447 protein-coding genes, 8 tRNA genes, 8 pseudogenes and 1 riboswitch (2 of these 464 only partly in view) are annotated in these 459878 nt (G+C 61.0%); of the genes and pseudogenes, 240 read left to right on the top strand and 223 right to left on the bottom strand.

Annotated features, from left to right (window positions below):
• Positions 1–804, top strand: partial view of a pantoate--beta-alanine ligase gene (gene panC, locus NO932_RS10870; protein WP_309207377.1) — the 3' portion only. 57 nt of this gene lie to the left of the window's left edge; the window shows 804 of its 861 coding nt (coding positions 58–861); its start codon lies off the left edge, out of view; the stop codon is at positions 802–804.
• Positions 805–806: 2 nt separating this feature from the next.
• On the opposite strand, the gene NO932_RS10865 is transcribed toward panC, so the two are convergent.
• The 4 genes from NO932_RS10865 to NO932_RS10850 all read right to left on the bottom strand — a co-directional run bounded on the left by NO932_RS10865 (position 807) and on the right by NO932_RS10850 (position 5768).
• The gene (locus tag NO932_RS10865) at positions 807–3539 is read right to left on the bottom strand and encodes a sensor histidine kinase (protein ID WP_309207376.1); all 2733 of its coding nucleotides are present in this window, start codon (positions 3537–3539) and stop codon (positions 807–809) included.
• On the bottom strand, positions 3536–3766 hold the full coding sequence (locus tag NO932_RS10860; protein ID WP_309207375.1) for a hypothetical protein: 231 nt from the start codon (positions 3764–3766) through the stop codon (positions 3536–3538). Before NO932_RS10860 ends, NO932_RS10865 begins: the two co-directional genes overlap by 4 nt.
• 9 nt (positions 3767–3775) lie before the next feature.
• Positions 3776–4168, bottom strand: coding sequence for a response regulator (locus NO932_RS10855; protein ID WP_309207374.1), 393 nt, complete (start codon positions 4166–4168; stop codon positions 3776–3778).
• Positions 4169–4244: 76 nt separating this feature from the next.
• A complete protein-coding gene (locus tag NO932_RS10850; RefSeq protein WP_309207373.1) occupies positions 4245–5768 on the bottom strand; it encodes a short-chain fatty acyl-CoA regulator family protein in 1524 nt (507 codons plus the stop codon).
• Between the two features lie 223 nt (positions 5769–5991).
• Here NO932_RS10850 and NO932_RS10845 point away from each other — a divergent pair, with 223 nt between their 5' ends.
• The 10 genes from NO932_RS10845 (at position 5992) to NO932_RS10800 (ending at position 17012) form a co-directional block, all read left to right on the top strand.
• Positions 5992–7347: a substrate-binding protein gene (locus tag NO932_RS10845; RefSeq protein WP_309207372.1), complete on the top strand. Its 1356-nt coding sequence runs from the start codon at positions 5992–5994 to the stop codon at positions 7345–7347.
• Positions 7348–7423: 76 nt separating this feature from the next.
• Positions 7424–8452 (top strand): branched-chain amino acid ABC transporter permease, encoded by a 1029-nt coding sequence (locus tag NO932_RS10840; protein ID WP_309207371.1) that lies wholly within the window; start codon positions 7424–7426, stop codon positions 8450–8452.
• Between the two features lie 3 nt (positions 8453–8455).
• Complete coding sequence (locus NO932_RS10835; RefSeq protein WP_309207369.1) at positions 8456–9604, top strand: branched-chain amino acid ABC transporter permease; 1149 nt, start codon at positions 8456–8458, stop codon at positions 9602–9604.
• Between the two features lie 10 nt (positions 9605–9614).
• On the top strand, positions 9615–10382 hold the full coding sequence (locus tag NO932_RS10830) for an ABC transporter ATP-binding protein (RefSeq protein ID WP_309207368.1): 768 nt from the start codon (positions 9615–9617) through the stop codon (positions 10380–10382).
• Positions 10382–11140 (top strand): ABC transporter ATP-binding protein, encoded by a 759-nt coding sequence (locus tag NO932_RS10825; protein ID WP_309207366.1) that lies wholly within the window; start codon positions 10382–10384, stop codon positions 11138–11140. The genes NO932_RS10830 and NO932_RS10825 overlap by 1 nt, the downstream gene beginning before the upstream one ends.
• Positions 11141–11149: 9 nt before the next feature.
• A complete protein-coding gene (acs, locus tag NO932_RS10820) occupies positions 11150–13087 on the top strand; it encodes an acetate--CoA ligase (protein WP_309207365.1) in 1938 nt (645 codons plus the stop codon).
• Between the two features lie 89 nt (positions 13088–13176).
• On the top strand, positions 13177–14151 hold the full coding sequence (locus NO932_RS10815; protein ID WP_309207364.1) for a class 1 fructose-bisphosphatase: 975 nt from the start codon (positions 13177–13179) through the stop codon (positions 14149–14151).
• Positions 14152–14274: 123 nt separating this feature from the next.
• The gene (locus NO932_RS10810; protein ID WP_309207363.1) at positions 14275–15471 is read left to right on the top strand and encodes a Tad domain-containing protein; all 1197 of its coding nucleotides are present in this window, start codon (positions 14275–14277) and stop codon (positions 15469–15471) included.
• 119 nt (positions 15472–15590) lie between these two features.
• Entirely contained in the window at positions 15591–16781 is a 1191-nt protein-coding gene (gene tuf, locus NO932_RS10805; RefSeq protein WP_309160979.1) for an elongation factor Tu, read from the top strand.
• A 155-nt stretch (positions 16782–16936) separates the two neighbouring features.
• Positions 16937–17012: transfer RNA gene (locus NO932_RS10800), tRNA-Trp, on the top strand.
• A gap of 35 nt (positions 17013–17047) precedes the next feature.
• Here the strand turns inward: NO932_RS10800 and NO932_RS10795 are convergent.
• Positions 17048–17644 (bottom strand): YbhB/YbcL family Raf kinase inhibitor-like protein, encoded by a 597-nt coding sequence (locus NO932_RS10795; RefSeq protein ID WP_309160980.1) that lies wholly within the window; start codon positions 17642–17644, stop codon positions 17048–17050.
• Positions 17645–17817: 173 nt separating this feature from the next.
• Positions 17818–18264: a nucleoside diphosphate kinase regulator gene (gene rnk / locus NO932_RS10790; protein WP_375142735.1), complete on the bottom strand. Its 447-nt coding sequence runs from the start codon at positions 18262–18264 to the stop codon at positions 17818–17820.
• 313 nt (positions 18265–18577) lie between these two features.
• Between rnk and NO932_RS10785 the strand changes: the two are divergent.
• The 41 genes and pseudogenes from NO932_RS10785 to rplQ all read left to right on the top strand — a co-directional run bounded on the left by NO932_RS10785 (position 18578) and on the right by rplQ (position 51482).
• Positions 18578–18977 (top strand): annotated as a pseudogene (locus NO932_RS10785) (VOC family protein).
• Between the two features lie 155 nt (positions 18978–19132).
• Positions 19133–19327, top strand: a complete 195-nt coding sequence (gene secE, locus NO932_RS10780) for a preprotein translocase subunit SecE (RefSeq protein WP_309160983.1) — start codon at positions 19133–19135, stop codon at positions 19325–19327.
• A 33-nt stretch (positions 19328–19360) separates the two neighbouring features.
• Positions 19361–19891, top strand: coding sequence for a transcription termination/antitermination protein NusG (nusG, locus tag NO932_RS10775; RefSeq protein ID WP_309160984.1), 531 nt, complete (start codon positions 19361–19363; stop codon positions 19889–19891).
• Positions 19892–20016: 125 nt separating this feature from the next.
• Entirely contained in the window at positions 20017–20445 is a 429-nt protein-coding gene (rplK, locus tag NO932_RS10770; RefSeq protein WP_309160985.1) for a 50S ribosomal protein L11, read from the top strand.
• 5 nt (positions 20446–20450) lie between these two features.
• Entirely contained in the window at positions 20451–21143 is a 693-nt protein-coding gene (gene rplA / locus NO932_RS10765) for a 50S ribosomal protein L1 (RefSeq protein ID WP_309160986.1), read from the top strand.
• 325 nt (positions 21144–21468) lie between these two features.
• A complete protein-coding gene (gene rplJ, locus NO932_RS10760) occupies positions 21469–21984 on the top strand; it encodes a 50S ribosomal protein L10 (protein WP_309160987.1) in 516 nt (171 codons plus the stop codon).
• Positions 21985–22044: 60 nt separating this feature from the next.
• Positions 22045–22422 (top strand): 50S ribosomal protein L7/L12, encoded by a 378-nt coding sequence (rplL, locus tag NO932_RS10755; protein WP_309160988.1) that lies wholly within the window; start codon positions 22045–22047, stop codon positions 22420–22422.
• Between the two features lie 271 nt (positions 22423–22693).
• On the top strand, positions 22694–26836 hold the full coding sequence (gene rpoB / locus NO932_RS10750; protein ID WP_309207362.1) for a DNA-directed RNA polymerase subunit beta: 4143 nt from the start codon (positions 22694–22696) through the stop codon (positions 26834–26836).
• 119 nt (positions 26837–26955) lie between these two features.
• Positions 26956–31149 carry a DNA-directed RNA polymerase subunit beta' gene (gene rpoC, locus NO932_RS10745; protein ID WP_309207360.1) on the top strand — a complete coding sequence of 1398 codons (4194 nt, stop codon included), beginning with the start codon at positions 26956–26958 and terminating at the stop codon, positions 31147–31149.
• Between the two features lie 168 nt (positions 31150–31317).
• Positions 31318–32634, top strand: a complete 1317-nt coding sequence (locus NO932_RS10740; RefSeq protein WP_309207359.1) for an esterase-like activity of phytase family protein — start codon at positions 31318–31320, stop codon at positions 32632–32634.
• A gap of 442 nt (positions 32635–33076) precedes the next feature.
• Positions 33077–33448: a 30S ribosomal protein S12 gene (rpsL, locus tag NO932_RS10735; protein WP_041528652.1), complete on the top strand. Its 372-nt coding sequence runs from the start codon at positions 33077–33079 to the stop codon at positions 33446–33448.
• 15 nt (positions 33449–33463) lie between these two features.
• A complete protein-coding gene (rpsG, locus tag NO932_RS10730) occupies positions 33464–33934 on the top strand; it encodes a 30S ribosomal protein S7 (RefSeq protein WP_309207358.1) in 471 nt (156 codons plus the stop codon).
• A gap of 11 nt (positions 33935–33945) precedes the next feature.
• Positions 33946–36036 carry an elongation factor G gene (fusA, locus tag NO932_RS10725; protein WP_309207357.1) on the top strand — a complete coding sequence of 697 codons (2091 nt, stop codon included), beginning with the start codon at positions 33946–33948 and terminating at the stop codon, positions 36034–36036.
• 52 nt (positions 36037–36088) lie between these two features.
• Positions 36089–37279: an elongation factor Tu gene (gene tuf, locus NO932_RS10720; RefSeq protein WP_309160979.1), complete on the top strand. Its 1191-nt coding sequence runs from the start codon at positions 36089–36091 to the stop codon at positions 37277–37279.
• Between the two features lie 73 nt (positions 37280–37352).
• Entirely contained in the window at positions 37353–37661 is a 309-nt protein-coding gene (gene rpsJ / locus NO932_RS10715) for a 30S ribosomal protein S10 (RefSeq protein ID WP_309160994.1), read from the top strand.
• 90 nt (positions 37662–37751) lie between these two features.
• Entirely contained in the window at positions 37752–38447 is a 696-nt protein-coding gene (rplC, locus tag NO932_RS10710; protein WP_309160995.1) for a 50S ribosomal protein L3, read from the top strand.
• Complete coding sequence (gene rplD / locus NO932_RS10705; RefSeq protein ID WP_309207356.1) at positions 38447–39067, top strand: 50S ribosomal protein L4; 621 nt, start codon at positions 38447–38449, stop codon at positions 39065–39067. The genes rplC and rplD overlap by 1 nt, the downstream gene beginning before the upstream one ends.
• Complete coding sequence (locus NO932_RS10700; RefSeq protein WP_309160997.1) at positions 39064–39357, top strand: 50S ribosomal protein L23; 294 nt, start codon at positions 39064–39066, stop codon at positions 39355–39357. Before rplD ends, NO932_RS10700 begins: the two co-directional genes overlap by 4 nt.
• A 23-nt stretch (positions 39358–39380) precedes the next feature.
• The gene (gene rplB / locus NO932_RS10695; RefSeq protein WP_309160998.1) at positions 39381–40220 is read left to right on the top strand and encodes a 50S ribosomal protein L2; all 840 of its coding nucleotides are present in this window, start codon (positions 39381–39383) and stop codon (positions 40218–40220) included.
• Positions 40221–40223: 3 nt separating this feature from the next.
• Positions 40224–40502, top strand: a complete 279-nt coding sequence (rpsS, locus tag NO932_RS10690; protein WP_309160999.1) for a 30S ribosomal protein S19 — start codon at positions 40224–40226, stop codon at positions 40500–40502.
• A 2-nt stretch (positions 40503–40504) separates the two neighbouring features.
• Positions 40505–40885: a 50S ribosomal protein L22 gene (rplV, locus tag NO932_RS10685; protein WP_309161000.1), complete on the top strand. Its 381-nt coding sequence runs from the start codon at positions 40505–40507 to the stop codon at positions 40883–40885.
• Positions 40885–41595 carry a 30S ribosomal protein S3 gene (gene rpsC, locus NO932_RS10680; protein WP_309161001.1) on the top strand — a complete coding sequence of 237 codons (711 nt, stop codon included), beginning with the start codon at positions 40885–40887 and terminating at the stop codon, positions 41593–41595. The genes rplV and rpsC overlap by 1 nt, the downstream gene beginning before the upstream one ends.
• A 14-nt stretch (positions 41596–41609) precedes the next feature.
• Positions 41610–42023, top strand: a complete 414-nt coding sequence (gene rplP, locus NO932_RS10675) for a 50S ribosomal protein L16 (RefSeq protein ID WP_309161002.1) — start codon at positions 41610–41612, stop codon at positions 42021–42023.
• Between the two features lie 13 nt (positions 42024–42036).
• Complete coding sequence (gene rpmC / locus NO932_RS10670) at positions 42037–42237, top strand: 50S ribosomal protein L29 (RefSeq protein WP_309161003.1); 201 nt, start codon at positions 42037–42039, stop codon at positions 42235–42237.
• Between the two features lie 11 nt (positions 42238–42248).
• Positions 42249–42482, top strand: a complete 234-nt coding sequence (gene rpsQ / locus NO932_RS10665) for a 30S ribosomal protein S17 (RefSeq protein WP_309161004.1) — start codon at positions 42249–42251, stop codon at positions 42480–42482.
• Between the two features lie 70 nt (positions 42483–42552).
• Positions 42553–42921, top strand: coding sequence for a 50S ribosomal protein L14 (gene rplN / locus NO932_RS10660; RefSeq protein WP_114644921.1), 369 nt, complete (start codon positions 42553–42555; stop codon positions 42919–42921).
• Positions 42921–43235 carry a 50S ribosomal protein L24 gene (gene rplX, locus NO932_RS10655; RefSeq protein WP_309161005.1) on the top strand — a complete coding sequence of 105 codons (315 nt, stop codon included), beginning with the start codon at positions 42921–42923 and terminating at the stop codon, positions 43233–43235. The genes rplN and rplX overlap by 1 nt, the downstream gene beginning before the upstream one ends.
• The gene (gene rplE / locus NO932_RS10650; RefSeq protein WP_309161006.1) at positions 43228–43782 is read left to right on the top strand and encodes a 50S ribosomal protein L5; all 555 of its coding nucleotides are present in this window, start codon (positions 43228–43230) and stop codon (positions 43780–43782) included. The genes rplX and rplE overlap by 8 nt, the downstream gene beginning before the upstream one ends.
• A gap of 36 nt (positions 43783–43818) precedes the next feature.
• Complete coding sequence (gene rpsN / locus NO932_RS10645) at positions 43819–44124, top strand: 30S ribosomal protein S14 (RefSeq protein WP_309207355.1); 306 nt, start codon at positions 43819–43821, stop codon at positions 44122–44124.
• A 12-nt stretch (positions 44125–44136) separates the two neighbouring features.
• Positions 44137–44535, top strand: a complete 399-nt coding sequence (gene rpsH, locus NO932_RS10640) for a 30S ribosomal protein S8 (RefSeq protein WP_309207354.1) — start codon at positions 44137–44139, stop codon at positions 44533–44535.
• A 47-nt stretch (positions 44536–44582) separates the two neighbouring features.
• Entirely contained in the window at positions 44583–45116 is a 534-nt protein-coding gene (gene rplF, locus NO932_RS10635; RefSeq protein ID WP_309161009.1) for a 50S ribosomal protein L6, read from the top strand.
• A gap of 1 nt (position 45117) precedes the next feature.
• Positions 45118–45471, top strand: coding sequence for a 50S ribosomal protein L18 (gene rplR / locus NO932_RS10630; protein WP_309207353.1), 354 nt, complete (start codon positions 45118–45120; stop codon positions 45469–45471).
• A 46-nt stretch (positions 45472–45517) separates the two neighbouring features.
• The gene (gene rpsE, locus NO932_RS10625) at positions 45518–46048 is read left to right on the top strand and encodes a 30S ribosomal protein S5 (protein ID WP_309161011.1); all 531 of its coding nucleotides are present in this window, start codon (positions 45518–45520) and stop codon (positions 46046–46048) included.
• 22 nt (positions 46049–46070) lie between these two features.
• Positions 46071–46259: a 50S ribosomal protein L30 gene (gene rpmD, locus NO932_RS10620; RefSeq protein ID WP_309207352.1), complete on the top strand. Its 189-nt coding sequence runs from the start codon at positions 46071–46073 to the stop codon at positions 46257–46259.
• A gap of 15 nt (positions 46260–46274) precedes the next feature.
• Entirely contained in the window at positions 46275–46754 is a 480-nt protein-coding gene (gene rplO / locus NO932_RS10615; RefSeq protein ID WP_309207351.1) for a 50S ribosomal protein L15, read from the top strand.
• Between the two features lie 178 nt (positions 46755–46932).
• Positions 46933–48267 carry a preprotein translocase subunit SecY gene (gene secY, locus NO932_RS10610; protein WP_309207349.1) on the top strand — a complete coding sequence of 445 codons (1335 nt, stop codon included), beginning with the start codon at positions 46933–46935 and terminating at the stop codon, positions 48265–48267.
• The gene (locus NO932_RS10605; RefSeq protein WP_309207348.1) at positions 48264–48836 is read left to right on the top strand and encodes an adenylate kinase; all 573 of its coding nucleotides are present in this window, start codon (positions 48264–48266) and stop codon (positions 48834–48836) included. Before secY ends, NO932_RS10605 begins: the two co-directional genes overlap by 4 nt.
• A 181-nt stretch (positions 48837–49017) precedes the next feature.
• Positions 49018–49386: a 30S ribosomal protein S13 gene (gene rpsM / locus NO932_RS10600; protein ID WP_309207347.1), complete on the top strand. Its 369-nt coding sequence runs from the start codon at positions 49018–49020 to the stop codon at positions 49384–49386.
• Positions 49387–49507: 121 nt separating this feature from the next.
• Entirely contained in the window at positions 49508–49900 is a 393-nt protein-coding gene (gene rpsK / locus NO932_RS10595; protein WP_309161017.1) for a 30S ribosomal protein S11, read from the top strand.
• A gap of 99 nt (positions 49901–49999) precedes the next feature.
• Positions 50000–51016, top strand: a complete 1017-nt coding sequence (locus tag NO932_RS10590; protein ID WP_309211026.1) for a DNA-directed RNA polymerase subunit alpha — start codon at positions 50000–50002, stop codon at positions 51014–51016.
• A 37-nt stretch (positions 51017–51053) separates the two neighbouring features.
• Entirely contained in the window at positions 51054–51482 is a 429-nt protein-coding gene (gene rplQ, locus NO932_RS10585) for a 50S ribosomal protein L17 (RefSeq protein WP_309161019.1), read from the top strand.
• A 51-nt stretch (positions 51483–51533) separates the two neighbouring features.
• Here the strand turns inward: rplQ and NO932_RS10580 are convergent, their stop codons facing one another.
• From NO932_RS10580 to NO932_RS10570, 3 genes are all read right to left on the bottom strand, one after another.
• A complete protein-coding gene (locus tag NO932_RS10580; protein WP_309211025.1) occupies positions 51534–51968 on the bottom strand; it encodes a type II toxin-antitoxin system VapC family toxin in 435 nt (144 codons plus the stop codon).
• The gene (locus tag NO932_RS10575) at positions 51965–52219 is read right to left on the bottom strand and encodes a type II toxin-antitoxin system Phd/YefM family antitoxin (RefSeq protein ID WP_309207346.1); all 255 of its coding nucleotides are present in this window, start codon (positions 52217–52219) and stop codon (positions 51965–51967) included. The genes NO932_RS10580 and NO932_RS10575 overlap by 4 nt, the downstream gene beginning before the upstream one ends.
• Positions 52220–52353: 134 nt before the next feature.
• A complete protein-coding gene (locus NO932_RS10570; protein WP_309161020.1) occupies positions 52354–53505 on the bottom strand; it encodes a hypothetical protein in 1152 nt (383 codons plus the stop codon).
• Positions 53506–53793: 288 nt separating this feature from the next.
• Here NO932_RS10570 and NO932_RS10565 point away from each other — a divergent pair, with 288 nt between their 5' ends.
• The 5 genes from NO932_RS10565 (at position 53794) to NO932_RS10545 (ending at position 59237) form a co-directional block, all read left to right on the top strand.
• A complete protein-coding gene (locus NO932_RS10565; protein WP_309207344.1) occupies positions 53794–55185 on the top strand; it encodes a Do family serine endopeptidase in 1392 nt (463 codons plus the stop codon).
• A 135-nt stretch (positions 55186–55320) separates the two neighbouring features.
• Positions 55321–56649 (top strand): replication-associated recombination protein A, encoded by a 1329-nt coding sequence (locus NO932_RS10560; RefSeq protein ID WP_309207343.1) that lies wholly within the window; start codon positions 55321–55323, stop codon positions 56647–56649.
• 145 nt (positions 56650–56794) lie between these two features.
• Positions 56795–57796 (top strand): RluA family pseudouridine synthase, encoded by a 1002-nt coding sequence (locus NO932_RS10555; protein WP_309207342.1) that lies wholly within the window; start codon positions 56795–56797, stop codon positions 57794–57796.
• A complete protein-coding gene (locus NO932_RS10550; protein ID WP_309207340.1) occupies positions 57796–58464 on the top strand; it encodes an HAD-IA family hydrolase in 669 nt (222 codons plus the stop codon). Before NO932_RS10555 ends, NO932_RS10550 begins: the two co-directional genes overlap by 1 nt.
• A complete protein-coding gene (locus NO932_RS10545; RefSeq protein WP_309207339.1) occupies positions 58464–59237 on the top strand; it encodes an ATP12 family protein in 774 nt (257 codons plus the stop codon). The genes NO932_RS10550 and NO932_RS10545 overlap by 1 nt, the downstream gene beginning before the upstream one ends.
• On the opposite strand, the gene folK is transcribed toward NO932_RS10545, so the two are convergent.
• From folK to lipB, 6 genes are all read right to left on the bottom strand, one after another.
• Positions 59229–59675: a 2-amino-4-hydroxy-6-hydroxymethyldihydropteridine diphosphokinase gene (gene folK / locus NO932_RS10540; protein ID WP_309207337.1), complete on the bottom strand. Its 447-nt coding sequence runs from the start codon at positions 59673–59675 to the stop codon at positions 59229–59231. The genes NO932_RS10545 and folK overlap by 9 nt on opposite strands.
• On the bottom strand, positions 59675–60061 hold the full coding sequence (folB, locus tag NO932_RS10535) for a dihydroneopterin aldolase (RefSeq protein ID WP_309207336.1): 387 nt from the start codon (positions 60059–60061) through the stop codon (positions 59675–59677). The genes folK and folB overlap by 1 nt, the downstream gene beginning before the upstream one ends.
• A 4-nt stretch (positions 60062–60065) precedes the next feature.
• Positions 60066–60917, bottom strand: a complete 852-nt coding sequence (gene folP / locus NO932_RS10530; RefSeq protein ID WP_375142733.1) for a dihydropteroate synthase — start codon at positions 60915–60917, stop codon at positions 60066–60068.
• Positions 60914–62248, bottom strand: a complete 1335-nt coding sequence (gene rimO, locus NO932_RS10525; RefSeq protein ID WP_309211023.1) for a 30S ribosomal protein S12 methylthiotransferase RimO — start codon at positions 62246–62248, stop codon at positions 60914–60916. The genes folP and rimO overlap by 4 nt, the downstream gene beginning before the upstream one ends.
• 190 nt (positions 62249–62438) lie before the next feature.
• On the bottom strand, positions 62439–62972 hold the full coding sequence (locus NO932_RS10520) for a DUF4282 domain-containing protein (protein WP_309207335.1): 534 nt from the start codon (positions 62970–62972) through the stop codon (positions 62439–62441).
• Between the two features lie 45 nt (positions 62973–63017).
• On the bottom strand, positions 63018–63752 hold the full coding sequence (gene lipB, locus NO932_RS10515) for a lipoyl(octanoyl) transferase LipB (protein ID WP_309211022.1): 735 nt from the start codon (positions 63750–63752) through the stop codon (positions 63018–63020).
• Positions 63753–63830: 78 nt separating this feature from the next.
• On the opposite strand from lipB, the gene NO932_RS10510 reads away from it, so the two are divergent.
• Together NO932_RS10510 and NO932_RS10505 are read left to right on the top strand one after the other, a co-directional pair.
• Positions 63831–64064: a FliM/FliN family flagellar motor switch protein gene (locus NO932_RS10510; protein ID WP_309161029.1), complete on the top strand. Its 234-nt coding sequence runs from the start codon at positions 63831–63833 to the stop codon at positions 64062–64064.
• Positions 64065–64180: 116 nt separating this feature from the next.
• A tRNA-Leu gene (locus NO932_RS10505) sits at positions 64181–64267 on the top strand.
• Between the two features lie 135 nt (positions 64268–64402).
• Here the strand turns inward: NO932_RS10505 and NO932_RS10500 are convergent.
• Positions 64403–64783: a DUF983 domain-containing protein gene (locus NO932_RS10500; protein WP_309207334.1), complete on the bottom strand. Its 381-nt coding sequence runs from the start codon at positions 64781–64783 to the stop codon at positions 64403–64405.
• A 386-nt stretch (positions 64784–65169) separates the two neighbouring features.
• Here NO932_RS10500 and NO932_RS10495 point away from each other — a divergent pair, with 386 nt between their 5' ends.
• Positions 65170–65802, top strand: a complete 633-nt coding sequence (locus NO932_RS10495; RefSeq protein WP_309207333.1) for a L,D-transpeptidase — start codon at positions 65170–65172, stop codon at positions 65800–65802.
• Positions 65803–65841: 39 nt separating this feature from the next.
• Here the strand turns inward: NO932_RS10495 and NO932_RS10490 are convergent, their stop codons facing one another.
• Positions 65842–66426 carry a DNA-3-methyladenine glycosylase gene (locus NO932_RS10490; RefSeq protein WP_309207332.1) on the bottom strand — a complete coding sequence of 195 codons (585 nt, stop codon included), beginning with the start codon at positions 66424–66426 and terminating at the stop codon, positions 65842–65844.
• A gap of 229 nt (positions 66427–66655) precedes the next feature.
• Between NO932_RS10490 and mgtE the strand changes: the two genes are divergently transcribed.
• The 4 genes from mgtE (at position 66656) to NO932_RS10470 (ending at position 70353) form a co-directional block, all read left to right on the top strand.
• Complete coding sequence (gene mgtE / locus NO932_RS10485; protein ID WP_309161033.1) at positions 66656–68065, top strand: magnesium transporter; 1410 nt, start codon at positions 66656–66658, stop codon at positions 68063–68065.
• Positions 68066–68406: 341 nt separating this feature from the next.
• A complete protein-coding gene (locus NO932_RS10480) occupies positions 68407–68829 on the top strand; it encodes a DUF1489 domain-containing protein (protein ID WP_309207331.1) in 423 nt (140 codons plus the stop codon).
• Positions 68830–68921: 92 nt separating this feature from the next.
• Entirely contained in the window at positions 68922–69323 is a 402-nt protein-coding gene (locus NO932_RS10475) for a PRC-barrel domain-containing protein (RefSeq protein ID WP_309207330.1), read from the top strand.
• A gap of 172 nt (positions 69324–69495) precedes the next feature.
• Positions 69496–70353 (top strand): division plane positioning ATPase MipZ, encoded by an 858-nt coding sequence (locus tag NO932_RS10470; RefSeq protein WP_309207329.1) that lies wholly within the window; start codon positions 69496–69498, stop codon positions 70351–70353.
• Positions 70354–70360: 7 nt separating this feature from the next.
• Here the strand turns inward: NO932_RS10470 and NO932_RS10465 are convergent, their stop codons facing one another.
• The 3 genes from NO932_RS10465 to NO932_RS10455 all read right to left on the bottom strand — a co-directional run bounded on the left by NO932_RS10465 (position 70361) and on the right by NO932_RS10455 (position 73125).
• Positions 70361–71140 carry an SDR family NAD(P)-dependent oxidoreductase gene (locus NO932_RS10465; protein WP_309207327.1) on the bottom strand — a complete coding sequence of 260 codons (780 nt, stop codon included), beginning with the start codon at positions 71138–71140 and terminating at the stop codon, positions 70361–70363.
• An 83-nt stretch (positions 71141–71223) separates the two neighbouring features.
• A complete protein-coding gene (locus NO932_RS10460; protein WP_309161038.1) occupies positions 71224–71505 on the bottom strand; it encodes a hypothetical protein in 282 nt (93 codons plus the stop codon).
• 45 nt (positions 71506–71550) lie between these two features.
• Positions 71551–73125: a D-alanyl-D-alanine carboxypeptidase gene (locus tag NO932_RS10455; RefSeq protein WP_309207326.1), complete on the bottom strand. Its 1575-nt coding sequence runs from the start codon at positions 73123–73125 to the stop codon at positions 71551–71553.
• A gap of 363 nt (positions 73126–73488) precedes the next feature.
• Here NO932_RS10455 and clpS point away from each other — a divergent pair, with 363 nt between their 5' ends.
• From clpS to NO932_RS10440, 3 genes are all read left to right on the top strand, one after another.
• Positions 73489–73827 (top strand): ATP-dependent Clp protease adapter ClpS, encoded by a 339-nt coding sequence (gene clpS / locus NO932_RS10450; protein ID WP_309163748.1) that lies wholly within the window; start codon positions 73489–73491, stop codon positions 73825–73827.
• Between the two features lie 12 nt (positions 73828–73839).
• Positions 73840–76224 carry an ATP-dependent Clp protease ATP-binding subunit ClpA gene (clpA, locus tag NO932_RS10445; protein ID WP_309161040.1) on the top strand — a complete coding sequence of 795 codons (2385 nt, stop codon included), beginning with the start codon at positions 73840–73842 and terminating at the stop codon, positions 76222–76224.
• 123 nt (positions 76225–76347) lie between these two features.
• Entirely contained in the window at positions 76348–76794 is a 447-nt protein-coding gene (locus tag NO932_RS10440) for a pseudoazurin (RefSeq protein WP_309207325.1), read from the top strand.
• Between the two features lie 126 nt (positions 76795–76920).
• Here NO932_RS10440 and NO932_RS10435 read toward each other — a convergent pair whose 3' ends face one another.
• From NO932_RS10435 to NO932_RS10410, 6 genes are all read right to left on the bottom strand, one after another.
• Entirely contained in the window at positions 76921–77340 is a 420-nt protein-coding gene (locus tag NO932_RS10435) for an HIT family protein (protein WP_309207324.1), read from the bottom strand.
• A gap of 60 nt (positions 77341–77400) precedes the next feature.
• A complete protein-coding gene (locus NO932_RS10430; RefSeq protein ID WP_309207323.1) occupies positions 77401–78561 on the bottom strand; it encodes a GNAT family N-acetyltransferase in 1161 nt (386 codons plus the stop codon).
• Positions 78562–78751: 190 nt separating this feature from the next.
• The gene (locus NO932_RS10425; protein WP_309207322.1) at positions 78752–79510 is read right to left on the bottom strand and encodes a glycerophosphodiester phosphodiesterase family protein; all 759 of its coding nucleotides are present in this window, start codon (positions 79508–79510) and stop codon (positions 78752–78754) included.
• A 3-nt stretch (positions 79511–79513) separates the two neighbouring features.
• Complete coding sequence (locus NO932_RS10420) at positions 79514–79966, bottom strand: RidA family protein (protein WP_309207321.1); 453 nt, start codon at positions 79964–79966, stop codon at positions 79514–79516.
• Positions 79941–81269, bottom strand: coding sequence for a DNA polymerase IV (locus tag NO932_RS10415; protein WP_309207320.1), 1329 nt, complete (start codon positions 81267–81269; stop codon positions 79941–79943). The genes NO932_RS10420 and NO932_RS10415 overlap by 26 nt, the downstream gene beginning before the upstream one ends.
• 3 nt (positions 81270–81272) lie before the next feature.
• On the bottom strand, positions 81273–81548 hold the full coding sequence (locus NO932_RS10410; RefSeq protein ID WP_309207319.1) for a DUF3572 family protein: 276 nt from the start codon (positions 81546–81548) through the stop codon (positions 81273–81275).
• Positions 81549–81647: 99 nt separating this feature from the next.
• Between NO932_RS10410 and NO932_RS10405 the strand changes: the two genes are divergently transcribed.
• Together NO932_RS10405 and NO932_RS10400 are read left to right on the top strand one after the other, a co-directional pair.
• Positions 81648–82022, top strand: coding sequence for a response regulator (locus tag NO932_RS10405; RefSeq protein WP_309161048.1), 375 nt, complete (start codon positions 81648–81650; stop codon positions 82020–82022).
• A 37-nt stretch (positions 82023–82059) separates the two neighbouring features.
• On the top strand, positions 82060–83430 hold the full coding sequence (locus NO932_RS10400; RefSeq protein ID WP_309207318.1) for a PleD family two-component system response regulator: 1371 nt from the start codon (positions 82060–82062) through the stop codon (positions 83428–83430).
• A gap of 330 nt (positions 83431–83760) precedes the next feature.
• Here the strand turns inward: NO932_RS10400 and rpmG are convergent, their stop codons facing one another.
• The 10 genes from rpmG to ruvX all read right to left on the bottom strand — a co-directional run bounded on the left by rpmG (position 83761) and on the right by ruvX (position 94602).
• The gene (rpmG, locus tag NO932_RS10395) at positions 83761–83928 is read right to left on the bottom strand and encodes a 50S ribosomal protein L33 (protein WP_309161050.1); all 168 of its coding nucleotides are present in this window, start codon (positions 83926–83928) and stop codon (positions 83761–83763) included.
• 101 nt (positions 83929–84029) lie between these two features.
• Positions 84030–84458: a DUF983 domain-containing protein gene (locus tag NO932_RS10390; protein WP_309207317.1), complete on the bottom strand. Its 429-nt coding sequence runs from the start codon at positions 84456–84458 to the stop codon at positions 84030–84032.
• A 2-nt stretch (positions 84459–84460) separates the two neighbouring features.
• Positions 84461–86755, bottom strand: coding sequence for a ribonuclease R (rnr, locus tag NO932_RS10385; RefSeq protein ID WP_309207316.1), 2295 nt, complete (start codon positions 86753–86755; stop codon positions 84461–84463).
• A gap of 10 nt (positions 86756–86765) precedes the next feature.
• Positions 86766–89342, bottom strand: a complete 2577-nt coding sequence (topA, locus tag NO932_RS10380; RefSeq protein ID WP_309207315.1) for a type I DNA topoisomerase — start codon at positions 89340–89342, stop codon at positions 86766–86768.
• Between the two features lie 153 nt (positions 89343–89495).
• Complete coding sequence (dprA, locus tag NO932_RS10375) at positions 89496–90611, bottom strand: DNA-processing protein DprA (RefSeq protein ID WP_309207314.1); 1116 nt, start codon at positions 90609–90611, stop codon at positions 89496–89498.
• 13 nt (positions 90612–90624) lie between these two features.
• Positions 90625–91227, bottom strand: a complete 603-nt coding sequence (gene plsY / locus NO932_RS10370; protein WP_309207313.1) for a glycerol-3-phosphate 1-O-acyltransferase PlsY — start codon at positions 91225–91227, stop codon at positions 90625–90627.
• A complete protein-coding gene (gene pyrC / locus NO932_RS10365; RefSeq protein ID WP_309207311.1) occupies positions 91224–92522 on the bottom strand; it encodes a dihydroorotase in 1299 nt (432 codons plus the stop codon). The genes plsY and pyrC overlap by 4 nt, the downstream gene beginning before the upstream one ends.
• Entirely contained in the window at positions 92515–93492 is a 978-nt protein-coding gene (locus NO932_RS10360) for an aspartate carbamoyltransferase catalytic subunit (RefSeq protein ID WP_309207310.1), read from the bottom strand. The genes pyrC and NO932_RS10360 overlap by 8 nt, the downstream gene beginning before the upstream one ends.
• Positions 93493–93577: 85 nt before the next feature.
• Positions 93578–94081 (bottom strand): anthrone oxygenase family protein, encoded by a 504-nt coding sequence (locus NO932_RS10355; protein ID WP_309207309.1) that lies wholly within the window; start codon positions 94079–94081, stop codon positions 93578–93580.
• 62 nt (positions 94082–94143) lie between these two features.
• Complete coding sequence (ruvX, locus tag NO932_RS10350; RefSeq protein ID WP_309207308.1) at positions 94144–94602, bottom strand: Holliday junction resolvase RuvX; 459 nt, start codon at positions 94600–94602, stop codon at positions 94144–94146.
• 75 nt (positions 94603–94677) lie between these two features.
• Between ruvX and NO932_RS10345 the strand changes: the two genes are divergently transcribed.
• From NO932_RS10345 to NO932_RS10320, 6 genes are all read left to right on the top strand, one after another.
• Positions 94678–95214 carry a hypothetical protein gene (locus tag NO932_RS10345; RefSeq protein ID WP_309207306.1) on the top strand — a complete coding sequence of 179 codons (537 nt, stop codon included), beginning with the start codon at positions 94678–94680 and terminating at the stop codon, positions 95212–95214.
• A 79-nt stretch (positions 95215–95293) separates the two neighbouring features.
• Positions 95294–95581, top strand: a complete 288-nt coding sequence (gene gatC / locus NO932_RS10340; protein WP_309207305.1) for an Asp-tRNA(Asn)/Glu-tRNA(Gln) amidotransferase subunit GatC — start codon at positions 95294–95296, stop codon at positions 95579–95581.
• Between the two features lie 3 nt (positions 95582–95584).
• A complete protein-coding gene (locus NO932_RS10335; protein ID WP_309207304.1) occupies positions 95585–96079 on the top strand; it encodes a GNAT family N-acetyltransferase in 495 nt (164 codons plus the stop codon).
• The gene (gene gatA / locus NO932_RS10330; RefSeq protein ID WP_309207303.1) at positions 96076–97560 is read left to right on the top strand and encodes an Asp-tRNA(Asn)/Glu-tRNA(Gln) amidotransferase subunit GatA; all 1485 of its coding nucleotides are present in this window, start codon (positions 96076–96078) and stop codon (positions 97558–97560) included. Before NO932_RS10335 ends, gatA begins: the two co-directional genes overlap by 4 nt.
• Complete coding sequence (locus NO932_RS10325; RefSeq protein ID WP_309207302.1) at positions 97551–98324, top strand: pentapeptide repeat-containing protein; 774 nt, start codon at positions 97551–97553, stop codon at positions 98322–98324. Before gatA ends, NO932_RS10325 begins: the two co-directional genes overlap by 10 nt.
• Positions 98325–98399: 75 nt before the next feature.
• Positions 98400–98714, top strand: coding sequence for a hypothetical protein (locus NO932_RS10320; protein ID WP_309207301.1), 315 nt, complete (start codon positions 98400–98402; stop codon positions 98712–98714).
• Positions 98715–99727: 1013 nt separating this feature from the next.
• Here NO932_RS10320 and NO932_RS10315 read toward each other — a convergent pair.
• Positions 99728–99985 carry a YjhX family toxin gene (locus NO932_RS10315; RefSeq protein ID WP_309207300.1) on the bottom strand — a complete coding sequence of 86 codons (258 nt, stop codon included), beginning with the start codon at positions 99983–99985 and terminating at the stop codon, positions 99728–99730.
• A gap of 257 nt (positions 99986–100242) precedes the next feature.
• Between NO932_RS10315 and NO932_RS10310 the strand changes: the two genes are divergently transcribed.
• The 6 genes from NO932_RS10310 (at position 100243) to NO932_RS10285 (ending at position 103956) form a co-directional block, all read left to right on the top strand.
• A complete protein-coding gene (locus NO932_RS10310; RefSeq protein ID WP_309161067.1) occupies positions 100243–100557 on the top strand; it encodes a chorismate mutase in 315 nt (104 codons plus the stop codon).
• 10 nt (positions 100558–100567) lie between these two features.
• Positions 100568–101083: a GNAT family N-acetyltransferase gene (locus NO932_RS10305; protein WP_309207299.1), complete on the top strand. Its 516-nt coding sequence runs from the start codon at positions 100568–100570 to the stop codon at positions 101081–101083.
• A 163-nt stretch (positions 101084–101246) separates the two neighbouring features.
• Complete coding sequence (gene gatB / locus NO932_RS10300; RefSeq protein ID WP_309161069.1) at positions 101247–102731, top strand: Asp-tRNA(Asn)/Glu-tRNA(Gln) amidotransferase subunit GatB; 1485 nt, start codon at positions 101247–101249, stop codon at positions 102729–102731.
• Positions 102732–102735: 4 nt separating this feature from the next.
• The gene (locus NO932_RS10295) at positions 102736–103245 is read left to right on the top strand and encodes a YqhA family protein (RefSeq protein ID WP_309207298.1); all 510 of its coding nucleotides are present in this window, start codon (positions 102736–102738) and stop codon (positions 103243–103245) included.
• Between the two features lie 54 nt (positions 103246–103299).
• Positions 103300–103707 (top strand): VOC family protein, encoded by a 408-nt coding sequence (locus NO932_RS10290; protein WP_309207297.1) that lies wholly within the window; start codon positions 103300–103302, stop codon positions 103705–103707.
• Between the two features lie 36 nt (positions 103708–103743).
• The gene (locus tag NO932_RS10285) at positions 103744–103956 is read left to right on the top strand and encodes a hypothetical protein (RefSeq protein WP_309161072.1); all 213 of its coding nucleotides are present in this window, start codon (positions 103744–103746) and stop codon (positions 103954–103956) included.
• Here the strand turns inward: NO932_RS10285 and NO932_RS10280 are convergent, their stop codons facing one another.
• The 3 genes from NO932_RS10280 to purM all read right to left on the bottom strand — a co-directional run bounded on the left by NO932_RS10280 (position 103957) and on the right by purM (position 106635).
• Complete coding sequence (locus tag NO932_RS10280; RefSeq protein WP_309207296.1) at positions 103957–104853, bottom strand: DMT family transporter; 897 nt, start codon at positions 104851–104853, stop codon at positions 103957–103959. It abuts the gene before it with no gap.
• 115 nt (positions 104854–104968) lie between these two features.
• Positions 104969–105562 carry a phosphoribosylglycinamide formyltransferase gene (gene purN / locus NO932_RS10275; protein WP_309207295.1) on the bottom strand — a complete coding sequence of 198 codons (594 nt, stop codon included), beginning with the start codon at positions 105560–105562 and terminating at the stop codon, positions 104969–104971.
• The gene (gene purM / locus NO932_RS10270) at positions 105559–106635 is read right to left on the bottom strand and encodes a phosphoribosylformylglycinamidine cyclo-ligase (RefSeq protein ID WP_309207294.1); all 1077 of its coding nucleotides are present in this window, start codon (positions 106633–106635) and stop codon (positions 105559–105561) included. The genes purN and purM overlap by 4 nt, the downstream gene beginning before the upstream one ends.
• 132 nt (positions 106636–106767) lie before the next feature.
• Here purM and NO932_RS10265 point away from each other — a divergent pair, with 132 nt between their 5' ends.
• From NO932_RS10265 to NO932_RS10250, 4 genes are read left to right on the top strand one after another with little or no spacing between them, the layout of a single operon-like run.
• Positions 106768–107892: an AI-2E family transporter gene (locus NO932_RS10265; RefSeq protein WP_309161076.1), complete on the top strand. Its 1125-nt coding sequence runs from the start codon at positions 106768–106770 to the stop codon at positions 107890–107892.
• Positions 107889–108569 (top strand): hypothetical protein, encoded by a 681-nt coding sequence (locus tag NO932_RS10260; RefSeq protein ID WP_309207292.1) that lies wholly within the window; start codon positions 107889–107891, stop codon positions 108567–108569. The genes NO932_RS10265 and NO932_RS10260 overlap by 4 nt, the downstream gene beginning before the upstream one ends.
• A gap of 29 nt (positions 108570–108598) precedes the next feature.
• On the top strand, positions 108599–110779 hold the full coding sequence (locus tag NO932_RS10255; protein WP_309207291.1) for an RNA degradosome polyphosphate kinase: 2181 nt from the start codon (positions 108599–108601) through the stop codon (positions 110777–110779).
• Positions 110776–112317, top strand: a complete 1542-nt coding sequence (locus tag NO932_RS10250) for a Ppx/GppA phosphatase family protein (RefSeq protein WP_309161079.1) — start codon at positions 110776–110778, stop codon at positions 112315–112317. Before NO932_RS10255 ends, NO932_RS10250 begins: the two co-directional genes overlap by 4 nt.
• Before the next feature lie 40 nt (positions 112318–112357).
• On the opposite strand, the gene rnd is transcribed toward NO932_RS10250, so the two are convergent.
• Positions 112358–113515 (bottom strand): ribonuclease D, encoded by a 1158-nt coding sequence (rnd, locus tag NO932_RS10245; RefSeq protein WP_309207290.1) that lies wholly within the window; start codon positions 113513–113515, stop codon positions 112358–112360.
• 163 nt (positions 113516–113678) lie between these two features.
• Between rnd and aspS the strand changes: the two genes are divergently transcribed.
• The 3 genes from aspS to NO932_RS10230 all read left to right on the top strand — a co-directional run bounded on the left by aspS (position 113679) and on the right by NO932_RS10230 (position 119513).
• Positions 113679–115463, top strand: a complete 1785-nt coding sequence (gene aspS, locus NO932_RS10240) for an aspartate--tRNA ligase (protein WP_309207289.1) — start codon at positions 113679–113681, stop codon at positions 115461–115463.
• Between the two features lie 131 nt (positions 115464–115594).
• The gene (locus tag NO932_RS10235; protein ID WP_309207288.1) at positions 115595–117151 is read left to right on the top strand and encodes an EAL domain-containing protein; all 1557 of its coding nucleotides are present in this window, start codon (positions 115595–115597) and stop codon (positions 117149–117151) included.
• Between the two features lie 79 nt (positions 117152–117230).
• Complete coding sequence (locus NO932_RS10230; protein WP_309161082.1) at positions 117231–119513, top strand: NADP-dependent malic enzyme; 2283 nt, start codon at positions 117231–117233, stop codon at positions 119511–119513.
• Positions 119514–119544: 31 nt separating this feature from the next.
• On the opposite strand, the gene NO932_RS10225 is transcribed toward NO932_RS10230, so the two are convergent.
• Together NO932_RS10225 and NO932_RS10220 are read right to left on the bottom strand one after the other, a co-directional pair.
• Entirely contained in the window at positions 119545–121023 is a 1479-nt protein-coding gene (locus NO932_RS10225; RefSeq protein ID WP_309207287.1) for an AMP nucleosidase, read from the bottom strand.
• 313 nt (positions 121024–121336) lie between these two features.
• A complete protein-coding gene (locus NO932_RS10220) occupies positions 121337–121939 on the bottom strand; it encodes a DUF1176 domain-containing protein (RefSeq protein ID WP_309207286.1) in 603 nt (200 codons plus the stop codon).
• 103 nt (positions 121940–122042) lie between these two features.
• Positions 122043–122154: riboswitch (TPP riboswitch) on the top strand.
• Between NO932_RS10220 and NO932_RS10215 the strand changes: the two genes are divergently transcribed.
• The 4 genes from NO932_RS10215 (at position 122145) to NO932_RS10200 (ending at position 125847) form a co-directional block, all read left to right on the top strand.
• The gene (locus NO932_RS10215) at positions 122145–122762 is read left to right on the top strand and encodes a YkoF family thiamine/hydroxymethylpyrimidine-binding protein (protein WP_309207285.1); all 618 of its coding nucleotides are present in this window, start codon (positions 122145–122147) and stop codon (positions 122760–122762) included. (Overlaps the previous riboswitch by 10 nt.)
• A 59-nt stretch (positions 122763–122821) precedes the next feature.
• Complete coding sequence (locus NO932_RS10210) at positions 122822–123439, top strand: ECF transporter S component (protein ID WP_309207283.1); 618 nt, start codon at positions 122822–122824, stop codon at positions 123437–123439.
• Positions 123440–123459: 20 nt separating this feature from the next.
• Positions 123460–125091 (top strand): ATP-binding cassette domain-containing protein, encoded by a 1632-nt coding sequence (locus NO932_RS10205; protein WP_309207282.1) that lies wholly within the window; start codon positions 123460–123462, stop codon positions 125089–125091.
• Between the two features lie 3 nt (positions 125092–125094).
• Complete coding sequence (locus NO932_RS10200; RefSeq protein ID WP_309207281.1) at positions 125095–125847, top strand: energy-coupling factor transporter transmembrane component T; 753 nt, start codon at positions 125095–125097, stop codon at positions 125845–125847.
• Here NO932_RS10200 and NO932_RS10195 read toward each other — a convergent pair.
• Both NO932_RS10195 and NO932_RS10190 read right to left on the bottom strand, forming a co-directional pair.
• Positions 125844–126416, bottom strand: coding sequence for a Spy/CpxP family protein refolding chaperone (locus NO932_RS10195; protein ID WP_309207280.1), 573 nt, complete (start codon positions 126414–126416; stop codon positions 125844–125846). The genes NO932_RS10200 and NO932_RS10195 overlap by 4 nt on opposite strands.
• 155 nt (positions 126417–126571) lie before the next feature.
• Entirely contained in the window at positions 126572–127825 is a 1254-nt protein-coding gene (locus NO932_RS10190) for an aminopeptidase (RefSeq protein WP_309207279.1), read from the bottom strand.
• A gap of 92 nt (positions 127826–127917) precedes the next feature.
• On the opposite strand from NO932_RS10190, the gene NO932_RS10185 reads away from it, so the two are divergent.
• The gene (locus tag NO932_RS10185; RefSeq protein ID WP_309207278.1) at positions 127918–129138 is read left to right on the top strand and encodes a TIGR03862 family flavoprotein; all 1221 of its coding nucleotides are present in this window, start codon (positions 127918–127920) and stop codon (positions 129136–129138) included.
• 5 nt (positions 129139–129143) lie between these two features.
• Here the strand turns inward: NO932_RS10185 and NO932_RS10180 are convergent, their stop codons facing one another.
• Positions 129144–130019 (bottom strand): transporter substrate-binding domain-containing protein, encoded by an 876-nt coding sequence (locus NO932_RS10180; protein WP_309207277.1) that lies wholly within the window; start codon positions 130017–130019, stop codon positions 129144–129146.
• A gap of 108 nt (positions 130020–130127) precedes the next feature.
• Positions 130128–132386: a PQQ-binding-like beta-propeller repeat protein gene (locus NO932_RS10175; protein ID WP_309207276.1), complete on the bottom strand. Its 2259-nt coding sequence runs from the start codon at positions 132384–132386 to the stop codon at positions 130128–130130.
• Positions 132387–132696: 310 nt separating this feature from the next.
• Between NO932_RS10175 and NO932_RS10170 the strand changes: the two genes are divergently transcribed.
• Positions 132697–133314: a hypothetical protein gene (locus NO932_RS10170; protein WP_309207275.1), complete on the top strand. Its 618-nt coding sequence runs from the start codon at positions 132697–132699 to the stop codon at positions 133312–133314.
• A 453-nt stretch (positions 133315–133767) separates the two neighbouring features.
• Here NO932_RS10170 and NO932_RS10165 read toward each other — a convergent pair whose 3' ends face one another.
• The 5 genes from NO932_RS10165 to NO932_RS10145 all read right to left on the bottom strand — a co-directional run bounded on the left by NO932_RS10165 (position 133768) and on the right by NO932_RS10145 (position 138282).
• Entirely contained in the window at positions 133768–133980 is a 213-nt protein-coding gene (locus NO932_RS10165; RefSeq protein ID WP_309161095.1) for a hypothetical protein, read from the bottom strand.
• 127 nt (positions 133981–134107) lie between these two features.
• Positions 134108–135247 (bottom strand): iron-containing alcohol dehydrogenase, encoded by a 1140-nt coding sequence (locus NO932_RS10160; protein WP_309207274.1) that lies wholly within the window; start codon positions 135245–135247, stop codon positions 134108–134110.
• Positions 135240–136169, bottom strand: coding sequence for a dihydrodipicolinate synthase family protein (locus NO932_RS10155; protein ID WP_309207273.1), 930 nt, complete (start codon positions 136167–136169; stop codon positions 135240–135242). The genes NO932_RS10160 and NO932_RS10155 overlap by 8 nt, the downstream gene beginning before the upstream one ends.
• A complete protein-coding gene (gene pdxA, locus NO932_RS10150) occupies positions 136166–137116 on the bottom strand; it encodes a 4-hydroxythreonine-4-phosphate dehydrogenase PdxA (RefSeq protein ID WP_309207272.1) in 951 nt (316 codons plus the stop codon). Before pdxA ends, NO932_RS10155 begins: the two co-directional genes overlap by 4 nt.
• Positions 137113–138282, bottom strand: coding sequence for an exo-alpha-sialidase (locus NO932_RS10145; protein WP_309207271.1), 1170 nt, complete (start codon positions 138280–138282; stop codon positions 137113–137115). The genes pdxA and NO932_RS10145 overlap by 4 nt, the downstream gene beginning before the upstream one ends.
• Before the next feature lie 296 nt (positions 138283–138578).
• Between NO932_RS10145 and NO932_RS10140 the strand changes: the two genes are divergently transcribed.
• The 6 genes from NO932_RS10140 (at position 138579) to NO932_RS10115 (ending at position 145371) form a co-directional block, all read left to right on the top strand.
• A complete protein-coding gene (locus NO932_RS10140) occupies positions 138579–140084 on the top strand; it encodes an ABC transporter substrate-binding protein (RefSeq protein ID WP_309207270.1) in 1506 nt (501 codons plus the stop codon).
• Positions 140085–140158: 74 nt separating this feature from the next.
• Complete coding sequence (locus tag NO932_RS10135) at positions 140159–141073, top strand: ABC transporter permease (RefSeq protein WP_309207269.1); 915 nt, start codon at positions 140159–140161, stop codon at positions 141071–141073.
• Between the two features lie 11 nt (positions 141074–141084).
• Entirely contained in the window at positions 141085–142008 is a 924-nt protein-coding gene (locus tag NO932_RS10130; RefSeq protein WP_309207268.1) for an ABC transporter permease, read from the top strand.
• Positions 142005–143621 (top strand): ABC transporter ATP-binding protein, encoded by a 1617-nt coding sequence (locus NO932_RS10125; RefSeq protein WP_309207267.1) that lies wholly within the window; start codon positions 142005–142007, stop codon positions 143619–143621. The genes NO932_RS10130 and NO932_RS10125 overlap by 4 nt, the downstream gene beginning before the upstream one ends.
• The gene (locus NO932_RS10120) at positions 143618–144658 is read left to right on the top strand and encodes a four-carbon acid sugar kinase family protein (protein WP_309207265.1); all 1041 of its coding nucleotides are present in this window, start codon (positions 143618–143620) and stop codon (positions 144656–144658) included. Before NO932_RS10125 ends, NO932_RS10120 begins: the two co-directional genes overlap by 4 nt.
• Positions 144655–145371, top strand: coding sequence for a FadR/GntR family transcriptional regulator (locus NO932_RS10115; RefSeq protein WP_309207264.1), 717 nt, complete (start codon positions 144655–144657; stop codon positions 145369–145371). The genes NO932_RS10120 and NO932_RS10115 overlap by 4 nt, the downstream gene beginning before the upstream one ends.
• A 31-nt stretch (positions 145372–145402) precedes the next feature.
• Here the strand turns inward: NO932_RS10115 and NO932_RS10110 are convergent, their stop codons facing one another.
• From NO932_RS10110 to NO932_RS10100, 3 genes are all read right to left on the bottom strand, one after another.
• On the bottom strand, positions 145403–146683 hold the full coding sequence (locus tag NO932_RS10110; protein WP_309207263.1) for a TRAP transporter large permease: 1281 nt from the start codon (positions 146681–146683) through the stop codon (positions 145403–145405).
• A 3-nt stretch (positions 146684–146686) separates the two neighbouring features.
• Positions 146687–147214, bottom strand: a complete 528-nt coding sequence (locus NO932_RS10105; RefSeq protein ID WP_309207262.1) for a TRAP transporter small permease — start codon at positions 147212–147214, stop codon at positions 146687–146689.
• 171 nt (positions 147215–147385) lie between these two features.
• Entirely contained in the window at positions 147386–148369 is a 984-nt protein-coding gene (locus NO932_RS10100) for a TRAP transporter substrate-binding protein (protein ID WP_309207261.1), read from the bottom strand.
• Between the two features lie 160 nt (positions 148370–148529).
• Between NO932_RS10100 and NO932_RS10095 the strand changes: the two genes are divergently transcribed.
• The 4 genes and pseudogenes from NO932_RS10095 to NO932_RS10080 all read left to right on the top strand — a co-directional run bounded on the left by NO932_RS10095 (position 148530) and on the right by NO932_RS10080 (position 153104).
• Positions 148530–149207 (top strand): GntR family transcriptional regulator, encoded by a 678-nt coding sequence (locus NO932_RS10095; protein ID WP_309207260.1) that lies wholly within the window; start codon positions 148530–148532, stop codon positions 149205–149207.
• Positions 149208–149394: 187 nt separating this feature from the next.
• Positions 149395–149641, top strand: a pseudogene (gene groEL / locus NO932_RS10090) (chaperonin GroEL); the annotation flags it as partial.
• Positions 149642–149802: 161 nt separating this feature from the next.
• On the top strand, positions 149803–150891 hold the full coding sequence (locus NO932_RS10085; protein WP_309207259.1) for a glycosyltransferase family 4 protein: 1089 nt from the start codon (positions 149803–149805) through the stop codon (positions 150889–150891).
• Positions 150892–150923: 32 nt separating this feature from the next.
• Positions 150924–153104 carry a glycogen debranching N-terminal domain-containing protein gene (locus NO932_RS10080; RefSeq protein WP_375142883.1) on the top strand — a complete coding sequence of 727 codons (2181 nt, stop codon included), beginning with the start codon at positions 150924–150926 and terminating at the stop codon, positions 153102–153104.
• Between the two features lie 161 nt (positions 153105–153265).
• Here NO932_RS10080 and NO932_RS10075 read toward each other — a convergent pair.
• From NO932_RS10075 to NO932_RS10045, 7 genes and pseudogenes are all read right to left on the bottom strand, one after another.
• A pseudogene (locus tag NO932_RS10075) lies at positions 153266–153654 on the bottom strand (ATP-binding protein); the annotation flags it as partial.
• A pseudogene (locus NO932_RS10070) lies at positions 153655–153858 on the bottom strand (IS21 family transposase); the annotation flags it as partial. It abuts the pseudogene before it with no gap.
• 151 nt (positions 153859–154009) lie between these two features.
• A pseudogene (locus tag NO932_RS19365) lies at positions 154010–154366 on the bottom strand (transposase); the annotation flags it as partial.
• A gap of 738 nt (positions 154367–155104) precedes the next feature.
• Entirely contained in the window at positions 155105–156238 is a 1134-nt protein-coding gene (locus NO932_RS10060) for a Gfo/Idh/MocA family oxidoreductase (RefSeq protein ID WP_309207257.1), read from the bottom strand.
• Entirely contained in the window at positions 156238–157062 is an 825-nt protein-coding gene (locus NO932_RS10055) for a carbohydrate ABC transporter permease (protein WP_309207256.1), read from the bottom strand. The genes NO932_RS10060 and NO932_RS10055 overlap by 1 nt, the downstream gene beginning before the upstream one ends.
• A complete protein-coding gene (locus tag NO932_RS10050) occupies positions 157059–157964 on the bottom strand; it encodes a sugar ABC transporter permease (RefSeq protein ID WP_309207255.1) in 906 nt (301 codons plus the stop codon). The genes NO932_RS10055 and NO932_RS10050 overlap by 4 nt, the downstream gene beginning before the upstream one ends.
• 57 nt (positions 157965–158021) lie before the next feature.
• On the bottom strand, positions 158022–159296 hold the full coding sequence (locus NO932_RS10045) for an ABC transporter substrate-binding protein (RefSeq protein ID WP_309207254.1): 1275 nt from the start codon (positions 159294–159296) through the stop codon (positions 158022–158024).
• A 291-nt stretch (positions 159297–159587) separates the two neighbouring features.
• On the opposite strand from NO932_RS10045, the gene NO932_RS10040 reads away from it, so the two are divergent.
• The 5 genes from NO932_RS10040 to NO932_RS10020 are packed head-to-tail and all read left to right on the top strand — an operon-like array spanning position 159588 to position 166824.
• The gene (locus NO932_RS10040; protein ID WP_309207253.1) at positions 159588–160748 is read left to right on the top strand and encodes an ROK family transcriptional regulator; all 1161 of its coding nucleotides are present in this window, start codon (positions 159588–159590) and stop codon (positions 160746–160748) included.
• Between the two features lie 27 nt (positions 160749–160775).
• Positions 160776–162269, top strand: coding sequence for a M81 family metallopeptidase (locus tag NO932_RS10035; protein ID WP_309207252.1), 1494 nt, complete (start codon positions 160776–160778; stop codon positions 162267–162269).
• Between the two features lie 39 nt (positions 162270–162308).
• On the top strand, positions 162309–163400 hold the full coding sequence (locus tag NO932_RS10030) for a sn-glycerol-3-phosphate ABC transporter ATP-binding protein UgpC (protein ID WP_309207251.1): 1092 nt from the start codon (positions 162309–162311) through the stop codon (positions 163398–163400).
• 3 nt (positions 163401–163403) lie between these two features.
• The gene (locus NO932_RS10025; RefSeq protein WP_309207250.1) at positions 163404–165452 is read left to right on the top strand and encodes a GMC family oxidoreductase; all 2049 of its coding nucleotides are present in this window, start codon (positions 163404–163406) and stop codon (positions 165450–165452) included.
• A 10-nt stretch (positions 165453–165462) separates the two neighbouring features.
• Positions 165463–166824 (top strand): M24 family metallopeptidase, encoded by a 1362-nt coding sequence (locus tag NO932_RS10020; RefSeq protein WP_309207249.1) that lies wholly within the window; start codon positions 165463–165465, stop codon positions 166822–166824.
• A 40-nt stretch (positions 166825–166864) separates the two neighbouring features.
• Here the strand turns inward: NO932_RS10020 and NO932_RS10015 are convergent, their stop codons facing one another.
• From NO932_RS10015 to NO932_RS09995, 5 genes are read right to left on the bottom strand one after another with little or no spacing between them, the layout of a single operon-like run.
• Complete coding sequence (locus NO932_RS10015; RefSeq protein WP_309207248.1) at positions 166865–167824, bottom strand: arginase family protein; 960 nt, start codon at positions 167822–167824, stop codon at positions 166865–166867.
• Between the two features lie 27 nt (positions 167825–167851).
• Positions 167852–168586 (bottom strand): amino acid ABC transporter ATP-binding protein, encoded by a 735-nt coding sequence (locus tag NO932_RS10010; RefSeq protein ID WP_309207247.1) that lies wholly within the window; start codon positions 168584–168586, stop codon positions 167852–167854.
• Positions 168564–169229, bottom strand: coding sequence for an amino acid ABC transporter permease (locus NO932_RS10005; RefSeq protein ID WP_375142729.1), 666 nt, complete (start codon positions 169227–169229; stop codon positions 168564–168566). Before NO932_RS10005 ends, NO932_RS10010 begins: the two co-directional genes overlap by 23 nt.
• Positions 169216–169890, bottom strand: a complete 675-nt coding sequence (locus NO932_RS10000) for an amino acid ABC transporter permease (RefSeq protein ID WP_309207246.1) — start codon at positions 169888–169890, stop codon at positions 169216–169218. The genes NO932_RS10005 and NO932_RS10000 overlap by 14 nt, the downstream gene beginning before the upstream one ends.
• Positions 169891–169947: 57 nt before the next feature.
• Positions 169948–170733 (bottom strand): transporter substrate-binding domain-containing protein, encoded by a 786-nt coding sequence (locus NO932_RS09995; protein ID WP_309207245.1) that lies wholly within the window; start codon positions 170731–170733, stop codon positions 169948–169950.
• A gap of 237 nt (positions 170734–170970) precedes the next feature.
• On the opposite strand from NO932_RS09995, the gene NO932_RS09990 reads away from it, so the two are divergent.
• Both NO932_RS09990 and NO932_RS09985 read left to right on the top strand, forming a co-directional pair.
• Positions 170971–171354, top strand: a complete 384-nt coding sequence (locus NO932_RS09990; protein ID WP_309207244.1) for a Rid family hydrolase — start codon at positions 170971–170973, stop codon at positions 171352–171354.
• A gap of 49 nt (positions 171355–171403) precedes the next feature.
• Positions 171404–172675, top strand: coding sequence for an allantoate amidohydrolase (locus NO932_RS09985; RefSeq protein WP_309207243.1), 1272 nt, complete (start codon positions 171404–171406; stop codon positions 172673–172675).
• Between the two features lie 112 nt (positions 172676–172787).
• On the opposite strand, the gene NO932_RS09980 is transcribed toward NO932_RS09985, so the two are convergent.
• A complete protein-coding gene (locus NO932_RS09980; protein ID WP_309207242.1) occupies positions 172788–173540 on the bottom strand; it encodes a GntR family transcriptional regulator in 753 nt (250 codons plus the stop codon).
• Between the two features lie 125 nt (positions 173541–173665).
• On the opposite strand from NO932_RS09980, the gene NO932_RS09975 reads away from it, so the two are divergent.
• Positions 173666–173797 (top strand): carboxymuconolactone decarboxylase family protein, encoded by a 132-nt coding sequence (locus tag NO932_RS09975; RefSeq protein ID WP_309207241.1) that lies wholly within the window; start codon positions 173666–173668, stop codon positions 173795–173797.
• Between the two features lie 579 nt (positions 173798–174376).
• Here NO932_RS09975 and NO932_RS09970 read toward each other — a convergent pair.
• Positions 174377–175120: a GntR family transcriptional regulator gene (locus tag NO932_RS09970; protein ID WP_309161130.1), complete on the bottom strand. Its 744-nt coding sequence runs from the start codon at positions 175118–175120 to the stop codon at positions 174377–174379.
• 203 nt (positions 175121–175323) lie between these two features.
• Between NO932_RS09970 and NO932_RS09965 the strand changes: the two genes are divergently transcribed.
• Genes NO932_RS09965 through NO932_RS09935 form a run of 7 tightly spaced genes read left to right on the top strand, consistent with a single transcriptional unit; the run spans position 175324 to position 180880 of the window.
• Positions 175324–176220, top strand: coding sequence for a carbohydrate kinase family protein (locus tag NO932_RS09965; RefSeq protein WP_309207240.1), 897 nt, complete (start codon positions 175324–175326; stop codon positions 176218–176220).
• Positions 176217–177062: a BtpA/SgcQ family protein gene (locus NO932_RS09960; RefSeq protein ID WP_309207239.1), complete on the top strand. Its 846-nt coding sequence runs from the start codon at positions 176217–176219 to the stop codon at positions 177060–177062. Before NO932_RS09965 ends, NO932_RS09960 begins: the two co-directional genes overlap by 4 nt.
• Entirely contained in the window at positions 177059–177793 is a 735-nt protein-coding gene (locus NO932_RS09955; RefSeq protein ID WP_309207238.1) for a hypothetical protein, read from the top strand. Before NO932_RS09960 ends, NO932_RS09955 begins: the two co-directional genes overlap by 4 nt.
• A 2-nt stretch (positions 177794–177795) precedes the next feature.
• Entirely contained in the window at positions 177796–178095 is a 300-nt protein-coding gene (locus tag NO932_RS09950; protein ID WP_309161134.1) for a hypothetical protein, read from the top strand.
• Positions 178092–178856, top strand: coding sequence for an ATP-binding cassette domain-containing protein (locus NO932_RS09945; protein WP_309161135.1), 765 nt, complete (start codon positions 178092–178094; stop codon positions 178854–178856). Before NO932_RS09950 ends, NO932_RS09945 begins: the two co-directional genes overlap by 4 nt.
• A complete protein-coding gene (locus tag NO932_RS09940) occupies positions 178853–179887 on the top strand; it encodes an ABC transporter permease (RefSeq protein ID WP_309161136.1) in 1035 nt (344 codons plus the stop codon). Before NO932_RS09945 ends, NO932_RS09940 begins: the two co-directional genes overlap by 4 nt.
• 39 nt (positions 179888–179926) lie before the next feature.
• On the top strand, positions 179927–180880 hold the full coding sequence (locus tag NO932_RS09935; RefSeq protein ID WP_309207237.1) for an ABC transporter substrate-binding protein: 954 nt from the start codon (positions 179927–179929) through the stop codon (positions 180878–180880).
• Positions 180881–181113: 233 nt separating this feature from the next.
• Here the strand turns inward: NO932_RS09935 and NO932_RS09930 are convergent, their stop codons facing one another.
• Positions 181114–181416: a hypothetical protein gene (locus tag NO932_RS09930; protein ID WP_309207236.1), complete on the bottom strand. Its 303-nt coding sequence runs from the start codon at positions 181414–181416 to the stop codon at positions 181114–181116.
• Positions 181417–181543: 127 nt separating this feature from the next.
• Between NO932_RS09930 and NO932_RS09925 the strand changes: the two genes are divergently transcribed.
• Both NO932_RS09925 and NO932_RS09920 read left to right on the top strand, forming a co-directional pair.
• On the top strand, positions 181544–181681 hold the full coding sequence (locus NO932_RS09925; protein WP_309161139.1) for a hypothetical protein: 138 nt from the start codon (positions 181544–181546) through the stop codon (positions 181679–181681).
• Positions 181681–181950 carry a response regulator gene (locus NO932_RS09920; RefSeq protein WP_309207235.1) on the top strand — a complete coding sequence of 90 codons (270 nt, stop codon included), beginning with the start codon at positions 181681–181683 and terminating at the stop codon, positions 181948–181950. Before NO932_RS09925 ends, NO932_RS09920 begins: the two co-directional genes overlap by 1 nt.
• Before the next feature lie 235 nt (positions 181951–182185).
• Here NO932_RS09920 and NO932_RS09915 read toward each other — a convergent pair whose 3' ends face one another.
• Together NO932_RS09915 and NO932_RS09910 are read right to left on the bottom strand one after the other, a co-directional pair.
• Complete coding sequence (locus tag NO932_RS09915; RefSeq protein WP_309207234.1) at positions 182186–184390, bottom strand: xanthine dehydrogenase family protein molybdopterin-binding subunit; 2205 nt, start codon at positions 184388–184390, stop codon at positions 182186–182188.
• Between the two features lie 3 nt (positions 184391–184393).
• Positions 184394–184840 carry a 2Fe-2S iron-sulfur cluster-binding protein gene (locus NO932_RS09910; RefSeq protein ID WP_309161142.1) on the bottom strand — a complete coding sequence of 149 codons (447 nt, stop codon included), beginning with the start codon at positions 184838–184840 and terminating at the stop codon, positions 184394–184396.
• Positions 184841–184970: 130 nt separating this feature from the next.
• Between NO932_RS09910 and NO932_RS09905 the strand changes: the two are divergent.
• Positions 184971–185592: pseudogene (locus NO932_RS09905) on the top strand (IS630 family transposase); the annotation flags it as partial.
• On the opposite strand, the gene NO932_RS09900 reads toward NO932_RS09905, so the two are convergent.
• Positions 185585–185821 (bottom strand): transposase, encoded by a 237-nt coding sequence (locus tag NO932_RS09900; RefSeq protein ID WP_309207233.1) that lies wholly within the window; start codon positions 185819–185821, stop codon positions 185585–185587. The pseudogene NO932_RS09905 and the gene NO932_RS09900 overlap by 8 nt on opposite strands.
• Positions 185822–186091: 270 nt before the next feature.
• On the opposite strand from NO932_RS09900, the gene NO932_RS09895 reads away from it, so the two are divergent.
• The 3 genes and pseudogenes from NO932_RS09895 to NO932_RS09885 all read left to right on the top strand — a co-directional run bounded on the left by NO932_RS09895 (position 186092) and on the right by NO932_RS09885 (position 191794).
• Positions 186092–186361, top strand: a complete 270-nt coding sequence (locus NO932_RS09895; protein ID WP_309207232.1) for a hypothetical protein — start codon at positions 186092–186094, stop codon at positions 186359–186361.
• Positions 186283–191282: pseudogene (locus tag NO932_RS09890) on the top strand (autotransporter domain-containing protein). The gene NO932_RS09895 and the pseudogene NO932_RS09890 overlap by 79 nt, the downstream one beginning before the upstream one ends.
• A 35-nt stretch (positions 191283–191317) precedes the next feature.
• Positions 191318–191794 (top strand): transposase, encoded by a 477-nt coding sequence (locus NO932_RS09885; protein WP_309207231.1) that lies wholly within the window; start codon positions 191318–191320, stop codon positions 191792–191794.
• Between the two features lie 9 nt (positions 191795–191803).
• Here the strand turns inward: NO932_RS09885 and NO932_RS09880 are convergent, their stop codons facing one another.
• The 4 genes from NO932_RS09880 to NO932_RS09865 all read right to left on the bottom strand — a co-directional run bounded on the left by NO932_RS09880 (position 191804) and on the right by NO932_RS09865 (position 198244).
• Positions 191804–192220 carry an SIS domain-containing protein gene (locus tag NO932_RS09880; protein WP_309211020.1) on the bottom strand — a complete coding sequence of 139 codons (417 nt, stop codon included), beginning with the start codon at positions 192218–192220 and terminating at the stop codon, positions 191804–191806.
• A complete protein-coding gene (locus NO932_RS09875; RefSeq protein WP_309211019.1) occupies positions 192112–193089 on the bottom strand; it encodes an AAA family ATPase in 978 nt (325 codons plus the stop codon). The genes NO932_RS09880 and NO932_RS09875 overlap by 109 nt, the downstream gene beginning before the upstream one ends.
• A gap of 147 nt (positions 193090–193236) precedes the next feature.
• On the bottom strand, positions 193237–193908 hold the full coding sequence (locus tag NO932_RS09870) for a hypothetical protein (RefSeq protein ID WP_309207230.1): 672 nt from the start codon (positions 193906–193908) through the stop codon (positions 193237–193239).
• A gap of 649 nt (positions 193909–194557) precedes the next feature.
• Positions 194558–198244, bottom strand: coding sequence for a vitamin B12-dependent ribonucleotide reductase (locus tag NO932_RS09865; RefSeq protein ID WP_309207229.1), 3687 nt, complete (start codon positions 198242–198244; stop codon positions 194558–194560).
• Between the two features lie 604 nt (positions 198245–198848).
• Here NO932_RS09865 and NO932_RS09860 point away from each other — a divergent pair.
• The 4 genes from NO932_RS09860 to NO932_RS09845 all read left to right on the top strand — a co-directional run bounded on the left by NO932_RS09860 (position 198849) and on the right by NO932_RS09845 (position 200596).
• Positions 198849–199184 carry an NADH:ubiquinone oxidoreductase subunit NDUFA12 gene (locus NO932_RS09860; protein ID WP_309211018.1) on the top strand — a complete coding sequence of 112 codons (336 nt, stop codon included), beginning with the start codon at positions 198849–198851 and terminating at the stop codon, positions 199182–199184.
• 50 nt (positions 199185–199234) lie between these two features.
• Entirely contained in the window at positions 199235–199624 is a 390-nt protein-coding gene (locus tag NO932_RS09855) for a DUF2155 domain-containing protein (protein WP_309207228.1), read from the top strand.
• Complete coding sequence (locus NO932_RS09850; protein WP_309207227.1) at positions 199621–200001, top strand: hypothetical protein; 381 nt, start codon at positions 199621–199623, stop codon at positions 199999–200001. The genes NO932_RS09855 and NO932_RS09850 overlap by 4 nt, the downstream gene beginning before the upstream one ends.
• 97 nt (positions 200002–200098) lie before the next feature.
• Positions 200099–200596: a GyrI-like domain-containing protein gene (locus NO932_RS09845; RefSeq protein ID WP_309207226.1), complete on the top strand. Its 498-nt coding sequence runs from the start codon at positions 200099–200101 to the stop codon at positions 200594–200596.
• Here NO932_RS09845 and aat read toward each other — a convergent pair.
• From aat to NO932_RS09820, 5 genes are all read right to left on the bottom strand, one after another.
• Positions 200580–201224 (bottom strand): leucyl/phenylalanyl-tRNA--protein transferase, encoded by a 645-nt coding sequence (gene aat, locus NO932_RS09840; RefSeq protein ID WP_309207225.1) that lies wholly within the window; start codon positions 201222–201224, stop codon positions 200580–200582. The two genes, NO932_RS09845 and aat, sit on opposite strands and share 17 nt — an antisense overlap.
• Positions 201225–201262: 38 nt before the next feature.
• Entirely contained in the window at positions 201263–202609 is a 1347-nt protein-coding gene (gene accC / locus NO932_RS09835; protein WP_309207224.1) for an acetyl-CoA carboxylase biotin carboxylase subunit, read from the bottom strand.
• 9 nt (positions 202610–202618) lie between these two features.
• Positions 202619–203116 carry an acetyl-CoA carboxylase biotin carboxyl carrier protein gene (gene accB, locus NO932_RS09830; RefSeq protein ID WP_309207223.1) on the bottom strand — a complete coding sequence of 166 codons (498 nt, stop codon included), beginning with the start codon at positions 203114–203116 and terminating at the stop codon, positions 202619–202621.
• Between the two features lie 37 nt (positions 203117–203153).
• Entirely contained in the window at positions 203154–203591 is a 438-nt protein-coding gene (aroQ, locus tag NO932_RS09825; RefSeq protein ID WP_309161181.1) for a type II 3-dehydroquinate dehydratase, read from the bottom strand.
• Between the two features lie 130 nt (positions 203592–203721).
• Entirely contained in the window at positions 203722–204588 is an 867-nt protein-coding gene (locus NO932_RS09820) for a DsbA family protein (RefSeq protein ID WP_309207222.1), read from the bottom strand.
• Positions 204589–204824: 236 nt separating this feature from the next.
• Between NO932_RS09820 and NO932_RS09815 the strand changes: the two genes are divergently transcribed.
• Positions 204825–205961 (top strand): aminotransferase class I/II-fold pyridoxal phosphate-dependent enzyme, encoded by a 1137-nt coding sequence (locus NO932_RS09815; protein WP_309207221.1) that lies wholly within the window; start codon positions 204825–204827, stop codon positions 205959–205961.
• 185 nt (positions 205962–206146) lie between these two features.
• Here the strand turns inward: NO932_RS09815 and lexA are convergent, their stop codons facing one another.
• From lexA to NO932_RS09770, 9 genes are all read right to left on the bottom strand, one after another.
• Entirely contained in the window at positions 206147–206854 is a 708-nt protein-coding gene (lexA, locus tag NO932_RS09810) for a transcriptional repressor LexA (protein WP_309161183.1), read from the bottom strand.
• A gap of 198 nt (positions 206855–207052) precedes the next feature.
• Positions 207053–207388 carry a ribbon-helix-helix domain-containing protein gene (locus NO932_RS09805; RefSeq protein ID WP_309207220.1) on the bottom strand — a complete coding sequence of 112 codons (336 nt, stop codon included), beginning with the start codon at positions 207386–207388 and terminating at the stop codon, positions 207053–207055.
• Positions 207389–207657: 269 nt separating this feature from the next.
• The gene (gene glp / locus NO932_RS09800) at positions 207658–208848 is read right to left on the bottom strand and encodes a gephyrin-like molybdotransferase Glp (protein WP_309207219.1); all 1191 of its coding nucleotides are present in this window, start codon (positions 208846–208848) and stop codon (positions 207658–207660) included.
• On the bottom strand, positions 208845–209330 hold the full coding sequence (gene moaC, locus NO932_RS09795) for a cyclic pyranopterin monophosphate synthase MoaC (protein ID WP_309207218.1): 486 nt from the start codon (positions 209328–209330) through the stop codon (positions 208845–208847). The genes glp and moaC overlap by 4 nt, the downstream gene beginning before the upstream one ends.
• Before the next feature lie 3 nt (positions 209331–209333).
• Positions 209334–210131, bottom strand: coding sequence for an indole-3-glycerol phosphate synthase TrpC (gene trpC / locus NO932_RS09790; RefSeq protein WP_309207217.1), 798 nt, complete (start codon positions 210129–210131; stop codon positions 209334–209336).
• A complete protein-coding gene (gene trpD, locus NO932_RS09785) occupies positions 210128–211141 on the bottom strand; it encodes an anthranilate phosphoribosyltransferase (protein WP_309207216.1) in 1014 nt (337 codons plus the stop codon). Before trpD ends, trpC begins: the two co-directional genes overlap by 4 nt.
• 20 nt (positions 211142–211161) lie before the next feature.
• The gene (locus NO932_RS09780; protein WP_309207215.1) at positions 211162–211758 is read right to left on the bottom strand and encodes an aminodeoxychorismate/anthranilate synthase component II; all 597 of its coding nucleotides are present in this window, start codon (positions 211756–211758) and stop codon (positions 211162–211164) included.
• Complete coding sequence (trpE, locus tag NO932_RS09775; protein WP_309207214.1) at positions 211758–213269, bottom strand: anthranilate synthase component I; 1512 nt, start codon at positions 213267–213269, stop codon at positions 211758–211760. Before trpE ends, NO932_RS09780 begins: the two co-directional genes overlap by 1 nt.
• 8 nt (positions 213270–213277) lie before the next feature.
• Complete coding sequence (locus tag NO932_RS09770) at positions 213278–215146, bottom strand: SurA N-terminal domain-containing protein (RefSeq protein ID WP_309207213.1); 1869 nt, start codon at positions 215144–215146, stop codon at positions 213278–213280.
• Positions 215147–215314: 168 nt separating this feature from the next.
• On the opposite strand from NO932_RS09770, the gene tpiA reads away from it, so the two are divergent.
• The 17 genes from tpiA (at position 215315) to NO932_RS09685 (ending at position 231796) form a co-directional block, all read left to right on the top strand.
• On the top strand, positions 215315–216070 hold the full coding sequence (gene tpiA / locus NO932_RS09765) for a triose-phosphate isomerase (protein WP_309207212.1): 756 nt from the start codon (positions 215315–215317) through the stop codon (positions 216068–216070).
• Between the two features lie 220 nt (positions 216071–216290).
• Positions 216291–216878: a preprotein translocase subunit SecG gene (gene secG, locus NO932_RS09760; protein ID WP_309207211.1), complete on the top strand. Its 588-nt coding sequence runs from the start codon at positions 216291–216293 to the stop codon at positions 216876–216878.
• 111 nt (positions 216879–216989) lie between these two features.
• Entirely contained in the window at positions 216990–218618 is a 1629-nt protein-coding gene (locus tag NO932_RS09755) for a CTP synthase (protein WP_309207210.1), read from the top strand.
• A gap of 219 nt (positions 218619–218837) precedes the next feature.
• Positions 218838–219011, top strand: a complete 174-nt coding sequence (locus NO932_RS09750; RefSeq protein WP_309207209.1) for a DUF4169 family protein — start codon at positions 218838–218840, stop codon at positions 219009–219011.
• A gap of 204 nt (positions 219012–219215) precedes the next feature.
• On the top strand, positions 219216–220514 hold the full coding sequence (locus NO932_RS09745) for an MFS transporter (RefSeq protein WP_309207208.1): 1299 nt from the start codon (positions 219216–219218) through the stop codon (positions 220512–220514).
• Positions 220515–220579: 65 nt separating this feature from the next.
• On the top strand, positions 220580–220945 hold the full coding sequence (locus NO932_RS09740) for a PRC-barrel domain-containing protein (protein WP_309207207.1): 366 nt from the start codon (positions 220580–220582) through the stop codon (positions 220943–220945).
• Positions 220946–221084: 139 nt separating this feature from the next.
• Positions 221085–222362, top strand: a complete 1278-nt coding sequence (eno, locus tag NO932_RS09735) for a phosphopyruvate hydratase (protein ID WP_309207206.1) — start codon at positions 221085–221087, stop codon at positions 222360–222362.
• 22 nt (positions 222363–222384) lie between these two features.
• Positions 222385–223347 (top strand): NAD(P)-dependent alcohol dehydrogenase, encoded by a 963-nt coding sequence (locus NO932_RS09730; RefSeq protein WP_309207205.1) that lies wholly within the window; start codon positions 222385–222387, stop codon positions 223345–223347.
• A gap of 78 nt (positions 223348–223425) precedes the next feature.
• Positions 223426–223752, top strand: coding sequence for a septum formation initiator family protein (locus NO932_RS09725; protein WP_309207204.1), 327 nt, complete (start codon positions 223426–223428; stop codon positions 223750–223752).
• 200 nt (positions 223753–223952) lie between these two features.
• On the top strand, positions 223953–224963 hold the full coding sequence (pdhA, locus tag NO932_RS09720) for a pyruvate dehydrogenase (acetyl-transferring) E1 component subunit alpha (RefSeq protein WP_309207203.1): 1011 nt from the start codon (positions 223953–223955) through the stop codon (positions 224961–224963).
• A 22-nt stretch (positions 224964–224985) separates the two neighbouring features.
• Positions 224986–226392, top strand: a complete 1407-nt coding sequence (locus NO932_RS09715; protein ID WP_309207202.1) for a pyruvate dehydrogenase complex E1 component subunit beta — start codon at positions 224986–224988, stop codon at positions 226390–226392.
• Between the two features lie 12 nt (positions 226393–226404).
• Positions 226405–227763 (top strand): pyruvate dehydrogenase complex dihydrolipoamide acetyltransferase, encoded by a 1359-nt coding sequence (locus NO932_RS09710; RefSeq protein ID WP_309207201.1) that lies wholly within the window; start codon positions 226405–226407, stop codon positions 227761–227763.
• A gap of 11 nt (positions 227764–227774) precedes the next feature.
• Positions 227775–228416, top strand: coding sequence for an SGNH/GDSL hydrolase family protein (locus NO932_RS09705; RefSeq protein WP_309207200.1), 642 nt, complete (start codon positions 227775–227777; stop codon positions 228414–228416).
• Positions 228417–228439: 23 nt separating this feature from the next.
• On the top strand, positions 228440–229879 hold the full coding sequence (gene lpdA, locus NO932_RS09700; RefSeq protein WP_309207199.1) for a dihydrolipoyl dehydrogenase: 1440 nt from the start codon (positions 228440–228442) through the stop codon (positions 229877–229879).
• 139 nt (positions 229880–230018) lie between these two features.
• A complete protein-coding gene (locus NO932_RS09695) occupies positions 230019–230270 on the top strand; it encodes a GlsB/YeaQ/YmgE family stress response membrane protein (protein ID WP_309161206.1) in 252 nt (83 codons plus the stop codon).
• A gap of 117 nt (positions 230271–230387) precedes the next feature.
• Entirely contained in the window at positions 230388–231347 is a 960-nt protein-coding gene (lipA, locus tag NO932_RS09690; protein ID WP_309207198.1) for a lipoyl synthase, read from the top strand.
• On the top strand, positions 231347–231796 hold the full coding sequence (locus NO932_RS09685; protein ID WP_309207197.1) for a type II toxin-antitoxin system RatA family toxin: 450 nt from the start codon (positions 231347–231349) through the stop codon (positions 231794–231796). Before lipA ends, NO932_RS09685 begins: the two co-directional genes overlap by 1 nt.
• On the opposite strand, the gene NO932_RS09680 is transcribed toward NO932_RS09685, so the two are convergent.
• The 4 genes from NO932_RS09680 to NO932_RS09665 are packed head-to-tail and all read right to left on the bottom strand — an operon-like array spanning position 231793 to position 233225.
• Entirely contained in the window at positions 231793–232188 is a 396-nt protein-coding gene (locus NO932_RS09680) for a DUF1801 domain-containing protein (protein ID WP_309207196.1), read from the bottom strand. The two genes, NO932_RS09685 and NO932_RS09680, sit on opposite strands and share 4 nt — an antisense overlap.
• A 17-nt stretch (positions 232189–232205) precedes the next feature.
• Entirely contained in the window at positions 232206–232472 is a 267-nt protein-coding gene (locus tag NO932_RS09675; protein WP_309207195.1) for a hypothetical protein, read from the bottom strand.
• 4 nt (positions 232473–232476) lie between these two features.
• Positions 232477–232905 (bottom strand): SRPBCC domain-containing protein, encoded by a 429-nt coding sequence (locus NO932_RS09670; protein WP_309161211.1) that lies wholly within the window; start codon positions 232903–232905, stop codon positions 232477–232479.
• Positions 232902–233225 (bottom strand): metalloregulator ArsR/SmtB family transcription factor, encoded by a 324-nt coding sequence (locus tag NO932_RS09665; protein ID WP_309161212.1) that lies wholly within the window; start codon positions 233223–233225, stop codon positions 232902–232904. The genes NO932_RS09670 and NO932_RS09665 overlap by 4 nt, the downstream gene beginning before the upstream one ends.
• 140 nt (positions 233226–233365) lie before the next feature.
• Here NO932_RS09665 and NO932_RS09660 point away from each other — a divergent pair, with 140 nt between their 5' ends.
• A complete protein-coding gene (locus NO932_RS09660; protein WP_309161213.1) occupies positions 233366–233776 on the top strand; it encodes an MAPEG family protein in 411 nt (136 codons plus the stop codon).
• On the opposite strand, the gene NO932_RS09655 is transcribed toward NO932_RS09660, so the two are convergent.
• Both NO932_RS09655 and NO932_RS09650 read right to left on the bottom strand, forming a co-directional pair.
• Complete coding sequence (locus tag NO932_RS09655; protein ID WP_309207194.1) at positions 233773–234258, bottom strand: CinA family protein; 486 nt, start codon at positions 234256–234258, stop codon at positions 233773–233775. The genes NO932_RS09660 and NO932_RS09655 overlap by 4 nt on opposite strands.
• On the bottom strand, positions 234258–235448 hold the full coding sequence (locus NO932_RS09650; protein WP_309207193.1) for a bifunctional 2-C-methyl-D-erythritol 4-phosphate cytidylyltransferase/2-C-methyl-D-erythritol 2,4-cyclodiphosphate synthase: 1191 nt from the start codon (positions 235446–235448) through the stop codon (positions 234258–234260). Before NO932_RS09650 ends, NO932_RS09655 begins: the two co-directional genes overlap by 1 nt.
• Positions 235449–235658: 210 nt before the next feature.
• On the opposite strand from NO932_RS09650, the gene dusB reads away from it, so the two are divergent.
• The 9 genes from dusB (at position 235659) to hflX (ending at position 247902) form a co-directional block, all read left to right on the top strand.
• The gene (dusB, locus tag NO932_RS09645; protein ID WP_375142880.1) at positions 235659–236636 is read left to right on the top strand and encodes a tRNA dihydrouridine synthase DusB; all 978 of its coding nucleotides are present in this window, start codon (positions 235659–235661) and stop codon (positions 236634–236636) included.
• Positions 236633–237748, top strand: a complete 1116-nt coding sequence (locus NO932_RS09640; protein WP_309207191.1) for an ATP-binding protein — start codon at positions 236633–236635, stop codon at positions 237746–237748. Before dusB ends, NO932_RS09640 begins: the two co-directional genes overlap by 4 nt.
• Before the next feature lie 4 nt (positions 237749–237752).
• Positions 237753–239201, top strand: coding sequence for a nitrogen regulation protein NR(I) (ntrC, locus tag NO932_RS09635; RefSeq protein ID WP_309161217.1), 1449 nt, complete (start codon positions 237753–237755; stop codon positions 239199–239201).
• Positions 239202–239578: 377 nt separating this feature from the next.
• The gene (locus NO932_RS09630; RefSeq protein WP_309207190.1) at positions 239579–241888 is read left to right on the top strand and encodes a PAS domain-containing sensor histidine kinase; all 2310 of its coding nucleotides are present in this window, start codon (positions 239579–239581) and stop codon (positions 241886–241888) included.
• The gene (locus tag NO932_RS09625) at positions 241889–243265 is read left to right on the top strand and encodes a sigma-54 dependent transcriptional regulator (RefSeq protein WP_309207189.1); all 1377 of its coding nucleotides are present in this window, start codon (positions 241889–241891) and stop codon (positions 243263–243265) included. It abuts the gene before it with no gap.
• Positions 243266–244642, top strand: coding sequence for a Trk system potassium transporter TrkA (gene trkA / locus NO932_RS09620; RefSeq protein WP_309161220.1), 1377 nt, complete (start codon positions 243266–243268; stop codon positions 244640–244642).
• 18 nt (positions 244643–244660) lie between these two features.
• Positions 244661–246094 (top strand): potassium transporter TrkG, encoded by a 1434-nt coding sequence (locus NO932_RS09615; protein ID WP_309207188.1) that lies wholly within the window; start codon positions 244661–244663, stop codon positions 246092–246094.
• Positions 246095–246310: 216 nt separating this feature from the next.
• Complete coding sequence (gene hfq, locus NO932_RS09610; RefSeq protein WP_309207187.1) at positions 246311–246556, top strand: RNA chaperone Hfq; 246 nt, start codon at positions 246311–246313, stop codon at positions 246554–246556.
• The gene (hflX, locus tag NO932_RS09605) at positions 246553–247902 is read left to right on the top strand and encodes a GTPase HflX (protein ID WP_309207186.1); all 1350 of its coding nucleotides are present in this window, start codon (positions 246553–246555) and stop codon (positions 247900–247902) included. Before hfq ends, hflX begins: the two co-directional genes overlap by 4 nt.
• Before the next feature lie 41 nt (positions 247903–247943).
• Here the strand turns inward: hflX and mazG are convergent, their stop codons facing one another.
• Both mazG and recG read right to left on the bottom strand, forming a co-directional pair.
• Positions 247944–248762: a nucleoside triphosphate pyrophosphohydrolase gene (gene mazG / locus NO932_RS09600; protein ID WP_309161224.1), complete on the bottom strand. Its 819-nt coding sequence runs from the start codon at positions 248760–248762 to the stop codon at positions 247944–247946.
• A 259-nt stretch (positions 248763–249021) separates the two neighbouring features.
• Positions 249022–251079, bottom strand: a complete 2058-nt coding sequence (recG, locus tag NO932_RS09595) for an ATP-dependent DNA helicase RecG (RefSeq protein WP_309211017.1) — start codon at positions 251077–251079, stop codon at positions 249022–249024.
• Positions 251080–251250: 171 nt separating this feature from the next.
• Here recG and NO932_RS09590 point away from each other — a divergent pair, with 171 nt between their 5' ends.
• From NO932_RS09590 to NO932_RS09580, 3 genes are all read left to right on the top strand, one after another.
• Positions 251251–251529: a succinate dehydrogenase assembly factor 2 gene (locus tag NO932_RS09590; RefSeq protein ID WP_309207185.1), complete on the top strand. Its 279-nt coding sequence runs from the start codon at positions 251251–251253 to the stop codon at positions 251527–251529.
• A complete protein-coding gene (gene mfd / locus NO932_RS09585) occupies positions 251529–255005 on the top strand; it encodes a transcription-repair coupling factor (protein WP_309207184.1) in 3477 nt (1158 codons plus the stop codon). The genes NO932_RS09590 and mfd overlap by 1 nt, the downstream gene beginning before the upstream one ends.
• 244 nt (positions 255006–255249) lie before the next feature.
• Complete coding sequence (locus NO932_RS09580; protein ID WP_309161228.1) at positions 255250–255963, top strand: invasion associated locus B family protein; 714 nt, start codon at positions 255250–255252, stop codon at positions 255961–255963.
• Between the two features lie 5 nt (positions 255964–255968).
• On the opposite strand, the gene NO932_RS09575 is transcribed toward NO932_RS09580, so the two are convergent.
• From NO932_RS09575 to NO932_RS09560, 4 genes are all read right to left on the bottom strand, one after another.
• On the bottom strand, positions 255969–256271 hold the full coding sequence (locus NO932_RS09575) for a PRC-barrel domain-containing protein (RefSeq protein WP_309207182.1): 303 nt from the start codon (positions 256269–256271) through the stop codon (positions 255969–255971).
• A 92-nt stretch (positions 256272–256363) separates the two neighbouring features.
• Positions 256364–256618: a hypothetical protein gene (locus tag NO932_RS09570; protein WP_309207180.1), complete on the bottom strand. Its 255-nt coding sequence runs from the start codon at positions 256616–256618 to the stop codon at positions 256364–256366.
• Positions 256619–256732: 114 nt separating this feature from the next.
• On the bottom strand, positions 256733–256978 hold the full coding sequence (locus NO932_RS09565) for a hypothetical protein (protein WP_309207178.1): 246 nt from the start codon (positions 256976–256978) through the stop codon (positions 256733–256735).
• A gap of 75 nt (positions 256979–257053) precedes the next feature.
• A complete protein-coding gene (locus NO932_RS09560; RefSeq protein ID WP_309207177.1) occupies positions 257054–257257 on the bottom strand; it encodes a hypothetical protein in 204 nt (67 codons plus the stop codon).
• Between the two features lie 123 nt (positions 257258–257380).
• Here NO932_RS09560 and NO932_RS09555 point away from each other — a divergent pair, with 123 nt between their 5' ends.
• From NO932_RS09555 to NO932_RS09500, 12 genes are all read left to right on the top strand, one after another.
• Entirely contained in the window at positions 257381–258010 is a 630-nt protein-coding gene (locus NO932_RS09555) for an allophanate hydrolase subunit 1 (RefSeq protein WP_309207175.1), read from the top strand.
• The gene (locus NO932_RS09550) at positions 258007–258906 is read left to right on the top strand and encodes a biotin-dependent carboxyltransferase family protein (RefSeq protein WP_309207174.1); all 900 of its coding nucleotides are present in this window, start codon (positions 258007–258009) and stop codon (positions 258904–258906) included. The genes NO932_RS09555 and NO932_RS09550 overlap by 4 nt, the downstream gene beginning before the upstream one ends.
• Positions 258907–258953: 47 nt before the next feature.
• Positions 258954–259658: a 5-oxoprolinase subunit PxpA gene (locus NO932_RS09545; RefSeq protein ID WP_309207173.1), complete on the top strand. Its 705-nt coding sequence runs from the start codon at positions 258954–258956 to the stop codon at positions 259656–259658.
• A 79-nt stretch (positions 259659–259737) separates the two neighbouring features.
• Positions 259738–260793 carry a septal ring lytic transglycosylase RlpA family protein gene (locus NO932_RS09540; protein ID WP_309207171.1) on the top strand — a complete coding sequence of 352 codons (1056 nt, stop codon included), beginning with the start codon at positions 259738–259740 and terminating at the stop codon, positions 260791–260793.
• An 81-nt stretch (positions 260794–260874) separates the two neighbouring features.
• Complete coding sequence (locus tag NO932_RS09535; protein WP_309161240.1) at positions 260875–262008, top strand: D-alanyl-D-alanine carboxypeptidase family protein; 1134 nt, start codon at positions 260875–260877, stop codon at positions 262006–262008.
• 47 nt (positions 262009–262055) lie between these two features.
• Positions 262056–262748, top strand: coding sequence for a dTMP kinase (gene tmk / locus NO932_RS09530; RefSeq protein ID WP_309207170.1), 693 nt, complete (start codon positions 262056–262058; stop codon positions 262746–262748).
• Entirely contained in the window at positions 262745–263779 is a 1035-nt protein-coding gene (locus NO932_RS09525) for an AAA family ATPase (protein WP_309207168.1), read from the top strand. Before tmk ends, NO932_RS09525 begins: the two co-directional genes overlap by 4 nt.
• A 10-nt stretch (positions 263780–263789) precedes the next feature.
• On the top strand, positions 263790–265343 hold the full coding sequence (gene metG, locus NO932_RS09520; protein ID WP_309207166.1) for a methionine--tRNA ligase: 1554 nt from the start codon (positions 263790–263792) through the stop codon (positions 265341–265343).
• Positions 265343–266125: a TatD family hydrolase gene (locus NO932_RS09515; protein ID WP_309207164.1), complete on the top strand. Its 783-nt coding sequence runs from the start codon at positions 265343–265345 to the stop codon at positions 266123–266125. Before metG ends, NO932_RS09515 begins: the two co-directional genes overlap by 1 nt.
• Positions 266122–266946 (top strand): MBL fold metallo-hydrolase, encoded by an 825-nt coding sequence (locus tag NO932_RS09510; protein ID WP_309207161.1) that lies wholly within the window; start codon positions 266122–266124, stop codon positions 266944–266946. The genes NO932_RS09515 and NO932_RS09510 overlap by 4 nt, the downstream gene beginning before the upstream one ends.
• Positions 266947–266994: 48 nt before the next feature.
• On the top strand, positions 266995–268404 hold the full coding sequence (locus NO932_RS09505) for an MFS transporter (protein WP_309207159.1): 1410 nt from the start codon (positions 266995–266997) through the stop codon (positions 268402–268404).
• Between the two features lie 268 nt (positions 268405–268672).
• Complete coding sequence (locus NO932_RS09500; RefSeq protein ID WP_309207157.1) at positions 268673–269170, top strand: DUF1353 domain-containing protein; 498 nt, start codon at positions 268673–268675, stop codon at positions 269168–269170.
• Between the two features lie 12 nt (positions 269171–269182).
• On the opposite strand, the gene glmS is transcribed toward NO932_RS09500, so the two are convergent.
• Positions 269183–271009, bottom strand: coding sequence for a glutamine--fructose-6-phosphate transaminase (isomerizing) (glmS, locus tag NO932_RS09495; RefSeq protein WP_309207154.1), 1827 nt, complete (start codon positions 271007–271009; stop codon positions 269183–269185).
• An 8-nt stretch (positions 271010–271017) separates the two neighbouring features.
• Positions 271018–272364, bottom strand: coding sequence for a bifunctional UDP-N-acetylglucosamine diphosphorylase/glucosamine-1-phosphate N-acetyltransferase GlmU (gene glmU / locus NO932_RS09490; RefSeq protein WP_309207152.1), 1347 nt, complete (start codon positions 272362–272364; stop codon positions 271018–271020).
• Positions 272365–272527: 163 nt separating this feature from the next.
• Between glmU and NO932_RS09485 the strand changes: the two genes are divergently transcribed.
• The gene (locus tag NO932_RS09485; RefSeq protein ID WP_309207149.1) at positions 272528–273097 is read left to right on the top strand and encodes a hypothetical protein; all 570 of its coding nucleotides are present in this window, start codon (positions 272528–272530) and stop codon (positions 273095–273097) included.
• Positions 273098–273242: 145 nt separating this feature from the next.
• Positions 273243–273318: transfer RNA gene (locus NO932_RS09480), tRNA-Lys, on the top strand.
• 65 nt (positions 273319–273383) lie between these two features.
• Here the strand turns inward: NO932_RS09480 and NO932_RS09475 are convergent.
• Complete coding sequence (locus NO932_RS09475) at positions 273384–274313, bottom strand: SMP-30/gluconolactonase/LRE family protein (protein WP_309207147.1); 930 nt, start codon at positions 274311–274313, stop codon at positions 273384–273386.
• A 176-nt stretch (positions 274314–274489) separates the two neighbouring features.
• Between NO932_RS09475 and motA the strand changes: the two genes are divergently transcribed.
• From motA to NO932_RS09445, 6 genes are all read left to right on the top strand, one after another.
• The gene (motA, locus tag NO932_RS09470; protein ID WP_309161254.1) at positions 274490–275353 is read left to right on the top strand and encodes a flagellar motor stator protein MotA; all 864 of its coding nucleotides are present in this window, start codon (positions 274490–274492) and stop codon (positions 275351–275353) included.
• A 20-nt stretch (positions 275354–275373) separates the two neighbouring features.
• A complete protein-coding gene (locus NO932_RS09465; RefSeq protein WP_309210969.1) occupies positions 275374–276270 on the top strand; it encodes a flagellar motor protein MotB in 897 nt (298 codons plus the stop codon).
• A 73-nt stretch (positions 276271–276343) separates the two neighbouring features.
• Positions 276344–276793, top strand: coding sequence for a hypothetical protein (locus NO932_RS09460; RefSeq protein ID WP_309210968.1), 450 nt, complete (start codon positions 276344–276346; stop codon positions 276791–276793).
• Between the two features lie 3 nt (positions 276794–276796).
• The gene (locus NO932_RS09455; protein ID WP_309210967.1) at positions 276797–277324 is read left to right on the top strand and encodes a hypothetical protein; all 528 of its coding nucleotides are present in this window, start codon (positions 276797–276799) and stop codon (positions 277322–277324) included.
• A gap of 92 nt (positions 277325–277416) precedes the next feature.
• Positions 277417–277809, top strand: coding sequence for a DUF2147 domain-containing protein (locus tag NO932_RS09450; protein ID WP_309210966.1), 393 nt, complete (start codon positions 277417–277419; stop codon positions 277807–277809).
• 176 nt (positions 277810–277985) lie between these two features.
• Positions 277986–278582 (top strand): hypothetical protein, encoded by a 597-nt coding sequence (locus NO932_RS09445; RefSeq protein ID WP_309210965.1) that lies wholly within the window; start codon positions 277986–277988, stop codon positions 278580–278582.
• A 9-nt stretch (positions 278583–278591) separates the two neighbouring features.
• Here the strand turns inward: NO932_RS09445 and map are convergent, their stop codons facing one another.
• The 9 genes from map to gyrA form a co-directional block, all read right to left on the bottom strand.
• Positions 278592–279347, bottom strand: a complete 756-nt coding sequence (gene map, locus NO932_RS09440; RefSeq protein WP_309210964.1) for a type I methionyl aminopeptidase — start codon at positions 279345–279347, stop codon at positions 278592–278594.
• 2 nt (positions 279348–279349) lie between these two features.
• On the bottom strand, positions 279350–280990 hold the full coding sequence (gene pgi, locus NO932_RS09435; RefSeq protein WP_309210962.1) for a glucose-6-phosphate isomerase: 1641 nt from the start codon (positions 280988–280990) through the stop codon (positions 279350–279352).
• A 9-nt stretch (positions 280991–280999) separates the two neighbouring features.
• Positions 281000–282133, bottom strand: coding sequence for a tRNA guanosine(34) transglycosylase Tgt (gene tgt, locus NO932_RS09430; protein WP_309210961.1), 1134 nt, complete (start codon positions 282131–282133; stop codon positions 281000–281002).
• A complete protein-coding gene (gene queA, locus NO932_RS09425) occupies positions 282130–283203 on the bottom strand; it encodes a tRNA preQ1(34) S-adenosylmethionine ribosyltransferase-isomerase QueA (protein WP_309210959.1) in 1074 nt (357 codons plus the stop codon). The genes tgt and queA overlap by 4 nt, the downstream gene beginning before the upstream one ends.
• Before the next feature lie 27 nt (positions 283204–283230).
• Positions 283231–283707: a peptidylprolyl isomerase gene (locus NO932_RS09420; protein WP_309210958.1), complete on the bottom strand. Its 477-nt coding sequence runs from the start codon at positions 283705–283707 to the stop codon at positions 283231–283233.
• A 20-nt stretch (positions 283708–283727) separates the two neighbouring features.
• Complete coding sequence (locus NO932_RS09415; RefSeq protein WP_375142867.1) at positions 283728–284348, bottom strand: peptidylprolyl isomerase; 621 nt, start codon at positions 284346–284348, stop codon at positions 283728–283730.
• On the bottom strand, positions 284348–284836 hold the full coding sequence (coaD, locus tag NO932_RS09410) for a pantetheine-phosphate adenylyltransferase (RefSeq protein ID WP_309161267.1): 489 nt from the start codon (positions 284834–284836) through the stop codon (positions 284348–284350). The genes NO932_RS09415 and coaD overlap by 1 nt, the downstream gene beginning before the upstream one ends.
• 11 nt (positions 284837–284847) lie before the next feature.
• Positions 284848–285468: a LysE family translocator gene (locus tag NO932_RS09405; protein ID WP_309210957.1), complete on the bottom strand. Its 621-nt coding sequence runs from the start codon at positions 285466–285468 to the stop codon at positions 284848–284850.
• Positions 285469–285539: 71 nt separating this feature from the next.
• Complete coding sequence (gene gyrA / locus NO932_RS09400; RefSeq protein WP_309211015.1) at positions 285540–288251, bottom strand: DNA gyrase subunit A; 2712 nt, start codon at positions 288249–288251, stop codon at positions 285540–285542.
• Between the two features lie 243 nt (positions 288252–288494).
• Between gyrA and NO932_RS09395 the strand changes: the two genes are divergently transcribed.
• The 3 genes from NO932_RS09395 (at position 288495) to NO932_RS09385 (ending at position 291149) form a co-directional block, all read left to right on the top strand.
• Positions 288495–289688, top strand: a complete 1194-nt coding sequence (locus tag NO932_RS09395; protein WP_309210956.1) for an MFS transporter — start codon at positions 288495–288497, stop codon at positions 289686–289688.
• A gap of 62 nt (positions 289689–289750) precedes the next feature.
• Positions 289751–290206 (top strand): host attachment family protein, encoded by a 456-nt coding sequence (locus tag NO932_RS09390; protein WP_309161270.1) that lies wholly within the window; start codon positions 289751–289753, stop codon positions 290204–290206.
• Positions 290207–290219: 13 nt separating this feature from the next.
• Positions 290220–291149, top strand: a complete 930-nt coding sequence (locus tag NO932_RS09385; protein WP_309210955.1) for a YihY/virulence factor BrkB family protein — start codon at positions 290220–290222, stop codon at positions 291147–291149.
• On the opposite strand, the gene rocD is transcribed toward NO932_RS09385, so the two are convergent.
• Complete coding sequence (gene rocD / locus NO932_RS09380) at positions 291146–292348, bottom strand: ornithine--oxo-acid transaminase (protein ID WP_309210954.1); 1203 nt, start codon at positions 292346–292348, stop codon at positions 291146–291148. The two genes, NO932_RS09385 and rocD, sit on opposite strands and share 4 nt — an antisense overlap.
• A 9-nt stretch (positions 292349–292357) precedes the next feature.
• The gene (gene rocF, locus NO932_RS09375; protein WP_309210952.1) at positions 292358–293284 is read right to left on the bottom strand and encodes an arginase; all 927 of its coding nucleotides are present in this window, start codon (positions 293282–293284) and stop codon (positions 292358–292360) included.
• A 111-nt stretch (positions 293285–293395) separates the two neighbouring features.
• Between rocF and NO932_RS09370 the strand changes: the two genes are divergently transcribed.
• Entirely contained in the window at positions 293396–293830 is a 435-nt protein-coding gene (locus NO932_RS09370; protein WP_309210950.1) for an Lrp/AsnC family transcriptional regulator, read from the top strand.
• 38 nt (positions 293831–293868) lie between these two features.
• Here NO932_RS09370 and ssb read toward each other — a convergent pair whose 3' ends face one another.
• Complete coding sequence (gene ssb, locus NO932_RS09365; protein WP_309161277.1) at positions 293869–294357, bottom strand: single-stranded DNA-binding protein; 489 nt, start codon at positions 294355–294357, stop codon at positions 293869–293871.
• A gap of 327 nt (positions 294358–294684) precedes the next feature.
• Here ssb and uvrA point away from each other — a divergent pair, with 327 nt between their 5' ends.
• Both uvrA and NO932_RS09355 read left to right on the top strand, forming a co-directional pair.
• On the top strand, positions 294685–297576 hold the full coding sequence (gene uvrA / locus NO932_RS09360; RefSeq protein ID WP_309210948.1) for an excinuclease ABC subunit UvrA: 2892 nt from the start codon (positions 294685–294687) through the stop codon (positions 297574–297576).
• Positions 297577–297984: 408 nt separating this feature from the next.
• Complete coding sequence (locus tag NO932_RS09355; protein ID WP_309161280.1) at positions 297985–298134, top strand: DUF1127 domain-containing protein; 150 nt, start codon at positions 297985–297987, stop codon at positions 298132–298134.
• Between the two features lie 74 nt (positions 298135–298208).
• On the opposite strand, the gene NO932_RS09350 is transcribed toward NO932_RS09355, so the two are convergent.
• Positions 298209–298850 carry a glutathione S-transferase family protein gene (locus NO932_RS09350; protein WP_309210947.1) on the bottom strand — a complete coding sequence of 214 codons (642 nt, stop codon included), beginning with the start codon at positions 298848–298850 and terminating at the stop codon, positions 298209–298211.
• A gap of 142 nt (positions 298851–298992) precedes the next feature.
• Here NO932_RS09350 and NO932_RS09345 point away from each other — a divergent pair, with 142 nt between their 5' ends.
• The 3 genes from NO932_RS09345 to trmFO all read left to right on the top strand — a co-directional run bounded on the left by NO932_RS09345 (position 298993) and on the right by trmFO (position 301320).
• The gene (locus tag NO932_RS09345) at positions 298993–299142 is read left to right on the top strand and encodes a DUF1127 domain-containing protein (RefSeq protein ID WP_309161283.1); all 150 of its coding nucleotides are present in this window, start codon (positions 298993–298995) and stop codon (positions 299140–299142) included.
• 135 nt (positions 299143–299277) lie between these two features.
• The gene (locus NO932_RS09340; RefSeq protein WP_309210945.1) at positions 299278–299838 is read left to right on the top strand and encodes a type 1 glutamine amidotransferase domain-containing protein; all 561 of its coding nucleotides are present in this window, start codon (positions 299278–299280) and stop codon (positions 299836–299838) included.
• Positions 299839–299940: 102 nt separating this feature from the next.
• On the top strand, positions 299941–301320 hold the full coding sequence (trmFO, locus tag NO932_RS09335; RefSeq protein ID WP_309210943.1) for a methylenetetrahydrofolate--tRNA-(uracil(54)-C(5))-methyltransferase (FADH(2)-oxidizing) TrmFO: 1380 nt from the start codon (positions 299941–299943) through the stop codon (positions 301318–301320).
• Here the strand turns inward: trmFO and NO932_RS09330 are convergent.
• The 4 genes from NO932_RS09330 to yajC form a co-directional block, all read right to left on the bottom strand.
• The gene (locus tag NO932_RS09330) at positions 301317–302165 is read right to left on the bottom strand and encodes a phytoene/squalene synthase family protein (protein WP_309210941.1); all 849 of its coding nucleotides are present in this window, start codon (positions 302163–302165) and stop codon (positions 301317–301319) included. The two genes, trmFO and NO932_RS09330, sit on opposite strands and share 4 nt — an antisense overlap.
• Entirely contained in the window at positions 302165–302557 is a 393-nt protein-coding gene (locus tag NO932_RS09325) for an MTH938/NDUFAF3 family protein (RefSeq protein WP_309210939.1), read from the bottom strand. Before NO932_RS09325 ends, NO932_RS09330 begins: the two co-directional genes overlap by 1 nt.
• 6 nt (positions 302558–302563) lie before the next feature.
• Positions 302564–305104, bottom strand: coding sequence for a protein translocase subunit SecD (gene secD / locus NO932_RS09320; RefSeq protein ID WP_309210938.1), 2541 nt, complete (start codon positions 305102–305104; stop codon positions 302564–302566).
• 113 nt (positions 305105–305217) lie between these two features.
• Positions 305218–305553 (bottom strand): preprotein translocase subunit YajC, encoded by a 336-nt coding sequence (gene yajC / locus NO932_RS09315; protein WP_309161293.1) that lies wholly within the window; start codon positions 305551–305553, stop codon positions 305218–305220.
• Between the two features lie 164 nt (positions 305554–305717).
• Here yajC and NO932_RS09310 point away from each other — a divergent pair, with 164 nt between their 5' ends.
• Positions 305718–306599 carry an ATP-binding protein gene (locus tag NO932_RS09310; protein WP_309210936.1) on the top strand — a complete coding sequence of 294 codons (882 nt, stop codon included), beginning with the start codon at positions 305718–305720 and terminating at the stop codon, positions 306597–306599.
• Positions 306600–306660: 61 nt separating this feature from the next.
• Here the strand turns inward: NO932_RS09310 and NO932_RS09305 are convergent, their stop codons facing one another.
• The 12 genes from NO932_RS09305 to NO932_RS09250 form a co-directional block, all read right to left on the bottom strand.
• Positions 306661–307848 (bottom strand): M23 family metallopeptidase, encoded by a 1188-nt coding sequence (locus tag NO932_RS09305; RefSeq protein ID WP_309210934.1) that lies wholly within the window; start codon positions 307846–307848, stop codon positions 306661–306663.
• 86 nt (positions 307849–307934) lie between these two features.
• Positions 307935–308579, bottom strand: coding sequence for a protein-L-isoaspartate(D-aspartate) O-methyltransferase (locus NO932_RS09300; RefSeq protein WP_309161297.1), 645 nt, complete (start codon positions 308577–308579; stop codon positions 307935–307937).
• Positions 308580–308596: 17 nt separating this feature from the next.
• Positions 308597–309388, bottom strand: coding sequence for a 5'/3'-nucleotidase SurE (surE, locus tag NO932_RS09295; protein WP_309161299.1), 792 nt, complete (start codon positions 309386–309388; stop codon positions 308597–308599).
• Entirely contained in the window at positions 309385–310689 is a 1305-nt protein-coding gene (serS, locus tag NO932_RS09290; RefSeq protein WP_309210932.1) for a serine--tRNA ligase, read from the bottom strand. Before serS ends, surE begins: the two co-directional genes overlap by 4 nt.
• Before the next feature lie 72 nt (positions 310690–310761).
• Positions 310762–311589, bottom strand: a complete 828-nt coding sequence (gene tatC, locus NO932_RS09285; RefSeq protein ID WP_309210930.1) for a twin-arginine translocase subunit TatC — start codon at positions 311587–311589, stop codon at positions 310762–310764.
• A gap of 3 nt (positions 311590–311592) precedes the next feature.
• Entirely contained in the window at positions 311593–312291 is a 699-nt protein-coding gene (gene tatB, locus NO932_RS09280) for a Sec-independent protein translocase protein TatB (protein ID WP_309210929.1), read from the bottom strand.
• A gap of 42 nt (positions 312292–312333) precedes the next feature.
• Positions 312334–312570, bottom strand: a complete 237-nt coding sequence (gene tatA, locus NO932_RS09275; RefSeq protein WP_309161303.1) for a twin-arginine translocase TatA/TatE family subunit — start codon at positions 312568–312570, stop codon at positions 312334–312336.
• A 147-nt stretch (positions 312571–312717) separates the two neighbouring features.
• Entirely contained in the window at positions 312718–313374 is a 657-nt protein-coding gene (scpB, locus tag NO932_RS09270; RefSeq protein ID WP_309161304.1) for an SMC-Scp complex subunit ScpB, read from the bottom strand.
• A complete protein-coding gene (locus NO932_RS09265; protein ID WP_309211014.1) occupies positions 313371–314162 on the bottom strand; it encodes a ScpA family protein in 792 nt (263 codons plus the stop codon). The genes scpB and NO932_RS09265 overlap by 4 nt, the downstream gene beginning before the upstream one ends.
• Positions 314163–314242: 80 nt before the next feature.
• Positions 314243–316267, bottom strand: a complete 2025-nt coding sequence (locus tag NO932_RS09260) for a hypothetical protein (RefSeq protein ID WP_309210928.1) — start codon at positions 316265–316267, stop codon at positions 314243–314245.
• A gap of 83 nt (positions 316268–316350) precedes the next feature.
• Positions 316351–318102, bottom strand: coding sequence for an arginine--tRNA ligase (gene argS / locus NO932_RS09255; RefSeq protein ID WP_309210926.1), 1752 nt, complete (start codon positions 318100–318102; stop codon positions 316351–316353).
• A gap of 40 nt (positions 318103–318142) precedes the next feature.
• A complete protein-coding gene (locus NO932_RS09250; RefSeq protein ID WP_309210924.1) occupies positions 318143–319324 on the bottom strand; it encodes a deoxyguanosinetriphosphate triphosphohydrolase in 1182 nt (393 codons plus the stop codon).
• Positions 319325–319399: 75 nt separating this feature from the next.
• Between NO932_RS09250 and NO932_RS09245 the strand changes: the two genes are divergently transcribed.
• The 3 genes from NO932_RS09245 (at position 319400) to xth (ending at position 321282) form a co-directional block, all read left to right on the top strand.
• A complete protein-coding gene (locus NO932_RS09245) occupies positions 319400–319750 on the top strand; it encodes an iron-sulfur cluster assembly accessory protein (RefSeq protein WP_309161310.1) in 351 nt (116 codons plus the stop codon).
• 101 nt (positions 319751–319851) lie between these two features.
• The gene (locus NO932_RS09240) at positions 319852–320463 is read left to right on the top strand and encodes a LysE family translocator (RefSeq protein ID WP_309210922.1); all 612 of its coding nucleotides are present in this window, start codon (positions 319852–319854) and stop codon (positions 320461–320463) included.
• 12 nt (positions 320464–320475) lie between these two features.
• A complete protein-coding gene (gene xth, locus NO932_RS09235; RefSeq protein WP_309210920.1) occupies positions 320476–321282 on the top strand; it encodes an exodeoxyribonuclease III in 807 nt (268 codons plus the stop codon).
• Between the two features lie 19 nt (positions 321283–321301).
• Here the strand turns inward: xth and NO932_RS09230 are convergent, their stop codons facing one another.
• The 9 genes from NO932_RS09230 to NO932_RS09190 form a co-directional block, all read right to left on the bottom strand.
• Entirely contained in the window at positions 321302–322465 is a 1164-nt protein-coding gene (locus tag NO932_RS09230) for a tetratricopeptide repeat protein (RefSeq protein ID WP_309210918.1), read from the bottom strand.
• Between the two features lie 246 nt (positions 322466–322711).
• Complete coding sequence (locus NO932_RS09225) at positions 322712–325528, bottom strand: valine--tRNA ligase (RefSeq protein ID WP_309210916.1); 2817 nt, start codon at positions 325526–325528, stop codon at positions 322712–322714.
• 181 nt (positions 325529–325709) lie between these two features.
• Positions 325710–326390 carry a DUF2497 domain-containing protein gene (locus NO932_RS09220; RefSeq protein ID WP_309210914.1) on the bottom strand — a complete coding sequence of 227 codons (681 nt, stop codon included), beginning with the start codon at positions 326388–326390 and terminating at the stop codon, positions 325710–325712.
• Positions 326391–326626: 236 nt separating this feature from the next.
• Positions 326627–328033, bottom strand: a complete 1407-nt coding sequence (locus NO932_RS09215; protein ID WP_309210912.1) for a TolC family outer membrane protein — start codon at positions 328031–328033, stop codon at positions 326627–326629.
• Between the two features lie 152 nt (positions 328034–328185).
• Positions 328186–328839, bottom strand: coding sequence for a protein-L-isoaspartate O-methyltransferase (locus NO932_RS09210; RefSeq protein WP_309210910.1), 654 nt, complete (start codon positions 328837–328839; stop codon positions 328186–328188).
• Between the two features lie 73 nt (positions 328840–328912).
• Positions 328913–330496, bottom strand: coding sequence for a dipeptide ABC transporter ATP-binding protein (locus tag NO932_RS09205; protein ID WP_309210907.1), 1584 nt, complete (start codon positions 330494–330496; stop codon positions 328913–328915).
• Positions 330493–331257, bottom strand: a complete 765-nt coding sequence (locus NO932_RS09200) for an ABC transporter permease (protein WP_309211013.1) — start codon at positions 331255–331257, stop codon at positions 330493–330495. Before NO932_RS09200 ends, NO932_RS09205 begins: the two co-directional genes overlap by 4 nt.
• 56 nt (positions 331258–331313) lie before the next feature.
• Entirely contained in the window at positions 331314–332261 is a 948-nt protein-coding gene (locus tag NO932_RS09195; RefSeq protein ID WP_309210905.1) for an ABC transporter permease, read from the bottom strand.
• A gap of 22 nt (positions 332262–332283) precedes the next feature.
• Positions 332284–333762 carry an ABC transporter substrate-binding protein gene (locus NO932_RS09190; protein WP_309210903.1) on the bottom strand — a complete coding sequence of 493 codons (1479 nt, stop codon included), beginning with the start codon at positions 333760–333762 and terminating at the stop codon, positions 332284–332286.
• Positions 333763–333955: 193 nt separating this feature from the next.
• Between NO932_RS09190 and NO932_RS09185 the strand changes: the two genes are divergently transcribed.
• From NO932_RS09185 to NO932_RS09170, 4 genes are all read left to right on the top strand, one after another.
• Complete coding sequence (locus tag NO932_RS09185) at positions 333956–334177, top strand: hypothetical protein (RefSeq protein ID WP_309210901.1); 222 nt, start codon at positions 333956–333958, stop codon at positions 334175–334177.
• A gap of 105 nt (positions 334178–334282) precedes the next feature.
• Positions 334283–334615: an I78 family peptidase inhibitor gene (locus NO932_RS09180; RefSeq protein WP_309161327.1), complete on the top strand. Its 333-nt coding sequence runs from the start codon at positions 334283–334285 to the stop codon at positions 334613–334615.
• 135 nt (positions 334616–334750) lie between these two features.
• Positions 334751–335173, top strand: a complete 423-nt coding sequence (locus NO932_RS09175; protein ID WP_309210899.1) for a hypothetical protein — start codon at positions 334751–334753, stop codon at positions 335171–335173.
• Between the two features lie 97 nt (positions 335174–335270).
• Entirely contained in the window at positions 335271–335480 is a 210-nt protein-coding gene (locus NO932_RS09170; RefSeq protein ID WP_309161330.1) for a hypothetical protein, read from the top strand.
• Between the two features lie 147 nt (positions 335481–335627).
• Here NO932_RS09170 and NO932_RS09165 read toward each other — a convergent pair.
• Positions 335628–335704 (bottom strand) — tRNA-Asp (locus NO932_RS09165).
• A gap of 244 nt (positions 335705–335948) precedes the next feature.
• Between NO932_RS09165 and NO932_RS09160 the strand changes: the two genes are divergently transcribed.
• From NO932_RS09160 to arfB, 3 genes are read left to right on the top strand one after another with little or no spacing between them, the layout of a single operon-like run.
• Entirely contained in the window at positions 335949–336158 is a 210-nt protein-coding gene (locus NO932_RS09160; RefSeq protein WP_309210897.1) for a hypothetical protein, read from the top strand.
• Positions 336159–336168: 10 nt separating this feature from the next.
• The gene (locus NO932_RS09155; protein WP_309210895.1) at positions 336169–336483 is read left to right on the top strand and encodes a YbjQ family protein; all 315 of its coding nucleotides are present in this window, start codon (positions 336169–336171) and stop codon (positions 336481–336483) included.
• A gap of 10 nt (positions 336484–336493) precedes the next feature.
• A complete protein-coding gene (gene arfB / locus NO932_RS09150) occupies positions 336494–336925 on the top strand; it encodes an alternative ribosome rescue aminoacyl-tRNA hydrolase ArfB (RefSeq protein ID WP_309210893.1) in 432 nt (143 codons plus the stop codon).
• A gap of 98 nt (positions 336926–337023) precedes the next feature.
• On the opposite strand, the gene NO932_RS09145 is transcribed toward arfB, so the two are convergent.
• From NO932_RS09145 to NO932_RS09115, 7 genes are all read right to left on the bottom strand, one after another.
• Positions 337024–337099: transfer RNA gene (locus tag NO932_RS09145), tRNA-Val, on the bottom strand.
• A 175-nt stretch (positions 337100–337274) separates the two neighbouring features.
• Positions 337275–337550: an HU family DNA-binding protein gene (locus NO932_RS09140; protein ID WP_309161334.1), complete on the bottom strand. Its 276-nt coding sequence runs from the start codon at positions 337548–337550 to the stop codon at positions 337275–337277.
• A gap of 397 nt (positions 337551–337947) precedes the next feature.
• Positions 337948–340377 (bottom strand): endopeptidase La, encoded by a 2430-nt coding sequence (gene lon / locus NO932_RS09135; RefSeq protein WP_309210891.1) that lies wholly within the window; start codon positions 340375–340377, stop codon positions 337948–337950.
• Between the two features lie 245 nt (positions 340378–340622).
• On the bottom strand, positions 340623–341000 hold the full coding sequence (locus NO932_RS09130; RefSeq protein WP_309161337.1) for a hypothetical protein: 378 nt from the start codon (positions 340998–341000) through the stop codon (positions 340623–340625).
• 155 nt (positions 341001–341155) lie between these two features.
• Positions 341156–342433 (bottom strand): ATP-dependent Clp protease ATP-binding subunit ClpX, encoded by a 1278-nt coding sequence (gene clpX / locus NO932_RS09125; RefSeq protein WP_309210889.1) that lies wholly within the window; start codon positions 342431–342433, stop codon positions 341156–341158.
• 172 nt (positions 342434–342605) lie between these two features.
• Positions 342606–343235: an ATP-dependent Clp protease proteolytic subunit gene (locus tag NO932_RS09120; RefSeq protein ID WP_309161340.1), complete on the bottom strand. Its 630-nt coding sequence runs from the start codon at positions 343233–343235 to the stop codon at positions 342606–342608.
• Between the two features lie 159 nt (positions 343236–343394).
• Positions 343395–343622, bottom strand: a complete 228-nt coding sequence (locus NO932_RS09115; protein WP_309210887.1) for a hypothetical protein — start codon at positions 343620–343622, stop codon at positions 343395–343397.
• 277 nt (positions 343623–343899) lie between these two features.
• On the opposite strand from NO932_RS09115, the gene NO932_RS09110 reads away from it, so the two are divergent.
• Entirely contained in the window at positions 343900–344202 is a 303-nt protein-coding gene (locus NO932_RS09110; protein ID WP_309210886.1) for a DUF3817 domain-containing protein, read from the top strand.
• Positions 344203–344274: 72 nt separating this feature from the next.
• On the opposite strand, the gene NO932_RS09105 is transcribed toward NO932_RS09110, so the two are convergent.
• From NO932_RS09105 to NO932_RS09095, 3 genes are all read right to left on the bottom strand, one after another.
• On the bottom strand, positions 344275–345744 hold the full coding sequence (locus NO932_RS09105) for an NAD(P)H-hydrate dehydratase (protein WP_309210884.1): 1470 nt from the start codon (positions 345742–345744) through the stop codon (positions 344275–344277).
• Between the two features lie 274 nt (positions 345745–346018).
• Positions 346019–347407 (bottom strand): trigger factor, encoded by a 1389-nt coding sequence (gene tig / locus NO932_RS09100; RefSeq protein WP_309210882.1) that lies wholly within the window; start codon positions 347405–347407, stop codon positions 346019–346021.
• Between the two features lie 46 nt (positions 347408–347453).
• Positions 347454–347538: transfer RNA gene (locus NO932_RS09095), tRNA-Leu, on the bottom strand.
• 345 nt (positions 347539–347883) lie between these two features.
• Between NO932_RS09095 and NO932_RS09090 the strand changes: the two genes are divergently transcribed.
• From NO932_RS09090 to NO932_RS09070, 5 genes are all read left to right on the top strand, one after another.
• Positions 347884–348222, top strand: coding sequence for a P-II family nitrogen regulator (locus tag NO932_RS09090; RefSeq protein ID WP_014130680.1), 339 nt, complete (start codon positions 347884–347886; stop codon positions 348220–348222).
• 86 nt (positions 348223–348308) lie between these two features.
• Positions 348309–349718, top strand: coding sequence for a type I glutamate--ammonia ligase (gene glnA / locus NO932_RS09085; protein WP_309210880.1), 1410 nt, complete (start codon positions 348309–348311; stop codon positions 349716–349718).
• Between the two features lie 140 nt (positions 349719–349858).
• Entirely contained in the window at positions 349859–350620 is a 762-nt protein-coding gene (locus NO932_RS09080) for a hypothetical protein (RefSeq protein WP_309210878.1), read from the top strand.
• 10 nt (positions 350621–350630) lie between these two features.
• On the top strand, positions 350631–351353 hold the full coding sequence (locus NO932_RS09075; RefSeq protein WP_309210876.1) for a metallophosphoesterase: 723 nt from the start codon (positions 350631–350633) through the stop codon (positions 351351–351353).
• A gap of 118 nt (positions 351354–351471) precedes the next feature.
• Positions 351472–351918: a DUF2267 domain-containing protein gene (locus NO932_RS09070; RefSeq protein WP_309210874.1), complete on the top strand. Its 447-nt coding sequence runs from the start codon at positions 351472–351474 to the stop codon at positions 351916–351918.
• A 33-nt stretch (positions 351919–351951) separates the two neighbouring features.
• On the opposite strand, the gene NO932_RS09065 is transcribed toward NO932_RS09070, so the two are convergent.
• The 4 genes from NO932_RS09065 to NO932_RS09050 all read right to left on the bottom strand — a co-directional run bounded on the left by NO932_RS09065 (position 351952) and on the right by NO932_RS09050 (position 354147).
• Entirely contained in the window at positions 351952–352137 is a 186-nt protein-coding gene (locus tag NO932_RS09065; protein WP_309210873.1) for a hypothetical protein, read from the bottom strand.
• Positions 352138–352151: 14 nt separating this feature from the next.
• On the bottom strand, positions 352152–352721 hold the full coding sequence (locus NO932_RS09060) for a BON domain-containing protein (RefSeq protein WP_309210871.1): 570 nt from the start codon (positions 352719–352721) through the stop codon (positions 352152–352154).
• An 83-nt stretch (positions 352722–352804) separates the two neighbouring features.
• The gene (locus NO932_RS09055) at positions 352805–353689 is read right to left on the bottom strand and encodes a sigma-70 family RNA polymerase sigma factor (protein ID WP_309210870.1); all 885 of its coding nucleotides are present in this window, start codon (positions 353687–353689) and stop codon (positions 352805–352807) included.
• Positions 353689–354147, bottom strand: a complete 459-nt coding sequence (locus NO932_RS09050) for a carboxymuconolactone decarboxylase family protein (protein WP_309161353.1) — start codon at positions 354145–354147, stop codon at positions 353689–353691. Before NO932_RS09050 ends, NO932_RS09055 begins: the two co-directional genes overlap by 1 nt.
• A 164-nt stretch (positions 354148–354311) precedes the next feature.
• On the opposite strand from NO932_RS09050, the gene NO932_RS09045 reads away from it, so the two are divergent.
• On the top strand, positions 354312–355340 hold the full coding sequence (locus NO932_RS09045; protein WP_309210868.1) for a serine hydrolase: 1029 nt from the start codon (positions 354312–354314) through the stop codon (positions 355338–355340).
• A 49-nt stretch (positions 355341–355389) separates the two neighbouring features.
• Here NO932_RS09045 and NO932_RS09040 read toward each other — a convergent pair whose 3' ends face one another.
• The 3 genes from NO932_RS09040 to NO932_RS09030 are packed head-to-tail and all read right to left on the bottom strand — an operon-like array spanning position 355390 to position 357878.
• On the bottom strand, positions 355390–356019 hold the full coding sequence (locus NO932_RS09040; protein ID WP_309210866.1) for a TetR/AcrR family transcriptional regulator: 630 nt from the start codon (positions 356017–356019) through the stop codon (positions 355390–355392).
• The gene (locus NO932_RS09035; RefSeq protein ID WP_309210864.1) at positions 355956–356921 is read right to left on the bottom strand and encodes an SDR family NAD(P)-dependent oxidoreductase; all 966 of its coding nucleotides are present in this window, start codon (positions 356919–356921) and stop codon (positions 355956–355958) included. Before NO932_RS09035 ends, NO932_RS09040 begins: the two co-directional genes overlap by 64 nt.
• A gap of 54 nt (positions 356922–356975) precedes the next feature.
• A complete protein-coding gene (locus tag NO932_RS09030) occupies positions 356976–357878 on the bottom strand; it encodes a LysR family transcriptional regulator (RefSeq protein WP_309210863.1) in 903 nt (300 codons plus the stop codon).
• 101 nt (positions 357879–357979) lie between these two features.
• On the opposite strand from NO932_RS09030, the gene NO932_RS09025 reads away from it, so the two are divergent.
• A complete protein-coding gene (locus tag NO932_RS09025; protein WP_309210861.1) occupies positions 357980–358708 on the top strand; it encodes an SDR family oxidoreductase in 729 nt (242 codons plus the stop codon).
• The gene (locus NO932_RS09020; RefSeq protein ID WP_309210860.1) at positions 358708–359040 is read left to right on the top strand and encodes an Atu4866 domain-containing protein; all 333 of its coding nucleotides are present in this window, start codon (positions 358708–358710) and stop codon (positions 359038–359040) included. Before NO932_RS09025 ends, NO932_RS09020 begins: the two co-directional genes overlap by 1 nt.
• 40 nt (positions 359041–359080) lie before the next feature.
• Here the strand turns inward: NO932_RS09020 and NO932_RS09015 are convergent, their stop codons facing one another.
• Positions 359081–360592, bottom strand: a complete 1512-nt coding sequence (locus NO932_RS09015; RefSeq protein WP_309210859.1) for an ABC-F family ATP-binding cassette domain-containing protein — start codon at positions 360590–360592, stop codon at positions 359081–359083.
• Between the two features lie 272 nt (positions 360593–360864).
• Positions 360865–361758 carry a sulfotransferase domain-containing protein gene (locus NO932_RS09010; protein WP_309210858.1) on the bottom strand — a complete coding sequence of 298 codons (894 nt, stop codon included), beginning with the start codon at positions 361756–361758 and terminating at the stop codon, positions 360865–360867.
• Positions 361759–362273: 515 nt separating this feature from the next.
• Between NO932_RS09010 and parE the strand changes: the two genes are divergently transcribed.
• The 3 genes from parE (at position 362274) to NO932_RS08995 (ending at position 367235) form a co-directional block, all read left to right on the top strand.
• Positions 362274–364286 (top strand): DNA topoisomerase IV subunit B, encoded by a 2013-nt coding sequence (gene parE / locus NO932_RS09005; RefSeq protein WP_309210857.1) that lies wholly within the window; start codon positions 362274–362276, stop codon positions 364284–364286.
• 268 nt (positions 364287–364554) lie between these two features.
• The gene (locus tag NO932_RS09000; RefSeq protein ID WP_309210856.1) at positions 364555–365907 is read left to right on the top strand and encodes a DEAD/DEAH box helicase; all 1353 of its coding nucleotides are present in this window, start codon (positions 364555–364557) and stop codon (positions 365905–365907) included.
• Between the two features lie 272 nt (positions 365908–366179).
• Entirely contained in the window at positions 366180–367235 is a 1056-nt protein-coding gene (locus NO932_RS08995) for a GGDEF domain-containing protein (RefSeq protein WP_309210855.1), read from the top strand.
• Positions 367236–367239: 4 nt separating this feature from the next.
• Here NO932_RS08995 and sufA read toward each other — a convergent pair whose 3' ends face one another.
• From sufA to NO932_RS08960, 7 genes are all read right to left on the bottom strand, one after another.
• Positions 367240–367626 (bottom strand): Fe-S cluster assembly scaffold SufA, encoded by a 387-nt coding sequence (gene sufA, locus NO932_RS08990; RefSeq protein WP_309210854.1) that lies wholly within the window; start codon positions 367624–367626, stop codon positions 367240–367242.
• 2 nt (positions 367627–367628) lie between these two features.
• Positions 367629–368015, bottom strand: a complete 387-nt coding sequence (locus tag NO932_RS08985) for an SUF system Fe-S cluster assembly protein (protein WP_309161367.1) — start codon at positions 368013–368015, stop codon at positions 367629–367631.
• Positions 368016–368027: 12 nt separating this feature from the next.
• Positions 368028–369266 (bottom strand): cysteine desulfurase, encoded by a 1239-nt coding sequence (locus NO932_RS08980; protein ID WP_309211012.1) that lies wholly within the window; start codon positions 369264–369266, stop codon positions 368028–368030.
• On the bottom strand, positions 369245–370456 hold the full coding sequence (sufD, locus tag NO932_RS08975) for a Fe-S cluster assembly protein SufD (RefSeq protein WP_309210852.1): 1212 nt from the start codon (positions 370454–370456) through the stop codon (positions 369245–369247). The genes NO932_RS08980 and sufD overlap by 22 nt, the downstream gene beginning before the upstream one ends.
• 12 nt (positions 370457–370468) lie before the next feature.
• The gene (sufC, locus tag NO932_RS08970) at positions 370469–371221 is read right to left on the bottom strand and encodes a Fe-S cluster assembly ATPase SufC (RefSeq protein ID WP_309163760.1); all 753 of its coding nucleotides are present in this window, start codon (positions 371219–371221) and stop codon (positions 370469–370471) included.
• 79 nt (positions 371222–371300) lie between these two features.
• The gene (gene sufB / locus NO932_RS08965) at positions 371301–372833 is read right to left on the bottom strand and encodes a Fe-S cluster assembly protein SufB (protein WP_309210850.1); all 1533 of its coding nucleotides are present in this window, start codon (positions 372831–372833) and stop codon (positions 371301–371303) included.
• Positions 372834–372848: 15 nt separating this feature from the next.
• Positions 372849–373991 (bottom strand): cysteine desulfurase family protein, encoded by a 1143-nt coding sequence (locus tag NO932_RS08960; RefSeq protein WP_309210849.1) that lies wholly within the window; start codon positions 373989–373991, stop codon positions 372849–372851.
• Between the two features lie 244 nt (positions 373992–374235).
• Between NO932_RS08960 and NO932_RS08955 the strand changes: the two genes are divergently transcribed.
• Positions 374236–374898 carry an alpha/beta hydrolase gene (locus NO932_RS08955; RefSeq protein ID WP_309161371.1) on the top strand — a complete coding sequence of 221 codons (663 nt, stop codon included), beginning with the start codon at positions 374236–374238 and terminating at the stop codon, positions 374896–374898.
• A 142-nt stretch (positions 374899–375040) separates the two neighbouring features.
• The gene (gene tyrS / locus NO932_RS08950) at positions 375041–376294 is read left to right on the top strand and encodes a tyrosine--tRNA ligase (protein ID WP_309210848.1); all 1254 of its coding nucleotides are present in this window, start codon (positions 375041–375043) and stop codon (positions 376292–376294) included.
• A 19-nt stretch (positions 376295–376313) separates the two neighbouring features.
• Here tyrS and NO932_RS08945 read toward each other — a convergent pair whose 3' ends face one another.
• Together NO932_RS08945 and NO932_RS08940 are read right to left on the bottom strand one after the other, a co-directional pair.
• Positions 376314–377249, bottom strand: coding sequence for an iron-siderophore ABC transporter substrate-binding protein (locus NO932_RS08945; RefSeq protein WP_309210847.1), 936 nt, complete (start codon positions 377247–377249; stop codon positions 376314–376316).
• A 17-nt stretch (positions 377250–377266) separates the two neighbouring features.
• Positions 377267–380740 carry a hypothetical protein gene (locus NO932_RS08940; RefSeq protein ID WP_309210846.1) on the bottom strand — a complete coding sequence of 1158 codons (3474 nt, stop codon included), beginning with the start codon at positions 380738–380740 and terminating at the stop codon, positions 377267–377269.
• A 148-nt stretch (positions 380741–380888) separates the two neighbouring features.
• Between NO932_RS08940 and NO932_RS08935 the strand changes: the two genes are divergently transcribed.
• Positions 380889–381350, top strand: coding sequence for a peroxiredoxin (locus NO932_RS08935; protein ID WP_309210845.1), 462 nt, complete (start codon positions 380889–380891; stop codon positions 381348–381350).
• A gap of 63 nt (positions 381351–381413) precedes the next feature.
• Positions 381414–382532, top strand: a complete 1119-nt coding sequence (locus tag NO932_RS08930; protein WP_309210844.1) for a M23 family metallopeptidase — start codon at positions 381414–381416, stop codon at positions 382530–382532.
• On the opposite strand, the gene prfB is transcribed toward NO932_RS08930, so the two are convergent.
• From prfB to NO932_RS08915, 3 genes are all read right to left on the bottom strand, one after another.
• Positions 382533–383649, bottom strand: a protein-coding gene (gene prfB, locus NO932_RS08925) for a peptide chain release factor 2 (RefSeq protein ID WP_309161379.1) whose coding sequence is annotated in 2 segments (ribosomal slippage) — positions 382533–383579 and positions 383581–383649 — 1116 coding nt in all. Because the reading frame shifts where the segments join, the coding sequence is not laid out codon by codon here.
• A 73-nt stretch (positions 383650–383722) separates the two neighbouring features.
• Positions 383723–386140, bottom strand: a complete 2418-nt coding sequence (locus NO932_RS08920) for a penicillin-binding protein 1A (protein ID WP_309210843.1) — start codon at positions 386138–386140, stop codon at positions 383723–383725.
• Between the two features lie 384 nt (positions 386141–386524).
• Entirely contained in the window at positions 386525–387802 is a 1278-nt protein-coding gene (locus NO932_RS08915) for an N-acetylmuramoyl-L-alanine amidase (RefSeq protein WP_309210841.1), read from the bottom strand.
• A 589-nt stretch (positions 387803–388391) separates the two neighbouring features.
• Here NO932_RS08915 and NO932_RS08910 point away from each other — a divergent pair.
• Positions 388392–390980, top strand: a complete 2589-nt coding sequence (locus NO932_RS08910; protein ID WP_309210840.1) for a ribonuclease E/G — start codon at positions 388392–388394, stop codon at positions 390978–390980.
• 51 nt (positions 390981–391031) lie between these two features.
• On the opposite strand, the gene NO932_RS08905 is transcribed toward NO932_RS08910, so the two are convergent.
• Complete coding sequence (locus tag NO932_RS08905) at positions 391032–393164, bottom strand: ComEC/Rec2 family competence protein (RefSeq protein WP_309210839.1); 2133 nt, start codon at positions 393162–393164, stop codon at positions 391032–391034.
• Positions 393165–393245: 81 nt separating this feature from the next.
• Between NO932_RS08905 and gltX the strand changes: the two genes are divergently transcribed.
• Positions 393246–394676, top strand: coding sequence for a glutamate--tRNA ligase (gene gltX / locus NO932_RS08900; RefSeq protein ID WP_309210838.1), 1431 nt, complete (start codon positions 393246–393248; stop codon positions 394674–394676).
• A 171-nt stretch (positions 394677–394847) separates the two neighbouring features.
• Entirely contained in the window at positions 394848–396137 is a 1290-nt protein-coding gene (gene gltA, locus NO932_RS08895) for a citrate synthase (RefSeq protein WP_309210835.1), read from the top strand.
• A gap of 100 nt (positions 396138–396237) precedes the next feature.
• On the opposite strand, the gene NO932_RS08890 is transcribed toward gltA, so the two are convergent.
• The 38 genes from NO932_RS08890 to NO932_RS08705 form a co-directional block, all read right to left on the bottom strand.
• Entirely contained in the window at positions 396238–397362 is a 1125-nt protein-coding gene (locus NO932_RS08890) for a lipid-A-disaccharide synthase (RefSeq protein ID WP_309210833.1), read from the bottom strand.
• Positions 397355–398182 carry a UDP-2,3-diacylglucosamine diphosphatase LpxI domain-containing protein gene (gene lpxI, locus NO932_RS08885; protein WP_309210832.1) on the bottom strand — a complete coding sequence of 276 codons (828 nt, stop codon included), beginning with the start codon at positions 398180–398182 and terminating at the stop codon, positions 397355–397357. The genes NO932_RS08890 and lpxI overlap by 8 nt, the downstream gene beginning before the upstream one ends.
• Positions 398179–398994 carry an acyl-ACP--UDP-N-acetylglucosamine O-acyltransferase gene (gene lpxA, locus NO932_RS08880; RefSeq protein ID WP_309210830.1) on the bottom strand — a complete coding sequence of 272 codons (816 nt, stop codon included), beginning with the start codon at positions 398992–398994 and terminating at the stop codon, positions 398179–398181. Before lpxA ends, lpxI begins: the two co-directional genes overlap by 4 nt.
• Positions 398991–399428 carry a 3-hydroxyacyl-ACP dehydratase FabZ gene (gene fabZ / locus NO932_RS08875; protein ID WP_309211011.1) on the bottom strand — a complete coding sequence of 146 codons (438 nt, stop codon included), beginning with the start codon at positions 399426–399428 and terminating at the stop codon, positions 398991–398993. The genes lpxA and fabZ overlap by 4 nt, the downstream gene beginning before the upstream one ends.
• 47 nt (positions 399429–399475) lie before the next feature.
• A complete protein-coding gene (gene lpxD, locus NO932_RS08870; protein WP_309210828.1) occupies positions 399476–400498 on the bottom strand; it encodes a UDP-3-O-(3-hydroxymyristoyl)glucosamine N-acyltransferase in 1023 nt (340 codons plus the stop codon).
• A 69-nt stretch (positions 400499–400567) separates the two neighbouring features.
• Positions 400568–402670, bottom strand: coding sequence for an outer membrane protein assembly factor BamA (gene bamA, locus NO932_RS08865; RefSeq protein ID WP_309210826.1), 2103 nt, complete (start codon positions 402668–402670; stop codon positions 400568–400570).
• A 191-nt stretch (positions 402671–402861) separates the two neighbouring features.
• Positions 402862–403974, bottom strand: a complete 1113-nt coding sequence (gene rseP, locus NO932_RS08860) for an RIP metalloprotease RseP (RefSeq protein WP_309210825.1) — start codon at positions 403972–403974, stop codon at positions 402862–402864.
• Between the two features lie 64 nt (positions 403975–404038).
• Positions 404039–404914, bottom strand: a complete 876-nt coding sequence (locus tag NO932_RS08855; RefSeq protein WP_309210823.1) for a phosphatidate cytidylyltransferase — start codon at positions 404912–404914, stop codon at positions 404039–404041.
• Positions 404911–405660, bottom strand: a complete 750-nt coding sequence (locus NO932_RS08850; protein ID WP_309210821.1) for an isoprenyl transferase — start codon at positions 405658–405660, stop codon at positions 404911–404913. The genes NO932_RS08855 and NO932_RS08850 overlap by 4 nt, the downstream gene beginning before the upstream one ends.
• Before the next feature lie 35 nt (positions 405661–405695).
• Positions 405696–406256 (bottom strand): ribosome recycling factor, encoded by a 561-nt coding sequence (frr, locus tag NO932_RS08845; RefSeq protein WP_309210819.1) that lies wholly within the window; start codon positions 406254–406256, stop codon positions 405696–405698.
• Positions 406257–406334: 78 nt separating this feature from the next.
• Positions 406335–407048, bottom strand: coding sequence for a UMP kinase (gene pyrH / locus NO932_RS08840; protein WP_309161395.1), 714 nt, complete (start codon positions 407046–407048; stop codon positions 406335–406337).
• 54 nt (positions 407049–407102) lie between these two features.
• Complete coding sequence (tsf, locus tag NO932_RS08835) at positions 407103–408029, bottom strand: translation elongation factor Ts (RefSeq protein ID WP_309210818.1); 927 nt, start codon at positions 408027–408029, stop codon at positions 407103–407105.
• A 129-nt stretch (positions 408030–408158) separates the two neighbouring features.
• A complete protein-coding gene (gene rpsB, locus NO932_RS08830) occupies positions 408159–408956 on the bottom strand; it encodes a 30S ribosomal protein S2 (RefSeq protein WP_309210817.1) in 798 nt (265 codons plus the stop codon).
• A gap of 351 nt (positions 408957–409307) precedes the next feature.
• Positions 409308–412751 (bottom strand): DNA polymerase III subunit alpha, encoded by a 3444-nt coding sequence (gene dnaE / locus NO932_RS08825; protein ID WP_309210816.1) that lies wholly within the window; start codon positions 412749–412751, stop codon positions 409308–409310.
• 459 nt (positions 412752–413210) lie between these two features.
• Positions 413211–413897: an ABC transporter ATP-binding protein gene (locus NO932_RS08820; RefSeq protein WP_309210815.1), complete on the bottom strand. Its 687-nt coding sequence runs from the start codon at positions 413895–413897 to the stop codon at positions 413211–413213.
• Positions 413890–415257 carry an ABC transporter permease gene (locus NO932_RS08815; protein ID WP_309210814.1) on the bottom strand — a complete coding sequence of 456 codons (1368 nt, stop codon included), beginning with the start codon at positions 415255–415257 and terminating at the stop codon, positions 413890–413892. Before NO932_RS08815 ends, NO932_RS08820 begins: the two co-directional genes overlap by 8 nt.
• Positions 415254–416603: a proline--tRNA ligase gene (gene proS / locus NO932_RS08810; RefSeq protein ID WP_309210813.1), complete on the bottom strand. Its 1350-nt coding sequence runs from the start codon at positions 416601–416603 to the stop codon at positions 415254–415256. Before proS ends, NO932_RS08815 begins: the two co-directional genes overlap by 4 nt.
• A 527-nt stretch (positions 416604–417130) precedes the next feature.
• Positions 417131–417376, bottom strand: a complete 246-nt coding sequence (locus NO932_RS08805) for a DUF1467 family protein (RefSeq protein WP_309210811.1) — start codon at positions 417374–417376, stop codon at positions 417131–417133.
• 58 nt (positions 417377–417434) lie between these two features.
• A complete protein-coding gene (locus tag NO932_RS08800; protein ID WP_309210809.1) occupies positions 417435–419117 on the bottom strand; it encodes a ribonuclease J in 1683 nt (560 codons plus the stop codon).
• A gap of 59 nt (positions 419118–419176) precedes the next feature.
• The gene (locus tag NO932_RS08795; RefSeq protein ID WP_309210807.1) at positions 419177–420070 is read right to left on the bottom strand and encodes a biotin--[acetyl-CoA-carboxylase] ligase; all 894 of its coding nucleotides are present in this window, start codon (positions 420068–420070) and stop codon (positions 419177–419179) included.
• Position 420071: 1 nt separating this feature from the next.
• On the bottom strand, positions 420072–421514 hold the full coding sequence (gene nuoN / locus NO932_RS08790) for an NADH-quinone oxidoreductase subunit NuoN (RefSeq protein ID WP_309210806.1): 1443 nt from the start codon (positions 421512–421514) through the stop codon (positions 420072–420074).
• Positions 421515–421523: 9 nt separating this feature from the next.
• Complete coding sequence (locus tag NO932_RS08785) at positions 421524–423074, bottom strand: NADH-quinone oxidoreductase subunit M (RefSeq protein ID WP_309210804.1); 1551 nt, start codon at positions 423072–423074, stop codon at positions 421524–421526.
• Positions 423071–425029, bottom strand: a complete 1959-nt coding sequence (nuoL, locus tag NO932_RS08780; RefSeq protein WP_309210802.1) for an NADH-quinone oxidoreductase subunit L — start codon at positions 425027–425029, stop codon at positions 423071–423073. Before nuoL ends, NO932_RS08785 begins: the two co-directional genes overlap by 4 nt.
• 65 nt (positions 425030–425094) lie before the next feature.
• Positions 425095–425409, bottom strand: coding sequence for an NADH-quinone oxidoreductase subunit NuoK (gene nuoK / locus NO932_RS08775; RefSeq protein WP_309161410.1), 315 nt, complete (start codon positions 425407–425409; stop codon positions 425095–425097).
• A gap of 12 nt (positions 425410–425421) precedes the next feature.
• A complete protein-coding gene (locus NO932_RS08770) occupies positions 425422–426027 on the bottom strand; it encodes an NADH-quinone oxidoreductase subunit J (protein ID WP_309210801.1) in 606 nt (201 codons plus the stop codon).
• Positions 426028–426036: 9 nt separating this feature from the next.
• Positions 426037–426525 (bottom strand): NADH-quinone oxidoreductase subunit NuoI, encoded by a 489-nt coding sequence (nuoI, locus tag NO932_RS08765; protein WP_309161412.1) that lies wholly within the window; start codon positions 426523–426525, stop codon positions 426037–426039.
• 11 nt (positions 426526–426536) lie between these two features.
• Positions 426537–427571, bottom strand: a complete 1035-nt coding sequence (nuoH, locus tag NO932_RS08760) for an NADH-quinone oxidoreductase subunit NuoH (protein ID WP_309163762.1) — start codon at positions 427569–427571, stop codon at positions 426537–426539.
• A gap of 72 nt (positions 427572–427643) precedes the next feature.
• Complete coding sequence (gene nuoG / locus NO932_RS08755; RefSeq protein WP_309210800.1) at positions 427644–429647, bottom strand: NADH-quinone oxidoreductase subunit NuoG; 2004 nt, start codon at positions 429645–429647, stop codon at positions 427644–427646.
• Between the two features lie 4 nt (positions 429648–429651).
• Entirely contained in the window at positions 429652–430959 is a 1308-nt protein-coding gene (nuoF, locus tag NO932_RS08750; protein ID WP_309210799.1) for an NADH-quinone oxidoreductase subunit NuoF, read from the bottom strand.
• Between the two features lie 12 nt (positions 430960–430971).
• Positions 430972–432198 carry an NADH-quinone oxidoreductase subunit NuoE gene (gene nuoE, locus NO932_RS08745; protein WP_309210797.1) on the bottom strand — a complete coding sequence of 409 codons (1227 nt, stop codon included), beginning with the start codon at positions 432196–432198 and terminating at the stop codon, positions 430972–430974.
• Positions 432198–433400, bottom strand: coding sequence for an NADH-quinone oxidoreductase subunit D (locus NO932_RS08740; protein WP_309210796.1), 1203 nt, complete (start codon positions 433398–433400; stop codon positions 432198–432200). Before NO932_RS08740 ends, nuoE begins: the two co-directional genes overlap by 1 nt.
• A complete protein-coding gene (locus tag NO932_RS08735) occupies positions 433397–433999 on the bottom strand; it encodes an NADH-quinone oxidoreductase subunit C (protein ID WP_309210795.1) in 603 nt (200 codons plus the stop codon). Before NO932_RS08735 ends, NO932_RS08740 begins: the two co-directional genes overlap by 4 nt.
• A gap of 9 nt (positions 434000–434008) precedes the next feature.
• Complete coding sequence (locus NO932_RS08730; RefSeq protein ID WP_309161418.1) at positions 434009–434587, bottom strand: NADH-quinone oxidoreductase subunit B family protein; 579 nt, start codon at positions 434585–434587, stop codon at positions 434009–434011.
• Positions 434578–434943 (bottom strand): NADH-quinone oxidoreductase subunit A, encoded by a 366-nt coding sequence (locus NO932_RS08725; RefSeq protein WP_309161419.1) that lies wholly within the window; start codon positions 434941–434943, stop codon positions 434578–434580. The genes NO932_RS08730 and NO932_RS08725 overlap by 10 nt, the downstream gene beginning before the upstream one ends.
• Positions 434944–435257: 314 nt before the next feature.
• Positions 435258–435773, bottom strand: coding sequence for a hypothetical protein (locus NO932_RS08720; RefSeq protein ID WP_309210793.1), 516 nt, complete (start codon positions 435771–435773; stop codon positions 435258–435260).
• 202 nt (positions 435774–435975) lie between these two features.
• Complete coding sequence (locus NO932_RS08715) at positions 435976–436575, bottom strand: outer membrane beta-barrel protein (protein ID WP_309210791.1); 600 nt, start codon at positions 436573–436575, stop codon at positions 435976–435978.
• A 222-nt stretch (positions 436576–436797) separates the two neighbouring features.
• Positions 436798–437370 carry a porin family protein gene (locus NO932_RS08710; RefSeq protein ID WP_309161422.1) on the bottom strand — a complete coding sequence of 191 codons (573 nt, stop codon included), beginning with the start codon at positions 437368–437370 and terminating at the stop codon, positions 436798–436800.
• Positions 437371–437878: 508 nt separating this feature from the next.
• Positions 437879–438172, bottom strand: a complete 294-nt coding sequence (locus NO932_RS08705) for a hypothetical protein (RefSeq protein WP_309210789.1) — start codon at positions 438170–438172, stop codon at positions 437879–437881.
• A 255-nt stretch (positions 438173–438427) separates the two neighbouring features.
• Here NO932_RS08705 and NO932_RS08700 point away from each other — a divergent pair, with 255 nt between their 5' ends.
• Positions 438428–438634 carry a hypothetical protein gene (locus tag NO932_RS08700; RefSeq protein ID WP_309210788.1) on the top strand — a complete coding sequence of 69 codons (207 nt, stop codon included), beginning with the start codon at positions 438428–438430 and terminating at the stop codon, positions 438632–438634.
• Positions 438635–438738: 104 nt separating this feature from the next.
• On the opposite strand, the gene NO932_RS08695 is transcribed toward NO932_RS08700, so the two are convergent.
• Entirely contained in the window at positions 438739–439965 is a 1227-nt protein-coding gene (locus NO932_RS08695; RefSeq protein WP_309210787.1) for a site-specific integrase, read from the bottom strand.
• Positions 439966–440175: 210 nt separating this feature from the next.
• Here NO932_RS08695 and NO932_RS08690 point away from each other — a divergent pair, with 210 nt between their 5' ends.
• The 13 genes from NO932_RS08690 (at position 440176) to NO932_RS08630 (ending at position 451756) form a co-directional block, all read left to right on the top strand.
• Positions 440176–440391 carry a helix-turn-helix domain-containing protein gene (locus NO932_RS08690; protein WP_309210786.1) on the top strand — a complete coding sequence of 72 codons (216 nt, stop codon included), beginning with the start codon at positions 440176–440178 and terminating at the stop codon, positions 440389–440391.
• Positions 440388–441677 carry a DNA N-6-adenine-methyltransferase gene (locus tag NO932_RS08685; RefSeq protein WP_309210785.1) on the top strand — a complete coding sequence of 430 codons (1290 nt, stop codon included), beginning with the start codon at positions 440388–440390 and terminating at the stop codon, positions 441675–441677. The genes NO932_RS08690 and NO932_RS08685 overlap by 4 nt, the downstream gene beginning before the upstream one ends.
• A gap of 18 nt (positions 441678–441695) precedes the next feature.
• Positions 441696–441956: a hypothetical protein gene (locus tag NO932_RS08680; protein WP_309210784.1), complete on the top strand. Its 261-nt coding sequence runs from the start codon at positions 441696–441698 to the stop codon at positions 441954–441956.
• A complete protein-coding gene (locus tag NO932_RS08675; RefSeq protein WP_309210783.1) occupies positions 441937–443688 on the top strand; it encodes a DUF3987 domain-containing protein in 1752 nt (583 codons plus the stop codon). The genes NO932_RS08680 and NO932_RS08675 overlap by 20 nt, the downstream gene beginning before the upstream one ends.
• A 1122-nt stretch (positions 443689–444810) precedes the next feature.
• Positions 444811–445632, top strand: coding sequence for a hypothetical protein (locus tag NO932_RS08670; protein ID WP_309210782.1), 822 nt, complete (start codon positions 444811–444813; stop codon positions 445630–445632).
• Positions 445633–445759: 127 nt separating this feature from the next.
• The gene (locus NO932_RS08665; RefSeq protein WP_309210781.1) at positions 445760–446323 is read left to right on the top strand and encodes a hypothetical protein; all 564 of its coding nucleotides are present in this window, start codon (positions 445760–445762) and stop codon (positions 446321–446323) included.
• The gene (locus NO932_RS08660) at positions 446320–446685 is read left to right on the top strand and encodes a hypothetical protein (RefSeq protein WP_309210779.1); all 366 of its coding nucleotides are present in this window, start codon (positions 446320–446322) and stop codon (positions 446683–446685) included. Before NO932_RS08665 ends, NO932_RS08660 begins: the two co-directional genes overlap by 4 nt.
• Before the next feature lie 14 nt (positions 446686–446699).
• Positions 446700–447815 carry a phage major capsid protein gene (locus tag NO932_RS08655; protein ID WP_309210777.1) on the top strand — a complete coding sequence of 372 codons (1116 nt, stop codon included), beginning with the start codon at positions 446700–446702 and terminating at the stop codon, positions 447813–447815.
• Positions 447816–448006: 191 nt separating this feature from the next.
• Positions 448007–448234: a hypothetical protein gene (locus NO932_RS08650; protein ID WP_309210775.1), complete on the top strand. Its 228-nt coding sequence runs from the start codon at positions 448007–448009 to the stop codon at positions 448232–448234.
• A 220-nt stretch (positions 448235–448454) separates the two neighbouring features.
• The gene (locus NO932_RS08645) at positions 448455–449006 is read left to right on the top strand and encodes a hypothetical protein (protein WP_309210774.1); all 552 of its coding nucleotides are present in this window, start codon (positions 448455–448457) and stop codon (positions 449004–449006) included.
• A 19-nt stretch (positions 449007–449025) separates the two neighbouring features.
• Positions 449026–449418, top strand: a complete 393-nt coding sequence (locus tag NO932_RS08640) for an HK97-gp10 family putative phage morphogenesis protein (protein WP_309210773.1) — start codon at positions 449026–449028, stop codon at positions 449416–449418.
• Positions 449415–451136, top strand: a complete 1722-nt coding sequence (locus NO932_RS08635; protein ID WP_309210772.1) for a tape measure protein — start codon at positions 449415–449417, stop codon at positions 451134–451136. Before NO932_RS08640 ends, NO932_RS08635 begins: the two co-directional genes overlap by 4 nt.
• A complete protein-coding gene (locus NO932_RS08630; protein WP_309210770.1) occupies positions 451133–451756 on the top strand; it encodes a hypothetical protein in 624 nt (207 codons plus the stop codon). The genes NO932_RS08635 and NO932_RS08630 overlap by 4 nt, the downstream gene beginning before the upstream one ends.
• Before the next feature lie 7 nt (positions 451757–451763).
• On the opposite strand, the gene NO932_RS08625 is transcribed toward NO932_RS08630, so the two are convergent.
• From NO932_RS08625 to NO932_RS08615, 3 genes are read right to left on the bottom strand one after another with little or no spacing between them, the layout of a single operon-like run.
• Entirely contained in the window at positions 451764–452075 is a 312-nt protein-coding gene (locus NO932_RS08625; RefSeq protein ID WP_309210768.1) for a hypothetical protein, read from the bottom strand.
• 3 nt (positions 452076–452078) lie between these two features.
• Positions 452079–452729 (bottom strand): 3'-5' exonuclease, encoded by a 651-nt coding sequence (locus NO932_RS08620; RefSeq protein ID WP_309210766.1) that lies wholly within the window; start codon positions 452727–452729, stop codon positions 452079–452081.
• A gap of 52 nt (positions 452730–452781) precedes the next feature.
• Positions 452782–452931, bottom strand: coding sequence for an XRE family transcriptional regulator (locus tag NO932_RS08615; RefSeq protein ID WP_309210764.1), 150 nt, complete (start codon positions 452929–452931; stop codon positions 452782–452784).
• A 194-nt stretch (positions 452932–453125) separates the two neighbouring features.
• Here NO932_RS08615 and NO932_RS08610 point away from each other — a divergent pair, with 194 nt between their 5' ends.
• A complete protein-coding gene (locus tag NO932_RS08610) occupies positions 453126–453491 on the top strand; it encodes a hypothetical protein (protein ID WP_309210762.1) in 366 nt (121 codons plus the stop codon).
• Complete coding sequence (locus NO932_RS08605) at positions 453488–453760, top strand: hypothetical protein (protein WP_309210760.1); 273 nt, start codon at positions 453488–453490, stop codon at positions 453758–453760. The genes NO932_RS08610 and NO932_RS08605 overlap by 4 nt, the downstream gene beginning before the upstream one ends.
• Before the next feature lie 364 nt (positions 453761–454124).
• On the opposite strand, the gene NO932_RS08600 is transcribed toward NO932_RS08605, so the two are convergent.
• A tRNA-Cys gene (locus NO932_RS08600) sits at positions 454125–454198 on the bottom strand.
• 239 nt (positions 454199–454437) lie between these two features.
• On the opposite strand from NO932_RS08600, the gene NO932_RS08595 reads away from it, so the two are divergent.
• The 3 genes from NO932_RS08595 (at position 454438) to NO932_RS08585 (ending at position 455899) form a co-directional block, all read left to right on the top strand.
• Positions 454438–454881: a DNA-binding protein gene (locus NO932_RS08595; RefSeq protein WP_309210759.1), complete on the top strand. Its 444-nt coding sequence runs from the start codon at positions 454438–454440 to the stop codon at positions 454879–454881.
• Between the two features lie 246 nt (positions 454882–455127).
• Positions 455128–455751 (top strand): NTP transferase domain-containing protein, encoded by a 624-nt coding sequence (locus NO932_RS08590; RefSeq protein ID WP_309210758.1) that lies wholly within the window; start codon positions 455128–455130, stop codon positions 455749–455751.
• Positions 455752–455824: 73 nt separating this feature from the next.
• Positions 455825–455899, top strand: a tRNA-Asn gene (locus NO932_RS08585).
• Positions 455900–456087: 188 nt separating this feature from the next.
• On the opposite strand, the pseudogene NO932_RS08580 reads toward NO932_RS08585, so the two are convergent.
• Positions 456088–457614 (bottom strand): annotated as a pseudogene (locus tag NO932_RS08580) (alpha/beta hydrolase); the annotation flags it as partial.
• A gap of 100 nt (positions 457615–457714) precedes the next feature.
• Positions 457715–458320, bottom strand: coding sequence for an exopolysaccharide biosynthesis protein (locus tag NO932_RS08575; protein WP_309210756.1), 606 nt, complete (start codon positions 458318–458320; stop codon positions 457715–457717).
• A 363-nt stretch (positions 458321–458683) separates the two neighbouring features.
• On the opposite strand from NO932_RS08575, the gene NO932_RS08570 reads away from it, so the two are divergent.
• Entirely contained in the window at positions 458684–459175 is a 492-nt protein-coding gene (locus tag NO932_RS08570) for a ferritin-like domain-containing protein (protein ID WP_309210754.1), read from the top strand.
• A gap of 37 nt (positions 459176–459212) precedes the next feature.
• On the opposite strand, the gene NO932_RS08565 is transcribed toward NO932_RS08570, so the two are convergent.
• Complete coding sequence (locus NO932_RS08565) at positions 459213–459614, bottom strand: DUF6766 family protein (protein WP_309210753.1); 402 nt, start codon at positions 459612–459614, stop codon at positions 459213–459215.
• A gap of 222 nt (positions 459615–459836) precedes the next feature.
• Here NO932_RS08565 and NO932_RS08560 point away from each other — a divergent pair, with 222 nt between their 5' ends.
• A protein-coding gene (locus tag NO932_RS08560; RefSeq protein ID WP_309210752.1) for a TerC family protein crosses the window boundary here: on the top strand, positions 459837–459878 show its 5' end (the start). The gene runs 996 nt beyond the window's last position; only the first 42 of its 1038 coding nucleotides appear in the window; its start codon is at positions 459837–459839; the stop codon falls past the right edge of the window.

Raw genomic sequence — 459878 nt, 5'->3', positions numbered from 1 at the left:
CACGCGGCCGGTGAGAAAGTCGCTGTCGTGCCCACCATGGGTGCCCTGCATGAAGGCCATCTTTCGTTGGTCCGGGCGGCGCGGGGCAGGGCGACGCGTGTCATCGTCACCTTGTTCGTCAATCCGCGGCAATTCAACAATGCCGACGATCTCGCCAAATATCCGCGCGATGAGGAGGCGGATCGGGCTAAGCTTGCTTCGGAAAATGTGGATCTGCTGTTCGCGCCCGGTGTCGAAGAGATGTATCCGGAAGGTTTCTCGACCACCGTGTCGGTTGCGGGCCTGAGCGAAGGGCTTTGCGGCGCGCACCGTCCCGGCCATTTCGATGGCGTGGCGACCGTCGTCACCAAGCTGCTGCTCCAGACGCAAGTCGATGTCGCCCTGTTTGGTGAAAAGGATTATCAGCAGCTGAGCGTCATCCGAAGGCTGGTGCGCGATCTCGATATTCCCGTGGAGGTCGTTGGCGTCCCAACGGTCAGGGAGGCCGATGGACTGGCCTTGTCTTCGCGCAATGTGCGCCTGAGTGCCGAAGGGCGGCGGAAGGCTCCCGCACTGGCGGAGGCTCTAGCCACGGCCGGCATGGCTATCGAGCGCGGAGAAGACGCCGATGCCGCGATCGCCCGAGCCAAGGCTGCCATTAAACGGGCAGGATACTCCGAGGTCGAATATCTCGAACTGCGCGATGCGGAAACCCTCGAGCCGGTTTCGCGGGCCAAACGGCCGGCACGGCTGCTCGTGGCGGCATGGCTGGATAGCGTGCGGCTGATAGACAATCTCCCTGTGCTGCCGCCGAGCCACGGGTAGGGCTATTGCGCTGCTCTTTCGATATCACTCCGAGTGATCACCGGCAGCGTTATGCGGAAACATGCACCTTCGTCTGCCTCTGACACCAGCTCCAGCGTGCCGTCCATGCGGGAGATGATTTCGCGACTGATAGGTAGCCCAAGGCCTGCGCCGGCGTACGGGCCGGCTTCACCCAGACGGCCGCGATAGAATTTGTCGAAGATGCGCGGGCGTTCTTCTTCGGCAATGCCAAGGCCATTGTCCTCGACCTCGATCATGTAGTTCTTGCCCTTGAAGCGCGAACGCACCTCAACCATCGGATCGATGGCCCCGTTATATTTGATGGCATTGGAAATGAGATTGATGAGCACCTGGCTCAGTCGGTCGGGATCGGCCCGGACAAGGGCGGCAGAGGCGCGCGAGCCGATCTTCAACCTGGTATTGGATTGCCGCGCCAGTGCATCGCAAACCCGTAGTGCCTGATCGAGCGATTCCTCGGCGTCGATGGGACGGTTCTCCCAAGCACGTTCGCCCCGTTCCAGCGCCGAGAGATCCAGAATCTCGTCGAGGAGCGAGGTCAGGCGCAGGCTTTCCTTGTGGATGGTCGAAACGAATTTCTGCCGCGCCTCGTCATCGAGATCTTTCTCGCTCAGCAGGATTTCCGAAAACGCCCGGATAGCGGTCATGGGGGTGCGGACTTCATGACTCACCTGGCTCAGAAATTCGTCTTTCTGAACATCCACCTTCCGCAGCTGCCGATTGGCCTGTTCGAGCTTTTCCGCGGTGGCCCGCAATTGCGTCGATGTGCGTTCCAGCTCCTGGGAATACTCGATGGCCTGCTGGGTCTCGTCGGCCATCTGCATGACCTCTTCGAGTGAAATCGCATCGCCGGAAACCACTTTGGAAAGCATGACGTGCGCCGAGGCGGCGCCGATCGAACCGGCCATTTCGCGCTCCAGGCGTCGAATAAAAGCCGGGCTGGGCTCCAGCGTCGTCCAGGGCATGCGCGCCTGTTTGGCTTCTTCGGAAAACAGCGCGACGGCCCGTTCGTGACCGAGTACCCGTCGCGCGACGAGAAACAGGTCGTCGGCGGTGGCGGTCCCCCGGATGGGGTTGGTTTCCGCACTCGCGCGGCGGAAGACGTTGAGAAACAGCGTGGCCTGGACGTGCTCGAGCGCCGATTGGCTGGTGACCAGCGAGCCGACAACGAGGACTGACGTATTGAGAAACAGGCTCCAGAAAACCGCATGGGCAAGTGGATCGAGCCCGTCCAACCCGAAAAGGCCTTGCGGACGCAGCCACGAGATGCCCCAAGGGCCATTCACCATGATGTCGGCCACAAGGCTCGATGAGGTCGCGAATGAGGGCATAAAGCTCGCCCAAAGCCAGACCACAAAACCTATGCATATCCCGGCTATGGCGGCCCTTGTTGAAGCATCGCGCCAGAAGAGGCTGGCGAGAATGGCAGGCAGGAATTGCGCCACGCCGGTAAATGAGATCAGTCCGATCGGCGCCAGTGCATCCGACCCGCGGGTCAGGGAGAAATAACCGAACCCCAGAAACAGGATGAGCATGATCGAGAGGCGTCTGGCGTTGAGGATCAGGCGCCGCACCCCCTGGCCGTCGCCTATTCCGTCCCCCGCCGTTAGCCGCAGCATGATCGGCACCACGATATGGTTCGACACCATGATCGAAAGCGCGATGGATTCGAGGATGATCATCGAGGTCGCCGATGAGAAACCACCGACAAAGGCGAATAGCGCCAATGCATCCTGCCCCTGCGCCAATGGCAGGGTGAGCACGAACATATCCGGGTTGGAGCCTGCCGGCAGCGAACTTAGCCCGAAAAGTGCGATGGGCAGAGTAAAAAGGCTCATCGCAAGCATGTAGGCCGGAAAGGCCCAACTGGCCCACCGCAGATGTTTTTCGTCCGAGTTTTCGACGACGGTCACCTGAAACTGGCGCGGCAGGCAGATCACGGCGGCGCCGGCGAGCACGAGCATCGCCGTCCAGCGGTCGCCGAAGGTGTTGTTGGCGTGGATGTCCAGCCCGGCTGCCGTGGCATTGGTGAAAATCGCCTCCATGCCGCCGCCGATATAGACGACGAAAAATCCGACAGCGAGGAGTGCCGTAAGCTTGACGATGGCTTCAAAGGCGATGGCAGCGACGACCCCATGATGCTGTTCCTTGGCATCGACATTGCGTGTGCCGAACAGGATGGTGAACAATGCCATGCAGGCGGCGACGCCGAACGCCAGGCCGACTTCGTCCCAGCCTTCCAGGCTTCCCCGTCCGAACTCCGAAGAGCCCGCGATTGCCTCGATCGACGAGGTTATCGCCTTGAGTTGCAAGGCGAGATAGGGGGCAATGGCGATGACGGCGAGGACGGTAATGAGCACGCCCAGGGTACTCGATTTGCCGAAACGGGAGGAGAGCAGGTCGGCGATCGATGTGATCCGCTGGTCATGGCTGATGCGCACGAGGCGTCGCAGGATGAACCACCAGCCGACGAAAACGATCGTCGGACCAAGGTAGATGGTGAGATACTCAAGCCCGTTGCGCGCGGCGGTGCCTACGGCGCCATAGAAGGTCCAACTCGTGCAATAAACCGAGATCGAGAGGGTATAGACGAAGGGCGAACGCAGAAACCCGCCGGTTGTGGTGCGAGTATGCCGGTCTCCCAAATAGGCGATGACGAACAGCAGCCCCACATAGGCCACGGCAGTGGCGATCACCAGATCGGCCGTGAGCGTCATGGCCGGCCCTCACCAGGCGGCGCGGGGGGCTCGTCAGGCGGCAACACGGCTGCAAACCAGGCGGCTCCGCCGATAAGGCACAGCCAAAGGCCGAAGAGAAACACGCTTTCGATCGGAATGCCGGCTACCAGCGCATCGAACCGGAACAGCAGGATCAATGGCGGCAGATTGGCCAGCGCCCCGAACAGGGTGAAAAAGAGCGAAGCGCCTATGATCTTGCGCCGCATCGGTGTCGCTCAGTGGGCGTGGCGCAGATCGGAGGGATCGCCCAGCAGGCTTCGCACCGCATCCACCACGTCAGCGTTGGAATAGGGCTTGGTGACGAACCTGTCGGCACCAAGTTCCTCGGCGATACGCCGGTCCTGCTGCTGCCCCTTGGCGGTCAGGACCAGAACCGGCAAGTCAGCCGTCGACTGATCGGAGCGGATCTGCTTGAGCACCTCGAATCCGCTGCGCTTGGGCAGCATGATATCGAGAACGAGAACCCGAGGCCGCTGACGCCTTACAGCGTCCATCACCGCTTCACCATCCATGACGGCACCGATGGTCCATCCTGCTCTTTTCAGAACGAAATCCAGCGCTTCGAGAATGGATGGCTCGTCTTCTGCAATGAGAATATCGATAGCCAAAACTCCCCCTCCGAGCCTCTTCCTCCGCAAGGCTCATCATCAGATAAGCGCAATTGTGACAATTCGCCAAGCCCCGTCAGGCGATGGAGCCCGTCAGCGTGGCCTCGGTGCCCGGCGCGAACGGGGCCTCCTGCCGGCTGGGGCAATCCGCGCGTGTGCATAGCCGGCAGCTCGGCCCCACGGGCACGTCGGCGCCGGAATCGCGCAAATCGAGACCGTCGGCGTAAACGGTTCGGTCTGCGTGCAGGATATCGGTTGCAAGGAGGATCGAATGGGGCAGCGCCTGATCGGCAAAGCCCGAGGAGCGGCGCGAAACCGCCTTGGCAATAAAGAGGAAGCGTGAGCCATCGGAAAACCGCACCACCTGGCGAACCAACTGGCCCGAGGAGCGGAACGCCGCATAGATGGCCCAGAGCGGGCAGGCGTGCCCCGTCTGGGGAAGCAGCAGGCCGGGTAGGGGGAAGTGTTTGGTCAGCCGCCCAGCCGGATCCGAGCGCAGGAAACCAAAGGGGACACCCTCGGCGTCCTCTCGCCTGAGGGTCACGAGCCGGTGGGCAACCTGTTCGAAGCTGGCATTGTAACGTTCGCTCAGTGCTTCCACATCATAGCGCAGGGCTTCTGCATCGGACCTGAAGCGCTCATAGGGAAAAAGCACCGCCCCGGCTGCGTAGGAGGAAAGATAGGCCCGCGCCAACTTGCGCGCGGTTTCCGAGGAGAGCTCGGGCGCGCCGGCGACGGTGTCCAGGACGCCGCCGCTCGTCAGGTCCGCGACCAGTCTGACCATCTGGAACTGTCTGGTCGATTGCGGCACGGTGTTGCGAAACCAAATCGTCCGGCGTTCCGCATCGTAGGCAAATGGCTGGCCTGACGGCGGATTTGCGGTTCGCTCGACGGCAATGCCATGGCGTTCGCGCAAATGGCCGATGATCGCGGCCTCGCCCGCCCGTTCTCCCAAATCCGCCGCGATCTCGGCAGCGCGATCCTCCAGGAGCGGGAAGTAATTGCGGGCGGCAAAGATCATGTCGTCCAGCTCGCGCCGGACAGAGGCCGATCGGCTGGCGATACTGGCATGATCGAATTGGCCGATCAGGTTTTGCGCCACTGCGGTCAGCCCACGCGCTTCGCGCGAAATCGATCCGACAAACCGCTCGCGCTCCTCGGAACTGAGATCCTTGATCTCGTCGAGAATCTCGGCCGAAGATCGCACCGCGGTAATGCGCGAGAGAACCTGGTGCAGAAGTTGACTGAGCAGCGGATCGGCGCGCAGGCGATTGGCGTAGGCATCCGCACTCACGGCGGCAGCCGCGTAGGCCCGGTGAAGCCTGGCGATCATTTGGGCGATTTGCGGCTGGGTCGCGACAAGACTGCGGGCCTGGTCGGCACTAAGCCCGACATCGGCCAGGACCGGATCGGCAAACGCTTCGGTCAATTCGTGTATGAGCCGATGTTCGGCCTCTCCAGTCAATTCGCCTATGGTGATTTCGAGTTCGGCGGCGATGCGCTGGAGCAGCGTGCCGCCCACCTGGCGCTTATTGGCTTCGATGAGATTGAGATAGCTCGGCGAGATGCCCACGCTACGCGCCAGCGCCGCTTGCGACATGCGGAGTGCTTTGCGTCGGGTACTGATCCTGAGACCGATAGGTGCCCGCATGAGGTTCCGTTGTCAATTCGTTGACGAGAATACGGCGGAATATCGTCAATGATTGACAGGATTTTCGTTGATTTACAATAGCATGTTGCGGTGATGTAAACGCGCGTCGATACTTCGAGTCGGCGGAGAGGCGTATGGAGGTATGCCTTCTCCGCATCAAAGGAGGAGATCGATGAGCGAAACGAAACGCGGAATCAGCCGCCGCCGTGTCGTCAAGACTGGCATGGCCGGCATTCTGGCTACAGGGGTCTCGCCCCTGATCCTGTCGAAGTGGGCATGGGCGCAGGAATTCTGCAACGCTCCGACGGGCGATACGGTCACATTGGGCTTCAATGTACCGCAGACCGGCGCATATGCCGACGAAGGCGCAGATGAGCTCAAGGCTTATGAGCTGGCCGTCGAGCATCTGAACGGCGAGGGCGATGGCGGGCTTATCCCGCATTTTTCATCCAAGACGCTGACCGGCAACGGCATTTTGGGCAAGCGGGTCGAATATGTCACCGGTGATACCCAAACCCAGTCGGATCCGGCCCGTGAGTCAGCCCGCCGCATGATCGAACGCGATGGCGCCATCATGATCACCGGCGGTTCGTCCTCGGGCGTCGCGGTGGCGGTGCAGAGCCTCTGCCAGGATATGGGCATCATTTTCATGTCCGCCCTCACGCACTCGAACGACACCACCGGCAAGGACAAGCGGCGCTACGGCTTCCGCCATTTCTTCAACGCCTATCAATCCGGGGTCGGCCTGGGCCCGCAACTCGGCGCAGCCTATGGCAATGAGCGCCGCGCCTATCACCTCACCGCCGACTACACCTGGGGCTGGACGCAGGAAGAATCGATGATCGCGGCCACCGAGGCGCTCGGATGGGAAACCGTCGAAACCGTACGTACGCCTGTGGGGGCAGGGGATTTCAGCCAGTATATCACGCCGGTCCTCAATTCGGGCGCCGACGTCCTCATCCTCAATCACTACGGGTTCGATGGCGTCAACTCGATCACCCAGGCCACCCAGTTCGGCCTGCGTGACCGGCAGGCGAACGGACAGAACTTCGAGCTCGTCCTGCCGCTCGTCTCCGATCTCATGGCGGCCGGTGCCGGCACCGCGATCCAGGGCGTCTATGGCACCTCGAACTGGTACTGGAGCCTGGGGGACGAGGCATCGAAAGCCTTCACCGCCTCTTTCGGCGCAAAGTGGGGTTCGCCGCCCAGCCAGGCGGCCCACACATCGTATGTCCAGACGCTGCTTTATGCCGACGCCGTAGAGCGGGCAGGGACCTTCTATCCCCCGGAAGTCATCCGGGCGCTCGAGGATTTCGAGTTCGACGGCATGGGCAATGGCCCCACGCTCTACCGTGGCGCCGATCACCAGTGCTTCAAGGACGTGCTGGTCGTGCAGGGCAAGGAGACCCCGGCCAACGAGTTCGACCTTCTCGAAGTGGTCAACACCGCTTCGCGCGACTCGGTGACCTACGACCCGTCGATCTTCGGCGGCGAGTTGGGGCCCTACGAACCCAACATGTGCGCGTGAGGCCGGTCTAGCCGGACAAGCAAAGTGCCCGGCCGCGAATGTGGCCGGGCCAACAGGTACATCTGGAGCCACCTTGATGGATGCGATTCTTGCGCAATTGCTCAATGGGCTGGACAAGGGCGGCGCGTATGCACTGATCGCCTTGGGCCTCACCTTGGTTTTCGGAACGCTTGGGGTGGTCAATTTCGCCCATGGCGCGCTCTTTATGCTCGGCGCCTTCTGCGCCGTGGCCTTTCGGGCGCTGATCACCATGGAAAGCGTGACGGTCGATGAAACCCAGCTTTCTCCTTGGGGTACGCCGCTTGAAGTGCGTACGCCCCTGGCCGAAACCTGGTTTGGCGATTGGGGTGCTGTTCTGGTCGACTATTCAGTGCCGCTGTCGATCCTTCTCGCCATCCCTGTGATGCTGGTCATAGGGGTCGCGATGGAGCGCGGGCTCATCAAGCATTTCTATAAGCGTCCCCACGCCGAGCAGATATTGGTGACCTTCGGCCTCGCCATCGTTTTGCAGGAACTGGTCAAAACCTTCTTTGGTCCCAATCCATGGCCGCAGCCGATCCCTTCGGATTTTCGCGGCGCTGCCGATGTCGGCGCGCTGTTCGGCCTGCAGGCCGGCGCTGTGACCTACCCGCTCTGGCGTCTGGTCTATCTCGGCTTTTCGCTCGCAGTCATCGGGGCCGTCTTCGCCTTCCTGCGGTTCACCACCTTCGGCATGGTGGTGCGCGCCGGCATGGCCGACCGCGAAACAGTCGGACTGCTCGGCGTCAATATAGACAGGCGCTTCACCATCATGTTCGGGATCGCAGCGGTCGTCGCAGGGCTGGCTGGTGTGATGTACACGCCGCTCCTGCCGCCCAACTACCATCTGGGCATGGACTTTCTGGTGCTGTCCTTCGTGGTCGTGGTCGTAGGCGGAATGGGTTCGTTGCCGGGTGCCGTCGCCGCGGGCTTCCTTCTCGGCATCCTGCAATCCTTCGCGTCGATGACCGAGATCAAGGCGATCATTCCCGGTATCGATCAGATCATCATCTATGCGGTTGCAGTCGTAATCCTTCTGGTCCGCCCCCGAGGCCTCATGGGCCGGCGCGGCATGATGGAGGCCTGAGCTATGAACTTCTTTCGGCTTCCAAAAAACGAATACGTCACCTTCGCGGTCTTTTCGCTGGTGGTTCTCACCATGCCGATCTGGCTGCAGCCGCTCGGCGCCGCATATCCCGGCCTGATGCAGCAGTTCACGATCTTTGCGATCTTTGCCGTGGGCTTCAATATTCTCTTCGGGCTGACCGGCTATCTCAGCTTCGGCCACGCGGCGTTCCTCGGGGTGGGGTCCTACACCGCGGTATGGTCGTTCAAGCTATTGTCCATGGACGTCATTCCAGCCCTGATCTTTGCCATCGTCATGGCGGCTGTCTTCGCGCTGGTCATAGGCTATGTCTCGCTGCGGCGCTCGGGCATCTATTTCTCGATCCTGACGCTGGCTTTCGCGCAGATGAGCTACAATCTCGCCTATTCGGTCCTCACGCCCATCACCAATGGTGAAACAGCGCTCCAGCTTGCGAGCTCGGATCCTCGCGTTCTGGACAATCTGTTTGCCCTCGGTGTCTCGGGGCGCATTCCCTCGCCAAGCCTCTTTGGCAATGCCCTTGGCGGCATCCAGGGTTTCTATCTCTGCGCCGTCATCCTGCTGATCGCCTTCTTTGTCGCCCAGAAGATCTTCACTTCTCCATTCGGCATGATGCTGCGGGCCGTCAAATCCAATCAGACCCGCATGGCCTATACTGGATTCAACACCCGCCCTTATACGCTGGCCGCCTTCGTCATCTCCGGCATGTATGCCGGCCTCGCCGGAGGTCTGCTTGCGGTCACCGATCCTTTGGCCGGCGCCGAGCGCATGCAGTGGACCGCCTCGGGCGAGGTGGTGCTGATGACCATTCTAGGCGGGGTGGGCACGTTGATCGGTCCGGTGATCGGTGCCTGGATCATCAAATACATGGAAAACATCTTCTCGGCCTTCAACGAGCGCCTGCTGCACTATGTGTTCTCGTGGCTGCCGGATGGTGTCGAAGACGTCTGGGTTGCGATTGCGTCCAAGTTCGTGGGCGAGGGGTGGCACCTGACGCAAGGGCTCGTCTTCGTCCTCGTGGTCGTGTTCCTGCCAGGCGGCATCATGGAAGGCGTGCGCCGTATCCGGGCGATGTTCGCCAACCGGCGAAGCGAAGCCACGCGCTCCGCCCTCAGCACCTCGGCAGCCGAATAGGAGACCTGTCATGGAAACCAGGGATAACGTCGTTCTGCACGTTGCCGATGTCCATAAGAACTTCGGCGGTTTGCATGCTCTTTCCGATATCGACCTGCAGGTGGAGGAGGGAAAGACCCACGCGATTATAGGGCCCAACGGCGCTGGCAAATCGACGCTGCTCAATGTGGTGATCGGGCGCATCCCGCCCACCAGCGGCGCTGTGGTGTTCGATGGGGTGGTGCTGACAGGCAAGAAGCCGCACGAGATCAATCAGCTCGGCGTAAGCCGCGTCTTTCAGACGCCAGAAATCTTCGCCGATCTGCCCGTGCTCCAGAACGTCATGACACCGGCGTTTGCCCGGCGGGACGGTGCTTTCAAGATCAATCTCGCCACTCCGCTTGAACGAGAAACGGCGCTGCGCGAGGAAGCCGAAGCCATGCTCGAGGACGTGGGCCTGATCGACAGGCGCAACGTCAACGCGGGTTCGCTTTCGCGGGGTGACAAGCGGCGGCTCGAACTCGCCATGTGCCTTATCCAAAAGCCGCGCCTCCTGTTGCTTGACGAGCCGACAGCGGGGATGAGCCGTCACGACACCAACACCACCATCGAACTCCTAAAGAAGATCAAGAGCCGGGGGATGACCAAGGTCATCATCGAGCACGACATGCATGTGGTGTTCTCTCTGGCCGACAAGATCTCCGTTTTGGCCGGCGGCCGCATCATCGCCGAAGGGCTGCCCTCGGAGGTTCGCGGCGATACCCGCGTGCAGGAAGCCTATCTGGGAGGAGCGCACTGATGAACGCCGTATCCACCATCCAGCGTGATGCCGCCTCTCGACCGCAAGCGGCCGCGCCGTTTTTCTCGGTCGATGATATCCACTCATACTATGGCGAGAGCTACATCGTTCAGGGCGTGAGCTTCGACATCGCCCATGGCGAAATACTCGCCCTGCTTGGCCGCAACGGTGCCGGCAAGAGTTCCACCCTGCGCACCATCGCCCGGCTCGACAGTCCGATGCTGCATCGAGGAGAAATCTGGCTCGACGGCCAACCGATCCACAAGCTCAAGGCGTTCGAGGCCGCAAGGGCGGGCATTCAGCTCGTTCCCGAGGACCGGCGCATCATCCAGGGATTGACGGTCGAGGAAAACCTCACGCTGGCGCAGGTTTCGCCCGGCATGGGCTGGGATCTCGACCGCATCTACGGGCATTTTCCGCGTCTTGCCGAGCGTCGCCGTCAGGAGGGAACGACGCTGTCGGGGGGTGAGCAGCAAATGCTGGCCATCGCCCGCGCCCTGGCGCGCGATCTCAAGCTGCTTCTGCTCGACGAGCCCTATGAGGGGCTTGCTCCGGTCATCGTCCAGGAGATCGAGACCATTCTGCACGAGATCAAGGAGCTGGGTATCACCACGATCATCGTCGAGCAGAATGCTGTCGCAGCCCTCAAGCTTGCCGATCGCGCGGTGATCCTCGACACCGGCGAGGTCGCATTCTCCGGAACTGCACGCGAAGTGCTCGACAATGCCGAACTGCGCCACGAATACCTAGCGATCTAGGATGTTGCCATGAACAGCCAAGCCCCGGTCACGCGCCATACGCGCCTCACACCTCAGCAGTTCAACGACAAATATACAGCCTCGCTCACCGATCCCGAAGCCTTCTGGCGGGAGGAGGGACAGCGCCTCGACTGGATCAAGCCGTATTCCAAGGTCAAGAACACCAGCTACGCCTATCCCGATGTCTCGATCAAATGGTTCGAGGACGGCATCCTCAACGTGTCGGCCAATTGCATCGACAGACATCTGGCGACCAATGCCGATAAGGTTGCGCTTATATTCGAGCCGGATGATCCAAATGATCCCGCCCGGCGCATAACGTTCCAGAAGCTTCATGACGAGGTGTGCCGCTTCGCCAACGTTCTCAGATCTCTTGGCGTTGAGAAGGGAGACCGCGTCACCATCTACCTGCCGATGATTCCTGCCGCGGCCTATGCCATGCTCGCTTGCGCGCGCATTGGGGCGGTGCATTCGGTGGTGTTCGGCGGGTTCTCGCCGGACGCCTTGGCCGGCCGGATCAATGATTGCGACAGTCGCGTCGTCATCACTGCGGATGAAGGTCGCCGGGCCGGCAAGACCGTGCCGCTCAAGGCCAATGTCGACACCGCGCTCCAGGATTGCCCGCGCGTCGAAAAGGTGGTCGTGGTGGAAAACACCGGCAACGTCGTCGCGATCAAGGGATCGCGAGACATCTGGTGGCACGAAGCTGCCGCGGGCGTCGCGCCGTTCTGCGAACCTGAGCCTATGAACGCAGAAGACCCGCTGTTCATCCTCTATACTTCCGGTTCGACGGGTAAGCCCAAGGGCGTGCTCCACACCACCGGCGGCTACCTGGTCTGGGCATCACTGACCCATGAGATGATCTTTGATCCCCGCCCCGGCGAGGTCTATTGGTGCACGGCAGACGTGGGCTGGGTCACCGGCCACACCTATGCGGTTTATGGCCCGCTTGCCAACGGCGTCACCTCACTGTTGTTCGAAGGCGTGCCCAACTGGCCCGATTGTTCCCGCTTCTGGCAGGTGGTCGACCGGCACAAGGTGGCCATCTTCTATACCGCACCCACTGCTATCCGAGCGCTGATGGGCGCCGGGTTGGAGTATGTCGAAAAAGCCGATCTCTCATCCCTGCGTCTGATCGGAACAGTGGGCGAGCCGATCAATCCCGAAGCCTGGCAATGGTACAACAAGAACATCGGCAAGGAGCGCTGCGAGATTGTCGATACCTGGTGGCAAACCGAAACTGGCGGGGCGATGATTACGCCACTGCCGGGCGTCGTGCCCACAAAGCCCGGCTCCGCGACATTGCCGTTTTTCGGGGTCAAGCCCGTGGTGCTCACCGCCGAGGGCGAGGAAATCGCAGAGATCAAGGCCGAGGGCGTTCTTGCCATCGCCGATAGCTGGCCGGGGCAGGCGCGCACCATCTGGGGTGATCATGACCGGTTCGTCGAGACATATTTCTCGACCTACAAGGGCCTCTACTTTACCGGCGATGGCGTCCGTCGCGACGAAGATGGGTATTACTGGATCACGGGTCGCGTGGACGATGTCCTCAACGTCTCCGGCCATCGCCTGGGGACCGCCGAGATCGAAAGCGCGCTCGTCGCTCATCCAAAGGTCTCCGAAGCGGCGGTCGTGGGCTATCCGCACGAAATCAAGGGGCAGGGGATATATTGCTATGTCACCCTCATGGCGGGGGAAGAGGAAAATTCCGAGCTCGGCAGCGAACTGAGGAACTGGGTCCGCAAGGAAATCGGCCCGATCGCTTTGCCCGACCTCATCCAATTCGCTCCGGGGCTGCCCAAGACCCGCTCGGGCAAGATCATGCGCCGCATCCTGCGCAAGATCGCAGAAGATGACTTTTCATCGCTGGGCGACACCTCGACTCTCGCCGATCCGGGCGTCGTGGACAATCTCATCGAGAACAGGCTGCATCGATCGGACCGTTGACCTGGAATTCCAGGTTTAGGACTTTCGTTGGTCTGGACGCTTGCCGCACACGCACATAAGCAGGTCTAGAACAGACCTGGAGATGGATCGTGGCGCGCAAGACTCTCGAAACCTGGATCGCTGACAGCAAGCTCGATGCCCCAATCGCCGTGATCTTTGGGATGGCCGCCGATTGCGCCATCGAAATCGCAGTCGCTTTACGGATGGCTTCGGTTGCCGGGGATACAGGCGCGGCCCAGACCGTGAACGTCCAGGGCGAGGTCCAGAAAAAGCTCGACGTGGTTGCCAACGATATCTTCCTGCGCCGCGGCAGGGCCACCGGTGTTCTGGCGGCAATGGTCTCGGAAGAACTTGACGAAATCGAGCTCGTCGAAAATGCCCGGAATGCACGTCACGCCCTGGTCTTCGACCCACTCGACGGGTCCTCCAACCTCGAAATCAATGGCGCGGTGGGGTCGATCTTTTCGGTTCTTGACTTGGGCAAAAGCGAAAACGTCGGAACCGATGATGTCTTGCAGCCCGGCAGCGGGCAGGTCGCCGCCGGCTACGTGCTCTACGGGCCCGCAACGCTTCTGGTGCTGACAACCGGCCGTTCCGTCTCGATCTTTAGCCTCGATGAAGCCAGCGCCAGCTTCGTTCTCGTCAACGAGAAGGTCGAAATTCCTGCCGAGAGCGCCGAGTTTGCCATCAACGCGTCGCGACAGTCGCGCTGGTATCCGGCGACCCGTGGCTTCATCGACGCCTGCATCGCCGGCAAATCAGGACCGTTCGGCAAGAGTTACAACATGCGCTGGTGCGCCGCCATGGTCGCCGATCTCCACCGCATCCTGTGCCGGGGCGGCGTGTTTCTCTATCCGGAAGACGAGGACACCAAGGCCAAGGGCGGTCGTTTGCGGCTGCTCTATGAGGCTAACCCGATGAGCATGATCATCGAGGCGGCGGGCGGCGCGTCCACGACCGGAACCGAGCGTATCCTGGATGTCGTTCCGACCAGCCTTCACCAGCGCATCGGCATCATCATCGGATCGCGTGACGAGATCGAGCGCGCCAAGTCCTTCTATTAACGACAGGTAAACCTTTCCGCATCGTTTTGCGGCAACTGCGTAAGTTTACTGAAAATCCATTCGGCTAATGTCTAGCTCGCGAGTGGCCGGCTTGCCGCCGGTTTGCCAAGGGGCGACACGGGCATGGGACGCAGCTTTTTCGATTTGCTTCGGCGCGAGGACGGCGTCGTCGCAGTGATTTTCGCCGTGATGGCGATTCCCTTCATCGCGATGGCCGGCTGGGCCGTGGATTATGTGCGGCTGCAGCACGTGAAGGATTTCCTGCAGGCAGAAGCAGATTCGGCTGCGCTGAGTGCCCTGCATGATGAGGTGAACTGGTCGGACGTTCGCACGGCCATGCTGGCTGAGGTAGGACGCAGCTACAAGGGCGACTGGGCGCGCCAAATCGAGGTCAGAGGGCAGTGGCTGAGTGGAGTCGACTTTGAAGTCGTTGCTGAGGCTGACGTTCCGCTTGCATTCGTGAAGTTGATTCCCGGTGTGGGAGAAACTCAGCACGTCACCGCAACTGCGGTCGCGCGCGTTTCTGAGCCCGAGCTACGCTATAGTCCACCCGAATTTGCCGCGCTCGAATTCGAAGCCTGGGATTTCAATAGGCTGTGGCTCTACTGCTTCTGGCCCGACCGGCCACTTAATGACCCTACACAGCCCAGACGCACTCAGATGGTGCCCATAGCCGACAATGGTGGGTCGGAATTTATTCCCGATGCCGGCAATCCGCTCGAAGATGATAATCCCATCCAGGATGCGCTTCTCCGTTCGTCATATGAGATGCGAACATCACTCGGCGTCGAATACCTGGATTCTCAGGAACAGGGGATTTGGCGGCAGATTAAGAGCGGTAGCATTGGCGAACGCAAATACACCTATCTCATGCCCCAGTGTCCAGCAGGTTCTCATCTGAGTTTGCGGTTGGAAAACGTGTACAACGCGCTCCAAGACGTTCGGGAAAAGAAAATTACCTCTGCTCGATGGGACAGCGGTGGAACGCGCAATAACTACTATACTGATACGATTTCCGAGCGCGGGGTTGCCGATCAGCATACTGGACTTGGCTCACGCAATATTCTTGAAACCATAGTCTGTGAGAGGCGAGAAGAGTGCGTAACGGAAGACGACCGCCCGGGCACCCTTATTCCGCCGCGGCAAACCAACAGAAATCCGCAACGGGCAACCGCCGGCTGTAGCAATGGCCAATACATGTACTACGGCTGGGAAGATCGCATCAGCGGATCGGATCGCGACTACGATGACATTCGCGTTGTCATGGCATGCCCTGAAGAGGTCCGAAGCGGCGAGCGGAACGCTCGCCTGCTGAGTTGATGCATTCATTGCATTCATTGTAGGCAAGGCGGTAGTTCCTTTAAAAACCACTTGTCTCCCCGCGCCCAACCGGGTAAACGCCCCGGCAGTTCTAACTCTTGAATGTATGGTTGTGAGCAATGGGCAAGGAAAAATTCAGCCGCAGTAAGCCGCACGTGAACATTGGCACGATTGGTCACGTTGACCATGGCAAGACGTCTTTGACGGCAGCGATCACCAAGGTTCTGGCCGAGTCGGGTGGTGCGACGTTCACCTCGTATGACAACATCGACAAGGCGCCCGAAGAGAAGGCGCGCGGCATCACGATCTCGACCTCGCACGTCGAGTACGAGACCGCGAACCGGCACTATGCTCACGTGGACTGCCCCGGCCACGCCGACTATGTGAAGAACATGATCACCGGCGCGGCGCAGATGGACGGCGCGATCTTGGTGGTTTCGGCCGCTGACGGCCCGATGCCGCAGACCCGCGAGCACATCCTTCTGGCCCGCCAGGTCGGTGTGCCGGCGCTTGTGGTGTTCCTCAACAAGGTCGACCAGGTCGACGACGAGGAACTGCTCGAGCTGGTCGAGCTCGAAGTGCGCGAGCTGCTCTCCTCGTACGAATTCCCCGGTGACGACATTCCGATCACCAAGGGGAGCGCGCTGATGGCTCTTGAAGACAAGCGCCCCGAGATCGGCCGCGATGCGGTTCTGGCGCTGATGGAAACCGTCGACGCCTACATCCCGACTCCCGAGCGTCCGAAGGATCAGCCCTTCCTGATGCCGGTTGAAGACGTGTTCTCGATCTCGGGCCGCGGCACTGTTGTGACCGGCCGTGTCGAGCGTGGCGTGATCAAGGTTGGCGAGGAAGTCGAGATCGTCGGCATCAAGCCGACCCAGAAGACGACGGTGACCGGCGTCGAGATGTTCCGCAAGCTGCTCGATTCGGGTGAAGCTGGCGACAACATCGGCGCGCTGATCCGCGGTATCGACCGCAACCAGGTTGAGCGCGGCCAGGTGCTGTGCAAGCCCGGTTCGGTGACCCCGCACACCAAGTTCGAAGCCGAGGTCTACATTCTGACCAAGGAAGAGGGCGGCCGTCACACCCCGTTCTTCACCAACTACCGTCCGCAGTTCTACTTCCGGACCACTGACGTGACCGGTGTGGTGACGCTCAATGACGGTGTCGAGATGGTGATGCCGGGCGACAACGTGAAGATCAATGTCGAGCTGATCGTTCCGATCGCCATGGACGAAAAGCTGCGCTTCGCCATCCGCGAAGGCGGCCGTACCGTCGGGTCGGGCGTCGTCTCCAAAATCGTCGCTTAATCGGCGGCAAACGGTTTGAACGGGAAGGGCGGCCTCGGCCGCCCTTTTCTTTTTGTCCTTTTCGTCATCGATGGGACTTGCCACTGACCAGCTTTGCCATTAGACACGCCATCGACCTGTTCCACAGGTTCATACCGCGCCCTTGGTGGCGCTGCAGGGGTGTAGCTCAGTTGGTAGAGCATCGGTCTCCAAAACCGAGGGCCGGGGGTTCGAGTCCCTCCGCCCCTGCCATTTTCCTTCCAGTTTGAATCGCCTAAGCCGCCGCTCTACTCTGGGCGCTTGAACAGGCCGACATAGGTCGCCTTGCCGAGGATGTGCCCGTCCATGGCTTCCAGAACCGCCCTGCGGTTCTCGAATGGATCTTCGACCGGCTCGACATCCAGGCTGGTGTCGAGAGCATAGAGTTCGAACACGTAGTGGTGCAGGGGCCCCGCCGCCGGAGCGCCAGGGCCGCGATAGACCGGGCCGGTGGCGCTGGTCTGATAGCTGCCGTCCTCCAATTGCTCGCCACGCTCGACGCCTTCCGGGAGCATTGTGGTATCGGCCGGAATGTTCCAGACCAGCCAGTGAAGCTGATCTTCCAGCGTCATGTCGCGGACAACGTCGATGTCGTGCATATAGAGCACAAAGCTCTCAGTGCCCTCGGGCGGGTTCTCCCAAGAGATCTCAGGGGAGGTGCCTTCTCCCTCAGCGACCCCATCGGCGGCTTGGGAGAAATCAACGGGAATTTCTCCTCCGTCCTCGAAACCGGGAATGGATAGTACGAAGGGCGGAGGTGCTTGGGTGTCCTGCGCCGGTGCTCCCGCCGCTCCGGCGGTCATCAGGGTGATGCTCAGGAATGAGCTCAGAAATATGCTGCGCATTCTGTATCTCCATCGTGAGTTCAACGGTCCCCCGCCAAGGAGTACAATTCATGCGCCAAATAGGGTCAACGCCGCCCCCGGCAAAAACTGGTCGGCTAAGTAATTATAGTATTTTACGTTTTTTACCCGAAAACAAAGGAGGAGCGCGGTAGGGCCGGCTCCTCCTAATAACTTTAGGCTGCGAATGGACCGGGATCGTCCTCATCCGCATTCGCGCTCGCAAGCGCTAGCCCGGGGTCGTTGAAGACGGCGATCACCTGGAGTTGACGCTCCTGTCCATCCCGGGCTGTCCAGCCGATCGATTGGCCGGGGCTCAGGCCCAGAAGCGCTGTCCCGATAGGGGTGAGTACCGAAATGGCGCCCGAAGCGATATCCGCTTCGGCAGGAAGAACCAGGCGCACGGTACGTGTGCCTTCGTCACTGATGGCGTAGCTCACCGTCGATCCCATGCGCACGATGTTGGCGGGGATCGGATCGGCGATGGTCGCGCGTTCGAGTTCGCTCATCAAATCTTCGGCGGTTTCTCCGTGCCCGGCAGAGGCGAGGCGGCTGAGAAGTTCGAAATCGTCCTGGTTAACCAGGATGGCGGGCAATTGCCCGTGAGGTGCAAACAAGCTCATTGTTCACTCCATGAGTTATCGACCGCTCAAGCGGTCGTGAGAATCAAAATAGGGGAAGCGTCTGTTGGTCCGACTTGCTCGGAGGCATGACCCTAAGGTCATGCGACGCAAAGCATGACCTTAGGGTCGCGATCCCATCATGAGATGGCCGCGGCGGAGGCTGTCGAAGGAAAGGTCCGCAAGCTTTGTCATGGGGCTAAAGGTAAGCTGCCCGAAAACAAAGTCAATGGTATGTGTCGGCGAGAAGGGTTGCGATCGGTCCCGGATCTTCCTAAATGAAGAGCCTGTTTCCCCTTTTAGTCGTGGAGCCTTCATGGCCAAGCCCGTCCATTCGATGATCCGTGTCCTCGATGAGGAGCGTTCGGTTGATTTCTATCGCCGCGCCTTCGGGCTCGAGGTGCGCGACCGGCTGGAATTCGAGGGCTTTGCGCTTATCTATCTTCGCCATCCGACGGAATCCGAATTCGAGGTAGAGCTCACCGTCAACTTCGATCGCACCGAGCCCTATCAGTTGGGCGATGGCTATGGTCATCTGGCGGTGACGGTCGAGGATCTGGAAGCCGAGCATGCCCGCTTCAGGAAAGAGGGGCTCGATGTCGGCGATCTCAAGGACTTTCCTTATAAGGGGGCAGCCCTTCGCGCGCTTCTTTTTCGCCACTGACCCCGATGGGTATAAGATCGAGGTTATACAACGCCGCGGCAGGTTTGTTTGACAGCCTCATGGCCGGGCCAAAAAAGATGGTGCGAGGACTTGCGTTCGCACGCTGCAACGTCTAGATAGGCCACTCTTGGCCGTGCGACTCCTACTCGCGCGGCAATTGCTTATGGACTAAAAGCCCCAGATTTAACACCAGGTATCGAGCGGTATATGGCCCGGACTAATCCTTTTACGTTCTTTCAGCAGGTGCGTTCGGAAGTCGCCAAGGTCGTTTGGCCGACCCGGAACGAGACGCTGATCTCCACCGTGATGGTGCTGGCCATGGTGATCTTCGCGAGCCTTTTCTTTCTGGCCGCCGATCAGATCATCCAGTTCTTTGTCGGGTTAATTCTGTCCATTCGCTAAGGCGAAGCGGCGGATCAGGAGCGTAACAGCAGTATGGCCAAGCGTTGGTACATCGTTCAGGCGTATTCGAACTTCGAGCGCAAGGTTGCCGAGGACATTAAGCAGAAGGTTGTCTCCAACGGCCTTGATCATTTGTTCGACGATGTGCTGGTGCCGACCGAAAAGGTCACCGAGGTGCGTCGTGGCCGCAAGGTAGACGCCGAGCGTAAGTTTTTTCCCGGCTATGTGCTGGTCAAGATGGAGCTCACTGACGAGACGTTCCATCTGATCAAGAACACGCCGAAGGTCACCGGGTTCCTGGGCGCGGATAATAAGCCGCAGCCGATCTCGGAGCGCGAGGCAATGAGCATCCTGCAGCAGGTGCAGGAGGGTGTCGATCGTCCCAAGCCGTCCGTCAGCTTCGAGGTTGGCGAGAATGTGCGTGTGTCTGATGGCCCGTTCGCGAGCTTTTCGGGCGTGGTCGAGGAAGTGGACGAAGAGCGTTCGCGCCTCAAGGTCGAAGTTTCGATTTTCGGTCGGCCTACGCCGGTCGAGCTGGAATACGGTCAGGTAGAGAAGGTCTAGGCCGTCAGTCTCCCTAAGGAGGCTACACTGTGTGGGAGAGGGCGGCGGTTGCCATCCGTCGGGCAAACCTCGAACCACACCGTCACCAAATGGCCGCTTTGGCGGCGTATTGAAAGGAACGACAGATGGCAAAGAAGATTACAGGCTACATCAAGTTGCAGGTGCCTGCCGGCTCTGCGACCCCGTCGCCCCCGATCGGCCCGGCCCTTGGCCAGCGCGGTCTCAACATCATGGAATTCTGCAAGGCCTTCAACGCCGCTACGCAGGAAATGGAAAAGGGTGCTCCGATTCCGGTCGTGATCACCGCTTTCGCCGACAAGAGCTTCACCTTCGAAATGAAGCTGCCCCCGGTCACCTACTTCATCAAGAAGGCGATCAATCTCAAGTCCGGTTCCAAGAAGCCGGGTCACGACAGCGCCGGCAAGCTCACTGAAGCCCAGGTGCGCGAGATTGCCGAAAAGAAGATGAAGGACCTCAACGCGGATACCGTCGAAGCCGCGATGAGCATGGTTGCTGGTTCCGCCCGTTCCATGGGCCTGCAGGTCGAGGGTTAAGGGTTATGAGCAAGCTCGCAAAGCGCACGAAGTCCATTCGCGAAGGCATTGACCGCAAGAAGCTTTATGGCGTCGATGAGGCCATCAAGATGGTCAAGGAACGCGCTACGGCCAAGTTCGACGAAACCGTCGAAGTCGCCTTGAACCTGGGCGTTGATCCGCGTCACGCCGACCAGATGGTCCGCGGCGTCGTCAACCTTCCCAACGGCACGGGCAAGACCGTCCGCGTCGCCGTGTTCGCCAAGGATGCCAAGGCTGAAGAAGCCAAGGCCGCTGGTGCCGATATCGTGGGCGCCGACGATCTGGCTGCCGACATTCAGGCTGGCAAGATCGATTTCGATCGCTGCATCGCCACTCCGGACATGATGCCGCTGGTCGGTCGCCTCGGTAAGATTCTGGGCCCGCGCAACCTCATGCCGAACCCCAAGGTCGGCACCGTGACCCCCGACGTCGCCGGCGCCGTCAAGGCTGCCAAGGGCGGTGCCGTGGAGTTCCGCGTCGAAAAGGCCGGCATCATTCATGCCGGCGTGGGCAAGGCCTCGTTCACCGAAGCCCAGCTCGTCGAAAACATCAAGGCGCTTGCTGACGCCGTGACCAAGGCCAAGCCCTCGGGCGCCAAGGGCACCTACGTCAAGCGCGTCGCGGTTTCCTCGACCATGGGCGCCGGCGTCCATGTCGATCCCTCGTCGGTCCTCTAAGGCTGATCGAGAAACCAGTTTCGGGCGGTTCCGGCCGCCCGGGATGCCGGGAAGGGCGAAATCCCTTTCCGGTAAAGTCCTGTCCGAGACTGCGTGGTGATGGCGGCTTGCCATCCTAAGCGCCGGGGGCTCCCGGCAGCCACCAATAGATGGGGTGATGACCCGGACGAGATTTCCGCAATGCGGCTCGTTTTGGTTTGAACCGAACCGGTCCCTGGGGCGTGCCCCTCGATTGGTTTACAGGCACTGCACCGCTGCCCGATGGGTGGCTTATTGCAACGGGTTCGATCCATGAGGGATCGGGCCTAACTCGTGGAGAGTAGCAGTGGATAGAGCGGAAAAAGCTGAGGTCGTCTCCTCGCTCCAGCAGGCGTTTGCCGGCTCGGGCGCGGTTGTCGTCGCTCACTATGCCGGTCTGTCGGTGTCTGACTTCGAAAAGCTGCGTGTGCAGATGAAGCAGGCCGGTGGACAGGTTAAGGTCGCAAAGAACCGCCTTGCCAAGCTCGCTCTTAAGGAAACCGAAATCGCGGATTTCTCGGGTCTTCTGACTGGCCCGACGGTCCTTGCCTATTCGGAAGATCCCATCACGGCACCTCGTGTTGCCAAGAAGTTCGCCGATTCGAACTCCAAGTTCGTGATCCTCGGCGGCGCCATGGGTTCGACCGAGCTCGACGCCGAAGGCGTCAAGGCTCTGGCCGATCTGCCTTCGCTGGACGAACTGCGCGCAAAGCTCGCCGGTCTGCTCACGCAGCCTGCGGCCCAGATCGCACGTCTGGTCAAGGAACCGAGCGCATCCGTCGCTCGCGTTATCTCCGCTTATTCGGAAAAGGGCGCTGCATAAGGCGGCGCGACCATCCACGGTTCAAACTGAAACCAAGTACCCAAAGAAAAGGCTGATCAAATGGCTGATCTTGCAAAGCTCGTAGACGATTTGTCTGCACTGACCGTCCTGGAAGCTTCCGAGCTCTCCAAGATGCTCGAAGAGAAGTGGGGCGTTTCCGCCGCCGCTCCTGTTGCCGTTGCTGCTGCTGGTGGCGCTGCCGCCGGTGCCGCTCCGGCTGAAGAAAAGGACGAGTTCGACGTTGTCCTGACGTCGGCTGGTGACCAGAAGATCAACGTCATCAAGGAAGTCCGTGGCATCACCGGCCTCGGCCTCAAGGAAGCCAAGGACCTCGTCGAAGGCGCTCCCAAGGCTGTCAAGGAAGGTGTCAACAAGGCGGAAGCCGAAGACATCAAGGCAAAGCTCGAGGCCGCCGGCGCCAAGGTCGAACTCAAGTAAGTTCGTCTTTCGAGACGTTTTTCGGGATGGCCCACGGGCCATCCCGTTCCCGCTTCCGGAGTGTGATGGAAGCGGACGCCACCCTGCTTAGAAGGGCAGGGCGGAAGTTGCGGAACAGGCGGTGATCCCGGCAGGCCACTATCGGCCGGTATGCGATCCGCCAGACAACAACATAATGTCAGAAAGGGCACCTGTTCAAAGAACCGACGGCTGATTGTCGATTCTTTGAACAGTTGCCTCCGAGACGCTTCAAACGAGAGGAAACGGGTACATGGCTACCACGTTCAACGGGCGCCGCAAGGTGCGCAAGTCCTTTGGGTCCATTCGTGAAGTCACGGAGATGCCGAACCTGATCGAGGTCCAGAAGGCCTCGTACGATCAGTTCCTGATGGTCGATGAGCCCCAAGGCGGCCGCGGCGATGAAGGCCTGCAGTCGGTTTTCCGGTCGGTCTTCCCCATCACCGACTTCTCCAACACCGCCTCGCTCGAATTCGTGCGTTACGAATTCGAACAGCCCAAATACGACGTCGAGGAATGCCGCCAGCGCGACATGACTTTTGCCGCGCCGCTCAAGGTGACGCTGCGGCTGATCGTTTTCGAGGTCGATGAAGACACCGGCGCCCGGTCCGTCAAGGACATCAAGGAGCAGGACGTCTATATGGGCGACATGCCCTTCATGACCTCGAACGGCACCTTCATCGTCAACGGCACCGAGCGCGTCATCGTCTCCCAGATGCACCGCTCGCCCGGCGTGTTCTTCGATCACGACAAGGGCAAGACCCACTCCTCGGGCAAGCTGCTGTTTGCCGCGCGCATCATTCCCTATCGCGGTTCCTGGCTCGATATCGAATTCGACGCCAAGGACATCGTCTATGCGCGCATCGACCGCCGCCGCAAGATCCCGGTGACCTCGCTGCTCAAGGCCCTCGGTCTCGATGCCGAGGAAATCCTCGAGACCTATTACGACATCCAGACCTACACCAAGGGTGATAAGGGCTGGAACAAGCCGTTCGACGCCGACAAGATGAAGGGCACCAAGCCCGTTTTCGATCTGATCGACGCCAAGACCGGCGACGTCGTGCATGAAGGCGGTACGCGCCTGACCCAGCGCGCCGCAAAGAAGCTCGTGGAAGCCGGTGTCACGCACCTGCTCGCCACCGATGAAGACCTTTACGGCATGTACCTGGCCAGGGACATGGTCGATCTCTCCAATGGTGAGATCTTTGCCGAAGCCGGTGACGAAATCGACGAAAAGCTGCTTGCGGCGCTGGTCGACAAGGGCTTCGACGAGTTGCCGATCCTCGACATAGACCACGTCAATGTCGGCGCCTATATCCGCAACACGTTGGCCGTGGACAAGAACGAGACCCGCGAGGACGCTCTGTTCGATATCTACCGCGTCATGCGTCCGGGCGAGCCGCCCACCGTGGAAACTGCCGAAGCGATGTTCAATTCGCTGTTCTTCGATTCCGAGCGCTACGACCTCTCCTCGGTCGGTCGCGTCAAGATGAACATGCGTCTCGACCTCGAAGCCGAAGACACCGTGCGCGTTCTGCGCAAGGAAGATATCGTTGCGGTCGTGCGTACGCTCGTCGAACTGCGCGACGGCAAGGGCGAAATCGACGATATCGACAATCTCGGCAACCGCCGCGTGCGTTCGGTGGGCGAGCTGATGGAAAACCACTATCGCCTCGGCCTGCTGCGCATGGAACGCGCCATCAAGGAGCGCATGAGCTCGGTCGAGATCGATACGGTCATGCCGCAGGATTTGATCAACGCCAAGCCGGCTGCTGCCGCTGTGCGCGAGTTCTTCGGCTCGTCCCAGCTTTCGCAGTTCATGGACCAGATCAACCCGCTCTCGGAAATCACCCACAAGCGTCGTCTTTCGGCGCTCGGGCCGGGTGGTCTTACCCGCGAGCGTGCAGGCTTTGAAGTCCGCGACGTTCACGTCACGCACTATGGCCGCATCTGCCCGATCGAAACGCCGGAAGGCCCGAACATCGGCCTGATCAACTCTCTGGCCACCTTCGCCCGCGTCAACAAGTACGGGTTCATCGAAACCCCGTACCGCAAGGTCGTGGATGGCAAGGTGACCGACGAGGTCGTCTATCTCTCGGCGATGGAAGAGGCCAAGCACCACGTTGCCCAGGCCAACGCCAATGTCGACGCTGACGGCAAGTTCGCCAACGAGATGGTCGTGGCCCGTCACGCCGGCGAGCCTTCGCTCACCCCGCGCGAGATGGTCGATCTGATGGACGTTTCGCCCAAGCAGGTCGTTTCGGTTGCCGCTTCGCTCATTCCGTTCCTGGAAAACGACGACGCCAACCGCGCTCTCATGGGCTCGAACATGCAGCGTCAGGCCGTGCCGCTTCTGCGTGCCGAAGCCCCGTTCGTGGGTACCGGCATGGAGTCGGTCGTGGCGCGTGACTCCGGCGCCGCCATTGCTGCCCGCCGCAGCGGTATCGTCGATCAGGTGGATGCGACCCGTATCGTTATCCGCGCGACCGAAGAAACCGATGCGTCCAAGTCCGGCGTCGACATCTACAACCTGATGAAGTTCCAGCGCTCTAACCAGTCGACCTGCATCAACCAGCGTCCGCTGGTGGTTGTCGGCGATCATGTCCAGGCTGGCGACATCATCGCCGATGGTCCTTCGACCGAACTGGGCGATCTGGCCCTGGGCCGCAACGTGCTCGTCGCGTTCATGCCCTGGAACGGCTACAACTTCGAAGACTCGATCCTGCTCTCTGAAAAGATCGTTCAGGATGACGTCTTCACCTCGATCCACATCGAGGAATATGAAGTCATGGCCCGCGACACCAAGCTCGGTCCGGAAGAAATCACCCGCGATATCCCGAACGTTTCGGAAGAAGCGCTCAAGAATCTAGACGAAGCGGGCATTGTCCACATCGGCGCCGAGGTCCAGGCTGGTGATATCCTGGTCGGCAAGATCACGCCCAAGGGCGAAAGCCCGATGACGCCGGAAGAAAAGCTCCTGCGTGCCATCTTCGGTGAAAAGGCGTCCGACGTTCGCGATACCTCGCTCCGCATGCCGCCGGGCGATGCCGGCATCGTCGTGGAAGTCCGCGTCTTCAACCGGCACGGCATCGACAAGGACGAGCGTGCCATGGCCATCGAGCGTGAGGAAATCGAGCGCTTGGCCAAGGACCGCGACGACGAGCAGTCGATCCTCGACCGCAACGTCTATGCGCGTTTGAAGGAAATGCTGTTCGGCAAGGCCGCGACCTCGGGTCCCAAGGGCTATGTCGCGGGCACCAAGCTCAACGACTCGATCTTTGACGCTCATGCCCGCTCCAAGTGGTGGCAGTTCGCCGTCGAAGACGACAAGCTGATGAGCGAGATCGAAGCCCTGCAGGCGCAGTATGACGAATCTCGTCGTCTGCTCGAGCAGCGTTTCATCGACAAGGTCGACAAGCTCCAGCGCGGTGACGAACTTCCGCCGGGCGTGATGAAGATGGTCAAGGTCTTCGTTGCGACCAAGCGCAAGATCCAGTCGGGCGACAAGATGGCCGGCCGTCACGGGAACAAGGGTGTGGTGTCGCGCATCATGCCGGTCGAGGACATGCCGTTCCTCGAAGATGGTACCCATGTGGATATCGTGCTCAACCCGCTCGGCGTGCCTTCGCGCATGAACGTGGGCCAGATCCTGGAAACCCATCTGGGCTGGGCTGCTCGTGGCATGGGCCGCAAGATCGACGCCATGATGGATGCCTATCGGCAGTCCAAGGACGTGACGCCGCTCAAGAAGGAAATCTCCGCTCTTTATGACGGCGACGAATTCGTGGGCGATCTGGACGACGACAGCGTCGTTCGTCTCGGCCAGCAGATCTCCAAGGGTGTTTCCATCGCAACGCCGGTGTTCGACGGTGCCAAGGAAGCCGATATCGTCCAGATGCTGGAACAGGCCGGACTCGATGGCTCGGGTCAGTCCACGCTCTATGATGGGCGTACTGGCGATGCCTTCGACCGTAAGGTGACCGTGGGCTACATCTATATGCTCAAGCTCAACCACCTTGTGGACGACAAGATCCACGCCCGTTCGATCGGCCCCTACAGCCTAGTCACCCAGCAGCCGCTCGGTGGTAAGGCCCAGTTCGGTGGTCAGCGTTTCGGTGAGATGGAGGTGTGGGCGCTCGAAGCTTACGGTGCCGCTTACACCTTGCAGGAAATGCTCACCGTCAAGTCGGACGACGTTGCCGGCCGTACCAAGGTCTATGAGGCCATTGTGCGTGGCGACGACACCTTCGAAGCGGGCATCCCCGAGAGCTTCAACGTTCTCGTCAAGGAAATCCGTTCGCTGGGTCTCAACGTCGAATTGACCGACATGGAAGCGGACAATGACGAGCCGGGTGGCGATCCCGAACTCGCACCTCCTGCGGACGCGGCGGAATAATCCGCCGCTTCCAACTGGCCGGAGCGTACCTATATAGGGCGCTTCCGGCCTGAACCGATTGCTTTTGCCTCGCAGTGCGCTCGCTCCAGCAGCGCTGTCGGGGCATCAAGGAGACAAAGATGAATCATCATCAGCACGTCATGGATCCGTTCAACTCGCAGGCGGCTGCGCCGACTTTCGATCAGATCAAGATCAACATCGCGAGCCCGGAAAAGATCCTGTCGTGGTCTTACGGCGAAATCAAAAAGCCTGAGACCATCAACTACCGCACGTTCAAGCCCGAGCGTGACGGCTTGTTCTGCGCGCGTATCTTCGGCCCGACCAAGGACTATGAGTGCTTGTGCGGCAAGTACAAGCGCATGAAGTTCAAGGGCGTCATCTGCGAAAAGTGCGGTGTGGAAGTCACCCTCAGCCGCGTTCGCCGCGAGCGCATGGGCCATATCGAGCTCGCCGCTCCGGTCGCTCACATCTGGTTCCTGAAGTCGCTGCCCTCCCGCATCTCCCAGCTTCTCGACATGACGCTGAAGGATGTGGAACGCATTCTGTACTTCGAGAACTATGTGGTGATCGAGCCGGGCCTGACCCCGTTCACCCAGCACCAGCTCATCACTGAAGAAGAGTATCTCGACGCTCAGGACAATTACGGTCCGGACGCCTTCACTGCCATGATCGGCGCAGAAGCGGTGCGTGAGATGCTGGCCGCGCTCGACCTCGACAAGCTCGCCGCCGACCTGCGCGTCGAGATCGCCGAGTCGACCACCGAGCTCAAGCCCAAGAAGCTCGCCAAGCGTTTGAAGATCGTCGAGCAGTTCATCGTTTCGGGCAACAAGCCCGAATGGATGATCATGACCGTCATTCCGGTGATCCCACCGGAACTGCGTCCGCTCGTTCCGCTCGATGGCGGCCGGTTCGCTACGTCCGATCTCAACGACCTCTACCGTCGTGTGATCAATCGTAACAATCGTCTCAAGCGCCTCATCGAGCTGCGCGCGCCCGACATCATCATCCGCAACGAAAAGCGTATGCTCCAGGAGGCCGTCGACGCCCTGTTCGACAATGGCCGCCGTGGCCGCACCATCACCGGTGCCAACAAGCGTCCGCTCAAGTCGCTGTCAGATATGCTCAAGGGCAAGCAGGGCCGGTTCCGCCAGAACCTGCTCGGCAAGCGCGTCGACTATTCCGGCCGTTCGGTCATCACCGTGGGTCCGGAACTCAAGCTCCACCAGTGCGGCCTGCCCAAGAAGATGGCGCTCGAGCTGTTCAAGCCCTTCATCTATTCGCGTCTCGACGCGAAGGGCCTGTCCTCGACCGTCAAGCAGGCAAAGAAGCTGGTTGAAAAGGAAAAGCCCGAAGTCTGGGATATCCTCGACGAAGTGATCCGCGAGCACCCGGTTCTCCTGAACCGTGCGCCCACGCTTCACCGCCTTGGCATCCAGGCGTTCGAGCCGATCCTGATCGAGGGCAAGGCCATCCAGCTTCACCCGCTGGTCTGCGCCGCGTTCAACGCCGACTTCGACGGCGACCAGATGGCCGTTCACGTGCCGCTGAGCCTGGAAGCCCAGCTCGAAGCCCGTGTGCTGATGATGTCGACCAACAACATCCTGCACCCGGCCAATGGTCAGCCGATCATCGTGCCGAGCCAGGACATCGTGCTTGGTCTCTACTACGTCTCGATCATGGCCGAGGGCGAGCCCGGCGAAGGCATGGCGTTCTCGTCCATGTCCGAGCTCGAGCATGCGCTTGAGAACAAGTCGGTCACGCTGCACACCAAGATCAAGGGCCGCGTCAAGACGCTCGATGCCGAAGGCAATGTGGTTTCCGCGATCGTCGAAACCACGCCGGGCCGCATGATGCTGGGGCAGATCCTGCCCAAGGGCGTGCCGTTCGAGGTGGTCAACCAGCTCATGACCAAGAAGAACATCTCCAAGGTCATCGACACGGTTTACCGTGCCTGTGGCCAGAAGGAGACCGTGATCTTCTGTGACCGCATCATGGATCTGGGCTTCAAGCAGGCCTGCCGCGCCGGCATCTCGTTCGGCAAGGACGACATGGTGATCCCGGATTCGAAGGCCAAGATCGTGGGCGATACCCGTCGTCAGGTCGAGGAGTTCGAGCAGCAATACAATGACGGCCTCATCACCCATGGTGAGAAGTACAACAAAGTCGTCGACGCCTGGGCCAAGTGCGGTGACAAGGTCGCCGAGGAGATGATGAAGCGCATCTCTGCTCACGAGAAGGACGACAACGGCCGCTCGCGTCAGATCAACTCGGTCTATATGATGAGCCACTCCGGCGCCCGTGGTTCGGTCGCCCAGATGAAGCAGCTCGCCGGCATGCGCGGCCTCATGGCCAAGCCGTCGGGCGAAATCATCGAGACCCCGGTGATCTCGAACTTCAAGGAAGGCCTGACCGTTCTCGAGTACTTCAACTCGACCCACGGCGCCCGTAAGGGTCTGGCCGACACCGCGCTCAAGACCGCGAACTCGGGTTACCTGACCCGCCGTCTCGTGGACGTGGCGCAGGACGCGATCATCACCGCTGACGATTGCGGTACCGAGCGCGGCCTGACCATGGAAGCGATCGTCGACTCCGGTCAGGTGGTCGCCTCGCTTGGCCAGCGTATTCTGGGCCGCGTTTCGGCCGACGACATCTACGTCCCCGGTACCGACGACGTTCTTGTCGCCAAGGGTACGCTGATGGACGAAGCGGATGTCGAAAAGATCGAGGCTGCCAAGGTCCAGTCGGTGCGCATCCGCTCGCCGCTGACCTGCGAGGTTCGCCAGGGCACCTGCGCGACCTGCTATGGCCGTGATCTTGCCCGCGGTACCCCCGTCAACATGGGCGAAGCGGTCGGCGTCATCGCGGCTCAGTCGATCGGTGAACCGGGCACCCAGCTCACCATGCGCACGTTCCACATCGGTGGTACGGCCCAGGTGGTGGACAACTCTTATCTCGAGGCCGGTGCCGAGGGTAAGATCGCGTTCCGCAACAAGAACATTGCGACCAACTCGGACGGCCACATCGTCGTCATGGGTCGCAACGTCTCCATCGTCATCGTTGATACCGATAGCAAGGAACGCGCCGTTCACAAGCTCGGTTATGGTTCGCGTCTGCGGGTCAACGAGGGCGATCAGGTCAAGCGCGGCCAGCGTCTGGCCGAGTGGGATCCGTACACCCGTCCGGTCCTGACCGAGGTCGAGGGCGAGGTGATCTTCGAGGATCTGGTCGATGGGGCTTCGGTCTCCGAGCAGACCGACGAGACCACCGGCTTCACCAAGCGTCTGGTCATCGACTGGCGTTCCAGCCAGCGCGGCGACGGGCTTAAGCCCGCCATCGCCGTCGGTTCGAAGGGGCAGCCCTTCAAGACCGATCGTGGCACCGATGCTCGGTACCTGATGAGCGTGGATGCGGTCATCGCCGTCGAGCCGGGCACCCGCGTTGCCCCCGGCGACGTCCTTGCCCGTATTCCGCTCGAAAGCGCCAAGACCAAGGACATCACCGGCGGTCTGCCGCGTGTGGCCGAACTGTTCGAGGCTCGCCGTCCGAAGGATCACGCGATCATTGCCGAAATCGATGGCACGATCCGCTTCGGTCGCGACTACAAGAACAAGCGTCGCATCATCATCGAGCCGAACGATGAGAGCCTGGAGCCGGTCGAGTACCTCATCCCGAAGGGCAAGCCGTTCCACCTGCAGGAAGGCGATCCGATCGAGCGGGGCGAGTATATCCTGGACGGCAACCCGGCACCGCATGACATCCTTGCCATCAAGGGCGTCGAGGAGCTGGCCAAGTATCTCGTCAACGAGATCCAGGAGGTCTATCGCCTGCAGGGCGTGTTGATCAACGACAAGCACATCGAGGTGATCGTTCGCCAGATGCTGCAAAAGGTCGAGATCACCGAGCCCGGCGAGTCCGGCCTGCTCAAGGAAGAGCAGATCGACCGCATCGACTTCGACGAGCTCAACGAACAGCTCGTTGCCGATGGCAAGAAGCCCGCGGAGGCCGTTCCGGTCCTGCTCGGCATCACCAAGGCGTCGCTGCAGACTCGTTCCTTCGTCTCGGCCGCGTCCTTCCAGGAGACGACCCGCGTCCTCACCGAGGCCGCCGTCTCGGGCAAGGCCGACCTGCTCGAAGGCCTCAAGGAGAACGTCATCGTCGGCCGTCTCATTCCGGCCGGTACGGGTGCTCGCATCTCCAATGTGCGCCAGATCGCGACCAAGCGCGACGACCTCATTCTCGAAGAGCGTCGCCGCCAGGCCGAAACGGTTGCCATCCCGGCGCCCGAGGCCATGCCGGAAGCTCCGGCCGAATAAGGTCGCAAGCATCGTAACAATAGGAAAATGGGGGCTCCGGCCCCCATTTTTATTGCGCGCGGCGATGTCGCAAAACCGCCATCGATCCGTCAAGCAACGGTAAACGGCCTGTCACAGGGCGGGACTTAAATCCTCGCGGTTTTTGATCCGTTGTCAGGAGGCACCCCCGTGGTCCGACAGTCCTTGTTATCGTTCGTTTCCCTTTTTGCTCTCGGCGCAGCCGCCCATGCGCAGGATGCGCAGGAATTTTCCGCCGTGCTGCTCGAGCATGCCCGGGTCCCGGCCCAGACCTTTCTTCCAGCCCCGGCCGATGCACCCGTCAGCCTCAACATTTCCGGCCGCTTTGCCGGCGGTGAGCGCAGCGAAGCGCCGTACAGCGTGATCGACGCCAATTCCGGTCTCGGCCGTCCGTTCCCCGGCCAGCCGCTGCAGGGCTTTTCGGGCATCCGCTCGCTGGGCGACGATCGCTTCCTGGTGCTCACCGACAACGGGTTCGGTTCGAAATACAATTCGTCCGATGCCATGCTGATGTTCAACATCCTGGTACCCGATTGGGAAACGGGGCAGGTCGCTGTTGAAGAAACGATCTTCCTTTCCGATCCCGACCGGGTCGTTCCGTTCCCGATCACCAACGAACATACCGACACCCGCTATCTCACCGGTGCCGATTTCGATCCTGAATCCATTCAGCCGGTCGGCGATCATTATTGGATCGGCGACGAGTTCGGCCCCTGGCTGATCGAGGTCGACGAGGACGGCGTGGTTCAGCAGGTTTTCGCCACCGAGCCGGGCGGTGAATTGCTGCGCAGCCCCGACAATTTCTTTGTCGGTTCGGTCAATCCCGGTGCCGGCCAACCCGAGAACCTGCGCACCTTTGGTTCCGGCGGTTATGAGGGCATGGCGCTGGGCGAAGACGGCACCACGCTCTACCCGCTATTGGAAAAGCCGATCTGGATGCCGGAAGAGGGCGCGCAGGAAACCATCGACGGCGCATCCGTGCTGCGCATGTTCGAATTCGACACCGAAGAGGGCGAGTGGAGCGAAGTGATCCGCTATTATCCGCTCGAAGACCCCACCCATGCGATTGGTGATTTCAACATCATCGAGGGCACCCGCGCCCTGATTATCGAGCGCGACGGCCGCGAGGGCGACCCCCGCGACGAGAGTGTTGAAAATCCCGCTCAGTTCAAGCGCATCTATCTTGTCGATCTCGAACGCACCGACGAAAGCGGCGTTCTGGAAAAGATCGCCTATATCGACCTCATGAACATCGAGGATCCCGATGGCGTCGCTCCGCGCGGCACGATCGAGGGTGTCTTCAACTTCCCGTTCGTCACCATCGAGGATGTCGACCGCGTCGATGAGACCACCATCGTTGTCGCCAACGACAACAACTATCCCGGTTCGGTGGGCCGCGAAGCGGGCCGTGCCGACGACAACGAGATCATCCTTCTCGACGTCGCCGATTTCCTCGCTGCTGAGTAGCGGCAAAGCAAAACGTTGGGGAAGGGGCCTTCGGGCCCTTTTCTTTTTGTTTACCTTCAATCAACCTCTTGATTGCGCGGTTCGGCCCCCCATATCCCGCCATGCACGAAGTGCAGGGCAGGTGATCAGCAGGGCTCTGCGGCTTTTTTCCCGGAAAGCCTTGACGATTCTGAATCAACCCAGTAATACCCGCCCTACCTAAGCGGTCGGTCGTGATCCGGCACCGAATGCGAAGCGCCCAATGCGACGCATTCAAGCCGATCAAACACACTGTCGGGTAGTTAGACGCAACAAGTCTTGGGCGCATGATTGCTTCCGGTTCGGAGGTGATCCTCTGCATTCTTGGCGCCGCCGGTTCCGTACGGAAGTCCGGGCAGGCGCCGCTCGCTTGTTATGTCGACAAGGATTTTGTTTGTACGGATGAAAAGAGGGTTCGAGCGATATGCCGACCATTAATCAGCTGATCCGCAAGCCCCGGCAGGCCAAGCCGAAGCGGAACAAGGTTCCGGCGATGGAGGCCAACCCGCAGAAGCGCGGTGTTTGCACGCGTGTCTATACGACGACCCCCAAGAAGCCGAACTCGGCTCTGCGTCGTGTGGCCAAGGTGCGCCTGGTCAATCAGCGTGAAGTTATTACCTACATCCCCGGCGAGGGTCACAACCTGCAGGAGCACTCTGTTGTGCTGATCCGCGGCGGCCGTGTGCGCGACCTTCCGGGCGTGCGTTATCACGTGCTGCGCGGCGTGCTGGACACCCAGTCGGTGAAGGATCGCAAGCAGCGTCGTTCGAAGTACGGCGCGAAGCGGCCGAAATAAGGAGATCTGTGAGCTATGTCCCGTCGGCATCGTGCAGAAAAGCGTGAGATCAACCCCGATCCCAAGTTCGGTGATCTGGTTGTCTCCAAGTTCATGAATTCGCTCATGAAGGACGGCAAGAAGTCTGCCGCCGAGAGCATTGTCTATGGCGCATTCGAAGTTATCGAGGAGCGGACCAAGCAGGACCCCATCCAGGTGTTCCATGGCGCTCTCGACAACATCCGTCCGGCCGTTGAAGTTCGTTCCCGCCGTGTTGGTGGCGCGACTTACCAGGTTCCGGTCGAAGTCCGTGCCGACCGCCAGCAGGCTCTCGCCATCCGCTGGTTGATCGATGCTGCGCGCAAGCGTGGCGAGCAGACCATGGTTGGCCGTCTTTCGGGCGAACTGATGGATGCCATGAATGGCCGTGGTCAGGCGGTCAAGAAGCGCGAAGACACGCACCGTATGGCTGACGCCAACCGCGCGTTCTCGCACTACCGCTGGTAAGGAAGACGATCATGGCTCGCGAATACAAGATCGAAGACTACCGCAATTTCGGCATCATGGCGCACATCGATGCCGGCAAGACCACCACGACCGAACGCATCCTGTTCTACACCGGCAAGTCGCACAAGATCGGTGAAGTCCATGACGGCGCTGCCACCATGGACTGGATGGAGCAGGAGCAGGAACGCGGCATCACCATCACGTCCGCTGCCACGACCACGTTCTGGCAGGGCCGTGACGGCAAGAAGCGTCGCTTCAACATCATCGATACTCCGGGCCACGTCGACTTCACCATCGAGGTCGAGCGTTCGCTGCGCGTGCTCGACGGTGCCGTCGCTCTGCTTGATGCCAACGCCGGTGTCGAGCCGCAGACCGAAACCGTCTGGCGCCAGGCCGACAAGTACCACGTTCCGCGTCTGATCTTCGTCAACAAGATGGACAAGATCGGCGCCGACTTCTACCGCTCGGTGGAAATGGTCGGCGAGCGTCTGGGCGCCAAGGCCGTTGTTCTTCAGCTCCCCATCGGTGCCGAGAACGAGTTCGCCGGCGTCGTCGATCTCATCGAGATGAAGGCTCTGGTCTGGAACGGTGAGCAGCTGGGTGCGTCCTGGGATATCGTCGATATTCCGGCCGACCTGCAGGATCGCGCCGAAGAATACCGCGAGAAGCTCGTCGAAGCTGCCGTCGAAATGGACGAGGCGGCGATGGAGGCCTATCTCGAAGGCGAGATGCCGGATAACGACACGATCCGCAAGCTGATCCGCAAGGGCGTTATCAACACCGAGTTCTTCGGTGTGCTGTGCGGTTCGGCGTTCAAGAACAAGGGCGTTCAGCCGCTTCTTGATGCTGTGGTGGATTTCCTGCCTGCGCCCAACGACGTGCCGGCCATTCAGGGTATCGACGCCAAGACCGAAGAGCCGATCGAGCGTCACGCTGATGACAACGAGCCGCTCTCGATGCTGGCGTTCAAGATCGCCAACGACCCGCACATGGGTTCGCTGACCTTCTGCCGCATCTATTCGGGTCACCTCGAAGCCGGTGCGCAGCTCGAAAACACCGTCAAGGGCAAGCGCGAGCGCGTTGGACGTATGTTCCAGATGCACTCGAACTCGCGTGAGCAGATCACAGAAGCCTTCGCTGGCGACATCGTTGCCATCGTCGGCCTCAAGGACACCACCACCGGCGACACGCTCTGCGTGCCCAACAGCCAGGTCATCCTTGAGCGTATGATCTTCCCCGATCCGGTGATCGACATTGCCGTCGAGCCCAAGTCCAAGGCCGACCAGGAAAAGATGGGTCTGGCGCTGCAGCGTCTTGCTGCCGAAGATCCCTCCTTCCGCGTCAAGTCGGACGAGGAATCGGGCCAGACCATCATCTCGGGCATGGGTGAACTTCACCTCGACATCATCGTCGATCGCATGAAGCGCGAGTTCAAGGTCGAGGCCAATATCGGTCAGCCGCAGGTGGCGTATCGTGAAACGATCACTCGCCAGGCCGAAATCGACTACACCCACAAGAAGCAGTCGGGTGGTTCGGGCCAGTTCGCTCGCGTCAAGCTCATCATCGAGCCCAACGAGCCTGGTGCCGGTTTCACCTTTGAAAGCAAGATCGTCGGTGGTTCGGTTCCCAAGGAATATATCCCTGGCGTGCAGAAGGGTCTGGAGTCCGTCATGGGCGCCGGTATCCTGGCTGGCTTCCCGATCGTCGACCTCAAGGCAACCCTCGTCGATGGTGCTTACCACGACGTCGACTCCTCGGTGCTGGCGTTCGAAATCGCGGCTCGTGCCGCTCTGCGTGAAGGTCTGCCGAAGGCCGGTGCGAAGCTGCTCGAACCGATCATGAAGGTCGAAGTCGTTACCCCCGAAGAATATATGGGCGACGTCATCGGTGACCTGAACTCCCGCCGTGGCCAGATTCAGGGCACGGAAAGCCGGGGTATCGCACAGGTCGTCAACGCCTTCGTGCCGCTGGCCAACATGTTTGGCTATGTGAACTCGCTGCGCTCGATGAGCCAGGGACGTGCACAGTACACGATGGTGTTCGATCACTACGAGCAGGTGCCCCAGGCGGTCGCCGACGAAGTCCAGGCCAAGTACGCCTGATAGGAAACCAATTTTTTCAGCAGCCCCAACCTGCTGAGTATGGAGATATGTGATGGGCAAGGAAAAATTCAGCCGCAGTAAGCCGCACGTGAACATTGGCACGATTGGTCACGTTGACCATGGCAAGACGTCTTTGACGGCAGCGATCACCAAGGTTCTGGCCGAGTCGGGTGGTGCGACGTTCACCTCGTATGACAACATCGACAAGGCGCCCGAAGAGAAGGCGCGCGGCATCACGATCTCGACCTCGCACGTCGAGTACGAGACCGCGAACCGGCACTATGCTCACGTGGACTGCCCCGGCCACGCCGACTATGTGAAGAACATGATCACCGGCGCGGCGCAGATGGACGGCGCGATCTTGGTGGTTTCGGCCGCTGACGGCCCGATGCCGCAGACCCGCGAGCACATCCTTCTGGCCCGCCAGGTCGGTGTGCCGGCGCTTGTGGTGTTCCTCAACAAGGTCGACCAGGTCGACGACGAGGAACTGCTCGAGCTGGTCGAGCTCGAAGTGCGCGAGCTGCTCTCCTCGTACGAATTCCCCGGTGACGACATTCCGATCACCAAGGGGAGCGCGCTGATGGCTCTTGAAGACAAGCGCCCCGAGATCGGCCGCGATGCGGTTCTGGCGCTGATGGAAACCGTCGACGCCTACATCCCGACTCCCGAGCGTCCGAAGGATCAGCCCTTCCTGATGCCGGTTGAAGACGTGTTCTCGATCTCGGGCCGCGGCACTGTTGTGACCGGCCGTGTCGAGCGTGGCGTGATCAAGGTTGGCGAGGAAGTCGAGATCGTCGGCATCAAGCCGACCCAGAAGACGACGGTGACCGGCGTCGAGATGTTCCGCAAGCTGCTCGATTCGGGTGAAGCTGGCGACAACATCGGCGCGCTGATCCGCGGTATCGACCGCAACCAGGTTGAGCGCGGCCAGGTGCTGTGCAAGCCCGGTTCGGTGACCCCGCACACCAAGTTCGAAGCCGAGGTCTACATTCTGACCAAGGAAGAGGGCGGCCGTCACACCCCGTTCTTCACCAACTACCGTCCGCAGTTCTACTTCCGGACCACTGACGTGACCGGTGTGGTGACGCTCAATGACGGTGTCGAGATGGTGATGCCGGGCGACAACGTGAAGATCAATGTCGAGCTGATCGTTCCGATCGCCATGGACGAAAAGCTGCGCTTCGCCATCCGCGAAGGCGGCCGTACCGTCGGGTCGGGCGTCGTCTCCAAAATCGTCGCTTAACGGGCAAGCAATAGAGAATGCGGTGCGCCCATTCCTGGCGCGCACCGCAGTCCTTTTTTCGGGATAGAACACAATGAACGGTCAGAATATTCGCATCCGGCTCAAGGCGTTCGACCATCGCGTGCTCGACAATTCGACCCGCGAGATCGTCAACACGGCCAAGCGCACGGGCGCGCAGGTTCGCGGTCCCATTCCGCTGCCGACGCGAATTGACAAATACACCGTCAACCGGTCGCCCCACATCGACAAGAAGAGCCGCGAGCAGTTCGAAATCCGGACTCACAAGCGTCTTCTCGACATCGTGGATCCGACCCCCCAGACGGTGGATGCACTGATGAAGCTCGATCTCGCCGCCGGCGTCGACGTCGAAATCAAGCTCTAAGTAAAGTGAGTTTCTAGCGTTTTTCGTTTTGGTGGGTCCTCTTGGGAAACAATGACCCGGAAAAACGCCCAAAAGAAAAGGTAACAACCGATGCGTTCTGGATTGATCGCACAGAAGCTGGGAATGACCCGCATCTTCACCGATGACGGCGCTCATGTTCCCGTTACCGTCCTGGCCCTGCAGGGTTGCCAGGTGGTGGGCCAGCGGACGCAGGAAAAGGACGGCTACGTCGCGCTTCAGCTCGGCGCCGGTTCCGTCAAGGTCAAGAATGTGAGCAAGGCCGAGCGCGGTCAGTACGCCGCTGCCAAGGTCGAGCCCAAGCGTAAGGTCGTCGAGTTCCGCGTGAGCGAAGACAACCTGATCGACGTTGGCGCCGAACTGCAGGCCGATCACTTCGTGGAAGGCCAGCTTGTTGACGTTACGGGCACCTCGATCGGTAAGGGTTTTGCCGGTGCGATGAAGCGCCACAACTTCGGTGGTCTGCGCGCTTCGCACGGTGTGTCGATCTCGCACCGTTCGCACGGTTCGACCGGTCAGAACCAGGACCCCGGCAAGGTGTTCAAGGGCAAGAAGATGGCTGGGCACATGGGTGCCGAGCGCGTCACGACCCAGAACGTCAAGGTCGTCAAGACCGATGTCGAGCGCGGGCTGATCATGGTTCAGGGTTCGGTTCCGGGCGCCAAGGGCGGCTGGATCCAGATCCGTGATGCCGTCAAGAAGCCGCGCCCTGAAGGCGTAGCGCTGCCTGGCTCCTTCAAGGCCGCTGCTAATGGGGAAAGTGTATAATGGAACTCCAGGTCACAACCCTCGAGGGTAAGTCGGCCGGCAAGGTCACGCTCGACGACGCAGTGTTCGGGCTCGAACCGCGCGCCGATCTGATCCAGCGCATGGTGCGCTACCAGCTTTTGAAGCGCATGGCCGGCACGCACGCGGTCAAGAACCGCGCCGATGTCGCCATGACCGGCAAGAAGTTCGGTCGCCAGAAGGGCGGCGGCGGTGCGCGTCACGGCTCGCGTCGCTCCAATATCTTCCGTGGTGGTGGTCGCGCTTTCGGCCCGACCCCGCGCAGCCACGCCATCGAGCTGCCCAAGAAGGTTCGCGCGCTGGCTCTCAAGCATGCCCTTTCGGCCAAGGCCAAGGCCGGCGATCTCGTGATCCTCGACCAGGCCGTCGCCGATGCGCCCAAGACTGCCGCGCTTCGCGTCGTCTTCGGCAAGCTGGGCTTTTCCAATGCGCTGATCATCGGCGGTGCCGAACTGGACCAGAATTTCGCGCTTGCAGCGCGCAACATTCCCCAGATCGACGTGCTTCCGGCTCAGGGCATCAACGTCTACGACATTCTGCGTCGCGAAAAGCTGGTCCTGACCAAGGACGCTCTCGCAGCGCTGGAGGGCCGGTTCCAATGAGCGCGCTCAAGCACTACGACATCATCCGCAACCCGGTCGTGACTGAAAAGTCGACCATGGCTTCGGAAAACGGTCAGGTCGTCTTCGACGTGGCCATCGACGCGACAAAGCCTGAGATCAAGGCCGCCGTTGAGGCGCTGTTCGACGTCAAAGTGAAGGCCGTCAACACCATCGTCCGCAAGGGCAAGGTCAAGCGGTTCCGCAACATGCTTGGCACCCGCAAGGACGTCAAGAAGGCCGTCGTCACCCTCGTTGACGGTCAGACCATCGATATCTCGACCGGTCTGTAAGAAGGCGAGAAGGAAGAGTTCAAATGGCTTTGAAACAGTACAATCCCACCTCGCCGGGCCGCCGCCAGCTTGTCGGCATCGACCGGTCCGAGCTCTGGAAGGGTTCTCCGGTCAAGAAGCTGACCGAAGGTCTCACCAAGTCGGGTGGCCGCAACAACCGTGGCCGCGTCACTGCCTTTGCGCGTGGCGGCGGACACAAGCGCGCTTATCGTCTCGTCGATTTCAAGCGCACCAAGTTCGACGTCGTGGGCACCGTTGAGCGCCTCGAATACGATCCCAACCGGACCGCATTCATCGCTCTGGTCAACTACGAGGATGGCGAGCAGGCCTATATCCTTGCCCCGCAGCGTCTGGCTGCCGGCGACAAGGTGGTCTCGTCGATGAATGCCGTCGACGTGAAGCCGGGCAACGCCATGCCGCTCGAGCGCATGCCGGTCGGCACGATCGTGCACAACATCGAGCTCAAGCCCCGCAAGGGCGGCCAGATGGCCCGTTCCGCCGGTGCTTACGCTCAGTATGTCGGCCGTGACGCCGGTTGGGCGATCCTTCGCCTCAACTCGGGCGAACAGCGCCTGGTCCATGGCTCGTGCCTGGCGACCGTCGGTTCGGTGTCCAACCCGGATCACTCGAACACCTCGATCGGCAAGGCCGGCCGCAGCCGCTGGCTGGGCAAGCGTCCGAACGTTCGCGGTGTCGCGATGAACCCGATCGACCACCCGCATGGTGGTGGTGAAGGCCGTACCTCGGGTGGCCGTCATCCGGTCACTCCGTGGGGCAAGCCCACCAAGGGCAAGCGCACCCGCACCAACAAGGCGACGGACAAGTTCATCGTCCGCTCGCGGCACCTCAAGAAGGGCAGGTAAGCCATGGCACGTTCCGTCTGGAAAGGCCCGTTTGTCGACGGGTATCTGCTGAAGAAGGCAGACAAGGTCCGGGAATCGGGCCGCAACGAAGTGATCAAGATCTGGAGCCGCCGCTCGACGATCCTGCCGCAGTTCGTTGGCCTCACCTTCGGCGTCTATAACGGCCAGAAGCATATCCCGGTCTCGGTGACCGAGGAAATGATCGGCCACAAGTTCGGTGAGTTTTCGCCCACGCGCACCTATTACGGTCACGCGGCCGACAAGAAGGCGAAGAGGAAGTAACGATGGGCAAGGAAAAGCGTGAACGCACGCTCAAGGACAACGAGGCGAAAGCCGTCCTTCGCATGGTGCGTACGAGCCCCCAGAAGCTGAACCTGGTTGCCGCGCAGATCCGCGGCAAGAAGGTCGATCGCGCTCTGGCCGAGCTCGAGTTCTCGCGCAAGCGCATTTCGCTCTCGGTCAAGAAGACCCTCGAAAGCGCCATCGCGAACGCCGAAAACAACCACGGTCTGGACACCGATGCGCTTGTCGTGTCGGAAGCCTTTGTCGGCAAGGCTCTGGTGATGAAGCGGTTCCATGCTCGTGCCCGCGGTCGCGGCGCGCGCATCGAGAAGCCGTTCTCGCACCTGACCATCGTCGTCCGTGAAGTCGAGGAGGCCGTCTGATGGGCCAGAAAGTTAATCCGATCGGGCTTCGCCTCGGCATCAACCGCACCTGGGACTCCCGTTGGTACGCCAACAAGGGCGAATATGGTTCGCTCCTGCAGGAAGATCTCAAGATCCGCGAGATGCTCGAGGAAGAGCTCAAGCAGGCCGCTGTTTCCAAGATCGTCATCGAGCGCCCGCACCGTAAGTGCCGCATCTCGATCCACTCGGCTCGTCCGGGCATCGTGATCGGCAAGAAGGGCGCGGACATCGAGAAGATCCGCAACAAGGTCAAGAAGTTCACCAACTCGGAAGTGCACATCAACATCGTTGAAGTGCGCAAGCCCGAGACCGATGCGACGCTCGTCGCCCAGGGCATTGCCCAGCAGCTCGAACGCCGTGTGGCGTTCCGCCGCGCCATGAAGCGCGCCGTGCAGACGGCGATGCGCATGGGGGCCCAGGGCATCCGCGTCAACGTTGGTGGTCGCCTTGGCGGTGCCGACATCGCGCGTACCGAATGGTATCGCGAAGGCCGCGTTCCGCTTCATACGCTGCGTGCCGACGTCGACTATGGCGTTGCCGAAGCCGAAACGACCTACGGGATCATCGGGATCAAGGTCTGGATCTTCAAAGGCGAGATCATGGAACACGATCCGATGGCTCACGAGCGCCGTGCGACCGAAGGCGGTGACGCCGGCGGGCAGGGCCGCCGCGGTCCGGCTGCAAGCTAAGAAAGACTTGAAAAATGCTGCAACCGAAACGAACTAAGTTCCGCAAGGCCCACAAGGGCCGGATCCACGGTGTCGCCAAGGGCGGCTTCGATCTCAATTTTGGCGAATATGGCTTGAAGGCTCAGGAACCTGAGCGTATAACCGCCCGCCAGATCGAGGCCGCACGTCGCGCGATGACTCGCTACATGAAGCGCGCAGGTCGTGTGTGGATCCGGGTGTTCCCGGATGTGCCCGTGTCGTCCAAGCCGACTGAAGTCCGTATGGGTAAAGGTAAGGGTGCTCCCGAATATTGGGCAGCCCGCGTCAAGCCCGGCCGGATCATGTTCGAAATCGACGGCGTAAGTGAAGAAGTTGCGCGTGAAGCTCTGCGTCTTGCGGCCATGAAGTTGCCGATCAAGACGCGGTTCGTCAGCCGCATTGCAGATTAAGGAACGTTGAGCGATGGCAAAGCCGAGCGACGTTAGGGCAAAGACGGTGGACGAACTCAAGGACGAGCTCGTCAACTTGAAGAAAGAGCAGTTCAACCTGCGCTTCCAGCGCGCCACCCAGCAGCTGGAAAACACGTCTCAGGTCAAGAAGGTCCGCCGCGACATCGCGCGCGTCAAGACCGTCCTGGCCGAGAAGGCAGCGGCAGGGAAGTAAGGAGACACGAAATGCCCAAGCGTATCCTGCAGGGGACAGTGGTCTCCGATGCGAACGATAAGACGATCGTTGTGACCGTGGAACGCCGTTTCACTCACCCGATCCTGAAAAAGACGGTGCGCCGTTCCAAGAAGTACCATGCTCATGACGAGGCCAACACGGCCAAGGTCGGTGACGTGGTGCAGATCGAAGAGTGTGCCCCGATCTCCAAGAACAAGCGTTGGACCGTCGTAACGTCGGCTTAACGCAAAAGAGGTCAGGTGCCGTGCCGGGTGACGGTGGCGGAAACCATAAAGAATAAGAAGGCAGCCAGTCATGATTCAGATGCAGACGAACCTCGACGTCGCCGATAATTCGGGCGCTCGTCGTGTTATGTGCATCAAGGTGCTGGGCGGTTCGCATCGCAAGTATGCGTCTGTTGGCGACATCATCGTGGTGTCGGTCAAGGACGCGATCCCGCGCGGCCGCGTCAAGAAGGGCCAGGTGATGAAGGCCGTAGTGGTTCGCACCGCTTCGGATATCCGCCGCCCCGATGGCACCGTGATCCGTTTCGACCGCAATGCGGCGGTCATCATCAACAACAACAAGGAACCGATCGGCACCCGTATCTTTGGCCCGGTTCCTCGTGAGCTGCGCGCGAAAAATCACATGAAGATTATTTCGCTCGCGCCGGAGGTGCTGTAATGGCTGCCAAGATCAAAAAGGGTGACAAGGTCATCGTTCTGACTGGCAAGGACAAGGGCAAGACCGGAAACGTTCTCCAGGTCATCCCGTCCGAGACCCGCGCGGTCGTTTCTGGCATCAACCTGGTGCGCAAGCATCAGAAGCAGACCCAGAGCCAGGATGCCGGCATCATCACGCGCGAAGCTCCGATTCATCTGAGCAACATCGCGCTGGTCGACGCCAAGGAAAACAAGCCGACCCGCGTTGGCTTCAAGATCGAAGACGGCGTGAAGAAGCGCGTCGCAAAGCGTTCCGGAGAAGTGATCGATGGCTGAGACTTACGTTCCGCGCCTGCGCTCCCATTATGACGATGTGGTGCGCGCCGGTCTCACCGAGACCTTCAACTATGCCAACCCCATGCAGGTTCCCAAGCTTGAGAAGGTCGTTCTCAACATGGGTGTCGGCGAAGCGGTTGGCGATTCCAAGAAGGTGAAGGCTGCCATGGCCGATCTCGAGAAGATCGCCGGCCAGAAGCCCGTCATCACCTATGCCCGCAAGTCGATCGCCGGCTTCAAGGTTCGCGAAGGGATGCCGCTCGGCGTCAAGGTCACGCTGCGCCGTGCCCAGATGTACGAGTTCATCGATCGCCTCGTGAACGTTGCCCTGCCGCGCGTCCGTGACTTCCGTGGGCTCAACCCCAAGAGCTTCGATGGCCGCGGCAACTACGCCATGGGCATCAAGGAGCACATCGTGTTCCCCGAGATCAACTATGACCAGATCGATCAGGTCTGGGGCATGGACGTGATCGTCTGCACCACGGCAAAGACCGACGACGAAGCGCGTGCGCTTCTCAAGGCTTTCAATTTCCCGTTCCGCCAGTAAGCGGATAACGGGAAGAGAGACGAAAGAGAGACTTAGATGGCTAAAGTTAGCTCCATCGAGAAGAACAAGCGCCGCGCCAAGCTTGCCAAGCAGTATGCGGAAAAGCGCGCTGCGCTCAAGGCAAAGGCCAAGGACGAGGCGCTGAGCTTTGAAGAGCGGTTCGCAGCTCAGCTCAAGCTTGCCGAACTGCCCCGCAATGCTTCCCCGGTTCGCGTGCGCAACCGTTGTGAGGTGTCGGGCCGTCCGCGCGGTTACTATCGCAAGCTCAAGCTGAGCCGTGTGGCTCTGCGTGAGCTTGGCTCGATGGGCAAGATCCCGGGCCTGGTCAAGTCGAGCTGGTAAGGAAGAAGAAAAATGACTCTTAGCGATCCGCTTGGCGATATGCTGACCCGCATCCGCAACGCGCAGCTGCGCCGTCGCGATGTTGTCCGCACTCCGGCTTCGACCCTGCGCGCTCATGTGCTGGACGTGCTCAAGGCCGAAGGCTATATCCGTGGCTATTCGGAACAGACCAATGAAGATGGTCTGCCCGAGTTCGCCATCGAGCTGAAGTATTCGGAAAACCAGCCGGTTATCCAGGAACTGCAGCGGGTGTCCAAGCCCGGCCGCCGGGTTTATGCATCCGTCAAGAACATTCCTGTCGTTAGCAATGGTCTTGGTGTCTCGATCCTTTCCACCCCCAAGGGTGTGATGGCCGACCACCAGGCTCGTGCTGAAAATGTTGGCGGTGAGGTCCTCTGCCGCGTCTTCTAAGACGCAAAGCAGAGGAGACCCCACCAACGAAGAGAAGGCAAAGAAAAATGTCGCGTATTGGCAAAAAGCCGGTCGCCCCGGTCAGCGGCGTGACGGTCACTGTCGATGGCCAGAAGGTAACCGCGAAGGGCTCCAAGGGTGAGCTCTCGGTGGTGCTCGTGGATCTGGTCAAGCCCGAGATGACCGATGACGGCGTTGTCGTCACCCCCGTTGATGACAGCCGCGAGGCCCGTTCGGCCTGGGGCATGTCGCGTACGCTGGTTCAGAACATCGTCGCTGGTGTGTCCACCGGCTTTGAGCGCAAGCTCGCCATCACCGGCGTTGGTTATCGTGCCCAGATGCAGGGGTCGGACCTGAAGCTTTCGCTGGGTTTCTCCCACGAAGTCATCTTCAAGGCCCCCGATGGGATCACGCTCGCTGCCCCGACCCAGACCGAGATCGTCGTGACGGGTATCGACAAGCAGCAGGTTGGCCAGGTTGCGGCCAACATCCGTGAGTTCCGGCCGCCGGAGCCCTATAAGGGCAAGGGCGTGCGCTATGCGGACGAGCACATCTACCGCAAGGAAGGCAAGAAGAAGTAAAATGGCTAAGCTTTCTGGTATCGATCGCCGCAAGGCCCGTGTTCGCCGGTCCATCAAGGCCCACGCCAATGGCCGGCCGCGTCTGTCGGTTTTCCGTTCGGACAAGAACATCTATGCGCAGGTCATCGACGATGCGAATGGCGTGACCCTGGCGTCCGCTTCCTCGCTCGAAAAGGATCTCAAGATCACCAACGGCGCCAATCAGGCTGCCGCTGCCGAAGTGGGCAAGGCGATTGCCGAGCGCGCCACCAAGGCCGGTGTGACCGAAGTCGTTTTCGATCGCGGCGCGTATATTTTCCATGGTCGGGTCAAGGCCCTGGCCGATGCAGCCCGCGAGGGCGGGCTGAGCTTCTAAGCGAACGCTCCTTACAAGATAAAAGAGAAAAAAGACTGGTAGGACGATGAGAGACACTCAAGAACGCGATAGCGAATTCGTCGATCGCCTGGTTCATATCAACCGCGTTGCCAAGGTTGTTAAGGGCGGCCGTCGCTTCGGTTTCGCCGCCCTCGTGGTCGTCGGCGACCAGAAGGGCCGCGTCGGCTTCGGTCATGGCAAGGCGCGCGAAGTGCCGGAAGCCATCCGCAAGGCGACCGAACAGGCCAAGCGCCAGATGATCCGCGTGCCGCTGCGCGAAGCCCGTACGCTGCACCATGACGTCGCCGGCCGCCACGGCGCCGGCAAGGTCATCCTGCGTGCCGCCCCGGCCGGTACCGGCATCATCGCCGGCGGTCCGATGCGCGCCGTGTTCGAAACCCTGGGCATCAACGACATCGTTGCCAAGAGCCAGGGCTCGGCGAACCCCTACAACATGGTTCGCGCCACCTTCGATGCGCTCAAGAACGTCGATAGCCCGCGCTCGGTCGCGGCTCGTCGTGGGCTGAAGGTTTCCGAGCTGCAGGCCCGCCGCGGCGAAGCCGCCGTCGAAGCCTGATTGGGGCTCGAGGAGAAGATCAATGGCTAAGAAGACCATCATCGTCGAGCAGATCGGATCGCCGATCCGCCGCAAGGAAGATCAGCGCGCGACCCTCGTTGGCCTCGGGCTCAACAAGATGCATCGCCGGAGCGAGCTGGAAGATACCCCGTCTGTGCGCGGCATGATCTCCAAGGTCGCTCACCTCGTCCGCGTAGTGGGCGAGCAGTAAGAGGATTTTGGAACAATGAAACTCAATCAGATCGCTGACAATGCCGGCGCCACCAAAGCCAAGGTCCGTGTGGGCCGCGGTATTGGTTCGGGCCTGGGCAAGACCGGCGGCCGTGGCGTCAAGGGCCAGAAGTCCCGTTCCGGCGTTGCCATCAACGGCTTCGAAGGCGGGCAGATGCCGCTCCACATGCGGATGCCCAAGCGCGGCTTCAACAACGCGTTCGCCAAGAAGTGGAACGCGGTGCGCCTCGACCGCATCCAGGCCTATATCGATAGCGGCAAGCTCGATGCCAAGGGCGTCGTGGATGCCGAAGCGCTCGTCAAGGCCGGCGTCATTCGCCGCGTCCGTGACGGTGTTCGCCTGATCAATGGCGGCGAGTTCAAGGCCCAGAAGGTTACCTTCAAGGTCAACCACGCCTCGGCTGGTGCCGTTGCCGCCATCGAAGCGGCCGGTGGCAAGGTCGAGGTGATCGGCAAGCCTGCCGACGCCGAATAATTTTCCGCGACTTTGGAGCGCGCCCTCGCAGTCTTCCCGATTCCGGGGATTGCATGAGGGCGCGCTCTGACTATATCAGAGCATTACTTCATGGTGGCGTCCGAGGCGTAGCTGTGAACGTCCCCGGGCCCTTGTGCCCGTTCCTTTGCTCTATAAGCGTTTCTCAGAGGGAGCCGTCATGGCGTCTGCAGCCGAGCAACTGGCCCGCAATTTGAGCTTCTCGACCTTTTCCAAGGCCAAGGATCTCCAGAAGCGGATTTTCTTCACTCTTGGCGCACTGCTCGTTTATCGACTTGGCACCTACATTCCGATTCCGGGCATCGATCCCGATGCCTTCGCCGCGACCTTCCAGCAGGCACAGGGCGGCATCTTCGGGCTGTTCAACATGTTCGCCGGCGGCGCCGTGGAGCGCCTGGCGATCTTCGCGCTGAACCTCATTCCCTACATCACCGCGTCGATCGTCATTCAGGTGATGTCGACGGCTTCCCCGCGCCTTGAGGCGCTCAAGAAGGAAGGGGAGAGCGGCCGGCGCAAGATGAACCAGTACACGCGGTATCTCACCGTCGTGTTCTGCGCCGTGCAGGCCTACGGCATCGCCGTCGGGCTGGAGGCCAGCGAGGGCGTGGTGTCCGATCCGGGCTGGTTCTTCCGCATTTCGACCGTCATCACGCTTGTGGGCGGCACCATGTTCCTGATGTGGCTGGGCGAGCAGATCACCGCGCGCGGCATCGGCAACGGCATTTCGCTGATCATCTTTGCCGGTATCGTCGCTACGCTTCCCGGCGTTATCGCTCAGACGCTCGAATTGAGCCGTACAGGCGCGCTGCCCACGCTTGCCGTCGTCGGCATCCTGGTGGGCGCCATCGCCGTCATTGCGCTCATCGTCTTCTTCGAGCGCGCCCAGCGCCGGCTTCTGATCCAGTATCCGAAGCGCCAGGTCGGCAACAAGATGTATCAGGGCGATACCTCGCACCTGCCACTGAAGCTCAACACCTCCGGCGTCATTCCGGTGATCTTTGCCTCTTCGCTGCTGCTGTTGCCCGCGACCATCGCGACCTTCTCGGCACAGGGCGATGCACCGCAATGGCTCCAGTATATTTCCGCGCTGCTCGGCCGTGGGCAGCCGCTCTATCTCATCCTGTTCGCAGCGATGATCATCTTCTTTGCGTTCTTCTATACCTCGATCGTGTTCAACCCGACCGAGACGGCGGACAATCTGAAGCGTTCGGGCGGCTTCATTCCGGGCATCCGTCCGGGCGAGCGCACCGCGCAGCACATCGACTACGTTTTGACGCGTATTACGGTCGTCGGCGCCATCTATCTCACCGTCGTGGCCCTTATTCCCGAGATATTCCTGAGCCAGCTCAACATCTCGGCTTTCCTGGGCGGCACCTCGCTGCTCATCATGGTGACGGTGACGCTCGATACGGTGAGCCAGATCCAGAGCCATCTGATCGCGCAGCAATATGAGGGCATGGTCAAGAAATCGCGTCTAGGGGGACGGAAAAGATGAGACTGGTACTTTTGGGGCCTCCGGGCGCAGGGAAGGGCACCCAGGCCCAGATCCTGGTCAAGGCCTACGACATTCCGCAGCTTTCCACCGGTGACATGCTGCGTGCCGCGATCGCGGCCAAGACCCCGCTGGGTCTGGAAGCAAAGGCAATCGTCGATCGCGGCGATCTGGTTTCCGATGATATCGTCTCGGGCATCATTTCCGAGCGGATGGACCAGCCCGATTGTGCCAAGGGTTTTATTCTCGACGGTTTCCCGCGCACCATTGCGCAGGCCGAGGCGCTGACCCATATGCTGGACCGCAAGGGCCTGCATCTTGATGCGGTCATCGAGATCAAGGCCGATCCCGACGTCCTGGTCGAGCGCATCATCAACCGCGCCAAGGAATCGGGTGGGGCTCGCGCCGACGACAACGAGGACGTGCTGCGAAAGCGCCTCGATGTCTACACCCAGCAGACCGCACCGCTCGTCAATTTCTATGGCGAGCGTGGTCTGCTCAAATCGGTCGACGGCATGGCCGCGATCGAAGAGGTCACTGCTGCAATCAAGGCAGCTATTGACAAATCTTAAATGTGGTCGCGCGGTGCTGTTGACTTATGCGCCGCGAGTCCTTAGAACCGCGCCCAGTCTCAGAAATTTCGAGGGCTGGATTCGGTTCCTTCCGCAAAGAGAAGGGGGTCGGATGCCGGTCCCTTGTTGTTGAACGACGTAGGGCGTCAAGCCCTCACACACCAATTTTAGGAGATCCGGCGTGGCTCGTATTGCTGGCGTCAATATCCCGACGAACAAGCGCGTGGTTATCGCGTTGCAGTATATTCACGGGATTGGGCCGAAGATGGCCTCTGAAATCTGCGAGAAAGTCAGCATTCCGGCCGAGCGCCGCGTGAATGAGTTGACCGACGCGGAAGTTATCCAGATCCGCGAAACCATCGACCGTGACTATCAGGTCGAGGGTGACCTTCGCCGTAACGTTGCCATGAACATCAAGCGTTTGATGGACCTGGGCAACTATCGCGGCCTGCGTCACCGTCGTGGTCTGCCGGTGCGCGGTCAGCGTACCCATACCAATGCCCGCACCCGCAAGGGTCCGGCAAAGCCCATCGCGGGCAAGAAGAAATAAGAAGGCCGGGTGCGGCGTCGAAGGGCAGGGCGTTTCGTCCCGCCTTTTGCGTTCCGTTCCAGGCTTTCGAGGTGTAGCCGCTGGAAGCACGGCGGCGCTCGAGATCGATTAGAGGAAGTAAATGGCTAAAGCAGATACCACGCGCGTTCGCCGCCGCGAGCGCAAGAACATCAGTGCCGGCGTTGCGCATGTGAACGCCTCGTTCAACAACACGATGGTCACCATCACCGACGTTCAGGGCAACGCGATCTCCTGGTCCTCCGCCGGCATGATGGGTTTCAAGGGCTCGCGTAAGTCGACCCCGTATGCAGCTCAGATGGCTGCCGAAGACGCTGCCAAGAAGGCGCAGGAACACGGCATGAAGACTCTTGAGGTCGAGGTTCGCGGTCCGGGTTCGGGTCGTGAGTCCGCTCTGCGTGCCCTGCAGGCCGCCGGTTTTACCGTCACTTCCATCCGGGACGTTACATCCATTCCTCACAATGGGTGCCGGCCGCGCAAGCGCCGTCGCGTCTAAAAGTGAAACGAACCTCGGCAGGGCCAGCCGGGGTTCGTTTACGGTTTGCGGCATGGCGGCCGGGGCAGGGCCGCGATTTTAAGAAGGAAGTTGGACGTGATGATCCAGAAAAACTGGCAGGAACTGATTAAGCCGACCAAGCTCGACGTCGTTCCGGGCAGCGATTCCGCGCGCGTCGCCTCCGTGGTCGCCGAGCCGCTCGAACGCGGTTATGGCTTGACCCTGGGCAACACGCTGCGCCGGGTTCTGCTCTCGTCGCTGCAGGGCGCTGCAATCACCGCCATCCAGATCGATGGCGTTTTGCATGAATTCTCGTCGATTCCCGGCGTGCGCGAGGACGTGACCGATCTCGTCCTCAACATCAAGGAAATCGCCGTCAAGATGGAAGACGAGGGGCCCAAGCGCCTCACGCTGTCCAAGCAGGGTCCGGGTGCCGTCACCGCTGGCGACATCAAGACCACCGGCGATATCGAGGTGCTCAACCCCGAACTCGTGATCTGCCACCTCGACGATGGTGCCGAAATCAACATCGAGTTCACGGTCAATACCGGCAAGGGCTATGTCCCGGCCGACCGCAACAAGCCCGAGGACGCCCCGATCGGCTATATCGCCGTCGATGCGCTGTTCTCGCCGGTCAAGCGTGTCAGCTACAAGGTCGAAAAGACCCGTGAGGGCCAGAACCTCGACTTCGACAAGCTGACCATGCAGATCGAGACCAATGGTGCGATCAGCCCGGAAGATGCGCTGGCCTTTGCCGCCCGCATCGTTCAGGACCAGCTCTCGGTGTTCGTGAACTTCGAAGAGCCCACCAAGGAAAAGGCCGAGGATTCGGCTCCCGAGCTCGCCTTCAATCCGGCACTGCTCAAGAAGGTGGACGAGCTCGAGCTGTCGGTTCGGTCGGCGAACTGCCTCAAGAACGACAATATCGTCTATATCGGCGATCTCATCCAGAAGACGGAAGCGGAGATGCTTCGCACGCCGAACTTCGGGCGCAAGTCGCTCAACGAGATCAAGGAAGTGCTGGCCCAGATGGGGCTCCATCTTGGAATGGACGTCAACAACTGGCCGCCTGAAAACATCGAAGACCTCGCTAAGCGTTACGAAGATCACTACTGATCTTCCGCTGCGACCAGAAGAACTTTAGGAGAGTACCATGCGCCACGGTAAAGCCGGCCGCAAACTGAACCGGACCTCTTCGCATCGCAAGGCGATGTTCAAGAACATGTCCGCGGCCCTCATCAAGCACGAGCAGATCGTGACCACCTTGCCCAAGGCCAAGGAACTGCGTCCGATCGTCGAAAAGCTCATCACGCTCGGCAAGCGCGGTGATCTGCACGCCCGCCGCCAGGCCATCGCCCAGATCGGCGATGAAGCCATGGTCAAGAAGCTGTTCGACGTTCTCGGCCCGCGCTACCAGGATCGCAACGGTGGTTACACCCGCGTGCTGAAGGCCGGCTTCCGCCACGGCGACAACGCCCCGGTCGGCGTCATCGAATTCGTGGATCGCGATGTCGATGCCAAGGGCCAGGATTCCGGCCCCACCGCGGACTTCACCCGCGACGAGGAAAACGAAGCAGCGTAATCCGCACTTCCGTTTCAGGATACAAAAGGCCCGGCACTGCCGGGCCTTTTTTCATTCCGCGTTTTCCGGCAGCCAGGGATTGACGACACGGACCCCGGTTGCCTCGAAGTCCCGAACGTTTCGGGTCACTACGCTCATGCCGTGGACCAGCGCGCTTGCCGCGATGAACGCGTCGCGATTGGAACGGGGATCGGGAACGTGCAGGCCGGCGCAACGCAATGCGACGGCCGTATCTACCGGCAGTGTCCGCTCGGCGAATTCAGGCAATACGTAGTTGTCCATCCACTGGCGCAGACGCTTGCCCTGCGCGGGGTCGCGCCGTTCGAGAAGGAGGATGCCCAGCTCGATTTCCATGACGCAGACGACCGAAACATAAAACAAGCCCGCATCCCGCTTGGCGAACCAGGCCATCACGTTGCCGTCGGCTTTGCCGTCGCCAAGCTTGCGCAGTTCGGAGAGCACATTGGTGTCGAGCAGATACATCAGCTCAGGTCAGCCGGGCGGGGTGCCTCATGCGGCCCCTCGAAATCCACCTCGATGTCGGAGAGGCCGGGCATGGCAAGCGCTTCGACAAGCGTCCGCCGCTGGCCGGTTATCCGCTGGTAATCTTCATAGCTGAGCAGCACTTGCGTCGGCTGGCCGCGATTGGTGATGAACACCGGCCCCTCGCGGCTTGCCTTTTGGGCGCGATTGGCATTCTGCTGGAATTCCCGGCTGGAAAGCGTCGTGATGGTCACCGGCGTGCTCCGTTGCTCTGATGTTGGTACATTAGAACATCGTGCGGCGACGTGCAATCTGCAAGATGGTCTCCAAACGAAAACGCGCGGCCCGAGGTTTCGAGCCGCGCGTCGGTTTAGTTCATGCCAATCGGCTAGACCAGGATATCGTCGACCCAGTAAAGGTCGCGCCGGTCGAACCCGTTGAACGGGGTGAGCGAAGCCTGGGTATAGGCGCCCATCAGGCCGAATTCGATGTAATCGTCCTCTGCAATGGCCGCCGGGAGGATGAACGTCTGGGGCATCACGTCGTAGCTGTCGCAGGTGGGGCCGAAGATCTTGAAGTCCCAGCTTTCGCCGGTCAGCACCTTGTCGCCCCGCCACACGCGGATCGGCGGCATGAATTCGAGGATCATGGCTTCCATCAGCGAGCCATAGACGCCGTCATTGACGTAAACCGACTGCTCGCCGCGAACGTGCTTGACCCGCAGCAGCAGAGACGTGCAGCCGGTCGACAGGCCGCGCCCGGGTTCGGCGATCAATTCGGGCTTGTTCGAGCCGAAAGTATCGGTCACCGCGTTGCGGATCGTCTCGAAATAGACATCGAGCGGCGGAGCCGAATTGGTGATGTACTGCGCGGGGAAGCCGCCGCCGATATTGAGTCGCTTGAGCTCGATCCCCGACGCCTGCGCGATGCGCCCAGCCGCCGCGATATGACGTTCGTACGCATAGGCTTCCTCGCACTGGCTGCCGACATGGAAGCACAGCGAGGTCGAATAGCCCATGGCCTTGGCCAGTGTGGCCATCGAGATCGCACCTTCTTCCATGACGCCGAACTTGGTGCCGAAATCATAAGATTTGAGCGCCTTGCCCGCCTTGAAGCGAATCGTCACCTCCACGTCCTCGCTGGGCGGGATCACCGCCGCAAGCTGGTCGAGCTGGGCGACGTGGTCGATGGTGAACGAGCGCACCCCGAACTCCTCATAGGCGCGCTGGATCTCGCGGCGGGATTTGATCGGGTTGTTGTAGTGCATCCCCGCACCGGGCGCGTATTTCTCGATCAGCGCCATTTCGGTGTTGGAGGCCACGTCATAGGCCTTGAGCCCTTCCCGATGCATGATCTCGAGGATATGCGGGGAGGGGTTGGACTTCACCGCATAGGTCAAAAGCCCGTCGAAGCCCTGCTTGAAGGTATCGATGGCCTTGACCAGAAGTCTTTCGGAAAAAAGGAAGCTGGGGAAATCCGGCTCCTCGGTGGCAATCAGTTCGGCAGTGTTCGCGTAGCGGCGAGACGGCGCGTGGTCCATTGACCTTGATACCTTTTACGGGGGTTGAAAGCGGCGCTGTATAAAGCAAGTCCAGCAAAAGTGGAAACCGGTTTTGCGTCCGGACTTGCGATTTTTAAAGCCTGCATTGCCCCCCTCGGCAATGCAGGCTTTCGGCTATAGCGGCGGCGTGTGACGATTCTTTGCACACAGTGCTCAACACCACATTCAACACCAAGTTTCCGCCATCAACCTTACGGCTTTGTCACTTGAATCCGCGCCTTCGCGCAATACCTTCTATCGTGCATTCCAACCCGTTGGAGTTCCAGCATGTTTCGCCAGATTGCCCTTGCCGTCCTGATCGCCGCAACCCCTTTTGCAGCCTCGGCCCAGGTCGAACGGCAAGTGCCCCAAACCCAGGAGCAAATTCAGCTTTCCTACGCTCCCATCGTGAGCCAGGTCGCCCCCGCCGTCGTCAACGTCTACGCCACCCGCGTCGAAGAGCAGCGGATCACGTTCCGCGATCCGTTCTTCGATCGCTTCTTCGGCCGCTCCCCATTGTTCGAGACACGCCCGCAAACCTCGCAATCGCTGGGCTCGGGCGTGATCGTCAGTGCTGAAGGCATGATCCTCACCAACAATCACGTCGTTGAAGGCGCTACTGATATCCGGGTGGTGGCCAATGACGGCCGCGAATATCCGGTCGAGCTCATCCTTGCCGATGCCGCCACCGATCTTGCGGTGCTGCGGATCGAGGACGCCGATCGAACTTTCCCAACCGTGCAGTTCGCCGATTCCGATCAGCTCGAAGTGGGCGATCTCGTCCTCGCCATCGGCAACCCCTTCGGGGTCGGTCAGTCCGTTTCGAGCGGGATTGTCTCGGCCCTGGCCCGCACCGGCATGGGCATCACCGACTACCAGTTCTTCATCCAGACCGATGCCGCCATCAATCCTGGCAATTCCGGTGGCGCCCTGGTCGATATGAACGGCAATCTGGTGGGCATCAATACCGCCATCTTCACCCGCTCGGGCGGTTCTCAGGGCATCGGCTTTGCCATTCCCTCCAACATGGCGCGCGTGATTGCCGCGGCGGGTGAAGCGGGTGGAGAGATCACGCGGCCCTGGTTGGGCGCGCAGATGCAGGCGCTCGACGGCGATCTTGCCGCCAGTCTGGGCCTCGATACGCCACGGGGCGCCCTTATCACCGAAGTCGCCCCCGATAGCCCCGCCGAGCTTGCCGGTCTTGCCTCGGGCGATGTGGTCACAATGATCGATGGCGTCCAGGTCCAGGATCCGGAGGCGCTCAATTACCGGATCGCAACCAAAGCGGTCGGTTCCACAGCCCAGGTCACGCTTTGGCGCGATGGGGCGGAAATGGTGGCCTCGCTGCCGCTCAACGCCCCGCCGCCGGTTTCCGATCGCCAGGTCACCATCTCCGGCAACACGCGCTTCGCGGGCACCGTGGCAGCCGAACTCAATCCGGCGCTGGCGCAGGAGCTGGGCCTGGGGTTTTCCATCCAGGGGATAGCCGTAATCGAAGTGGAACAGGGCAGCCCCGCCGATCGCATGGGCCTGCAGGAGGGCGATGTGATCCTGGCCCTCAACGGCATGGAGATTCGTGATATTGAAACCTTCGAATCCCTCGCCAGCCAACGGCCCCGTGCCTGGCAGATCATCCTGCAACGCGGCGGCAACGTCGTTCGTTCGGTGGTCAGCGGATGAGAAACTGGCTTAGGGTGTTGTTGGGCGCAGCATCGACTTAACCTCGACGTGTCATTCCGGAACTTGTTTCCGGAATCCAGCAGCATTTGTCATAAACAATGGTGTGGGCGGTAAAGCCCACGCCGAGAGAACGAAATGAGCGACCTTTTCCCCGACGACTTGCCGTCGTCCCGCCCCGCCGAAGAGCCCTCCACCGATCGTCCCTTGGCCGACCGGCTGCGGCCGAAAACGCTCGACGAGGTGATCGGGCAGGGGCATATCATCGGCCCGGATGGCACGCTGCGCCGCATGCTCGCTTCGGGGCGGCTGGGCTCGCTTATCCTCTGGGGCCCACCGGGCACTGGCAAGACCACCGTTGCTCGCCTTCTGGCCGACGCCGTCGATTACCGGTTCGAACAGATTTCTGCGATCTTTTCCGGGGTCGCCGATCTCAAGAAGGTCTTCGAGACGGCCCGCACCGCGCGCCGTGCCGGCCAGCGCACGCTGTTGTTCGTCGATGAGATCCATCGCTTCAATCGTGCTCAGCAGGACAGCTTCCTGCCGGTCATGGAGGATGGCACCGTCGTCCTCGTCGGGGCCACCACCGAGAACCCCAGCTTCGAGCTGAACGCCGCGCTCCTTTCCCGCGCGCAGGTGCTGACCTTCCAGAGCCTTTCGCGCGACGATCTCGATGCCCTCGCCAGGCGTGCCGAGCAGGAAATAGGGCGTGCCCTGCCGCTCGACGCGGATGCTCGCGAAACCCTGATCTCGCTGGCCGATGGTGATGGCCGCGCCTTGCTTGGCCTGATCGAGGAGATCGATGCGGCCACAGGGCCTGAGGATCTGCTTGACCGCGACGGGCTGACGCGCCTGGTCCAGCGCCGCGCTCCGATTTACGACAAGGCGCAGGAGGGCCACTACAACCTCATCTCCGCCCTGCACAAGACGGTGCGCGGGTCGGACCCCGACGCCGCGCTCTACTATTTCGCCCGCATGCTCGATGGCGGCGAGGACCCGATGTTCCTGGCCCGGCGGCTGATCCGTATGGCGGTCGAGGATATCGGCATGGCCGACCCCCAGGCGCTGCCCATCGCGGTCGCGGCGCGCGACGCCTACCATATGCTGGGTTCGCCTGAGGGTGAGCTGGCGCTGGCGCAGGTCGTCGTCTATCTCGCTACGGCGCCGAAATCGAATGCCGTCTATACGGCCTTCAAGGCTGCGATGTCTCTCGCCAAGCAGACCGGCTCCCCCATGCCCCCCATGACCATTCTCAACGCCCCCACAAAGCTGATGAAGGGGCAGGGCTATGGCGAAGGCTACATCTACGACCACGATACCCCGGAGGGCTTCTCCGGCCAGGAATATTTCCCCGAAAAGATCGGACGGCAGGACTTCTATCAACCGGTCGAACGCGGCTTCGAACGCGAGATCCAGAAGCGGTTGGACTATTTCGCCAAGCTCCGGGCGAGCAAGCGGGACGGTTAGTCGTTAGCCCATCGGACAGCCAACGCCACGGCTGTCATTCCGGGACTTGTTCCCCGAATCCAGCAGCAGCGTTTCCCGATGCACCAAAACGTGACGCAGCCCCAATTTCCCGCTAGAAGACCCGCGAACGAACAGAGGTAATTTGATGAGCGGCGTGCAATTGCGGGAAGTGGCGCGGGACGAGGATGGAATGCGGCTGGACCGCTGGTTTTCCATCCATTTCGCGCATCTGAGCTTCGGGCGCCTGCAGAAGCTGTTGCGCTCCGGCCAGATCCGCGTCGATAGCGGCCGGGTGCAGACCAATACCCGCCTTTCCGCTGGCCAGACGGTGCGCGTTCCGCCCCTGGGCGATGCGCCCGAGCCTTCGGGCGACAAGCCCCGCATCAATGAAAAGGACGCCGCTTTCCTGCGCGACCTGATCCTTTATGAGGATGACGAGGTCTACGTCTTCAACAAGCCGCACGGGCTTGCCGTCCAGGGCGGTTCGGGCACCAAGCGCCATATCGACGGCATGCTCAAATCCCTGCCCAACAAAAAGGGCGAGGCCCCGCGTCTCGTCCATCGCCTTGATCGGGACACGTCGGGCTGCCTGCTCGTCGCCAAGACTCGTGCCGCCGCCAGTCATTTCGGCACCGTGTTTCGCTCGCGCTCGGCGCGCAAGATCTATTGGGCCGTGACCATCGGCGTGCCCAATCCACGGCAGGGCCGCATCTCATGCTTTCTCACGCGTCAGGCGACTCAGGACGGCGAGCAGATGGTCGTCGTCGACAATGGCGTCGAAGGCGCACAGCACTCGGTCTCCTACTATTCGGTCACGGACACGGCAGCCAATCAGTTCGCCTGGGTGACGCTCAAGCCCGTCACCGGCCGCACGCACCAGCTTCGCGTTCATATGATGGAGCTGGGCACGCCGATCCTCGATGACCCGCGCTACAACACGCTCGATAACTGGAACTGGGAGCGGCCTGAAGAGGTGGGTGAGGGCCTTCACCTTCACGCCCGCCGCCTCGCCATTCCGCTGCGCAACGGCAAGCGCCTCGACATCAGCGCTCCGCTGCCGCCGCATATGAAGAAAACCTTCGATGTGCTGGGCTTCGATGCCAATCAGTACGACGCCCAGAATGCCGATCCGGAGGACGATGCCTGATGACCCCGCCTCGCCTCATCATGTTCGATATGGACGGCACCCTGATCGACTCGGGAGCGATCATCGCCGAACATATGGCCACGACTTTCCGTGACCACGGGTTGCCCGAGCCGACACGCGAAATGTCCCATTCCATCATTGGGTTGTCGTTGGAAGTTGCCATGGCGAATCTGGCCGGCTGCGATGCCGAAACAGCGCTCCTGATGGCCGATACCTATCGCGGTCACTATCGCGCCATGCTCGCCACCGGCGACCGCCACGAGCCGCTTTACACCGGCGCTTTCGATGCCCTGGTCCGCCTCCGCGCGCACGAAGCTTCGATCCTGGGCATCGCGACGGGCAAGGGCCTTCACGGCGTCCACCGGATTCTCGCGCTCCATGCGCTCACCGACCATTTCGTGACGCTGCAGACGCCGGACCACAATCCCTCCAAGCCCCATCCCGGCATGATCCTGCGCGCCTGCGCGGAAACCGGCATCGATCCGTCCGCCACCGCCATGATCGGGGATACCACGTTCGACATGGAACTCGGCCGTTCCGCCGGCGCCAAGACCATTGGCGTTAGTTGGGGCTACCACGCCCGCGTTGCGCTCGAGGAGGCTGGCGCCCATATCATCATCGATGATTACGCCGATCTCGACGATGCAATTGAAAAGGTTCTGAGCTGATGCGCGAATTTCTTGAAGATGCCCTCAGGCATCAGGATGCCGGTGCCGGTCGCCAGCAGCGCGATCGGCTCGTCGAATTGCCGAAACGCTTCTACGATTCCGTGGAGGTGAAGGAGGAAAATGGCGTCTACACGGTGACTTTGAACAACCGTGTTACCAAAACTCCGACAGGCCGGTCGATCACAACCACAAACGCTGATCTCGCCTCATATATGCGGCACGAATGGGCGGCTCAGGGCGAGTTCATCGACCCCGACACCATGCCGCACGTCAAGCTCATAAACTCTGCCGTCGAGGGTGGTGAAGAGGCCCAACCGGCTCTCGTAGAGGAGGTGATAAAGTACGCCTCCAACGACCTTCTGCTCTATCGCGCCGATTATCCGCGCGAACTGGTCCAGCGTCAGGAACAGGTCTGGGACGACATTCTCGTCAAACTCGCGCGGCATTTTTCCGTAAGTTTTCAACCTACTGTCGGGATCATTCACCAGGAACAGCCGCCTGAAATGCTGGCAAAGCTCAAGGCTTCGCTGGCTGCTCTGCACCATATTCCGGCAACCGCGATGGTATCCCTCACCGGTCTGACCGGTTCGGGCCTGTTGGCCATCGCCATGCGCGAAGACCTTATCGATCGCGATACGGCCTGGACGGCGGCGCATATCGACGAGGATTACCAGATTTCCCTTTGGGGAGAAGACTTCGAGGCTTCGGAACGCCGCAAGCAACGCCGCACGGAATTTGACGCTGCCGCTAATGTTATCAAGCTCTTAGCTTGATTTTCTGGCAGCTCGATTCACCAGCCAGTCGGCCACGTCCGGTGCGATCTCTTGCACCGGAGTCAACACGAAATCCCGCTCATGGGCATAGGGATGGGGCAGGGTGAGCCTCTCGGTTTCGAGCACCATCTCGTCATAGGTGATCACGTCGATATCGATCACCCGAGGCCCCCATTTTTCCAGGCGCACCCGGCCGATTTCGGCTTCCGTTGCAAGGCAGAAATCGAGCAATTCCAGGGGTTCCAGGCTCGTATCGATCAGCACGGCGGCGTTGTGGAACTCCGCCTGATCGGTCTTGCCCCAAGGCGCAGTGACGATGCCAGCGCTTTGTTTCAGAAGCGAAATCTGCGGATGCGCCGCGATCTTTGCAATCGCCTGTTCGAGTTGCCGCGCCGGATCGCCCATGTTGGCGCCCAGCGCAAGGACGGCCCGGGCCATCAGAGCTGTTCCCGGGTCCTGACCATCTCGATCGCCGCTTCGCCCGCCACTATGGGCAGGGGCGCTTCGGGCTTGCGCACCTTGATGCGAATCCAGTCCAACCGCTCGAACCGCTTGAAAAGCCTCACGATTATATGGTGACCAAGCGCTTCGATCAGCTTGAACCGTTTTTCCTCGAAGGCTTCTTTGACGAGATCATAGACGTCGGCATAGGAGATCGTCGATGCCACCTCATCGGTTCGCGCGGCCTCGGACATATCCAGACCCAGCTCCAGGTCGATACGGAAGCGCTGGCCGAGCTTGTTTTCCTCCAGCATCACCCCGTGATAGCCGTAAAAGGCGAGATCGGCCAATATGATGCGGTCTCGATCGGCAAATTGGGCCATGAACTTATCCCCCTGTGGCTGGCGGACCATAAAGTGTCGCCGATGAAACGCGCAAGGCATCACGATTGGGACGCACATCATGAACGCGGAAGATATGGCCGCCCCTGAGGTATCCAAGCACCGATGTTGCCACCGTGCCCGCGACGCGCTCCTTGGGCGGCAAATCGAGCAGGTTGCCGATCATCCGCTTGCGGGATGTCCCGACCAGCAGGGGAAAGCCGAGGGAGTGTAACTCGTCCAAGCGGTTGAGGAGACTGTAGTTTTCCTCAAACGACTTTGCGAAGCCGAAGCCGGGATCGAGAATGATCTTCTCCCTGGCGATGCCGGCCTTGAGCGCAACCTCTATTGAGCGTTCCAGCCAACGCTTCATCTCGTCGATGAGATCGAGGGAGCGGTCTCTCTCTGGATCCCAATGCATGGCGATCACCGGGGCACCATGATGCGCAGCCACATCGGCGATCTCGGGATCGCGCTGTAACCCCCAGACGTCGTTGATGATTTTGGCGCCGGCCTGGATGGCCTGATCTGCTACGAGAGCCTTGTAAGTATCGATGGAAATCGGCTTGTCGATACCACGCTGCGCCAGGCCGTCGAGCACCGGCATCACGCGGTCGAGCTCTTCCTGAACGGGAACTTCCTCCGAGCCCGGCCGCGTACTTTCGCCGCCGATATCGAGAATATCGGCGCCTTCGGCCAATAGCGCGTCAACATGAGCCACAGCAGCGTCGACGGCAGAGAAATCCCCGCCGTCCGAAAAGCTGTCGGGAGTGACGTTGAGAATGCCCATGACGAGCGGATCGCGGCCCAGCTTTAAGACGCCGCCATCCATCGGGACGTCATAGCAAATATGCGTCACTGAACCGTCCCGGCCGGCACTGCATAGAGGTCATATTCGTCGGAATCGGTGACCGTCACCGAGATCATGTCTCCGGGCTTGATGCCCGTGGCGTTCTCGACAATCACATTGCCGTCGATCTCTGGCGCGTCCCATTGCGAGCGGGCGATAACCCGCTGTTCCTCGGGCTCAACGTCGTCCACCAGCACGTCGATGGTACGGCCCACCTTGCCGGCCAACCGCTCGGCGGAAACCTCTTGCAAGGCTTCCATCAGCCGTCCATAGCGCTCCTGCTTGACCTCGTCGGGGATTTCATCGAGCCCCAGATCATTGGCCTTCGCCCCCGTCACCGGCTCGTATGGGAAGGCACCGGCCCGGTCGATCTTGGTCTCCCGGACCCAATCGAGCAGCATCTCGAAATCCTCTGCCGTCTCGCCGGGGAAGCCAACGATGAAGGTCGAACGGATCGCAAGGTCCGGGCACACTTCGCGCCATTTGCGGATGCGATCAGCGGTTTTTTCCTGATTGGCCGGACGCCGCATGGATTTGAGCACCTGCGGGCTGGCGTGCTGGAAGGGGATATCGAGGTAGGGGAGAATCACGCCGTCGCGCATCAGCGGGATCACGTGATCCACATGCGGATAGGGGTAGACGTAGTGCATGCGCACCCAGGCACCCAGTTGACCGAGCTCCTCGGCCAACGTCTGGAAACGCGCTTCCACCTGCCGTCCGCGATAGGGGGAGGTCGCATACTTTAAATCGACGCCATAGGCGCTGGTATCCTGGGAGATGACCATGATCTCCTTGACGCCGGCCTTCACCAGCCGCTCGGCTTCATAGAGCACGGAGGCGATGGGGCGGGAAACGAGATCGCCCCGGATCGAGGGGATGATGCAGAAGGTGCAACGATTGTTGCAGCCTTCGGAAATCTTGAGATAGGCATAGTGCCGTGGCGTCAGGCGCAGGCCCTGCTCGGGCACGAGGTCTACAAAGGCATTCGGCACTGGGGGCACAGCGTTGTGCACGGCCTCGACGACCGCCTCATATTGATGCGCGCCCGAAACGGCCAAGACTCCGGGGTGGGTCTTGCGGATCAACTCTTCCTCGCCGCCGAGACAGCCAGTGACGATCACCCTGCCATTCTCGTTGATGGCTTCCCCGATGGCGTCGAGACTTTCCGCCTTGGCGCTGTCGAGGAAACCACAGGTGTTGACGATCACGACGTCAGCACCCTCATAGGAGGGCGAGAAGCTGTAGCCCTGAGCACGCAGGGTGGTGAGAATGCGTTCGGAATCCACCAGAGCCTTGGGGCAGCCCAGGCTCACGAGACCGATCTTGGGGGCGTTCTGCATTGGCGCGCTCATGGGCGTCCGTCAAATCCTTGCAATGGCGAGATTGCCAAAGGCGCCGGATCCTGTCCAAGGCCGGCGCCAGCGCATCTGAAACTCGCGTGAATTTTCGCGTTTCATAACGTAAAGCGCGCAAAGGTCAATCTTTGCGCGCTTCAAGCCAGCCATGATGTCAGGGCAGGGCGCCCGGATTTCAAGTCTGCTGCTCTGTCCTCGTTGAGGATTCGGCCGGCTTTTCCGTCGGCTGGGGAGCATCGGCATCGGGCATGACAGCCGGCTCTTCGGCTACCGGCGTCGGTGCAGGTTGAGGCGGGGCCGGCCGCGAGGGAGCTACTGGCGAGGGTGCTTCCGGCTCGAAATGGTCGTCCTCCTGCTCGGCCAGTTCCTCCAGTGCCTCACGCACCTCATCGATCAGGGAGGCATTGGAGCGTGCCGGCGCCGGTTCATCGGCTTCGACGGCCTGGGCGCGGAAGAACACGATTACCCCCTCGCAGACGATGCGCAACACGACGACGGCCAGGAGACCGAACACCGCAATCTCAAGCAAGCCCCAAAGACCGTTGCCGAAGCCGAAGCGGAAGCTGGAAAAGAAATGGCGGACTGCCCAGACCAGGATGCCGGCCAGGCCGAGAAGATAGAGGATGGTCACGAGCCTTGGCGCGAGGATGCGCCGAAGATTGAACAAGACATTGCCCGTGGCGAGCTTACGCAGGTCGTCGAACTGCATTCGGTTATCCTCTTGCACCAGAAATCAGAAAGCACCTTGTCGCGCTCACGGCGCCGAAGCAAGCCTCACCGGACCGAAGTGGCGCTCGAACGTTGCTTTCAACACCGAATCGACTTCGCCCATGCTCACCAGATGGCCCAGATCCTCAAAGCTCGTCACTCCGTGCTGGCTGATGCCGCAAGGCACGATGCCTGAGTAGTGATCGAGATCGGGGCTGACATTCAACGAGATGCCGTGAAAGCTCACCCAGCGCGAAACCCGAACGCCGATAGCGGCGATCTTGTCTTCGGCAAACGGCCCTTTTTCCGGCCGCTTCACCCACACACCGATCCTGCCTTCGCGCTTCTCGCCCTTGATGTTGAACGCGGCCAAGGTATCGATGACCCAATTTTCGAGCCCTGAGACCAAGCAGCGTATGTCACGCCCGCGCTCCCTGAGGTCCAGCATCACATAGGCCACGCGTTGACCGGGCCCATGATAGGTGAACTGCCCGCCGCGTCCGGCCTCGAACACGGGAAACCGGTCGGGCGCCAGCAGATCCTCGCTGCGGGCCGAGGTGCCGGCCGTATAAAGCGGCGGATGCTCGAGCAGCCAGACCGCTTCGCCTGCCGATCCTTCGGCTATGGCCCTTGCCCGTTCCTTCATCGTTTCAAGGGCCGCAGGGTAGGAAACGAGGGCGTCCGATATCATCCATCCCGCCGGCTGGCCGTCGGCTCGCTTGAGCTTGGGGGCGCTGGTGCAGGTCTGCAAGGGAATCTCGTTTAACGCTTCGCTAACCATGTCGATGGGATGCTTCACTCCGTCGTGCTGGCGGGTTCTGATTCCCGCGGTAAGCATATTTCGCAAGCCGGACCCTTCATGAATACCGTTGAAACCATCGAGATCGATGTCTCCGTCGAACTGGGCGCGGCCATCATGCCGATCCATCATCTGCTGCGGATGGGGCGCGGCGCGGTGATCGAACTCGACGCCTTCGAGAACGACCCCATGCGTATTTACGCCAACAACACCTTGATCGCCAAGGGCGAGGTCCAGGTCGATGATGGTCAGCTCAATGTGGTGGTCACCGAAAAGGTGATCAAGCCGGCCTGATTTCCGAAGACCCTGAAACTTTATCCCCAATTGCTGAAATAGCTCTTGAGGGACGGGGAACCATTTGCTACATGCAGCCTCGCTTCGCCCGAGGGCGCAAGCATTCCCCAGACAGTGCGGTCGTGGCGGAATTGGTAGACGCGCAGCGTTGAGGTCGCTGTGGGGTAACTCCCGTGGAAGTTCGAGTCTTCTCGACCGCACCATCTCTGGCCCGCTAGGCCGATCCCCTTAAAATTGCATATTGGCACGGTACCAACTGACGTGTCGTCGTAGCGGCGCTGCATTGAAAAAGCCACTCGGAGCGAGTGGCTTCATGTGTGTGCTTATGGTCGAGCGCCCTAGCTGAGGCGTTGATCGGACCGGATCTCTTCCGCCTTGCTCTTGTATTGTTGAGCGACCAGCCATCCCTTGATGGGGCGTAGTGGCGGAATGCAGGTCAGGAACAGCAGGGGCAGTGTGGTGACCAAGTGCACCCACATCGGAGCTCTGAAAGCGACTTCCAGCCATAGGCCGAAAATCACGACGGGTACGCAGCCGAACATCATCACGAAGAAGGCCGGACCATCGGCCGGGTCGGCGAATTTGTAGTCGAGGCCGCAAACGTCACAGTGATCCCGCAGCTTGAGGAAGCCGGAGAAAAGGTGACCTTCACCACAGTGTGGGCACTTGCCGAAAAGGCCGGTCTTCCAGGCGGGAATATCTGTCGTCATGCCGTTCATCTCCTTTCGGAATGTCCGATAGATAGGCGCTTATTCCCCTGCCTGCCTCTACCGCCGCGTCGCAGTGCGCATCTGTCGCATGTCTCGTATTTCACCGTTGCGCCCCGGTCCAGTAACAAGTAAGCCGCCTGCGCTACTTGGGGGCATGCGCAGGCGGCTCAGCGGCTGTTGAAGGTCAAACCAACCGCTCAAGATAACGCAGCAGCCCGCTTTCGGTTCTCTTCTGGGTGCCGCATCCAGGTGTTGCGCGTTCGCAGCAATTTCTCGTTATCGTGTCGTTGTAGGCCGCCTTTTGCCGGTAGCGGCCGAATTATGGTGAGAGAAGTTTTAACTCTTGTGGTTAATGTTTGCTCACGTTGTTGATTCCTTTGCTTGGGTAGATTTCGATGAGTCTGACGCGACGCGGGTTCCTTATCGGCCTTCCGCTTCTTCTTGCCGCGTGTTCCTCCTCCACGCGTTCCACTTCCTCCGTTTCCATGGTCAGTGCCTATGGCCCGGTCGCTGACGAGCGATTTCCGCTGCCGGGACTCAATGCCCGACTGATCAAGCCGGAGCTTCGGCGCCAGCAGGTTGACTATGAGAGCAATCATGCAGCGGGAACCATCGTGGTCGATACGCCGAACCGGTTCCTCTATCTGGTTCAAGACGGCGACAAGGCCATGCGCTATGGCATCGGTGTCGGGCGTGAAGGATTGGCTTTGCGGGGCAATGCCTATGTCGGACGCAAGGCCGAATGGCCAAGTTGGACGCCGACTGCCAATATGCTGCGGCGCGATCCCGAGACCAATGGCCCCTACCGTAACGGTATGCCGGGCGGGCTCAACAACCCGCTGGGCGCCCGCGCGCTCTATCTCTATCGCAATGGCAACGACACCATGTTCCGTATCCACGGCACCAACCAGCCGCAGTCGATCGGGCTGGCAATGTCTTCCGGCTGCATCCGCATGCTCAACCACGACATAATCGATCTCTACGAGCGCGTGCCGAGCGGTACTCGTGTGGTGGTGATCCAGGCCTGAGCCCTTGCGCGGCCTATCATTCGCTTTTCAAGCGGCCCCTCATTTCGGTGAGGGGCCGTTGTTTTTGAACGGCCGGCTGAGATGCTTGCTTCGGGGCACGCCGAACCGCCATGGCAAATCCACAGCCTTGGTAATGCCGATACGAGGCCCGACAACCACTGAGCCCTGAACCTTTGCCGGTTCGAGCATGAACGGCGACTTATATAAGCTGAGGCCGTCGTGGCTACGGTCGATTCCAAGTGCTTGCGTGAGGCGTCCGGGGCCGGCGCACAGCTTGTAAGGATCGTCGAGGCCCCGGCGAGCCGCCATGAGGTCGATACCCGCCGTTGGAGCGAGGGCGCGAATAAGAACGGCGTTGCCGGGGCGGCAGACGAAATTCACGCACCAATGAATCCCGTAGCTGCGATAGACATAGACAGTGCCCGGTTCCCCGAACATTGAGCCGTTTCGTGGCGTGGGGCCGCGGAAGCTGTGCGAGGCAGGCTCGTCGGGGGCATAAGCTTCCGTCTCGACGATCGTTCCGCCCACTCCGTCGACCAAAAACCTGGCTCCGATCAATCGGCGCGCGACGTCGACGACATCGGCATCGAAGTAGTCGGGGGCGAGGGAAGGAGGCTGGGTCATTACGTCCGTTAGATAGCCTCCCTGCATGACCTTGCAAGGGAGTGTAGCGAGAAACAAACCGAAACGTCACATTGTTGTAGCGGCGCCATGACAACGCAGCGGTGGGAAGCCGAATTGCGCAAGAGTATCGGGAAGATGGCGCGATCCGTGATGACAAGGTCAAGGCGGTGCGCTACGCCAAGTTGAGCCAAGAATCGCGCGGTCGCGCCAACCGAGAAGGAGAATTGCAATGGAAGATCCTGCATCGGCTGGTCCGGAAACCGAACCCAATTCCAATGGCATCTATGATGAGGACGGCCGCCTGCGCCAGGATTGGTTCGGCGATCTGCGCGCCGAAATCGAGGCCGGCGATGCGGCCGCGCTCAAGGCTCGCATGGAGCCACTTCACGAGTCCGAAACCGGCGATGTGATCGAGGCTCTTCCGGCCGACGATCGCGTCCGGCTGGTCATGCTGCTCGGAGATGCCTTCGACTATTCCGCGCTGACCGAGGTCGACGACTCCGTTCGTATCGAGCTTATGGAGGAGCTACCGAACGCGGACATTGCGCGCGGCATGGCCGATCTTGATAGCGATGATGCGGTCTATATCCTTGAGGATCTGGAAGAAGAGGATCGAAACGAGATCCTCGAGCAGATGCCGATTTTCGAACGCATCTCGCTCAAGCGCAGCCTGGACTTTCCAGAGGAATCCGCCGGCCGGCGGATGCAGTCGGAGTTCATCGCCATCCCGCCGTTCTGGACGGTAGGGCAGACGATCGACTATCTGCGCAACGACAGCGATCTGCCGGACGATTTTTACCAGATCTATGTCGTCGACCCCGGTTTCAATCTGCTCGGAACCATTCGCCTCGACCGCATATTGCGCACTCAGCGTGCCACGCGGATCGAAGAGATCATGAATACCCAGGTGCGCCAGATCGATGCCACGCTCGACCAGGAGGAGGCGGCACGCATCTTCGAGCGTTACGACCAGGTTGAAGTGGCCGTGGTCGATGAAAGCAAGCGGCTCGTGGGCGTTCTGACCATCGACGACATCGTCGACGTCATCAACGAGGAAGCGGCGGAAGACATCCACCGTCTGGGCGGTGTGGGTGACGAAGACATTTCGCGGACCGTTCCTGGCGTTGTGCGCAGCCGTGCAACCTGGCTGTTGGTCAACCTTGTCACGGCGACAATGGCGTCCCTGGTCATCGGGCTGTTCGACAGCACCATTCAGCAGATGGTGGCGCTGGCCGTATTGATGCCGATTGTCGCGTCGATGGGGGGCGTTGCTGGCACGCAAACCATGACAGTGACCGTGCGCGCCATTTCGCAAAAGGAACTGGACAAGAACAGCACCAGGCGCCTTATTCGGCGCGAATTGCTGGTCGGCCTCACCAATGGCGCGATCTTTGCCGTTCTCCTGGGACTGGTTACCGCGTTCCGCTTTTCCAATCCTTCGCTCGGGTTGGTGATCGGTATGGCCATGGTGGTCAATATGATCGTGGCCGGCAGTTGCGGCATTTTGATCCCTCTGGCGCTGGAAAAGCTCAAGGTCGACCCGGCGGTGGCGTCCTCGACTTTCGTGATGACGCTGACGGACGTTATCGGCTTTTTTGCTTTCCTTACCTTGGCGGGTTGGTGGTTCGGGCTTTTTTGAGGTGATTCGCTGCCATGCGTCGGACGCAAGTGAGATTTGCGCCAATGTGGCGCAAACATGGCTTGTGAAGAGTGTTCGCCGTAGTTAATTAAGCGTTACGGATGCGCGGGCCATGTCGCCCGTCGTCACGAGTGCAATAGTACAAGGAGCTTGCATGCGTAGCCAATCCAAGGCCGTATGCTGGCGAGCCGCAGGCTGGACGTGTATTGGCCTGATCTCGCTCGGTTTCATTGTCTCCGTTATCGCTGGCGCCTGATACGGCCTTTCGGCAGGGAACGGAGTCAAATAGAATGGTGGGGTGCCCGGAGACGGTCGCCCCATTTTCATTTCCCCGGATCGACATGCATATCATCAAGTTGTGCGTTGGTGTTTCTTCCATCGAGGAACTCGCCGAATGGCGCGCTCAGCGTCGCGCTCAAGGGCTGGGCCGCCCCGATGGTCTCAATGTGCACCGCACACGAATGATGCCCAAAAAAGCCGATGAGATCATCGGGCAGGGGTCGCTTTACTGGGTGATTAGCGGCGTCATCCGCTGCAGGCAGGTCATCGCCGGGCTCGAAGCAGCCACCGATGCGGAAGGGCGGACCTGCTGCAATATCCTTCTCGAGCCTGAACTGATCCGCACCACGCCCTATCCGCGCCGTCCTTTCCAGGGCTGGCGCTATCTTCTGCCCAAGGATGCACCGCCCGACCTCGGGCGCCCAGGCGAAGAAACGCCGCCGGAAGGCATGGCGGAGGAGTTGGCGCAGCTCGGGCTGATTTAAAGCCAGATCGGCCGGATTGCTTAGTTGGTCTCGGGAACGGTCGGGACTCTCATCCGTTGACTCTGCATGCCAACCAGCAACGGAGACTAGTCATGGATCCGAGAACAGACAACGGCCTGCGCGCCAGAGACCTCGACCGCCGCGAGAGCGGCAACCTCATCGGCAGCGACAAGGTTGAAGGAACTGCCGTCTACAGCATGGACAACGAAAAGATCGGCACCATCGAGCGGGTGATGATCGACAAGCTGAGCGGCAAGGTTGCCTACGCCGTGATGAGCTTCGGCGGCTTCCTCGGGATTGGCGACGATCACTACCCCGTCCCTTGGGCCAAGCTCACCTATGACGAAAGCGTCGGCGGCTATCGCACCGACATTTCCAAGGCCCAACTCGACGACGCTCCCCGCTACGATGCCGAAGATGACTTCGCGTGGAACGACCGCCAGCGGGCCATGGACGTTTACACCTACTACGGGGTTCCGCCGTATTGGATTTGACGCGGAAGCCCCTGCGAATCGTTGGCCGGTGCCCAATGGGTGCCGGCCAATTCATTTATAAAATCTAGATCAAATGCGCGCTATGCTCGTCGGAAACGGGCAAATACAGACTTGTGCGGGCGCGGCGAAGCACACACTCTGTGCGCCGCCATTGGGCGCGGAGATAACGAGAATGCAGCGAACCAACGCTCACGTGGTTGTTCTCGGGAACGAGAAGGGCGGGTCGGGGAAGTCGACGACGGCATTCCATTTGGCCGTACATCTTCTTTATGAAGGCTTTCGTGTTGCCACGGTCGATACCGACAGTCGGCAGCGCACCTTTACCGCGTATGTGCGCAATCGCAGCGAATGGGCAAAGGCGCATGGGCTCAATGTGCCCCACCCAATCCATTTCCATTTGCCGCAAACGCGCAGCGATTCCGCAGAGGAGAACGCGCGCCTGGATTTCGAGATGTTCCGGCAGTCGGTGGCTGAGGTGGAAGGAGAGGTCGACTATCTTATCATCGATACGCCCGGCTTCGATACGCACCTGGCCCGGATCGCCCACACCTTGGCCGATACTCTCGTTACGCCGTTCAACGACAGTCTTGTCGATCTCGATGTCATTGCCCGCGTCGAGCCTGATACTGGGTCAGTACTGGAGTTGAGCCACTACACGCGCCTCGTGCAACGCGCCCGGCGCGAGCGGCTCGCGATCGACGGTCGTGCCATCGATTGGGTGCTCGTGCGCAATCGGATCTCGATGTTGAACTCCCGCAATACTCGGATAGTCCGGACCGGCCTCGACAACATTGCGGACCGTGTGGGGTGTCGGGTTGCCGAGGGCATTGCCGAGCGCGTGATTTTCCGCTCGCTCTTTCCGATCGGGATGACGGTGTTCGATCCTCTCGAGTCCGGAGTTCTTGCAGGCTCGTCTATGAGCCATATCGCGGCGCGTCAGGAATACCGGCTGCTCGTTGACACACTTAATCTCGGCTTGCGTCCGGAAGCCGTTTCGCGCAAGCCGAGCCGCCTTGCAGAGGTGTTCTGAAGAGCGGTCAGACCAGCAGCGATTGTGCGCCGTCGATCCAGATCGGCGTGCCCGTGATGTGGCGTGAGGCGTCAGAAGCCAGAAAGCATACGAGATCGGCCACGTCTTCGGCCTTTCCCGGCTTGCCGCCGGTCAATGGCACGTCACCCTTGGGATATTCCGCAGGAACTTCCGCCTTTTCCACATTTTGCCGATTGGTATTCTCATCGATCTGACTCTCGATGGCGCCTGGGCAAATGGCGTTGACCCTGATGCGGTATTTGGCCAACTCGAGCGCGGTCATCTGCGCCAATGCCACCTGGCCGGCCTTGGTCGTGGAATAGGCTGAGGCGCCTGCGGTCGTGAATGTACGTGTGCCGTTGATCGAGGAGGTGATGATGATCGAGCCGCCGCGTTCCTTCATCAAAGGAACCGAGTGACGAAGCGTCAGGAAAGTGCCGCGGAGATTGACCGCTATGGTGGTGTCCCAATCTTCGATAGGGAGTTCGTCGATCGGCGCCCAGGTGCCGTTGATCCCCGCATTGGCGAACACGATATCGAGGCGGCCAAACGTTTGTTTAATTTGATCAAAGGCGGACTGCATGTCCGCTGTGTCGGAGATATCCGCATAAAGTGGCAGCACCTTGCGCCCGATACCGGCGATCTGGGCTGCCACGCTATCGACTTCTTCCTTGCTGCGGCTGAGAAGGGCAATGTCGACACCCTCGGCGGCAAGTTTAAGGGCGCTGGCCTTGCCAAGTCCCGAGCCACCACCGGTAACCAGTGCGATTTTGCCCGCGAGCGACATGCCGATCCTCCATGCTGATTGCTGGATCAGCAACGCGAAGGAGGCCTGTCCGTTCCGAGTTCGGTTGCGGCCGGTTGCGGGGACTATTCGTCCTGGGGCAGGTACATGCGCAGGGCGCGTTTTCCGTTAGGACCGAAAACGTCGACGTCGATCGAGACGCGCGGCAGCACCATTCGGCGGGTGCGGGCAGAAAGTGCCAGCACCACCGAGAGCATGTCGGACATCCTGCGCCGGACGGGCTTATGGGGCTCCAGACCGCGGATGAGTGAGCGCAAGGCTTCGCTGCGCACCGCATCATCTTGCGAGGCGAGAGGTGAGCGCGGTTCGAACCGGCCGAGGTCCGAGAGACGGGGCCATTCGCTCATTGGGCTACTCCATACACTTGCGCCAATTGTCGAGACGACCGGGGCTTATCCCTGCACGGTCAGGCAGTTGATGGATGCGGCGGCCAGGGCGTCGCACGTCGTGCGGGCTTGTGTGCGGTCGGCAAAGCCTGCGAACCGGGCGCGATAATAGGTAACCCCGTTACGCTCGAAGGTTTCCACATAGCTGCGCAGATTGGCCAACTGGTCATAGGTCCGTGTCGCCTCGGAAATCATCTGGTTCGCGCCGTCTTCGCTATCCGCCGCGCCGACCTGGACCACCCAGCCACCGGCCGGCACCGTGGCCGAGGCGTTGGTGCTCATGGGATCGACCGCCAAGCCTTCGGGGCGGGCGATGGGAGCAGGGGGGACCAACGCGCCGGGCTGTGCGGTTACGTCAGAGGAGGTGGGCCCCAGCTTCATGGTTTCGGCGATCCAGGCGCCAATCGGGTCATTGGCCGGGTACACTGGCTGTTCGGACGGCATCACGCCAGTGGCAACATAGGTTGCCTGATCCAAGGCACTGTCACCTGGACGCGAAGGGATATCTTCAGCCGACACCACCTGGAAGGGGATCGTTTCGGGCTCGTTGGGTTCGGGCGAAGAGAGTGCTGCGACCTGCATGGCCTGTTCTTCGGTAATCACCGGCAGAAGGCTCACGGGCCGGGCGGGCGGCAGGCGGTTGAGCGGCACCGCGGCACCCGCCGAAGCGACTGCAATGCCGTTGCCCAGCAGCGTCGGGCGGGGGATCATGGCCTCGCGCCAATAGTCGCCTTGGCGGGCGTCCGGAAGATATTCGCGGACCAGTTCGGCCACACGGGCATTACGCGAGGCGCCGGTGTTAAAGCCAAGTCCGATGACCACGATATGGCGATTGTTGGCGCGGGCCGCGGTCATCAGGTTGTAGCCGGAGGCGTTGATGTACCCGGTCTTGATGCCGTCCACCCCGTTCTGGCCCAGCAGGGCGTTATGGTTGCCATAGGTCTTGGACCCGTAGGTGAAGCTGCGGGTCTGAAAATAATCGTAATAGTGGGGGAAGTGCAGATAAATGGCGCGTGCCAGGGTAGCCTGATCCGCTGCCGTCGTCACCTGGCCGCTATCGGGAAGGCCGGAGGCGTTCTTGTATGTTGTGCGGCTCATGCCGAGGGCCCGCGCCGTCTGCGTCATGCGCTCGGCGAACTTGCTTTCGGTGCCGGAGATATTTTCACCGATAACGCGGGCGACGTCATTTGCCGAGAGCGTCACCAGAGCCTTGATCGCATCCTCGACCTTGATGGTCGAGCCGCTGCGGACATAGAGCTTGGTGGGCACGGCAGCCGCGGCGTGGGCCGAAACCGAGAGTTTGCTGTCCAGGCGAAGCCGTCCGGCTTCCAGTTCCTGGAACAGGATATAGAGCGTCATGACCTTGGTGAGCGAAGCGGGATAGCGAAGCTCGTTGGCGCTGTCCTGATAAAGGACCTGGCCGGTCTTGGCGTCCACCGCGATCCCGGCATAGGCGCGTGGTACGTTTTGTGCGGAAGCAGAAGCGGTCATGGCCGCAGCGGTTGTCGCGGCAACGAAAAATGCAAGAACGAAGCGCGCAAACAAGACGCGTGCGGAAGCGATACGCAGAAGGGTCGGCACCCGATACTCCAACTCTTTACTGGACCGGCACGAAAAACGCCGCACCGTTACTCATCTTTAGGGTGCGCGCGCCATCCCCCGAGGCATCCCGCACAGTCCCCAACTGAAGAGCCACGATAGGGCGGCGCGGTTACAAATCGGTAAAGTGCTTAAAACTTGTCGCAAATTTCGTGCGTCATGGTTCACACCTGATTGATCGCCTTTTCGCCCCTTAACATGACCAAGATTTTGCCTACATAATGGAGCCGTCTTGCCTTTGACGATTTGGGACGAAGACCTGTGCAAACCCTCGCTCACTCCATCGGAAATCACCTGCCGCGCGGCGCCGCTCCGTTCGCGCAGACCGTTGTGCGACCGGCTCTCGTGGCCGGCCCGGGAGATGGACGTGATCACGACGAAGATGGTGACGGCCAGACCGGCGTCGTAACCAAGACCCGGCCGAAAACCAAAAAGCCCAGCCTCTATCGCGTGCTGCTGCTCAATGACGACTACACGCCTATGGAGTTCGTCATCCTCATTCTCGAGGAAGTCTTCAACAAATCCCGTGAGGAAGCGACGCGCATCATGCTGCACGTCCACAATCAAGGCGTGGGGGAATGCGGGGTGTTTCCGTACGAGGTGGCCGAGACCAAAGTCACCCGTGTCATGGACGCCGCGCGCCGCAACCAGCATCCGCTGCAATGCGTGATGGAAAAGCAATAGGATAGGACCAACATGCCTTCATTCTCTCGCGGTCTCGAAAAGGCGTTGCATCAGGCCATGAATTTGGCTCGGGAGCGCAGCCATGAGTTTGCGACCCTCGAGCACCTGTTGCTCGCCCTGACCGAGGATCGCGACACGATTTCGGTACTGACCGGCTGCGATGTCGACATCGAAGCCTTACGCACCGATCTCGAGGAATTCATCGACGAGGAACTCGACAGCCTCGTCGTGCCCAACGGTCAGGACGCTCGTCCCACGGCCGCCTTTCAGCGCGTCATCCAGCGCGCCGTGATCCATGTACAATCATCAGGCCGTGAGGAAGTGACCGGGGCCAACGTGCTCGTTGCGATTTTCGCCGAGCGCGAGAGCCATGCGGCTTACTTCCTTGAACAGCAGGACATGACCCGGCTCGACGCCGTCAACTTTATCTCGCACGGCATCGCCAAGTCAGGCCGCGGGGCTGACCGGCCCGTGCGTGGAGCGGACGAGGGCGGTTCGGGCTTTGAGAACGATCAGGAACGCGGCGGCAGCAGCGGCCCGCAGCAGAGCTCGGCCCTCGCCGATTTCTGCATCAACCTCAATGAAAAGGCCCGGGCCGGTAAGATCGATCCGCTGATCGGCCGTGCGACCGAGCTGGAGCGGACCATTCAGGTTCTTTGCCGGCGTTCCAAGAATAACCCGCTCTATGTAGGTGATCCTGGCGTCGGCAAGACCGCCATCGCCGAAGGCTTGGCGCGCCGCATCATCGAGGGTGATGTGCCCGAGGTTCTTGAAACCGCAGTCATCTATGCGCTCGATATGGGCTCGCTTCTCGCCGGTACCCGCTATCGCGGCGATTTCGAGGAACGCCTGAAGGCGATCATGAAAGAGCTCGAAAAGAAGGATAACGTCATCCTCTTTATCGACGAGATCCATACCGTGATCGGCGCGGGAGCCACCTCCGGCGGCGCGCTTGACGCATCGAACCTTTTGAAGCCCGCTTTGGCTTCGGGGGCGATCCGTTGCATCGGTTCGACCACCTATAAGGAATACCGCCAGTTCTTCGAAAAGGATCGGGCGCTCGTCCGTCGCTTTCAGAAGATCGATGTCAACGAGCCGACCATTCCCGATGCGATCGAGATCATGAAGGGTCTACGCCCGTATTTCGAGGATTATCATAAGCTCAAATACACCGACGATGCCCTCAAGGCTGCTGTCGAGCTGTCGGCGCGTTACATCAACGATCGCAAACTGCCCGACAAGGCCATCGACGTTGTCGATGAGACCGGGGCTCGCCAGATGCTGGTGACCGAGGACAAGCGCAAGAAGCTGATCAATGTCGAGGACATCGAGGCGACCGTTGCCACGATCGCTCGTATTCCGCCGAAATCGGTTTCCAAATCCGATACCGAGCTTCTGGGTAATCTCGAAGCTAACCTCAAGCGCGTCGTGTTCGGCCAGGACAAGGCGATCGACGCCCTTTCCTCGGCCATCAAGCTGGCGCGTGCGGGTTTGCGCGAGCCTGAAAAGCCGATCGGTTCCTATCTCTTCACAGGCCCGACCGGTGTGGGCAAGACCGAGGTTGCCAAACAGCTTGCCGATACGCTCGGCGTCGAGCTGCTGCGTTTCGACATGTCCGAATACATGGAACGCCACACGGTTTCGCGCCTGATCGGTGCTCCTCCGGGCTATGTCGGCTTCGACCAGGGCGGTCTGATGACCGATGGTATCGATCAGCATCCCCATTCCGTGCTGCTGCTCGATGAGATCGAAAAAGCCCACCCGGATTTGTTCAACATCCTGTTGCAGGTGATGGATCACGGCAAGCTCACCGACCATGCCGGCAAGCAGGTCGACTTCCGCAACGTCATCCTGATCATGACGTCGAACGTGGGGGCGGCCGAATTGGCCCGCACGCCCATCGGCTTTGGCCGTGTGCGGCAGGAGGGCGACGACGAAGATGCGATCAATCGCATGTTCACGCCCGAATTCCGCAATCGGCTCGATGCGATCATCTCGTTCGCGCCGTTGCCGCCTACGACGGTCAATCGCGTGGTCGAAAAGTTCATCCTGCAGCTCGAGGGCCAGCTCGCCGAGCGTGGCATCACTATCGAGCTGACGCCCGAGGCGTCCGACTGGCTGGCGACCCGTGGCTATGACGAAAAGATGGGCGCGCGTCCTCTTGGTCGCGTGATCCAGGAATACGTCAAGAAGCCGCTGGCCGAGGAAGTGCTGTTCGGTCTACTTCAGAAGGGCGGTTCGGTTAAGGTCACTGTGGTGGGCGAGGGGAGCGAGGCGCGCCTTGAACTCGTCTCGATGCCGCCCCGTCCGGCACGGCCGAAGGCAATCACCGGGCCCAAGGGTGGCAAGAAGCCTTCACGCAAGCCCAAGCCGAAGGACGCGGAACAGAACTCCTGAACGATCAGCCGATAATTCGATGGAACCGGCGCCCTCGGGCGCCGGTTTTGTCTTAACGTCCTCGGATTGACCGTGGCGTTTAAACATGAGAATTATACTCATGTTAAATCACAGGAGACGCTTATGCGTACGCTCAAGACTTTTGCCCTGGCCACCGCTCTTGCGGTTTCGTCTGCGTCGGTGGCCGTGGCGGCCGATCATCAGATCGAAATGCTCGATCAGGGAAGTGACGGCGAGATCATGGTTTTCGAGCCGGCGTTTCTGGAGATCGAACCCGGTGACACTGTTACCTTCGTTCCGACCGATCCGTATCACAATGCTGCGACCATCGAGGGCATGATCCCCGAGGGTGCGGAACCGTTCACCAGCGAGCTGAGCGAGGAAGTGACCATCACGTTTGATGTTCCAGGTGTCTACGGTATCCGTTGCGACCCGCACTACATGATGGGAATGGTCGCCATGATCGTGGTCGGCGACCCCGTCAATCTGGAGGAAGCACAGCAGGCTGAAGTTCCCGAGGGTGCTCAGGGCCGTATCGATGCCCTTTTCGCACAGGTTGAAGCTCAATAATTCACGCTATGCAAAAAGGCGGTCGCCGTTTTGGGAACCGCCTTTTCTTTGAGCCAGTAGCGGGAACATGGGCCGAGTTTTCCCCGCAATTGTCCCCGCATTTGTTCACAGGTTTATCCACGCGGCTCACAGTTCGGCGCGGATTTTCTCGGCATGTGCGGCAAGCTCGTCGGCGTCGGCCATTTCACCGGTGTGCGATTTCAGCGCCACGCCTTCATACATGGGCAGGATGTGAAAATGCAGGTGGAAAACAGTCTGCCCGGCGGCGGCTTCATTGAACTGCATGATACGCACGCCGTCGGCCTCCATTGCTGCCATGGCAGCGCGTGCTACGCGCTGGGTCTTCTGGATAAGATTGGCGAGCACTTGGGGGTCGGCGTCGAGCAGGTTTCGTGATCCTGTCTTGGGGATGACCAGGACGTGTCCGCGCGACATCGGCATGATGTCCATGAAGGCCAGCGTATCGTCGTCCTCGAAAACCTTGTGGCTGGGGATTTCGCCCTTGATGACTTTGCCAAAAATATTGTCTGGATCGTATTCGGCCATCACATGCTCCTCTCGCTGTCCTTGTGACCTATAGCCTAATGGAGCGGAGGGACAAGGGCGCTAGCCCTTACGGAAGGGCGTATACTCGGCAAGTTCTTCGTTCTGCATCACCACCATCCTGCGTTCGTCTTCGAGATAGTCGGCAACAGCGCGCCGCAAACCGGGGTGGACCAGATGGTGGATGGATCGGGTGGTCACAGGGGCATAGCCGCGTGCCAGTTTGTGCTGGCCCTGCGCTCCCGCTTCAACGCGCCTTAGGCCATGGGCGATCGCGAAATCAATAGCTTGATAATAGCAGAGCTCGAAATGGAGGAACGGGACGTCGCGGACTGCACCCCAGTTGCGGCCGTAGAGCGTGTCTTTGCCCAGAAAATTGAGAGCGCCGGCGATGTAGCCGCTATCGTCGCGCGCCAGCATCAGCACGATCCTATCGGCCATCGCTGCGGAGATACGAGAGAAGAACTCCCGATTGAGGTAGGGCCGGCCCCATTTGCGCGAGCCGGTATCCATATAGAACGCGTAAAACGCGTCCCAATGAGCTTCCGTCAGATCGCCGCCGGTGACCCATTCGCAAACGATCCCTTCGGCCAGCGCATCGCGCCGCTCGCGCCGAATAGCTTTCCGCTTGCGCGATTGCAGCGTTTCAAGAAAGTCCTCAAAGCTCGAAAAGCCGTCGTTTCGCCAATGGAACTGAGTGTCGTGGCGCACCAGCCAGTTTGCACCTGCCGCGATTGCTTCTTCCTCTGCGGTCACAAAGGTAGCGTGGACAGATGAGGCATCCAGGCGCTCCGCCAGTGCTTGGGCCGCTTGCAGCAGCAATGTTTGCGTGTCGGTGCTGCCGTCGAGGGTCAGAAGCTTGGGGGCACTGGCGGGCGTAAACGGCACCGATGACTGCAGCTTGGGATAATACCGTCCGCCAGCTCGCTCGATGGCGTCCGCCCAGGCATGGTCGAAGACATATTCACCCATCGAATGCGATTTGAGAAACAGCGGCATCAGGCCGGTCGGCTCATCGTCGCGCGAGATGAGGATATGCTGCGGCTGCCAGCCGGTCCGAGCAGTCGCGCAACCGGCCTCTTCGAGCGCCAGGAAGAAGGCGTGATCCAGAAACGGATTGTCGGGATTGCCGGAACCGCCCGACGCAAGCGTGTTCCATGTGCTCGCTGGAACGCTGGCCGTGCTGGGGTGAATGGCGATGGTGATTTCAGATTGGTCTGCCAAGGTGCGGCCGGACAATTCAACAGGTCTGGTAGAAATAGTCCTCGCCGGCAGGAGTTGTAAGGTCGCGGTCTCGGCTGGTCACCGAGATTTGTCCGCCATAGTCGGCGCAGGCACGCCCGAAGTATGCAACATCTGTGTCGTCCGTATCAATGGTTAGAGCGCGTCGATGGCAAACTCGGCAGGGAAGCGCTTAGCGAGCATCTGGATCAAAGCCTTCGAAGACGATCTGGTCCGCGTGCTGCCGGGCCTCTGCCGCCTCGCCCCGCGACCGTATCGTCCAGCTCATCACGCGAAAGCCCAGCGCCTTGAAAAGGCGAACGGCGGGCAGGCCCAATGCCGATCGCTCGCAAGAGATGAAGTTGAAGCGCGAGCGCGGGTAATGCAGCAGATGCCGGAGCGCGAACCGGGTTCTCGCTGGCATGTCGCCATACCATTCGGGTTTGTCATAGCCATAGGTTATGATGCCTAGCAGCCCGGAGTAGCCGGCATTGCGCAGCGCGATCAACATGTGTGGGTCGAATGATTTGACCACCAGAGGTCCCTGGTAACCCCGCACGCATTCGGCAGCCCGGCTGGCGAGCGCATCGGTGTCTATAGCATTGGCCTGGTGCTTCACTTCGACGACCAGCGGTACCGCTCCGGCGATTTGTGCCAGCATCTGTTCAAAGGTTTGCGGGCAGTCGGCGGTGCTCGAGCCGGTGAGCGGAGTGACGATGAGTTCGTCGCTCAGCCGGGAGCGGACCAGTCCGGTCCTGCCGACAAGCCGCTCCAGATTGTTGTCATGGAAAACGATCGCCTCGCCATCCGCCGAAAGCTGTAGGTCGCACTCGATCCCGAAGCCGCGTTCGATTGCAGCGGCAAAGGCCGAGTGCGAATTTTCGATGATCCCCCGTCCCTTGTCATGCAATCCACGATGGGCGATGGGACGGTCGAACGGGGGATTGGCCATGGATTATTCGATCTCGATAATGGCGTCGATTTCAACGGCGGCGCCGAGAGGGAGGGAAGCCACGCCGAACGCGGCGCGGGCGTGCTTACCCTTGTCATCCAACAGTTTTATGAACAGATCGGATGCCCCGTTCGCAACGAGATGTTGTTCGTAAAACTCGGGCGTGGAGGCCACGAGAACCGTGAGCTTCTGGATCGCCTTGATGTTGGAAAGAGCCGTCACCTGATTGACCTGGGCGAGAATGGAAACCGCACACAGAGCGGCTGCCTTCTGGCCGGCCGCGACATCCATGTTCTCACCGAGCCGGCCTTTGACCACCCCATCGGCATCCGCTGAAACCTGCCCCGAAACATAGAGCAGCTTTCCTGATTGGCGCACCGGAACATAGCTGGCAGCCGGGGCAGCAGGAGTTGGCAGGGTGTAGCCGAGATCATTGAGTTTCTGGTCGATCGTCATCGTCGCTCTCCGGTTGGATTTCTCTCGTCTTGGGCTGACGGTAAAGCTTGCCGCGAACCAAGGCTTCACGACCGAACCGGCCACGCACCTTGTCCATGGCGCGCTCGGCCGCCGCTCTGCGCGCAATGCCAGGTTCGATCAGGTCCACCGGATCGCTGCCGTCAGCCGGTTCGAGACCGGTAACACCGATCCCGAGCAAGCGAAAGGCAGTGCCATCCACTTCGCGAGCCAGCAATTTTACGCCGGTTTCGTAGAGTGTCGTGGCGAGTTGGGTCGGCAGCATGAGGTGCTGGGCCCGCGTACGGGATTTAAAGCCGGCGGTTTTGAGTTTGACCGTTACTGTATCGCCGACCAACCCTTGCTTCTTGAGCCGCTCCGATAGCCGTTCGGACAGCGAGAGCAGGGCGGTCGATAGAGATTCGAAGTCGGAAAGGTCGGCAAAGAACGTCGTTTCGGTGCTGACGGATTTGGTTTCGCGGTCAACAGAGACCCGGCGGTAGTCTTCACCACGCGCCAGCTTTGCCAGCCGGGCACCCATCTCGCCATAGCGCCGCATGAGATCTTCGGGAGCGCGCTGCTGGAGCTGACCGATAGTCGTCAAGCCATCCTTGCGCAGTGTTTCGGCCATCACCTTGCCGACCCCGAAGATCACCGAAATCGGCTTTTCGGCGAGATAGGAAACGGTCTCGGCTTTCCCGATCATCGCAAATCCGCGCGGCTTGTCGATTTCCGAAGCTATCTTGGCGAGGAACTTGTTGTGGGAGAGCCCGATCGAGATGGTTACCCCGATCTCCTCCTCGATCCGCTTGGCGAGGCGGGCCAGGGACACGGCCGGAGGGGCCTTGTGCACCTTCTCGGTTCCCGACAGATCGAGAAAGGCTTCGTCTATCGATAGTGGCTGGACCAGCGGCGTGAGCGAATCCATCAGCGCCCGGATTTCCCGGCTCACCCCTACATATTTGGCCATATCGGGCTTGATGACCACCGCTTGTGGGCACAAGCGTTTGGCCTGAAACATCGGCATGGCGGAACGCACGCCGCTCATGCGAGCGATATAGCAGCAGGTCGAGACGACACCGCGCTTGCCGCCGCCCACGATCAGGGGCTTATCGAGCAGGCTCGGATCGTCCCGCTTTTCGACCGATGCATAGAATGCATCGCAGTCGATATGGGCGATCGAGAGCTCGAACAGTTCCGGGTGATGGATAATGCGCGGCGAACCGCACTTCGCGCAGCGCGCCGGGGCTACCGGAGCCTCCCCGGCGGCAAAGCAGTCGCGGCACAAATGTCCGCCAATGGCCATCGTTCAACTCTGCGGGTTGAGGCCGTGCCAAAGCCGCATGACGCGCGAGACATCCAGACCCGAATTGGCGCACATGGCAAGCAGCAGCGATTCGTGCCGTCCGAAATAATCCACGAGTCCTTCCGCGAGAGCCCTGCTTCCCACGGAGTCACGCAAGCGTTGCGGCGAATAGCCGGCTAGCGCCATAAAGCGTTCAAGTTCGCCGACATCGGCGGCCAGCCAGGAAATGCAGGCATCGCCAACGGCAAGCAATTCAGCGGTGTCGACTCTATCGCCCAAGCGCCAGACTCAGCTTATTTCTGGTTTCGTAACATATTGCTGTTACCGCAACGCAATGACAACTCAAAGCGTCCGATCGCGGATGCCGGGCGAGGGGACATGACCAAGACCGTCATGATCGTGGAAGACAACGAGCTGAACATGAAGCTCTTCCACGACCTGCTTGAATCGCGCGGCTATCGCACCATTCAAACGCGCAACGGCATGGAAGCGCTGGATCTGGCACGCGAGCATCGCCCCGATCTGATCCTCATGGATATCCAGCTTCCGGAAGTGTCCGGGCTGGTGGTCACCAAATGGCTCAAGGAAGACGAGGACCTTGCTTCCATTCCCGTGATCGCCGTTACTGCCTTCGCGATGAAGGGCGATGAGGAGCGCATTCGGCAGGGCGGATGCGAGGGCTACATTTCAAAGCCGATCTCGGTGCCACACTTTTTGGAAACGATTGAAAGCTACATTGGCAAGGCCCAGTAGCAATCACTCTTCATTTATGGCCGGGAGGAAGCGCGCCGTGACTGCACGAGTGCTCATTGTCGATGACATTCCCACGAATGTGAAGTTGCTCGAGGCCCGTCTGCTTGCCGAATATTTTGACGTCGCGACCGCGTCTTCGGGGCAGCAGGCGATTGAAATCTGCCGCAACGAAAACATCGATATCGTTCTGCTCGATGTGATGATGCCTGAGATGGACGGCTTCACCTGTTGCCAGATTCTCAAGCAGGATCCGCAAACGGCGCATATTCCCGTGGTGATGATCACAGCGCTCGATCAGCCCTCCGATAGGGTGCGGGGGCTCGAAGCGGGCGCCGACGATTTTCTGACCAAGCCTGTAGACGATGTGCAGCTTCTCGCGCGTGTCAAAAGCCTGGTACGATTGAAAAGCTTGAGCGATGAGTTGCGCGCCCGGGCCCGCACCAGCCATCAGATTGCGCTCGAAGATGCCAGCGGCTCCGAATATGGCGTACGGGTGGAGCAGGGGCGGATTCTGCTTGTCGATACCGACCGGAGGCGGGCTGAGAGGCTTGAATCCTACCTTCGCGAAACCCACGAGGTCACCATTCTCACCGAACCGGCCGAGGCCGTGTTCCAGATTTCGGGCGGAGATTGCGAGCTGGCCATCGTCTCGATGTCTCTGCAGGGGTTCGACCCGTTGCGCATCTGTTCGCAGATCCGCACGGTCGATCAGACGCGTTCCATTCCCATCATTCTCGCCGCCGAGGAGCAGGATCGGCCGCAGATCATCAAGGCACTCGACCTTGGGGTGAATGACTTCATCATGCGCCCTATCGAGCGTCATGAGCTTTCGGCGCGGGTCAAGACTCAGATTCGGCGGCAGCGCTACACTGTCGAATTGCGTGAGAGCCTCAATTCGACAATGGCCATGGCCGTCATCGACGAGCTGACAGGTCTATACAACCGCCGTTATTTCGAGCGGCATCTGGCGATGGTGCTGGCCAAGGCCGAAGAGCAGGATCGCGATACGGCGCTGATGCTGCTCGATATCGACTATTTCAAGCCCGTCAACGATACCTATGGGCATGACGTCGGTGATGCGGTGCTCAAGGAGTTTGCCTCGCGCCTCCAGCGCAATATCCGTGGTGTCGATCTGGCGTGCCGCTTCGGCGGCGAGGAATTCGTCGTGGTGATGCCCGATACCGACATGCGGCAAGCGCAAAGCGTTGCCGAGCGCGTGCGGAGTGCCATAGCCGACCATGGATTCCAGGTCGGGCTGGAGCGCCCGCTCAGCATCACTGTCAGCGTCGGGCTGGCGCTCAACGAGCAGGAAAACGACACGCCGGAATCGGTAACCAAGCGTGCCGACATGGCGCTTTATAGCGCCAAGCGCGCCGGTCGCAATCGTGTGGTTGCCGACGCCGCGTAAACCGCAGACGCGGTAAGGTTAACCCTTCATTATTAATGGCGAAACCGGAGCTCGAAGTCCCCGGAACACTTGGCGTTTTTGGGCTGCAGGAGTAGGTTCGGGCCAAGGAAACGGACGCCCAAACGCATATCCGTTTCATGCCAGAACCCTACGGCTTTCAGGTCCGCCGCAACTCCTGTGCCGTAGGGCGGCTGACCCGGTACCGGACAAGAGTGGCCTCTTCGACAAACCGGACCGGGTCAGCCACATTCAGCGCGGAACGGTTATGCTGCGCAAAGAAAAACCCCGCTCAGTGGCGGGGTTTCTTTTTCGGTGCTTCGATCAAGCAGATTACTTGATCTTGGCTTCCTTGAATTCGACGTGCTTGCGCGCCACCGGATCGTACTTGCGGAACGAAAGCTTCTCGGTCGCGGTACGGGTGTTCTTCTTGGTGACGTAGTAGAAGCCGGTGTCGGCGGTCGAAACCAGCTTGATCTTGATCGTGTTGGACTTTGCCATCGCGGTAGCCTTTGAAACAAACAGGCCGCGCGACGGTTTTGCGCACGGCTCGGAAATGAGTTGGGCGCAAACTATGCATTTCGCGCCAAAAGTCAAGCACGTCAGGCGTGCCCGTCACTCTCGATTTCATCATGCGTGCCGGCGGGATCGAAGCCGTGCATATAACGGGCCCATTGCAAGCCGACGATCGCTCCCTTGATTACAGGAAGCAGGAGTACCGATGAGATAAGGATCATCGGAATCATGATCCAGAGATATGTCAGCGGATGGAGCGGCGTGGAACTCATCTCCATGTGCAACACCGCGCCGACCGCGAGGTGGCCGACAATCGTGATTACCAGATAGGGCGGAGCGTCATCGGCCCGATGATGGAACAGCTCGGTGCCGCACACGTCGCACTGGTCCACAACCTTGAGATAGCGCGAAAACAGCTTGCCTTTGCCGCAATTGGGACAGCGGCACTTCATGCCATTGAGCATGGCGGGCCAGAGCGGCCGCGTGGGTCTCAATGTCAGGTCGGTGACAGGCATAACTATTTCCTTGCGCGACGGCCGCGCGGTGCAGGCTTGCCCTTGCCGGTCCTGCGTCCGCGGGTAGGGCCGGGTGGTTTCACCCGTTCGCCCTGAGATAGGACTTCAAACCGCAATGCGCCAGCCATCGGCGCTGCTTCAAGCAGTCGCACATCGACTTTGTCGCCTATTCTGAAGCGTTCCCCCGTGCGCTCGCCGATCAGGGCCTGCTGGTCTTCGAAGAAGCGGAAATAGTCCTGTCCGAGAGAAGAGACGGGCACGAAGCCGTCGGCGCCGGTTTCATCGAGACGGACAAAGAGCCCCGCACCGACCAGGCCGGAAATCGTACCCCTGAACCGCGCGCCTATGTGGGCGGCAAGATATTGAGCCAACAGGCGGTCCGAGGTCTCGCGCTCGGCGGCCATCGCGCGGCGTTCGGTCGCCGAAATGTGCTCTCCGATCGCGCCCAGGCGATGCTCCTCGGCTTCGGTCAGCCCGTCCTCGCCAAGATCGAGTGCCTTGATCAGCGCGCGGTGCACGATCAGGTCCGAGTAGCGCCGGATCGGCGAAGTGAAATGAGCGTATCGGTCGAGGTTGAGGCCATAGTGGCCATAATTGCCCGGAGCATACTCGGCCTGCGCCTGGCTGCGCAGTACCATTTCGCTGACTTGTTGACTCTTGTCCGCCTTTTCCGCTCGGAAGAGGATCTGATTGAAGTCCTTGGGCCGCAGCGCTTCGCTGCGCGGCACCGGCAGGTCGAGCGATTTGAGGAACTCGCCAAGGGCGACGATCTTCTCGCGGCTCGGAGCATCATGGACGCGGTAGAGCAGGGGAACCTTGTGTTTTTCCAGCGTCTCGGCGGCGCAGACGTTGGAAAGGATCATCATCTCCTCGATGAGCTTGTGTGCTTCGAGGCGGTCGGGGACATAGACGTCCTTGACCATCCCATTCTCATCGAGGCGGATGCGGCGTTCCGGCAGGTCCAACGCCAGCGGGCCGCGACGATCACGGGCCTTGGCGAGAGCTGCATAAGCAGCCCACAACGGCTTCAGAATCGGCTCCAGCAGCGGGCCTGTGGCGTCGTCGGGATTTCCGTCGATCGCCGCTTGCGCCTGGCTGTAGCTGAGCTTGGCCGCCGAGCGCATCATGACGCGATGGAACGAGTGGCGTTTCTTGTTGCCTTCGGCGTCGATGACGATCCGAAGCGCCATGGACGCCCGGTTCTCGCCTTCGCGCAGCGAGCACAGATCGTTGGAAATCCGTTCGGGCAGCATCGGAACGACGCGGTCGGGAAAATAGACCGAATTGCCCCGCAGGAACGCCTCGCGATCCATGTCCGAACCGGCCCGGACGTAATAGGAAACGTCGGCGATCCCGACGTGAATGATAAAGCCGCCTGGATTGTTGGGATCGGTGTCCGGCTCGGCATGAACCGCATCGTCATGGTCTTTGGCGTCTGCCGGGTCGATGGTGATCAGCGGAATATCGCGCCAATCCTCGCGCCCCTTGAGCGTGGCTTCTTCAGCTTGTTGGGCGGCCTTTAGCACTGAAGCGGGGAAGCGGTAGGGGATGTCGAGCGAATGCAGCGCAATCAGGCTAACCGCGCCTTCCGATTGTGGATTGCCGACGACGTTGACGACCTTGGCGCGCGGAATCATCAACCTGCCCGAGACGGTGACTTCGATCTCGACAAGATCGCCGTCCTTGGCGCCCCCCAGATCGCCGGCGGGGATGCGCATCTCCCTTGCCTTGCGCTCGATCGGCACGAGCCGCGCACCGTCGTCGTCCATGCGGACAATGCCCAGATCGGCCTTGCGTGGCTTGTCCAGCACCTTCATCGGCCGCGCTGAGTAGACCGGAACCACTCCCCCTTCGCGATGGATGCGCGCCAGAATGCGGTCGCCTGGCGCGGGAGCTACCCGAGCGTCCTTGCCAACGGTGACTGTGACGCGCGGCTTTTCCCCTTCTTCATCGTCCCATTTCGCTGGGAAGGCGTGCAGATTATCTGGGTCGGCATCGGCGGGAATATCGAGCACCGTCACTGCCGGCAGTTCGCCTACGGGCCGGATTTCCTTGCGCTTGCGCGCCAGAAGCCCTTCTTTTTCCATGTCGCGCAGCAGCACCTTGAGGGCGATGCGATCATCACCCTTGATGTTGAAGTGCCGAGCGATCTCGCGTTTGGAATTGATCTCGGGAAAATCCGCTATCGCTTCCAGAATGGCTTCACGGGTCGGCAGCTCGCCGGGGGTGAAATTGGCCGAACGCCGACCCTTGCGCGGGGCAGGGGCTTGGGGCTGGGTTGCTGTGCGTTTGGCCATGTGTTTCCTTTTAGGCCTCTGCCTTCTTCTTGGCTGCCGCTTTAGGCTTTGCCGCTTTGGTCTTGGCCGCAGCCTTGGGCTTGGCTTTCGCCTTGGTGGTCTTACCCTTGGAACCAGCCTTGGCGGCGATCAGTTCCAGAGCCTTTTCAAGCGTCACCGCTTCGGGCGCCAAATCGCGAGGCAGGGTCGCGTTGACTTTGCCCTGATTTACATAAGGACCATAGCGCCCCGAGCGGACTGTTATGGCCCCATCGTCATGCTCGAAGCTCTTGATGGGCGCCGCGGCTGCGCCACGTCCGCCGCGCCCGCCACCGGCCTTCTTTTCGGCGATCAGCGATACGGCACGGTTGAGCCCAACCGAGAAGACTTCCTCGACATCGGGCAGGTTGGCATAGGTGCCGTCATGCAGGACGAATGGACCATAGCGTCCGATTCCGGCCGTGATCGGCGTGCCGGTTTCGGGATGCAGTCCGACTTCGCGGGGAAGCGAAAGCAGCTTGATCGCCTTTTCGAGGTCCATGTCGGCAGCGTTCCAGCCACGCGGCAGGCTGGCGCGCTTTGCATCCTTGCTGTCTTCGCCAAGCTGGACATAGGGACCAAAACGCCCGGTCTTGAGATAGATTTCCGCGCCGGTTTCCGGATCGGCTCCCAGAACGCCATCGCCCACGGCAGCTTCGGACGCCTGACCGGTCGCGCTTTCGGAAAGCTGTTGGGTGTGGCGGCACTCGGGGTAGTTCGAACAGCCGATAAAGGCGCCGTAGCGTCCAAGCTTGAGCGAAAGCTGCCCCGTGCCACAGGTTGGGCACAGGCGCGGATCGGACCCATCCGGCTTGGGCGGAAAGATATGGTGGCCCAGGAGGTCATTGAGCGCATCGAGAACTTCCGAGACCCGAAGATCCTTGATCTCTTCAGTCTGGTGCGAAAAATCCTTCCAGAAGCGGCGCAGCACCTCCTTGTAGTCGATCTCGCCGGCTGAAATCTCGTCCAGCTCTTCCTCGAGCCCGGCCGTGAAGCCGTATTCGACGTATTTGGTGAAAAAGCTCTGGAGGAACGCCGTCACCAGCCGCCCGCGGTCTTCGGGCACGATGGCGCGCTTGTCGAGCCGGATATAGTCGCGGTCCTTGAGCGTGGCCAAGGTCGCGGCATAGGTCGAGGGGCGCCCGATCCCCAGCTCTTCCATCTTCTTGATGAGGCTCGCTTCGGTATAGCGCGCCGGAGGCTGGGTGAAGTGCTGCTCGATGTCCACCTTCTCAAGGTTGGGAGTGTCGCCAACCTTGAGTGCTGGAAGCTCGAGACTGTCTTCATCATCCTCGTCGGTCTTTTCGACGCCATAGACGCCCAGAAAACCGGGGAAGGTGACCACGGAGCCTGTCGCGCGCAGCGTGATGGCCCTGCCGGCGGCGAGCACGTCGATATCGGCTGTCGTCCGTTCGATCTCGGCCGAGCGCATCTGACTGGCCAAGGCCCGGCGCCAGATCAACTGGTAAACCTTGAACTGATCAGGGTCGAGGTTACGCAGCGTATCGGGATGCTTGCCCAGATCGGTCGGGCGGATCGCCTCGTGCGCTTCCTGAGCGTTCTTGGCCTTGGTCTGGTAGAGGCGCGGCTTTTCGGGCACGTATTCGGGTCCGAATTCCTTGCCGATCACCCGGCGCGCAGCCTCGATCGCTTCCGGCGCCATCTGCACGGCGTCGGTACGCATATAGGTGATAAGTCCATCCTCATATAAGCGCTGGGCGATTTGCATCGTCCGCGAGGGCGAAAGCGAAAGCCGCGATGAAGCGTCCTGCTGCAACGTCGAGGTCGTGAACGGAGCATAAGGATTGCGCTTGGTCGGCTTTTTGTCGACGCTCGCGACCTTGAAATTGCCCTTCTCGATAGCCGCCTTCAGGCCCTCGGCATCTTCGCCGGTCTTGATGGCGAGCTTGTCGGTCTTGTCGCCGTCGACCGAATAGAGCCGCGTCGCAAAGCTTTTGCCTGACTGGTTGAGCGTCGGCGTGACACTCCAATATTCCTGCGGCTTGAAGCGTTCGATCTCCTCCTCGCGTTCAGTCACCAGCCGCAAGGCCACGGATTGCACGCGGCCAGCCGAACGGGAGCCGGGCAGCTTGCGCCACAGGATCGGGGAAAGAGTAAAACCGACGAGATAGTCGAGCGCCCGGCGCGCCAGATAGGCATCGACCAAAGGCGCGTCGATATCGCGGGGCTTTTTCATTGCCTCGGTCACGGCGTCCTTGGTGATGGCATTGAACACCACCCGCTTGACCGGCAGATCCTTCTTGATCGCCTTTCGCTCCTTGAGCGCATCAAGCAGGTGCCAGGATATGGCCTCACCCTCGCGATCGGGGTCGGTCGCCAGAATCAGTTCGTCTGCGCCTTTCAGCGCACGCGTGATGTCGGTCAGGCGCTTCTTGGACTGGGAATCGACTTCCCAACTCATGGCGAAATCTTCGTCGGGACGCACCGACCCATCCTTGGCGGGGAGGTCGCGCACATGGCCAAAGCTGGCGAGAACCTCGAAGTCCTTGCCCAGATATTTGTTGATGGTCTTTGCCTTGGCCGGGCTTTCGACGATGACGACTTTCATGCCTTGATAGGCTCCGCGACTAAAAGAGATTGGCCTTGAACGGGGGAGATAGGGCGGCGAACGCCCGCCCTCAAGGTCCGCGCAAAATGGTGAAACCGTTCGGCTCTGTCAATTGCGCCGATCCCGAGACGTCTGCCGAAAGCACTCGAGCGGTCAGCCGCGCAATGCAAAAAGCTGTCCTGGCGAACGTTCGATCCGGCCGGCAAGTTCGAGTTCGAGCAGCAAAATCTGCATGACGGGCGCCGATATGCCGGTGGCCTCGATGAGCATATCGGCGGCGGTGGGGGCATGACTGAGGGCGGTCAGCAGGCGGCTGCGATCATCCTCGGAGGGATCGGCGATGATCGATGCAGGGGCGGCATCGAAGTCCTCGGCTTCGAACAGCGGCAGGCGTGCGGGATCGGCGTGAGTGAGTTCGGCGACAATATCGTGGGCGCCGGTCACCAGCCTCGCTCCCTGCTGGATCAGATGATTGCCGCCTTCCGCGCGCGGATCGAGCGGGGAGCCGGGAACGGCGAAAACCTCGCGGTTCTGTTCCAGCGCCAGCCGCGCCGTGATCAGCGATCCCGAGCGCTTTGCCGCTTCGACGATGACCACGCCGAGGGAAATGCCCGCGACCAGCCGATTGCGGCGAGGAAAATCGCGGGCCCGTGGTTCCCAGCCCAGCGGCATTTCGGTCAGCAACGTACCCCCGGCATCGACGATTGCTTGCGCAAGCCCGAGGTTTTCGCTGGGGTAGATGTGATCCAAACCGCCCGCCATGACGGCGACTGTTCCGGTCTCGAGCGAGGCTTGATGGGCAGCCGCATCGATTCCGCGAGCCAGGCCGGAAATGATCGCATATCCCTGCCGGCCGAGATCGGTGGCAAGAAGCTGGGCCATCCGGCGTCCTGCGGCAGACGCGTTTCGCGCGCCGACAATGCCGACCGTACGTTTGTTGGTCAGCGCATTGCCGCCCATGACCGTCAGAACAGGCGGCGGTCCGGGGATATGGCGCAGATGCGGTGGATAGTCGGGATCGTTGGTGGAGATCAGCCGCGCGCCTATTGCTTCGGTTCGGGCGATTTCGTCTTCAGCTTCGGCAAGGGTGGGGATTCTGATGTGTCGACCGCCCCCGCGCTGGGCGAGGTGGGGCAGGGCATCGAGCGCCGCATCGGCGGAACCGAAGCGGTTTATGAGGGTGCGGAAGGTCGCAGGACCGACATTGTCGGCGCGGATCAATCGAAGCCACGAGACGCGCTGGGCGGGAGAAAGGATGGAGCGCGTCATCTGCGGGCGATCCTTAGGCTTGTCCAGGCGTTTTCTTCTCGCCGATTTTGCTCTCGGTTCCGGTCAGCAGCCGCCTGATATTCTCGCGGTGCGTGATGAACAGCATGATCGAAAGGGCAAAGGTAGCCCAGGTCAACTGGACGCCGGAAAACGCAAAGGCGAACATGGGAGCAGTCGCGGCGGCGGTCAGCGCGGCGAGCGATGAATAGCGTTGCGCAAAGGCGATCAGCAGCCACACGGCGCAGAAAATCAGCCCAATGACCCAGTGGAGCGCCAGCAGGATACCGATATAGGTTGCCACGCCTTTGCCGCCCTTGAAGCCAAGCCAGATGGGGAAGATATGGCCCAGGAAGGCAGCAACACCAGCGTAGAGCGCCGCCTCATAGCCCCAAAGCCAGCCGGCGATGGCAACAGCCGCCGCGCCCTTGCCCGCGTCGCAGATCAGGGTGAGCGCGGCAAGGTCCCGCCGCCCGGTGCGCAGCACATTCGTTGCGCCGATATTGCCCGAACCGATTGAGCGCACGTCGCCCAATCCGGCAAGCCGCGTCGCGATGACACCGAACGGGATCGAGCCCAGCAGGTATCCCACCACCAGGGCCAGCGCATATTCGATCATGCGAACGCTTCCTCTCTGTAAACGATATTGCCCCCAACAAGCGTCGCCATGACCTTGCCGGTCATGCGCGCGTTCTCGAATGTCGTGTTCGTCGAACGCGAGCGGATCCTAGCTTCCTCGACGATCCAGGGATAGTCCGGATCGAACAGGCACAGGTCGGCTTTCGCGCCTTTGGCAATGCGGCCCGCGTTCAATCCCAGGATTTCGGCCGGCCGAATTGTCACGGCGCGCAGCACCGTCATCAGGTCCACATCGCCGGAATGGACGAGGCGCAGGGCGGCTGCAAGCAGGGTTTCGAGCCCGATAGCGCCCGTCGCGGCATCGGCGAAAGGCTGACGTTTGCCTTCGGAATCCTGGGGGTCGTGGTCGGAAACGATCACATCGATCACGCCGGTCTTCAGCGCTTCCACAAGTGCCAGCCGGTCGTCCTCGGTCCGCAGCGGTGGGTTGAGCTTGAAGAATGTGCGGTAGGAACCGATGTCGTTCTCGTTGAGGCAGAGATTGTTGATCGAAATACCGACGGATATGGACCCGCTCTGCTTCTTGTAGAACGCCGCCAGTTCGGCGCTGCGTGCGGTTGAGATCGCCGCTGCATGGTAGCGCGCACCGGTCGCCAGCGCCAATTGCAGGTCGCGGTCGAGGGGAATGGTCTCGGCTTCGGCCGGAATGCCCTTGAGCCCTCGGAAGGTCGCGAGCGGCCCTGCATTCATGACGCCGTCCGCGATCAGGCTCGCCTCGCCGGGCAGGTGAACGATCGGAACATCGAAATTGGTCGCATAGACCATTGCCGAACGCATGACCGATGCGCTCTGAAGCGAATTGCGGCCGTCGGTAAAACACACCGCGCCGGCTTCCCTGAGCAGACCGAATTCCGTGAGGTCCTTGCCCTGGGTCCCTTTCGTGATGGCCGCCGAGGGTAGGACGTTTACCCCGCTCATGGCTTGGGCGTGTCGGGCGATGAATTCGACCAGGGCGCCATCATCGATCACCGGCTGGGTATCGGGCATCACGACGATAGAGGTGACGCCGCCCGCCGCAGCGGCCTGTCCAGCGCTCTTGAGCGTCTCCCGATGCTCGTGTCCCGGCTCTCCGGTAAAGACGCGGATGTCGATGAGCCCAGGCGCGAGAACCATTCCCTTGGCATCGATGCGATCGACCTTTTCGGGCGCTCCGAGAGGCTCACCTTCCGCGATATCGGCAATATTGCCGTCCTGGATCAGAACGGAGCCGTGGAAATCGGCATTGGTCGCTGGATCGACAATACGGGCGTTTTCGATAAGAAGGGGCTTATTCATCGCCACTCTCCTTGTTGAGCAACGCATCGAGCACCGCCATTCGGACGGCGACGCCCATCTCGACCTGCTCGGTTATCACCGACTGCGGCCCATCGGCGGTGGCCGGATCGATCTCGACACCGCGGTTCATCGGGCCAGGGTGCATGACGAGGGCATTGGAATTGGCGCGGCTGAGCTTTTCTGCGTCGAGACCATAGAAGCGGTAGTATTCGCGCACCGAGGGGATGAGCTTGCCGGAGGCGCGCTCGTTCTGGAGGCGCAGCATCATGACGACATCGGCGCCTTCCAATCCTTTTTCCATATCGGTGAAAACCTCGGAGGCCATCTGCTCGACACCGCGAGGCAGCAGCGATTTGGGCGCGACGACCCGGGTTCGCGCCTGCATTGCACCGAGAAGGATGAGATTGGAGCGCGCCACGCGCGAATTGGCGATATCGCCGCAAATCGCAACCTTCAGTCCGTTCAGCCGGCCCTTGTGTCGGCGAATGGTGAGAGCGTCGAGCAGGGCTTGTGTGGGATGTTCGTGCGCGCCATCGCCCGCGTTAAGCACCGCGCATTCGACCTTCTGGCTGAGCAATTCGACGGCACCCGACGATCCATGCCGCACCACGATCGCATCGGGCTGCATGGCGTTGAGAGTCGCGGCCGTATCGATCAGCGTTTCGCCCTTGGCGACCGAGGAGGTCCGCACTGCCATGTTCATGACGGTAGCACCCAGCCGCTTGCCGGCGATCTCGAAGCTTGCCTGAGTGCGGGTGGAGTTCTCGAAGAACAGATTGATCTGCGTCTTGCCCGCCAATGTCGGCAGCGTTTTGCGCTGGCGGGAAATGGGGATCATCGCCTCGGCACGGTCCAGGAGATCGATGATTTCGACCGGATTGAGTTGGGCGATTCCGAGAAGGTGCCGATGACGGAAAGGAAGGAAGGAGCCCTTGGGGCTATCGGGGAGTTCCGGCTGTCGTCGTGCCATTGTCTGTTCCACTCGCGACTAGCGGTGCCTACCCCATGGGGCAGGACCGGGCAAGGCCCAGAGGCAACAATCAACCGCTATTGCTTCAAGCCGCCGCGCGACCGGCCAGGAATATGCCGAGGCCGCATGCCAGCGCCGATGCGAGACTCGCGATCGACCGGACATGATTCCAGAACGTCCAGCGCTCGGAGTATTGTGCCCACATGGTTCTCGCGACTTCGATGTCTTGAGGGATCGTTTCCCGGCCGAGCGCTTCGTTCATAGGTACGTTAACGGCTACGGTGACTGCGAAAGCTCCCAAAAGGTAAGCGATTGCGGCCAGGCCGAACGCGCTGGCTGAACGAGGCTGCCCGATCATGAAAAACAGGATGGCTGCGCCTATCGTGAAGACGGGGACACCGAAGAAATTCGGGAAAAACCAAGGGTTCTGCACCACCGAGTTGATGTTCTGCATGGCGTCGATGGCCGACACGGGACTTGCGGCATCCAGTCCCCACATCACCGTGATGGAATAGGAGAAGAAAAACCCCGCCATCAACGTGCTGGTGACAAGGGCCAAAATGGCAAAGGCAGTGGCAAGGTAGGTCATCGTTCGGCTCCCAGCTACAATTCCTCTATCTGCCAATGATCTCCCCTGTATGACGCCAGCCGCTATCGCGGGCGCAAACGATCCAGCACCCCCTGCAGGATGTAACTCGCCGCCAGCTTGTCGACCACCTCGGCCTGGCGGGCGCGGGAAAGATCGGCCTCGATCATGGTACGGGTCACCGCCATGGTCGAGAGACGTTCGTCCCAGAAGACGATCGGCAGTTCGGTCTTCTGTTTGAGGTTCCGGACAAAGGCCCTTGTCGATTGGGCGCGAGGGCCTTCGCTGCCGTCCATATTGAGCGGCAGGCCGACGACGATGCCGGTGACTGCGTTGTGCGCTATGAGCGTCAGCAGCCGTTCGGCATCGGCAGTGAATTTGGTGCGCTTGATCGTTTCGACAGGAGAGGCCGTCATCCGCAGCGCATCGGAGATGGCGACGCCGATCGTCTTGGTCCCTAGGTCGAGCCCCATCAGCTTCCCGTTTTCGGCAAGGCCGGCGAGGGGATCGGTTTCATCGCTCATTGTCTGGTCCTTGCCGGAAGGGCGCTGACGGGCTTATCTCGCATTCCGATGAGTTCTGGCAAGGGAAGCGCGCCAATGAAGATCACTTGGTTTGCAGCCATGACGTTTCGGATTCACATTGGCGGACGGATCGTCGTCACTCATGCCGAGGAAGCTCCGGACGGGATTGATCCGACCGAACTCATCGCTGGGGCGCAAACCGTGGTTTCAGGCGAAAGTCCAGAACTTGCCGGCTTCGATCCTGCCGTGTGGCGTCCTCGCCGGCGCACGCGGCTCATCGATACCGATCCGGTGGACGAAGGCCCCGATCTCTTTCGGCTCGGTATTCGCGGGCTCGTCGCCGATTCGGCTGATGAGGGCCTGCTGATTGTTGAAGATGCGGCCCGGCCAACGCAATGGAGCCGCTGGGCCGATAATGCGGTGGTGGTGCTCTCGGGCTCCGGCGCTCAATGCGCAGCCCACGGAGCTGCGCTGCTCGACGCAGCGCGGCCGCGCTTGATCGCCCTGGCGATCACCGATGGCGATATCGACGCTGCTTTCGATGCGCTGGCGCCAGAGCTCGAAGGCGCCAGTCTCATTGTGCTCGAACCAGGCTTGGCGGTCGAAGTATAGCGGATTGGCGATTGCCATTCTCGGAATGCCGTTGCTAAAAGCCGCTGTAGGATTTTCGAACATTGTCTAGGAGACGCACATGTCGGTCGATGCCGATACCGTAAGGCGCATTGGTCGTCTCGCCCGCATCAGGATTACCGAAGAAGAGGTCGCGGCCTACGAAGGCGAGCTCAACGCCATTCTCGGGTTTGTCGAGCAACTCGGCGAGGTCGATGTCGACGGCGTCGAGCCGATGACGTCGGTGACCCCGATGCAGCTCCGCCGCCGGGACGACAAGGTCACCGAGGGTGGATATGCCGAAAAGATCGTGGCCAACGCTCCGATCTCGGAAGACAATTTCTTCATGGTTCCCAAGGTCGTGGAGTAGGCAGTGGCCGTAACGATTGCCATCGAGACGCCGCTGCAGGATGACGTGCGGGCGCTGGTCAAGGCGCTCAACGCGTATCTCAACCCCCTTTCGCCACCCGAGTTCCAGTTCCAGATGACAGTGGAGCAGATGGCTGGTGAAGACACTACCGTGTTCATCGCCCGCGACGAGGCGGGCAAGCCAGTGGGAATGGGTGCGCTCAAGGTCTTCAACTCCGATCTTGCCGAGGTGAAGCGAATGTACACGCTTCCCGAAGTGCGGGGACAACGTGTCGGCGTTGCCCTTCTTCAGGCGATCGAAACGCTGGCGCGCGAGAAGCGGATCGGGACGTTGAAGCTCGAGACCGGCAATGTGGCGGGGTTTGAACCTGCCTGGCGGCTCTATGAGCGCAATGGTTTCACCCGTTGCGGCGCCTTCCTCGATTATCCCGACAGCCAGTATTCAGCATTTTACGAAAAGGCGCTCGCCCATGCGCCGTCCGAAAGGGTTATTCCGTGACCGATCTTACCCGTTTGAGCCTCAAAGCCCTGCGCGATGGCATTGCCGCCAAGCAATTCACCGCGCTCGAAGCTGCCGATGCCTATGTGACGGCCATCGAGGCGGGCAATGAGAAGCTCAATGCCTATGTCGCCGTTACCGCCGAGCAGGCGCGGGAGATGGCCAAGAGTTCCGACGATCGCATCGCCAAGGGCGAGGCGGGTCCGCTCGAAGGCGTCCCGCTGGGGATCAAGGATCTGTTTGCGACCAAGGGCGTTCACACCCAGGCAGCCAGCCATATTCTCGACGGGTTCAAGCCCGAATACGAGTCGACCGTCACCTCCAACCTCTGGCGCGATGGCGCCGTGATGCTGGGCAAGCTCAACATGGACGAGTTCGCCATGGGATCGTCCAACGAGACGTCCTATTACGGTCCGGTGGTCAATCCCTGGCGCGGCGAGGCCGGCAATAAGGATCTGGTGCCCGGCGGCTCGTCTGGTGGCTCGGCAGCCGCGGTGGCGGCATGGCTCTGCGCCGGTGCGACGGCGACCGACACGGGCGGATCGATCCGCCAGCCGGCGGCCTTCACCGGCACCGTGGGCATCAAGCCAACCTATGGCCGCTGCTCGCGCTGGGGTGTGGTTGCATTCGCTTCCTCGCTCGACCAGGCCGGGCCGATTGCGCGTACGGTCGAGGATTCGGCTTTGATGCTGCAGTCCATGGCAGGGTTCGACCCCAAGGATTCCACCTCCGTCGATATGGCTGTTCCTGATTTCGCGGCGGCGGTGGAACGGGGCGTCAAGGGCCTCACCATCGGCGTGCCGCAGGAATATCGCAGGGAAGGAATGCCTGGGGATATCGAAAAGCTCTGGCAGCAGGGGCTCGAATGGCTCAAGGCGGAAGGGGCGACGGTCAAGGACATCTCGTTGCCGCACACCAAATATGCCCTGCCAGCCTATTACATCGTCGCGCCCGCCGAGGCGTCGTCCAATCTTGCCCGTTACGACGGCGTGAAATACGGATTGCGCGTTTCGGGCAAGGACATCACCGATATGTACGAGTTGACCCGGGCCGAAGGGTTCGGCCGCGAGGTCAAGCGCCGGGTGATGATCGGCACCTATGTGCTCTCGGCGGGATATTACGACGCCTATTATGTGCGGGCACAAAAAGTTCGCACGCTGATCAAGCGCGACTTCGAAGATGCCTTCAACGCGGGTGTCGACGCGATCCTCACGCCGGCGACGCCTTCGTCCGCGTTCGGGATTGCCGATCAGGAACTGCATTCCGACCCGGTCAAGATGTATCTCAACGACGTGTTCACCGTCACCGTCAACATGGCCGGGCTGCCGGGGATCGCCGTGCCGGCGGGCAAGGACGGGCAGGGGCTTCCCTTGGGGCTGCAGCTCATCGGCAAACCGTTCGATGAGGAAACCCTGTTCGCGGCCGGTCGGGTGATCGAAAAGAGCGCGGCGCTGGATCTGGCGCCGGCAAAATGGTGGTGATCTCGCAAGGGCAGCTCGAGGAGCTGATCCTTGCGGGAAAATCGGTCGAGGATGCCGATCTTTCGGCGATCGACTGGACCGACCTTCCCGATGGCGCGCTTCATGCGCGCCATTGCCGTTTCGAGGGGGCCAGTCTCGCCGATGCCGAACTGGCGGGGGGCAAGTTCGATGGATGCACTTTCGAGCGCGTGCGCTTTGCCGGTGCCAACCTGACCGATGCCAGCTTTTCGGGTTGTTCGTTCTTCGATGCCGAGGCCGGAGAGGGGTGTGATTTCTCCCGCGCCGACCTCGAAGGCGCGACGTTCGAAAACTGCAACCTGGCCATGGCGCGCTTCGGACTTGCGGGCCTGTTCGACACGACCTTCAAAAGCTGCAAGGCGGCGGGAGCCGATTTCGAGGATGCGCGGTTTGCCAAGACGGGGGGCGGGCGCGTCGCCGTTTCGCGGGTGCGGTTCATCGCAACGCTACTCGATATGGCAAGCTTCAGGCAGGCCAAACTCGGTGATTGCCTGTTTGCCGAATGCAGCCTGCGACAGGCCGATTTGCGGCAGATTTCGGCATCGAGCGCGGATTTCAGGGATTGCGACCTCAGCGAAGCCAATTTCAACGGCGCTGTTCTCGATGACGCGGATCTGCGCGGCGCGATGGTCATGGGCATCGACATCACCCGGCTTGCCAGCTTCGAGGGGATCAAGGTTTCCGCCGAACAATTGACCGATATCGTCCGACCCTTGGGCATCAGGGTCTTTCCGCGGACCCGTTGAGTCACCATGTTGCACTCTGGCGCCTCAGCCGTTAACTCAACTTTTCACTCTATCGTCCGGTAAACACAGAACGTCATGTCCGATATCTTTACCACTCACGACTGGTCGAGCCCGCCAAAAGATCTTTCCTTGCCGCTGCAGGCGCTGTGGTGGATCAGAAAGGGCGAATTCCGGATGGGTCCCGAATGGGAAGAAGCGCATCGGATCGTCCAGCAGATGGAGGGCGTGCAGGCGTTCGACTGGGTGCACGCTCTGCTGCACTGGATCGAAGCGGATATGGGGAATGCCGACTACTGGTATCGCCGCGCCGGCAAGCGCCGCAGCGCGCCCTCGGTCTCCCAGGAATGGGAGCACATGGCGATGACGCTTTCGGATGCACCAAGGCATTAGGTGCGCGCAAGCTCCGCACGCGGCGCCCGAGGGAGCGTGTTGAGGGCTGTTGCTGGATTCCGGGCTTATCCCGGAATGACAGACTGAGTTTGCTTCAGGCTGAACTTGGGGCGGGGCGGCTCTTGCCGCACCCTCTCCCCTCGTAGCTTCCAGCGGCCCAACTGCTTATCCCCATCATCACCCCACCCCCAACCGTCATCCCGGGCTTGAGCCGGGATCCAGTATACTCAGCGCCTGAGCCCAAGCCGCAGCGCTCCTCCGAGAGCCCCTTCTCCCCTGGTGAGAAGGCCATGGGAGCGGAGCCTGCCCCTCGCGAAGGCGGGGGCTCGAATGGCAGGCCGGAGGGCGGATGAAGGGGCGCTGAGCTTCAACAACCGCCATGGTGGCCGCTGATATGCCGAGCCCCCTCATCCGACCACTTCGCGGCCACCTTCTCCTACCAGGGGAGAAGGGTACGGGGGTACACACCAGCACAGAGCTCCTGGCTTCTCTCAGGACCATGCCCCAGGAGCCCCCTTCTCCCCTGGTGGGAGAAGGGCCGGGGATGAGGGGGGGCGCTGAGCTTCCACAGGCACCGGCGCCAAAAACTTATCCCCGCCCCCTGCGCTTGCTCCATACTCCTCCTCACGACCCCGCGCATATGGACGCAAGCGCTACGAACGTTTGGGCGGGGTCGGTTCGGGTTCCTCACGGGTCGCCGTGGGGAAGGCCCAAAGCGGACAGATGGCCGGATGTGGATAACAGGTGTGAGCGGACCACCAATCCAATCACTCCCACGTCGCACCGGGGAAACCCGGAGGGGCAGCGGGAAATCATCGGCAACGGTGGCTTCCCAACAACCCCCAGCCCGAGACGCCGCCATAAGCCTAAAATCCCGAGCGCATGGGGCGATGGTCGCTTCATACTAAATACAAACGTGCGGAGCGTTAATCGCCCCATGCCGTCTACAATCGTTCACAACCGCAGCGGGCGCCGCGTGCGGAGCTTGCGCACGCCCGCCACCAGAGGAGGCTTCAGCGGTTGTCGATCTGCCCGCGCACCAGTTCTATGCCGCGGCGGGTGATGCGGTAAGGACCGCCGTTTTGCGACGCGATGGTTTTGCGACGGCGGAGCTTTTTGAAAAGTGCCATGTCGCACTGGGTCAAAAGCCAGCCGTCGCGGTTGTAGCACTCGATGTCGGCGATTTTGCCGCGTACATCCTTGATGGGGTGGATATGGCCGCCCTGGGCCAGCGCGTGCAGCACGCGCTGTTCGTCTCGGGAAATGTCCATTGATGTCTGTCTGTCGTCGTGGCGGAAGGCCGCCAGCCAATCGAAACCGCTCCGCCCCGCATCGCGCAGGGGAGGCCGGTGGGTTCGATTCTCAGCCCGGCCGCATTTGCGCCGGGCTTTAGCGGAGCTCAGACAGATTACACATGAGGCGCGAAGATATGGCGGGCTGGGGACGTGCGCAAGTCCGCCGAACGGGGTGGTTGAAAATCATCGTTTCGCGATGCACACCTGCATCGGAAGATAATCAGGATTTTGCCATGACCGCCATAAAGCTGCCCGCTGAATGTGAGACCAAGGAAGATGTGCGCGCCGAGATCGACCGGATCGACCGGGCGCTCATCGAGCTTTTCGCGGAACGGCACGCCTATGTGACGCGGATGGCCGAGATCAAGACCGATCCGCATGAGGCCAATGATCCGGCTCGAATCGAAGGCGTGATCGGCAAGGTACGCGAACGGGCGCTGGCGCACGATCTGGATGAAGACCAGGCCGAATTGCTCTGGCGCACACTAATTGACTGGAACATTAACTACGAAAAGGGCATCATCATCGCCCGGACCCGGAAAAAGTAGAGCGCTCCAAATGCTCGACGATCTTACGCTCCGCCGTGCCTCCATCGCCGAAGCCGACAAACTCGGCAGGCTGGCCTTCGCGTCCTGGGATTCGAGCATGCGCCACATCATCAATCCAGAAAGCGATGATGCGCTGGCAGCCGAGCGCGCCGCGCTCGAACTTTCCTTCCAGCTCTTTTGCATCAATGCCAGCCCGGCGATCACCGTGGCCGAAAAGGACGGTGCGCTTCTGGGCTGGGGCGCGCGCGAGCCGATGAGCGCCTATATCTCCGACCTTTGGGTGGCGCCGGGGCATCAGCGCCAGGGTGTGGGACGTACGCTGCTGCACGCTGTCGAGCAGGATATATTCCGGGCTGGATACGATGTTAGCGTGCTCGAAACCCATGCCGAAAACGGCGGCGCGATCCGCTTCTATGCCCGCGAGGGCTATGGCATCATATGGCGCGGGGTGAAATTCTCGCGCATGCTGGGCCAGCGCATCGAAAAAGTGCGCATGGAAAAGCAATTGGTGGTCACCGCCCACTAGGGGCCCGTCCTCATAAATATCGCGCTCACGACGCGCCTTTCGGAGTGCGATATTTATGCGGACAGGCCCTAGCTTCGCTTCCGCGTTTGATTTATCCCCACCAGTGAAATCTGAGATAAGTCAGTCCTGACTTACGCTTGTCCGCCACAGGATTCGGTATCGCATGAGCATCGTCGACACACGCACGCCCAACCCCAAATATTTCATCTCCGGCGCCACGGGCGACTGGGAAATGGTGATCGGGATGGAGGTGCATGCTCAGGTGACCTCCGAATCCAAGCTTTTCTCGGGTTCGTCCACCGAGTTCGGCAATCCGCCCAATGCCAATGTGAGCTTCGTCGATGCCGCCATGCCCGGCATGCTGCCGGTGATCAATGAGGAATGCGTGCGTCAGGCGGTTCGCACCGGGCTGGGACTCAAGGCAAAGATCAACAAGCGCTCGGTGTTCGACCGCAAGAACTATTTCTATCCCGACCTGCCGCAAGGCTATCAGATCTCCCAGTTCAAGGACCCCATCGTGGGCGAGGGCAAGGTGCTGCTCGACATGGGCGAGGACGGGGAGGTCGAGATCGGGATCGAGCGGCTGCACCTCGAGCAGGACGCGGGCAAGTCGATCCACGACCAGCACCCGAACATGAGCTTTGTCGACCTCAACCGCTCGGGCGTGGCGCTGATGGAGATCGTTTCCAAGCCCGATCTCCGGTCTTCGGAAGAAGCCAAGGCGTATTTGTCCAAGCTGCGGACGATCCTGCGCTATCTGGGTACGTGCGACGGCAATATGGAGCAGGGCTCCATGCGGGCCGACATCAACGTTTCCGTGCGCCGGCCGGGCGGGGAGTTCGGCACGCGCTGCGAAATCAAGAACGTCAACTCGGTGCGGTTCGCCGGCCAGGCGATCGAATACGAAGCGCGGCGGCAGATCGACATTCTGGAGGATGGCGGGACCATCGACCAGGAGACGCGGCTTTACGACCCCAAGACGGGTCAGACCCGTTCGATGCGCTCCAAGGAAGAGGCGCATGATTACCGCTACTTCCCCGATCCGGACCTGCTGCCGCTCGAATTCGACGATGCCTTCATCGAGATGCTGGCGCAGAATCTGCCCGAACTGCCGGACGAAAAAAGCCATCGCTTCATCGAGAGCTTCGGGATTTCGCACTACGACGCTTCGGTGCTGGTTTCCGATCGCGACTCGGCGGATTTCTTCGAGAAGGTCGCGGAGGGGCGTGACGGCAAGCTTGCGGCCAACTGGGTGATCAACGAGCTGTTCGGGCGCCTCAACAAGGAGGGCGTCGCCGTTGTCGACAGCCCGGTGAGCGCCGAGCAACTGGGCGGGGTCATCGATCTTATCTCCAAGGGAGAGATTTCGGGCAAGATCGCCAAGGATCTGTTCGAGATCGTCTGGTCCGAGGGCGGTGATCCGGCGCAGATCGTCGAACAGCGCGGCATGAAGCAGGTGTCCGATACCGGAGCGATCGAAAAGATCGTCGACGAGATCATCGCGGGCAATCCCGGGCAGGTGGAAGCGGTCAAATCCAAGCCGGGGCTGCTGGGCTGGTTCGTGGGGCAGGTAATGAAGCAGACAGGCGGCAAGGCCAACCCGCAGGCTGTCAACGAAATCCTCAAAGCCAAACTCGGGCTGGAGTAGGGCGATGAGCGGGACCGAGAACCGACCGGCGGACGCGGCGCAGCCATTTTCCACGGCGTTGGGCACCGGCGTACGGCTGGTGATGCTGGTTCCCGTCGTCGCGATCCAGCTCGCCGCCGTGGCGCTGATCGTCTATGGGGCGATCGAGACTTGGCACTTCGTCGATGCGTTGTTCTTCAACACCGAGCACGCGCCGAGCCATGACGGCATTTTGCTGCTCGCCATCGAGATCGTGGACCTGTTCTTGCTGGCGACCGTGGTTCAGGTGGTTTCGCTCGGGCTTTACCAGCTTTACTTCCACCAGGATCTCAAGTTGCCGCCCTGGCTCAAGATCACGACGCTGGATGATTTGAAGTCCAAATTGGTGGGTGTGGTGATTACGGTGATGTCGGTCTATTTTCTGGGTCGGGCGCTGACCTGGACGGTCGGCGCCGACATTGCCTATCTGGGCGTTGCTGTGGCTCTGGTGATCGTGGCGCTGACCTACTTCCTGAGCAAGATCGACACCCATTAGGCGGAACTGGTCGCGCGGCAGGGGCGTTGCCCGAACTCGATGAGGAGTTCGCAAATGCCCACGACCAAACGGATCATCTTCAATGTTCTGGCCCGCGATGTGGAGGAGACCGCCAGCTTTTACGAGCAGCTCTGCGGTCTCAAGCGCATCTACACCAGCGATTGGTATATCACGTTGACCCCGAACGGCTTGCTGGATGCCTTGCAGTACGAGCTGGGCGTCATCGACCAGGTGCATGAGAACGTGCCGCGCTCGGCGCGAGGGCACATGGAGGGCAGCTACGTCACCGTCGTGGTCGACGACGTCTATGCGGCGCACGAGCGCGCCAAGGAAATGGGAGTCGATATCGTCGAGGAGCCGATGCCGACCAATTATGGCCAGACGCGGATGGTGGTGCGCGATCCCAATAGCCTTGTGGTCGATATTTCCTCGCCGACCGAGCAATACGGGAACAGGTCGTAGTCTGAGCCGTTTTCCGTGACGACACGGAGATCCGCCATGACCAATCCAGAGCCCGGCCAACCAAGACCCGATCCGGGACCGGACGTTCCCAATCCCGATCCGGTGCCGCCGATTCCCAACCCGGACACCGATCCAGTGCCGCCTCAGCCTGACAGTCCCATTCCGGACCCGTCAGATCCGGTGCCACATCCGCCGGCGCCGGAGATACCGCCCAATCCGACCGACCCGATCCAGCCGGTCAGGTCCTGATCAGCCCGCGGCGCGGCGCATGCCGAGCCAGCGGGGCAGGCGGCCATCGATCATCAAGAGGCCGATGAAGATGGCCACCATGCCGATGAGATGGGTGGGGTGGATCGTCTCTCCGAGAAGGAGAAAGCCGAAAACGATCGCCGAAACCGGGGCGATGAAGGTCGTTGCCGAGAAATTGGTGGCCCCCACGCGCGGCAGGATGCGGTACATGATCTGGAAGGTGAACGCAGTCGCGACCAGCCCGATCGCGAGGGCAGCGCCCCAGGTTTCGGCCTGCGTGATGACAGGTGCGCCTTCACTCAGGAAAGCGACAGGAGCGGCGATGACGGCGGCTCCGGTCAGCGCGATCGCGGCGAACACTGTTGGTTCGACAGCCTTGAAGCTGCGGGTGATGTTGAGCGAGAGGGCGTAGCAGATCGTTGCCATAAGGCACGCGCCAATGGCCCAAAGCTGGGAATTGCCGCCCGCCGCCAAGGCTGGAGACGCAAGGATCACCGCGCCGGTGAAGCCGGCGACCACGCCAAGCGATTTGTGCCGGGTGGCCCGTTCGCCGTCGTGCCAGAAATGGGAAACGATGACGGTCATGATCGGCGTCAGGGCGTTGATGATGGCGGCGACGCCGCTGGCGAGATTGGCCTGGGCGAGCGGGAAGAGCGCGAAGGGAATTGCGTAGGCGAGGACGCCGAGCAGGCCGAGCTTGACCCAGAGTACAGGATCGCGCGGGACAGCCTTGCGAAGCGCCAAGACAGCCACCCAGCATCCAAGGGCGCCGATGGCCACGCGCAGGCCGGAAACCCACATGGGGCCAAGCTCGCGAATCAGGATTGCATTGAAAATAAAAGAAAATCCCCAGATCGCGCCGAGGAAGCCGATCCAGATCCAGTCGCGCGTTGCCATTTTAAGTCAGCCATTTGGTTGGAGCGCAGAGGGTACGCCTTCGCGCCGGCGTTGTCGAAGCAGTTATGGCAATAGGGGTATCAAATCGGGTGATGGTCGCGACCCGGATTTGACCTCATTGAGGGTAGGCGACTTGACCGCTGGCGAGAAGGCGCAGGGCTTCGGGGTAAAGCCGGTGCTCCTCGACAAGGACGCGCGCGGCGAGGTCATCGGGAGTATCGCCGGGATGGACAGGGACGCGGGCCTGGAGGATGGCAGGGCCTTCATCAAGTCCCGGAGTCACGAAATGAACGGTGCAGCCGGCTTCGGTGACGCCATCGGCAAGAGCACGGGCGTGTGTGTCGAGGCCCTTGTAGGCGGGAAGGAGCGAAGGGTGAATGTTGATCGCCCTGCCCAGCCAGCGATTGGTGAACTCGGGCGTAAGGATGCGCATGAAGCCAGCCATGCAGACGATATCGGTATCCCAGCCTTCAAGGATCCCGGTCAGGGCCTCGTCGAAGGCGAGGCGGGACGCGAAACTGCTCTGCGCCAGCGTAGCTGTCGGAATGCCTTCGGCGCGGGCGACGTCCAGACCGGGCGCGGCAACGCGATTGGAAAAAACACCAATAATCTCGGCGGGATAATCGGGAGATTTCGCAGCGTTGATGAGCGCGGTCATGTTCGAGCCGCGGCCCGATATCAGGATGGCGACACGCTTTTTTGCTGTCATAGGGACAGGGCGCCGGTGAATTCGACGGCATCACCAGTGCGTTCGACGAGTTCGCCGACGATGCTCGCTGTTTCGCCTTGACTTTCGAGATGGGCAACGAGCGCTTCGGCGTCGGCGGCACTGACGGCAATCAGCATGCCGACACCGCAATTGAAGGTGCGCAGCATTTCGCGTTCCGCGATGTTGCCTTGCCGGGCCAGCCAACCAAACACCTGGGGCGTGGAAACGGCGCCAAGATCGACGTTTGCGGCGAGCGATCCGGGGAGAACGCGGGGAATGTTTTCCTGAAACCCGCCGCCTGTGATGTGAGCCAGGGCCTTGATGCCGATACCGGCCTTCAATGCGGCAAGGATAGGCTTGACGTAAATCCTGGTCGGGGTGAGCAGGGCTTGGCCCAGGCTGGCGCCCGGCGCGAAGGGGGCATCATCGGACCAGTCGAGGCCCGACATGGAAACGATCTTGCGCACCAGCGAAAAGCCGTTGGAGTGCACGCCCGAGGAGGCGATGGCCACCAGCTTGTCACCGGCTGCGATATCGGCGCGGGGCAACAGAGTGCCGCGCTCGGCGGCGCCTACGGCGAAACCGGCCAAATCGTAATCGCCGCCATGATACATACCGGGCATTTCGGCCGTTTCGCCGCCGATCAGCGCACAGCCGGCCTGGCGGCAGCCTTCGGCGATGCCGTTGACGATGGCCGTGCCCTGTTCGACGTTCAGCACGCCGGTGGCGAAATAGTCGAGAAAGAACAGCGGTTCGGCGCCCTGGACGACGATATCGTTGACGCACATGGCAACCAGATCGATGCCGACGGTATCGTGCAGGCCCGCCTCGATCGCGATGCGCAGCTTGGTGCCCACGCCGTCGTTGGCAGCAACAAGGACGGGATCGGAAAAGCCCGCGGCCTTCAGATCGAACAGGCCGCCGAAGCCCCCGATTTCGCCATCCGCGCCCGGACGGCGCGTGGATTTGACGGCCGGCTTGATGGCTTCGACGAGGGCATTCCCGGCATCGATGTCGACGCCGGCCTGCTTGTAGGAGAGTCCGTTTGATGGCAGGTTTGCGTCGTCGGACATGAGCTTGGAACGCTATCCTTGGGTGAGGTGCCGGCGTGGCCGCCCAAGCACCAGTTTAACGTTGATTGGCCCGCGCGGGCTCGGTATGTCGAAGGCTGATACCGGCTCGCAACGTTTCGTGCAAGGACCGCCATGTCACTTAAGAACCAGATAACGGCCTGGATCGTCCTTCTCGTCTTTTTCGGGCTGCTGCTGTGGGTTTTCCGCGGCATCCTGCTGCCGTTCGTGCTTGGCATTACTCTCGCTTATCTGCTCAACCCGTTCGTCGATTGGCTTGAGGAGCACAAGGTCCGCCGTGCAGCCGCCGCGCTGATCGTGATGCTGATCGCGCTGTTGCTGTTGGTTACCGCCTTCCTTTTGATCGTTCCGCTGCTGATTCAGCAGGGGTTCGGGCTGGCGCGGAATATTCCAGGCTATGTGCAGCAGCTCCAGAGCTTTATCGAAACCATGATTCCCCGGCTCGAGCAGTGGATCGGCCCGGAGCGGCTCCAGGAACTCGAGCGCGGCCTCGAACAGATGTTCGCCGACAGTATCGGCATGCTGACCGGGATCACCGGTACGGTGATGCAGCAATCGATGAGCATCATCAACACCATCGGCGTTCTGATCGTGACACCTGTGGTGGCCTTCTACCTGCTGCTCGATTGGGACCGCATGGTGGAAAGCGTGGATAACCTTTTCCCGCCCGCGCATCGCTCGGAAATGCGGGCGCTGTTCAAGAGCATGGACCGCGCCCTAGCCGGGTTCGTGCGTGGGCAGGGTGCAGTCGTGGGTATTCTGGCGATCTATTATGCGGCGACGCTTTCGCTGGCCGGGCTAAGCTTCGGGCTGGCGATCGGGCTGATTGCCGGTCTTTTCAGCTTCATTCCCTATGTCGGCGTGCTGATCGGATTCGTGCTTTCCATGGGCGTTGCGCTCGTCCAGTTCTGGCCGGATTGGATCATGATCGCGGTGATTTTGGGGATCTATCTTTTTGGGCAGTTCCTCGAGGGCAACGTGCTCTATCCCAAGCTCGTCGGATCCAGCATCGGCGTGCATCCGGTGTGGCTGATGTTCTCGCTGTTTGCGTTCGCGGTATTGTTCGGGGCGGTCGGCGTGATCATCGCGGTGCCGCTGGCGGCGATAAGCGGGGTTCTGGTGCGCTGGGCGGTAACCAAGTATAAGACCAGCCCGCTTTACGACCCGGACAGCAAACTGGTGATTTCACCGACCCAGTCCTCGCCGATCATACAACCGAAGACGGATGCCGAGCCGTGACGATGGCTGCCAAGGAACAGCTCGTTCTTGAACTGGGACATGTCGAGGCCCAGAGCGAAGACGATTTCATGGTGTGCGAGGGCAACGAGCTTGCCTTCGAGCACGTCATGGCGTTCCCCGATTGGCCCGCGCCGCTTACGCTTCTGGTTGGACCGCCGAAATCGGGCAAATCGCATCTGGCGCGCATCTGGGTGGCGCGGGCGCAAGCTCTTGTCGCCGAACCGGAGGGTGTCGAGGCGCTGGCGGCGGCAGGCGGGCGGCAGCCGGTTCTGATCGAAGATGCGGATCGGGCGGGTTACGATGAAGTGGGACTGTTCCACCTGCTCAACCAGTCCATGCGTGACGACCGCCCGTTGATGCTGACTGCGCAGACACCGGTGGCCGAATGGCCGTACCGCACCAACGACGTCAAATCCCGGGCGCGGCTGGCGGCGCACTTTTCGCTCACGGCGCCTGATGACATCTTGTTGTCGCAGATGTTCGTGAAGTTGTTCGCCGACAGGCAATTGTCGGTCGATCCGAAAGTGATCTCCTATCTGGTGGGGCGTATGGAACGCTCTTCCGAGGAGGTCGTTGCGCTGGTGGAACTGCTCGACCGGCTGTCACTGTCGCGAGGACGGGCGATCACGCGCACCATTGCCGCCGAAGCGCTCAACATCCGCTCCAACGTTAGATAAGTCGCAAGGCGACCGGAAGGGCTCAGATTATGGACGATATGGCATATGAGCAGCACGCGAGCGAGGACGTAACGCCCGATATCGAGGCGCTGCGGACAAGCCCGGCACGGTTCGTCAATCGCGAAGTGAGCTGGCTGCAGTTCAACATGCGCGTGCTCGAAGAGGCGGCCAATCCGAACCATCCGCTGCTCGAGCGGCTGCGGTTCGTATCGATCTCGGCGAACAATCTCGACGAATTCTTCATGGTGCGCGTCGCGGGCCTCAAGGGGCAATTGCGCGTCGGCCTGCCGCGCCAGAGCGCCGACGGGATGACCCCCTCCGAGCAGATCGAGGAAATCACCACGCTGGCCCAGCACCTGCATATCGAGCAGCAGGACCAGTGGCAGTCGATCCGTGAAGAGCTTCTTGAGCAGAACATCGTCATCCACGAAGCCGACGATCTGTCGCCCGAGCAGGTGGATTTCCTGCAGAAAATCTTCCGGGAAGAGATTTTCCCCGTTCTGACCCCGATCGCCGTGGATCCGGCGCACCCGTTCCCGTTCATTCCGAACCTGGGCTTCTCGCTAGCCTTCCAGTTGGACCGGGCGACGGACAATTCGCGCCTGACGGCGCTGGTGCGCATTCCTTCCAATCTCGACCGCTTCATCAAGCTGCCGACCAAGGCGATCTCGGACCGGCAGGTGGAGATGGTGACCGTCGAAACGATGGTCAAACTGTTCTTCCACAAGATTTTTCCCGGTTACAATGTCGTCGGGTTCGGCGCTTTCCGGATCGTGCGCGACAGCGAAATCGAAATCGACGACGAGGCGGCCGATCTCGTGGTCGAATTCGAATCCGCCTTGCGTCAGCGTCGGCGCGGGCAGGTCATCCGCCTCGAGATCGAGCGCTCCATGCCGCGATCGCTCAAGCGCCTTATTGCGGAGGAACTGGGAATTTCCCAGGAGGATACCTTCGAGGTCGATGGGTTCATGGGTCTCGCCGATGCGGGCAAGATCTACGATCTTGACCGGCCGGAGCTGAAATTCCCGCGCTATCACGCGCGCTTCCCTGAGCGCATCCGAGACCATCATGGCGATTGCTTCGCCGCGATCCGGGAAAAGGACATCGTCGTCCACCATCCGTATGAAAGCTTCGACGTGGTGGCCCAGTTCGTGGCGCAGGCGGCTCGCGACCCCGATGTGGTGGCGATCAAGCAGACGCTTTACCGCACATCCAAGGATTCCCCCATCGTCAAGGCGCTGATCGCTGCGGCGGAGATGGGCAAATCGGTGACGGCGCTGGTCGAACTCAAGGCGCGGTTCGATGAAGAAGCCAATATCCGCTGGGCGCGCGATCTCGAACGGGCGGGCGTGCAGGTGGTGTTCGGCTTTATCGAGCTCAAGACCCACGCCAAGCTGAGCCAGGTGGTGCGGCGCGAAAAGGGCAAGCTCGTTTCCTATTGCCATGTGGGAACCGGCAACTATCACCCGGTCACCGCCAAGATTTATACCGATCTTTCTTATTTTACCGCCGATCCGGTGATCACGCGCGATGTGGCGCGCGTCTTCAACTTCATCACCGGCTATGCGCGGCCGAGCGAGTTGGAAGCCATTTCGATCTCGCCATTCTCGCTGCGCCAGACGTTGATGGATCACATTGCGGCCGAGATCGAACTGGCACGACGGGGTGAGCCGGCAGCGATCTGGTTCAAGTGCAATGCGCTTGTCGATCCCGAGCTTATCGATGCGCTCTACAATGCGAGCCAGGCGGGGGTGAAGGTGGAGCTCGTGGTTCGCGGCATCTGCTGCCTGCGGCCGGGGATACCGGGCTTTTCGGACAATATCCGCGTCAAGTCGATCGTCGGGCGTTTCCTCGAGCACTCGCGTATCTATTGTTTTGGCAATGGCGGCGAGATGCCTTCGCGCGAGGCTGCGGTGTATATCTCGTCGGCCGATCTCATGCCGCGCAATCTCGACTGGCGGGTGGAAACGCTGGTGCCGATCAAAAACCGCACGGTGCATCGGCAGATTCTCGACAGAATCATGGTAGCGAACCTGCGCGACAACCAGCAGAGCTGGGAGGTGCTGCCCGACGGGACGGCCCAGCGTGTCGCGCCGGGGGAAGGCGAGGAGCCTTTCAACGCCCATGACTACTTCATGACCAATCCGTCCCTGTCCGGGCGCGGCAGCGCATTGCACGGGGATGGCGAGGATGAGGACAGCGACCTTTGATACGATTCTGGAGCCTCGAATCCGATCCTGCAGGCCAGGGGCGCATCGCGGGGGCAAAGCCCGTTGCGGTGCTCGACATCGGTTCGAACTCGGTACGCCTTGTCGTTTATGAACGGCTGGCCAGGGCCCTGACGGTCCTCTACAATGAAAAATCCGCAAGTACGCTCGGGCGCGGTGTTGCCGCAACCGGACGGCTTGCCGATACCTCGATGGCAAACGCGCTCAAGGCCATCAGGCGGTTCGCCATGGTGTGCCGGCTGACCGAGGTGGGCGAGATCTACCCCATCGCGACCTCGGCTACCCGCGAAGCGGAGAACGGCCCGGAGTTCGCGCGGGCGGTCGAGGACATCATCGGCGTGCCGGTGCGGGTGCTCAGTGGGGCGGAAGAAGCTCACTTTGCAGCCTATGGCCTCGTTTCGGGCATGCCCGGGTTTCAGGGGATCGTCGGCGACCTGGGTGGCGGCAGTCTCGAACTCGCCATGGTCGACCACGGGCATGACACCGGTGGAGAGACGCACCAGCTCGGAGTCATCCGCTTGCAGGACGATACGCAGATGACACCGGGAAAGGCTGGCGGGATAGCCAGGGAGCGGCTCAAGCAGTCCAACTTGCTGACACCTGGCAAATACAAGTCTTTCGCGGCGATCGGGGGCACCTGGCGTGCGCTGGCAAAGCTCCATCAGGTGCGGTGCAACTACCCGCTGCATATGGTGCAGGATTATACGGTTCGCACTGAAGATATACTGCCCCTGTGCGATGCGCTGATCGAGAGCAGTGGCGACAAGAAGCTGGTCAAGGGGATCGAGACCGTTTCGGGTTCGCGCAAGGATTTGCTGCCTTACGGAGCGGCGGTGCTCGCCGAGGTGCTGCGGACCGGCAAGTTCGAGGAAGTGGTTTTCTCCGCGCTCGGGGTTCGCGAGGGCTACCTCTATGACCGGCTGAGCGAGGAGGACAAAGCGATCGATCCGCTGCTGCAGGCGGCCGAGGAAATCTCGACGCTGCGGTCTCGGGCTCCGGAATTCGCCGGCGATCTGATCGGGGGGAGCGCGGCATTGTTCGAGCTGATCGACGTGCAGGAAACGCCAGATCAGAAGCGGCTGCGCGAGGCTGCATGCTATATGTCCGATATCGGTTGGCGCGCGCATCCCGATTATCGCGGCGAGCAGAGCATCCAGATGGTGGCGTTTTCCGATATCGTGGGCATCGACCACGGCGGACGGGCCTTTCTCGCCCAGACGCTTGCCTTCCGCTACATGGGATTCAAGCAAAAAAGCGCCAGCGCCAAGCTGCTGGATCTGGCCGGGCCGGATCTTGGACAGCGGGCGCGACTGATCGCCGCCTATTTCCGCGTGGCTTATCCCCTAACGGCCGCCATGCCGGGAATTCTACCACGTACGCGTTTTTCAGTGGATGGAAAGACGCTGGTTCTGCACCTGCCGGCCGATCTTGCGTTTCTCGACGGCGACAGAATGCGGGGCCGCCAGCGGCAGCTTGCCATTGAGTCGGGGCTCAAGGAAGGTACGATTCAGGTCGACTAGAGGCTGCGGTACGAGTCGCCGGGCAGGCGGTTCACCGGTATCAGAGAGGATCGATCGGCACTTCCACCACGCCCTTGCGGGTGGCGGCGAGGGCCATGCGGCCGTGTTTGATCGCCAGGGCTTTTTCGCCAAACAGCTTGCGGCGCCAACCCTTGAGGGCAGGAACGTCGGCATTGTCGTCGAGAACGATGGCATCAATGTCGTCGGAACTGGCGATGATGCGGGTGGCGACGCCATTGGTGTCGGCGACAGCCTTGAGCCAGACGCGCAGCAGGTCGCCGACGGCGCCCTTGGGCGAAGGGCCGCGAGGACGTTCGGGAATTTTAGGAAGGCTGGCCTTATCGGCGGCTTCCACGGACTTGATGATGGCGATCAGCTCGGCGGCAGCCGAGGAGCGGCCATAGCCGCGCGGCACGACGCGCAGTTTTTCGAATGCATCCGGCGTGGTCGGGCGCTGAACGGCGAGTTCGGCGACCGCATCGTCCTTGAGGATACGGCCACGCGGTTGGTCGTTTTCTTGCGCACGGCGCTCGCGCCAGGCGGCGATAGCTTGAAGGGCCGCAAGATCGCGGGGCTTGTTGACACGTGCCTTGACGCGCTTCCAGGCGTCCTCGGGCTGGACGATATAGGTCTCCATGCTTTCGAGCACAGCCATCTCGTCGGCAACCCAAGCGCCGCGGCGGGCCTTTTCTATCTCGGTGCGGAGTTGGACGTAGATGTTGCGCAGATGGGTAACGTCGGCCAACGCGTAGTCAAGTTGCTTTTCGGTGAGCGGGCGGTGCGACCAATCGGTGAAGCGCGAGCTCTTGTCGATCTGTTCGCCGACGACCGCGCGCACGAGGTTGTCATAGGATACCGAATCGCCGTGGCCGCAGACGCTGGCTGCGACCTGGGTGTCAAACAGCGGATGCGGTACACTGCCGAACAGCTTGACGAAAATCTCGATATCCTGCCGCGCGGCGTGAAACACCTTGGTGACATGCTCGCTGGCAAGCAGCGCGGCGAAGGGCGCAAGATCGATGCCATCGGCCAACGGATCGATGATTACGGCACGGTCGGGCGTTGCGGCCTGGATGAGGCAGAGTTTCGGCCAATAGGTGGTTTCGCGCAAGAATTCGGTATCGACGGTGACGAAATCGTAGGTCGCAGCGTCCTTGCAAAAAGCCTCGAGCGCCCCGGTCGATGTGATGACCTGCATTGAGTCGGTATCCAGTTCAAAGAAATTGGATGTTTTCCTATCAGCAATGCTCGCCAGCCGCAAAGGCGGCGCGTTCATTTGTTGTCACGCTTGACAACAGGGCCCTCGCATGCGCTTTTCCGGCACTAAATTCCCACTCCGTTTTCCGGAAAGACTTTTCGTGATGCATCGCTATCGTTCGCACACCTGCGCTCAGCTTACAAAGGCCGACGTCGGCTCGACAGCACGCCTGTCTGGATGGGTGCACCGTATCCGCGATCACGGGGGGCTGCTGTTCATCGACCTGCGCGATCACTATGGCCTTACCCAATGCGTGATCGATCCGGATTCGCCCGCGTTCAAGGATGCCGAGGCCGTGCGCGCCGAATGGGTGATCCGCGTCGATGGCGAGGTGAAGGCCCGTACGCCCGAGACGGTCAACAAGAACCTGCCGACGGGCGAAGTCGAAGTGTTCATCCGCGAGATCGAAGTGCTGGGCAAGTCGGCTGAGCTGCCGCTTCCGGTATTCGGGGAACCCGACTATCCCGAAGACACGCGTCTGCGTTACCGCTTCCTCGACCTGCGACGCGAAACGTTGCACGCCAACATCGTCAAGCGTACCAAGATCATTTCGTCCATGCGCAGGCGCATGGACGAGATCGGGTTCGGGGAATATTCGACCCCCATCCTGACGGCGTCTTCACCCGAGGGCGCGCGCGATTTCCTGGTGCCCAGCCGCATCCATCCGGGCAAGTTCTTCGCGCTGCCGCAGGCGCCGCAGCAATATAAGCAATTGCTGATGGTGGCGGGCTTCGACCGCTATTTCCAGATCGCGCCGTGCTTCCGCGATGAAGATCCGCGCGCCGACCGCCTGCCGGGCGAATTCTACCAGCTCGACGTCGAGATGAGCTTCGTCACCCAGGAAGAAGTCTGGGCGACGATGGAGCCGGTCATCCGTGGCGTGTTCGAGGAATTCGCCGACGGCAAGGTCGTCACTCAGGAATTCCCGCGCATTCCCTATGATGTGGCAATCCGCAAATACGGTTCGGACAAGCCGGACCTGCGCAATCCTATCGAAATGCAGGACGTCACCGAGCATTTCCGTGATTCCGGGTTCAAGGTGTTCGCCAACCAGATCGCCGGCGATCCCAAGGTCGAGGTCTGGGCCATTCCTGCGCCTACGGGCGGCAGCCGCGCATTCTGCGACCGCATGAATGCCTGGGCGCAGGGCGAGGGGCAGCCGGGGCTGGGCTATATTTTCTTCAAGGACGGAGCGGGGTCCGGTCCGATCGCCAAGAATATCGGCGAGGAGCGCACGCAAGCCATCCGCGCCCAGCTCGGGCTCAATGACGGCGATGCCGTGTTCTTTGTCTGCGGTGTGCCGTCAAAGTTCTACAATTTCGCTGGCGCCGCGCGCACCAAAGTGGGCACCGATCTCGAACTGGTCGACCTCAACGCCTTCGCACTGTGCTGGATCGTCGATTTTCCGTTCTACGAATGGGATGAGGACGAGAAGAAGCTCGAATTCGCGCACAACCCGTTCTCTATGCCACAGGGCGGCCGCGAGGCGCTGGATGGAGAGGATCCTCTTTCCATCAAGGCATACCAGTATGACGCAGTTTGCAACGGGTATGAGATCGCCTCCGGCTCCATTCGTAATCAGGAACCCGAGACGATGATTGCCGCGTTCGAGAAGGTTGGGCTGTCGCGTCAGGACGTCGAGGAACGCTTCGGCGGCCTCTACCGTGCCTTTCAGTACGGAGCCCCGCCGCATGGTGGCATGGCGGCCGGCATCGACCGCATCGTGATGCTGCTGTGCGGGGTGCAGAATCTGCGCGAGATCACGCTGTTCCCGATGAACCAGCAGGCCGAAGACCTGCTGATGGGTGCGCCCAGCGAAGCCTCGGCTCGCCAGTTGCGCGAGCTGCATCTGCGGCTCAACCTGCCGGCAGAAAAAAAGGGCGGCTAAACAAGCCCTTGCCGGAAAGAGCTGCGGCTTAATCCGCGATTAAACGCTTGCCCGCTAGTGTCGGCCCCAAGGGTTCGGTACAGCGGGCAAAATCTTTGCGGTCGCGTTTTTCGCAGATAGTGTTGCTTGTCGTGACTCTGCTGGCATTTCTGCCGGTGGTGGCGGTCGATCACGTGCTCGACGGCTATATCAAGGCGCGCGAAACCGGCAATTTGCAGGTGCTTGTCGACGCCATTACGCACGACGCGCAGGAAACGGTGCAGGACGGCGTGCAGTCGCTTCGCCGCATACTGGCGAACAGTCCTTCCCTATGCGCCACGACTTTTCTCCAGAATGTGGGCGCGGAGCTGGGGGCAAATCCGTTTTTGCGGCAGGTGATCGTCGAGAACGACGACGGGGTGCAGTACTGCGCAGCTTTCGACCAGACGGTGCGCTATCGCACGCTTTCCGAAAACCTAGCAATTCCAGGATTCACGGAAACCTTGAGTGTGGTGACGCTTGAAGGCCGTCAAACGCCGCTTCTCAAGATTACCCAGTCTTTCGGACGGGACCGGACCGTTTCCGCGCTGGTGATCGCTTCTCCGATGCTATTGCGGGAAGCGATGCCGCTGACCGCCCAGATCGATTATTTGCAGGTGGCGCTGACCAGCGGCACGTCCATTCTGCTGCGGGGAGATGCGGCTGTCGAGCAGGAGGCCGAACGCGGCGACTACCTCTTTGCTCGGTCGTTTGCGGGTGAAATCCCAGTCAAAGCGGAAGCGGCAATTTCCTTCGCGCTGATCAGAGCCGACTATTCGCAGCTCGATGTGGGGTTCACCGTCGTGGCGTGCTTCCTTGGCATGCTGACCTTGGTGCTCGCCATCCAGTACGCACGCAAGGCGGATATTGCCGTCTTTGATCTCGAGCGCGCCATCGTCGCCGGAGAGATGAAGCCCTATTACCAGCCTGTCATCAACCTCAAGACTGGTAAGCTGACAGGATGCGAGGTGCTCATCCGATGGGTGAAGAAGAATGGCGAAGTCATTCCGCCTGGAGTTTTTATCGACTATGCGGAAATGTCGGGGCTGGCCATTCCCATGACGCTGAGCCTCATGGAGCAAGTTCGATACGACCTGGAGGACATCTGCCGCCAGGTGCCCGAATTCAAAGTCTCGATCAATCTCTTCGAGGGGCATTTACGGGATGGCTCGATCGTTGATGACATCCAGTCCGTGTTCGAGGGGAGCGGGATATCTTACCGCCAGTTGGTGTTCGAGATCACTGAGCGCCGTCCCCTGGACGACAGGGCCGCCGCGAACCGGGTGATGACGGCCATGCACAAGCTTGGTGTACGTATTGCCATGGACGATGCGGGAACGGGGCATTCCAACCTGGCCTATCTGCAGACATTGGGCATCGACATCATTAAGATCGACAAGATCTTTGTCGAAATGATCAAGGACCCGCGTACGCCCGTGCCGGTCATTGACGGACTGATCGCCATGGCGCGCGAACTCGATATCGAGATCGTGGCCGAAGGCGTCGAGACGCAGGAACAGGCGCTTTATCTGCGCGCCCGGAACGTTGTTTTTGCGCAAGGATACCTGTTTGCGCCGCCCATGAAACTTTCTGCGTTCCTCATTCTCGCCAATGCTCTCAAACCGGCTGGGCACGAAAGCAATCTCGAGCCGGGATTTGCCGTCGCTTAGGCCAAGAATTAAGGCCGTGAGCCTTTCCTTTTCGCCCGATTGGTGGCACGTATCTCGCCGCTAATCCTGAGGAGACGGCATGACCGACGAACCGCGCGATCCGCAGAAGGCGCTCAAAGAAGCCGCACTGCATTTCCACCAGTATCCCAAGCCCGGCAAGATCGAGATCACGGCAACCAAGCCGCTCGCCAACCAGCGCGACCTCGCGCTGGCCTATTCGCCGGGCGTGGCTGCTCCGTGCGAGGAAATCGCAGAGGATCCCCAAGCGGCGGCACTCTACACGTCGCGCGGCAACCTGGTGGCGGTGATCTCCAACGGCACCGCCGTGCTGGGGCTGGGCAATATCGGTGCACTGGCCTCCAAGCCGGTTATGGAAGGCAAGGCGGTTCTGTTCAAGAAGTTCGCCGGCATCGATTCCATCGATATCGAGATCGACGAACAGGATCCCAAGAAGTTCATCGAAACCGTCGCGCCCATGTGGCCCAGCTTCGGTGGCATCAACCTCGAGGACATCAAGGCACCCGATTGCTTCGAGATCGAGGAGGCGCTGCGCGAGCGTATGCCGATCCCGGTGTTCCATGACGACCAGCACGGCACGGCCATCATCGTTGCCGCGGCTGTGCTCAATGGACTCAGGATCGCCGGCAAGGACATCTCCAAGGTCAAGATCTGTACTTCGGGTGCCGGCGCGGCGGCGATCGCTTGCCTCAACATGCTGATGGCGGTCGGGGCCAAGCGCGAGAACATCTGGGTCGCGGACCGCGAGGGACTGGTGACCACGCGCCGCGACAATTCGGTCGACCGCTGGCGCGGCGCTTTTGCCCAGGACAGCGACAAGACCTCGCTCGCTGAGGTGATGGAGGGTGCCGACATTTTCCTCGGGCTTTCGGCGGCCGGTGCGCTCAAGCGCGAGATGCTAAAGGACATGGCGGAAAATCCGCTGATTCTGGCGCTCTCCAATCCGGTGCCTGAAATCATGCCGGAAATCGCTCAGGAAGAGCGCCCGGACGCGATGATCTGCACCGGGCGGTCGGACTATCCCAACCAGGTCAATAACGTCCTGTGCTTCCCCTTTATCTTCCGCGGAGCGCTCGACGTGGGGGCGACCACGATCAACGAGGAGATGAAGGCGGCGGCGGCGCATGCGATCGCCAAGCTGGCCCATGAGCCGGTGCTGGAAGCGGTTCCTGGCGCCCCCTCGACCTTTGGCCGTGACTATCTCATCCCCAATCCGTTCGATCAGCGGCTGATCCTGCGCATTGCGCCGGCCGTCGCCAAAGCGGCGATGGATTCCGGGGTGGCGCGGCGGCCGATCACCGATTTCGACGCCTACAAAGACAGCCTCAACCGCTTCGTTTTCCGCTCGGGCATGGTGATGAAGCCAATGATCGAGCGCGCCAAGGGGGCGGGCCAGCGCATCGCGTTCGCCGATGGCGAGGACGAGCGGGTGCTGCGGGCGACGCAAGTGGTTTTGGAAGAGGGGATTGCCCAGCCGATCCTCATCGGTCGCCCGTTCGTCATCGAGCAGCGCATCGAACGTTTCGGGCTGGCACTGACGCCGGGCAAGGACTTCGAGGTCATCAACCCCGAAGACGATCCGCGTTACCGCGACTATGTCTCGCTGTTCCACTCGCTGGTGGGGCGCAGCGGGGTGACGCCGGATACGGCGCGCACCATCGTACGCACCAATACGACGGTGATCGGCGCGCTGGCCGTTAAGCGCGGGGAGGCCGATGGGCTGATCTGTGGATTGCAGGGGCGCTACATCAAGCATGTGCGCGACATCAAATCGGTGATCGGGCTTTCCGATGGCGTTTCCGATGCCTCGGCGCTTTCCATGCTGATCATGCCCCGCGGCGTGTTCTTCCTGGCGGACACTTATGTGAACATCGATCCGACGCCGGACGAGATCGTGTCGATCACATTGCAGGCGCGCGACCACCTCAAGCGGTTCAATATCGAGGCGCGTGCTGCGCTGCTGAGCTATTCGAACTTCGGTTCGCGCGAGGGGGACACGTCCGAGAAGATGCAACAGGCGTATCGCACGCTCAAGGAAGTGGCGCCGGACCTGATCGTCGAGGGCGAGATGCAGGGCGATCTTGCGCTCAACCAGTCGCTGCGGGAACGCTATATTCCCGATACGGTGCTCAAGGGTGAAGCCAATTTGCTGGTGTTCCCAAATCTGGAAAGCGCTAATCTTTCCATGACCTTGCTCAAGGAAATGAACAACGCACTTCCGGTTGGGCCGATCCTCATGGGTACGCGGAGCCCGGCGCACATCCTGGCGCCCTCGGTCACCAGCCGCGGGATCGTCAACATGACGGCGATCACCGCGAACGAGAGCCTGGCTCTCAGGAGCTGAAACAAAAGGGCGCCTGGTGGCGCCCTTTCTTCTACTGGAAAGCGGTTTCGGCGAAGGAGCGGAGCTTGCGCGAATGCAGTCGCTCGACCGGCTGATTGCGCAGGATCTCCATGGCCTTGAGCCCGATCAGCAGGTGACGGTTGACCTGAGTGCGGTAGAAATCCGAGGCCATGCCGGGGAGCTTGAGTTCGCCGTGCAGCGGCTTGTCGGAGACGCAGAGCAGGGTGCCATAGGGAACCCGGAAACGGAAGCCGTTGGCGGCGATGGTGGCGCTTTCCATGTCGAGGGCGATGGCGCGCGATTGCGAGAGGCGCCGGGTAATCTCGCTTTGGTCGCGCAGTTCCCAATTTCGGTTGTCGATCGTGAACACCGTGCCCGTTCGCATGATGGCCTTGGCTTCAAGGCCTTCGAGATGAGTCACCTCCTCAACGGCTTCCTGAAGGGCGACCTGGATTTCCGCTAGAGCAGGAACCGGGACCGTTACTGGAAGATCGTCGTCGAGTACGTGATCTTCCCGAACATAGCCATGGGCTAGAACGTAGTCGCCCAAGGATTGGGAATTACGCAGTCCGGCGCAGTGCCCGAGCATCAGCCAAGCGTGGGGGCGCAGGACCGCTACGTGATCGGTGGCGGTCTTGGCGTTGGAGGGACCGACGCCGATGTTGATCATGGTGATACCGCGGCCGTTGGGGGCCGTAAGGTGATAGGCGGGCATCTGGGGCTGGCGGACCGGGGGCGTGCCGGTGGCGCCGCCACCCAGGCGCGCGTTCATGGTGACCACATTGCCCGGTTCGACGAAGCTTTCGTAGAACTCGTGGCCCTCGCTCATCCATTGATGGGCCAGGCGGGTGAACTCTTCGATATAGAACTGGTAATTCGTGAAGATCACGAAATTCTGGAAGTGCTCGGGCGTGGTCGCCATGTAGTGGTTGAGTCGGTGCAGCGAATAGTCGACGCGCGGGCCGGTGAAGGCGGCGAGCGGGTAGGGGCCACCGGCAGGCGGAATGAAGGTGCCGTTGGCGATCTCATCGTCCATATGGCCGAGATCGGGAACGTCGAAAATATCGCGCAGGGGCACGCCGATATCGAGCAGCACATCACCTTCGACCCGCTCGCGGGGATCGACGGCAAAATGCAGAGGGATAGGTGTTTCGGATTCGCCGATTTCGATTTCGCCGCCGTGGTTCTTGAGGATCAGCGCAAAGTTCTCGACCAGATATTTCTCGAAAAGCGCGGGCTGGGTCAGCGTTGTCTGATAGAGGCCGGGGCTGTGCAAAAAGCCATAGGCGAGGCGGGAACTTGCCTGCTGCTGAAAACTGGTCGAGAGCACCTGCACCTTGGGATAATGCGCGCGCACCTTGCCCGGCGGTACCTGGCCCTTGGTGAGGTTGAGCAGGTGGTCGCGGATGAAGCCGGTGTTGCGGTCGTAGATTTCGCAGACATATTCCCAGGCCTTGACCGGATCGGTGAAGGACTTGAGGGGGAGCGGCGACGGGGTGACGAGTTTCATCCGGTTTCCTGTTCTTGTTTTTGGTTTTAACCGCAAGCCATGCCAGTTTCCCGCAGGGCACGCAATGGCCGGCGATTAAGCCAGCGAAATATCACAGTTCGGTGATTGGGCCTTTTGTCGCCGCATTGGCGCACGATATTGAGCTTGTCTGCTGGACTGGCAAACGAGCCCATGCACTAGCGGACATGCTTCCGCTGTAGTCCCCCAAGCCCTCAACAGCGCGGCGGGAGCTTATACGGAGACCGCAGCCGTCCGCCCGGCGCTGCGGTCTCTTTTTGTTTGGCGGGATGGGCGGAGCCCACAGGATCGCGCATTAGTCGAATTCGACCAACGTTTTGGGATTGGCCTCGCCGTCATACTGGGCATCGACTTCATAGTGCTTTAGAATAAACCGCCCCAGGTCGAACTCCCAGGTTCCCGCCGAAAAGGCATCACCGAGTCCACGCCATAGGCCGTGGCTGGTTATGGTTCGGGTTTGCGGGTCGAACTCGGAATTGATCAGTACCAGTTGGGTGTCATAACCGGTCAGGGGAATGTCGAGCACCGCGCCTTCATAGTCGTCGTTCTCATAAATGACGTCGAAGTCAGGCACCGCGAAGGAGATGGGCAACGGGCCATCGTACTCGGTGTCCAAGTAGTAGATGTGGTTGAGGTTGTAGGCGCCGGCGCCGCAGAAAAATTTGTAGAGCGTCGTGGTTTCCGGTTCGTCGGAATACCCAGTCTCCCAGCTCAACTCCCAGCTTTCGTGCGGATTGTATTCAGCCGCGGCCGACTCTTCGTCCAAAAGGCATAATTGGTTGAAGGCTTGAGAGAAATGGGCGAAAGCGGCGCTTTCGGCAATGTCGCCGGCCTGCTGGGCCCATGCCGCGCCGGGCGCGAGGGCCAACGTAATGGTCAGAAGAGTGATAACCCGCATGTGGTGTCCTCCGTGCTGGCATCCCCAGAGTGCCGGAAAATACACCTGCTTCAAAGCCACAAGTTGACGATTGCGGACGGGTGCGGGGCGTGCTAACGATTGAATCGTTCGACAGGGGTGCTCCGTATGGCCGGGGCTGAGAGGACGGCGCCAAGCCTTCTAACCCTTTAGCTGATCTGGATAATACCAGCGGAGCGAGGCGAAGATGAAGTGCGGTGCACAGATCTCCCTTTACGTTATGGCGGATAATTTCGTCCGCGTCATTCTCTCTTCCATCGAAGCGATGGCTTCGTTTCGTGAGCGTTTGCGCATCGAAACCGACGATATCTCGACGCTGGTCGTGGGGCCGCCAGAGCTGATCTTTCCCACCATGCGTGAGATGTTTGTGGCTGCCGCGCGCAGCGGGCATCACGTGGCGATGCATGCAACCGTCTCCCGTGGATGCCCGGGTGAGCCGGACATGGAGATCTGTGAGCCGGCCGAACCCTCAGCCTTCGATACGGATCTCGAAGAACGCAAGCGCCGGGCGGCCCAAGCGGTCGCCGAGGCGCAGGAGACCGGCCAGCGCGCGGCGGTTCAATTCTCGCTCTATCCGCTCGGACCGGCCGAGTACATGGATGAGATCTACGGCTGCATCGATTTCCTCAAGGCTTCGCCCGTTTTCGACCGCGCCAAGAACTATTGCACGCGGCTGGCGGGCGATGCCGGACCGGTGTTCGAGGCTTTATCGCAGGCCTGGCTGAGCTTTGGCGACTCCAATGCCCATGTGGCGATCGACCTCACGGTTTCGGCCAATAGCCCGTCCAAGGGCGGCACGGCCTGATTTTCGGGCGGGGTGCTCGCCCGACCATTCCCTACATCGTCAAGCAAGGAGGGCACGAGATGTCCTATTCCACATCATCTTCGTCGTGGCGTTGGACGCTGCGTGAAACACTGGTTGTTGCCGTGCTGGGCGCGGCTTTCGCCGTGCTCTATCTCGCTTGGGTGCAGGTCTGGCTGGTGAGCCAGGCGGCGTTCGGGCCAGTGGCCATGGACGTTTTCATGGGCTTTTGGTTCTCCGCCTCCATCGTGGCCGCGGCCATCGTTCGCAAGCCTGGCGTAGCGTTCATGGCCGAAGTGCTGGCGGCGGGGGTGGAAATCCTGCTTGGCAGTCCGGCGGGGCTCGGGCTTTTGACCGCTGCAGTGGTGCAAGCGCTTGGAGCGGAACTCGTCTTTGCCGCCTTCGGCTGGCGGCATTACGGCCTGGTCGTCTTGATGCTGGCTGGGATCGGTGCAGCCATAACAAGCTTTGCCTACAATTGGATCCTGTTCGACTATGGTGCGCTCGAGCCTTGGCTGCTGGCGCTGATGTTTGGCATCCGGCTGCTGAGCGGTGCATTGCTGGCCGGCGTTGCTGGACACCTGATCGTCGAAGCTCTGTATCGAACAGGGGTTCTCAGGGGACTAAAGATCGATTTTGACCGTCGGGGGGCGGGCCTTGCGGCCCAGCCGGCCCAGTGACTCTCGCCCAATGGGACAGCGTGTCGATCCGCTACCCCTTCGCGCAAAGCGATGCTGTGGGGCCAGTCGATCTCTCGATCGCGCCGGGCGAGCGGGTTCTGCTGCTCGGTGCGTCGGGCTCGGGCAAATCCTCCTTGATGCTGGCGCTTACGGGGCTGATCCCAAGCGCTATTCCAGCAACTGTCGGCGGAGCGATTCGTCTCAATGGCGCTCTCGTTTCCAGCCGCAGTCCGGCACAATGGGCCGATACCGTCGCCCAATACTTCCAGAATGCCGACGAAACGCTTTGCGGGATGCGGGTGGGTGAGGAAATCGCCTTTGCCCTTGAGAACCGGGGTGTGCCGGCGGGCATCATCGAGCGCAAGATTGGAGAGGTGCTGGACCGCCTGGGACTGCCGCAAGAGTGGCTGGCTCGGCGTAGCGCGGCGATGTCTGGTGGGGAGCGGCAGCTTGTGGCACTGGCAGCGGTGATGGCACAGGAGGCTCCCATCCTCGTGGCGGACGAGCCCACCAGTCATCTCAGCTCGGTGGCAACACGGCGGGTGCACGAACTGCTGGCGAACCGGAGGGGTTTTGAGGGCGTGTTGGTGATCGACCACCGGCTCGACGGTCTGATCGATGCGATCGACCGCGTTGTGGTGTTGGGCGGGGAGGGCCGAGTTCTCGCCGATATGGCGCCAGGTCCGCTCTTTCGGGAGCATGGGAAGGATCTTGAGCGACAGGGTATCTGGCGACCCGCGTTTTCCGCACTCGACGATATGCTTGGCGCCGTGGGGCTAGCGAGCGAACACCCGCCGGTCCGCTTTGCCGATGTGGTCGAGCCGTTCAGCGCTGGACGCGGCAAGGGCGCCGCTCGTGAAGCGGCGCGGATGGTCGCGCGGCGGTTCGTGGAGCGCCGGATCAATCAGTCTTCGGCTGGCGGTGCTATCGTTGCTGCGTTGCATGAGGCAACCTGTGCGCCGCCAATGGGACGTGCAGTGCTCCATGATGTGTCGCTGGAAGTTCGCGCAGGCGAGGTGCTGGGCCTGCTCGGGCCCAACGGAGCTGGCAAGACCACCCTTGCGGCCAGCCTCGCAGGCGTGTTGCGGCTGCGCGCGGGCCGACGGTTCGGACCCATGGGTGCCATAGCATTCCAGAACCCCGAGGCGCAGCTTACCGCCGGTACGGTGCGAGAGGAGATACTTCGGGCTCAGGCCGATGCCGGCCGGCCCGAGGCTGACGCCGGAGCCGTGCTGGAGCGCTGGAATTTTATGCCGCTGGCCGACCGGCATCCATACGAATTGAGCTTTGGACAAAAGCGGCGGCTGGCACTGGCCGCGCTCGACGCCGGCGACCGCTGGCCATTGCTGATATTCGATGAGCCATTCTCCAGTCTCGATGCGGCAGGTGCCGATCAGGTCGCCCGGCATATCGAGACTTTGAAGGCTCGCGGCAAAGCGATCATGCTCATTACCCATGACATGGACATGGCGGTGCGGCTCTGCGATCGCGCGGCAGTGATTGCCAATGGAGCGATAGCGGCGGAGGGACGACCGATCGATCTGCTGAACGATCCCCAAATCATCGCGATAGCTGGGCTGGCGCGACCGAGCTTTGCTCCGGTGCTGGATTGGCTGGCAAGGGTCGAGCGGCCGTTGGCAGCTTGGGGATAAATCATGACGGTAGCTCAGGACATCTCCAAGGCGTCTCCTTTGAGGAGGCTTAATCCGCTCACCCTTTTTGCCGTGTGCCTTGCGTATCTCGCCGCGGCGGCGACATCGTTCGACGCTGGCTTTCAGATATCGGTGGTTGTTCTCGTTGCAGCAGTTCTCCTTGCCGTGCAGCGTGTGCCGCCGCTGCTCCTGCTCGTGCTGATGGTGCCATTCGTGTTGTTTGGCATGGGCTTTATCACCACCAATCTGCTGTTTCGCCGGGACAGCGATTTTGCCGTGCATCTGGCCGGGAGCGAGAGCGGGGCGGCCTTGTCGGCGGGGCTTACGCTGAGCCTCCGAGCCCTGGCGTGTGGTGCGGTCTCGATCCTTTTTGCGCTCAGTGTCGATCCAGGAGCTTTCGTAAGAGCGCTAATCGCTTATCTGCGCTTTCCCGCACGGCTCGGCTATGCGCTTTTCGTCGCCATGCAGCTCGTGCCCGACCTTCTGGCCGAGGCGGCGCATCTGCGGATGGCGCGGGCGATTCGGACCGGCAGGCCGGTGGGCAGAGTGCCAGGACCCAGCGAGATGGCGGGGCTGATGGTGCCGCTATTGGCCTTTGCCGTTCGCCGGGCCGGGCGGTCGGCGGTTGCCATGGAGGCGCGAGGGTTCGGAGCGCTTCCGGCACGCACCATGGTGGGCGTGCCGGGTTTCTCGTGGCGAGACGCGGCTTTCGGACTCACGAGCCTCGCTGTACTTGCCCCCCTGCTGGTGTTCTAGCCTTCCGCCTCGGAAGCGGCAGGGGCGGACCGTTCAGGCGCCCAGTCCGGACGCTGGGGGACCAGCGATTCAAGCTGGGTATCATCAAGGCTCGAAACAAAGGCTTCGAATGCCGGCTGAATTGCCTCAAGGGCGTCGGCACGGGCGGTGGTCATGGCGACAAGACCGGCATAACGGGCGATGAGATCGGTGTCGGACATTGCCTCGTCCGCGGCCGGGGCGAATTCTTCGCGCGCGGTGATAATCTCGGCCTGGGCATCGAGGGCAGCCAACCGCAGATCCTCGAGCAGCGTCTGCTGATCTTCCGTGAGGTCAAGTCGGTGGGTGAGGCGGACGGCGGCGACGTCGATAGATTCGGCATTGCCGGAGAGGAACATGCCGAACAAGCCCCCATGCATTCCGAAACCGGGCACGGGGCCGGGGCGGAAGCTTCGGGCCTCGCCGCCGGGGACGCGCTGGATCACATGCTGACCGCCGCCGAAGGGCTGCGCGAAGGCTGGCGCCAGGCTGGTCGCGCCGATGGAGGCGGCGGTAAACGCAACAAGGGCTGCTTTGCTGATGGGTTTCATGATGTCTGTCTCCGTTGCTGAGCGGCGTAAATGCCGCCGACGCATTGGAGATTAGAGAAGCTCACCTCACGCCAAGCTGTCCGGGCCATGAAATGTTGGACAGGATGGTAAGATGAAGAAGAAAGGACCGGGCTATTGCCCGGTCCGTAAAGCCCTCAGTTGGCCCATTCGCCCTTGCGGAAGACGGGGATGCGCTCGCCGTCCTGGGTGATGCCGTCGATATCCATCTCGCCCGAACCGATCATCCAGTCGATATGGATGAGACTGGAATTGCCGCCCTTGTTGGCGACCTCGTCTTCGCTGAGCTTGTCGCCATCAACGAAGCATTCGGTGTAGCACTGGCCCATGGCGATGTGGCAGGCGGCGTTTTCGTCGAACAAGGTGTTGTAGAAGAGAATGCCAGACTGCGAGATGGGCGATGAATGCGGCACCAGGGCAACTTCGCCCAGGCGGCGGCCGCCTTCGTCGGTATCGAGAACCTTGTTCCAGACTTCCTCGCCCTTGGAAGCGCGAACTTCGACGGCGACGCCGTCCTTGAAGATCATTTCGATGTCTTCGATCACCGTGCCGTTGTGGGAGAGCGGCTTGGTGGAGCGCACATGGCCATTGACGCGGCGTGCGTGGGGCGTGGTGAAGACTTCTTCGGTCGGGATGTTGGGATTGCAGGTGATGCCGTTCTTTGCCAGCGAGGCGCCGCCGGCCCATTCATGATCGTCGGCGAGGCCCACGATCAGGTCTGTGCCCGGAGCGGTGAAATGGAGGTCGCGGAACTTCATCTGGTTGAGCCAATCGCGGCGGGCGTGGATGTTGGCATTGTGCGCCTTCCACGCTGCGATGGGATCGGCCTGATCCACCCGCGAGGCGGCAAAAATCGCATCGGCGAGCCTGGCGACGGCTTCGTCGTCACCCAGGTCGGGGAAGACGAGCTTGGCCCATTTGGTGCCGGGATAGGCGACAATGTTCCAGTTGGTTTCAAAACCGGTGATCTTCTTGATGGCAGGCTTATAGGCCTTTGAATTGGCGCGCTGGGCGCGGGAGACCTTTTCGGGGTCCTGCTCGGCCAACAGCATGGGATTGTCGCCGGCAATCGCCAGGCGCGCGGTGTTGGAGCTGAATGCTTTGGCCATGCCCTCATAGAGCCAATCGGCGGCGTGATCGAAGGCGTCGTCATTGCCGTATTTGTAGCGGGCGAGCGTGGTTTCCTCGTCCGAATAGATGGTGGTGACGAGGCCAGCGCCAGCCTTATAGGCGTGCTCGGTAATCTTGCGCACGAGAGGAAGGGCCGAGAGCGGGGCAGTCATGATGAGGTCCTGGCCCGCCCTCAAACCAAGTCCGGTATGAACGGCGACCTGGGCGAGCTTATCGAGCTTTTCCTCATTGACGGGCGCATTTGCGCGTGAGTCGGACATGATGGGTCTCTTTTGTTTTTAAGAGGTGACTCAGGGGTGAGAAGAAAGCCTAGCGGTTTGACAGACAGCGCGAAAGAGTGTTCTGGGCAGCCATGGACAAACGCATAGCGATCATCGGCGGTGGACCCGCAGGGTTGATGGCTGCCGAGGTGATTTCGGCGGCTGGGTACGCCGTAACCGTCTATGAAGGGATGCCGACGGTCGGGCGCAAATTCCTGATGGCGGGAAAGTCGGGGCTCAACCTGACCCATGCGGAGCCGATGGACAATTTTCTCGGGCGGTTCGGGGAGGCGCGAGGGCGACTGGAGCCGGCCCTGAGGGCGTTTGGCAACGAGCAGGTTCGGGCCTGGACCGCAGGGTTGGGCGTTGAAACCTTCGTGGGGTCTTCCGGCCGGGTATTTCCCAAGGCGATGAAGGGCTCTCCCCTGTTGCGATCGTGGCTCAAGCGGCTGGCGGAGCAAGGCGTCCAAATTCTCACGCGCCACAGGTGGAGGGGCTTTGATGGAGATGGCTTCGTGTTCGAGACGCCGGCCGGAGACAAATGCGAAACCTTCGATGCGGTGGTCTTGGCATTAGGCGGAGCGAGTTGGCCTCGGCTGGGGTCTGATGCCAGTTGGGTGCCTTGGCTGGAGGAGCGGGGCATCGGCGTCGAAAAGCTCCGGCCGGCCAATTGTGGGTTCGACGTCAAGTGGAGCGAGCACTTTATCGAGCGGTTTGCTGGAGCGCCGGTCAAATCCGTCACCGCAGATGGCCAGAGCGGCGAGTTTGTTATTTCCCGACACGGAATTGAGGGAAGCCTTGTCTATGCCCAATCTGCCAGGTTGCGGGACGCGTTGGAGTGTGGACCGGCGGCCTTCGTGATCGATCTGGCGCCGGGGCGAACTCTCGCGCGATTGGAGCAAGATCTGGCGCGGCAGCCGTCGAAGGCAAGCTTTTCAAATCGCATGCGCAAGGGGGCCGGACTCGATGGGGTCAAGGCAGGGCTGGTGCGTGAGTTCACCAGCGAGGCAGAGCGCGGCGAGGCGAGGGTAATGGCCAGAGCGATAAAGGCGCTGGCAATTCCGCTTGTTCGGCCACGACCGATCGCCGAGGCGATTTCGGCTGCCGGGGGTCTCCGCTGGAGCGAGGTCGATTCGCACCTGATGCTTTCGCGTTTGCCCGGTGTCTTCGTGGCTGGAGAAATGCTCGATTGGGAGGCGCCGACCGGCGGCTACCTGCTCACTGCCTGCCTTGCCACCGGCCGGTTGGCCGGGGCAGGTGCTTTAGCGCATTTAAAAAGCGCGGTCGGCGCCCCAGGCAGAAAAGGGCGTTAGGCCTCTTATTGGTATCCGCCGACCGCCGGCTGGAGCGAAGCCAAATCGTATTCGGCAAGCAGGGCCTCGATGGTGCCGTCCTCCGCCATGGCACCGATAGCTTCATCGACGATGGTCCGCAGATAGGAATTGCGGGCCAGCATCAGCCCGCCAATGTTCACGTTGGCGGCGATCTGCGCGTCGAGCTGCCGGATGAACAGTTCACCTTCGATCTCGGTCTCGCGCTGGTACTCCACAAGACTCGGCCCGTAGACGACCATGCCGGCGATCGTGTCATCGAAAACCCGGGTGATCATCAGCTCTGTGTCGCCATAAGGCAGCGGCTGCCATTGCTGATCCTGGGGCAGGGTGGCCCTATAGCGCATCAGTGCCGTGAAGCCATAGGAGCCAACAAGTGCGCCGATGCGTTGGCCGCCCGGAATGTCGTCGAGCGACTCGATCTCGGTATCGGCGACGGCAAGAACATAGGGAAAGCCGACATAGGGGCGGGTCGTGGTGAACTCGACCGGGTACATGTCCGATCCTAGCCCCATGCCAAGCATGATGTCGCAGTCATTGGTGAGCGAAATGAAAAGATCTTCCGCGGCGTACTCGCCGCCGATGCCGTAGGCGGCACCCAAGGTCAGGAATTCGGCGCTGACCAACAGGCTGTCGGCGATGGCCTGCGCGACGGCCTGATCGAATTCGAAGGCGGGGGAGGTTTCGTATTGGCAGAAGCGAATGACGTTGCCCGTGCTCAGGCGCCAGGATTCAAGCAACGAGGTATCGACATTCTGGCTGACCTGCGCGGGTGCGCTGGTGGCCGAGATGGTGGCCAGGAGAACGGCGGCGGTGGATTTTGCGGCGTGCGACCAGAAAGCGGCGTTGGGCAGGGCAGGCATGGAATAACTCACTGGTATGGTGGTTGACCGGTTCTTTGCGACCGGTGTGGGTAGAAACAACGCCCCGGGAATGGGTTCCCGGGGCGCCATAGTCGTGTGACCTGGAGATTATTCCTGGTCGGGCAGACGGTACACGTGGATCGCGTTACCACCCATGCGCGGCGAAGCCAGGCCGGGGGTCAGAGCCGCGTGAGTCTGGTTGGACTGACCGGAGGCAACGACCAGGTACTGAACGCCATCGACCTCGTAGGTCACCGGCGAACCACCGATCGGAGCAGCCAGGCGTTCCTGCCAGAGCACTTCACCGGTCTCGTCGTTCATCGCCTTGATGTAGCGGTCGGCGTCACCCACGAAGATCAGGCCGCCACCGGTGGCCAGGATCGAGGAGGTGAAGCGCGGACCCTGCTGGACTTCGAAGCCATCCGAACCATCAGCGGCATTGAGCGCGTGCAGAGCGCCAACGCCTTCCGCGCCCGGAGCCAGGCTTTCGCCGAAGGTCTGGAACAGACCCATGGACGTGCCGGGGGCAGCCTCTGCGAATTTACGCGCAGCGCTGGTCTGGCAGGTGTTGGCAGCCGGCAGATAGAACAGGCCCGAATCGGGGCTGTATGCGGTTGCCTGCCACAGACGACCACCAGGGATGGCCGGGCAGAAGGTGAACGACTCACCGAATTCGGTCGGGATGACCTCTTCGTTGAGGCTCACAGTGCCGGTTTCCGGATCGATGTCGGACACCACGTTCTGGTAGATGGTCTCTTCAGCCCAGATGAATTCGCCGGTCGCGGCGTCCAGGCCCCAGGTGATGCCGTTCTTGCCCGGAGTGGTGACGACCATCTTGCGGGTTTCACCGTTCACTTCGGCGTCGACGATCATACGCTCGAACGGGGAGTCCAGGTCCCAGTTGTCGCGCGGCAGGTGCTGATAGTACCACACCAGTTCGCCCGTATCGGCTTCGAGAGCCAGGGTGGCGTTGGTGTAGAGCACGTCGCCGTCGCCGGTGCCGCGGGTGATTTCCGCGTAGGGGAGCGGAATCGCGGTGCCGAAGAAGGTCATATCCAGTTCCGGATCGTACGAACCGGTGGCCCAGATGGAACCACCCCAGCGGTTTTCAGGCGGAACGCCGTTCCAGCTTGCATCCACGTCGGGGTTGTTGGGATCAGCCAACGTGTTGAAACGCCAGAGTTCTTCACCGTTGGTGGCATCGTGAGCGGTGATGTAGCAAGCGCCGGCGGTGCCCACGATGGAGCAGCCCGAAGTGCCGGTGAAGATCTTGCCATCAGCGATCAACGGGCCGGCGGTGAAGCTGTAGCCCTTTTCCCAATCGTTGACCTGAACTTCCCATTCGACCTGACCGGTCAGGGCGTTCAGCGACACGAGCTTGGCGTCGACCGTGGTCAGAATGACGCTGTCCTCATAGAGGGCAACGGAGTTCTTCTGACGCATGGCCTGGTTGTTGTGGTAGCCGCCGGTGAATTCGGGGCGGCTGTGGGTGTAGGACCAGATCAGGTCGCCGGTAACCGCGTCGAGAGCTTCGACGTAGTTGTTGTTGGTGGCAACGAACATGATGCCGTCGTGAATGATCGGCACGACTTCCTGCTGGCCAGCTTCGCCCAGAGCCCAGCTCCAGACCGGTTCGAGATCGGCGACGTTGTCGCGGTTGATCTGATCAAGCGGGCTGTGGCCCCAGTTGTTGACCGTACGACGCCACTGCAGCCAGTCGGCCGGATTGGGATCAAGAAGCATCTCGTCGGTGACGGGGGTGTATTCACCCTCCCACTCGGAGACCTGGGTGACGATCGAAGGCGGCACGGCCTGGGCAGCAGGAGCCGCGGCTTCTTCAGCCGGAGCTTCTTCGGCCGCGGGCTCTTCAGCCGGAGCTTCTTCTGCTGCAGGCTCTTCAGCCGGAGCTTCCTCAGCGGCAGGTTCCTCGGCAGCCGCATCATCGCCAGCCGGGGCGGCCTCGATGGCGCGCGGGTCGATCTGAGCGAGGATTTCGGGATCTGCGGGGAGCTCTTCGGTGCCGATGGGGTAGCCGTTCTCGTTCAGCAGATATGCGACGATATCGGCGTATTGCTGAGCCGGCAGGCTGCCGGGAGCATTGGCCGGCATGGCCGACGAGATGAAGCTATAGAACAGGGAAGCGTCGGGGTAACCGGCGATCGATTCGACTATGTCCTGTCCGTGGCAGGTGGAGCACTGCTGGGCATAGGTTGTCGCACCGCGCGCGACCTGCTCCTCAGTGGTATATTCCTGAGAGAGAGCTGCTCCTCCGGCCAATGACGCAAGCGTCAAGGCGGTTCCAGAGAGCAGCAGGCGCATCGCGCCACGACCCTTCCGGTTGTTAAAGGCGTTGAGTTCGCCAGTCACTTTTCTTTCTCCTTCGTGAAAAGGTTATGTCTCCCAAGCAAGCACCGTCAAAATGGGGGTAACGAGGCTTGTGCAGCGAAATGCGCTCCATCCTGTCGCTTCGGCCATAGACCAACATGCGGCGGCGGAAGCTTCTTGGGTAAGCCTCCGAGAACACGCTAACATGACAGTTTGGACTTTGGCACCGCTGGCGCGCGTTTTCTATAGCCCAAAGCAAAAATATGATGATTGGACCCAGCCTGCTGGGGTTTTCGTTAACGCATTTTGGCGCTAACCGGAGGTGGTGAACAGAACGCGCCGGAGGTTGCCGATGAACCCCTTTATCGATTTTTCCTTCCAGCGCATCCTTTATCAAGCCGTCGCGGCGGTGGTGATCATCGCGACCCACGGGTTTTTTCTTGCGTTGGCGGCGCGGCTTCTGGGCGACAAAGGCCCCGAACATGACGGGCGGCTGAGCCTCAACCCGTTCAGCCATCTCGATCCGCTCGGCGGGCTGACCCTGGTGTTCACGCAATTCGGCTGGGTCAAGCCGCTGGCGATCGAGCGGGAATCGCTGGCCGGACGCGCGGCAGGGCCGCTGCTGGTGGCATTGATCGCGCTCGCCGGATCGCTGGCGCTGGGTTGGGTGCTCTGGCAGATACGGCCCCTTGCCTATTCGGTTCTGACCGGTGGCGCGGTCGGGGTTACCGTCGTCGGGCTGCTCGAGATGACGGCACGGGTGTCGTTATCCTTCGTGCTGCTCAATCTCGTCCCGATCTTGCCGCTAACGGCGGGGCACCTGCTGATCGGGATCGCGCCCAAGGCTGCCGAGGCGCTCAACCGCTTCAGGCTGCTTATCGGAGCGGCGATCGCCGCGTTGATTCTGTTGGGGCTCAGTAGCGGGCTGGGCGTGACGATGCTGGGGATATCGAGCGCTTTCTACGGCTGATAACCGGTCGATTCCGATTCACGGGTTCAAAGACGCACGCAAGCATCCGACGGCCATGGGCCTCGGTTGATGATGGACGGCATGGGGCGATGAACGCCTCGTGCTGTATTTGTTAGTATGAAGCGATCATCGCCCCATGCGTCCGGGATTTTGGGCTTATGGCGGCTTCTCGGGCTGGGGGTTGTTGGGAAGCCACCGTTGCCGATGATTTCCCGCTGCCCCTCCGGGTTTCCCCGGTTCGACGTGGGAGTGATTGGATTGGTGGTCCGCTCACACCTTTTATCCACATCCGGCCATCTGTCCGCTTTGGGCCTTCCCCACGGCGACCCGTGAGGAACCCGAACCGATCCCGCCCAAACGTTCGTAGCGCTTGCGTCCATATGCGCGGGGGTCGTGAGGCGACAATAACGGCGGTTTGGAAAGCGGGGATAAGTTTTTGCGCCGAATGCGGCGTCAGCCGAAGCGGCTCCAGAGGTTTTCAAGAAGTTCGGGATTGCTCCAGAGCAGCCAGGCGCCGCCGACAAGCGCCAAGATGATGGCGATGCCGAACAGTTTGCGCATCATGGCAAAGACAAGCCACAGGACCACGAGGGCTGCCAGGGCGTAGATCAGGATGGTGGGGTTGTCGGTCGGAATGGGCGGACCTCCGGAATCAGTGCATGCCAAGTCTCTGACGCTTTCAGCAAACGTGGAAGCCACTCAGCTGAAAGCGCTATAGAAAACACATGACGCCCGGAGAGGGCGGCTTTTTCATGTCGGGTGGCCGTCGTGCCGTGCCCTCGAGGCTTCAGGCTCAATCCAGAGCGGCACGATAGATGGAAAGCACGTCCTCGGTGCTCATGACGCGGGGATTGTTGTCCATGAGGCGTCGGATGGCGTGGGCTTCGTCGGCCCATTGCGGTAGCTCGTCGGCCGTGGCTCCGTGCCGGGCGAGAGCCATTTCGACGCCGAGATCGCGGCAATAGTCATGAGCGGCGGCCAGCACGGCCTGTGTGCTTTCATCGCCAGGAAGGCCGAGCCGGGCGAGGATCTCGCGGGTCTTTTCCGGCCGGGCAGGGGCGTTGAACGCGAGAACGTGAGGGAAGACAATGGCGTTGGCCAGGCCATGCGGCAGCTTGAGGCGCGTGCCGAGCGGGTAGGCCAAAGCGTGTCCGGCGGCGGTGTTGACGGGGCCGAGGCAGATGCCACCATAGTAGGACGCGAGCATCATGCCGGCCCGCGCCTCGACATCTGCACCATTGGCGACGGCGCGCTTGAGGTATCGCCCAACAAGTTCGATGCCCAGCCTTGCATAACCATCGATAAGCGGGTGCGCCTTTATGTTGGTGAAGGCTTCCACGCAATGGGCCAGGGCGTCGATGCCCGTCGCGGCGGTAACCGGGGCAGGAACCGAATAGGTAAGCTCGGGGTCGAGCACCGCCATGTCGGCCAGCATGTGCTCGCTTTCCACGGCCAGCTTGGCGAGCGTTTCCGGATCGGTGACCAGTGCGCGGGTGCCCGCTTCCGAGCCGGTGCCCGATGTGGTGGGAACCTGGACCAGACCAGTGCGGCGGCCCTTCACCTTGCCGACCCCGACCACCTCGGAGATCGTCTGCTCGCTGTCCCAGAGCACGGCGACGAGCTTGGCGACGTCCATGGCCGATCCGCCACCCAAGCCGATCACCAGATCGGGCTTGAACGCCCGCGCCGCATCGAGCACGGCCTCGACCGAAGGCAGGTCGGGCTCGGGCGGCAGGTCGATATAGGTCTCGACGGTTCCGTTAAGTCCGATCCGGTCGACAAAGGGCGCGGTCGGCCCCATCGCGACGACGAAGACTCGGTCGTAACGGTTGGCGAAGGTCCCGAGCCGCGCGATCGCGCCGGCCCCGATCTCCAGTTTGCCCGGCTGCGCTATGGTGATCGGCCGGGCCATTGAAAGGACGGGCTCAGTCATTTTCGATAGCCTCGAGTTCTTCCATCCGTCGCCAGACCGTTTCGATCTCGTCCGGCCCGAGTTCGACCAGGGGCGGGCGCACGCGCGTCCAGCCGTCATGGTTCCGTCGCCGGGCCAGCATTGCCTTGACGGTCGGAAGCTGCACATAAGCGTTGGAGAGATTGCGCCAGGCATCGATACGCTCCTGAGCACGATCCACCTCGCCAGTACGGGCCGGATCGAACCAGTTGTCGAAAACCAAGCGCAGATGATGGGCGATGAGGTTCGAGCTTGACGTGATGCAGCCGGCGCCACCGGACCGGAGCAGGGGCAGCATGAACGGATCGGCTCCCGAGAAGACGGAGAAATCGCGGAAGGTGCTGGCAAAACCCTGCATGCTCTCGAGCTTGCCCGAGCTGTCCTTGATGCCCACGACGATACCGGGGAAATGCTCGACCAGACGAGCAACCAATTCCATCGACAGCCCGACCTGGGCGATGGGTGGAATGTGGTAGAGGACGATCCGCAGATCGTTGCTGCCCACCTTTTCGATGAGCTCGGCATAAAAGCGGAACAGGCCCTCGTCGCTCACGCCCTTGTAGTAGAAGGGCGGCAACACCACGCAGGCAGCAACGCCGCATTCGACGGCGTGCCGGGTGAGGGTCACGCTGTCGGCGACATTCGTCTGCGAGGTTCCCGGCATGAGGCGCCGGGGATCGACGCCCGCGACGATGAGATCGTCGAGCAAAGCCTGCCGTTGCGCAATGGAAAACGAATTGGCCTCCCCGGTGGTCCCCAGCAGCGCAATGCCGTCGCAGCCTTCCTCCAGCAGGGCCTTGCAGTGGCTGGCAAAGATGGGGTGATCGGGCTCACCGCTATCGAGGATCGGCGTGGCGGCGGCGCAGAACACGCCGCTGATGGGAAGGTCGCGGGCAGGGTTCATCGTGCTCTCCCAGCTGCCAGCTTGCGCGCATAAGCTATGGCGGCGTTCATGTTGGTGTGGTTGGCCTTGCCGGTGCCGGCGATGTCGAAGGCCGTGCCGTGATCGACGGACGTGCGGTCGATGGGCAGGCCGAGCGAGACATTGACCGCCGTATCGAAGGCGACCAGCTTTATGGGGATATGGCCCTGGTCGTGATATTGCGCGACCACCAGATCGAAGGCGCCGTTATAGGCGCGGTAGTAGACTGTATCCGCCGAGATGGGGCCGGCCACATCGATCCCCTCGGCTCGCGCCATCTCGACGGCCGGGACGATCTGTTCGTCATCTTCGGTTCCGAACAGGCCGTTCTCGCCGCAATGGGGATTGATCCCGGCCACTGCGATGCGCGGCTTTTTGTAGCCGATCCGCTTGAGATGATCGTTGCCCGCGCGGATGGTGGCGAGGATGCGTTCGGGCGTCGCCCGGTCGATCGCCGTCTTGAGCGAAACGTGGGTCGAGACGTGGATCACCTTGAGCCGCTCGGACGCCAGCAGCATGAAGGCCGAACGCTGACCGGTCAGCGCGGCCAGCATGCCGGTATGGCCGTCATAGTGGTGTCCGGCCAGGTTGAGCGCTTCCTTGTTGATCGGAGCTGTCACGATGCAGCCGATCTTGTCGGCGCTGGCATCCGAGACGGCGCTGGCAATGAAGCGGTAAGCGGCATCGCCGGCGCGCGCATCGAGCTTGCCCCAGGGCAGAACGCCCCCATCGATCTCGATATCAGCGACCAGCGGATCGAGATCGAGCGAAAGGCCCGAGCTTTCGAGAGCCTTTTCCAAAGTCTGGCGGTGACCGTAGATGCGGGTGCGCGCCCGGTCGGCCTCGCTCATCTCGGCGATGGCCCTGACGGTGATTTCCGGCCCGACGCCCGCCGGATCGCCCATTGTGATGCCGATCGTATCGCTCACGCTTCTTCTCCGTCGATCCAGCCCTGGGGGAGGCGGACATATTTGATTGCACGCCGGAAGTAGGTGTAGGCGAGGTGAAGCGCGCCATCATCTCCTTCGAGCAGATAAGGATAGGACAGCTCCTTGTTGCGGCCGTCTTCCGAATTGTTGGAAAGGCACGTGCCGGGGCTGTCGTCGACGATCCGGCGCTGTGGGAAGGTCCGGCCCTCGTCGGTCGAAATGCACAGGGTCAGCGGGGCGCGCGGCACGCCCCAGATCGGCTCGCAGCCGCCGGTGGCGTCGGGTCGGTCGTCGCCCTCCTCGATTTCGTCGTAGAGCGAGGCGCGCCGGTCCGTCGAGGTGGCCGCCGAGACGGGATTGCAGATCATGGCAAGGCGGCCGTCGGCGAGCCGGACCACGTTGATCGAGGAGTTGTTGTTGGGCACGTCCGTGGGCTCAGGGGGCGACCAGGTCACCCCGCCATCTTCGCTGACCGAACGGTGGACGAAATCGGACTGCCGGCGGCGATAGAAGGCGACCATGCGCTCGCCATCGAGCGGAACGATGGTCATGTGCACCGATCCGATGGAGCCCGGCACCTCCTGGAGCGACCACGTTTCTCCGTCGTCATGGCTCACACCGACGGCCGCCGTGTCGTGGCTGCCCGTCCAGCGTTGGCCGGGACGGGAAACGCAACGGAAGATCGGCATCATCCATGCCCCGTCCGTCCGGCGCACGAAGCGCCCGCGGATGAAGCAGCCGAGCGGCAGATCGATGGTGCGCGGCGCATCGGCGGTCAGGCGTCCGCCGGTCAGCGAGATATTGCGCGCGCGCAGCAGGCATTCGTCCTGATTGCCGGCGGGTTGGGCGGTGTGGAAGAGCTGCCAGCCGCGCCCGTTATGGGCGAGCACGGGATTTTGCTCGGAACGATCGAGGTCGTCGGAAAGCTGGATCGGGGCGCTCCATTGATCGGCACCGGGCGCGAGCGTGCTGCCGAAGATCGAGATATCCGATTTGCCTTCCAGCGTTCCACCGAACCAGAGGCAGGCGAGCGTCCCGTCATCCAGGCGCTCGATGAAGGCGGCGTGATTCTGAACCATGGGCGAGGGCAAGAACGCCTCCACGCGGCCTGATTTCCCTGGTGTCAGCCGCCCCGTCATGGCTGTGGCAATATCGTCCGGAGACATGGTCCCTCCCACTTCGCGTGCCTTTACCTTCACCGTGTTAGCAATGTTGTCAAGTTATTCATGTCCCATAATTTGTAATGAGAATTTTCATATATGAAAAAAATACAAATGAAAACAATTAGATAGATAGGCAAAAATCTCGGTTTGCGATGACATCTCGAATTTTAGTTTGACAACTATGGCGGCGGAGTTGGATAGTGGTGCGGGTTCGGCTGTCGAGCCGGGTCACGTTATCGCCGCTGGGCGCTCGGGCAGCGCCGTCCAGCCGCTACAGGACGCTGCCAAGGGAGGAAGCATTGACTCTGAGATATCTGATTGCCGGCGCTTTGCTTACGTCGACCGCCGTGAGCCCCGCGCTTGCGCAGGACAATACCGACATCACCGTGGTGCTCAGCGAGGAGCTCGATCTTGTCGAGCCCTGCATGGCGACCCGTTCCAACATCGGCCGCGTCATCATGCAGAATATCAGCGAGACGCTCACCCAGCTCGACGTGCGGGGCGATGCGGGGCTGATGCCAAGGTTGGCTGAAAGCTGGGAAGATCTCGGGGAGGGCACCTGGCGCTTCAACCTGCGCCCGGACGTCTCGTTCTCGGACGGCACGAGCTTTGATGCCGCCGACGTTGAACACTCCTTTGCGCGCGTGTTCTCCGATCAGATCACCTGCGAGAGTGCCCGCTATTTCGCCGATACCGAACTCAGCTTCGAGGTCGTCGATGACCTGACGATCGATATCACGGCCGAGCCGGCCCAGCCGATCCTGCCGCTGCTGATGACGCTGGTGACCATCGTGCCGTCGGAAACGCCGATGGAGTTTGTCGACGAACCGATCGGTACCGGACCTTACGTGCTTTCCGATCGGGCTATCGGCCAATACATCCAGCTTGACCGCCGCGACGACTATTGGGGCGAGCAGCCGGAAGTGACTTCGGCCCGCTACGTCTTCCGCAGCGAGGCTGCCGTGCGCGCCGCCATGGTGGAAACCGGGGAGGCCGATATCGCGCCCCAGATCACCGAACTGGAAGCCACTAACCCGGCGACCGACTTCAGCTATCCCAATTCCGAAACCGTCTATCTGCGGATCGATAGCGCCGACGCGCCCACCAGCGATCTTCGCGTCCGCCAGGCGCTGAACCATGCGATCGATCGCGAGGCGTTTATCGGAACGCTTTTGGCCGAAGGCACCGACCTTGCCGTGGCCATCGTTCCGCCGACCACGCTCGGCTGGAACGGCGATCTCGTGCCGCATGCCTTCGATCCCGACCTGGCGCGCCAGCTCCTGGCCGAAGCGGAGGCCGATGGGGTCGATGTGAGCTTGCCCATCGAGATCATCGCGCGGACCGAGAACTTTCCCAACGTGGCTGAAGTTGCCGAAGCGCTGACCCAGATGCTGACCGATGTCGGGTTCAACGCGACCCTGCGCATGGTGGAAGTGGCCGAGCACGAGCAGTATTACTCCAAGCCCTATCCGGAAAGCGAAGGCACGCGCCTGATCCTTGCCCAGCACGATAACAGCCGCGGTGATCCGGTGTTCTCGGCCGCCTTCAAATATCACAGCGAAGGCACCCAGTCGGGCATTGCCGATCCAGAGGTGGATGACCTGATCGAACGCGCAACGGCCGCGACCGGAGACGAGCGTTCCGCGCTCTGGTCCGAGCTCTTCGCGGTGGTCCATGACGAGCTTTATGCCGACGTGCTCCTGTTCCACATGGTCGGGCACAGCCGGGTGAGCGAACGGTTGGATTTCCGTCCCACCATTGCCACCAACTCGCAGCTCCAGCTCTCCGAGATCGGCTTCAACTAGAGCCCTGACGAAGCATTGACGGGCGGCGTCGGAGAGCCGGCGCCGCCCTTTTCGAAAACGGATCGGTGACACCCATGATCAAACTGGTCGGCCAGAGAGCGATTGCCAGCTTCTTTTCGCTGATTGTCCTCATGGTGATGGTCTTCTTTCTCTCGCGCCTGACGGGTGATCCGGCGGCGCTGTTTCTTCCGATCGACGCGACCGAGGAGATGAAGCAGCAGTTCCGCGCGCTTCACGGATTGGATCGTCCGGTCATCGAGCAGTTCAGTATGTATGTCATGGACGTGCTCCGGCTCGATCTCGGGGAGTCGCTGCGCCAGGCCCGGCCTGCCATCGATGTGGTGCTGGAGGCCTATGCCTGGACGCTGCCGCTGGCCCTGATCACCATGACCCTGGTGGTCGCCGCCGCCATCGTTCTGGGCGCCATCGCCGCCTTCAATGTGGGCGGCATCATCGATCGTGGCATTTCGGTCGTTTCGCTGATCGGGGCTTCGGCGCCCGATTTCTGGATCGCCATTGTCGCCATCGTGCTTTTCGCCATCAATCTGGGCTGGCTGCCCACATCGGGGGTGGGAACGCCCTGGCACTGGATCATGCCCGTCGCGGTGCTGTTCATCCGCCCGTTCGGGCTGATCGTGCAGGTGGTGCGGGGCTCCATGCTGTCCGCGCTTGCGGCCCCCTACGTCAAGACGGCGCGTGCCAAGGGCGTCAAGAACCGCCCCATCATCTTCGTACACACCCTGCGCAACGCCATGCTGCCGGTCATCACCGTAATCGGCGATCAGGCGGCGGCGCTGCTCAACGGCGCGGTGATCGTGGAAACGATCTTCGGATTTCCCGGCGTCGGCAAGCTGATGATCGATTCCATCCTGCAGCGCGATTTCAACGTGGTCATGGCCGCAATCCTCGTCACCGCCATCGCCATTTTCATCATGAACATCCTGATCGACATCGCCTATTCGATCCTCGATCCGCGCATCCGGCAGTAAGGAGCGCCCCGATGACCGACACATCTCTCACGTCAGCTTCGCCTGCCAAGCCCTCGGGCAAGGGCAGGGCGCTTCTTTCCATGCTGTGGAGGGACAAGCTGGCCTTTGCTTCGGCGGTGGTGTTGCTCATCATCATCGCCTGCGCGGTTTTCGGCCCGCCGCTCCTCGGAGAGCTGGCGACCGACCAGAACCTGCGCGGACGCAACAGCCCGCCGTTCGATCTCTCACGCGGCTGGATTTTCGTGCTCGGCGGCGACACGCTGGGCCGGCCGATGCTGGCCCGTCTGATCGTCGCGGCGCAAAGCACGATGATGGTTGCCGCCGGCGCCGTGCTTTCCGCCCTGACAGTGGGGGCGCTGTTCGGGCTGATCGCCGGCTATATGGGCAAGACCGTTTCGCAGGTCATCATGCGGCTTGCGGACGTCATCATGTCCTTCCCCTCGCTGCTGCTTGCCGTGGTGGTGCTCTATGTTCTCGGGCCTTCGATCCCCAACATGATCCTGGTGCTCGCAATCACCCGCATTCCCATCTATCTGCGCACCACGCGCGCCGAAGTGCTCGAAGTGCGCGAACGCATGTTCGTGCAGGCGGCGGTGGTGATGGGCGCCTCCCACTGGCGCATCATTTTCCGCCATATCCTGCCGATCATCGCCCCGACGCTGATTACCATCGCGACGCTTGATTTCGCCTTCGTCATGCTGGCCGAATCCTCGCTCTCGTTCCTGGGTATCGGCATTCAGCCGCCCAACATCACCTGGGGCCTAATGGTCAGCCAGGGGCGGCCCTATCTCAACTCGGCCTGGTGGCTGGCCTTCTGGCCGGGGCTGATGATCGTCATCACCGCCCTGGCGCTCAACCTGCTCTCCAACTGGATGCGTATCGCGCTCGATCCGGCCCAGCGCTGGCGTCTTGAAAGCCGAAAGGACAGGACATGACTCAAGCCCTGCTCGCCGTCCGCAACCTGTCGGTTGATTTTCACACCGCGCGCGGGACGGTGCATGCCGTGCGCAATGTCTCCTGGTCGGTGGATCGCGGAGAGACGCTGGCCATCCTCGGAGAGAGCGGATCGGGCAAATCGGTGTCCGCATCGGCGGTCATGAACCTGCTCGATATCCCGCCTGCCGAGGTGGTGAGCGGGGAGGTGATGTTCGAGGGCAAGGACCTGCTCAAGGTCAGCTATGAGGAGCACCGGGCGCTCAATGGCAAGCGGATCGCGATGATCTTCCAGGATCCGCTGGGACACCTCAATCCGGTCTATACGGTGGGTTGGCAGATCATCGAGATGATGACGGCCCATGGCCGTCCGCTCGAGATGGCTCGCGCGCGGGCTCTGGAACTGGTGACGCGGGTGGGACTGCCCGAACCGGAAAAGGCGCTGAGGAAGTATCCGCACGAGTTCTCGGGCGGACAGCGCCAGCGCCTGATGATCGCCATGGCGCTGATGCTTAAGCCAGACATCTTGATCGCCGACGAGCCCACCACGGCGCTCGATGTCACGATACAGGCCGAGGTGCTGACGCTGCTGAAGGAGTTGCAGGCCGAAACAGGTATGGGGCTCGTGCTCATCACCCACGATCTGGGCGTGGTCGCCGAAATCGCGGACCGGGTGATCGTGATGAACGAGGGGGAGATCGTCGAGCGGGGAACTGCCCGCGAGGTTTATCACAATCCACAGCACCCCTATACGCGCAAACTCATCGGCGCCGCGCCGGGCAAGGGCGAGATCAAGCAGCCGGCAAAAGAGGCGCCGGTTCTGCTCGAGGTGACCGATCTTGCCAAGACCTATGGCAATTTCACGGCGCTAAACGGGGTTTCCTTTTCGCTGGCACGCGGGCAGAGCCTCGCCGTGGTCGGCGAGAGCGGATCGGGCAAATCGACCCTGGCGCGCACCATTCTGCGCCTCGAAAAAGCCGATAGCGGAAAGGCGCTGTGGAAGGGCAGGGACCTCATCATCATGCCGGCACGCGAATTGCTCGCCGTGCGCCGTGACATCCAGATGGTGTTTCAGGACCCCACGCAGTCGCTCAATCCGCGCATGTCGGTCTATCAGCTCATATCCGAGGCCTGGGACATTCACCGCTTGATGCCGGACCGCAAGGCGCGTCGCGCCCGGGTGGCCGAACTGCTCGAACAGGTCGGCCTGTTACCTGAGCACGCCCACCGTTATCCGCATCAATTCTCGGGTGGCCAGCGCCAGCGCATCGCCATCGCCCGGGCACTCGCTTTCGAACCTGAGCTGATTATCTGTGACGAGGCGGTGTCCGCCCTCGACGTTTCGGTCCAGGCCCAGGTGATGGCGCTGCTCGACGGTTTGCGGGAAAAGCTCGGCATCTCCTATCTCTTCATTGCCCATGATCTTGGCGTTGTGCGGGATTTCGCCGATATGGTGCTGGTGATGAAATCGGGGGAGATCGTGGAACGCGGTCCCACCGAGCAGGTCTTCAACGCCCCCCGGCACCCCTATACGCAAAAGCTCCTGGCGGCCAATCTCGACCCCGATCCGGATGTCCAGGCCCAAAGACGGCTCGTGGCGGCCACTTCCGCATGACGGAACTGGCGATCATCGCTGACGATCTCTCGGGCGCGCTGGATTCCGCCGCGCCCTTTGCCGCGTGCGGCCATCGCACGATTGTCGCCCTATCGCCGGCGGCTTTGGGAAAGGCCATAGACACGGGCGCCAGGGTCGTCGCGGTCTCAACCGATAGCCGCGACGTCGCGCCCGCAGAGGCGTGCGAAAGGACAGCGGCGGCGTGGCGGGCGTTTCCGAGGGGCACTAAGGCCTTCAAGAAGATCGACTCGCGCCTCAAGGGCAATCTGGTGGCCGAACTCGATGCGCTTACCTTCAGCAAGGCGCTCGTCGTTCCCGCCATTCCGGCCTTCGGGCGCTGGGTGCGCGATGGCAAGCTGGGCGGGTTTGGCGTCGATGCACCCATCGACGTCGCCGGCCGCCTGGGCCATCATACGGCGCGCGCGATCATTCCCGATGCCGCAACGCAGGACGATATCCATGCCGCTTTGCAGCGAGGCGGCTACGATCTGCTTGTCGGCGCGAGGGCGCTCGCTGAAGCGCAGGCTGAGCGCATGGGGATTGGAGGCCGGGGCGCGGGCAAGGTCATGCATGGTGGACCGGTCCTGGTGGTGATCGGATCGACGGACCCCATCACGCTCGAACAGGTCGACCATCTGCGTCGGGCTTTTCCCGATATCGCCTATTTTCCCGCACCCAATGGCCTGGTGCCCGATGGGGCGAGGTTGAGTGACGCGATCACCGTCATCCAAGCGACGCCTGGGTCGCAGCGAGCCGATGCGGGCACAGTTTCGGAAAATCTCGCAAGGGCCGTCGCGACGCTCGATCCACCGGACAATGCGCTGCTCGTCGTTTCCGGCGGTGCGACGGCTCAGGCCGTGCTCGATTTTATCGGCATCGATCTGCTTGAGGTGCTCGGTGAAGTGGTGCCGGGGCTTCCACTTGCCGTTGCCGGCCGCTTCAAGCTAATCACCAAATCCGGCGGCTTCGGCGGGCCGGATGCATTTGTGGATGTCCTCAACCGTCAGGGGATGGGGACAATGGTAGGTGGCGCATGACTTTATCGAATGGTCTTAACGTTCGCCGCACCCTTTCGGATACGGTGTTCGAGCGTATCCAAAAGGCGATCAAATCGGGCGCTTATGGCGTGGACGAACGCCTGCCGACCGAGCATGCCCTTGCCGCCGAGTTCCAGGTTTCCCGACCGGTGATCCGAGACGCATTGCAGCGGCTGCGCGATCAGGGTCTGATCTATTCCCGTCGCGGCGCGGGGAGCTTCGTGCGCGAGCAGGGCATTCGCGAGCCCTTGGGGTTCGGGCAGATGGAAAACCTGTCGGACCTGCAGCATTGCTATGACTTCCGTCTCACAATAGAGCCCGAGGCCGCCGCCATGGCTGCCGAGCGGCGCACCGAAGAGGCGCTGGGCAAGATCAGGACGGCGCTGAGCCTTCTGCGTGACGCTACCAATCGCCGGGCCCACCGGGTCGACGCCGATTTCATGTTCCACCTCAGCATCGCCCAGGCGTCGGCCAATCCGTACTTCGCGACCGCCATGCAGGCGCTCGAAGATCACATCGCCGTGGGCATGCGATTCCACGGCCTGTCGCTCAAGAGCACCAATGACGGGCTGGAGCACGTATTCGTGGAGCACACGGCGGTCTATGAAGCCATTTCCAACCGCGACGCCGCCCGTGCACGGGACCAGATGCGCCAGCACATCGCGGGCTCGCGGGATCGTCTTTTGTCCCCACGCGGCACCACTGCTATTTGACGGGCGGTCGCCGCGCCAGGCTCTGCCGGCCCTACTGAAACAGTGACGGCAGCCAGAGGGCCGTAGCGGGAATGTAGCTGACGATCAGAAGGACGGCGATCGCGGCGAAGTAGAAGGGCCAGATCGATTTTATCGCGTCCCAGATGCGGATACCGCCCACGGCACAGCCAACGAACAGGACCGATCCCACGGGCGGGGTGCATAGCCCGATGCCCAGGTTGAGAACCATGATCACCCCGAAATGGACAGGATCGACACCATAGGCGACGGCGACAGGCAGGAAGATGGGGGTGGTGATGATGATCAGGGGCGACATGTCCATGAAAGTGCCCAGGAACAGCAGCAGCACGTTGATGAGCAGGAGGACGATGATGGGATTGTCCGAAATCGCCTGCATGAATTCGATCAGGTGGGTGGGGACACGCGTGTAGGCGAGGAGCCAGCCGAAGGTTGCGGCGCTGCCGATGACGAGCAGCACCATGGCCGTGGTGCGGACGGCGCCGAGGGTGGCGGCGACGAAGTCGCGCCAGCTCATGGAGCGGTAGATCAGCAGCGTCACGAGGAAGGCGTAGATGATGGCGATGCACGAGCTTTCGGTGGCGGTGAAAACGCCCGAGCGCACGCCGCCGAAGATGATGCCGATGAGGATCAGGCCGGGGATGGCGGCGAGGAGCAGTTGCAGCACCACGCGCAGGCCGGCGAATTTTTCCGTTGGATAGCCGCGGCGGACGGCGACGACATAAGCGGTGGACATCAGCGCGATCGTCAACAGCAGGCCCGGAATAATGCCGGCGGTGAAGAGGTCTGCGATCGAAATGCGGCCGCCCGCCGAGATGGAATAGATGATCATGTTGTGAGAAGGCGGGATCATCAGTGCGATCACGGCCGAGGTGACGGTGATGTTGACGGCGTAATCAACCCCGTAGCCGCGTTGTTTCATCTGCGGAATCATCAATCCGCCAATGGCTGAAGCGTCGGCGATGGCCGAGCCGGAAATGCCGCCGAACATGGTCGAGGCGGCGATGTTGACCTGACCAAGCCCACCACGCAGATGCCCGACAACCGAGCCAGCCAGCGCCACTAATCGCGCCGCGATGCCGCCGCGCACCATCAGATCCCCTGCGTAGATGAAGAAGGGGATGGCCATCAGCGAATAGACCGAGACGCCCGAATGGAGGCGCTGGAAGACGACGACGGGCGGCAAGCCCATGAAAAGGATAGTGGCGAAGGAGGCAACGCCTAAGCAAAAGGCGATGGGAGTGCCGATCAGGAGCAGGACGACGAAAGTGCCGAAGAGGACGAGCAATTCCATCGCTCAGTTCTCCACGGCTTCTGCGAGGGCGGCATCGCCATCGGGGTCGAGACCGGCGAAGCGCTGTAGCAGGCGTTCGATAGTGAACAGGCAGATCAGGACGCCGCCGGTGATGATGGGCAGGAAGCTCATGAAGCCGGGCAGTCCCAGCGTGGGGATAGCGACCGACCAGTTGAGCGCGGCGAGCTGGCCGCCATAGACCACCATGCCGAACCCGAAGGCGAAGACGACGACATCGGAGATGGTGCGCAGCACCGATTTGGCGCGCAGGGGGACGAAATAGAGCAGCACGTCGAAGCCCAAATGGTAGCGCTCGCGGACGCCGACGGCGGCGCCCAGGAATATGAACCAGGCCATGAGCATGATCGAGAGGGCTTCGGTGTAGCGCGGCGTGGAGCCCAGGACGTAGCGGCCATAGACCTGCCAAGCGACGGCGACGGTCATGGCGACCAGCCCGATGCCGGCGACCCAGAGCGCGAGGGTGGCGAGGCGGGAGAAAACGGCGCTAAGGCGGGTAAGCATCGTGTTCATCGATCATCCGTGAGCGGATTTGGGGCTGCCGGAAGCCAGGTGAGGGGCTGGCGCTGCTATTCCGGGATTTGTCCCGAGGCGGCGGCTCCACGAGGCTGACCGGCTTCGGAGGGCAGGGAGCGCGGCCTTGCGGCCGTGCTCCCTATCCAGCCGGGAGGAGCCGGCGGTTCGCTATTCGACTTCGAGCGCCTGGATGCGGTCGACCAGTTCCTGGAGTTCAGGGGTGTCGACATATTGCTCGTAGACGGGCGCCATGGCGTCGATGAAGGGTTGCTTATCGACCTCGATGATTTCCGAGCCGGCGGCGGCAACGGCTTCAAGCGAAGCCTGTTCGGCGGCATCCCAGAGCTCGCGTTGATAGGCGACCGAATCTATCGCTGCCTGGCGGACCAACTCCTGGTCTTCGGGCGAAAGCCGATCCCAGGTGATTTTCGAGATGGCGAGGACTTCGGGGACGATCAGGTGTTCGTCCAGCGTGTAATAGGGCGCGACTTCGGCGTGCAGCGCGGTTTCATAGGAGGGAGGATTGTTCTCCGCCCCGTCGATGACCCCGGTCTGGATGGCCGAATAGACCTCGCCATAGGGCATGGGCACGGCGTCGGCGCCCAGCGCGTTGATCATGTCGACGAAGAGATCCGACTGCATGACGCGGAATTTCTGACCCGCCATGTCCTCGATCGAGCGGACCGGGGTTTCGGACGTGTAGAAGGACCGCGCGCCCGCATCGTAGAAGGCGAGCCCGATCAGGCCGTGCGGCTCGAAGGCGGCGAGGATGTCGGCGCCGATATCGCCGTCGGCTACAGCGCGCATATGCTCCACCGAACGGAAGATATAGGGCAGCGAGGGGACCTTGGTTTCGGGGATGATGTTGTTGAACGGGCCGAACGAGGCGCGGATGATGTCGATGACGCCGAGCCGGGTCTGTTCGATGGCGTCGGCCTCTTCGCCGAGCTGGCTCGAATGGTAGACTTCGACGCCGATGCGGCCGCCCGAGCGCTCCATAAGCAACTCACCCATGTGCTTGACGGCTTCGACCGTGGGGTAGCCATCGGGGTGGGTGTCGGACGAGCGCAAGAGGATTTCCTGGCTCGCAGCGCCGGTGGCGAGGCCGGCCAGGATGGCCACCGACGCCGAAAACTTCACGAAGACGTTCATAAGTTCCTCCCATGCACAGGCCGGTTCCTCCACCGGCCGAACGGCAAATTCTCCCAGAACGAGGCTTGCGGCAGAACACAACTGGCCCTATCCCTAGCCTGCCCGTCAATCTGGTATGGAAGATTGAATTGCATGTCAACTGACCAATTGTATGTTCTGTATGATAACTGAGCTGGACATAGTTGAAGAGACCAATGCAGAGCGTATCGTTTCGCTGCTGCGCGATGATATTATCAGACTGGCGCTCAAGCCTGGCGATCCGGTCTCCGAATCCGAGATGGCGCTGCGGTTCGGAGTGTCGCGGCAACCCGTACGAGAAGCGCTGATCCGCCTCTCACAGATGGGGCTGGTTACGGTGCGGGCGCGCAGGACGACGCGGGTGGTGCCGATTTCCGAACAGGCGGTGCTCAACGCGCGCTTCGCGCGCGAGGCGCTGGAAGTTGAAATCATGCGCAAGGCGGCTGCGCGGGATCATTCGGGATGGGGAGAGGCGCTGGAGCCGCTGCTGATCGCGCAAGAGGAAGCGGCGACATCGCAGAACGTATCGGCCTTTCATGCGCTTGATGAAGCCTTTCACCGCAAGATCGCCGAACTCGCTGAGGTGGAGTTCGTTTGGGATTTGATCGACGCCCAAAAGGCGCAGCTCGACCGGGTTCGCTTCATGACGCTCGACTCCAATCTGAAGCTATCCCTGGCCGAGCACCGGGACATTACGGAGGCAATTCTTGCGGGCAGGGCGGATGCAGCGGAGCGTGTGTTGCGTACGCATCTGGGAAAAATCACCGCGCATCTCGAACTCGGCCGGAAGCGGTTTCCCGCCTATTTTATCCCGCGTTGATGAAGCGAAGTTGTCATATTTCTTTGGCGCCGTAGCCCATTAGGATCCAACACGAACCCGCCGCTGCCCTTCCTCGAGCCGTTGGCGTGCGCGCGAGGGGCGGGGAAAGATCCCGCAACCCCGATCCGGCCACCATCTGCGCGGTACATCGCCTGTCGCTTTTTCGCGAACAAGCAGATCGCGGCTCAATGCCGGGGAGCATGGCTCGGTGATCGCGGGCAAGCTGCTTGTGAAGGATGACTACAGCTGGGGTTATAACGCCGTGGCAGGCGAATATCAGGCCCTCGTCGCCACAGGCGTGATCGACCCGCAAAGGTGGTCCGCGCCGCGCTTCGGTCGCGTCACTCCTGATCACAACCGAGACCCTGGTGGCCGAGAAGCCCAAGAAGGGAGCGGCTCCCACCATGCCGGCCGGAGCTGGAATGGACTTCTGATTATCGCAAGTCAAAGTGCCCGGCGGTTTGCCGCCGGACATCGTTAACGATTGGGCAGGCCGGCTCAATCGGCTGTCAGCCGAGATATCCAGAAAAACTGTCGCCGCGCGGCCCTAATCAGTGTGGCCGAGCCTTCGCGCGAGCAAAGGAGTGCCCTAATAATGAAAATCGCGCAAATCGCCCCTTTGACTGAATGTGTGCCGCCCAAGCTTTACGGCGGGACGGAGCGCATCGTAGCTTATCTCACCGACGAGTTGGTCCGGCAGGGCCATGAGGTGACGCTCTTTGCCAGCGGCGACTCGAGAACGCTGGCCCAGTTGGTGCCTTGTGCCCATGTCGCTCTGCGGCTCAATCCCCAAGTGCGTGACCCGATTCCCTATAATGTCATGATGCTTGAACAGGTGCGCCAACGCGCCGACGAATTCGATATCCTGCATTTCCACATCGACATGCTACATTTCCCCTTGGTGCGTGAATGCGCCGGCAAGACCATCACTACGCTGCACGGCCGACTCGATCTGCCCGATCTCGTACCTTTCTATCGCACCTTCCCCGAATTCCCGCTGGTTTCGATTTCCAATGATCAGCGCAAACCCATGCCTCCGGTTAACTGGGCCGGGACGATCTATCACGGCCTGCCGGCAGACCTTCTGCCGTTCCAGCCAGAGGCAGCTGGCGGTTATCTGGCGTTCCTGGGACGCATCTCGCCTGAAAAGCGCCCAGACCGCGCCATAGAAATCGCGGCACGTACAGGCATGATCCTCAAGATTGCCGCCAAGGTGGACAAGGTTGACCAGGCCTACTGGGAGAAAACCATCGCCCCGCTTATAGCCCGTCACGACAATGTAGAGTTCATCGGCGAGATCAACGAGGCGCAGAAGGCGCAGTTCCTGGGCAACGCCACAGCGCTTTTGTTTCCCATCGACTGGCCCGAACCCTTCGGATTGGTGATGATCGAGGCCATGGCTTGTGGCACGCCGGTCATCGCCTTCAACTGCGGCTCGGTGCCCGAGGTACTCGACCATGGCGTTTCCGGCTTCATTGTCGAGACGATCGAGCAGGCCGTCGAGTGCGCGCAAAAGGCGCGCGGCCTGGATCGTCATTTGGTCCGCGCCGCATTCGAAGCCCGCTTCACAGCCGAGCGTATGGCGCGGGACTATGTGGCCCTCTATGAGCGCCTGAGCCTGGTGGGACGGCACGAAGCGTTTTCAGCGACTCAAACAGCCCGAAGCGTTTCCGTTCTTATGTGACGGAGGACAGAATGCATGAACTCGCATCACAGATGGAAGCCGGTGGGTTTCCACCCCACGACGAAGAACCCTATGGCGTCCTGGCCCGCGCATCGCTGCAAGAGGTCCGAACCCGCACGCTCAAGCATGGCGACACGTTCGGCGTGTTCGACCATAATGGCGACATCCATGCCGATCCGACCGGCGCGGAGGGCCTTTTTCACCGAGATACACGGCATCTCTCACGCTTGACGCTGACCATCAATGGCAGCAGGCCGCTGCTTTTGAGCTCAACCCTGCGTGATGACAATGCTACTCTGACCTCAGATCTCACCAATCCCGACCTTTTCGACGAGCAGGGACGCCTCCGGCTCGAGCATGATCTGATCCACATCCGTCGCTCGCGGTTTCTTTGGAAGGCTGCATGCTACGAGCGGATCGCCGTGCGCAACTTCGACGAACAGGCGGTCACCGTGGTTCTCGACCTCGTCTTCGAGGCAGATTTCGCCGATCTGTTCGAGGTACGCGGCACCGCCCGCACACGGCGCGGGCAGGACCACGAGGCGGTCGTCGGTGAAGACAGAGTGCTGCTGGGCTATACCGGGCTGGACGGAATCGAGCGCAAGACGCATCTGCGGTTTTTGCCCCGCCCCCACGTGATTTCGGGAGCGCGCGTACGCTTCGTCCTCACCCTCGAACCCAAGGAGACCCAATCGGTACTTGTGACTGTCGAGTGCCTCGACGGCGTCCACAAAACGCCCCGGAGAGAATCGTTCTTCAGCGCCATTCGCGGGGCACGCCATTCCCTGCGCAGGGCCTTCTCGCGCGCGGCCGCGATCGTTACCTCCAACGATATCTTTAACGAGAGCGTGGCTCGCAGCATCTCGGACCTTTATATGCTGATGACCGACACGCCGGAAGGTCCATACCCCTATGCTGGCGTTCCGTGGTTCAGCACGGTTTTCGGGCGGGACGCGCTCATCACCGCGTTCGAGACGCTCTGGATCGACCCAGATATCGCGCGAGGCGTGCTGTTCCATCTCGCGGCCAACCAGGCGACAGAAATGGATGCCGCTGCCGATGCCGAGCCGGGCAAGATCCTGCACGAGGTGCGGTATGGCGAAATGGCGGAGTTGGGCGAGGTGCCATTCCGCCGCTATTACGGCAGCATCGATTCAACACCCTTGTTCATGATGCTGGCGGGAGCATATCTCGACCGCACAGGAGATATGGAGGCGATCGGTGCGCTCTGGCCTCACATCGAGGCCGGGCTGGCGTGGATCGAGCACTATGGCGACCGAGACGGCGACGGATACCTCGAGTATGGCCGCCGGTCCGAGCAGGGCCTGGCCAATCAGGGTTGGAAGGACAGCCACGATTCAATCTTTCACAGCGACGGTACGCTGGCCAAGGGCCCGATCGCGCTCTGCGAGGTGCAGGCCTATGTCTATGGAGCGTTCATGGCAGCAAGCGCCATGGCGGAACGCCTGGGGCATGCCGATGCCGCAGCGCGGTTTGCCCGGCGTGCCGAAAGCCTGCGCCATGCCTTCGCGCGCGATTTCTTCGACCCCGAACTTGGCAGTTACGTTCTGGCGCTCGATGGCGACAAGCGCCCTTGCCGGGTGCTGTCGTCCAATGCAGGACATGCCCTTTGGACCGGTATAGCGGAACGCGCGCACGCCCGCTCGGTCGCTGCCGCCCTTATGGGCCGAGCAAGCTTCAGCGGATGGGGTGTGCGCACGATCGCAGCAGGTCAGAGCCGCTACAATCCCATGAGCTATCACAACGGTTCAGTCTGGCCGCACGATAATGCTCTGATCGCCGCCGGCCTGGCACGCTACGGGCTGAAGGGCGAAACGGTTCGCATTCTCGAGGGATTGTTCGCCGCGGCGAGCTATATCGATTTGCGGCGCTTGCCTGAATTGTTCTGTGGCTTTTCGCGACTCGCATCCCATGGACCGACATTCTACCCAGTCGCCTGTATTCCCCAGGCCTGGGCCGCTGCTGCACCGCTTTACACACTGCAAGCCTGCCTCGGCCTGCGCTTCGATGTCGAGGCCGGTCGCATCCTGTTCGACAGCCCAATGCTGCCGGACTTTCTCAACACGGTCCATCTGAAGCGCTTGCGGTTGAACAGTGCGACGGCCGATATTTCTCTCCACCGCTCTGGCCAAGCCGTGGTGGTCGAGGTGGAAAGGCGCCAAGGTGCGATTGGCTTCGCTACGACCACCTGAATACACCTTGGCGACGTAACTGCTCGAATCAAAGTGTCAATCGGCGTTGAAGTTTGCCCCCTTATCGGCATCCAATATTGACCCCCTATGTGGAGCGGGCGAACCGGTGGAGCTGGCGGGGGTTGCGGAGGCGGTTCGGCCGCGGGTCTGCTGAGGGAGCTTTATTCCCTGTTTTTGAATCGCCAGCTTTCGTTGCAGGTCTCGACGATATCGCAGTGATGAGTGAGCCGATCGAGCAGGGCGGTGGTCATCTTTGTGTCACCGAGGTCTGCTCATAGAGGCGGCTCACCAGATGGAAGAGCAATTAGCCTCCTGACTGGGCAAAGGGAAGATATCCCAGTTCGTCGAGGATGACGAAGTCCTTGCGCCCCATATACTCGGCCAGCCGCCCCTGCTTTCCAGCCCTGGATTCGATCTCGAGCTTGTTGACCAGGTCGACGACGTTGAAGAATCTGCCGCGTGCGCCATTGCGGATACAGGCTCAGGCTATGGCGATTGCCAGGTGGGTCTTTCCGGTTCCCGTCCCGCCGACCAGCACGACATTGCGCTGCAGGCGATCCAGCTCTGCCTGCCACGGCCCGATGGCTGGCAGGGGCTGGGTCTCTCGCTCATAGGAAAAGCGCGTCTCACTCGACCGGATGATCTTGCGCACCGTGTTGCGCGCAACATGCAGCTCACGCTCGATCTGCTTGATGGACTTGCCCTGCACGAAATATGCCCGGCGAACCCGTGCAATCGTATCCACGCCCTTCATCCCCCGACCGCCTGTCAAAATCCAAAACAGGCAGTGCTAAAACCAAAACAAGGGGGTCAATATTGGATGCCGATTAACCCCAAACGGGGGTCAAAATTGCACGCCTAATCACAGGCACGGATTGTTACTGCAGGCGCGGCGGGCAGGACTTCGGCGGCCGCTCGCGACGCACCGTCTTCGGATCGACACGACCAGAACGCAGGGCCGGCGTTGCGAGATGTCATGATCCCGCACGCCCTCAGCACCGCCTCCCGCTGCACCTTCGGTGTCGTTAGGACTTTCCAGAAGGTCCTTCAGCACGATGTTGTCGAGCATTGCGTCCCCAGCAGGCGCTTCAGCTTCCCGTTCTCGTTTTCCAGTGCCTTCAGCGGTGGGCATCGGACACGTCCATCCCGCCATACTTGGCCTTGCGCTTGTAGAACGTCGCCGGGCTGAGCCCATGACGCCGGCACACCTCCGCCGTCGCCATTCTGGCTTCCAAACCGCACCGTTCGCGACAAGATCGGATCCTGCCTCAAGACGCCGCCGATGCGCTTTTCCAGCGGATCGATGAAGCGTCCGCTATGCTCAACTCCCGGCAATCGACGCCGCTCAGGTTCGCCAATGCGAGGCCAAATGAGGAAATCCGCTCGATCATTGATGCGCCGAACTCGCAGCAGGCGACGGCGCAGCTCGTTGCCCAGGCGGCCAAGGACCCGTCTTTACGGTCTTTAAGGTGCTTTCGTTGATGAGCTGATGGCCCGTTCGCGCGCCGGCACTTTCGACGATCCTGGCGCGCCAATCCTTTCAGGCCGGGCCATGCAGAACGCCCTTGCCGATACCTGTTCTCGTTCGTGGTGGGGTGCTGCAAGGTAGCGGGGCACGAACTCGTGCGGTCGTTCCTGAACTTGAGGTGGCGACCAAGGACATCGCGTTAGCGGCGGCGCGTGCCGGCGATGCTAGTCTGATCATCGGGAGCGTCGCGAATCGAGGTAGCGGATCTCGGGTCATCAACTCGATCCAGAGCGAAGCAGACTCGCTTCCGGACCCTTCGAATGGTCAAGTGAGGAGGCGATCGAGGACCTTTGGAAAACGCGGTGGGAAAAGGAGTTTCGACGTGTGAGTAGTCGTCTTGGACAGATCGAACGGCAATCTCACACCATCGCCGTCCTAAAAGCTGCCAGCCCGCTGTCGGACCCAAAACAAAATACAACAAAAGGCAACTTTGGCATTTTTGATAGATGGAGAACCGGCTTGGGCCTGAGTTCTAAATAAAGAAGCGATCGTAGGTACCGTTTGGTACTGGCACCGGGCGCTCGCATGTTGAGGCGATTTGGCACATCTTGTCGGTTTCAGCCGATGTCAATATCGCGGTCAGAACGTCCAGGACATGAAAGGCCATCTCAGCGGATGCACGATGATGTCTGCTCTCCTCAATGGCCTGCGCAAACTCGGCCAACCCGATCCCGCGGTAATTGGCGAAGGAAGGGCTTTGCTCCGGCCAATTGACCTTCCCCAGCGGCAGTGCCCCTGTTGGAACAATGGCTGTCCCATTCGCATCGGTGATCTCGAGGCTGCCGCCGAAGAAATCGGGGTCGGGAAGCACCAGTCGGCCATGCGTGCCGTGTAGGTCAATATGGGGCAGGGCAGTCGGCCGGCTGTCCCAACTCAATGACATGCATACCTGCGGTCCGGCACGGAAGCGCAGCAGGGCCTGTACGGTGGTCGGCACTTCCACCTCGATCGTTGTCCCCCGATGAGGTGAACCTGGCGCGGAGGCCGTCCGGACCCGGCGACCGATGGTTCCGGTCGCGCTCACGGACGTGACGGGCCCCAAAAGAGAGACGAGCGCAGTTATATAATAGGGTCCAATGTCGAAGACCGGCCCGCCGCCGGGCTTAAAAAAGAACTCGGGATTGGGGTGTCGATGTTCCATGCCCCCGGATATGAAATTTGCCTGCCCGAAGACCACCTCGCCAATTGACCCGTCATCGACCGCTTGTCTGGCACGTTGCAGCGCTGCGCCGAGAAATGTGTCGGGAGCGCTCCCCAGCCGGACTGTTCTGGCTCGGGAATGATCCAGCAGCTTTTGCCCCTCTTCGAGCGAGGTTGCGAGGGGCTTTTCGGTATAGACGTGGAGGCCATTTTCGATGGCAGCCATGCTGACGGCGTAGTGGCTTGTGGGCGGAGTAAGGTTGAGAACGGCTTGCACCCCGTGCCTTCCCGCCAGAGCGTCTTCGACGCTCAAGGCGAGAATTCGATGCCGTGCTGCGAAACGCTCAGCGCGTTCGGCGCTCCGGGACGCGCACGCCACAATCTTAAAGCTCCGGAAGTGGTGTGAGAGCCTTGCATAGGCATGCGCGATATCCCCACAGCCGACTATCGCTACGCGCAAAACCATTACTTGCCGGCTCCGCCGAGCAGCCCGCGCACGAAGGCTTTCTGGAAGAACAGATAGGCGGCCATCACCGGCAACACCGATACCAGGGTCGCAGCCATCAGCGGCCCGTATTCGACCTGCAGGCTTGAGGCAAAGCCGGAAATCTGCACGGTCACCGGCCGCGCCTTGTCGCTTGAGGTGAGCGTTATGGCAAACAGCAGGTCGTTCCAGATCGCGCGGCTTTGGATGATGGCAAGTGCGGCCAGACCGGAGGTGGAAGCGGGGAGGAGTAGCTTCCAGAAATACCGGGCGGGGCCACACCCGTCGATCAAGGCCGCCTCGTACATCGAGCGGGGCACCGATGCGAAGAAATTGCGCATGAAGAAGGTGCAGAACGGAATGGCATAGGCGGTGTGTACGAGCCACATGCCGCCGATCGTGTCGTAAAGACCCATGCGCTGGATGAGGAAGAACAGCGGGATTTGAACGATCTGGAAGGGAACTAGCATGCCCGTGAGCAGCAGGAAGTATACGAGCCGGCCGCTCGCGCCGCGCATATAGGCAAGCGGGTAGCCCGCGATAGCGCCGATCAGAATCGAAAGGGCCACGGCCGGGACCGAGATGGCGATGGAGTTGAAAAAGCTCCGGCCCATGCGCTCGAACGCAATCAGATAGTTCTGCCAGTAAAACTCGCTGGGCAGCGAGAGCACCAGGGTGAGCTCGGACGGTGATTTCACCGAGGTGATCGCGGCCACGACGAGCGGGGCGGCAAAGACGATGGCGAAAACGATGAGCACCGTGCGGGTGAGGGCGCTCTGGCGCTGTTGGAGAGCAGTGCTCATCATTCGGCCTCGCTCTCGGTCACGCGAGTGGACATGTAGTAGATGTAGGGCATGATAACGACTGCGGCGATGATCAGCAGATAGACGGCGACGGCGCTGGCCTGGCCCATGGCAAAGCGACCGAAAGCGAGGTCGTACATCTGGGTGGCGAGCACTTCGGAGGAATAGGCCGGCCCGCCCCTGGTCATGGCCCAGACGACGTCGAAGAGGCGCATGGCGTCGATCGCGGACATGCCCAGCACGATAATGGTCGAGGGCCAGAGCAGAGGAAAGCTCACCTTCCAGAATGTCTGCCAGGGCGTGGCGCCCTCGATGCGGGCCGCTTCGATGCATTCGGTGGGGATATTGCGCAGTCCAGCGAAAAAGACCAGGAAGGCAAAGCCTGTCGTCCACCAGGCGACGGCGCCCATGAGCGAGAAATTGACGATCGCCGGATCGCCCAACCAGTTCTGCGCCAGCCCACCCAGGCCCACAAGATTGAAAACGGTGGTGAGCAGACCATTGGAGGGCTCGTACATCCAGCGCCAGATGGCTGCGACGGCCACCGCGGGGATGGTGAAGGGCAAAAAGAAGACAATGCGGAACACGCTCTCTCCCCGTATCCCCCGATCGAGGAGGGCAGCGAGAAGCAGTCCGATGCCAGTGGGGACGATCAGCATGAACGCCACCCAGGTAACGTTGTTGAGCACGGCGTTGATGAACCGCGGCTGGCCCAGAAGGGTTGTGTAGTTCTGCAGTCCGACCCAGCGCATGGAGGGCGAGAACCCGTCCCAGCTATGGAGGGAAAGGTGAATGCTCGAAACAATGGGGTAGATGTAGAACGTCGCAAACAGGAGGACGGGCAAGGCAAGAAATGCCAGATGCGTCCGGGTCGTGCGGTTCGGCATCAACGCGCGCAGGGCCATTGCCAACCTCATGAAGAAATGAAGGAGCGGCCGAAAGAGACCGCTCCAGGGCGTGATTTACCAGGCGATGAAGGCGTCTTCGGCGAGCGCCTGCTGGCGTAGGCTTTCGAGCGTGGCCATCAGTTCGGCCTTGACCGTATCGGACGGATCGATGGCGAACCGCTCGATCTGCACTCCCAATTCCGTGCCGACCGCCGTGGGCAGCAGAAAGAACAGATTGGGCAAAACGGCGTTTGCGGCCGAGGCTTGGGCGAACTGCTCGGCAAACTTGGCGCCGGCATAGCCGTACACCGAAGGATCGACGTTGATATTGGGAGCAAGCGAGCCTTTGGGGACCGCGAAGGCAGCTTGGCCTTCGGGGGAAGCTGCGGTGACAATGAAGTCCTCGGCCGCAGCAATCCCGGCTTCCGAGCCGGCGGGAACGGCGAGCACATCCATTTGGAAGATGGATTTACCGATGGTGCCGGGTGCCTGGAAAACGTCGAATTCCTCGCCAGCCGTGAAGCCGGCCTGTTCGAAGTAGGCGGCCACCCAGATACCCATCATGAACATGCCGGTATCGCCGTTGACCACGTCGTCGGCGGTCTGCGTCCAGGTCTTGCCACTCCAGTTGTCGGCGTAGCACGAGACCATCATGTCGCGGTAAAGGTCGAGCGCTTCGGAAAACTCAGGGCTGTCAAAACCGAGTTCGCCGCTGGCGAGTTGATAATAGCCGTCCTCGCCAAGGACAGAAACCAGAGGGGCATAGAAATTGTAAAGGCTCCAGAAGGTGCCGCCCGCATTACCGAGAGGCTGATATCCGGCCTCCGAGAGCGCAGTGCAGGTTTGCATGAAGCTGTCCCAGTCGGCGGGAGGCTCAAGGCCGAGCTCTTCAAAGATGGCAGTGTTGTAGAACACGTTGTTGATCAGCGAGAGATCGAAGGGAACGCCATAGGGCACACCCTCGACCTTTACGACACGTTGAACGCCTTCAGGGAAAATCTCGTCGCCACCAATCTCTTCCCAGACGTCGGTCAACGGGTGGAGCCGGCCGCCATCCACGAAGGCCTTGAGCTCGAAGGCCATGGAGCTCTGGTAGGCGGCGGGCGGCTGGCCACCCAGAAATGCCGTCTGGAGTTGGCGGCGCAGTTCCACCACATTGCCGGGGATGATCACGCCCGTGAACTGAGCGTTTTGAGCGGCCTCGTTGCCGTTGGCGATGAGCGCTTCCATGCCGGCGAGTTCCGAGCCGGCGGCATAGTAGTGCCAAATCTCATAGGTTTCCTGCGCATGAGCGCCGGCCGAGGCCAGCGCCGCAGCGGCGATGACGCTCACCAATCCTGTCTTTTTCATTTTCCAACCTTTGCAGCCTGAAACTTCCCTCTGCAGACCCTCTAATAATCTGCGTACAAGAAAAATTCTGCGCCAACCCAAGGTTGGATGTCAATCCCTTGTGCACTCCACATGGATGATGGAAAATTGGGCAATCTGGCTGACTTAAATTATGTAAGCAAAAACTGTTAGTTAAGCGAAATTTCCGGCGTCTGTCCAATTTGACTCCCCATCGGGCTATCGGCGTGCACTTGACGCGGGTGATGAACGGTGCATAATTTTTCTTTAGTACAGACAAACTGGGGGGCGCCGGTGAACCGCTCGTATCTGCGACGCTTTCATGCCAACGCGATCTTCCATCGCATCAGGCTCGAGCCCTCGATCTCGCAGCGCGAGATCATAGAGCGCACCGGGTTCGACAAATCGACAGTCTCCTCGATCGTATCCCGCTTCGCCGAGATGGGGCTCATCGAACGCCAGTCAAAGCCGGAGGCCAATCGACGGGGCCGTCCGTCGGAAGGACTGCATATCTCCCGCAATTCAGGGCTTCTGGTGGGGGTTCAAGTTGAGGCCGGCGCTGTCGGCTTTGTCGCCTGCGGGCTTGATGGATCGGTCATGGCGTCCCGGATCGAACCGTTTAGCGGGGCCCTTGATGGCATCGCGACCTATGTGAAGGCGGGCATAGACGCCGTGATTGCCGCCTCGGGCTCGAGCGCGCCGGTCATGGGCGTGGGCGTATCGCTGCCAGGCCTGGTCAAGCGAGACGGCACGCTGGTCCACGTTCCTGTACTCGGCTGGCGCGACGTAGACATGCGCGGCCTACTTGACGGGGTCACCCAAGCCTCGATTTTCGTTGGCAATGACGGCAAGGCGGCCGCCATGGCCGAACGCATGTTCGGCGCCTGCACCGACATCGATGATTTTCTCTATCTATTCTCGGGCTCGGGCGTCGGTGGCGCGCTTTTTCTTGATGGCGAAGTTTACGGCGGGGCCGATGGCTTGGCCGGGGAACTGGGGCACATCAAGATCGTCCCTCAGGGGCGGTTTTGTTCCTGCGGCGCCTCGGGGTGCCTTTCCGCCTACCTCTCCGAACCGGCGCTGGTCCAGGAGATCGAAAGGCTGGGCGGCAGGGTGCCGAACGGTTTTGCATCGATCCTCCAAGGCGCCGAGGCGGGTGACGAAATTGTCCTCAATGTCCTCGACCATGCCGGAGAGGTGCTGGGGTCTGCGGTTTCGAGCCTCATCAACGTCTTCAATCCCCCCGTTGTTCTTTTGGGCGGCGATATCGCGCTGGCCCAGCCCTATGTGTCGGCGGCCATGGAACGTGCCCTGCTGCGGCTGGCCCATCCGGCGATGTATTCGCGCAGCACCGTGAGGTTCTCGGAAATATCGGAAGGCATGCCACTGCTCGGTGGCGTCGCCATCGCCCTCGACGGCATCACGGGCCTCGATGGCTCGCATGTTCTGCAGTGAAAACAGTCTTCTAGCTTAGGTATACCAATGCGCATAGCCATCGTCGGCCTGTCCATCGAAATCATGCTCGCTTCGCCCATTCCTACGGGGATAGGGGCGCTCCAGGAATATTCCGCAGAACAGATGCTCAATGGCGATCTGTGGATGGTGCGCGGTATGCTGGCGCGGCTGGCGGAGGAACCCGGCTGGAATGCGGTGCCCCTCTACTGGGCAACAGCGCTTCCCGGCGGCCCGATGACGGCGGACGCCTACGAGATGGTCAAGAACAAGACCTTGTCGCTCCTCCAAAGCGAAGGGCCCTTCGAGGGTGTTCTGGTCGTCAATCATGGCGCGCTGGAAGTGGATGGACTGGACAGCGATGCTGATGCCGACTTCGTGTGCGCCATCCGCGAAACGGTGGGGTCTGAAGTACCGATTGGCGTTTCGCTCGACTTGCACGGCGATATGACGCCACCGCTCCTGGAGGCTGGAACGGTGTTCTCGGTGCTGCGTACCGCGCCCCATCGCGATGACCGGGAAACCGGATATCGTGCCGCCCACCAACTCATCGACGTCATCAAAAGGGGGCTCAAGCCCAAAAAGGCCGCGGTCACCATCCCCATCCTCGTGCCAGGCGAAACGGCGGTTACCACTCAGGAGCCCGGACGCACGCTCTATGGAAGCCTTGCCGAGTTCGACGCCGTGTCGGGAATGATGGAGGCCAACATCTTGGTTGGTTTCGCCTGGAACGACCGCCCCTGGACGGCGGTGACCGCCTTCGCGGTCGCCGAGGACGATGCCGGGCTGGCCCGGGAGCAGGCGATCAGGCTGGCAGAAAAGATCTGGGCTGCACACTCGCAATTTGTGCTCAACATGGAAACCGCCGAAGTGGGGGAGGGGTTGGAGCGGGCTCTAACGGTGCCCGAGCGACCGGTTTATGTTTCCGATTCAGGTGACAACACCACGGCCGGCGCCGGCGGCGAATTGACGAGCGTTCTCCAGGCAACTCTAGACCTGCCGGAGGGCTCAGATATCATTGTCGCCGGGATCACCGCGCCGGAAACCGTGCGCCAGCTTTTGGCCGCAGGGATAGGAGCGGAGGTCGAGATCGAGCTCGGTGCCGAGCATCTTTCCCGACCCAGGACAAAGCGCAAGGTAAAAGCCGTGGTCGAGGGCGGAGGCGACTGGCTCGAACTGGGCGGCTTCCAGCCCTATCGCTCCCGGGAAGCGGCATGGGCCAAGGTGCGAATCGGCGACGTCGTCGCAACCTTCCACGCCCAGCCGATCGGGATCACCACGCCGCAGCATTTCCGGGCCATGGATATCGATCCGCTGGCGCACAAGGCCTATGTGGTCAAGCTCGGCTATCTGCATCCCCAGCTCGAAGACATAGCGGCGCGTCATATCCTGCTGCTCAGTGACGGGACGTCACAGCTCGACATGACCCGGCTCGAATGGAACCGCCTGCCGCGGCCGACCTGGCCGCTCGACAAGGATTTCGACTGGTCCGCCGCCGCCTCGCTCTACGGCGATGCCGACTGAGCCGGCTGCGGACACGACACGCGATTGAAAGGAGCCCACATGGCCAGCGTAACGCTCGGAAAGGTTGAAAAGGCCTATGACGGCCTTAAAACCGTTCACGGCATCGATCTCGAGATCGCCGATGGGGAATTCATCGTCCTTGTCGGCCCCTCCGGGTGTGGTAAGTCGACGACGTTGCGGATGATCGCGGGTCTGGAGACAGTCACCGGCGGGGAGGTCGCCATCGGCGGACGCAGGGTCAACGAGCTCCAGCCCGGCGAGCGCGACATTGCCATGGTGTTCCAGAATTACGCGCTCTATCCGCATCTGAGCGTTGCCGAGAACATCGTTTTCGGATTGAAGCTGCGCAAGGTGCCCAAGGCCGATATCGAATCTCGCCTCAAGCGCACCGCGGAGATCCTGGGACTCGAGCAATATCTCGACCGCAAACCGCGCCAGCTCTCGGGCGGCCAGCGCCAGCGTGTCGCCATGGGGCGGGCGTTAATCCGCAATCCAGCCGTCTTCCTGTTCGATGAGCCTCTTTCCAATCTCGATGCCAAGCTGCGCGTCCAGATGCGCACAGAGATCAAGGAGCTGCACGCCCGCATCCCGACCACAACGATCTATGTCACCCATGACCAGATCGAAGCGATGACCCTGGCCGACCGGGTCGTGGTGATGAACAAGGGGCGTATCGAACAGGTTGCCGCGCCCGAAGAGCTTTACCAGCGTCCCGCCACGCGCTTTGTGGCCGGCTTTATCGGTTCGCCGGGCATGAATTTCTTTTCAGTGACTATCGAAGCAGGCGGGAGCGAACTCGTCCTCAAGCTCCCCGATGGCCATAGCCTTGCGGTGCCCGACAGCCGCAGGGCTCTGTTTGCTCCCCATGTTGGCGCGCAGATGCTGATCGGTATCCGTCCCGAACATTTCAGTGCACCAACCGAGAGCGCCGCCAACACTCTCGATATCGGTGCCACGCTGGTCGAGCCCCTGGGCATGGATACGCTGGTCCATTTCCGCATGAACGGGACCGATGCAGTGGCTCGTCTGCTGCCGATGCCCGGACTGAAGGCCGGCGCTTCGCTCAAACTCGCCGTCGACATGGCCAAGGTGCATCTGCTCGATCCGAAAACGGACGCGGTTCTGGGATAAGATATGGTGGTCAGCCGGCAGGATCTGATCCGCGTTCTCGCGGCCATAGCTCCCGATCCGGTGCTTGGCGCGGTCTCCGTGAATGCGATCGGCTATGTTGAAGCGCGGCTTGCCGCGGAAGGAGCCAATTGGTTGCCGGCCGTGGAGGAAGGGTTGGTCCACCTTTCCGAGGCTTCGCTTCGGGCCGCGCGCGTTCCTTTCGCCGATATCGACGACCGGGCGCTTACCGAACTGGTCAGTGCCGTGGCCAACCAGAAGTGGTTCGTTATGCTGACGCGCTGGGTCGCCGAAGCGATCTATGCCAATCCCGGCAACGGCGGAAACCCTGGCGCCAGATCCTGGAGAGAGGTGGGATATCGCCATGGCCTACCTGAAGGGCCCAATGGTCCATCGCGAAAGCAACCTTCTCCTGAACCGCGACGCGAGCTGGCGGCACATTACGACGCCATTGTTGTCGGCGCAGGGGCAGGGGGCGGCATCGTCGCTACGCAGTTGGCTCTTGCGGGACGCAAGGTTCTGCTCGTTGAGCGCGGCCGGCGTCTGGACTATCGCAACAGCGGCCATCGCGATCATCTGCGCAATCATCGCCACCCGGTTTACGGCCACAACACCGGGCCCGACCGAGAAGATGGCCTGCGGGTCCTGGTCCGGCCCGACGGCAGCGAAGCCCTTGTCGAGCCCCACACCGTCGAGTTCGGCAACAATGCGGCCTGCGTTGGCAGCGGCACGCTGATCTATGGCGGGCTGGCCTGGCGCTTTCATCCCGACGACTTCCGCATGGCCAGCAAATACGGCGTACCTGATGGCTCGTCCCTCGTCGATTGGCCCATCGGATATGATGATCTCGAACCCTGGTACGAGATGGCCGAGCACGAGATCGGGGTGTGCGGCCCACAGGGCGCCATGCCGCACGAGTCCAAGCGGCGCCGAAACCTGCCGATGCCGCCGCTGCCGCGATACGCAAGTGCGCGGGTGCTCGAACGCGGCGGCCAAGCCCTGGGGCTTGAGACCTTCCCGCCGCCGGTGCTGGTCAATTCCGTGCCGCGGGCTGGCCGGGCTGCCTGCATGGAGTGCGGAAGCTGCGTCGGTTTCGCCTGTCCTTCGGACGGCAAAAACGGCACGCAAAACACCGTCCTTCCGCGCGCCCTGGCGACGGGCAATCTCACCCTTGTCGCCGAAACGACCGTCGAGAAGGTGCTGACGGCATCCAATGGGCGCGTAGCGGGAGTGGCGATGGCCTGGAATGATGCCGGAGAGATAGAGCGTCGTGAGATCGGCGCCGATATCGTGGTGCTTTCGGCTGGCGCTATCGAAACCGCACGGCTTTTGATGCTTTCGAATCTCGCCAATGAGTTCGGTCATCTCGGGCGCCACCTCCAGGGGCACACCTATCCCACCGCGTTCGGGCTCTTTGACGATGAGGTCTATGCAGAGCGCGGGCCGGGCGTCACCATCGCGACGACGGCCTACGCCCATGACAATCCGGGCATCGTGGGCGGGGCGATGCTGGCCGACGATTTCATCATCCCGCCTGCGATCTTCTGGGATCAAGCCCTGCCGCCGGATCTACCCCGCTGGGGCCAGGCGCCCCACGATTTCATGCGACACAGCTACCGACGGGTGACGCAGGTCAAGGGTCCGGTCCATGAAGTTCCTTCGCCCCAATGCAGGGTGGAACTTGACCCTACACTGACCGACAAATGGGGGCGTCCGGTGGCCCGCCTTTCTGGCGTCGTTCATCCCGAGACGCAGAGGACGGCCCATTTCCTGCTTGAGCGGGCAAGTGAATGGCTGGTTGCATCCGGAGCGACCAAGGTCTGGGGGCACGTACCCGCGCCCAGGCTCTCGGCCTACCAGCATCAGGCCGGAACATGCCGGATGGGCGACGACCCGGCGCATTCGGTCACCGATCCGTTCGGCCGGGTGTGGGGGCATGACAATCTCTTTGTTGCCGATGCCTCGCTGCATCCGACGAATGGTGGGTTCAACCCCGTCCTCACGGTCATGGCGCTCGCCTTCCGCAGCGCCGATCACATCCTTTCAACCCTATAGCGAGTCAATCATGAGCGAGCTCAAAGCAGTCACCCTTCCCGATTTCGGCACACCGCTGGAGCGTCCGCAAATCCCGGCTCAAACCCTCGCCGCTCGGTGTGACGCAGCCTATGCGCGCGCCGGCAAGACATGGCTGTTCGTCTACGCCGACCGCGAGCACAACGCCAACATCCTCCATTTCACCGGGTTCGACCCGCGCTTTGAGGAAGCTATCCTGTTGCTGGGTCCTGATGGCCGCCGGGTGGTGATAACGGGCAACGAGTCCGAAAGCTTCACGGCGATTTCCCCGCTGCCCGGGCTCGAAACGGTTCTCGCTCAGACGCTGAGCCTTATGGGCCAGGACCGCAGCCGCAAGCCCAGCCTTGAGGGGGTGCTGCGCGACGTTGGGCTTAAGGAGGGCGACACCGTCGGGATCGTGGGCTGGAAGTACCTGGGCAGCCAGGAATGGGAGGGTGAAACCGCGGGTTTCATCGTGCCCCACTACATGGTCTCGATCCTGGCGCGGCTCGTCGGTGGTGCAGAGGGGTTGTCCGATGAAACGGCGATGGTGATGAACCCGCGCGACGGGTTGCGCTCGATTATCGACGCAGACCAGATCGCAGCGTTCGAATGGGCATCGGCGCGTGCCTCGGCAGCGGTATGGTCGGTGCTCACGCAGGCGCGGCCGGGCCAGCGCGAGATCGAGGCGGCCGCGCACTTTGCCTATGCGGGCGAGCCGCTGAGCGCGCATTCGATGTTTGCTTCAGGCAACCGCGGCCATCAGATCCATGGCCTCAACAGCGCCACCTCGCGCGTGCTCGAAAAGGGCGACGGGGTAACGACAGCTGTTGGATACTGGGGCGGGCTCTCCTCGCGGGCAGGCCTGCTTGACGATGACAACGAGGATTTCGTCGCCGTGGCAGGCCGCTATTTCGATGCGCTGGTCAAATGGTACGACACGGCCGATATCGGCGTGACCGGTGGGGCACTATACGATGCGGTGACTGAAAGGTTGGCCCAGGGCGGGCTTAAATCGGCGCTCAACCCCGGCCATCTGGTCAATTACGACGAATGGAGCCATTCACCGGTGCGGCCGGGATCAACCGACGCGATCAGCTCAGGGATGGTCTTTCAGGTCGATGTCATTCCCACGCCAACCCCGGTTGGCACCGCGCTCAACTGCGAGGACGCAGTGGCCTTTGCCGATTCGAAACTGCGGGATGAATTAGCTGCCAAGCATCCAAAGACCTGGGAGCGCATCGCCAAACGGCGCGCCTTCATGCGCGATGAAATTGGAGTGTCGCTCAAGGAATCGATCCTGCCGCTCTCCAACCTTCCGCTCTATCTGCCCCCCTTGTGGCTGGCGGCGGATAGGGTGCTCGTGAACAGCTGAGCCAGAGCGCGGGCGATACTTGTTGTCGCCCGCCTCCACGCTAGAGTGCCCAGCGTCCATAGGGCGAGCGTACGACTGCGCCAATGGCGTTGAGAATGATGTGGCCGGCCGTAAGCGCGGTGAGTTCGTTGACATCCTTGGCCGGAGCAATTTCGACGATGTCCATGCCGAGCAGGCGCCCCCTCTGCGTCAGGCCCCTGATCAGATCGATAATTTGACGATAGGTGACGCCGCCGGGCTGGGGGTTGCTGACTGCGGGCATAACAGCGGGATCCAGCCCGTCCGCATCGATTGTGATGTAGAAATTGCCCCCCATCGGCATGATATCGAGCAGAGCCCGTGTGCCGAGCCGCTCCCACTCCGCCATGGTGACGATGTGGGCGCCATAGTCGAGCGCTGCGGCGACCTCGTCGGGTCGGGCGCTGCCCTGTCCGCGGATACCAAGCTGGTAAATCCCATCTATATGCGGCAATTCGGACGCGCGGCGGATGGTGCTCGAAAGCCCTTCAAACTTTTCGCAGAACGCATCGCGCCAATCGAGATGGGCATCGACATGGACAAGGGTGACCGGCCCGTGATCGGCCAAAGCCCTAAAAATGGGAATTGGGATGCCGTGATCGCCGCCCATGGTGATGGGAAAAGCGCCGGCCGAAAGAACACGCCGGGCCAATGTTTCTAACCGAGTATAGTGACTGGCAAGGTCGGTCCGGTCGCCGAAGACGTCACCGGCATCGCACAGACGAACGGGCTTGCCATTGAAAACGGTGCCGCCGATGTCGAAATCATAACGATCGAGGCTTTGCGTGAGGCGCTGAGAAGCGCGCCGCACGGCGGCAGGGGCGCGGCTCTGTTCGTTGACGATCTCCTCGAAAGAATAGGCATCGCCATAAGGCATGCCAATAAAGACGAAGTCGGCGTTGATCTCTTGGGTGGGGTCGACCAGGGGCATGTCGAGGAAGGTCTGGAACGCCCTAGGAGGCGGCGTGGACAGAGCGGTCATTTTGTTCGTCCATGGCATAGGAAGGGTTCAGGCGGCGTGGGCGACGCCCAGGAACTGACGCAATTCGGGAGTGCGGGGGCTGCCGAACACAGTGTCGGGCGTTCCCATCTCGTGCACCCGGCCCTCATGCATAAAGATCACGCGGTCGCAGACCTCGCGGGCGAACTGCATTTCGTGGGTGACCATGGCGAGGGTCATGCCTTTGCCGGCCAAAGTTCTCACCACCGCGAGCACCTCACCGACCAGCTCGGGGTCGAGCGCCGAGGTGATCTCATCGCAAAGCAGAGCTACTGGCTTCATGGCCAGCGACCGGGCGATGGCGACGCGCTGCTGCTGGCCGCCCGAGAGTTTATCTGGATAGGCATCGAACTTGTCCGAAAGACCTACGCTTGCAAGCATTTCCTCGGCGACCCTGCGGGCCTCCTCCTCGGGAACTTTCTTGACTACGGTCTGAGCGAGCATGACGTTGCGTCCTGCTGTCAGATGAGGAAACAGGTTGAACTGCTGGAAGATCATCCCAACCTTGAGCCGCAAGCGGCGCAGGTCGGCCGCCGTTTCGTGCAAGTGCTCGCCGCCAATGGTGACGGACCCCTCGTCGATAGTCTCGAGCCCATTGATACACCGCAAGAGCGTGCTCTTGCCTGAACCGCTTTTGCCGATGATGGCGAGCACTTCTCCGCGTTCGATCGCGATGTCGATACCCTTGAGGACTTGGACGGGACCAAAACTCTTGTGAACATCATTGATTTCGATGAGCGACATTGAGTTTCCTCTCGAGATTGCGGCTTCCCTGGGAGAGTGGCCAACACAGGATGAAATAGATTGTGGCGACGATTCCGTAGACGAGAAAGGGCTGGAAGGTGACGTTTGCCATCATCCCGCCGGCGCGGGACACCTCGATGAACCCTATGATCGAGGTGATGGCCGTCGCCTTGATAATCTGGACCATAAACCCGACGGTGGGCGGGATGGCGATGACGAAGGCTTGGGGCAGGATGATGTAGCGCATCTGCTCGAGATAGCTCATGCCCAGGCTCGCGGACGCCTCCCACTGGCCCTTATGAACCGACTGTACGCATCCCTTCCAGATTTCGGTGAGGAATGCGGCGGTCCAAAGCGAAAGCCCCAGGATGGCGGCCAGCCAAGCCGACGTATCAATCCCGATCAGGGGCAATCCGAAGAACAGGACGAAAAGCTGGATCAAAAGCGGCGTGCCCTGAAAAAGATCAACATAGGCGCGGCTTATGACGTTGAGCGCTTTGATCGAACTGGTGCGCAGCGGCAGAAGCAGAAGCGCCAAGACGCCGCCGCCGACAAAAGAGATGAGCGAGAGCAGGATGGTCCAGCGGGTGGACAGCGCCAAGTTGCGCAGGATGTCCCAGGTGGTCAGGTCAGTCACGGGCATACCTCCGCGGGAAAATCCTACGCCCTAAAAGATCGAGCAACCCCCGCATGATGGCGGCCAGCGCGAGGTAGATGAATAGGGAGACAAAGAAGGTTTCGAACGAGCGGAAGTTTCGCGACTGGATAAAGTTGGCGACGAAGGTGATGTCCTCGACCGCGATCTGAGAAACGACCGAGGTGCCCAGCATGACGATAACGAATTGTGAGGAAAGGGCCGGCCAAATCCGCTCAAGTGCGGGAAAGAGGATGATGTGGCGGAAGACCTCGGTGCGCGACATCGCTAGGCTGGTGCCGGCCTCCACCTGCCCGCGAGGGGTTGCCTGGATGCCGGCGCGGACGATTTCGCATGAGTAAGCGCCGACGTTCAGCACGGTGGTGGCGATGGCCGCTGTGAAAGCCGAGACGCGAATGCCCAGTTCGGGCAATCCAAAATAGATGAAAAACAGCTGGATCAGGAACGGGGTATTGCGGATGACCTCGACATAGGCATGGACAACGGGTCGGGCTCGACCAGGCCCCCAGCTCAGCGTCCAGGCGCATCCCAGGCCGAGGGCTATTCCGCCCAGAGTGCCCAGCAGTGAAAGACCAATTGTGACGAGCGCCCCCGCCAGCAGCATAGGCGCGTAGGGGATCACCCACCCATAGTCAAATACGTAGTTCATCCTTAGCCCCAATAGGCTGGCGCCCCGCCGTGGGTTGGGCAGGGCGCTGGTGCGGCACTAGAGATTTTCGGGTATCGGCTGGTAGAACCAGCGTTCGGACATGGCGTTGAGCGTGCCATCGGCCTTGGCGGCAACAATGATCTCATCAATCCTGGCCTGCAGTTCAGGCTCGCCTTTGGGAAGGCCGATATAGCAGGGCGAATCGGCGATAACGAACAGGGTTTCGGGACGGCGCTCGGGGTCGGTTTCAAGTACCGTCGCCGCAACCACATTGGCCGTAACCACGGCATCAACCTGCCCGGAAAGAAAAGCAGCCATCGTGGTACTTCCATCTTCGAAGCGGCGGATTTCGGTGCTTTCGAGTGCCATCTCGGTGATTTCGAGATCCTCGATGGACCCGCGCGCCACCGAAACCGTCATGCCCGCGAGGTCTTCGACCGAATCTACCTCGAGATCGGCGGGGCCAAAGACGCCACTAAAAAAGGGGGCGTAAGCCTGCTCGGAGAAGTCGATCACCTCGGCCCGCTCGGGATTACGACCCAGACTGGAGATGACGATATCGACGCGGCCACTCGTAAGGTAGGGCACGCGATTGGCGCCGATGACCGAGGTCATTTCCAGATCGACACCTAGGCTTTCCGCGACGAGACGGGCCATGTCGATATCATATCCGACTAGTTCAAGATTGGCGTCGGTCATCCCGAAGGGAGGGCCATCCTGCGGAACGGCGACGCGGATAACGCCTGATTCAGTAATCTCATCCAGTGAGCGCGCTGCCGCTTGCGAAACCGCAATGGAGGCGATGCCTACACCCACAATTACCCAGATCAATTTGGACTTCATTTCTGTTCTCCGCTTCCCCTTGGCCAGGCCTGCTTGCCGGCGAGATGCTGATGGAGCCCCGGCACCCGCAGAGCCCTTGATTATGCTAAAATAATGCGCACAAATTAAGAATGCACATTTTTTCGCCCGTGACCAGACGAAAAGTAATGACGTTCCATCGTTGTCCCCTTATGGTTCAGATCGTGCCTTGCGAAGTGTCGCTAGGATTCCATCGAACGAAAGAGACGGGAGCTTAAGATGACCATCAGACGCGTGCCGATCGCGGACATGCCCACCAAATCCAAAGTCGCATTCTATCATTTGCCGGGAGGGGGTGGCTTCATGTGGGCAGTGGCAACCTCGCGCGATACAAGCGTGGGGCTGCCCGAGCAGGCCGCCGGCGCGCTAGAGGTCATTGACGGCTACCTTAGGGAGGCTGGGCTCGATCGCACGCGAATCGTCAAGGCCGAAGTGGTGGTGACCGATCACGATCAGAAACCGGCATTTGACAAGGTATGGTCCGAATGGATGCCTGACGGTTATGGGCCGGTGCGCTCATTCGTCCAGTCGGTCATGCCAGAAGGCGATCAGGTGGAAATTATCATCACTGCAGCGCTGCCGGCCGACTATCCAGCGCCCTGATTGGCTTTCGATCGGTCGACATCGGCTCGGCCCATCGCGCAGCTTTTCCATGGAAAAAAAGGACACGCCATTGACATCGCTCTGTGAGCCGCTGGCTCTTTCCGACCGCGCTGCGCGGCTGTCGCGGCGGCTCCGCGAACTCGCGGCAATCAGCAGCCAAGCGGGGGGAATCACGCGATTGTTCCTCACCCCAGAGCACATTACTGCAAACACGCTCGTTGCGTCATGGATGGAAGAGGCGGGGCTTACCGTCCAGATCGATGCAGTAGGTAATATCATTGGGCGCTACGAAGGTGAAACACCGGACGCGCCAGCCCTTATGATCGGGTCTCATCTGGATACTGTCCAGGATGCTGGTCGATTTGATGGACCTTTGGGCGTGATGATCGGGATTGAGGCGGTCGACAACCTCAGGGGTGCGGGACTGCGCCTTCCATTCCCGCTGGAGGTTGTGGGGTTCTGGGACGAAGAGGGGGTACGCTTCGGCGGCAGTTATTTGGGAAGTCGGGCGCTTTCCGGGCAGGTGCTTGCGGAACACCTCGACATCAAGGATTCTGAGGGGATCACGATAGCCCGCGCGCTTGAGGCGATCGGGCTGCCGCCTGATCGGATCGGGACGGCGTCCCGGCGCGGCGCGCCGCCGCTCGCTTATATAGAAGTTCACATCGAGCAGGGACCGGTCCTTGAGCGCGAAGGGCTAGCCCTAGGCTGTGTTACTGCCATCTCCGGTTCAATACGGGCTCAGTTCGATGTTGAGGGTATCGCGGGGCATGCCGGTACCCTGCCCATGCAGGGGCGCCGCGACGCGATGGCCGCCGCCGCCGAGTGTATTCTCGCCGTGGAGCAGATTGCCACCGATGCCGGAATCGTGGGCACCGTCGGCCTGGTGCAGAGCCGCACCAATGCGGGTAATGTGGTGCCGGGCAAAGTGCGCTTTTCGATCGACGTTCGCGATCAGGACAATGATGCGCTTGCCGCCGCGTTTGAACAGCTCCTTGCACGGTTTACGGCCATCGCTGCGCGTCGCGGGGTGATGATATCTGAGGTCGTGCGCCGCTGCTCGGACGCCAAGGCATGCGCGCAGGGCATCGTGAATCAGATCAGCGCGGCACTGGAAGCCAATGGACACCCGCCCCGCCTGCTACAGAGCGGGGCGGGACACGACGGGATCGCGATGAGCGAGCTGGCACCATTTGGTATGGTGTTCGTACGGTGCCGCCAAGGCATCAGCCACAACCCGGCCGAGCATGCCAGCGACGAGGACATAGCTGAGGCAATTGATGTGCTCGACCACGTGATCGCGAACTTTCGATCGGAGTAGTGGGTGCTCTCAAATTGCCAACCGAGCCAATTCGACCCTATCGGAATCGATTCGGTTCCGCCTGCTGACATCGCCGACGAACAGTATATGCGAAGCTTTCTCGGTGCGAGCGTCAGCCCATTTCGAGGTCTATCCAGTAGCGATAGCGGTCGGCACGGTAATGGTTGACCGCGTATTCGGCTGGCAGGCTGCGCTGATCGCGCACAAGGCGCCGAGCAACAAGGGTGGGATCGCCGACGGACATCTCAAGGAGTTCGGCCGTTTCGACGTCAGCGCAGGCCGCCTCTATATATTCGCGCCCCCCGCTTAGCAGCACCCCGCACTGTTCGGCCAGCCACAGGTACAGCGAATTGGAATTCAGATAATTCAGGTCGGGAGGTGCAACTTCACCCATAACGGCCGCCGGTATCCAGGAGGTGGTGACACCGATCGGGCGCCCGTCGGCAAGCAGGAGGCGGCACGTCCTGAAGGCGCGGCGGTCTCCATGGAGTTCAAGCGCGCGAACTACTTCCTCGTCGGGTTCTGAAAAGCCGAAAAGCAGTGTCTTATATCCGGGCTCGATGCCGCGACGACGCATGTCGTCAGCAAAACCGGAAAGAACATTGAGCGGTTGGTCGACCTTGGCAGTGACAACGATTGATCCGCGTCCGGACTGCCTGAAGATCAGTCCTTCGTTCTCGAGCTTGTTCAGTGCAGCGCGGGCGGTTGTGCGGCTAACGCCGAAGACACGGTTGAGGTCGCCCTCGGAGGGAAGCTTGTCTCCCTCTTTGAACTCTCCGGCTGAAATAGAGGATCGCAGTATGTTGGAGATCTGAAACCAGATCGGCACCGGACCTTTTTCGATACGCGCGTCGTGCCAGGCCATGATCCTGCCCTACTTGTAAACCGCCATGACGTCATGACAACTTTCGATTAACGCGCCGGTTAGTGACAATCAAGCTTTGAGGTGATTGTCCTACGTGCGCACTTTGGCACGCGACCCTGATTCTTATGTCACCCCATCAAGCTCTTTATGTCGAAGGTCGTCTCGATAGGGCGGAACGCGAACTAGGGGCATTAATCGCTTCGTGCATTGAGGGCTGTCTTTACTGCGCCTCGGTACACGCGCGGCGCTTCATCTAACTGTCCGGCAACATCGAAACTATAGAACGCATCTACCGGTTCGGACTGCACGAGCCCGCAGCCCCAGGGGTCGCGCGACTATTGTGAAGTGCCATCGATCACATCACTATCGGCAACCCGAGCACATCGAAACTCTCCGCAATACGGGCCAACCGGCCCATGCACACGTTGGGCCATTCCCACTAAACTATTGATCAAAGGATCGAGCATGAAAGTTTCAACCCCCACGCACCGGCTGCCATTGGGCCTACAGTCAAGCGCGCCGCGCCGACGCGCAAATGTTCAGGTGCTCGAAAATATTAGGGCGATAGTTGAGCCCATTGGGTGACCGATCTTCCGGCAATGAAGTAGCTCAAATGAAATCTACGCCGCCGCGTTTTCCGCTCCGTCCCCGGCTCGAGCGACCTACCGGGTGGCCGCCCTGCCCATGGGGCCAAAGTCGAGATCGAAGCCGTCGCGATCCTCCCAAACGCTGCAGACACGTTCGCTTTAGATCACAGACGCGCAAAGTCCATCGTTTCGGGGTGTTTAGCTAATCTTGACGGGCCTGTCAGCCCCTCTGAAGCATGTACGGGAGGGCTATAACTCGACCCTGAACCTGTACCGGTCCGATCTGTAGATCACCGTAGCGAATTCCACAGGAAGGCCGCTGGTGGCCTTCGCAATGCGGGTTATGACCAGAACCGCCGTGCCGGGTTCGATTTCGAGTTGGGCGGCTGTCGTGGGGTCAGCGGCTTGCGCCTCGATGAATTCTACGCCGCCAGAAATCTCAATGCCGATATTGTGCCGCAGCCACGAATAAAGGGAGCCCGTGGCCAGAATGTCCCTGGTTGGCGTCGGGATATCGCCAAAGATATCGGGGCGAATCCACGAAGCCGAATGGCCAATGAGACGGTCGTTTGCCTTGAGCAAACGGACCGATTTAAACGGTTTGTCGGAACTGGCCAGCCCCAAGGCATGCGCAGCCTCGCCGGTCGCGGTCTCCCAACCGCATTCGAGAACCGTAAAGGACGGGACGAGACCCCGGCTGAGCATGTCTTCGGTAAAGCCACGGATCTGGCTGACGGGTTGGTCGACTTTAGGGGCAAGGACCACGGACCCCACACCTGGTCGCCGGATCAGAAGGCCGTCTTGGACCAGCCGGTTGAGCGCTGCCCGCGCCGTCGTGCGGCTGATGCCAAAGGTTTCGTTGAGGCGTGCTTCGGTGGGCATGATATCGCCGGGCGAGAACTCGCCTCTGGCGATCGATCGTCTGAGGATTTCAGCGATCTGGAACCATTTCGGCGCGCCTTCAGGCGCCAGCGATGCCGTTTCCCAGCTCATTCTTGCCTACAATGTCATTACAAAATGCAGGCATACACGTTCGGGTCAGTTTGGGCAAGTTATGGCCATTTCTCTGATGAAAGTTCTGGCAAAATGCACAGGGAATGAGCAGGGCGTGGTCAAGTTAGAAAATGTGGGCAAATTCCGATTGACCTTAATGTCATTACATTGTTACCAAATGTTGGAACCAGGAAGGGGGAACGATGAACGCGACGCTTTTTGTCGGCGATGTGAGTCTCGATCTGAGCCTTGCGATGTCCCACGTGCCCGACCTAGACGAAAAGGTGCATTGCATCGGGGCCGAGGAGAGCGTGGGTGGTGTCGTCGCCAATACGGCGGTGGCTTTCGCGCGCGCAGGGGGGCAGGCCCGTCTTCTCGTGCAGTTGGGCAGCGATCATGCTTCCACCTATGTTCGGGAAGTGCTGTGTCAGGAGGAGCTGACTCTCCTCGCGGCCGAAAGTCCCGGCAAGCTGTGCCGCGTGGTTACCCTTCTCGAGCCGCATGGTGAAAAGCGGCTTCTGCTTTATCCCGGCGTCTCACTCTATCCCTCGCCGGACGTCGTTGGTTCCTCCGATCTTACCGGGGTACGCCACGTCCACACTGCTTGTTTTGGGCCTGCGGCCGAAGTCCTGATAGACCGCGCCCGGGCATCCGGCCGCGCTTGGTCTATCGATCTGGAGCCGGCGAGCTTCGCGTCCGGCATCAATAGTCTTGCCAAGATGATCGATGGCGCGCGGATTCTGTTCGTCAACGATCGTGCCGCCCAGGCCATTGGAGGCAATGCCGTTGAAAGGCTTTTCGCCATGGGCGCGCACGCCATTGTCAGGACGCGCGGCGCGGCTGGGGCCGAATTTCATTCAGCCGGGAACGTTGTTTCCGCGCCACCGCCGTCTGGCCTGCCCATTCTCGATACGACCGGAGCTGGTGACTGCCTGGCGGGTTGGCTTCTGGCCGGCCTTGAGGCCGGTCTCGATGCAGCGGTCAGCCTGAAACGCGCGGTGCGCGCGGCGACGATCTCGTGCGGCAGGTTTGGCGCCCAAACGGCCTACCCCACCGCGACCGAACTCCAATCCCTTTACGATCAAGAAGAGGTCCAATGACTCCGCCCATCGTGATGCCGGCGAAAGACAACGCGCTGGATGTCCATTTCAAACGCAAGAAGCCGATCATTGGCGTAATCCACCTGCGCGCCTTGCCGGGAGCGCCGCGCTACGAAGGTGAGAGCATGGCGGGGATCATCGCCGCCGCACTAGCCGATGCTCGCACTCTATCCCAGGGCGGCATCGATGGCATTATGGTCGAGAACGCCGGCGACATGCCCTTCTCGCGCCCCGAGGATATCGGCTACGAGACCGTTGCGGCACTGAGTGCGGTGTGTCAGGAAATCCGCGGCGCGGTTGATACCCCCATTGGCATCACTTGCGTGGCCAACGGCGCCATTCCGGGCCTGGCCGTCGCCAAGGCGGTTGGCGCGCGCTGGGTGCGTGTCAATCAGTGGGTCAATGCCTACGTGGCCAATGAAGGTTTCCTCAACGGCCCTGCTGCCCTTGCCATGCGCTACCGCGCGCAGATCGGGGCCAAGGACGTCTCGATCTTCGCGGATGTTCACGTAAAGTTCGGCGCCCACGCGATCACCGCCGACCGTTCGATCGCCGAGCAGGCGACGGACGCTGAATGGTTCGACGCCGACGTCCTGATCGCCACGGGCACCCGCACCGGTTCGCCCACCCGCCCCGAGGAGGTGGCTGAAGTGCGCGCTGGCACTAACCTGCCGGTGATTGTGGGCTCGGGGCTTTCCCCCGAACAGGTACCCGCGCTCATGGCGGCGGCGGATGGGGCGATCGTCGGTCAGTGGCTCAAGCACGATGCCAAATGGTGGAACCCGGTCGATCCTCACCGTGTCGAGCAGTTGATGAACGCGGTCGAAAAGGAACGGTTATGACAAGCCTGACCGGGGATACCGACGTCTTTACCGCCGATGTTTCCAGCGCCAAGTCGCGCGCTTCGGTGATGTTCATGAGTACGCGGCACGACGATCTCCCAGGAGCCTATGGACCTGCTGAGCGGGATACCATCCTCTCCGAACTCGACCGACTCGCCGATGAGGGCTGGACACTTACCTTGCGGAAGGTCTTCGATTCCGAGGCCCCCAACGCCCCGTGCGCTCTTGCGACCGGCTTTGCCCATGGCCACGACGTGGCCGGTGTCTTCGAAGCCCCCGATCCTGAGGCAGCGCTCCGGGGCACCATCAGGCTGGAGAAGGCGGGCTGGGCCAGAATATTCCGCACCGAATGGCTTATCGGGATCAAGGAGTTTGCCCCCGTCATGGGCAAGGGCAGCTTGACCGATCACGACTGGGCGTTTCTGGCCCTTTGGGAATGGAACGACCAATGGTGCGAGGCATCGGAAGCCGCGCGCACTGAATACGATCTCGAATGCGATATCGCCTTCAAGGGTGACTTGGCCTTGGGCGTCAACATCGCCGGCCGCCACCGCATGGATTGGTCGCATGGTTGGCATCATCTGGGCGCCTGGGAGATCGATGGCCCCGATACCGCCGACGCCGCCATTCGCGGCCATGAGGCGGTGGCCGATTTCAAGTTCACAACGTCACGCCACATCGTTGGCCGCATCGCGCCGATCGAAACCCTGATTGCTCCGAGGCAGTTCTGAAAATGACCGATTCCATCTGGATCCACTATTGTCGCCCACGGCCCCATTGGTACGGGCTCGACCAAGAGCAAAAAGAGGCGCTCGAAAGGAATTGGGAGATAGTGCGTGCCTCCGCTCAAGACAAGGGCGCCGCCTTCCAGGGCCGTTTCCACATTCGCGGCCAGCACGATTTCCAGGAAGTTGAGATCTGGCGCTTCCCGGAGACAGGCGCCATCTTCGAATACTGGTCAGAGCTCTGCGCGGCGCGCTACAACCAGTTTTTCGCCTTTTCCAACAATATCGGCCTGGAAGCGGGCTCATGACCGCGCCGCTACTCGACGCCCGGGGCATCAGGAGAACCTTCGGTCATGTCCGGGCGCTCGATGGTGCCGATTTCAAGGTGATGTCCGGAGAGATCGTGGCGCTGATCGGAGACAACGGCGCGGGCAAGTCGACGCTGGTCAAGATACTCGCCGGGGCCGATCGGCCCAACGAAGGCACGATTTTTGTCGAGGGTCGACCGGAGAGCTTTTCCTCGCCCACGGACGCTCAGGCGGCCGGGATCGCGACCGTCTACCAGGATCTGGCGCTGGCTGCTGACCTGACGCCGTCTGACAATCTCTTTCTGGGCCGCGAAGTGCTGCGGAAAGGCTTTTGGAGTCGGTTCGGCTTCCTCGACCGGGGAGAGATGCAACGGCGGTCGGTCGAGCAGTTCGCACGACTGGGTGTGCAGCTCAAATCCCATCGCGTCTCGATCGATTCGCTCTCCGGCGGCCAGCGTCAGTCCGTGGCCATCGCCCGGGCGGCCATGTGGGCACGCAAGCTCGTCATCCTCGACGAGCCAACCGCCGCGCTCGGCGTGGTACAGACCCAGCGCGTCCTGGAGCTGTGCCGCCGCATCCGTGACGAGGGCACCTCGGTGGTGCTGATCAGCCACAACATGCCGCAAGTGCTCGAAGTCGCCGACCGCATCCAGGTGCTGCGGCTGGGCCAGACGGTGGCCGATCTCAAGGCAGCTGACGCCACGGTGGACGACCTCGTCCGCGAGATGACGAGCGGCAAACTCAGGGAGCAAAGCGCGTGAGCAACGATATTGCCATCACCAAGACCGAAACCGCCGAGGAGCGCTTCCTGCGCCTGGTCACCAATGGCTGGATCTTCCTTTTGCTGCTGGGGCTTGTCGCCTTCTTCCTCATCCTGCGTCCGGCCCAGTTCGGTTCGGCCTACAACGTCCAACAACTGGCGATCAACGCGGCCATCCTGCTCGTACTTGCGGTGGGGCAGACCTATGTGATCATGACTTCGGGGATCGACCTCTCGGTAGGGTCGGTGCTGGTGTTTTCCTCGGTGGTGTCGGCCAAGCTGATGCTCATGCTTTCGGGCGCCGACGGCACCACCTACGGGACCACGGACGCGGGCTGGGACGTCATCGCCATCGGCACGCTTGCTGCTCTTGCCGTCGGGGCCGCTTGGGGGGCACTCAACGGCGTCCTCGTCGCCATTGCCAAGATTCCGCCGCTCATCGTGACGCTGGGCAGCATGGGGATGGCTTTGGGCGGCGCGCAGATCCTTTCGGGCGGGGTCGACGTCCGCGCCATGCCCGAGTTGCTCGTCACCCAGATCGGCTCAGGCCGGCTGCTGGGCATCCCCATGCTGGTTTTGATCGCGGCAGCGGTGGTGATCGTGGCGGGGATCGTCCTGCACCTCACTCGCTTCGGCATGCACGTCTTCGCGGTGGGCTCGAACGCGGAGGCCAGCCGCCGCAACGGCATTCCCACCACGCGCCGGCTGATCGAGGTCTATGCTATTTCTGGGCTGATGGCCGGCATCGCCGCCGTCATGTCCAATGCACGCTTTTCAACCACCACCATCAACGGCCACACCATGGACAACCTCGCCACCATCTCGGCGGTGGTTCTGGGCGGCACCAGCCTGTTCGGCGGCCGGGGCAGCGTGTTCGGAACCGTAGTAGGGGTCTTCATTCCCATCATCCTGCTCAACGGGTTCGTCATCCTTGGCATTCCGCCGTTCTGGCAGACCGTAGCCATGGGTGCCGTCCTGATCCTCGCCGTCTGGATCGATCAACTCAAGCGACGGCTGCGCAAGCGGGGTTAGCCGGAAGCGGTCCCGCCAACTCAAAGGGAGAAAAGCGTAATGACAAAACCAATTCGATTGGCCGTGGCAGGCCTCGCCCTCACTTGTTTCGGGGCCGTGGGAGCAACAGCCCAGGACGAGGGCACAGTCGACCTTGTGCTCGGCTCGAGCGGCAGCCCCTTCTACCAAGCCATGCAGTGCGGCGCCATGGCGCGCGCCGACGAACTTGGCCTCGCACTCACGGTCTCGGCCGCGGACCAGTTTGCTGCGGACGCCCAGATACCGGTGGTCAACGCCGTGACCGCACGTGGACCAGACGTCGCCGCCATCGTTCCCACCGACATGCAGGCGCTGATCGCACCCATGCGGGAATTGGCCGAACGCGGCACCAAGGTTTTGACAGTCGACCAGACGATCTCCGATGTTTCCATCCTCGAAACCCAGATCCTCACCGATAATGAGGAAGGTGGGGCCATGGCTGCCGACCAGCTTGCCCAGCTGATCGGCGGCAGCGGTAAGGTGCTGGTCATTACCCAGCCGCCCGGCTCTCTAGCTCAAGACGCCCGCACCGCCGGTTTCGAGGCCGCGCTGGCCGAGAACTATCCCGATATTGAATATCTCGGCGCGCAATATCAATCCAACGACCCCCAGCGCGCCGCCGAGATCGTGACCTCTACGCTGTCGGCCCACCCCGATCTGGCCGGAATTTTCTCGACCAATGATCAGGGGGCGATCGGCGCCATCACCGGGCTGCGGCAGGCCGGGGCGGTGGGCCAAGTTAAGATGGTGGCCTATGACGCCGCCAGTGCCCAGGTGGCGGCCTTGAAGAACGGCGAACTCCAGGCCTTGATTGCGCAGAATCCGCGCCAGCAGGGCGAGGTCGCCATGGATATCGCCGCGAGTCTCTTCGCCGGTGAGGAGGTCGAGCCCGTCACCATGACCGAGATCGTTGCTATCACCTCGGACGAGCCGGATCTGGCCGACCGGTACGAGTATATCGCCGACTGTATGTAAGAGAACTGGCAAATCCAGAAACCTATGGACCAGGGCAGGGGGGAATTCCTCAGCCCTCGTCCTCAACCCTGGCGGGATGCCTTGGCATCCACGGATGCGGTGTCACTTTCGGGAGCGGTCGACAGGATGCTTCCTCTGTCGAGGCGCCGCTTGCAATCTTTCGGCAATTGCCGAAGCGGGCACGAGCCGCTTTCTTCCGGCGTTGTACTTGTGCTTACGCAAAGTGCCGGATTTCAGCAGGCGGGTGATTTGGGAAGGACCATACCGAGAACTTCGGCGATATCCCGAACCGGCAGCAATTCCCGATCCTCAAGCACTATGACCGAAACCCCGTCACCGTCGGCAACGGCAGCGCAGACGTTCTGAAGCAACTTGTTTAGTGTCGGTGGAAGAGTTGTGGTCACATGGCCGGGAAGAGCGGATGTTTCCGGTCGGCGGGTTTCGGCTGCGATCAAGGCCTTCATGATCCGGCGTGCCGCTACCTGATCGTCCTCACCGGGTGTGAATCGGATGACATAGGGGGCAACGGGGATCATAAGCGAGCTCCAGGGCATCCGTATCCGGATCGTTGGCGGGGTCGCCGTCGCTTGGCCATGTCTCCCAACCGCTTTTCTTGAGGTCGAAGAGATATCCGTAGATGTCGAGCGTAACGGCGATCGATCCGTGACCTACGACCGTGGAAATGTCCTCATCCTCGCAGCCGTCGAAAATCAGCAAGGCCACGAAGGTATGCCGGAGGTGCCGCATACCGGATCAGGACTGCAGACGATCCTGGCGATCGACATGATCCGCTGGTGTTGATGGGCATTGTCGCGATACTCGAGGATCTCGGCCATACGGTGGTGCCAGCCACATCGGGCAGCGACACTCTGGGCAAGCTGCGCTCGCGCTCCGACATCGCCCTTGGTTTTTCTCGATCACGCGATGCCCAAGATGACGGGCTGCAGTTGGTCGACGGCATCAGGCAGGAATGGCAGCATCTGCCGATCCTTCTGGCAACGAGCAATGTCGCAGGGTCGGACCATCGACCTGCCTCGGCTCGCAAAGCCCTTCACCCAAGGACAACTTGAAGCAGTCGTTGCTCAATATGCAAAGGGCGATTTAGCCAGGGATTGGTTCAGGTCAAGCGTTAAAGTTAACAGGAATCAGGCCCAAAACACGGCGAGGAATAGATCGTCTGATGTGTAGTCGGCTTGCCCCTGGACGCCGAATGCTCGGAGTTTCACGGTTGCGCGGCCTTAGACGCCAGCCCGGCTCTCCTGCAGGAGTTATCCTGCAGGAGGGTCATTCGTCCTTCCCACCCGATCAGCTGAAACTGTGCTTGGAAAGGGGAAGCGAACGTATGCGCTGCCCGGTGAGCGTCGCCACGGCATTGACGATAGCCGGCGGGACACCAGGAACTCCGGGCTCGCCAATTCCGCCCATCGGCGCACCGCTTTCGATGATCTTGACGTGAACCTGCGGCATCTGACTGGGCCTCAGGATCTGATAAGGACCGAAATTGCGAGCGGTGGGCTGGCCATTCTCGTAAACGAGTTCCTCGACAAGGGTCTGTGATACCCCAAGGGCCACGGCCGACTGGACCTGCGCCTCGATGACAGCGGGGTTGACGATCTGGCCAGGATCTATGGCCACCCAGATCTGATGGACCTGAACGCTGTCATTGAGCACCGAGACTTCCGCAATGGTTGCCACTTCGCTGCCGAAGGGAGACGCCATGGCAACGCCGCGAGCCCGCGTGGTGCCGTCATCGGCGGTGTAGGGCCCTGGCTGCCAGCCGCCAGAGAGGTCCCCGACAGCAGCGAGCAGGTTACGGTGCCGTTCGGATTCCGACAGCAGGTTCATGCGCATCTCGAAGGGATCAAGACCTGCTGCTTGCGCCATTTCGTCGAGAAAGGATTCGTAGAAATAGTCGTGCATGGAGTGCCCGACCGAACGCCAGAAACCAATCTCGGCAGGGGTCTTCACCACCACATGTCCAACGCGTCGATCAGCAATGGCGTAAGGCTTGGCGGTCAGTCCCTCGTGAGCTCCACCATCCTGATCAGGAGGTGACCCGAACCAGCGGCTTGCCGCTCCTTCACCCACAACCTCGATCGACAACGCGACCGGGCCATTTTCATCGACAGCCCCGCGGAACCGGGCATATCCCATCGGGCGGAGGGCATCGCGCAGGAATTCCTCCTCACGAGTCCAAAGAACCTTGACCGGCCTACCGATCGCCTGCGCCAGTGCGATTGCCTGCCGAAAGGGATTGGCGGCTCCGTAAAGAAAGTGCCTGCCAAAGAACCCGCCGAGCATTTGGGAATGAATCCGCACATTCTCAGGCTCGATTCCCGCTTGCGTGGCAATCGCGGCCTGGAACATCTCGGGTGCTTGGTTGGGGAGCCAGACATCGAGCGTACCATCTTCGTTAAAGCGCGCTGTGGCCGAAGGGGGTTCGAGCTGGGCATGCGCGAGATAGGGTGCGTCATAAGCTGCCTCGATCACTGTCTCGGCCGCCTCAAGGGCAGCGAGGGCATCACCTTCAGCCTCAACTTCAGTGCCAGGTCCTGGCTCGTCGGCCAGCGTGGCACGAAATGCCTGCGACGAGAAATCTTCCGGCATCGAAACGCCGGCTTCGCCCGGCTCCCATTCCACCTCGCAGGCCTCGACCGCACGCCGGGCTTGCCAGAATTTGTCGGCAACAACGGCGACCGCCCCCGCAAGCATGTGCACCGAATGCACGCCGCGCATCTGTTCGATCTCGGACTGGTTGGTTATGGAGGCCGGCACCAGCCCCAATCGCGGCGCATGCTGGACCGCTGCTGTCAGCATATCCTCGACTTGAAAGTCGATGCTGAAATTGGCGCGCCCCGTCGACTTGTCCCGCACATCGAGGCGAGCGAGGGGCTGCCGGATCCAGCGAAACTGTGCGGGATCCTTGAGCGCCACTTCGGTGGGCACCGGCAAGTCCATAGCTGCCGCAGCCAGATCACCATATGCAATCTCGCGCCCCGATGCCGCATGGATGATAAGACCGGGTTCGGTGGTCAATTCACTGGCATCAACGTCCCATTCCTGGGCCGCAGCTTCGATCAGCATGGCGCGCGCCGAAGCGCCGAGCTGGCGCATCACCTGGTAGCTCGAACGCACCGATGAGCTGCCCCCTGTTATGCGCATGCCGCCCATCACGCCAAACGGATCACCTGAAGGTGCGGCCTGGACAATGAACCGCGCCGGATCGAGGTCGAGTTCCTCCCCTACGATCTGGGCCATGGCCGAATAGATGCCTTGTCCACCTTCGATGAACGGGCTTTGGAACACGGCGGTGCCATCGGGAAGCAGTTCGAGGAAGGCAGCGACATCGACCCCGGCTTGCTGGGCGCGCGCAACTCGGGTGGGCAGAAAGGTTGCCAGTGTCAGGCCTGTACCTGTGCTGGCGACGGCCAAGGTCGCCGCACCGCCGAGCAAAAATTTTCGGCGCGAAACATTGAGGGGGCCGCGCGGTTTTGCGGGTATCTGGTTCATCGATCAGGCCTCCGCAGCAGTGCGCACGGCAGCGCGAATCTTGTTGTAGGTTCCGCAGCGGCACAGATTGGTCATTGCCGATCCGATTTCCTCATCGGTGGGATTGGGATTGTTGGTCAACAAGGCTGTCGCGGCCATGACCTGGCCGGACTGGCAATACCCGCACTGAGGCACCTGGTTTGCGACCCAAGCCTCCACGACGCGGCGGCCGGTTTCGGTTTCCTCAACCGTTTCGATGGTGCGAATGTCCGCTCCCTCGACCGTGCTGGCCGGTGTGATGCACGACCTCCTGGGAGAACCATCAACCAATACCGTGCAGGCACCACATTGGGCGACCCCGCAACCATATTTGGTGCCGGTCAGTCCCAATTCTTCCCGAATGACCCATAAAAGAGGGGTATCGGGCTCCACCTCGACATCATGTGATGATCCATTGACTGTGAGCTGCATTGCATCCCCTTCCTTCTGTCGTGTCGTCTCTCGTGAGGCCTGCGCCCTTCATCAGCAGGGGAACTGCAGATTCAGACGCATGAATGACACGTTAGACTAAATAAGCAGGCAGCTACAAATCCCCTTTGGGGGAGGTTATCGTGGGTCCGGACGCATTGATGCCTGTAAGGCTTTGATCCTATCGCTGCTCGAGGAGATGCCCGACATGACGATCGAGGAGTTGTGGTGGGCTTTGAGCGCGCGCGGTTACCGTTTCGGCTTCGGCACGATTGAGCGCTTCTTTGTGCGTCACGCCATCACGAAAAAGACACTCCACACGTCCGAGCATGACCGGCTAACAACCTGAAACAGCGGCAGGAGCGGTTCGAGGGGCAGCTTGATCTTGACCGGCCAGGCCGGTGTTCATCGATGAGACCTGCGCAAAGACCAATATGGTTCGCACGCATGGTCGTGCACCCCGAGGCGAACCTGCGGACCGGTGCACCTCATGGCCACTGGCGCACGACCACCTTTCGTAGGCGTACTGACGTAGCGAGGCATGATCGCGCCGTTCGTTCTCAACGGATCGGTCAACCCCATCGCGTTCGAAACTTATGGACGACCTCCGATTGAAAACGCCTTCTCCAAACTCAAGGCGATGCTCCGCAAAGCGGCAGAACGAACCGTGGAAGCTTTCACGCCCGAAGAATGTGCCAACCTACTTCGCCGCTGCAGACCGATGGGATTCCGCTCTAGGGTCGGGACTCAATTGAGCCGCCAGATGATAGTAGCGGCGACGAAGACGGCGGACAGGAAGGTGTCGGCACGTTTGTCGTAGCGTGTTGCGATGCGGCGGAAGTCCTTGAGGCGGCAGAACATCCGCTCGATAAGATTTCGGCTTTTGTAGGCGATCCTGTCCCATGCATGTGGGTGCTTGCGGGTCGGATTTTGGCGGGATGACGGCTTGGCAGCCGCGTTCGGCCAGCCAGTCTCTGAGCTCATAGGCGCGGTCGGCTATGAGCTGATGGGGCGTGGGAACAAATTTGAATCGAGCACGGGCTGTTTCCGGCAAGCGCCGGAGCGGCCCGTGTTGCGCGTGTACTTGAATTGAAGGGGGCATTATGGGCAGGGCATCGATCAACCACGGCAATTGGGCAAAGCGGCGCAGGCACCTTCTGCTTGCCGGGACCGCGCTGGCTTTGATGCTGGGCATGGCACTGCCGCTGCAGGGGCAAAGCCTGGGCCACGCCACAGGCGGTGAAGGCGAAGAATTTGGCGGCGTTCAAGGCGGCACGGGCGGTTCTCCCGGACAGGACGGTTCTGATGGAACAGGTGCTGGCGCGGGTTCAGGCGGGGCTGGCGGTGTCGCGCCGGGTGGCGACGGCGATGGGGGCGGCAATGCTGGCGGCGGTGGCGGAGGGGGCGCCCATGGTGGCAGGCCGGTGGCCGGCACGGTCGGCGACATGCATGGTGGCGCAGGCGGCGCGGGTAGCGTTGGCGATGCCGGTGGCGGTGGTGGTGCTGGCGGTGATGCTGCCCTAATCGACGACAGTTCCAGAACCGCTGAATATGTCCTGGACGCCGGCACAATCTGGCAAGGGGGTGAGGGCGGCGAGGGAGCGATGCGCAGCGGCGGCGGTGGTGGTGGCGCGGGTCTGTTTGTCACCGGGAGAGATGCGGCCCCCACACTCTCGGTCGAGGGAGGGATCGCTGGCGGCGTCGGCGGCGGCGGTGGTGGTGCAGGCGTGGTGGTGACGGACGGTGCCTCGGTCGACCTGCGCCTGGGCGGCGCGGGGTCGATCACCGGTGGGACCGGGAGCGATATGGACGGTTCTGGCGGCGACGGCGTTGTCTCGGCAAGCGATAGCACGGTGGCCGTCATCCTCAACATTGATGCCGTGATAGAGGGCGGCTATGGGAGTGAGGTCGGCGATGGTGGTGCGGGCCTGCGGCTTTCAGGCGGTGGCAGCGTTGACAATGCCGGGACCATTCAGGGTGGGGATAGTGAGGGGTGGATTGGTGGCGGAATTTCAGCACCTGCTGGGGGCACCGGAAGCGGAGGAGCGCCGGGCTTTGTGCCTGATGAACCCGCACGGGGCGATGGCGGTGCCGGCATTATTGGCGCTGACCTCTCGGTCATCAATAGCGGCCTGATCGCCGGTGGTTCGACCGCTTCACGGCAAGCCAACGCCATCACCTTCATCGGCGGCAGCAATCGGCTGGAGCTGCGCGATGGCTTTGAGTTCACGGGGAATGTAGAGGCCGGCGGCACCGCCGACACCTTTGCGCTGGGCGGCGACACCGATCCCACCGATCTGTTCGATGTCAGCAAGATCGTGGACACCGGAACGGCGGGCGCCACGGATGAATTCATCGGCTTCGAGACGTTCGAGAAAACCGGATCAAGCACCTGGGTGCTGACGCGGACTGGCAATCAGGACTGGACCATCACGGATGGAACGCTGATCGGCGATACCGGCAGCTTCGGCGGTGATCTGACATTCGCCCCGGCTTCCGGCGCGACGCCGAGCGTAACTTTTGATCAAGCGAGCCCCGGCACCTATGCCAGCACGATCAGCGGTGACGGCCATGTCATCAAATCTGGCGAAGACACGCTGACGCTCACCGGCGCCAACACCTATTCGGGCGGCACGCGGGTTGAAGACGGCTTCTTGGTCGTCGCGGCCACGGGAGCGCTGGGAACGGGGCCGGTTACACTGGAAGACCCTCTAACATCCTTTATCTCGCAACTAAGCTTCGAGGGCGCCGGCGTCAGCGCCGAAGCCTTGAATATCACGATGGCTCAACGGGCAAGGCTAATTTTCGCGAATGGAGCCGACGCAGGCAGCGCCACGATCGACAACAACTCCAGCTACGACAACATCTACTTTTATGACGACTCCAGTGCGGCAACCGCAGTTATAGACAACGATGGCGGGATAATTTTCACCGACAATGCCAACGCCGCCGCTTCGAGGATCGACAGCACCAGTGGATACTTGCACTTTGCCCGCAATGCGTCCGCGGGAAATGCAATCCTGACCAACGCTTCCGGCACGATCCTCCGGTTTGGGGATGACAGCACCGGCGATAATGCGATCGTAACAAGCGACGGCACGAGCGTGGTCGACATTTCGGAGCATACCGGCGACCTTGCCATCGGTTCGCTTTCGGGCGCCGACATGGTTTATCTCGGCGCCAACACCTTGACGCTGGGTGGCCTCAATCGAAACGACACGATCGGGGGCGTTATTCAGGATGGCGGCTATAGGGACGGCACGGGCGGTTCGCTGACCAAGACTGGCACCGGCACGCTGACCCTCAATGGAGCGAACACCTATACCGGCGGCACGACCGTCGAAGCGGGCACTCTCGTAGTGGGTGGCGCGGGTTATTCCTCGGCCAGTATTTCAGGAGCGGTCACAGTCGCTGACGGCGCCACGCTTGGCGGTTCGGGCACGGTGGGCATGACAACGGTTGCCGATGGCGGCACGATCGCGCCGGGCAATTCCATCGGCACGCTGAGCGTCGACGGCAACCTGGAACTGTCGTCGGGATCGATCCTCGATTACGAGTTGGGCGCTGCGGGCTCTTCGGCCGGCTCGCCCGGAACCGGCGACCGGATCGATGTCACGGGTGATTTGATCCTGGACGGCACGCTGAACCTTGCCCAGAGCGGCGATACCGCTGACGGCATGGTCGGCATCGGATATTATCGCCTGATGACCTATCGCGGCGCGCTGACCGGCGACGGGCTGACGATCGGCGTCACACCCTCGCTCGCCGATCCTGCCGCCTATGAGGTCCAGGCAGACGGTGGCAATGTCGACCTGTTTGTGGCCCCGGCGGGCGACGACACGCTCCAGCATTGGCAGGGCGGTGACGGCACCTGGAACGCAACGAACCTGCAATGGCTGAATCAGGACGGGGTGATTGGTTCCGCCTGGGCCGGCAACCATGCGGTGTTCAAGAACCAGCCGGGCAATTTCGCCGGCGGCACCATCGCCGTGGACGGCACCCACGGCTTTACCGGTCTGCAATTTATCGATGACGGCTTTCGGCTTGAGGGCAATGGTAGGCTGCAAACGCTGGCCGGAGGATCGGAGATCCGCGTTCTGGCCGACAGCGCCGAGATCGCAAGCGAGATTGCCGGCACCGGCGGCATCACCAAGACCCAGGATGGCACGCTGGTGCTTTCTGGCGCCAACACCTATTCGGGCGGCACGACAATCGCCGCGGGCGTGGTGGAGGTTTCCGAGGACGATAATCTGGGCTCGGCCTCTGGCGGGTTGACCTTTGCCGGCGGCACGCTGGCAACAGCCGCCGATATGGCCAGCGCCCGCACGATAGACCTCAAGGCGACTGGCCGGTTTGCCGTTGCGGACGGCAGAGCGCTCGATCTGTCTGGCACGGTTTCGGGTTCGGGCGATCTGATCAAGGATGGCGCCGGCACGCTGGTGCTTTCCGGCGAGAACGCCTATGGCGATACTCTTGTCCAAGATGGGGTGCTGATTGGCGACGCCGGGTCCATATCCGGCAATATTGCCAATGCCGGAACCGTCACCTTCGAGCAGGCGACCAATGCCAGCCTTGCCGGCGATATCACCGGCCTCGCCGGCGTTCAGGGCACGATGGAGAAGCAGGGCGCCGGAACGCTCACGCTCGAAGGTGCCTCGCAGCTCGACTGGACCCTTGCCGACGGCGGCCTGACGACCGCGGCCGCTCGCTTTACCGGCGATGCCGATATCGCCGCCGGCACCGTCCTCAGCTTCACCGACGCTAGCAACGCCACCTATGGAGGTACCCTCTCGGGAGAGGGCCTGTTCTCGCTTGATGGCGAAGGCACCGTCGTGCTGACCGGCGACAGCGCCGGCTTTGCCGGCACGACGGAAATCAATGCCGGCACGCTGCTGGTGGGCAATGCCGATGACGATGGCGCACTTGGTGGCGCCGTCGCGGTTGGCGATGGCACAGTGCTGGGCGGCTCGGGCACCGTGGGTGACACCCTGATCACATCCGGCGGAAGCCTGGCTCCGGGCAATTCCATCGGCACGCTGACGGTGGATGGGGATCTGACCTTTGGGAGCGGCTCGCGCTTTGAGGTTGAAGTCAATCCGGAAGGAACAGACAGCGATCTGGTGAGGGTAACGGGAGCGGCCACACTCAATGGCGGCACAGTCGCTCATGTCGGTGCCGAAGGAGGCTACGATCTGCGCTCCACCTATACGATCCTGTCCGCCGGTACCCTGGTTGGCGAGTTTGATGAAGTCGCATCAAATTTCCGCTTCCTCACGCCCGATCTGATCTATGACCATGACGCTGGAACTATCGATCTCGACCTGGCGCGCAACGACCGGGAGTTCGCCTCCGTAGCGCTTACCGCCAACCAGACCGCCACGGCCGGCGGGGTCGAAAGCATCGGGATCGATGCCGGGCACGCGGTCTATGACGCCATCGCCCAGCTGGCCGATGATGACGACCTCATCCGTGGCAGCTTCGATGCTCTGTCCGGCGAGATCCATGCCTCGGCAAGGACCGCGCTGGTCGAGGACAGCCGCTTTGTCCGCAACGCGGCCAATGATCGCATTCGCGCCGCCTTCGGCGATGCGGGGGCGGCACTCACGCCGGTGCTGGCTTATGGGTCGGGCGAGACACCGGTGCTGGTCTCTGCCGATCATGGCGGGCCGGCGGTCTGGACTTCCGGCTTTGGCTCCTGGGGCTCGACCGACAGCGACGGCAATGCGGCAAGCCTCGACCGTTCGACCGGCGGCCTGCTGATCGGCGCCGATACCATGGCTGGCGACTGGCGGGTGGGTGTTCTTGCCGGCTACGGCCATTCGCGCTTCGATGCCGATGATCGCGCCTCATCAGGCTCGAGCGATAATTATCATCTTGGGCTTTATGGTGGCACCCAATGGGGCGAAATCGCATTCCGTACTGGCGCTACCTATACCTGGCACGATATTGACACCAACCGCTCAGTCTCCATTCCCGGACTCACCGACTCTCTCTCGGCCGATTACGGCGCCGGCACCTTCCAATTCTTCGGCGAGCTTGGCTACGACATCTCGCCCATGTGAGACATGTTACCGACAGCTTTGCCGAACAGGGCGGTGCTGCGGCGCTGTCGGGCTCTGGCGAAAACACGGACGTGACCTTTACCACGCTCGGTCTTCGCGGCGAGCATGCGATGGACTTCGGCACGATCGAGGCCCGGCTGCACGGCATGGTCGGCTGGCGACACACCTTCGGTGATGTGACGCCTCAAAGCGCGCAGGCCTTCTCGGGCAGCGACGCCTTCTCCATTGCCGGGTCACCGATCGCTAGGGATAGCGCAGTCATAGAAGCTGGTCTCGATCTGGACCTGACGCCCGAAGCCCGAAGCCCGAAGCAAGGTTCGGCATCTCCTATCAAGGCCAACTCGCCTCTGATGCCTACGATCATGGGTTTAGGGCAAACCTGAACGTCCGATTCTAGGCAGGTTACGCGCATGAGGGCATGGATCAGGGCCTCAAGGTCATGCTGGACACCCAAGTCTGTGACATCGAGCGACGGATTGAAAGTGTCATCGCACAGGAAGAGAATTCCGCCACCAAAGCAAAGCTCCTGCAATCCATTCCCGGCATCGGTCCGGTTTCCGCGGCAATGCTGATCGCAGAAAAAATGCCGGAACTCGGTATGACTGCAGGCGAGGCCGCAGCTATGACAGGCCTCGCCCCGGTGTCTCACGATAGCGGAACGATGCGGGGTACGCGCGCAATCGCAGGAGGACGGAGGGCGCTGCGCCATGTGCTATTCCAGGCCGCACTCGCAGCTGCCTGTCACAACCCAGTTCTAAAACCGATCGCAAGACGGCTCAAAGAGCGGGGAAAGCCCCACAAACTCATTATCGTGGCCATCACCCGCAAGCTGATAACCATCGCAAACGCCATCTTTAAAACGGGCAGACCATCGCAGCCGCAGATCGGCTCATAGACACAGTTGCTAGAGACGCTTGCTGGAGAGAACCTCGAACGTGTGGTTTAGCGTTGAGAGTGAACGGTCGTAGTCGGCCAACGCCAGGGAAGCGATGAGCGTATCGACAATCGCAAGCTGGGCAATGCGGCTCGTCATGGCCTCGGTGCGGAAGTGGGTCTCGCGGGCCAGCGTGTTGAGCACGATATCGCTATGAGCCAGCAGCGGTGATTTGCCGAAATTGGTGATCGCGATGGTCGTTGCGCCTGCCTCCTTGGCGAGCTGGGTCGCTGTGAGGGTCTCGACCGTGCTGCCCGAGTGGGAGATGGTTAAAACTGCTACGTTGGGTTCAGCCAGTGATGCCGTGATGGCCTGGACATGACTGTCCACCGTCGCGCGCGAATTGATGCCAATGCGCAAGAGCCGGTAATTGGCGTCCTCGGCAATCGGCGCGGCAGAGCCGATACCGAACACCTCGACGCGTTGGGCGCCCCGTGCCAGATCGGAACCGTTACGGCGCCTGAGGAGGCCTCACCGAAGAAGACGATCTCGGCACAGCGGCCGGCCAGGTGCATCTGGATAAAGGCCCCGATATCCCTGCAGGTAAGAACCGAAGATCCATCGTCTTCCAGGGCAGAGTAGCCGCCAATGTCTCCGCGCCGCACGATGGAGATCCCGCTGACCGGGGGCAGGCCGAGCAGGTGCCCGGTGACCGCGTGGGCGGCCTCATGGACGGCAACGCGCCGGACCTCCTCGGCTGGGCGCGTCTCTTCGGGAGCGACCAGAGCGAGGAGGTCCCCCATGTGCAGCGGCCTTTGCGCTTGGCGGGCCCGCCGGCGGGCGGTTTTGACCCAGCCTGCAACATGGGCTCCGGTAGCGCCCGTGGCCAACTGGCCCAGGAGCGTCAGGTCGGTATCGGGCAGGTCGGATCCCAGATGCTGGCGAAAGATGCCCACAAGCTCGACAGAGGAGGGCAGTCCGATGCGGATCACCCTGGAGAACCTGCCGGGGCGCAGCAGGGCGTCATCGAGCCGCTCGGGATAGTTGGTGGCGCCGACGATGATCAGGTCCTGGGCTGTTGCCGAGGCTGCGCCATCGAGTCTGGTCAGGACATGGGTGACCACAGATGTCCACCATTCCCGGGCCCGGTCGCTGAGCGTGCGGCGGTCGGGCAAGGCATCGAGTTCATCAAGAAAGAGGATGGCGGGCGCCGCAGCGGCGGCTGCGCCGAACACCTCATCGATCTGCTTGATCACATCGCCCAGATGGCCTTTGCCTCCTCCGGAGAACCACTGACCGACGGAGGATGCGAACAGGGGGAGGTTGGCCGATCTGGCAAGGGAACGGGCAAAGGTGGTCTTGCCCAGCCCCGGAGCGGATCCGAGGACAGCGCGGCTTTCGATATCGGTAAAGGCGATCTGGCCGGCGCGCCACAGCGAGAGGTCGTTCAGAAGCGCCTGCGCTCAAACCTTGGCCTCTCCATAGCCATGGAGATCATTGATATCGGGCACATCCACTGGGACGGCCTCGATTGCCGTCCTTGCCCTTGCGGCGCGCTGGAGCCGGGCCACGCATTGGGCTGATGTCGATCCCGAGCGGATGGCGGCGCACAGATCCACGAAGCCAAGCCTTGCAGCGATGTCATCGGGCAGCGGGCGGACGCGCTTGCCGGTTACCGCCCGGATGGCGCGCGCCACCAGCCGGGCTGATGGCGGGCCAAGGGTGACGGTAAGATCAACCGCCGAGATCACCTCTTTGGGGAAGTCGACTGAAGGATTGTGAGCGATGGCCACCATGGTTTTCCCTGAGGCGATCCACTCAAGGAAGGTTTGGAGCCCATAACCGGCGTTGCTGAGCCGGCGCCTCCCGCTGCCGTCCTTGAGGTAGAACTGCAGACAGCCAAGCGGCTGGTCGGTCGCAAGATACTCTTCAAGGGGCATGATCCAATCTTCTGATGGCACCTTGATGAGCAGCATCATGCCGGTGCTGCTCTTGATCCGCTGCATTTGTGCGGGCGTCAGGGTTTCTTCCAAGGCAAGCCTGGGCAGAACCTGCGCCGGAGCCATGCGCGTGCTGCTGGAGCCAGGCATACATGCAGGATCGGTGAGATAATCGAAGGTCGTGTCTTCGCTCATGGGGAAGTCCTGGTCGGCGGCAATAATCATCCTATCCCGCGCCACGGCGTGTGGAGCAGGTGATGATGCTGGAAGCCGGGATGGCCGATCACGGCCACAGCTAGAGGTGGCGGATCGGAGGGCGGTACTGAAGGAAAGGCGACTGGTTCAGGTCAGGCCTGTGACAGTCAAAAGGCGCGGTCAGCCTATGAGGTGCACCAGCCGGATCGAGAGCGGTGTGGTTCCCATAAACGCCTTTGCACCAATAGTGCACACTTGGGCCGGTCGAATAGAGGCGGAGTGGGCAGCGATGGCAAGGGTGAGAACAGACACGGGGACCTCTAGAGGTTGATGGTAGCAGGATTAGGATGGAATGACTTGGTTCATCCAGAGGCCGGCAATAGGGAACCTGCTCGATCCGAGTCAATAGCTGCTCGGAAGCAGCAAGAAGAATGAGCTCGGTGTCCCTTGGCTCCACGGCAGCAAGCTAGCCCTAAGAGTGAAAAGGCGCGATTTCCGCCGGGAAACCGCGCCTTTTCTTGTGTCGGGCCGCTCTAACTACTCAGTCAAACTGCGGCAATGGGAAAACAGTGCCGGTGATAATGGGAGAACACCCCGGAATAATGGGAAGACAGTGCCGAACCCTACACACACAGCTTCTGCTGGGGCTTCAGCTACACCCGGTCGTGCTGCCACACGTGTCGCACTTCAGACAAGTCCCGTTCCGAACCAGCGTGAAGTTCTGGCACTCCGAGCACGCTTCACCCACGTATCCCTTCATCTGGGCTTCGAGCCGCAGGGTGGTGGTGTCCTTGGCTTGGGCCTCGTCCACCAATTTGGTTGCGGCGGCTTCGGCTTCCGGGTCGGCCTTAAGTGCGGTGCCCTGCTTGAGGGCCGTGACGGTTTGGGCCTGGATGGCTTGGACCGGATTGGCGGGCTTGTAATCCGAGGAGGCGACCAGCATCAGGGTTTTGTCCTTGACCCGGCCACGGGTCATGCCGCGGGAGACGAAGTTGTCTGCCGGGACCGGAGCAGGGGCCGAGCGGTCCTTGACGGCGTTGTCTTCGGAGACGCCCTTGCCGATGGTGGTGGCGCCGGCATCCGGGGTCACATGGGCCAGGTCCGTACGGTCGAGATAAGAAATGGCCAGCTCGCGGAACACATAGTCGAGGATCGAGGTTGCGTTCTTGATGTGGTCATTACCCATGACGAGGCCGGCGGGCTCGAAGCGGGTGAAGGTGAAGGCCTCCACGAACTCATCGAGCGGCACGCCATATTGCAGGCCGATCGAGATGGCGATGGCGAAATTGTTCATCATGGCACGGAAGGCGGCGCCTTCCTTGTGCATGTCGATGAAGATCTCGCCCAGGCGTCCGTCAGCATATTCGCCGGTGTGCACATAGACCTTGTGGCCGCCCACGATCGCCTTCTGGGTGTAGCCCTTGCGGCGGTCGGGCATACGCTCGCGGCCTTGTGCGACGATTTTTTCGACGATGCGTTCGGTGACGGCCGGAACGCGTTCGGCGGCGGGGAGGGCGGCGATTTCGGCGACCTCGTCTTCATCCTCGTCGTCGTCGGCCAACAGCGAGGAATTGAGCGGCTGGCTGAGCTTGGAACCGTCACGGTAGAGCGCGTTGGCCTTGAGTGCCAGCTTCCAGGAGAGCATGTAAGCTTCCTTGGCGTCCTCGACGGTGGCGTCGTTGGGCATGTTGATGGTCTTGGAGATTGCGCCCGTGATGAAGGGCTGGGCCGCTGCCATCATGCGGATGTGGGATTCCACCGACAAATAACGCTTGCCGATCTTGCCACACGGGGTGGCGCAATCGAAGACGGGCAGGTGCTCGTCTTTCAGGAAGGGCGCGCCTTCGAGCGTCATGGCACCGCAGACGTGGATGTTGGCGGCCTCGATGTCCTTTTTCGAGAAGCCCAGGAAGGGCAGGAGCTCGAATGTCGGGTCGGAAAGCTGGGCGTCCGTGACGCCGAGTTCCTTAAGGAAATCAGCGCCAAGCGTCCACTGGTTGAAGACGAACTTGATGTCGAAGGCCGACTTCATGGCGGCGTTGAGCGCTTCGATCTTGTCCTGAGGGAAGCCTTTGGTGGCCAGCGTTGCCGGATTGATGCCGGGCGCCTGGTTCATGTTCCCATGACCAACGGCATAGGCCTCGATCTCGGCGATCTGGTCTTCCGAATAGCCGAGAGTGCGCAGGGCCTGGGGAACGGCGCGGTTGATGATCTTGAAATAGCCGCCGCCGGCGAGCTTCTTGAACTTGACGAGCGCAAAGTCCGGTTCGATGCCCGTGGTGTCGCAATCCATCACCAGGCCAATAGTACCGGTGGGAGCGATGACGGAGACCTGGGCGTTGCGATAGCCGTGCTTTTCGCCCAACTCGAGCGCTGCGTCCCAAGCGGCAGTGGCGCGGGCGACGAGGTTCTGATCGGGGCAGGCGGCATGGTCGAGCGGCACCGGGGTGATCGAAAGGCCCTCATAGCCATCGGCTTTGCCATAAGCGGCGTTGCGATGGTTGCGGATGACGCGCAGCATGTGCTTGGCGTTGCGCTTGTAATCCTTGAAGGCGCCCAGTTCCGAGGCAATCTCGGCCGAGGTGGCGTAGGAAACGCCGGTCATGATGGCAGTGAGCGCTCCGGCGATGGCGCGGCCTTCGTCGCTGTCATAGGGGATGCCCGAAGTCATCAGCAGGCCGCCGATATTGGCGTAGCCCAGGCCCAGGGTACGGTAGAGATAGCTGCGCTCGGCGATGGCACGCGAGGGGAACTGGGCCATCATCACCGATACTTCGAGAACAAGCGTCCAGAGGCGGACGGTGTGCTCATAGTCGGCGGTGTTGAAGACGCCATCCTGGCCGCGATAGGGCAACAGGTTGATGGATGCCAGGTTACAGGCCGTGTCGTCGAGGAACATATATTCCGAGCACGGGTTCGACGCGTTGATCGGGCCGGCTTCGGGGGAGGTGTGCCACTCGTTGATGGTGGTGTGGTATTGGATGCCGGGGTCGGCGGAAGCCCAGGCGGCATAGCCGACCTGCTCCCAGAGATCGCGGGCTTTCAGCGTCTTGGTGACCTTGCCGGTCTGGCGAGCCTTCAGCGCCCAATCGCCGTCCTCTTCAACAGCGCGCAGGAAGTCGTCGGTGACACGAACGGAGTTGTTCGAGTTCTGGCCCGAAACGGTGAGATAGGCTTCGCTGTCCCAGTCAGTGTCGTAGACTGGGAAATCGATATCGGTATAGCCCTGCTTGGCGAACTGGATGACGCGGAAGATGTAGTTTTCCGGCACCAGAGCCTTCTTGGCGGCCTTGACCTCGCGCTTTAGGGCCGGGTTCTTGTTGGGATCGAAGCAATCGTCGCCATTGCCTTCGCAATTGACGGCGGCTTTCATGATGAGTTTCAGGTGCTTGGAGACGGTTTTGGAGCCGGTGACCAGCGCGGCGACCTTCTGCTCTTCCTTGACCTTCCAGTTGATGTATTCCTCGATATCGGGGTGATCGATATCGATCACCACCATCTTGGCGGCGCGGCGGGTGGTGCCGCCCGACTTGATGGCACCGGCAGCGCGGTCGCCGATTTTAAGGAAGCTCATCAGACCCGAGGACTTGCCGCCGCCCGAAAGCTTTTCGCCGGAGCCGCGCAGGGCCGAGAAATTGGTGCCCGTGCCCGAGCCGTATTTGAACAGGCGCGCCTCGCGGACCCAGAGATCCATGATGCCGTTCTCGTTGACGAGGTCATCATCGACGGACTGTATGAAGCAGGCATGGGGCTGGGGGTGCTCGTAGGCCGATTTGGACTGCACGAGCTTGTGGGTGAAGGGGTCGACATAGAAATGACCCTGGCCGGGGCCGTCGATGCCATAGGCCCAGTGCAGGCCGGTGTTGAACCATTGCGGGGAATTGGGCGCGACACGCTGGGTGGCGAGCATGTAGCACAGCTCGTCATAGAAGGCGCGGGCGTCTTCTTCGGTGGTGAAATAGCCGCCCTTCCAGCCCCAATAGGTCCAGGTACCGGCGAGGCGATCAAAGACCTGACGCGAATCCATTTCCGAGCCGTAGCGCTCGTCTTCGGGGAGCTTGGCGAGGGCCTTTTCGTCGGGAACCGAGCGCCACAGCCAGGAGGGAACGTCGTTCTCCTCGACCTTTTTGAGCGCCTTGGCGACACCGGCCTTGCGGAAATATTTCTGCGCGATGATGTCGGCTGCGACCTGGCTCCACTGGGCCGGCACGGCGATATCCTCGAGACGGAACACGACCGATCCGTCAGGATTGCGGATTTCGCTCGTCGCCGAGCGGAATTCGATGCCTTCGTAGGCGGATTGGCCCGCCGTGGTGAAGCGCCGTTCTATCTGCATTCGTCTATCCCCAAACTTAGGTCTGCCCACTGCCTTGGCGGCCCCTGCAGGCGTCTTGTCGTTCCCGACAATGTTCGATCTGATCGGGCCTCGGAATCGGCCCGTTGAAGCGACTGTTTTCGATTCTGCCGCGAACCGTCAATCGCCTCAAATCGACTATCCCTTGTGCTCAAGGAATGGGCATGAGCTAAATATAGTGGTTTTCAGTGTGGATAGCGAGGAAAACGTGCAAAAAACTGCATGAGGGTAATGAGGGCGTCACAAAGCCGGTTTGAGGGAGAGTTAATGAAGTCCTGTGTCGAGGAACCGAGCTAAATGCCCGAAAAGCTTGGCTCTCGCGACGGAGCGTCATGTGCCGGACTCTCCGAAAAAGGTGTCAAGCGGGATTTTTTGCGGCGGGCTCGTGTTTTTTGTTGGCGCATCGATAGGCACAACATCTTGTGCATTGTGGCGAGCGATCGACAGCCTCTCGTGCCTAGGCTTGGCGAACGGGGTGTGCTAAACGCCAAGGCGCAGATCATGACAGCTCAGGGTGCATCGCGTGGCACAAGGCGGCTTTAAGCAGTTCATCTTCGAAATCTTCGGCTGGTGGCACGGGCAGACCATGTCGACACGGCTGTTTACAGCGCTCCGCGGTCAGAGGATCGGTGAAGACGAGTTCGGCAATGTCTATTACCAGGGCAAGAAGGACGGTCGGCGCTGGGTGATCTACAATGGTCCGGCCGAAGCCTCGGCCATTCCGGCGGGCTGGCATGGATGGATGCACTATCGTACCGATGTGCCGCCCTCGCAGGCCGACTACACGCCGCGCGAATGGGAAAAGCCGCATCAGCCCAACCTCACGGGCACCGCGATGGCGTACCGGCCTGACGGCTCGATCCTCAACAACCAGACACGGCCGCGCGTGACGGGCGATTACGACGCCTGGTCGCCGGAGTAAGGCGGCGCTGCCCGGTGGGCGATCGGCGACTCAAGTCCTTTTGCCGGAGTATGGCCCTCGCCATAGGCCTTGTGGCGGGTGCACCGCCGGTTCATGCGCAGCCCATCTCCAATCCGGTAGCGGTATTTACCGGGCTCGACAAGATCACCGGCCGGATCACGGTGTTCGATGTCTATATCGACGAGACCGTGCAGTTCGGTTCGCTCCAGCTCACGCCCAGGGCCTGCTATTCGCGCCCCAGCAGCGAAGCCCAGAGCGAGACGGCATTTGTCCAGGTGGACGAGGTCTCCCTGCAGGCGACCGTCAAGCGGATATTTTCCGGATGGATGTTCGCCGATTCGCCGGCGCTTAACGCCGTGGACAATGCGGTTTATGACGTGTGGCTCGTCGACTGCAAACAAACCTCGGACGTGCCACCGCCCAGCCAGAGACCGCAATGAGCCAAAAAGTTCAGATCACCGAGCGCATGCATTCGGTCAACGGGGTGATGGAGCCGCAGCGCGTGCTCATCCCCACCGTCGACATGCTTGGCGACAAGATTCGGCAGGTGCCGGTTGGACAGATGGGCGATCTCGGTGAAATCCGGGCGGAATTGGCACGTGAGCATGGCGCGGACATAACCTGTCCTGTGACCACGCAACGGCATCTGAAGGTCATCGCGGTCATCGCCCATTCGGCGGTGACGATGGGCGATCCCCAGGCCATTCCTTTCTGGAGGGTCGTCGATCCCAATAAGCCCAATGCAGACCGGCTTGCCGGCGGACGGGGCTTTGTCGTGGCCCAGCAGACCAAGGAACGTCGCGCGATTCAGGCATAGCGGCCGAAAATTCTCTTCGGCCTTGTCGGGTTTGGCGCTCCGCATCCGTCCTTGAGGAGACGGCGCGCAGTGTGCGTGCCCTTAAGAGGAGCGTTTGATGCTGACCCTGCCAACGATCATTGACCGGCCCGAGCAGACCTATGCCTACGTCACCTATACGGTGCGCATGGACCAGATGCAAACACCTGCGGACCAGGGCTTTCCCAAGCTGTTCGGCTATCTCGCCCAGCAAGGCATCGAACCGATTGCGGCACCTTTTTTCAACTATCGCCGCATCGATATGGAAAACACCCACGATGTCGGGGCCGGCGTGCCTGTGGCGCGGGCGGGGGATGATGGTGAAGGCGTGCGGTTCGGTACGCTTCCGTCAGGGCGGTACGTGACGCTGGAATGGCACGGCCATTACGACGGGCTGATGCAAACGACCGCTATGCTGATCGGCTGGATACGGCTGGTGGGCGAGAAATTCGACATGCGGGAAGAGGTGGACGGAGACCATTTCGCTTGCCGTCTGGAGATCTACGAGACCGATCCCAGCCGCGAGCCCGATCCGGAAAAATGGGTGACGACGCTGGCGTTCAAATTGGCTGATTGAGCCGATCCCAGGCGAAGAAATCGCCGTCGAATTCCAGCGCTGCCGAAAGCCTCACTTCATAGATGGCGCGCGGGATTTCGATGGCGCCGAGTGAGGCGAGATGATCGGTGATGAACTGGGTGTCGAGCAGCGCGTAACCACCCGCCCTGAGCCGTTCAACGAGGTGGACGAGCGCGATCTTGGAAGTATCGGTGCGGCGGTGGAACATGGATTCGCCGAAAAAGGCTCCACCGATGGCCAGGCCATAGAGGCCGCCAACCAGTTCGGTGCCGTCATAGACTTCAACGGTGTGGCAATAGCCCATGGCAAAGAGTTCGCCATAGAGTTCGCGGATCACGGGATTGATCCAAGTGGTGTCCCGATCCGAGCCTGCCGTTGCGCATCCCTCGATCGTTGCTTCGAAATTGCGGTCCACGACCACTGAAAACGAGTGCTTGCGCAAAGCCTTGGCAAGGCTTTTCGATATTCGTAATCCATCAAGCGGAATGACGCCGCGCATTTGGGGACTGACCCAAAAGATATCGGGATCGTCGGCGCTTTCGGACATCGGGAAGATGCCGGCACGATAGGCGCGCAGGATCAGCTCAGGCGTCAGTTCGACATCGAAAGGGTCGCTTTTTCGGCTCATGCGGCGGAACGAAAAAGCGGCCGAACCGGCCGCTCTCCCTATTGCTTGTTGGCCTCGAGAAACTTTTCGAGCCAATGAATATCGTAATTGCCCGATTGGATGTCCGGTTCCTTGATCAGGCGCCGGAACAGCGGCAGCGTGGTCTTGACCCCGTCGACGATGAATTCATCGAGTGCGCGATTGAGGCGCTGCAGGCATTCGGGCCGGGTGCGGCCGTGCACGATCAGCTTGCCGATCAGGCTGTCGTAATAGGGCGGAATGTTATAGCCCTGATAGACAGCCGCATCGACGCGCACGCCCACACCACCGGCTGGATGGTAATAGGTGATCTTGCCGGGCGATGGGGCGAAGGTCTGCGGGTCCTCGGCGTTGATGCGCACTTCGATGGCGTGCCCGTAGAACATCACGTCTTCCTGCCGGAGCGAGAGGGGTTCGCCGGCGGCGACGCGGATCTGCTCATAGACGATATCGAAATTGGTGATGCGCTCGGTAACCGGGTGCTCGACCTGAAGGCGGGTGTTCATTTCAATGAAATAGAACTCGCCGTTCTCGTAGAGGAACTCGATGGTGCCGGCGCCGGAGTATTTGAGCTTGCGCATGGCGGCAGCGCAGATCTCACCAATCTCGGCCTGTTCGTCAGCAGGAACGGTAGGGGCGGAGGCTTCTTCCCACACCTTCTGGTGACGGCGCTGGAGCGAGCAGTCGCGCGTGCCCAGGTGGACGGCGTTGCCCTGGCCGTCACCAATCACTTGCACTTCGATGTGGCGCGGCTTTTCGAGATATTTTTCCATGTAGACGGCGTCGTCACCAAAGGCGGCCTTGGCTTCGGTACGTGCCGTCGAGAATGCGACCGAGAGATCGGCTTCGGTCTTGGCAACCTTCATCCCGCGTCCACCACCGCCCGCTGCAGCCTTTATCAGCACGGGGTAGCCGATTTCAGCGGCGACGCGCTTGGCGTCGGCTTCGGTGGTCACCGCGCCGGCCGAGCCGGGAACGCAGGGGATGCCAAGTTCAAGCGCCGTCTTTTTAGCCTGGATCTTGTCGCCCATGATTTCGATGTGATGGGCAGATGGGCCGATGAAGGAAATCTTGTGTTCGGCGAGAATGCGGGCGAAACGAGCATTTTCCGAAAGGAAGCCGTAGCCGGGATGGACCGCTTCGGCGCCGGTGATCTCGCAAGCGGCGAGAATCGAGGGAATGTTGAGGTAGCTGTCGCGCGCCGGATTGGGGCCGACACAGACGCTTTCGTCGGCCAGGCGCACATGCATGGCGTCGGCGTCGGCCTGCGAGTGGATCGCTACGGTTTGAATGCCGAGCTCCTTGCAGGCGCGCAGGATGCGAAGGGCGATCTCGCCGCGATTGGCTATGAGGACCTTGGAAAACATCAGCGGGCCTTATTCGATGACGACGAGGGGTTCGCCGTATTCGACCGGCGTGGCGTCATCGACAAGCAATCGGGTGACGGTGCCCGATTTATGCGCCGGAATCTGGTTCATGGTCTTCATGGCTTCGATGATCAGAACCGTCTGCCCTTCGGAGACCTTGGCGCCAACTTCGACGAAAGGCTTGGCGCCGGGTTCGGGGGCGAGATAGGCGGTGCCCACCATGGGCGAGGTCAGCGTATTGGGGCTCGAGGCGAGATCCTCGGCCGCCGGGGCGGCAGGGGTGGTGGCTGCAGAGGCGCTCGTAGCGGCGGGCGCGGCCGGGGCCGCAGGGGCGGCGGGCGCAGCGTAGCCAGGAGCTGCCACCTGAACCACCTCCTTGGCGAAGGTGCGGGTCACGCGGATGCGGAAATCATCCTGCTCCAGTTCGATTTCGGCCAGATTGGCTTCGTTGACGAGTTCGGCGATGGTGCGGATGAGGTCCTGATCGACCTGTGAGATCTTTGCCATTGTTATCGTGTCTCCACAAACCCGCGCGGGGTCTTTTTCAATTCAGTATTTCGGCCACGGCCTCCAGGGCCAGTGTATAACCTCTGGAACCCAGCCCGCAAATGACACCCGTTGCCACGGCCGACACATAGGAATGGTGACGGAAAGCCTCACGCTGGTGAATGTTTGTAAGGTGCACTTCCACGACCGGCTTTTCAGCGGTGCGCAGGGCATCGTGAATGGCGACCGAGGTGTGCGAATAAGCGGCCGGATTGATGATGATGGCATCGGCTGTCTTGCGCGCCGACTGGATCCAATCGACCAGTTCGCCCTCGTGGTTGGACTGCCGGAAATCGCAGGTCAGGCCCAGCTTTTCGCAAGCTGTCCGGCACATCGACTCGATATCGGCGAGCGTCTCGCTGCCATATATCGCCTTTTCCCGCGTGCCCAGCATGTTGAGGTTCGGTCCGTTCAGGATCAGTACGCGCTTTGCCATGATGTCTTTGTCGTATCGCGTCCATGCTCCAGATGCGGGCAGAACGCGCCTTTTTTGAGGTTGTGAGCCAGCGGGGAGGCCGGTGCAAGCTCGCGTTATACGAAATGCACCGAAAACGCAAAGCTCGGCGTCAGCCTTCCTGCGCCACGTCGCTGCAAGTGGTGGCGCCGCAGGCGCGCATATTCTCGATACGCTGCACGAGTTGCTCCTTGGGCACGGCACCGGGGATCACCTCATCACCGATGATGAAGGTGGGGGTGCCGGTGATGCCGAGAGCCTGGGCGATGGAATAGGTACGCTGAAGCGCGTCTGACACTTCCTGGGTATTCATATCGAGCTGGAGCGAAACGCGGGACAAGCCCAATTGCTCGGCGGCTGAAAGCGCGGATTCGCCATCCACGGCGCCGCGCGAGGAATAAAGCGCAGTGTGGAAGGCCTGATAATCGACGTCGGCGTCGTTGACGAGGACGCCGACACGGGCGGCGTCGACCGAGCCTTGCGAGAGGATCGGGAATTCCTTGAGGATGACGCGCAAATTGGGGTCTTCCTCGACCAGCGACATGACATCGGCGACAACCTGGCGGCAGTAGCCGCAATTGTAGTCGAACATTTCAACCAGGGTGACGTCACCTTCGGGGTTGCCGAGCACGATATTGGCGGGGTCGTTGTAGATATCATCGTGCATGGCATCGAGCGCGATGCGGGCGCGCTCGGATTCCTCTGCGCGCATCTCGGTTTCGAGGGCCACCGACATGCGTTCGAGCAGACGGGGATTGGCCATGAGATAATCTTCGATTATCGGACCCAGGGCCGCGGTGTCGATATCGGCCGCGCCATCGGCGTTCGCTGGCGCTTGAGCGGGCAGGGCCTCTGCAATGAGACGTTCGACCTCGGTAGACGACAGGCCAGGTTCGGGGCGCGTGGCGAGGCTGACGGCGAGCCCGGCGCCCAACAGGACGATGGCAGCGGCAAGGCCGAGATTGATGGCTTTTTGCATGTCGAACTCCGTATCGCGCTGCGGGTGGGTTTAGCGTAACGGGGCAGGTGATGCCAGTCGCGATATGCCAAGCAAGTGGCGTCATGGAACGTAATGCCACGAATATGCTATTATATAGAATATAATGCTAGAAATGGCTATGTGTACAGAACGTAGTGCTTAAAACTTGCGATTGTCTAGAAGCGGGATATAGTGCGGGCTGCCTTGGGGCGCCGACAAGACAATGGATTTACGATATGAACGCCAACCTGATTCGTCCCTTCTACGCCATGGAACTTATGGCGCGGGCGCAAAAGCTTGAAGCCGAGGGGAGAATCGTGTGTCATCTCGAAATCGGCGAGCCGGGCGGCAAGCCGGCACAGCCAGTGCTCGATGCGGTTCGCGGGTGTCTTGAGCGGCCCATGGGCTATACCGCGGCCAAAGGTATGCCGGCCCTGCGCGAACGGCTCAGCCGGTATTATGACGAGCGCCACGGGGTTTCTGTTTCGCCCGAACGGATCGTGGTGACGACGGGATCGTCGAGCGGGTTCATCCTGACCTTCCTTGCGGGATTTGCGCCAGGGCAGCGGATCGCGGTGACGCGGCCGGGCTATCCGGCCTATCTCAACATCATCGCCTCGCTGAACCTCTCGAGCGTCGAGATTCCGGTTTCACCCGCCAATGGCTGGCGGCTGACCGCTGCGGACATCGAGGCGGCTTACGAGCGCAGCCCCTTCGAGGGCCTGCTGGTGGCGAGCCCGGCCAATCCGACGGGGGCGGTGCTGGAGCGCGATGAACTGGAGGCGATCATCGCCACATGCGATCGGCTTGGCGTGCGCTTCATCTCCGATGAGATCTATCACGGGCTCAACTATGCCGGGGCAGATGCGAGCGCGCTCGAATTCAGCCAGCAGCATGTGATCGTCAACAGCTTTTCGAAATATTACTGCATGACCGGCTGGCGCATCGGCTGGCTCGTTCTGCCCGAGGATCTGGTGCGCCGCGCCGAGATGATGGCACAGAGCCTGTTCATCTCAGCTTCCAGCGTTTCCCAATGTGCGGCACTTGCAGCTCTCGATGCCGGACAGGAGTACGACCGCCGCCGCGATCAGTATGAGGAAAACCGGCTGGTGCTTTCTGAGGGGCTCAAGAAATTGGGGTTCGGGCTGGCCGAACCGTCCGACGGGGCGTTCTACGCCTATGTCGATGCGTCGGCCTTCACCAACGATACAATGGACTTCTGCACGCGCATGCTTGACGACGCCGGTGTGGCGGCAACGCCGGGGCAGGATTTCGACCGCACCGACGGGCACAAATATGTGCGTTTCTCTTACGCCGGTACCCGAGAAGCGATAGAAATGGCGCTGGAGCGGATGGGAGCGTTTCTCAGCTAATCGGTGACTCAGTTTGTCGCAACCGATGATCCAACTCAATGCGCAGTATCCGCCTCCTGTTCCTTCACCGTCTTTCTAATCGTTCAACCACTCGAGTAGGTCTCGGGGATTGGGGCAGGGCTGGGATCGGCTGAGATCAAGCGAGATGCGCGAACCGTATCTGGCACCCAGTTTTGCCGAAAGCCTCAATACCGCCGCAAGAGCCCGACCAACCGGCCCTGCACCTTCACACGGTCGGGGCCAAAAATCCGGGTTTCGTAGGCAGGGTTGGCGGCCTCCAGGGCAACGGCATTACCCTTCTTGCGCAAACGTTTGAGAGTGGCTTCTTCGTCATCGACAAGCGCCACGACGATCTCGCCATTGCCGGCAGCATCCTGCTTGCGGATCAAAACGGTGTCGCCGTCGAAAATGCCGGCCTCGATCATCGAATCGCCGCGCACTTCCAGTGCGAAATGTTCGCCGGCGCCCAGCATTTCCGGCGGAACGGCAATCGAATGCGAATGGGTTTGGATGGCTTCGATCGGCACGCCCGCCGCGATGCGTCCCATGACGGGGATCGACACCGATCCTCCATTGTCCGCGCTCGCTGCGACTGGCTTGGCCGGCACCTTGCCCAGGTTCCCTTCAATAACACTTGGCTCAAACTTGGCCTTGCGGCCACCGAGCGAGGGATTCATCGAATCGGGGAGCTTGACCACCTCAAGCGCCCGGGCGCGATTGGGCAGGCGCCTGATAAATCCGCGCTCCTCAAGCGCGGTGATCAGCCGATGGATACCCGACTTGGACTTGAGATCAAGCGCTTCCTTCATTTCGTCGAAGGAGGGGGGAATACCACTCTCCTTCATCCGCTCATGAATGAACATCAGAAGTTCGTGCTGCTTGCGCGTCAACATTGTCGAGCCCCTCGGCGGCGTCGAATCGGAACAAATATTGAACTTTTATACGTGTTCCGGTAATGTTCCGCAAGTGTTTCAAGAACATTTCTGCCTGACTCTCAAGAGCTGGCGCACAATTCTTCCTTGATGTGTATGCGTGCCACGACCTCTGGCCAAAGCCGATGGATGATGCGACCATTCCACGTGCTGCGGAGATTATCTTGGGTCAGTCATGGCCGGGACGGGGGCAGACAGGGGGCGGCGTCGAGGCTTTTGGTGCTCGAACTCGTCGAGCAGGTAGGCGACGATCACGCTCCTGAGAACACTCGTGGCGTTGGAGCGATCATGCCCCGCCGCGCTTATAATCCAGAGAACGAGAGTGTTCCGAGGCACACCAAGGTTCGCCGCGATCTGATCCAGCGCTTGCCAGAAGATGGCTTCCAGTCTGATTCCCTTGCGCTCGCCCTTAAGGGAGAGCACCCGGAATTCGGGTTCAGCAAGTGCGTCTATCGCCGCTCCGTCGAGCAAATCGGCAATCTCGGAAGTGGGCATGGGTGTCTCGCGCTCTGGTAGCAGATGCGGCCTTCCATGTCTCTTGATTGGTGCTTGATCGGTCCCGGACACGCTCCTACCCCCTTCCAAATAGGTGGTGCGCCGTAAGACAATTTACGCGTTGCAAACAAGGATGAACATAGTCGGCAGTCCAAGTAATAATAGCTACTGCCGACGACCAAGATAATCCTATCGGATGCGGTTGGATTTGGCGCGTAGTTCGTTTTGATTATTGGAACGTCGTCGTTGGGAGCACGAAGGGGAAGGGCCTATAGCAGATGCACCTGCACCAGATCGCCAGCACGCTTGCCGGCGCAGTGCTCGTCCTGGGCGATGAGTGCATCGGCCGATGCCAGCGAGGTGAGATGCCCGCTATCGGTCTGGCGGATTGGTTCGACTCTGCTGCCATGCTCCGCATCGTGGAGCAACCGGCCACGCATGAAGTGGCGGCGGGGGCCGTTGGGAGGCAACGCGTCCGCTAAAGGAAGATAGAGCGGGGCAGGGGAGCTGCACCCTGCCATGGCAAGCACGGCTGGCAGCACGAAGATGCGCGCCGTAACCAAGGCCGAAACCGGATTGCCCGGCAGGCCGAAGACCATAGTCTTGCCGCGCCGTCCAAACATCAGTGGCTTGCCCGGTCGCATGGCGATGCGCCAGAAGTCGATATCAACCCCGCTTGCCTTGAGCATGTCCTGCACGAGATCGTGTTCGCCCACGCTGGCGCCGCCAGTGGTCATCAGCACATCCGGCTCGGATGCGAACACATGGTCGAGCACTGTCTTGAGCGCGTCGGGATCATCTCCGACGATACCGTGGTCGGTGACCGCACGCGCGTGGGGTTCAAACAGCGCGCGAAGGCCAACGGAGTTGGAAGACACGATCTGGGCTGGCCCGACGGGGTTTCCGGGCGGCACCAATTCGTCGCCGGTCGCAAGCAGGGTTATTCGGGGGCGCGTCGATACGTTGACGCTCTCCACATTGCCGGCAGCGATCAACGCCAGCCTTTGAGGCGTGAGCAGCGCACCGGATGGGGCAAGGATACTGCCCTCAGCGAAGTCCTCACCCCGAAACCGTATGCTGCGCCCGGGATCGACCGGTTTGGAAAACGTGATCGCCTCACCCTCGGCTCTCGCCTCCTCCTGCATGATTACGGCGTCGGCGCCCTTGGGCACGGGGGCGCCGGTAAAGATGCGTACGCATTCGCCTCGACCTACCGTACCAGAAAATCCGGCTCCGGCCTGGGATGCTCCGATCATCCTGAGTGCTGTGCCTGGGGATACATCCGCAGCCCGCACGGCATATCCGTCCATGGCGCTCACATTGAATGCGGGATTGAACAGCCTTGCCCTGACATCCTCGGCCAGGTTGCGGGCCGCAGCTTCCGGCAGCGCGAGTGTTTCGGCTGGCAGTGCCGGAACGCCTGAAACAATGCGAGCCAGCGCCTCATCGACCGAAATCAAGGCATATCCCGGCGGAAGTCACCCGACTTCCCGCCGCTCTTTTCCATGAGGCCGACATTGGTGATGGTCATGGCTTTGTCGAGCGCCTTTGCCATGTCGTAGAGCGTCAGCGCCGCCACCGAGGCGGCAGTGAGAGCTTCCATTTCCACGCCCGTACGCCCCACCGTTTCCACGGTGGCCGTTATCGCAATCACATGAGGCTTTGCGCCGCGTTCGATATCGACAGCGATCTTGGTCACAGGAATAGGGTGGCAGAGCGGGATCAACTCGGATGTCTTTTTCGCCGCCATGATCCCCGCGACGCGGGCCACGGCAACGGCATCGCCCTTTTTGAGCGTGCCCCCGAGGATCGCCTCGACAATCTCATCCGTTGCATGCAGCTCGGCCCTAGCTACGGCGCGTCGTGCGGTTTCGTCCTTGCCTGAGATATCGACGATCCGGGCGGCGCCGTTCTCGTCGAGATGCGTGAGGCGATCGGACAAGACTCAATCTCCTGTCAGCAGGGCGCGTGTCGCCGCCGCAACGTCGCTCTGCCGCATCAGGCTTTCTCCGACGAGGAAACAGCCGACCCCGGCATTCGCTTGAAGTTGCAGCAGATCCGCATGCGTGAAGATCCCGCTTTCAGACACCAGCAGGCGATCGTCCGGCACCATACCGGCAAGCTCTATGGTGGTCTGAAGCGATACGTCGAAGGTGCGCAGATCGCGATTGTTGATGCCGACGAATTCGGCTCCTAGCTCAAGGGCGCGTTCCATTTCCGGCGCATCGTGCACTTCCACCAACGCATCCATACCCCATTCGGCAGTGGCCTCGAGCAGTACCCGCGCCGCAGTGTCATCAACCGATGCAAGGATGATGAGGATGCAATCGGCGCCCCATGCCCGTGCCTCGGCGACCTGATACGGTTCGAACAGGAAATCCTTGCGCAGCACGGGAAGTGACGTCGCCGCGCGGGCGGCGCCAAGAAATTCCGGTAGTCCCTGAAACGAAGGCGTGTCGGTCAAAACCGACAGGCACGCCGCACCGCCGATTTCATAAGCCTTGGCCAAGGCCGGCGGATCGAAATCGGGTCGGATCAGCCCCTTGGACGGGCTGGCCTTCTTGACCTCGGCGATCAGCCCGAATTGCCCGGTGGCGCGCTTGCTTTTCAGCGCATTGACGAAGCCTCGCGGAGCGTTCTGCTCGCGCGCCATGGCGCTGAGTTCAGCCAGCGGCAAGGCGGCTTTGGCCGCCGCGATCTCCTCGCGCTTATAGGCTTCTATCTTGCGAAGAATGTCGCTCATGCCTCCCCCGAAACCGCGATAAGCTTATCAAGCGTGGCCTTGGCCTTGCCGCTGTCGATCGTCTCGGCGCCCAGCGCGACACCGTCGCGAAGGGTTTCGACCTTATCGCAAACGATGAATGCCGCCGCCGCGTTGAGCAGGACGATGTCGCGGTAGGGGCCCGTGGCACCGTCGAGCAGCTTGCGCACCTCGCCCGCGTTGTGTTCGGGATCGCCGCCCACGATGTCGGCGAGAGAAGCGCGGGGCAGGCCAGCTTCTTCCGGCGTCACCTCGAACGAGGTGAGATTGCCACCCTTGATCTGTGAAACAAAGGATGGGCCGGTGGTCGAGAGTTCATCGAGACCGCTATCGCCGTGCACCACCCAGGCCGACTGCGCCTGGTTGGCCAATAGCGCCGCAGCCACCGGCTCGACCCATTCATTATCGTAGACGCCCAGAAGGTAGCGCCGCACCCCGGCAGGGTTAGCTTGGGGTCCGAGGAGGTTGAACATGGTCCGCACGCCCATTTCCGCGCGTGTCGGCCCAACGTGTCGCATCGCCGGGTGATGGTTGGGCGCGAACATGAACCCGATCCCGGCTTCGCGAATGCATGTCGCGATCTGCTCAGGGGACAGCTCCAGGCTGATGCCCAGTTTCTGCAACGCCTCGGCTGAGCCCGATTTGGACGACAACGCCCGATTGCCGTGCTTTGCCACCGGAACGCCCGCCGCCGCGACGACGATCGAAGCCCCAGTCGAAATGTTGAGCGTCCCCGCGCCGTCCCCGCCCGTGCCGACTATATCGATGGCGTCGAATGGAGCTTCGACCGGCACCATCTTGGCGCGCAGGATGGAAACGGCCGCCGCGATCTCGCCCACGGTTTCGCCCTTGACCCGCATGCCCATCAGAAATGCGCCGATCTGCGAGGGCGTGGCTTCCCCCGACATGATGATCTCCATCACCTCGCGCATTTCGGTGCCGGTGAGGTCCTTGCCATCCGCTAGCCGGTGGAGCGCTCCCTTGATGTCCATGGCGTCCCTTTCGCTTGGTTTCAGGCGGCGCGGTCGGTATTAAAGTCGCGCGCGATATTGATAAAATTCTGCAAGATGGCATGCCCGTTCTCCGACGAGATGCTTTCGGGGTGAAATTGCACGCCATGCACGGGCAAATCCCGATGCTGAAGCCCCATGATCTGCCCATCGTCGGAGCGGGCCGTCACCGTCAGATCGCGTGGCAAATTCTCGTCCCGCACCACCAGTGAGTGATAGCGCGTGGCCTCGAACTGCTTGTTCAGTCCGCGAAACACCCCACGCCCATCATGGGTGATTGTGGAAACCTTGCCGTGCATGGGTACGGGTGCACGCACCACCTCTCCGCCGAACGCCTGTCCCATGGATTGCAGGCCCAGGCACACGCCGAACATCGGGATTTCGCCGGCGAAACGGGAAATGAGCGGCAGGCAGATGCCTGCTTCATTCGGGGTGCACGGCCCCGGAGAAATGACGATCGCTTCGGGCACCCGCGCGGCCACCTCATCGAGCGTGATCTTGTCGTTGCGCACGACCTCGACCTCCGCACCCAACTCGCCGATATAATGGACGAGGTTGTAGGTGAAGCTGTCGTAGTTATCGATGACGAGGACGCGCATCACTGGCCCACCTTCGATTGACCAGCATAGCGTAGCGCTTCCTCGGCGGCGCTGAAAAGGGCGCGCGCCTTGTTCTCGCATTCGAGTTGCTCGAGTTCGGGCTTGGAGTCTGCAACGATCCCCGCGCCGGCCTGCACATGGAGCTTGCCGTCTTTCAGGATCGCGGTGCGCAGCACGATGCAGGTGTCCATCCGCCCATCGGCTCCGAAATAGCCCACGCATCCGGCATAGACGCCGCGCCGCGCCACTTCGAGCTCGTCGATGATTTCCATCGCCCGCACCTTTGGCGCTCCGGAAACCGTTCCCGCCGGAAAACCCGCCGCCAGTGCGTCGATATTGTCGTATTTGGGGTCGAGCTTGCCCACCACGTTGGAGACGATGTGCATGACGTGGGAATAGTATTCGAGGAAGAACTTGTCGGTGACCTTCACCGAACCGATTTCCGCTACCCGCCCCACATCGTTCCGCCCGAGGTCGAGCAGCATCAGGTGCTCGGAGAGTTCCTTGGGGTCGGCCAGCAATTCCTCTGCCAACTCGCGGTCGCGTTCGGGTGTTGCCCCGCGCTTGCGCGTGCCGGCGATCGGGCGGATCGTGACTTCCCCATGATCGACCCTCACCAGGATCTCGGGACTCGACCCCGCGACGGCGAAATCGCCCATATCGAGGAAATACATGAATGGCGAGGGATTGGTACGCCGCAGCGCACGGTAGAGCGCCGTTGGCGGCAACGTGAAATCGGCTGAGAACCGTTGGCTGAGAACCACCTGAAAGATGTCGCCCGCGGCGATGTAGTCCTGAGCCGCGCGCACCATCTTGAAATAATCGTCGCGCGAAGTGTTGGAGGTGACTTCGATCTTTGCGAGGTCGGGGATGTCGCCCCCACGGGGAAGGGGACGTTCGAGCCGCGCTATGGCGTCCTCGATCCGTTCATTGGCCGCCTCATAGGCCTGCCGCGCGCTAATGCCTTCGCGCACATAGACCGGCGCTGACAAAAACAGCTCATCCTTGAGCGTATCGAAAACCGCCAGGATCGACGGGCGCATCATCAACGCGTCGGGAACCCCGATCGTATCGGGATTGGCGTCGGGCAGTTCTTCCATGAACCGCACCATGTCATAGCCCAGATATCCGAAAACCCCCGCCGAATTGGCGGGCAGTTCCCTGGGCATGTCGATCTGGCTTTCGGCGATCAGCGCGCGCAGCGCATCGAGCGGCTGGTCGGGCAAGGGAGCGTAGGCTTCCCTGTCGGTTGCCGCCGAGCGGTTGATTTGCGCCTGCCCCTCGACCACCCGCCACAGCAGATCCGGCTCGAGCCCGATGATCGAATAGCGTCCACGCACAGCGCCGCCCTCGACCGATTCGAGAAGAAAGCTGTAACGCCTGCCTTCGGCGAGCTTGAGATAGGTGCCGATCGGCGTTTCGAGATCCGCCACAACGCGCCGGTAGAGCACCTGGCCCTGTCCGGCCTCATAGGTCTTGGCAAAGGCCGTAAACTCGCTGTCGTCCGACATGATCCCGCCTATTGCAGCCCGATCACGCGGTTAAGGGCTTCCTGGTTGATCCTGACACCCAGATCCTGGCGCAGGCCTTCGACGAAACTGGCGAAGATCAGGTCAGCGAAGCTGGTTTCCATCGCCTCGGCCACTTGCGAAGTCGCATCCGCAGAGGCCGGCGTCACCTGGGTCACCTGGAAGACCACCATGCCGCCATCCTGGGTGGGAACGTAACCCGCATGCCCCTCGCCGCCCTGGAAGGCAGCCTGCGCCACTTGCGGATCAAGCCCGGCGCTGGCCGTGTTGCGGGTGAAGGGGGAAGATGTCTGTGGCGTCTGCCCGTTTTCGGCGGCAACCGTGAACAGGTCGCTGCCGCTGTCGATCGCAGCCACCATGTCTTCGGCCGCGCGCGTCATCGCCATGTCGGTCTGAAGATCCTGCCAGGCGGCGATCGCTTCGTCCCGAACTTCATCCAGCGTCTGGTCGCGCGCCGGTTCGATCTCCTCGACCGAGAAAAACACGGTCCGGTTCGATCCCAGATTGATCGCGGGCGTAACGCGCGTATCGGCTGACGCCGCGAACACTGCATCGACGATGGTTTGGGTCGAACCTTGCGGCAAGGTCTCGATTTCGGCGAGCGCGGCCCCATCAGCGGTCAACGCGAGATCGTGGGCTTCAAGCCCATAGCGCTCGGCCACATCTTCGATCGGCAGGAACGCCGCCCGCGCTTCCTCGATCTCGTCATAGGCGGTCAACAACAGGTCCTGGGCCTTTTCCAGCCGCAGCGCCTGCTCCAGCTCCCCGCGAACATCTTCCAGCGGAGCCTGGCCTTCCTCTTGAATGGAGCTCACCCAGATAGCCCGTTGTCCCTCGGCGCCCTCGATCACGGCATAGCCGTTTTCCTCGAGCCCGAAGGCGGCTTGGGCGACGGCCGCATCGGTGATTTCACCCTGCGCAAAGGTGCCCAGTTCGGTCACCTCGGTCTGCATTCCGGTTTGAGAGACGACGCTGGCAAACGATGCCCCAGCCTCGATGCCTTCGGCAAAAGCCTGCGCCGCTTCCGCGTCGGGCAGCGTCAGTTGGTGAACGGTACGGCGTTCGGGAGAAACGTATTGACCGGCAGTACGCTCATATTCGGCGGCGATTTCTTCCTCGGTGACCTCGACGCCGGCCGCCAGTGCCTCAGCGGTCAGCGGCAGGAGGCTCACGTGGCGCGTTTCCACGGTCCGGAATCGCGTCTGGTTCTCCTCGAAGAACTGGGTCAGCTCTTCTTCGCTCGGCTCCTCGGTCACCTCGAACAGCACCGGATTGAGCTCGACATATTCGATGGTGCGCTGATCGTTGTCATAAGAGCGCGCGATATCGAGAGCCACCTGCGGAACGTAGGCCCCGTTGAAGACCATTCCCACCTGCTCGCGGCTGGCGGCGCGGCGCTGAAGGTTGAGATATTCGGCCTCGGTCAAGCCGGAATTGCGCAGCATGTTTGTAAATTCACCGGTGTCGAACAGTCCCATGGCGCTGGCAAAGCTCGGATCCTGCCGCACCAGTTCGACGAGCTTCTGGTCCGACGCACCCAGGCCCAGGTCTCGCGCCAGAATTTCGATCGACGCGTCGTTGGCCAGCCGCGCGATCGCCGCGTTGGGCAGGCCATAGCTGACGGCCTGCTGCGCCGTGGGCGCCATCCCGGTCTGGGCCGCGAACTGGTTGAGCTGCGAGCGGTAGACTTGGTCGAAATCGCGCACCGAAATGTTCTGGTCGCCCACGCGCGCCACGGTATTGGCGTTGAGGTCCAGAAAAACGCTCGGAATCCCGAAACCAGCCACGGCGATGATAAGCACACCCAGGAGGATTTTGGCGATCCAGCTGCGGCCGAAATTGCGGAGATTGTCGAGCATTGTGGTCCGATCGGTTGAAGGCGGGCACTCGCCTATTGTCTTAGGCGCTGCCCTATGGCGTTCGAGGCGCGCGCATAATAGACAGGGTGCATAAGGCCCTGCAAGCACGCTTGCGGAGGCCGGGTTAAGCCATTCTGATTATGCGTGCAAGGCGTTGTTGGGGTAGGGATGCAGGAGCAATTGCGGCCGCTGATTGCCGGGAACTGGAAGATGAATGGAACGGGGGCGGCGCTCGAGCAGCTTGCCCACCTCAAAACATTGCTGGAGGAAGCCGGCGAGATCGCCAGTGATGTGCTCATCTGTCCGCCCGCCACCCTCATCCATCGGGCGGCGCAACGCGCCGAGGGGAGCCCCATTCGCATCGGCGGGCAGGATTGCCACGCCAAGGTCAGCGGCGCTCATACCGGCGATGTCAGCGCCACCATGCTGTTCGACGCCGGAGCTTCTCACGTTATTTTAGGCCATTCCGAGCGCCGCGCCGACCATGGTGAAACCAGCGCCATGGTGAGCGAAAAGGTGCGAGCCGCGCTGGCGGCCGGCCTCGTCCCGATCGTGTGCGTCGGTGAAACTGAAGCCGAACGCGAGCAGGGGCGGGCGAATCAGGTGGTGGCCGAGCAGCTCGCCCAATCGCTTCCCGATGATTTCGGCAACACCCAGATAATCGTCGCCTACGAACCGGTTTGGGCCATCGGGACCGGTCGCACCGCCACTATTGGCGATATCGCGGAAATGCACGCCCATATGCGCGCGCTGCTCGTTGAACGGTTCGGCGCGGCGGGAGAGGCGGCACTTCTTTTATACGGCGGCTCGGTAAAGCCCGACAATGCCGGCGAAATCCTCAGGACCGCCAATGTCAACGGCGCGCTCGTGGGAGGGGCGAGCCTTCTGGCCAACGACTTCTTTTCCATCATCGTTGCCGCCTGAAGCAGTTGGGGAAAACTGTGGCGTTCTGGGGCTGGCCAATGCCGATCTTTGCGTGTAGAACGCCGCCCAACGCGATGCCTGTGCAAAGCCTTGCTCCACGTCCCGCCGGACGGGCAGGGCTTGAGTTGTTAAGCACCATAAATGTCAGGGTATTGCGCCAACGGCGCCTGGCTCCCATATGCCGCGCCGAGGCGTGAGTTGTTAAAGGACGAACCGTTACATGGCCACAGTACTGATTGTCGCCTATCTGTTGATCGTGATCGCCATGATCGTCGTGATCCTGCTCCAGCGGTCAGAAGGCGGCGGCCTCGGCATGGGCGGCGGCGGTGGCTTCATGTCCGCTCGCAGTTCGGCCAATCTGTTGACCCGCACCACGGCGATCCTTGGTACCCTCTTCATGGTCACAGCGATCGGCCTGACCATCATCAGCCAGTCCGACCGCAGTGCGTCCTCGATCCTCGATCAGGCAGCCCAGAACCCCGACGGCAGCCCGGCAACCGTTCTCGACGCGCTCGATGCGCTGGGGACGGGCAATGACGATCTTTCCGTCCCGACTGAGCCTGCTGCTGAAAACGAGGACCTTGCCGCGCCGGCCGCCACCGACGAAGCCGCTCCTGCGGCAGAGCCGGACCTGACGGCCCCCGTGGCACCGGCCGAGCCGGCCGCCGAGGAACCTGTTGTCGACGCGCCTGCCGAACAAGCCGAGCCTGCGCCCGCTGAAGCGGAAGAGGCGCCTGCAACTCCGGCCGAGCCGACGACTGACGAACCTGCGCCGGCGGCGCAACCGACAACCACCCCCGGCAATTAAACCCGCCGGACAGGTTTCAAAGATTGGGGATGGAGACATCCCCTTCTTTTTTGTGTGGGCGCGGCAATTTCGCGCTTCGAATCGAAAGCGGCATATGTAAGGTAAAAGTCCATGGCTCGGTACGTTTTCATCACCGGTGGCGTGGTTTCCTCGCTCGGAAAAGGTTTGGCTTCGGCGGCTCTCGGCGCCGTGCTGCAGGCGCGCGGTTATAGGGTGCGGCTGCGCAAGCTCGATCCCTATCTCAACGTCGATCCTGGCACGATGTCGCCCTATCAGCACGGCGAGGTGTTCGTCACGGACGACGGTGCGGAAACCGATCTCGATCTGGGGCACTATGAACGCTTCACCGGGCGTTCTGCCAATCAGCAGGACAACGTCACCACCGGGCGCATCTATTCAGACATTCTGGCCAAGGAACGCCGCGGCGACTATCTCGGCGCCACCGTGCAGGTGATCCCGCACGTCACCGATGAGATCAAGAGCTTCGTCACCTCGGGCAATGAGGACTACGACTTCGTTCTTTGCGAGATCGGCGGCACGGTCGGTGATATCGAAGCCATGCCGTTCCTCGAATCCATCCGCCAGTTGGGCAATGAATTGCCGCGCGGCGATGCCGTATTCGTTCATCTGACGCTGATGCCGTTCATTCCGTCCGCGGGCGAACTCAAGACCAAGCCAACCCAGCATTCGGTCAAGGAGTTGCGCTCCATCGGCATTCAGCCCGACATTCTGCTGGTGCGCTGCGACCGTCCCATCCCGGAAGGCGAAAAGCGCAAGCTTTCCCTGTTCTGCAACGTTCGTCCCTCGGCCGTGATCCAGGCGCTGGACGTTTCCTCGATCTATGACGTGCCGATCGCCTATCATGAGGAAGGGCTGGACGACGAAGTGCTTGCCGCCTTCGGCATCAAGAACGCGCCCGAGCCGAATCTGGAAGGCTGGCGCGAGATTTCCCGCCGCATCCACAACCCCGAGGGCGTCGTCAATATTGCCATCGTCGGCAAATATACCGGCCTGAAGGACGCCTATAAGTCGCTTTCCGAAGCCTTGGCCCATGGCGGCATTGCCAACAACGTCAAGGTCAATCTCGAATGGATCGACTCCGAGGTCTTCGAGCGTGACGATCCGCAGCCATATCTCGAGGGCATCCACGGCATTCTTGTCCCCGGCGGCTTCGGTGAGCGGGGTTCGGAAGGCAAGATCAACGCCGCCCGCTTCGCCCGCATCCGTGATGTGCCCTATTTCGGCATCTGCTTCGGCATGCAGATGGCGTGCATCGAAGCGGCGCGCAACACCGCGCACATTCCGAAAGCCTCCTCCACCGAATTCGGCCCCACCAAGGAGCCGGTCGTGGGCCTCATGACCGAGTGGGTCAAGGAGAACAACAAGGAACAGCGCGGCGAGGACACCGATCTCGGCGGCACGATGCGTCTGGGTGCCTATCCGGCCCAGCTCGTGCGTGGCAGCCGGGTGGCCGACATCTATGGCACCAACCGCATCTCCGAGCGCCATCGCCACCGCTACGAGGTCAACATGAAGTACCGCAAGGTGCTCGAGGCCAACGGTTTGCTGTTCTCCGGCCTGTCACCGGATGGCACGCTGCCCGAGATCGTGGAGCGTACCGACCACCCCTGGTTCATCGGTGTCCAGTATCACCCCGAGCTCAAGTCTCGCCCGTTCGAACCGCACCCGCTGTTCAAATCCTTTATCGCGGCGGCTGTCGAACAGAGCCGGCTGGTGTAAGGAGGGCAATTCACTCCGGAGGCATGCCGGCCTTGTGTCGGCATCCGGTCGGTGGCAGCGCCGGACGAGTACGCGTAACCTCATATTGCGTCTTCAGGATTTTCTCCGGAGGGCCCCGGCGATAAGCGCGATTCTTTCCATCTCGTCGTCTTGGGCTTGACCCGGAGACCCGCAGCGCTTCATTGTTCCACCCGAAGAAGTTCGATCCCGCGCGTTCCCATGGCAGAAATCGTCAACCTCCGTCAGGCGCGCAAGGCAAAGGCCCGCGCCGAGAAAGAACAGGCAGCCGAGGCCAATCGCGCCAAATTCGGCCGCACCAAAGCCGAGAGGGACCGGCAGCGCAAGCTATCCGATAAGCAAAACCGCGATCTCGATAGCCACAAGCGCGACTGATCTCTCCGCCAACCCGCGACTTTTCGTCCCGAAACGCTGTTTCAAAAACGTTTGCGTCGAACCGTACCGTGCGGTACTCCACGCCGGCGCTCGGACGTTCTCCTCCCGTTCGCGCGCCCAAAGCGTTGATCATCAACGGCGCCATCCGCTTTGTGCGGCGGCTTCTTCCGGCCGCCGATCAGTCTCGTGCGCCCGGACAAGACCATGTCGACCACCACCACTGCCGCACCCGCTGCGGCGCCGGCCGCGACAGGCAATTCCGCCCGCCGCGTCCTCGCCGCTTCGATGATCGGAACGACCATCGAATTCTTCGATTTCTACATCTACGCCACTGCCGCGGTGATCGTATTTCCGCAGCTTTTCTTCCCGGCTGGCGATTCCATGTTGGCGCTGCTTTCTTCGCTCGCGACCTTCGCCATCGCCTTTTTCGCGCGCCCGGTGGGAGCTGCGATCTTCGGGCACTATGGAGACCGCATCGGACGCAAGGCGACGCTGGTCGCGGCGCTGCTGACCATGGGTATTTCCACCGTGCTCATCGGTTTCCTGCCGACCTACGCCCAGATCGGCGTCGTCGCGCCGCTGCTGCTCGCTCTGTGCCGGCTGGGGCAGGGGATCGGCCTGGGTGGTGAATGGGGCGGCGCGGTCCTGCTCGCCACTGAAAACGCCCCGGAAGGCAAGCGCGCCTGGTACGGCATGTTCCCCCAGCTTGGCGCTCCGGTGGGCTTTTTCCTCGCCACCTGCGTGTTCCTGCTGCTCGCCGAAGTGCTCAGTGAAGATCAGTTCTTCGCCTGGGGCTGGCGGGTTCCCTTTATCGCCAGCGCGCTTCTGGTGATCGTCGGGCTCTTCATTCGTCTGAAGATCTCCGAAACGCCCGAATTCGCCAAGGCGATGGAAAAGGCCGAACGGGTCGAAGTGCCTTTTCTCGACCTCTTCAAGCGTCACAAGGTGAGCCTCGTTCTCGGCACCATGGCCGCGCTGGCCACGTTCGTGCTGTTCTACATCATGACGGTATTTTCGCTGAGCTGGGGCACGGCACAACTGGGCTATAGCCGCGAAGAATTCCTCGTCATGCAGATGATCGGCGTGGTTTTCTTCGGCCTGCTGATCCCGCCCACGGCCATCCTCGCCGACCGCTACGGCATGCGTCGCGTCATGGTGCTGGTTTCCGTCGCCATCGGCATTTTCGGGCTGGTGCTCGCGCCGCTGTTCGGCTCGGGCAATGTATTCGGAGTCACCTTCTTCCTCTGCCTTGGCTTTGCGCTGATGGGCATGACGTATGGGCCGCTCGGCACCGCGCTCGCCGCTCCCTTCCCGACGGCCGTGCGCTATACCGGTGCTTCGCTCACATTCAATCTGGGCGGTATTTTCGGCGCATCGTTGGCGCCCTATATCGCCACCTGGCTTGCGACCAGCTTCGGCCTGCACACCGTCGGCTACTACATGATCTTTGCCGCTGTCATGACCCTCGCCGCGTTCGCCTTTATGCGCCAGGACAGCGACTGAGCAAAACGAGGAACCTCCGTGGTGTGCTGTCCGTTGACGGCAAAACAAAACCACGGAGGTTGCTCATGCCTACTGCATCCGGCCACACCACGGCCATCCGCGCCACCCGTGCCGTCGGCACTGACGTCTACAATCTCGACGGCCAGAGGATCGGCAAGGTCGAGGATATCGTCCTCGACAAGACCGAAAACGCCATCATGTTCGCCGTTGTCGGGTTCGGTGGTTTCCTTGGAATGGGTGAGAAGTTCCATCCCGTCCCTTGGGCCACACTCGATTATGATCAGGACCAGGACGGTTATGTCGTGCCCTTCACCAAGGAAGAACTGGAAGCCGCGCCCGCCGATACCATCAGCGAATTGACCAAGGACGATGGCCTCTATGCGCGGCAGGAAGCCTACTCCTACTATAAGGTCGATCCCTACTGGAATTAGGTAGCTCTTATATAAGAGTGAGATCAGCGGGCGGATGGTGTCATCCGCCCGCATTATTTTTGCGGCAAGCCCTTTCCCACCTCCGGCCGGTTCATTAGTTTGCCGACCGGCATCACCACAAGAAACAAAGGGCGTTTCCATGTCTGCTATCGTTGACGTTATCGGCCGTCAGATTTTCGACAGCCGCGGCAATCCAACCGTCGAGGTCGATGTCGTTCTCGACGATGGCAGCTTCGGCCGCGCCGCGGTGCCCTCGGGCGCCTCGACCGGGGCCCACGAAGCCGTGGAGCTGCGCGATGGCGGCGAGGCCTATATGGGCAAGGGCGTGCTCAACGCCGTCGATAACGTCAACACCCTGATCGCCAACGAAATCGAAGGCATGGATGCCCTCGACCAGATCGCGGTCGATCAGGCCATGATCGAGCTCGATGGCACGCCCAACAAGGGCAAACTGGGGGCCAATGCCATTCTCGGCGTATCCCTCGCCGTTGCCCGCGCCGCCGCCGAATCGAGCGCATTGCCGCTTTGGCGCTATGTCGGCGGCCCCAACGCCCGCCTGCTGCCCGTGCCGATGATGAACATCATCAACGGCGGCGAACATGCCGACAACCCGATCGACATCCAGGAATTCATGATCATGCCGGTGGGCGCGGATTCGATTTCCGACGCAGTGCGGATCGGCACGGAAATCTTCCACACCCTCAAGAAGGGTCTGGCGGCCGAAGGGCACAACACCAATGTGGGCGACGAGGGCGGCTTTGCTCCGAACCTGTCCTCCACCGAAGACGCACTCGGCTTCATCATGAAGTCCATCGAAAAGGCCGGTTACGCTCCCGGCGAGGACGTCTATCTGGCGCTCGATTGCGCCTCCACTGAATTCTTTGACAACGGCAGCTACAGCCTCAAGGGCGAAGGCAAGACGCTGGGTTCGGACGAAATGGTCCGCTATCTCGAAGACCTTACCGCCCGTTTCCCGATCATCTCGATCGAAGACGGCATGGCCGAGGACGATTGGGAGGGCTGGAAGGCCCTGACCGAGGCGATCGGCAGCAGGGTGCAGCTCGTGGGCGATGACCTTTTCGTCACCAACACCGAACGCCTCGTCTCGGGCATCAAGATGGGCGTCGCCAACTCGATCCTCGTCAAGGTCAACCAGATCGGTTCGCTGTCGGAAACCCTCGAAGCGGTCGAGACCGCGCACAAGGCGTCCTACACTTCGGTCATGTCGCACCGCTCCGGGGAAACCGAGGATTCGACCATCGCCGACCTCGCCGTGGCGCTGAACTGCGGTCAGATCAAGACCGGCTCTCTGGCTCGTTCGGACCGGCTTGCCAAATACAACCAGTTGATCCGCATCGAGGAGTTCCTCGGCACCTCGGGCCGTTACGCCGGTCGCTCGATCCTCAAAGGAGCGTAGAGAGCCGCTTGGGGAGGCTGCAATGCGCGCGGTCGTTTCCAAACGCTACGGTCCTCCCCACACATTGAGGCTCTGTGATGTTCCCGTTCCCAAACCGGGGCCTGGCGAAGTGCTGGTGCGCGTCTGCGCGGCATCGGTCAATTCATGGGATTGGGACCGGCTGATCGGCAAGCCTTTGGCTCGGATTGCCGAGCCCTTCGGTCCGTCCCACAAAATAGCCGGTGCCGATATCGCCGGCGTGATCGAAGCCCTCGGAGAAGGTTCAGAGGGCTTTGCAGTCGGCGATCCGGTTTTCGGGGATCTTTCGGACGGCAATTGGGGTGGCTTTGCCGAATATGCATGCGCGCCAATATCAGCGCTGGCGCATATACCGGATGGGCTGAGTTTCATTGATGCCGCCACCTTGCCCCAGGCGGGCGCTTTGGCCCTGCAAAGCCTGCGCAAGAGTTCCGTTCCCAAACCCTCGATCCTCATCAACGGTGCCGGTGGAGGTGTTGGAACCTTTGCCATTCAGATGGCCAAGCAACTCGGTGCGGCGATCACGGCCGTTGATAGCCCGGGGAAGCGCGACCGGGTGCTTGCTCTGGGCGCCAATGCGTTCATTGATTATCGCACAATCGATTTCACCACTGCCGGTGACCAATATGACCTGATCATCGACGTCGTCGCCCATCGCTCGGCCGGTGCCTACGCCAGGGCGCTTCGCGAGGGAGGCGTGCTCGTGGTTATCGGCGGCACCATCCGCAGTCTTCTCTCCGTCGCCTGCTTTGGTAGCGTCATCGGAAAAACACAACGCAAGCGACTGGGCGTGCTATTTTACGAGGTCTCGCCACCCGATTTCTCGCAATTGGCGGGACAATGTGTCGACGGCCGGCTCATCCCGATCATCGACAGCGTCTTTCCCCTGGAGCGCGCAGCCGAGGCCCTCCAACGCATCGGGGGAGGCGAGGCGATCGGCAAGATCATCATTTCGGTATCTGACTGAAGCTCTACCGAAGCAAGAAGTCCTTAAGCTTGACGAAGTATGAAGGAAGCTTGGCAGCGTCCTACGGTTCGAGTTTCCATGCCCACCCGCGTCAAACGTCCTTCCATTCTCCTCAAGTTGAGCATAACCGCCGGTTTGCTCGCCTTTCAGGGCTATCTGGGCTATCATGTCGTCACGGGCGCCTTCGGCATTGATAGCCAGCGCGAGATGCTCGAGCAGATCCGCCTCCTTGAAGCCCGCCAGGCAGCGCTCGAAATTGAAATCGATTCCTATGAGCATCGGATAGCGCTCTTCGACCCGCGGCGGATGGATCCCGACATTCTCACTGAACGGGCCCGAGCGCTCCTGGGTCTGGTCCATCCCGACGATATCATCATCGTCCCTGACGCGCAGGACATAAACTGAATTTTAGTTTATCAGTGTTCTGAACCGAAATTCGGTTAACGATTAAATACATCGATTTTATAGACGTTTATCCGGTCTCGCGCCGTCACGCGACCCCTTTGCCGGTAGCATCGGCCGCGGTATTGTGCATCAATGCCTCCCGCATCCCGTGCACCTCGCCAATGGGGTGGCGGCACCGATCCACTTTCCGGAGACGTCGCATGGCGCGTAAAGCGACGGCCACCAAGGCCACTTCCAACATACCCGAACTGAGCAAGGACGAGGAGCTTCATGCATTCCGCGAGATGCTGCTGATCCGCCGGTTCGAGGAGAAGGCCGGCCAGATGTATGGCATGGGCCTGATCGGCGGCTTCTGCCACCTGTATATCGGACAGGAAGCCGTGGTGACCGGGATCACCATGGCGTCGAAAAAGGGCGAAGATGCCCAGATCACCGGATATCGCGATCACGGTCACATGCTGGTCATGGGGCTCGATCCTAATGCCGTGATGGCCGAATTGACGGGTCGTCAAGGCGGCCTGTCGAAAGGCAAGGGCGGTTCGATGCACATGTTCTCCAACGAACACCGATTTTATGGCGGCAACGGCATTGTCGGCGCTCAGGTTTCGCTCGGCACGGGCCTTGCTTTCGCCTCCAAATATCGCGGCGACGGCTCGGTCTCGATCACCTATTTCGGCGACGGCGCCGCAAACCAGGGCCAGGTCTATGAGAGCTTCAATATGGCCAAGCTCTGGAACCTGCCGGTCGTCTACGTGATCGAAAACAACAAATACGCCATGGGCACTTCGCTCGAGCGCGCTGCTGCCACCACCGATCTCTCCCAGCGCGGCCTCTCCTTCGGTATTCCCGGCGAGCAGGTCGATGGCATGGACGTTCGCATGGTCAAGGATGCTGCCGAGCGCGCCATCGAGCACGCACGGTCAGGGAAGGGACCCTACATTCTCGAAATGCTCACCTACCGTTACCGCGGTCACTCCATGTCCGATCCGGCGAAGTATCGCTCCAAGGATGAAGTGACCAGCATGCGTTCGGAGCGTGACCCGATCGAGCAGGTGCGCAAGCGCATTATCGAGAAGAATTACGCTGCCGAGGACGAGCTCAAGGATGTCGAAAAGGACATCCGCGCCATCGTCACCGCAGCGGCCGATTTTGCCACCAACGATCCCGAGCCCGATGCGTCCGAGCTCTACACCGACATCCTGATCGACTAAGCGCAGGCCCAGGAGAAAACATATGGCTACCGATATTCTGATGCCCGCGCTCTCGCCCACCATGGAAGAGGGCAAGCTTGCCAAATGGGTCGTCAAGGAAGGCGACAAGGTCGCGCCCGGCGATGTCCTGGCCGAAATCGAGACCGATAAGGCCACCATGGAAGTGGAAGCTGTCGATGAAGGGATCATCGCCAAGATCTTCGTTGCCGAGGGCACCGAAAGCGTGAAGGTCAACACCCCGATCGCCGCGCTCGTCGCCGAAGGCGAAGACGCCAGCGCCGTTCCCGAACCCGAGATTGGCCCTGACGAACCCAAGGAATCCGAAAAGCCCGGTTATTCCGACGCTGTCGAGAACAAGTCCCAGCCGACCACCAAAGCCGTCGATGCACCCGCTGCGCCTCAGTTCAAGCCGCAGAATGATCCCGATATCCCCGACGATGTCGAAATGGTCACCATGACGGTGCGCGAAGCGCTTCGCGACGCCATGGCTGAGGAAATGCGCGCCGACAAGGACGTCTTCGTCATGGGCGAAGAAGTCGCCGAGTACCAGGGTGCCTATAAGGTCACCCAGGGGTTGCTGCAGGAATTCGGCAAGGAACGCGTGATCGACACGCCCATCACCGAGCACGGCTTTGCCGGCCTCGGCGTCGGTGCCGCTTTCGCCGGCCTCAAGCCGATTGTCGAGTTCATGACCTGGAATTTCGCCATGCAGGCCATCGACCAGATCATCAACTCTGCCGCCAAGCAGCTCTACATGTCGGGCGGGCAGGTGACTGCGCCCATGGTATTCCGTGGCCCGAACGGAGCCGCCGCCCGCGTGGCCGCCCAGCACAGCCAGGATTATTCGGCTTGGTACAGCCACATCCCCGGCCTGACGGTCATCGCTCCCTATACCGCGGCCGACGCCAAGGGGCTGCTCAAGGCCGCCATTCGCTCGCCGAACCCTGTCGTCTTTCTCGAAAACGAGATCCTCTACGGTTCGACCGGCGAAGTGCCCAAGATGGATGACTTCGTCCTCCCCATCGGTAAGGCACGTATCGCCCGTGAGGGTAAGGACGTGACCATCGTTTCGTTCTCAATGGGCATGCGCTACGCCACGCAGGCCACCGAAAAACTGGTCGCCGCCGGCGTCGATGTGGAACTGATCGATCTGCGCACGCTTCGTCCGCTGGATATCGATACGGTGATCGAGTCGGTCAAAAAGACCGGCCGCTGCGTCACCGTCGAAGAGGGCTGGCCTCAGGGCGGCATCGGCTCGGAAATCGCCGCCCGCCTCATGGAGCGCGCCTTCGACTATCTAGATGCGCCCGTGACCCGCGTCACCGGCAAGGACGTTCCCATGCCTTACGCCGCCAACCTCGAAAAGCTGGCGCTCCCGAGCGTCGACGAGGTGATCGCCGCCGTCAACGCCGTCACCTACCGCAGCTAAGGGAGGCATCGGATGCCCATCAACATCACCATGCCCGCCCTCTCGCCCACCATGGAGGAGGGGACCCTCGCCAAATGGCACGTCAAGGAGGGCGACACCGTCTCCTCCGGTGACGTGATCGCCGAAATCGAAACCGATAAGGCGACCATGGAAGTGGAAGCCGTCGACGAAGGCACCATCGGCAAGATCCTGGTTGCCGAGGGCTCGGAAAACGTCAAGGTCAACGCCGTCATCGCAGTGCTACTCGAAGAGGGCGAAGACGCCGACGACATTGGCGATACCTCGTCCGGCCAAGCCGAGGTTGAGAAGTCGGAAGAGGCGCCCAAGGTCAGCCAAGCGGACGAAAAAGCCGAAGCCAAAGCCGAGGGCACGCCAAAGGCCCCGTCTTCAAGCTCGGATGCTAAACCAGCTCCTGAGCCGCTGCCGGCGCCCAAGACCGACGGCAACCGCATCTTCGCCTCCCCACTGGCTCGTCGTCTCGCCAAGGAAGCCAACATCGATCTCTCCGCTATCTCGGGCTCCGGTCCCAAAGGCCGCGTCGTCAAGGCCGATATCGAGAAGGCGAAAAAGGATGGTGTTCCCTCCAAGCCCTCCGCCGCACCTGCGCAGGGGGCTCAGCTCGCAGCAGGTCTTGGCAAGAACCAGGTTCTCGCCATGTACGAGGAGGGCACCTACGACCTCGTCCCGGCCGATGGCATGCGCAAGACCGTCGCGGCGCGCCTCACGGAGTCCAAGCAGACCGTCCCGCACTTCTATCTCACCATCGATTGCCGCATCGACGATCTGATGAAGGCCCGCGAGGAGATCAACGCAGCGGCGCCCAAGGACAAGGACGGCAAGCCAGCTTACAAGCTCTCGGTTAACGACTTCATCATGAAGGCGTGGGCCATCGCGCTCCAGCAGGTGCCGCAGGCCAATGCCACCTGGGCGGGCGACGCCATCCTCTACCACCACCGCTCCGATGTCGCCGTCGCCGTTGCCGTTCCCGGCGGTCTCTTCACGCCCGTCGTCAAGTCCTGCGACCAAAAGACCCTGCGCCAGATCTCGGACGAGGTGAAGGATCTCGCCACCCGCGCGCGCAACAAGAAGCTTGCCCCGCACGAATATCAGGGCGGTTCGACCGCGGTTTCCAACCTCGGCATGTACGGCGTCAAGCACTTCGGCGCCGTCATCAACCCGCCCCACGGCACGATCCTTGCGGTAGGGGCAGGTGAAGAGCGCGTCTACGCCGAAAAGGGCCAGGTCAAGACCGGCCAGTTCATGACCGTCACCCTCTCTTGCGACCACCGCTCCGTCGACGGCGCTCTAGGCGCCGAACTGCTGGCGGCGTTCAGGAAGCTGATCGAAACACCTGTGATGATGCTGGCTTGAACAAGGAGAGGATGATGAAAACCATCCTCGCCTTCGGCGACAGCCTCACCTTCGGCACCGACCCCGTCGTCCAGGGTCGGCGCCATGCTTATGAGGACCGCTGGCCGACCCGGCTCGAAGCCGGCCTCGGCGGCAAGGCTCGTGTCATAGCCGAGGGCCTGGGCGGCCGGACAACGGTGTTCGACGACTTCGCCTCGCCGTCCGACCGCAACGGAGCCCGTGTCCTGCCGACGCTTCTGGCGAGCCATGAGCCGCTCGATGCCGTCGTCGTCATGCTGGGCACCAACGACATGAAATCCCACATCTGCGGCAGCGCCTTCAGCGCCGCCCGCGGCATGCGGCGCCTTGTGGAGATCGTTCGAACGTTCCCATGGGCAGCAACGCCGGCGCCCCAGGTCGTGCTGGTTTCTCCGCCCCATTGCATCGAAACCGCCGCACCTGCGCTGGATCCCAATTTCGGCCAGATGATCGCCGAAAGCCGGCAGCTTGCCACCCATTATCAACGCGTTGCCGAGGAAACGGGCTGCCGCTTCTTCGACGCGGCGACCGTCTCCAAGGCCTCGCCGGCCGATGGCGTTCATCTCGACGCCCCCAATACCCGCGCCATCGGCGATGCTCTCGCGCCGATCGTTAAAGACATGCTCGGGCTCTAGCCCGGAACAACAAGAGGAAAGCCATGGCGGATCAATACGATATCATCGTGATCGGTGCCGGTCCCGGCGGCTACATCGCGGCCATCCGTGCCTCGCAGCTCGGTCTCAAGGCGGCCATCGTGGAGCGCGAACACATGGCCGGCATCTGCTCGAACTGGGGCTGCATCCCCACCAAGGCGCTTCTGCGCTCGGCCGAAATCTATGGCCACATGTCCCATGCCAAGGATTATGGCCTCAAAGCCGATCAGTTCGATTTCGATCTCGACGCCATCGTCAAGCGCTCGCGCGGCATCGCGGGCCGCATGAACGATGGCGTGCAGTTCCTGATGAAAAAGAACAAGATCGATATCATTTGGGGCGAAGCCACCATCACCAAGCCCGGTGAAGTCACCGTCGCGGCAACGAAAAAGAAGCCTGTCGAACCCCAGCACCCCAAGCCCAAGACGACGCTGGGCGAGGGCACGTACAAAGCCAGGAACATCATCGTCGCCACGGGCGCCCGTCCGCGCGTCCTGCCCGGCATCGAGCCGGATGGGGAGAAGATCTGGACCTATTTCGAGGCGCTGAAGCCCGCCAGGATGCCAAAATCGGTGGCCGTCATGGGCTCGGGCGCCATCGGCATCGAATTCGCCTCCTTCTATCGCTCGCTGGGCGCCGAGGTCACCGTCATCGAACTGCTGCCGCAGATCATGCCGGTCGAAGACGCCGAGATCGCCGGCCTTGCTCGCAAGCGCTTCGAAAAGCGCGGCATCCAGATCCTGACCGATGCCAAGGTCGGCAAGGTGGACAAGACCAAGGACGGCATCACCGCCCATGTCGAGCTCAAGAGCGGCGACAAGAAGGAGATCAAGGCCGACGTGCTGATCTCCGCCGTTGGCGTACAGGCCAATTCCGAAAATCTCGGCCTTGAGAAAGCGGGCGTGAAGATCGATCGCGGTGTCATCGTCGTCGACGATCACGGCCGCACCAATGTGGAAGGCATTTGGGCCATCGGCGATGTCGCCGGTCCCCCCATGCTTGCCCACAAGGCCGAGCACGAGGCCGTCATTGCCGTCGAAACCATCGCCGGCAAGACTGTCCACGGCCTCGATAAATCGAAAATCCCCGGCTGCACCTATTGCGAGCCCCAGGTCGCCAGCGTCGGCCTCACCGAAGCCAAGGCCAAGGAACTGGGCCGCGACATCCGCATCGGCCGCTTCCCCTTCGTGGGCAATGGCAAGGCCATTGCTCTGGGCGAGCCCGACGGCCTCGTCAAAACCATCTTCGACAAGAAGACAGGCGAACTCCTGGGCGCCCACATGATCGGCGCCGAAGTCACCGAACTGATCCAGGGGTTCGTGGTCGCCATGAACCTGGAAACCACCGAGGAAGAGTTGATGCACACCATCTTCCCGCATCCGACCCTTTCGGAAACCATGAAGGAAAGCGTGTTGGACGCCTATGGTCAGGCGCTGAACATCTAAAAAGGCACGGATCGCCCAGACTCACCGCTCCGTGCTATGGTCTTGATGTCGGAGGAGGAAACCCCGACATCAGGTCGATGCATCCAAACGCAAGTCGAATGCATTGACCCATCGTCCATAACCCAATTGGAGAGCCAGTATGGAAGGTGTAGGTTGGATAGGCGCAATCATCATTGGCGGCATTGCCGGATGGATTGCCGAAAAGATTATGGGTTCTGACCAAAATCTTTTGATGAACATCATTCTCGGTATTGTCGGCGCCATCGTCGCCAATGCCATCCTTGCGATCTTCGGCATCAATTTTGCCGGCTGGATCGGCAATTTGATCGCCGGCGTCATTGGCGCCTGCATCCTCATCTGGATCGGCCGTATGATCCGCGGACGAACGTAACTCTCATGCGGCCGCGCCCTTTCGGCGCGGCCGGCACGCTCCATAGGGGCGATAGAACAAGAACACAGCGTCGTTTCCTTAGCTTTGATGAAGCTATGAGATGACCCAGGGGCAGATATGGTAACGCTTCTCGACACGGCGGCACGTCAGGCCGCCCGCCATCCGGAAAAGGCAAAGCGGCCCGATACCGAGATGCTGCGCAAGCCCGAATGGATCCGGGTCAAGGCGCCCGGTTCGCCGGTCTACCGCGAAACCCAGGAAATTGTCCGCAAGCATGGTCTGGTCACCGTCTGCGAGGAAGCCGGCTGCCCCAATATCGGTGAGTGTTGGAGCAAGAAGCACGCCACCATGATGATCATGGGCGAGATCTGCACCCGAGCCTGCGCCTTCTGCAACGTGCGCACCGGCCTGCCGACCGCGCTCGATCCCAACGAACCCGAAAACGTCGCCAAGGCCGTCGAAAAGCTTGGGCTTGAACATGTGGTCATCACCTCGGTCGACCGCGACGATCTGGCCGATGGCGGTGCGCAACACTTCGCCGACGTTATCCTCGCCATCCGGGCCCGCAACCCGCGTACGACGATCGAAATCCTCACGCCCGACTTCCTTCGCAAGGAAGGCGCGCTCGAAATCGTCGTCGCCGCCAAGCCCGATGTCTTCAATCACAACCTTGAGACCGTTCCGTCAAAATATCTCACGGTCCGTCCGGGTGCGCGCTACTTCCACTCCATCCGCCTGTTGCAGCGGGTCAAGGAGATCGATCCGCAGATGTTCACCAAGTCCGGCATCATGGTCGGGCTGGGCGAAACCCGCAATGAAGTGCTGCAGTTGATGGACGATTTGCGCATTGCCGATGTCGATTTCCTAACCATCGGCCAATACCTGCAGCCCACTCGCAAGCACCACAAGGTGGAAAAATACGTGACGCCCGAGGAATTCAAGTCCTACGCGACCATCGCCAAGACAAAGGGATTCCTGCTGGTGTCGTCGAGCCCGCTCACCCGCTCCTCACACCATGCCGGCGAGGATTTCGCCGAACTGCGCAAGGCCCGTCAGGCAAGGCTCGGTCTGACTTGATGAAAAAGACCTTCGAGCGTTTCGTCCCGCATTCGGCGGCGCAGATGCTTGCGCTCGTGGCCGATGTCGACACTTATCCCGATTTCATTCCTCATTGCGAACGCATGGATGTACGCCGCAGCGCCGACGCGCCGCAAACGCGCTTCGATGCCCGTATGCACATCAAGTTCGGTCCGATCGCTCAGGCTTATACAAGCCGCATCGAGGTCGATAGGGAAGCCTGCACCCTGCGCGCCCGCGCTGTCGACGGACCGTTTTCCCATCTCGACAGCATATGGCGTTTCACTGAGACGGGGCAGGGCACGTCCATTCGCTTCGATATAGACTTCGCGATTGCCAATCCCCTGTTGCGCGCTGTGGCCGAGCCGGCTTTTGCCGCCAAGCAGGAAGAAATCATCGACGCCTTCGTCGCTGAGGCGCACCGCCGCTACGGCGGTGCGCAGGATTAGGCTTTCCGGCGTGTTCCCTTGGTGCCGTTGAGTTCGACGGCTGAACGGAACAGTGCCTTCAACGCTTCCTCGTCGATCTCGTCACCTTCGGAAATGTCGATGGCCCGGCGGGTGTTGCCGTCGAGGCTGGAATTGAACAGACCAGTCGGATCGTCAAGGGAAGCCCCTTTGGCGAAAGTGAGCTTGATGTAATTTTTGTAGCTCTCGCCGGTGAACAGCGTTCCGTTATGCGACCACACCGGAACCCCGCGCCACTTCCATTCCTCCACCACCTCGGGCTCGACCTCTTTGATGAGCGCCCGAACCTTGGCAAGCTTTTCGCCGCGCCAATCGCCCAGATCGCTGATCCTGCCGTCGATCAGCCGCGAGGCTTCCGCTGCGTCTTGAGCCATCCTCTCTTCTCCCTCACTCAAACACCGGTCTGACGACCGGCGCGCCACCTTACCGCATGCGGCAGCACGAACATATAGAGCCCCGTGGCAAGCAGCAGGAACAGCGGCGGCAGCGGAGTGTAATAGATCCATTCGGCCGGCTCCATGCCAACTCCGAGCATGATGAAGATCGCCGCGACGGTGATGGTGAAGATGATCGAAAGCCAGCGGTGAATCTGGCGAATCCATTTGCTCAAGGAAAACCTCCGATACTTTGGTGAGCGGACACTTGTTCGCTCGATCATGTGCTCAATCCAATTGGCTGACGACTTTTTCGAGGTTCTCGAGGTTCTGCCGCCACCCGACCTTGGCGCCGCCGAAAGCCTGCTTCTGATCGGGACGGAAGCCGACCTGTTCCATGCGCAATTGCGTACCGTCGCCCGCAGGGGTGAGCGTAAAGGTCACCACGCTTTTGAGGGCATAGGTCGGATCTTCGTGATTGTAGTCCCACGTATAGGACAGCGTCTTGTGCGGCTCGACGGTCAGCACTTCGCAGTCCACGCCGCCCCAATCCCCCGACAGATTGAACTTGTGGCCCACCGAGGCATTGAAATCGTTCTTCATCAGCCATTCGGAGATCAGGTGTGGCTGGGTCAGCGCTCGCCAGATCTTTTCGGGAGGGTAGGGGATATCCCGCTCGACCACCACGGAGAGCGTTTCGGTTGATGCCTGGGTCATTGGTCCATCCTTTTCAGTAAATCCTCGAGATCGTCGAACCGACTTTCCCAGAAGCTGGTCATGTCCTTCGTCCAGTCGACCAGGGGCTTTAGGGCAGCAAATTCGGCACTGTAGTGGGTTTGGCGACCTTGCTGACGGTCGCGAACCAATCCGGCCCGTTTCAAAATTCCAAGATGCTTGGAAACGGCGGGCTGTGAGATGCCGGCCATGGCGGTGATGGCACTGACGGTCGTATCTCCATCGCGGCACAAGCGTTCAAAAATCGCCCGTCGCGTCGGATCGGCAAGTGTGCGGAACAGAATGTCGTGCGGCTGATCCATGATGTATAACTCGTGAGCTATTGATTTGACCAATAACTGACGAGCTATATGTGAGTCAAGCGAGAGGATGCAAAAAAGACAATATTGCTTGGGAGGGAATGGCCGTTATCCTTCGCCCGACTCAGAAGCAATGAGCCGACGTGGAGGATATCGATATGGACGTTTATTATCCGGTTGCCACCGTAACGCTGCTGGTAGGCATTACGCTCTTTGGCATGGCGCTGACCGTGGCGAGAACGCACGCGAAGACCGGTATCCTCGCCCCCGCAATGTCCGGCGATCCTCGCCTCGAGCGCGCGGTTCGCGGTCACATGAACACCATTGAATGGACATTGGTGTTTCTCCCTGCCATGTGGCTGTTCGCCATATATTGGAGCGTAACCTGGGCTGCCGTCTTGGGTGCCCTCTGGATTTTGGCGCGGATCGCTTATTTTATCGGTTATCTCGCAGCGCCCGAAAAACGTTATCCCGGCTTTTTGGCTCAGGTCCTGGTGACGTCGATATTGTTGTTCGGGGCACTCGGTAGAATAGTGTTTCTTTGGATCGCCTAATAGGAATCCAGCACCATTTCCAGCGCGACCCGCACGGAAAGTTGGCGCACGATATCTCGTCCCTGATCGCCGAACTCTTCCTTTCGGTGCAGCGTGCGCTCCTTGGTCGCCACGGCAAAGTGGACAAGCCCGATGGGCTTTTCCTCCGATCCGCCGCCAGGACCGGCGATGCCGGTAACCGAAACCGCAAGATCGACGCCGGCCTTGCGCAGCGCACCTTCGGCCATGGCGCGCGCGACCGGTTCGGAGACGGCGCCGTGCTCGGAGATAAGGTCCGCCGGCACGTCGATCAAGTCGGTCTTGGCGCGGTTATCGTAGGTTACGAACCCCCCATAGAGCATGCGCGAGGACCCGGCGACCGTGGTGAGCGAAGCGGCGATTAGTCCGCCGGTGCAGCTTTCGGCGGTGACCATCATATGGTCGGCCACTATGAGCCGATCGTTGACCTTTTTGGCCAGCGCCAGGGTTTCGGAATCGAGCATTAGGAGTGATCCTGCGGAATTTCGATGGTAGCGATAGCCTGGGCGGCTATGCCTTCTTCACGGCCAGTAAAACCCAGTCGCTCCGAAGTGGTTGCCTTCACCGCCACCCGGCTAGGCGAAATGTTGGCGATCTGCGCGATTCGCTCGCGCATCGCCACCACATGCGGCCCGATCTTGGGACGCTCGCAAATGATCGTGACGTCGAGATGCACCACACGTCCGCCCCGCTGCCGGACCAGCGATACAGCGTGTTCGAGAAAGATCGCCGAATCGGCGTCCTTCCATTCACTCTCGCTGGGCGGGAAATGCTTGCCTATGTCTCCATCCGCCAATGCGCCGTAAAGCGCGTCCGAGAGGGCATGCAGCACCACGTCCGCATCCGAATGGCCCTTGAGCTTGGCCGAATGCGGTATCGCGATATTGCCCAGGATCACTGCATCGCCCTCGGTGAAGGCATGCACGTCAAAACCTGATCCCACCCGCGTTTCCATGGTGTTTTCCTTCCCGACGATCCGCTCGGCCCGTTCGAAATCGCTCGGCAGCGTAACTTTGATGTTGCGTGAATCGCCCTGGGCGAGGGCGACCGACAGACCGGCCCATTCTGCAATGGCGGCGTCGTCGGTGAACCCGTCGCTCATTGCAATTGCACGCCGATGCGCATCGTAGATCGGTGCGAAGTGAAAGCCCTGCGGCGTCTGTGCGGCAAAAAGCTGCGTCCGATCCTCGGTTCCGCCCACCGTTTTTCCATCCGTCGAGCGTTTGATGGTGTCGGTCACCAGCGTTACCGGCAGCGCTCCATCTGCGCCATCGAGCGCCGCGATCACGTTGTCGATCAGTGTCGAATCTATGAACGGCCGCGCCCCGTCATGGATCAGGACGATATCGGGCGGATCGCCGGCCAGCGCTTCGAGTCCCTTGAGCACTGAAACTTGCCGCGTCTCACCGCCCGGAACCGGCGCACTGAGCCGCGGGTCGGAGAGTCCGAGCCCCGCGAACAAATCCCCTTGATCCGCGCCGATCACAGGGATCACCCGATCGATCTGCGGAGCGGCCAGAAGCGCTGAAAGCGTGCGGCTGAGCAGCGGAACACCGGCTATGGGACGGTATTGCTTAGGCGTGCCATCGCCACCGGCCCGCTCACCACGCCCTGCGGCAACCACGAGCGCGACAATTGTTCGAAACTGTGTCATTAAACTTTGACCATCCTTGGCCATAGGCCCGGGGCAAATCCTATCCCGCAATTAAACTTCCCCGCTGGCGGAAACAAGGACAGCAGGGCTGTCTTTAGCAAAACGATCCAGAACAGGGCATTGAAACGGCGCGATTTTTGACTAATCTGTCACCAAAATCGCCACGTTGTATAGTTTTGAGGCAGAAGATTGGCGCTGGATGCCCGCGAAATAAGCATTGGTGATCTGCCTGTCCGAAATTGTGCTTTCCTCGCACCCATGGCGGGGATCACAGATAGGCCCATGCGCGACCTCGTCGCTCGCTTCGGAGCCGGCTTGGTCGTATCGGAAATGATCGCCAGTGCAGCCCTCGCCACCGGCCAGAAGGAAATGGTGCGCAAGCTCGCTCCGTCCGGCGGCCTGCCGCATGTGGTCCAGCTCGCCGGCTGCGAGGCGGAGTGGCTGGTGCGCGGCGCAAAGATAGCCGAGGATGCTGGCGCCGATGTGATCGATCTCAATTTCGGTTGCCCCGCCAAGCGCGTCACCAACGGCTTCGCCGGCTCCGCCCTCATGCGCGTTCCTGATATTGCGCTCTCTTTGATTGAAGCCGTTGTCGACGCCACGAGCCTGCCCGTCACCGTCAAGATGCGTCTGGGCTGGGATGATGAAAACCTCAACGCGCCCGACATCGCCCGCAGGGCCGAGGCCGCCGGCGTGAGGCTGATCACGGTTCACGGTCGCACCCGCCAGCAATTCTATAAGGACACCGCCCGCTGGCACCTCGTCCGCCCTGTGGTCGATGCGGTTTCCATCCCCGTCGTCGTCAATGGTGATATTCTAGGCCCGGTCGAGGCCGATGCCGCGCTTGCCCAATCGGGCGCCCATGCCGTGATGATCGGCCGCGGCGCCCAGGGCCGGCCTTGGGTCGTAGGGCAGGTGGGTGCCCATCTCGCCGGCCGGTCCGGTCCCGCTGCCCCTGAAGGCGCGGACCTCATCGACCTCGTTGCCGCCCACTATGAAGACATGCTCTCCGAATACGGGACCGACCTGGGTGTCCGCGTTGCCCGCAAACATGTCGGCTGGTATCTCGACGCCATCGGCAACACCTCCAGCAAGTCCCGCCGCCCCGCAATGACCGAGGAAGACCCGCGCGCCGTGCTCTCGCTTCTCCCAGATATTTTCGATTGCGCCTGGAGCCGGGCCGCATGAACGCCGCGATCGAAATCGACCTGCACACCTCCATTCTGCAATCGCTGCCCCAGCCCGTCCTGGTCTGCGCCGAGGATGGCGCCATCATCTTTGCCAACTATGCCGCCGAAGCTTTCTTCCACGCGTCCTCGTCCATCCTGACACGGCAGAAGCTCTCCGATTTCATCGCCTTCGGGTCGCCCATCCTCAGCCTCATCGAGAGCGTCGCCACACGCCTCGCGCCGATGATTGAATATCGCGTTCAGGTCGGCACCTCCCGCGTCGCCGAGGATCGCATCGCCGACGTCTATGCCAGCCCGATTCCCGAAATGCCCGGCTTCGTGACGCTCATCTTCCAGGAGCGCACGATGGCTGACAAGATCGACCGCCAGCTCGTCTCGCGCGGCGCGGCGCGTTCGGTGACCGGGCTTGCCGCCATGCTGGCCCATGAGATCAAGAACCCGCTCTCGGGCATACGCGGCGCGTCCCAGCTCCTCGAACAATCCGCCACCGGCGACGACCGCGTGCTCGCGCGCCTGATCCGCGACGAAACCGACAGGATCGTCGATCTCGTCGACAGGATGGAGGTGTTCGGCGACGAGCGCCCGGTGGAGCGCATGCCGATCAACATCCACGTGGTCCTCGAACGCGTCAAACTGCTCGCGGCCAATGGCGTCGCCAAGGGCATCGCATTCTCGGAAGACTACGACCCGAGCCTCCCGCCCGTCCTCGGCGATCGCGATCAACTCATCCAGGTCTTCCTTAATCTCATAAAGAATGCCGCCGAAGCCCTTGATCGGACGTCTAAACCAGAAATTAAGATCATGACGGCGTTCCGCCCTGGCATCCGTATAGCGGTCACCGGGGTTGCCCAGCGCATTTCCCTCCCGCTCGAGATCATCATCGAGGATAACGGCCCCGGCGTCCCCGCTGATATCCTGCCGTTCCTCTTCGACCCGTTCGTCACCACCAAGCTCTCGGGCTCCGGCTTGGGTCTTGCCCTCGTCGCCAAGATCGTGGGCGACCATGGCGGCGTCATCGATTGCGACAGCAGGCCGGGCCGCACCCGTTTCCGTATCCTTCTGCCGGTTGCCAAGGGCGCCGACGCCAAGCCTTCCGAACACCAGGACTGACCACATGGCCGGACAAACCATCCTTCTCGCCGACGACGACGCGGCCATCCGCATGGTGCTCAACCAGGCGCTCTCTCGCGCCGGCTATGAAGTGCGCCCCACGGGCAATATCTCGACCATGTGGAACTGGGTGACGCGAGGGGAGGGTGATCTGCTCATCACCGACGTCTCCATGCCCGATGGCAACGCGTTCGACGTCATGCCCAAGATCAAAAAGCTCCGCCCCGAGTTGCCGATCGTGGTGATGAGCGCCCAGAACACCTTCATGACCGCCATCCGCGCGTCGGAAATGGGCGCCTACGAATACCTGCCCAAGCCCTTCGATATCACCGAGGTGCTTGCGGTCGTCGGGCGGGCCCTGGCCGATGCACGCCGCCCCGCCGCTGCCGACCGCAAGCCCGACGAGGGCGAGAACATGCCGCTGGTCGGCCGCTCGGCGGCCATGCAGGACATCTACCGCGCGTTGGCTCGCCTGATGCAGACCGATCTCACGGTCATGATCACCGGCGAGAGCGGCACGGGCAAGGAGCTGGTCGCCAAGGCGCTGCACAATTTCGGCAAGCGCAAGAACGGCCCGTTCGTTGCCATCAACATGGCCGCCATCCCTCGCGACCTGATCGAGGCCGAACTGTTCGGCCATGAAAAGGGCGCGTTCACCGGCGCAACGGCCCGCTCCTCGGGCCGGTTCGAACAGGCCGAGGGCGGCACGCTGTTCCTCGACGAGATCGGCGACATGCCCATGGATGCCCAGACCCGACTGCTGCGTGTCCTCCAGGAGGGTGAATACACCATGGTTGGCGGTCGCACCCCGATCAAGACCGACGTGCGGATCGTCGCCGCCACCCACCGCGATTTGAGCCAGTTGATCCGCCAGGGACTATTCCGCGAGGATCTTTATTACCGTCTCAACGTCGTTCCCATTCGTCTGCCGCCCCTGCGCGAACGCATCGATGACGTGCCCGATCTCGCCGCGAGTTTCCTGAAGGCGGCGCAGCGCGAGGGTGAGGTGCCCAAGGTGCTCGCCTCCGACGCCCTTAAGCTCATGCAGCAATATCACTGGCCTGGAAACGTGCGCGAGCTCGAGAACCTGGTCCGTCGCCTTGCCGCGCTCTATGCCGATGAGGTGATTTCGCTCGAAATCGTCCAGAACGAGCTCAACCTCACCGACCGCGCCAATTTCACCGCCAAGTCCGGCCCCGCCGATATCGCAACCGTGATCGAAACCGAGCTGGCCCAGCTTTTCCGTGAATATGAGCCGAACCTGCCTCCGGCCGGGGTTTATCAACGCGTTCTCGACAAGGTCGAAGTGCCCCTGATCTCAACGGTGCTCAATCTTTGCGCCGGAAACCAGATCAAGGCCGCCGAACTCCTGGGGCTCAACCGCAACACGCTGCGCAAGAAGATTCGCGGCCATGGCATTGAGATCGTTAAGCATTCTCGGCAGTTGGGATAGCTTTCTGACCGCGGTTCCAGGGAGCATCCCGCTGGGTCGCCTTGATGCCGCCGTCGAAAAAGCTTAAGTCCGCGCGAATGTGCCCTGGGGACGCATTTCCGGCTTCGGTCGGCCCTCGCTTCGGGTCGCATTGAACAGTGTCACATTTTGGCAACAACGGTCTTGAACCAAGGGCTGAGTTGGGCCAGACTCGTGGCCGGACGGCCACTTAGCGCCTGCGCAGGCGGAAAGCATTTCAATGCCAACCAAAAAGCGTTGCAGCAGGATTGTACGCTCCGGCCCCTTTGAGGGCGGGAGAGGCGGTGCCCATGGTCGATAGGGCAGGTTCAGCGACAAACCTCGGCTCGTCGCCCCGCCTTGTGTCAGGAACCGATTCATTGTCAGGCGACCAGCCGCTTTCGCGGCCCAAATCCAAGAACACGGCGCCGCTTTTCCACGATAACCGCCTGCTGCGGGCCGTGGGGTTCGTTGTCGTGCTTCTCGCCGTGGTCGTGGCCTCGAGCTCGTTCCTCATCATGAGCGGGACGACCGATATCGAGCCGGGCCCTGATGTGTGGACCTGGATCTGGATCACCAACGCCGTTCTTGTCACCCTGGTCGTGGCTCTGGTTCTGACCGAGCTCGTGATGCTGGTGCAGTCCCGCATCCGCAAGCAGGAAGGCGCGCGGCTGCAGGTCCGCATCGTCGCGATGTTCGCGATTGTTGCCGCCGGTCCGGCTTTCATCGTGGCCGTGGTCGCCATGCTGTCCCTCAATCAGGGGCTCGACCAATGGTTCTCCGAACGCATGCGGTCGATGGTCGATAACTCCCGCTTGGTGGCCAGGGCGTATCTCGTCGAGCATTCCCAGGTGCTCCGCGATGACGTGATCTGGATTGCCGAGCAGCTCGAGGTCAGCCGCGATACCTACCTTACCGATCCTGATCGGTTTCAAAGGATCCTGACTGCGGCCGGAACAACTCGGACAATGCCCTATACGGCCTTGGTCAATAGTTCGGGCGAAACGCTGATGCGGGCGCAGCTCAATGTTCAGGCCCAGATTCCCCGCGCGCCCCAAGCCGTCCTCGATGCCGCGGGATTTGGCGCTCCGACCCTTATCGCTCCGGGCTCCGGCTTCTCGCTCATCGGCGCTGTGGTCCAATTGCGCGGGTATGACAACGTCTATCTCTATGTAGCCCGCGCCGTCGATCCTCAGGTGCTCGAATATGTGCGGCTGGTCGATGAGAACATCACCGCTTACCGGCTCTACGATTCCAACCGGGTTGTTTTCCAGATTACCTATGCGCTCATGTATCTGGGCGTCGCCTTCGTATTCCTGCTGGCCGCGCTCTGGATCGGCATCGCTCTTGCCAATGGCCTGATCGATCCCATCCGCAATCTCATGATCGCCTCCAATCGTGTCTCGCGCGGCGATCTCGACGTTCGGCTCCCCGTGCCCGATCGGGGCGGCGACCTTCATGATCTCGCGGTGCGTTTCAACAAGATGACTGCACAATTGCGCAACCAGCGATCCGCGCTAGTCGCCGCCAGCCGCACCAACGATCAGCGCCGCCAGTTCACCGAAGCTGTGGTGGAAGGCGTGTCGGCCGGCATTATTGGCCTCGATGCCTTCGGCCGCATCACGCTCGTCAATTCCCGCGCCTGCGCTGCGCTCGGCCAGAGCGAACTCGATCTGATGAACCAGGAACTCGCCCAGGTCGCGCCCGAACTGGCGCCCACCGTCGAGCGCGCCCAGTCGGCGCGTCGGGGCAGGGTGCAGGACCAGGTTCAGCTTTCCTCGGGCTTCGATCGCCGCACCTATCAGGTGCGCCTCACCCGCGAAGGCACGATCACGGAGTCCAAGGGCTATGTCGTCACGCTGGACGACATCACCGAGTTGGTGGCCGCTCAGCGCAACAGCGCCTGGGCCGACGTCGCCCGCCGCATCGCTCACGAGATCAAGAACCCGCTCACCCCCATCCAGCTTTCTGCCGAGCGTCTGCGCCGCCGCTATGCCAACAAGCTCGTCGACGATTTCGACGTGTTCGACAAATGCATATCCACCATCGTGCGGCAGGTGGGCGATATCGGCCGGATGGTGGACGAGTTCTCCTCCTTCGCCCGAATGCCGTCGGCGGCAATTATTCGCGCCGACCTTTCCGACACCATTCGGCAGGCAGTGTTCCTCGAAAGCGTTCGCCAGCCCGAGATCAACATCAAGGCCGATCTGCCCGAGGAGACGGTCTATGCCTATTTCGATACGCGGCTGGTCTCCCAGGCGCTTACCAATTTGATCAAGAACGCGGTCGAGGCCATTGAATCGGTTGGGCTTGATACGATTGTCGATCCCGAAGTCATCGTGTCCGTAGTCTTGGAAGGCGAGGAGGCGGTGATTTCAGTCAGCGACAACGGCAAAGGATGGCCGGAGGAAAATCGGCACCGGTTGCTCGAGCCTTATATGACCACCCGTGAAAGGGGTACGGGGCTCGGACTTGCCATCGTCGCTAAAATCATCGAACAGCATGGCGGCCGCATCGACCTGCGCGACGCCCAGCCTGATTCCAATGGACGGGTCGGCGCGTGCTTCGCCTTCACATTGCCGTTGCATGAAAGTGGAAGACAGCCCGCCGAGCCGACCGAACAGGCTCCTGCCGACCAAAAAACGACCCGAGAGGAGACATCGCGCGTATCCGCGATGGCGATAAAGTAGATGGCTCGTGACATTCTAATTGTCGATGACGAACAAGATATCCGGGAACTGATCGCCGGCATTCTGGAGGACGAAGGCTACGAGCCGCGTCAGGCCTCCGATGCCGACAGCGCCCTCGAGGCGATCGCACGGCGTCGGCCCAATCTCGTGTTCCTCGATATCTGGATGCAGGGCTCGCGGCTCGATGGACTGCAGCTTCTCGATGTGCTGCAGGCCGATCATCCCGATCTTCCCGTGGTGATGATCTCGGGCCACGGCAATGTCGAGACCGCCGTGTCGGCCATCCGCCGGGGCGCTTACGACTATATCGAGAAGCCCTTCAAGATAGATCGCCTGCTGCTCATCACCCAGCGCGCTATCGAGGCGAGCAAGCTCAAGACAGAAGTTGCCGATCTCAAGGAACGCACCGGCGACGAATCCGAGCTGGTCGGTGTCTCCAGCGCCATCTCCCAGGTCCGCTCGCTGATCGAAAAGTCGGCGGGCACGCGCTCGCGCGTTTTCATTTCCGGCGGGGCAGGGACCGGCAAGGGCCTTTGCGCGCGTCTTTTGCACTTCAAGAGCCCCCGCGCCACAGGCCCCTTCATCGAGATAAACGCCTCGCTCTACGCTCCCGACGAGATTCCCGTCGTGCTGTTTGGTCGTGAAGTCCGCGACAAGAACGGGCTGCGCACGGAAGTGGGCGCCCTCGAACGTGCCCATGGCGGCACCCTCTATCTCTCGGAAGTTGCAACGCTCCCTCTCGAATCCCAGACCGCGCTTTTGCGCGCCCTGGTCGAAAACAAATTTACCCGCGTCGACGGCCATGGCCCGGTTCCAGTCGATGTCCGCATTGTTTCATCGAGTTCGCAAAACGTGGCCGCGTTGATCGAAGAGGGCAAGTTCCGCTCGGACCTCTTCCACCGCCTGTCAGTCGTGCCGCTGCAATTGACCTCGCTGCGAGAGCGACGTGAGGATATCCCGGCGCTCGTCACGCTCTTCGTCGCCCAGCTCTCGCGCATGCATAACCTGCCGCGGTTCCTGTTCGGCGACGACGCCATCGCCGTGCTGCAGGGGCAGGACTGGCCCGGCAATGCCCGCCAGCTCCGCAATGCCATCGAGCGGCTGCTGATTCTGGTACGCGACCAGCAGCCCCTCGACGGCATCATCACCGCCGCCATGCTACCCTCGGACATCTCCGAGGTCCTGCCCACCATCGGGGACACGGATTCTTCGGCCCATCTGATGAGTCTGCCCCTGCGCGAAGCCCGCGAGGTGTTCGAGAGGCAATACCTCATTGCCCAGATCGAGCGCTTCGGCGGCAATATCTCGAAGACCGCCGAATTCGTCGGCATGGAGCGCAGCGCGCTTCACCGCAAGATCAAGTCGCTGGGGCTTTAGATGCGTGTCATCATCTGCGGCGCCGGCCAGGTCGGCTATGGTATCGCCGAGCGTTTGTCCGCCGAGGGCAATGAAGTCACGGTCATCGACAACAATCCCGCCCTCGTGCAGCGCGTCCGCGACACCCTCGACGCCCGCGGCCTGCACGGCCACGGTTCCCACCCCGACGTCCTGGCCCAGGCCGGCGCTCGCGATGCCGATATGCTGGTCGCCGTTACCCAGGTCGACGAGGTCAATATGACCGCCTGCCAGGTGGCTCATTCGATCTTCGAGGTGCCCACCCGCATCGCCCGCATCCGCTCCCAGAGCTATCTCGACCCTGAGTGGAGCAACATGTTCTCACGCGATCACCTGCCGATCGACGTGATCATTTCCCCCGAAGTCGAAGTGGGCGAACTCATCCTCCAGCGCATGGCCTATCCCGGCGCCAACGAGATCATCACCTTCGAGGACGGGCAGGTCATGGTGATGGAGGTCGACGTCACCGAGGACTGTTCGGTGATCGACACCCCCCTGCGGCATCTGACCGACCTTTTCCCCAACCTCAACGCCACGGTGATGGCCGTGCGCCGCGAAGGCCAGATGCGGGTGATCCACTCCCACGAGCAGATGATCACCGGCGACCAGGCCATTGTCGCCGTCTCGCGCGACCAAGTGCAGCGCGTGCTTGGGCTCTTCGGCCGCGACGAAGCGCCACCCAGCCGCGTGGTCATCGCCGGTGCCGGCAATATCGGGCGTTACGTCGCCCGCCGCATCGAAGAGACCGACCCCTCGATCTCCATCCGCATCATCGAGAGTAACCGCGACAACGCCCAGCGCGCCGCGGAGGCCATGAATCACGCCATCGTCGTTTTCGGCGATGCCATGTCCGCCGACATCATGCGCGAGGTCGATGTCCGCGACGCCCATATGTTCTTGGGGCTGACCAACGACGACAAGACCAACATCCTCTCATCGGTCATTGCCAGCGAAATGGGCTGCCGCGCCAACATTGCCCTCGTGAACCAGGAGCACTATCCGCGCATCGCCAAGCGCCTTGATGTCGATGCTTTCATCAGCCCCCGCGCCATCACGGTCTCCAAAGTCCTGCGCCACGTCCGGCGCGGTCGCATCCGGGGGGTGTATACGCTCGCCAACGGCGCGGCCGAGATCATCGAGGCCGAAGCGCTCGAAACCTCGACTCTGGTCGGCAAGCCCCTGCGGGAGTTCAAGCTGCCCGCCGGCATCCGCATCGGCGCCATCGTGCGCGGCAGCGAATCGATCATGCCCACCGGCGATACGATCATCCGAGCAGGCGATTTCGTGATCGTCTTTGCCCTCGCCGCAAGCCTGCGCCAGGTCGAGCAGATGTTCCGGGTCAGCATCGACTTCTTCTAACCCCAGGGAGGACCGGCAGTGCCGACCATCGGAGTCCTGTCCGCCGGCGTCTTCGGGTTGTTCGCGCTCTCGATGCTCCTGCCGATGTTCGTCTCGCTGGTCGAGGGCAATTGGCGTGCCTTCGAAGCCTTCTTCCTCGTCATCGTCTCCTATGGCTTTCTTTCCGCCGTTACGATCATGGCCCTGAATTCGCGCCTGCGCACGCTCAACCGGGCAGGGGTCTTCACCGCCGCCATCACCGTCTGGCTGAGCCTGATTGCCGCCGCCACCCCCGCCTTCCTGCTCGTCGAAGGTCAATCGCTCATCCGTGCCCTCTTCGAGGCGACCTCCGCCGTCACCACGCTGGGCACCACCCTGCGCCCGCTATCCGACATCTCCCCTTCCATGGCGTTTTATCGCGGCACCCTGGGCTGGATCGGCGGCTTCACCACCCTGACCCTCGCCGCCTACGTCCTCGGCGCCTATCAGGTGGGCGGCACGCCCAACGCCAATCTGCGCCACATCCAGCACTCGCGCACCGAGAACGACCCACGCATCCTCGTCACCCTGCGATCCATAGCGCTGCCCTATCTCACCCTCACCATTGCCTGTGCCGTCCTGCTCGTCATCGTCCGGGTCCCCGCGGACACCGCCATCATCACGGCCATGAGCATGCTCGCAACCAATGGCTTCATCCCCGCCGAGCCGGGCGGGACCGTTCTCGGCAATCGTTTCGCCGAACTGATAATGATGGTTTTCATGGTCGTTGGCGCCACCTCCATCGTCTGGCACCGTCTCCTGCTGTCCCGCCTCGGCAAGGGCTCGCGCGAGCACGCCGAAGCCATGCTCTATCTCACCGCGCTCGCCGTTCTTTTGGTCCTGGCCGTGATCGCCTCGGTGCTCGCCCCGCCGCTGGGCCGCACCGGCTTTGAAAGCGCCTTCAACTACGTTTTCGACATCGTCTCGATCGCCACCACCACCGGCATCACCCACGACGAACGCCTCGGTGTCTCGATTCCCTTCGAGGTGATCCTCATCATCGTCTTTGTCGGCGGCTGTTCCTATTCCACCGCCGGCGGCATCAAGGCCTTCCGACTGGCCACCATGCTCAAGCATGTCAGCAACGAACTCGACCGGCTCGTCTATCCCAGCGCCATGCTGCGCGATGACGTCCAGTACGATGCCAATCAGCGCGTCATCGCCAAGGCCGTTTGGAGCACCTTCTTTCTTGCGGTGCTGACCGTCACCATCGGCATGCTGCTCTTTGCCACCCAAGGCCATGGCTTGTCTGCGGCCATGGCTCTGGCGGTCGGCGCGTTTTCCCAGGTGGGCAACCTTGCCGCCTCCGCCATTCCCGGCCTTTCCGAAGGCGTGGTTTCGGACGGAACGCTGCTGACCCTGTCCGCGCTGGCCCTTGTCGCCCGCATCGAAATCCTAGTGCTTTTGGCGGCAATCACGGGCAACCGCTGGTAGCAAGCGCGTCTAACCCATTGTTTCGACGCCTCTTCGCCGTCCTCGATTTTCATCAAAACGCTCTAGGCTCGCTCCGGGAGATATGCCATAGTCTCGCGGTTGACACGAGAATGCGTCGAACGGGCAGGGCGGCACCCAAAGCTGTTGTCAATCAATAAGGACGGTCGGGGCGTCTGACCTGGTGCCTTGTGCCCGACGCAAACAAGAGGCCGAGCAATGCCCAGTGAAAAGGTGCAGAACCTTCAGGATTCCTTTCTCAACCACGTCCGCAAGAACAAGGTTCCGGTGACGATCTTTCTCGTCAACGGCGTCAAATTGCAGGGCGTGATCACCTGGTTCGACAATTTCTGTCTGCTGCTGCGCCGCGACGCCCAGAGCCAGCTTGTCTACAAACACGCCATTTCGACCATCATGCCCGGCGCTCCCATCCAGCTCTTCGACCCAGAGAACCAGACTGATTGACTGATACGCCCGAAGAAGACGATGGCAAGGGCTTCGTGGATCTCCGCGAAGTCCCCACGCGCACTGGCCTTGTCACCCCCGACGTCCGATCCGTCCGTTACGCGCGCAGCGCCGATGCGCGGCATGCCGAATTCATCGGCCTTGCCGCGGCCATCGCGCTCGATCTCGTCTTCACCGAGGTTTTCAGGGTGCGCGAGATCAAACCGGCCACCTATCTCGGCGGCGGCCAGGTAGCCGAACTGGCCGAGCGGGCCAGGGAACTCAAGCTCGACCTGCTGGTGGTCGACGCTCCGCTTTCGCCCATCCAGCAGCGCAATCTCGAACGCGAGATCGGCGTCAAGGTTCTCGACCGCACGGCGCTGATCCTTGAGATATTCGGCGAGCGCGCCGCTACCCGCGAAGGTGTGCTGCAGGTCGAGCTCGCTCATCTCAATTACCAGAAGGGCCGTCTGGTCCGCTCCTGGACCCACCTCGAACGCCAGCGCGGCGGCGGCGGTTTTCTCGGTGGTCCGGGCGAAACCCAGATCGAATCCGACCGTCGCCAGATCCAGGACCGCATTCTCGTCCTCGAACGGCGCCTGGAAAAAGTACGCCGCACCCGCCAGCTCCAACGCGGGCCTCGCGCCGCCGTACCGTTTCCCGTGGTGGCTCTTGTCGGCTATACCAACGCGGGCAAGTCCAGCCTTTTCAATGCCATCACCGGGTCAGGTGTCATGGCCGAAAACATGCTGTTCGCAACGCTCGACACCACCGTTCGCCGCGCCACGCTTCCCCATGGCCGCGACATTATCCTCTCCGATACCGTCGGTTTCATCTCCGACCTGCCGACCGATCTCATCGCCGCCTTCCGCGGCACGCTCGAAGAGGTGACGCAGGCCGAAGTGGTCCTCCACGTCCGCGACGTTTCCAACCCCGATCATCCTGCCCAGGCCGCCGACGTGCTCTCGGTTCTCGCCGATCTCGGCGTCACCGGCGAAACAACGCCGATCATCGAGGTCTGGAACAAGATCGACAACCTTCCCGCGCAGCCCGACGGCCTCTCCGGCATCACGCCGGCCGGCAAGGTCGCCGCAGCGGTTCCGGTGTCGGCGGTGACGGGGCAGGGGCTCGATGATCTCCTCGCCGCCGTCGAAAAAGCCCTTTCCCAGGACGCGCGCCTGTTTTCCGTCCTCGTCCCCCACGAAGCCGGCGCCGAAACCGGCTGGCTCTATGCCAACGCCGAAGTGATCGCTCGCGACGAACCCGACGACCAGGGCACCCGCTACACCGTCCGCGTACTCCCCCGGCACCGGGCCGAGTTTCTGGAAAAATTCGCCGGCCGCATCACCGGGCTGGATGGGGCGTAAAGCTTAGCCGCCCCTGTTTGTTCAAGCGCGCCGAGACCCGGTTACTTCCCCGCCTTATCCGCCGCCCGAACCTCATTCCAATACCCGTCCAGCCGCTCCAGTCCGGCTTCGGCGATGTCGATGCCATCTTCCCGCGCACGGGCTTCGAGGTGCTCGAATCGCCTTACGAATTTCGCATTCGCATCACGCAGCGCGGCCTCCGGATCGATGCCAACGCGACGTGAAAGCGTTGCGACGGCAAAGAGCAGGTCTCCCATCTCTTCGATCTTGGCCGTCTCGTCTTCTCCGGCAAGGGTCTCCTCGACTTCGCCGATTTCCTCGCGCACCTTCTCGATGGCCCAACTAACTTCGGAAAAATCGAACCCAACCCGCGCCGCCCGCTTGGCCAGTTTCGCCGCCCGTGTCAGCGCCGGCAGCCCCACCGGCACGTCGTCGAGGAGCGACGGCGGCTTTTCTCCGCCCCGCCGCTCAGCCTTTTTCGCCCGCTCGGCCGCCTTGATCGTTTCCCAGCGCCTCTCGCTCGAAGCTGCCGACCCCGCCTCATCGTCCCCGAACACATGCGGATGCCGCCGGATCAGCTTCTCGGTCACCGCGTAGATCACGTCTCCGATGTCGAACAGCCCTTCCTCGCTCGCCATCTGGGCGTGATAGACCGGCTGCAACAGTAGATCGCCCAACTCGTCCCGCAGATCCTCGTAATCCTCCCGCTCGATCGCATCGGCCACCTCATAGGCCTCCTCGATCGTGTAGTGCCGGATTGATTTGAAATCCTGTTCGATATCCCACGGACAGCCATTCTCCCTGTCGCGCAGGCGCGCCATGATCTCGATCAGTCGGGAAATATCACGGGAGGGCTGCATGAGGAGGACCTTCGGCAAGGGATTCGATTAACCCATCTTAGCTGGCGGAGACCTCCTACGGCCAGTCCCGCAACACGAACCCGGGTCGTCCCTGCCTAACGCCGGAGTGTTGCAACTGAGGCCGCTCTACTGGGAACTCAGTCCCAAACGCTGCAACAGGCTTCCCTTCTCCCCTTGAGGGAGAAGGTGGCCGCGAAGCTGTGGGATGAGGGGGCGCAGCGCTTCCATTCCCTCAGGGCTTCGAAGACGAACACCGCTGTCACCCCGCCTTGATCAGCGGGATCGCCAGATCCTTGCGGAACAGATAAAGCAACGCCCGCAAAGCTTCGCCCTCTGGCCCCTTCAATCCCGGGTTGCGCTCGAGCGCCGCTCGGGCATCCTCGTGGGCCATCTCCAGCAGGTGCCGGTGCACGTCCGGCACCGCGATCCGATATCCCGGCATCCCCGATTGCCGCGTCCCGAGCAGATCGCCCTGGCCGCGCAGCTCCAGATCCTTCTCGGCGATCTCGAACCCGTCATCGGTTTTGCGGATCGTCTCCAGCCGCTGTTGTGCCGTCTCGCTCAAGGGTTCCGAATAGAGCAGCAGGCATGCCGACCTTGCCGATCCGCGTCCCACGCGTCCGCGCAACTGATGAAGCTGTGCCAGTCCGAACCGCTCGGCATGCTCGATGATGATGATCGTCGCGTTGGGCACATCGACGCCCACTTCGATTACCGTCGTCGCCACCAGGATCTGCGCCTCGCCCGCCTGGAAACGCGCCATCGCCGCCTGTTTGTCGGCAGAGCTCATCCGCCCGTGGACCATCTCCACCCGATCGCCGAAAATCTTCCTGAGTTCGGCGAACCGATCCTCCGCCGCCACGACGTCGAGCACTTCGCTTTCCTCGACCAGTGGGCACACCCAATAGGCCTGCGCGCCCTCATCGAGCCGCGCCGCCAGGCGAGATACCACCCGGTCATATTCCGAGATCGGCAGGGTCGCCGTATCGATCGGCTGCCGCCCCGCCGGCTTCTCACGCAGCACCGAAACATCCATGTCTCCGAAATGCGTGAGGACGAGCGTGCGCGGTATGGGGGTTGCCGTCATCACCAGCAGGTCGGTCTTGGTGCCTTTTTCTGACAGCGCGAGCCGTTGATGCACACCGAAGCGGTGCTGCTCGTCCACAACCGTGAGCCCGAGATTCGCGAACTCCACTCCGCTTTGGAACAGGGCATGCGTTCCCACCGCAATGGTGATCGATCCGTCCGCCAGCCCGGCAAGCGCGGCCCGCCGCTCGGCGGCGCTCATTTTGCCGGTCATCAGCACGATGCCCAGTCCCGCAGCCTCGGCCAGCGGCTTGAGCGTTTTGAAATGCTGGCTAGCCAATAGCTCGGTTGGCGCCATCAACGCCGATTGCCCGCCATCCTCTGCCACCATGCCCATAGCCACCAGGGCCACAACAGTCTTGCCCGAGCCCACGTCCCCCTGCAGCAGCCGCGACATCCGTACCGGCCGCTCAAGATCCTCGCCAATATCGGAAATCGCCAGCCGCTGACCGTCCGTCAGCGCAAAGGGCAGGGCGGTCTCGATCCTGCCGGTGATCTCGCCCGTCACCTTGCGCGCAATGCCCGAGGACTTCGTCATCGATTGCCGGATCAGGCTCAACGCGAGCTGACCGGCAAGGTATTCGTCATAGGCCAGCCGCATGCGCGAGGGCGAAACGATATCGCCCTCGGTTGGCCGCTGCGGCGTATGGATATGCTTGAGCGCTTCGGAGAAACCCGGCCAGTTCATGATCGTGCGCCGATCCTTGCCGATCCACTCCGGAATGATCGGCACCAGCTCGAGCGCAGAGGCGATCACCTTGCGCAGCGACTTGGACGATAGCCCTTGGGTCAGCGGATAGACCGGCTCCACCATCGGCAGCTTGGAAATCTCGTCGGGTGCCACGATATAATCGGGATGGGTCATCTGCTTTTCGCGTCCGAAAAACCCGATCTCCCCCGAAACGTACCGCTCTTCTCCGATCGGCAATTGCCGCTCGACCCACCCACCCTTGGCGCCGAAAAAGCTTAGGGTGATATCCCCGGTCTCGTCATGTGCGCGTATCCTGAGCGGAGCCCGGCTATTGCGCGGCGGCACGATGTGTTCGTCGATGTGGAGCTTGAGCGTTGCGATCGATCCGACTGGCGCGTGGGCCACCCCGTTCTGCGCCCGCCGGTCGATGACGCCCGAAGGCATGTGCATGAGCACGTCGAGCACCACGGCATCCTGTCCTTCGGGCGCACCGAAGAATTTAGCGAAAAGGGCCCCGAGCTGCGGCCCGACGCCTTTCATCGATTTCAGCGATTTGAACAGCGGATTGAGAAGGTCAGGACGCGGCACGACTCGATTCCGACGTATATGAACGGAAATAGAACACTAAATGCACAAGCGTGTTTGCAAAAGGCTGACAGACTTGTCGATCACGGCTATTAACTCCGATCTCAACCCTGTTATGCGGCACAAATGACCGATTCCGAAGACCTTCAGACGCGGCGCAAGCGCGTGCTCTACCGCGCCAACCATCGCGGCACCCAGGAAATGGATATCCTGATCGGCGGCTTCGTCGCAGACCATCTGGATACGTTCGATTCCGCCATGCTGAATCGGCTGGAAGTCCTTCTGGAACAAGAGGAAACGGACCTTCAGGCCTGGCTCGTGGGCCAGCGCGACATCCCCGAAAATGCCGATCGCGACCTGATCGGCATGATCCGAAATCACAAACTCTCCCAATCCCGATCCTGATGACCGACCTTTCCGACCGCCCCTCCCGGATTTTAGCCAATCTCCCCGACGGCATGCAGCCGGCGGTGCTGGCGCGTGCGATCGAGGAGCGGTTAAAAGAGGCGCCGCAAGCTCCTGTTTCCATTTGCTTTGTTGCGCGTGATGGCCGCCGCCTCCAGCGCATGGCCGACGCCCTCGAAGCCATGCTTCCCGGTCATCCCGTCCTCACTTTCCCCGCCTGGGATTGCCTCCCCTACGACCGTGTTTCCCCCAATGCGGTGACCATCTCTGCCCGCATGGCTGCCTTGGCGCAATTGGTCGATTCCGGCACCAAAGGGGCAATCGTCCTCACCGCCGTCAATGCCTTGATTCAACGCGTCGTGCCTCGCGATGTCGTTGAATCCATGACATTTTCTGCCGCGGCGGGCCGCATCGTAGATGGCGAGAAGCTCATCGCCTGGGCCAACAACAACGGTTACCTCCGCGTGCCCACCGTTCGCGAAGCGGGAGAATATGCGGTTCGTGGCGGCCTTATCGACCTCTATCCTGCCGGCCGCGACGCACCGCTGCGCTTCGATTTTTTCGGACAACAGCTTGAAACAATTAGAACATTCGACCCGGAAAGCCAGCGGACCACAGGCAATGTTCGCTCCATAACCCTGGTCCCGATGAGCGAAGCACTGCTCACCGAAGACACCATCCGCCGCTTCCGCCTCAACTACACAAAAACCTTCGGCGGCAACACGGCCGATGATCCGCTCTACGGCGCCATCAGCGCCGGACAACGCTTTGCGGGAATGGAGCATTGGCTGCCGTTCTTCTATGAAGAAATGGGGACGCTAGCCTCCTATCTTGCTGATGCGCCAGTGTTTTTTGACGATCAGGTGCGCGAGGCCTATGGCGAGCGCCGCGAGCAGATCCGCGACTATCATGCCGCCCGCAAAGAGGCTCGCGAGCAGGGAAATACCGCCGGCGCGCCCTATAAGCCGATCGCACCGGCACTGCTATACCACGTCGACAGCTCCCCTTATGAGTTGGTTCGCGGTCACGAAATTTCCGAGCTCACCCCGTTCCTCCCCGCCGATGAGAGCCTGCCGGTCATCGATTGCGCCGGCCATCTGGCTCCCAATTTCGCCGCCGAACGACAGGCCACCGATACCAATCTTTTCGAAGCGGTGATCAGCCGGATCAAGTCCGAAGCGCGGGCGGGGCGGAAAACCGTCGTGACGTGCTGGACCGAAGGTACCCGGGATCGCATGGGGCAGGTTCTCAAGGATCACGGGCTCAAGGCGATTAAAAAGCTCGAAAACTGGCATCAGATTTCCGCTCTCAAGGTCGGTCAACTCGGCCTGGTCGTGGTCCCGCTTGAAACCGGCTATATCACTGACAACATTGCGGTTTTGTCCGAGCAGGACATCCTGGGCGAGCGCATAATCCGCCAAGCGCGGCGCAAGAAGGCGTCCGATGCGCTTACCGAAGCAACAAGTCTTTCGGCCGGTGATTTGGTGGTTCACGTCGACCACGGCATCGGCCGTTTCATTGGCCTCAAGGCCATCGAGGCAGCCGGTGCGCCGCATGATTGCGTCGAAATCGAATATGCCAAGGGCGATAAACTCTACCTGCCGGTCGAAAATATCGAGCTTTTGTCGCGCTACGGCTCGGAAGGCGCCGAGCTCGATAAGCTCGGAGGCGTGGCTTGGCAGGCTAAAAAGTCCAAGCTCAAACAGCGCATCCGCGACATGGCCGAGCAGCTCATCAAGATCGCTGCAGCCCGCGAAACGGCTACCACCGAGCCTGTGGAAATCCAGACCGGCTCCTACGACGAGTTCTCGGCCCGCTTTCCCTATGAGGAAACCGAAGATCAGCTTGCGACCATTGAAGCGGTATTCGATGACCTCACGTCGGGTCGCATCATGGATCGCCTGGTCTGCGGTGACGTAGGATTCGGCAAGACCGAAGTGGCGCTGCGCGCTGCTTTTATCATGGCGATGAGCGGAAAGCAGGTTGCGGTAGTCGTGCCGACGACGCTGCTCTCCCGACAGCATTTCAAGACCTTCTCCGAGCGTTTCGCCGGCCTTCCCGTCCGGGTTCGGCAAGCTTCGCGTCTCGTGCCTGCCGCCGAACTGAAGGCCACCAAGGACGGTCTCAAGGACGGCAGTGTCGATGTCGTCGTCGGCACTCACGCACTGCTTTCGAAGTCCATAGCCTTCCGTGACCTGGGCTTGCTGATCATCGATGAGGAGCAACATTTCGGGGTGGGGCACAAGGAACGGCTCAAGGAACTCAAGAGCAACGTTCATGTTCTGACGCTGTCGGCGACACCCATCCCGCGCACGCTGCAACTCGCACTCACGGGCGTTCGCGATCTGTCGCTGCTGGCGACCCCGCCGGTGGACAGGCTCGCCATCCGCACCTTCGTGTCGCCCTTCGATCCGCTTGTCGTCCGCGAAGCCCTGCTGCGCGAAAAATATCGCGGCGGACAGGCCTTCTACGTCTGTCCCCGTATTTCGGATCAACCGGACATCGCCCAATTCCTCAAGGAACACGTACCCGAGGTCAGCTTCGTGGTTGCGAATGGCCAGATGCCGCCGCAACAACTCGATGACACGATGAACGCCTTTTATGACGGTAAATTCGATGTTCTTGTCGCGACAACGATTGTCGAATCCGGTCTGGACGTTCCGACAGCCAATACACTGATCGTTCACCGTGCCGACAAGTTTGGTCTGGCCCAGCTCTATCAGATCCGGGGCCGCATCGGCCGGTCGAAAACCCGAGCTTATGCGATCTTCACCGTTCCGGCCGATCGCAAGCTCAACGATCAGGCGCAGCGGCGACTGCAGGTGCTTCAGTCGCTCGAATCGCTGGGCGCCGGTTTCCAGCTTGCCAGCCACGATCTCGATATTCGCGGGGCAGGAAACTTGCTCGGCGAAGAGCAATCCGGCCACATCCGTGAAGTGGGGTTCGAACTCTATCAATCCATGTTGGAAGAAGCGGTCGCCTCGCTGCGGGCAGGGCAGGCGGCCGAGGAAGAAGAGGCGGGGCAATGGTCCCCACAGATCTCTCTGGGCATGCCGGTGATGATTCCTGAAGGTTACGTGCCCGATCTCCAGGTACGCATGCAGCTCTATCGTCGGCTGGGCGACCTGACGGACCCCCGCGAAATCGACGCCTTGGGTGCCGAAATGATCGACAGGTTCGGCCGTTTGCCAGAGGAAGTCGAAGCTCTGCTCAAGGTTGTGCTGATCAAATCGCTGTGCCGTGCTGCCAATGTGGAAAAGGTCGATGCAGGTCCCAAGGGCGCATTAATCACATTGCGGAACGGGGTTTTCCCAAATCCTGCCGGATTGGTGCGCCATATCGCCGACCCAGGACAGGCGGCCAAGCTGCGGCCTGATCAGAAGATCATGTTCGCACGCAATTGGCCGACCGCAGAGCAGCGTCTCAAAGGCAGCGCAGCAATCCTGTCGCGGCTTGCGGCGCTGGCCAGCGCTTAGGGGCGGCTCATCTTCATATAGGTGATGGACCGCATCAATTTTTCGTCATGGGTGCTTCAAGGCTGGCGATCAGGTTCATCATCAAACCCAAGAGTATCCGGGGTGAAGCCTTTGGGTCACACGTCGAGTTCAACGTCGTTGGCAGAGAGACGGTGTCATGCTATTGCCCGATTTCGCCGCTCTTGAAAGTACCCAATCCGTTCGATTCCGGCGGGTTCAACCGCCCAGAGCAACAGGAATTTCCATGAAAGTTTTAAACGCGATACTTGCCGGCGCTGTCGCCACGGGACTAGCCTTTTCGATGGCTGGCACCGGTTATGCGCAGGAAGCCGCAGGAGCCGCGGGCGCGGGAGTGGTCGATACGGCTGAAACGGCCGACGGTTCGACTGAAAACAACTGGCTCAAGGTTTGCAGCGAACTCGACGATGGAGGGCAAGCTTGCATCATGCGCCAGGTCGTGACCAACACTGGCGTTTTCACCGGCTCATTCCTCTTGCGTGACGATCCGAGCCAGGAAAGCCGGCTGCTCGCCGTTGCCTCCGTGCCGATCGGGGTTTTGCTACCGTTTGGGCTCACCTGGCAGATCGATAGCGGCAAGCCGGTGCGCGTTCCCTACATGCTTTGCGATCCGCAGGCGTGCTCGGCCCAGCTCGTCGTCAACGAATCCTATATTCAGAGCCTAAAGCGCGGCAGCCAGCTCAAGCTGATTGCCAAGAACCGGCAGAACGAGGACATCACGATCAATATCGACCTTGCCGGCTTCACCGCGACCTACGACAATCCCGAGGGGATTTCGATCGAGGAGCTGAATCAGGCCAATTCGACTGAAAACGTTCTTGAGCAGGTTCTTCAGGAGCGTGCAAACCAGCTCCGGGAAGACATGGAAACCGGCGGCGAAGCTGCCGCGGGCGAAGCTCCCGCTGAAGGTGCCGCGCCCGAGGCTGCGCCTGCGCAGTAACTGGCTTAGTGCTGGTGCCGATGCTCCGGCATGTCTTTGAGTTCGTCCTTGGTCCAGCTCGTTACGGCGTGAACGTTTCCGTCTTCATCGCGCATGAAATCGAGCTGACCAAGGGGAACTGCCACAGGCTTTGAGCCAATCCCCAGGAAGCCGCCCACGTCGATCACGGCCTCGGCCATGGAACCTGTTCCGTGAAGGTGAGATACTTGGCCCACCTTATGATCGTCGGCGCCGTAAACCGTAGCGTCCTTGAGTGCGCTTTCGGTCAGTTCGCTTTCTGCCAAGCGGACGTGGGATGAATGATCCATGATGTGTCTCCTTGCATGGGGTGGGCAAGGATAATCCCAAGGTCTGTCTGCGGTTCCGCTAATTAGAGCCCTCGGGATTTGCTGGACACGCCCTAGAACTCGGATTTCCCGGCGTCGGGAGCACGCAGATCCTCGACGCTAGGCACGCCGCCCCCGAGGTTAACCGGGGTCACGATCATAAAGCCGTATTCCGTCTTGCAGCCATTGTCTCCAATGTTGCCGGAAACGCATTCAACCTCTGCCTTCTGGCGAACCGTGGTCTGCTCCAGGCTCCGTGACGGATTCGAAGAAGAAGAGGCACAGCCTGCGCAAAGCAGAGCGACAAGCACGGCGGCGGCAATTTTCATAGGTCCGGTTCCACACCTGTTTCGAAGACAATCGATCCTATGCATCGGCTCGCCGGCTTTTTCCAGCCTTCGGCTTCGCAACCGGATTAATTATCGGTGATCGATCCGGCCCAGTCAGACTGCCGCCGATCGCGAGCCCATGTTCTGCCGGAATGCCCAATCCGGCACTTCGATCACGTTGTTCGCCGATGTTTCGACAGGCCGGCGATACGCGATCTCCCAGGCGCGTTCGAGGATTTCCTCGATGGAAATACTGAGTTCGCCCGGCAGGCTCCGTGAACGGGCCAAGCTTTCGAGGACCGCATGGGCCTGTCCGCAAACGGTTTTCTGGCGCAACTGATCGAGTGACATATGTTTCATAGCACCATGGTGCCCCTAGAGGCAAAATCGCCGGCAAACAAGCCCGCGTCAAATTGAATCAAATGCGGGCCGCGCCTAGGGCAGGGTGGGAGGCTCCCGTTCATCCTTTTCGGCATCAGTCATGCGTTGGTAGCGCCGGCGCGTGATGAAAAACATGACGACTGCCACCACCAATGCACCACCCAGCATTGCGATGCCGAACTCGGTCGCCGACAATCGCAGTCCGATCAGCAGGAGGATGACGACGAGAAGACTGGCCGCAATGAGAAAAATCCGCATGATATCTCCACCCAATTGAGATGATCGTCTCCCGTTTGGACAGCCAATGCAAGCAGGCTCGGGAGTAACGAGGAAGGTCAGGCCTTGGCAGAAGAACGCAGTCCCCTCATGGCGCCGAGATTGATGCCACTAGGCGATAGCGCGATTCTTATTCGCTTTGCGGATCGACTGACCCTTGAGGCAAACGCGGCAGCGATAGCGTTCTCCCGAAACATCAGGGCAGCCGACCTCTCGGGCGTGATTGAGATCGTTCCCAATCTCGTTTCGGTGCTGGTTCGCTACGACCCGCAGCGCATTGGCTACAATGCCCTATGTGGCGAAATTCGCATTGTCGGCGCCAGCCATACGGGCGAGGAAAGTTGGGCAACGCACAGGGTTCCCATTTTCTATGGGGGAGAACACGGTCCTGATCTCGCGGCAGTGGCTGAAAGCCTCGGGTTGGACATGCCGAAATTCATAGAACTGCACAGCGTCTCATCTCTAACGGTGCTTTCGACGGGATTCGCGCCGGGGTTTGTCTACTGCGGTCTGCACTCCGAGGTACTATCCATGCCGCGACGCGAGGCAGTGCGCGCCTCCGTTCCGCCAGGGAGCGTGCTGTTTGCCGCGCGCCAAACGGCGATCGCGGCGACGTCCATTCCAACCGGCTGGTCGGTCATCGGACGCACAAAGTTTATCAATTTCGATCCCGGCACCATGCCCCCAACGCGGATGCGTGCCGGAGACAAGGTGACGTTCGAGGTGGCATCGTGAGTCGCATCGAGCTTTTGCGCGTCAGCCCTCTGACTACGATTCAGGATGAGGGGCGAATTGGACTGCTCTCGCACGGCATCGGTGCTTCCGGCCCAATGGACCGCAATGGCTACCGTCGGGCGGCGGACGTCACGAACAGAGCCTGTGGCGCAGCCATCGAGGTGGGACCGCAGGGAGGCGACTTTATCTATCGTGGGTGCCCGCTGATCGCCGGATTCGCCGGCGGGGTGTTCATCCTCGAGGTGGATGGCGAGCCTCGACCCTGGCCTGCTTCCGTCGAACTTGTCGATGGTACGCGAGTGTTTATGCGGACGGGTCCGGCGGGAAACTATGGTTACATACGCTTTGCCGCACAGATCGATGTGCCAGAGGTTCTTGGGAGCCGATCCACAAACGCCACCGTCGGGCTGGGAGGACTGAAGGGGAGGGCGCTGCGGGTTGGAGACGCGTTGGGACTCGTGGCGCTGGAGGCCGATTCACCCGAACCGGTTCGTTCCAAAAATGAAGAGACGGGCGCAATCCGCTTCGTCTGGGGCATTCATGCCGAACTTTTTCCTTCCACAGTTCGCGAGGCATTCATCGGTACGGATTTCCGCGTCTCACCGCGCATGGACAGGATGGGAGTGAGACTAGAGAACACCGCATCGGTTTTCGAGAAGGCGCGGATTCTTGGCCTCGTTTCCGATGCGGTAGTGCCAGGCGACATCCAGATTCTGGGCGACGGAACGCCCATCGTGCTCATGCGCGACAACCAGCCCACAGGCGGCTATCCGCGGATCGGCACGATTATCGATGCCGACATGGATCGGTTTGCGCAGACGCGGCCCGGGCAGCCTGTACGTTTTGCTTCTGTCGCCGTCGAGCATGCCCACAGGATAGCGGGAGGGCGGAAGTGATCGATCTTAATGCCGATCTCGGGGAGGGCATCGGAGATGATCTGGCGATGCTGCAAATCGTCACCCGCGCCTCGATCGCTTGTGGTGGTCACGCCGGCGATGAGACCACCATGCGCACAGCCCTCCGTGGGGCTTTGGCCCACCGTGTCACGATAGGCGCGCATCCCGGCTTTGCCGACCGGGAACATTTCGGCCGCCGCCGCCTGGATCTGCCTCTGGCGACGATTTGCGAACAGGTAGCTGGCCAGATTACGACCCTTAAGGCGGTCGCGGTCGAGGAGGGGGCGAGAGTGGAGTATTTCAAGCTTCACGGGGCACTGGCCAATATGGCTTCCGAAGATAGTAATCTTGCATCGGCCATCTTTTCCGCCATCAATACCGAGTTCCCGGAATTGGCGGTTCTGGCGCTTGGCCAATCCGGGCAGACCGAGGCGGCGAGTGCACTCGAGCTTGATTTTATATCGGAAGCCTACGCCGACCGTGCCTATACGGCTGACGGGCTACTTGCATCTCGAAGCCTGCCGGGCAGCGTGATCGAAGATGAGCAGACGGTTGTCGAACGCTGTTTGCGCCTCGCCGAGAAAGGGGAGATCATTGCCATCGACGGCAGCGTCTTTCGATCGGATGCGCGATCCATATGCTTGCATGGGGACACGCCCGGCGCAGTCGGGCTGGCGAGATCGGTCCGCGAGGCGCTGCAGGGGGCGGGTTTTATGGTGCTGCCATCGAACGCCAGATTGCCGCTCCGTTAACAGAACCTACACAAAGCTATGGTTTTTCAAAGACTCGTGCGAACGCATCGACAATCTTGTTTGTACTGGGTCGGATTGTATGAGCATCAAAACTGCATCGGCGCGCCGCCGCTCGTTTGCCGCTGCCATGGGTGCGGCTGCGGTATCGGCGATGATTCTGAGTGGCTGCACAGGCCCCGATCTTTTTGCCGGCAACGAATTTTTCTCTGAATCCTCGATGGGGGTCGGTGCATCACCCAGGGTTAGCACTGCGTATCATCCGCCCAAAGGCGGCGGGCGCCATCAAATAGGTAGGCCCTATACGGTCGCAGGCAACCGTTTCGTACCGCGCGAGCAGCCTGATCTCGATCAGACAGGTACCGCGTCCTGGTACGGCCCAGCCTTTCACGGGCGCCTCACTGCCAATGGCGAGATTTTCGATCAGCACTATCTCTCGGGCGCTCACCCGACACTGCCGTTGCCCTCCTATGTGCGCGTAACCAATCTCGAAAATGGTACGTCCGCGCTTGTGCGGATCAATGACCGGGGACCGTTCTCGAACGATCGTGTGATCGATCTTTCCCGCCATACGGCCCAGGTTCTAGGTTTCCAGCAGCAGGGCACCGCGAAGGTGCGGGTGCAATATGTCGGGCCGGCGCCGCTCAATGGCGACGATACGCGGTTTCTCACGGCATCGATCAATCAATTGACGCCGTACGAGATAAACACCCGGATGGCCTATCAGCAGACGCAGGTTGCCGAGGCGGCGCCTCCGGCCCCTGCGAGCATCGCGCCAACACCGGTACCGCGCCCCGCTACGGCCAGCGAGGCGGCAAATGCTGCGGTAGCCCCTGCCGCACCCGATCACATCCCATTCCAGGTGCTCTCTTACAGCGCCATGCAGGACCTTGAGCCCGTGGAGGAGCCTGCCGGCACGCCCATCCGCATGGTGCTCGGTACCTTCGAGAGTGAAGATGCCGCCCGGGAGATCGCTACCGAGGTTGCGTTGCTGGGGGCCGTCGATACGGCGACGATCGTACAGGGCGAGCAGACAGTCACGCACCTGATGCTGAGCCATCTTCGCGAAGGTGTGACTGAGACCGACGCCCTGCAACTGGCCACATCCCTTGGCTTGGCCCCTACGATTTTGTATTGATTGGAAGAGGTTTAAGTTGGGAGTAGCGCTACGGCGCGATGACTTCTCATGGTTGGTTTGGGGCGCCTTGGGCGCTTAGCGTTGTTTGGCATCGCGTTCTTTGGGGCGCTATCGGGCAACGCCAATGCCCAACTCGATTTCGACACCAGCGCACCCTACGCCATCCTCGTTGATCAGGAATCCGGAACCGTCCTGTACCAAAAGGATGCCGATACCCCCATCGAGCCGGCCAGTATGGCCAAGCTGATGACTATCGCCGTGGTTCTCGACATGGTCGATCGCGGCGCTCTCGAACTCACCGACCAGTTCTTCATTTCCGAACATGCCTGGCGCACAGGCGGCGCTCCGTCGGGCGGTTCGACCATGTTTGCCGAACTGGGTTCGCAGATCAGTGTCGATGATCTTCTCCATTCGGTGATCATCCAATCAGGCAATGATGCGGCGATCGCCTTGGCCGAAGGGATCGCCGGGAGCGAAGCGTCGTTTGCCGCCATCATGAACGAGTTCGCGCTCGATATCGGATTGGAGGATTCTCACTTTACCAACGCAAGCGGGTTGCCCGACCCCGAAATGCATGTGACGGCACGGGATCTCGCCGATCTCGGCCGTTACATCATACGGGAGTTCCCGGACTACTATCCTGTGTTCGCCGTTGAGGAGTTCACCTGGAACGGGATTACCCAATCCAACCGTAACGGTTTGCTTGGACTCGGGATCGGTGTTGACGGCCTCAAGACGGGCCATACGACCGCAGCCGGTTATGGCATTGTCGTTTCGACCACCGAAGGCGGGCGGCGGCTTGTGGGCGTGCTCCATGGCATGGAGAGCATCAATGAGCGTAACGAAGAAGCGCGCAAGCTCATAACCTGGGGCGCGCGCAGTTTCGAGCGCATTCCGGCCTTCGCGGAAAATGCCATTGTCGGCTATGCGAATGTTTATGGTGGGGAAACCGCGCAGGTCGGGCTCGTGGGCGAAGGTAGCATCGACATTTACCTACCGCGAGGTAACCGGCGCTGCCTTTCTGCCAACATAGCTTACACCGCACCCATTCTGCCGCCCGTCGAGGCCGGCGACAGACTTGCGCAACTCAACATACTTTGCGATGACCAGCTTATCCAGACCGCGCCGCTTTATGCGGCCGAGTCTGTTGGCGAGGGCGACATCGTGCGCAAGGCGACCGACGCTCTTTGGGAAATGGCCTTCGGCTGGATCTGATGCATCCGGCATTTGTGCCGGTAACGACAAGAGCTGAATGGATATCCATGGCCGCCGACCAGGAGCGATCGACGAAACCCCGTTTCATCACGTTCGAGGGTGGCGAGGGTGTGGGGAAATCGACCCAGGTCCGCCGCCTAGCCGATCGGTTGGCCGCGCGGGGTATCGCAGTGGTGCGCACCCGCGAACCGGGGGGAACGCCAAAAGCAGAGGCTGTCCGCTCATTCATCCTGCAAGGCAAACCCGAGAGCTGGGGTGTGGGCGCCGAGGCGGTACTGTTTGCCGCCGCCCGGCTCGATCATGTCAACGAGTTGATCGCTCCCTCCCTCGCTGCCGGCAAATGGGTCATTTGTGACCGCTTCGCGGATTCGACGCGGGCATATCAGGGACTGACCGGTGGCGTTGACGACAAGCTCATCGACGCCCTCGAGCATCTTGCGCTCAACGGACACACACCTGATCTGACCATCATTTTGGATATGGATCCCGACATCGCTTTCGAACGCGTGCGGCAGCGCGCCCTCGACGACGGCATGCCGGCGCTTGCCGACCGATTTGAAAAGGAAGATCTCTCTTTCCATCGCCGGCTGCGTGATAATTTCCTCGCCATCGCTGTCGCAAATCCCGGCCGATGTGTGGTCTTGTCTGCCGACACCGACGAAGACACTCTGGCCGAAGCGGTTTGGGCGGCGTTGGAGGACCATTTCTCCGATCTGCCGGCCGAAAGGCTGGCAGAGTGAGCGTGGAACGCCGCGAAGCGGACCAGATCGAAGGAGTCCCGGCACCCGAATTCGGGCGCCGGCTCGGACACGAAGAGGCCTTTCAAAATCTCACCAATGCACTGGAGCGTGGTCGGCTGCCCAGCGCGATTCTGTTGCACGGTCCTCGTGGGGTAGGCAAAGCTACGTTTGCCTTTGACCTTGCCCGCCTTGTTCTCTCGCGGACATCGGACGAAAGCGAATATCGGGTTGCCGCCCAGCTCGCAGCGCTTTCGCACCCGAACCTTTTCGTTTTGCGACGCGCGGCTGATCCCGCCAATGCCGAGCGGTATTTTTCGGCAATCCGCGTTGATGATGTCCGCGCCATGCGCGATGCGCTTCATCAAACGCGGGGCAGGGCAGGGTACCGCATCGCAATCATCGACAGCGTCGATGACTGCAACGCCAATTCGGCCAATGCGCTCCTGAAAACGCTTGAGGAGCCGCCCGCCGAGACGATGTTCATCGTCATTTCTCACAAGCCGGGAGGTATGCTGGCAACCATCCGGTCCCGATGTCAAAGCTTCGGTCTGCGCCCGATTGCAGATGACCATGTCGAAACGGTGCTCTCGTCGGTGCGCTCCGATCTCGAACCTTCCGAGCTTTCCCGCGCCGTCAGCTTCGCTCAGGGCCGTCCTCGCCGCGGGTTCGAGGCCTTGATGCTGGAGGAGGGCGATGTACTCGATGCGCTCCAGACTTGGCTTAAGGCCCCGGCCTCCCACCCGACCCGCGCTCATCTTGCCATTGCAGATGGGCTCGCCGCCGCAAAGGGCGCGGAGTTGGCCTTCGGCCAGGACATGATCCGCGATTGGCTGGCTGGCGAGGCCGCGATTGCCGCGCGAGAAGGCGGCGTATCGGCGCGTTTCCGCCTTGCGTCTGCCAATACACTATGGGAGAAGGCCAACGCCCTTGTCGCTGACGCCGATATCTACAATCTCGACCGGCGGCAAACCCTGGTTGCGGTGTTCGATCTCATCCGTGACCATGTGCGCAGAACCACTCCCGTGAGCTGACCAATCGCCCATGAGCCGCCCGACCTTCTACATCACAACGCCGATCTTCTACCCCAACGGCGTCCCCCATATCGGCCACGCCTATACCGCCATCGCCAGCGATGTCATCGCGCGCTTTCACCGGCTTGATGGCAAGGACGTCTTCTTTCTGACCGGTACTGATGAACACGGCCAGAAGATGCAACAGACTGCCGAAAAGGAAGGGATCACCCCGCTCGAGTTGGCGACGAAGAACTCGCAGGTCTTTAAGGATCTCTGGGCCAAGCTCAACATTTCGTACGACGACTATATTCGGACCACCGAACAACGCCATCACGCCGCTTCCCAGGCAATCTGGGATAAGATGGTCGCAAAGGGCGACATCTATCTCGATTCCTATTCCGGCTGGTATTCGGTGCGGCAAGAAGCCTTTTTCGACGAGAAGGAAACCATCGTCAGCGAAGACGGCGTCCGCCGTGAACCGTTGGGCTCACCCGTCGAATGGGTTGAAGAGGAAAGCTATTTTTTCCGCCTTTCGGCTTATGGTGAAAAGCTGCTGGCCCACTACGAGGCCAACCCGGGCTTCATCTTGCCGGCCGAGCGGCGCAACGAAGTCGCCAGTTTTGTCAAATCCGGTCTGCGTGATCTTTCGATATCGCGCACGACCTTCGATTGGGGCATCCCGGTTCCCAACGATCCCAAGCACATCATGTACGTTTGGGTCGACGCCCTGACCAATTATATCACCGCCGCTGGCTATCCGAACGAAAGCGCGGAACGGTGGAAATACTGGCCGGCCGACATCCACATGATCGGCAAGGACATCATTCGTTTTCATGCCGTTTACTGGCCTGCTTTCCTGATGAGTGCCGGGATCGAGTTGCCTAAGCGTGTTTTTGCGCACGGCTTCCTTTTCAACCGCGGCGAAAAGATGAGCAAGTCGGTGGGCAACGTGGTCGATCCGTTCGACCTCGTCGACAAATACGGCCTCGATGCCATGCGCTATTATTTCTTGCGCGAGGTATCTTTCGGCCAGGATGGCTCGTACAATCACGAGGCCATCGTCAACCGCATCAATGCCGACCTCGCCAATGATCTGGGCAACCTCGCCCAGCGCTCGCTCTCGATGGTCGCCAAAAATTGTGACGGACAGGTGCCGACGCCCGGCGAATTCACCGCCGACGACCAGGCGATCCTTTCTGCGGCCGACGCACTTCTTGAAACATCGCGCAATGCCATGGCAGACCAGGCCATCCACCAGATGCTGAACGCAGTTTGGCAGGTCGTGGCCGACGCTAACCGCTATTTCGCGGCTCAGGAGCCTTGGGCGCTACGCAAAACCGACCCTCAGCGCATGGCTACCGTTCTTTACGTCACGATAGAGGTGGTGCGCCAGGTCGCCATCCTTGCCCAGCCGGTGATGCCGGAGTCTTGCACCAAGCTGCTGGATCTCCTCGGCCTTCACGCCGAAGGGCGTGCCTTCGAGCAATTGGGCAGCTATGGCCGGCTTGCTTCCGGTACACCGCTTCCGCCGCCGCAAGGCATCTTCCCGCGCTATGTCGAAAAGGATGAAGGCGCGGCCTGATGCTAGTCGACAGCCATTGCCATCTCGATTTCGACGTGCTGGCCGAAGATATTGACGGTGTTCTGGCTCGTGCGCGCGAGAATGGCGTCAGTCATATGGTTACCATATCGACCCGCATTCGACGTTTCGAACGGCTGCTCGCCATCGCGGAAGCCCACGATAATGTCTTCTGCTCGATCGGTACACATCCCCATAATGCGCATGAAGAACTCGACATAAGCATCGACGAAATCATAGCTTTATCGCAACATCCGAAATGCGTGGCCATCGGCGAGGCAGGGCTCGACTACTACTACGATTCCTCTCCGCGTGAAGCGCAGGCTCAAGGCTTTCGTTCCCACATTGCCGCTTCGCGTCGAACCGGTCTGCCGCTCGTTATCCATGCGCGTTCGGCTGATGACGATATGATTTCAATTCTCGAGGAGGAGACGGAGCAGGGGGCCTTTCCCTTCGTTCTTCATTGCTTTTCGTCCGGCGCCGAGCTGGCCCGGCGCGGCCTCGAACTGGGTGGCTATGTTTCGTTCTCAGGCATTGTCACATTCAAGAACGCCCGGGAAATCCAAGAGGTCGCTAAATTCGTGCCGGCCGATCGCTTCCTCGTTGAAACCGATGCGCCATACCTCGCTCCCGTGCCACATCGCGGCAAATCCAACGAACCTGGCTTCGTGCGGCACACCGCCGAGAAGCTCGCTGAATTACGAGGGACTTCATTCGAAACGATTGCGGAGCAATCGACGGCGAATTTCAAAAGACTGTTTTCCAAGGCGAAACTCGACCGATGAGCACCCAGCCGGCAACCCGCATCACGGCAAGAATCCTGGGCTGCGGATCGTCCGGCGGTGTGCCGCGCATAGGCAATATTTGGGGCGCGTGCGACCCGGCCAATCCAAAAAACCGCCGCCGACGGTGCGCTTTGCTTCTTTCGGGTACCTATGAGGGCGCCGCTGGCGTCACTCGCGTGCTCATTGACGCCGGACCCGACCTGCGCGAACAGATGCTGGAGGCTCAAGTGCCCCAGATCGACGGCGTCCTGTTCACCCATGAACATGCCGATCATACGCACGGAATAGACGATCTGCGCGTATTGGCGCTGAACGCCAAGCGGCGCGTCGATGTCTATATGTCGATAGCAACGGAAGTACGGTTGCGCGAAGCCTTCGGCTACTGCTTTACCGCACCGGAAGATAGTCCGTACCCGCCCATCCTCAGTGCTCACTCCATCGCTCCCGGCGATCGCGTGGAGATCGAAGGGGCAGGGGGAAGCATGGCGATATACCCGTTCGAGCAGCAGCACGGCCCTATCACCTCGCTCGGTTTCCGGATCGGCCGCTTCGCTTATTCCTGCGACCTTTCCAGCATACCGTCCACTTCGCAATGGGCGCTTGAGGGCCTTGACACATGGGTACTCGACGCGCTGCGCTATACGCCGCACCCGAGCCATCTCAGCCTTGAGGAGTCTCTGGCTCTCATCGAGAAACACCAGCCGCGCAGCTCTATCCTGACGAACCTGCATGTCGATATGGATTACGGAACGCTGACGGCCGAACTCCCCCCAAATATCGTACCGGCCTATGACGGCATGGAGGTCGAGGTTAGCCTCTAGCGTCTTGGCCGCATATTGGGCACACTGCGCTCGATAAGGGGAAGGGCAATGAGCGTTACCGATCAGGAGCAGACGGCCGCGCGTGATACGCGCTGGGTGTTGCCTGCCACAATCCTGGGCTCCAGCCTTGGATTCATCGATGGTTCGGTGGTCAATGTGGCGCTTCCTGCCATTCAGGATGATCTGGACGCCGGGCTTGCGACCACGCAATGGGTGGTCAACGGCTACATGTTGATGCTCGCCAGCCTCATTTTGCTCGGCGGAACGGTTGGTGATCGGTTCGGACAGCGCAAGATTTTTCTTGGTGGGCTGGTGGGGTTCGCTTTCGCCTCGGTCGCATGCGCCGTCGCTCCAACGCCGATCACGCTGATCGGCGCTCGCGTAATCCAGGGCATCGCTGGCGCATTTCTCATTCCTGCAAGCCTGGCACTCATAGGTTCGGCCTATACCGGCGAAGATCGGGGTAAGGCGATCGGGACCTGGGCGGCGGCTGGTGCGATAACGACCGCTCTTGGCCCGCCTTTGGGTGGGTGGCTGGTCGACGTCGTTAACTGGCGTGCCATCTTCTATATTAACATTCCCATCGCTGCCTTGGCCCTCGTCATGGGTTATAGGATCGCCAGCGCTCCCGGCCATCGCACGTATCGCGAGTTCGACTTCGCCGGAACTCTTGCAATGGTCGGTGGGCTGGGGCTTTTGTCCTATGGGCTGATCACAGCCGGCGAAGGCAATACCGTGCTGGGAGCGATCGCAATTCTGGCGGCAATCCCATTGGCGATAGCTTTTGTCGTAATCGAGCAGCGAGCCAGCGAACCGCTCATACCGCTTGGGCTGTTTTCCAGCAGTCAGTTCTCGGGAGCCAATCTGCTGACCATAACACTTTATGCCTCTCTATCGGGTTCGCTGTTCATCCTGCCGTTCATTCTTATTTACGCTCAGGGCTATAGCGCTGCCGCGGCGGGCGCCGCGCTGCTGCCATTCTCCATCTTGCTCGGCGTGGGCTCCCGGTTTGCCGGGTCCCTCGCCAAGAGCATCGGCACGCGCACAATGCTGATCGCAGGACCCGCAACCACTGGTGCTGGTTACCTCGTCTTGGCATCGCTGGTGAATTCCGGCGGCTATTGGATCGCATTCTTTCCCGGCCTCTTCATTGTTGGGCTGGGAATGACGATAACGGTCGCGCCATTGACGACTGCGGTGTTCGACGCGGCACCAAGCGATGCCAGCGGAACGGCCTCGGGCATCAACAACGCAGCGTCTCGCGTTGGCGGGCTTATTGCCGTCGCCGCGCTGGGATTCGCTTTCGGCGGTTCGGACCTTTCGGCACTACCGCCGGAAGCGCTGACGCAATCCTATGTCTGGATCATGATCGCCGCTGCGGCACTTGCCTTCATCAGCGCGGCGACGGCGGCATCAACGATGACGAGCACTTCAGGGAAGCCGGAGGAAGTTAGTTAGAGAACGCGCTCATAGGCGCACTCATGTACGACGCGTGGAGCGGAGCCCAGGCCGTTATCGCTTATGTCGAGGCATTGGCATTTTAGAAGCGACGACAACAGTGGAACCGAACTCTCAGATGGCCATCAGTTCCATAATATATATTATGCGAATCATCCAAATGTGATCCTGCTAATGTACCAATCCCCCCAGTTAGGTCTCGATACGCGCAGATATTCAGTATGTGGGAACATTGGTCGCCAATCATAACAGCAATTGGGAGCACCCGATGCGGCATTTCGATCGGTTCGGTGGCAAGCTCGTACTTGTGCTGCTCGATAACAAGCTGATGCCTTCACTAAAGGAAGGCCGGAGCCTGTGGGGTCTCCAACGCCCATTGGTTTACACCACGGGAGATGCCGGTGACACGATCACCGTTCCGGCAGGATTTGTAACCGATCTCGCCTCAGTGCCGAGATGGGCATGGACATTGATCCCGCCTGACGGGCCGTGGGTGAAGGCGGCTATCATCCACGATTATCTTTATGACACCGGAGGAACCGGCATCTGGAAAGGTCACGATGCATCCATAACCCGGCCCAGCCCCTACAGCAGAGCAGAGGCCGACGCGATTATGAAAGAAGCGATGGAGAACCGCGGCGTCGGTAGGTTTTTCCGCACCTTGATCTATCTCGCTGTGAGGATCGGCGGCGGATCCGGATGGAAGGAAAGTCGTGCCGCCGCGGTTACTCCTATCATTGAGGACTACGTCACTGAAAACGACTGATGCCAGTTGCCCCTACTCCACCGTCACCGATTTGGCGAGGTTTCGCGGCTGATCGACATCCGTGCCCATGAAAACTGCGGTATGATATGCAAGAATCTGCACCGGAATCGCCGAAACGATCGGAGCAACGAATGAGTTCACGCGCGGCATCTCGATGATCTCACCAGCATCCTCGCCAGCTTCCTGCCGGCCGGTTGCATCGGTGATCAAAATGATTTTGCCACCGCGCGCCGCAACTTCGTGCATGTTCGAAAGCGTCTTTTCCATAAGCGGATCCGAGGGTGCAACGACAACCACCGGCATCTCTTCATTGACCAACGCAATCGGGCCATGCTTGAGCTCACCAGCCGCATAGCCCTCTGCATGGATATAGGAAATCTCCTTGAGCTTGAGCGCACCTTCCAGGGCCAAGGGAAACATCTGCCCGCGGCCGAGATAGAGAACGTCCGATGCCCGTGCGAGCTGCCTCGCGATGGTTTCAATCCGCGATTCGTGGCGCAGCGCTTCGGATACGGCGCTGGGCAGCTCAATCAAGGCGCGCACGAGCGTATGAGCTTCCGAAGCACTGAGCACACCCCGCGCCTGCCCGGCGGCAACGGCCAGGCTGGCCAGCGCGGTGAGTTGCGCTGTGAATGCTTTGGTCGAAGCTACGCCGATTTCCGGGCCGCATAAGGTGGGAAACACGACATGGCTCTCCCGAGCGATCGTCGACTCCTGCACATTGACCAGCGCGGCGATATGTTGCCCGGATTTGGCGGCATACCGCAGTGCCGCCAAAGTGTCGGCAGTCTCCCCCGATTGTGAAATGACGAGCGTCAAACCATTGTCCGGCAACGGCGGCTCGCGGTAGCGAAATTCGGAAGCAACATCGACGTCTACGGCGAGTCGCGCGTAACGCTCGAACCAGTATTTGGCCACCAGGCCCGCATAATATGCCGTGCCGCAGGCCGTTATCGTCAGTCGGGAAAGGTTGGCGAAATCGAACGGCAGCGTCTCCCGCAAGTTGACGCCCTCCGCAGTGAGATCGATATAGTGAGCCAGCGTATGGGAAATCGTTTCGGGCTGCTCATAAATCTCCTTGGCCATGAAATGGCGGTGATTGCCCTTATCCGCCAACGCGGCTGATGCCGAGGAAACCTGGCGTATCCGCTCGACGCGATTGCCCTCGAAGTCGAAGATCTCGGCCTTGCCCGGCGTGACAACCGCCCAATCTCCTTCCTCCAGATAAGTGATCTGGTTGGTGAACGGGGCCAGAGCAAACGCATCCGAGCCCAGATACATCTCTTCTTGCCCATGCCCCACGGCCAACGGCGAGCCTTGCCGCGCCGCAATCAGCAGCTTGTCATAGTCGGCGAAAAGAAACACCAATCCGAACGTGCCCCGCAACTTGGGCAGCATCCGCGCCACCGCTTCCTGCGGAGTTGCACCCCTGTCCAGGTCGCGTGTTACCCAAAGAGCGACAGACTCCGTATCTGTCTCGCTGTTCGGAAAATATCCATCCCGTGCAAGATCTTCGAGGAGATCTTTGAAGTTCTCAATTATGCCATTATGGACAACCGCAACCTTCTCCGTGGTGTGGGGATGAGCATTGCCTTCAGTCGCCCCGCCATGGGTCGCCCAGCGCGTGTGTCCGATCCCGATGATGCCTTCAAGCGGTGCTTCCGCAAGACGTCCGGCAAGATTGTTGAGCTTACCCTCAGCTCGCCGGCGATCGAGGCCGGACGGCGTAAGCGTGGCGACGCCCGCGCTATCATAGCCACGATATTCAAGCCGACGCAGCGCCTCGACCAGACGACCGGCAACAGGTTCGACCCCGATAATTCCGACGATGCCGCACATATTGCCCCCTATTTCTGCTCTTTGATCGCCTTGAAGCGCTCGTTGAGCGCTTTGCCGTAGCCAGGCTTGTTGACTTGACGCGAACGCCCTATTCCCAAAGCGTCGGCGGGTACCGGCTCGGTAATCACAGAGCCGGATGCGATATAGGCTCCATCCCCGATCTCGAGCGGCGCTACCAGGGCTGAATTCGAACCCACAAACGCGCCTTTGCCGATGATCGTTTTGGCCTTGTTGTACCCGTCATAGTTGCAGGTCACGGTGCCGGCGCCGATATTGGAATTCGCGCCGACCTCCGCGTCGCCGATATAGGTCAAGTGACTGACCTTGGCGCCCTGCCCGACGTCAGCATTCTTGACCTCGACGAAATTGCCCACCTTCGCTCCTTCCGCCAGATTGGCTCCCGGCCGAAGCCGCGCGAACGGGCCGACGCTGACTTTGGCGCCGATGTGAGCTCCTTCGATATGAGAAAAGGCATGGATCACTGCACCGGCGTCGATTTTGACGCCTGGGCCGAACACCACATTGGGCTCGATTTCCACATCGGGCGCAATCTCGGTGTCGAATGAGAAATAAACACTGTCCGGATCATGTAGCGTGACGCCGGAACGCATGAAATCCTCTCGTCGCAGGTTCTGAAACACTGCCTCGGCCCTGGCGAGTTGCGCGCGATCATTGACTCCCATGACATTGTCTTCGGGGGCGATGGCATACCCGACCGAGTGCCCTGCCCGATTGGCAAGTTCCACTAGATCGGTCAGATAATACTCACCCTGCGCATTGTCGGTACCGACCCTGTCGATCAGCGCTTGGAACACCTCGGCGCGGAACGCCAGGATACAGGCGTTGCAAATCCCGATCCGGCGTTCTTCCTCGCTAGCGTCTTTGTGCTCACGGATGGCCAGCAGCTTGTTCCCATCGGTGATGAAGCGCCCATAGCCGGTTGGATCGGACGGCTCGAACCCCAGGATTGCGGCATCCAAACCTGCGTCAAGTCGATCCATTACGCGCTTGAAATCCTCGCCACGAAGCAGCGGGTGATCACCATAAACGACAGCTATATAGCCCTGCGCTTGTGTAAAAACAGGGCGCGCCATGGAGGCGGCGTGCGCCGTTCCCCTTCGCTCGGTCTGTTCGAAAAAGACCACTTGGGGATCAATCCGGGCCATTGCTTCGCGCACAGCATCGTGACCCGGTCCCGTGACCATCGCCACTGTCACGGCTCCAGCATCGCGTGCAGCCTTAAGCACGTGACCCGCGATGGGGCGTCCGCCCACCTTATGAAGCACCTTAGGGCGGCTCGACTTCATCCGCGTGCCCTCTCCGGCCGCGAGAACGATTACTGAAAGATCGGTCATTCCATTGTCCCCAAAGGCGTCGCTGGTGCAGGCCCCTTGGCCCAACTTTGTGGCAGTACGGTGTTGGTATCCAACCTGGCAGATCGGCGTAACGTCTCCGTTTACGCTTGAGCCGCTAAAGTCAGGTTTGATCTGATTCGGCGACAAAACGGGATATATTTAGGTGCCAAGACCGATACGGTTTTCTCTTCCATCCGAAAGCGTCGAGATTGCTCCCTGGGGCATAGCCGCTCTTGTCTGTGGCGCCGTCGCGGTTCTCGCGGCCAACCTGTCATTTCTTGTCCCAACTCACGTCCTGGGCAAGCTGCACGTCCCCTATCGGGAAGGTGGCGGCGTTAATCAGATGCGCATCCAACTCGCAGAGCTTGAGCAGGATCGCAACCGTATCCTTGGAGACTATCGGGCTCTGCACGCCAGGTTCGATCTTCTCAGCGATAACAGCGATGAGGTTATCCGCCGCCTTGCCGCCGTGGAGATGAGCCTGCCGTTACTGATCGAATCATTGCCGCTCGAGAGCGATATCGACAGATCGCTCCTGACCGCATCGATCACGGACGTTACCGAGGAGGTGTACGAGGTCGAAGGCGGGACCGTGGCGGTGCGCTACAGTCCACTTTTTGATGGCGTCGCTGCCGCGCCGGCCAAGCAGCCGCTGCCTCCGGCCCTCGCCACAGAGCTTGCGCGCACCTTGGACGTCCACGCTCCAGACATGGGCTTGCCGCCGGCGTTCTAAGGCTTGATGGCGCTGCGATCCGGCGGGCTATGGTGGAGCATCCTGGTCACACCAAAGGCCTGAACCAACAAACCGGTTGACTCAACGAGACCAAGCACTATGTTCCGCGCGTCGCCAGCCGGTCGATCCGACCCGCCCGTGGTAGGGGCTCGTAGCTCAGCTGGTAGAGCACTCGACTTTTAATCGAGTTGTCCCGGGTTCGAGTCCCGGCGAGCCTACCAATCTTCTAAACCGAGGCGGAGAGCGCTATGCTCGGCGCTCGGTGCGCCGAGCATAGCTTTTTCGTCTACTCCAGTCCGACGAATGCCACGGCGTTGTGCGGATTCATTGGCACCACGATCTGGTTTTGAGCTGAATCATAACAGATCGAAGCGGCGCTCGGGATGCCTGAAGCGATGATCTCGGCCTCTTCGCCCGGCGCTATGCGCGAGATGCTGCCGAAGCGCACGCTGCTCACATACTTGGTGCCGTCCTCGAGAATGACGATGCCGTCATTGCCGCTCTCGATCGCGTTCTCGGTTTCAACGAGCTCACCATCGGGGCTGAATGTCAGCACTTCGTTATTGCCGATATTGACGACTACGATGTTGCCTTCTCCATCGATGGCAATCCCGTTGGGAGCTGCCAGCGGCGCGCCTTCAACAAAAACCGAGGTTTCCCCTTCTGGGCTGATCGCATAAACGCGCTCGGGCTCGCGGGTGTTGGAAACATAGATCGTGCCTTCCGACACAGCGATTCCATTGAGGAATGTCGCATCCTCGATCTCGTAGGAATCGCCAGGCTCACCTGTTTCCAGATCAAAGGTCCGCACGGTATTGAGATCCGCGACGTAAAGGGTTCCATCGGCAATGGCACTGCCCAGCGGATGGTTAAGCGTCAGGCCATCGCGAGTGGCGCCAATCCACTTGCTCGTATGGACAGTGCCGTCCGGGTTGAGCAACGAGACGTAGCCATCATTTTCGATTGCATCTTGGGGGGCGCCGGCATTCATCACGAGGATGAGGTTGCGATCGGCATCGAACGTGCAGCTCTCCGCAAAGTGAAAACTGCCAAAAACGCGGACGTTATCGGTCGGCGTAGTTTCTTCGCCGGCCTCATTGACTACGCTGAGCGGAGCGCCGGCGGCAAAGGGTTGTTCGGCATCTCCTCCAGCCGATTGAGCAAATGCGGTAGAGCTCAGGAGAGCGAGAGTTCCAGCAAGAGCGATTCTAATCATAAGCAACTTCCTCCTTGTGCTTCAATCAATGATGCCCGGAGCGAACAAAGATCACAAGCGCTAAGCGCCTGGTACGTCCTGTCGCACCCCCTGCTCGACTCAGAGTTCAGTAACTTTGCCCGCGTATAGATCGAGGCGCGGCACAGAAAGTTGCCGGCCCAAGGAGTGCAGGACGCATGCGATTGATTGCCGGAACCGTCATCATCTTCCTATCCGTTCTCGGCGGCTATGCCGCTATGGGTGGGCATTTGGAGGTCCTCTGGCAGCCCTTTGAGGCCGTTATCATCTTGGGCGCTGCTATCGGCGCCTTCATTATCGGCAACCCAAAGGCCGTGCTCAAGCAAAGCCTTGGGGTTCTCGGATCGCTTTTTCGCGGCCCACGCTACAACAAGCAGTCTTATGTCGAACTGCTTGGCCTTCAATTCTCGATCTTCAAGCTCGTTCAGTCAAAGGGGCTTCTTGCCCTTGAGCAGCATGTGGAGAATCCGGAGCAATCGGATTTGTTCGCCCGGTTTCCCACATTCGCAAAGAACCACCATGCCGTAGAGTTCATGTGCGACTACCTGCGAATGATAACGCTTGGCACCTACGCGGTTCATGAGCTTGAGTCATTGATGGACGAAGAACTGGAAACCCATCACCAGGAACAGGAGCGGGTGGTTGCTGCCGTTCAGGCTCTTGCCGACGCGACGCCTGCCCTTGGTATCGTCGCGGCGGTGCTCGGCGTCATCAAGACCATGGGGGCTATCACCGAGCCGCCCGAAGTGCTCGGCCACCTGATCGGCGGCGCTTTGGTGGGCACTTTCCTCGGGGTTTTTTGTGCTTACGGCTTTTTCGGTCCGATGGCCCAGGCCCTCCGCAATACCAATGAGGCTGAGTCGAAGTATTTTCTTTCGATGAAGGCCGGGCTGCTGGCTCACGTTGCCGGATATCCTCCGGTCATCGCCATTGAGTTCGCCCGCAAGGCCGTGATGTCGGAGGACCGTCCCACCTTTGCTGAAGTCGACAAGGCGACCAGCGACCTCAAGATGGCCCAATAAGGTCCGGGAGACGTCGAACCATGTCGCGCGCCAACGGAACAATTATCATCAAGAAGAGCAAAAAGGGCGGCCACAGTCACCACGGCGGCGCCTGGAAGATCGCTTACGCTGACTTCGTAACAGCGATGATGGCATTCTTTCTGCTCATGTGGCTGATCAACATGACCACGCCCGAACAGAAACAAGGCCTGGCGAACTATTTCGCACCGCCAAACGTGAGTGAAAGCCTCAGCGGGTCCGGCGGTGCGATGGCTGGCCGCGCGATGGATACCATGGGCGCGATGACCAGCAGTTCAGACGCTGAAGGCATTGCTGATACTGATGGCGAGGAGAACTCGGCCATCGAGGCTGCCGCAGGCAATGTCCGCGACACCGAAGCCGCAGAGAAAGATTCATCGGCAAACCTTTCGTCCACGGACCCGCAGCTCTTCCACAGCGCAGCCGCCAGCATTCGCCAAGCCTGGGAAGCTATGCCCGAGATCACCGAAATATCGGATAATCTGATCGTTGAGGCGACCGAGGAAGGACTTGATATCCAGATCATCGATCAGCGCGGTCGTCCAATGTTTCAGGAAGGATCCAAGTATCCTTACGAATGGATGCGCGCCGCCATCGCCGCTATTGCGCCGACGCTGGAGCGTCTCCCCAATCAGGTTCGTATTTCCGGCCACACAGCCGCCGGTGTCGTCTATTCGGACCCGGCATACACAGCTTGGGAGCTCTCGACCGATAGAGCCAATACCGTTCGCTCGATCCTTGGAGAGTTCGGCCTCTCCAACGAGCGCATCCATTCCGTGGTTGGCCGCGCCAGCAGTGAACCCTACTTCGTCAACGATCCCTACCTGGCCTCCAATGAACGCATAAGGATTACGGTGATCAACGAGGCCTCCCCTATTCCGCTCAACATGGCTCCCTAGCCACGTCCGTCTTGCTCCTCCGTCGAACGCGCACTAATGCTAGGCGCAACAGAGATACGGGGACGATAGATAGATGGCCTTTATTCGTTTCAGTCTTGCCGCGCTTGGGGTATCTGCGCTCGTGGCCACGGCCACTCCGGTGTCTGCCCAAAACGTTCATATCTCCCGTCTCTACGAGCAGGTTCTCGAAAACATTAACTATACGGAACCCGGCCATGTCCTGGATTCCTTCGGCGTCGTTCGCGTCGATGAAGGACAAGCGATCCGCCTGGCCCTCGATGTTCCTGCCAACACATCCGTTCAGGTCATGGGCGATTGCGACGAGGACTGCATCGATCTCGATCTTGGCGTCTACAACAGTGTAGGCAAGCTCCTGGGCGAGGATCGACTCGACGACTACTATCCCATCGTCACCTTTGTTTCGGAAGCTGACGGTCGTATCGAGCTCGAATTGGACCTCGTCGATTGCGAAACATCCTATTGCTACACCGCTTATTCGGTATTCATCGAAGGGGCCGAATAGGCAATGAATTCGATTTCCAGCAGGCTGAAGGCGATTGCCATTACGCTTGCCTTTTTTGCGCTCAGCTCTTTCGTTTTGCTCGCGCTCGTTTGGGGCCTCGTTGCCCTTCCCTTTCCGGTGCCGTTCGAAGGCAATCTGGCTCGCTATCGTCCTCACGACACTGTGGCGGTTCTTTCCGATCTCCGTCTGCCGAACACTCTGGCGGCTGCATTCCTGGTCGCGACAGGGCTGGTTCTGGTTTTTTCGAGCGCCTATCTCGACAAGATGATAGCTGTATTCGCCGACGTCCTGCTTATGCTCATGGCTGCATTGGCAGGGTTTGTGGCCGGCTATTGGCTGCTGCTCAGGCTCGCCGGATACGAGAATTTCCTGCAGCTTGGTTTTCTCCAATCGGCGCTGATTTCCCCCGTTGTCGTATTCGCTGTCTCATTAGTTTCGCCCACACGTCTGCGTACATCGCTTCTGCTGCGCATTTTAGCCATAGCGGTGCTGTTTGTGGCTGCACCGCTTATGTTGGTTCTATTGCCCTGATGAACGCAATCTGAACAGCCGATTCCGGCCTGGTTCAATGCGGATGCGTCAAGCTCACGGCATCAATCAGTAACACGATCCAAGAGCCCAATATGTTCGATCTCGCAACCCGTCTGGGTGCGGCGTGCCTTGCATTGACCGCACTCGCATCTCCACTCGCCGCAAGCACCCCAACGCCAGTCGGCGATTGGGAACTGGCAAGCGGTGAATCCCGCTTCCAAATCACCACCTGCGGCGACAACGTCCTGTGCGCGAAGCTCACCTGGCTACGGGAGGATGTCAAAGCCCATGCCGACCTGTCCAGCTATCTTAATGACTATGTCATGCAGGGTGCGGTGCCGTCCGGCGTCAACACCTGGAGTGGAACCGTCTCCTATAACGGCGGTACGTACTCGGGCAATCTGACTCTGGTTGATGCCGATACGCTGCGGCTGAGCGGCTGCATGGGCATCTTCTGCAAGTCCATGGAGCTGGAGCGCATTTAAACCTTCATTCATGCTCCGGGTTGCCGACTTCGGCAATGACAAATTCGTGTCGCATTTTTGCGGGCTTATCGTTCAGGCATCAAGCCAACAGAAGGGAACAGGAACTTTCGGATGTCCGTCACGTTCCAATCCCAATGCATATAGAAGCCCGCAACAAGCGGGCAGGAATTCTTGCCATGAAACGATTTGTCTTCGCTCTCGCTACGATCGCGGTTGTAACCCCCGCATTTGCTCAATTTGATACCTCGCCCGTGCCATCGGAAGATCAGAAGGTCTTTATCTTCGGCGGCCGCATGGGCGAATCCGATATGGCGGGAATGCTCAATCCCTTCACTGCCGAGTATGAAGAGGCCATTGTCCTCGGCGGCGGCTACCAGCATTTTCTCATCGAGCCGATCGAAGATCTCAAATTCGGTCTCGAGGCTGGAGCTGCCGTGAGAACAGGCGAAGAGACGACTGGCGAAGTCTGGGGTGGCGTTGTGGGACGCTACGATGGGTTCGTGGTCGGAGATACGCTTCGTATCTCGCCCTCATTGACTTTTGGCGCAAGCGCGGTAACCGGAACCATGGGAACGGAAGCCGAGCGCGAAGCTATAGACGGGCTGCCTGGCGACTTTCTATTCTACCTCAGCCCTGAGATCAGCTTTTCGAGTGTGGAGAATCCCAGCTCGGAAGTCTTCTGGCGCCTCCACCATCGATCCGGAGCGTGGAATACCTTCGGCGGTGGCGGCTCAGCCAATGCAACGACGATCGGTATACGCACAAGCTTTTGAGCGTGCCGCTCAAGCAGCCAGCGTTACGACGACAGCGCCGCGGCGCGTGGCAACCACCGTGTGCTCATACTGAACGCACGGCGCCGCAGGCACACTGACCAGCGTCCATGGATCGTTAAGGGATTTCTCCTCGGCCATCTGCCCACCCAGCGACAGGAACGGCTCGACGGTGAAAACCAAACCATCGCCGATGCGGCGACGCTCGGAGCGATCGGGCCAGGTCGGAATTTCCCCCGGCTCGTCGTGCAAACCATAGCCAATCCCGTGGCTGGCAAGGTTGCGCAGAAGCGTATAGCCGTTGGTTCCAGCGAATCTGCCGATCGCCTCGCCAATCTCGGCCAGCCGCCCGCCGGCCTTCACCGCTCGGATGCCCGTCCACATCGCTTTCTTGCCGTCGCGACATAACCTTTCGATGCGACGGTTCGCGGGAGGAACGATGTAGGACGCGCCCGTGTCAGCAAAGATACCATCCTTTTCCGCCGACACGTCGATATTGACCAGATCGCCCGGGCCGATAACTCGCTGCCCCGGAATACCATGTGCCACTTCTTCGTTGACTGATATGCATGTCGCGCCGGGGAAATCGTAGGTCACCTGCGGAGCCGAGCGTGCGCCGTGATCGTCGAGCACTTTGCGCCCGATATCATCGAGTTCCTGCGTGGTCATCCCCGGCTCGAGTGCTTCAGCCATTCGATCACGCGCGATGGCGCAAATCCTGCCGATGGCCTTGAGGCGTTCAAGTTCTTCTTCCGAAGTGATAGTCATGGTCAGCCCTTGAGCGAATGGAAATGAGCCAATAGGCCTTGAGTTGAGCTGTCGTGAGCTTGGGCGGTCTCGGCACTCTCGACTTCAGATAGCAAGGCCTTGGCGAGTTGCTTGCCCAACTCCACACCCCATTGGTCGTAAGAATTGACATTCCAGATGGCGCCCTGCACGAAAACCTTGTGCTCGTAAAGCGCCACCAGCTTACCCAACGTCTCCGGATCCAGCCTGGAATAAAGAATTGTGTTGGAGGGGCGGTTTCCCGAGAAAACCTTGTGCGGCAGCAAGGCTTTGATCTCATCCTTGCTCAAGCCCGCACCCTTGAGTTCGGTCAAAACCTCGTCCTCGGTCTTGCCCAACATCAATGCTTCGGATTGCGCCAGACAGTTGGCGACGAGCTTGGCGTGATGCGGCGACAGGTCTTCATGCGGATTGGCAGCTAGCAGGAAATCGCACGGAACGACGCTCGTCCCCTGGTGAATGAGCTGGTAGAACGCGTGCTGCCCATTGGTGCCGGGCTCTCCCCAAATGACCGGGCCGGTTTCCCAGCCGACATCCTTGCCGTTGAGCGTCACCGATTTTCCGTTCGACTCCATATCCTGCTGCTGAAGATAGGCAGGGAAACGTGACAGACGCTGATCGTAAGGGAGAACCGCGTGGGTCGCGAAACCCCAGGCGTTACGGTACCAAACTCCCATGAGCCCCATGATGACCGGCAGGTTCTGTTCCAGCGGAGCGGTGAGGAAATGCTGGTCCATTTCCCCTGCCCCGCGCAGGAAGGCTTCGAAGTTCTCATAACCAACGGCTATCGCCACTGGCAGGCCAATGGCCGACCACACCGAATAGCGACCACCAACCCAGTCCCAGAACCCGAAGATGCGGTCTTCGCGGATTCCGAAGAACTGGCACCCCTCGATATTGGTAGAAACCGCAGCGAAGTGGTCGTTCACCGCCTCTTCGCCAAGCGACTTGGCAAGCCAGGCCCGCGCGGTCTGTGCGTTGGTCATGGTCTCGTCGGTCGTGAACGTCTTCGAAGCGACGATGAACAGGGTTTTCGCCGGATCGAGACCCTTGAGCGTATCGTGAATATGCGCACCATCGACATTTGAAACGTAGTGGGCGCGCAAGTTCGGCCGCGTATAGGGCGCAAGAGCGAGCGTCACCATAGCCGGACCAAGGTCCGATCCACCGATGCCGATATTGACTACGTCCGTGAACTGTTCGCCCGTCGCCCCCCGGATGGCCCCGTCGCGCACATCATTGGAAAATCCCTTGATGCGAACCAGAACATCGCGCACCGCCGGCATCACGTCGGCGCCATCTACGAGCACGGGCGCCTCACCGAAATGGCGCAGTGCCATGTGAAGCACGGACCGGCGCTCGGTGACGTTGATCGGCTTGCCAGACCACATGTCGTCGCGCCGGCCTTCTACATCGACCGCCCGAGCAAGGTCGAACAGCGCGGCCATCGACTGGCTATCGATTCGGTTCTTCGAGTAGTCGAGCAGAATATCGCCAAAGTGCGCGGAGTAAGTCGAGAACCGCTCCGGGTCATGCGCGAACAGTTCGCGCATCGTCGTCCCCGAAAGGCGCTTTCTGTGCTGCTTGAGGTCTTCGAAAGCTGCCTTACGGATTTTGTTCGACATGGTTTTCCCCTATTCGAGAGCGGGCAGATCGCCCTTGGCCCAGCCCTCGCGGACCGAAGCGCAATATTGGTCGAAAGCAGAGCTTTCAATCGCATTTCGCATCCCGGCCATCAACTCCTGATAATAAGAGAGATTGATCTGGCTAAGGATCATCGCACCCAGAATTTCTTCGCTGCGCACGAGATGATGCAGATAGGCGCGGGAGAACCGCCGGGCGGTAGGGTTGGACGAAAGCTCGTCAAGCGGCCGATTGTCGTCCTTGTGACGGGCGTTCTTGAGATTGATGACGCCAAAGCGTGTATAGGCATGACCATGTCGCCCGGCGCGCGTGGGATGCACGCAGTCGAACATGTCGATACCACGCCCTACGGCACCGAGCAGATCGTCCGGCTTTCCTACACCCATAAGATAACGGGGCCTGTCGGAAGGCAGCTCGGGCGTGATCTCTTCGATCACCTTGAACATAACCTGTTGCGGCTCGCCTACGGCCAGTCCACCAACGGCATAGCCGTGAAAGCCGATATCGACGAGGCCAGCCGCCGAACGCGACCTGAGTTTGGGATCATCGCCCCCCTGGACGATTCCGAATAGGGCGCGGCCCTTGGCATCGTCGAAGGCCCGCTTCGAACGTTCAGCCCAACGGATCGAGAGCTCCATAGCTCGTTCGAGTTCATCGCGCTCGGCCGGCAGAGCCACGCATTCGTCGAGCTGCATGATGACATCGGAGTCCAGCAGCTTTTGAATTTCGATCGAGCGTTCCGGCGTAAGGCTGTGGGAGGACCCGTCAATATGGGATTTGAACGTCACCCCGTTCTCGTCGAGCTTCCGGAGCTTGGCGAGGCTCATCACCTGGAATCCACCGGAATCGGTGAGAATCGGCCGCTGCCAATCCATGAACTCATGCAGCCCGCCCAGGCGTGCTACCCGCTCGGCGCCAGGCCGAAGCATGAGGTGATATGTGTTGCCCAGAAGAATATCGGCGCCGGTCTCGCGCACCTGCTCGGGATAGAGCGCCTTCACGGTTCCGGCCGTCCCGACGGGCATGAAGGCCGGGGTTCTGATCTCGCCGCGCGGCGTGTCGATCTGCCCCCGCCGCGCCATTCCATCGGTGGTGGCAAGGGTGAACTGGAAGCGTTCGGTCATCTATCGGCTCGGAACAGCAGCGAAGAGTCGCCGTAGGAGTAGAAGCGGTAATTGGCGTCGATGGCGTGCTTGTAGGCTTTGTGCATGGTCTCCAATCCGCAAAAGGACGAAACCAGCATGAACAGCGTTGAACGCGGCAGGTGAAAATTGGTCATCAGCACGTCAACGACACGGAACGTGAATCCCGGCGTGATAAAGATGTCCGTCTCATCGGCAAATGGCTCGAGAATGCCTGCTCTCCGCGCAGCGCTTTCGAGCAGCCGCAAGCTGGTCGTTCCCACAGCCACAATGCGCGCTCCTGCCGACTTTGCTGCGTTGATGCGCTCCACCGTCTCGGGGGAAACAACTCCCCATTCGGAATGCATGGTGTGATCTTCGGTATCGTCGGCCTTCATCGGCAGGAAGGTCCCTGCCCCCACATGAAGTGTCACGCGCTCGATCTGGATGCCTTTTGCTTCCAGTCGCTCCAGAAGCTCGGGTGTAAAGTGCAATCCTGCCGTCGGGGCGGCGACGGCGCCGTCATGCTCTGCATATACCGTCTGATAGTCGGACTTGTCGCGCTCTTCTATCTTCCGTTTGGCGCCGATGTAGGGTGGCAACGGCATCGCCCCACGGGCCTTGATGGCTTCGTCGAGCGTGGCATCGGAAAAATCGAAAGCCAGCGTCACCTGCCCGTCTTCAACCGCTTCCACCGTGGCGAACAACTCGTCCAGCATGCAGACTTCGGACGTGGCACCGAACACCACCCGGTCGCCAACCTTCAACCGCTTGGCCGGGCGTGCGAACGCAAGCCAGGTATGGCCATCAACACGCTTGTGCAGATTGAATGAAACCGAAGCAACGTATTCATCCCGGTGTCGTAGGCCCTTGAGCTCGGCGGGAATAACGCGAGTGTCGTTGACGACAAGGACGTCGCCGGACCGCAAAATATTCTCGAGGTCGGTAACCACCCGGTCCGAGAGCGAGCCATCGGCACCCACAACCAGCATTTTCGCGCTGTCTCGCGGCGACACTGGATGGAGGGCGATCCGGTCCTCAGGTAAATCGAAGTCGAAAAGGTCGACCTTCATCGTATGTAATCCGAGGACCGGTAAATGTCAGGCGGCGTCGGCGGCGACGCGCATGGAAACGATGCGGTCCGGATTGCGGACCGGCTCGCCACGTTCGAGCTGATCGACGGCATCCATGCCCTCGATCACCTTGCCGAACACTGAATACTGGCCATTGAGCCAGGGCGCATCGTCAAAGCAAATGAAGAACTGGGAATTGGCAGAGTTGGGGTTCGAAGAACGAGCCGCCGAAACCGTGCCGCGCACATGCTTTTCCTGGCTGAACTCGGCCTTCAGGTCAGGCTTATCCGAACCGCCGGTGCCGTTACCCTTCGGGCAACCAACCTGCGCCATGAAACCGTCGATCACACGATGGAAGACGATGCCGTCGTAAAAGCCTTCGCGAGCCAGTTCTTTGATGCGCTCGGCATGGTTGGGGGCCAGGTCCGGGCGCAGTTCGATGACGACCTTGCCTTTGCTGGTTTCCATGATGATCGTGTTTTCAGGATCGGCGTAATCGGCCATGAGAGGCCTCCTTGTCTTGCTTATTGAGGCTCTGCTACGCGCAGAGAAACCATGATGTCGGGGTTTGCGACAGCGCCGTTCGCGCTGGCCGGCCCTTTTTCCAACCCGTCGATCAACTCCATGCCCGAAACGACATGGCCGAACAACGTATACTGGCCGTTCAGATGTGGAGAATCCGCGGTTACGATGAAGAACTGCGAATTGGCCGAATTGGGATCCATCGACCGGGCCATGCCCAACGTCCCGCGCACGAACGGCTCGTTCGAGAACTCGGCGGCAAGATCGGGCAAATCGGAACCGCCGGTGCCATTGCCCAATGGATCTCCAGTCTGGGCCATGAAGCCGTCGATCACGCGATGGAATTTCAATCCGTCATAAAAGCCCGAATTGGCCAGTTCGGTGATCCGCGACACATGTTCGGGGGCCAGGTCGGGGCGAAGTGCAATCGTCACTTCGCCGCTTTCCAGCATAAGGGTGGCAATCGGTGTGTCGGCAGGAACTTCGGCAGGCGTTTGAGCCATGGCCGGCGTCTGCCCGAACGGCAGATAGGGCCAGGCAACCATTGCACCAAACAGTGTGACAAAGGCGAAGACGAGGGCACCAACCACGCGGTTGGTCGGTTTGGCAGCATGTCCAGCCATTATTGCTCCAGGAGTTTTAGAACCAAACGAGGTACGAAGGGCGAAACGTCGCCCCCCATTTCCGCTATCTGGCGCACCAGCGTTGCGGAAATGTGGCGGACATAGGGACTCGATGGCACGAATACCGTCTGAATGTCCGGAGCCATCTGCGCGTTCATGCCCACCATCTGCATTTCGTAATTGTAGTCGGTGGTATCGCGCAAGCCGCGAATAACCAACCCGGCACCGAGCCGCTGCGCTGCGTGAACCATCAAGCCGTCGAATTCGACGATCTCGATCTTTACGCCCTTCCGCGTTCCGATCGCTCCCGCGGTCTCGACCAGAAGGTCACGCCGTTGCGCCGCTGTCAGCATCGGCTTTTTCGCCGCATGAACGCCTATGCCGACGATCAGGCGGTCGACGAGCTTGCACGCCCGCTCGATCACATCCAGATGGCCGTTTGTAACCGGATCGAACGATCCGGGGTAAAAGCCCACACGTTCAGTCATGCCGGTTTTTGTCATGCCCGGCGCTGCAGCGCAAGCCAGATGCCCCCGCCAATCAGGACGGCGCCCGAGACCCGGTTGACCAGACGCACACGCGCAGCGCTGATCCAGTGCCGCGCCTGCCCTGCCAGCACCGCATAGACTGAATCACTCAGCGTCGTCGCCAACATGAAAAGCCCGCCCAACAGCAGAATCTGGGGAAACGCGGCGCTGCTCTCCACGACGAACTGCGGCAGGAATGCTCCGAACATCAGCAGCGCTTTTGGGTTGGACCAGATGACGATGAAGCCCTGCATGACATAGCCGCGCAGAGTGCGGTGCCGCTCGGCTTCCCCAGCTTCGATCCGGCCGCTCGACCGCAGCATCTTATAGCCGAGCCACACAAGGTAGGCGGCGCCGATCATCTTGATCCAATCGAACGCCCATCCCATTACACTCATCACCGCTTCCATCCCAAGCGCAACAACCAGGATCATTGAGACGAGCCCCAATTGCGTACCCAGGATGATGGCCATGCCGGCCAAGGTTCCGCGCGCAAGGGCACTTGCGATGATAACCGTGACCGTGGGGCCTGGAACTACCGCGATAAAAAACGAAGCCAGCAGAAAGGCGAGAAGGGAGGAAAATTCGAGCATGGCAGCCTCCGAAGAGCCGTCAGCTAGCCACGGCCTCCTGCACTTGGCAAGAGGCCATGGCACAGCAACAACTACTCTTCGGCGTCCGGCGCCTCTGACATTTCGGCCGGCCCCTCATCGTCGCCATTTTCCGGCTCGCTGATGCGCTCGACCGAGACGACCCTTTCGTCGGCCGCCGTGCGGAAGATGGTGACGCCCTGACTCGAACGCCCGACAATGCGGATCCCGTCCACCGGCACCCGGATGACCTGCCCGCCATTGGTCACCAGCATGAGCTGGTTTTCATCCTCAACGGGGAACGAGCCCACCAACTTGCCGTTTCGGGCGTTGACCGCCATGGCAACGATGCCTTTGCCCCCGCGCCCGGTAATCCGGTACTCGAACGACGAGGTCCGCTTGCCGTAACCCTTTTCCGAGATCGTCAATACGAACTGCTCAGATGCGCTCATCGCGGCATACCGATCCTGGTCGAGCGGAGCATCGCCCGCTGCTTCTTCGTCGCTGTCGCCCGCTTCCTCGGTCTCGCCGCGCACGGCACGGCTCATCTTGAGGTAAGCAGCGCGCTCGTCGGCAGAGGCTTCGAAATGCCGTAGAATCGACATGGCGATCACTTCATCGCCTTCAGCGAGATTGATCCCGCGTACGCCCGTCGAATCTCGGCCCTTGAACACGCGAACATCGGTGATCGCAAACCGGATGCACTGCCCGTTGGCCGTGGTGATCAGGATGTCGTCACTTTCGCTGGCAGTCTCGACGCCCACGATCCCGTCGCCCTCATCGAGCTTCATGGCGATCTTGCCGTTCTGCCGCACTTCCACGAAGTCCGACAGCTTGTTGCGCCGGACATTGCCCGAACGCGTGGCAAACATCACATCGAGGCTTTCCCAGCTCGATTCATCCTCGGGCAACGGCATGATCGAGGTGATGCGCTCGCCCTCTTCAAGCGGCAGCATGTTGATCAGCGCCTTGCCGCGCGCATTGGGCGCCGCCACCGGCAGCCGCCAGACCTTCATCTTGTAGACGATGCCGCGCGAGGAAAAGAACAGAACGGGTGTATGGGTGTTGGCGACGAACAGCCGCGAGACGAAATCCTCGTCTCTCGTGGACATACCCGAGCGCCCTTTCCCGCCCCTTCGCTGGGCGCGATAGGTCGAGAGCGGGACACGCTTGATGTAGCCGGCATGGCTGACCGTCACCACCATGTCTTCGCGCGCGATCAGGTCCTCGTCGTCCAGATCACCGGCAAATTCGTCGATCTGAGTCAGACGTGGCGTGGCGTATTGATCGCGCACCTCCGCCAGTTCGTCGCGAATGATCGCCAGCACACGGTCTCGCGAGCGCAGGATATCGAGATAGTCCTTGATCTGCTCGCCGAGCGTATTGAGTTCGTCACCGATCTCGTTCCGCCCCAGGGCGGTCAGGCGAGACAGTGTCAGAGCCAGAATGGCGCGGGCCTGCTCGTCAGACAGGCGGAAGGTGCCGTCATCGTTCACCTTGTGCCGCGGATCGTCGATCAACCCGATGAGGTCGATCACATCGGCCGCCGGCCAATCGCGTTCAAGCAGCTTTTCGCGCGCCGTGGCGGGGTCCGGCGATGAGCGGATCAGCCGGATAACCTCGTCCACATTGTTGACCGCCACCAGGAGGCCGACCAACACGTGGGCACGGTCACGCGCCTTGTTGAGCAGGAACCGCGTACGCCGGGTGATCACCGTCTCGCGGAACTGCAGGAACGCCTCGAGGATCGCCTTGAGCGGCATGATCTCGGGCTTGCCGCCATTGAGCGCCACGAAATTGCAGCCGAACGAGGTCTGCAGCATCGAGTAGCGATAAAGCTGATTGAGCACGACATCGGCCACGGCGTCGCGCTTCAATTCTATCACGACCCGCATGCCCTGCCGGTCGGATTCATCGCGGATGTCGGAGATGCCCTCGATGCGCTTGTCGCGTACCATCTCGGCGATCTTCTCGATCATCGTCGCCTTGTTCACCTGATAGGGAATCTCGTGGACGATGAGCGCCTCGCGCTCCTTGCGCACCTCTTCGACGGTCACACGGCTGCGCATCAGGATCGAACCGCGCCCCGTTTCATAGGCGGACCGAATACCCGATTTGCCGATAATGATGCCGGCCGTTGGAAAGTCCGGTCCAGGCATGATTTCCATCAGCTCATCGACCGTGATGCCCGGATTGTCCATCACGGCGAGGCACGCATCGATCACCTCTCCCAGATTATGGCTGGGGATATTGGTGGCCATGCCCACCGCGATGCCGCCGCCGCCATTGACGAGCAGGTTGGGAAAGCGCGCCGGCAGAACCGTCGGCTCTTTCTCGCTCGCATCATAGTTGTCGCGGAAATCGACGGTATCCTTGTCGAGATCCTCGAGCAGCGATCCGGTGACCTTTTCCATGCGTGCTTCAGTGTATCGCATGGCTGCCGGCATATCGCCGTCCACGGAGCCGAAATTGCCTTGTCCATCGATCAGCGGCACGCGCATGGAGAAATCCTGCGCCATGCGAACCAACGACATATAGACCGCATCGTCCGAGTGCGGGTGATACTTACCGATCACGTCACCGACCACGCGGGCCGATTTGCGGTAGGGCTTGTTGTATTCGTATCCCTGCTCATGCATCGAAAAGAGGATGCGGCGGTGAACGGGCTTCAGCCCATCGCGCACATCGGGCAAGGCCCGGCTCACGATCACGCTCATGGCGTAATCGAGATAGGACTTGCGCATCTCGTCGGTTATCGAGATCGGGTTGATGTCGGAGGGCAGCATGCCGCCCGCGTCATCTTCTGGCGTGTCTGTCACGATACTCGTTTCTGCACTGATTCTGCTGGCAATCGGTTTATTCGATTCCGCCGGCAGATGCCAGTTTCACAGGCTCTCATGGCGTAATCCTGGCGCATTTTCCTGCCAAACAGAGGCCTATGTTATCGATTACATGAATTTGCTTGCCCAAGTCGCCACAATCGGTTGAATGGCGCATGCGAGAAGATCTTTTTCGAGTTCGAGTTCCCGATGTCAGACCTAGCCACTTCCCGCGGCTCGGCGCCGCTCTATTTCGGTATGCGCGGCGACCGCATTGCCGTTTCGATCCTGTTTCTGATGAATGGCTTTCTGGTTGGTAGCTGGGCTCCCAAAATTCCTGTGCTCATGGCCCGGCTGGGTATCACCGAGTCGGTTATGGGCCTGTTGATCCTGGTGTTCGGGCTCGGCTCGATCGTGATCATGCCCATATTCGGCACCCTGACGGCCCGCAGTGGTTCAGCCCCGATCCTCAAACTGGCTGCACTGATCGTGCTCCCCCTGCTGCCGTTGATTTCGCTGGCCCCCGAACTGGTGACGACCGCGATCGTGGTCTTTGCTTTCGGCGGCTTCATCGGCGGCATGGACGTGGCCATGAATACCAATGCCGTCGAAGTCGAAAAGCGCATGGGACGAGCCATCATGTCCTCCTGCCACGGCTTTTGGAGCCTCGGTGGCTTGTTGGGCGCCTCGATTGGCGGCCTTCTGCTCGGCTCGATCGGTGAGTTCGGTCATTCAGTTGCAGTGACGATCATCGCAGCAATCATCACCCTTCCCGTGCTGCCGCTGATTGCTCAGGATCAGCCAACGGCCGAGGCCAGGGCATCCACACCCCTGCGCTTCCCTTCGTTACCCCTGCCCTATCTTGTGGGCACAATGGCGTTGTTCTCGATGATACCGGAAGGGGCGATCCTCGATTGGAGCGCGGTCTATCTGCAGCGCGACCACGGTGCGTCCATCGAACTGGCATCGTTCGGCTTCGCCGCCTTTTCGGCCACCATGGCCATCATGCGCTTCGCCGGCGATGCCATCCGCCAGCGTCTGGGCGCGGTTTTAACGCTCAGGGTCTGCGGCTGCTTTGCGCTCACGGGAATGATCCTCGCCTCGGTCGCCCCCACCCCGGAACTTGTCATCACCGGTTTTGCCATCGCCGGCATCGGCATATCCAACATGGTTCCGATCGCCTTTTCCGCCGCCGGCAACTTGCCGGGCGTACCCCCTGGTATCGGACTGTCCATTGTGACGGTCACTGGATATTCGGGCATCCTTGTTGCCCCCTCGGCCATCGGCTTCATTGCCGAACACACGGGATTTTCTCCGGTATTGCTGGGTACGGCAGGCCTGATCCTTGTCACTCTCGCGTTCTCTTCACTCGCCAGATATGCAAACTTTCGGGCTGAGCATTGAAGCGGAACTGACTTTCCCCTGGTCCGTTCCCCCGTTCGACCTCAAGGAACAGGAGACGCTCCATGCAGGAAATGGATTTCAACCTCGACAACAAGGTTTGGGTATTGGTTGCCGACGGGGAAAAGGCGCTGTTCTTTGAAAATGTGGGGAACCGCAAGACCCCGGATTTCAAAGTTGTGAAAGAACTGGCGCAGAACAATCCCGCCACGCGCGAGCAGGGAACAGACAGCCCCGGACGCCGCAGCGACAATGGTGTGGGACAGAAAAGCGCTATGGAGGAAACTGACTGGCACCGGCTGGCCGAGGATCGTTTCGCCAAGGATGCCGCCGAGCTCCTTTACAAATATGCACACCGTAACCGCTTCAGGGAAATCGTGCTCTGCGCTGCGCCGCGCATCCTGGGAGAGTTGCGCAAGGAGCTGCACGCCGAAGTTTCAGCCAAGGTCATCGGCGAGGTGCCCAAGAACCTGACGAACCACCCCGTCGATCAGATCGAGCGCATTTTGAGCGCCGGCTAAGCGGCGCCCTTTCATGGACAGCTACGCCCGTCGACCCATCGAGCTCAAATGGTCGGACTGGAAACAGGTGCTGGTCCGGACCGGTAAGACCATGATCGACATGGATACCTCGCTGCGTTGCGCGGGCGTAGCCTTTTTCAGCTTTCTTTCGATATTTCCGTCCATCGCCATTGTCGTTCTGCTCGTCGGTCTCCTGGCCGATCGCTCATTTCTTCTCGACCAGCTCGAGCGGCTTTCCTTCTTCATGCCCGACATCGCGTTTGCGGTCATCGTCGATCAGCTCGACAAGCTTCTCGACCAACCACCCGCCGGACTCGGAATCGGGCTTGCCATTTCGATCGCGATAGCCCTTTGGAGCGGTTCGCGCGGGGTCGACGCCCTCATCTACGCCGCCTCCGCCGCTTATTATGAAAAGGTGAGACGCAGCTTCTTTTTTGCTGTCTTGCTGTCGTTCATCGTCACCGTGCTGGGCGCGGCATTCATGATAACCGCATTGGCATTGGTCGCCGCCATTCCCATTCTTACCGGGCTGAGCCCGATTCCCGGCACCGGAGAGCAATTGGCCCTCTTCTTGCGGTGGCCGGTGCTCATGGGACTTGCGGTATTGGCATTCTCACTGCTTTATCGTTTCACCATCGATCGGCGAGCCGCCAAGGCGCGTTGGATCTGGCCGGGCGCTGTGCTGGCCACGCTACTGTGGCTTGGGATCTGCCTGATATTTTCGCTCTACGTCGAAAATTTCGGCCAGTTCGAAGCCAGCTTCGGCTCCCTCGCCGCCGCGGTGGTACTGCTGTTCTGGCTTTACATTTCGGCTCAGATCTTCGTCCTTGGTGCGGCCTTCAATGCCGAAATCGAGCTGCAAACATCCATCGACACCACAATCGGTCCCGACAAGCCCATGGGCTCTCGCGGAGCCTATGTCGCCGATCACGTTGTCGACTAGATTCCAAGGACGGTATCGAACACCGCCAGGGCATCGTCGATCTGATCCTTGGTAATGATGAGGGGCGGCGCAATGCGGATGGTATCGGTATGCGTATCCTTGGCCAAAATGCCCTTGTCCCGCAACTTATAACAGAATGGCCTGGCGCCCCCCGCTTCCGGATGCAAATCGACCGCAAGCATGAGCCCGCGCCCTCGCACCGCTTTGACGTGATTTGAGCGAATGCCGGCCAGCCCTTCAAGGAAATAAGGCCCGAGCTGGGCGGCATTCTCGATCATCCCTTCCTCGATCAACACCTTCATCGCCATGCGAGCAACCGCGCACGCCAAAGGGTTGCCGCCGAACGTCGAGCCGTGCTGGCCGGGCTTGAGAACTCCGAGAACTTCTGAATTGGAGAGCACCGCGGAGACGGGATAGAACCCACCTGACAACGCCTTGCCCAAGAGCGTGACATCCGCCTCGATACCTTCGTGCTGCTCCGCCAGCAACTTGCCCGTGCGCCCGAGGCCTGTTTGGATCTCATCCAATATAAGCATCACGTTATGTTGCGTGCAGAGCTCGCGAACCCGCTTGAAATATCCCTCTGGCGGAATGATCACCCCGGCTTCCCCCTGGATCGGCTCCACCAGGAACGCAACCGTGTTCCCGGTTATCGCCCGCTCAAACGCCTCGGCATCGCCGAACGGAACCACCTTGAATCCAGGTGCAAACGGCCCGAACCCGCCCCGTGCGTCCGGGTCGGTCGAAAACCCGACAATACCGATCGTCCTCCCATGAAAATTGTTGGCGCAGACGATGATCTCTGCCTTGTCCTTTTCGACGCCCTTGACCTCATACCCCCATTTCCGCACCGCCTTGATGGCACTTTCGACCGCTTCGGCTCCGGTATTCATCGGCAGCACCTTATGAGAACCGGTGAGTTCGGCGATCTCCCGGTAGAACAGACCGAGCTGATCGTTGCGGAAGGCGCGCGAGGTCAGAGTCAGCTTGCCCGCCTGCTCAACCATCGCGGCGAGAATCCTGGGGTGGCAGTGTCCCTGATTCACCGCTGAATATGCCGAGAGACAATCGAGGTAGCGCTTTCCTTCAACATCATAAACGAACACGCCCTCTCCGCGCACGAGGGCCACGTCCAGCGGTTGATAGTTATGCGCGCCAAGGGATGCTTCCAGCGCGATCAGTTCCTCGGTTCGTGTCATGGTTTTCCCCTAGGCTGGCAGCGTTGGCCTGTCGAATATGCGGCGCCCAAATCCGCTGGCCGCCAATTCGACCATAAGGCGGGCACTCCGGCCGCGATCGTCGAGAAATGGATTGAGCTCCACCAGGTCCAGGCTGATCATGCGTCCGCTGCGCCCCACCATTTCCATGGCAAGATGCGCCTCGCGCACCGTTGCACCACCTGGTACCGTCGTCCCAACACCGGGCGCCATATCCGGCTCGACGAAGTCTACGTCCAGGCTCACGTGCAAAAAGGCGTCCTCGGCTTCCACCTCCCCAAGGATGCGCCGGATGATGGCGCCGATGCCATGCTCATCGATCTCCGCCATGTCGTTGACATCGGCGCCCCGCGCCTCGAGCAGGTCCGCTTCCGCAGGATCGATCGAACGCGCCCCAACGAGATGGAAGCGCGTTGCCGGCATCTTGGGGCACTCAAGCATCCCCTCAAATCCCGGTTCGCCGCAAAAGAATGCCGCGGGCATTCCGTGCATATTCCCGGAGGTCGAGGTTTGCGGCGTGTTGAAATCGGCATGCGCATCGAGCCAGAGAACGTGCAGCTTTTTCCCGAGCCGATGAGCATGCCGCAAGGCCGCAGCAACCGATCCGAACGACAGCGCGTGATCCCCTCCGAGGTAGACGGCGGTGCCGCGCGCCAGCGCCGCTTCCCCTGCGTCAGCGATCGCCCTTCCATACGCGGTGACCACCGAAGCATTGTGTGCGAGACCTGAAAGGGTGAAGTTCCCTTTCTCCAGCACCACATCGCCCATATCCGAAACCGTGTGGCCCAAGCCCGCCAACGCGATCTCGATACCCGCGATCCTGAGCGCCTTCGGTCCCATGGAGCAGCCTTGCCGCCCCGCCCCCTCCTCTATGGGTGCACCAATCAGGGTGACAGTTCTGGGAGCCGGTCCACGCATGCAAATCCTCCGCTTACGAGCAGCATGCCTAAGCAATCAGTCGCTCATAAGTTGCATATCTGCGCAACATGGCCCTATCATTGGTCATATTGGCCAGCGGAACTACTCAAAATGGCAACTGTTGATGAAACAGATCGTCGTCTCCTCTCCCTGCTGAGAGACAATGCCCGCCTGCCAGTCTCCAGTCTTGCCGCAACTCTCGGATTGTCTCGCACGACGGTGCGGGCGCGCATGGAACGGTTGGAGGCAAGTGGAATCATCACCGGCTATGGCGTGCGGCTCGGCACGTCCGAAGAGACCGACCGCATCCGCTCCATCGCGATGATCGAAGTCGAAGGACGCGTCACCGACCGCGTGGCGCGTGCCTTAGCGGGCTTGCCGCAGGTCCGCGCACTCTACAGCACTAACGGCCGCTGGGATCTCGTTGCCGAAATCGATACCGGCTCACTGCCCGAATTCGATGAGGTCTTACGCTCCATTCGCCTCATCGAGGGCGTCAGCCTCACCGAAACCAATATTCTGCTGGCCGCCCGCTTCCGCCGCTAAGCCGGCAAATGCAAAAGGCGCCTCTCGGCGCCTTTTCCTCAGAACGGAATGTCGTCGTCCATGCCGCCGGGCTCGAATGCCGGGGCGCTTGTCGGTCGGCTGCGGTTCTCGACCTGCCTTCCCCCACCATATCCGCCGGAGCCATATCCCCCGCCAGCATTCTCGCCGCCGCCTTCACCGCGCCCGTCGAGCATCGTCAGGGTCGAATTGAACCCCTGCAACACGATCTCGGTCGTATACTGATCCTGACCGTCCTTTTCCCACTTCCGGGTCTGAAGTTGACCTTCGATATAAACCTTGGAGCCCTTGCGCAGGTAATTCTGCGCAACCTTGGCCAGGCCCTCGCTGAAGATCACCACGCGGTGCCATTCGGTCCGCTCGCGCGGTTCACCCGTATTGCGGTCGCGCCAGCGCTCCGACGTCGCGATGCGCAGATTGACGACGGGGCTACCGCTCGGCAGCGACCGGACCTCGGGATCCGCTCCGAGATTGCCCACCAGAATAACCTTGTTGACGCTTCCCGACATATTCTTTCGCTTTCCTGTCTCTTGTCCGCCGAACCGAAATCCGGCCAGTCACGCTGGGACGCACTATATAGGGATTGGCCCGGCAAGTTCATTGCCAAGCAGAGCTTTGCACAACTCCTTTGTTCCCAATTTGTTCACGAGCGATTGGAATTGTCAAGCTTGACGAAGTTCAATATGTTCATATTATGTTCCTGGTGTATCGCAGATGTGCGTTCCGCCATCTTGCAGCCCGGCCATGTTGTGCTTAAGTGAACCGGACGCCTCCCGCGCCCGTTAGAATTGCTATTGCCGGTCCTGCCGGACCGCTACCTTTGGACGTTGCAACCGATGAATGACATCTCCAATCCCGACCGCGACATCGTCATTCGAGGTGCCAGGGAGCACAATCTCAAGAATATCGACGTCCGCCTGCCCCGGGACAAGCTGATCGTGATGACCGGGCTTTCGGGCTCAGGCAAATCTTCGCTTGCATTCGATACGATCTACGCCGAAGGCCAGCGGCGGTATGTGGAAAGCCTTTCGGCCTACGCCCGCCAGTTTCTCGAAATGATGCAGAAGCCCGATGTCGAGCAGATCGACGGGCTTTCGCCGGCTATTTCCATCGAGCAGAAGACCACGTCGCGCAACCCGCGCTCGACGGTCGGCACCGTCACCGAAATTTACGACTATCTGCGCCTTCTCTTTGCTCGCGTGGGTATTCCTTATTCACCCGCCACGGGTCTGCCCATCGAAAGCCAGACGGTTTCCCTGATGGTCGACAAGGTATTGGCGCTCGAGGAAGGTACGCGGCTTTACCTGCTGGCTCCCATTGTACGCGGGCGCAAGGGCGAGTACCGCAAGGAATTGGCCGAGCTCATGAAGAAGGGCTTCCAGCGCGTTAAGATCGACGGTGAGTTCTACGAGATCGAAGAAGCCCCCGCGCTCGACAAGAAGCTCAAGCACGACATCGAAGTCGTCGTCGACCGTGTCGTCGTCAGCGCCGATATATCCAGCCGCCTCGCCGAGAGCTTCGAGACGGCGCTGCGGCTGGCTGATGGCATCGCGCTTGCCGAGTTCGCCGACCAAACCGAAGATGACGGCACCCCTAAGCGCCTCACCTTCTCGGAAAAGTTCGCTTGCCCGGTTTCCGGCTTTACCATCGCGGAAATCGAACCGCGGCTGTTCTCGTTCAACAACCCGTTCGGCGCTTGTCCGGTGTGCTCCGGCCTGGGCACCGAGGCCAAGATCGATCCCGAACTGGTCGTTCCGGACGGATCGCTGTCGCTGCGCGACGGCGCCATTCAGCCCTGGTCCAAAACGTCTTCGCCTTATTATTTGCAAACCCTGCAGGCGGTAACGCGTCACTATAAGGCTTCAACAGGCACCGCATGGCAGGATCTGCCTTTCGAGGTGCAGCACGCCATCCTGTTCGGCACCGACAAGACGCCTATCGAGTTCGTCTATGACGACGGCTTGCGCAAATATACGACAAATAAGCCGTTTGAAGGAGTGATCGGCAACCTCGAACGCCGCTATCGCGAGACGGAATCGTCTGCCGCGCGCGAGGATATCGAGCGCTACATGTCGGCCGCCCCCTGCCCCGCCTGCGGCGGCTATCGCCTGAAGCCCGAAGCGCTGGCCGTCAAGATCAACGATCTCCATATTGGCCAGGTCGCGGACTTTTCCATCAAGGCGGCGGTCGAGTGGTTCACGGATTTGCCCAGCCATCTCAATGATACGCAAGGGGCCATCGGCGAGCGTGTTCTCAAGGAGATCCGCGAGCGGCTGACCTTCCTTAATGATGTCGGCCTCGAATACCTGACGCTTTCGCGTAACTCGGGGTCCCTCTCGGGCGGCGAGAGCCAGCGTATCCGTCTGGCGAGCCAGATCGGATCGGGACTTACCGGGGTCCTCTACGTGCTCGACGAGCCTTCGATCGGCCTGCATCAGCGCGACAATGCGCGTTTGCTCGAAACGCTGCGCCGTCTGCGGGATCTGGGCAACACGGTGATCGTCGTCGAGCACGACGAGGATGCGATCCTGACAGCCGATCATGTTCTCGATATCGGGCCTGGTGCCGGTGTGCATGGCGGGCACGTTATCGCCCAGGGCACCCCCCAGGACATCCTCAACCATCCCGAAAGCCTCACGGGCCAGTATCTCTCGGGCCGCATGGGCATCGAAATCCCGGCCGAGCGCCGCAAACCCAAAAAGGGCCGCAAGCTCTCGCTCGTGGGTGCCACTGGAAACAACCTCAAGAATGTTTCGGTCGATATCCCGCTGGGCATGTTCGTTGCCGTTACGGGCGTATCGGGCGGCGGCAAGTCGACTTTAACCATCGATACGCTTTATCAGGCCGTCGCCCGCCGCCTGAACGGCGCGCGCGTCCACCCTGCCCCGCACGAAAGCCTCACGGGCCTCGAATTTCTCGACAAGGTCATAGACATCGACCAGAGCCCGATCGGGCGCACGCCGCGGTCTAATCCCGCGACCTATACCGGAGCCTTCACGCACATTCGGGATTGGTTCGCCAACATGCCCGAAGCCAAGGCTCGCGGCTATGCGCCGGGCCGCTTCTCATTCAACGTCAAGGGCGGCCGCTGCGAAGCCTGCCAAGGCGATGGCGTGATCAAGATCGAGATGCACTTTCTGCCCGACGTTTATGTCACCTGCGACGTTTGCAAGGGGCATCGCTACAACCGCGAGACGCTTGAGGTGCAGTTTAAGGGCAAGTCGATTGCCGATGTTCTCGAACTGACGGTGGATGAAGGCGTGGAGTTCTTCTCGGCGGTGCCGGTGATCCGCGACAAGCTGGTCACCCTACAGCGGGTCGGGCTCGGTTACGTCAAGATTGGTCAGCAGGCGACCACCCTGTCGGGGGGGGAAGCCCAACGAGTCAAGCTCGCCAAGGAGCTTTCCAAGCGCGCCACCGGCCGCACCCTTTATGTGCTGGACGAACCCACCACGGGTCTGCACTTCCATGATGTCGCCAAGCTCCTCGAAGTGCTTCAGGAGCTTGTGGACAGCGGAAATACGGTGGTGGTCATCGAACACAACCTCGAGGTCATTAAGACCGCCGACTGGATCATCGATCTGGGTCCCGAAGGTGGTGATGGCGGCGGCGAGATCGTTGCCGTGGGTACGCCCGAAGAGGTAGCTGAAAGCCCGCGTTCCCACACGGGCCGCTTCATCAAGGAGGTAATGGAACGCCGCCCCCAACGCATGAGTGCCGCGCAATAGGCTTGCGGCGCTGTTTCATGACGGTTTGATGGCTTTGCCATGCGCGGCCCGCAGGGGCGGCGTGCGCGTTGACGCATACCTTGAAGTGATGATTCGCGGGTATCTTTGAAGGGTGCAAACAACCAGCATGGTGATGTCCATGTTTGTTCGTATCACCTGGAAAACGCGTCCTGCGGGAACCGTTCCTCCCAATTGGCGCCGTCCGCCGCCGTTTCTCGACCGTGGTTGCGATCTTGGTCCTGTCGGAGATTTTCACAAGATGACCAAGAGTCTGTTTGACCGTCCGGAGTAAGCCGAGGCGACCGTAGCCAGCCATGCGGAAACCGCATGGCCGAAATGACAAATCCCTAGTTCAAAGGTCGAGATTTAGGTTCTATATCCCAGTCGTCAAACGAAAGGAAAATTGAGATGGGCATTCGCAAGACTCTTAAGAAGTGGTCGGCTTATCAGCAGACGGTTCGTGAGCTCAATGCGCTCGGCAACCGTGAACTGAACGATCTCGGCATCACCCGCGGCGACATCGAACGCATCGCGCGTGATCATGCCAACCAGCTTTAAGCTTCAGACGACCTCCAACGTCCGAACGCGAAAAAGGCATCCTTGATCAAGGATGCCTTTTTTGATTCCCGGGTTTATCTCGCCCGCAGATCCTCATAGGACACGCAGACCACCTTCTCGAACGCTGGGCGTTCCGCAAGCCGCGTGTGCCAGGCCGCAACAGCCGGCATGTCGGGTCTATCGATCTCCATGGTCGTCCAGCGGTAGAGTGATACGCCGGCAACGATATCGGCATAGCTGAACGTCTCCCCCGCGAGATAAGGAGTTTTCTCGAGCTGCGCGTCCATGATTGCAAGAGCGTCGGTTGTCCTGGCCATGGCCGCCGCGATCGCCTCGGCATCCCGCCGCTCCGGTGCAGTCCGCACCACATGCGAGAAAACCCCGATCCAGGCCGGTTGGAAGGTTGATACGGTCCAGTCGGTCCACTGATCGACCACCGCCCGCTCGGCTATGTCTTCCCTCCACAGGCTGGCCCGCCCCCATTGTGCCGCGACATACCGCACGATCGCATGACTCTCCCAAAGCGTCAGGTCGTTGTGCTGCAGCACCGGCACCAGTCGATTCGGATTCATCGCGATGAACTCGGGCGTATCGAGCCCCCCGAACTTTCCGCCCGCATCGCGCCGGTCATATGCCGCCCCAACCTCTTCCAAGGCCCATAGGGCCTTTTGAACATTGGCCGAGTTGGCACGGCCCCAAAGAATGATTTCCGTCATGAAAAACTCACTCGTTAAACGACGATGAATAACAGTGAGCAACAGTCATGCAGATCGCGCAAGCCGGCAATGACCAATTTGGCCCTGCACATTGTGGGCGATTCTCACTAGCTAAAGGTCGTCAGACGAAAGGAGACCTGAAATGGACATCCGCAAGACCTTCAAGCGCTGGTCGGCTTATCAGCAGACGGTTCGCGAACTCAATGCCCTCGGCAACCGCGAACTGAGCGATCTTGGTATCGCCCGCTCCGACATTCAGCGTATTGCCCGCGACCATGCCAACGCACTCTGATCGCGGTCGCAGCAACACAAAACCTCTTTGAAGGGCACCCCCACCACAGGGTGCCCTTTTCATGTTCCGCAACGGAACGCACCGCCGATCGTCTCGTTTCCCCTCTCTCCACCCAAGGAAAGAAAGGGAAACGTCATGCAGAACCTGCAAGGCAAATCGATTGCGATTCTCGCCACCACCGGCTTCGAGCAGTCAGAACTCGAAGTCCCGCGCAACAAGCTTCGCGAAGCTGGTGCCGAAGTGCATGTGATTTCGCTCGAACCCGGCCACATTACGGGCTGGGACAAGGATGATTGGGGCGGTCCGGTCCCAGTGGACAAAACCCTCGATAGCGTCACCGCTGACGACTACGACGCCATCGTTCTTCCCGGTGGCCAGATCAATCCGGACCTGCTGCGCATCGAGCCTCGGGCCATCGATTTCATCAAGCGCTTCTGGACCGATAAGAAGGTGGTTGCCGCCATCTGTCATGCGCCTTGGCTGCTCATCGAGGCCGGCATCGCCAGCGGCCGCAAGATGACGTCATACAAGTCGATCAAGACAGACGTCATCAATGCCGGTGCCAATTGGGAAGACAGCGCGGTCGTATCCGATCAGGGCCTGGTTACCAGCCGCAATCCCGGCGATCTGGATGCCTTCTGCGACAAGATCGCCGAGGAGATTAATGAGGGGCGGCACGAACGCCGCGCCGCCTGATCTTTCGGTTGAGAACCGGGTAAAAAAGTCGCGCGTGGCAACCTTGGATTGCCGCGCGCTTTTCGTCTATAGCCATGCCTCTTGGATAAAGATGGGCAAGACATGGCTGTGGTGCATGTAATCGGTGGTGGTCTCGCAGGCTCGGAGGCGGCCTGGCAGGTGGCTCAGGCTGGTGTCGACGTGGTTCTCCACGAGATGCGCCCGGTAAATCCCACCGACGCCCATCATACCGATGGCTTTGCCGAACTTGTCTGCTCCAACAGCTTCCGCTCTGACGATCACGAGCACAACGCCGTGGGTCTCCTCCACGAGGAAATGCGTCGCGCGGGATCGCTGATCATGGCTTGTGCCGACAAGCACGCATTACCGGCCGGGGGAGCGCTTGCCGTCGATCGCGATGCCTTCTCCCAGGCCGTCACCGAGGCGCTCGAAAACCATTCCCGCATCACCATCGCACGTGAAGAAGTCGCCGGTCTGCCGCCTGCGGACTGGGAAAACGTCATCGTCGCCACCGGCCCCCTCACGTCACCCGCCCTTGCCGAAGCGCTTCAAAAACTGACAGGTGAGGACTCCCTCGCCTTCTTCGATGCCATCGCACCGATCGTTCACTACGACAGTATCGATCTCGACATTGTCTGGGCGCAGTCGCGTTACGATAAGCCAGGTCCCGCCGGCACCGGGGCGGATTATCTCAACTGCCCGATGAATGAGGAACAGTACAACCGTTTCATCGACGCCTTGCTCGAAGCGCCCTTGCACGAGTTCAAGGAGTGGGAGATCGTGCCTTATTTCGACGGCTGCCTGCCTATCGAAGTGATGGCCGAGCGCGGCCGCGAAACCCTCCGCCACGGTCCCATGAAGCCTGTCGGCCTCACCAACCCGCGCGATCCGGAAAACAAGCCCCACGCAGTCGTCCAGCTCCGTCAGGACAATGCCCTTGGTACCCTTTGGAACATCGTCGGTTTCCAAACTAAAATGCGCTATGGTGTGCAGACGGAAATCTTCAGAATGATTCCGGGCCTGGAAAACGCTCAGTTCGCCCGGCTCGGCGGGCTGCACCGCAACACCTTCCTCAATTCGCCTCGTGTCCTCCGTCCGGACCTGAAGCTCAAGGCCGATCCGCGCCTGCGTTTCGCCGGCCAGGTTACCGGTGTCGAAGGTTATGTCGAAAGCGCCGCCATGGGGCTGGTCTGCGGTCGCCTCTCGGCGGCGGAAGCCAAGGGTGAGACCCCGGCACTGCCGCCGGCCACCACGGCATTCGGTGCGCTGATCGGCCATATCACGGGCGGCCACGTGGAAGCCGAAGCCTATTCCGGCGCACGCAGCTTCCAGCCCATGAACGTCAATTTCGGCCTGTTCCCGCCAGTGGAGATCAAAAAGCCGGAGGGTCTCAAAGGTCGCTGGCGCGGACCCGACAAGGCAAAGGCCAAGAAGAAGGCGATCACGTCGCGTGCTTTGGAAGATCTGGCCGCCTGGCTCTAGCTGCGTCCGTGCCGCAGCATCCACCATGTCAGCGCAAACATGCGCAATAGCGGCGAGGGCGTTCGATGCCCGATGAATGGCGCCGCAACGTGGCGCCCGGCACGCTTCAGGTCCATATCGACGAGCGCGATACTGGCAAATGCCGGTTTCAGCCGGGGGGAAAGAGGCGCGATCGCCGAGCGGGCCTTATCGGCATGCTGGTGCGCCAGTTCAGCGATCTGGCCGAGCGCCGCCCGCAACTCTGCGCTGTCCGCCCCCGCATAGACATCGGCCTCTCGTACGCCATGGGCGGCGAACACCGACAGCGGCAGGAAGAGCTGTCCTCGCGCCGCATTATACCCGAAGGCACGCAGATGCCCGCCAAGCGCCTGCGCCACGCCCAAATGCCCCGCCGCATCCGCGGCCTCATCTGCGGAGCCACCCGCGAGGATCATCGCCGCGTATTGGTATAGAACCGAAACGGTTTCGCCCGCATACCCTTCGAACTGCCCGATATCGGGCATCGGATCGTGGTAGAGGTCGAAGCGCCGAGCCGCCAATAGCCGCAGCAAAGGACCGGCCGGCAAGGCGTAGGTTTCCAGCGTTTTCAGCAATGCATCGGCGACCGGATTGCTCGATATCGCGCCATGCCCTTCGCCCTCGATGGCATCGACCCACCATTGCAGCCGGATCTCGCCGGGGCCGGGTTCCGATACCCTCTCCCGGATCGCCGCGATCTCGGCCGAAAACGCGAAGATCGCCTGCACGCCTTGGCGATGCTCGCCCGGCACGATCAGGCTGGCTGCATAGCGATCGCGATCGAGTTCGCGCAAGCGCTCCGACGCGAGCGCAAAGCTATCGCTCATCACCGCGCCTTTGCTACACTGATCAGAGCTGCGCCCACGGCCCGGTTTTCAGCAAGCAGCACATTGTAGGTGCGTACCGCGCTGCCGGTCGAGACGGCCTCGATGATGACGCCCTTCTCCCGGAAGGCGGGCCGAATGTCGGGCGATATCGCCGCGATATCGGGACCGGTTCCGATCAGCAACACGTCCAGAGCATCGGCCGCCTCGAGCGCGCGAGAAAGCGATTGCAGCGTGATACCCGCCGCCGCGTCGACGTCCCATGCGTACATTCCCGTCGGAAGCGATATCACCGAACCGCGATGGGACATCTCGGCGAAGCGGAAGCCGCCATCACCATAGGCGTCGATAACCGCCTGATAGGGATAGTGCCCCTGCCCCGCCTCCCAGGTCATTGCCGCCTATACCGCCGCGCCGTCCGCGCGGCGCTCGGACTTTGGTTTTTCGGCTTCGGTCTCTGCGCGGGTCTTGATGCCGAGATAGAGCAGGATCGGTGCCGAAACGAAAATCGACGAGTAGGTGCCGACCAGCACGCCCCAGGCCATGGCCAGAGTGAAGCTGCGGATCACTTCGCCGCCGAAGAACACCAGCGCAAGCAGTGCCAACGCCGTGGTGCCACCGGTCAGGACGGTGCGTGCAAGCGTTTGGTTCAACGACATGTTGATGATGTCGGCCAGGCTTACCTTTTTATATTTGGAGAGGTTCTCCCGAATACGGTCATAGATCACGACCGTGTCGTTGAGGGAGTAGCCGATTACCGTCAGCACCGCCGCGATACTTGAAAGGTTGAATTCGATCCGCAGCAGCGCGAATAGACCCACGGTCAAAACCACGTCGTGGACGAGCGCCAGGATCGCACCCACGCTGAACTGCCACTCGAAGCGCAGCCATACGTAAATGACGATACCAACCATGGCGACCAGAATGCCAACGATGCCGTTGAAGGCCAACTCGCCCGACACCGTGCCGCTCACCGCCTCGGTGCGTCTGACCTCATATTCATCGGCCACGGTATCGATCACCTGCTGAACCGCGGCCTGCTGTGCGGTTTCATCGCCTTCCTGTGCGCCGATCCGCACCAGTACGTCCGCCGGCGTACCGAATTCCTGCACCTGAACTTCCCCGATGCCCAGGCTCCCCAGGCGCGAACGCAGATCGGCGATATCCGCCTCTCCATCGGTTGCCTGCAGTTCGATGGAGCTGCCGCCGGTGAAGTCGATGCCGAGATTGAGCCCCCGCGTCACCTCCAGGATGCCGGTTCCCACCAGCAAGACCAGCGTGAAGGCAAAGCCGACCTTGCGCCACTTCATGAACGGAATCTTGGGCTCGAGCGGCAAGAGACGCTCGAGGACGTTCACCTTGAGAGTCTTGGGACGCCGCCGCGAGAACCACAGGTTCACGAGAACCTGCGTCACGAGATAGGCGGTGAACATCGTCGTGAGCACGCCGATCGCGAGCGTCACGGCAAAGCCCTGCACCGGCCCCGAGCCGAGGAAGAACAAGACGACGGCTGCGATCAGCGTAGTGACGTTCGCGTCCACGATCGTCATCATCGCCCGCTTGAAACCGGAGTCGATCGCTTGGACCGCAGATCGCCCGTTCGCCAGCTCCTCGCGTATGCGCTCGAAAATGAGAACGTTTGCGTCCACGGCCATGCCGATGGTCAAAACGATGCCGGCGATACCCGGCAAGGTCAGCGTCGCTCCCAGCGTGGATAGTGCCGCCAGGATCATGCCGACGTTGATCACCAAGGCAATATTGGCGAACAGGCCGAACAGCCCATAGGCCGCGAACATGAACAGCACCACGCCCACCGTGCCGATCACACCTGCCGTAACGCCCGCGTTGATCGAATCGGCGCCAAGGCTGGGGCCAACGGTCCGTTCCTCGACCACGTCGAGCGTCGCCGGAAGCGCACCGGCACGCAGCAGCACGGCGAGGTCGCTCGCCGTATCAGGGGTGAACGTGCCGGAAATCTGGCCCGTGCCACCAGTGATCGGTTGCTGGATGGTGGGGGCGGTGATCACCTCATTGTCGAGCACGATGGCAAAGCGCCGCCCGACATTTTCCGAGGTGATTTCGCCGAAGGTCAGCGCGCCTTGTGTATTGAAGCGGAACGAGACGACAGCCTGGCCATTCTGGTCGAAGGCCGGCTGGGCGTCGACGAGCTGTTCGCCGCCCAGGGCAACGTCCTCATAAAGAAGCTCGTCGAACCCGTCTGCGCTTGGCACGATCATCGTTCCGGCTGGCAGGCCCTGCGTTTCGGCCTGCGCCGCCGTCATCGACGGATAGACAAGATGGAAGGTCAGGCGGGCGGTCTGGCTGATCAGGTCCTTGAGCCGCTCGGAATCTCCAAAGCCAGGCACCTGCACCAGAATACGGTTGTCGCCCTGCCGCTGGATAATCGGTTCGGTCGTGCCGACTTCGTCGATACGGCTGCGGATAACTTCCAGCGATTGCGCCACAAGCGACGACATCCGGCTTGAAATGGCGTCCTCGGTGAGCGTGATCTGGATGCGCCCGCCCGATGTGGTGATCTGCGTTTCCGGCGTCGTCCCCGTCTGGAACAGCGCACCTTCCAGCATCCGTTCGAGGGGGGACAGCACTTCCCGCGCCGCGTCCAATTGGCTCGGATCGGTCAATTCCACATCGAGCGTTGCACCATTGGTGGTGATGATGCTGCCGATTCCGGCATCGATGAGCAGTGTCCGCGCCTCGCGTCGGATATCGCTGATGCGGCCTTCAACGATGTCGTTTCGGTTTACCTCGAGCAGAAGGTGCGAACCGCCCTGCAGGTCCAGCCCCAGAACGATCTCGCCTTTGGGAAGGAAATCCGGCATCCCGGCCACGGTCTGATCGCTCAGGAAATTGGGCAGCACCGCGAGCATGCTGACCAGCGTCACGAGAACGACGGCGATTAACCGGAATGGCGAGCTCTTCATGAGATAAATTCGTCCTTTATTACCGCTAGCGCCAGCGCCGCCGCTTGGCGGGCGCCGACGCGCCAGCGGGTCAGTGTCGCGGGGCTGTTGCCCTGGGCGACAGTGTCATCCGATTATTTGTTGTCGTTGACCGGCTCGGACTTGGTCCGCACGTCGGCGACCATGGTGCGCACGACCTTGATCTTCACCCCTTGGGCAATCTCGACTTCGAGATCTTCGTTCTCCACCGCCTTGGTCACTTTTCCGACCACACCGCCATTGGTGACGATGGTGTCACCGCGCTTCACCGCTGCAAGCATCGCCTGGTGGGCCTTCATCCGCTTTTGCTGCGGACGGAAAATAAGGAACCAGAAAATGGCGATAAGCAGGATGATCGGAATGAAACTGGAAATAAAATCCATCCCGGTCGGCGCAGCGGCGCCCTGGGCGAAGGCAGGGGTAACGAACATTAAGACACTCCGTAGCGGTCTGCTTGTCAAAGCAGGACTGATGGCCCCATATAGGGACGCTTGCGGTTTTGGGGAGGCATCGCCTTCCAAAAAATCGCGCGGACTATACTAGCGGGCCCGGCGAAAGGCAAAGCCTATCGGGCCCTTTCAGGGGCTATTCTCCAGTGGAAAATCAAGACCAGCTTTCAGCCATCTCGGCTACGCTCGAACGCATTGCGCACGCTCTCGATGCTCTCGCGGGAACCACCCAGGCAACGGCGGCGATCGAGGACGGCATAGATGCCTATCTTTGGGACGGCGCCGAGCAAACGCTGATTCCTGTCCCACACGTCAATCGCGTACCGCTTGATCTGCTCGAAGGCGTCGCCCATCTGCGCGACATTCTCCTGGACAACACCCTGGCGTTCGCTCGCGGTCACGGCGCGAACAACGCGCTGCTGTGGGGCGCGCGCGGCATGGGCAAGAGCTCGATGGTCAAGGCCATCCATGCCCACATCACCGCGCTGGAGGAAACCGGTCTCTCCCGTCTTATCCTTATCGAGATCGCTCGCGAGGATATCGCCACCCTCCCTGCCCTGCTCCGCTTCCTCGTGGGCCGGCCGGAACGCTTCATCATCTATTGCGACGATCTGAGCTTCGACAGGGATGAGTCGAGCTACAAGGCTTTGAAGTCCGTCCTCGACGGTGGCCTTGAAGGTCGTCCCGCCAATACGGTCTTTTACGCCACGTCCAACCGCCGGCACCTGATGCCTCGGGACATGATCGACAATGAGCGCTCGACGGCGATCAATCCCGGTGAAGCCGTCGAGGAAAAAGTATCGCTCTCAGACCGCTTCGGCCTGTGGCTTGGCTTCCACAATTGCGACCAGGACACTTATCTCGCCATGGTCCGCAATTACGTCGCCCATTACGGCATTCCGGTCGATGAGTCGGAAATGCGGGCAAAAGCCATTGAGTGGTCTGCCACACGCGGCTCTCGTTCGGGACGCGTCGCCATCCAGTTCGTCCGGCACCTTGCCGGCGAAAAAGGCAAGGCTATCTCCTGAAATAGCGAAGGGGCCGGCCCTTTCGGACCGGCCCCAACAAGGAGCATTGCCTCCAGTATTCCTAGCCGGCCAGCAACGGCATCGGATCGACCGGTGTCGCGCCCTTGCGCAGTTCGAAATGGAGCTGAGGACGGCTGACCGAGCCGGTCATGCCGACGGTGCCGATGGCATCGCCGCGCGAAACCGCATCGCCCTTGACGACACCGATCGTATTGAGATGCGCATAGGCCGAAACATAGCCATTCGAGTGCTTGATCAGCACCAGATTGCCATATCCCTCGACGGCATTGCCGACGTAGATGACTTCGCCGTTTTCGGCCGCGCGAACCGAGCTGCCTTCTGGTGCTTCGATGTTGATACCGGTGCCGCGTGATGCGGCGAAATCGGTGATGACGCGTCCCGAGATCGGCCAGCGGAACTTGTCGCTGGTGGTCGAGGGCGTGGGGCTCGCCGTGGGCTGCTGGGCGGGCGCGGCGGCAACCTGCGTCGGCTGCGCTGATGGGGTCGCCGCGGGCGTCTGCGGCTGGCTGGCGGGTGCCGTGGCGGTCGTTGATGGTGTGCTGGTTGTCGCTGGCTGGGTAGCCGGCGTTCCGGACGGGGTGGTCAGCGTTTGCGTGCCCGATGCGGCGGCCACCTGCTGCGTCTGACCGCGCTGCGCCAGAAGATCGGGACGTCCCGGTATCACCAGGCGCTGCCCCACGGTGATCCGGTCGGGCGAAGAGATGCTATTGGCAGCAATGATATCGGTGGCGCTCACATCATAGCGGCGAGCGATCGTATAGAGTGACTCACCCGATGCGATCGTGTGCGTATAGGTATCGCCTTGAACCACCCCGAGCTGCGGCGACGATGTTTGCGTGGGCAGCGCGGGAGAGGAAGGCGCGGAGGCGGCGGCGGTTTGTGCAGGCATGGCTTGGGTACTCGTTACTGAAGATGGCTGCAATGCGGGAAGATCCTGGGATACAACGCCCGACTGCGTGCCCATGGGCATTGCAGTCGTCCGATCGATCAGAGCGGGTTGATTGGCCGCGGTTGTCATCGCCCCCCCGCCGACATTGGCAGGCGGCAGGTAAGCCGGCATCGGCTGGTTGATAGCCGCGCCGCCCATGCGGGTCGTCGCTCCGGTAACCGTCGGATCGCCCCCGAAGGATCCCATGGAGGAACAGCCTGCCAGCACCAGGGCGGCGGCACTCATCGCAAGTGCGGAGCCGGCGCTACGCAGATTGGAACCAGTTACGCTCATGGTCATGGGAAATGCCCGTCAACTCATCTACTCGATGAAATTAGAGTAGTCTTGTTAAGGTAAAGACGAGCTTAAAGCGGCAAGCGCTTTAACTATAATGTACGCGAGCGCCCGGGACTCAACGGCGCAAGCCGTACGCTTCCCACCTCGGTCTCGACGAAATCGTCGTCGACTCGCTCGATGCGCAGTATCGCCTGCCGATCCGCGGGTGCCCCAACGGCCATCACCGCGATTCCGCCATCTCCCAATTGCTCGACCAGGTCCTCGGGCACGTCGCTGACCGAGCCGGTCAGCAGTATTCTGTCGAATGGCGCCTGCTGCTCGAGCCCCAGCAGCCCATCCTCGTGAAGTCCCACGATGTTGGTCATGCCCTCTGCATGCCAGCGGGCCTGCGCCAGGCTGGCCAGCGTGCGGTACTTTTCGATTGAAAACACGCGTCTAGCCATCCGCGCCAGAAGCGCCGCCGAATAACCTGATCCGGTACCGACCTCGAGCACCTTGTTGGTGCCCTGCGGCGCCAATTGCAAAAGCAGCTGCGCCAGGATTCCGGGGGCGGTTATCGATTGCCCGCATTCGATGGGGAGCGAGGATTCGCGGTAAGCGTATTCGCGATAATCTTCCGGCACGAATCGCTCATGCGGAACCGTTTCGAAGGCACGCAGCAGGTCCGGATCGGTTACCCCTACCTGCCGCAGGTTGAGAATCAGGCCCGCCCGCGCTTCCCAGAGGTCGGTCACGCCAGCGTCCTCGTCTCTCATGTGCGTCCTGGGCCCTCGAACGGGAGTCTCCCGTCGAAGCGCCTGACGAAATCCATGTCGGTCTGCTGCAGCATCAGCGGCGTCACGGTGATCGCGTTGTCTTCGTGCAGGATATGGAAATCGGAGCCCGCGTCCAGCGGTTTAGGCGTCTGCAGGATCGTGACGAAGTGCTTGCCCGGGTTATCGCTCGGATAAAGCTCGAACGGCGAATGCGCGAATCGCTGATGCGGCACCACCCGGATGCCACTCACCTCGCTCGGCGCACAGATCGGGAAATTGACGTTGAAATAGGTATCGCGCGCATCGAACACGTCGAGAATGGCCTTTACCGCCTGCGCTCCCAATTCCGCCGCACACCCCCAATCGATCTCATCGCGCCCGTGGTCATAATCCATCGCCTGGCTCAACGCGATCCCCACAGCCCCATGCAAGGCCCCTTCCCTGGCCCCGGCCGCCGTGCCCGAGCAATGCATGATGTCCCCGAGATTTTGCCCGCGATTGACGCCGGACAAGACGACATCAGGCCGACGATCCTTGAGGACATGCGTCACGCCTGCCACCACACAATCGGCGGGCGTGCCATCGAGCGCAAAAATCCGCTCGCCACGCTCCTCGAGTTCGATCTCATAGCCGAAGGTAAACCGGTGCCCGGTCCCGCTCTGATTGTTTGACGGAGCGACCACCCAGACGTCGTCCGAGAGCGTGCGTGCGATATCGATCAACACCGCTAAACCCGGCGCATCAACACCATCATCATTGGTTAAAAGGATGCGTGGATTAACCTTCATCCGCCAATCTTTTCAATGCCACCCATATAGGGCTTGAGCGCCGCCGGAATCGTTACCGATCCGTCCTCGTTCTGGTAGTTTTCCATCACCGCGATCAGCGCGCGGCCGACCGCAACGCCCGATCCATTCAGCGTATGCACGAATTGCGGCTTGCCGTTCGCATCCCGATACCGCGCATCCATGCGCCGGGCCTGAAAGTCGCCGCATACCGACACCGAAGAGATCTCACGATAGGTATTCTGCCCCGGCAACCATGCCTCGATGTCATAGGTCCGCTGCGCGCCAAACCCCATATCTCCGGTGCATAGCTGCATGACTCGATAGTGGATACCCAGGCGCTTTAGGACCTCTTCGGCACAAGCGAGCATCCGCTCATGTTCTTCGGCCGACTTATCGGGCGTCGTCACCGACACCATCTCGACCTTGTTGAACTGGTGCTGACGCAGCATGCCGCGCGTATCCCGCCCGGCCGACCCGGCCTCCGAGCGGAAGCACGGGGTCAACGCCGTAAACCGCAACGGCAACTCTTCCTCGGACAGAATGGATTCACGTACGAAATTGGTCAGAGGCACCTCAGCCGTGGGAATAAGCGCCAGCCGCCCATCACCATGCCCAGCAAAGAAGAAATCGCCGTCGAACTTGGGCAACTGCCCCGTCCCGTACATGGCTTCATCCCGCACCAGATAGGGCGGCACCACTTCGGTATAGCCATGCTCATTCACATGCAGGTCGAGCATGAACTGCCCGATGGCACGCTCCAGCCGCGCGATCTGTCCCTTGAGCACGACGAACCGGCTTCCCGAGAGTTTCGCTGCGGTTTCGAAATCCATGCCGCCCATGGTTTCGCCGAGTTCGTAATGCTCTTTGGGCGAAAAACCGAGATTGGGTTTGGCCGGCCTCGTGGCTTCCGATTCGTTGGCGCGGAAATAAGGAGCATTGTCATTTTCGTCCTCACCCACCGGTACGCCTTCGGCCGGCAGGTTCGGAATCACCGACAGCGCAGCCCGGATATTCTCAGTCAACGCTTTCTCACGCGTATCGAGTTCCCCGAGCTTGTCCTTGAGCCCGGCGACTTCCGCCATCAACTCGGCCGCGCGGGCCTCATCTTTTTGCGCCTTGGCCTGTCCGATCTGCTTGGAGGCGGCATTGCGCTTTTCCTGAACGGCATTGAGTTCGGCCACCACCGCGCGCCGTTGTTCGTCCAAAAGGATAAGAGATGCCGACAGCGGCTCCATGCCGCGCGATTTGAGCGCGGCGTCGAAGGCTTCGGGATTGGCGCTGATCCATTTGATGTCGAGCATGTCGGCTGGTCCGCTGGAAAAAATTGAGCGGCCTAGTGCCTAGCCGAGCCTGCTCGGAAACTCAAGGCAGGCTCAGGTTTCCAGTTCCCGCGCCAGCTCCGCCTCACGTGCCAGCCGACGCTTCTCCATGAACCGGACTGAAACCACCGAAAGTTCATAAAGCGCCAACAACGGGAGCGCCAACCCGATCTGGGAAATCGGATCGGGGGGCGTCAAAAAGCCCGCAATCACGACGATTGCAACGATCGCGTATTTGCGCCAGCGCCTGAGATGGTCGACTCCGATCAGACCGACCTGCGCCAGCAGCGTCAGAATGACCGGAAGCTGAAAGCAGACGCCGAATGCCAGGAGCAGGGTCATCACCAGACTGAGATATTCCGAGACCCGCGTCATCATTTCAATGGTGACGCCATTGGGATCGGTCTGCTGCATGCCCAGGAAAAAGCCGAGCGCCAAGGGCATGATGCCGTAGTAGACCACTGCCCCCCCAAGCACGAAAAAGATCGGCGTGGCGATAAGGTAAGGCAGGAAGGCCATGCGCTCGTTCTTGTAGAGCCCTGGCGCCACAAAGGCGTAGACTTGGGACGCGATGACCGGGAACGCTAGAAAGATCGCCGAAAAAAGCGCGACGGAAAGTTTCGTGAAAAAGAACTCTTGGGGCGCGGTATAGATGAGGTGCACAGCTTCCGGACCACCAGCGGCAGCAATGAACGGGCCGAGCAGAAACTGGTAGATGTGGTCGGCAACGAAAAAGCACGCGATAAACAGCACCGCCAGCGCGATGACCGAATAGATCAGCCGCGTCCGCAATTCCGCCAAATGCTCGATGAGTGGCGCTTCGCTGCCCTTGAGTTCATCTTCCGGCGATTGATCTGCGATCTTTTTCTGCGCTTCGGCCATGAATCAGCCCTCACCCCCCACATCCGCGGCGCTCTCGACGCGGCTCGCAGCCTTCTTTTTCGCCGGAGATTTTTTGGTGGTCGATTTCGATGGAGCCTTTACCGCCGCTGTTTGGCCCTCCCCGGTGGAAGCTTTGGCCGTCTTGGCGCGCGATGACTTGGCGGCGGGTTTTGCAGACTTGCTTGTCGTAGAAGTTGCGGGATTCCGCCGAGCAGCCTTGATCTTGGGTTTGGCGGCACCCGGTTGCGCGGCCTCAGCGGTGTTCGTTACTGCATTTGCCGGCTTGGCAACGGTTTCGCTCACCTTTGCGCGCAAAGCCGCAGCAGCCGGCGAGGTCTGAGCCGGCGGCACGGGCGGCATGCCCGCTTGCGAGCGAATCTCATCCACTACGCTTTCCTTGCCCGGCTCAGTGGGAGCAAGCTTGCCGCTCGGCTCCACCTTGCCGTTTCTCAAGGCGTTGAACTCGCGGGTGATATCCTGGCTTGTCTGCTGAAGTGGGTCCGAAATCGCCTTTTTGGCTTCGCGTATCTCATCGGCGGCGATGGCTTTGTCGATCTCGCGCCGGAACTCGTTGCTCATACGCCGGACAGTTCCCATCATCCGGCCGATATTGCGCATCATCACCGGCAGGTCTTTCGGGCCCACCACGATGAGGATCACGATGCCGATAACCAGCATCTCGCTCCAGCCAAGGCCAAGCATCAGGATCTATCCTTTTTGGGAACCAATGCCGAACCGGTACGATCAGGCGTCCTTGCGCTCGACGTCCTTGGTCTGGTTCAGCGTAGGCTCAGCCTGGCCGGGCTTCTGGTCGATAGTTGCGACAGGCTTGTCGTCGGGCGTGTCTTCTTCAGCCATGCCCTTGCGAAACGCTTTGATGCCGCCGGCGACTTCGCCCATCAGGCCGGAAATCTTGCCGCGCCCGAACAGCAGCAGCACTACGACCGCGATAATCAGAAGTCCCCAAGGTCCCGGATTCATGTGTACCTCCTAGATGTCGACGCGGATCATGCACCGGCCGACCGGTTTCTCCGGCTCACAGATATTGATTATTGCTGGCGAAAACAAGGACTGACCGACCGCGGGCTCCGCGTTATTGCGGATGCCCGGTAAAATGCGCGTGTCCCTTCACTCCTCGGATCCACGCTCGGTCTCGCCGGGATCATCCGGATCGAGCGGATCCTCATCCTCGCGCAACGCACCGTCAAACGGCATTGGCACCTGAAAGCTCGACGGCACGCGGCTCGAAAGCAGCCCTGCCCCCTTGAGTTCATCAAGCCCCGGCAGGTCTCCGAGTGTCTCCAGTCCGAAATGATCGAGAAAACCTTCTGTGGTCCCGTAGGTCACCGGCCGCCCAGGGGTGCGCCGACGTCCCCGCATCCGAACCCATCCCGCTTCCATGAGCACATCGAGCGTGCCTTTGGAGATGGAAACCCCGCGCACCTCTTCGATTTCGGCGCGCGTCACCGGCTGATGATAGGCAATGATCGACAACGTCTCGAGCGCCGCCCGTGACAACGGACGGGTATCGGTTTCCTCGCGCCGGAGCAAAAAATTAAGGTCTTCGGCGGTGCGAAACGCCCATTTCGATCCGCGCTGCACGAGATTGACCCCGCGTCTCGCATACTGAGCCTGCAATTCGTCGATCAGTGCATCGACGTCAGCGGCATCGGACAGAAACGGCTTTACCGCTTTCAGATCGACCGGCTCGTCCGAAGCAAACAACAGGGCCTCAAGGATGCGCAGATTGCGTTCCTTGATCACAGAATCGTCTTCTGCATTCATTGCGGCAGGCTCCCCTGTCGCCGGCGCACCAGCAAGGGTGCAAAAGCCTGCTGTTGTCGCAACTCCACCTGCCCCAGCCGCACAAGTTCGAGCGAAGCGACAAAACTCGACGCCATCGCCGTCACCCTTTCTTCCGGCCGTGCCAGATACTCGGCTAGATAGGTCTCGAGCGAAACCCATTCATAGCTCTGCCCGATCAGCCGCTCGAGGATTTCGCGCGCGTCCTGCAGCGCCCACACCGTCCGGTGATAGGGCGAGTACTCAGCCGGTATGCCCCGCTCCCGCTGAGCCGAATAGGCGCGCAGCAATTGGTAAAGATCGGCTTCCCACAGCGCATGGCGAGTAATTGAGACAGGCTCGGGCATACCGCGCGCAAAAACGTCCCGACCCAGTCTGGGGCGGTTGAGCAACCGTCCCGCCGCGTCCCGCATGGCTTCCAGCCGGGCGAGCCTGAATTGCAGAAGCGCCGCCATTTCTTCGCCGCTCGGCTCTTCGTCGTCGCCTTGCTGCGGCACCATTAGCCGGCTTTTAAGATACGCAAGCCAAGCGGCCATCACCAAATAATCGGCAGCGATCTCGATCCGTTGCTGTCGGATGGATTCGATGAAGGCCAGATATTGTTCCGCCAGCGCCAGCACCGAAATCCCTGAGAGGTCGACCTTCTGCTTCCGAGCAAGATCCAGCAGAAGGTCGAGCGGGCCTTCGTATCCGCCAACATCCACGTGCAGCACGGCCGCTTCCGCCCGCTCGGGCGTTTCGTCAAACCATGGATCTAAAGCTTCAGCCATAACCTGCTGCTGGAAAATCAAAGAGGGAAGCAGCATTGCCACTCCCCTCGAACTCGTCAAGTTGCCAAGCCGTGTGTCAGCTAGTTGTCCATTACAAAGCAGTCTCCGCCCTGCGCCAGTATCGCGCCGCAAACCGAATTGGCCTCGGCGAGCGTGGGCTGGGGCAGTCGGACCCGGTAATAAATGCCGCGTTCGCCCAGATCGACACGGCTCACCTCCGGTGTCGCACCATTAAAGAATGCCCCGTAACGGGCCTGCAGCGTCGGAATGCCGCCGCGCGCGTCTTCTTCGGTGCGCTGGGAGGACAACTGCACCCACGCCCCGACGTTGGCAGGAGTGGAAGTCGCCGGTGCTGGAGCGGCGGGGGTTTGTGCCTGCGTCGGAGCCAGGGCCACAGTGCTCTCCGCGGGGGCTGGAGCACCCGGCGCGGCACTGGCTGCCGTATTGGTCGGCGCCGTAAGTCCAGCCGGCCGCGGAATTGGGCGTGGTGCCGTGGCATCGCCTTCCACCACAGTCGCTTCATCGGTCGCAGCGTCGCCCAGGTCTGTGGTCGCTCCCTGTGCCGTCGCACCCGTCGCGGCATCGCCCAACGCTGAGGCCGGCGCATTGAGCGCGGCCACCTGTTCGGCACCCGTTGCTGCGGCGGTCTCCCCACCCGCCATGGCTTCCGCGATCGCCTCCCCGATCGGGTCGGCTGTCAGCGTGCTGTTGGGCACAGCAGGTACATCGGGGCGTTCGACCGGCAGGACATTGGAACCGGCCACGCTATCCTCCGCCTGAACGATGGTTCCATCCGGACGGACAGTCACCGTACGCACCGGGCGGTTGGCGAGTTCGGTTTCGCCTTCCTCGGGGGCAAGAACCTGCGCGACTTCCGCGCCGCTCGCGCCACCGGTCTGGTCTCGCGACACCAGCGCCTCTTCCTCGGGTGCAGCTGTGTTGCCCTCGATTTCGTTGAAAACAACGGAGTCGTTCGCAGCCGTTTGGTCCGGCGCCGGCTCGACATCTTCCTTCAGCGGTTGGGCATCAGCGGTCAGCACCGGCGCTTCGCCTGGCTCCGGCGGCCCGGAGAAGAACGTGAAGTACACCCCACCAATCAGCGCAACGATGGCTACGCCTGCGGCGATGGGAAGAACGAAGCCGTTGATCCGCCGCCGCGGTCGCTCGGTATCGTATGCAACCTCTTCCTCGCCGTATTCGTAGTCTTCTTGCCGAGTTTCCGGCGCCGCATCATCCCGGGAGGCGGCAAACAGCGGATCGGGTATGCGCTCAGCAGCAGGCGTGAACTCACCGTCGCCGGCCATCGGCTCGGAGTGGAATTCGTCCCGAGCAGCTTCCTGCGGCGTCGGCCACGTTTCCGGCTCCACAGCCGGTTCGTGGCGCCGCACTGTCGCCCCCGTCGCGGCAGCGGCAGCCAGGATGGCGGATTCGGCTGCGTTCACAGCCTCGTCGGTTGGCGTATCGTCAAGAAAGCTCGAGCGGACGCGTCGCCCCGAAAACCCAGTATCACCCGAATTGACGCGAGCAGCCTCACCGATCAGGGCCTCGATTTCGCTCAACGGATCCCCGTCGTGCGTGTACGAAACCGAAGGCTGGGTGACCGCGGAAACCGTAAAATCGTCATGGCGCTGCGACGCGACTTCTTCATCCTGAGGCTGCAGCTCTTGGCTGGTATCTTCGGACCAAGAGGGCGCTTCCTGCGAGAAATCGCGATCGTAAGCCTCCACTTCCGCATCAGCGATCAATTCGGCGATCGGGTCATCCTGTGAGGTCGAGGCACCTTGTTGTGGCGCGGTGCCAAACCCGAAATCGAATCCGGCAAGCTCATCATCGGCCTGCTGCGTCTCCTCTCGGGTTCCCCATTCAGGCTCTGCCTGCGGCTCGCCCCGGTCCGGGACGCCAAAGCTCTGCTCCGCCTGATCGAAGTCGCTCTGCACCGGCTCGGCAGGCTCCGGTTCGGGTGCAAACTGTGGTTCTTCGCGCCGATAGGCATCGCTGCGGGTCGAGGTGTTGCGCGCATCCTGCGCCACCAGCCGCGCCAGTTCCGCGATCAGATCGTCGGAATCCTGCGCGGCGGCCGACTGGTTGTGCTTGGTATTGTCCATAGAGCAGCGCCCCAAAAGTATTCGGCTTTAACTTGCCCTTCCCTTGAGCAGTGCGCAGAACTATCCACAGCAATGCGCCGTAATTATGAAAGCTCTTGCGGTGCGCTAACGCCCAGAAGTTCAAGCCCATTGCTGAGCACCCGGCGCACACCATCCACAAGCGCGAGTCGAGCCAGCGTCAGTGTCGCGTCTTCGTCGTTAACAAAGCGTAAGCTCGGGTCTTCCTTGCCCTTGCCCCAGAAGGCATGGAATTGAGCGGCCAGTTCATGCAAGTAAAACGCAAGTCGATGCGGCTCGTGTGCCCGGGCCGCCGCAGCTACCTGGCGCGGCCAGGAGCCAAGCATGCGGATGATCTCGATCTCCTCTGCCGTCGCAAGCCGCTTGAGATCGGCCCTCCGCAATGCTTCCTGTGAAATATCGAGCTCCGGCAGGTCGCGTTCCGCATTGCGGAAAACAGAGTAGGTCCGGGCATGGGCATATTGCACATAGAACACCGGATTGTCCTTGGTCTGCTCCTTGACCAGCGCGAAGTCGAAGTCAAGCGGTGCATCGTTGCGGCGGAACAGCAGCATAAACCGGGTGGCATCCACGCCAACTTCATCGACAACATCAGCAAGCGACACCAAATCCCCGGAACGCTTACTCATTTTGACAGGTTCGCCATTGCGCAGCAGTTTGACGAGCTGACAGAACCTCACGTCGGCCGTGGCCTTGCCACCTGAAACAGCCTTCACCGCAGCCTGGATGCGCGTCGCGTAACCCGCATGATCGGCGCCAAGAACGTCGATCAGGGTCGTGAACCCGCGCATCACCTTGTTGCGGTGATAGGCGATATCGGCAGCGAAATAGGTGTAGCTTCCGTCCGACTTGATCAGCGGCCGGTCCACATCATCCCCGAATGCCGTGGCACGGAACAGCGTCTGCTCACGATCTTCCCAATCTTCAGGTGTCTTGCCCTTCGGCGGCTCGAGCCGACCTTCATAGACCAGCCCCTGCTCACGCAACCAGTCCAGGGTGAGGTCGATGTCGCCACCCTGCCCGTGAAGAGTTTTTTCGGAAAAGAACACATCGTGCTCGATATTGAGTTTCTTGAGGTCCGCCTTGATCAGCTCCATCATGGCGGCAAGAACGTGCTGCTTGACCGGAGGCATCCATATGTCTTCCGGCTTGTCCAACAGGCTGTTTCCGAACTCGGTCACGAGCGACCGCCCCACCGGCACGAGATAATCCCCCGGATAGAACCCGGACGGAATTTCTATCGTCTCACCAAGCGCCTCGCGGTAGCGAAGGTAGGCAGACCGCGCCAGGGTGTCGACCTGCGACCCCGCATCGTTGATGTAGTATTCCCGCGTCACCTCATAGCCGGCATAAGCCAGCAGCGAAGCCAACGCATCGCCGAACACCGCACCGCGCGTATGCCCCACATGCATCGGCCCGGTCGGATTGGCCGACACGTATTCGACATTGACCTTTTCGCCCTTGCCAACATCGGCGCGGCCGAAATCGGCGCCCAACTCGGCGACCGAAGCCAGCACCTTGTACCACACATCGGGCTGCAGCCGGAAATTGATGAACCCCGGTCCGGCGACGTCCACCGACGCTACATCAGCATCCCGAGAAAAATACCCGGCCAGCGCTGTTGCGATTTCGCGCGGGTTCTTGCCCAGAGGCTTGGCCACCACCATGGCTGCATTGGTGGAAAGGTCGCCATGGGCTGCATCGCGCGGCGGCTCCACAACCACGCGCGATAAAAGCTCGGCATTGTCTGCCAGCTCGGGAAAGCTCGCTTTCAGCGCATCGGCGACGCGCCCTTCAAAAAGGGCAAACACATCCATGGGAGGAACCTGCGGTCTAACTGGAAATCAGGGCGTGGCGTTAACGGAAATCGGGGCGCTCGTCAAACAAGCGGGAATATTCGTCGAGCGCAAAAGGGTCGGTCATGCCGGCAACGAAGTCGCCAACCACCCTCGCCTGCTTCGCTTGGTCGGCAGCGCTCCGAAACGCGGCCCCCCAGCGTCCCGGCATATCGCCCTCGGCCATATACGCATCGAACAGACGCTCGACAACGGCTTCACTCTCGCGCACCGGCACCATCACGCGTTCGTCGCGATAAACCTTGGCAAAAAGGAAACGCTTGAGTTCAGCCTCTCCCGCCGCCATTTCGGCAGGGAACCCGATCAGCATTCGGCCGGCCTGGCGCACATCGTCGGCACTCTTGAGGTCTGTCTCGGCGATCCTTTCGGCGCCTTCCGCAATAACGCTTTCAATGGTTCGCGTGATCAACCGCCTCTGCACCTCATGCATCTGTCGCTTGCGATCGAGAAGCGGCCAGAGATCCAACACCTCGCGCGCAATCGTCCCCACCAACGGCACATCCACCAGATCTTCGATCGTCAGCAGACCCGCCCGAGCGGCATCGTCGATGTCATGGGCATTATAGGCGATGTCGTCGGCAATCGCCGCGACCTGCGCCTCGAGGCTGGCATAAGTTTCCGGCATTAAGCCACAGCTTGCCGGAATCTCGGCTAGCGCCGCTCCAATATCCTGCCCATGCTTGGAGGCTCCGCCCACCACTGGTCCGTTATGCTTCAGTATGCCTTCGAGCGTCTCCCATGTCAGGTTCAGCCCGTCATGATCGGCATATCGGTTCTCGATCAAGGTCACGACACGCAGCGCCTGCACATTGTGATCGAACCCGCCCCAGGGCGCCATCTTCTCGGCCAGCACCCGTTCGCCGGCATGACCGAATGGTGTGTGCCCCAGATCATGGGCAAGCGCTACGGCCTCGGCCAGATCCTCGTTGAGGCGCAGCGCTCGTGCGATCGAGCGTCCAATTTGGCTCACCTCGAGCGTATGGGTCAGCCGGGTGCGAAAGTGCTGCCCCTCGTGGTGCAGAAACACCTGCGTCTTATGCTGCAGCCGCCGAAAAGCCGTGGAATGGATGATCCGGTCGCGATCACGCTGAAACTCGTTGCGTGTCGGGCTTGCGCTGGGACGATAAACCCGCCCCCGCGTCTGCGCCGGATCGGCGGCGTAGCGAGCCTGCATATCACTCATGCGGGAGAGCCTCTTTTCATCGTCGCCTTACGATATTAAGTTGAACCACAATCCATCGCAGACCGTTTGAGCGTCATGACCGATACCCAACTAGCACCAAATCAAGTCGTTTTGACAGAGCGGGCCGCCAAGCGCATCAACCGCATCGTGGCCAAGGAAGAACCGGGCACGGTGCTGCGCATCTCTGTTGCCGGTGGCGGCTGCTCCGGCTTCCAATATGAATATAACCTCGTCAAGGAAGAGCCGACCGAAGACGATCTGGTCCTCACGCGTGATGGGGCCACCGTCTACATTGATTCGATGAGCCTTGAGTTTATGGGCGGAGCCGAAATCGACTTCGTGGACGATCTGATCGGCCAGTCCTTCCAGATCAAGAATCCCAACGCCATTGCGTCCTGCGGCTGCGGCACCAGTTTCGCTGTTTGATGCGCGGAGTACTGTAGTTTTCGGGTTGCCCCGTCGGATCGGCCATGCCTTCTTCGTCCTGGTGGAACTGGTAAATGCCAGACGCTATGGAGGAAGCAATAATGACCACCGAATTCCTGATTACGGCCTTGATTGTCTGCCTTTTGCCAGGAACTGGCGTGCTTTACACCTTGGCGATCGGATTGGGGCGCGGCTTTAGAGCCTCGATTGCTGCCGCCTTCGGCTGCACATTGGGCATCATTCCTGCCGCGTTGGCTTCGATTGTCGGCCTTGCCGCGATTTTCCACACCAGTGCCCTGGCCTTTCAGCTCCTCAAATACCTTGGCGTTGCCTATTTGCTGTATATGGCCTGGACGATGCTGCGCTCGGGTGGAGCCATGAGCTTGGAAGCTGATCGCGCCTCTGTGCCCATGGCCAAGGTGGCCATAAGCGGCGCGCTGATCAATGTGCTCAACCCCAAGCTCAGCCTGTTCTTTCTCGCCTTCCTGCCTCAATTCGTCTCGGTCGAAGCCCCCAATGCGACCGCGACGATGCTCTTGCACGCCGCCGTCTTCATGGCGATAACCTTTGTCACCTTCGTCGGCTATGGAGCATGCGCCGCCCTCATGCGAGACTATGTCATCTCCCGGCCGAACGTGCTCAAATGGATTCGGCGCAGCTTCGCGGCAACCTTCGGGATTCTCGGACTGCGCCTCGCCTTGTCCGATCGTTAGGAGAAATATCGCATGCGCATCGCCACCTGGAACATCAATGGCATCAATGCGCGACTACAGGCCGTTCTCGCCTGGCTGGACGAGGTGAAACCCGACATTGTGGGCCTGCAGGAGATCAAATGCCTCGACGAGAACTTTCCGCGCCTCGAATTCGAGTCGCGCGGCTACAATGTCGAGACCTACGGCCAAAAGAGCTTCAACGGCGTCGCTCTGCTGTCCAAACTTCCTTTCGATGAGGTCCATCGCGGCCTGCCCGGAAATGACGAGGATCCTCAGTCCCGCCTGATCGAGGGCGTGTTTTCGACTGAGGACGGCGGCGTGGTCCGCGTCTGCAACATCTACCTGCCCAACGGCAATCCAGTCGATAGCGAGAAATTTCCCTATAAGCTCGGCTGGATGGATAGGCTCTACGACTTTGTCGAGCAGCGTCTTGCTTATGAGGAGCCGTTCATCCTCATGGGCGATTTCAATCTTATCCCCACCGGCCGTGACTGTCATGACCCCAAGGCTTGGTGGGGCGATGCCCTTTTCCGGCCTGAAAGTCTTGAAAAATGGCGCCGGCTAGTCAATCTCGGGCTCACCGACGCCTTGCGCGCCACAACCGACGAGCAGGCCTTTACCTTCTGGGATTTCCAGGCCGGTGCATGGCGTCGCAATGCCGGTATCCGCATCGACCACCTGCTGCTTTCACCTCAGGCAGCCGATCGGCTGAACGGCGTCAAGATTCACAAGGATACACGTGGCTGGGACAAGCCTTCAGACCACGTTCCGGTCGAAGGCGATTTCGCTCTCGTCGGGTTCTCTAAGAAGGCGGCCTGAGACTCCCCAGGCCGAGATCTTAAAATCCGGCGAACTGCCCCCCAATGGTGTCGGCCGCCGTCAGCGCTGCTTCGGCATCGGCTGGATCGGCGCTCGCCATTGCTGCATCGGTCAATTCACGGATCCAGCGTTCATCGGGCGTCCCCAGAGCTCCACGCAAGGCGATATTGAGCCACATCAGCCCCTCAGCCGGCTGCGCCACAATTCCCTCGCCCTTGACCAGCAGTTCACCGAGCCGCGCCTGGGCGCCCGGATGCCCCTTGCGGGCTGCCAATGACAGCCAGCGGGCCCCTTGCAGCGGGTTCACGCCAAGTTCGTCAGGGGTAAGGTACAACATCCCCACCCGGTACTGCGCATCGGCATCGCCGAAATAGGTCGCCGCATGCATCAGCAACGTGTGCCCGCGTGAGGCATCTTGCGGAATGCCCGCACCGGGCACCCCATGCATAAAATAATCACCGATCTTGACGAAGGATTGCGCGACAATGTCTGCATCCAGCGAACTTGGGGGCGCGTCGGCATTCTCATTGGCGATGCGCGAAAAATACTGGAAAGCCTTGGCCGGATCTTTTTCGACGCCCGCCCCGGTTTCATACATGGTTCCAAGCTGCCACAGCGCGATCGGCTGGCCGGCAGATGCCGCACCCTCAAGCGCCGAAACCAGGTTGTCGCCGCTCAACTCGGTGGCATTGGCACCATCGAGCATCTGAGCGAGTTCCTGGGCCGCGTCGAGCGCGCTTTGCGCTTGAGCTGGCAACGCCCCGCCGATCGCAAGTAAAGCCGAACAGGCCGCAGTCAGAGCGAACGCGGCACTCCTTACACTGGACATCACACACCTTCTCGCGCCCCGCACCAGCGCCTGTCGCGCATGCTCTAGCGCGCCCGCCGCGTAGCCGGGAAACTTTACCGTATCGAAATGGCCGGCAGATCGTGCGTCCGCCGCCACCCTGTTGCTTTTTATATTGTTTTTTGTTCTGGCGGCCCGCTGCGCCCGTTCGGCCATCGTGATGCACCGAATAGCGCCGCTCGCCACCTGGACCGCGACTGGCGGTCCCTTTACGTCATTGGAGGCAGAATAGCGGTCCATTGTGTCCGCATTAAAGCAAAGGCTTTTTGCGCGAACGGCCAGATTTTCAGCCGCGAGGGCCGAAAAATCACTGCAATGGACTGTGCCGGTCGTCATCTACCCTGCTCCTTGCCCGCCGACGGAAAGTCCTTCCGCATCCGGGCCTGACTGGCAGGCATAGGCGTTTTGAAAGCGCAACACACTGCGCCCCATATCGCCATATCCGCCCACCACCATCCGTTGTCCGGCTGGTTTAGGGTAAGATTGTGGCGCAGTCCCTTAGCAAACCGTGACCGCGCAATCCGCGGTCACGAGTCTTATGCGCATGTAGCAAAATTGTCACAAGAGCACGGCTTACCTCTCTCAAGAGAGGCTATCGAGCGCCTGGCGAAGCTTCTCCCGTCGCGCTTGCGCCTCGGCTAAACGCTCCTTCTGCTCCTCGATGATTTCCTCTGGCGCCTTGGCGAGAAACTGCTCGTTTCCAAGCTTTTTTTGCAACCCGCCAATTTCGCCGTCGAGCTTTTTCACGTCCTTGTCCAGCCGCTGCCGTTCGGCGGAAATATCGATGAGATCTGCAAGCGGAAGCCCCCAATTGGCTTCGCCAACGACGAACTGCGCCGAGTTTTGCGGAATGGTCGCATCAGTCTCGATTGTCGAAACGCGCGCGAGCCTCTCGATCGCCGCCCCATGGGATGCGATGCGCTTCACCGTCGCCTCATTCGCGCCGACGACCACCAGCGGCACCTTCGCACCGGCAGGAACGTTCATTTCGGTGCGCACCGAACGAATCGCCGAAATCACCTCGATCAGCCAATTGAGTTCGGCTTCTGCCGCCGGATAGGCGATGGCGTCCAGTTCGGGCCAGTCGGACAGCATCAGGTATCCATCCCGCGCCGGACCAACCTTGCCGGTTTCCGCCCACAGCTCTTCGGTCACAAACGGCATGAATGGGTGCAGCATTTTGAGGATCTGATCCAGCGCCCAGGCCGCCGTCGCGCGTGTTTCGGCCTTGGCCGCCGCGTCGTCGCCGGAAAGAGTTGGCTTGGCCAGTTCCACGAACCAATCGCAGAACGTACCCCACACGAAATCATAGGCGTGATTGGCAGCCTCGTTGAATTTGTAGTCCTCGATCGCCCGCGTCACATTCGCCGCGGCCCGCGACGTCGCGCCTGCAATCCATTGATTGAGCGAATCCGAGAGCGCCGCCGGATCGAATCCTTCGACCCGCACGCATTCGTTCATCTCGAGGAACCGCGCCGCGTTCCAGAGCTTGGTGACGAAGTTCCGGTAGCCTTCCACCCGCGAGGTGGCAAGCTTGAGGTCCCTACCCTGCGCCGCCATTGCCGCCAGCGTGAACCGCGTTGCATCCGCGCCATAGGCGTCGACCAGTTCCAACGGATCGATGACGTTGCCTTTCGACTTCGACATCTTCTGGCCCTTCTCGTCGCGGACCAGCGCATGCACATAGATCGTCTCGAAAGGTTCTTCACCCGTAAATTCAAGACCCAGCATCATCATTCTGGCAACCCAGAAGAAAATGATGTCGAACCCGGTGACCAACGTCGATGTCGGATAGTAGGCCTTGAGCGCGTCGGTCTCCTTGGGCCAGCCCATGGTCGAAAAAGGCCAGAGCCCGGACGAAAACCAGGTGTCCAGCACGTCTTCGTCGCGCGTCAGCTCTACGGCCTCGCCGTAGTGAGCCTCAGCCGCCCTGCGAGCTCCCGCCTCGTCATAGTCGACGAAGACCTCGCCATCGGGACCGTACCAAGCCGGAATCTGGTGCCCCCACCAGAGCTGGCGCGAGATACACCAAGGCTGTATGTTCTCCATCCAGTTGAAATAGGTGTTCTCCCAGCTCTTGGGCACGAACTTGGTCCGCCCTTCACGCACCGAGGCGATCGCCGGCTGCGCCAGCACGTCGGCCTTGACGAACCATTGGTCGGTCAGGAACGGCTCGATCACCACTTTCGAGCGGTCCCCGAACGGCTGCATGATCTTCTTGTCTTCGACCTTGACCATCAGCCCTTCGGCATCGATGTCGGCAACGATACGCTTGCGCGCTTCATAGCGGTCCAGGCCGCGATATTCGTCCGGCACGATATTGATCGCGGTCGTGGTCTCATCGTCGAATTCGATCTCGCCGCGCGCGATCGCCTGAGCGATCTTCGCCTGCTCGGCATACGGCGCCCCATCGGCCCGCAGGGTGGCCTTGGTGTCGAGCAGCGAGTACATCGGAATATTGTTGCGCCGAGCCACTTCGTAGTCGTTGAAGTCATGCGCGCCGGTGATCTTGACCGCACCCGAGCCGAATGTGGGATCGGGATATTCGTCGGTGATGATAGGAATCAGCCGGCGATGCTCCTTCGGCCCCACCGGAATTTCGCACATCTTGCCAACGATCGGCGCATAGCGCTCGTCGTCGGGATGCACGGCGACGGCACCGTCGCCCAGCATGGTTTCGGGGCGCGTCGTGGCGATCGAGATGTAGTCGCGCTCTTCCTCGAAGATCACGTTCCCGTCGGCATCTTTCTCCACATAGGTGTAGGTCTCACCGTCGGCCAGCGGATATTTGAAATGCCACATATGGCCGTTGACTTCGGTATTCTCCACCTCGATATCCGAGATCGCCGTCTCGAACCGCGGGTCCCAGTTGACCAGTCGCTTGGCGCGGTAGATCAACCCCTTGCGGTACATCTCCACGAACACACGCAGAACCGCTTCGGAAAGCCCTTCGTCCATGGTGAACCGCTCGCGCGACCAATCGCACGAAGCACCCAGGCGCTTGAGCTGATTAAGGATCGTTCCCCCGCTCTCCGCCTTCCACTCCCAGACCTTTTCCAGGAATTTCTCGCGGCCGATCTCGCGTCGCCCCGGCTCCTGCCGCTCCATCATCTGCCGCTCGACCACCATCTGGGTCGCAATGCCCGCGTGGTCGGTACCCGGCTGCCAGAGCACGTTCTTGCCGCGCATGCGCTCGAAGCGGATCAGCACGTCCTGGATGGTGTTGTTGAGCGCATGGCCGATATGGAGCGAGCCGGTCACGTTGGGCGGCGGAATGACAATCGAATAGCTCTCCGCTCCAGGCCTGCTGCCCGCCCCAGCCTTGAAGGCTCCCGCTTCCTCCCAGGCCTGGTAAATGCGCCCCTCAACCGAAGACGGTTCGTAGGTCTTTTCGATCATCTTTGCCGATACCTGTCACACTTGATGCTTCCTGCAGAAATACCCTTCCGCGGTCTGGAAGCGCGATAGAACAAACGCTTGAACCGTCCGGCGCCACGCCAAACGATCTGACCCGCTCCGGGCCTGGAGCGGGTCTGAAAAGGAATTCAGCTTCTGTGTAAAGCCAAGCCGGCGGGCGAAGTCAACCGCCGCGCGAAACCCGCTCGATCTCCTGAGCGACGATGCGCTCAACCATGGAGGGAAGATTTTCTTCCAGCCATTCCTTGAGCATGGGGCGCAACATTTCGCGGATCATCCCTTCGATCGTCAATCCGCTTGCCCCAAGAGCGAGGTCCGGCATGAGCTTGGGCGTATTGAGCTTGGAAAAAGCGCTGCGCACGGCCGCGCTCGTTGCCGGTTCGAGCAGTTCCTCGGCCAGATCGCTGCTGAGACCTGCATCCGGCATCGGAGCAGCCTGCGCAAAGCTTGCCGGCTTGGCCTCAGCCTTGGCTTGAGGCTCTGTCTCGGGCTGCGGTTCCTCGTCCTTGTCCTGTTCGAAAGCAACGTCGTCCGGAACCACCAGTTCGGCAGCGCCTTGAAGGCTCTCAGCAGATGGCATGTCTTGTTCTTCCGCCTGAGGTTCAGGCTCAGCCGGAGGCGCATCTTTGACGATCTGTTCCGGCGAAAGCGCCAAAGGCGCGACGACGTCATCGTCGTCATCACTGAACGGATCGATATCGGTGGCTACCGACATAGGTGCGGAAACCGGCTCGGGCGCCGGCACCGGCTTTAGCACGGCTGGCTTGCTCGACGGCATTTTCTGCGCCGCCGCCTCGTCGTCATCGGCGATGATCTGCCGGATCGACGAGAGAATCTCGTCCATGGTCGGTTCTTTGGATGCCGGCTGGTTCATGTTGCCCCGCTCTCTGGCGCCTCGGAGCATTTCCGAGAACGCCATCACAAACTCTCTGGCCAAGATGGCCGTTACTCGATGCTAAGCGTCCAACGGCGAAATTGTTGATTCGCTTTACAATACCTTAACGTGAGAGTTTCGCGCCCGGAAAGGGGACGACCCCGCTACCCCGCGGTAATCCACGGAAAAGCGAGGTCATAAGTAGTTTATCGCAGCCCGCTCCAGGCATCGGCCTGGACCGGCGCGGTCGTAACGGGAACGATCACGTCACCTTCAACCGTGCGCGGCTGAACGGGCAGCCCCATCTGAGTGGCGGTCATCCGCCCGGTAGCCGAGAGAAGCGAATAGCTGGCCAGTGCCCGCTGCGCCTGGGCCTGGACAAGTTGCTCTTCTGCAGCCAGCAGGTCCGCGCGAGCATCGAGAACATCCAACGTCGTCGCTTGGCCCAGCTCGTTCTGTTCGATCACCGCTTCGAGCGCCAGTCGGCTGGCGGCAACGGCGGCCGTGGTGGCTTCGATCTGGGCGGTAGCGGTCTGCACCCCTGCCCAGCCGCTGCGAATCGCTTCTTCGAGCGTGTTGTAGGTGGAAAGCGACTGCAACTCGCTGCTGATGCGCGCGAGGTTGGCACGTTCGACACTCGGGTCTCGGCTCGGGGTATAGATCGGAACCGAGAGATTGAGGCCGATCTGCGCCTGCTGGGTGACGCCATCATCCCCCGTAAACCCGCTGACCCCGGCGTTGGCGCTCAGCGAAAGCTGGGGGCCAAAGCTGGCGTCGATCTGGTCGGCCTGATGCGCGGAAGCACGCACCTGCGCTTGCGCCGCGAGCAAGGCCGGATGCCCGGTGCGCGCCGCGGCCAGTGCCGAATCGATCGAACTGGGCATGTTGGCCGTCACGAAACCGCTCGACAGCGCGCCAGGTTCACGCCCGACATTGAGCTGATAGGAAGCTTCGCTCGAAAGAAGGCTGCTGCGGGCGGCCTGGTAGGCAGCGGTCGCCTGTGCCACAGCCGCCTGCGCTTGAGCCACGTCGAGTTCGGTGCCTTCACCGAGCTCCAGCCGATCCCGTGCGGATTGCAACTGGGCCTGAACGAAGCCAAGGTTCTCCTCGGCAATCTGGACCAGTCGCCGGTCGCGCAGAACGTTGAAATAGGATGTGGCGGCGTTCAACAGCACCGTCTGTTCAGTATTGGCTGCCGAAAACGCTTGAGCCTCGTAAGCTGCCTGCGCGGCGAGCATCGCCGCGTCGCTGGCAAAATTATCCCAGAGATTTTGCTGGTAATTGAGTCCGATGCTGTCGCTGGTGGTGCTGCTCGTTCCCCCCATGGGCACACCGCCTGGCCCCGTTGTCTCGGGCGCATTCGTGAACGTCTGATTAATGCTCAGTTGCGCGCCAATCGTGGGAAGGTGCGCGCCGCCCGCCTCGATCACATCCTGCCGCGCCGAACGCACAGCGATGAATGAGGAAGCAATTTCCGGGTTATTTTCATAGGCATAGGCCAGCGCCGAAGTCAGGCTTTGCGCCTGTGCACCCGTTGCCGTAAGCCCCAATAGCGCAACTGCGCCAAATTTCATTACGCGAAAAAACAACATAATCGCGGCCTCCAGCGCCACGCCCCCATACCTATGGGCCTGCTAGTTGGTATTCAACGCCAAATGGACGCCGTATCCAATTCTTATTGTTGGCTACATTGCATCAAGATTGCATCAGTTGTGAGTCGGCAACACCCTGAGGTGATCGCCATGAGCGAGCTTCCGGCTGCGTATCAGAAAACGAACGCTGGCGAGGCCGCATACTTCCCCAAAACCGGCAGGTTCACATTGAACGCCGATGTTCCGCCGACTTCATCTCCGGACTTGACATAGAGATGTGCGACCGCCGCATTTCCGCTGCCCAGGACCGCGACCAATCGTCCGCCATCACGAAGCTGCTCGAACAAGGCGGGTGGTACGATATCAACCGAACCTTCAAGGATGATGACGTCGAACGGCGCTTCCTTTCCGATGCCGTTTTCGATCGGCCCCGCAACCGCGGCCGCGTTGCCGATGTCGAGATCGGCGAGAATATCATTGGCCTTGCCGGCCAGCGTTTCATCGCTCTCCAGTGCCACCACGGCATTGGCCAGCATCGAAAGCACCGCCGTGGAATACCCAGTGCCGCATCCCACATCGAGCACGACATCCTGGCTGCTCACTTCGGCCAGTTGCACGATGCGAGCAAAATCAGCAGGTGCTGCCAACACGCGGCTTGGCGAGAGCGGAATATCCTCGTCGCTATAGGCAAAAGCGACTTGATGGTCGGGCACGAAACGCTCCCGCGGCACGCGATTCATCGCATCGAGAATCCGCCAATCCGTGATTCCGCTGGTCCGCAATTGGTTGTCGACCATGGTGCGGCGAGCACGTGCAAAGTCCACCATCGTTCAATGCCCCAGTCGTGAATGTAGCGCTGATAAGCTGCTCAATACCGTCGCCCGATACCCCGCGCAAGCTTTACTGGATCGCAAGTTTCGGCGCAGCCGCGACGAGGGTCTTGGTATAGTCATGCCGCGGGGCGTCGAGCACCTCCTGCGTCGGCCCCTCCTCCACGATCCGCCCCGCCTGCATCACCAATACCCTGTCGGTAATGGTCCGAACGACCTCAAGATCGTGGGCGATAAAGAGATACGCGATTTGCGATCGCTGCGAGATATCGGCCAGAAGATCGAGCACCTGTGCGCGGATTGAAACGTCCAGCGCCGAAACAGCCTCATCGAGCACGATCAGCGCCGGCTCGACGATCAGCGCCCTCGCAATCGCGATCCTCTGGCGCTGGCCGCCGGAGAATTCATGGATATATCTCTGCGCGGCCTCGGGGCCGATTCCAACCGCATCGAGTGCCCGCGCCACCAGCCCGTCCCGCTCCGCTCCCCGCGGCGCGTCATCTCCCAGCAGATGCAGCGGCTCAGCAACGAGCCGAGCCACCTTATGGCGCGGATCGAACGAACCGTAAGGATCTTGGAAAACCATCTGCATGTCGCGCAACCTTAGCCGCGCCGCTCGTCCCGCCGAGCTTATTGTCTGCTCCGCAAATTCGATCCGCCCTTCGGACAGTGCATCAAGCCCGAGAATGGTTCGCGCCAGCGTCGATTTCCCGCTGCCGCTCTCCCCGACCAATCCCACGCTTTCCCCGCGCGCCACCGTCAGCCCCACGCCATCCAACGCCCGGAACGCTTTACGTGGCCCCAGCCGCAGACCGTGTCCCAGTGGGTACTCCTTAACTGCCCCATCAACCCACAACAGAATCTCTCCGCTCGCTTTCCGCACCGGTCGGCGCGGCACATGCGTTGTCGCAGCCAGAAGCTTCCGCGTGTACCGATGCTGGGGTGCCGCGATCAGATTGGCCGTTGGCCCGGTTTCCACGACTTGCCCAGCCTGCACCACTGCAATCGTGTCGGCCATCTGCGACACCACGGCGAGGTCATGAGTAATCAGCATCAGAGCCATGCCGTCGGTGCGCACCAGGCTGCGGAGCAGATCGAGAATCTGCGCCTGCGTCGTCACGTCGAGCGCAGTTGTCGGCTCATCGGCAATCAGAAGCTTCGGTCGCAGTGCGATGGCGATCGCGATCCCCACCCGTTGCCGCTGCCCACCGGAAAGCTCGTGCGGATACCGGTCGGGAGCGATGCTGGCCAGTCCCACCCGCTCCAGCGTCTCCACTGCCAGCGCCCGCGCCTCTTTCTTCCCCATACGCCGATGCACACGGACAGTTTCGGCGACTTGGTCGCCGATGGTCATCAATGGATTGAGCGCGGTCATCGGCTCTTGGAAGATCATGCCGATCGCCTGCCCGCGCAGTGCGTCCATCTCCTTTTCACCCGCAGCGGCTAGATCCTGTCCCTCGAATAAAATCCGTCCCGTCCGGGCAGCGCCAGACGGCAGCAGCCCCATGATCGATAGCGCCGTTAGTGATTTTCCCGAACCCGATTCCCCGACCAGCCCAAGCACCTTTCCCGCGCCGATCTCAAGCGACACCCCGTCGAGAATCGGTTTGCCGCCGATCGCAAGACTCAACTGCTTGATTTCGAGAAGGCTCATGCCGCCCTCACGCGCAAACGTGGATCGAAAAGGTCGCGCAAGCCGTCTCCGAGCAGGTTGAGCCCCAGCACGGAAAAAACGATCGCAAGCCCCGGCACCAGCGCCACATGCGGAGCCAGCGCGATCATCGTTTGTGCCTCCGCCAGCATCCTGCCCCAACTCGGTAGCGGAGGTTGCGCCCCAAGCCCCACATAGGCCAGTCCCGCTTCGGCCAGGATCCCGAGCGAAAACTGGATCGTGGCCTGCACAATCAACATGTTGGCGATATTGGGCAGGATGTGTTCGAGCGAGATCAGCGCCCTGCCCTTACCCGCCAACCGTGCCGCCATGATGAATTCGCGCTGCCACACCGACAGCGCCGCCCCGCGCGTCAGCCGCGCGAATACGGGTATGTTGAAAATCCCGATCGCGATGATCGCGTTAATCGCCCCTGGCCCGAACACCGCAGTGATGAGGATGGCAATGATCAGCGCCGGAAACGCGAAAACCAGATCGTTCCCACGCATGACCACATCATCGATCCATCTGCCCGACTGTGCCGCGGCAACCAGCCCCAGCGGCACGCCAACCGCCATCCCCAGCCCCACGGCTACAAGCGCAACTGCGATCGAGGTCCGCGCGCCAACGAGAATCATGGAAAACATGTCGCGTCCGAAATGATCGGTGCCCAGCCAGTGTTCTGCCCCAGGCGGCTGCAACCGCGCTCCGACTGAAATCTGCGTGACATCGAAAGGCGTCCAGACCAGCGAGACCAGCGCCATTGCCGCCAACACGCCGGTCAGCACGGCTCCCGTCTTAAGATTGAGTCCCGCCCGCCTCAACGAACGGTCCGCCGCAATCGCGGGTCGATGGCCGCATAGCCGATATCGACGAGGAAGGTCACGACAATGACCGCGAACACCAGAATCATCACCACCGAACGCACGACGATCAGGTCACGGGACGAAATCGCCTGGAACGCCAGCCGCCCCAATCCCGGCAGGTAGAAGACGTTCTCGATGATGATGGCGCCGGCCAGAAGAAAGGAAAACTGCAATCCCATAATGGTCAGCACCGGAATCAAGCCGTTGCGAAACGCATGCCGCCACAGCGCCTGCCGGCGCGAAAGCCCCTTGGCCCGGGCGGTCCGCACATAATCCTCATCGAGCGTATCGATGAGGCTCGAGCGCATCACTCTTGCCAGGATCGCCGCCTGTGGCAGGGCCAGGGCAGTGGCGGGAAGCGTAAGAGCCGCCAGCGCCGCTCCCGGGTCCTCCCATCCTGGAAACCCGCCCGAGGAAAACCAGCGTAGCGTCACCGAAAACAGCAGCACCAACAGCATGGCAAACCAGAAATTGGGCAGCGCGATGCCGACCTGCGCCAGTCCCATCGTGCCGAAATCGACCGGCGTGTCGCGCCCACTCGCCGCGAGCGCGCCGAGCGGAATGCCGATCAGCATCGCCAGCGCGAGCGCATAGATGGCCAGCGGCAGCGACACCCACAGCCGCGCGCCGATCAATTCGGCCACAGGGACGCGGTAGGTGTAGCTGATCCCGAAATCCCCATGCATCATGCCGCCGGCCCAGTCCCAGAACCGCACAAGGACCGGGGCATCCAACCCCAACTGGCTCCGCAGCGCCGCCAGAGCTTCAGGCGAAGCGTTCAGGCCGAGCATGAACCGGGCGGGGTCTCCGGGAAGCACTTCGAGCACGAAAAAGATAACCACGCTGGCCACGGCAAGGCTGACCGCCAGCGAAACCAGTCGCCGCAGGACGAAGCTCACCATGGCGCCGCCCCAAGGGCTTCCATCACTGCACCCAGTGCACCTTGGTCAGATCGGTCGCCTGCGTCGGCGCGTTTACCCATAGGCCTTCGAGTTCCACCCGCTCCACACCCGCCTTGGCGAGCTGGAAAATATAGGCGTTGACGAAATTCTCCGAAATGTTGCGCTGCAGATCGCCCAACAGAGCGTTCCGCGCCTCAGGATCCGCCGTACGGTTCAGCTCATCCCAGATCTCCTGGAATTCGGGCGCGCCATAGCCGAAATAGTAATCCTCGCGCCCATAGATCTCGATATCGAGCGGCTCGGTATGGGAAATGACGGTCAGATCGAAATCCCCATTGCCAAACACCTGCTCGAGCCATTGCGCCCACTCGACATTGACGATCTCGGTCTCGATGCCGACCGCGCGGAGTTGCGCCGCGATGATCTCCCCGCCCCTTCGGGCATAAACCGGCGGCGGCAGGGCCAATGACAGCCGAAGGTCATCGCCGCCGGCTTCAGCCAAAAGCTCACGCGAGCGTTCGGGGTCATAAGCCGATAGCTCGGTCAGATCGACATAGGCAGGATGATGCGGCGCGAAATGCGTGCCGATTGGCGTGCCGTATCCAAACATCGCGCCGTCGATCACTGCCTGCCGGTCGATGGCATGCGCAATAGCCTCTCGCACCAGCGCATTGTCCAGCGGCTCGCGGCGGTTGTTCATGGCCAGAATTGTCTCCCCTTCAGTGGTACCGACCACAACCTCGAAGCGCGGATCGGACTGGAGCTGGATAAGGGTTTCTGGTGCGGGAAATACCGGAAAGGCGTCGACGTCCTCTGCCATCATTGCCGCAAAGGCCGCCGTGGGATCGGAAATGAACCTGAAGGTCGCGCGCTCGAGCAGCGCCGCCTCGCCCCAGTAATCTTCGTTGCGAACCAGGGTCACGCTGTCTCCCTGCCGCCAGCTTTCGAATCGGAATGGACCGGTGCCGATCGGATTCGTCGTGTTGGTGTCAGCGCTTTCCGGCGCCACGATCACCGCATCCCCCCATGCCATGTTGAAGGGAAAATTTCCGTTCGGCCGCGCCAGCGTCACCACCACGGTACTCTCGTCACTCGCCTCGACGCTTTCAATATCGTCAAAGAGGAATTTCTGCGCGTTGACCGAATCCTCGCCGCGCGCACGATCGAGAGAGAAAACCACGTCCTCGGCCGTCAGCGTGCTGTCGTCATGGAAGGTCACGCCTTGCGCGATATGGAACGTGTAGACCAGTCCGTCCTCGGAAACGTCCCAGCTTTCGGCCAGTCCGGGCACGATTTGCCCGTCGGGCGCGAACCGCGTCAGCCCTTCGAAGACGTTGGCATAGACCACTTCATCGATCGCGGCTGCCGCATTTGAGGTTGGATCGAGATGCGGTGGCTCCAGCACCAGCCCCACGACGATATCGGTTCGCTGGGCGAGTGCCGGCGCTGCGGAAAATACCGCCAGAACTAGAACCGTCGCGATCCGAAGAGCTTGGCGCATCGACACTTTCCTTCCGTCCCATGGGCCGGCGGCCGATTCCCGCCGGACCGATCCACTCAACCCTTATGCGCGATCGCTCCGCAAGACAACGGCGGGCGACCTTGTGGAACATTGATGGCGGATCGACATTGTCCTTGCATTCGCCACACTTATATTGACAACGATTGAGTAACGATAGCACGAGGGGTTGGATATGGCCCGCAACGAAAACTCGCTTCTTTTCCGTCTGCGCGCCCGTCGCGCCCAAACGGCGATGACTGCACCGGAGCCTGAGTGGATCGAGAACCTTCGCGATCTGGGCCTCATGCTGTCGGGCATCTATCAGGATCTACGCGGCGATGCGCGCGAGAGCTTCGGCCATTTCCGCCGCTGGGTAAAAGGCGGCGTGCGCAAACTTTTCTCTCCTCGCGACTGATCGGTGTCGATCGACGGAAATGATGAGGCCGGATCGTTTTCCGGCCTTTTTCGTTGTCCGCTTGCAGTTTACCCGGATCTTAAAGTCCATCGACAGGAGACGTGCATGCCCACCACCAAGATAAAATCATCCGCACTTGCCGGCTTAGCTTTGGCCTCGGCCGTGGCTCTGGCTGGTTGTTCGAGTACGGCCAACCCACCCGATACCTCTATGCCACCCCCGGTCGATTGCGGCGCCCAAGCTTTGTCCGGCCAGACAGGTCAGTCGGTGGTTGGCAGCACGCCCCAGGACGTTCGCGTGGGTGGTGAGCCGATCACGGTCCCCGGCAGCCTGCGTGTCATCACCCCAGGCATGGCCGTCACCCAGGATTTCCGCGCCGATCGCCTCAACCTTGAGGTCGATGCTTCAGGCAATCTCGTGCGCGCCTATTGCGCCTGAGCCGGTCCGGGCCGCTCGGCGGCCCGGCTCCCCCTCTTCCTTCGCACCATTTCGACGTTGTGAAGCTTCCCATCCAGCTCAATGTGAAACCTGCAGGGCCCCAGCCGCATTTCCCTCTCATTTCAGGAGGTTGTAATGCGACGGTTACTTTTGGCTTTCACATCCCTGGCGCTCACCATACCGGGCGGCTTGGCAATCGAGTGCCTGAACGGGCAATCGGCAGGCATTCTCACTGTCGAACAATGGGAACTCGGTGAGTCCCAGAGCGAAGGCGATGAAAAGGCCATCAGAGTAACCCTTCAGCCTCAGGGTGATTTGGGTATACGCCTGATCGACGGCACAATTCGCTTCGAGGATGTGCTGGGCGAGAGAATCGGGGAATTCATCCTCGAGCGCGCCGAAGGCATTCCCCCCGCCCGGCCCTACATTCACGAGGATGTCGTCGCCGGCACCGTGCTCGAACGGCTTGAGCAACTCCATCCCGACGATATCGTCACCATCGCCTGTGTCAGCGCTCTCGTTTATGAGGACGGCACGCTCCACGAATTCACGCAATAATGCGCGCGACTATCATTTGCCAAAAAATCGTCACGGTTGAAACAAGCTCGGCCCCTAGAGCTTGTGCGCTTGAATGATCCTTTGGAGGATTAAACTAATGAAAAAGCTCACTTCTGCCGCGCTGATCGTTGTTGGCGCTCTCTCGCTCACCGCCTGCACGTCGACTCAGCACAACATGGCGGGTGCCGCTATCGGTGGCGCGACGGGTGCCGCCGTGGGCGGCGCGGTCGCTGGGACTCCCGGCGCGATTCTCGGCGCAGCCGGTGGTGGCGCTGCCGGCGTGGCGATTTCCGAAGAAATGCGCTGACGCCTAGACTTCGTATCATGCGAACGAATGGGGTTCGGTTCAAGCCGGGCCCCATTTTGTCCGTAGTAACGGACAACATCCAGCCGCGTTTGCAGGCGTTGAACACCTGTCATGCAACTGTCAGATCATCGTAATACTGGAGGAAAGTGGCGGGAGTGACGGGGCTCGAACCCGCGACCTCCGGCGTGACAGGCCGGCGCTCTAACCAACTGAGCTACACCCCCTTGCGTGTCGGAAGCGCTTCGGCCCCCGCAAGGTGGGCTTCGTTTAACGGGGTCCCCTGCCCAAGTCAAGCGGCTTCCCCTCCCCTTTTGCCAAGAAAATGCGCTTTCCCCATTCGCGTGCTCCGACGGCACCCCAAAACATCCGTAAATCCTTGATTTGGCGCGCTCCTTTCCTTTCAAAAAACTGTCGCATGGCACCTGACACTGCTAAAATAATGTTAGCCCCTTGGTCGGAGCACCGTTTATGCGACTCGATGCCATAGCGCTCGCCATCGTCATTGTCTTTGCGCTCCTCTGGCTGGGGGTGGCGATCACTGGCATGCTCTCCGTCGTGCCCTTTGGCGTGTTCGGGCTTGTTCTCATTGCTGTGATTTTTGGATTGCTGGCCGTCGTCATCCATCAGCGGCTCAACAATGCCGAAGATGACCACTACGACAGGACTGTCGACAAATAGGAGCTGCCCGATGATCGTCACCACAGCCGAAACCATCGCCGGTCGCACGATTGGTGAGACCTTGGGAATCGCTCGCGGCAACACCATTCGCGCCCGCCATGTTGGCACCGACATCGTCGCGGGCCTGCGCAATATCGTCGGGGGTGAAGTGCCCGAATACACCAAACTCCTCGCCGAGGCGCGTGAACAGGCTTATGACCGCATGGTTGCCAGCGCTCAGGCCATGGGAGCGGAAGCCATCATCGCCATGCGATTCTCCACCTCTGCCATTTCCCAAGGCGCCGCCGAAATTCTTGCTTACGGCACCGCCGTCAAGCTCGACTGACTTCCAGCCAATGCCCGAACAGCTCGAAATCACATCCACGCTTTCGATTCCGCTCTCCGAGTTGGAGTTGAGTTTCGTGCGCAGTTCCGGGCCTGGCGGCCAGAACGTCAATAAGGTCGCAACGGCGGTGCAGCTCCGTTTCGACGTGCCGGCCTCTCAATCTCTTTCCGAACCGGTAAAGACGCGGCTCCTTGCCAAGGCCGGCGCCCGCGCCACGCGCGATGGCGTCATCATCATCACCGCCGATCGACACCGCACTCAGCCCCTCAACCGCGCCGACGCGCTCACCCGTCTTGCCGAACTGATCCGCTCTGCCACCATCATCCCCCGTAAGCGTCGTCCCACACGCCCCACCCTCGCCTCCAAGCAGCGGCGGATGGACACAAAAACCCGCCGCGGCGCGGTAAAGGCCCTGCGGCAACGTAAGCCATCGGTCGATTGAATCGCAGTCTAAATTGGGGAAGGCTCATCGGCTACCAACCCAAGAGCCCGCATCAAATCTCGGCTGTGAAGAAGAAAACGAAAATCGCCTAAAAGCGATGGTGGGCGATGACAGACTCGAACTGCCGACATCCTCGGTGTAAACGAGGCGCTCTACCAACTGAGCTAATCGCCCTTGCCGCAAAATGCGGAAGCGCGCGGGCTTGAAATATCGCCGGCGCGAATGCCGCGCCTGATTAGGCGCAATCCCCCGTCCCGTCAATAGCGGTCCGGCCAAGCGGAGGGGAAGAAAAGGCAAGACCCCGGATCGAAAACCGACCGGGGTCGCCAAAAGCCGCTAAAAGCAGAACTTATGCGTTCAGCGCGTCCTTGAGGCCCTTGCCGGCCTTGAACTTGGGCTGGTTGGAAGCGGGGATATCGATCTCCGCGCCAGTCGCCGGGTTACGGCCCTTGGTGGCCTTGCGCTGGCTGGCAGCGAAAGTGCCGAAGCCCACCAGACGCACTTCGTCGCCGCCCTTGAGCGCCGAGGTGATGGCATCGAAAACAGCATCGACTGCCGCTGCCGCCTGGGCCTTGGTGAGATCAGCTTTCTCGGCGACCGCCGCGCTCAGATCGTTCTTGTTCATAGCGTTTCCTCACAATGATATGCCCATCCGTCAAAGGACGAGCGGAAGCGGCATCACCCTTTTACGATTCCAGGGCAAAAGCAAGGAAAACTGCGGGATTCAGGCGGTTTTGACGTGCAAAACGGCCTGAAATCCCCCTCCCCCTCAAATTGTGGCAAGCCCCTCGCGATAAAGTTAACCACAAAACGCGCTCCCGCCCGGCGAATCAGTCACAACCCCGGTCAGCCTGCGATTCTCATCAGTCGCTATTCCATCATTGGTCCCATGGCCTGGCCTTGATTCGCCGCCACCGGTCTCAAAGGATCATGCCACCGTCGACGCATCTGCACCGATCTGGCCCAACAAACGAAACGGCGCCCCACAAGGAGGCGCCGTCTGGGTTTTTCGTACCGAAGGATCAGTGCGGCAGTGCCGCGCCGGTGTCGTCGCCTTCGCTGGCCGGCACCGGCTTGGCGTCATCATCGAAGGTCCATTCGATCGCCTGCGGCATCTCGAGAAGCGCATGCTCGAGCACTTCGCCCATCCGGCTCACCGGAACGATCTCCAGGCCTTCCTTGACGTTGGCCGGCACTTCCTTAAGGTCACGCACGTTCTCTTCTGGGATCAGCACCTTCTTGATACCGCCGCGCAGAGCGGCAAGAAGCTTTTCCTTGAGCCCGCCGATCGGCAATACCCGACCACGAAGCGTGATCTCACCGGTCATCGCAACGTCGTGGCGCACGGGGATACCCGTCATCACCGAAACGATGGCAGTAGCCATGCCGATGCCAGCCGAAGGTCCATCCTTGGGCGTCGCACCTTCCGGCACGTGCACGTGGATGTCGCGCTTCTCGAAGAGGGGCGGCTTGATCCCGTAGTCGAGCGCTCTGGCACGGACGTAAGTGGCGGCAGCCGAAATCGACTCCTTCATCACGTCCTTGAGGTTGCCCGTGACGGTCATCTTGCCCTTGCCAGGGCTCATGATGCCTTCGATGGTCAGCAGCTCGCCGCCCACCGAGGTCCAGGCCAGCCCGGTCACGACGCCCACCTGCGGCTCGGCATCGATCTCGCCATAGCGGAACCGCGGAGCGCCCAGATACTCTTCGACGAGTTCGGGAGTAACCACGATCTTCTTCTTGCCGGTCAGGAGAATATCCTTGACCGCCTTGCGCATCAGGTTGGCGATCTCGCGTTTGAGGTTACGCACACCGGCCTCGCGGGTGTAACGCCGCGTCAGAAGCGTCAGGCTTTCGTCCGGCAGCTCGAACTCTTCCGCCCGCAACCCATGCTCCTTGAGGGTCTCGGGAATGAGGTGCCGGCGGGAGATTTCCCACTTTTCCTCGTCCGTGTAGCCCGAAAGCCGGATGATCTCCATGCGGTCGAGCAGCGGCCCGGGGATGTTGAGCGTATTGGCCGTCGTCACGAACATTACGTCCGAAAGGTCGAAATCGACTTCGAGGTAATGGTCGTTGAACGTCGAATTCTGCTCCGGATCGAGCACTTCGAGCAGCGCCGACGACGGATCGCCGCGGAAATCCTGACCCATCTTGTCGATCTCGTCGAGCAGGAACAGCGGATTGGCTTTGCCTGCTTTTTTGAGCGACTGGATCACCTTGCCGGGCATCGACCCGATATAGGTTCGCCTGTGGCCGCGGATTTCCGCTTCGTCCCGAACGCCGCCGAGGCTCATGCGGACATATTCACGTCCGGTCGCCTTGGCGATCGAGCGGGCCAGCGAGGTCTTACCGACACCCGGAGGACCGACAAGGCACAGGATCGGCCCCTTGAGCTTCCCGGTCCGGCTCTGAACGGCAAGGTACTCGACAATGCGCTCCTTGACCTTCTCGAGGCCATAGTGATCGGCATCGAGCACGCCCTCGGCAAATTTAAGGTCGCGCTTGATCTTGGACTTCTTGCCCCAGGGTAGGTTCAGCATCCAGTCGAGATAGTTGCGAACGACGGTCGCCTCGGCCGACATGGGGCTCATCTGCTTGAGCTTTTTCATCTCGGCGTCGGCCTTCTGCCGCGCTTCCTTGGAAAGCTTGGTCTTGGCGATGCGCTCCTCGAGCTCCTGGAGCTCATTGGCGCCTTCTTCACCATCGCCCAGCTCGCGCTGGATCGCCTTCATCTGCTCGTTGAGGTAGTATTCGCGCTGGGTCTTCTCCATCTGGCGCTTGACCCGGCTGCGGATGCGCCGCTCGACCTGCAGCACACCGATCTCGCCTTCCATGAGGCCCAGCACCCGCTCCAGCCGTTCCGTGACGGACGGAGTCGCGAGAATATCCTGCTTGTCCTGAATCTTGACGGCCAGATGGCTGGCGATCGTGTCGGCCAGCTTGGAGTGCTCCTCGATCTGGGTGACCGCCGAGACAACCTCTGAAGAGATCTTCTTGTTCAGCTTGACGTAGTTTTCGAACTCGGTCACCGCCGAACGCGCCAGGGCCTCGGCCTCGACTGCGTCATGGCCTTCGACCGGCAGGACTTCGGCCTGGGCCTCGAAATAATTCTCGGTCTGGACGTAGTTCTCGATCTTGGCGCGATGCAGGCCTTCCACCAGCACCTTGACGGTGCCGTCGGGCAGCTTGAGCAGTTGCAGCACCGACGCGATCGTGCCGATCTCGTAGATGCCGTCGGGCGCCGGATCGTCTTCCTGCGCGTTCTTCTGGGTGACCACCAGAATATGCTTGTCCTCGCGCATCACCTCTTCGAGCGCGCGCACGGACTTCTCGCGTCCCACGAACAGCGGGACGATCATCGAGGGAAACACGACGATGTCGCGCAGCGGCAGGACGGGATACACCTTGTCGCGGTCGAACGGGACTGCAGAGGGTTTGGTGGTATCGGACATGGACTATCCTTTCGCCGTTGCCGGATTGGGAGGAATGTGCCCGGCAACTTGTAGTGTATTGCGTTCAGTAAGCGCCTAACCCTGTGTAGGATCTGCCAACCGAAACGACTCTTCGTCCACTAAGATAGGGCAATGGCGCGCGTTCACAAGTTCGCCGCTGCCGATTTCCTCGTTTCAAGTACGGCAAAGGCGGCATGCGCTGGGCGCAGACCCTGCAAATTCGGGTAAACGAAGGAAATCTACTCTCAGAGCAGGTTGTCGTAATTGCTTTCGCATGTTTCGACCTGAACCAGGAAGCTCTCGTCATCCATTTCGGCAAGATCATAGGCAGCCGAATCGAAAATCGACCAAATCTCATCGACCTCTTCCTGCCGCATGCCGTGATCCAAAAGGAGGGTGTCGATATCGGCACCTAGATCAAACGCAAGATCTTCGTAGCGGAGCGCCTCATCGCTTTCCGCCTCGTGATAATAAGATTCTTCGAAGAACAGAGCGCTGCACCAGATCGCCTGGATCATAGCCTTGTCCAGCCCGTTGACCAGTTTCGTCTGCGGCTGTGCCGTTGCGGTACCGGCGCCTGCGAGCAGCACACCGATGGCGAGTGCATATTTCGAGAGCTTCATGTCCGTCCCCTAAATCATCAGCGCTTGATCATTCAGGGACAATAATCGGCTTTACCGATCGGGAAAACCGCCGCGAAGCCAAATTCCGTCTCTGGAAACGAAAAGGGTCCGAACCTTTCGGTCCGGACCCGTCATTTCAGTCGCTTGGCACTGGATCAAGCGCCGGACTTCATGTCTTCCTTGGCGCGCTCGGCGTAGATATAGAGCGGCCGTACGTCTTTGTTCTCGACGACTTCCTGGCTAATCACCACTTCCTCGACACCTTCGAGCGAAGGCAAATCGTACATGGTGTCGAGCAGGATTGCTTCCATGATCGAGCGCAGGCCGCGCGCACCGGTCTTGCGGGCAATGGCCTGCCGCGCAATGGCCTTGAGCGCGTCCTCGTGGAAGGTCAGTTCCACGTCTTCCATCTCAAACAGCCGCTGATACTGGCGCACCAGCGCATTTTTGGGCTCGGACAGGATTTGCACCAGCGCATCCTCATCCAAGTCCTCGAGCGTCGCGATCACGGGCAGACGGCCAATGAACTCAGGGATCAGTCCGAACCGAACCATATCCTCGGGCTCGACCTCGGCCAGAACGTCCCCTACGCGGCGATCCTGCGGGTCCTTGACGGCAGCCGTAAAGCCGATCGAAGACCCCTCGCCGCGCGCCGCGATGACCTTTTCGAGCCCGGCGAACGCGCCGCCGCATATGAACAGGATGTTGGTCGTGTCCACCTGCAGAAATTCCTGCTGCGGATGCTTGCGTCCGCCCTGTGGCGGCACGGAAGCCACGGTGCCTTCCATGATCTTGAGAAGCGCCTGCTGCACGCCCTCGCCCGAAACGTCACGGGTGATCGAGGGGTTGTCGGATTTACGCGAGATCTTATCGACTTCGTCGATATAGACGATGCCGCGCTGGGCCTTGTCGACATTGTAGTCGGCAGCCTGCAGAAGCTTCAGAATGATGTTCTCGACATCTTCACCCACATAACCGGCTTCGGTCAGCGTGGTGGCATCGGCCATGGTGAAGGGCACGTCGAGAATGCGCGCCAGCGTCTGGGCCAGCAGCGTCTTGCCGCAGCCGGTCGGACCGATCAGCAGGATGTTGGATTTAGAAAGCTCCACATCTTGGTTTTTGGTCGCATGGTGCAGGCGCTTATAGTGGTTGTGAACCGCAACGGACAGCACGCGCTTGGCACGCCGCTGGCCGATCACGTAATCGTCGAGCACTTTGCAGATATCGGCCGGGCTCGGCACGCCATCTGCGGACTTGACCATCGAGGTTTTCGATTCCTCGCGGATGATGTCCATGCACAATTCCACGCATTCATCGCAGATGAATACGGTGGGTCCGGCGATCAGCTTGCGGACTTCGTGTTGGGATTTCCCGCAGAACGAGCAGTACAGCGTGTTCTTTGAGGATTCTCCGCTCGAATTTTCCTTGGACATCTAGCAACTCCGGAAGCGTTGCAAACGCTTGAGTATTCGTTTCGCCGACCTACAACGCTAGCCGACGACACATGAACAATTTGTCACTCCGACCATAAAGATCGATAAGCCGGGGCGCAATCGGCACGGGCGCATTCTTGGCGCCCGCCACCAGTTTTATATAGGGCGAGACTTATGCTCCGCCTTCGGGCAGTGCCCGCTTCTCGTGAACGTGGTCGATAAGGCCGAGTTCCTTGGCTTCTTCAGGGCTGAGGAACTTGTCGCGCTCGAGAAGGTCTTCCACCTGCTGGTACTCCATGCCGGTGTGCTTCACGTAGATTTCATTGAGCCGGCGCTTCAGATTCTCCGCTTCGCGAGCGTGAATCATGATGTCGGTCACCTGACCCTGGTAACCGCCCGAAGGCTGGTGAACCATGACACGGGCGTTCGGCAGGCAGCCGCGCATGTCTTTTTCGCCGGCAGTCAAAAGCAGCGAGCCCATGGAAGCCGCTTGCCCCAGACACAGGGTCTGCACCTTGGGCCGGATGAACTGCATGGTGTCGTAGATCGACAGCCCTGCCGTCACCACCCCGCCGGGCGAATTGATGTACATCGCGATTTCCTTTTTCGGGTTCTCCGATTCAAGGAACAAGAGCTGCGCCACGATCACCGAGGCCATATTGTCCTCGACGACGCCCGTCACGAAAATGATGCGCTCGCGCAGCAGGCGCGAATAGATGTCGAAGGCTCGCTCGCCGCGATTGGACTGCTCGACCACCATCGGCACGAGCGTGTTCATGTAAAGATCGACGGGATCTCGCATATTGGGTAACTCCCCCGGGGAAAGATTCGGCATGTCGCCAGATTGCAGGCGAACGCTGCTTAAGGGCTGGTAAAAGTCACATAGGCTTGGCGCTGTTCGACTTCAATAGCAAGCCTCACAGTGGCCCAATTATGACGCATGCTTAATGCCCAGCCCGGTTCACTCAAAGCTGATGGCCACGCCCTTTTTGCGGAAATACGACTGCATGAGCTTGCGCCCCTGCCGGTTGGGCTGGGCGAGCTTTGCGGTTTCGAACACGGCTTCCTTGACCCCTTCGCGCGCCATGGCGGCCTTGAGGGTCGCGACATGGGCGTCGAGCTCTTCATTGTCGTTCTTGATCGAGGCGTAGATGGCGTCGATCGCCTGGGAAACGGTAAGGTCGCTCACGATGCTCTCCTTATTGATCTGCCTCTCCCTAACGAAATTTCCGGCCATGGCAAGGCGGGGGGCATGGCCAGTTTGCGCTGTCGCAGCTTTACGCCAGCCGCTCAATGTCAGTCTTCAAATAGGCAGTAACCGCGACGACCGGTCACGCTGACAGACCGTTCATGGTTGGATTTTGGTACAGGTGTGCCGCAAGCCGAGCCTGGCTTGATCCCGGAAACCAGCCATACCGCCGCGCGCTGAATATCGTTTAGCGCCTTGATTTTAAGCAGAGAGTTTCATGTTCAAAATCTTCCGCATCATCACCCTTATCGAGGGCGTAACCACCCTGGCGCTGTTCCTCGTCGCCATGCCCCTGAAATACTGGTTCGACACCCCCGGCCTCGTGCCGCCGGTGGGGATGATCCATGGCTGGGCCTTCATCGCCTACATCGTGGCTATGATTGCCGCGCTTTGGGGCAAAGGCTTCACTCCGCTCGAATGGGCCCGGACGACGATCGCCTCTTTCTTCCCCTTCGGCACCTTCCTCAACGACCCCTTCCTCAAGCGCAAGCAGGCCGAACTCGAGCTCGCCAGCGCATAAGCGGCCGCAATGCGGCCTTTTCGGAGCTCTCCCCTCGGGCTCGGCCCGAGGATTGCCGAGAATAAGCCCCGCCTAATAAAGCGCGATATCGTCCAGCACCACCGGCACCATCCCCGGCAGATCCTCGGCTACCATGCCGCGCTTGCCGAACGCCGTGGCCGCTCGCCCGTGAATATAAGCGCTCGCGCATGCAGCTCCGAGCGTGTCCATCCCCTGGGCCAGCAATCCTCCGATCAGCCCTGCCAGCACGTCGCCCGCCCCCGCCGTCGCCAGCAGCGGCGTCCCCGTCGTATTGATCACCGCTCGCCCCTCAGGATGGGCGATAACGGTATCGGAGCCCTTGAGCAGCACGACCGCACCCGAGCGTTCAGCCGCCGCTGTCGCCTTTTCGGTCTTGGCGCCCTGGATTTCCCCGAACAATCGCTTGAATTCCCCCATATGCGGCGTCAGCACCACCGATCCCGGCTCGCGCCTGCCGATCGCCTTGAACAGCGTCTCGGACTCGCCCTCGAAGCTCGTCATCGCGTCCGCGTCCAGCACCAACCGTGCCCCACTTTCCAGCGCGGCCAGCACCATCGCCCGCGTCCGGACGTCGACTCCCATCCCCGGCCCCATCACGACGACGTTCTTGCGGACATCTTCCAACAGTTCAGCGAGTTCTTCCGCGTCCGCCGCCTCGGCCAGCATAATCGCGGTGACATGCGCCGCATGCACCATCAACGCCTCGCGTTCGCCGGCCAGCGTTACCAGCCCCGCCCCGATCCGCGCCGCGCCCATGGCGGAAAGCCGCGTCGCTCCGGTGTGCAGCGCGTCTCCCGACACCACCACGCAATGTCCCGCATCGAATTTGTGCCCGGCGGTTTCACGCACCGGCAATCGCCATAGTCGGGGATCGTTCTCAAAGAGCTTGACGTCTATCTCCGCCAGCACCGCATCGGGAATACCGATATCGGCCAGCAATACCTCCCCGCACAGCCCGCCCCCCGGTTCGAGCAGATGTCCGGGCTTGTGCCGGAAGAACGTCACCGTCAGGTTCGCCTTGACCGCCACGCCGCGGATCTCGCCGCTCTCGCCATCCACCCCTGTCGGAATATCGACGGCGATCACCTGCGCTCCACTGGCATTGATGGCCTCCACCAGTCCGGCCATCTCCTCGTCGACGTCCCGCGACAATCCGCCGCCGAGCAGCGCATCGACGATGATCCCGAAGTCGGAACACATCTGAGGCTGCGCTTTTTCGATGCTCCCGCCCCACATCCGCGCCATCATCGCCGCGTCGCCCTTGAGCTCACCCTTGGCGCAGGTCAGCCCCAACCGCACCGGCCATCCGCGCTCCGAGAGCAGGCGCGCGACCACGAAACCATCTCCGCCATTGTTCCCCGGCCCGCAGAGCACGAGCACCGGCTGAAGCGGAAACCGCTGGCTGACCTCATAAGCGACCGCCTGCCCCGCATTCTCCATTAGCGTCATCGACGCCACGCCGTTTTCGACAGCGAGCTTGTCGGCCAGGGCCATCTGTTTTGGAGTAAGCAGGTCCTGCACGCGAAAGGAACTCCGAAGCTGATAGGGCTCCCCTAAACGAAGCGGACCCCGCAAGCGTTGCGGAGCCCGTTTGAAATCATGTCTGTGTCGATAACGTGGCCGTGATCGCAAGCAACAGCGGTGGCTTGGCTGCAGCCGACCACCTCCAACCGTCATTCTTGTTCCCGAAATCCAGCGTTGCATCGGAAGAAACGCCACACGTCGCTTCATCCTCGGCGCCCCGCAACCAAAAGGGGCCTCGCGGCCCCTTTTCAAACCCAACAAACGTGCGAGCCTAGTGCTCGTGATCGTTGTCGATGTCGAAGCTGTCCTCGCCCTCGCGAACCAGCTTCACCAGTTCTTCGCGGCCGATCGGCTTGTCGGTGACATCGGCCTTTTCCACCACGAAATCGACAACCTTGTTCTCAAAGATCGGCGCCCGCAGGCTTGCCAGCGCATTGGGGTTCTTGCGGTAGTAGTCGTAGACCTGCTGTTCCTGGCCGGGGAAGCGGCGGACCTCGGCGATCAGCGCCTGCTGATGCTCTTCGTCGGTCACCGTCACATCGTTAACATTGCCGATCTCGGCAACCACCAGCCCCAGGCGCACGCGGCGCTCGGCGATCTTCTGGTAGTCCTCGCGGGCCTTCTCCTCGGTGGTGCCTTCGGATTCGAAGGTCTTGCCGTGGTGCTCCACCTCGTGCTTCACGCGGTTCCAGATGGCGTTGAACTCCGCCTCGACGAGCTTTTCGGGCACGTCGAACTTGTGGCCTTCATCCAGCGCATCGAGCACCAGGCGCTTCAGCCGCTGCTGGGAGAGGTTCTTGTTCTGCGCCTCGATCTGGTCGCCGATCGCCTTCTTGAGAGCGGCGAGGTCTTCAAGCCCGAGCGTCTTGGCGAACTCATCATTGAGCTCGACATCGGCCTTGGGTCCGTCGACATGCAGCATCTTGACGTCGAACTCGGCCTTCTTTCCGGCCAGCTCTTCGTTCTGGTAGTCATCGGGGAAGGTGACCTTGATGGTCTTTTCCTCGCCTTTCTTGATGCCGATCAGAGCTTCTTCGAAACCGGGGATGAACTGGCCCGATCCCACGACCAGGTGGGTGTGGTCCGCAGAACCGCCTTCGAACGGCTCGCCATCGATCTTGCCGACGAAGGAAAGACCCACGCGGTCGCCATTTTCGACGATGCCTTCGTCACCCTTGTCCTCATAACCGCGGTTCTGCTTGAAGAACTTCTCGACTTCCTCGTCGATGTCCTTCTCGGTCACCTCGACCACCGGACGCTCGAGCTTGATGGTGGAGAAATCCATCAGCTCGACAGGCGGCAGCACTTCGTAGCTCACCGAAAACTGCAGATCGCCTTCGCCATCGAGCACGCGGTTGATCACCGCCTGGTCCTCGGACAGGTCGATCTCGGGCTGGCTGGCGGCCTTTTCCGAACGTTCCTCGAGCGTCTTGTTGACGGTGTCGTTGATCGAATCCTGGAGCACTTCGCTCATCAGCGAACGGCCATAGACCTTCTTGAGGTGCGCGGTCGGCACCTTGCCAGGCCGGAAGCCCTTGAGCTGAACCTTGCCCCGAACCTCGTCGAGCTTTTCGTCGAGCTTGGATGCGAGCACCGTCGCCGGAATGGTCACATCGAGCTTGCGGCGCAGCCCTTCGTTCAGAGTTTCAGTCACATTCATTTCTGTTCGATCCCGTCTTTGAATATTCGAGGTTGGCCGGCGATAGTGGTGCGGGTGAGAGGAGTCGAACCTCCACGCCTTGCGGCGCTGGAACCTAAATCCAGTGCGTCTGCCAGTTCCGCCACACCCGCGTGATCTCGTACGCCGGGCGCCGAGTTGGCACGCGTCCTAGCCCAACTTCCCTTTCCAGTCAAAGCTTGATTGAAAACCACCCTGCCCGGCGTGGGGTGGCCCTGAGGTTTCCGCCTCTGCCGCCTTCTTAGTCATTTGCCGCAACGCAGCGCCAACTCATCTGCACAACGTTTGTGCAAGTTGCCCGTTTTTTGCGCAAAGGAGGCGACGGCGAATTGTGAGGGGTGATTAGCATATTCCAACAAGACATTGATGGGACTTGTTTTCTATCCCCGGACTTCCGACTGGCACAGCCCATGCATTCAACCGGCCAACCGGTCCCGAACCAAAGAGGAGACGTGGACATGAAAAAGATCGAGGCCATCGTCAAACCCTTCAAGCTCGATGAGGTCAAGGAAGCCCTGCAAGAGGTCGGGCTTCAGGGCATCACGGTCACCGAAGCCAAGGGATTCGGCCGTCAGAAGGGCCACACAGAGCTCTATCGTGGCGCCGAATACGTCGTCGATTTCCTGCCCAAGGTCAAAGTCGAGGTCGTCGTGCCCGACCAGTTGGCCGACAAGGCCATCGAGGCCATTCGCAACGCGGCCCAGACCGGCCGCATCGGCGACGGCAAGATTTTCGTTTCGACGGTCGAACAGGCCATTCGAATCCGCACGGGCGAAAGCGGAGACGAAGCCCTTTAAGGGCGTAGTCAATTAGAGACAGGCGCGCGAAACCTCCTCCCGAACAAACGCGCGATAAACAACAAACTTCAAACTGGGGATCTATTATGAGCTCAGCAAACGATCTGATGAAGAAGATCAAGGACGAAGGCATCAAATATGTCGACCTTCGTTTCACCGACATGCGCGGCAAGCTTCAGCACGTCACCATGGACGCCTCGGTCGTCGATGCCGACATGTTCGAAGAAGGCGTAATGTTTGACGGTTCCTCGATTGCCGGCTGGAAGGCAATCAACGAGTCCGACATGGTGCTCATGCCCGACAACGATTCCGCCTATGTCGATCCGTTCTTCTCGGCGCCCACCCTGTGCGTGAACTGCGACATTCTCGAGCCCGCCACCTATCAGCCCTACAACCGCGACCCGCGCTCGATCGCCAAGAAGGCCGAGGCCTATGTCGCGACCTCCGGCATCGGTGATTCCGTCGTCTTCGGCCCGGAACCAGAATTCTTCCTCTTTGACGACGTGAAGTATTCGACCACCACCTACAATGTGGGCTTTGCGGTCGACGCCGGCGAGCTGATGGCCAATTCGAATGCCGATTACGAGGGCGGCAACACCGGCCACCACATCGGTCTGAAGAAGGGCTATTTCCCGGTTCCTCCGCTCGACAGCGCCCAGGATATCCGCGGCGAGATGCTCGAAGCGCTGGCCGCCATGGGCGTCACCGTTGAAAAGCACCACCACGAAGTGGCGTCGGCCCAGCACGAGCTCGGCATCAAGTTCGCCCCGATGATCAAGTCGGCCGATCAGGTCCTGCTCTATAAGTATGGCGTCCATCAGGTCGCCCAGGCCTATGGCAAGACCGCGACTTTCATGCCCAAGCCCGTCTATGGCGACAACGGCTCGGGCATGCACTGCCACCAGTCGATCTGGAAGGACGGTCAGCCGCTCTTCGCCGGCGACGGCTATGCGGGTCTGTCTGAAACCTGCCTGTTCTACATCGGCGGCGTCATCAAGCATGCCAAGGCCATCAACGCCTTCACCAACCCGACCACAAACTCCTACAAGCGCCTGGTCCCCGGCTTCGAAGCGCCCGTGCTGCTGGCCTATTCGGCCCGCAACCGCTCGGCCTCCTGCCGTATTCCCTTCGGCCAGTCGCCGAAGTCCAAGCGCGTCGAGGTTCGCTTCCCCGATCCGCTCGCCAATCCCTACCTCGCCTTCACCGCTCTGCTGATGGCTGGCCTGGACGGCATCAAGAACAAGATCCACCCGGGCGACCCGATGGACAAGGATCTCTACGAACTGCCCAAGGAAGAGCTCAAGGATATCCCGACCGTCTCCGCCTCGCTGCGTGAAGCGCTGGACAGCCTCGACAAGGACCGCGATTTCTTGAAGGCTGGCGGCGTGATGGACGACGATTTCATCGACGCCTACATCGCGCTCAAGATGGAAGAAGTCATCAAGTTCGAGCACACCCCGCATCCGGTCGAATACGAGATGTACTATTCGGCATAAGCTTCGGCTTATCGAACGAGGAAGGGCCCCGCACGGGGCCCTTTTTCTTTTTGCGGCATGCGTTTGGCGGTGGAACGTCCTTCCACTGCTCTCCGTTTGGCTCTGGCAACACCAAACCACTCGATGGATCGAGCCGCCAAATGGATGCAAAGGCATCACCCACTCTCGTCAATCCCGACGCCGAAGCGTTCTACACCCATGCTCTTCGCCAATTGCTCGAACTGGAGTGCCCTTTTCTGGTGAGCGGCACCTATGCCGTGAGCGCCTATACCGGCATCACCCGCCAGACCAAGGATCTCGACATCTTCTGCAAGGCGGGGGACTACACCCGTATCCTCTCCCATTTCCGTGAGCTGGGCTTTTCGATCCGCATCGAGGACGACCGCTGGCTCGGCAAGGTCTGCAAAGGCGAACATTTCTTTGACGTGATCTTTGCGTCTTCGAACGGCACCATGCCGGTGGGTGATGCCTGGTTCGAGGGTGCCCACACCATCGAGCTGTTCGGCAGCCGCGTCTCGATCGTGCCCCCGACGGAACTCATCTGGTCGAAATGCTTCATCCAGAACCGTACGCGCTACGATGGCGCCGACGTCGCTCACCTCATCCTCAAAACCCATGAGGAGATCGATTGGGAGCGTCTGCTGGCCTATATGGAAGTGCACTGGGAAGTGCTTCTCGTCCACCTTCTCAACTTCCGCTGGATCTATCCCACCGAGCGCGAGCGCATTCCCGCCTGGCTGCTCGACGAGCTTCTCGACCGCCTCCACGCCCAGCGCCAGCTCCCCCTGCCCGAAATGAAGGTTTGCCGCGGCCGCATGCTTTCGCGTGCCGACTACGAGATCGATGTCGCCGAATGGGGCTTTGCCGATGTCGGCGGCGAAGGCGAGTGGCGCGAGCAATAAGGAGGACGCGATGACCAAGGCCCGCAAGTCCCTCAAGGTGGCGGCGATTGGCGATCTGCACGTCAAGGAAGATGGCAGCCGTTCCTATAGCGAGCTGTTTAGCGAGATTTCCGAAGTGGCCGACGTGCTGGTCCTTGCCGGCGACATCACCGATCTCGGCCGGCCGGCCGAAGCCGAAATGCTCGCCGGCCAGCTCAAATCCTGCTCCATTCCCGTAGTTGGGGTCCTCGGTAACCACGATTACGAATGCGGTGCCGTCGAAGAAGTCTCCGCCATCATCAAGGATGCCGGCGTGCATCTTCTCGAAGGGCAATCCACCACCATCGACGGCGTCGATTTCGTGGGCGTCAAGGGATTTGCCGGCGGCTTTGGCCGCTACATGCTGAGTTCGTTCGGCGAGCCTGCCATCAAGGCGATGGTCAGCGAAAGCACCCACGAGGCCATGAACCTGGAAAATGCTTTAAGGCACGTGGAATCCGACCGCGTCCTCGTGGTGCTGCACTATTCTCCCATCTCCGAAACGCTCCAGGGCGAGCCGGTCGAGATCTTTCCCTTCCTGGGTTCGTCCCGCCTTGCCGAAACCGTGGATCGCTTCAAGGTCAGCGCCATCGTGCACGGTCACGCCCATCACGGCAGCTATCAGGGGAAAACCCCGGGCGGCGCACCGGTCTATAACGTTGCCGCCCCGATCCCCAAGCCCGACGGCAAGCCCTACGCGCTCCTCAGCATCTGACAGATTAACCTCTGACTAAGGCGCCGAACCTTGGCGGCGCGTGCCCGTTCCCCTTCGGTTCGACAGCCCACCCTTGGGCGTCGGCGCAATCCGTCACATCGAGAGGAGGACATTTGCCATGAGCGCCAATGGACTCGACGTATTCGACAAGACGTTGCAGACCACCAACATCTGGCTGGACGAGATCATGGCCGAGCACGGCCCCGACCGACAGGTGGCCTGGCACATCCTGGGCAGTGTTTTGCGCACCACGCGCGACAAGCTTCCGCCCGATCTTTCAGCGCACTTGGGCGGCCAACTCCCATTGCTCGTGCGAGGCGCCTATTACGACCAGTACCAGCCGGCACGCCAGCCCAGCCAACTGCGCACCCGTGACGAGTTCCTCCAGGCCGTTAAAGACGATCTGCAGTTTACCCGTCCGATCGATGCCGAGGACGCCGTCAAATCGGTGTACCGCGTGCTCGACCGTCACATCGATCGTGGCCAGGCCGAAAAGGTGCGCGCGGCGCTGAACGAGGATATCCGCACGCTTTGGGCATCCGGGGAAACCGTCGGCAACGCCTGACCATCGGGGAGAGCTGAACGGGACGACTCCGGTTCAGCTCTTGCTCGAAGAATTCTCGTTATGCTTGTCGGCCTTGGACACTCCGCCCTTGGCCGCCTTGCTGCCTCCGCCCCACTTTTCGGCATTCTGCTGACCGCTGCCGCCCTTGTGAGCCGGACCAGCGGACTTGTCCGAATTGGTCGATTTGCCCGAAGGCGTATATTTGGAATCGGTGCTCATCGGAAAACGCCTCCTCAAGAGCGGGAAACATCCCGGTGCTGAACCCGCAGATTGTTCTGAACATTGCCTACCCCCGACACCGTCTCAGCGATGTCCTCGGCCCGCCGCTTGTCGGCCCGGGCATCCACGCTTCCATCCAGCCGCACTTCCCCGGCGTTGACGCTGACCTCGATCCCAGACGCGTCGAGAAAGGGATCCTCCATCAGCCGGTCCGAAACGTCTTCGAGGATACGGTCATCCCTTCGTTGGTAGCTTTTCGGCCCCCGCCCGGCATAGCCTCGACGGTGCCGCTCGCCTGCCGGATCGGCCAGCCCCCAGCCACCAGGCACCGGCTGGTCGGGCTCGTACCCTACATCCACATGGGTGGGGCGTTTGATCCCCTGGTTGCTCCGCGGCCGGCCCTCGGGCCCCTCACGCGGCAGATCGAAATCATAGGGGTCGTATTCGTCGTCCTCGTTGGAGCCGTAATAGCCCCCTGATCGCCCGCGCGGGTCCGGCCGACCCAGCCGGCTCAGTCCCGGAGTTTCGCCCCAAAAGCGATCCGAAACGACGGTGTGTCCATGACGGTGAACATATCGAGCCATAAGATCGGTCTCCCATTGGAACAGCCAAGGAGGAAGCCTCCGCGACAGGCAACCGTTCCTTCCCCCATCCTAGGTTGCCGCGCTCAGTGCAGCTTGCCGCCGTTCAGATGCCGGAGCTTGTCGGGATTGCGCACGATATAGATGCCCACCACCTTCCCATCGACGATTTCGAGCGCCGTCGTCTGCACCGTTCCATCGCTCTCGATGGTAAGAAACCCCGGCAGCCCATTGATCACGTCATAGCGCACCAGCTTCGACATGTTGTTGTCCCTGGCAAAGAAATCCGCCAGCCCGGCATGCACCCGCACCACGTCCTCGATGCCCACGATTGGCACCGCCGCCGCCGAACGCTTCCCGCCGCCGTCCGAACAGGCGGTCACATCGTCGGCAAGCAGCGTCCGCAACCTCCCCATATCCCCCTCCCGCGACGCCGCAAAGAACGCCTGCGCGATCTCGAACCCACGCTCGCGCGTCACCTCGAACCTTGGCCGCTCGGCCCGCACATGGGCGCGTGCCCGGCTGGCCAATTGCCGGCACGCCGCCGGATCGCGCCCGATGGTGCGCGCCACCTCGTCAAAGCCGATCCCGAAAACATCGTGCAGCAGAAACGCCGCACGCTCGAGCGGGGTCAACCGCTCCAGCGCCATCATCAGCGGCAACGTCACGTCGTCGACCTCGTCCAGCTCGGGCCCCACCACCGGTTCGGGCAACCAGGGGCCCACATAGGTCTCCCGCTGCCGCCGCGCCGATTTGAGCACGTCAAGACTGAGCCGCGTGACGATCCGGCGCAGGAACGCCTCGGCATCCCGCACCGTGCTCTGATCGACTGCCATCCAGCGCACGAACGCGTCCTGCACCACGTCCTCGGCCTCGGCCACCGAACCGAGCATGCGGTAAGCGATGCGGATCAGCTTGGGCCGCAGCGGAGAAAAGCTCTCCGCTGCGTCCTGATGCAACGTGCCCGCCATCAAGCGACCTTCTTGCCCACGGTGCCCGCCAACGGCACGCGCAGCCCGACATTGACGCGATTGAAGGCGTTGATGGCGCCGATCAGAAGGGTGATCCTCACCTGCTCCTCCTCGCTGAACTGGCTGCTGAGCGCCTGGTACGCCTCGTCCGAACCGCCCTCGCGGTCGACCCGCGTCAGCGCTTCGGTCCAGGCCAGCGCCGCCCGTTCCTTGTCGTTATAGAGCGGGGATTCGCGCCACCCGTCGAGCAGGTAGATCCGCTCTTCGCTCTCTCCGTTCTTGCGCGCCTCCCGCGTGTGCATCTGCAGGCAGGTCGCGCAGCCATTGATCTGCGAAGCGCGGATCTTCACCAGTTCGGCAATCGTGGGATCGAGCTCCTTTTGGTTGGTCGTTCCGAAATCGATCAGCGGCTTCACCAGAGCGAAATGCCCCTGGAACGGGTTGGGTCTGGAGGTCATTGTGGTTCTCCTTGCAATGTTGTCGCGATTGACAAGACGAGCCAGGCAAGGCGGGTGTGACATGAGGCTCGCAAAAAGTTGCTTTGGTGCCCCGGTTCAGCCGCACAAATACCCATCTTGCACGCCAATCGATCCCCTCCAGCCCTCGCGAGGATCTCACCCACATGCCGGCATTGCCCTCCACCAGCCAAACCTGCGCCCTGGCTGTAGCCGCCCTCCTAACCGTCCCCTTCCCGGCCTTCGCCCAGGACGCCACGCTGGCCGATATTCTTGAGGCCGCCGCCGACCTCGTTGCTCTGCGCACCGTGGTGATCTCCGCCGATGGCGAGATCATCGCCGAGCGCGGCTATGACGGCTACGCGACGACCGAGCCCACCAACATCAAATCCGCATCCAAGGTCATCGTCACCACAATGATCGGCATCGCCATCGAACGGGGCCTGCTCGAAGGCCCCGACCAGCCGATCGCCGACCTGCTCCCCGATGACCTTCCCCAATCCCCTGACCCTCGCCTCGAGGACATCACACTGAGCCACCTCATGTCGATGCAGGCGGGCCTGCGCGCCACATCGGGCGCCAATTACGGCGCCTGGGTCACCAGTAGCAATTGGGTGCGCTCCGCCCTCGCCCAGCCCTTTGTCGACGAACCGGGGGGCGAAATGATCTATTCCACGGGTTCCACCCATCTGCTTTCGGCCATTCTCACCGCAGTCGGCGGCCAATCCAGTCTCGCCCTCGCCCGCGAGTGGTTCGATCCGATCGAAGGCTTTTCGATCTCCGCCTGGGAGCGCGATCCGCAAGGAATCTATCTGGGCGGCAACGAGTTGGCCATGTCGCCCCTCTCGCTCCTGGCTTTCGGCGAAATGATCCGCAATGGCGGCGTCACTGCCGATGGCGAGCGGATCGTTTCAGAAGAATGGATCGAGCGATCCTGGGAGCAGCGCACCACCTCCCGCTTCGGCGGCCACGGCTATGGTTATGGCTGGTTCCTCTCGGACATCGCCGGCCACCCCACCCGTTACGCCTGGGGCTATGGCGGCCAGATGCTCTATATCGTCCCCGATCTCGACCTTACCGTGGTGATGACCTCCGATCCCACCAACCCCTCCGGCGGCAATGGTTACCGCGACCGCTTGCACGCGCTGCTGGGCGATATCGTCGAAGCGGTGGAGGAAACGGAAAACGGCGGATAGCGCTCGACCAGCACTTCCAGCAAAAGTGGGCACACTTTTGCTGGGAGCGTCACGACCGCGACAACAGCCGCACGAGCACGTTCATTCCAGCTCTTACGCCGATCTGGCCCTTGTCGGCGTTTATCCGCCCATTGGCTTCCTGTGCCACCAGCCCCTGCAGCGTCGCCAGCATGAGGCCGGCAATCGACACATCGGCACCAGCCGGCAGACCCCAATCGGCCTGGCATTCGCTAACGATGGCCCGGAACGTCGCGAAAGCGGCACCCGCCGCCCGCCTCAATTCCTCGTCCTCGCCCACAATGCCCGGATCGGCCACGAACAGGAGTTTGTAGCGAGCTGGATGGGCGAAATTGTATTCGATGATGATATCGAGCGCCCGGGTCAGCTTCTCTTCCGCACCAGTTTTGGATGAAAGAACGGCCTCAAGGTTCTGTGAGAGATAAGAAAATTCCGCCGTGGCCACAGCGGCCAGTAAGGCCTTGCGGCTCTTGAAATGCTTGTACGATGCGTTGTGGGAAAGCCCGCAGGCGTGGCCGACCGCGCGCATGGTGACGGCTTCCTCGCCCCCCGCATCGAGCAGCGCCAGCGCGGCGGCGACTAGCCTTTCTGCCGTCGTCAGCGCAGCGGTTCCGGCTCCTCCTCCGGCTGCAGCTTCACCAGCCGCTTTGACTCTTCCCATAGTTTCGCCGCCCGTCGTTCGTCATAGGACATCCGGGACGATCTCGTCGCCTGCAGTCGCTTGTTGTTCGATTGCAGGTATTTGCCGGAATCATCGGCATATTCAGGCCCAATAGCCACATCGGCAAGCGCATTTCCTGAGAATTCGAGCGATCCCGCCGTGATGCCGATCCGCGTCAGGAACCATTTGACCGGTGCCGAGCGGGTCAGGCTCTGGATCGGTCCTGGCATGGTGCGCGTCAATCCGGTCTCCGGAATTGCGCCAGGATCGAAGGCGATCGAAGCAATCGAACTCCCCGCGCGGCGCAACCTGCGATCCATTTCATAGGCCATCAGGATCATGCACAGCTTGGACGTCGCATAGAGCTTGCCGCCCGACAATGGCTTTGACCCGTTCCTGCCGACATTGGCCAGCGCAACGGCGTCCGGTTCCACGGCGGGCCCCACCATCCTGCCATCCATCGTATCGGGATCGTGCGTGCCGCTCGCCACCATCACGATGCGCCCCGTATCCCGGAGTTGATCGAACAGCAGTTCGGTGAGCAGGAAATGTCCCAGATAGTTCGTGGTGAACGTTCTTTCATAACCATCGACGCTGTAGCCCACCGGTCCGGCGAACGAAGCCCCCGCATTGCAGACGATCGCATCGAGCCCGCCGATCGCCTCGCTCTCGATCAATTGCCCAATGGCAGCCGCCGCCGACCGGACCGACGCCAGCGAGGACGTATCCAGTACGACCGTGGATACCTTGACGCCATAAGCGCGCAATTGCTGCGCCGCCGGCTCCATGCGCTCAACGCTGCGCCCCGCCAGGATCAGGTCAGACCGATGATGAGTTGCGAGCCGGATGGCGCATTGCAAGCCAATGCCCGCATGACCCCCGGTGATGAGAACTGTAGGCATGCCCCACGCTCCGTTAAGTTGACATCGTCAACCTAGCAAGCGAGGTTGACATTGTCAACCTGTCGCGGTTTTCTGCCATCGGCGGACGTCATCGACCAGCGCACGCAGCTTTGGCGCTAGGTGCCTGCGGTTCGGGTAGTAGAGAAAAAATCCCGGAAATGCGGGGCAGTACCGCTCCAATACCGTGGCCAGCTCTCCCCTTCCGATATAGGGGGCGAAGGTCTCTTCCATGCCGAACGTTATTCCGGCCCCTGCTCGCGCCAGCCGCACCATCAGCCATATATCGTTGGTCGTAACCTCCGGCTCGACTTCCACGTCGAAAGCACGCCCGTCCTCGGCAAATTCCCAGCGATAGGGTGCCCCTCCCGGCACCGGACGCCACCCGATGCAGCGGTGAGCGGCGAGATCGCGTGGATGTTCGGGCGCGCCATGCGCGGCGAGGTAGGACGGAGCCGCAACGGCCACCTGCCGCTGGTCCGGCGAGGCGGGAATGGCGATCATGTCCTTTTCGATGACTTCACCCAACCGCACCCCGGCATCATACCCTTGTGCCGTGATGTCGAACTCCTGATCGGTCACTGTCACTTCCAGAGCCACATCCGGATAGCGTTCGGCAAAGCCGGCAAGCAGCGGGCCCGACAGGAAGCTTTCTGCGATGGTGGAGACGGCAAGCCGCAACAATCCCCGCGGCGTCTGTTCCCGGTCCCGCGCGTGTGCGAGAGCGACGTCGATCTCGGTCATGGCCGGCGCGACCCGCGCATGAAATGCCTGCCCTGCCTCCGTCAGATTGACGCTCCGGGTCGTGCGCTGGAGCAAGGCAAGGCCCAGATCGCTCTCCAGGCGCCGGATCGCCTGGCTAACGGCCGACCGGGTCACTCCGAGCCGTTCCGCTGCGCCACGAAAGCTCCGCAGATCGGCAACAGCCAGAAACACGGTGATCGCGTTAAGGTCGCTCATTGGTTAGCTCCACTTACCAAGCCATACACTATTGCACGGATTGTTGCTCCAATCACCTCTGCCTAACTTCACACCATCTTCATCCAAACAAGGAGCGAACAATGTCTCTCGACAAGGTCATCCTGATAACCGGCGCGAGCAGCGGCATCGGTCAGGCTATCGCCCGCGAACTCGGGCACGCCGGCGCAAAAGTCATGCTGGGCGCTCGGAGATTGGATCGGCTCGAAGCGCTTGCCGACGAGATCAACGCAGCCGGAGGCCAGGCGATCGCCCGCCGCCTCGACGTCACCGACAGGCAGGACGTTCATGCCTTCGCGCAAGCCGCCCGGACCCTGTGGGGACGGATCGACGTCATCATCAACAATGCCGGGATCATGCCCCTATCGCCCATGGCCGCGCTCAAGCTCGACGAATGGGAGGCGATGGTCGATGTCAACATCAAGGGCGTGCTCAACGGCATTGGCGCTGTCCTGCCGACGATGAACAGCCAGGGGTTCGGTCACATCGTCAACATCGCCTCGGTGGGTGCGCTGGTCGTTTCGCCCACTGCCGCCGTCTATTGCGCCACCAAGTTCGCCGTTCGGGCAATCTCGGATGGCCTGCGCCAGGAAAGCACGCATCTGCGCGTGACCTGCATTCATCCCGGCGTCGTGGAAAGCGAGTTGGCAAGCACCATCACAGAGCCCTCCGCAGCGGCGGCGATGAAAGACTATCGCGCCATCGCCATGCAGCCCGACGCCATTGCTCGGGCGGTCCGCTACGCGATCGAGCAGCCCGATGATGTCGACGTCAATGAAATCGTTATCCGTCCAACGGCGGCGGCGCACTGATGCGCCGCCTCGCGATCCTTGCAGCGATCACCGCGATCGCGTTTGCCACCCCCGTACTACCGGAGCAAACCATGACCCAAACGCACCCCTATGTCGGCATGTGGATCACCGCCGATGGGCACGTTCGCCAGCAACTCCTGCCAAACGGCCGCTATGATGAGGCCCGCGGCACCCGCGAGAGCGCCTATCAGGGCCGCTACGAGGTGTCCGGCAATCACATCGACTACTGGGACGACACCGGCTTCACCGCCGACGGCGAATTCATTGACGATGTCCTCTACCATGGCGGCATGATCTTCTACCGCGATGGCAAGGCGCCCGATAGCCGGTGACGCAAACCCTGTCCCGCGCCTGCCGGCGCGGGACAGTTGGTTATGGCGCCGCCATTGCCGCGAAGAACTCTTCGGCGTCCTCGGCTTCCACCAGCCGCCCCCTCTCTATCACCAGGAACCGGTTAGCCACCTCGCGCACGAAGGCCCTGTCATGCGAAACCAGAACGCAACTGGCCTCGTGCTCGATGATCTCGCCGGCCAGCGTCTCCTGCCCGGCGATGTCCACGTGGTTCGTTGGCTCGTCCAGCAGGTAGAAATTGGGTTCGATCAGCCGCAGCGCCAGCAAGCCAAGCCGCGCCCTCTGCCCCTGCGACAGCCTGGCGATGGGCATTGAATGGGCCTCGATGTCGATTCCCGCCCCCGCCAGCAGCGCCCGCGTTCGCTGATCGGTCTGCCCCAGCGCCGAGACATAGCCGAACGGCGTTTTCTTCTCCGGCACGAAATCGAGTGCCTGATCCATATACCCGGTGACAAGGCTCGGCGTCGCCTTGATGCCTTCGATGGCGCGCCCGGCCAGCAGCACCGAGCGCAGCATCTCGATCAGCGTCGATTTCCCCGTGCCATTTCGCCCGAGGAGCACGGTCCGGTCGCCTTGGAAGATATGCAGCTTGGGGATTCCGAACAACTTCCGCCCATCTGGCGTTTTGACCGTCAGATTCTCAATCGCCACCAGCACCTTGGCATGCGTTCCGCGATTGGCGAGTCGAATATCCCCGCTGCGCTCCTTGTGCAGCGATTTAGCCTGCGCTTCGATTTTCTCGGCCCGTTCACGAAGCTGCTTTTGCTTTCTCTGCAAAAGATCGCTGCCCGAATTGATGCCGATATTCTTGAGCTTGGCCGATTGCTGCCGAAGCTGGTTCGCCTCTTTCAGATCACGTTCGCGCTTGGCCGCATCGCTCGCGTCCTCCCCCGCCAGCACCGCGTTGGCCTTGGTGTAAAGCAAGGGAAAATCACGCGACATCTCGGGTCGCAGGAACAGCGTGCGGTTGGTCACCGCATCGAGAAAGCTCCTATCGTGGCTGGCGACGATCACCGGCACGTTGCCGATCCCCGAAAACCAGCTTTCGAGCAGCGCCATCTTTTCAAGGTCGAGATGGTTGGTGGGCTCATCGAGCACCAGAACGTCAGGATCGGTCACCCAGGCGCGCATGAGCAGCATCAGCCGCTGCCAGCCCCCGCTCAGTTCCCGCACGCGCCGATCCCGCAGTTCCTCAGGTGTTGAAAGCGAGTCCAGCACCACGTCGACACGCCAGCTTTCGCTCGCAAGCGTTTCCGGTTCCAGCCCGGTCGCCACGGCGTCGAACAGGCTGAGCTCGAGCATTTCTGCCGGCACGCTCTGCGGCACCTGCCCCACCCGCGCCCCGCGCGAGAGTGTCACCTCGCCGCTCGTCAGATTGGCCTCGCCGGTAAGGCATTTGAGCAGTGTGGATTTGTCCGCGCCGTTCGCGCCCACCAGCCCGACCCGGTCGCCGGGTCCGACCGTGAGGGTCAGGTCATTGAACAATTGCGTCTTGCCGGTCACGCCGGCTGATTTGAGGGTGATCGTCGTCATTGTCGTCTCGAAGGGTGTTGGCGGCCAAATGGGCACGCCGAATTTCTGCCTCGCCGCATCACGTGATGGATGCCAGCGCTCGATCAGGGCAGACCCTTGCGGAAAAACGAGTACGGAATGTCCGGGGAGGTCAGCCCTGCAACATCTGCTGCAGGGCCAAAACAGGACCACGCGCACGACAGTGTCGCCAAATGCCGTCCACGGTGTCCTCCCATTACTTTAAACGCCGATCTCAACCCGTATATTGGCAATATGCGGAGTGCTGGGCAAGCCTAGTTTGCGATCTTTGGCGCGTGCCGTTGCGCCAGAACCAGAGCCGCCTGCCGGTCGATGTCGGCATACTGAAGCACCTTGTCGGTCAGGTACCCGTGGGCATCCATCTGCACCCCGTGCGCTTCGATAATTGCTCGCGCGTGCAAGGGTTTAAGCGTCTCGCGATAGTCCCGATCCCCCGCTTCGCGCCCCCGCGCCTTATGCGTCTCCGCCAGCAATCCGACCGCCGTGGCAAGCCCCTTGTCGGAAACCGGAATCTTCATATGCGCCGCCAACCCCTTGAGTTGCTTGGCGGAATCGGCGCGCAAATCTTCAAACCGAATAACATGCACCGCCGGCTGCCGCTGCGCCGTCCAGCTCGCCACGTTCTGGCTCCACGAACCCTGCGGCTCGGAAACCAGATGTGGATTGGCCTTCACCCGCCGATCCTTCGTCATCATCGCCTCAATCACCCGCACCGGCTGCAATCCGGTTGCCTCCACCAGTGCTGCCGCGACATCCAGCGGGTTGCGCACAACATAGGTTCCGCCCACGGAAACCTTGGTGTTGAAGGTGGGATGGCCATGAAAAGTTCCCCGGATCGCGTGGGTCTTGACCACGGGGAAACCCTTGTGCTGGCTCGCTAAAAACTGATGCACGAGCGGCCGCGCTTCGGCCACTTCCTCTTCCCCCAGCGCCCCGGCATCCTTGCCAGTCACCTCCTTATAGAAGCGGCCCTGGGAGTCGAGCGGAATAATGTTGTCGATGTTGCGCATGTCGATCCGCTTGGGCGGATTGGGTTGAGCCATCGCAATCATCAGGAAGATCGCCGAACGCACCCAATTGCTGCCCGACCGCGGGTACGAGGCGACGAAATACAGCGGACGAATGGGCTTTGCCTGCGGCTCGGACACGCGGAACTCCTCGGAACATCTCGGCCACTTGTTATCGCCCGCCGCCTAGGCGCGCAATGGCACAGAGCAATCAGACGAGGAAAAACACCGCCACAAGGCTTGGCAGAAGCACGATCTTGGGAAGAGATAGGTGGGCAAGCCGGTACGCAGAACTCTTCAACCCGGCCTAGCCCCCCTGAACTTTTCGCGTGCCGCACCAGGTGCATGATACGCAGCATCCCCGGCAAGCTCGGCAGGCATACGGCAACTCCAAACTCATGAACCGTATGAAGAAATTTCTAGTCCATCAGACTTAAGAAAGTGCTGACGAGTGGCAAACCGAAAGTAAACGGAACCCGGTTTCGCGCTCCACCAACTGTCCCAAGTTGAGATTGAGGCGGCACCCACGCCGCTTCCGGCGCATACGTCAAAACAGTTGAAATGGCGCGGAAACTATGGTGTCTCCGCCCTATCTCATTGCCTTATGATAGGCCAGGTTTCTTCCCCTGATTCGCATTGCGCGACGTTCGAGGCCCATGACGGACAACAACGATCTTTTCGGTGACACTCCCCCCTCGCCGGCTCCCCAGCCGCAGCGGCCGGCTCCGGCCCGCGAGCCGGCGCCGTCGGGATCCTACACGGCCGCTGATATCGAGGTTCTCGAAGGACTTGAACCCGTGCGCCGCCGCCCGGGCATGTATATCGGCGGTACGGACGTCAACGCGCTCCATCACCTGTTCGCTGAGGTCATCGACAACTCGATGGACGAGGCGATCGGCGGGCACGCGACCCGTATCGAAGTGCATTTGGGCGCGGATGGATACGTAACGGTCATCGACAACGGCCGCGGCATTCCCGTCGACAGCCATCCCAAGCGGCCCCACCTCTCGGCGCTTGAAGTCATCATGACCACCCTCCATGCGGGCGGCAAATTCGACTCTAAAGCCTACGAAACCTCGGGCGGTTTGCATGGCGTCGGCGTTTCGGTGGTCAATGCCCTGACCGATGATCTGATTGTCGAAGTCGCTATCGACCAGACTCTCTACCGCCAAACCTATTCGCGTGGCCTTCCGACATCGACGTTGGAAAACATGGGGCGCGTCCACAACCGGCGCGGCACGACGATCCGGTTCCACCCAGATCCGCAAATTTTCGGCGCTTCCGCCAAATTCATTCCCGACCGCATCTTCCGGATGACGCGCGCCAAGGCCTATCTATTCGGCGGCGTGGAAATCCGCTGGTCCTGCGACGAAGCCCTCGCTACAGGCGATGTGCCGGCTAAGGCCATCTTCCATTTCCCCGGCGGGCTGCGCGATTTCATCGAGCGCCGCATCGAAGGAAAGACGCGCATCATCGACGACGTCTTTTCGGGCAAGACCGGCAAACCAGGCGGCCACGGCTCTGTGGAATGGGCCATCTCCTGGTATATCGGAGATAGTTTCACCTCATCCTATTGCAACACGGTGCCCACGCCTGATGGCGGAACGCATGAAGCTGGCCTGCGCACCGCGCTACTGCGCGGGTTGAAGAACTATGCCGATCTTGTCGGAAACAAACGCGCTTCGGTCATCACCTCCGAAGATGTGCTCGGTCATTGCGGCGCCATGCTCTCAGTATTCGTGCGCGAACCCGAATTCGTCGGGCAAACAAAAGATAAGCTCGCGTCTGGTGAGGCCACGCGCATCGTCGACAACGCCATCCGCGATGCCTTCGACCACTGGCTCACCGCAGCGCCCAACCAAGCCAACAAGCTCCTCGATTGGACCATCGAGCGGGCCGAGGACCGCTTGCGCCGGCGCAAGGAAAAGGAAATCGACCGCAAATCGGCCACCCGCAAGTTGCGCTTGCCCGGCAAGCTGGCCGACTGCAGTCAATCGGCGGCTCAGGGCGCGGAACTCTTCATCGTAGAAGGCGATAGCGCCGGCGGCAGCGCCAAGCAGGCACGCGATCGCGCCAGCCAGGCTGTTCTGCCCTTGCGCGGCAAGATCCTCAATGTCGCCGGCGCCAGCCGCGACAAGCTTGCGGCCAACCAGCTCATCGCCGACATGTTGCAGGCGCTTGGCGTTGGCACACGCGACAAATATCGCGAAGATGATCTGCGCTACGACAAGATCATCATCATGACCGACGCCGACGTCGACGGCGCCCACATCGCCTCGCTCCTGATGACCTTCTTCTATCAGGAACTACCTAAGCTGATCGAGCAGGGCCACCTTTACCTGGCGTTGCCGCCCTTGTATCGGCTTTCTCAAGGCGCCAAGACCGCCTATGCCATGGATGATGCCGACCGGGAACGGCTCATGAGGGAAGAATTCACCGGCCGCGGCAAGGTCGAAGTCACTCGCTTCAAGGGATTGGGCGAAATGCCTCACGCCCACTTGAAAGAAACGACGATGAACCCCAAATCGAGAACGCTGCTGCAGGTCCGTGTCGTTTCCGATCGTGGCGAAACGACCGAAACAGTCGACCGGCTGATGGGCAACAAGCCTGAAGCCCGTTTCGAGTTTATCTCTGAAAAGGCGGCCTTTGTGACCGATGTCGATGTTTGATCGGCATTGCGGCATCTCGCATTAATCTTGATGGCCAAATCAAGATTGACTTGAACCTAATGTAGTTTATGGTCCCGCTCGTCAGAGGCCACACCCGTTCGCTTGCGTATTCCATGCAGGGTTCGAGCTAAGCGTTTTCCAGCGTGAAGAGCTCCAAGTGTGGATGAAGTGTACCGTTTCCGCTGGCGACACCTCGAAATGGGATGATCAGAGGCCGATGGCCAATGGCTTCCGTGGCATCTGACACGAACATGATGGACACCCGATTTTGACTGTTGAATTCTCCGAGCTGGGCCTGGGCGATAAAGTCACCGAAGCAGTCGCCGCAGCCGGCTATACCAAGCCGACCGATATCCAGGCGCAGGCCATTCCGCACGTCCTCGAGAAGAAGGACCTGATCGGCATAGCCCAGACCGGTACGGGCAAGACCGCGTCCTTCGTGCTTCCCATGCTTTCGCTGCTTGAAAAAGGCCGTGCCCGGGCTCGCATGCCCCGCACGCTTATCCTCGAGCCCACGCGCGAACTCGCAGCGCAGGTTCATGAAAACTTCGAGAAATACGGCAAGAACCACCGGTTGACCGTCGCCCTGCTCATCGGCGGCGTCTCCTTTGAAGACCAGAACAAGAAGCTCGACCGGGGTGCTGATGTCCTGATCGCCACGCCCGGCCGCCTGCTCGATCATTTCGAGCGCGGGCGCCTGCTTCTGACCGGGGTCGATATTCTCGTCATTGACGAAGCCGACCGCATGCTCGATATGGGCTTCATCCCCGATATCGAACGTATCTGCGGACTGCTGCCGCCGCGCCGGCAGACCCTGTTCTTTTCGGCAACCATGCCGCCGGAAATCCAGAAACTGACCCAGCGCTTCCTTCGCGATCCGGTGAAGGTCGAGGTTGCCCGGCAGAACTCGACAAACGAGAATATCGATCAAAAGCTCTTGAAGGTCGGCAAAACCCCGGCCGAAAAGCGTGCCGCACTGCGTGACCAGATCCGCAGCGCCAAGGAGATGAAAAACGCCATCATCTTCTGCAATCGCAAGCGCGATGTCGCCACGGTGGCGCGCTCACTCGAGCGCCATGGTTTTTCCGCAGGCGCCCTGCATGGCGACATGGATCAGAAATCGCGGATGGAGACCCTCGATCGCTTCCGCGCAGGATCGTTGCCCATCCTGGTAGCATCGGACGTCGCGGCCCGCGGCCTTGATATTCCCGCCGTGAGCCATGTTTTCAATTTCGATGTGCCCACCCATGCCGAAGACTATGTGCACCGCATCGGGCGCACGGGCCGTGCTGGCCGCTCAGGTTCGGCGATCACGCTGGTGGGACCCGGCGAGAGCAAATATGTCGACGCTATAACCAAATTGATCCAGCGCGACATCGAATGGCTCGATGCCGCTCCGGTGAGTGCACCTTCTCAAGGTGGCGATGCTCAATCTGAAGCCGCGCCGAAACGCTCGCGCCAGAAGAGCAAGCGACCCGCCGAAGATCAGCCCCGGCAAGGCAAGTCCGCCGAACCCAAACGTCGGGAGACCTCCCGGCGTGGCAGCAATGACGACGGTCCGGCAAGCTTCAAGACCGAAGGGCACATTCCGGCCTTTTTGCTCCGTCCCGTGGGCAAATAGCGCGCTGCCCCTACAGGAGCGCTATGCCATTGCTACGCAAACACATTTTAACTGGACAACGAAGCGGCCAGACTCTAGCTAGTCGATCGTTCCGAGCCGGGGGGCCGCGAGCGCATTCGGACGCAGTTGCACATTGCGATGCACAGGTTTGATCTGCACGAGCTGAGGCTCGGATGTTATCGATCTCCGTAGCACTTGCAATGGACGCTTTAAGGCGCGCTTAAACCATCCCGGCCTACGATTGGGCCAGAACAGGTGATGGTTGACGCATCGTGACGAACCTGGACTTTGACCGCGCCTCGGGATTTGCAAATGCGGCGTTTGCATTGCTCAAGCGCTCGCAAATCCCTCCCTTTCCGGTTTATTTCGAACTTTTCTATACCTACGCGACCGGCGCCAATACCGATCTCAACGCCGAGATCAACGCCATATTGGCGCAAGGCCCGCTCAGCATTGAAACGGCCTCGGCACTGTGCGAGCGCTTCCTCAAGATTTCGGATATAGAAGACAAGCTGCGCGCCATTTCGCAGATGATGAGCCAGAAGATCTCGGACGTAAACCAAGCGATCGATATCGCTATGGAGACGGCCGATTCCTATTCCGGCTCGCTGCAACAGGCTTCGGGTGATCTCGAGGCCGGCATAGATAAGGACGCACTCAAGATGCTGTCCTCGCGCCTGCTCCAGGAAACGCGGCGCATGCAGGACATGAACAGACGTCTTGAAGCGGAACTGGAAAATTCCAAGGACGACATATCGCTGCTCCAGCGTGACCTTGACGAGGTGCGCAAGGAATCCATGCTCGATCCCTTGACCAAGATCCCCAACCGCAAACGCTTCGATGAACAGTTCGCCATAGAGTTGGAACGGATGGAGTCATCCAACGCTTCGCTCTCGCTATTAGTGTTCGATATCGATCACTTCAAAGCGTTCAACGACACCTATGGCCATTTGACCGGCGATCAAGTGCTGCGGCTGGTCGCTCAGGTGCTGAGAGCCAATCTCAAGGGCCGGGACATGCCTGCCCGGTTTGGCGGCGAGGAATTCATTGCCATCCTCCCCGAGACATCGCTTGATGGCGCGATCTCGGTGGCCGAAAACATCCGTAGGTCGGTGCAGGCAAAGGAACTTCTCAAGCGCTCTACCAATGAAAAGCTTGGGCGCATCACCCTGTCGGTGGGCGCTGCCCAATGGCGAGAAGGCGACACTGTTGCCAGCCTAATCGAGCGGGCGGACAAGTACCTCTATGCGGCCAAACGCGCCGGACGAAATCGCGTGATGAGTGAGCGCGACGTGCCAGGGGCAGCGACTGCCTCCGACGTCGCCTAATGACCTAAACTGCCGCTGCAGCCCTAGCCTTGGCCAATTCGGCCAAATCGGCAGGTTTGAGCTGCACGCTCTCGCCGCAACCGCAGGCGCCTTCCTGATTGGGGTTATTGAACGTGAACCCGGAGGACATTTTGGTTTCCTCGAAATCCATAACCGTACCCAACAGGAACAGCGTTGCCTTGGGCTCCACCCAAACATCGACGCCCTTATCCTGGATGTGATCGTCGCCCGCTACTGGTTCGGTTACATAGTCCAACGTATAGGCCATGCCCGCACAGCCGGCGTTCTTGACGCCGACGCGGACGCCGATCACCGGCTTTTCGCTGTCTTCGATAATTTCCTTGATGCGCTCGGAAGCGGCATCGGTCAATTGCATGATCGCGAAGGCCATATCTACCACCAATTCAGCGCAACCTGCGCTTCCTCGCTCATCCTATCCGGCCCCCAGGGGGGATCGAACACCATGTTGACTTCCACGTCCTGGATGCCTTCTACCGACCGCGCCGCGTTCTCGACCCAGCCCGGCATTTCGCCGGCCACCGGGCAGCCAGGCGCGGTGAGGGTCATGTCGATGGTGAGCTTACGATCGTCGTCGAGGTCGACCTTGTAGATCAGCCCGAGTTCGTAGATGTCGACGGGGATTTCCGGATCGTACACCGTCTTGAGCGCGGCGATCAGATCAGCGGTGATGCGCTCCACATCTTCCGGCGGCAATGCGGAGCCGCCTTCCACGAAGCCCTTGGCTTCGGTTTCGGTTTTTTCCGGTGCGGTATCAGTCATGACGGTCCAATATCAAAAGAAAGACTGCGCCTTTTCGATCCCCTCGACAAGCGCGTCCACATCGTCCTTCCCGTTATATAGGGCAAACGAAGCGCGGCATGTAGAGGTTGCCCCAAATCTTTGCAGCAGCGGCATGGCGCAATGGGTGCCGGCGCGGACGGCGACGCCATAGCGGTCGAGAATGGTCGAAACGTCGTGCGCGTGGGCGTTTTCGAGCGTAAAGGCGAAAATCCCGCCTTTGTCCGGCGCCGTTCCGATCATGCGCAAGGCATTGATGCGCGACAGCCGCTCGGCAGCATAGCTCGCCACTTCATGCTCGTGCGCCTCGATCGCATCACGTCCAAGTTCGCGAACGTAATCGATGGCCGCCCCCAGCCCGATCGCCTGCACGATCGGCGGCGTCCCGGCCTCGAAGCGGTGCGGCGGCGCGTTGTAGGTGACCATATCCGTAGTCACCTCCTCGATCATCTCCCCGCCCCCAAGGAAGGGCTGCATCTCGGCCAGAAGCTCGTACTTGCCGTAGAGGACGCCGATTCCAGTTGGGCCGTAGAGTTTGTGCCCGGTAAAGACGTAGAAGTCCGCGCCGATATCCTGCACGTCGACCTTGGTATGCACGGCGCCCTGACTGCCATCGATCAGCACCGGAATACCGCGCGCGTGTGCGACCTCAACGATCTCCTTAGCCGGGTTGATGCTGCCGAGCACGTTCGACATGTGCGTGATCGCCACCATTTTCGTGCGGTCGGTCAGCGCAGCCGCGAAAGCATCGAGATCGAAGCTCCCGTCATCGGCCACATCCACCCATTTGATCACCGCGCCCTTGCGCTCGCGATGAAAATGCCAGGGTACGATGTTGGAGTGATGCTCGGCGATCGAGATAACGATCTCGTCCCCTTCCCCGATCCGTGGACCGGTGAAGGAGGATGCGACGAGATTGATCGCTTCGGTTGTCGAACGCGTGAAAACAATCTCCTCGACCCGGCCCGCGTTGAGGAAGGCCCGCACCTTCTCGCGCGCTGCCTCGAACGCTTCGGTCGCCCGGTTGGCCAGCGTATGAAGTCCGCGATGGACGTTGGCATATTCATGCCGGTAGGCATGGTCCATGCGGTCGAGCACTTGCACCGGCTTTTGCGCCGAGGCACCGGAGTCGAGATAGACCAGCCGCCGCCCGTGGATTTTCTCCTCGAGAATTGGGAAATCCACGCGAACGGCTGCGAGATCGAAAGCCATCAGGCGTCCTTCTTGAGCCAGCGCTCCACAATTCCCGACAGCGCTTCGGCAACGTATTCATCGTCGACCGCTTCGGTGATCTCTTCCAGGAAGGCGCGGATCAGCATCGTCTCGGCCTCTGCTTTGGGAATGCCGCGGCTCATCAGGTAGAACAGCGAAGTCTCGTCAAGATCGCCACAGGTTGCGCCGTGGCCGCAGACCACGTCGTCGGCGAAGATTTCGAGTTCCGGCTTGGCGAGGATTTCCGCTTCTTCCGAGAGCATCAGCCCTTGGGTCATCATCTTGGCGTCGGTCTTTTGCGCATCGACTGCCACGTTGATCTTGCCTTGGAACACCGCCCGGCCACGCCCGCGTGCGATCTGCTTATAGAGCTCGGCCGAAGTCGTGTTGGGCACGCCATGAGTCACATCGAGCGTGATGTCGCGGTGTTCGTCGGTATCGACAACGTTGAGTCCGAAGAAATCCCCGTGCGAACCTTCACCGACGAAATCGGCGAACACATTGGCCCGGGCTAGATGCGCGCCGGCATTGATAACGATCGACTTGAGATTGGCGTCCCCCGCGATGCGGTATTCGACGGTCGCGAAATTGGTTGCTTGCCGAGCCGAAAGATCGACCAGCACATGGGTGACCTCGGCACCTTCGCCCAGCGAGACGAAGCTGCCCGAATTGCCCATATGCGCTGCATCGCTACCCGAGATGGTTTCGACGATCGTAACCTTGGAGCCGGGCGCGACATTGATCCTGGCACCCGACTGCACGTGAGCGGCCTCGCCTTCGAGCCGTCGGTCGACATGAATCACCGGATCGACCGATCCAGCAAGCTCCAGCGTCAGCGATTCAGCGACCATTGCAGCATTGAGCCGAACGATGACATCGTCGCGCGTGGTCAACACCGATCCCGCTGCCTTGCCGACGATCACGCCGGCCGGGGCCGTCGCTGCGGACTGCACGACCCCGTTGGCGATGACAACGCGGTAAGCACCGGGAATGTCGATCGCGGGCGCACTTGCCTCATTTGCGGCCTTCGCAAGCGGCGGCACCTGGCTCAGCAAGCTCTTGAGATCAGTGTAGTGGTAGGTCTCGACCCGACGAGTCGGCAGGCCGATCACGCGCAGGCGCTCGGCCGCATCGGCGGCCCCGACGCTCTCGAGCTGGGCAACGAGGCTTTCCTCGGCGCCGCTCAGGCGAACTGGCGTTTGAATGTTCACGGCGTCAAATCCTCAGGCAGCGTTGGTTTCGTCGAAGTCGGCATAGCCTTTGGCTTCGAGCTCGAGCGCCAGCGACTTGTCGCCGGTCTCAACCACCCGGCCGGCCGAGAACACATGCACGACGTCTGGAACGATATAGTTGAGCAGCCGCTGGTAGTGGGTGATGACCAGCATCGAGCGCTCCGGCGCACGTAGCTTGTTGACCCCTTCCGACACCACCTTGAGCGCATCGATGTCGAGACCGGAATCGGTTTCATCGAGGATGCAGAGCTTGGGCTTCAGCAGTGCCATCTGCAGGATTTCGGCGCGCTTCTTTTCGCCACCCGAGAACCCGACATTGAGTGGGCGCTTCAAGAACTCCTGCCGCACATCGAGCAGTGTCGAAGCGTCCTTGACCGCCTTCATGAACTCGGGCGTCGAAAGCTCCGCCTCGCCGCGCGCCTTGCGTTGGGCGTTCATGGCGGCTTTGAGGAACGTCATGGTCGCGACGCCCGGAATTTCGATCGGGTACTGGAAAGCCAGGAACAGCCCGGCGGCAGCGCGCTCGTCGGCTTCCATTTCCAGGAGATTTTCGCCGTCGAACAGAATCTCGCCGTCGGTGACCTCATAGTCTTCCTTGCCAGCCAGCACATAAGACAGCGTCGATTTGCCCGAGCCGTTCCGGCCCATGATGGCATGCACTTCGCCGCGATTGAGGGTGAGGTTCACCCCCTTGAGGATTTCGTTGTCCTCGACGCGGACATGCAGGTTCTTGATTTCAAGCAAAGGTGTCGTCATTTCAAATCCGGCCAGCGGCCGTCCCATATGGTTGGTGCCCCGTGAGGGCGAAAACTGTTGCGACCGATCAGCCTACGCTGCCTTCGAGCGAGATGCCGATGAGCTTCTGGGTTTCCACCATGAACTCCATCGGTAGGTGCTGCAGCACGTCACGCACAAAACCGTTAACGATCAGCGCCACGGCCTCTTCTTCGGAGAGTCCGCGCTGCAGGCAGTAGAACATCTGGTCGTCTGAGATCTTTGAGGTCGTCGCCTCGTGCTCGAACACCGCCGAGGAATTACGGCTCTCGATATAGGGCACCGTATGCGCCCCGCAGCGGTCACCGATCAGCAGGCTGTCGCACTGGGTGAAGTTGCGCGCGTTCGTCGCCCGGCGATGCGCCGAAACCTGCCCGCGATAGGTGTTATCGGAATTGCCCGCAGCGATACCCTTGGAGATGATGCGCGAGGACGTGTTCTTGCCCAAATGCAGCATCTTGGTTCCGCTATCGACCTGCTGTTTTCCATTGGAAATGGCGATCGAATAGAACTCGCCGCGCGAGCCATCGCCACGCAAGATGCAGCTCGGATACTTCCAGGTGATCGCGGAACCGGTTTCGACCTGTGTCCAGGAGATCTTGGAATTCTTGCCGCGGCAATCGCCACGCTTGGTGACGAAATTGTAGATGCCGCCCTTGCCTTCCTTGTCGCCCGGATACCAGTTCTGGACGGTGGAATACTTGATCTCAGCATCATCCAGCGCCACCAGTTCGACAACAGCCGCATGTAGCTGGTGCTCGTCGCGCATGGGCGCCGTGCAGCCTTCGAGATAGCTCACATAGGAGCCTTCCTCGGCGATGATCAGCGTGCGCTCGAACTGCCCCGTATTCCGCTCGTTGATGCGGAAATAGGTGGAAAGCTCCATCGGGCAGCGCACGCCCTTGGGAATGTAGACGAACGATCCGTCGGTAAAGACCGCCGAATTGAGCGTAGCGTAGAAATTGTCGGTCACGGGCACCACCGAACCGAGATATTTCTTCACCAACTCGGGGTGCTCACGCACAGCTTCCGAAATCGAGCAGAAGATAATGCCCTGCTTGGCCAATTCCTCACGGAAAGTCGTAACCACCGACACCGAATCGAACACGGCGTCGACGGCAACATTGCCGCTGAACGGAGTGCCCTGCGGCTCGCCCGCATCCTGCACGCCGGCCAGGATCTTTTGCTCTGACAGCGGAATGCCGAGCTTTTCATAGGTCGCCAGCAGCTCGGGATCGACCTCGTCGAGCGACTTGGGCCCATTCACGCCCTTCGGCGCTGCGTAGTAATGCTGGTCCTGGAAATCGATGGCCGGATAGGAGACGCGCGCCCAGGTCGGCTCTTCTAGCGTCAGCCAACGGCGGAACGCTTCGAGACGCCATTCAAGCATCCATTCGGGTTCGTTCTTCCGCGCCGAAATGAACCGCACCGTTTCCTCGGTCAGCCCCTTGGGTGCCTTGTCGGATTCGATGATCGTCTCAAAGCCGTATTTGTACTTGTCGACGTCGAGCGCCAGAACCTGATCGACCGTGTCACGATCGATATTTTCCTTGAGCGTCGGAATGTCGGCATAATTTGACATGGTAGTCTCCACTTTCTAAGCCGCCGCGCCTTTTTGGCGATGGCGGCTCAGCACCGTTTCATAGGCCTTGAAGAAGGCGTCGATTTCCTCGGCGATCGAAGACCAGCCGAAACTGACCCGAAGGCCGCATTCACCTAACTCGGGCGCTACCCCCATGGCGCTAAGCACATGAGAGCGTCCCACCTTGCCCGACGAGCATGCCGAACCGGACGAAACGGCGATGCCAGCCAGATCCAGGCTCATCATCGCCACAGTGTTCTTGAGCCCCGGCACCGCGAAATTGACGGTCGTGCCGATCCGCTCGGTTTCTCGGCCAAAGATCACGGCATCGGGCGCGACCATCAGAAGCCGTTCCTCGAACTGCTCAACAAGCTCCCCGATGCGCTCGACCGAGAAGGCCTCATTAAACCCTTCACAGGCCGCCCCGAACCCCGCGATCAGCGCCGCCGATTCGGTGCCGCCGCGCCGGCCCTGTTCCTGTCCGCCGCCCGGAACCAGCCGCACGGTATCGGCGTGCCCTTTGACAAGCAACGCGCCGATCCCAGCCGGCCCGCCGATCTTGTGGGCGGAGATGGCCATCATATCGGTAGCCGAGGCCGCAAAGTCCAGATCGCGCTTGCCAAAAGCTTGCACCGCGTCGATGACGAGAATATGGGGTGTAGGCCCCACCATCGCCTCGATCCGCCCGCGCGGCTGAATAACACCGGTCTCGTTGTTCACCCAGGAAAAGGCGACCAGCAGCTTTTCACCGGCGAGGTTGGCGGTCTCGATATGCCGCCCCAGCGCCTCGATATCGATAAGTCCATCCTTATCGACACCGACCACACGCACCGAAACGCCCGTGGCTTCGGCGGCCTTGAGCGTCGCCGCATGATCGGTGGCGCACACGATCACTCTGTCGATCGCGAACGCCTTGACGCCCCCGACGATAGCCTGGGTGATAGCCTCGGTGGCCGAGCCGGTGAACACCACCTGCTTGGCCTCGGCTCCAGCCGCTTTCGCCACCTTATCCCGCGCTGCATCGATCAGGGCACGCAAAGCCCGGCCCGGCCGGTGGACCGAGGATGGATTGCCCGTCATGGCAAGCGCGGCCACCATCGCCTCGCGCGCGCGCGGCAATAAAGGCGCCGAAGCGTTATGATCGAGGTATGCGCTCATCGATCCATCAACTCGCTGCGGCGTCCGGCTGGAACTTGCCACAGCAAACAATCCTTGAAATTCGACTCACTCCTTAAGTAAAAGGAGCGCTCACAAACGCCGGGGAGCCGGCTCGAAACCATTTGGAATTATTCTAAACTGGTTTTCATGGTCAGTTTTATGAGCACCCAGCCCGTTCGTCAAGCCGAGGCGTGGCCTCACGCATAGCTCCCATGCGGCACAAAGAGCATAAAGGTAAGAGTAGATGCCTGAAGTGATTTTCAACGGACCCGAGGGCCGGATCGAAGGCCGGTATCAGCCCGGCAAGGAGCCCAACGCGCCCGTTGCGATCGTTCTTCATCCCCACCCGCAATTCGGCGGCACGATGAACAACCAGATCGTCTACAATCTCTTCTATATGTTCGTGAAACGCGGCTTCGCCGTGCTGCGCTTCAACTCGCGTGGCGTCGGCCGCTCACAGGGGATTTTCGACCACGGCATTGGTGAGCTCTCCGATGCCGCCGCCGCGCTCGACTGGCTGCAGGCATTGAACCGCGAGAGCCGCGGGTGCTGGATCGCTGGCTTCTCGTTCGGCGCCTGGATCGGCATGCAGCTCCTGATGCGCCGTCCCGAAGTCGAGGGCTTCATTTCGGTTTCGCCCCCGGAAAACCTTTACGATTTCTCGTTCCTGGCGCCCTGCCCCTCCTCGGGCCTGATCATCCATGGCGACAAGGACCGCGTTGCGCCTCCCGAGGCCGTTCAGAAACTCGTAGACAAGCTCAAGCTGCAGAAGGGCATCACCATCGAGCAACAGATCGTGGAAGGCGCCAACCACTTCTACGAAAACCGGATCGATGAACTGATCGAAGCGTGCGGCGAGTACCTCGACCGTCGCCGGGCCGAGATCGCCGCCGGCGGCGGACGCTAACCCTGCGATCGTTTGGGAGCCTTAAGGCTCCTCGCGAATCTCATCCTGGGCGGCAAGGGCGCCCGACCAAGGGGATGATTTCGAGCCCAACCCGCCCGGCGCAAGATCGCCGGGCAGCTTCAACGCTCTGGAATCAAGACCAATGACCCATTTCAAATCCGAATTCCTTCATACGCTCTCCGAGCGCGGCTTCATCCACCAGATCTCCGATCCCGAGGGACTGGACAAGAAATTCTCGACCGAGATCGTCACCGGTTATATCGGCTACGATCCGACGGCGGCTTCGCTGCATGTTGGGCACCTCATGCAGATCATGATGCTCCATTGGATGCAGAAGACCGGCCATCGCCCCATTGCGCTCATGGGCGGCGGCACCGGCATGATCGGCGATCCCTCCTTCAAGGACGAGGCCCGCAAGCTCCTGACCGTCGAAGGCATCGGCGCCAATATCGAAGGCATCAAGCAAAAGTTCTCCAACTTCCTCGATTTCGATCGCGCCGAGAACCCGGCCATCATGGCCAACAACGCCGATTGGCTGCTCGATTTGGGCTATATCGCCTTCCTGCGCGACGTGGGCCGGCATTTCTCGGTCAATCGTATGCTCAGCTTCGATTCGGTCAAGCTGCGGCTGGATCGTGAGCAGTCGCTTTCGTTCCTCGAATTCAACTACATGATCCTGCAGGCCTACGATTTCGTCGAGCTCAACCAGCGCTACGGCTGCACTTTGCAGATGGGCGGCTCGGACCAATGGGGCAATATCGTCAACGGCCTCGATCTGGGCCATCGTATGCTCGACACCCAGTTCTACGCGCTGACTTCGCCGCTGCTCACCACGGCCTCCGGCCAGAAGATGGGCAAGACCGCCAATGGCGCGGTGTGGCTCAACGCCGATGCGCTCTCGGTCTATGATTTCTGGCAGTACTGGCGGAACACCGAGGATGCCGACGTAGAACGTTTCCTCAAGCTCTTCACCGCGCTTCCGCTCGATGAGATCGCCCGCGTTGTCAGCGGCGTCGCCACCGACATCAATGAAGCCAAGAAGGTGCTGGCGACCGAGGTCACCGCGCTCGTCCATGGTCGCTCCGCTGCCGAGGAAGCCGCAGCGACCGCCATCGCGGTCTTTGAAGCCGGACAACTCGATCTCTCGCTGCCAACCATCCAGATCGGCTGGTCGGCTCTGCGCGGCGGCCTTGGCATCCTCGCCGCTACGGTTACTGCCGGTCTCGCTGCTTCAAACGGTGAAGCCCGCCGGCACATCCAGGCCGGCGCGCTGAGGGTGAACGACGATACGGTCACCGACGAGAAGATGAGCCTCGGAGAAGCCCAGGTTCTCTCCGAAGGCGTCATCAAGCTTTCGATCGGCAAGAAGCGCCACGTGCTGTTAAAGCCGGTCTGATCCAAAGGAAGCCGGGACATCACTCCCCGGCTTCCAGCGCCTCCGCGATCCGTGGCAATAGCCGATCCAGCGCGTAAGGGATGGAAAGCTGCGAATTCGTCGCCAGCGCCATATCCTCGATCAGCAACACCCTGCCCTCCTGCACAGCACTGAGCCTGCTGAAGGTTGGCAATTCGTCTTGCAGTGCTTCCAGCGACTGGCCGTGCCCATCGATGATCAGCACGTCAGCATCAAACTCGGCCAGCCTTTCCTCCGACACGTCGAGATATGAAGCGTTTTCGGGTATCGAGGCGACACCGGCGCTGGGCTTAAAGCCGACCGAGAGCAGGATGTTGGTCACGATGCTGTCGGCGGGATAGGCAAAGATCGAGCGTTGGAAGATGTCGAGGTACGAAAGGGTCATGGCCCCGAACACCGGATATCTTTGCCGCTGCGCTGCCAGGTAGGCCCCCAATTCAGCGTTGAGCGCAGTGCCATCTTCCTCACGCCCCAGCGCCTGCGCGATGGTCAGCGTCATCTCCTGCGGCGTTGCTGCCCAAGGCACCGCACCCGAAGGCAGGGCCACAGTCGGAGCAATGGCGCTCAAGCGTCCATACACCTCGGCATCCAGGCCGGAATTGGCAAAGACGATCAGGTCGGGATCGATAGCCACGACGGCTTCATAGTTGATCTCCATGCCCAGCCAGACCTCCGGCCGCGCATCTCGCAGCAGCGGCTCCGCCCAAGGCCCGACCCCGCCTTCGAAGCCAAGTTGGGATTGAATACCCACCGGCACTACGCCAAGCGCCAGCAGTGTTTCCGCGTCCCGGTTGGTCATCGCTACGATGCGCTCCGGTTCCGCCGGCACAACTGTCTGCCCCAGCGCGTGTTCGACGACGGCCGGAAACTCTCCGGCCTTGGTTTGGAACGCACCCGAGGCAACGGCAACTATGATGAGCCACCATAAAATTCGCATAACACCGCTCCCGCGGATCAATTGCGCTGGTTCGCCGCCCGGTATTCGAACAGGGTTCGGAACACGCCCGGCGCGAGGATCGAAACCGGATTGACCAGCAATTCGGGCTGGCTGAGCGGTCCGCGCACCGCGAACGTCACTCCGATAAGTCCCTCCCCCTCTCGCCCCCCGAAGATGGGTCCGAGGACTGGAATTTGCTGGAAGAAATTGTTGACCTCGAACAGCGGCACATAGGTTCCGGCGAGGTCGTATTGTCCCGCGTCAGTGAAAACATTTCCCCGGATCGTTCCTCCGACCGTATCACCATAAACGGCTGCATCCACCAGTTCGATCCGGTCGGAAAATCGCACGAATTCGGCACGACCATAGTCGAATTCGATTGCAGAGGCGCCGCCCACCACTTCGCGCGATTCGTCATGCGAACCCACGATGGCATCGAGATTGGCTTCATCGACGACAGCGAAATTGCGCACGACGAATTCACCGGTATCAGCCTCGTGCGCCTCATCGAACCGCATCACCATGCTGCCTTCGCCACCCACCAGACGCGGGTAGATGCCGATGAAGCGCAGGGTCTCGCCCAGATCGTTGGTCGCATACGAAATCACGCGGCCCGAAGGCAGCGGATTGGTGGTGGCCGATGCCGACCTGCCACCGCTGAATTGCGCAGCCAGGTTGACACTGCGCAATTGCTCCCCCCGTACCGACAGATCGAGGTCCACGTTGAATGCCGCCGTGCCAAAGTGACCGAGGGCCCTATCAAGATCGACGCTGACGTTGAAGATCTGATCATCGAGATCGTCGCTCGCCTCGGCACTGGCATTTCCATCCAGGTTGAAAAAGCGCCCGAGCACAGGCTTGATATCGAGCTGTTCACCTTCCAGGCTGAAAGCATAGCCTCCTTCGATCGGCGTCATGCTCACGCGCGCACTGTCGCCCTCGCTCACCTGGAAGATCGGGAAATCGGCCGAGACGAGCTCACCTTGCGCAGTGAGCGTCATATCGCCTTCCAGCCGCGCCGTTCCAAAAGCCAGCGTCACGTCGGAGATGGCAATCTCCTCCTCATTTATCGCGACAATCGTTTCAAGACCGCCGCTGGTACCGGCGGGCTTGGTGATTCCAATGTCCCTGATCGTGAGTTCCGTTTCCGTCAGGTCGGCGGCAATCTCAATCGTTCCGTCGTTGAGCGGCTTGGCCACCACCCGAACCGATCCGCCCATGAATTCGGAAAGATCGATCCCCAGGGCCGCGGCATCGGAAACATCGAACGTCGAGCCAATAAGCACCTCGGGTGCTCCTGCGCCCGACTGGGTGGCTTCGATGTCGACCTCCGCTTCCCCGACATTGGCATCCCCGGTTACGTGGAACCCGGCCTGCGATGCCGTAAAATTGAAATCGCCATCATCGAACGCGACGCCCTGTATCGGCTGGCTGCTTGCCAGATCGGTGATCGAGCCGTTGAGCGTGTAGTCGGTTTTGGTCGATCGCCCGGTATCGTCGGTTTCGATCGTGGCAATGATGGTCGACTGTACCTGCCCGGTCAGATCGTCCGCGAGATCCTCGATATCGACGCCGATATTGAAATCCTCAAGCAGTTCGAGCGTTTCTCCACTGGCGATTTCCAGTATCCCCGGCACCGAGCCTGTCACGTCCCCGGAAATCTCAAAGATCTGCTCGGCTGCCGAGATATCCTGGTTGATATAGGCGGCATTGGTGATCGCAACCTCATCACCGAATTCGGGCACCCGGGCTCTTTCGAAGGCCATGGTGAGCTGGTTGTCGCGCACGGTAAGCCGCGCTTCTCCCTCGACCTGGACTTCAGGGAGTCCGTCGATGGGCAAAAGCTGCACGCCGCTCCCCACGAGGTCCACTCGCATAGCGCCCTCAGGCATCGGTCGCGGCTCGCCATCCATCGAGATGCTGCCAACTGGGAAGTTGAAGTGCATATCGGCCGACTGGACGGACCCGTCAGCCACATATTCGGCAAACCACTCCCGGCCTTCACGCGCGAACAGGTAGGGCCAGAGCCGCTTGATATCGTCGGCAGAAGCGCCCTGTCCGCTCAGGGTTACGTCAAGCCCAACGCCCTCGCGTACCATGTCGATGCGCCCCTGCAGAACAACGCTTACGCCTTCCTTGGCGGCGACCATTCTGTCGATGCCCAGCGCGCCATAGAGCGGCGCCGACCATCCCTCGAAATGGATTTCCTCGAACGGTTCAGCAGGAGCTTCGAGGTCGTCAGGATGCAGCCACACGTCTCGCGCCCGGATCGACATGCCTAGCGTCGGCCCGAACTGGTCGTCGAAGCCCATTACGATGTCGCCACCAATCGTCGCCGTGCTTTGCCCGATCGCCACCTCGACGTCGGCGACGCTGAACAGGGATTGCTCCGGATCCCACTCCACAAGGATCGGATCGGCCGAAACCGGGAACATGTCATTGTTGAGCCGCAGCTCTGTGCCTGAAACATCGACAGTGATGCGGCCGGTTTCCACCTTGCTGTCCTCGCCTCCCGGTCCGAAGTCGACAGACAGTCCAAGCTCCCCCGCACCGCGCAGCGCCGCCAAGCCCTTTGCATCATCGAGAAACGGCACGATCGTCGAAAAATCGAGATTGCGAATGCCTGCCTCGATCTGCGCACCGTCGTCCCCGATCTCCCGGACGATCTCGCCTTCCATGACATTACCGGCGATGCGCGCCGAAAAGTCGACGGCCACGCGCCCATCGATGCGCCCGGACCGCACATCCACATTGACCTGATCGAAGGATTTATAGAGCCCGTAAACGGTATCGAGAACGCCCATCGAGCCGTCGCGGATTTCCACCCGGCGCACCTGCCCCGCCATCGCCTGTTCGGCAAGCTGAGCCAGCGACTGATTGAGCGCCTGGACATTGAGCACCATCCAGTCATTGTCCGAGCGCAGCCCGAGGTCGGCAGCCCGGTCCTCCCCCAGTGAGATGCCGTCATCGCCGATCTGCACTGCCGGTGCGCTCTCTTCCCCCTCCAGAATGCGCACTACTGTTTCTCCGGTCCCCTCCACTTCGAGGAACTCGAAGCGGGAAAGGCGCGGGCCGAGCAGGTTCTGCAGCATCTGAAATTTCGGTTCGATCAAAATGACCCGCGCGTCAGGGCGCCCCATGGCGGCGCCGATGGGAGAAAGCCCGATTTCCAACGCCTCCATCCCGATTGTCGCGTCCGTCGCTCGCTCGGTGAGCGTAACCGTCGAAAAATGGAAACCGATGCTCACCGGCCCGGTCAGCGACAGTCCGAAGTCTTGCCAGTCAACGACGAAGTTTTCCGCAACGACACCGGCAATCGCGCCCTTGACCCGATCGGACAGGAAGTTGAGCGAGATTGGCCCGAACAGCAGGCGCACATAAAGAACGGAGAAGGCGACGAACAATCCGATGCCGATCCAGGCCAGCACCTTGAGCGCCAGCCGCCGTTGCGCTCCCGAGATGGCTTGCCAGGGACGTGTCGTCTCAATCACTGTCAGGTGCAGGTTCCATAGAATCCGCCAAAAGGGCTGGAGAATCGGCTCTTAAAGCTGTCTCTTACCGACCATATCGGCTTGAATATGGCGCAGATAGCTGGTTTCGGAAAAACTGACGCTTGCACACAACTCGGAGGGAACGCACATGACCCAATTGGCCGCCGGACAAGCCGCCCCGGACTTCACCCTCCAAACCGATACCGGAGCGCCCTTCACCCTCTCGGATCAGCGCGGTAAATCGGTGCTCATCTACTTCTACCCCCAGGCCGACACGCCGGCCTGCAATGACGAGAATCTTTCCTTCACCGCCCATGCTGACTGGTTCGCCGACCGCAACATCCTGCTTGTCGGCATCTCCCCCGACAGTGTTGAAAAGCTTGCACGTTTTCGTGCCGACTACTCACTTTCGCCCATCCTGCTTTCCGATCCTGATCACAAGGCCATCGGCCCCTTCGGCGTCTGGGGCGAAAAGACCAATTACGGCCGCACCTATCAGGGATTGATCCGCTCGACCTTCCTCATCGACGCCGACGGAAAGATCGCCAGGATCTGGCCCAATATCCGCGCCAAAGGCCATGTCGAACGCGTGGTCAAGGCCTTGGGTTAGCTCGCCATTAACCATAGAACGCCATAGTCCCCTCTGTGCGTTTTGCGTCTTTGGGGGCTATCAGTGCAGGCGGGCGATCAGTCCATTACGCTGGGCCGGCAGCAGGTCCGAGTGCGATCTGGCCGCCGCATCGGCGCTTACATCCTCTACATGGGGATCGTCACTGTTCTTCTCGTGTCTAATGCATTGACCGCACTGGTTCTTTATTTCACGCCTGAGATCAGCGCGTTAATGCGCGACGACAATTCGGCTCTGCTTGCTGCTTACGAGCAGCGCATCACCGAACTGCGGCTGGAAGTCGACCGGCTGCATTCGCGTCAATACGCGCAGATGGGCGATATGAACCTGCAGATGCACGAACTGGTCCAGCAGCAGGAGGTATTGTCCGAGCAGCATGAATATGTCCGGGCCCTCACCCAAATGGCGCGGGAAATGGGCATTGCCCAAGTCCCTGCTGCGACGGCCGATGTCACTGCTCCCACACCGCCCCTTTCGGGCGACACGGCCGCGCTGGCCGAAAGTCTGATCGCCATGCAGGAAGATACCCGCATGGCGCTCGTATCGTTGTCGGATGCTGCTACGCTGTCGGCCAATGACATTCTCACCCAGTTGCGGAGCGTCGGCATCGAGCCGGAACTGGCGGCAGAAGGTGTTGGCGGTCCGTTCATTCCCGCCCAGGGCGAAGGCCTTTCGATCATCGATGAAGCCAATGCCGTCGCCGATGCCCTCGCCCGCTATCAATCCGCACGACACGCCTTGCTGAAAGCTCCTGTGCAGACGCCCATTTCCGGCACGGGAACCGTGACCTCCAATTTCGGCAACCGCACCGATCCGTTCCTCAAGCGCGCCGCCTTTCACGCCGGCATAGACTTCCGCGCCAGCACCGGCACGCCAGTCCTCGCCGCCGCGAGCGGCACCGTGAAGTTTGCCGGCGGCAATGGCGGCTACGGCAATATGGTGGAGATCGACCACGGCAATGGCTATGCCACCCGCTACGCCCACTTAAGCCAGATCGCCGTTGCTATTGGCCAGACCGTCACAGGCGGCCAGCGCATCGGCCTTGCGGGTTCCACTGGCCGCTCGACCGGGCCCCACCTCCACTTCGAAGTCCGCCGGAGTGGCAGCGCCATCGACCCGACCCGCTTCATCGCCGCTGGCCGGGCGCTGGCTGCATATCTCTAATCAGGCATCCTCGGTATCCGTGCCCAGCCTCTGAGCCAACGAGGCTTCCATGAACTGGTCGAGATCGCCGTCGAGCACGTCCGACGGCGAGGTGCTCTCAACCTGCGTGCGCAGATCCTTGACCAACTGGTAGGGCTGCAGAACATAGGAGCGGATCTGGTGCCCCCAGCCGATTTCGGTCTTGGATGCAGCCTCGGCATTGGCCGCCTCTTCGCGCTTTTGCAGCTCGAGCTCATAAAGCCGCGCCCGCAACATGTCCCAGGCCTGCGCCCGGTTCTTATGCTGGGATCGCTCATTCTGGCACTGCACGACAATGCCGGTCGGGATGTGCGTGATCCGCACGGCTGAATCGGTGGTGTTGACGTGCTGTCCGCCCGCCCCCGAGGCGCGGTACGTATCGATCCGCACATCCGATTCGTTGACCTCGATATCGATCGAATCGTCGATTACCGGATAAACCCAAACGCTCGAAAAGCTCGTATGGCGCCGCGCCTGGCTGTCATAGGGCGAAATGCGCACCAGCCGATGCACACCGCTTTCGGTCTTGAGCCAGCCATAGGCATTATGGCCTTTGATCAGGATCGTCGCGCCCTTGATCCCGGCTTCTTCTCCAGCGCTGTATTCGATTGTCTCGACCTTGAAGCCCCGCCGCTCGGCCCAACGCGTATACATGCGGAACAGCATCTGCGCCCAGTCCTGGCTCTCGGTGCCACCGGCTCCGGAATGGACTTCCAGATAGCAGTCGTTGGAATCAGCTTCGCCCGACAGCAGCGTTTCCACGCGCATGCGCGCCGCCGTGCCCTGCAACTCGACCAGCGAACGCTCGGCCTCGGCCACGATCTCGCTATCGCCCTCGGCTTCGCCCAGTTCGATCAGTTCGATATTGTCGTTGAGACCCGATTCAAGTGTCCGCACGTCCGTGATGGCGACTTCCAGCGCCTGGCGCTCGCTCATCACTTTGCGGGCCTGGTCGGGATCATTCCAGAGATCACCCGATTCGGAACGGGCATTCAGTTCGTCGAGGCGTCTTTCGGCTGTATCCCAGTCAAAGATGCCTCCTCAGCAGGCTTAGGGCCTGCTTGATTTCGTCGACCGTCTTGAGAACGTCTGCGCGCATATCTCTTTCCGCGTATTCAAGTTCAGGGGTGACTTAACGGCATTGACCGGCACAATCAACCGCTGCCGGCCGATCAGAACAGCCCGCCGGGATTGAACGCCGGCTGCTGAGTCGCACCGGTCTGGATGTTGTCGAAGGCCTGGGAGTTGATGCCGATCACCGAGGTCGTGAGGTTCGGTCCCGTCCCCGGTTTGAACGCTTCCTCGACCCCCGAGCCTCCAGCCACGATTCCCACGCCCGTGACGGGATCGATCCAGTCCGTGTGCATGCCCGGCGGCATGCGGAACTGGGTGGGCGGAACACCTTCCAGAGCGGCTGATACGAAATCGGCGAAAATCGGCGCCGCCAGCTCGCCCCCCGTATAGCTCGAACCCATATTGCGCGGTGTGTCGTAACCCACATAAACGCCGACCGCGAGCTCGGGCGTAAAGCCCACAAACCAGGCGTCCTTGTAGTCGTTGGTCGTGCCGGTCTTGCCCGCCACCGGCCGGCCCACCGAACGCACGGCCGTGCCGGTCCCTCGCTGGACGACACCTTCCATCATCGACGTGATTTGATAAGCCGTCATCGGGTCAAGCACCTGCTGACGGGTATCAATGATCGTGGGAATACCCTGTCCTTGCCATTCAGGCTGCTCACAGCCTTCGCATAGCCGCTCATCGTGCTGGTAGATCGTTTCGCCATACCGATCCTGAATGCGGTCGATCAGCGTGGGGGTTATCTTGCGCCCGCCATTGGCGATGGTGGAATACGCCGCCGTCATGCGCAGCACGGTGGTTTCCCCCGCACCCAGCGCCATTGCCAAAACGTTCGGCATCTCGTCATAAACCCCGAACAACCGAGCATATTCCTCGATCATCGGTATGCCCAGATCCTGTGCCAGCCGCACCGTCATAACGTTGCGCGACAATTCGATGCCGCGCCGCAAGGTTTGCGGGCCATAGAACTGGCGCGCATAGTTTTCCGGCTCCCAGAAAGTGCCGTCGGCATTGGCGATCGACAGCGGCGCATCGAGGATAACCGAGGCCGGCGTATATCCGTTGTCCAGCGCCGCCGCGTACACGATAGGCTTGAATGAGGATCCCGGCTGGCGCATCGCCTGCGTGGCGCGGTTGAACTCGCTCTCGGCAAACGAGAACCCGCCGACCATGGCCAGAACACGCCCTGTGCGTGGATCCATGGCTACCAGCGCTCCTCCAACCTCGGGCACCTGCCGCAAGGTATAAACACCGTCCTCGCCCGCTACAGGCTCGACATAGACCACGTCGCCGACGTTCAAAAGTTCGCTCAGGGGCCGGCTTACCCAGGACACGGCCGATCCTGGCAGAGTTCCCGTCACGCGATCGGGGCTGACCCCGCCATCGACGTCGATCGTCGGCCGCAACCCGATGCGCGCGGAATTGTTCTCCATCTCGATCACTACGGCCAGCGTCCATTCCGGCACGTCCGAAAGAGGCGATACCTCCGCCAGCGCCTGCCCCCAATCGTCGCCGAGTTCAATGGTCGCCTCGACCGCATGGAAGCCTTGGCGCTGGTCGTATGCGATCAGCCCATCCATCAGCGCCTTGCGCGCATGGAGCTGCATTTGCGGATCGAGCGAGGTGCGCACGGACATGCCCCCGCCATAGAGGGCATCGAAGCCGTAGATCGAAGCGAGCTGCCGCCGCACCTCCTCGGTGAAGTATTCGGCCGAATAAAGCTGCGAGCCACCCTGGCGCGGGATGACGTTGAGATTTTCGGCCTTATAGACCTCGGCCTCATTGAGCGTGATATAGCCGTTCTCGGCCATGCGATCGAGCACCCAGTTCCGCCGCTCGATCGCCGCCTCAGGCTGCCGGAACGGATGGTAGTTTGACGGCCCCTTAGGCAGTGCAGCCAGATAGGCCGCTTCGGCATAGGTCAACTCATAGAGGCCCTTGTCGAAATAATTGAGTGCCGCCGCCGCCACGCCATAGGAATTGAGCCCGAGATAGATCTCGTTGAGGTAGAGCTCGAGAATCTTGTCCTTGGACATCGCATTCTCGATGCGAAGCGCAAGAATGGCCTCCTTGATCTTGCGATCCCATGTCTGGTCGGAGGTAAGCAGGAAGTTCTTGGCGACCTGCTGCGTGATGGTCGAAGCGCCGACGAGATTGCCCGCCCCGCCATCGATCGTCTGCATGACATTGTCGCGCGCCGCACGGAAAACACCGGCGATATCGATCCCGAAATGGGAATAGAAGTCCTTGTCCTCGGCCGACAGGAACGCCTCGATCACCATGGGCGGGATGGTCTCTACCGGCTGAAACAGCCGGCGCTCGCGCGCGAATTCGGCCAGTAGCGTCCCGTCTGCCGCATGCACGCGCGTGGTGACCGGCGGCTGATAATCCATCAGCACCGTATAATCAGGGAGATCCTCGCTGAGGGACCAAACATAGTAGGAAACTGCGCCCAGAACGATGACGCCGCAGAAAACGCCAAAACCGAACAACCAGCTTAAAAGTCGAACCATCCAATTCCCACGCGGGCTCGTGCCCAAAGCTTCGCACTGATCCCCGCGATTCCTACTCTAAAGCGTGTCCAGCGAAAGTGGAAACGGTTTTGCGGTTCGGACACGCGACATAACAAGGGGTTAGAACCGAGGATTTTAAGCAATCAAATCCTCAACGGTTCCAACAGAATCCCGCCGTCCGTGGGGATAAACCCCGATCTTGCCATCAAAACGGTGTGTCCATCCGCCTGCCCGGAAAGAACGATAGCACTCGACACCAGATCGGTGGAGACACGCCACAACCAGTGGCTCGAAGGAGACGGAACGGGCGATTTCTCGTGCCGTCCAAGCAAATACCTCAAGTTTCCCGAAGCGCTACCCCCGAATTCTCGCACAGCAATTATCTCATTGCCCGGTGCGCCGCCCGTCGAAATAAACAGCCACGCCCCGCGCCAGTGCGGCTGCCACGCGGTCCAGCCATGCATCGGTCGTAAGGTTCTGCGTGTCGTCCGAGTTCGAAAGAAATCCGAGTTCGATCAGGACGGACGGAATATCGGGAGAATTGAGAACGAAAAAGTCCGCTTGCCGCAGCGGGAAACGGCGCAGTTGCACGGAAGGCTCGAGCTGTTCGATCAGCGCCTGCCCCGCCAGATAGGACTGCCTCCGCGTTTCGCGGGCGAGAAAATCGACGAGAACGTCCACGGCGCCCTCATCCTCGGGCGGAGAAAACCCCGCCACGAGATCGGCCCGATTCTCATTTTCGGCAAGCACCCGATCTAGGTCACTGGTCGCAAGATCGCCGCGCGTATAGATCGAGGCCCCTCGCACATCGGCCTGATCGAAGGAATCGGCATGCAGAGAAATAAACAGGTCGGCCTGGTTCTGTCGCGCGAGCGCGACGCGCTCGGAAAGCGTCAGAAAGGCATCGGTATCGCGTGTCAGCGCCACGTCGAACCGCCCAGTTTCGACCAGCAGATTTTGTAGCTTGAGCGCGAAAGCCAGCACGATGTTCTTTTCCTCCAGGCCATTGGTGGCCCTGGCGCCGCCATCCACCCCGCCATGCCCTGGATCGATGACCACCAGCGGCCGCACGGCGTCGGTCGCCGTTGCGGTCTCACCGGGCGCCGTCTGCCGACCGTCGAGCGCCGTTTCCGTCGGGGTCGTTTCGACTTCGGCCTCCTCAGCCTGCGTGTCGCGCACATTTGCTGCGAAATTTTCCGCCGTATCAGGCACCAGGTCGATCACCAACCGCGCCGGCTGATCCTCGAAGGCATCGAGAATGTAAGATTGCTGCACTTGGGCAGGTCCGGCCAGCGAGAGCGTGACGCGAACTCTCTGGCTGCCCGGTGTGTCCACGGTATAGCTGGTGATCAATCCGTCTCCGGCCGGTTGATTAGTATCCTCGGCGTCGCCGGTCTGGGCCCGCAGTTCCACGACCACGCTCATCGGATCGGCAACCGTATGAACGGCAAATTCGGTGGGCGTTGTCAGGTCCAGTACTAGCCGTGCGCGGTCCTGAGTGGCCGTGACCCGGGAGTCGAGCAGCGCAGGCGGCGTTGCCGCGTTCGTATTGCCCGCCGCCTCGGCAGGAGCGGCCTCCTGCGCCGCGACCGGCGGCGCATTGAGGAACACACACACCAGGGCGAGAAAAATCAGCCTTGCACGCACTGCAGGAAAGATCATCGAAAACTCCAATTCGGGCGCACCTTATGCGATTCTCCGGCCAAATTAGGCAAGGACGTGATTTCCCCCCTCGCGATTGCAAGAAGGCGATCTTGAGCGGCAAAGCCATGGCAATCGCCTGTGCTGCGCTTGAACTTTCCCACCTCGAACGCCACATCCGACGCATCGGGTCGCCCGGCGATTGACTATTGCCAATTTGCAGGAACACCCGTAAGGACTGTAATTCGGTGCCAAAGAGTATGCGCCCAAGCCCATATCGCCTCCGGCGCGACAAGCCGGCTTAGCCGGGCATGTGACGCGCGACTTGCATCGATTTACGAATATCGGGCTTGCCGGCTTTGGTAACCCGAATGGCAGAACCGGAATGGCTCTGCCTCTCTAGGACGAGGTCGAATGGGTTTGTTTGCGGCAATCGGCACGATCGCTTTTCCGGCGCGCCGCTGCCCGCTGTCCCATTCCCTGACCCCTCCCCCATACCTCCCTGACGCCAACGGCGTCTCAACGATACTGTCATTCGCCTCGCATGGCGCCGGCGGTTTGCCAAGAAGGCAGGCCGGGTCCGGCGCGCGAGCGCGCGGAGTTCTATTTTATGGCCACGAAAAGAATGCTGGTGGATGCCACCCACCCGGAAGAAACACGGATCGTCGTTACCAACGGTAATAAGCTCGAGGAATTCGATTTCGAATCCGCCGAACGGCGGCAATTGCGGGGCAATATCTACCTCGCCAAGGTGACGCGGGTCGAACCCTCGCTCCAGGCCGCCTTTGTCGAATATGGCGGCAACCGCCACGGTTTCCTCGCTTTTTCAGAGATCCATCCCGACTACTACCAAATCCCCGTCGCCGACCGCGAAGCCCTGATGCGCGCCGAAGAGGAAGCGCACGAGGAAGACGTCGATGCTGCCGATGAGGAAGAGGTCGAAGCTGTCGAGGGTGAAGACGATCTCACTGAAGAAAACGGCGACGACGACCTCGATGCGCCGCGCGAGACCAAGAAGGTCGAGCAGATCGGTGAAGGCGACGCGCTCGAAGACCTGCAGGAGCGTCCCCGCCGCAATCTGCGCAAATACAAGATCCAGGAAGTGATCAAGCGCCGTCAGGTGCTGCTCGTCCAGGTCGTCAAGGAAGAGCGCGGCAACAAGGGCGCAGCCCTCACCACCTATCTTTCCCTCGCCGGCCGCTATTCTGTGCTGATGCCCAATACCGCCCGTGGCGGTGGGATTTCGCGCAAGATCACCAGTGCCGCCGACCGCAAGCGCCTCAAGGAAATTGCCACCGATCTCGATGTCCCCGAGGGCATGGGTGTCATTCTGCGCACGGCCGGTGCCTCGCGCACCAAGGCCGAGGTGAAACGCGACTTCGAATATCTGATGCGCCTTTGGGAGAACGTGCGCACCCTGACGCTCGAATCCTCTGCTCCCTGCCTCGTCTACGAGGAAGGGAGCCTCATCAAGCGCACCATCCGCGACCTTTACAACAAGGACATCACGGAAGTCCTCGTCGCCGGCGATGCCGGTTATCGCGAGGCCAAGGACTTCATGCGCATGATTATGCCGTCGCACTCCAAGAATGTGCAGGCCTATAAAGATGATGCGCCGATTTTCTCGCGTTACAACATAGAGTCCCAGCTCGACTCCATGTTCCATCCGCAGGTGACCCTGCCCTCGGGCGGTTATATCGTGATCAACCCGACCGAAGCGCTGGTTTCGATCGACGTGAACTCGGGCCGCGCTACAAAGGAACACAATATCGAGGACACCGCTCTCCAGACGAACCTGGAAGCGGCCGAGGAAATTTCCCGCCAGCTCCGCCTGCGCGACCTGGCCGGCCTCATCGTCATCGACTTCATCGACATGGAGGAGCGGCGCAACAACCGGGCCGTCGAGAAAAAGCTCAAGGACTGCCTCAAGAACGACCGCGCCCGCATCCAGGTCGGCCACATCTCCCATTTCGGGCTCATGGAAATGAGCCGCCAGCGCATCCGCTTCGGCGTATTGGAAAGCTCGACCCATTCCTGCCCCACCTGCGCGGGCACGGGTCTGGTCCGTTCGGTGTCCTCTCTGGCGCTGATGATCATGCGCGCTATTGAAGACCACGTGCTGCGCAAGCCCGGTCAGTCGATCAACGTCAACATGCCGGCCGAAGTCGCGCTTTACATCCTAAACACCAAGCGCGATACGCTGACGGCGCTCGAAGCCAAATACGGCCTTTCGATCACCATCTCTGCCCAGAGCGGCCTTGTCGGTTCTCAGTTCAACATCGAACGCGGTGAAACCCGCGCTCCGGTCGCCGCTGCGCCCGTCCAGCACATCCGCGCCGATGCAGCCTCGATCGAGGATTATGACGAGCCCGAGGTCGAGGAGGAGGCTACCGAAGAAGCCGAATCCGAACGCGAAGCCTCTGGAGAAAACCAGGGCGGACGCAACAAGCGCCGTCGCCGTCGCCGTCGTGGCGGTCGCGATAACGGGGCCGTCCAGGCGACCGAGCTTGCCACCCCCGATGCGGAATCCGGTGATACCGAGGACGAGCCCCGCGGCGAAGCGGTCTTTGCCGACGAAGACGACCAGCCGCGCAAGCGCCGTCGCCGTGGTCGCCGTGGTGGACGCCGCAACAAGCGCCCCAATGAGGGCGGCTTTGGCGAAGCCGTGGAAGAAGGCGGTGATGCCGAGGCCATGAATGCCGTAGAGGAACGCGAGCCGGCCGTGGCCGATAGCCTTCCCGCTCCCGACGCCGCGCCGGAAACGGTCACCGCCGCCGAAGCGCCCGCTGAGGAACCTGCGCCGGAAGAAAAGCCCAAGAAGGTCCGCCGCACCCGCAAGGCCAAGGCGGTTGACGCGTCCGCCGATGCTGTGGCTCAAGAGGCCGTCGAAAGCACAGAGCAGGCACCTGCTGCTGCCGAAGCCGCGCCCGAAAAGCCGGCCCGCAAGCCGCGCGCGCCACGCAAAAAGAAGGTCGAAGCCGAAACCGCCGCCGAACAGCCGGTAGAAGCACCCGCACCGGTACCGGCCGAACAGGAGACCGCTGCCGTTGCCGCGGAATCGGCAGAAGAAGCCGAGACGCGCGGCCGCCGCAAGAAGGTCGTCCCGGCTGACGAGATCGTCGTATCCTCTGCCAGCGAGGCAACAGAAGAAAAGCCTAAAAAGGTCGGCTGGTGGCAACGCCGCCTCGGGCTTGGTTAGAATGAAAACGCCCCGCCTAGCGGGGCGTTTTTTTTAGAGGCCTGGGAGTCGCTATTCTATCCCCAGGCGCCATGGGCGGAGGGGAGTATCGATGGCAGTGCGCAGCCGCGGCGGGGCGTCGGGCCCATTCCAATCGATCATATGTGCGCCGTGGCGGGCGAGATCGGTTGCGTCGATCACGAGACGTGCGGTGGCCCGGCACGCTTCGGGTGCGTCCATGCGCGCGATCACGATGTCGGCGACGCGGCAATCCTCGTCGAAGGCCGAGCGTGCGTTGACCAGCGCAACGGAATACCCCTGATCCGTCTCGAGCACACACCCCAAGCTGTCGCAACTGGTGGCCTCGTGCCCGTCGGCGATCGGCGTGATGTAGCGTTCGGACCATATGTTGGTGGCGAAGGTGCCGTTGCGGCCGGCGATCAGTGCCACGCTGTCATTGTGACGTATTGCAACCGCCTGGCTTTGATCGGCGATGAAGATGTCCGGCGCCCGTTCCATGCAGAACAGGGCGATGATCGGGACCACCAATAACGGCCCCGCCAGCCGCATTCTATCGCGGAAGTAGGCAAGCCAGGTCAGCCCGGCGAGTGTAACAACCAATGCGGCGGGCGCCAGAATAGGGCTCGGATCGAAGCCGCCACTCATTTCGCTGACAAATCCAGCGCACCAGAGCATCGTTTCGATGCTCCAGCCGAGCACAGCGTAAGGCAGGCCATCCAGACCGATAGGGATCAGCAATGTCCCAAGCAGCGCCGATGGCATCATCGCCAGGCTTACGACCGGGGTGACCATGAGATTGCCGACAACGCCGAATGGCGCGGTCTGCTGAAAATGATAGGCCGAGAAAACCACGGTGGCCAATCCGGCGACGAGGCTGGTCATGGCCACATCTACGGTCAGTCGGAACAGCTTGGCCCGGGCGGGCGCTTCACGCTCTTCCCGCCGCCGGCGTGCCAGTTCATAAGCGGCGATCAGGGCAACGACCGCGGCGAAGGAGAGCTGGAACGAAGCGCGGAATACGCTTGAAGGCTCGAAGACGACGATGATTAGGGCAGCAATCGCGACATTGCGCATGGTCAGTGCCTGGCGCCCGGCCATGATGGCTGCGAAAACCAGTGCCAGCATAATGGTCGAACGCACCGCCGGAATGACCATGCCGGAAAGCAGCATATAGGCCAGCGCCGTAACGATGCCGAAGCCAGCCGCGATCTTTTTGACGGACAACAGTTGCGGCACGCGATGGCTGAGCGCAAGAACGAAGCGTATGGCGGCAAACATCGTCCCTGCCACGAGGGTCAAATGGAGGCCGGAGATCGAGATCACATGCACGATACCGGCCTCGGCCATGACGTCATAGTCCGCCTCGCTGATCCGGCTCTGGTCGCCAGTGATGAGCGCGGCTGCAATTCCGCCGATCCTGTCGCCAAGCTGAGCGACTAGTCTGGCGGTGATCGCTGCTCGAATATCCTTGATGAACCGGCTCAATCCAGCTTCTTCCGCCGATGTGACGGAAACCTCGCCCAACACATTACCATACGCGCCGATACCATCGAAATAACTCACGAATTGAGCGTCATATCCTCCAGGAACCGCCGGTGCCGGAACGGGATAGAAGCGGATACGCGTTTCGATGACATCACCGGGTGAAACCGCATAGTCACCCTGGACGCTTACGCGGGCCAACCGGACGTCGGGCACCATCCACTCTTCGGATTCTCCTGAGGCAGCGACGTCCGAGAGAACCCAGCGTTGGTTTTCGCCGTCGTCGAAGATCACGGCGTCTACGCGGGCAGTGTAGGTTCCGTACCGCGCGGTCTCGAGCATCGATGTGCCGAACAGTGCGCCATGGATGGGCAGTAGCATCATTCCGAGCCCCGCCAACACGCCGAGCAGAGCCGGCTCGCGCACCTTTGCATCATTGCGTCCCACGATGGCGCAGGCGGCGGCAAGGAAGATGGTGACACTCAAGGTCAACAGCGTTGGCTCAGTCGGCAAGAGACGATAGACGATCAGCCCGGCGATCATCATAAAGGGCCAAAGGATCAGATTGCGTCTTTGCGTGGCAGCGTCGGAGACAGCGTCTGCCAGGGTGCCGATGAGGGTCGCGGATACCCGCAAGAGCTTGCCCGATGGGCCGACGCCTCGCTGCCCGTCGAAATTTCTGGCGACCGGAAAGTCAACCATCGTTGCGCACACCCCCCGCCCTTGCGCTCGGCGGATGCTATGGTACACACGGGGCCAACAAATCTCCAAGCGGTAAGCCTTATGTCCAAACCCGTCGTTACGCGCTTTGCGCCTTCTCCCACAGGTTTCCTGCACATCGGGGGCGCCCGCACGGCTCTTTTCAACTGGGCCTTCGCCCGGAAGATGGGAGGCACCATGCTGCTGCGCATCGAGGACACCGATCGGGAACGCTCGACCGATGCGGCCGTGGCGGCAATCCTCGATGGTATGAGCTGGCTCGGGCTCGATTGGGATGGTGAACCGATCAGCCAGTTCGCGCGCGCCGACCGGCACGCTCAGGTGGCGCTCAAATTGCTGCAGTCCGGCAACGCCTACAAATGCTATTGCACGCCCGAAGAGCTCACCGAGATGCGTGAAAAGGCGCGCGCCGAAGGCCGGCCGCCGCGCTATGACGGGCGCTGGCGCGACCGCGCCCCCTCCGAAGCGCCCGAGGGCGTCAACCCGGTCATCCGTATCAAGGCGCCGCAGTCCGGAGACATCGTGGTCAAGGACCACGTGCAGGGCGATGTGGTGTTCAAAGCCGAAAATCTCGATGATTTCATCATCCTGCGCTCGGACGGAACGCCGACCTATATGCATGCGGTCGTGGTGGACGATCACGATATGGGCGTCACCCACATCATCCGCGGCGACGATCACCTGACCAACGCCGCCCGGCAGATCGTCATCTATCAGGCCATGGGTTGGGACGTGCCCGAAATGGCGCATATCCCTCTGATCCACGGCCCCGATGGCGCCAAGCTTTCCAAGCGGCATGGCGCCATGGGCGTCGAAGCATATCGTCAGATGGGCTACCTCCCCGAAGCACTGCGCAACTATCTGGCGCGGCTGGGCTGGGCGCATGGAGACGACGAGATCTTTTCCACCGAGCAGATGGTGGAGTGGTTCTCGCTCGAAGCGCTCAACAAGGGCCCTTCCCGCTTCGACTTCGTCAAACTCGACAATCTCAACGGACACTATATCCGGTCGGCCGAGCCGTCCCGCCTCTACGACATCATGGTCGACACCGCGTCCGAAACCGGCCGGAACGCCGACTACGCCGGACTGGTCTCGAACAAGGACACAGTGCTGGCCGCGATCCCGGAGCTGCAGCCGCGCGCTAAAACAGTGCTCGAGTTGATCGATCTTGCCCAGTTCATCTACGCCGAACGCCCGCTGCCGATCGAAGAAAAAGCCGCTCAGTTGCTGACGGGGGAAAGCCTGGAGCATCTCACGGCGCTTACCGACGCCTTTGGTAGGCTCGATGAATGGACAGTGGAACGCCTCGACGCCACGGTTCGGACCTATGCTGAAGGCGTGGGGCTGAAGCTCGGTAAGGTAGCGCAGCCGCTTCGCGCGGCGCTTACGGGCCGCACCATTTCGCCCGGCATCTTCGAGGTGATGGTCCTGATCGGCAGGGACGAAAGCCTTGCACGACTGGCCGACGTAACACATGCACGTGCCGGCGCCTGAGTGGCGCCTGATCGCCAGCTTACCTATACGTCAAGAGCCATGACGCAGTTGCATGGCTCTGCAAATTCGGATACCCAAGCGAAGCATTTTTACGAAGTCGTTGTGCGTGCTCAGATCGGACGGGCCCTACTGCTCGCCACGGCGCTGAGCCGATGAACCGGGAGGCACTTCATGAGCGAAACTACGGCAAAGCTAACTCTGGGCGATGAGACCTACGAGTTCCCGGTGCTCAGCGGCACGGTGGGACCCGACGTGATCGACATCCGGTCGCTTTATGCCAAGACAGGTCTCTTCACCTACGATCCGGGCTTCACCTCGACGGCAGCCTGCGACAGCGCCATCACCTATATCGATGGCGACAAGGGCGAGTTGCTCTATCGCGGCTACCCGATCGAACAATTGGCGGCCAAGAGCTCATACATCGAAGTCTGCTATCTGCTGCTTTACGGGGAACTCCCCAGCAAGGCGGAACTGGCCGATTTCGAAAACCGCGTGACACGGCACACCATGGTGCATGAGCAGATGCACTATTTCTACCGCGGCTTCCGGCGCGACGCGCACCCCATGGCGATCGTCACCGGCGTGGTTGGCGCGATGGCGGCGTTCTATCACGACTCCACCGATATTTCCGACCCCATGCAGCGCGAGATCGCCTCGATCCGCATGGTCGCCAAGCTGCCGACCATTGCCGCCATGGCGTATAAATATTCGGTGGGACAGCCCTTCGTTTATCCGCGCAACGATCTCGATTACGCATCGAACTTCCTGCACATGTGCTTTGCCGTGCCGGCCGAGGAGTACAAGGTCGATCCCGTGGTCGCCAAGGCGATGGACCGCATCTTCACGCTTCATGCCGATCACGAACAGAATGCATCGACTTCGACCGTGCGGCTTTCGGGCTCGTCGGACGCCAATCCCTTCGCCTGCATCGCGGCTGGCGTTGCCTGCCTTTGGGGTCCCGCCCATGGCGGCGCCAACGAGGCCGCGCTCAACATGCTGCGCGAAATCGGTACCGTCGATCGCATTCCCGAGTTCATCGAGCGCGCGAAGGACAAGAACGATCCATTCCGCCTGATGGGCTTCGGTCACCGGGTCTATAAGAATTATGATCCTCGCGCCGCGGTGATGCAGGAATCGGCACGCGAAGTTCTCGAACTGTTGGGCGTTGAAAACAACCCCACCTTGCAGGTGGCCCAGGAGCTCGAAAAGATCGCGCTCGAAGATCCCTATTTCGTTGAGCGCAAGCTCTATCCCAATGTGGACTTCTATTCCGGCATCATTCTCGATGCCATCGGGTTCCCGACCTCGATGTTCACGGCCATTTTCGCACTGTCGCGCACCGTCGGCTGGATCGCACAGTGGAAGGAAATGATCGGCGATCCGCAGAAGAAGATCGGTCGTCCGCGCCAGCTCTATCATGGTGCCACGACACGCGACTACGTGGATATCGCGCAGCGCTAGATAGAGTGTGTCCAGCAAAAGTGGAAACGGTTTTGCGGTTCGGACACGCGCCAAAACAAAGGCTTAGAGCCGAGAATTTGAGTCGATCAAATCCTCGGCTCTAAGTCGGCAGGTAGCCGAGAATTTTTTCGACAGGATCTTGAAGGGGCGCCTCGGGTGCCCCTATTTCCATGACCGCGCGGATTTCGCGGAAGCTGGCAACTTGCTTAGCCAGAGCTTCCGGGTTGCCGATCAGCGATCTGGCAATACCCACGAGCTTATCGGTTTCGCCCTTGTGGGCAAACAAAACCTCTGGAATCACCTGGCGATCCGCGATGATGTTGGGCAGCCCGATAAATTGCGTGGTGGCTTTTTCGAACATGCGTACTTGCGCGCCCTCCGCAACATAAGTGAGCACTTGTGGAACACCGGCAAGAGCAAGTTCGAGGGTGACTGTGCCGCTGGCGGCGATGGCGGCAACCGCCTCGTGCAACGCCGCGTGCCGCTCCTCGCGGGTCACGAGCACGGAAACGGAGAGCGGCCATCGGCTGACGACGCTGCTGATTCGCGCGGCTTGGGAGCGCGTCGAAAGAATGGCGAAACCGGTAACCGATGGAAGGTCGGCAAGCTGCGCGGCGGCGGCACCCAGCATGGGAAGATGCCGGGCGATCTCGCCAGAACGGCTGCCAGGAAGCAGCAAAACCGGTCCAGACGCGGGCTGCGAGGCACGCATAGGGTATTGCTCGAGCGCCGGATGGCCTACATAGGCGGTCTCCGGACCTCCCAGCCGGCGCATCGCCTCGGGCTCGAACGGCAGAACGGACAGAACTTCGTTGAAGACCGCCGCCAATTTTTTGGCCCGCACCGCACCCCACGCCCAGACGGCCGGGGCGACGTAGAGAATGATCGAATCGCGATAGCCGCGCCTGCGCAGCGATTGCGCCACCACCTTGGAAAAGACCTGGGCATCGATGAAAACGACTGCCGCCGGTCGCTGGCGTAGGATAGTGGAAGCCACCTGCCTCGCGCGCCAGAGGAGGAGCGGCAGGCGGACAATGACGTCGCGATACCCCATGACGGCAAGATCATCCATGGGAAAAAGCGAGGTTAGCCCCTCGCCTTCCATGGCGTCGCCGCCCACGCCGAAAATAGCGAGCTCCGGTCGCCTGCTCTTAAGGCCGGCCATGAGGTTCGCGCCAATGCGATCACCCGAAGCTTCGCCGGCGAGAATGAAAACGCTAGTCATTGGAAGCCGTGAGGCCGATGAGCGCTATACCGGCGGCATCGGCAGCAGAGACGAGCTCGGCGCGCCCGATCAACAATGTGCGCCCCGCTTCAACGACGATCGCCTCGATTCCTGCCTCGCGGGCCAATTCTATGGTGCGCTTGCCGATGGCGGGCAGATCGACGTGCAGCGGCTGTCCCGGCTTGGACGTTTTGGCCATTACGATATGGCCGCGCCCGTTTCCGATCAGTCCCCGCTCGCGATAGGTCCGGCAGCGGTGTAGCAGTTCGTCAGTGCCGCCAATGTCCTCGGTAGCGATAACGCGGCCGCCGGTCACCACTAGCGCCTGGCCCAGGTCCAGGGCACCTGCCTTTCGCGCAGCATCGAAAGCAAATTCGGCAGTGCGAGCGATTTCATCAGAGGCGGTCACGGCACCGATCTGCCCTGCGGGCGCCAGGAGATCGGATACAATCTCATGCACACCGATGAACGGCAGTCCGAGAATCTTGAGGAGAGCCGCGCCGAGCTGCGAGAGCTTGCTGTCGCCCTTGGCCGTCGCATCCTTTTCGCCCGCAAACTCGGCGAAAGTCTCGCGTTCGCGGTCCGACATGTGCATGCCGCCCACGGCACAAACATGGGTGGCTTTGAACTTGCGTATTTCGCGGAGGACCTGATCGGGCCTCGAAACCTTGATTGGGAACGGGTTTTCATCGGCAAGATCGGCACGTGGACGCAGCGACAGAACGCGAACTTCCCAGCCGGCGGCACGAGCAGCAGCGATCGCTTGGGGCACGAGGTCTCCCGAGCCTGCAACCAGCGCTAGCCGCCCAGGGGCGCTCATTCTTCGGTTGTCGTGCCGTTACCATTGCGCGGCATGCAAAGCGCGCGTTCGGACGGCTTGCGGATAAAGTTGATAACGTCCTCGACGAGCTTCTCGCCCTTGAAAATTTCGGCTGCATCCTCGATGCGCTCGCGCAACGTGCCTTCGTTCGAGAAAACCATTCGATAGGCGGCTCGGAGCGCATGAATGGATTCGCGGTCGAACTTACGGCGCTTGAGACCGACGAGATTAAGCCCGCCGAGATAGGCGCGATTTCCGAGCACCGAGCCATACGGAATAACATCGTTCTCGACGAACGACATGGCGCCCACAAAGGCATGCGCCCCGATGCGGACGAACTGGTGCACGCCGCAAATGCCGCCGAACCTGACGTAATCGTCAACCACGCAATGACCAGCCAGCGAGGCCTGGTTGGCCATGACCACATAGTTCCCCACACGGCAATCATGCGCGATGTGCACGCCGACCATGAGCAGGCAATGGTTGCCCACACGCGTCTCCATTCCCCCGCCCGCGGTGCCGGGATTGATGGTGACGTATTCGCGAAGCACGCAGTCTTCACCGATCGTCACGGTGCTGGGCTCGCCTTCGAATTTGAGATCCTGAGGCGGGTGGCCGATCGAGGAAAACGGATAGATCTTGGTGCGGGCCCCGATTGCTGTCCGGCCATCGACCGACACATGCGAAACAAGTTCGACCTCGTCTCCGAGCGTCACGTCATCGCCGACGATACAGTAGGGCCCGATCAAAACGTTTTCGCCCAGCGTCGCCTTCTCGCTAACGATGGCCGTAGGATGGATTTTTGCGGTCACTCTTGTTCCTTGACGATCATCGCACCGATTTCGGCCTCGGCAATCACGGTTCCATCCACGATGGCCTTGGCTTCGTAACGGCCGACGGTCTTACGCCGATGGATCTTTTTTATGTGATATTCAAGGCGATCGCCGGGCTTGGCCGGCTTGCGGAATTTTACCGCGTCGATCGTCAGCAGATAGACGATGTGCCGGGCGCCGGACTGATTTTCGAGGTTGATGACAATCGCCCCCGCGGTCTGGGCCATTCCTTCGATAATCAGAACGCCCGGAAAGATCGGTTCGCCCGGAAAATGGCCGAGGAACTGCGGCTCGTTGTACGTCACATTCTTGATGCCGATTGCCGACTCATCGCCGTCGATATCGATGATGCGGTCGATCATCAGGAAGGGATAGCGATGCGGCAGGGCCTTGAGAATCGCGTCAATCTCCATTCTGGAGAGTTCGCCCCCCTGCCGGGCCGTATCCTCACTGAGCGTACTCAAACCTTATCCCCTTTAGTCAATCGTCTGATCGCGGCGACCTCGCGCTTCCACATCCTTACATCCTGTGCCGGCGCTCCGGCAATATTGGAGCCGGCAGGAAAGCTGTGGGTTATGCCGGACCGGGCGAGAATGCGCGAGTTCGCGCCGATACGCAGATGGCCGGCGCTTCCGACATTGCCGCCCATCACAACGCCATCTTCGAGAATGGTGGAGCCACTTAGCCCGCACATGCCCGAGATGACGCAATTGCGTCCAATACGGCAGTTGTGGCCGATCTGAACCAGATTGTCGATCTTGGAACCTTCGCCAATGACAGTATCCCCAAGCGTGCCGCGATCGACTGTGGTATTGGCACCCAGCTCAACGCGATCCTGAATGATAACACGCCCAAGCTGGGGAATCTTGCGGTGCCGGTCTGCCCGCAACTGGAAACCGAATCCTTCCGCTCCGATCACCACGCCGGGTTGAAGAACCACCTCATTGCCCAGATAGGCGCACTCGATCGATACGTTGGGGCCAATGACGCAGTTCCGGCCGATCGCCACCCCTGCCCCGATCGTGGTGTTCGCGCCGATAACCGTTCCTGACCCGATCTGCGCGCCGGCACCGATTGCCACACCCGCCCCGATCGTAACGCCCGGCTCGATAAAAGGCGCGGGTTCGGAACGTATCGATGCCTGGATGACCGCTGCGCTGTCATTGGGATACAGCACATTGAGCACGTCGACGAAGACATCATAGGGATTCTCGCAAATGACGGCGAGCGCACCTTTTGCCACGGCCTCCGCAAGATCCGCCGTTACCAGAACGACACCGGCTCCGCTGGTCGGGAGCTGATCGGAATACGCTTTGCTTGCGGCAAAGGAGATGGCATCGGCGCCGGCGTCCGAGAGATCGCTCGCGCCTTGGATTAGCGGATCGATCGAAAGCGTGGCCGCCAGATCGTGGTGACCGGAAGAGGTGAGCAGATCCGACAGCCGGACAGGCCCGGTGCATTCATGAAAGCGTTTGTCGATCATTGGACCGCCTGAAAAAGAAACCGCGGCTTTGGTACGCCGCGGCTTCAGCTTTTTCCATGAATTGGACGATTAGAACAGGGTCGACAACGTGAGTTGGAAGACCTGCGTTTCGTCCTGATCGTTCGGGTCGATGACGTGAGCGAAGTCGCCACGCAGCGGGCCTAACGGCGATTCCCAGATCAGCGAGCCACCGACCGACGACTTGAATTCGCCGCCCAGGCCTGTGGTCTCCACACCTTCAGTATCCGGGATACCGTCAATCCAGCCGGCGTCACCCCAGACCGCGCCGCGCAGACCCCAATTTTCCGGAAGGAAGGGGAGCGGGAAGTCGACTTCGGCAGAAAGACCAGCATACGAAAGGATGCCGACAGGATCGTCGCTGGCAGTGGTGCGAGCACCCATGCCACCGTAGCGATAACCACGTACAAGATCCGGACCGAGCTGGAAGGCATCGGTCGGGTGGATGCCGCCGCCATCAACGTCGGTGACGGTACCCGCCGTGCCGCGCAGGCTCGCGACCACACCCATCTCTTCCCAGATCGGATAATAGACGCGAGCTCGGACTTCAGTGGTCAGGAAGTCGGAGGTGAGCGTGGTGTAGTCCTGGGAGAAGGACAGGATCATGCCTTCGGTCGGACGGCGCTGGTTGTCCAGAGTGTCGTAGGTGAGCGTGTAGCCGACATTGAGACGGTCACGTGTGCCGCCAATGTAGGCGGGTGCCAAGGGACTCTCGTCGTCGGTAAACTCCACCTGTTCGATGCCGAGGCGAGTGGTCAGCGTGAGGTCTTCAATGATCGGCAGGCCGAAGCGAAGCTGACCACCGGTCGTCGCCGTACCGTAGGTGAAGTTGTTTCCTTCGTCGGTCACCCGGCGATAGAGATCGATGCCGGCCGAAACCTGCAACCCCATGAAACGAGGCTCGGTGAAGCTGAAATCGTAGGTTTCACCGCTTTCCGAACGTCCGATGGCAGCGCGGAGATACTGACCGCGACCGAGGAAATTGCGCTCAGTGAGCGAGATTTCACCAAAGATGCCGTCGCGGGTAGAGTAGCCGGCGCCAACACCATAGTTACCGGTGCTGCCTTCGACCACGGCCACGTTGAGAACCACGCGATCGGGCGCGCTGCCCGGAGCCGAAGTCACCTGTACCGATTGGAAGAAACCGAGAGCCTCGATGTCGGCACGCCCCTGGGTCACCAGAGCGCGGTTGAACGGATCACCTTCGGCAAAGTCGAACTCACGGCGAATAACGTAGTCACGGGTCTTGGTGTTACCGGTAATGTTGATGCGCTCGACATAGATGCGCGGCCCCTCATCGACCAGATAGGTCACGTCAAAGGTTCCGGCTTCCGGGTTGCGATTGATGCGCGGGCGCACTTCGGCAAACGGATAACCCTGGTTGGTCGCGGCGATTGCCAGATCACTGGTGCTCTCTGAAAGGTCCGAAAGCGAATAGCGGCTACCGCTACCAGTCGAGATATTGCCGCGCAGCGCATCGGCATTAAGACCAGGAATCGAGGTCTCGATGGCGATGTTGCCGAAATTGTAGCGCTGCCCCTCATCAACCGTGAAGTTGATGTAATAGGCATTCCGTTCGGCATCGAACTGAGCAACCGCCGACAGCACGCGCGCATCGGGGAAACCGCGATTGGCGTAATAGAGGCGAATGCGTTCACGATCGAGGGCGAGACGATCCTCCGCATAGACGTCGTCGCGGAACAACCAGCTCAGAAGGTGCGTTTCCTTGGTGGTGATGACACCCTCGAGCACCGAGGAGCTGATCGAATTGTTGCCAGTGAAGTTGATTGCAGCGATCCCCGCGCGATCACCTTCGTTGACATCGAAGAACACACGGACGCGACCATCTGCGGTCGGCTCGACCCGATGGGTCACCGTCACGTTGGAGTAGCCGGCTTGGGTATAGGCGGCCTGGATTGTCTGGATGTCAGTAGCAATGCCCGACTGGGTATAGACCCGGCGAATTGCAACATCGACCATCGCGGTGAGCTGGTTGTCGTTGAAGCGGCTATTGCCGTCAAACCCGACCGCAGCGACCTGAGTTCCCTCGGCCACCTGCGCCTGCGCCAGCGCCACGCTCCCCGCAAACGGCGCAACTGAAACGAGCGCCGTGGCGAGAAGGACGCTATGCAAAAGCTTGGCTGATTTGGTCATGATTGTTCTTGCTTGCCTTGTGAGACTTGTGCCGGGAATCGTCTCCAGACATGGATTCCCCCATACTCCGACGACAGGTTTTACCTGTTTTTGATCCGCGAGCAAGGCGAAACCCCACGCTCTGCGGCCAAAAGATGGCTATGCATGTTTTCGTGCAACACTCGCTAACCCCTTGATACCTCGCGCCCGATCTAGATCAGGTCGTTGATAAGCGTCGCGACCATGAGCGTACACACCAGAGCAAAGCCGATGCGGTACCCGATTTCCTGAACGCGCTGGCTCAGGGGTCGACCGCGCACAGCCTCGAAGAGGTAGTACATCAGGTGACCACCATCCAACATTGGTACTGGGAAGAGGTTAATTATGCCGATGTTGAGCGATAAAAGTGCAGTTAGGTTAACCAATGCTAACAAGCCGAGGGTCGCAACCTCTCCTGATACCTGAGCCATGCCAACAGGTCCGGCCACCTGATCGAGATCGGCTCGGCCAATGAAAATGTCACCCAAAAAAATCAGGGTGCGGTCGATAATGAACCAGATTTCCTCGAAGGTCATGCCGACCGCTTCGAGAGGGTCGGGCTGATAGCGAACGATATCGTTCTCCCCGACTTCGCGACTCACCCCGATGCGGCCCACCTCGATCTCGCGGCCAAAGCGCGTTGTCGTCGTTTCCGGCTGCGGAACCAGCGTCACGTCCAGCCTCTCGCCGTCCCGTTCGATCACCACGGGAACTCGCCGATCGGGTGATGTCGAAACGATGCGCTGTACGTCCTCGAAACCGCGAATGCCATAACCGTCGACCGAAATAAACGTATCGCCCGATTCCAGACCGGCGACCGCCGCCGGGGAATCCGGGGCGACCTCCCCCACGACGGGAGCCAGGGTCAGCCGGCCATAGCCCAAAAGCAGCGCATAGAGAATCAGGAAGGTGAAGATGATGTTGGCCAAGGGGCCGGCGACAACGACAGCCATGCGCTGGAACACCGATTTATTGGCGAACAGGCGCGGAGCGAGCGCGGGATCGTTTTGCTCGGGCGCATTGAGGTCCGGAACGCTGGCCTCGTTGGCGTCGCCGGTAAACTTGACGTAGCCGCCCAGCGGCAACGCCGCCAGGCGCCAGCGCGTCCCATGCTTATCGGTCCAGCCGAAAAGTTCGGGTCCAAAGCCGACCGAGAAGGCGTCGATCGCCACGCCATTCCAGCGGGCGACGAGGTAATGGCCCATCTCGTGCACGAAGACGATGACGGTCAGCACCGCCAGAAAGGGGATGATATAATTGAGAAAGAACGGAAGCTCGCCGATCATCGAAGTCCCTTTCGGTCGATGCGATCACATGGCTTTTGGAATGCCAATGTGTCCAATTATAGAGCTACCAGAACAGAATACCCTGTGGCACCGCGCCCAGCCCGCGATTGGCCAGACCTATGCACCAAAGCACGATACCGGCGACAGTAAGACTGTCGATTCGGTCCATCAGGCCACCATGTCCGGGGATTATGTCGCCGCTGTCCTTGATGGCAAAGCGGCGTTTGACCGCACTCTCGGCCAAATCCCCCAATTGCCCGGAAATCGAGATCACCACCGAGATCAAAAGTCCGATAGCGAAGGGTGACGGCGTATCGAGCACCCAGCCGGCGAGGAACCACACGGCGATGCCGCTCAGCGTGCCCGCGCACAGGCCGCCGGCCGCTCCCGACCATGTCTTGGATGGCGATACTTCCGGGGACAGTTTGGTGCCCCCGACGATTCGACCGACGAAATAGGCGCCGATATCGGTCATCCATACGATAGAAACGAGAAAGACCCCGGCCCAGATCCCTACGCCAGAGCTGCCCCTGATGGCGAGGAAGGCGATGGTGGAAAGCCCGAAAAATGCCAGCCCGCCGATCCGCCAGTGGCGGTTGGGCGCCTTGATCAATAGCGCCGCGACAACGGCGACGCCGAAAACGACCGCACTGGCCCATGCGCCGTTCATGGGATGGGCAATAGCGACCAGCGCGATCAGCCCCATGAAAAACGCCGCCGGCCAGCGCGCCTGCTGGCCGGTGATCATGGTTTCCCATTCGCGATAAGCGCCGGCCATCACCAGCGCGATCAGCAATGCGAAGGGAATCCACCCGGCAACCAGGGCGACCGCGGTCAGGGGTATGAGGACTATGGCAGAGAGGAGGCGCGGCAACAGGTCCGGTCCGAAAGGCCATAGCCTCGCATAGATCGATGTTCCCCTGCCCTCCTGGTCCTTCACGTCCGAATTCCGCCAAACCGCCTGTCGCGCTCAGTGTAGGTTCTCAGCGCGCGAACGAAAACAGATTCATCGAAATCGGGCCAGTTTTCAGGAACAAAGACCAGTTCGGCATAGGCGGATTGCCAGAGCAGGAAATTGGAGAGCCGCATTTCGCCGCTCGTGCGCAGGATCAAATCCGGGTCCGGCAGGCCGGAGGTGTCGAGATGATGCGCTACGGTCGCCTCATCGATCTCTTCGGGGGCCAGTTCGCCAGCCGCGACCTTGCGCGCTATGGCGCGGGTGGCGTTGACGATTTCAACCTTGGCCCCGTAGTTGAAGGCGATAATCAGATCGAGTCCCGTGTTGTCCCTGGTCCGGGTTTCGACCTCGTCGATGATGCCGCGCAGTCCGCGCTCCAGCCCATCGCGCTCGCCGATGATGCGTATGCGGACGTTGCTCTGGTCGAGTTTATCGAGATCGGACGCAACGAAACGCCGCAACAGGCTGAAAATAAAGCGGACTTCATCGGGCGGACGGCGCCAGTTCTCGGCAGAGAACGAAAACAGCGTCAAGCATTCGACGCCATAGTCCCTGGCCAATCCGACAATCCGGCGAACCGCTTCTACCCCGGCCCTATGACCTTCCGAACGGCCGAGCCCCCGCTGCTGCGCCCAGCGTCCGTTGCCATCCATAATGACCCCGATATGGCGCGGGATCTTGAGATCGCGCTCGGGTTCGATAGATGCTGCTGCCGGGTTGGTGGACATCGGTTCCCTCGGAACGGGACCAAGCGGAGCTCCGCTCAGACGTGCATGATTTCCTGTTCCTTGGCGGCAACGAGCTGATCGATCTCGGCGATCGCTTCGTCCGTCGCTTTCTGGACCTTGTCGGTTTCGGCGCGAGCCTCGTCCTGTCCCATGGCGCCATCCTTTTCGAGCTTGCGCAGCAGCTCGATGCCATCGCGGCGCACATGGCGCACGGCCACGCGGGCCTGCTCGGCATATTGGTGGGCAACCTTGGAAAGATCGCGGCGGCGCTCCTCGTTCAGTTCGGGAAGCGGCACGCGGATGATCTGCCCTTCAGCCATGGGATTGAGTCCCAGCGAGGACTCCCGAATGGCCTTTTCGACCGCCGAAGCCATGGAACGGTCCCAAACCTGGACGCTGAGCATGCGCGGCTCGGGCACCGATACTGTCGCCACCTGGTTGAGGGGCATCATCGAACCATAGGCATCGACCATGATCGGCTCGAGCAGGCTGGCACTGGCGCGGCCCGTGCGCAGGCCGGCGAGATCGCCCTTCATGGACTCGATCGATTTCTTCATCCTGGTGCGCAGGCTGTCGAGTGAGAACGCTTCGGACATCAGGTTTCTCCCGGTCGTCTGGAGCAGGTCGCCCTTGCCAGCGCGCGCTGCTCGAAAATCTTGTTGTCTATGCGCGGGTCAGCCGACACGCGTGCTGGGGGTGCGCCCATCGAGAACGCCCACCAGACCATCCTTGTCCGACAAGGCATAAACGATTATCGGCAAGCCATTATCCCGCGCAAGCGCAAAAGCAGCCGTATCCATCACCCGCAGGTCCTGTGCAATCACCTCCTCGTGGGAAATGACGTCGAACCGGGTGGCTGACGGGTCCTTTTCGGGGTCCGCCGAATAAACGCCATCGACCTTGGTGCCCTTCAAGAGCACGTCGCAGCGCAATTCGATCGCCTTCAGCGCCGCGGCGGTGTCGGTGGTGAAGAATGGATTGCCGGTTCCGCCCGCGCAGATCACTGTCGCCCCACCTTCGAGCGCGGCAATGGCGGCGCGCTGGGTGAAGGTATCGCAGATCGAGGGCATCGAAACCGAGGAAAAGACGTGCGACCTGCCCCCTGCCCTACGGATAGCATCGCCCAGGGCCAGCGAATTGATCACGGTGCCGAGCATGCCCATGTGGTCGCCGATCACCCGATCGCCGCCCTTGGCTGCAATGGCCATGCCCCGAAAAATGTTGCCGCCGCCAATGACGATGGCCACCTGGATGCCCTGCCGCGTGAGGTCCACGACCTGGCGCGCGATGGCGTTGAGGAATTGAGGCTCAATTCCATATGACTGGTCTCCGGCGAGGGCTTCGCCGGAGACCTTGAGCAAGACGCGTGAAAAGGCGTGTCTGGACATGCAAGTCCCGCTGTTGAGGCTTAAGAGCTAACGAATCCGATTGTGGCGGATACGTTACGCGGTGCCTGCAGCGGCGGCAACCTCGGCGGCGAAGTCAGATTCCTGACGTTCGATGCCTTCGCCCAGGGCAAAGAGCACGAAGCCGGTCACCTTGATCGGCGCACCAACGTCGGTTTCCGCATTCTTGACCGCCTGCTCGACCGAGTTCTCGCCGTCGATGACGAAGGTCTGGGCCAGAAGCGTCACTTCCTCGTAGTACTTGCGGATCCGGCCTTCGACCATCTTTTCAACGATGTTGTCTGGCTTGCCGGAGGCCTTGGCCTGTTCGGAGAACACGGCGCGCTCGCGCTCGACGGCCTCGGGGTCGAGGTCCTCGGAGGAAAGCGACAGCGGCTTGGTGGCAGCGACGTGCATGGCGATCTGCTTGCCAAGCGCTTCGAGCTTGGCCTTGTCGCCGGTGGATTCCAGCCCCACAAGCACGCCGATGCGGCCCAGGCCGTCCGAAATCGCCGAGTGAACATAGGTTCCGACAACGCCTTCGCTCACTTCGAGCACGGCGGCGCGGCGCAGGGTCATGTTTTCGCCGATCTTGGCGATGGCTTCGGTCAGCTCCTCGGAGACCGTGCGGCCGGTGCCGGGATAGGCCGCGGCGGCCAGGGCTTCGACGTCACCATTGACATCCAGGGCGACCTCGGCCGTGTTGCGCACGATCGACTGGAACTGTTCGTTGCGAGCAACGAAGTCGGTTTCTGAATTGATTTCGACCACGGCGGCACGCTTGCCGGCCGCAGCAACGCCCACCAGACCTTCGGCAGTCACGCGGTCGGCCTTCTTGGCGGCCTTGGCCAGCCCACGGGCGCGGAGCCAGTCGACGGCGGCTTCAATGTCACCATTGGTTTCGGTGAGCGCCTTCTTGCAGTCCATCATGCCCACGCCGGTCATTTCACGGAGCTGTTTTACGTCTGCTGCACTGATTGACATCTCGGTACCTCTTTGTCTGCCCTGGCCCCGCGCGAAACAGCGCGGGGTGGGCACGGATAATAGAAAAAGCGTGTCGGAGAGATGACGCGCGGAATCCTTAGCGTTCGTTCTCTACAGAAACGACCGACCTCAGGCCTGCGCTGCCTGCTCTTCTGCGGGCTGCTCGACCGTCTCGGCTTCGAGAGCAGGCTCTTCGATCACCTCTTCAGAGGCGCCCAGGTCACGGCCCAGCGAAGCGGACGAACGCGAAATGCCGTCGATCGCGGCCTTGGAGACCAGCGACAGGTAGAGTTCGAGGGCGCGGGCGGCGTCGTCATTGCCCGGGATCGGGTAGTCGACGACATCGGGGTCGCAGTTGGTGTCGACGATGGCCACCACCGGAATACCCAGACGGCGGGCTTCCTTGATCGCGTTGGCTTCCTTGTTGGTGTCAATCACGAACAGCAGGTTCGGGATGTTGCCCATGTCCTTGATGCCGCCCAGGTCGCGCTCGAGGCGTTCCTGTTCACGGCTGCGCTGCAGACGCTCGCGCTTGGTGAGGCCGGTGGCCCCTTCAGCCTGAAGAGCTTCGAGTTCACGCAGGCGGGCAATCGAATTCGAGATTGTCTGCCAGTTGGTCAGCATGCCGCCGAGCCAGCGGGAGTTGACGAAATATTGCGCGCTCTGGCGGGCAGCTTCGGCAACCAGCGGCGCAGCCTGGCGCTTGGTGCCAACGAACAGCACGCGGCCACCGTCGGCAACGGTGTCGCTGATCAGCTGCAGGGCGCGATAAAGCGCCGGAACCGTCTGGCTCAGGTCGAGAATGTGGATGTCGTTGCGAACGCCGAAAATGTAGCGTTCCATCTTGGGGTTCCAGCGGTGCTTCTGGTGGCCGAAGTGAACGCCGGCCTCAAGCAACTGACGCATGGAAAAATCGGGCAATGCCATTGGGTAACTCCTTTACCGGTTATGCCTCTGCAAAGGAAAAGAGGTGGGTTGCCCCACCACCGGATGGATCTGTTCAGGCACAGACCCGCCTCTGCATGTGGATTTGACGTCGCGGCCTATACAGGAGAGCTGGCACTAAGGCAAGCGCTGCCTGGCTCTGCGACGCATGTTAAAATGGTGCGACTGGGGCCAAATTTCAACGGGTGCGGGGCTGGGCCAATGCAGTTGGCTCTGTTCCGGTAATAAATCCCGGAGACATATGGAAGAACCGCGCCTGCCACCCTACCTTATCATTCCGGGACTGTTCCCGGAATCCAGCCCAGAGCCGCAACGAACGCAGATTTGGCCAACCTAATTCAGCCGCACATCCACGACGCCGGTAATGGCCTTGAGGCCGCCGGCCAATTGCGGTGTCAGGCGGAACTGGCCCGGCAGCTCGATCTCGTATTCCCGCTCGCCCTGGTCGCGAACAAGGATGAGGCTGACGACCCCCTCGCCTCCGGGCTGAAGCTGCGTCTTTATTGGGCCCAGGCACTTTTCGTTGCCGGCGAAAATCGTCATGCGGCGGCCGAGCTTTTCGACCGACGCATCGATCGGCTCGCAATTGATCAGCCGCAAGCGCACGCCGTCGGGCCGGGCTTCGGCGCCAACCTCGATGACCACCGAACTGCCGGGTTCCAGCCAGCGGCCGAAATCGTTGATCTGCTCGGAAAAAGCGATGCATTCATATGATCCGCTGGGATCGGAGAACATCATGATCGCCATGGTCGAACCCTTCCGCGTGCGGCGGTCCTGACGCGAAATCAACGTTCCCGCCAAGCGCCCGGCGACCGCGCCGTTCTGCGCCGCACGCTCGAACGCCGCCCATCGTTGCACGCGGAGCTTGTCGAAAAGTTCGGAATAATCGTCGAGCGGGTGCGCGGAGAGATAGAAACCAATGGCCGCATGCTCTCGGGCCAGGCGTTCCGTAAGGCTCCAGGGGGTCACATGTTCCGGCAAGGTGATCGCCTGGGGCTGGCTGGAGGCGAACATGTCGACGATCCCGTCGGCGCGGCCATTGGCCTCGCGCTGGGCGGTGTTGACCACGGTGTCGATCACTTCGACCAACTGCTCGCGACGCTTGGAGATGACGTCGAAAGCACCGGCGTTGATGAGTGTTTCCAGCGTGCGCTTGTTGATGATCTTGGGGTCGATACGCGATGCGAAATCGGCAAGATCCTTGAACGGCCGATCGCCGCGAACTTCGACGACATGCTCGGCGACCTGACGGCCGACTCCCTTGACCGCGCAAAGGGAATAATGAATGCGGCCCTCGCGCACCGAGAAATTGACCTCGGAGCGGTTGATGCAGGGCGGGATGACTTCGATTCCCTTTTTTTGCGCTTCACGGCGGAAATCCGACAGCTTGTCGGTCTGCGCCATGTCGAGGGTCATCGAGGCGGCGTAGAATTGCTGCGGAAAGTGGGTCTTCAAATATGCCGTCTGGTAGGAAACCCAGGCATAGGCGGCAGCGTGGCTCTTGTTGAAGCCGTAATTGGCGAATTTTGCGAGCAGGTCGAAGATGGTATCCGCCTGGCCCTTCTTGAGGCCGTTCGCCACTGCGCCTTCCTGGAAACGGACGCGCTGCTTGTCCATCTCGGCCTTGATCTTCTTGCCCATGGCGCGACGCAGCATGTCGGCTTCGCCCAGCGAATATCCGGCCAGAAGCTGGGCGATCTGCATCACCTGTTCCTGGTAGACGATGATGCCATAGGTTTCGTCGAGCACGGCCGCCAGGGATTCGTGCGGATACTCGACCTCTTCCCGGCCGTGCTTTCTGTTGATGAAGCTTGGGATATTGTCCATCGGGCCAGGCCGATAGAGGGCGTTCATGGCGATCAGGTCTTCGATGCGGTCGGGCTTGAGTTCGACCAGGGACCGGCGCATGCCGGGACTTTCAAACTGGAAGATGCCGTAAGTGTCGCCATCGGCGTAAAGCTTGTAGCTCGCCGCGTCGTCGAGCGGGATGGCATCGATGTCGAGGTCGACGCCGGTCTGTTTGACCATATCGACGGCGTATCGAATGGTGGTCAGCGTCTTGAGCCCCAGGAAGTCGAACTTCACCAGACCCGCAGGCTCCACCCATTTGAGGTTGTATTGGGTGACCGGCATGTCGGATCGCGGGTCGCGATAGAGCGGCAGCAGCTTTTGCAGCGGCCGGTCGCCGATCACGATACCCGCCGCGTGGGTCGAGGCGTGGCGGTAAAGCCCTTCGAGCTTGCCGGCAATGCGCAGCAATTCGGCGACCGTTTCGTCCTCGTCGCGCATCATCTGCAGGCGCGGTTCGTCGTTGATGGCTTGCGCCAAGGTCACTGGATTGGCGGGATTGTTCGGGACGAGCTTACAGATACGGTCGACCTGGCCGTAAGGCATCTGGAGCACTCGACCCACGTCGCGCAGGGCGGCGCGCGGCTGGAGCGTTCCGAAGGTGATGATCTGGGCGACCTGCTCGTAGCCGTATTTGTCCTGGACGTAGCGGATGACCTCTTCGCGGCGCTCCTGGCAGAAGTCGATGTCGAAGTCCGGCATCGATACGCGTTCGGGATTGAGGAAGCGCTCGAACAGCAAATTGTAACGCAGCGGATCGAGATCGGTGATGGTCAGGGCATAGGCGACGAGCGAGCCCGCGCCCGAGCCACGGCCGGGGCCGACCGGGATATCGTGCGCCTTGGCCCATTTGATAAAGTCCGAAACGATAAGGAAGTAACCGGGAAATTTCATGTCCCGGATGACCTTAAGCTCGAATTCGAGCCGTTCCTCATATTCGGTCGTGGTGCGCTCCGGCGCGTGGCCGTAAACCTCGAGCCTGCGCTTGAGACCTTCGCGTGCTTGCCGGGCCAACTCTTCGCCTTCGGCGGCCACGGCCTCGGCTTCGCTTACCCCTTCGGCAGCGGCGAATTTGGGAAGAATCGGATCGAGCGTGCGCGGGCGATAGCTGCAGCGCTGGGCGATTTCAACCGTATTTTCAATCGCTTCCGGCAGATCCGCAAAGAGGGCGATCATCTCCCCGCGCGTCTTGAAATAGTGCTGATCCGACAGGCGGCGCCGTTCGGTCTGGGCAACGACGGAACCCGCGGCGATGGCCAGGAGCGCGTCGTGGGAATCGAAATCGTCCTGCTTGGGGAAATAGGGTTCGTTGGTGGCAACCAGAGGCAGGTCGAGCCGATAGGCAAGATCGATCAGGCGAGGCTCGACCGAATTCTCGATGGCCCGGTCATGGCGTTGAATTTCGACGTAAAGCCGGTCGCCGAAGATGCGGGACAACACGCCGAGCCGGGCTTCCGCCTGGGCGTCGAGGCCGGCGGCGAGATAGGGGTCGATGGCGCCTTCCGGGCCGCCGGTCAGGCAGATCAGCCCTGCCCCGTGATCGACGACCCAATCAATGTGAGCGGCGGTGCGGCCATCGCAACCGACCTGGTAAGCCTTTGAAACCAATTCGGAAAGATTGGCAAAGCCGATCGAATTGGTGGCGATCAGGACGACAGTACCCTTGCCCAGGTTGATGCGGTCCGAGGGCTTCTCAGCGTCGGCGCCGAAATCGAGGGTGAGTTCGCACCCAATGATGGGTTGGATACCCTTGCCCGAGGCTTTTTCGGAAAACTCCAATGCACCGAAGAGGTTATTGGTGTCGGCAATGCCGATTGCCGGCTGTCCATCGGCCTTTGCCATCTCCAGAATCGCGCCCAATTGCAGTGCGCCTTCGAGAAGGGAGAAGGCCGAATGGACGTGGAGATGAACGAAGCCGGGACCGGACATTAGGAGCGTAAACCCGAGAAAAGCTGATGTTTCCTTGTGCCATTCCAAACCTGTTGCCGCCACCCTGAGGGTGGCTTTTGCACAGGGGGAATCAGGCGAGATAAGTGATCATATCGAAATAGAACAGCGTCACACCACCGAAGGCGGTCAGCGAAACCAGGGCCATGAAGTCCTTGACGAAATCGAGCATGGGATCTCTCCTGTGTTTATGGTTTGTTCTTATAAGTTCATTTTTTGTTCCTGTCCATATGGACCATAGCGGCCTTGAGATCGCTGGTTAAAGAAAAGTTACGCAGGGTCTACCCGGCGTTTGCCGACACCGTTGTGCGAAAAGGCCGGGATACGGGTGCAGCGGCCCGGACGGGTGCGGGTAAATGCGGGTCGGCACGTGCGGATCCATACGAAAGCCCCGGCTGGGAAACCAACCGGGGACACGTATTCGGGTCGATTCAACTGAGGTCAGAGAACCAGCGGTTCGACCTTGCCCTGGACGATCGTCACCACGCGATCGGCGCGGCGGGCGAGGTCATGATTGTGGGTGGCGATGATGCAGCCGGCGTGCTGCTGGCGGATCAGGTCCGAGAGCGCGGCGAAGACCGTGTCGGAGGTCGCCGGGTCCAGATTGCCGGTCGGCTCGTCGGCCAGCACCAGGCTGGGACGGTTGGCGGCGGCGCGGGCGATGGCGACGCGCTGCTGTTCGCCGCCCGAGAGTTCGGCGGGACGATGATGGGCCCGGTGGCCGATGCCCATGATGTCGAGCAGTGCCTTGGAGCGCTCGTCGGCAGTCCCCTGCCCTTCGCCGGCGATGAGCTGGGGCATGGTGATGTTTTCCAGCGCGCTGAATTCGGGCAGCAGGTGGTGGAACTGGTAGACGTAGCCGATGCGGTGACGGCGCAGGAGGGTGCGCTGGCGGTCGGCCAGCTTCGAGGTGCGCTCGCCGTCGATATCGACATCGCCGCCAGTGGGACGTTCGAGCAGGCCACAGATATGGAGCAGAGTAGACTTGCCAGCGCCCGAGGGCGCGACCAGGGCAACGATCTCGCCGCGATTGATGGTAAGGCTGGCGCCGGTGAGGACATTCACCGCCGCCTCCCCGTCGCCATAGGTCTGGCGCACGTCGCGGAGGCTCAAAAGGACATCACTCATAGCGCAGCGCCTCCACGGGGTCATACTGGGCGGCGCGCCAGGCCGGGTAGAGCGTTGCGAGGAACGAGAGCCCCAGCGCCACGGCGAGAACCACCGTGACCTCGAGCGGATCGACCCGCGACGGCAGTTCCGAAAAGGCGAAGATCTCGGGCGGGAACAGGGTGATGCCGAGCAGATTGGAAATCCAGGCGCGGATGGCCTCGGCATTGAGGGCGATGACCACGCCGAGAATGAAGCCCAGAATGGTGCCGATAAACCCGATGGCGGTTCCGGTGATGCAGAACACCCGCATGATAGAGGCGCGGGTGGCGCCCATGGTGCGCAGCACGGCGATGTCGGCGGCCTTATCCTTCACCAGCATGATGAGGCTGGAAATGATGTTGAAGGCGGCGACCAGGATGATCATCGACAGGATGGTGAACATCACCACCCGCTCGACCTGGAGCGCGGAAAACAGCGTCTGGTTGCGCGTCTGCCAATCGGTGAAAACCATGGGGCGGCCCGCAGCATCCTCGAGCGGACGCTGCATGGTCGCCGTGGCATCGGGATCGGCCAGGAACACCTCGACCGCCGTTGCCATGCCGACGCGCTCGTAGGCAGCATCGATTTCCTCGTCCGTGGCGAGCGGATCGAGTTCCTCGAAGCCCTCGCGCAGCCTATCCTCATAGAGGCGGAAATAGGTCTGCGCCGCATCGATGGGCATATAGACGAAGAGCGAGTCGAACTCGACCATGCCCACATCGAAGATCGCATTGACGGGATATGTGCGGATCTGCGGCGTCGAACCAAGCGGCGTGCGTGGACCGTTAGGGGTAACGATGGTCAGCGGATCACCGATCGCAAGGCCCAGATTGGCGGCCATGCGCGAGCCGATGGCCACCCCTTCCAGTTCGTCCCAATCTTCCCAGCCGCCATACTCGACACTTTGATAGAGCAAGGGGAGCTTCTCGATATCTTCGAGCGACATGCCCCGGATATTGGCGCCCGAGGAATTGTAGGGGCTCGAAACCAACGCCTGCCCTTCAACGAAGGCGACAGCGGAAACCACGCCTTCCACGCCCTCGAGATTGGCGCGCACCTGCTCGTAATCGGTGAACTGCTGCTCGATGGGAAAGCCCGTGAAATGGCCGTTGAGCCCCAAGGTACGGGTGATCAACTCGCCGCGAAAGCCGTTCATGACGCTCATCACGACGATCAGAGCGGCGACACCGATCATGATGCCGACCATGGTCAGAATGGCGATGACCGAAACGAAGGCGTCGCGGCGGCGGGCGCGCAGATAGCGCCCGGCCAGAATCCATTCAAAGCGCGAAAACGGTCGCGTTCCCTTTTGCCGCCGGGCGGCGTCGGTGGAGGTCAAACGTTGTCCCTGCGTTCGGGTTCGATCAGCGCTTTCAAACGGGCAACGGCGTCTTCGATGCCGATCGTTTCGCGCTCGTCGGTCTTGCGGTGCTTGATTTCGACTTCGCCGGAAGCGAGCCCGCGCGGGCCGACGATCAACTGGAACGGAATACCGATCAGATCGGAGGTCGCAAATTTCTGCCCGGCGCCGGATTCGCGGTCATCATAGAGAACCTCGATGCCGGCCGCCTGGAGCTGGCCATAGAGTTTGTCGTTGGCCGCATCGCACTGTGCGTCGCCCGATTTGAGATTGATGAGGCTCACTTCGAACGGGGCGACCGAAACCGGCCAGACGATACCGTTGTCGTCATGGCTGGCCTCGATGATGGCCGCGACGAGCCGCGAGGGGCCGATGCCGTAGGAGCCCATATGCACCGGGACTTCCTTGCCATCGGGGCCCATCACCTTGGCGCCCATGGGGTCGGAATATTTGGTGCCGAAATAGAAGATGTGCCCCACCTCGATACCGCGCGCGGAAACGCGCTGATCTTCGGGCACGTTCTGCTCATATTCGGCCATGTCGACCATTTCCTCGGTCGCGGCGTAAAGCGAGGTCCAATCGTCGACGATGGGGCTCAGGTCGGAGCGGAAATCGGTGTCGGCGGAAGGGATCGGCTTTTCGAGCAGTTCCTTGTGGCAGAACACGGCGCTTTCGCCGGTATCGGCCAGAACGATGAATTCATGCGAAAGATCGCCGCCGATCGGGCCGGTGTCGGCGCGCATGGGAATGGCGGTGAGCCCGAGCCGGTGAAAGGTGCGCAGATAGGCCACGAACATGCGCTGATAGGCCTTGACCGCGCCCTCCTTGTCCAGATCGAAGGAATAGGCGTCCTTCATGAGAAATTCGCGGGCGCGCATGGTGCCGAAGCGCGGGCGCACCTCGTCGCGGAACTTCCACTGGATGTGATAGAGATTGAGCGGCAGATCCTTGTAGGACTTCACATAGGTCCGGAAGATGTCGGTGATCATCTCCTCATTGGTGGGCCCATAGAGCATGTCGCGCTCGTGCCGGTCCTCGATGCGGAGCATTTCCTTGCCATAGGCGTCATAACGCCCGCTCTCGCGCCAGAGATCGGCGGATTGGATGGTGGGCATCAGGAGCTGGATGGCGCCGGAGCGGTTCTGCTCCTCTTCAATGATCTTTTCGATCTTGCGCAGCACCTTGAACCCCAGCGGCAGCCAGGAATACAGCCCCGAAGCCTGCTGACGGATCATGCCCGCCCGCAGCATGAGGCGGTGAGAAACGATTTCTGCCTCTTTGGGGGTCTCTTTGAGGACGGGCAGGAAATAGCGTGAGAGGCGCATGAAAACTCCGAGCTGCCGAGAATCGACAATGGCTCAATACCGGGCGGAACCATCAAGCGCAATGGAGTGCACGATGGCAAGGCGGACCCTTGTTTGCCCCTATGACAGTTTTTTGACGCGGTGTGACAAATCCACGCATTTTCTTCTTGTCGCGGCAAAATGTCCTTGGTAGGGTCCGCCCCATAAAACGAACGGCGGGTACAACCCGCCCGACGCTGACAACGTCAAGGGAGGAGCACTGGCCGCCCATCTGCGCGCTGTAAGACCAGTGGATTGTCGCGAAACTTTTTTAAAATGCAGGGCTTAGCCCTGCATTTTTTTATTTTACGTGAGGAAAATCGGGGGATGCGGGGCGCGCGCCGGAGGTCACACCTCTTCCGCTGCCGCAAGAGGCCTTGCGGGTCTCCGGGTCCAGGACCGGGAGAGCGGTTGAGGTTCCAATGGGGCTGTGTTTTCCGGCGCGCGTCATTCTCGGGCTTTGATCCCGAATTGACCGGAAAACCGCGAAAGCTGAACCGGCCCTTCGGCTAGCTCCAGTATTCCTGCAGCGCGGGATTGGAGAGGGCCCAGAACAGCAGCACGGTGACGACGGCGGAAATCACGGTCGTCGCCAGCACCTTTTGCCATAGATGCGCCTTGACCGGCGCGCCGGGTTCGGTGCCCTGGACGAACTCACCATCCTCATGTTGCCCGCGCACGCCGAAGGGGAGGACGGCGAAGAGGACCGTCCACCAGACGACGAAATAGATGGCGACATAGGTGAAGGGCTGCATGAACTTGTTCCTTGTCGCGTTGCCCGAACCGAAAAGCCGCTTCCGGCAACCCTCCTGATCACACTTTGTGGACGAACACCTTGACGATGGGCTTGCGGCCCCAGGCGGCGTTGAGCTCGGAGCGCACGGCCCGGCGAATGGCCTCGGCAAAGCGGCCTGTATCGCCACGGCGTTTTTCGGGGAAGCTCTTGATGGTGCCCCTCACCGCATCGTGAGCGACCGCACTCAACGGATCGTCATCGTCTGCCAGATCGGGAATGCCGTCCAGATCGAATACCGGCCCTGAGACGATCTGTCCCTTGGCGTTGACCACCAGCGAGACGATGGCCACGCCGCCAAAGCCCAGGCGGCGGCGATCGCGGACATTGGACTCCTCGGGCGTGCACAGCAGGTTGCCATCGAGATAGAGGACGCCCGTGGGAACCTCGCCGGGGAAGTGCTTGGGTTCGGGATAAAGCCGAACCATGTCGCCATTGCGGATTGACATCACCGTCTTGATTCCCTTTTCACGCCCGAACGTGGCGTGGGCCTCAAGGTGCATGGGTTCGCCATGGACGGGGATCAGCACGTCCGGCTTCAGCCAATCGTAAAGCTGCGCCAGTTCGTGCCGGCGCGGGTGACCCGAGACGTGGATCATCTCGTCGCGGCCGGTGACCACTTCGACCCCCCTGTCGACCAGCTTGTTCTGGATATCGAGGACCGCCTTTTCGTTGCCGGGAATCGCCCAGGAGGAAAAGATCGCCATGTCGCCAGGTGAAAGGTCGATGACCGGATGCGAGCCGTCGGCGATGCGGGCCATAGCGGCTCGGGCCTCGCCCTGGCTACCGGTGCAGATCAGCACAACCTTGTCGCGCGGCAGGTAGCCATAGGCATCCTGGTCGAGGAAATCGGGAACGCCTTCCATCAGCCCCAGCTCGCGGGCAATGCCGGCGATGCGATGCACCGCCCTGCCCGCGGCCACCACCTGGCGGTCGGCCTTGGCGGCGGCACGGGCGATGGAGATCATGCGGCCCAGGTTTGAGGCGAAGATGGTGACGGCGACCCGGTTCTTGGCCGTGGCGATCAGGCGCTCGAGATTGACGCCGACTTCGGTTTCCGAGGGACTGTCGCCATCCTTCATGGCGTTGGTGGAATCGCAGATCAGCGCGAGCGGCTTGCCGTCCGCTCCGAGTTCGCGAAAACGCTTGATGTTGGTGGGCGGGGTGCCGACGGGCTCGGGATCGATCTTCCAGTCGCCGGTGTGCAGGACGCGGCCGGCGGGCGTTTCGATCAGCAGGGCGTTGGATTCGGGGATCGAGTGAGAAACCTCGATGGCTTCGACCTTGAAGGGTCCAACCTGGAAGGGAATGCCTGGCGTGAAGATCTGGATCTCGACATCGTCCTCGATGTTGTTGGAAATCCGCTTGGCCTTGAGCATGGCCGCGCCGAACCGGCCGGCAAAGACCGGCTTGTCGAAGGCGGGCCAGATGTCGAGGATGGCGCCGTAATGGTCTTCATGGGCATGGGTAAGGACGAGGCCGACGACATTGTCGGATTCGTCTTCTAAGAACGAGGGATCGGGCATCACCAGTTCGATGCCGGGCAACTCGGGGCCGCCGAAGGACACGCCGCAATCGACGACCAGCCATTTGCGGTTTTCTTCGGGGCCGAAACCATACAGCCCCATGTTCATGCCGATTTCGCCGACACCGCCCAAGGGCACGAAGACCAGTTCGTCGGCGCCCGAATTGCTTTTTGCCATAAGCCAATAGCGCGGCCGGAGTGCGGCCGCGTCCTCTAAAAAATGCGGCAATCGCCCGTTCAGCGCAGCGTTGCCGTGGTTCCAAAATGGACATCGCCCGCCGCAATCGCGATGCGATGCCCTTCGTCGTCGCGGACAATCAGATGGCCCGCATCATCAATCGTTTCAAAAACGCCGCGCAACACGCCATCGTTGCGCTGGACGGCGACCTCGGTGCCGATGCCGGCGGCGCTGCCGCGCCAGGCCCGGATGATATCGGCTGTGCCTTGGCCATTGTTCCACTTCTGGTAGCACTCGACCCAGCTTTCGGCCAGTGCCTCGAAGACCGCTGCGGCATCGAAGCGCGCGCCAAGGGCGGCAAGCGAGGTGGCCGGGTATGGCAGCCCCTCGGGCGCGGCGACGACGTTGACGCCGATGCCGATGACGATGGCCGTCTTGCCGTCGGGCCGCTTCTGGGCTTCGAGCAGGATGCCGGCGAGCTTGGCGCCGTCGGCGAGCAGGTCATTGGGCCATTTGAGCGCGATGCGCGCCCTGCCCGTTGCGCTCGTGGAATTTTCGTCTTGTCGCGCGGTCGAACCGGAAAAGTCTCCAACTTTTCCCGACCACGCTCCATCAGCGCCGTCGATGCCGCTGCGGATGGAGGCGGCAGGCATCAGGCGGGCGAGCGCTGCATTGAGGGCGACGCCGGCAACGAAACCGAGGCTGGCGAGATTTGCCGCCGGAGCGTCGGGGACGATCAGCAGGGAAGCGGCGAGATTGCCGTGGGGGTTTTCCCACTTGCGACCGCGGCGGCCCCTGCCCTCGGTCTGCTGCAGGGCGGCGAACCAGATTTTTCCGGCATCGCCGGCCAGAGCGGCGTTCATCGCTTCGGCGTTGGTCGAGCCGACCGTATCGAAGCCGATCACACGGTAACCGGCTTCGATGGCCTTTGGCGGGAGCGGGAACGCGACCACGCTAGAACAGCGAATTGGCGGCGGTGTGCGCCAGCGCGGTCAGGGCCGGGCCGACCGTTACATAATAGGTCAGGATCAGGAACCCGGTGAGGGCGATCACGACGCGCAGTTCGACCGCCGGGACCGCATAGGCAGCCGTGGGCTCGTCGAAATACATCACCTTGATGACGCGCAGGTAGTAGAAGGCCGAAACCGCGCTGGCCAGCATGCCGATGACGGCAAGGACGAAGAGCTGGGCTTCCATGGCGGCGAGGAAGACCTGCCACTTGGCGAAGAACCCGGCAAACGGCGGCAACCCGACCAGCGAGAACATGAAGAGCGCCAGGATGCCCGCCACGAAGGGCCTCGATTTGGCGAGGCCGGCGAGATCGTCGATGGTTTCGACATAGCCGTCCTCGTTCTTGAGCGCGAGGATGCAGGCGAAGGTGCCGATGGTCATGGTCAGGTAGATCGCCATGTAGATGGCGACGCCCTCGACCCCCACAAGGCTGCCGGCGGAGAGCCCGACAAGCGCGAAGCCGACATGGCCGATGGAGGAATAAGCCAGAAGGCGCTTCAAATTATTCTGGCCGATGGCCGCGAAGGAGGCCAGCACCATCGAAGCGATGGAGATGAAGATCACCACTTGCTGCCAATCGCTGGCGATGGGCTCGAAGGCATCGAAGACGATGCGGATCAGCAGCGCCATGGCCGCGACCTTGGGAGCCGACGCGAAGAAGGCGGTAACCGGTGTCGGCGCGCCTTCGTAAACGTCGGGCGTCCACATGTGGAACGGCACGGCGGAAATCTTGAAGGCGATGCCGGCAAGCAGGAAGACCAGCCCGAAGATGACGCCGGGGTTGCGGTCGCCCAACGCGACGGCCTGGGCGATTTCGTTAAGCTGGGTGTGGCCGGTGAAGCCATAGACCAGCGACGCGCCATAGAGCAGCATGCCCGAGGACAGCGCCCCGAGGACGAAATATTTCAAGCCCGCTTCGGTGGCCTTGGCGCTGTCGCGCTTGAAGGCGGCAACGACGTAGAGGGCCAGCGACTGCAGTTCGAGGCCGACATAAAGGCTCATCAGGTCGTTGGCCGAAACCATCATCATCATGCCCAGCGTCGCAAGGACGACGAGCACGGGATATTCGAACTTGTTGAGCCCGTTGTCCGAGGCGGTGGAAACCGAAAGGATCAGCGCGAAGGCCGAGCCGGCGATGACCAAAACCTTCATGAAGCGGGCAAAGCCGTCATTGATGAAGCCGCCGGAAAAGATCACGCCTTCGGTCGAGCGGAAGACGATCATCACGGCGACGGCCAGCATGAGCCCGATGGCAATGCCGGTGACGACTGTCGAGTTCTCCTTTTTTGAGAACACGCCCAGCAGCAACAGTGCCAGCGCACCGATGGCCAGCAGCATTTCGGGATAGGCAGGCGCCAGAGAGGCGAAACCGGTAAATTCGGACATGTTCACCTCCTAATGAGCCGCTGGCGCGGCCGCTTCGGCCGGCACTTGAATCTCGACCGCTGGAGCGATCTGCTCGATGCCGACGGCGGCCTGATACTGCTCGACGAGCGCATCGACCGAGACGGCCATCGCGTCCATCAGCGGCGCGGGGTAGAAACCAAAGAGAATAGTCAGGACGATCAGGGGCACGATCGTCACCATCTCGCGGGCGTTGAGATCGAGAATGCCTTTCAGGCTTTCCTTTTCGAGCGCGCCCCAGATGATCTTGCGGTAGAGCCAGAGCGCGTAGCAGGCCGAAAGGATCACGCCTGTGGTGGCGATCACCGCGAACCAGGTGTTGACCTGGAAGATGGCCAGAAGCGTCAGGAACTCCCCGACAAAGCCCGAGGTGCCCGGCAGGCCCACATTGGCCATGGTGAACACCATGAAGGCAAAGGCATATTTGGGCATCCGCTCGACAAGCCCGCCATAAGCCTCGATATCGCGGGTGTGCATGCGGTCATAGATGACGCCGACCGAAAGGAACAGCGCACCCGAGACGATGCCGTGGCTGATCATCTGGAAAATCGCGCCCTGCACGCCATACACATTGCCCGCGAAGATGCCCATGGTGACGAAGCCCATGTGAGCAACGGACGAATAGGCGATCAGCTTCTTGATATCGGTTTGAACGAACGCGACCAGCGAAGTGATGACGATGGCGGCGACCGAAAGCACGAACACGAAGTTCGAGAAATAGGCCGACGCATCAGGGAACATGGGCAGCGAAAAGCGCAGGAAGCCATAGCCGCCAAGCTTGAGCAGGATCGCCGCCAGGATGACAGAGCCAGCCGTCGGCGCCTCGACGTGCGCCTCGGGCAGCCAGCGGTGGAACGGCCACATGGGCATCTTGACCGCCAGCGAAGCAAAGAACGCCAGCCAGAGCCAGAACTGCATCTCGGGCGGGAAATCGACCCGCAGCAGACGCGCGATATCGAGCGTCCCCGCGTACCAGTACATCGCCATGATGGCGAGCAGCATCAGCACCGAGCCCACAAAGGTGTAGAAGAAGAACTTATAGCTGGCCTGAATGCGCCGCTTGCCACCCCAGATGCCGATGATCAAGAACATCGGAACCAGCGTGCCTTCGAAGAAGACATAGAACATGGCCAGATCGAGGGTCGCGAAGACGCCGATCATCAGCGTTTCGAGCACGAGGAACAACACCATGTACTCGCGGACGCGGAACGAGATCGAATCCCAACTCGCCAAAATGCACATAGGCATCAACAAGCCGGTCAATACAATGAACAGCACGGAAATGCCGTCCACGCCCATCCGGTAACCGATGACGTCCCCAAGCCATTGATGATTCTGCACAAACTGGAACGACGCCGTCTCGGGATCGAACATGCCCCACATGACCAGCGTGAAGACGAAGGTCACCACAGTGGTGGCCAGCGCGATGCGCTTGACGTTGAGCTCGGAGACCGCGTCGCGGCCCGGGGTCAGCAGAATGAAGAAGGCCCCGACCAGCGGCAGAAAGGTAACGATGGTCAGGATGTTGTTTTCAAGGATCATCCCAGAAGCCCCCCGGCAGCGATGGCCCAGGTGATAAGCGCGGCAACGCCGATGAGCATGGCGAAGGCGTAGTGATAGAGATAGCCCGACTGCAGGCGCGTGACGTAACCGGTGGCCTGCTTGACGCGGCGCCCGAGCCCTTCGACCAGGGTCTGGTCGACCAGCCAGTCATCGAAGCCCTTCCAGAGCGCGGTGCCGATCCAGCGCGCCGGCCGCACGAAGATGCGGTCATAGAGCTCGTCGAAGTACCACTTGTTCAAGAGGAATTGATAGAGCCCACGATGCTCCTCGGCGAGGCGCTTGGGCGTTTCGGGGCTGCGGATATACATGAACCAGGCCGCAACGAACCCGAGCAGCATGGCGATCGTTGCCGACCATTTGACCCAGGTCGGCACATGGTGAGCCGCATCGATAATGCCACCGTCGACGACCAGGGCGCCGTGGAAGAAATGCTCGATATGCTCGGCATGGCCGAAGAAGGAGTCATAGAAGATGACGCCCGAGAGCACCGCCCCGACGGCCAGGACATAGAGCGGGATCAGCATCACGTTCGGACTTTCATGGGCATGATCGAACGTATGGTGATCGGCGCGGGTCGAGCCGTGGAATGTGAGGTGCACGAGACGCCAGGAATAAAAGCTCGTGAACATGGCCGCGATGACCAGCAGCCAGAAGGCCAGCGTTCCCGTGGAGCCGCCGAAGGCATAGGCGGATTCGATGATCGAATCCTTGGAGAAAAAGCCGGCAAACCCAAGCGAGGTGCCGGGGATGCCCACCCCGGTCAATGCCAGGGTACCGATCATCATCATCGCGTAGGTGATGGGCACCTTCCGGGCGATGCCGCCCATATTGCGCATATCCTGCTCATGATGCATCGCGTGGATGACCGAGCCGGCGCCAAGGAACAACAGCGCCTTGAAGAAGGCGTGAGTGAAGAGGTGGAAGATCCCCGCCGAATAGGCCCCTACCCCGAGCGCGACGAACATGTAGCCGAGCTGGGAACAGGTGGAATAGGCGATGACCCGCTTGATGTCGTTCTGCACCAGACCAACGGTCGCCGCAAAGAAGGCCGTGATGGCGCCGATATAGATGACGAACAGGGTTGCCGCTTCGCTCAACTCGAACATGGGCGAGAGCCGCGCGACCATGAAGACGCCGGCGGTCACCATAGTGGCGGCGTGGATGAGCGCGGAAACCGGGGTCGGACCTTCCATGGCGTCGGGCAGCCAAGTGTGGAGCAGGAACTGGGCCGACTTGCCCATGGCGCCCATGAACAGCAGCAGACAGATGACGGTCATGGCGTGGGCATCCCACCACAGGAACGGGATGGTCGCCTCGGCCACACCAGGCAGAGCCGCGAAGGTTTCATCGAACCCGAGCGTGCCGATCAAGAAGAAGGTGCCGAAGATGCCCAGCGCAAAGCCGAAATCGCCAACGCGGTTGACCACGAACGCCTTCATGGCGGCGGCGCGGGCGGATTCCTTCTGATACCAGAAGCCGATCAGGAGATATGAGGCCAGCCCGACGCCTTCCCAGCCGAAGAACATCTGCACGAAGTTGTCGGCGGTCACCAGCATGAGCATGGCGAAGGTGAAGAGCGAGAGATAGGCGAAGAACCGCGCCCGATGCGGATCCTCGTGCATGTAGCCGATGGAATAGAGGTGCACGAGGCTCGAGACGGTGTTGACCACCACCAGCATGATGGCGGTGAGCGTATCGACGCGCAGAACCCAATCAAGCTGGAGATCGCCGGCGTGAATCCAGGTCAGCACGGTGACCTTGTAGGCTTCCCCATCGCCCAAAAAGAACGGCAGGAAGACGATCCACGAGAGCACGGCAGCAGCCATGAGCAACGAGGTCGTGATGATTTCAGCGGGCTTGTGGCCGATGACGCGGCCGAACAGGCCGGCGACCAGCGCGCCGATCAGCGGCAGGAAGACAATTGCCTGGATCATGGCTGACCTTCTTGTTGGAGCATGATCTTTTCCGAAAACCGGTATTCACTTTTCGGGATCATGCTCTAGCCCTTCATCATGTTGACGTCCTCAACCGCGATGGAGCCGCGGTTGCGGAAGAAGATCACGAGGATCGCCAAGCCGATGGCGGCCTCGGCGGCGGCGACGGTCAGGATCAGAAGCGCGAATACCTGGCCGACCAGATCGCCCAGATGGGCAGAGAAGGCCACGAGGTTGATGTTGACGGCGAGCAGGATGAGCTCGATCGACATCAGGATGATGATGATGTTCCTGCGGTTCAAAAAGATTCCGAACACCCCGATGGTGAACAGAATGGCCGCTACGGTCAGGAAGTGACCGAGCCCGATAACCGGTGTCATCTTTTATTCCCCCTACAACCCTTTTCCGCTCTCGACTTTGACGGTCGAAACGCCCGATTTGCCCCGCGCGACCTGGGCCGCAATGTCCTGGCGCTTGACGTTGGGCTTATGGCGCAGAGTGAGGACGATCGCCCCGATCATGGCCACCAGCAGCACAAGGCCACACGCCTGGAACAGATAAATGTAATTTGTGTAGAGCACTTGCCCGAGTGCCCTGGTGTTTTCAACGCCGGCATCGATCGGGAGCGCCCCGGTTCCCGCCGCCTGGGGAACGATGAACGCCGAACCGGCGACCAGCAGCAGTTCGAGCAACAGGATGATGCCAACCACGAAGCCGATGGGCGCATATTGCATGACGCCCTGGCGCAGCGCGCGGAAATCGACGTCGAGCATCATCACCACGAACAGGAACAGCACGGCGACGGCGCCGACATAAACGACGACCAGGATGAGCGCGAGGAACTCCGCGCCCGCCAGCATGAAAATGCCGGCGGCGTTGACGAAGGCGAGGATGAGAAACAGCACCGAGTGCACGGGATTTCGCGAGGAAATCACCATGATCGCCGAGGCGACGACGACGGCCGAGAACAGGTAGAAGAAAAACAGCGGCAAGGTCACCTGTCGCTCCTAACGGTACGGTGCGTCGAGGGCGATGTTGGCGGCGAGCTCACGCTCCCAACGATCGCCATTGGCCAGGAGACGCTCCTTGGAGAAATAGAGCTCTTCGCGCGTCTCGGTTGCGAATTCGAAGTTCGGCCCCTCGACGATGGCATCGACCGGGCAGGCTTCCTGGCAGAAGCCGCAATAGATGCATTTGACCATGTCGATGTCGTAACGGACCGTGCGGCGCGTGCCGTCGTTCTGGCGCGGACCGGCCTCGATGGTGATGGCCTGGGCCGGGCAGATCGCCTCGCAGAGCTTGCAGGCGATGCAGCGTTCTTCGCCATTGGGATAGCGGCGCAGGGCGTGCTCGCCACGGAAGCGCGGGGAAACGGCACCCTTTTCAAAGGGATAGTTGATGGTGGGCTTGGGCGAGAAGAAATAGCGCATCGCCAAAAAGAAGGTCGACACGAACTCGCGCAGGAACAGGGCGTCGAGGAACCGCAAGGCGCTCATGGGCTCTCTCCTTATGCCATGCCGCCATGCCAGCCCCAGCCGGTGAGCTGGAGGACGGCGGCGACGATGATGACCATGGCCAGCGAGATGGGCAGGAAGACCTTCCAGCCCAGACGCATCAATTGGTCATAGCGGTAACGGGGCACCATGGCCTTGACCATGGCGAACATGAAGAAGGCGAGGCAGACCTTCAGAACGAACCACACGACACCGGGAATCCAGGTGAAGGGGGGCAGGTCCACCGGCGCGCTCCAGCCGCCCAGGAACAGGATGGTGGTGAGCGCGCACATGAGGATGATGGCGACATATTCGCCGAGCATGAACATCATGTAGGGGGTGGAGCCGTACTCGGTCATGAAGCCGGCGACGAGCTCGGATTCGGCTTCAACCATGTCGAAGGGCGGGCGGTTGGTTTCGGCCAGCGCCGAGATGAAGAAGATCACGAACATCGGAAACAGCGGCAGCCAGTACCAGTTGAGAATGGTCAGCCAAGGGACGCCGAGCATGGTGGCAAGTCCGCCCGATTGCTGGGCGAGGACGATGTCGGTGAGGTTGAGTGAGCCGACGCAGAGCAACACCGTAATGATGACGAAGCCGATGGAGACTTCGTAGGAGACCATCTGCGCTGCCGAGCGGAGCGAGCCCAGGAACGGGTATTTCGAGTTCGACGACCAGCCCGCCATGATGACGCCATAGACACTCAATGAGGAGATGGCGAAGATATAGAGGATGCCGATGTTGATATCGGCCAGTGCCCAGCCTTCGTCGAGCGGAACCACGGCCCAGGCGGCGAGCGCCAGAAGAACGGTGACCAGCGGGGCGAGGATGAAGACGGCCTTGTCGGCGCCGGCGGGGATCACCGGTTCTTTGAGGACGAACTTGAGCAGATCGGCGAAGCTCTGCAGCAGACCGAAGGCACCTACCACGTTGGGGCCGCGGCGGATTTGGACGGCGGCCCAGATCTTGCGGTCGGCCAGCAGGATATAGGCCGTGAAGACCAGGAGCGCGACGAGCAGCAGCAGTGCCTTCCAGACAAACCCGACCATGGTGCCCAAACCGATGATGGGCACACCGAAGAGATAGTCGAGCGCGTAGATAATCCAGTCCATATCGCTGCCTTACTCTGCGGCCTGTTTCAGACCCGCCATGAGCTGCGAGCATTCGGCCATGGTGGCGGATGCGCGGGCTATGGGGTTGGTGAGGTAGAAATCGCTGACGGCATTGCGGAAGGCCGCATCGCCCGGCTTTTTCGCGCGGATCGGCTTCCAGCCATTGTCCGGCACCGCATCGATCTGCGCCAGATGCGGGTGCTTCTCGAACATTGCGCTGCGCAATTGCGCGAGGCTGTTCCACGGCAAAACCGTGCCGGCATGCCCCGATAGAGCGCGCAGAATGGCCCAACTCTCCTTGGCATCGCCCGGAGGGAACACGGCGCGCTGGGCCATTTGCGGACGGCCCTCGGTGTTGACGAAAATGCCGGACTCTTCGGTATAGGCGGCCGAAGGCAGGATCAGATCGGCGCGATGGGCGCCGCGATCGCCGTGCGAGCCGATATAGATCACGAAGGCGCCCGGCGCGATCTCGATCTCGTCGGCACCCATGTTGATGATGACATCGGCGCCATCCATTGCCGCTTCCAGGCCGCCATCGGTCGCGGCACCGACATCCATCGCGCCAACGCGCGAGGCGGCCGTGTGCAGCACGAGAAACTTGGACTTGGCCTTGTCTGCCGCCTTCATCGCCTGGCTCAGCACCGCTTCGCCGTCGGCTTCGGTGAGGGCGCCCTGCCCGACGATCATGACGCCGGCCACGCCGTGCTTGTCGTCGTGGTCCATGTCGGCGAGCCTGATCAGCGCGGCGCGATCGTTCCCGATGTCGCTCACGTCATAGGTGAGCGAGGCCGGCTCGCCGATGCGGGCGATCTTGGCGCCATTGAGCCACGCCTTGCGAATCCGGGCGTTGATGACCGGCGCTTCGACACGCGGATTGGCTCCCACCTGCAGGATCATCTGCGCGCTGTCGATATCGGCGATGGCCGCGTTGCCGACATAGGCCGAGCGGTTGCCGATGGGCAGCTTGGCCCCGTCGACACGGCATTCCACGTTGCCCCCCAGTCCTTCGACCAGGGCCTTGAGCGAAAAGGCGGCCTCGGTGGAAACCAGATCACCGACGAGGCCCGCGACTTTCTTTGCCCCGCCCAATGCCTTGGCGGCGCTGTTCAGCGCCTCGGTCCAATCCACGGGCTGCAGCTTGCCCCTTTTGCGGGCATATGGCCGGTCGAGGCGCTGGGTGCGCAGGCCGTCCCAGACGAAGCGGGTCTTGTCGGAAATCCACTCCTCGTTGACGCCCTCATGCGTGCGCGGGAGAATGCGCATGACTTCGCGGCCGCGGGCATCGACGCGGATATTCGAGCCGACGGCGTCCATCACGTCGATCGTCTCGGTCTTGCTCAACTCCCAGGGGCGAGCCTGGAAGGCGTAGGGCTTGGAGGTCAGCGCGCCGACCGGGCAGAGGTCGATGACGTTGCCCTGCAATTCGCTGGTCAGCGCCTGTTCGAGATAGGAGGTGATCTCGGCATCCTCGCCGCGGCCGATCAGGCCGAGCTCGGAGACGCCGGCGACTTCGGTGGTGAAGCGCACACAACGAGTGCAGTGGATGCACCGGTTCATGATCGTCTTGACCAGCGGGCCTATATATTTGTTTTCCACGGCGCGCTTGTTCTCCCAATAGCGGGAGGTGTCGACGCCATAGGCCATGGCCTGGTCCTGCAAGTCGCACTCGCCGCCCTGATCGCAGATCGGGCAATCCAGCGGGTGGTTGATGAGCAGGAATTCCATCACGCCTTCGCGGGCCTTCTTGACCATGGGCGTGTTGGTGAACATCTCGGGTGGCTCACCATTGGGCCCAGGGCGCAGGTCGCGCACGCTCATGGCGCAGCTCGCCTGGGGCTTGGGAGGCCCGCCCTTCACTTCGACAAGGCACATGCGGCAATTGCCGGCGACCGAGAGGCGCTCGTGGTAGCAGAAGCGCGGAATTTCCGCGCCCGCCGCCTCGGCAGCCTGCATCAGCGTGAAGTGATCGGGAACCTCGATCAGTTCGCCATCGACCTTGATTTGCGCCATTGGCTTACTCCGCCGCAACCGACGGAACGGCACCGTCGGAAGTGGATTTGTAGGTGTATGCGTCGATCCGCTCTTCGATGACGTGACGGAAATTCCTGATCAGGCCCTGGATCGGCCAAGCGGCCGCGTCGCCCAGGGCGCAGATGGTGTGGCCTTCGACCTGCTTGGTGACGGCAAACAGCATGTCGATTTCGCGCTTTTGCGCTTCGCCACGCACCATGCGTTCCATCACGCGCATCATCCAGCCGGTGCCTTCGCGGCAGGGCGTGCACTGACCGCAGCTTTCGTGCTTGTAGAAAGCGGAGAGGCGCCAGATGGCCTTGATGATGTCGGTGGACTTGTCCATGACGATCACGGCGGCGGTGCCGAGCGAAGATCCCACTTCACGAAGTCCGTCGAAGTCCATGTAAGCGGTACGGATTTTCTCGCCGGGAACGCAGGGAACCGAGGAGCCGCCGGGAATGACCGCCAGGAGATTGTCCCAGCCGCCACGGATGCCGCCGCAATGCTTTTCGATCAATTCCTCGAAGGGCGTGCCCATCTCTTCTTCGAAGGTCGCCGGATTGTTGACGTGGCCCGAGACGCAGAAGAGCTTGGTGCCGGTGTTGTTCTCGCGGCCGAGCCCCGCGAACCAGGAGGCACCGCGCCGCAGGATTTCCGGCACAACGGCGATGGATTCGACGTTGTTGACGGTGGTGGGACAACCATAAAGGCCCATACCGGCCGGAAACGGCGGCTTTAGACGCGGCTGTCCCTTCTTGCCTTCAAGCGATTCCAGAAGCGCGGTTTCCTCGCCGCAAATATAGGCCCCTGCGCCGTGGTGGACGACGATATCGAAGTCCCAGCCATGGACATTATCCTTGCCGATCAGGCGCGCGTCATAAGCCTGCTGCACGGCAGCTTCGAGCCGGTGACGCTCGCGCATGAATTCGCCGCGCACATAGATGAAGGCCTTGTGGGCATCCATGGCGCGGCCAGCAATCAGGCAGCCCTCGATCAGATGATGCGGGTCGTGGCGCAGGATCTCGCGATCCTTGCAGGTGCCCGGCTCGGATTCGTCGGCGTTGACGACGAGGTAATGCGGGCGCCCATCATTGACCTTGGGCATAAAGCTCCATTTGAGGCCGGTCGAGAACCCAGCGCCGCCACGGCCGCGCAGGCCGGAGGCCTTGACCTCGTTGGTCAGCCATTCCCGCCCCTGGTCGAGCAGATCCTTGGTGCCGCTCCAGGAGCCACGGCGCTTGGCCCCTTCAAGGCCCCAATCGTCCTGCCCATAGAGATTTGTGAAAATGCGGTCCTTGTCGCTCAGCATCGTTCAAATCCCCTAGCGCGGCTTCTTGCCAAAGACGCGGACATATTCGTCGATTCCACCGTCCACGAGCGCCTTGGCCTGGCCCTTCCAATTGTCACGGTTCATGCGGCCCTTGAAATTCAGCACCGCTTCGACACGCTCGCTATCGGCATCCGACAGCGCGGCGATCTGGGCATAGGTGATGATGCCCAAGCTATTGAGCTTGGCTTCGATGCCGGGACCGACGCCCGAGATCAGCTTGAGATCGTCCGGTGCGCCAGCCGGGCGCTCGAACATGGGCGTGCTGTCAGGCGTTGTGCCAAGCGCCGTGGCCAGCGGGCGGTTCTCGGAATCGCCGCTGCGGCCGGTCGTCTTGGTTTCTTCACCGGTTTCGCTGCCGGTTTTTTCGATGGCCGGCGATTCAGCGCCAGTCGCGCCCTCGCGCCCAGCCTGATCGGGCTCGCGCCTGGTGTCGCCCATCGTTTCGCTTTTTTCGGCTTCGACTTCCTCCACGCTCGCCTTGTCCTCTTCGGGAACGGGCGTCCTGAGCGCGGGAGCGGCCTCCTCAGGAATGTCGCGCATCCGGCCGGGAGCCGTCGCATCGGGCTCCTCGACAATTCCGGACTGCCGATGCGGTGCATCGGGACGGATCGGCTCGAGCAGGGTCACCTGACCCGAAAGCGGAGCGGAGAATTTGCGCCCGTTTTGCGGGCCCGGCTTAATGGTATCGCCCTTGCCGTCGCGGAACGCGATGAGGATTTCCTCGAAGCGCTCGGGGGTGAGGTCCTCATAGGTGTCGAAGCCGATGGTGACCATGGGAGCGTTGACGCAGGCGCCGGCACATTCGACCTCTTCCCAGCTCAACGTGCCATCTGCGTTGAGATGGTGCGGGTCGGCGTGGATATGCTTCTGACAGACGGCCTTGATGTCCTCGGCCCCGCGCAGCATGCAAGGGGTGGTGCCGCAGACCTGGATGTGGGCACGCGTGCCCACCGGCTGGAGCTGGAACTGGGTGTAGAAGGTCGCCACTTCCAGCACGCGGATATAGGGCATGTCGAGCATGTCGGCGACGGTTTCGATCGTCGCCCGGGAAATCCAGCCATCCTGCTCCTGAGCACGCATGAGCAGCGGGATCACCGCCGACTGCTGCCGGCCCTCGGGGTACATGGCGATGCGCTTCTGCGCCCAGGCAGCATTGTCGTTGGAAAACGCGAAACTGGCGGGCTGGACGGATTCGTCTGCTAGGCGGCGCACACTCATCAGCGGTCAACCTCTCCGAACACGATATCGAGGGAACCCAGGATGGCCGTGACGTCAGCGAGCAGATGCCCCTGGCACAGGAAATCCATGGCCTGGAGGTGAGCAAATCCGGGTGCGCGGATCTTGCAGCGATAAGGCTTGTTGGTGCCATCGGAGACAAGATAGACGCCGAACTCGCCCTTGGGCGCCTCGACGGCGGCATAGACCTCGCCTTCGGGAACGCGATAACCTTCGGTGTAAAGCTTGAAGTGATGGATGAGCGCTTCCATGGAACGCTTCATCTCGCCACGCTTAGGCGGAACGACCTTGCCGTCGGTGGTGGAAACCGGCCCCTGCCCTTCGGGCGAATTGAGCAGCTCGATACACTGCCTCATGATCTTGTTGGACTGACGCATCTCTTCCATGCGGATGAGATAGCGATCATAGCAGTCGCCATGCTGGCCAACCGGAACGTCGAAATCGAGCCGATCGTAGCACTCATAGGGCTGGGCCTTGCGCAGATCCCATGCGGCGCCAGAAGCCCTGACCATGACGCCGGAGAACCCGAAGCTCCACGCTTCATCGAGCGTCACGACACCGATATCGGCATTGCGCTGCTTGAAGATGCGGTTTTCGGTCAAAAGGCTATCGATATCGTCGAGCGCCTTGGGGAAATCCTCGCAGAATTTCGCGATATCGTCGATCAGCGTCTGCGGCAGATCCTGGTGGACGCCGCCAGGGCGGAAATAGGCAGCGTGCATGCGGGCACCAGAGGCCCGCTCATAAAACACCATGAGCTTTTCGCGCTGCTCGAAACCCCACAGCGGCGGGGTGAGCGCTCCGATATCCATGGCTTGAGTGGTGACGTTCATCAAGTGGCTGAGCAAACGGCCGATCTCGGAGAACAGCACGCGGATCAACTGCCCGCGGAACGGGACTTCGATGCCGAGCAGCTTTTCGACGGCCAGCGCGAAAGCGTGCTCCTGGTTCATCGGCGCCACATAGTCGAGGCGGTCGAAATAGGGAACGGCCTGAAGATAGGTCTTGTGCTCTATGAGTTTTTCGGTTCCGCGATGAAGCAGGCCGACATGGGGATCGACGCGCTCGACGACCTCGCCATCCAGTTCGAGAACCAGACGCAGCACGCCGTGGGCGGACGGATGCACAGGACCGAAATTGACAGTAAAGGTCCTGACGTCGACTTCAGAAGCAGCTTGCGTCATTGCTTGGCCTTTTCGTCACCGGGCAGCACGTAATCGGTGCCTTCCCAGGGCGAGAGATAATCGAAGTTCCGGAATTCCTGCGCCAGTTGCACCGGCTCGTAGACCACGCGCTTGCGTTCCTCGTCGTAGCGGACCTCGACAAAGCCGGTGAGCGGGAAATCCTTGCGCAGAGGGTGCCCGTCGAACCCGTAGTCGGTGAGAATACGACGTAAGTCGGGGTGGCCAGAGAACAAAATTCCGTAAAGATCGTAAGCTTCGCGCTCGAACCAGTTGGCGCCGGGAAATACGCCGGTGATCGAAGGAACGGGGGTGAATTCATCCACGATCACCCGCACGCGGATCCGATTGTTCTGGTGCGGGCTCAGGAGGTGATAAAGGACATCGAAGCGCTGCGCGCGGTCGGGATAATCGACGCCGCAGACATCGATGATGGAGATGAACTGGCAGCGCGGATCGTCCCGCAAGGTGCGCATGACGTTGACGATGGCATCGGGCCTGGCCTCAAGGGTCAGCTCGCCATAGGCCACGCCATATCCTTCGACGGCTTCGCCAAGCTTGAGCGCAATGTACTCGCCGAGTTCGGAAAGAGAGTTGTCCATCGGCTGGCCCTATCGCTCGATCGTTCCGGTGCGGCGGATCTTCTTTTGCAGCAGCAGGATGCCGTAAAGCAGCGCTTCGGCGGTCGGAGGGCACCCCGGCACATAGATATCGACCGGCAGGACGCGATCGCAGCCGCGCACGACCGAATAGGAATAATGATAGTAACCGCCGCCATTGGCGCAGCTTCCCATCGAAATCACATAGCGCGGCTCGGGCATCTGGTCGTAGACCCGGCGCAACGCCGGCGCCATCTTGTTGGTCAATGTGCCGGCAACGATCAGGACGTCCGAAGTGCGCGGGGATGCGCGCGGGGCAGTGCCAAAGCGCTCGATATCGTAGCGCGGCATCGACATCTGCATCATCTCGACGGCGCAGCAAGCCAGTCCGGTCTGCATCCACATGAGCGAGCCGGTGCGGGCCCAGTTGATCAACTCATCGGTCGCCGTAACCAGAAAGCCCTTATCGGCCAGCTCGTTGTTGACGTCGACGAAATAAGGATCGGTCGCGCCGATGGGGGCATTGGTGGCCGGATCGATGACACCGCGGGGTTTAGGCGCCACCAGCGTCGTATTGTCGCTCAATCCCATTCAAGAGCTCCCTTGCGCCATTCATAGATGAAGCCGATAGTAAGCACCCCTAAGAACACCATCATCGACCAGAATCCGAACCAACCCACTTCCCCAAACGCGATGGCCCAGGGGAACAGGAAAGCGACTTCGAGATCGAAGATGATGAAAAGGATGGCGACGAGATAGAAGCGCACGTCGAATTTCATGCGCGAATCCTCGAAGGCATCGAAACCGCATTCGAAGGCCGAGACCTTATCCGGGTCGGGGCGTTTTACGGCGATCAGGAACGGAGCAACCAGAAGCGCTAAACCGATAACAGCGGCAAGCCCAACAAAAATCAGAATCGGCAGGTAAGCGCTAAGCAGTTCGTTCATAGACAGCCAAGCCTTCGCTGAAGTCCCGGCGGGCGCCGGGGCGTAGAGGACTCGCGGCTACGCGAGCCCTTGTCGTTGGCACAGGGCTTATCCCACCCCCTATGCGGTTTCAAGGGGGCATAAAATTGATAAAAATAATCATATTTAAGCGCGCGAACTGCCTGTATACACACGGCTTTCGCTAGCGCAAACCTACGATTTCGGCGCGAACACACCAACGGGCCGGGGCGCAAACCACACGCTCCGGCCCATCAGCGATGAACACATTTCCGAGATCGATTCGCGAGCGATCGCCCTGCCCGCTTGCGCGGCTGCTACATATGAAACGCGACGCCGGCAGACACGCGCATATCATCGGGCATGTCGCCCCATTGGCCGGTGCCCAGCACCTCGCCGCGAACGCTCATGTAATCAGTGAAGCCGTAATCGACGCCGCCGCCCACGGCATAGCCCCAATCGCCCGAGACGACGCCCAGACCGCCGGTGGCGTAAGCTAGGGCGTCACCGAAGGCCATGCCGCCCTTGCCCAGGACCAGGGCGTCGAAGCTGGTCGAATCATCGGCGAAGTCAGCACCAAGTTGCGCCTCAACGCCGAACACCGCGGAATCCAGTGATACGTTGACGCCGGTAAAGACACCCGCATTCAATGAGGTTTCACCGAACGGGACGCCGCCGCCATAGACGCCGGCGTAAAATCCGTCCCAATCGAAACCATATCCGCCCATTCCGCCGCCGCCATAGCCATATGGACCATAGTCCTGCGCTTGTGCCGCGGCAGTGAGCGCGGTGGTGGCAGTCAAAAGAGCAGCAAGGCGAAGGGCAAGAGACATGGGGCGTCACTCCATTAAGGTTAATTGACGCCATTATCGCGGCGAGCGCACAGCGCTCCAAGCCAAGCCTCTCAACGTGGATAAGACTTTACTAAAATTACAAAGATCTTCGAGCGCCCCGCAAAAGCAAACGGCCCGGCAGAAGCCGGGCCGTTCACGATCAGATCAAGCTGGCGGTGCCCCCGCGTCGCCAGCATAAATCTTAGAAGTGGAAGTTCAGACCGACGCGAGCGATGTGAGCTTCGGCGTCAGCGTCCCCGGCATCAAACTCAACTTCGTTGAACGAGGTGTAGAGATACTCACCCTTGACCGACAGGTTGTCCATGACCATGGCTTCGACACCGGCACCAGCGGCCCAGCCCCAGCCATATTCGGCATCATCGATATCGTTGTCGAGTTCACCGAAGGCAATACCACCGGTAATGTAGGGCAGGAAGCCACCCAGGTCAGCACCGATGCGACCACGGACGGTACCGAAGTGATTGATGCCCAGATCACCTTCCTTGATGTCGGAGAACTGGTAGTCACCTTCAACACCAACTACGACACCACCGAAAGCAGCATTGTAACCGAGCTGAGCGCCACCGAGCCAGCCTTCGATGTCGGTGGTGAGAGCACCATCGTCAAACTCGCCCCAGCCATAGCCAGCGTTAACACCAGCATAGAAGCCATCCCAAACGGACGAGTCATCAACAACGGGTACGATGGGGGTAGGAGCCGGCATGATCGGGTCAGCGGCAAAAGCAGCCGAAGCGACGGTCATCGACGCAGCGGCGAGCAGAGCAGTCTTAAGTACGTTCATTTCAAGTACCTCACAGCACGGGGGTTGGTTGTTGTGATATTGCCCAACTCTCGTCTGATTCCAACCCCCCTTGCCGTTTCTTGACCCCCAAATCGGCACTAAACCGCCATCAAATGCACATCTGTTGCCTTTCGGGCACAGAACTAAGTCGTTTCCTAACAAGGCGTAAACAAAAACGGCCCCGCGAGGGGGCCGTTCGAGCAATCGCTGCTTGCGCTGCGATTAGAAGTGGAAGTTCGCACCGATCTGGAACTTGTGGATGTCCGAGTCGGTCGCCACGTCGTCGGTCGCCCAGCCATAGAGATACTGGCCACGGACCGAAACGTTGTCCGTCGCGGCGAATTCGAGACCACCACCGGCGAGGACGTGATCGCCCTGACCAACATCGGCGTCCGCATCGAAGTCGGTGCCGTAACCGATGGCACCGTAGGCGAGCAGGTCTTCGGTGACCAGCACACCACCACGGGCCAGAGCCGAACCGTAGGCGTAAGTTTCGTCTTCGCCGAAGACGCCGTCGATCGCCACTTCAGCACCAACCAGGAAGAAATCGAAGGTGGCGTTCACACCGGCCTGGGCACCCAGGGTCCAATTGGTCACGTCTTCTTCGATGTCATTCTGGGCGCCAACGCTGGCACCGGCGTAAAAGCCGTTCCAGTCAAAGCCGCTGGCGTCGTCAAAAACGGGAGCGGGCGGAATGGCGGGAGCGGGAACCCCGATCGCGTCGGCGGCAAACGCCCCGCCGAAAGCGGTCGTGGACAGAAGGGCTGCAATGGCCACTTTCTTGAGAGTGTTCATATGTATTCTCCTTTGTACCGGCTGATGTGCAACAAATGGGTGCCGGTTAGCACTGGTTCCGATCCGAAGGCCGCCGCTCCGCGGTATGGGCCGGGAGTGTTGCCCTGCCGCTACAACCGTACCGTTCGGGATCCGCACCAATGCGATGGGCCGGACTTTCGGTTTCGAGTGCGGACGAAGTGGGGCCAGCCCATGGCAGGAATAGGGCAAGCCGACAATGTTGCTCAAATGCCACGTATTCGTGGTTAACCTATCGTAAAATATGGTGTTTTTCTCCCGCCCCAACGGAGGCGAATAGCTTCGATCACCTACCGGCGCACCAGGCGGCGCGCCAAGCGAATGGGAAAGGCAATGAGATTGACGGCCAGCAACAAGGTGCCGAGAACCACGCAGCCTGCGACAATCAGCACAGTGTGCGCCGCGTCTAGGACGCCGTGGGGCCATCGGGTGGCTTTGTGGACGGAATCAGGGGCGGGCAAAGGCGTGTAGATAGTCGTGGTTCTCATCTCTATCTCGTCACGTGATGATGGTGGCGCTTTTCGTCCGTTGCCCGGTGCGCGAAATTAAACATGGCGCAAAGACCCAGGATGAGCAGACCCAGCACCCAAAGCAGCAATAGAAATCCGACACCCAGCTCGCCCGGAACCGGCGTTCCAGCCGCCTGTCCCTCGATCCCGACGGTGCGCAGGGTCGTGCGACCGGTGATCAGGTAGAAGCTGATCCAGGCGACCATCAACGCATTGAAGACCACGAACGCCCAAGCGAATACAAGGCTGGCCGCATCCTTGCGCGGTCCTTGCAAACGCCCGTGGCATTGGGGACAATAGATCGAACGGCTCGAGACCGTCGCTCCGCAATTTGGGCACCGTGCGAGCATCGCCGCATTCCTTTTGGACATCGACTTGCAAACGCAACGCCGACGCGGCGAGTTCCGTTGAGGACGTGACGCACAGCGGCTCGCATGGAGCGTTAATCTGGGCTGCCCAATCCGATCGTCCTGCAACGCACTGCCGGCTCGAGGGGTTACTCTACCGAACCCGAGCAAGGAGATTTCACCATGCAAGGCAAGAAGACCCACGAACAGTTCGAGAGGACCTTGGAACGCAAATCCGATGTGCCCAAGGGGGACGCGCCCGACAAGCATCCTGAGCGGTCCCACAGTCGAGCGCCGCGAAAGCCCGACGCCCGGCAGAGCGAAATGTCGGTCAGTCGCCAGGGCATGACCGAAGAAGATCGGCAGCACAACAACGGGAAAGGCTCTTAAGCCCTGCTCCGACCGCAAAAAAGGAAAGTGGAGGCCTCGACCGGAATCGAACCGGTGTACACGGATTTGCAATCCTACGTAACTACTTGATATAGCACACGTAATTACGTTTGTGTCTCCAATATGTCTCCATCGGATGGCGCGGACTCCATGAAAAAGGCCGTAGCGCGGTGTAATTCTTCGTGATCGTCCTTGGCTGGAAACAGGTGGGAATATAAATCGAGCGTCATCTTGATCGAGCTGTGACCGAGCAATGCCTGCACCCGTTTCGCGTCTAGGCCGCGGCCGCCGTCGGCCACCGAATTAATGCACCACGAGGCGAACCAATGCCTGAGCGCGTGAAGCCCAGTGTACTTCGGCAGCGCTACGGCCTTGCCTCTTCGATCCTTTCCAGGGCGCGTTACACCGGCCGCGACTTGTGCGGTCTCGAAGCCATCGCGTTGCAGCTGGGTATGAGACAGCACGCCGCCATCGAGATTTGGGAAGACGAGGTTTAGGTCGCCCTTGGGGCAATTCTTGCGCCAGGCCTTGAGCGCATCCACGGCAGGCGGTGGCAGGGGAATCATCCGCTCACCGGCATCGCTTTTCGGCGGGCCGAAGTTATTAAACCGATCGGCCCGCTGGTAGATGTGGACATTGTTGCTGTTGAGGTTCACCGCAGTCCACTGGAGCCCGCGCAATTCGCTCGCCCGCATCCCGGTGAAGGCAGCCATAACGATGGCGGCGTAATAGCGGGCCGGGACATGCGCCAGGATGGCTTTAATCTCGTCGCGCGTGGGTATGTCCACGCCCACTCTCAATTGGCGCTTGGCGCGCTTCGCCGCCCGGTTGTCGATCGCGCCGCGACGTGTCCGCAGATCGCGCACGACGTTGTTTGTGGCAAGGCCCCGCTCAATCGCATCACCGATCAGCGATCCGAGTGAAGTCATAACCTTTCGAACCATCGCGGGGGAAACCTTGGCGCGCAAATCGTCACTGAATTGCCTCGCCTGAGCAATGGTCAAGGTGGTGATGCGCATCTCCCCAATGAGCGGCTTTATATGCAGGTCAAGATGCTGCCGATACTGCGCGATGGTGGTCTGCTCGCGGCCGGCCAGTTGCGCGGCCTCAATCCACAGTTCGCCGGCCTGCGCGATAGTCACGCCCGCCCTGTCTGGAATGTGCGTGCCGTCTTTGAGCTGAATTTTGCTGCTAGCCGCGAACGCATCAGCATCGCGCTTTTTGGCGAATGTCTTTAGCCGGCGCTTCTTGTTGCCATCGCGGTAGTCGACGACCCACGCTTCGCGGTGCTCGCCCTTCGCCGTCGTCCAGACCCGTTTTTTCACAGCCATTGCTGCCCCCGATTCAGATGCGAGGCCATTATAGCTGTGTACGGATTTTGTGCAACATGAAGCACGGTAGCACAAAACGCTTGACAAGAAGCCAAGAAATCCGTATATTCCGGTCGTTTTGCTGATTTCGGGCAAAATACGCCCTATCTCAGTAAACTAGCTGAACGCCAAAAACCTGTCAAGCGTTTTTTTCATAGGAGGACGAAAAACATGGACCTGGCCGACGACCTGCTCAACGGGGCGAAAGAGATCGCCGCTTTCATGGGCCTTCCGGCTCGCTCAATTTATCATGCCATCGAGGCCGGCACCCTGCCCTGTTTCCGCATCGGGGCAAAGATATGCGCCCGCAAGTCTACGTTGCTAACATGGGTGGCGGCTCAGGAGGCGGCGAACGATAACCGGCCTGCCGCGAGGGTGGCAGCATGAGCCAGGTTGATACCCGGTTCATCGACGATGTACGGGAGGAAGTACGCGCCGAGCAGCGCCAGAAGCGAGATGCGGCCCAGAACTATCGCTCGGGCAAAATATCCGACCTGCTGATTGACCACATCCACGTCCCGGTCGGACGGCGGGCGGTTGACGGCAGCCGGGCGGAAGAGCTCGCGAAGTCGATTAGCGAGGTGGGCCTGCTATCCCCCGTCATCGTTGCCCGTCGCGACGGCATCGAGGTGGATGGCGACATTCTAGATAACGTGCCGGTGCTGGTCGCCGGTGCGCATCGGATTGAAGCGATGAAGGCCCTGGGCCACACTTTTATCCGGTGCCAGGAGATCGACGCCGACGAAATCGACGCCGAACTTATCGAAATTTCCGAGAACCTTCACCGAGCCGAATTGACCGCGCTCCAGCGCAGCGAACAAATCGCCAGATGGATAGAGCTGACCACGGCCCGCCGGGAGGCTGGGGAGATTTCGCGTCAACCTGACGCAAAACCCGGACGCCCCGAGGGTGGCGTGCGAGCAGCGGCACGCGAGCTGGGCCTATCCGAGCCAGATGCCAGGCGAGCGGTCAAGGTGGCTGGGTTATCGGCCGAGGCTAAGGCGGCAGCGGTAGACGCGGGCCTGGACAATAACCGAACCGCGCTGCTCGCGGCGGCGAAGGAGCCGGAGCCGGAAAAGCAGGTCGCCGTACTTGTCGGGCGAACCATCGTTGCGGCGAACGAGAACGCACCCGGCCCAAACACATATCGGACCAACTTCACAGGCGACAATGAATGGTACACCCCGGCCCGCTACATCGAACTTGCCCGCAAAGTCATGGGCAGCATCGACGTCGACCCCGCCAGCAATGACCATGCTCAAAAAACCGTGCGGGCCGAAACCTATTACACAGCAGAGACCAACGGGCTCGACAAGGACTGGCGCGGCAAGGTTTGGATGAACCCGCCGTATAGTCAGCCGGAAATTGTTCACTTCATCGACAAGCTGGTCGAGGAATACCAATCAGGACGTTGCACCGAGGCGATAGTGCTGACCAATAACAGCACCGACACAGGGTGGTTCGGAACATTGTTCGAACACGCTGTCGCAATCTGTTTCACCACCGGACGCATTCGATTTGAAAGCCCGAAGGGTGAGAAGGCGGCGCCCGTGATGGGACAAGCATTCTGCTATTTCGGGACCAAGCCGGAGAGGTTCGCGGAGGTGTTCGCGGAGATCGGCAACGTCGTGATGCCTGCAAGGCAAACGCAAGCCGCCGGCCAAGCCGCCTAAAACGGAGGAACCCAGACAATGAAGATCACGAACCTGCGTCCTCTGCGGGACGCGGGCGTGCTGGCCTATTTCGATGTTCGGCTATCGCCCGAAGTCGAATTACTGGACTGGCACCTCAAAAGAAGTCGATCGGGACAGCTTCGCACTTTCCCGCCGCAAACGCGTGACACGCGCGGAAGTGCCGCTCGAGTCGCACCTGAAGTCTATGACCAGATAACCGCCCAGGCGGTTGAGATTTACGAGGGGCAGGTTGCCGGGCATGACCGAAGCGCAGACTAAACTCGAATCCATTTCCGATATTATTCAATCGACCGATACCGCTCGAATTGGCCACTTGTACTGGGGCCTTGCCGACATACTTGGCGGCGACATCATGGTGGCGCCAGAACACAAGTTCGGTGGCGGCGATTGGAAAAAGGCGACGCGGGATACGCTCCGGCCTGCCGGTTACAATGAAGCCGGTCTGAAAGATCCGGCCAGCCCCGCCGAGGCGCTATGCTGGTGTGTGATGGTGAGCGCCGTCGAGGCCTGCGATCCGTCAAGTTCGTTCATCGCGTTTTTCTCTCCAGCCCACGGTGATGCGCCAGCAATTCGGCAAATTGCCGGCCCGGTTGAGGACAAGGAAATCGGCAAGCTTGTTATTGCCCGGAAGCTGGGGATGCGCCCGCGCATGATCCCACTGCTCCCCGAAAACGCCGAACTTCCCGCACCAGCCAATGACAATGAGCCGGAACCCACCCCACCAGGAATGCACCCTGATCCGTTCACGCCGGAGGCGGCTGGCGGTCTATTGGGGGACATCGCCAGGTGGATTACCGACACAGCAATCGTGCCCGTCCCCGAGCTGTCCCTATCGGCGGCAATCGCCCTGATGGGTGGACTGTTCGGTGGGAAGGCTCTGACCCCCACCGATGCGGGCGTCAATGTCTATATCACCACCCTAATGGATACAGCCGGAGGCAAGGGCCATCCGCCAAAAGCCATTCGCCAGATAGCTGCCGGCTTGGGCGCCACGGGCAAGGACGCCGTGACCAACGGCGACCATACATCCTATGCAGCGATAGAACGGACCCTGCGGCGCTCGCCGTCCACGGCCATCGTCATGGACGAGTTCGGGCTGACCTTGCAGGACATCAACGCCAAGAACCGCAACAGTGTCGCGGCTTCGATCAGGAAGTTCCTTCTGGCGGTTTATGACCAATCGAACAGCATGTTCGACGGCCGAATCTACGCCAGCGCGGAAACCAAGAAGGATGCCGAACCTATAGCCGGCCCGGCATTAACCGTCTTAGGCATGACGACGACGGAAACCTTGTATGCCGGACTTTCTGAGGCGTCGGTGTCGGACGGCTTCTTGAACCGGTTTCTGTTCGTCACGGCTGGCCGTGTGGATGAGATCCGCCCTCCCAGCCTAAAGCGCGCCCTACGCGTGCCGAGAGACCTGAGCGATGCACTCAAGGAGGCACTCACCCACTTCCCCCAGGCCGACAAAGGTTTGTCGATCCGTAAGCATACGGTGCCGATGGAGGGGGGCGAGGAAGGCCCGGCCTATGCACTGTGGGCGGAAATCTTCCGGTGGCAGAACGACCGCTTCTGGAAGGGAGATGCCCGCAACATCATAGGGCGCGCTGCCGAGAACACGATCAGGCTAGCTACTCTCCGCGCCATATCGCGCTGCCCCGCCAAGCCCGAAGTCAGTCGGGGGGACGTCGCCTGGGCCTGGGGCGTCGTTCATGCATCCATCACGGCCATCCGCGATGGAGTTCGACGCCATATGTCGGAGAGCCCTGCCGACAGGCTCCGCAAGTCCATCCTTGCTCACGTCGAAGAAGCTGGCGAAGGCGGTCTGCCGTATAGCAAGCTGCTCGAGAAGCGGGGCGTTGCGACGGCGGATCATCGCCAACTGAGCGATGCATTGCATTGGCTCGTAGCGTCTGACCAGATTCGGGACGTTAACGGTAGGCCGATGCCCGGCAAGGGGTCTAAGTTCGTTCGAAAACAGGCCGAATAACCGTTCGAACGAAATCGAATTTTCGAACGAAACGGCTCCCAAAGCAGCTTTTTCGTTCGAATTTTCGAGGCGCGTTCGAAGTCGTTTCGAACGGAACGGCGAACAAAAATACCATATATTTCAATATATTATATAAAATAAAATCTCTCGTTCGAGTATTCGAAATATGCTTTTGAGTCCGGCTTTTTGCCCCTCAATCTGCATATCCCAAACCATCTTTCGAATTTTCGAACGGGCACCATCAACCCATGAGGAGATTGGAAATGGAACATCAAATGTTATCTGTGACGCCATTCATGGCAGAAGCGGCTTTCAATGAAGGCCCCGGTGATGCCGACCTTCGGGAAGTGCAAGTGGTCGGAATAATCGAAGGCGTGGACCGCCTTCGATGGGTGTGCATCGAGACAATCGATGGCTGGGAATTCCCCCGGCTAACCGAGGCTGTCCGATGGAAAGCGGAGGCCCGAGCATGACCACCACAACAACCCGCACCCAGACCCAAGAGCCCGGCAGCGACACCGACCGCCCCTTCCGCGGCCGGCGTATGTCGTGGGCCGAGTTTTATCGGATGCGACCAGACCGCCGGCCTGCCAATGATAACGGTAAGGTCGAGCGAGCCGCATAGGGGCCAACCCAACTCGCCGCACGCTGCCAGCCGCAGACCCGCCTGCCCCTCACGCGCGCATTTTTTTCTGGGCTTTGATTTTTTAATCAAAGGGTACGGGCCGGGATTCAAGTCGCCGTCCGGACCGGCCCAGACCCGCGCCACCAAGGGCACGCACGCGTAACCAAAATCACAAGAAAAACTTGGTCCCGGAAAACTGGGCTTTTCGCCCCTTTTGGTGCTCTCACGTGCAAAATGAAAAAGAAAAAGTTTGGTGGCGGGGGCACCGCAAAAGTCGCAGCCCTGCCCCACCGGGACCGGCGGCGGGGGAGCGCGATTCAAAAGCTGTAGAAAAAAGTTTGGGCCTTCGGTGGCGTCTCAGCGCGCCATCTCGGTACGCTTTGATTGACGGTTTCGGCTGTCGACAAAAACACACTGGTAAGGCCGGTAATTAGCCTGCCGGCCCGTCGAAAGCACAAGTTGACATATCCCCTTCCACGCCGCCCAGGAGGAAAACCTTGACTGCAGCACCCAAACCAGCCCTCACCCCAACTCCGCCCATCCCGGCGAACGACAACCAAAAATGGGAATGGCCGGCCTATAGCCGACTTAAAGCCGGACGCCTGATGCGAACGCCCGATGATAATGTTCAAGCGCTTTGCGCACTCGTTAGACTTCGCCGAGACATGGAGGCGACAGGAGGGTGCGCATCATGGACCACGGAGTCACCGGATGCGTCGATCAATGAGGATGTCCAAGTCGGTTACGGCACAGACCTCAAGCGTGAGCGACCGACGCCGGAGCACTTGGTCGCGCTCTACATCGCTGGCAAATTAGAATACCTGCCCTCGCGCGATGGTGAGGTGGTGCCGCACAAGACCGACGGAAACGTTTCCTACCAAATCGAGGATCGGCTCCGCGGACCACGCGGCCCAGCACAGCCCCAATATCCTGCGGAGGTCGAAGCCGAGCTCAATGGGCGATACTCCGGCGCCGCCTGGCCATCCGCTCCCAATGCTGCAAAATCTGCTCGCCACCTATTTTCCGGCGCAATGATGAAGCCAGCAGGAGAGGTGCGGACTTGGCATTCGCCGGAGCATGGGCTGGTCAATAGCATCTACGCCGAAAAGACCCTCGACTACCTGCAGGAAACGCTACCATCTTCCCTATGGAACGTCCTCGATCTATCCGTAGATGGCGCTACCGCTGAGGTCATTGGTGAAAGCCGAGGCCACAACGGAAAGTATGCCCAAACGGTCGGCGCCGAACTACAGCGCCTGGCACTCGAGGCGCTGATCGAGGCTTATGGCAAATACGACAGCCGTTGTAATGCCACCTAATTTAGCGCTCGTGACCTTTACCTAGTGAAGGGGCCAAGCGCTCCTCAAAGCGGCACCCTGGGCGGCACCTCGGGTGCCGCTTCTATTTCGCCCCCTATTTCCCAATCTCCCAAAAATGAGGTGACGAATGCGCAGGTCCGCACTCGGCGACGTGTTCGCACGTCGTCTCAATCTCGAACCCGGACGCGTCGAACGCATCGGGCAGCGCGCCGCCGAAGCTGGATTGCTTCCGGTGACGGAAGGTTCCCGGCGCTATCCGCCCGAGCTTTCAACCGCGGAAGCGGTGACTTTTTTGCTCGCCGTTCTGACCGACGATGGGCTCGGCAAGGTGCCGCAGCAGGTCTCGACCTTCTCCGCCCTCACCGACGGCTCGACCACGCTGCACGCCGCGCTCGCCGATCTCTTCAGCCACGGCCCAGCCCTCGCCGGCGCGGTGCACGGCGACCTGATCATCCGGCTCGATCCAGCCACGGCCTCGCTCACGGCCGGAGGGCACTTCCGGCGGTTCGGCCCCGAGCCACCGGCGGGCGCCGCGGGACGGCACGTTGTGGTGCCGGGCCGGGCCCTCGCGGCCATCGGGCTCGAATTCCAAGGCCGCACGCCGGCAGAAGCCGATGAACTCGTGGCGCTGGCCAGAATCTCGGCGAGCCCCAGCGTGGGGCACGCATTCTCAAACCCAGGATTCAAATGACCATTAAAGCAGTCGAAAAAATCGAGGGAAGCGACCTGTTCGCCTTGCCCTCCAATCCCACGGCGCTAGCCGCCCTGGCTGACTTCGCCGGAAAGCATTTCGGCTATTCAGGCTCGACGCCGCGCAACGCGCCAGAGCGCATCAACCTTTGGCGCGCGGTTAACACCGAACTGGCGGTCCTCAAGGCCCTCGGCTCGGAAGGCGATGACGACCTAGCTCGCCTTGAAAAGGCGCTCGGCATCGACGGCACCGCTCTCGCAGAAAACCCTGACCCGGCGGATGTCGCCCGTGTCTCTAACTCGGTTCGCTCAAAGGCACGCGCTCAATGTGAAGCGCTGCTAGCGACCGGCTACCAACCATAAGAACAGGACTACCTATGACCAATCCTCACCTTGAGACCATCGCAACCCGCGTCGAAGAAATCACCGGCGCGATGGACACCCGCCTCTCGGAAATCGAGAAGCGCTTCGCGCGCATGGCCGATAACGACAATGGCGCGGCACCCGGCACCCGCCAGACCCTCGGATCGATCGTCGCAAACGACAACGAGGTCAAAAAGCTCACGTCGGATTTCCGCGGCCGGGCCGTGGTGAAGATCAACGGTGATCGCGCCGACATCACATCCGGCACCGGCACGGTCGGCTCGAGCACTAGCGGCTCGACCAGCCTGGTTGTTGCGGATCGTCGTCCCGGCATCGTGACGCCACCCGAGCGCAAATTTACTGTTCGCGACCTTCTGCGGCAGTCGACCACGACGTCGAATTTGATCGAGTGGCCCGAAGAGACGGAGTTCACCAATGCGGCCGCCCCGGTCGCGGAAAATCCCGAGACGTCGAAGCCGCAGTCCGACCTCGAATTTGAGATGCGCTCTGCGCACGTGCGCACCATTGCGCACATCTTTAAGGGTTCGCGCCAGATCCTCGACGATTCCCCCGCTCTCGTTTCGTACATCGATCGACGCGGTACTTACGGGCTGAAACTCGTCGAGGAAAACCAGCTCCTGAACGGCAACGGCACTGGCCAGAACGTTCACGGCATCATTCCGCAGGCTACGGCTTATGACACCAGCCGCACAGCGACCGGCGACGACGAACTGTCGATCATTAACCACGCCATCGCTCAGAGCGAAGAGAGTGATTACGATCCGGACGGCATTGTGCTTTCGGTTCGCGATTGGCGCCGCTTGCTCGACGTCCGCGGTACCGACGGCCATTTCCTCTCGAATGGCGCCTTTGGCACGACCGCTCGCCGCGTTTGGGACCTCCCTGTCGTTCCCTCCCGTGCTCTTGCTCCAGGTCAATTCCTTGTCGGCTCGTTCAACATGGCGGCGGAAATCTTCGACCGTCAGGAGGTTGAGTTCCTGATCTCGACCGAGAACGAAGACGACTTTGTTCGTAACCGTTGGACTGGGCGCGTGGAGTCTCGTCTCGCGCTGGCCGTTTATCATCCCGGCTCGTTCATCGTCGGTGATCTGTACAGCACGGGCTCGTAACCAAACAAGGCGGCTATGTGAAGGGTCGAACCCCGGCCGAGAGCGCAACGACGTTGCCGCCGATTGGGAACCTAGCGTCGTTCGCAGGGAACCGGGTGAGCGCGGTAGATCCACTTCGCTTCGGCGTCGGCCCGCCACCCACTGCCCGCTCCATTAACCGGAGCGGGCCTTTTCTTTTTCGAGGAGCTATTATGCCTTACGGGCGCATCGTTCACATCAATCCCGAGCGCGGTTTTGGATTCTTGAAGTCTGACGCCCCGCCATTCGACACCGCGTTCTTTCACTTTTCGGAGATGGCCAAGGCCGGCGTCGCCAGTCCCGAAAAGGGTATGGCCTTCTCGTATCGTATGGGAACGGATTCGCGGTCGGGCCGACTGCGGGCGCTTGACCTGGAGCTGCTGCCGGTGGCCGAGGTCTAGGGGCATCGCGAAGTCTGGGGTCTCACGAGCCCCGCACCGGCGCCGGAATGCAACGCGTGATCCCGCAGGTTTTCGAAAGTTTTTCCCACACCGCACCCCCCATATTTTCAATTGGGGATATGCGCATTTTGGGTGCGCGCCGGTGAGCGGGAAGCGATGCCGGTGAGTTTGAAGGCGCCCCCCTGCCTCACGCAACTCAATTATTCATGGAGATTGAAACATGACCGAAGTCGACGATCTCGCCGACCGCCTCGCCGCGTCCGCTGCTGAGCATAGCGCAGTGCTAGGCAAAGCCGCCCAAGCCACTGCCGAAGCCGTCACACGCTCCCAGATGCAGGCCGCAGACGCCCTCCCCGTGCGCACAAAATCCGACCGCCAGGCCGCCCAATGGATCGCGGCCCACATCGACGGCCGCGAGCGCCGCTTGCAGATCGTCCCGGAAGATATCCCGACGTTCGAAGCCGCAAATGGCGGGGCCTACGCCGCCCTGCGTGCCCTGACCGGTGGAGACTGGACCGTCGATCTGGTCCGGAAGGTTCTGGCCTTTGCAGCCATGCCAGCCGTCGACCGCGAACGTCTGGCCAAACTGGCCAAGTTCGCTGGCTCGCTCGGCGTTCCGAGCATCGCAATTCCTACCCCCGCCTGGCTCGATGAGGCGCTTTCGACGAAACCTCCTGCGCCAATGGCTGGGCTGGCGGCGCTGGTATTGACCGCTGCTCTGTTCGGGATCCCGGACGATGAGGCCCATTGGAACGATTCCGATGGCGCGTAAGACTAGGGGATTCGAAAAAATGGAAGCGCGCTTTCGAGCGCTTCCCGACGAGGTGCAGAAAGATACCGAGGCGGCCGCTGTCCGCGCAGCCGGACGAACCGCCGACCACATGCGCCGCCTTGCCGAGCGTTCGCGCGATACCGGCGCGCTGGTCGAGAGCATCACAGTCACCCCCGCAGGCGGTTCGACCCCGTCATACAGCGCTGGCGGAGCATATGTCGTGCCCCCAGGCGCAGCGGCTGTGACAGCCGGTAACACCAACGCCCGGCATGCGCATTTTGTGGAATTTGGAACGCATGACGCACCCGCGCAGCCGTTCTTTTTCCCCGCTGTCAGAAGCAACAGGAAGCCCGCCGCGCGCGCCATCAAGGCTGCGGGAAGACGGGCCATTAAGAAAGCAATGAAGAAATGACCACTGAACGAGATCGGTTATTGGTCCTCGTTGAGGCGCGGGTCAATGACCTTGAAAAGGGCATGCGCAGGGCGACCCAATCGACACAGCGCGCCCGAAGAGACATCGAGAAAGAGGCCGACAAACTTTCGCGGAACCTCGAAACGAAAATGGCCAAGGCCGGCCGAGGCTTCTCCGGGGTATCGGGGGCATTCGGTGCGGTTCGTGGCGCGCTGGGCATGGCTGGGATAGGTCTTGGCGCGGGAGCCATCGCCAACCTTACCTCGGAATGGTCCGATCTGAATTCTCGCGTCGCCAACGCTGTCGGCAGTATGTCGCGTGGTGAAGAGGTCATGGGCCGCATTACCGAGATGGCGCGCCGGTCCTATTCGTCGCTCGGACAGACCGCCGAGGCATTTCTTCAGAACTCCACGGCCCTCACCGAACTGGGTTATAATACCACCCAGCAACTGAACCTGACTGAGGCACTGAACAACGCCCTGGTTATCTCCGCGACACGCGGTCAGCAGGCGGATAGCGTCATGCGGGCATGGTCGCAGGCATTGGCTCTCGGCGAGCTTCGTGGCGACAATCTCAACTCGGTAATTCAAGGCTCTTCGCGCCTGACCAAGGCCCTGGCTGACTCAATGGGCGTCTCTACGAACGAGCTCCGCAAGCTCGGATCAGAAGGCAAGATTACGACTTCAGTGATGTATGGCGTAACGAGCCAGTTGGAGCAGTTGCGACGCGAAGCCGATGAAATGCCCGCGACGTTGACGGACAGCTTCGTGCTGCTCGGCAACTCGGTGATGCAGTTCTTCGGGCAGATCGACCAGGCTACCGGCGCCACCAGCTGGCTTGCCGGGGAAATCATCCTCCTCGCCGACAGTATCGAGGAAGCCGCTCGACGTTGGCAGGAGGGCGACGTCCCGGTCCTGAAGTTCATGGAAGCGGCCGCCGGTCTTTCCCGCGAGCTCGGTATTCTCTCCGAACAAGTCGAGGATAACCGCGAAGAGTTCGAAATCCTCGACGAAGCCGTTGGAGACGCCAGGCAGCGGCTCATTGAGATGGCTGCAGAACTCACCCTCCTGGAGAACATGAGGGTGTTCGCGCCGGAGCTTCCAGGCGAAATTCAAGCGGTGGTGGACAAGCTCCTGCTGGGCGAATCCAGTGCGGAGGAGGCACGCCTTGCGCTTCTCGATCTGGCCAGCACGAACCCCGATTTCGGACTGGTCATAGGGCAGTTGGCCGGCGTTGCGGCTGAAATCCGAACTGTCACAGCCGCCGCCAACGAAATGCACGCAGCATTGAATATGCCCGGCGGCCCGACTGGTGACGGCGCTGGCCGTGGTGGTGCAGGTGCATCGCGAAGGGCGCGCATTGAAGCCGAAGAGGCCGCGGCGGCATACCTCGCCGAGCAGGACCGCCTGCTCGGGCTCTCGCGAGAACAGTTATCTCTTGAGCAGGCCATCGCGGCCGAGAAGGAGCGGGCCGCCGCGGCCGGCGTGACGCTGGGGGATGCCGAGGCGAAGCGTCTCGCTCAAATGCGCCTGGCCCAGTCGGCGCGGTCGGGTGGAGGTGGAAGTAGCCCCGTCGATCGATTTGAAGAGGCCATGGCCAGGCAGAGGCAAGCGAATGAGCTATTGGAAATGGAACTGACCCTGATGGCGCAAGGAACACCATACATCGGAGAGGCGACCAACGTGATGGATTTCATAAAAACGCAGGTGAACGCATGAGTGCGTATATTGCTGCTTGCTATCCGGGGCGTGTCGAGATGGTGAGCGATGGAGCCTCGTTTGACTTTGATGGCAAGATCGAAGCCATGCGGAGCAAGATTACACCCAGTGATCTTCTCCCCCTGGCGGTGGTCGGCGTTGGCGTCGTGGGCGACATCGCCCTGTTGAAGGTTGCCGTCCTGGAGGCAACGCAAGCCTGCTCGACTGTCGATGAAGTCATCGAAAGGCTACACACCGACCTCCCGCGGGTCGAGCGCCGGTCGACTCCCTCTTCGATTACCATCGTCGCCTTTTCGGAATCGTCGGGCGGCCAGATATGGGAATACAACAACGAGCGAAAGACGCTCCGGCCCTATTGGGATTCGCACGCAATCGGGCCGGAGCTATCCATGGACGAGATGAGGGCATCGGGGGCGGACATTACCCAAAGCTTGCGTGAGGGTGGAGTGCGCCTCCTGGAAGCTATGCGCCGGAAGCCCTGTCAGCCTGTCCAAGAGGTCCCCTTCGGCCACTACGTGGGGGGCCACATCGACTGGTGCGTGGTCGACAAGAACGGCGTGCGCATCGAGCGAGTGCATGAATGGCCCGACGTGGTGGGAGAGAAGATTGAGGTGGCTTAGCTGCCCCTTAATCCTCGTCGTCTGGCATCTCGATCGGCTCAAGGCCCTGCATGGTCCTGACTCGATTGGCAACGGCGACCGTCAGTTTATCCCATATGCTTTCGATGGCCTCAGCCGCCTCAAACATGGATTCGTGAAGATCGTACTCGTCCATCTCGGATGAGAAGTCGTCGAAGGTCTGCGCGCCAGCTGATACGGTGCGGTATAACTTCGACGCCTGATCTATGGTGAGAGTGTCGTCCTTGAGGACTTCGGCCACTTTGTGGGCAAAGCTCTGTGCGAGGTCGCCATGTTTTTTGAGTTTCTCGTACCAGTCCATACCCTATCCCCCTCTCGGCTTTTTCTTAGTCCGGCGCGGTAAATCGCCCTCCGGTCGCGGATCCGGTTCGCGATAATTTCGTGGCATAGGCCATCGTTCGACCTCCGGGACGTAGAAGCGTTCGCCCTGGAAGTGAAGATGAAGGGCGGCTGTATAGAATGCATCTTGAAGTGCGTTATGACGTCCAGGCCGTCGGGGTAGGCCTATGCGTCCTACGCAGTCATCCAGCTTGTTGCCCTGACCTTGCCATACAGTGCGAGCATGTTCCAAGGTGCAGAATTGCGGCACATCAATAGGGGCGTGCCCGGCCTTACGGAATTCGCGTTGAACATAGTGCATGTCGTATCGAGCATTATGCATGACCAGTGTATCGCCCCACTCAAGAAACGATCGCACGTCATTCGCGTGGTCCTCGAATAGATCCTGAAAGCGCGTTGTCCAGTTATCCCAGCCATGAACTTTCTCGGCCTCAGGACTGCTATTCTTGCGAGGGTCGAAACAAAGATAGAGCGATCGCTGGATGATGCGATTGTTCTCGAAACATAGGGCGGCAATGGTGACGATTTTTTCCCACTGCGTGACGCCGGTTGTTTCGGTATCGAGAACGATGAACCGCGTAATGCCCTTTGCGATTGCTGGTGATGCTATAGCCATATGATCCCCCAATGGGGGAATTCAAGCACCCGCCCCTGCTGCTGTCCAGCCCTTAATCCCGTAGGGCCACACCGGCCCCGCCCGCCGTGTCTCCGTCATCGAGAAACTGCACGCCGGCGGCTTCCAGGGCGGTGCGGATGGCGGTGAGGGTGGTGCCTGTTGCCGCGAGCAGCGGCCCGTTCATCTTTTCGAGCCTTTTCACTGTTTCGACCGAGATGCCGGCCTCTGCGGACAGCCTTTTTTGGTCCCACCTCAAAATCGCTCTAGCGGCCCTGATCTGCTCCGACGTCAGCAAAAGACACCTCAAGTGTAAAAATATACATTCTATAGTTGACACCTTGCGGGCATCACATTACACATAAGGTGTAATCACAAGCACCGCAAGGAGCAACACCAATGCCGAACCTGATTCCGGCGCCAGCCGAATGCTTGCCCACCTCCCGCCGAACTATTCTTGCGGCACTCGCGGGCCTGCCGTTGCTTGGGGCGCTTCCTGCGCTTGCAGCATCCGCCCAAACACCGGACGATCGCATTGCGTTCGCCTTACGGGAGATCGAGAGCGCTATGGCTGAAAAATACCCTGGATGGCGAGTACAGGTATTGCATCATGTGGCGCGCAGCCAGCGCTTCAAGAATGGCGGTTTCGCCGAGGGCGAAATCACACACGAGGCGGCACTGCTCTATGTCTCGCAGGAGAAGTGGGGAGCAGAGGAGGCGAGGTACTTTGTCAATCACGTCCCCAAAGAGGGTACAGCAGCATGAGCCGCACCATACTTCAATCGACCGCCGGTGATCTCGAAGCCCTCATTTCGATGTATCGTGGCGCCCGTTTTTCCGACACCACAATGGAACGAATGGGAGATATTGAGATCAACCTGTTCGAGAAGGCCACCAAATCTCCAGCCAATGACATGGCAGATCTGACCGCGAAGGGCGTAATTCTGAAGTTGGCGATCAGGCAGGAACTGGCCACTATCATCGAGGAGCTGGCAGCATCGCTTGCCGCTGACATCGAGCGGATGGCCGCCTAACCGAATCGGCGGGCGGGGCATTACGTGCGGATTCTCCTCTAAACTACCGCCTCGCTCGCCGTACCTTTTGGTCCCGCCGTCTGGATCGGCAAGCGACTTCTAATCGCCTAAAGTGCGTTCGACTCGCACCGGGATCGCCAACACAAAGCCGGGGTTTCCTCCTCATTGTCCCCGGCTGGACCCCATCGCAGAAATGCGGTGGGGTTTTTCATGTCGCCATGTCTCCAATATGTCGCCAGGATTCGCCGGAGACAGTCGGAATCGCCGGAAATCCGGGGGCTATTTGGCAACAAATGGAGACATGATTTTGGCGGATCAGGACACCAAATTATCTGTAAGCTATTGTTTTTGCTAGATAATTTAGTGGAGGCCTCGACCGGAATCGAACCGGTGTGCACGGATTTGCAATCCGCTGCGTCACCACTCCGCCACGAGGCCTCTGAACCGGGCTTGTAGAGCAATTCCGGAGACTTGCGCAAGCACCGAAGGCGAGCATCCTAAATTTTCTGAATTCCATGCATCCGATGGCGCGCCCGCAGCGCTCGCCGCTGTCACATAAGCGTTCGATTCGGCTGCAAAGACTTGCCCCAGTCGGGAACTGGTGGGGGCCCGAACGGTTATGGGCGGAGTACGAAGCCGTACGCCCCCGTGATCGACGGTCAGCAAGGAGCTCCGAAATGCAGAGCAAACTCATTCACGATGCCGATGGCGCGCAGACCTATGCCATCATTCTCGATCTCGGGGACGAAGTGATGTCGTGTCTTGAGACCTTCGCCACCCAGAAAGGCCTCAATGCTGCAAGCTTCAAGGCTATCGGCGCGTTCGAAAAGGCTACGCTTGCTTTCTTCGACTGGCAGGAAAAGAGCTATTTCAAGATCAATGTGAGCGAGCAGGTGGAAGTCGCGTCCCTGACGGGAGACATCGCGATGGGTCCGGACGGGAACCCGGCCGTCCATGCGCATGCGGTGCTCGGCACGTCGGATGGCCGCGCGATCGCCGGGCATGTGACAAGCGGCATCGTGCGGCCGACGCTGGAAATCATCCTCACCGAGGCTCCCACTTATTTGCGCAAGCGCTTCAATCCGGACGTCGGCCTCGCGCTGATCGACACCGCGCTTTAAGACGCGTGCGTCCTGCATTCCTTACTATCGTCTATTCGACCACAAACGCCTCACGGCGCTGAATTCGGGCTCCTGCATGCCCGCGGTGCCCGCGGCGAGCCTTTGGGCAGCCGGGTTGCGGCCGACACATGACTGCCTCCTCAATGCTCAAGCAGATGCATTCAATAGAACCTTGGCTCATTTACGCGTCATCAGATCTCTGGAACCATGGTAGAAGCGGCCGCCTCACCAAGGGGGACAGTTGCGATGCTGATCGATCCGCAGATTATCGGCTTGATTCTCGCTGGCGGCGGCGGGCAACGGCTCGGAGGCGTGCGCAAGGACGACGTCAGGCTGGGCAATGTGCGGCTTTTTGATCATGTCCGCCGGCGGCTGGCGCCGCAATGCGCGGCGCTTCTCCTTTCCGTCGAGGCCGGGCGAAATGCGGAAGACGGCGACGTCGTTGTTCTTCCCGATTCTCCTGATGGGCTCGCGGGACCAGCGGCCGGGCTTTTGGCCGGCGCGAAGTGGTGCGCCGAGCGCGCGCCGGGGGCGCTGCTGGTGTCGGTGTCGGTGGATACGCCGTTTTTCCCCGCCGATTTCGTTTCCCGCGCCTTAGAGCTGCTCGCTGCCGAGTGCGGCTGCTTGGTGGGCGCCTATGACGGCCGGGACTATCCCACCAATGCGCTCTGGCGCCCCGACCACCTTTTGGCCCATCTCGTCACCATTCCCCCTGCCCCACGCGGTCCGCGGCTACGCGACATCCAGTCGGCCCTAGGCGCGCGCCATCTCGACTATGCCGACGGGGTAGCCGCCAATCCCTTTGCCGGCATCAACCAGCTGTCGGACTTGCTGGCGCTCGACCTCCGGCTCAAGACGGAGGATCGATGAATGGCAATTTGGGGGTTGGCAAGCGCAATCAAATTGGCTAGATGATCGCCACCTGCCGAGCAGGCTACCACGTTCCCCGGTAGCTCAGTGGTAGAGCAACCGGCTGTTAACCGGTTGGTCGCTGGTTCGAATCCGGCCCGGGGAGCCACTTTTCTCATCCAATTCAAATCCGAGACTGTCTCCGTCAGAGGCTGGCCGCTGCGCTTGCTGCCGGAACCAGCCTGGATCGATGGCCATGCGTTCGCCATGGCGGGTGAGCTTTTCGCGCAAATCCATGAATTCGGCCTGGGTCCATCCGGGGGGCTCGGTAAGGACCAGCCAGGCGTCGAGATAGTCGGTGGGCGCGTAGACGTGGCCGAAGCCGATGGGTGAGGTCTGGGCGAGAGCCATGTCGAGCAGGAGTTGGAAGAAGGTGACGACCGGATACCAGTTGAGCAGCGTCGAAATGCCGGGCGGGCGTTCTCCCGACAACCATTCGGGCGGGCGGTAGAGCATCGTGGGTTCGAAAAAGACGATGGGGTCGCTTGGGTATTGCAGATAGAGGATCCGCGTCGGTCCCCAATCGGGGCCGGCGGCTTGGAGGACCTCTCCCTGGCTGGCGAAGCGTACGGTCGCGCCTTCACCGAAATTGGGAAGCCACCAGGGGGAATCGGAGTCGCGATTTTCGGTGAGATTGCGCCAGGTCACGCTGGCAAAAGGCGGCCCCACCCAGAGTGCGCCATCGAACGGATCGCCCAGAATATCGTAAAGCGAAGCGGAGGCTTGCGAGCTGTAGGCGCCTAGGCTCAGGCCATGCAGGTAGAGCTTGGGACGGGATCCCTCCGGCAGGCTGGTCCAGTGTTCATAGACGACGTTGAACAGAGCCTGCGCGGCGGCAACGCCCACATCCGGCTCGGTGACCAGCGACAGCCAGCTCGTGAGATAGGAATATTGCAAGGCGACGCTGGCGACATCGCCGCTATGGAGAAATTCGAGCGTATCGATTGCCGCCGGATCGACCCAGCCGGTGCCCACCGGCATGATCAGCACGAGGACCGATTTTTCGAATGCCCCTACCCGCTGCATTTCGGCAAGCGCCAATCTGGCGCGGTCGGCCACCGTTTCGGCCGAACGCAGGCCCACATAAACCCGCAAGGGCGTTTCGGCCGGCCGGCCTGTCATCGCTTCGATTTCTTCCCGCGTGGGGCCGGACTGCACATAGGCGCGGGCGTCACGGCCGATCGTGTCCCAAGCAATAAGCGAGGCGGCACTGCCCGAGCGCAATGAATCGGCGGGCGGCGGCTCCTGGCTGCCGGCGAGCTGGTCGAATTCGGCATAGGTCCGATCGGCGGCGGCGAGAATCCAGCGTACGAGCACGCCGTCAACGATCGTGCTCGAGAGAACGGCGACGATGATGATTCCGCCGATCAGCGCCACGCGCGGGGGGACGATGCGCGCCAGCCAATGGGAAACGGTTTGAACCGCACGCACGATCAGCGTTCCCAAACCCACCAGAATCAGCGCCGGCAGCATGGCAATGAGGGCGATGCGCACCGGCTCGTGACTCTCGACTGGCGCCATGCCCATGCCTATGCGGATCGAGTTCTGCCAATCGGTCGATATCCAGAGAAACGCCAGGGCAAGCAGTCCCGCGCCGCTGAGGAGCACGATCCTCACCCATTTCGACCAGGGCTTGTCGCGCGCGACGAGGCCGAGATAGTCGAGAAGCCATTCTATGAACACCCCGACTGCATAGCCGGCAGCGAACACGCAGCCGCTTAGAATGCCCTGCAGGACGTAGTGGCGGGGAATGAGGCTCGGGGTCAACGAAAGAGCGAAAAACACAAGGCCCAAGAACAGGCCGCCGGTAGACGTCCAGCCCATATCGCGCGCGCCCTGCCCGATGGCACGAAGCGAGCGCCAGATCCGGTGGCCAGCGCTTGAGCGATGCGTCTCCGGGCGGCTCTCGGTGTCGGTCATTTCGTTATGCCAGAACGTTCTGCGCCAAACTGATGGCGCCCCAGAAGATCGCAACGGCGATTCCGACGCCCAAGAGCCCGACGACCGTGCCGATGACAACGCCCAGCCCGTCGCGATTGATGCGTGAGACGCAAATTATCGCGATTCCGACATTGGGAACGGCGTTGATGAACGGGATGGGCAGCGCCATGGGCAGGCTGATCAGCATGACCAGCAAGCCGGTGGGGATCTTAGCGCTTTCGCCGGCCAGGGCTTCGAGACGAGGGCGCGACAGCCGGGCCAGCAATCTGGCGAGAAAGGCGAGCCGTTCCATCATGCCGGTAATCATCTTGCCTGGGATGCGCCGCGAGCTTATCCACCGGCCCAGCCGCAGCGGCTTGCCGAGCATCATCATGGTAGAGACCGTGACGATGGCTATGCCCATAAGGACGGCATAGCCCGGCGGTCCCCAGATCATGCTCAGCACGCTCAGGAGCAGGATGACGACCGTGTGGGAGTGGGTGCCGAGCAGGTCGACGAGTTCAACCACCGACAAGGCGCCGTCGGCGTTGCGGGCAGCCATTCGGACATTGGCCGCTATGGCCTCGATCTGCAGTTCAATCGGGGTCAACGCTTAGCCTGCCGTCGCAACTCCTTCGGACTGGCCTCTTGGTACGTGCTGCACCTCGTGAATTCAAGCTGTAAGGCGCGGCTCCTCGCCCAGACGTGAAGAAGGAAACCCCGACGCCCGAAATTGTCCGATGATGGGATTTGCATGGCGGAGTCGTCGGCGGGGAACCAAAGCCGGTATCGGGCATTCCAGCCACAGGAGCGCAGAAGTCAGTCGGTGGCCGCCCCTGCCGACGGGTACAGCGATGGGAGGGTCCTTTACCCCTGCGCCCGGCAACCCACCGGCATTGCGCCGAAACCCTGAACGACACTTTCCTGGCATTGCCTTGCCGGGCAGTGAGCGATTGCCCTTTAGCTGGAGATAATGATGGCTGAAAAGAAGCTCGAAAACCTGTTCGAAGATACGTTGCGCGATATCTATTATGCCGAGCGCCAGATCCTCAAAGCGCTACCCAAGATGGCCAAGGCTGCAAATTCCGAGCAGCTCGCCGCCGGCTTCGAACAGCATCGCGAGGAAACCGAGACGCATGTCGAGCGGCTCGAGAAGGTGTTCGAGATGCTTGACAAGCGGGCGCGCGGGAAGACGTGTGACGCCATCCTCGGGATCATCGAGGAAAGCAAGGAAATCATGGACGAGTACAAGGGCAGCCCAGCCATCGATGCAGGCCTGGCATCGGCTGCCCAAGCGGTGGAGCATTATGAAATCGCCCGCTACGGCACCCTCGTCACCTGGGCAAAGCAGCTTGGAATGAACGACGCCGCGCGGCTTCTCGAGCAGACGCTGGCCGAAGAAAAGGCCACCGACGAAAAGCTCACGCAATTGGCAGAGACAGAAGCCAACCCTAAGGCGGCCTGATGATCTGGGCGCCCCGATCTGGGGCGCCTTTTCTTTTTCAGGTGGGTTCTACGGGATCGGTGTGCCGCCCCATATAGGCCTCGTCGAGCTCGGTGATGACGTCCTCACCCTTTTCCGGATCGATACGCCTGAGGATTTCATCGATCTTTGCCTCGACCCTGTCGCTCCCTTCTTTCGATTGCGGGGAGCCGACGAACAGCAGCAGGGCCAAGCCGCCCACCTGCCACATGAGCTGAAGAAATTCGGACTGCCAGTTTTCGAAAGTGCCTTCCAGCATCTGGAATGCGTATTGCGAGACTTCTATGGGAGCGTGGTGATCCTGCTGTTCACCAACATAGGTGAACCATCCGAACAGCCAGTGGCCTGCCGCTGAAATCAAGAAGAACCCCAGCGTCACCCAAAGGTAGCTGTACCGGCCCCAAAACGATAGTTTCCGCATCTCCAACTCCTCGATGGAAACAGTGGCACAGCAACGGAGCGGACAAGGCTTGGTTCCCGCAATTGGAGGTTGTGCAAGCGTTCACATTCAGAACGACGCTCTTTAAATCGCCCCGCGAAAGGCTTATATGTGGCCGCGCAGTGCCGGGCCCCTCTGGCGTAGCGCTCTTGATCGCTGCGTGATGTCGGAACTGTTCCACCCTACTATGGAGAAGGTCCGGCGATGGATTTCGCATCATTCTTTTTGGGCACCTTTCTGGACACG

It is taken from the genome of Pelagibacterium sp. 26DY04, assembly GCF_031202305.1.
Classification (GTDB): Bacteria; Pseudomonadota; Alphaproteobacteria; order Rhizobiales; family Devosiaceae; genus Pelagibacterium.
This window is presented reverse-complemented; position numbering and strand designations above follow the sequence as displayed.

Coding starts and splice junctions, on each gene's coding strand:
- NO932_RS10865 (WP_309207376.1), bottom strand. CDS start 3,539: ATGACGCTCACGGCCGATCTGGTGATCGCCACTGCCGTGGCCTATGTG.
- NO932_RS10860 (WP_309207375.1), bottom strand. CDS start 3,766: ATGCGGCGCAAGATCATAGGCGCTTCGCTCTTTTTCACCCTGTTCGGG.
- NO932_RS10850 (WP_309207373.1), bottom strand. CDS start 5,768: ATGTCGCAAGCGGCGCTGGCGCGTAGCGTGGGCATCTCGCCGAGCTAT.
- NO932_RS10845 (WP_309207372.1), top strand. CDS start 5,992: ATGAGCGAAACGAAACGCGGAATCAGCCGCCGCCGTGTCGTCAAGACT.
- NO932_RS10840 (WP_309207371.1), top strand. CDS start 7,424: ATGGATGCGATTCTTGCGCAATTGCTCAATGGGCTGGACAAGGGCGGC.
- NO932_RS10835 (WP_309207369.1), top strand. CDS start 8,456: ATGAACTTCTTTCGGCTTCCAAAAAACGAATACGTCACCTTCGCGGTC.
- NO932_RS10830 (WP_309207368.1), top strand. CDS start 9,615: ATGGAAACCAGGGATAACGTCGTTCTGCACGTTGCCGATGTCCATAAG.
- NO932_RS10825 (WP_309207366.1), top strand. CDS start 10,382: ATGAACGCCGTATCCACCATCCAGCGTGATGCCGCCTCTCGACCGCAA.
- acs (WP_309207365.1), top strand. CDS start 11,150: ATGAACAGCCAAGCCCCGGTCACGCGCCATACGCGCCTCACACCTCAG.
- NO932_RS10810 (WP_309207363.1), top strand. CDS start 14,275: ATGGGACGCAGCTTTTTCGATTTGCTTCGGCGCGAGGACGGCGTCGTC.
- tuf (WP_309160979.1), top strand. CDS start 15,591: ATGGGCAAGGAAAAATTCAGCCGCAGTAAGCCGCACGTGAACATTGGC.
- NO932_RS10795 (WP_309160980.1), bottom strand. CDS start 17,644: ATGCGCAGCATATTTCTGAGCTCATTCCTGAGCATCACCCTGATGACC.
- rnk (WP_375142735.1), bottom strand. CDS start 18,264: ATGAGCTTGTTTGCACCTCACGGGCAATTGCCCGCCATCCTGGTTAAC.
- secE (WP_309160983.1), top strand. CDS start 19,133: ATGGCCCGGACTAATCCTTTTACGTTCTTTCAGCAGGTGCGTTCGGAA.
- nusG (WP_309160984.1), top strand. CDS start 19,361: ATGGCCAAGCGTTGGTACATCGTTCAGGCGTATTCGAACTTCGAGCGC.
- rplK (WP_309160985.1), top strand. CDS start 20,017: ATGGCAAAGAAGATTACAGGCTACATCAAGTTGCAGGTGCCTGCCGGC.
- rplA (WP_309160986.1), top strand. CDS start 20,451: ATGAGCAAGCTCGCAAAGCGCACGAAGTCCATTCGCGAAGGCATTGAC.
- rplL (WP_309160988.1), top strand. CDS start 22,045: ATGGCTGATCTTGCAAAGCTCGTAGACGATTTGTCTGCACTGACCGTC.
- rpoB (WP_309207362.1), top strand. CDS start 22,694: ATGGCTACCACGTTCAACGGGCGCCGCAAGGTGCGCAAGTCCTTTGGG.
- rpoC (WP_309207360.1), top strand. CDS start 26,956: ATGAATCATCATCAGCACGTCATGGATCCGTTCAACTCGCAGGCGGCT.
- rpsL (WP_041528652.1), top strand. CDS start 33,077: ATGCCGACCATTAATCAGCTGATCCGCAAGCCCCGGCAGGCCAAGCCG.
- rpsG (WP_309207358.1), top strand. CDS start 33,464: ATGTCCCGTCGGCATCGTGCAGAAAAGCGTGAGATCAACCCCGATCCC.
- fusA (WP_309207357.1), top strand. CDS start 33,946: ATGGCTCGCGAATACAAGATCGAAGACTACCGCAATTTCGGCATCATG.
- tuf (WP_309160979.1), top strand. CDS start 36,089: ATGGGCAAGGAAAAATTCAGCCGCAGTAAGCCGCACGTGAACATTGGC.
- rpsJ (WP_309160994.1), top strand. CDS start 37,353: ATGAACGGTCAGAATATTCGCATCCGGCTCAAGGCGTTCGACCATCGC.
- rplC (WP_309160995.1), top strand. CDS start 37,752: ATGCGTTCTGGATTGATCGCACAGAAGCTGGGAATGACCCGCATCTTC.
- rplD (WP_309207356.1), top strand. CDS start 38,447: ATGGAACTCCAGGTCACAACCCTCGAGGGTAAGTCGGCCGGCAAGGTC.
- NO932_RS10700 (WP_309160997.1), top strand. CDS start 39,064: ATGAGCGCGCTCAAGCACTACGACATCATCCGCAACCCGGTCGTGACT.
- rplB (WP_309160998.1), top strand. CDS start 39,381: ATGGCTTTGAAACAGTACAATCCCACCTCGCCGGGCCGCCGCCAGCTT.
- rpsS (WP_309160999.1), top strand. CDS start 40,224: ATGGCACGTTCCGTCTGGAAAGGCCCGTTTGTCGACGGGTATCTGCTG.
- rplV (WP_309161000.1), top strand. CDS start 40,505: ATGGGCAAGGAAAAGCGTGAACGCACGCTCAAGGACAACGAGGCGAAA.
- rpsC (WP_309161001.1), top strand. CDS start 40,885: ATGGGCCAGAAAGTTAATCCGATCGGGCTTCGCCTCGGCATCAACCGC.
- rplP (WP_309161002.1), top strand. CDS start 41,610: ATGCTGCAACCGAAACGAACTAAGTTCCGCAAGGCCCACAAGGGCCGG.
- rpmC (WP_309161003.1), top strand. CDS start 42,037: ATGGCAAAGCCGAGCGACGTTAGGGCAAAGACGGTGGACGAACTCAAG.
- rpsQ (WP_309161004.1), top strand. CDS start 42,249: ATGCCCAAGCGTATCCTGCAGGGGACAGTGGTCTCCGATGCGAACGAT.
- rplN (WP_114644921.1), top strand. CDS start 42,553: ATGATTCAGATGCAGACGAACCTCGACGTCGCCGATAATTCGGGCGCT.
- rplX (WP_309161005.1), top strand. CDS start 42,921: ATGGCTGCCAAGATCAAAAAGGGTGACAAGGTCATCGTTCTGACTGGC.
- rplE (WP_309161006.1), top strand. CDS start 43,228: ATGGCTGAGACTTACGTTCCGCGCCTGCGCTCCCATTATGACGATGTG.
- rpsN (WP_309207355.1), top strand. CDS start 43,819: ATGGCTAAAGTTAGCTCCATCGAGAAGAACAAGCGCCGCGCCAAGCTT.
- rpsH (WP_309207354.1), top strand. CDS start 44,137: ATGACTCTTAGCGATCCGCTTGGCGATATGCTGACCCGCATCCGCAAC.
- rplF (WP_309161009.1), top strand. CDS start 44,583: ATGTCGCGTATTGGCAAAAAGCCGGTCGCCCCGGTCAGCGGCGTGACG.
- rplR (WP_309207353.1), top strand. CDS start 45,118: ATGGCTAAGCTTTCTGGTATCGATCGCCGCAAGGCCCGTGTTCGCCGG.
- rpsE (WP_309161011.1), top strand. CDS start 45,518: ATGAGAGACACTCAAGAACGCGATAGCGAATTCGTCGATCGCCTGGTT.
- rpmD (WP_309207352.1), top strand. CDS start 46,071: ATGGCTAAGAAGACCATCATCGTCGAGCAGATCGGATCGCCGATCCGC.
- rplO (WP_309207351.1), top strand. CDS start 46,275: ATGAAACTCAATCAGATCGCTGACAATGCCGGCGCCACCAAAGCCAAG.
- secY (WP_309207349.1), top strand. CDS start 46,933: ATGGCGTCTGCAGCCGAGCAACTGGCCCGCAATTTGAGCTTCTCGACC.
- NO932_RS10605 (WP_309207348.1), top strand. CDS start 48,264: ATGAGACTGGTACTTTTGGGGCCTCCGGGCGCAGGGAAGGGCACCCAG.
- rpsK (WP_309161017.1), top strand. CDS start 49,508: ATGGCTAAAGCAGATACCACGCGCGTTCGCCGCCGCGAGCGCAAGAAC.
- NO932_RS10590 (WP_309211026.1), top strand. CDS start 50,000: ATGATCCAGAAAAACTGGCAGGAACTGATTAAGCCGACCAAGCTCGAC.
- rplQ (WP_309161019.1), top strand. CDS start 51,054: ATGCGCCACGGTAAAGCCGGCCGCAAACTGAACCGGACCTCTTCGCAT.
- NO932_RS10570 (WP_309161020.1), bottom strand. CDS start 53,505: ATGGACCACGCGCCGTCTCGCCGCTACGCGAACACTGCCGAACTGATT.
- NO932_RS10565 (WP_309207344.1), top strand. CDS start 53,794: ATGTTTCGCCAGATTGCCCTTGCCGTCCTGATCGCCGCAACCCCTTTT.
- NO932_RS10560 (WP_309207343.1), top strand. CDS start 55,321: ATGAGCGACCTTTTCCCCGACGACTTGCCGTCGTCCCGCCCCGCCGAA.
- NO932_RS10555 (WP_309207342.1), top strand. CDS start 56,795: ATGAGCGGCGTGCAATTGCGGGAAGTGGCGCGGGACGAGGATGGAATG.
- NO932_RS10550 (WP_309207340.1), top strand. CDS start 57,796: ATGACCCCGCCTCGCCTCATCATGTTCGATATGGACGGCACCCTGATC.
- NO932_RS10545 (WP_309207339.1), top strand. CDS start 58,464: ATGCGCGAATTTCTTGAAGATGCCCTCAGGCATCAGGATGCCGGTGCC.
- folK (WP_309207337.1), bottom strand. CDS start 59,675: ATGGCCCGGGCCGTCCTTGCGCTGGGCGCCAACATGGGCGATCCGGCG.
- folB (WP_309207336.1), bottom strand. CDS start 60,061: ATGGCCCAATTTGCCGATCGAGACCGCATCATATTGGCCGATCTCGCC.
- rimO (WP_309211023.1), bottom strand. CDS start 62,248: ATGCAGAACGCCCCCAAGATCGGTCTCGTGAGCCTGGGCTGCCCCAAG.
- NO932_RS10520 (WP_309207335.1), bottom strand. CDS start 62,972: ATGCAGTTCGACGACCTGCGTAAGCTCGCCACGGGCAATGTCTTGTTC.
- lipB (WP_309211022.1), bottom strand. CDS start 63,752: ATGGTTAGCGAAGCGTTAAACGAGATTCCCTTGCAGACCTGCACCAGC.
- NO932_RS10510 (WP_309161029.1), top strand. CDS start 63,831: ATGAATACCGTTGAAACCATCGAGATCGATGTCTCCGTCGAACTGGGC.
- NO932_RS10500 (WP_309207334.1), bottom strand. CDS start 64,783: ATGAACGGCATGACGACAGATATTCCCGCCTGGAAGACCGGCCTTTTC.
- NO932_RS10495 (WP_309207333.1), top strand. CDS start 65,170: ATGAGTCTGACGCGACGCGGGTTCCTTATCGGCCTTCCGCTTCTTCTT.
- NO932_RS10490 (WP_309207332.1), bottom strand. CDS start 66,426: ATGACCCAGCCTCCTTCCCTCGCCCCCGACTACTTCGATGCCGATGTC.
- mgtE (WP_309161033.1), top strand. CDS start 66,656: ATGGAAGATCCTGCATCGGCTGGTCCGGAAACCGAACCCAATTCCAAT.
- NO932_RS10480 (WP_309207331.1), top strand. CDS start 68,407: ATGCATATCATCAAGTTGTGCGTTGGTGTTTCTTCCATCGAGGAACTC.
- NO932_RS10475 (WP_309207330.1), top strand. CDS start 68,922: ATGGATCCGAGAACAGACAACGGCCTGCGCGCCAGAGACCTCGACCGC.
- NO932_RS10470 (WP_309207329.1), top strand. CDS start 69,496: ATGCAGCGAACCAACGCTCACGTGGTTGTTCTCGGGAACGAGAAGGGC.
- NO932_RS10465 (WP_309207327.1), bottom strand. CDS start 71,140: ATGTCGCTCGCGGGCAAAATCGCACTGGTTACCGGTGGTGGCTCGGGA.
- NO932_RS10460 (WP_309161038.1), bottom strand. CDS start 71,505: ATGAGCGAATGGCCCCGTCTCTCGGACCTCGGCCGGTTCGAACCGCGC.
- clpA (WP_309161040.1), top strand. CDS start 73,840: ATGCCTTCATTCTCTCGCGGTCTCGAAAAGGCGTTGCATCAGGCCATG.
- NO932_RS10440 (WP_309207325.1), top strand. CDS start 76,348: ATGCGTACGCTCAAGACTTTTGCCCTGGCCACCGCTCTTGCGGTTTCG.
- NO932_RS10435 (WP_309207324.1), bottom strand. CDS start 77,340: ATGGCCGAATACGATCCAGACAATATTTTTGGCAAAGTCATCAAGGGC.
- NO932_RS10425 (WP_309207322.1), bottom strand. CDS start 79,510: ATGGCCAATCCCCCGTTCGACCGTCCCATCGCCCATCGTGGATTGCAT.
- NO932_RS10420 (WP_309207321.1), bottom strand. CDS start 79,966: ATGACGATCGACCAGAAACTCAATGATCTCGGCTACACCCTGCCAACT.
- NO932_RS10415 (WP_309207320.1), bottom strand. CDS start 81,269: ATGGCCATTGGCGGACATTTGTGCCGCGACTGCTTTGCCGCCGGGGAG.
- NO932_RS10405 (WP_309161048.1), top strand. CDS start 81,648: ATGACCAAGACCGTCATGATCGTGGAAGACAACGAGCTGAACATGAAG.
- rpmG (WP_309161050.1), bottom strand. CDS start 83,928: ATGGCAAAGTCCAACACGATCAAGATCAAGCTGGTTTCGACCGCCGAC.
- NO932_RS10390 (WP_309207317.1), bottom strand. CDS start 84,458: ATGCCTGTCACCGACCTGACATTGAGACCCACGCGGCCGCTCTGGCCC.
- rnr (WP_309207316.1), bottom strand. CDS start 86,755: ATGGCCAAACGCACAGCAACCCAGCCCCAAGCCCCTGCCCCGCGCAAG.
- topA (WP_309207315.1), bottom strand. CDS start 89,342: ATGAAAGTCGTCATCGTCGAAAGCCCGGCCAAGGCAAAGACCATCAAC.
- dprA (WP_309207314.1), bottom strand. CDS start 90,611: ATGACGCGCTCCATCCTTTCTCCCGCCCAGCGCGTCTCGTGGCTTCGA.
- plsY (WP_309207313.1), bottom strand. CDS start 91,227: ATGATCGAATATGCGCTGGCCCTGGTGGTGGGATACCTGCTGGGCTCG.
- pyrC (WP_309207311.1), bottom strand. CDS start 92,522: ATGAATAAGCCCCTTCTTATCGAAAACGCCCGTATTGTCGATCCAGCG.
- NO932_RS10360 (WP_309207310.1), bottom strand. CDS start 93,492: ATGGCACGACGACAGCCGGAACTCCCCGATAGCCCCAAGGGCTCCTTC.
- NO932_RS10355 (WP_309207309.1), bottom strand. CDS start 94,081: ATGACCTACCTTGCCACTGCCTTTGCCATTTTGGCCCTTGTCACCAGC.
- ruvX (WP_309207308.1), bottom strand. CDS start 94,602: ATGAGCGATGAAACCGATCCCCTCGCCGGCCTTGCCGAAAACGGGAAG.
- NO932_RS10345 (WP_309207306.1), top strand. CDS start 94,678: ATGAAGATCACTTGGTTTGCAGCCATGACGTTTCGGATTCACATTGGC.
- gatC (WP_309207305.1), top strand. CDS start 95,294: ATGTCGGTCGATGCCGATACCGTAAGGCGCATTGGTCGTCTCGCCCGC.
- NO932_RS10325 (WP_309207302.1), top strand. CDS start 97,551: ATGGTGGTGATCTCGCAAGGGCAGCTCGAGGAGCTGATCCTTGCGGGA.
- NO932_RS10320 (WP_309207301.1), top strand. CDS start 98,400: ATGTCCGATATCTTTACCACTCACGACTGGTCGAGCCCGCCAAAAGAT.
- NO932_RS10315 (WP_309207300.1), bottom strand. CDS start 99,985: ATGGACATTTCCCGAGACGAACAGCGCGTGCTGCACGCGCTGGCCCAG.
- NO932_RS10310 (WP_309161067.1), top strand. CDS start 100,243: ATGACCGCCATAAAGCTGCCCGCTGAATGTGAGACCAAGGAAGATGTG.
- NO932_RS10305 (WP_309207299.1), top strand. CDS start 100,568: ATGCTCGACGATCTTACGCTCCGCCGTGCCTCCATCGCCGAAGCCGAC.
- gatB (WP_309161069.1), top strand. CDS start 101,247: ATGAGCATCGTCGACACACGCACGCCCAACCCCAAATATTTCATCTCC.
- NO932_RS10295 (WP_309207298.1), top strand. CDS start 102,736: ATGAGCGGGACCGAGAACCGACCGGCGGACGCGGCGCAGCCATTTTCC.
- NO932_RS10290 (WP_309207297.1), top strand. CDS start 103,300: ATGCCCACGACCAAACGGATCATCTTCAATGTTCTGGCCCGCGATGTG.
- NO932_RS10285 (WP_309161072.1), top strand. CDS start 103,744: ATGACCAATCCAGAGCCCGGCCAACCAAGACCCGATCCGGGACCGGAC.
- NO932_RS10280 (WP_309207296.1), bottom strand. CDS start 104,853: ATGGCAACGCGCGACTGGATCTGGATCGGCTTCCTCGGCGCGATCTGG.
- purN (WP_309207295.1), bottom strand. CDS start 105,562: ATGACAGCAAAAAAGCGTGTCGCCATCCTGATATCGGGCCGCGGCTCG.
- purM (WP_309207294.1), bottom strand. CDS start 106,635: ATGTCCGACGACGCAAACCTGCCATCAAACGGACTCTCCTACAAGCAG.
- NO932_RS10265 (WP_309161076.1), top strand. CDS start 106,768: ATGTCACTTAAGAACCAGATAACGGCCTGGATCGTCCTTCTCGTCTTT.
- NO932_RS10255 (WP_309207291.1), top strand. CDS start 108,599: ATGGACGATATGGCATATGAGCAGCACGCGAGCGAGGACGTAACGCCC.
- rnd (WP_309207290.1), bottom strand. CDS start 113,515: ATGCAGGTCATCACATCGACCGGGGCGCTCGAGGCTTTTTGCAAGGAC.
- aspS (WP_309207289.1), top strand. CDS start 113,679: ATGCATCGCTATCGTTCGCACACCTGCGCTCAGCTTACAAAGGCCGAC.
- NO932_RS10230 (WP_309161082.1), top strand. CDS start 117,231: ATGACCGACGAACCGCGCGATCCGCAGAAGGCGCTCAAAGAAGCCGCA.
- NO932_RS10225 (WP_309207287.1), bottom strand. CDS start 121,023: ATGAAACTCGTCACCCCGTCGCCGCTCCCCCTCAAGTCCTTCACCGAT.
- NO932_RS10220 (WP_309207286.1), bottom strand. CDS start 121,939: ATGCGGGTTATCACTCTTCTGACCATTACGTTGGCCCTCGCGCCCGGC.
- NO932_RS10215 (WP_309207285.1), top strand. CDS start 122,145: ATGAAGTGCGGTGCACAGATCTCCCTTTACGTTATGGCGGATAATTTC.
- NO932_RS10210 (WP_309207283.1), top strand. CDS start 122,822: ATGTCCTATTCCACATCATCTTCGTCGTGGCGTTGGACGCTGCGTGAA.
- NO932_RS10200 (WP_309207281.1), top strand. CDS start 125,095: ATGACGGTAGCTCAGGACATCTCCAAGGCGTCTCCTTTGAGGAGGCTT.
- NO932_RS10195 (WP_309207280.1), bottom strand. CDS start 126,416: ATGAAACCCATCAGCAAAGCAGCCCTTGTTGCGTTTACCGCCGCCTCC.
- NO932_RS10190 (WP_309207279.1), bottom strand. CDS start 127,825: ATGTCCGACTCACGCGCAAATGCGCCCGTCAATGAGGAAAAGCTCGAT.
- NO932_RS10185 (WP_309207278.1), top strand. CDS start 127,918: ATGGACAAACGCATAGCGATCATCGGCGGTGGACCCGCAGGGTTGATG.
- NO932_RS10180 (WP_309207277.1), bottom strand. CDS start 130,019: ATGCCTGCCCTGCCCAACGCCGCTTTCTGGTCGCACGCCGCAAAATCC.
- NO932_RS10170 (WP_309207275.1), top strand. CDS start 132,697: ATGAACCCCTTTATCGATTTTTCCTTCCAGCGCATCCTTTATCAAGCC.
- NO932_RS10160 (WP_309207274.1), bottom strand. CDS start 135,247: ATGACTGAGCCCGTCCTTTCAATGGCCCGGCCGATCACCATAGCGCAG.
- NO932_RS10155 (WP_309207273.1), bottom strand. CDS start 136,169: ATGAACCCTGCCCGCGACCTTCCCATCAGCGGCGTGTTCTGCGCCGCC.
- NO932_RS10145 (WP_309207271.1), bottom strand. CDS start 138,282: ATGTCTCCGGACGATATTGCCACAGCCATGACGGGGCGGCTGACACCA.
- NO932_RS10135 (WP_309207269.1), top strand. CDS start 140,159: ATGATCAAACTGGTCGGCCAGAGAGCGATTGCCAGCTTCTTTTCGCTG.
- NO932_RS10130 (WP_309207268.1), top strand. CDS start 141,085: ATGACCGACACATCTCTCACGTCAGCTTCGCCTGCCAAGCCCTCGGGC.
- NO932_RS10125 (WP_309207267.1), top strand. CDS start 142,005: ATGACTCAAGCCCTGCTCGCCGTCCGCAACCTGTCGGTTGATTTTCAC.
- NO932_RS10120 (WP_309207265.1), top strand. CDS start 143,618: ATGACGGAACTGGCGATCATCGCTGACGATCTCTCGGGCGCGCTGGAT.
- NO932_RS10115 (WP_309207264.1), top strand. CDS start 144,655: ATGACTTTATCGAATGGTCTTAACGTTCGCCGCACCCTTTCGGATACG.
- NO932_RS10110 (WP_309207263.1), bottom strand. CDS start 146,683: ATGGAATTGCTCGTCCTCTTCGGCACTTTCGTCGTCCTGCTCCTGATC.
- NO932_RS10105 (WP_309207262.1), bottom strand. CDS start 147,214: ATGAACACGATGCTTACCCGCCTTAGCGCCGTTTTCTCCCGCCTCGCC.
- NO932_RS10100 (WP_309207261.1), bottom strand. CDS start 148,369: ATGAACGTCTTCGTGAAGTTTTCGGCGTCGGTGGCCATCCTGGCCGGC.
- NO932_RS10095 (WP_309207260.1), top strand. CDS start 148,530: ATGATAACTGAGCTGGACATAGTTGAAGAGACCAATGCAGAGCGTATC.
- NO932_RS10085 (WP_309207259.1), top strand. CDS start 149,803: ATGAAAATCGCGCAAATCGCCCCTTTGACTGAATGTGTGCCGCCCAAG.
- NO932_RS10080 (WP_375142883.1), top strand. CDS start 150,924: ATGGAAGCCGGTGGGTTTCCACCCCACGACGAAGAACCCTATGGCGTC.
- NO932_RS10060 (WP_309207257.1), bottom strand. CDS start 156,238: ATGGTTTTGCGCGTAGCGATAGTCGGCTGTGGGGATATCGCGCATGCC.
- NO932_RS10055 (WP_309207256.1), bottom strand. CDS start 157,062: ATGATGAGCACTGCTCTCCAACAGCGCCAGAGCGCCCTCACCCGCACG.
- NO932_RS10050 (WP_309207255.1), bottom strand. CDS start 157,964: ATGGCCCTGCGCGCGTTGATGCCGAACCGCACGACCCGGACGCATCTG.
- NO932_RS10045 (WP_309207254.1), bottom strand. CDS start 159,296: ATGAAAAAGACAGGATTGGTGAGCGTCATCGCCGCTGCGGCGCTGGCC.
- NO932_RS10035 (WP_309207252.1), top strand. CDS start 160,776: ATGCGCATAGCCATCGTCGGCCTGTCCATCGAAATCATGCTCGCTTCG.
- NO932_RS10030 (WP_309207251.1), top strand. CDS start 162,309: ATGGCCAGCGTAACGCTCGGAAAGGTTGAAAAGGCCTATGACGGCCTT.
- NO932_RS10025 (WP_309207250.1), top strand. CDS start 163,404: ATGGTGGTCAGCCGGCAGGATCTGATCCGCGTTCTCGCGGCCATAGCT.
- NO932_RS10020 (WP_309207249.1), top strand. CDS start 165,463: ATGAGCGAGCTCAAAGCAGTCACCCTTCCCGATTTCGGCACACCGCTG.
- NO932_RS10015 (WP_309207248.1), bottom strand. CDS start 167,824: ATGACCGCTCTGTCCACGCCGCCTCCTAGGGCGTTCCAGACCTTCCTC.
- NO932_RS10010 (WP_309207247.1), bottom strand. CDS start 168,586: ATGTCGCTCATCGAAATCAATGATGTTCACAAGAGTTTTGGTCCCGTC.
- NO932_RS10005 (WP_375142729.1), bottom strand. CDS start 169,229: ATGCCCGTGACTGACCTGACCACCTGGGACATCCTGCGCAACTTGGCG.
- NO932_RS10000 (WP_309207246.1), bottom strand. CDS start 169,890: ATGAACTACGTATTTGACTATGGGTGGGTGATCCCCTACGCGCCTATG.
- NO932_RS09995 (WP_309207245.1), bottom strand. CDS start 170,733: ATGAAGTCCAAATTGATCTGGGTAATTGTGGGTGTAGGCATCGCCTCC.
- NO932_RS09990 (WP_309207244.1), top strand. CDS start 170,971: ATGACCATCAGACGCGTGCCGATCGCGGACATGCCCACCAAATCCAAA.
- NO932_RS09985 (WP_309207243.1), top strand. CDS start 171,404: ATGGAAAAAAAGGACACGCCATTGACATCGCTCTGTGAGCCGCTGGCT.
- NO932_RS09980 (WP_309207242.1), bottom strand. CDS start 173,540: ATGGCCTGGCACGACGCGCGTATCGAAAAAGGTCCGGTGCCGATCTGG.
- NO932_RS09975 (WP_309207241.1), top strand. CDS start 173,666: ATGTCACCCCATCAAGCTCTTTATGTCGAAGGTCGTCTCGATAGGGCG.
- NO932_RS09970 (WP_309161130.1), bottom strand. CDS start 175,120: ATGAGCTGGGAAACGGCATCGCTGGCGCCTGAAGGCGCGCCGAAATGG.
- NO932_RS09965 (WP_309207240.1), top strand. CDS start 175,324: ATGAACGCGACGCTTTTTGTCGGCGATGTGAGTCTCGATCTGAGCCTT.
- NO932_RS09960 (WP_309207239.1), top strand. CDS start 176,217: ATGACTCCGCCCATCGTGATGCCGGCGAAAGACAACGCGCTGGATGTC.
- NO932_RS09955 (WP_309207238.1), top strand. CDS start 177,059: ATGACAAGCCTGACCGGGGATACCGACGTCTTTACCGCCGATGTTTCC.
- NO932_RS09950 (WP_309161134.1), top strand. CDS start 177,796: ATGACCGATTCCATCTGGATCCACTATTGTCGCCCACGGCCCCATTGG.
- NO932_RS09945 (WP_309161135.1), top strand. CDS start 178,092: ATGACCGCGCCGCTACTCGACGCCCGGGGCATCAGGAGAACCTTCGGT.
- NO932_RS09935 (WP_309207237.1), top strand. CDS start 179,927: ATGACAAAACCAATTCGATTGGCCGTGGCAGGCCTCGCCCTCACTTGT.
- NO932_RS09930 (WP_309207236.1), bottom strand. CDS start 181,416: ATGATCCCCGTTGCCCCCTATGTCATCCGATTCACACCCGGTGAGGAC.
- NO932_RS09920 (WP_309207235.1), top strand. CDS start 181,681: ATGGGCATTGTCGCGATACTCGAGGATCTCGGCCATACGGTGGTGCCA.
- NO932_RS09915 (WP_309207234.1), bottom strand. CDS start 184,390: ATGAACCAGATACCCGCAAAACCGCGCGGCCCCCTCAATGTTTCGCGC.
- NO932_RS09910 (WP_309161142.1), bottom strand. CDS start 184,840: ATGCAGCTCACAGTCAATGGATCATCACATGATGTCGAGGTGGAGCCC.
- NO932_RS09900 (WP_309207233.1), bottom strand. CDS start 185,821: ATGAGCTCAGAGACTGGCTGGCCGAACGCGGCTGCCAAGCCGTCATCC.
- NO932_RS09885 (WP_309207231.1), top strand. CDS start 191,318: ATGGATCAGGGCCTCAAGGTCATGCTGGACACCCAAGTCTGTGACATC.
- NO932_RS09870 (WP_309207230.1), bottom strand. CDS start 193,908: ATGAGCGAAGACACGACCTTCGATTATCTCACCGATCCTGCATGTATG.
- NO932_RS09865 (WP_309207229.1), bottom strand. CDS start 198,244: ATGCAGATAGAACGGCGCTTCACCACGGCGGGCCAATCCGCCTACGAA.
- NO932_RS09860 (WP_309211018.1), top strand. CDS start 198,849: ATGTCGACACGGCTGTTTACAGCGCTCCGCGGTCAGAGGATCGGTGAA.
- NO932_RS09855 (WP_309207228.1), top strand. CDS start 199,235: ATGGCCCTCGCCATAGGCCTTGTGGCGGGTGCACCGCCGGTTCATGCG.
- NO932_RS09850 (WP_309207227.1), top strand. CDS start 199,621: ATGAGCCAAAAAGTTCAGATCACCGAGCGCATGCATTCGGTCAACGGG.
- NO932_RS09845 (WP_309207226.1), top strand. CDS start 200,099: ATGCTGACCCTGCCAACGATCATTGACCGGCCCGAGCAGACCTATGCC.
- aat (WP_309207225.1), bottom strand. CDS start 201,224: ATGAGCCGAAAAAGCGACCCTTTCGATGTCGAACTGACGCCTGAGCTG.
- accC (WP_309207224.1), bottom strand. CDS start 202,609: ATGTTTTCCAAGGTCCTCATAGCCAATCGCGGCGAGATCGCCCTTCGC.
- accB (WP_309207223.1), bottom strand. CDS start 203,116: ATGGCAAAGATCTCACAGGTCGATCAGGACCTCATCCGCACCATCGCC.
- aroQ (WP_309161181.1), bottom strand. CDS start 203,591: ATGGCAAAGCGCGTACTGATCCTGAACGGACCGAACCTCAACATGCTG.
- NO932_RS09820 (WP_309207222.1), bottom strand. CDS start 204,588: ATGCAAAAAGCCATCAATCTCGGCCTTGCCGCTGCCATCGTCCTGTTG.
- NO932_RS09815 (WP_309207221.1), top strand. CDS start 204,825: ATGAACGCCAACCTGATTCGTCCCTTCTACGCCATGGAACTTATGGCG.
- lexA (WP_309161183.1), bottom strand. CDS start 206,854: ATGTTGACGCGCAAGCAGCACGAACTTCTGATGTTCATTCATGAGCGG.
- NO932_RS09805 (WP_309207220.1), bottom strand. CDS start 207,388: ATGCCCACTTCCGAGATTGCCGATTTGCTCGACGGAGCGGCGATAGAC.
- trpC (WP_309207217.1), bottom strand. CDS start 210,131: ATGAGCGACATTCTTCGCAAGATAGAAGCCTATAAGCGCGAGGAGATC.
- trpD (WP_309207216.1), bottom strand. CDS start 211,141: ATGGACATCAAGGGAGCGCTCCACCGGCTAGCGGATGGCAAGGACCTC.
- NO932_RS09780 (WP_309207215.1), bottom strand. CDS start 211,758: ATGCGCGTCCTCGTCATCGATAACTACGACAGCTTCACCTACAACCTC.
- trpE (WP_309207214.1), bottom strand. CDS start 213,269: ATGTCGGACGACAGCGAGTTTACGGCCTTTGCCAAGACCTATGAGGCC.
- NO932_RS09770 (WP_309207213.1), bottom strand. CDS start 215,146: ATGCTCGACAATCTCCGCAATTTCGGCCGCAGCTGGATCGCCAAAATC.
- tpiA (WP_309207212.1), top strand. CDS start 215,315: ATGCAGGAGCAATTGCGGCCGCTGATTGCCGGGAACTGGAAGATGAAT.
- secG (WP_309207211.1), top strand. CDS start 216,291: ATGGCCACAGTACTGATTGTCGCCTATCTGTTGATCGTGATCGCCATG.
- NO932_RS09755 (WP_309207210.1), top strand. CDS start 216,990: ATGGCTCGGTACGTTTTCATCACCGGTGGCGTGGTTTCCTCGCTCGGA.
- NO932_RS09750 (WP_309207209.1), top strand. CDS start 218,838: ATGGCAGAAATCGTCAACCTCCGTCAGGCGCGCAAGGCAAAGGCCCGC.
- NO932_RS09745 (WP_309207208.1), top strand. CDS start 219,216: ATGTCGACCACCACCACTGCCGCACCCGCTGCGGCGCCGGCCGCGACA.
- NO932_RS09740 (WP_309207207.1), top strand. CDS start 220,580: ATGCCTACTGCATCCGGCCACACCACGGCCATCCGCGCCACCCGTGCC.
- eno (WP_309207206.1), top strand. CDS start 221,085: ATGTCTGCTATCGTTGACGTTATCGGCCGTCAGATTTTCGACAGCCGC.
- NO932_RS09730 (WP_309207205.1), top strand. CDS start 222,385: ATGCGCGCGGTCGTTTCCAAACGCTACGGTCCTCCCCACACATTGAGG.
- NO932_RS09725 (WP_309207204.1), top strand. CDS start 223,426: ATGCCCACCCGCGTCAAACGTCCTTCCATTCTCCTCAAGTTGAGCATA.
- pdhA (WP_309207203.1), top strand. CDS start 223,953: ATGGCGCGTAAAGCGACGGCCACCAAGGCCACTTCCAACATACCCGAA.
- NO932_RS09715 (WP_309207202.1), top strand. CDS start 224,986: ATGGCTACCGATATTCTGATGCCCGCGCTCTCGCCCACCATGGAAGAG.
- NO932_RS09710 (WP_309207201.1), top strand. CDS start 226,405: ATGCCCATCAACATCACCATGCCCGCCCTCTCGCCCACCATGGAGGAG.
- NO932_RS09705 (WP_309207200.1), top strand. CDS start 227,775: ATGATGAAAACCATCCTCGCCTTCGGCGACAGCCTCACCTTCGGCACC.
- lpdA (WP_309207199.1), top strand. CDS start 228,440: ATGGCGGATCAATACGATATCATCGTGATCGGTGCCGGTCCCGGCGGC.
- NO932_RS09695 (WP_309161206.1), top strand. CDS start 230,019: ATGGAAGGTGTAGGTTGGATAGGCGCAATCATCATTGGCGGCATTGCC.
- lipA (WP_309207198.1), top strand. CDS start 230,388: ATGGTAACGCTTCTCGACACGGCGGCACGTCAGGCCGCCCGCCATCCG.
- NO932_RS09685 (WP_309207197.1), top strand. CDS start 231,347: ATGAAAAAGACCTTCGAGCGTTTCGTCCCGCATTCGGCGGCGCAGATG.
- NO932_RS09680 (WP_309207196.1), bottom strand. CDS start 232,188: ATGGCTCAAGACGCAGCGGAAGCCTCGCGGCTGATCGACGGCAGGATC.
- NO932_RS09675 (WP_309207195.1), bottom strand. CDS start 232,472: ATGATCGAGCGAACAAGTGTCCGCTCACCAAAGTATCGGAGGTTTTCC.
- NO932_RS09670 (WP_309161211.1), bottom strand. CDS start 232,905: ATGACCCAGGCATCAACCGAAACGCTCTCCGTGGTGGTCGAGCGGGAT.
- NO932_RS09665 (WP_309161212.1), bottom strand. CDS start 233,225: ATGGATCAGCCGCACGACATTCTGTTCCGCACACTTGCCGATCCGACG.
- NO932_RS09655 (WP_309207194.1), bottom strand. CDS start 234,258: ATGCTCGATTCCGAAACCCTGGCGCTGGCCAAAAAGGTCAACGATCGG.
- NO932_RS09650 (WP_309207193.1), bottom strand. CDS start 235,448: ATGACACAGTTTCGAACAATTGTCGCGCTCGTGGTTGCCGCAGGGCGT.
- NO932_RS09640 (WP_309207191.1), top strand. CDS start 236,633: ATGAACGCCGCGATCGAAATCGACCTGCACACCTCCATTCTGCAATCG.
- ntrC (WP_309161217.1), top strand. CDS start 237,753: ATGGCCGGACAAACCATCCTTCTCGCCGACGACGACGCGGCCATCCGC.
- NO932_RS09625 (WP_309207189.1), top strand. CDS start 241,889: ATGGCTCGTGACATTCTAATTGTCGATGACGAACAAGATATCCGGGAA.
- trkA (WP_309161220.1), top strand. CDS start 243,266: ATGCGTGTCATCATCTGCGGCGCCGGCCAGGTCGGCTATGGTATCGCC.
- hfq (WP_309207187.1), top strand. CDS start 246,311: ATGCCCAGTGAAAAGGTGCAGAACCTTCAGGATTCCTTTCTCAACCAC.
- mazG (WP_309161224.1), bottom strand. CDS start 248,762: ATGCAGCCCTCCCGTGATATTTCCCGACTGATCGAGATCATGGCGCGC.
- recG (WP_309211017.1), bottom strand. CDS start 251,079: ATGAAAGGCGTCGGGCCGCAGCTCGGGGCCCTTTTCGCTAAATTCTTC.
- NO932_RS09590 (WP_309207185.1), top strand. CDS start 251,251: ATGACCGATTCCGAAGACCTTCAGACGCGGCGCAAGCGCGTGCTCTAC.
- mfd (WP_309207184.1), top strand. CDS start 251,529: ATGACCGACCTTTCCGACCGCCCCTCCCGGATTTTAGCCAATCTCCCC.
- NO932_RS09580 (WP_309161228.1), top strand. CDS start 255,250: ATGAAAGTTTTAAACGCGATACTTGCCGGCGCTGTCGCCACGGGACTA.
- NO932_RS09575 (WP_309207182.1), bottom strand. CDS start 256,271: ATGGATCATTCATCCCACGTCCGCTTGGCAGAAAGCGAACTGACCGAA.
- NO932_RS09570 (WP_309207180.1), bottom strand. CDS start 256,618: ATGAAAATTGCCGCCGCCGTGCTTGTCGCTCTGCTTTGCGCAGGCTGT.
- NO932_RS09565 (WP_309207178.1), bottom strand. CDS start 256,978: ATGAAACATATGTCACTCGATCAGTTGCGCCAGAAAACCGTTTGCGGA.
- NO932_RS09560 (WP_309207177.1), bottom strand. CDS start 257,257: ATGCGGATTTTTCTCATTGCGGCCAGTCTTCTCGTCGTCATCCTCCTG.
- NO932_RS09555 (WP_309207175.1), top strand. CDS start 257,381: ATGCCACTAGGCGATAGCGCGATTCTTATTCGCTTTGCGGATCGACTG.
- NO932_RS09545 (WP_309207173.1), top strand. CDS start 258,954: ATGCTGCAAATCGTCACCCGCGCCTCGATCGCTTGTGGTGGTCACGCC.
- NO932_RS09540 (WP_309207171.1), top strand. CDS start 259,738: ATGAGCATCAAAACTGCATCGGCGCGCCGCCGCTCGTTTGCCGCTGCC.
- tmk (WP_309207170.1), top strand. CDS start 262,056: ATGGCCGCCGACCAGGAGCGATCGACGAAACCCCGTTTCATCACGTTC.
- metG (WP_309207166.1), top strand. CDS start 263,790: ATGAGCCGCCCGACCTTCTACATCACAACGCCGATCTTCTACCCCAAC.
- NO932_RS09515 (WP_309207164.1), top strand. CDS start 265,343: ATGCTAGTCGACAGCCATTGCCATCTCGATTTCGACGTGCTGGCCGAA.
- NO932_RS09510 (WP_309207161.1), top strand. CDS start 266,122: ATGAGCACCCAGCCGGCAACCCGCATCACGGCAAGAATCCTGGGCTGC.
- NO932_RS09505 (WP_309207159.1), top strand. CDS start 266,995: ATGAGCGTTACCGATCAGGAGCAGACGGCCGCGCGTGATACGCGCTGG.
- NO932_RS09500 (WP_309207157.1), top strand. CDS start 268,673: ATGCGGCATTTCGATCGGTTCGGTGGCAAGCTCGTACTTGTGCTGCTC.
- glmS (WP_309207154.1), bottom strand. CDS start 271,009: ATGTGCGGCATCGTCGGAATTATCGGGGTCGAACCTGTTGCCGGTCGT.
- glmU (WP_309207152.1), bottom strand. CDS start 272,364: ATGACCGATCTTTCAGTAATCGTTCTCGCGGCCGGAGAGGGCACGCGG.
- NO932_RS09475 (WP_309207147.1), bottom strand. CDS start 274,313: ATGATTAGAATCGCTCTTGCTGGAACTCTCGCTCTCCTGAGCTCTACC.
- motA (WP_309161254.1), top strand. CDS start 274,490: ATGCGATTGATTGCCGGAACCGTCATCATCTTCCTATCCGTTCTCGGC.
- NO932_RS09465 (WP_309210969.1), top strand. CDS start 275,374: ATGTCGCGCGCCAACGGAACAATTATCATCAAGAAGAGCAAAAAGGGC.
- NO932_RS09460 (WP_309210968.1), top strand. CDS start 276,344: ATGGCCTTTATTCGTTTCAGTCTTGCCGCGCTTGGGGTATCTGCGCTC.
- NO932_RS09455 (WP_309210967.1), top strand. CDS start 276,797: ATGAATTCGATTTCCAGCAGGCTGAAGGCGATTGCCATTACGCTTGCC.
- NO932_RS09450 (WP_309210966.1), top strand. CDS start 277,417: ATGTTCGATCTCGCAACCCGTCTGGGTGCGGCGTGCCTTGCATTGACC.
- NO932_RS09445 (WP_309210965.1), top strand. CDS start 277,986: ATGAAACGATTTGTCTTCGCTCTCGCTACGATCGCGGTTGTAACCCCC.
- map (WP_309210964.1), bottom strand. CDS start 279,347: ATGACTATCACTTCGGAAGAAGAACTTGAACGCCTCAAGGCCATCGGC.
- pgi (WP_309210962.1), bottom strand. CDS start 280,990: ATGTCGAACAAAATCCGTAAGGCAGCTTTCGAAGACCTCAAGCAGCAC.
- tgt (WP_309210961.1), bottom strand. CDS start 282,133: ATGACCGAACGCTTCCAGTTCACCCTTGCCACCACCGATGGAATGGCG.
- queA (WP_309210959.1), bottom strand. CDS start 283,203: ATGAAGGTCGACCTTTTCGACTTCGATTTACCTGAGGACCGGATCGCC.
- NO932_RS09420 (WP_309210958.1), bottom strand. CDS start 283,707: ATGGCCGATTACGCCGATCCTGAAAACACGATCATCATGGAAACCAGC.
- NO932_RS09415 (WP_375142867.1), bottom strand. CDS start 284,348: ATGGCTGGACATGCTGCCAAACCGACCAACCGCGTGGTTGGTGCCCTC.
- coaD (WP_309161267.1), bottom strand. CDS start 284,836: ATGACTGAACGTGTGGGCTTTTACCCCGGATCGTTCGATCCGGTTACA.
- NO932_RS09405 (WP_309210957.1), bottom strand. CDS start 285,468: ATGCTCGAATTTTCCTCCCTTCTCGCCTTTCTGCTGGCTTCGTTTTTT.
- gyrA (WP_309211015.1), bottom strand. CDS start 288,251: ATGCTGCCCTCCGACATCAACCCGATCTCGATAACCGACGAGATGCGC.
- NO932_RS09395 (WP_309210956.1), top strand. CDS start 288,495: ATGTCAGACCTAGCCACTTCCCGCGGCTCGGCGCCGCTCTATTTCGGT.
- NO932_RS09390 (WP_309161270.1), top strand. CDS start 289,751: ATGCAGGAAATGGATTTCAACCTCGACAACAAGGTTTGGGTATTGGTT.
- NO932_RS09385 (WP_309210955.1), top strand. CDS start 290,220: ATGGACAGCTACGCCCGTCGACCCATCGAGCTCAAATGGTCGGACTGG.
- rocD (WP_309210954.1), bottom strand. CDS start 292,348: ATGACACGAACCGAGGAACTGATCGCGCTGGAAGCATCCCTTGGCGCG.
- rocF (WP_309210952.1), bottom strand. CDS start 293,284: ATGCGTGGACCGGCTCCCAGAACTGTCACCCTGATTGGTGCACCCATA.
- NO932_RS09370 (WP_309210950.1), top strand. CDS start 293,396: ATGGCAACTGTTGATGAAACAGATCGTCGTCTCCTCTCCCTGCTGAGA.
- ssb (WP_309161277.1), bottom strand. CDS start 294,357: ATGTCGGGAAGCGTCAACAAGGTTATTCTGGTGGGCAATCTCGGAGCG.
- uvrA (WP_309210948.1), top strand. CDS start 294,685: ATGAATGACATCTCCAATCCCGACCGCGACATCGTCATTCGAGGTGCC.
- NO932_RS09355 (WP_309161280.1), top strand. CDS start 297,985: ATGGGCATTCGCAAGACTCTTAAGAAGTGGTCGGCTTATCAGCAGACG.
- NO932_RS09350 (WP_309210947.1), bottom strand. CDS start 298,850: ATGACGGAAATCATTCTTTGGGGCCGTGCCAACTCGGCCAATGTTCAA.
- NO932_RS09345 (WP_309161283.1), top strand. CDS start 298,993: ATGGACATCCGCAAGACCTTCAAGCGCTGGTCGGCTTATCAGCAGACG.
- NO932_RS09340 (WP_309210945.1), top strand. CDS start 299,278: ATGCAGAACCTGCAAGGCAAATCGATTGCGATTCTCGCCACCACCGGC.
- trmFO (WP_309210943.1), top strand. CDS start 299,941: ATGGCTGTGGTGCATGTAATCGGTGGTGGTCTCGCAGGCTCGGAGGCG.
- NO932_RS09330 (WP_309210941.1), bottom strand. CDS start 302,165: ATGAGCGATAGCTTTGCGCTCGCGTCGGAGCGCTTGCGCGAACTCGAT.
- NO932_RS09325 (WP_309210939.1), bottom strand. CDS start 302,557: ATGACCTGGGAGGCGGGGCAGGGGCACTATCCCTATCAGGCGGTTATC.
- secD (WP_309210938.1), bottom strand. CDS start 305,104: ATGAAGAGCTCGCCATTCCGGTTAATCGCCGTCGTTCTCGTGACGCTG.
- yajC (WP_309161293.1), bottom strand. CDS start 305,553: ATGTTCGTTACCCCTGCCTTCGCCCAGGGCGCCGCTGCGCCGACCGGG.
- NO932_RS09305 (WP_309210934.1), bottom strand. CDS start 307,848: ATGACCATGAGCGTAACTGGTTCCAATCTGCGTAGCGCCGGCTCCGCA.
- surE (WP_309161299.1), bottom strand. CDS start 309,388: ATGAAGGTTAATCCACGCATCCTTTTAACCAATGATGATGGTGTTGAT.
- serS (WP_309210932.1), bottom strand. CDS start 310,689: ATGCTCGACATCAAATGGATCAGCGCCAATCCCGAAGCCTTCGACGCC.
- tatC (WP_309210930.1), bottom strand. CDS start 311,589: ATGGCCGAAGCGCAGAAAAAGATCGCAGATCAATCGCCGGAAGATGAA.
- tatB (WP_309210929.1), bottom strand. CDS start 312,291: ATGCTTGGCCTTGGCTGGAGCGAGATGCTGGTTATCGGCATCGTGATC.
- tatA (WP_309161303.1), bottom strand. CDS start 312,570: ATGAATCCGGGACCTTGGGGACTTCTGATTATCGCGGTCGTAGTGCTG.
- scpB (WP_309161304.1), bottom strand. CDS start 313,374: ATGAATGCAGAAGACGATTCTGTGATCAAGGAACGCAATCTGCGCATC.
- NO932_RS09265 (WP_309211014.1), bottom strand. CDS start 314,162: ATGGCTGAAGCTTTAGATCCATGGTTTGACGAAACGCCCGAGCGGGCG.
- NO932_RS09260 (WP_309210928.1), bottom strand. CDS start 316,267: ATGGACAATACCAAGCACAACCAGTCGGCCGCCGCGCAGGATTCCGAC.
- argS (WP_309210926.1), bottom strand. CDS start 318,102: ATGGATGTGTTTGCCCTTTTTGAAGGGCGCGTCGCCGATGCGCTGAAA.
- NO932_RS09250 (WP_309210924.1), bottom strand. CDS start 319,324: ATGAGTGATATGCAGGCTCGCTACGCCGCCGATCCGGCGCAGACGCGG.
- NO932_RS09245 (WP_309161310.1), top strand. CDS start 319,400: ATGACCGATACCCAACTAGCACCAAATCAAGTCGTTTTGACAGAGCGG.
- NO932_RS09240 (WP_309210922.1), top strand. CDS start 319,852: ATGACCACCGAATTCCTGATTACGGCCTTGATTGTCTGCCTTTTGCCA.
- xth (WP_309210920.1), top strand. CDS start 320,476: ATGCGCATCGCCACCTGGAACATCAATGGCATCAATGCGCGACTACAG.
- NO932_RS09230 (WP_309210918.1), bottom strand. CDS start 322,465: ATGACGACCGGCACAGTCCATTGCAGTGATTTTTCGGCCCTCGCGGCT.
- NO932_RS09225 (WP_309210916.1), bottom strand. CDS start 325,528: ATGATCGAAAAGACCTACGAACCGTCTTCGGTTGAGGGGCGCATTTAC.
- NO932_RS09220 (WP_309210914.1), bottom strand. CDS start 326,390: ATGGACGAGATTCTCTCGTCGATCCGGCAGATCATCGCCGATGACGAC.
- NO932_RS09210 (WP_309210910.1), bottom strand. CDS start 328,839: ATGGTGGACTTTGCACGTGCTCGCCGCACCATGGTCGACAACCAATTG.
- NO932_RS09205 (WP_309210907.1), bottom strand. CDS start 330,496: ATGAGCCTTCTCGAAATCAAGCAGTTGAGTCTTGCGATCGGCGGCAAA.
- NO932_RS09200 (WP_309211013.1), bottom strand. CDS start 331,257: ATGGCGCTGGTCTCGCTGGTCTGGACGCCTTTCGATGTCACGCAGATT.
- NO932_RS09195 (WP_309210905.1), bottom strand. CDS start 332,261: ATGGTGAGCTTCGTCCTGCGGCGACTGGTTTCGCTGGCGGTCAGCCTT.
- NO932_RS09190 (WP_309210903.1), bottom strand. CDS start 333,762: ATGCGCCAAGCTCTTCGGATCGCGACGGTTCTAGTTCTGGCGGTATTT.
- NO932_RS09185 (WP_309210901.1), top strand. CDS start 333,956: ATGGCCCGCAACGAAAACTCGCTTCTTTTCCGTCTGCGCGCCCGTCGC.
- NO932_RS09180 (WP_309161327.1), top strand. CDS start 334,283: ATGCCCACCACCAAGATAAAATCATCCGCACTTGCCGGCTTAGCTTTG.
- NO932_RS09175 (WP_309210899.1), top strand. CDS start 334,751: ATGCGACGGTTACTTTTGGCTTTCACATCCCTGGCGCTCACCATACCG.
- NO932_RS09170 (WP_309161330.1), top strand. CDS start 335,271: ATGAAAAAGCTCACTTCTGCCGCGCTGATCGTTGTTGGCGCTCTCTCG.
- NO932_RS09160 (WP_309210897.1), top strand. CDS start 335,949: ATGCGACTCGATGCCATAGCGCTCGCCATCGTCATTGTCTTTGCGCTC.
- NO932_RS09155 (WP_309210895.1), top strand. CDS start 336,169: ATGATCGTCACCACAGCCGAAACCATCGCCGGTCGCACGATTGGTGAG.
- arfB (WP_309210893.1), top strand. CDS start 336,494: ATGCCCGAACAGCTCGAAATCACATCCACGCTTTCGATTCCGCTCTCC.
- NO932_RS09140 (WP_309161334.1), bottom strand. CDS start 337,550: ATGAACAAGAACGATCTGAGCGCGGCGGTCGCCGAGAAAGCTGATCTC.
- lon (WP_309210891.1), bottom strand. CDS start 340,377: ATGTCCGATACCACCAAACCCTCTGCAGTCCCGTTCGACCGCGACAAG.
- NO932_RS09130 (WP_309161337.1), bottom strand. CDS start 341,000: ATGAAGCTCTCGAAATATGCACTCGCCATCGGTGTGCTGCTCGCAGGC.
- clpX (WP_309210889.1), bottom strand. CDS start 342,433: ATGTCCAAGGAAAATTCGAGCGGAGAATCCTCAAAGAACACGCTGTAC.
- NO932_RS09120 (WP_309161340.1), bottom strand. CDS start 343,235: ATGCGAGATCCCGTCGATCTTTACATGAACACGCTCGTGCCGATGGTG.
- NO932_RS09110 (WP_309210886.1), top strand. CDS start 343,900: ATGTTCAAAATCTTCCGCATCATCACCCTTATCGAGGGCGTAACCACC.
- tig (WP_309210882.1), bottom strand. CDS start 347,407: ATGAATGTGACTGAAACTCTGAACGAAGGGCTGCGCCGCAAGCTCGAT.
- NO932_RS09090 (WP_014130680.1), top strand. CDS start 347,884: ATGAAAAAGATCGAGGCCATCGTCAAACCCTTCAAGCTCGATGAGGTC.
- glnA (WP_309210880.1), top strand. CDS start 348,309: ATGAGCTCAGCAAACGATCTGATGAAGAAGATCAAGGACGAAGGCATC.
- NO932_RS09080 (WP_309210878.1), top strand. CDS start 349,859: ATGGATGCAAAGGCATCACCCACTCTCGTCAATCCCGACGCCGAAGCG.
- NO932_RS09075 (WP_309210876.1), top strand. CDS start 350,631: ATGACCAAGGCCCGCAAGTCCCTCAAGGTGGCGGCGATTGGCGATCTG.
- NO932_RS09070 (WP_309210874.1), top strand. CDS start 351,472: ATGAGCGCCAATGGACTCGACGTATTCGACAAGACGTTGCAGACCACC.
- NO932_RS09065 (WP_309210873.1), bottom strand. CDS start 352,137: ATGAGCACCGATTCCAAATATACGCCTTCGGGCAAATCGACCAATTCG.
- NO932_RS09060 (WP_309210871.1), bottom strand. CDS start 352,721: ATGGCTCGATATGTTCACCGTCATGGACACACCGTCGTTTCGGATCGC.
- NO932_RS09055 (WP_309210870.1), bottom strand. CDS start 353,689: ATGGCGGGCACGTTGCATCAGGACGCAGCGGAGAGCTTTTCTCCGCTG.
- NO932_RS09050 (WP_309161353.1), bottom strand. CDS start 354,147: ATGACCTCCAGACCCAACCCGTTCCAGGGGCATTTCGCTCTGGTGAAG.
- NO932_RS09045 (WP_309210868.1), top strand. CDS start 354,312: ATGCCGGCATTGCCCTCCACCAGCCAAACCTGCGCCCTGGCTGTAGCC.
- NO932_RS09040 (WP_309210866.1), bottom strand. CDS start 356,019: ATGGGAAGAGTCAAAGCGGCTGGTGAAGCTGCAGCCGGAGGAGGAGCC.
- NO932_RS09035 (WP_309210864.1), bottom strand. CDS start 356,921: ATGCCTACAGTTCTCATCACCGGGGGTCATGCGGGCATTGGCTTGCAA.
- NO932_RS09030 (WP_309210863.1), bottom strand. CDS start 357,878: ATGAGCGACCTTAACGCGATCACCGTGTTTCTGGCTGTTGCCGATCTG.
- NO932_RS09025 (WP_309210861.1), top strand. CDS start 357,980: ATGTCTCTCGACAAGGTCATCCTGATAACCGGCGCGAGCAGCGGCATC.
- NO932_RS09020 (WP_309210860.1), top strand. CDS start 358,708: ATGCGCCGCCTCGCGATCCTTGCAGCGATCACCGCGATCGCGTTTGCC.
- NO932_RS09015 (WP_309210859.1), bottom strand. CDS start 360,592: ATGACGACGATCACCCTCAAATCAGCCGGCGTGACCGGCAAGACGCAA.
- parE (WP_309210857.1), top strand. CDS start 362,274: ATGACGGACAACAACGATCTTTTCGGTGACACTCCCCCCTCGCCGGCT.
- sufA (WP_309210854.1), bottom strand. CDS start 367,626: ATGGCCTTCGCGATCATGCAATTGACCGATGCCGCTTCCGAGCGCATC.
- NO932_RS08985 (WP_309161367.1), bottom strand. CDS start 368,015: ATGACTGATACCGCACCGGAAAAAACCGAAACCGAAGCCAAGGGCTTC.
- sufB (WP_309210850.1), bottom strand. CDS start 372,833: ATGTCAAATTATGCCGACATTCCGACGCTCAAGGAAAATATCGATCGT.
- NO932_RS08960 (WP_309210849.1), bottom strand. CDS start 373,991: ATGAGCGCATACCTCGATCATAACGCTTCGGCGCCTTTATTGCCGCGC.
- NO932_RS08955 (WP_309161371.1), top strand. CDS start 374,236: ATGCCTGAAGTGATTTTCAACGGACCCGAGGGCCGGATCGAAGGCCGG.
- tyrS (WP_309210848.1), top strand. CDS start 375,041: ATGACCCATTTCAAATCCGAATTCCTTCATACGCTCTCCGAGCGCGGC.
- NO932_RS08945 (WP_309210847.1), bottom strand. CDS start 377,249: ATGCGAATTTTATGGTGGCTCATCATAGTTGCCGTTGCCTCGGGTGCG.
- NO932_RS08935 (WP_309210845.1), top strand. CDS start 380,889: ATGACCCAATTGGCCGCCGGACAAGCCGCCCCGGACTTCACCCTCCAA.
- NO932_RS08920 (WP_309210843.1), bottom strand. CDS start 386,140: ATGGTTCGACTTTTAAGCTGGTTGTTCGGTTTTGGCGTTTTCTGCGGC.
- NO932_RS08915 (WP_309210841.1), bottom strand. CDS start 387,802: ATGATCTTTCCTGCAGTGCGTGCAAGGCTGATTTTTCTCGCCCTGGTG.
- NO932_RS08910 (WP_309210840.1), top strand. CDS start 388,392: ATGGCCACGAAAAGAATGCTGGTGGATGCCACCCACCCGGAAGAAACA.
- NO932_RS08905 (WP_309210839.1), bottom strand. CDS start 393,164: ATGGTTGACTTTCCGGTCGCCAGAAATTTCGACGGGCAGCGAGGCGTC.
- gltX (WP_309210838.1), top strand. CDS start 393,246: ATGTCCAAACCCGTCGTTACGCGCTTTGCGCCTTCTCCCACAGGTTTC.
- gltA (WP_309210835.1), top strand. CDS start 394,848: ATGAGCGAAACTACGGCAAAGCTAACTCTGGGCGATGAGACCTACGAG.
- NO932_RS08890 (WP_309210833.1), bottom strand. CDS start 397,362: ATGACTAGCGTTTTCATTCTCGCCGGCGAAGCTTCGGGTGATCGCATT.
- lpxI (WP_309210832.1), bottom strand. CDS start 398,182: ATGAGCGCCCCTGGGCGGCTAGCGCTGGTTGCAGGCTCGGGAGACCTC.
- fabZ (WP_309211011.1), bottom strand. CDS start 399,428: ATGGAGATTGACGCGATTCTCAAGGCCCTGCCGCATCGCTATCCCTTC.
- lpxD (WP_309210828.1), bottom strand. CDS start 400,498: ATGATCGACAAACGCTTTCATGAATGCACCGGGCCTGTCCGGCTGTCG.
- bamA (WP_309210826.1), bottom strand. CDS start 402,670: ATGACCAAATCAGCCAAGCTTTTGCATAGCGTCCTTCTCGCCACGGCG.
- rseP (WP_309210825.1), bottom strand. CDS start 403,974: ATGATCGGCGAGCTTCCGTTCTTTCTCAATTATATCATCCCCTTTCTG.
- NO932_RS08850 (WP_309210821.1), bottom strand. CDS start 405,660: ATGTCCACCAACCCGGCAGCAGCATCTATCGAACCCGAGCGCGATCTC.
- frr (WP_309210819.1), bottom strand. CDS start 406,256: ATGTCCGAAGCGTTCTCACTCGACAGCCTGCGCACCAGGATGAAGAAA.
- pyrH (WP_309161395.1), bottom strand. CDS start 407,048: ATGTCCAGACACGCCTTTTCACGCGTCTTGCTCAAGGTCTCCGGCGAA.
- tsf (WP_309210818.1), bottom strand. CDS start 408,029: ATGTCAATCAGTGCAGCAGACGTAAAACAGCTCCGTGAAATGACCGGC.
- rpsB (WP_309210817.1), bottom strand. CDS start 408,956: ATGGCATTGCCCGATTTTTCCATGCGTCAGTTGCTTGAGGCCGGCGTT.
- dnaE (WP_309210816.1), bottom strand. CDS start 412,751: ATGTCCGGTCCCGGCTTCGTTCATCTCCACGTCCATTCGGCCTTCTCC.
- NO932_RS08820 (WP_309210815.1), bottom strand. CDS start 413,897: ATGAGTGATGTCCTTTTGAGCCTCCGCGACGTGCGCCAGACCTATGGC.
- proS (WP_309210813.1), bottom strand. CDS start 416,603: ATGCGCCTCTCACGCTATTTCCTGCCCGTCCTCAAAGAGACCCCCAAA.
- NO932_RS08805 (WP_309210811.1), bottom strand. CDS start 417,376: ATGCAGCCCTTCACCTATGTCGCCATCTATTTCGTCGTCTGGTGGACG.
- NO932_RS08800 (WP_309210809.1), bottom strand. CDS start 419,117: ATGGCAAAAAGCAATTCGGGCGCCGACGAACTGGTCTTCGTGCCCTTG.
- nuoN (WP_309210806.1), bottom strand. CDS start 421,514: ATGTCCGAATTTACCGGTTTCGCCTCTCTGGCGCCTGCCTATCCCGAA.
- NO932_RS08785 (WP_309210804.1), bottom strand. CDS start 423,074: ATGATCCTTGAAAACAACATCCTGACCATCGTTACCTTTCTGCCGCTG.
- nuoL (WP_309210802.1), bottom strand. CDS start 425,029: ATGATCCAGGCAATTGTCTTCCTGCCGCTGATCGGCGCGCTGGTCGCC.
- nuoK (WP_309161410.1), bottom strand. CDS start 425,409: ATGACACCGGTTATCGGGCTCGGTCACTTCCTGACCGTAGCGGCCATT.
- nuoI (WP_309161412.1), bottom strand. CDS start 426,525: ATGAGCGCCTTGCGGTTCCTCGACGCCCTGTTCCTGCGCGAGTTCGTG.
- nuoH (WP_309163762.1), bottom strand. CDS start 427,571: ATGGTCGGGTTTGTCTGGAAGGCACTGCTGCTGCTCGTCGCGCTCCTG.
- nuoG (WP_309210800.1), bottom strand. CDS start 429,647: ATGGCGCAAATCAAGGTCGATGGCGAACTGATCGAGGTTCCCGATCAC.
- nuoF (WP_309210799.1), bottom strand. CDS start 430,959: ATGCTGAGCGACAAGGACCGCATTTTCACAAATCTCTATGGGCAGGAC.
- nuoE (WP_309210797.1), bottom strand. CDS start 432,198: ATGAGTGTGCGCCGCCTAGCAGACGAATCCGTCCAGCCCGCCAGTTTC.
- NO932_RS08740 (WP_309210796.1), bottom strand. CDS start 433,400: ATGACGCAAGCTGCTTCTGAAGTCGACGTCAGGACCTTTACTGTCAAT.
- NO932_RS08735 (WP_309210795.1), bottom strand. CDS start 433,999: ATGGACAACTCTCTTTCCGAACTCGGCGAGTACATTGCGCTCAAGCTT.
- NO932_RS08730 (WP_309161418.1), bottom strand. CDS start 434,587: ATGGGATTGAGCGACAATACGACGCTGGTGGCGCCTAAACCCCGCGGT.
- NO932_RS08725 (WP_309161419.1), bottom strand. CDS start 434,943: ATGAACGAACTGCTTAGCGCTTACCTGCCGATTCTGATTTTTGTTGGG.
- NO932_RS08720 (WP_309210793.1), bottom strand. CDS start 435,773: ATGTCTCTTGCCCTTCGCCTTGCTGCTCTTTTGACTGCCACCACCGCG.
- NO932_RS08715 (WP_309210791.1), bottom strand. CDS start 436,575: ATGAACGTACTTAAGACTGCTCTGCTCGCCGCTGCGTCGATGACCGTC.
- NO932_RS08710 (WP_309161422.1), bottom strand. CDS start 437,370: ATGAACACTCTCAAGAAAGTGGCCATTGCAGCCCTTCTGTCCACGACC.
- NO932_RS08700 (WP_309210788.1), top strand. CDS start 438,428: ATGCAAGGCAAGAAGACCCACGAACAGTTCGAGAGGACCTTGGAACGC.
- NO932_RS08695 (WP_309210787.1), bottom strand. CDS start 439,965: ATGGCTGTGAAAAAACGGGTCTGGACGACGGCGAAGGGCGAGCACCGC.
- NO932_RS08690 (WP_309210786.1), top strand. CDS start 440,176: ATGGACCTGGCCGACGACCTGCTCAACGGGGCGAAAGAGATCGCCGCT.
- NO932_RS08685 (WP_309210785.1), top strand. CDS start 440,388: ATGAGCCAGGTTGATACCCGGTTCATCGACGATGTACGGGAGGAAGTA.
- NO932_RS08680 (WP_309210784.1), top strand. CDS start 441,696: ATGAAGATCACGAACCTGCGTCCTCTGCGGGACGCGGGCGTGCTGGCC.
- NO932_RS08675 (WP_309210783.1), top strand. CDS start 441,937: ATGACCGAAGCGCAGACTAAACTCGAATCCATTTCCGATATTATTCAA.
- NO932_RS08665 (WP_309210781.1), top strand. CDS start 445,760: ATGCGCAGGTCCGCACTCGGCGACGTGTTCGCACGTCGTCTCAATCTC.
- NO932_RS08660 (WP_309210779.1), top strand. CDS start 446,320: ATGACCATTAAAGCAGTCGAAAAAATCGAGGGAAGCGACCTGTTCGCC.
- NO932_RS08655 (WP_309210777.1), top strand. CDS start 446,700: ATGACCAATCCTCACCTTGAGACCATCGCAACCCGCGTCGAAGAAATC.
- NO932_RS08650 (WP_309210775.1), top strand. CDS start 448,007: ATGCCTTACGGGCGCATCGTTCACATCAATCCCGAGCGCGGTTTTGGA.
- NO932_RS08645 (WP_309210774.1), top strand. CDS start 448,455: ATGACCGAAGTCGACGATCTCGCCGACCGCCTCGCCGCGTCCGCTGCT.
- NO932_RS08640 (WP_309210773.1), top strand. CDS start 449,026: ATGGAAGCGCGCTTTCGAGCGCTTCCCGACGAGGTGCAGAAAGATACC.
- NO932_RS08635 (WP_309210772.1), top strand. CDS start 449,415: ATGACCACTGAACGAGATCGGTTATTGGTCCTCGTTGAGGCGCGGGTC.
- NO932_RS08630 (WP_309210770.1), top strand. CDS start 451,133: ATGAGTGCGTATATTGCTGCTTGCTATCCGGGGCGTGTCGAGATGGTG.
- NO932_RS08625 (WP_309210768.1), bottom strand. CDS start 452,075: ATGGACTGGTACGAGAAACTCAAAAAACATGGCGACCTCGCACAGAGC.
- NO932_RS08620 (WP_309210766.1), bottom strand. CDS start 452,729: ATGGCTATAGCATCACCAGCAATCGCAAAGGGCATTACGCGGTTCATC.
- NO932_RS08610 (WP_309210762.1), top strand. CDS start 453,126: ATGCCGAACCTGATTCCGGCGCCAGCCGAATGCTTGCCCACCTCCCGC.
- NO932_RS08605 (WP_309210760.1), top strand. CDS start 453,488: ATGAGCCGCACCATACTTCAATCGACCGCCGGTGATCTCGAAGCCCTC.
- NO932_RS08595 (WP_309210759.1), top strand. CDS start 454,438: ATGCAGAGCAAACTCATTCACGATGCCGATGGCGCGCAGACCTATGCC.
- NO932_RS08590 (WP_309210758.1), top strand. CDS start 455,128: ATGCTGATCGATCCGCAGATTATCGGCTTGATTCTCGCTGGCGGCGGC.
- NO932_RS08570 (WP_309210754.1), top strand. CDS start 458,684: ATGATGGCTGAAAAGAAGCTCGAAAACCTGTTCGAAGATACGTTGCGC.
- NO932_RS08565 (WP_309210753.1), bottom strand. CDS start 459,614: ATGCGGAAACTATCGTTTTGGGGCCGGTACAGCTACCTTTGGGTGACG.